Below are 460,311 nucleotides of genomic sequence, written 5' to 3' on the forward strand. Positions count from 1 at the left end.
CTATGGCAAGATTGCGGACACTATATGCAGGACAACTTAAGATAGGGGTAAGGGAAGTGGTTAAACGAATGCTAAACCAAAAGAATAAAAACGCCGTGTTTAATCTTGTCTTGCCGGCTTCTGTAAAATTTCTTGTTTGAATTTGTTCTCCGTCAGAAGAGATCGCCCTGATCTTCCGGAGTGGCCTTGGGCGAGGGTGTTTTATTTGTCCTGGCCTTGGTCTTGCGCGGCACTGCTTTCGCCTCCTCTTCCCCTGCAATGGCAGCGACGCGTCCGTCGGCCAGTTCAATGGCAAGCAGCGCGCCGGGCGCGACGGCTGCCGCGGAACGGACGGGGTGTCCGCTCTCGTCCCGCACGACGGCATAGCCGCGCGCAAGAACATCCTTGTAAGACAACGATTTGAGCAGCTTCTGCAAGCCGTCGAGCTTTGATTTCTCCTGGGAGACGCGGGCAAGATAGGCCCGGTCGAGCCTTTCGGAAAGACCGGCCATGCGCTCCCTGCCCAGGGTCGTCTGCTGTGACAGACGGGCGGGTGTCAGGCGCACGGCCTGCGCCTCGAAGGCCTGTCGCTTCTGCCCGATTGCCACGGACAGCGCGCGTTGCTGCCGGTCTGCAGCCTGCTCCAGATCCTGCCGCGCCTTGGTGCTGAGCCGCGACAGAAGAAGTGGAGACAGGCGGCTTGCCAGGCCTTCAAACCCGGACCGGTGGTTCCGGGTGCTTACGATGAGAGCCCGTTCCAAACCGCTTGCCAGGGAATCGAATTTCTGCCGCGGCAGGGCGAGCAGGTCCTGCGGGGCGGGCAAAGCCGCGCTGGCGGCCCTCAGCTCGGTTCGCCGGCCTGTCACGAAACGGACAAGCCCGGAATTGAGGCGCCTCGACCGGTCGTCCACCATCGCCATCAGGTCGGCTTTGACTGGCACCGCGATCTCGGCTGCTCCGGTCGGTGTCGGCGCGCGCATGTCGGCGGCAAGGTCAATCAGTGTCCAGTCGGTTTCATGGCCGACGGCGGAAATCAGCGGGATCGCACTGTCCGCCGCCGCCCTGACCACGGCTTCCTCGTTGAAACCCCAAAGGTCCTCGATGCTGCCGCCTCCGCGTGCGACGATCAGAACGTCGGGCCGCGGCAGAGCGCCGCCGTCTTCAAACGCATTGAAGCCGCGAATGCCGTTGGCGACTTCCGCGCCGGACGTCTCTCCCTGAACCCGCACTGGCCAGACCAGCACGTGCAGAGGAAACCGGTCGGCTATCCGGTGCAGGATGTCCCGGATGACAGCACCCGTCGGCGAGGTCACCACGCCGATGACGCGCGGCATCGGCGGCAGCGGCCGCTTGCGCTCTTCCGCGAACAGGCCCTCCGCCGCGAGTTTCTTCTTGCGTTCCTCCAGGAGGGCCATCAGCGCACCGGCGCCTGCCGGTTCAAGCGCATCGATGACCATCTGATATTTCGACTGGCCGGGGAACGTCGTGATCTTGCCCGTGGCGATCACCTCGAGGCCCTGCTCGGGCTGGATCTTAAGCTTCGAGGCAACCCCGCGCCAGATCACGCCGGACAGGACCGCCCGGTCATCCTTCAGGTCCAGGTAGATGTGTCCGGAGCCCGGTCGGGAGATCCGCCCCAGTTCACCGCGCACGCGCACGTAGCCGAACGTGTCTTCCATCGTCCGCTTGATGGAGAACGAGATCTCGGAAACGGAAAACTCGGCGACGTTGGATGGCGTTTCGCTCACGCGGGTGATTCCTCTGTTCGCTCTGAAAGTGGCCGCTCGCGCGACAGGGGTCAAGGTGCGGGAGCTTCGTCGAACAATGCAGTTGGGGATGGCCCTAAACAGGAAAAGCGCTTTGCCAGATCCAATCGAAATATGTGCAGTTCGCTCCGTGCTGGATCTTCCGCCTTGAAACACTCACATTCGAGGGCGTACTAAAAACAATGGGAAAATACGAGTTCAAGATGCAGCGGCTGTTCTTGCGGCACATTCTCGCTGAAGGAGCCCGGATCGAGGCCGACCGGGGTCAGGCGAACTATCTGATCAACGTGCTGCGGATGAAGGATGGCGATTACATCCTGGTGTTCAACGGCAACGACGGTGAGTGGTTGGCGAAGATCTCCAGCAGCGGCCGCCGCGAATGCGCCTTTCAGATCATGGAGCGCACGCGCGAACAGACTGCACACAATGACCTGATCTATCTGTTCGCCCCGCTCAAGCATGCGCGGCTGGACTACATGGTGCAGAAAGCGGTCGAAATGGGCGTAGGCAGTCTGCAGCCGGTCATGACGCAGCACACGCAGTCGAGCCGCATCAACCTGGAACGCATGGAAGCCAACGTGATTGAAGCCGCCGAGCAATGCGGTGTTCTTTGCATCCCCGAAGTCGTCGGACCCCAGCCACTCAGGGAGGTGCTGGCCGAATGGCCCGACATGCACCCGGACCGGCGTCTTCTGTTCTGTGACGAGGCGGAGGGAACGCACAATCCTCTGTTGACGCTTGCGCAGATGAAAGAGGCGGGCCCCCAGCCGCTTGCTGTTATAGTGGGTCCCGAGGGAGGCTTTTCCGAAGACGAGAGAGCGCAGCTCCGGGCCCTCGACTTCGTGACGGCGATCCCGCTTGGCCCGCGTATCCTGCGGGCGGATACTGCTGCCGTCGCGGCCTTGACGATCATTCAGGCGACGGTGGGTGACTGGAGATAGAAATGCGGCCGGAGAGCCGCCTGCCGGACAAAAGAGCCGACAACGGCGCTGGCGGGCTGACGGAACATCTGCAAGGGGACATCGCTGCGCAGGCGGAACCATCTGCGGCGTCCAAACCGTTTCGCCTGCCCGTTGGCATCGCACTGGGGCTCGTCTTCTCCGTTTCCCTCGTGGTGCTGTGCGGAATCATCATCGCGTTTCTGGCAGCCTCCGACCGCAACATCGCCAAACGGCTCCTGAACGAACAGGCGCGCGCCGTGCTGAAAGGGCATGAGGAAGTCCTGCACAATTTCTTCACGCGCCAGGAACACCTGTTCCAATCGATCGCGAGTCACGCCGCACAGTCCGGGCGCAGGATGACGTCCTCCGACCTGACGCCGTATCTGGAACTTCTTCCCGAAGGTGTGAAGCTTGATCTCGGCCGCGCGGTCCTGGATGAGGCGCCCGCCGACCAGCTGCCGGAGGCCAACTGGTCGGAGTTCAAGTACCGGCAAGGCTTTTCGACCGCAGTCCGGGAACTGGAAATCGACCTTGGGAACGGCCAGATCCTTCTCGGATACTTTCCGCAAACGGTTTTTGCCAGGTTGGCGCGCGAAATGTCCTGGGACGAGCGGCAGCGGATCTTTCTCCTCGCCGGTCCTGACACGGCAATCGCGGTTGACGGTGTGCCGGAGGACCGCTTCGCCGCGTCTCCCGGCGCGGTCCTGCCTGATCTTGGCGGCCTGAGCGGCACACCGCTCCGCCTGCTCTGGCATGACCAGCCGAGCGGGCGAGAAATCGGTGAAGGCATCGAAGGCAGACTGTTTCCGGCTGACGGAGGCATGTACACCGCGATTTACGGCGAGGTCACGAGCGGACCGGCCAGCGGCTGGATTGTCGGCACGCTCTACCGGGCGGATGAATTCGGAGCGGTTCTCGACCAGACCTGGGTCGTGCTCTACGTGGCTCTCGGCGTCTTGATCGTCGGGGCGATCCTGTCTTTCCTGGTTGGCCGCATGCTGGGCCGGCCGCTGACACGCCTGGCCATGTCGGCTGCCGAACTCCGGCAACTCAATTTCGACGAAGCGCGGCGTCTGCCGCGCTCCCGCCTGGCCGAACTGGATGATGTCAACCAGGCCTTCAACGGCTCCGTCGGTGCGTTGAACGCGTTTGCGAAATATGTGCCCCGCGAGCTTGTATCCCGTCTGATCGAGGAAGGCATGACGCGTTCGCGCAACATCGAGCTGCGGGAGATGACGATCGTCTTCGCCGATCTGGCGGGATTTACCGGAAAGGCGTCTCATCTGACGCCGGAGGAGACCGCCACCTATCTCAACACCTATTTCGAGACGGTGTCCGAGGCGATCGCCGAAAGTGACGGAACGATCGACAAGTTCCTCGGCGACGGCGTCATGGCGTTCTGGGGAGCTCCGTCCGATCAGCCGGATCACGCTGCGATGGCGATCCGGGCCGTTGCCAAGCTGGCCGAGCGGATCAATGCGTCCTGCAGTGAGGACATGCGGGTCAGGATCGGCGTGCACACCGGCAAGGTGGTTGTCGGGGACATCGGAACGACCGCACGCATGAACTACACTGTCATCGGTGATGCCGTGAATGTCGCCGCCAGACTCCAGGAGCACGGCAAGGAAGTCGATGCAAGCGCCCGCGTGATCGCCTTGGCGAGTGGCGAGACAGTCGCGCAGATACCGGAAGGTTACGGCGGAGTGAGCCTTGGAAAGGTAAAGCTGCGTGGCCGGGACGAACCGCTGACCGTGTTCAGAATCGCGTGAAGCACCCGGGATCGGGTTTCATTGCTTGCATTCTTCTATGAAGCCTCCTAAATCACCCAAGCTCGAGGGCGTTTAGCGAAAAACGCGCCGGATCAATGCGGTATCCAGGTCGATTTCGAATTCCTCCCGGTAATCCGCGCAGACATTTAGGACTGCCTCATGGCCCGCGATACGGTCGATACCACGCCGATTGAAACTGTTGCCGATCTTGCAGCGACCCTTGAGGCGGGATGTAAACCGGAAGACAGGTTCCGGATCGGCACCGAGCACGAGAAATTCGGTTTCTGCCTGGAGCAGCTCTCGCCGATTCCCTATGAAGGCGCCAATGGTGTCGAGGCGGTTCTGGAGGGCATGGAACGGCTGCTCGGGTGGGAGCGGATCGAGGATGCCGGGAAGATCATCGGTCTTGCGGACAACGAGGGCGGCGGCGCGATCTCCATCGAACCCGGCGGCCAGTTCGAGCTGTCCGGCGCACCGCTTGAGAACCTTCACCAGACGTGCCGAGAGGCCAACCAGCATCTGGCGCATGTTCGCCAGATCGCCGAGCCCATGGGTGTCGGTTTTCTCGGGATCGGCATGACGCCGACCTGGACGCGGGAAGACGTTCCGCGCATGCCGAAGTCGCGCTACGACATCATGACCAACTACATGCCGAAGGTCGGCTCTCTCGGCCTCGACATGATGTACCGGACCTCGACCATCCAGGTGAATCTCGATTTCTCGTCCGAGGCCGACATGGTGCGCAAGATGCGCATCGGGCTGGCCTTGCAGCCGATTGCCACAGCGATGTTCGCAAATTCCCCGTTCACGGACGGCCGGCCCAACGGCTTCAAGTCCTTCCGCGCGCAGATCTGGACCGATACGGACCGGGACCGGACCGGCGACATGCCCTTCGCGTTCGAAGACGGTTTCGGCTTCGAACGCTATGTCGAGTGGGCACTCGATATTCCGATGTATTTCGTCAAGCGCGGCACGACCTACTACGACGTGACCGACACCACCTTCCGCCAGTTCATGAACGGGGCGCTGGAGGGCCGGGTCCCGGATGCCACGCCGAGCCTTGGCGACTGGAACAATCACCTGTCGACGCTGTTTCCGGATGTCCGGCTCAAGAAATACATCGAGATGCGCGGCGCCGACGGCGGTCCCTGGCGCCGTATCTGCGCGCTTCCGGCACTCTGGGTCGGTCTGCTTTATGACGACGGTGTGCTCGATCAGGCCTGGCAACTGGTTCAGGACTGGACGCAGGAAGAACGCGCGGCATTGCGCGCCGGCGTTCCGAAGACCGCGCTGCAGACGCCTTTCCGCAGCGGCACCGTTCTCGATGTCGCCAAGCAGGTTCTCGCGCTGTCGATGGAAGGTCTGAAGCGGCGGAACAGGTTGAGTGACGGCGACCTTGACGAGCGCGTTCACCTGGCACCCCTGGAAGAGGGCCTGGCGGCTGGCATGTGCCCCGCCGACATCCTCCTGCAGCGCTATGAAGGCTCCTGGAACGGCGATATCACGCAGGTTTTCCGCGAATACGCCTATTGAACGGACGCTACCGGCAAACGAAATCTGTTCGTTCATACGGTCTGGCGAAAGGCATCAATTGACCTGACCTCCCGAAAAGGCCACTCTTCTTGGGGACGGCCTTTTGTCTCAAGGCCTTGCCCGGGTCCGAGGGGAGCAATGCCATGATTGGCAGCGATATGGGGATGCCTCCATTTGACGTTTTTTCCTTGTCCGAAGATGTCAGGGAGCGCTTCGGCTGGTCGAATGATGATCTGAGCAAGGTCATGGAACAGCTTTTGCCGGCGGCCCTGAACGGCTTCCGCTACTTCGGCAGCGCCGTGCCCGGCTTTGCCGAGTTTCCCGGCGTGCCTGCATCGTTCGGTAGCGACGAGACCTCGCCCCTTTCCAGCTTCATGCAGAACGCGTCCGGAACCGCGCTGACGCCGTTCTTCGGTCCGGAGGCGGTGCAGAACGCCCTCGCCGCGCAGATCTCGGGCCTGACCGGCCTTCAAAGCGATGCGATCCAGGAGATGATGCCCGTTGCCGCAACGCTCGCGATGGGACAGGTCGCGCGCCCGTTCCTGCAAGGAGAGGCACGGAACCTGCTGGACGCCTATCTGCGCGGATTCGCCCGCGGGCGCCCGAAACCGCAGCCGACGCCGGTCGACTACATGCAGGGCTATGCCGATGCGATGACTGCGTTTTGGGGATCCTTCCTGCAACCGGCAAGCGTTGTCAGCCAACCGGCCGAACACGTCGCGGACCCGGAGCCGGAAGTGGATCTCCCCGAAGATGACGACGACGTGGCCGAGGAGCAGGCGTCGGAGTTTGACGAAATGGTCTCAAGCTGGATGGCAGCCGGACGCGACTTCCAGTCGAACCAGTTCAGGGCCTTTGACAGCTTTTTTGAAAAAGCAGCCCGGGATCTCGACGAGGACAAATAAAAAAAGACCCGCCGGGGGGCGGGTCAGTTTTCGTCAGCAAGGCTTGCCGACAGGGGCTGCAAATCCGGGGACGCAGAAAGAACTCAGGCGGCAATCTGTCCTGACTTTCCCTTGTGTCCGTCGATCAGGATCAGGGGCTGTTTCTCCAGAACGCTATTGGCTGCGCTGAGATTGAAAGCGCCGCCGAATGTCGTTGTGGTGCTCAAAACAGATGTCGGGTCTCGATAGAACGGTTCGGCCAACGCGCGTCGAACGTCGCTCCGCGTCAGGCCAATGTCCTTGAGTTGTTCGTCGGACCAGTGTGTGAGTTCGTTCACATGGCGCCGGTTGTTAAACACACGCCATGCACGGGCAGCCATCTGCCCGAGAAGAGCGACGAAGGGGATGCTTGCGAAATGCGTCATGGCAAAAGTCTCCTGTGAGCGGCCGACGGAAGTGTCGACAGCTTGTTCCGCGCCAGTTGTGGCGATCCTTGTTTGAGGAACATCCTCAAGATGCCCATTCCGCAAACATAAATCCAACGAATGTTTGTGATGGAATAGATCAGAAAGTGTGATGTGAGCAGGTCGCGCCGGAGATCCGCTGCGTGATGGGGCGTGAGAGAATAATCATTTCACCTTCGAATGGATGTCATGATAAACATGACGATCTCTTATCATTGGGGGGCTAATGCTCGATCTTGATCAGCTGCGGACATTCGTTGCCATTGCCGAGAGCGGCAGTTTCACCAGGGCCGCGGAAAACGTGCACAAGACCCAGTCGGCCGTATCGATGCAGATGCGGCGGCTGGAAGAACGGATCGGCAAGCCCCTGTTTGTCAGGGTGGGGCGGCAGTCCCGGTTGACCGAGCACGGAGAACGTCTGCTTCACTATGCACGGCGGCTGGTGCAGCTGAACGATGAAACCCTTGCCGCCTTCGACGACACCGAACTTGCCGGCCTCGTGCGCCTCGGCACTCCCGACGACTATGCGGATCGGTTCCTGCCTGAAATCCTGGCGCGGTTCTCAAGGTCCAACCCCAAGGCGGAGGTCAGCGTCGTGTGCGCGCCGACCCCCAATCTGGCCGACATGATCGGCGAGGGCGAACTGGACGTTGCGATCATCACCCATGTCCAGAAGAAGGGGCGCAAACACGTCGACCTCGTCAGGCGCGAACCGCTCCTTTGGGTCGCGTCCGCGCGTCACGCCATCGAAAACGAATCACCGCTGCCGCTGGCGCTTGGCCGAGCGACCTGCGACTGGCGCAAAGCCGCGATCAATGCTCTGGGCGACCAGATGCGCGAGCACCGTCTTCTGTATTCGAGCTGGAATTCGACGGCGGTCGGTGCCGCCGTGCTGGCAGGTCTCGCCATATCCGTTCTGCCGGAAAGTGCCCTGCGGTCAGGCATGCGTGTGCTGACGGAAGCCGACGGATTTCCGAAACTGCCGGACTGTGAAATCGGCATCATGCGCTCCTGGCACAACAGCTCGCGCGTGACCGATGCCCTTGTGGAGCACATTGTTTCCTCGCTCGACAACCTGTCGGTGCCACACGCGGCCGAGTAACACGTAGTTAAGAAAGTCAATTCAATTCAGCATCTTACATGAACTCTGCCTAAGCTGAGGCGCCGAATTTCCGTTTGTAATGTAAGAAATTTTGATGTATCTTTGCCAAATCAATTCGAATCTCAAATCATCCGCTTGATATGTGGTTGAACCGCGGAGTATTCCGATGAATCACGCGTTGGACATTGATCAGCTCCGCACGTTTTTAGCGATTGCCGAGCTGGGCAGCTTCACCAAGGCCGGTGAAGCCGTTCACAAGACCCAGTCGGCCGTCTCGATGCAGATGCGGCGGCTGGAGGAACGCGTCGGCCAACCGATTTTCATCAAGGACGGCCGCCAGTCTCGCCTGACGGAAGACGGTCAGCGCCTGGTTGAGTTCGCCCGCCGGATGATCCTGCTCAATGACGAGACCCTGTCTGCTTTCAACGGCAAGAAGGAAGTCGGCCACGTGAAACTCGGCGTGCCGGATGACTACGCGGACCGCCTCCTGCCCCAGGTGCTGGCGGCGTTCAACAGGTTGAACCCGTCGATCGAGGTGCAGGTCGAGTGCTCGGGCAGCAGCAAACTGACCGAGTCCATCCGCGAGGGCACGCTGGACGTGGCGATCACCACGTCGAGCGACACCATGGATCTCAGGGGCGAGATCATTCGCCGCGAACCGCTCTACTGGGTGACGTCCACGCAGCACTGCGCACATACGCAGGACACCGTCCGCCTTGCGCTGGGGCCGGCCTCCTGCGGCTGGCGGCGCATGTCCATGGATGCCCTGGACCGGGCGGGCCGGCGTTACCGTGTTTCCTATACGAGTTCCAGCGCCGCCGCTCTCGTCGGCGCGGTTCAGGCCGGACTGGCCGTGACCGTGTTCCCGGAAAGCGCGATCCGGGACGGCATGCGTATTCTGGATGAGCGAGACGGTTTCCCGACGCTTCCCTCTTGCGATATTGCGCTGTTGCGCTCGGATGCAGCACGTGAAGCGATGCACGATACCCTGTGCAATCACCTGATCGCGGCAATCGGAAATGTCGGCACCTCCGCCGCCCAGCTTGCTGCGGAATAGTCCTGTAGCGCCTCAGCGCGCCTTCAGCATCATGATGTTGCCGCCCAGCACGCAGACGAGGCCAAGCGCTGCAATGGCGGTCCACTGATAGCCTTCAAAGACTGTTGAAAGCGTGAGCGCGACAACCGGGAACATGACCGTTGCGTAACCGGCGCGGGCAGAGCCGACCCGGCCGAGCAGCGTCAGGTAGGAGGCAAAGGCGATCACGGACGAGACAACCGCGAGAAACACCATCCCGCCGAAATAGGAATACGACCACTCGACGGCAAAGCTCTGGCCGCGAAGCGCCGAAAATACGCCCAGAAAACAAGCCCCATAGACCATTCCCCAGGCGGTGGCCGGCGCAACGGCGATGCCCTTTTTCTGTGTGTCCGCGGACACCATGTTGCCGAAGCAGAAGGACAGGGTGCCTGCGATACACATGCCCAGTCCCACGGCGGCGTGTGTGTTGAACTCGGCATCCGCGAATTTCGGCCAGAACATGAACGCGATTCCGGCAAAGCCCAGAAAGCCCGCGGCGAGGGCAAGTGGGTTCGGGCGCTGACCGAACAGGACCAGGCCCAGGAACAGGTTGAAAATCGATGCCGTTGAGAAGATGACCGCGAGAAGACCGGAGGGTATCTGCATGGCACCGTAGTAGAACAGCGTGAAATTGGTCGAGAAAAGAAGCGCGCCGAGGCCCGCGAACCGGAGGTGTTCGCGTAAACCGAAGGAAAGTGTGTGCCCCCGAAACTTGACCCAGGCCATCATGATCGATGCGGCCAGAACAAACCGCCAGAACACTGACACTTCCGGAACAACGGTCGCGACCTGGCTCTTCATGGCGATCCAGCTGAAACCCCAGGCGAGCACCGTCACGGCATAAAGACCATAGTCAGTGGCCGAAAAGCCGCTCGGGTCGCGGCGTATCGCGGAAGAAGCGACGCTCATGAAAACACCATGTCCTGAAAATCCTTGTCTGGAATCTGGCGCGGCACCCGGTTCGGTGCAAATGATTGTTTTTGATGTTTTCATCACAGTTGCAGATGATTAATACCAACCTCAAAAAGTAAGAATCTGTTCGACCGTGATACGAGCGTGTTCCGCGAGGAGCGTGTCGCGGGGCGATGTGGGGCATCGGCCAAGATGCGCAACGCGGCGGAACGCTCTCATGTCGCGGCCTCCGGTGGTTTTTTCAGGCCCGCCGGACTGCGTCGCGCCGCTTGACCGGCCAACCAGGCCGGCCCGCGTACCGCTCCTTACCGGCGAACCTGAAAAAGACCATCGAATAGGTTCTTACTTATTGAGGTTGGTATAACGTCTTGTCGATTTGAATGCGGACGCCCCCTACGGAGCTGTTTCAGAAGATGCCTCTGCTCGTGATTGAGAACTATCCGAAGGCCGATCTTGCGGCGTTCGGCAGGAAGGCGGACGCCATGGGGATCGCATACCGGGTCGTCAGGGCCTACGCGGGGGAGACCGTGCCGGATAGTGCCGGACACCACAGCGGCCTGGTCGTGCTCGGAGGCGGGCAGGATGCCCTGGCCGATGCGCAGTACCCGTTCTTGCCGGACGTATGCGAATTGATCAGGCGCTTTCATGAGGAAAGCCGTCCGGTGCTCGGCATCTGCCTCGGCTGCCAGCTGATCGGCCGGGCATTCGGCGCCGACAACATTCTGGCGCGGCCGATCGAGTTCGGCTGGCACCAGGTGACGCCCACGGCGGCGGGGCGGAACGATCCGGTGCTCAAGGCGCTGGGTGAGGGCGGTCCGCTCTTCCACTGGCACACCGACACCGTGTCGCTGCCCGAGGGTGCGGTTCACCTCGCAAGCAGCGCGATGACGCCCATCCAGGCGTTCCGCATGGGTCGTGCGACCTATGCCATCCAGTTTCACTTCGAAGCCGCACTTGAGGACGTCACCGGCTGGTCGCATCACCTTGCAGATGAAATCCTGCCCCATACGCCCGACTGGCCGGAGCGCATGGAGCAAGAAGCGAGGCTGAACGCCGGCGAGGCGGACCGGATCGGCACGGCCCTTACCGAAGCCTGGCTCGGGCTCCTTTAATCGCAGAGATTAGAGAACCAGGTTGTGCCGGCCGACGTCCTTGATGTCGGTCTCCCCGCACAGCCCCATGGTCACGTCGAGTTCCTTGTGAATCATCTCCAGGACCTTGGTGACGCCCGGTTTTCCCATCGCACCGAGGCCATAGATGAAGGCACGGCCGATATAGGTGCCGTGGGCGCCCATCGCGACCGCGCGGAAAACGTCCTGTCCCGAACGTATGCCACCGTCGAACTGGACTTCGATCCTGTCGCCGACCGCGTCGACGATATCTCCGAGGACGTCGTAAGAGGCAAGGGCACCATCGAGCTGGCGGCCGCCATGGTTCGACACCACGATTGCGTCGGCACCGATTTCAGCGGCGGTCTTGGCGTCCTCCACATCATTGATGCCCTTGAGGATCAGCTTGCGGTCCCAGTGCTTCTTGACCCACTCCACGGACGACCAGTCGAGGGTCGGGTCGAACTGGCTCGCGGTCCATTCCGCGAGGGAGGTCATGTCGTCGACGCCGGAGACATGGCCGGTGATGTTGCCGAACTCACGCCGTTTGGTCTGCAGCATGTTCAGGCACCAGCGCGGCTTGAACGCAAGATCGAGCAGAACATGCGGTTTGGGCTTCGGAGGCGTGCTCAGGCCGTTCTTGATATCCTGGTGGCGCTGTCCGAGAACCTGCAGATCGAGCGTCAGCACGAGGGCCGAACAGTCGGCGGCCTTGGCCCGTTGCATCAGGCTCTCGGAAAACCCGCGGTCGCGCATGACATAGAGTTGGAACCAGAACGGGTTCTTCGTGTGTTCGGCCACATCCTCGATCGAGCACACGCTCATGGTCGACAGCGTGAAGGGAACGCCGAATTCTTCTGCTGCCTGTGCCGCCAGGATTTCCCCATCCGCATGTTGCATGCCGGTCAGGCCGACCGGGGCAAGCGCGACCGGCATGGAGACATCCTGTCCGGTCATGGTGCTCTCGACCGACCTGTTGTCGATATTGCGCGCGACGCGCTGGCGCAGCTTCTGGCGCTGCAGTGCGGCCTCGTTCGCGTGGTAGGTGCTTTGCGTCCAGGAGCCGGTGTCCGCATAGTCATAGAACATTTTCGGGACGCGGCGTTTCGCCAGCGCCTGCATGTCGGCAACATCGGTTACGATTGTCATGGTTCATCCTCCCGGATTGTCAGGATCTTGCAGATTTCTTGAGGGGTTTGACGCGCCTGAGTTCAGCCAGCCGTTCCCGCTGATCGAGCTGCTCGGCTTCGCTCAGCGTGCCGCGTACATAGTCGATGTGCTCTTCCGAAGTGCGCCGTGCGCCCGCGGGGTCCGCAGTGCAGATGGCCGCCGCGATCGCGCTGTGCTGCTGCAGCAATTCACTGCGCGCCGTGGGATGGTGATAGAGCCGGCCCCGATTGTAGAAGACGCCGTTTTCAAGCAGTCGGTAGCACGAACGCAGCGTGTGCAGCATGACGACATTGTGGGCGGCTTCACCGACTGCATGGTGAAAGTCGACATCAAGCAATGCTTCGGCGGTTAGGTCTTCCGCCTCATGTGCGCGGTGCATCTGCCGAACGATTTCTTGCAGGCGCTCGATGTCGGACGGTGCGGCACGCATCGCCGCCTGGGCTGCCGCCTGTCCCTCGATGCCCCTTCGAAACTCGAAATAGTCACTGATCGCGGACGGGTGCCGCGCAATCAGTTCGATGACGGCATCGGAGAAGATCGGCCCGATCAGGTCGCAAACGAAGGTTCCACCGCCACGGCGCGCTTCGATCAGCCTGCGTTCTTCAAGGATCTTGAGCGCGTCCCGCAACACCGGCCGCGACACTTTCATCTGTTCGGCAAGGTCCCGCTCCGAAGGCAGCCGGTCACCTGAATGAAGGACACCTTTCAGAATCAGGTTCTCAATCTGCTCGACTACAGCATCGGCGGTTTTCTGATGATCGACAGGCTGGAACATGTCCGCGGGGTCCCCAGTGTTTCGGCGCACAATAGGGATGGTTTCTCAATTGGTCAATTTTTTTATCCAATTTTGCCGTTTCGTGGCCGGCACCGGCGCGGCCATCGCCACCTGTGACAATATTAGACCTTGGTATAACGCGTCCGGTGTGAGCAAAGTAGGCGCAGTCTTCATAGGGGCGAGGCGGGAATCTTGGGACAGGGATCAGAAAACGGGTCGACACTGCCGGCCTTTCGCACATCGCCGATGCGCGAGCGGGTGCTGGGTGAGGTACATGCGCGGCCCTTCCGTCCGCTTGCCGGTCCCCGGACGATCCTGCACTACGCGTTCCTCGCCAATACGGAGGAAGCGGCCGCCGATCAGGCATGGCTTTCGGAGTTCTGCGTTTCCAGGGGAGCACCGGGTCCGGCCCCCGGCACGAGGCACCACACCCTGTCCTTTGGCGGCGGTACCCTGAGCTGGGAGCAGCATGCCGAGTTCATCACCTACACCTGGGACGGGGCGGCACGGGCAGACCGGATTTTCGGCGACCTGCCGGCGGCCCATCCCTTTGGAGCAGCGTTCCGTGCACCGGGCGATCTTCTGGTTGCCGTCCGGCTGGAACTGCGTGACCCCGCCGAGGAAACCGACTGGCGCGGCCATTTCGAGGAAAGCAGTCTGACGGTGTCGACACTGGAGGACGGCGCGGCCCTTGCGGCAACGGATTTCCGGCAGGATGGCGATGGGCTGACCCGCATTCTGGTGTTCAACCGGTCACTGAGCGACGTGCAGGCCGGAGCCGTCGTGCAACGGCTTCTGGAAATCGAAACATACCGCACGCTGGCGATGCTCGGTCTGTTCGAGGCGAGCGGCCTTCAGCCCGGGATCCGGCGCGCCGAGATCGAGCTTGCCGAGTTGACCGGGCAGATGAAGGATGCCTCGGCCCTCGGCGCAAACCAGGAACTGCTGGACAAGTTCACCGAACTGGCCGCCGTCCTCGAAGCCGGTGCAACCGCAAGCAGCTTCCGTTTCGGCGCGAGCCGGGCATATGACGAAATCGTCAAGGCGCGGTTCGCAACCTTGAACGAGGCTGCCGCGCCCGGTGAGCTATCCATGTCGTCATTTCTGGGGCGTCGCCTTGCGCCTGCGATGCGCACCTGTCAGGCGATCGAGGACAGGCAGGCGATGTTGTCACAAAAGCTCGCCCGGGCGACCACGCTATTGCGCACCCGGGTCGATGTCGAACTCGAGCGCCAGAACCGGAGCCTGTTGCAGTCGATGAACCGCAGGGCCCGGCTGCAGCTGAGACTGCAGCAGACCGTCGAAGGCCTGTCGGTCGCGGCCGTCAGCTACTATGTCGTCGGACTGATCTCCTATCTGGCAAAAGCGGCCAAGGATGCGGGTCTTCCGGTTCCGAACGCGAACATCACGACGGGTCTGGCTGTCCCGCTGGTCGTGCTTCTGATCTGGTGGGTGGTCCGCCGGATCCGCAAGCATCACACTGGGGAATGAAAAGAGGCCGGGAAATCCCGGCCTCGTGTATCGTCGGATTGTCCCGAGTTTACTTGGTGGTACCGTCCTCATTGTACTGCGCGAGATACGCAATAACGTTGGCGCGATCCTCTTCCTTGCGAAGGCCGGCGAACGCCATCTTGCCTTTGGGAATGAGGTCCTTCGGCTTCGTCAGGTAGATATCCAGCGTCGCCGCATCCCATACCTTGCCGTCGCTCAGTTCGACGAGGTTGTTGGAATACTTGAACCCGTCGATGCGGCCCCATGCGGCGTCAACAACGCCGTTGAGCTGCGGCCCCACCTTGTTCTTGGCATTTTCTCCTACAGCGTGGCAGGCGGCACACCTCTTGAAGATTTTTTCACCCTTGACAGGGTCACCCTCGGCACTTGCCTGAGCAGTCAGGGCCAGAAGCGCGCTTCCGGCGATCATCAGCAGACGATACATACATCTCTCCCTCAATTTGCGTGCAAAAGCACACGCACACACAACAGGATGGAACCCGAAAGTGCAAGTGACGCACGGTCGCATCTGGAGAGATACTAATCCGCATTCGGGCGGCAGCGCTCTCAAAAGCGAGTGATCAACTTGCCTTCGCGTTGCTTGGCAACCGCAGCCAGTCGTCAAGTCCCGCGTCCCAGTAAGGCGAGGAACCGTAGAGCTTTGCCAGGAAGTCGATGAACACCCGGACCTTGGCAGGAAGGAACTGCCGGCTCGGATAAACGGCGTAAAGCCCGACATCCTTTGAGGCGCGGTACTGCGGCAACAGGATTTTCAGCTTTCCTTCGCGCAGCTCCGGACCGACGTCCCAGGTCGAGCGCAGAGCAATGCCGACGCCCTCGAGCAGGCATTCCCGCACGACCTCATTCGAATTGGTCTTGATCGGCGCTTGTGTTCTGACTGTCTCGATGCCCTGCGGGCCGGCCAGCCGCCACGGATCCTGGTTCGTCGCGGCAAGCGTCACATGATTGCTTGCAAGGTCTTCGATGCTCTGGGGAACCCCGTGTTTCTCGAGATACTCCGGGCTTGCGCACAAGATGCGATGCACGGGCGCTAGTCGGCGGGCGACCAGGCTGGAGTCCGACAGTTCGGCAATCCGGACCGCCAGATCGTAGCCGTCGCCGACGATATCCACGAAGTCGTCGGACAGGTCCAGATTGACGGCCAGGTCAGGGTTCTCGGAAAGGAACCGTCCGAGATGCGGCGCGATGTGCAGCCGTCCGAATGATGTCGGGACGGCGACGCGCAGGTTGCCCCGTGCCTTTGCCGAGCCACGAGAAACGAACGACTCCGCCTCTTCCACGGAGGCGAGGATCGCAACAACACGTTCATAGAAACCCTGACCGGCCTCCGTCATGGCGATCTGGCGTGTTGTCCGCTGCAGGAGGCGCGTTCCGAGCTTTTCTTCGAGCCGGCGGATCCTCTTGGAAACCACGGCCGGCGACAGGCTCATCTCACGACCGGCCGCCGACATGCTGCCCGAGCTTACCACGCGTGCGAAGATTTCCATGTCCGTAAGATTGCTCATTTTCAATCTCTCAGAAAGACAATTATTGTTCAGCGAACACTTCCCAACGCGACCAGACTTGTCACATGCTGGAAAAGCCGATGAACTACCAGCACCTGTTACGACAGGGCGAGCCGACTGGATCAATTTTATGAAAACCGCGAGGAGACAGCCGTGACCGCGATCGCGATGCCTGCACCGGACGAGGACGTTCTTGCCCGCCGCGTGGACATACTGAAAGCCCTTCAGGCAATCGTGCCCGGCGAAGGTGTGATCCACGAAGAACGCGAAATGCGGGCTTACGAGACCGATGCCCTGACCGCCTATCGCCAGTTGCCGCTGATCGTCGTGCTGCCCGAAACCGTCGAGCAGGTCTCGAAGGTCCTGAAATACTGTCATGACAACGACGTGAAGGTCGTGCCGCGCGGTGCCGGAACCTCCCTGTCCGGCGGGGCGTTGCCGCTCGCCGATGGCGTCCTCCTGTCCATGATGAAATTCAACAGGGTCCTGGATATCGATTTCGACAATCGCGCGGTTGTCGTTCAGCCGGGGGTCACGAATCTCGGTATCACGCGGGCGGTGGAGCACGAGGGCTTTTACTACGCACCTGATCCGTCGTCGCAGATCGCCTGTTCCATCGGCGGCAACATCGCGGAAAACTCCGGCGGTGTGCACTGTCTGAAATACGGCCTGACGACCAATAACGTGCTTGGTCTGGAAATGGTCCTGATCAACGGCGAGGTGGTTCGGCTCGGCGGCAAGCATCTGGACAGCGAGGGATACGATCTCCTGGCACTGATGACAGGGTCCGAGGGACTGCTGGGCGTCGTGACCGAGGTGACGGTCCGGATCCTGCAGAAGCCGGAAACCGCACGCGCGCTCCTGATCGGGTTCCCGACAAGCGAAGACGGCGGGCGCTGCGTCGCCGACATCATCGCGGCCGGCATCATTCCCGGCGGCATGGAGATGATGGACAAGCCGGCGATCCATGCGGCCGAGGATTTTGTCAATGCAGGGTACCCGCGGGACGTGGAGGCGCTTCTGATCGTCGAACTGGACGGGCCGGAGGATGAGGTCAATTTCCTGATCGGGCGCGTGGAGGAAATCGCCAGGCAGAACCAGGCGAGCCATGTGCGCATTTCGGAGAGCGAAGAAGAGCGCATGACCTTCTGGGCCGGACGCAAGGCCGCCTTTCCTGCTGTCGGCCGGATCTCGCCGGACTATCTGTGCATGGATGGCACCATTCCCCGCCGCGAACTGCCGAAGGTTCTGGCACGCATGCGCGAATTGTCCGAAAAGCACGGGCTCGGCGTCGCCAACGTCTTTCATGCGGGAGACGGCAATCTCCACCCGCTCATTCTCTACGATGCAAACAAGCCGGGCGAGCTGGATGCAGCGGAAGAATTCGGTGCCGATATCCTGCGCCTGTGCGTGGAGGTCGGCGGCGTATTGACCGGTGAGCACGGCGTCGGCATTGAAAAGCGCGATCTGATGACGGACATGTTCTCCGACGCGGATCTGAAGCAGCAGCAGCGAGTCAAATGCGCCTTCGATGAAAAACACCTGCTCAACCCGGGCAAGGTGTTTCCCGTCCTGCATCGCTGCGCGGAGCTGGGCAAGATGCACGTCCACAAGGGCCAGTTGCCTTTCCCCGACATTCCCCGGTTCTGAGGATCACGACAAATGGATGCGACACTGAAACCGCGGACGACGCAGGAACTCGAGGATGTGGTAAAATGGGCGGCCGCCGAGGAACAGCCGCTAGAGATCATTGGCCAGGGCTCCAAGCGGGGCCTGGGTCGGCCGGTTCAGGCCGCGCATGTTCTGGACCTGTCGGACATTTCGGGTGTCGACAGCTACGAACCGGCGGAGCTTATCCTCACCGTGAAGGCCGGGACGCCGATCGCCGAGGTTGAAAAACTCGTTGACGAAAACGCGCAGGAACTCTCCTTCGAGCCGATGGATTACGGGCCCTTGCAGGGTGTCGACGCAGGCAAGGGCACCGTCGGCGGGGTGCTGGCTGCGAACCTGTCAGGGCCGCGGCGCATCAAGGCTGGCGCGGCCCGGGACCATGTTCTCGGAATGGAAGCTGTTTCCGGACGTGGGGAAATCTTCAATTCGGGAGGCAAGGTGGTCAAGAATGTGACCGGCTACGACTTGCCACGCGCGCTGTGCGGTTCCTTCGGGACCCTGGCCGTCGCCTCGACCGTCACGTTGAAGGTCAACCCGAAACCGGAAACGTCGGCCTCGTTCGTTCTCACGGGGCTCGGAGACGAAAGCGCCATTGCGGCCCTGTGCCAGGCGATGGGGTCATCGGCGGAGGTCTCCGGCGCAGCACATCTCCCGGCTGGCGTCGGCGGTGAAAAGAGCCGCACGATCCTCCGGCTGGAAGGCTTCGAGACATCGGTCGACTACCGGTTCAAGGGGCTCCAGAAGCTGCTGAGCGCTTTCGGCTCAGCCGAACGGCTTGCCGAAAATGACTCCAGGTCGCTGTGGCGGACGATCCGGGATGTCGAGCCGTTTGCCGGATCGAATGCCCCCGTCTGGCGCATCTCGGTTGCCCCGACACGGGGCCCGAAACTGGTTGAGCTTTTGCGCGGAAAGCTGGATATCGAGGCCTACTACGATTGGAGCGGCGGCCTCGTCTGGGTGTCTCTTGTCGACGGCCTCGTGCACGAAAGCGATATCCGCGGAACCCTGCTGGACGCCGGCGGCGGCCATGCCACCCTGGTGCGCGCTGTTCCGTCTGTCCGCTCCAACATGGACGTTTTTCAGCCGCAGCCGGCGCCGCTCGCGTCTCTGTCGGCGCGTCTGAAAGCGCAGTTTGATCCCAGCGGTATCCTCAATCCGGGACGCATGACGGCGGGGGTCTAGACGTTCGGCGTCACTTCCCTTGCGCTGTCAGCGCGCGCCTTGTCAAAGATGTTGCAATTCCGGGTCCGTCGCATAGGGTGAAACCCGTGTTGCCTGGCTTTCGGCGGGTGCGCACGATTGACGCATTTTTTGAGCGGAGTGGGGGAAATGAACGACCAAAGCGATGTCGCCGGGTACATGGAACCGGGCGGCAAGAATGCCACGCTGATCTACATCCTTTATCTCGTGAGCATCATCGTCGGGATCACGTCGATCGTCGGTGTGATCCTTGCCTATCTGAACAAGGGCAAGGCGGCCGAATGGGTGGATACTCACTACGTCTACCAGATCAGGACATTTTGGATCGGGTTCCTGTTCAGCATCATCGGCGTTGTCCTGATGTTCGTGTTCATCGGTGTTTTTGTTCTGATTGCGACGCTTGTCTGGGCCATCATCCGCTGCATCAAGGGCCTGCAACTTGCCGGTCGCGGAGAACCGGTCCCCAATCCCCAGACCTGGATGTTCTGAGCACCGAACACCCGTTTCAAAACCGGTTGATTGCGGGGGTGCCCTGTGCTCCGGCACCGGGCATCGGCGGAACGTGCATGGGACAGAATGTCCCTTTTTGCAAAACCCTTATGCCCGAAACGTACCTTGTGCCCCCTGGGGCCAAAGCTTACCATCGCGCGATCTGGGGTAACGGAGAGGGCGCACGGCGCAATGCAGACGAATTTTACCGCTGAGCAACTGAAGGACAGTCATGTTGCGGAGTCAGAGAAAATTCTGCGCAAATGCGTGCATTGCGGCTTTTGCACGGCCACCTGCCCGACCTTCACGCTGCTTGGCGACGAACTCGACAGCCCGCGCGGCCGCATCTACCTCATCAAGGACATGCTCGAGAACGATCGCCCGGCGGATGACAAGATCGTCAAGCATATCGACCGGTGCCTGTCCTGTCTGGCGTGCATGACGACATGCCCGTCCGGGGTGCATTACATGCATCTCGTCGACCATGCCCGCGCGCATATCGAAAAGACCTACAAGCGGCCGTTGCCGGACCGGTTGATGCGCGGCATCCTTTCTTTTGTGCTGCCATATCCGAAGCGTTTCCGCTTCGCCCTGATCGGCGCGTTCTTCGGCCGGCCGTTCGCCGGCATCCTGAAGTCGATGGGCGGAACGCTCGCACGAATGGGGGCCATGCTGGAACTGGCACCGGCGGCTGCGCCGATCCGCGGTGAGTTGGAGGGACCGGGCGTCTTCGAACCTGAAACAGCATCGAAGAAAGGACGCGTCGCGCTTTTGAGCGGCTGCGCTCAGCCGGTGCTCAACCCGGCCATCAACGACGCCACGATCCGGCTGCTGCGGCGGGCAGGGTATGAAATCGTCCTGCCCAGGGGCGAAGTCTGCTGCGGAGCGCTCGTTCATCACATGGGCAAGGAAGAAAGCGCACTGGAAAATGCCAGGCGGAATGTGGACGTGTGGATCAACGAGGCTGACGGTGAGGGGCTCGATGCGGTTCTGATCACTGCCTCCGGTTGCGGCACGACCATCAAGGATTACGGCTTCATGCTGCGCGAGGATCCCGCCTACGCCGAAAAGGCGGCCAGGGTGTCCGCACTTGCAAAGGACATCACCGAGTTCCTGACGGAAGTCGATCTCGGCACGCCCGCTCTCAAGCCCGGTTTGACGGTCGCCTATCACTCGGCCTGTTCCATGCAGCACGGCCAGAAAATTACGCGGCAGCCGAAAGATCTGCTCAAGGCCGCGGGGTTCGACGTCAAGGACGTGCCGGAAGGCCACCTTTGCTGCGGGTCTGCGGGAACCTACAACATCATGCAGCCCGAAATTGCGCGAAGGCTCCGGGACCGGAAAGTCGCCAACATCGAGAAGACGGCGCCCGATGTGATCGCCACGGGAAACATCGGCTGCATGACGCAGATCGGCCTGGGAACGGAGATCCCGATCCTCCATACCGCCGAGCTTCTCGATTGGGTCTATGGCGGCAGACAGCCCGAAGCGCTCGCCTCGCGCCCGGCGGAAGCGGCGGAGTAGGAGAAACGCTGCGCGCCGTCAGCTTTCGCGCGTGCCCAGCTGAACCGGTGTCTTGTCCGGCTCCTTATCCTGCGGTTGCCCCGACAGCCGCAATGTCCGCTCCAGCAGCTCTTCATAGATCGGGTTGCCGCCGAGATGATGCGCGGTCAGCGAGGCCGTCGTGCAAGTGACCAGGACCGGCATGATCAGCGCGTAGGCTCCCGTCAGCTCCATGACCAGCACGACACCGACGAGCGGCGCACGGACGGAAGCGGCGAAAAACCCGCCCATTGCGGCAACGGCGCAGGCCGAGCGGAAATCGTCTTCAATGGGAAGCGTTTCGACCGCCAGGACGCCGAAGGCAAGACCGGCACAGGTCGCGATGGAAAGCATCGGGGCGAAGATCCCGCCGGGGACGCCGGACGCGTAGGAAAACAGGACGCCGCCGAATCTCAGAAAGGTCAGCAGCAAAAGCGCAAGCACACCGTAGTGGCTGGAGATGAGGTTATGGACGAGATCTTCCCCCCCGCCGGTCGCGTCCGGAAACGCGTTCAGCAGGATGCCGGTGACCGCACCGATCGCCAGCGCGGGCAGCCAGCGCAGACGTTTCGGGATCTTCAGGAAGAGATCCATAACGATGATCAGCGCCCGGTTGAAGAAGACGCCGAGAGCTCCCAGCAAGATGCCCAGCACCGCGAGAAGAACATAGCTCCACACGGGCAGGTAATTGACGTCGACGACAAGCAGCGGCCCGGTCTGGGTCAGCTGTTCGGTCACGGCGGCGCTGAGGATCGATGCGATGATCACGGCCATGTAGGTCCGGTAGCCGAACGGGAATTGGCGCCGTGTTTCCTCGACGATGAACAAGATGGCGGCAAGCGGCGCGTTGAACGCGGCAGCCAGTCCGGCCGCAGCGCCGGCAGCGAGCAGCCCCTTGTGGTCGGCGGACGACATGTTGTGGGAGCGCGACAGCGCTTCAGCCGTCATCGCCCCCATGTGGATGGTCGGTCCTTCCCGCCCGAGCACAAGCCCGGACCCGAGCGCGAGCAGTCCTCCGAAAAACTTGGCGATGAGCACCTGCGGCCAGTGCACCGGCCGCTTGTCTTCCATCGCGCCCTCGATTTCCTGGATCCCGCTGCCGGCGGCTTCGGGCGCCACCCGCTGCACGAGCAGGAAGGCAGCAGTCACGCAGGATGCGGAAAGGAGAATCGAAACCGCGTAGGGAAGGACGCCTCCGCCGAGCGAGCTTCTCAGGGCGGCGTATTGTGCGAACAGGAACTCCAGGCCCGCGTGAAAGCCGGTCGCAAGTCCGCCGACGAGAAGACCGACCAGTGCGGCCTTTAAGAAATAGGCCGTGTCGGAACTTGCGGAGAAGATGTCGGAGCGCCGGGCCATACCCATTGGTCCTGAAAAATCGGAGCGGGGATTCGCTCGGTCACGCAGACAAACTGCAAAGAAACGGGAATTTGTGCAAGGCGCTGCTTCCCCCCGGACGCAAAACGCACGGGCAAGCCGTGCGTTTCCGTGTCAGATCTGGGGCCAGGGACGATGCCTTAAAGGACGTAGACCCTGGTGCCGACGCCGACGCGCTCGTAAAGGTCCATGACATCCTCATTGCGCATGCGAATGCAGCCGGACGAGACCGCGTGGCCGATGGTCCACGGCTGGTTGGAACCGTGAATGCGGTAGAGGGTCGATCCGAGATAAAGCGCGCGTGCACCGAGCGGGTTTTCCGGCCCTCCGGCCATGAAGGCCGGCAGCTCCGGACGGCGCTTGCGCATGGCTGCGGGCGGACGCCAGTCCGGCCATTCCGCCTTGCGCGTGATGCGGTGGGATCCGGCCCATTCGAAGCCGGGCTTGCCGACGCCCACGCCGTACCGGCGCGCGGTGCCGTCCGACTGAACGAGATAGAGAAAGCGGGCATTGGTGTCGATCACGATTGTGCCGGGCTTGTGCTTGCCGTTGTACTCGACGATCGTCGGCAGGAACTGCGGCGCGATCTGGCGTGTCTGCCGTTTCGGCTGCTGGCGGGCTGGCTCCATCCGGCGGGACCACCAGTTGGCGCGGCGCACCTGGGGCTGCTGAACCTGCCGGCGCTGGACAGGCGCGGCGCGGCGGGCGGCTCCCGGCTGCAGCTGCATCATCCAGGGTTCCGTGAGATTGGGGCTGAGGACCAGCGGTGGAGGGGCAACCTGTCCGGCGGTTGCCGGACCTGAGAAAAACGCGGTGCCGGCAAGGACGGCTCCGGCAAGAAACAAGACGTTCCAGGAACGTTTCATCTGAAAGAACATGGCGGCACTCTTTACTCAACTTCGACCAAGTCCACCGGCAATTGAACGGACCGGTTAACGAACTGGCAAGGATGATACGGACGCAAGTTCTTTCAAAAGTGAATCCCGAAGTGAGAAATTCGGTAAATGTTTCTTATGGTTATCCAAGTCTTGCGAAACAGGATTAATGGAATCTTTGTGGTGTGCCGCAGCCCCGCAACGCAGCCGTTTGGCGCACTGAAATCCTTGCCGTTTTCGCGGATCGTTGGTTAACGCACGCGCCGGCGTGCGTCGCGCGCCACCAGGGGCAGGAGCGGCTTGGTCTGCTTCATCGACATGCCCGGCCGGATCCGCGGATCGTAGAGCATGTTCAAAATGATCTGGTCGAAGATGGTGAAGCGGCTGTGGCGCGATGCATCGTTAAAGACGGAATGCGTCAGATCGCGGTTGTCGTTCATGGGGCCGAGGCCCTGCAGGATTTCTTCCACGAGACAACGGTTGAACAGGAACTCACCCTCGTCGGACACGATGACCGCGGCGGATCTTTTGATCCCGTTCCGGCCCGACACGACCCGAACGAGGCACCGCCCGGGCACCTTGGCCCGGTTGTTCTTGTAGATATCGCGCTGAACGACGGGAACGTACTGCGCGCGATCGACCACGAAGACCTCGAAATTCGCCGCAGCCGGGTCGTTGGTGATACTGGTTTTCAGTCCGCCGATCCGGCGATCGATCTCGCGCACGAAGCGGTGCACCACACGCGTGCGGTCCCGGCGGGAAAGATTGTGAACATAGAACGTGACCGGCTGGGTGAATTTCTTCACCAAGTATGGCCGCCAGCTCCAGCTGCGATATTCCAGCCCGAAGACGGTTTTCTCGAATCCCTTCAGGATTTCTTCCGTCGAAAATGAATCGTTTGCGGCGCGAACCGGCCCGGCGGCGACGAGCGCCGGGATGAGCAGACTGAGCAACAGAGCGGGCAGGTTTCGAAAACGCATACTCTTCATATATTTCAGAACGCCTTTCACAGCCACACAAGTTCACCGGTTTCACGGCATTCGTGATCGTGCCGGTACAATTCACAAATCGATGGCCTCAAGTCTTCGCAGAAAAAGATAACCAAACCGTTTGGGAATAAAACATGAGACGGGGAACTAAATGTGCCCCGACCTTTGTGAATTTCAGCAGGTGCCGCAAAAACATTTCCTTAAACTTCCCCTGCTATCAATCGGCTAACGGGTACTTAAATGCGCCAGTGGGGCAAGGGACGGGAGTTGGCATGGCCGCGGTGAAGAGATCCTTTCGGGCGGAAAGCTTGATACGTATGAATTCCGGGGTCGACAACGATCCCGTCTTCGCCGAAGAACGTCGGCACCAGGAAGTCCTATCAGAGATCAGCAGTCTCAAATCCCTCATCAGCAAGGGCGGGGTCGCTCAGGAAAACGCGCTCAGCCCGGAAGAGATGAGCGAAAAATTCATGTCCGAATTCCGCAAGGAACTGTCGGAAGCGGCAAAGCTGAAAGTCGAGCTCGACGCGATTTACGAAGCGATCGCGCAGACGAAGAAGGAAATCGCCACGCTGCACCATACGACCGGGTCCAAGGGCGAGGAAATGACCCGCGTGACCAACGAACTGGATGCAGTTGTCGATGGCACTGAGGGCGCGACTGAAACAATCCTCGCAGCCGCCGAGTTCATCGATGAAACCGCCAACACCCTGTCCGCCCGTGTTGGCCAGGAAGACGCGGAACTGGCAAATGACATCCAGGACAAGGTTGTCCAGATCTTCGAGGCCTGCAACTTCCAGGATCTGACCGGCCAGCGCATCACCAAGGTCGTCGGCACGCTGCGTTTCGTCGAGGACAGGATCATGCAGATGATGGACATCTGGGGCGGCATCGAAACATTCAAGGACATTTCGGTCGAGGAACGCGACATCAAGGAAGGCGATGCGGCCCTCCTCAATGGCCCGGCTCTGGAGAGCGATACGGACGTTGCCACACAGGACGACATCGACGCCCTGTTTGCGTGATCTTTGGAACGCAAGTCGATCGAGAGCCCGGCCCGTGCCGGGCTTTTTTGTGCCCGGTGTGGCTTGAATATCGGCAGAAGGACCGCTAGTAAAAGAACAAACAGTGAATATCAGGTGGGGCATGACCGAACAGACCACGGGTAAAGGCGCGAAAGCCGAGCGCGATCCGGTGACGGGGCTTCTCAAGGGGGAGGACGGCAAGGACCGCTGCTGGTGGCACGGTGGCCTGGACGACTACATGCACTATCACGACAACGAGTGGGGCTGGCCGGTCGATGATGACCGCCGTCTTTTTGAAAAGATCTGTCTTGAAGGCTTCCAGTCCGGCCTGTCCTGGCTGACCATCCTGAGGAAACGCGAGGCGTTTCGCGCAGCCTTCGCCAATTTCGAATTCGACAAGGTCGCCGCCTTCACCGAAGACGATGTCGAACGCTGTCTTGCCGACGCCGGCATCGTGCGCCACCGCGGAAAGATCGTGTCGACCATCAACAATGCCGGCCGCGCCCTGGAATTGCACAAGGAATTCGGTTCGCTGGCCGCGTATTTCTGGTCGTTTGAGCCAGAGCCCCAGAACCGGCCGCCGAAAATTGATTTCAAAACCGCGAGGACGCTCGGAAAGACCGCCGAAAGCACGGCCCTGTCCAAGGATCTGAAAAAACGCGGCTGGAGTTTTGTCGGCCCGACGACCGTTTACGCCTTCATGCAGTCGATGGGCATGGTCAATGACCACCTCGAGGGCTGTTGTTGCCGGGAACCTGTCGAAGACGCACGCAGCGCATTTGTAAGGCCTGTGCCCAGCTAGGCAGACGGGCTTGCGAATCCCGCCGAGGCCGCGTGTCGTTTTCCTCTGACAACGCATCTTCCCGCTTGACCGGGCAGGACAAATGGCGCACGGGTCGGAGACGGTTGGTCCGGCACACTGACCGTCAACCGCACTTCGGAACTCCGCTCCCCTCCCGCCCCCTGGAGGCTTTTTGACCACGACAATTGCAACGGACCGGAAGGCGAACCTCGCGGGCAGCTGCTGGATGATCCTGTCGATGGGGGCCTTCGCCATTGAGGACGTCTTTGTTAAGGCGGCCGCGAGTGCGCTTCCGATCGGCCAGATCCTGTGTCTCTTCGGCGTCGGCGGCATGATCGTGTTTGCGGCCGTGGCACTTTGGAACAGGGAACCGCTGTTTGTCCGCGATGTGGTTTCCCGGCCTATGCTTGTCAGGGCCGGGTTCGAGATCACCGGGCGGTTGTTCTACGTGCTTGCGGTCGCGTTGATCCCCTTGTCAGCCGCCACTGTCATTCTTCAGGCGACCCCGATCGTGGTCGTCGCGGGCGCGGTCCTGGTGTTCAAGGAGAAAGTCGGCTGGCGCCGATGGCTTGCGATCGGGATCGGGCTTGCCGGCGTCATCGTCATCGTTCAACCCGGAACGGGCGGGTTCTCGCCGCTTTCGCTTCTCGCGGTTATTGGAATGATCGGTTTTGCCGGACGCGATCTTGCCAGCCGGATTGCACCGGCCACGATCGGAACCGTGCTGCTGGGTTTCTACGGCTTCCTGTCCGTTGTTGTCGCGGGCGTCCTCTATACCTTCGTGCAAGGTGAAGCCTTCGTTCTTCCCGGGCCGGCGCTGTCTGCCCTGCTGCTCGGAGCTGTCCTTGCCGGCGTCGCGGCCTACGCCTTCCTGATGAAGGCAATGCGGACGGGTGAAGTGTCTGCCGTTACCCCTTTCAGATACTCGCGCCTGCTCTTCGGAATTGGCCTCGGTGTCTTCGTGTTCGGCGAACACCTCAGTTTCGAGATGCTTGTGGGCTCGGGGCTGATCGTGGTCTCCGGCCTGTTCATCCTGTGGCGGGGACAGCGGAAGCGCACGTGAGGGCGAAGCCGATTTTGGATCCTTGCGATCGTCTGAAGAGCACGCGTGCCATCAAGGCAGGGAGCTGCGCAGTTCATCGTAGGAAATGGCAACATGCTCGCGGAAGGCGCGCCGGGTCATAAGATCGTCCAGATATCTGCGGAGGCGACGCCAGTCTGGCCGATCAATGTCGATTTCAAAATACCGATAGAGAACATGCCCCAACTGAATGTCGGCAAGCGTGAACTCCGCGCCGCAGATCCAGGAATTGTCTTCCAGAATCTGCTCCGCGATAGCAAGCTTAGAGTTTAGCTGTTCCAGGGCTGCTGCAATGACGACCGGATCCTGCTGATTTTGCGGTGTGCGGACCACACGCCAGAAGATCGGTGCCGTGAACTGCATGGCGACATTTAGCTTCGCCCATTCCGCCCATTTGTCGACATGGGCACGCCCGACCGGATCGTCCGGCCAGAACGGAGAGCTTGCGTAGCGCCCGGCAAGGTAGCGCAGGATCGCACCTGTTTCCCAAAGAGCAGGGCCATCACTGTCACGCAAGACCGGCACGGTGCCGTTGGGATTAAGTTCGAGAAACTCTTTCGTGTCGGTGCCGCCGTAAATGTGGCCTGCGTCGTGACGGATATAGTCGAGCCCCAATTCGCCGACACACCACATGAGGGCTTGCACGTTGGACGACGTTCTGCGTCCCCAGATTTCAAGCATCAACAGGCTCCTTCGACAACGGGTTTTGCGACTGGGATGCATTGGTCCACGCCTTGCCGAAACGGGCAATTCGAGAGCGCGCGCCTGAGACCCTCAAAACAGCCCCTGGTTCACTTGAGGGTTCAGCGCCCCGTCCTGTCCGGCACGGATCTGGCCGCTGGTTTCAACCTCGACATAGACACCCATGTCCATGTGTCCGAGTTCCTTGCGCAGGAGGTAGGGCACTTTCAGATCCCTTTCCGCCGTCACCGGGTTCACCTCCGTCGCAGCACAGCGTCTGGTGCGCGACAGGATGCGCAGGCGGACATCGCCGAATGCCAGGACCTGTCCGACCGCATCGAGTTCTGAAAAGGGCGGCAATCCGTCGATCTCGATATTGGCGCGAAAGCGGCCCGGGTGAACTTCGGTACCCAGACGTTCACCAAGGGCCTTTACGGACACGAGGTTGAGAACCGAAATCGCATTCATCATCTGCGGAGACACGACCGAGACATCCGTGAAACGGTGCGGCGCCGAAGATACGAAAACGGGCGGTTCCGGGTCGCTCAGCTTCAGGACATCGTGCAGGAAGCGGGCAGCTTCGCTGCGTGCCTCCGGTTCCCTCATGTCGAAACGGTGCGTTTCGCCATGCACATTGATCTCGAGCACTTCACCGTCCGGGCTGAAGCGTGTTTTCAGGCCTGCGAGCGCCGCCTCCTTGACCAGGACGACAAAGCGTTCCTTGGGCAACGGTTCGGGGTTCATCGGATCGAAGCCGCTATCGTAGCGCGCAAAACCGTAGAGACGATCCCCAGGGATACCTTCGCCTGCCTGGAGCATGACGGAGCCCATGGGTTCCGCGCTCATGCCCTTGACCGGAAAACGGTTCAGGCGGGAGATCGTGACGGGAAGCTCGGTCATGGGCTGTCTCTGTTTCGGTTGTAAAAAACGGGAAGCGGGGCCGACGGCTCTCTGCCGGCAGGTGATACGATGCGGCATGAAACACCGGATGCATTCCGCGATCAATCGCCTGTCCGCCTCCAGGGCGATTTGTCCCGGGCCGAAACGGCCGCGATCCGCATGTGCACCATCGTCAATCGAGATCCCAGAGGTCATCACCGCAGGCATCTGTCACCCAGGCCTTCTGCCGCAACGTCTGCAACTCGTCCAACAGGCGTCTGATCTCCTTGTCCCGCGCCTCAAGCGTTTTTTCCAGCAGCCTGATCCGGTCCGTCATCGATGCGATTTCTTCGTGCGTCACAGCCATTCCTCACTGCAATCCGATTGAGAAAGTGTCTTTGAACAGATGCCAGCGTGGCAACGGTGCAATTCGGCTGGGCGACAGGTCAGTGACCGAACAAAGTCCACGACTTGTCGTCCCGGTTTGGCGCGCCTGCGTCAAGACCGGGACCCAGTATTCCTTGTGGCCGGTTATTGGAAGAAGGCGGTGACACAAGAGTTTACTGGGTTCCGGCCTTCCGCTGCGCTTCAGCCGGAATGACAAATCCAACGACAGGAGAGCACCTCACGAACTCCAAGGCGGTTTAAGGTCAGAACCAATTCAACCAGATGTATGGGTCCTGATCCTACACCGGACGGCGATGGGTGTGTTCCTGATCTGCGCGTTGCACTCATCCCGTCGGTCCGAATGTTTCGAAGTGTATGTGATCTGCAGGGACGCCGGCGGCTTCGAGCCCGTTGCGGACATCCGACAGGAACGCAGCCGGGCCGCAAAGCATGTATCTGGCCTCGGGGCCGGCATTGAGCGTGAGCAGTCTCTCCGCGGTCACACGGCCCTTGCCGTCATAATCCCTGCCGGGCAGGTCGGTATCGTCCGGCTGGCTGTAGTAGGTTTTTTGCCGCAAATGATCATTGGCGGCGATCAGCCGGTCGACTTCCGCGCGCAGCGCGTGATCGCGGCCGTTGCGGGTGCCGTGCACGTACCAGACAGGCCGGTTTTGCTGCAATGCGCTTGCGTGCAGCATTGACAGCATCGGTGTCAGTCCGACGCCGGCGCTGACCAGCACAAGGGGGCAGTCGTCGCAGGGAATGACGAAATCTCCCGACGGCTGGCGTGCCTTGATCACGGCGCCGACCTGCAGGTGCTCATGCAGATGGCGCGATACCAGCCCCTGGTCTTCACGCTTGACGCTCAGCCGGTACCGCGTCGTGTCCGCGGGCGAGCCCGATAGCGAATAGCTGCGCTTTGAGGGTTCGGCCTGCCCGGGAACGCGGATCTCGACCGGCAGATGTTGGCCAGGCGCAAACGGCTCCAGAGGGCGTCCGTCGGCAGCTTCAAGGTAGAACGAAGTGACGGTCGGGGTCTCCTCGACGCGCTCCGCAAGCCGCAGGGGCCGCGAGAGGTGGTCCTGTTTCGTCCAGCGCAGTCCGACCGCGCCCGGACGATCGAGTACGGCTTCGATCTCCACGTCGATGACGCGCCAGGCGTCCTGGTCCTGAACTCCCTGCGGATTCCAGTCGATCGTGGCCCGCCCGGCAAGATGCAGCAGGCCGCCCGTTTCGAAGTCGACGAACAGCAGACCGATCCGCGGGTTCGACAGGATATTGCCGATCGTGTTGAAGAAGTTGTTCCCGGCGTAGTCGGGTATCCGCAGATGCGTGCCGTCCACCACCTGCACGAACCCCGGCGCACCGCCGCGATGGGACGCGTCATAGCCGTTCGACGCGGCGCCGTCGTCGCCTTGATGGCCCGATCCGATGAACAGCGTGTCGGCGGATGCGATCCGAGTGATCTGATCTTCACTGAGGGATGTGCTGCGAACGGCCTCGACGGCCCCGGTCCTGGGAGCCCGCGTCCAGGCACGTTCGTGGATATATTGCGGGCAATTGCCGAAGGTCTGACGGACATCGATGGTGTATCCGTCCGCATTGGTGCTCACCCGTCCGCTGAAGCGGTTGCGTCGGCGCGTGGCAAGCTCGATGCCCAGAACGCCGATATCGGCCCCTTCCCGGAAGGCTCCGGCAAGCGGATCACTGGCCTCCAGTTCGGTTGCCAGCGTGATCCGGCGCGGATCGGGAGAAGCCGCGAAGCCGTCCGGCCCGTCGACGACGGTGATCCATGTGCGCCCGTCGCGATCGCCTCCGGCAACCACCAGGAAAGGCTGAGAGGTGTGGAACAGGCGATGCTGCTCGGGCAGGTAATCGCGGATGAAGCCGCCGGCCCATTTTGCCACGTCGCCGACGCCGGCGCGTGCCTGGGCTTCCAGTTCTCCGGAATGAAACGGGTTGTTCGCGGGTGACGTCAACATCTTGGTGTTCCTTTGTGGTGAGAACTGGCGCGCCGGGGAGGAGGGGCACCGGCGCGCCCAGTCGTGCTCTAGACGAGTTCCGGGATCGGCGATTTTGCCATGCCGACAAAGCCGGTCTGGTTTTCAACCCGTCCAAGCCAGGCACGGATGTTCGGATAGGGGGCCAGGTCGACGCCGCCCTCCGGCGCGTGGGCGATGTAGCTGTAGCCCGCGACGTCTGCGATCGTGATCTTGCCCGTTGCGAGCCAGTCTCGATCGGCAAGATGCGCGTCCATGACCTTGAAGAGGTCATGCGCCTTCTTCACCGCGGCCTGATGATCGAGCGATACGTTGAAGACCTTCACCAGGCGCGCCGCGCACGGGCCTGCATAGATGTTGTCGGCGGCAACGGTCAGCCAGCGCTGCACCTCCGCGGCTTCCTTGGGGTCGTCAGGCAGCCAGTCCGATCCCCTTGCGTAGGTCTGCACCAGGTAGATGAGAATGGCATTGCTGTCGGCGAGCGTGTAGCCGCCGTCGTCAATCGCGGGCACCAGGCCGAAGGGGCTGATTTTCAGGAAGTCGGGTGCCTTGTGCGCTCCGTTCGCCATGTCGAGATCGATCGCTTCGTAGGGAAGGCCGAGCAGGGACAGCATCAGTTCAACCCGGTGGCAGTGGCCGGACTTGGCATTTCTGTAAAGCTTGATTGGTGTGGTCATGGGATTGTCTTTCCTTGCTGGATTGGAGGGGTCAGAAGCCGAATTCACTCAGGCCCGGGTGATCGTCCGGACGCCGGCCGGGCGGCCAGCGGAATTACCGTTCGTCTTCCCGGATCGGTTTCTCGTTGATGCTGGCATGGCGGTGGGCCATGAAGCCGTTCGCGTCGAACTCCCAGTTCTCGTTGCCATAGGCGCGGAACCAGTTGCCGTTGTCGTCGTGATATTCATAGGCATAGCGCACCGCGATGCGGTTGCCGGAGAAGGCCCAGAGCTCCTTGATCAGCCGGTAGTCGAGTTCCTTGTCCCACTTGCGGGTCAGAAAATCCTCGATCTCCTGCCGGCCGCGCGGAAACTCGGCCCGGTTCCGCCATTTGCTGTCGGGGGTATAGGCAAGTGCCACCTTGGCCGGATCGCGGGAGTTCCAGCCGTCTTCGGCAAGGCGGACCTTCTCACGTGCGGTTTCTGCCGTGAAAGGCGGCAGGGGATGTCGGGGGGCTTCATGTGTCATGCGGTCATCCAAGCTGATTGGGCCGAAACCCGGTGCCATTCGATGAGCCACATGTAGCGCCACTGCCATCTTGAAAGAATAATGGAAATATGAAAGGTATTATTTCATTTTCTGAAATGAATGGGAGGTCAGCTTGGACAGACTGCAGGCGCTGGATGTGTTCGTGGCCGTTGCCGAAGCGGAGAGTTTCGCCGGAGGCGCCCGGCAGATGAACATCAGTGCGCCCTCGGCCACGCGCGCGGTCAACGAACTGGAGGAGCGCCTTGGGTCGCGCCTGTTCACGCGCACCACGCGCGTGGTGCGGCTTACGGATGTCGGCCGGACCTATCTGGAAGAAGTGCGCGGGATTCTTGCGGACCTGAGCGCGGCGAACGAGGCGGTGTCTGGCGCGGTCGGACGGCCGCGGGGGTATCTTCGGGTCACGTCGCCGGTCGAGTTCGGACGCATCTATGTGGCACCAATCGTCGCGGAATATCTCGACCGGTTTCCCGGTGTCTCCGCAAGCATGCTGATGGTCGACCGGATCGTGAACCTGGCCGAGGAGGGCCTGGATGTCGGCGTGCGGATCGGTCCGCTTTCGGCATCGGGTCTCATGGCGGTCAAGGTCGGCACAGTGCGCCGCGTGGTTTGCGGATCGCCGGACTATTTCAGGGAACACGGTGTGCCGCAGTCACCGGAGGACGTGACGGGTCACAAGATCGTCGCCGCCGCCACGGTCACGCCGAGCAACGAATGGCGTTTCGGCAAGGCGCAGGACAGGGTCGTCAAGGTCTATCCGAGGCTGTCCGTCACCAGCGTCGCGACTGCGACCTCAATGGCGCGGTCCGGCTGGGGGCTGACACGGGCGCTGTCCTACCAGGTCGGGCCGGACCTGCAGTCCGGTACCTTGCAGACCGTGCTTGAGGAATTTGAGCCGGAGCCCTTGCCGGTTCATCTCGTGCACTACGAGGGCCGCCGTGTCTCGGTGAAGGTGCGCAGTTTCCTGGACCTGGCGCGCGACCGGCTCCGGCAGTCGACGGTTTTGAACTGAACGCTGTCAGGCGGTCCGGCCGCCTTAACCGCCGACCTTCTGCTTCAGGGGCGCAAAAAGCGGGTTTTCCCGGGAGAAGACATAGTCCAGCGTTTCGACCGTGACCGTGTCCGCACCTTCATCGATCAGGAGCTTGGCGCATTCCGCCACCGAGTCACCCGGGCACAGCACGTTGACCCGGTTGGGGCTGTCGCTCTCCGAAAACCTCTGGATCGCGCCGACCCTGCTGACCGAGCGCAGCGCCTGGGTCCGGTCGTCGACCACTGCCTTGACCAGCTTGACGTTCCTGGCCGCCTCTTCCGCCGCCACCCGGTCAAGGATGGATCGAGCGCCGTCAAGCGCGGTCTCCGTCCAGTCTGCGTTGAGGGACGCAACGAGGTTGGCCTGGCTTTTCAGCATCACACCATCGGCGAGGATTTTCAGATTGTTGGCGTGGAGGGTCGATCCCGTCGTGGTGATGTCGACGATGAGTTCGGCCGCGCCTGCAGCGGGAGCGCCTTCCGTTGCCCCGGCGCTTTCGACGATCCGGTAATCGGCGATCCCGTGGCGGGCAAAAAAGCTCCGCGTGAGATTGACGTATTTGGTGGCAACGCGCAGACGGCGGCCGTGGCGGCCGCGAAAGTCGGAAGCGACATCACCGAGATCGGACATGGTTTCCACGTCGATCCAGGCTTTCGGAACCGCGACGACTACGTCCGCCGGGCCGAAGCCGAGCGGCGTGACGACATGCACCGTTGCGACCGGATCCGCGATGTTTTCTTCCACCAGATCAAGACCGGTGACGCCGAAATGTACCGAGCCTTCGGCAAGCTCCCGCGCGATTTCCGATGCGGACAGGAAAGCGATCTCGACGCTTGGCAATCCCTTGATCGCCCCGCGATAGTTCCTGGCGCCGCCCGGCTGGAGAACCTGCAATCCCGCCCTTCCGAAGAAGGCGTGGGTGTTTTCCTGCAGGCGGCCCTTGGAGGGAATGGCGATGATCAGCTTGCTCATGAGTCCGTCCCGGTATTCGCGGCGATGCGGTCGAGCCACATGGAAAACCCAATTCCCGGCACGTTGGCACCGGCGCCCAGAAGCGTGAGCAACCTGTCATAGCGCCCGCCGCCGACCAGCGGTCCGCTCGTTTCGCCGGTTGCTGAATGGATCTCGAACACGAAGCCCGAGTAATAGTCGAGACGCCGGCCGAACTCCGCTGCAAATGACAGGCTGGAGGGTGCAATGCCCTTGGCTTCCAGCGCAGCGAGACGCTGTTCGAAAGCATCAATCGGCGCGGCCAGATCAAGACCATGCGCCGAGCTGAACGCCCGCAGGGATGCAACAGCTTCGGCACCGTCCGCCTTCAGGGCAAGATAGGCGCGGAGCGAGGCAGCTGCCATCTCATGCCCCCGCCCGGCGCTGGCCAGGGCCGCCTGTTCGAGGAACCGGTCGGCGATTTCACTCGGTGTCCGTCCGCCGACGGCGGAAATGCCCGCAATGGACAGGAGGTCCTCGACAACGGCATGCGCCGCTTCGGGATCCGCGCCTTCGAGCGCGGAAAGGAATCCGAGCCGGACATCGCGGCTGTCATCGTCGGTGCTGTTGGCTCCCGCCATGCGATCAATCGCTGCCATCAGCTTGTCGGTTTCTCCGAAGAGATCGCGCAGCCGCCGCTGCCAGACGCTCGGCAGGCCCAGGCCGGCGAGAACGGCTGCGAACAGGGTTTCATCGCCGATCCGGATGTGGGTGTTCGCGACGCCGAAGGCATCCAGCGCGCGCACGGAAAGCGCAAGAAGATCCGCGTCCGCCTGTGCGGTATCCGTGCGTCCCAGGCTTTCCGCGCCCAGTTGCGGGATCTCGCCGAGCCCGTCCGGGCGCTGGCGGAAAACCGGCCCGTTGTAGCAATAGGCCACCGGAAGGATTGCGCCACCGGAAGCGACATGCTGACGGCACACCGGAATGGTGAAGTCCGGCCGCAGGCAAAGATCGGTGCCATCGCTGCCCTGGGTCAGGTAGAGACGCCGCCGGATATCCTCGCCCGTCAGGTCGAGAAAGACATCTGCCGGCTGCAGGATGGGCGGATTGACGAATGCATGGCCCGCATCCTTGAAAAGCGTCAGAACCGCTTCGATCCTGGCCGGGTCCAGCCCGGGTGTTGGAGCCGCCGTCATGATTCAGCCCTCGCTTTGACGCCTGCGGTCGTCGGCCTGACCGTCCAGAATTCCGCGCACGGTCTCGATCAGGTCGGCTTCCCCGATCGTGATCTGCGCCGGACGGCTTTCGCGCCAGGTGATGTTGTCGGTGATTTCGGCAGACAGGCGCTTGCCCTCGATCAGGTCCTTGACCTGAAGTTCACCTGCCTCGCGCTCGTCCGATCCCTGAATGATGGCGATGGGACAGTTGCGCCGGTCGGCATATTTCAGCTGGTTGCCGAACTTCTTCCAGTTGCCCTGGTACATTTCCGCCCGGATGCCGGCGTTGCGCAAGTCCTGAACCATTTTCTGGTAGCGTCCGAGCGCCTGGACATCGCCGTCCATCACCGTGACCAGAACCGGAGCGACGACGTCCGACGTGCCGAGCTTGCCGAGGTTCTTCAGGGCCGTCATCAGCCGCGAGACGCCGATCGAAAAGCCCGTCGCCGGAACGTCGCGTCCGGTGAAACGCTTGACCAGACCGTCATAGCGCCCGCCGCCGCCGACGGACCCGAACTGGACGACCTCGCCCTTTTCGTTGGTGACGTCGAAGAGCAGCTCGGCCTCGTAGACGGGCCCAGTGTAATATTCGAGGCCGCGCACCACGGAAGGGTCGATCTTGATCCGGTCGTCGCCATATCCGCAGGCCTCGAACATGGACGCCATCGTGTTCAGTTCCGTGATGCCCTCGTTTTCCAGCGACCCGGTGCCGGAAACGAAGTCCGCGATGATGTCGATGGCGGACGTGTCGAGACCCGCACCCTTTGTGAAGTCGCCGCTGTCATCCTTGCGGCCGTCACCGAGCAGGAGACGGACGCCTTCAATGCCGAACTTGTCGAGCTTGTCGATCGCACGCAGCACCGTCAGTCGGCGTTCGTCATTTTCCGCGCCGCCAAGGCCGATGCTTTCCAGCACACCGTCGAGAACCTTCCGGTTGTTGACCCGTATGATGTACTGGCCGCGCTGAATGCCGAGGGCTTCCATCGTGTCGGCCATCATCATGCACATTTCCGCATCCGCCTGAACGCCGGGTGCGCCGACCGTGTCGGCATCGAACTGCATGAACTGCCGGAACCGGCCCGGTCCGGGCTTCTCGTTCCGGAACACCCAGCCGGCGCGGTAGGTGCGGTAGGGCAGCCGGATGTCGTTGATGTTTTCCGAGACATGACGGGCCAGCGGCGCGGTCAGGTCGTAGCGCAGGCTCATCCATTGCTCGTCATCGTCCTGCACGGAGAACACCCCGGCATTCGGCCGGTCGGTGTCCGGTAGGAATTTGCCGAGGCAGTCGGTGTATTCGAAGGCGGGCGTTTCGACGGGGTCGAAGCCGTATTGTTCGTAGACCGCGCGGATCTTGCCGATCATTTCATCCGTTGCCCGGATGTCGTCGGCAGAGCGGTCGACAAAGCCCCGCGGCAGGCGGGCCTTCAGTTTGTTCGGTTTTTTGGCCATGAAGTCGTCAGATCCCGGCGAGTTCCAGGCCGGCGGCAGACACAAAAGCGGACACCGGCCTCACATAAGTTGCGGTTGTCCTAGACGAAACGGCAGGTGAGGGCAAGGCGCAGGGCACACAGGGCAAGACGCTGCCATGCCCGATGGGCAGATCGCAATGCCCGAACTTTTCGCCGCAGCCATGATTGCATCACACTTGCTCGTCAAAAGGCGGTCAAACGCGCAGAAGCTCTGCAAACAGGCGTGGAAAGTCGGGCTGCCGCCGGGATGCGTCATCTCTTTGCTTGTATTTAACGCTTGCCGGGCTATGGTCCGCGCAAATTCTGAAAGATGCGAAGCCCTCACGGTCCAAACGCTGGAAACCGGACGGGCCACAAGGTTGAAACATGGACAGCGCAGCCAGTATTGCACACGGCACGGAGGAAGCGGGCTGGGACGACTCCCGGCAGTCGTCCCGTGCGCGGGTTGCCGAGCTCAGCGTTGTCCTGCCCAGCTTCAACGAAGCCGGAAACATTCCGCCCTTGATTGAACTGCTCGACAAGGCGCTTGCCGGGATCGCCTGGGAGGCGATTGTCGTTGACGACAATTCGCCCGATGGCACGACGGAAGTGGCGCGTGGTCTGGCGGCCACTGATCCGCGGGTCCGGGTCATCCGCCGCATTGGCCGCAGGGGACTTTCCGGGGCCTGCATCGAAGGCATCCTGTCGTCGTCCGCGCCTTTCGTCGCGGTGATGGACGCCGATCTTCAGCATGACGAAACATTGCTGCCGGCGATGCTGCAGGAAATCAAGGCGGACGGGACGGATCTCGTCGTCGCAAGCCGGAAGGTCGAAGGCGGAACGGTCGGTGAGGGGCTTTCCAAGATACGCGCCTGGGGCTCGAACATCGCCAACGGCCTGGCGCAAAAGCTGCTGAACGTCACTTTGACCGATCCGATGAGCGGGTTTTTCATGGTGCGCCGGGAAAAAGCGGAAGCGCTGGCGCCGCGCCTGTCGCCGCAGGGGTTCAAGATCCTGCTCGATCTCGTTTCCAGCGCAAACGGCTCGCTGAAAATCAAGGAACTGCCGTTCACGTTCCGCGAACGCCAGCATGGCGAAAGTAAGCTCGATACCCTGGTGACGCTGGACTATTTCGGTCTCCTGCTGGCCAAGTATTTCGGCGACATCGTTTCCGTCCGCTTCCTGATGTTCGGACTGGTCGGTGCCAGCGGACTGTTCGTGCATCTTGTCGCGCTGCGGTTCTTCCTGCTTGGCGGGGTGGAGTTCAATCTCGCGCAGACAGCCGCGTCCTTCGTTGCCATGACGTCCAACTTCTTCCTCAACAATCAGCTGACTTACCGGGACCGCCGCCTGCGCGGATTCAGGGCGCTGATCGGTCTGGTGACGTTCTATGCGGTCTGTTCGGTCGGCGTGCTTGCGAATGTCGGGGTCGCGAACCTGATCTATGCGGATCCGGCCTATTGGTGGGTTGCGGGAACAGCGGGTGCTGTCATGGGAGCGGTTTGGAACTACGCCGCCAGCTCGGCACTGACCTGGCGGCGTTCCTGAAGAGCGGACTGAAACACGCGTGTCACAGACTTCGGATCTGCCGTTCTGGCTTCGGCCAACCGGACTTGTCGTCATTGTCGGTCTCCTGACGGCGCTGAAGGTTTTCGCGGCGGCCAATGCCTATATTGTCGAAGATGAAGCCTATTACCGGATCTGGGGCCTGTATCCGGCGCTGAGTTACTACGACCACCCGCCGATGATCGGATGGTGGATCACCGCCGGACAGGCGCTTTTCGGCGACACCGTATTCGGCCTGCGCGCAATTGTCGTCTTTTCCGGCGTGATCGGATCCCTCGCGCTTTGGCGCACGGCGGCGATCCTTTTCGATGTGCGCACCGCCGGCTGGGCCGTGCTCTTTCTCAACACCAGCCTGATGATCGGGATCGGCGGCATTCTGGCGACACCGGATGCACCGTCCGTCGTGTTCTGGGGCCTGACATTCTGGGCCCTGGCCGAGCTGAGCGTATCGAAAAACCCGAACTGGTGGCTTGTGGTCGGATTGATGGCGGGCCTCGGGCTTCTCTCCAAATACTCGCTGCTTTTTCTGGGCGCGGGGATCGTGCTCTGGCTCCTGTGGATTCCGGACGCCCGGCGCTGGTGGACATCCTGGCAGCTCTGGGCGGGCGGTGCACTCGCGCTTCTGTGTTTCTCACCGGTGCTCTACTGGAACCATGCCCACGAGTGGGTAAGTTTCTACAAGCAGTTCGGCCGTGCCGGCAGCAGTGGATACACGGCAAAATACATCTTCGAGTTTCTGGGTGCGCTTGTCGGGCTCTTGAACCCGCTGATCGCGCTTCTGGCAGCCGGCGGTGCGGCGATCCTGTTCAAGTCTTTCCGGGCGCGGGACGGCGCTGCGTCCCTGGTTCTGCTGACCACGCTGCCCTTTTTGGCATACCTTCTCTATCACGCGCTCCATTCACGTGTTCAGGCCAATTGGCCGGCGCCGCTCTTTCCGGCATTCGCCATCATGGCCGGCGTCTTCGTTACTTCCCTGCGCGCAAATCAGGCGCTCTGGCGCAAGGTCGCGATTGCGGGCGTCGCCGTCGGTGTACTCACCGCCGTCGTGGTCCAGTTCCATGCCGTTCACCCGCTCACGGGGCAACTTGCCCGCAAGGACCCGACCTTCCAGTTACGCGGCTGGGACGAGATCGGTGCGGCCTTGGCGGAATTCGCCGAGCAGGAACAGGCCGCCTTTGTGCTGACCACCAGCTACGGCCTCAACGGACAGGCCGATTATCTGATGAAGGACCGGTTGCCGGTCTATCAGACGACGGAGCGGATCCGCTACATCATGACGCCGGATCCTGACGAACGGCTTTTCGAAAAGCCGGGTCTCTACATCACCGAAAAACGACGCAACAGGGCGGGAGATCTTGAACGGGTGTTCGATACGGTCGAGGAACTCGCCGTCGTTGAACGCAAGGTGAAAGGCGTGCCGCTGGAAGAGCTTCTTGTTTACAAGGTTGAGGGCCTGAATGGACCGGTCTTCGAACCGCTTTCGGTCCGGTGACTGAAAGAAATCGGGCGTTTCAACCGGAGTTGAGGCTTGCATTGACTTCACGAATGCCGCAGGGAAAGAGAACTTTCCGACTCACACGGCCGCCCGTCAGACTTCATGAAGCGAATTACACTCGGTGCACTGGATTATGGTCTCGCCTTCGGCGTTGATCGCGCGTTGCGCGACCTTGCCGAGAACGGGCGGTTGAGCGCGGTCGGTGCGCTGGTGACCACCGAGCTCTGGCCGCGCGAATTCCGGCCGCTTCAGGAAGTCGCGGAAAAGGTCGGGCAGCAGACGCTTTTCGGAATCACGCTTGCCTTCAGCGGCGACAGGGTCATGCCGGTCAGCTCGCGCATGCAGGAGATTTACGGCGGGCGGATGTTCACTCGCGAGAAGTTGAACAGGCGCGCCTTCTTCCGGCTTCTGCCGGACGAACTGCTGATGGATGAAGCGATTGCCCAATTGGCGCGGTACAGCGTACTGATGCAGAGACCGCCCGATTTCGTGGCTGTGCGCGAGGGTCTCCTTGCGCGAACATCCCTGGCACGCATCGTCTTCAGGGCCGTGGAACGCTCGGATTTCGGGAAACCGCCTCTGGTGATTTCGCCGCTGCAATCGGGTTTGAAGACCCTGCGCCTGGCGCGGCTTGCGAAAAGCCACGGGCTGCCGGTTCTGCCCAGCTCGGAACCGCTGCCGCCAACCGCGGATTCCGAGGAATTACAACAGCTTTTGCTCAATCATTTCGATGGCATGAGCGACCGGAGCTTCGTCGCTGCCATTCCCGGTAAGTCGGATGACCGGCTGATGCGTGAGGAGCCGCGGAAAAAAATCGCCGTGCGCGAATGTCAGTATGAAGTCTTGAGAAGCGACCGATTTTTTCAGACCCTCGACCGCAAGAACATTTTTCTGCGCTGAGAAACGCCCGACTTCCTGCGGTTTTTTTACCGTTTGAACGAAAAAACGGCCCTGCGGGGAACAGAGCCGTTTTTCGTGGAGGTCAGGAAGGGGGGAGGGGCGGCCCCGCTTCCATGACTCTGATATAGGTATTTTTTTCTTGAACGCACGTGATGGAAATCACAGGATTGCGCGTGGCCTTAAATTTTTTGTGTCGTGAAGATCCTTGGCAGGGGGTGGGTGTGGCAGAAATAAAAGACTTTTTGAAAAACAGCTTTTCCCTGGAAGGGCTGGAGCCGGAGCTCGCTGTCGGTCTGTCCCGTCTCGCCAGACCGATGAAGTTGGCAGCCGGTACGATTCTTTTCGAAAACGGGGACCCCGGAAACGGTTGCTACGCCGTTCTGGAAGGCTCGCTGAAGGTGTCCCTTCTGTCCGTGGAAGGCGATGAGCAGCTTCTTGCCGTATTGGGCCCGGGCGATCTGGTCGGCGAACTGGCGCTCCTCGACGGCCGTCCGCGTTCGGCCACGGTCAGTGCCCTCAAGGAAGCAAATCTTGCCTTTATCGACAAGGCGGCCTTCCAGCGCTTTTCCGACGATCACCCGGCTGTCTACCGCCACATGCTGTCAATCGTCGGCAAGCGCTTGCGGCATGCCAATGACGTTCTGGCCGCGAGATCCTTCCTGCCCTTGCCCGGCCGGGTTGCCCAGACGCTGCTGCAGCTGTCCGAGACTTTCGGCAAGAAGCTGGACGACGGCCGGACGCTCATTCACTACAAGCTCAGCCAGGCGGACATCGCCAACATGGCCGGCGCGGCGCGTGAAAATGTCAGCCGGGTTCTCAACGACTGGAAGCGCTCCGGCACGATCAGCCGGATCTCCGGCTATTATTGCCTGGAAGACATGGACTTCCTGGAGCAGGCTTCGACGCTATAGGCGCGCGCAGTATCATGGCTAGCGCAGTCGCTGGCCACAGTGTGTAAAGCAGAATCGCCGATTGGAACTTATTTTACGCTGCTGTCTGGTTTCGAAAACAACGCCGAACATATGCCGTTCGGAAGGCGGCATAACTCCGTTGCGTGCCAAGTCGGGATAAAGGATTGTTTCCCGGATTTGTCGTCCCGGTTTGCCGCGTAAGCGGCAAGACCGGGAACCGGTATCCTTTGTGGTCGGAGACAAAAATGAGAATCTGTTGGTTCTTGGTTCCGGCCTTTCGCTACGCTGCAGCCGGAATGACAAGATCATCGACGGGTGATCGCACCACAAGATTCATGTCGCGTTCGTTCGGACACTGTTGGTGCTTATCCAGGTGAAACGACCCGCTGTGTTCCAGCCAATATCGTCGCCAGCGTCTGCGTGTTCAGACTGTCGAGAAAGGCCTCCGCGGCATGTGCCATGGCGCCCTTCAACGCACAGCGCGGCAGGAATGCGCAACTGGCGGCTTCGGGCTTAAGACAGGCGACGACGCCGAGGTCCGGTTCGATCAGCCGGACCACATCACCGAGCCGGATCTCCTCCGGCGACCGGCCGAGACGGATGCCGCCGCCGCGGCCGCGTGTGGTTTCCAGATATCCGGCCCGTGCGAGTTGGGCGACGATCTTCATGACATGCGATTTTGCCAGCCCGAGCTTCGTGCTCAGGCCGTCGACGGTCTGGGGGCTGTCCGTCTGGCCGGTTGCCATCAGGATTCTCAAGGCAAAATCGCTGGCCTGACTGAGGCGCATGGCAGCGTCCTAAAAAACATTCATCTGAGATGTTGATTTTAGTGCCTGTTTGTGTAATTTAAAAGATGTATTTAAGATGAATGTTATGGAGGTTTCGATGGAAGCCCGGGGTTTGAACGCTGACAGGTACAGGCTGAGGCCGCGCACGGACGCCAGGACGGGCGATCGTCTGCGCCGCTACGAGGCCGTCGACGAACAGGCCATTCAGGTGATGGTGCACACGTTTTACGGCTGCATTCGCGAACATCCGCGTCTCGGTCTCATTTTCAACGGACGCCTGGACGGCAAGTGGGATGAGCATCTGCCGAAGATGGAAGCCTTCTGGCAATCCGTGCTCCTGAAGAACGGGGCATACAAGGGCAAGCCTGTTCCGGCGCATCTGAAGCTCAAGGAAGTGGTCAGTTCCGACTATGGCGAGTGGCTGTCCGTCTTCCGCCCTGTCGTGCGTGAACTGTTCGTGCCCGAACTGGCCGATGAGATCGTGGCGGTCGCGGAGCGGATCGCCCAAAGCCTCTGGCTGGCCACGTTCGGCCATGCCGGGTCCTCACCGCCGCAGAGTCTCACCTCGCAACAATCACAATGGAGTGGATCATGCTGGTAGCGATCGTTCTTGTTGCCGAAATCCTTGTCGTCGCCTGGTTCGCGATTTTCTCGCTCATGCTTCTGTCCATGTATCTGGACTCCCGGCAGATGCCGGTGCCGAAGATCGACGTCGCCGGACGCACGCTGATCGGGAGCGCGAAACTCGCCTTTGTCACGGGGCTCGTGGCGCTCGGCGCACTGACCGTCTTCGAGTTGCCGGTCTTCGGTTAAAAGGAAAACAAAATGACCTTCTCCAAACTCATGCCGCGCGGCCTGCCCATTCTGCTGATCTGGGTCGCAGCACCGCTTCCTCTGTGGATCATGGCAATTCTGATGTTGGTGATCTGACAGGAAACCCTTGTGATCCGTCCGGCTGCCGTTAGTCTTTTCCCGAAAGAGAACGGAGGGGTGCGGCGTGAGCGACGAAACTGACAAACCCAGCGGTGAGCTGACGCTGCGAACCATGGCCATGCCGGCGGACACCAACGCGGCGGGCGACATTTTCGGCGGCTGGGTGCTCTCCCAGATGGACCTGGCGGGGGGCATCGCCGCCGGCCAGCGCGCATCGGCCCGGGTCGTCACCATTGCCGTCGACGGCATGAAGTTCATCAGGCCGGTCCATGTCGGGGATGTTCTTTGCGTCTACACCGATATCATCAGGGTCGGAAACACCTCCATGGAAATCAAGCTGGAGGCCTGGGCCCTGCGCCATCGTTTCGGTATCCGCGAGAAGGTGACCGAAGCGCAGTTCACCTTTGTCTGCGTGGATGACAACGGTCGTCCGATACCGGTGCCGAAATAGGCCGCTGCCTGTCCTTCAGCTCCGGCGGTTCAGGATATCGGCGAAAAGATCCTCGTCGACGGCACAGGTACATCCGTTTGCCCAGAGCCTGAGCAGATCTTTCAGGCGTTGCACGCGCTGTTCCTGCGACAGCGGCGCCTTGTGCCGCGGCAGACCGCCCAGAACCCGCAGGCTCCGGATGCGCATCATCACGCAGTTCTCGGCAGCTTGCTGCCACACGGCCAGATCGGCGTGCGACGCATGCGCCGCCAGGTGATCTTCAATGAGAACTGCCGCGCGTCCCGCGATAGGCTCCTGATACAAAAAATCCTCCATCGGTTTCCCGAGGAGGACTGGCGCATGCAATCAAACCGCTTCGTTGCCGAATGGCCTCTTTGAGGTTCCAGACGACCGCATCCCTGTTGCGGAAACCACCTTGCCCGGTCTGGCAGGTTGGCGAGGGCGCCAGCCCTTCTCTTGATGATGGCGCGGTTATGACATGAGACAGCGGGCTTGGCAAGCCGGACAGAAAAAGTTGATGTGCCCGTCAGGACTGGATGCGGTCATAGTCGACCCGGCCATCGACGAGATGAACCCGGCGCTGCATGCGCGCGGCAAGATCCATGTCGTGCGTGACCGCGACCACCGTCGTCTTTTGCGTTTCCACGATGGCCTGAAGGCTCTCGAACACCTGCTCGGTTGACGCGGAATCGAGACTGCCGGTCGGTTCGTCCGCCAGGATCAGGTCGGGGGAATTTGCGAGCGCGCGCGCAACGGCGACCCGCTGCCGCTGTCCGCCCGAAAGCTGCGCCGGCCGGCGATGCAGAAAGTCTTCCAGTCCGAGATCCACGAGCAGCCCGGTCGCGTGCTCGAGCTGGTCCTTTGCGGAAAGACGTCCGAGTTTCTGCATCGGGATCATGATGTTCTCCAGGGCGGTGAACTCCGGCAGGAGAAAGTGGAACTGAAACACGAAACCGATCTTCTCAAGGCGCATCGACGCCATTTCGCCCGAGGTGAGATCCGCCGTCGGGCAGCCTTCGATCAGCACTTCGCCGGATGTCGGCCTGTCGAGCAGGCCGAGCAGGTAGAGCAGCGACGACTTGCCGGAGCCGGACGGGCCGGTGATGGCGACAAACTCCGACGTCCCGACGCTGAAATCAATATCCTCAACCAGCGTGACCGGAACAATTGCGGGCAGAATGCGGGTGAGGCTGCGGGTCTGCAGAAGCGGCTCGGCACCAGGTGCCGCCTGAGGCCGGGCTGCGCTCATGTCGCCCCCCGGATGATGTCGACGGGATTGAGTTTTGCGGCTTTCCTGGCCGGAATGAGCCCCGCGATTCCGGACGAGAACAACGCGAGAAGGCAGGCAAGGACATAGTGCACATACGAGAAGTGGATCGGCAGCCGGGTCATCTCAATGTCGGTCGTGACCTCGAACTTGACCGTGGCGAGATAACTTGAAAGCCCGAAGCCGAGCAGGCACCCGGCCATCGCCCCGAGAATGCCGATCACCAGGCCCTCGAGCACGAAGATCTGCTGGATGTCGGTTTCGGGAAAACCGAGCGACTTCAGGATTGCAATGTCCCGGGCCTTTTCATGGACGATCGTGGACACGATGTTGAAGATACCGAAGCCGGCAACCACGAGGATGGCTCCGACAACTGTGTACATGATCGCATTGCGCACGACGAAGGCTTCCATGAGACCTTCATTGGCCTCTTCCCAGGAAATGGCCTTGTAGCCCAGCTGACGCTCGGCACGTGCCGCGATCTCGGTTGCGTCGTTGATGTCGGCAAGCCTGACCGAAATGCTGTTGATGATGTCCGGTTTTTCCAGGAGGATCTGCACCGCCTTGAGCGGCGCATAGGCCAGGCCCTCGTCGCTTGTCGTGATGCCCGTGTGGAACAGCCCGACGATCTTGAAGCGTTTCGCGAGACCGTTTGCCGATGTCAGCGTTACCGTATCGCCTAGTTCGGCACCGAGACGCTCCGCGGCCTTACGTCCGATCACCAGGCCGTTCGCGGTCGAATCGAGCGCTTCGAAACTGCCGGTCCGCATGTCATCCCGGATCTTGGAAACCTTCAGTTCGCGCTTCGGCACCACACCAACCAGCGTCATCCCAATATCCTGTCCGCTGTAGCGCAGCACGGACTGCCCGCTCAGCCGTTGGGCGAAGTCGCCGTCGACCCACTCGCGCAGCGAGGCGATCGCCTCGGTCGGATTGCGGATGCCGCGCAGGTCTTCGAGGGGCCGGAGACCGTGGAAGGCAACCGCGTCGTAAATGGCGGTCGCGGGCTGTTCGGCCGGATTGCGTTTCTCGTCCAGAATTTCGACATGCGGAATGGCTTCGATCAGGGTTGTCATGAAATCTCGTTGCGAGCCTTCCATGAGACTGGCCATGGCGACCGAAAAGCCGACACCCAGCGCAACGCCAAGCGTGGAAACAATGGTTTGCCGCAGTCGGTTGCGGACATGCGTCGATGCGATCCGGAGAAGCAGCACTACCTGTCTCCTTCGGCGTTCGGGCTGACCTTGTCTCCTTCCGATAGATCTTCCAGGAACGGGAAAACAATCTGGTCTTGTTCGCTGACACCTTCCAGCACCTCGACCGTTCTCGTGCCGCGAATGCCGGTCTTGACGTCCACTCGCGAAATCCGGTTTTTGTCTTTCAGGACCTGCAGGACCGATCCGTCAAAGGCTGCGAGCGGCAGCAGTAGGGCGTCGTCCTTTTCGCGGGTGACAATGTTGATTTCCGTGGTCATTCCGATCCGCAGCAGCGTGTCGCGGGGAAGTTCGAGATAGACACGGTAGTTCTTGAGAACTGGATCGCCCTTCGGGGTGATGCTTGCGACCGTTGCCGTGAGCATCTCGTCCGGGAATGCATCGGAACGGATGAGCGCCTTGTGGCCTTTGCGGACTTTCGGAATGTCCTCTTCGTTCACTTCCGCAACCAGCTGCAAGGGCAGGGGCTGCCCGATCCAGAATAGGATTTCGCCTGGTTCCGCGACTTCGCCAACGGACCCGTCCTGACGCAGAACGACACCGTCCATGGGCGCGGTAATCAGGTAGTCCCGGAGCCGTTCCTTCTGGGCCGCGATCATGGCGTTGATGCGGATCACCTCGTTCTGCGCCTTGTCGTAGACCTGCTGGCTCACGACACGCCGGTCCAGCAGCTGCAGGGTGCGCTCCCGGTCTGATTGCGCGAGCTCGCGGCGCGCTTCCAGCTCCGCGAGCGTCGCGCGGGCGTCGCCGCTGTCTAGCTCCGCGAGCTGGTCGCCCTGGCGGACCTCCGCGCCCTCGCAGCCGCAAAGCGAAATGATGCGCTCGCGAATGATGCTCGTGACCTTCGCCCACCGGACAGGCTCGACCACCGCGGTGGCATATACGACCTCGGCGGCACTCCCCCGGTGCGGCCGGATAACGTTGACCTCCGGCGGCCGGCTGGCCCACCAGTATGCGGCCGCGATCGCGGCAGCGAGCAGGGAAAGCAGCACAGGAAAGCGAAGTGAACGCATGTGGCATCCGTGTGTGTTGTCACGACATGAGTCGTCTCAGTCCGAAACACGCTCCGGCGATTGCCACCAGGGAAGGCATGTTTCAGGATCATCACACTAGGGTCTGCCGTCACAGCGTCCATGTCATGGATCAATTCCGACCCATTGCGGCCCGGTTTACCTGGAAACGGGTCTTGCGAGGGGATCCCGGGTGAATGGACTTGTTATTCCGGGAAGGCCGGAAACCAGTAACCACTGGTTCCTCCGTCTCCTTTTTACCTCTGGCCGCGGGGAATACTGGATCCCGGTCTTGCCGCTCGAACGGCAAACCGGGATGACAAAACCGGGAAACAATTCCGAACTATGGCTCGCGTTCGCGGCTGGCGTTCAATAATGCGGTGGTTTCTCGACGTGATGGGCGGGAAGAACCTGCTCCGCCAGCTCCTCCACCTGGTCGGTCATCTTGTCCACCAGGCGCCTCAGGCGATCGATCTGCTTGCCCTGTTCCACGACCACGCCGTTGAGATCCTCGATCGTGCGGCCCGCATGCGCCAGGTCGATTTCAAGTTGCTCGATCCGTGCTTCATGATCTGTTGGCATGGAACATCCCCCTGTCTTGTGTCGGGCGCCGGTGATACAGGGCGAAACGGGTCCCGAAAACAAATTTATTCATCGCAACATGCCGATGGGTTTAATCGCGCTGCGTGAGTGCTATATGAGCAACGGGATCCCCGCGCCACCTGCAGGGGCACAACGAAAGAGATTTTCATGACCGCCTTGTCCGATTTCCCGATCACCAAGAAATGGCCAGCAATGCACCCAGAGCGCCTCCAGCTCTATTCGCTGCCGACGCCGAACGGGATCAAGGTCTCGGCAATGCTCGAGGAAACCGGCTTGCCCTACGAGCCCCACAAGGTCGACTTCGGGACGAACGATCAGCTGACTCCGGAATTCCTGTCGCTCAATCCCAACAACAAGATCCCCGCGATCATCGATCCGGACGGCCCCGGCGGCAAACCGCTCGCACTTTGGGAATCCGGTGCGATCCTGATCTACCTGGCAGAAAAGACCGGGAAACTGATCCCCTCCGATCCGGGCAAGAAATATGAGGCGATCCAGTGGGTGATGTGGCAGATGGGTGGTTTCGGCCCGATGACCGGGCAGCTCGGCTTCTTTCACAAGTTCGCGGGCCGCGAATATGAAGACCGCCGTCCGTTCGAACGCTACCGCGACGAGGTCAAGCGCCTCTTGGCCGTGCTCGACCAGCAGCTTGATGGCCGTGACTACATCATGGGCGACCAGTTCACGATCGCCGATATCACTTCCTGGCCGTGGGCGCGCAACATCAACGGGTTCTACGAGGCGGCCGACGTCGTCGGCTACCACGATTTCAAGAATGTCGTCCGGTGGGTCGACACCTGCATGACACGTCCTGCCAGCCAGAAGGCGATTAACATTCCGGCCCGTGACTAGGTACGGCACACGGCGCGGTCTCTCCGTATTCGCGGAGAGACCGGCAAAAGCAATCAACCGAAACAGTCATGTATCCAGACCTGCCGCGTCTCGACCGTCTTCTGGTCGCCCGGAGGTGGCGTGCGCTCGATCTGGAAATAGATGACGAAGTTGGAAAGCGCAGCCACGGCCGTCATGCGGTCCGGCCAGTCCCGGCAAAGGTAACGGGCATAGTTGAGAGCGAGGACCTGCGTTTCGTCTTCATAGGACTGGTCCTCGAGATTCGACAGGAACTTGCGCCACCGGTAGTTCGCATAGCGTCGCGAAACGATCTCCGGCTTTTCGAAATCGGCCAGACCGGTCCTGCCGTTATAAACGTCCGCCATCGTCCCGTCCGCAAGTTCACCTTCGATCACCGGCCAGGGGCTCGTCATTTCCGGATAGGGCGCAAACATGGTCCAGTTCTGGTAAAGCCCGAGTGCCTGTCGTACGCCGATGAACTGAGCGGGCAGCGTCAGGCCGCTTGCCGGAACGGTCGATATGTTCTGTACGGTAACGAACACGAAGGCGGCTGCTGCAAGCATCTGCGTGACGGCACCGAAGCGCGGTGGCCGGTCGCACCACGGCAGCGCGAATGCCGTAACGCGCGAGAACGAGGACCGGTTGCGCCCGACCCAGTCATAGATCCGGTCACCGGGTTTCCGGAAGACCTTGAGGCCCAGAAGCGTCCCGAGCGGAAACAAGACCGGCGAAATCGTGATCAGCCTGCTCAGCGCGTCGAACTTGAAGTGGCGGTCGTTTCCGACGGTCAGAACCCATGAATTGCGCGCTTCGAGCTCGGGTCCGATCTCCGCATCGTCCTGCGCGGGCCGGACGGGCGTTGCGGGAAGGAACAGAAACACCTTCAGGATCTGGCACGTTTTCTCGCAGAAATCGCAGCCGCGATCGAACCAGATGGCGACGGGCCTGTCCGCGCGTGCAGGCATGAGGCGCGCGAGGCTGTCCCACATCCAGCCCGGCATGAAGGTCAGGTTCATGATGATCGAGATGAACGGAAAGAAGCCGATCTCGAGGAAGAGCGCGAACGACAGATGCATGGTGATGAAGGCCAGCATCAGCACCGTTCGGAATGTGCGGTGAAACAGCGGTGAGAAAATCAGGATCGGGCCGACCAGTTCCAGCACGTAGACGTAGAAGGTCAATCCCGTCAGGAGACCCTCGAATTGCCGGAACCAGAGAGCGAACGGCGTGACCAGATAATCGAGCTGCAGCGCGTAGTAGACGGCCGTGCCGTCCTGCGTCCAGATAGGGTGCGTCTTCAACAGCGCGCTGAAGAAGTACATGGACATGCCCTGCAGCAGCAGGGCGGCGGTTGCGATCGTGCAATAGGCGTTTCCGGTGAAGACAGGCCGCCGCGACAGGGCGGCATCGATCGAATAGCGCGCGCCAAGCGGCAGAAACATGGCCCAGAACAGCAGCATCAGTGCAAGATTGTCCTCGCCGGACAGGATGAACGTGTTTCTGTTTTGCAACGACAAAAGCAAAGCCCAGGAAATCACGGTCATCAAGCGGGTGCGCCAGCCGAGCATGAGCGCAAGGGCGGCAAGTCCGGCCACGAAGAACAGCAGGGCCTGGAACCAGGCTGATCCGTTTGCCAGGTGGAACGACCACGTCGTGGCGTAAAGATGCTCGATCTGCACGCTGCGCGGCATCACACCGGCGTCGGTATAGTGGGCGACGAGGTCGCGTGCGCGCATGAAAAGATCGATCAGGATCCACAGGCTCAGCAGGACACGGAACAGCGCCAGCGTGCGAAGATCTACTCCGAAAACCGTCCTGATGGATGCCAGTCTAACCGCCAAGAGACACACCGCTTCTGGGCATGTCGAAACATGCCATGATCTTGAAACACCGCAAAAAATACCGAAGTTTCGTAAAGATTTGGATTAGGGGCCGTACCCGAAGGCATTCGCGGCAAACGACGGCGTTTCTGCAGAAAATCATATTGAAGGAGCAAGGATGCGGGCAATCAGTCGAACACGTGGCGGCCTTGTCCGGTTTGTCGCAGTGGCGCTTGTCGCAGTGATCTTTGCCACCGCTGCCGTCGCCAGGAACACCGGAACAGGTCCGTTCTACGCCTACGAGACGCTCTACTACGAAAACCTGACGAGGCGCGAAATCACGAGGGTCCAGCAACGCTTGCGTCTCGACGAGCCGGCTGCAGCCATTGTTGCAACCAGTCTTCAGGAAGATGGCTGGTTCAACGAACCCATGCTCGAAAGTCCGGTCCCGATCCACGACGGCGCGCTTAACACGGCTGCCCCCTCTAACGGGGAATGGCTGGAAGCCGCAGGCACGGGCGTTCTTGCCACGACCGTCAGTATGGCGATCTTCTATCTCGGAGGCGTACGCTTCGACTGGGCATGAGGGACGATCGAGGCGCTCCTAGATCAACCGGGCGAGTTTCTTCAGTGCGGGCTCATTCAGAAGCGCTGCTGCTTCTTCAGCCGGCACCCACCGCCGGTTCCGGTGATTTTCCTCCCACGCTCCCTCCTGCAGGACCCGGCTGACCTCCATGGCGTAAACGGCCACATCGCAGGTCGCTCCCCATTTCTCGTAGCGATAGAACCCGAGCGGTTCGTCGCCGGTCGAGCCTTCCACACCGGCTTCCTCGCGGGCCTCGATCATGGCCGACCGCGCCGGGCTCAAACCGGGTTCGATAATTCCCTTTGGAACGACCCAGTGGCGGCCGCTGCTGGACCCTATGATCAGAACTTCCGTGCCCGCCTTCGTTCTTCGAAAGGGAATGACCGCCGATTGGGTGTAGTAGTAGGCTGGTCTTGGTCTGCGCTCGGGTCCGTCCGGAGACGGATGGGGAAAGAGGTCCGGCAGATCCCGTGGGTCGACGCATTCGCGCAAATTGGCGCGGCCCGCCCGAGTTTCTACAATCAAAAGCGCGCCGGAAAGGGTTTCAATCTCAAGTGCCAAATGGGTTGCCAAGGCCTTGATACGTTTCGGGGCGGCAACGAGGAGCACACGGTTTTCGGCCGAAAGCGGGGGGAGGCGCCCTTCGGACAGGTCTTTCGAAGCTTTTATGCCACCCGCCGTCCAACCAGCCGCCTTCAAAGCTTTTTCTGCCGTTACCTGCGCGCGGTTCGCAGGTTCGGTTAGGACGGCATCCGGGCGCAGGCCTTTCCGGCCAAGCCAGCAGCCGATTTTCTGCGCCTGCCGTTTGCCTTTCGTGCGCAGAGGGCAGGCGGTCTTCGCGCCCGTCCACGTCTTGTCACGCGCACCGGCGCATAACAGCAGCAATTCCATATCCGTACCCTGGCGGCCTGTCATGCATGGATGGTACCGGGTCGCCGCAGCCGTGTCATGACCACCGAATTCGGCCGGGTTTGAAAAAAATGCGGCAAATGTCCATCGGGCATCGCCCCGTTCGTCATGTGAGTGAAGGCAATGTCGCCTTTGCTGATTTGACAGGAGATGGAAATGACGATCTGGACGATCCTCGCAGGCGGTGCGGGCGTGGTTGCGCTGCTCGGTGCCGGGACGCTGTTGCTGCCGAAAAACGTGCATGTGGAGCGCCATGCCAAGATTGCGGCATCACCGGAAACCATTCTGGAGCTGGCGGCTTCGAACCACGGATATCAGACATTCAACCCGTATCTGACCTCCGATCCGGCGCTGAAAATCAAACCCTTCGGACCGGATACGGGCGTAGGGTCCGGCTTTCACTTCGACGGCAAGGAAGGCAAGGGCACCCAGACCGTCGCCAGGGTGACGGAAACCAGTGTGCGCTACGACATCGATCTGGGCCCGATGGGCAAACCGGTGCAGGAAATCTCCGCGCAAGGCATGCCCGACGGTACGAAAGTCACCTGGACCATGGATATGGATCTCGGCTTCAATCCGGTTGCCCGCGTGTTCGGGCTATTCCTCGACGGTATGGTGGGCAAGAGCTTCGAGCAGGGCCTTGACAACCTGGCCTCCGCCACCTGATCAGATTGAGACAACAAGGATTTTGAACATGCGTTACACATTTCTGCTTTACACCGACCCGGCCGATCTTGCCGGCATGACACCGGAAGACTGGGCCGCCGAAAAGGAGGTATATGGAGCCTATATCGGAGCCCTGCAGAAGGCGGGTGTTTTCGTGGATACGGACTGGCTGCAGCCGGTTGAAACCGCCACGACGCTCTCCTTGAAAGGGGGCAGCTGGCAGGTGCAGGACGGACCGTTTGCCGACACGAAGGAAACGCTCGGCGGGTTTTTCGTCATTGACGTGCCGGATCTCGATGCGGCCATGGCCTGGGCTGAAAAGTGCCCCGCCGCCAAGACCGGAAAGGTCGAGATCAGGGCCTCTGCGATGGGCTCGGTGTGACGGACGCTGCGCGCGCAGCCGAACTGGCTGCGCGGGACAGCTACGGACGCCTCCTGGCGCTCCTGTCGGCGCGCACCCATGACATCGCGCTGGCGGAAGATGCCCTGGCGGATGCCTTTGCCAAGGCACTTGATCACTGGCCCTCGAAGGGTGTTCCGGACAAGCCTGATGCATGGCTGCTCACCACGGCCCGCAACACGTTGACCGACTGGCAGCGAAAGCAGCTGCGTTTTCCGAGCGAATCTGAAATTCCCGATATGCCCGGCGATGATCGAACGGAAGAGGGCCTGCCTGACAAGCGGCTGTCGCTGCTGCTGGTATGTGCCCATCCGGCGATCGCGGCTGATTTGCATGTTCCGCTGATGCTTCAGACCGTTCTCGGCATGGAAGCCAGGATCATCGCGCGATTGTTCCTGATTTCGCCCGCTGCGCTCGCCAAGCGCCTGGTCCGTGCCAAGGCCAAAATCAGGGACGCGGGTATTCCGTTCCAGATCCCGGAGGGGGCCGTTCTGGAGGAACGCAGCTCCGCCCTGTTTGAAGCGCTTTATGCGCTGCATGCTCATGACTGGCTGGACCCGGCTGACACGCTGGGTGACGAGGCACTCTATCTTGCCGATCTCTCCAGCCGCCTGATGGCAGATAATCCCGAGGCTCTTGGCCTGGCGGCGCTTATCGCCTTCAGCCATGCAAGAGCCGGGGCGCGGATCATGGACGGCATGCTGGTGCCGACCGGTGAACAGGATGTTTCCCTCTGGCGCGACGACCTCATCGCCTACGGCAACCGGCAGCTGACCCGCGCCTATGGCAAATCAGCGGTCGGAAGGTTTCAGATCGAAGCGGCAATTGAAGCCGTTCATGTTGCGCGAAAGGACACCGGCCAGACTGACTGGCAGGCGTTGAACAAGCTCTATTTCGCGCTTCAGCAACAGGCGCCGTCTGCCGGCGGACTGGTTGCGCAGGCTGTCGTCACCGGCAGGCTGCACGGACCGGCCGCGGGATTGCGGGCGCTCGAGATTGCAGAGGCGCAGGCCGGAACCGGCTTCCAGCCGCTCTGGGCGGCTCGGGCAGACCTCAACGCGGGGCGCGGCAACCGCGAGGCGGCGTCACGCTGCTATGAAAAGGCAATTTCCCTCGCAACCGATTTGCCGACGATCAATCTTCTGCGCGCGCGGTTGGCTGCTTTGGCATAACGCCGGGGTGTTCACTCGACACGCGGATTGGACCAGTCATTCGGCCTGAACGGGGTTTGCAGCGCACGCTCCACCAGTTGCAGGTGATCCTGTCCGTAGAACGGATCGCCGTCGACGACATAGGTCGGAGACCCGAACAGCGCTTTCGAGACCGCCCATTTCGTATTTTCCTGCAGCCTCTCCTGGACTTCCTGCGAGGCGGCTTGCGCAAGATGCGCCTCGGGGTCGAGCCCGAGTTCGCTCGCAATCGCCTTGAGGGCGGTCACATCCGACAGGTCGACGTCGTCGCGCCAGTGCGCTTCCATGAGCCGGTGCGCCATCCTGTCGGTGCTGGAACCTGTTTCGCCCAGGGCGATGATCATGCCCGACGCGATGCTGTAGTCGGCGTCATGCTGGCTCGGCCGGTGGTTGATGATCGGGACGGAGCGGAACTCCGCCCACCGTTCGATCTCCCGCCCGAAGAAGTAGTCGACATGCTGCTGTGTCCGCTTGCGGAAGGCGGGACTGCGCTGTGCTTCGACCACGGGCGAAAGGAGGACAGGCCGATGAACCAGAACGGCTTCATGGTCCGAACAGATCCGCAGGATCTCGGCCGAGCCGAGATAGGCAAATGCGGAATGAGCGGAATAGACATATTCGACAACGGACATAACGCGCTTTCTCGATCTTCGGTGAAAAGGTCTGCTTCGGTGCGGATGTGAGGAAAACTGTGTGTCAGCGCTCGACGCGGGCCAGCGCGAGACCGACGCCGGCGCCTATGAAAAGCGCGCCGGTCAGTCTGTGACGAAGGCGCCCCAATTGCAGGACCAGCGGCCGGGAGATATTCGCTGCCGCCACCCAAAGGAGATCACCGAAAAAGACGATCGTGAGATAGACGGCTGCTGCCGTTGCCATGTGGGCCGCAGTCGGCACGTCGCCGGTGAACTGGGGCAGGAAGGCCGCGATGAAGACAAGCGTCTTCGGATTGGCAATTGCAAGGAACAGGCCCTGGAAGAACAACCCGGTCAAGGTTCCTCCGGTTGCCTGAACCTGGTCCGCATCGTCAATTCCCTGACGCCAGGCGCGGACGCCCAGATAGATCAGATAGACAACGCCAACCCATTTCAGCCCGGCGAGCGCGCTTGCAGCAAACTGAAGCAGGGCGGAAAACCCGAGCACGACAATCACGAGCTGAACGCCCACGCCGATCGTCGTTCCGACCACCGTTGCGCAACCGTAGCGCGGGCCGTGGGCGAGCGTGTTCGCAACAAAAAGTGCCACGTTGGGTCCGGGGATCAGGACGAGCACGGCAGTCGCGGTCGCCAGAAGAAGGAGAGAAGCAGGGTCCATGCGCTAGCTGTAACAGACTGGGGACAGACAGACAAAGAGCGCGGCATGCAAAAAGGGCGGCCCTTGAGCCGCCCTTTCCGTAAAGCTTTTGAGCTGGGGCTTCTTAGAAGCCCATGCCGCCCATTCCGCCCATGTCGCCACCCGGCATTGCCGGCGCTGCGTCTTTCTTCGGCAGCTCGGCAACCATGGCTTCGGTGGTGATCAGCAGGCCGGCAACGGAAGCTGCATCCTGCAGAGCCGTGCGGACAACCTTGGTCGGGTCGATGATGCCGGCTTCGATCATGTTGACGAACTCTTCGGTCTGCGCGTTGAAGCCGAAGGTGTCGTCGTCGTTTTCCTGGATCTTGCCGACCACGATGGAGCCTTCGACACCAGCGTTTTCAGCGATCTGACGGATCGGAGCTTCAAGAGCACGCAGAACGATCTTGATACCGGCTTCGATGTCGGCATTGTCGGAAGACAGCGCGGAGACTGCTTTCTTCGCACGGAGCAGGGCTGCGCCACCACCCGGTACGATGCCTTCTTCGACAGCCGCACGCGTTGCGTTCAGAGCATCGTCGACGCGGTCTTTCTTTTCCTTCACTTCGATTTCGGTCGCACCGCCAACGCGGATAACGGCAACGCCGCCTGCGAGTTTGGCAAGACGCTCCTGGAGCTTCTCGCGATCGTAATCGGAAGTGGTTTCCTCGATCTGGGCCTTGATCTGACCGACACGGCCGTCGATGTCTTCCTTGGAACCGGCACCGTCAACGATGGTGGTGGTTTCCTTGGTGATCGCAACTTTCTCGGCGGTGCCGAGCATGTCGAGGGAAACGTTTTCCAGCTTGATGCCGAGATCTTCGGAGATCACGGTACCGCCGGTCAGGATGGCGATGTCTTCGAGCATGGCCTTGCGGCGGTCGCCGAAGCCCGGCGCCTTGACAGCTGCGATTTTCAGGCCGCCGCGCAGTTTGTTGACAACGAGGGTTGCCAGCGCTTCGCCTTCGACGTCTTCAGCGATGATCAGGAGCGGACGGGAAGACTGAACGACAGCTTCCAGGATCGGCAGCATGGCCTGCAGGTTGGAGAGTTTCTTCTCGTGCAGCAGGATGAAAGGCTTTTCCAGGTCCGCCAGCATCTTGTCGGCATTGGTGACGAAGTAAGGGGACAGGTAGCCACGGTCGAACTGCATGCCTTCTACGACTTCGAGTTCGGTTTCCAGGGACTTGGCTTCCTCGACGGTGATCACACCTTCGTTGCCGACTTTCTGCATGGCTTCAGCAATGTCCTGGCCGACCTGAACGTCGCCGTTTGCGGAGATCGTGCCGACCTGGGCAACTTCTTCGGACGTGGTGATCGTCTTGGAAGCGGCTTCCAGAGCCTTGACGGCTTCAGCCGCGGCCATGTCGACGCCGCGCTTCAGGTCCATCGGGTTCATGCCGGCGGCAACGGATTTAGCGCCTTCCTTGACGATGGACTGGGCCAGAACGGTTGCGGTTGTCGTGCCGTCACCAGCGATGTCGTTGGTCTTGGAAGCGACTTCACGCACCATCTGTGCGCCCATGTTTTCGAACTTGTCTTCCAGTTCGATTTCCTTCGCAACGGAAACACCATCCTTGGTGATGCGCGGTGCGCCGAAGGCCTTGTCGAGAACGACGTTACGGCCTTTCGGGCCGAGCGTTACCTTGACGGCATTTGCGAGGGTGTCGACACCACGGAGCATGCGCTCACGTGCGTCGGAGGAGAATTTTACTTCTTTAGCAGACATAGAGTCGTCTCACCTAAATTGGGAAGTTGAAGAGATCAGGAGCGGTTCGCTGTCGGATTAAGCGATCACGCCCATGATGTCGGATTCCTTCATGATCAGGAGGTCTTCACCATCGATCTTGACTTCGGTGCCGGACCACTTGCCGAACAGAACGCGGTCGCCGGCTTTGACATCGAGCGCAACGATTTCGCCGTTGTCTTTGCGGGCGCCGGTGCCGACGGAAATGATCTCGCCTTCCTGCGGCTTCTCTTTAGCTGTATCCGGAATGATGATGCCGCCGGCGGTCTTCTCTTCGGAGTCGACGCGGCGAACTACGACACGGTCGTGCAGTGGACGAAATGCCATAAGACTGTTTCCTCTCATGAGCGCGCCCCACGCAATTGGCAGCGCGCGAGACATGATTATTGGGTTGACTGAAGCAGGAATGCGTCATTCCCGCTGCACGCTAGCACTCCCTCAAGGCGAGTGCTAACAGCGCCATGGATTTATGCAGCGGCGCCCGTTTTGTCAATGCTTTGTGACGAGAATTTAATCCGGAGATCCGGCCAAATTGCCTGCCGCCGCGACCCGGCGACGCGGTTGCGGCGGTACGGACCGGTTTCCGGCCCCCTGTTGCCCGCTCGACGCGCTCAAGCCCTAGTTGGGATCGGCGATGGTGAATGGCAAGGTAAAACCGGCTTCTTTTCCGTCGGTCTGGTCCTTGAAACGCGTTTCGAGCTCGTATTCACCGGCCGGAAGCCCGCTGAACTGGAACGAAAGTGCCGCGGCAAGCTCGCGCTGCTTCGACCGGCCTTCGCCGGAAAACTCCGCGAAATTCTCCTGTTCGGCCAGCACCTGCCCGGAGGAGTTGAGTAGCCTGTAGCTCGCGGTGAGGTCGAAGGCATAAACGCCATCCGTTTCCGTGAAGGCGTAGCCCACGGGTTCGGCGTAGATCGACATCACTTCGTCGTCGCGAAAAACCGATCCGCTGCGCGGTGAGTACTGGCCGTAAGCCGTTCCGCCATCCTGGGTGAAGGTCGCAACCAGGAAGGCAAGGCCGTTTTCGGTCCACGCGGCGTCATAAGCGCCCTGTGCCGTGGTGAAGGCTGCGGCGGGGGTGGCAATGGTGGGGGATTGCGCAAGTGCGGAACACGTCCCGGCAACGACGCCCGTTGTCACGAGGAGAGCGGAAATGGCCTTTCGGGATATCCGATTGTTGCGCAGCATGTTCACTTTCCGGAACACCTTTTAGTCTTGTCGATTCTTGGCGAATTTTTGCCGATATAGACTGACTTAAGGCGTTACACAAGAAAATGTGTGCGATGCAGTAAACAATAGCCGGTTAAATGCTGCGCGCTGTCCAGGACTGCCGTTTGCGGTATATGGTGGACGGGCTGATTTCCAGTGCCGCGGCAGCCATCGCGATGTTGCCGTCAAAGGCGTCGAGCGCATCCTCGATGATTTTGCGCTCCTGCGCCCACAAGGGTTCGATGGCACCGAACGGCCGGCTTGGCGCGCTGATGCGCGAGCGTTCCCTGGAAAGGTCGATGACGGCATTCGGGCGGCCGCTCTGATCGCGGATGACCATCGGCAGCATGTCGAACGTGACCGCTGCGCCTTCGTTCATGACGACGATCTGCCGGACGGTGTTTTCAAGCTGCCGCACGTTTCCGGGCCAGGAATAGGACAGGATCCGCGCCTCGGCATCCGCATCGAACCCCTTGAAACTCCGGCGCTCTTCGGTGGAGTACCGCGTCAGGAAGGCTTCCGCCAGGGGCAGGATGTCATCCCGGCGTTCTCTCAGGGGCGGCAAGTGGATCGGCAGCACGTGAAGCCGGTAGTAGAGGTCTTCGCGGAACCGGCCGGCGGTGATTTCCGCAACCGGGTTTCTGTTTGTCGCGCAAATGATGCGGGCATCGACCTGGCGGGATTGCGTGTCGCCCAGACGCTGGAACGTGCCGGTCTGCAGGAACCTCAGCAGCTTGCTCTGCAGCATGAGATCCATTTCACCGATTTCATCAAGAAACAGCGTGCCGCCGTCGGCCTGCTCGGCGGCCCCGGTCCGGTTTTCCGTGGCACCGGTGAAAGCGCCCCGCATGTAGCCGAATATTTCGCTCTCGATCAGGTCGCGCGGGATCGCGGCACAGTTCAGCGTGACGAACCGGTTCGGATTGCGCTCCGACAGGTCGTGAATGGCATTTGCGCACAGTTCCTTGCCCGTTCCGGATTCACCGGTGATGAAGACCGGGGCCTGGGAAGGCGCCATGCGGGCGATCTGCTCGTGCACATCGCGCATCTGGACGGAGACGCCGATCAGTTTGCCGGTACCCGGTGTTTCGGCCTTTGTGGCCGGCGCCGGTGGAGCCTTGGAAGGCTGGCGATCAGGTGTTCTGCTCACGTCCGAGGGGGCACTCGCCTCGACTGTCGGCGCATCTGGCACCGGTCTGCGCTGCTTCAGCTGAAACGAGATCTTTGATGCAAGTGCATCCAGGGAAAAGGGCTTCGTCAGGAAATCGTGCGCTCCGGCGCGCATCGCACTGACGGCGCGCGAGACGGACCCCTTGGCCGAAACCGCCATGATCACGGCTTTTGGACATCTGACGGCATAGGCCTCCAGAGCTTCGTCGCCGCCGATCGTTTCCAGGTCGATGATGAGAATGTCGGTTGACTTGTCCGCAAGATCCTGGAGGCAGGAGGCGGAGTCCGTATAGAGAATTGGATCGGCGCAAGAGGTGGACAGTTTTGCGCAAACAGCAGAGGTGCGTGCGGCTTCGGAAGCCGATGCATCAAGTACACGTACAATCACAGGCAACGCATTGCCCTCATTACTCCCCATCGCTGGGCAACTCCCATCACTAGATCTGGGTCAGACGGACATCGAAAGATTCGTCATCCTGATAATTCTCAGAACAGGGTAAACAAAGCGTTGTCAGATGATGCAATTTGCAGTTTTTGCTGAGTTATCTCGCCAAGATTGCGAGTTGTTAAGCAAAAACCGGGTGTCAGAGCGAGCCCGCCAGCAAGCCGGCAAGAAAGCATGCCAGGGCCAAGGCGAGCGCGACTGGTAACGAGACGTTCTTGCGGAACAGGGGTTGGGCGGTGGGGCCGCTCAACGGCTGCACTTCCTTGTAGGTGCGCAGGGGCGAGGTTTCGATGTCTCTCTGTTCCGGGTCAATGTGGCGTGTCCCGGAAGCGTCCGCGTTTGCCGGCATTTCGGACGAAGCGAGTGCATCGCCACTTCCCTGTGAAGCCGACATGGTGGCGATATCGTGCGAAGGCGAGGGACCGTCCTTGTCGATCACAGGTTGCGGGATCGCCTCGAACTCCGGGGCGTAGCTTCCTTTCGGAATGACGATGCGCACGCGTTCGGACGCTCCGGTACCCGCGTAATACTTCGCCAGACGGCGGCGCAGCCGCGCGGCCTCGACGCGTACAATCGGATCGGTGACAGGATTGAAGTCCTCGGAGCGCCCCAGCGCTTCCACGGCAATCGTGTAGCCCTTTATCTTTTCCTGATTGTCCTCCAGCGCCGCGTGCACGATGAAGTCGAGGAAAGACCTGAGCTGCGGTGCGGAGCGAAACTCGGGGCTCTCGAGCGCGCTGACCAGGGCGGCCCTCACGCTTTCATCGCTGCACCCGGGACCGTCGCTGCGCTCCACGGGAGCGGTTTCGATCGCGCTGGATTGGGCGAGCGGGCCGGTTTCGGCCTGTTCGTCCTGGTCTCTTCGATCTGTGCGATGACGTCCCGTGCGGGCGGCGGCGTGCATTCCAGTCCCCTATGGTAACCGGTTCAAAAGCACCACGACAAATTGCCCTAACGTAATTTTAACCGACTTACAGGTGATTGCAAATCCCTAAATCCGCAGCGTCACGTGCCGTCTTCAAGATGGAGCAAGTATGAGCTCCGTCTTTGAATTTACGCGCAAACCCGATTGTCAGCGCCTTTGGTTGTGCTTAGTCGGGGACAAGTCACGCATTTCGCACCGGAAACGGGCTTGCGGATTCGGAGTGTGCCAGATCTTAAGGCATGATTGACCGGTAATTTTGATTCGGGTCGGAACTCTCAGACACCATGGGCCGGACGGGGACCATCTTTGTAGCAATATGCATGGCCATTATCGCACTGTCGTCCGCGACGGTGCTGATATTCCAGTTCGGGCGGCCATTCGGCGAAGCGGTGTCCCTGTCGCTTGCACTCATGTGCACGATGATCCTGATCCACCTGCTGGTCGGCCGGGCCCGGGATCGCGGCGCGGTCAGCGAAGCGGTCGATCGCCTCGAAGACCGGATGGCGGATCTGGACGAGGATGTCGGTAATCTGGAGGGACGGTTGACCGGCATGGAACACACCATGCCTCGCAGAACGCGTGCCGAGATGGACCCGCTCTTCGCGGAAGTGGAGGTTTTGGGAACCCTGGTGAAGCAGATGGCCGAGGCCATGTCGGACCTTGAAACCCGGGTCGAAGACCAGCAGGCGCTGGCACCACCGCCTCCGGCACCATCCTTGCCGCACTATCCCCAAACGCAGCCGGACATGCGCGCTCAGGCATTCGCACAACCCCCGGCCTTTTCAGCCCCGCCGCACGCCACCGCCGCGCCGCCTGTCGCCGTGCCGCATGCCGGGCAGCAGCAGACCCCCGGTCAGCCGCCAGCCATGCCTGCCGAACCGCCGCACTGGCATCACGGCCAGGTCCAGGCCGGTGAAAGCGCCGCGCAGGCCGACATGGAGGCCTGGGACCGCAAATACGGCGTTACTCCGGTCGCGGCGGCCGGGCCCGCGCCTGTCCCCTTCGGAGCCGGTTCGCAGGCCGGACGCGAGGCTGGTCCTGAAGACGATTTCCCGTTCGCTGACACCGGCTCGGCCGCTGCCGATCAGCCGAAACCGAACCTGGCCATGCGGGAGCTGATCACTTCCGCCCTCAATGCCAATCGGGTTGAACTTTTCCTGCAGCCGATCGTGACCCTGCCCCAGAGGCAGGTGAAATACTACGAAGCCTTTACCAGGTTGCGCGACACCGAGGGCAATGCGGTCGAGGCAAGCGTTTTTCTTCCCGAAGCCGTTCTTTCCGGGCAGATCTCGCGTATCGACAGCCTGCTTCTGCAACGGTCGCTGCAGGTGATCAAGCGGCTGACGTCGCGCAATCGGAATGCGATCCTGTTTTGCAACATCTCTTCGGCGTCCCTGATTGATGACGCCTTTTTCCCGAGCTTCCTTGAATTCGTCCAATCCAACCGGGCCTATGCCGACGTGCTCGTGTTCGAGTTTTCCCAGACCGATGTCGCCGCAATGGGTGGCATCGAACTTGAAAGCCTGAATGCGCTCTACGAAGCCGGTTTCCGGTTTTCCATCGATCGCATCAGCGACATGAAGATGGATTTCAACTCGCTCGCGGGCCGGGGCTTCAAATATGCCAAGTTGCATGGCGACTATCTGATCGGCAGGCGCGAGGCCAACCACGGTCACATTCATCCGTCGGATTTCGGCGATCTGCTGCATCGCTACGGAATGGAACTGATCACCGATCACGTGGAGACGGAGTCCCAGGTCCTTGAGCTTCTCGACTATGACGTGAAGTTCGCCCAGGGCAACCTGTTCTCACCGCCGCGCCCGGTCAGGGCCGAAGTCCTGCAAGGCACGGCGGCGCCGGGCCCGGCGCGAACGGCGGCCGGGTAGATCCCGAAACCGCCGGGGCAGCCTGACGAGCGTGCCGTCGCTATGGCATTCTTCAGATCAGATCTGCTCCATGCCGACCGTTACGATCGTCGGCGTCTGCTCGGCGAGCAGCCGCTTGGCGACACGCTGCACATCTTCCAGCGTCACTGCCTCGATCTCGCTGTTGCGGCGGTCGAAATAGTCGATGCCGAGATCGGCATTCTGCAGGGCGACCAGCTGGCGTGCGATCTTGCCCGAGGTATCGAACCGGAGCGCGTAGGAGCCGGTGATGAAGCGTTTCGCCGCGTCGAGTTCCTCTTCCGTCGGGCCGGTCGTCGCCATGCGCTGTAGCTGATCCAGCATCACATCTACCGTTTCGCCGGCGCGGTCCGACTTGGTCGCCGCCGAGCCGATCAGCAGTCCCGTGTGCCGGTAGGGCGACAAGGAAGTGCTTGCACCGTAGGACAGACCGCGTTTTTCCCGGACTTCCTGATACATCCAGGACGTGAATGTTCCGCCGCCGAGGATGTGGTTCATGACATAGGCGGCCTGGTAGTCCGGATCGTCGCGCTTCAGGCCGGGCAGGGCCACCAGGATGGTGGTCTGCGGCACCTCGAGTTCCCGGTGCAGGTTCGAACCGGTCCGGGGCATGAGTTCTGCCACTTCTGCAAGGTCCGAATCTTCCGGAAGGGATGCGAAAACCGTGTCCAGCATCTGGGCGAGCGTGTCTGCGTCGATGGCACCGACGACGCCGATTTTCAGATCGCGCCGCGACAGGATCTTCTCATGCTGCGCGCGCAGATCGTCCGGGTTGAGCGCTGCCATCGTATCCACAGTCCCCATCGTCGGACGGGCGTAGGGATGATCGCTGAACATGAAATCGGCAAGCTGACGTCCTGCAATCGCATTCGGGCTGCTTTCGTTACGCCTGATCTGCGTCGTCAGCTGCACTTTCATGCGCTCGACCGGATTGTCGTCGAAACGTGGCTCGTTCACGGCCAGAGACAGAAGCTCTGTGGCCTGCGGCAGCATCGGTTTCAGGGTGCGCAGGCTGCCATAAAAACGGTCTCTGCCGGCACTGAAGCTGATGCTGACGGCCAGTTCTTCCAGCTTGCCCTGGAAATCCTCGGAGCTGAGGTCGCCGGCCCCTTCATCAAGGGAGGCGGCAAGGAGGCGCGTCAGCCCCTCTTTTCCGGCGGGATCCTGTGTCGTGCCGCCGTCAAAGGAGAAATTCAGGGCAATGATCGGGACGGTGTGATCCTCGACCAGCCAGGCTTCTATACCCTTGGGACTGACAACCTTTTCGACCTCAACTGCATGAGCAAGGCGGGTGAATGCCAGCAACGTGATGAACGTTACGGCAACGAGCGACGCCGTCGCGTGAAGTACTCTGTTTTGCATCATCTATCAGGACTTGTCGTTGATATTGGTTGCACTTGTCAGGGCCGCTTCCGGCTCGGTCGGGTTTTCAAATCTGAGTTCGCCATAGACCGGCGTTCCGGTGAGGTACTTGCGGGCAGCGTCCAGCACGTCCTGCGCCGTGATCGAACCGATCTGCGCAGGCCAGCTCTGTACATCCGCGATGGTCTGGCCGGTCGTCAGCGCGCTGCCGAACAGGCGCGCAAGGCCCGACTGGCTGTCCTGGGCATAGATCGCGCTCGCGATCATGCTGTTCTTTGCCCGCGCGACTTCGTCATCGGTGACGCCTTCGTCGAGCAGTTTCTGAACCTCGACGGATATCAGGCGCTCCATCTCTTCAAGCGTATGACCGGGGCGTGGCGCCGCATAGATGCCGAAGCGGCCGTCATCGAGAGCGCGGCTCTGATAATAGGCGCCTGCACCGGTCGCGACCTCCTGGTCGAGCACCAGGGACTTGTGCAGACGGCTGGAGGGACCTTCTCCCAGAATATAGGACAGGATATCCAGCGCTTCGGGCGTTTTGCCTTCGCCTGTGGTCTGGCTGGGTACCACCCAGGTCTGTGAGATGGATTCCTGACGCACCCTGGGGTCGGACACCGCAACGCGGCGTTCGCCTGATAGCGGCGGCTCGGCCGCCCGGATCCGTTCTCCCGGTTCGGCGCGCCGCGGAACCTTGCCGTAGGTCTCTTCCGCAAGTTTGCGGACATCGTCAACGTCGACATCGCCGGCAATCACCACCACGGCATTGTTCGGCGTGTAAAAGCGGTTGTAGAAGTCGATCGCGGCATCCTTGTTCAGTGCCTCGATTTCGCTTTGCCATCCGATGACGGGAGAGCCATAGGGATGGTTCACGAACGTGATGGCGCTCATCGCCTCGCGCAGCCTCGATCCCGGTTCGCTGTCGACACGGCTGCGCCGCTCCTCGAGCACGACGTCGCGTTCCGGATCAACCACCTCGTCGGTCAGGACCAGGTTTTCCATGCGGTCCGCTTCCATCTTCATCATCAGCGGAAGGTGTTCCTTCGCGACTTTCTGGAAGTAGGCCGTGTAGTCCAGGCTGGTGAAGGCGTTTTCCTGTCCGCCGCGTTCGGCGATCATCTTCGAAAAGGCACCATCGGGATGGGCACGGGTTCCCTTGAACATCAGGTGCTCAAGGAAATGGGCGACACCCGACTGGCCTTCCGGTTCGTCCGCCGATCCGACCTTGTACCAGATCATGTGCGTGGCGACCGGTGCGCGGCGATCCGGGATGACGATCACTTCCAGACCGTTTTCAAGTCTGAAGCTTTCAAGGTTCGGAGCGATGACGATGTTGCTGGAAAAGAGGGGCTCGGCTTTGGCCGGCGTCGCCGGGACCATGGCAGTGGTTCCAAGCAAAAGGGCCGGCAACAAGAACAAGCGGGCCGAGACTTTCAGTCTGTGTGAAATCGTTGGGTGAAGCTTTTTATGCAATGGGTTCACGTGCAACTCCCGTTCTGGCCTGAAACAAAAAACCTCCGGACTGACCCTTCCATATAGGAAAGCCGGTCCGAAGGTCCCATTAAAAATTTGTTATCCGCAGTATACCGGGGCTGGTTCAGTTACAATATTGTGACTGGCCCTCAAGACATCGCGGATCGATCGGCGTGCTCGAATAGGGGTCGTAGTTTGTCGGCTTGCCTTTGTTTTCCTTCTTCACGATGTCCGGCATCGGCGCGTCCGGCGAGGGCGTGCTGTAGGATGTCGGCGGTTCGGTCAGATAGCGGCGTGTGGCGACGCCGTTGTTTTCCAGGCCTGCCTGCTGCCCCTTGAGCTGCTGGTATTTCTCCCACTCGGCGCGTTGCTGGTCGCGGGTCAGGAGTTCGCCTTCGGCGATGTCGTTTTGACGGCGTTCCTCATCCAGATTGCGCGTCGTCTGACCGGTCACCCCGGTGATCTTGAAGCCACGCATCTGTTCGGGTGTCAGCGGCTCCTTGTTGACACCGCCTGACCCGGCATAAAGCTCTTTAAGCTCCTGGAACTGCGTGTTTTCTTCCTGCTTGGGCCAATTGGCGGAGTCGGTGCCCGCTACCTTCGTTTCCGGCTCGGGAAGTGCCCCGGGTTCGGCAGGCATCGCAAGCGGTGCGCGCGGCTTGTAGTCGATCGGCTTTTCGTTCGGGTCAACGGCACCGAGGCCCGTCATGAACGAGTTGACCAGCGCCACGTCCGGCGCCTGGGACGTACCGTCGGCTGCCTGGCAAGCTGCCAGTCCCGTCAACAGAACGGCGATGGCACCGTTTTTGATCCAGTTCGCTTTCGTCCGCACCACAGCAGACTCCCCGATTGCCTGTGTTAAGAGTTGGGAACACGATCCCAACGTCGACCTGTCCAGCCTTAAACATTCATTTTGCGGCTGAATTAGGACCATTCCTGAAACTGTCATACAGGAGACCGGCAACACCTGCAATGATGCACACATCGGCGATGTTGAAGACATACCAGGAGAAATCGCCGACGTGAAAATGCACGAAGTCGACAACAGCGCCGTAGGCGAATCGGTCGACCCCGTTGCCGAGAGCCCCGGCAATCACGAGGCCGAGCGCCAGGGCCACGAGCTTTGACTGGCATCTGGCGGACCAGACCCACATTCCGATCGTGATCGCAAGGGTCAGCCCGGCAAGGATCCACTGGCCGGCAAGGCTGTCCTGTTGAAAGAGCCCGTAGGAGACCCCCCGGTTCCAGACCAGAACGAACTCCACAAAGGGCAGGACCTCGATCGGCCCGTTCACGCCAAGTCCGTAGCCGAACAGCAGCCAGAGCTTGCTCGTCTGGTCCAGCACGAAGCCTGTCAGGGCTACCGCAAGCACAAGGGAGCTGAAACGGCCCCAGACAAGGGGCCGTTTGGCCGTGACCGGATCGGGTTGCTGAAGGTCGCTCATGCGCTCTCCGTCTCCGCGGCCTCAGGCAGGGGCATGCGCCGCATCCCACTCCCGCAGGGCAGCAGCGTCGCGCAACGTGACATCTGGATAGTCCGGATCCGTGCCGACTTCAGGAAGGATCTTCCACGATCTCGCGCATTTCTGGCCCTCCGCCAGTGCCGGCACCACCGCGACACCGTTGGTGTCCTCGAGCATGAAGGCGCCCGCAGGGGCGGGTTCCGCGGAGAGCGTCAGCTGGCTGGTAATGGCGATGTCAGCCATGTTCTGGCCGTCCAGCGCAGCCATCAGCTCGGGGTCGGTCACGTGAACGACCGGATGTGCCTCGAGGGAGGAACCGATCCGTTTTTCCCGGCGCTCGACTTCAAGCGCACCGGTGATCACCCGGCGTACCGTCCGGATCTTCGTCCATTTGGCGGCAAGCGCGTCGTCCTTCCAGTTCGCCGGAACGGCCGGAAACTGTTCAAGGTGAACGGATGTGCCTTCGCCGTACCGCGTGACCCATGTCTCGTCCATGGTGAAAGGCAGCATCGGTGCCATCCACGTCACCAGGCAGTTGAACAGTTTGTCGATCACGTAAAGTGAGGCCTTGCGCCGGTTCGACGAGGCGGCATCGCAATAGAGCGTGTCCTTGCGCACATCGAAATAGAAGGCGGACAGCTCGACGGTCATGAACGTGAACAGCTGATGAGTGACTTTCTTGTAGTCGAACTCCCAGTAGGCTTCGCGCACCAGCTGATCCAGCTCGGTCAGACGGTGCAACATGAGCCGTTCAAGTTCCGGCATCTCCGAAAGTGAGACGTCCTCGCCGTCTGCGTGCGCCAGGGAACCGAGCATCCAGCGCAGCGTGTTGCGAAGCTTCCGGTAGCTGTCGACATTGGTTTTGATGATTTCCTGGCCGAGACGCTGGTCTTCCCAGTAGTCGGTGGAGGCCACCCAAAGGCGCAGGATATCGGCGCCGTACTGCTTGATCACATCCTGCGGGAACACCTGGTTGTTGAGCGACTTCGACATCTTGCGCCCGTCTTCCGCCATCGTGAAGCCGTGCGTCAGAACGGCGTCGTAGGGTGCGGTGCCGCGCGTGCCGCAGCTTTCCAGGAGCGAGGAATGGAACCAGCCGCGATGCTGGTCAGAGCCTTCCAGGTAGAGCACGTAGTCATTGCCGCCGTCCTTGCGGCGCACCGGTTTGAGATCGTCACGCTGCTCCAGGACGAAGGCATGTGTGGACCCTGAATCGAACCAGACATCGAGAATGTCCGTGACCATGTCCCAGTCGTCGGCGGCATGGTCGTTGCCGAGGAACCTTTCCTTGGCGCCGTCCGCATACCACGCATCCGCACCCTCTTCGCAGAACGCCTCAAAAATGCGGCTGTTGACCGTCTCGTCCTTCAGGATCTCGGCCGTGTCCTTGTGAATGAAGACGGTGATGGGAACGCCCCAGGCGCGCTGGCGCGACAGCACCCAGTCCGGACGGTTTTCGATCATGGACCGCAGCCGGTTCTGGCCGCTACCGGGCACAAAACGCGTTTCGTCGATCGCGGTGAGCGCGCGGGTCCGCAGCGTGTCCTTGTCGCCGGACAGGGCCTTGTCCATGTAGACGAACCACTGCGGCGTGTTGCGGAAGATCACCGGTTTCTTGGAGCGCCAGGAATGCGGGTAGGAGTGCGTCAGCCGTCCGAGACCGATGAGGTTGCCGCTTTCCTTCAGCTTCTCGATGACTGCCCTGTTCGCCTTGCCCTTTTCACCCTTGTGGGTGATGACCTCGAAGCCTTCGAAGCCGGGCGCATCCTTCGTGTAGAAGCCGTCATCGGCGACCGTGAACGGAATGGCGGTGTTGATGCCGCGTGCGTCCAGGTCGGCGCGCTTTTCCATCCAGATCTCGAAGTCGTCCGAACCGTGGCCGGGTGCGGTGTGCACGAACCCCGTGCCGGCATCGTCGGTCACGTGGTCGCCGTCCAGCACGGGCACGTCGAACTCGTAGCCGCCCAGATCCAGCTCGGCGAGCGGGTGTGCGCATGTGACCGCGGCCAGTTCTTCGGGTGCAACCGCGCGCACCCGTTCGAAGGCCTCGATGCGGGCATTCTTGAACACATCCGCCGCGAGTGCGTCGGCGAGGACGAGCAGGTCGCCCTTCTGGACCCAGTTGTCGTCCGGCAATCCGTCCTGCGTGACCTCGTAGAGGCTGTAGGCGATGCGGGAGGAATAGCAGATGGCCCGGTTGCCCGGGATGGTCCAGGGCGTGGTCGTCCAGATGACGAGCGCGGCGTCGAGCAGCTGGTTCACGGCGGCTTCGTCGCTGCCCCCGGCGGTCGTGATCGGGAACTTCACCCAGATCATGTCGGACTTGTAGTCCTGATACTCGATCTCCGCCTCGGCAAGCGCCGTCTTTTCGACAACGGACCACATGACCGGCTTCGAACCGCGGTAGAGCTGTCCGGACATGGCGAATTTCATGAGTTCCTGCGCGATGGTCGCCTCGCTGTCGAAACGCATCGTCAGGTAGGGATTGTCCCAGTCGCCCTCGATCCCGAGACGCTTGAATTCCTTGCGCTGGACATCGATCCAGTGCTCGGCAAATTCCCGGCATTCCTTGCGGAATTCGTTGATCGGAACTTCGTCCTTGTTCTTGCCCTTGGCGCGGTACTGTTCCTCGATCTTCCACTCGATCGGCAGGCCGTGGCAGTCCCAGCCCGGAACGTAGTTGCTCTCGTAGCCCATCATCTGCATGGACCGGGTCACGATGTCCTTGAGCGTCTTGTTGAGCGCGTGGCCGATGTGAATGTTGCCGTTTGCATAAGGCGGGCCGTCATGCAGCACGAACTTGTTGCGGTCCTTGCCCTGTTCGCGCAGCTTCCGGTAGACGTCGAGCCTTTCCCAGCGTGCAAGAATCTCGGGTTCCTTCTTGGGGAGCCCGGCGCGCATGGGAAAGTCGGTTTGCGGCAGGTTCAGCGTTTCTGAATAGTCGCGTTTATCTGTTTCGGTCATCGTCAATTCGATCCGGTCGTTCGGGCGTTGTGCCCGTCATTTTTCAAGAGAGTGCGCACCTGTCGTCAGGCGGCAAGAACACGAAGGTCCCGGTCCCTGGCGCCGCGTCATTCGCGTCAGCCGAAGGCCGGGCAGGTAATTCGCGCGATCGCGATCATCCGTATGCCGGTGAATATGAAGTCCTTGTCGTGCATGGGATGGGACATAGCAGCACTTGCGAACCGAATAAAGAGGCGACCCCGTATTTCGCGGCGCTCTGAAAGCGAATTGCAGGCTTTCTTTAACGGCTAGTCGTTAAAGAAGAGGGCAATCGGAGAAGAGGAAGGCATGGTTGCGTATTTCTCGGAAGCACACTGGGCGACGCGGGATCGTCTGATCCCGGCCGGGCTGATGGCCTTCGCGGCCTATCTCGGCGTACTGATCTATTTTTTCTCTCCGTCCGGGCCGGCCATCGTCGACGGAGCCGTTCCGATCAGCGATTTCCTGTGTTTCTGGCTGGCGGGCGGTGAGGTGATGCGCGGCTCGCCGCACGTCGTCTATGACAATTCCGCGTTCCACGCATTGCAGGCACCTTACCTGGAAGACGGCGCCTTCTATCCGTTCTTCTATCCTCCGACATTCCTGCTGATTGTGGCGCCACTCGGGATGATGGCTGCCATTCCGGCCTACGCGCTTTCCCAGGGTGTCTGTCTGGCGCTCGCGGGGGCTGCCTGCGCGAGGATCCTGCGCAGTTGGACGGGGTTCCTGCTGATCGCAGCTTTGCCAGCGACCTTCAACGCGCTGTTTCATGGTCAAAATGCGCTTTTGTGTGCGGCCCTTCTCGGTGGCGGCCTGGCTGCTCTTTCCGAGCGCCGCCAGGTGCTCGCCGGCGTCTTGATCGGGCTATTGACGATAAAGCCCCAGATGGGTGTCCTGCTGCCTATCGCTTTTCTGGCCGCCGGTTACCACCGTGCATTCCTGTCTGCCGCGGTAACCGCGGTTGTCTTTGCCGCTCTCAGCTGGGCGGTTCTGGGCAACGACACCTGGCTGGCCTTCTTTCAACAGGCTGTCTTCACGGGTCAGGCGACGGACCAGGGCATGGCCGGATTTTTCAAGATGGCGTCTGTCTATGCCTCGGCCCGCATGCTCGGTTTGTCGGCTTCGCCGGCCTACCTGGTGCAGGCTCTGGCCGCCTTGGCTGCGGCGGTCCTGATCTGGAAAGTCTGGCGATCGCACGCCGAATTCGGCATCAAGGCGGCGGTGCTGGTGTCCGCCGGCTTCTTCGCGACACCCTATGTGCTTCCCTACGATCTGGCGGCCATGGCCATCGCAATCGCGTTCCTGATGCAGGCGACGCGCGGCAAGCAGGCCTTTTCCTACATGTGGACGCTCATCGCGGTGGCGGTTCTTGTGTCCGCATCGAGCAGGTATCTCGGCGCCGTCACCGGTGTGCCGCTGGGCCTTCTCGCTCCGGCGCTGCTGCTGTTCGTGTCGGTGCGCCTCCACAGTCTATCGCAACCGCGTGAAGTCGGGGCACTGGCATGACGGCACGGAATTTCCGGACGACTTTCTGGCAAAAGGGTATTCGCGAAGGGGCCTGGCTGACCTGGGACAGGATCGGTTTTGCCTGCCTGTGTTCGGGCATTGGCCTGAGCCTCGGGCTCGTCTGGATGCTTCTGGTTCCCAATTCCTTCGGCGCGGCCAACGGCACGGTCCTGATGGACTATTTCAGCTTCTGGCTGGCCGGGCGGCAGGCGCTCGCGGGTGCGCCGGAACTTGTCTACATACCGGCGGAGTTTTCAGCGCTTCAAAAAAGTCTTTCGGGCTCCGATACGATTTTCGGGTTCTTCTACCCGCCGACATTCCAGATGCTGCTCACCCCGTTTGCGGCGCTGCCCTACAAGGCTGCTTTCGCGGTATTCATTCTGTCCACCACCGCGCTCCTGTGCGTTTCCTGCAGGCTGATCACCGGCAAATGGCTTCTGGCTGCGTGCCTGATCATCATTCCGGCCTGTGCCAACAATGCCTTTCATGGGCAGAACGCGGCACTGACGGCGGCGCTTTACGGGTTCTTTCTTGTCGGCGTCGAGCGGCAGCGCATGATCCTTGCAGGCATTGCGCTCGGCATTTTGACGATCAAGCCGCAACTCGGGATCCTGGCTCCGGTGGCCCTGATCGCGACCCTGAACTGGCGAACTTTCCTGAGCGCGTCGGCAACCACTGTGGTGCTGGCTGCCGCAAGCGTGCTTTGCTTCGGGGTCGGTGTCTGGCAGGTGTTCTGGCAGCAGGCACCGGTCGCCTCCGCCATGATGGAAATCGGCGGCGTCGAGTGGGGCAAGATGATCTCGGTTTACGGCAGCCTCCGCCAGCTCGGGATCGGGCACGCTGTTGCGATGGGACTGCAGGCTGGTGTCGGCATCGGCGCCCTCGTCTGCGTCTGGAGGGTCTGGCGCCGGACGGAAGACATGGCGGTCAGGTCGGCGGTTCTGGTCGGCGGAACGCTTCTGGTGACACCGTTTGCCCTGTCCTATGACCTGACGCTGCTGATCATTCCGTGCGCCTTCGTGATCCGGGACGGGCTGAGAAACGGATTCTTGCCGTTCGAGAAGATCCTGCTGGCATTCGTGATCAGCCTGTCCGCGTCGACACCAGCCTTTGCCATTTTTCTCGGGTTTCCGATGGCGCCGCTCCTGCCGCTCGCCATCGTGTGGCTCGGCCTCCGGCGTCTTGATCTTTCCGGCGAAGGCCGCGCGCAAACCGGTGAGCCGGGTCACATCTCCGGGACCGCATCTGCCTGAGATCCGGTTTTCCGGAGCCGTTCCCGGTGCGCGATGTAAAGGCCGCTGCCGATGATGAGCGCGATCCCAACCCAGGTCGGCCCGTCGGGAAAGTCGGCAAAGACGAGATAGCCGAACAGGGTCGCCCCCACGATCTCTACATATTGCAGCGGCGCGAGCAGGCTGGCGCTGCCGCGCTGAAACGCCGCGACGACAAGCCCGTGCGCCGCGAAGGAAATCAGGCCGATAAGGGCAAGCAAGGCAGTCTGGCCGAATGTGGGCAGCACGAATTCATATCCTTCGACCTCGCCATAGGAGCCGATCAGCAGGGCACAGCCCAGGAGGAGGGCTCCGGACAGACCGGCCCCGAACTGGATCGTGAGCAGGTTGTCCTCAACCGGGTAGAGTTTGTTGATCAGCAGATAGAACGAGAACACCAGGGCCGTGAAAGCCGGCAGCAGGCTGACAAGGCCGATTTCCGCAAGGTTTGGCCGCAGGATGATGACCGCTCCCAGCAGCCCGACGAGGATCGCGCCGATCCGGCGGATTCCGACCTTCTCCTTCAAGACGAGCGCGGCGAGAACGGTCAGGATCATGGGTTCGATGAAAAAGATCGAAATCGCAGTGGCGACCGACATGTACTTGACGGCCGTGAAGAAGCTCAGGGAGGCCACCGCGAGCAGGATACCGCGCACGAAATTGATCACCGGCTGCCGTGCCTTCAGCCGGGTAATGCGGCCGGCGGCGACGGCAATGACGAGACAGATCAGGAACTGAAAGAAAAACCGCCCGAATGTCACTTCAAGCGCGGGCAGCCAGGCCGACAGGTACTTGGCCGTGATGTCCATGACGGGCACGATCAGCATGGCGACCGTCATCAGCAGCATGGCCAGCATCGGACTGTGCGGGACTTGCACCGGCGTCGAAGTGGCGGTCACCCGGCAAGGTCCAGAAGTTTCAGGTCGATGTCGGAAAGCGGCCGGATCGAGGCGAGTGCGGCACGCGCTTCCGCGCTGTCCTTGTCCATCTGGGCAACCAGCGCATCGGCGGTTTCGAATTTTTCTTCGCCGCGCAGGTGCGACACAAGGTGCACCCTGAGCGGCTGGCCATAAAGATCGCCGGAAAAATCGAACAGGAACACCTCGAAAACGACCGCACCGTTGTCGAAAGTCGGCCGCCTGCCGTAACTGGCCACGCCGTCGAACCAGCCATCCGGTGTTTTCACCTTGACCGCATAGATGCCCTCGAGCAGGGGACAGTCGGTGTTCATGTGCAGGTTCGCGGTCGGGTAGCCGAGATCCCGCCCGCGCTTGTTGCCGTGTTCGACGGTTCCTTCGAAAAACCACCTGTAGCCGAGCAGGGCATTGGCCTGGGCGATGTCGCCCGCGGCAAGGCAGTCGCGAATGCGTGTGGACGAGATGACTTCGGCACCTTCGTCTTCTTCGCGCTGCACGATGGTCACGCCGAAGCCGTGTTCGGCCCCGGCGGTGCGCAGATAGTCCGGTGTTCCCTGCCGGGCCTTGCCGAAGTGAAAATCGTAACCGGTGACCGCATGCGAAATCCCGAGCGTGTCGATCAGGATGTCCTGCACGAACGCCCGTGCTTCGACGCCTGCAAATTCCTTGTTGAAGGGCAGGATCAGTGCACCGTCCAGCCCGCAGACTTTCAGCATGTCGACTTTCTGAGGCGCCGGTGTCAGCCGGAATACCGGTTTTGACGGGTTGAAAACGGTCCGGGGATGCGGTTCGAAACTCATCGCGAACACGGGGTGATGCATGCCGCGGCCGAGACCGAGAGCGGCGTCGAGCACGGCCCGGTGTCCGCGGTGCAATCCGTCGAAATTGCCGATCGCGACGACGCCGCCCTTCAGCTCATCGGGAAACGCTTCCAGGCTGTCGGCAACGAGGAAATCGGCGGATCGGGACGGGTTCATGCAGCAAACCTTCGCGCATAGTACGGCCGGAACGGCTTCTCTGGAATCGGCAATCAGGGCGAGCACTGGGACCGGCGCCGTATTTAGGCGCCGGCGAGGAAACTGCCGCGTGCGCGGGAAAACGTCAAGGTGGGGAAATCACCGCCGCACCCGGACCGGTTTTGCAGTCAGGTCCGCGCGCTGTCGTCGTCGCGGCCCGGAACCTTCACGAGCGCTTCGCCTTCGAGGACGACGGTGTCTTCCACACTGCAGATGCAGGAAAGCCGGGCGCGGTTGCCCCGTTCCATCAGTTCTTCGACGGTTACCGTCACCTTGACGTCGTCGCCTATCTTGACGGGCGCCTTGAAGTTGAGGGTTTGCGACAGATAGATCGCACCGGGGCCCGGGAGCCGGGTTCCCAGAACCGCGGAGATGAGACTTGCCGTGTAGAGGCCGTGTGCGATCCGGGTTTTGAAGGGGGTGCGTGCTGCGAAGTGTTCCGAAAGGTGTATCGGGTTGCGGTCGCCCGATACTTCGGCGAAGCCGACAACATCTGATGAACTGACATGTTTGACGAGTTCTTCTTGCATGCCTGTTTCCAGGTCTTCGAAGTAGAGTGTTCGCAGTTCCAACATTGTGATTTCCGCCCGGTTTGATCTTCTTTGCCCTCGGCGTGGACGCTAGGCGGGACGCGGTTTTCTGGCAATTATGCTTTCGGCGAAGAAAAAAGCTTGCGTTATTAACGGTCTTTTCAGGTGAGGAGCGTAAAGTCCATCGAGTGTGGGGAGGTGAGGACACAAAAGTTGTGTCGCTCTCCTTCGGAGTCAAATCGCGTATCCACCGGCCCACGGCCAGGGGCCGCGCTTATTGACAGTATGGAGTAGACAATGGCCCTTGATCTTCAGATGCCGGTCCTCGTGGTCGATGACTACAAGACGATGATTCGCATCATTCGGAACTTGCTGAAGCAGCTTGGCTTCGAAGACATCGACGATGCCGCGGACGGCACCGAAGCCTTGGAAAAAATGAAGCAGCGCCGTTACGGTCTGGTCATTTCGGATTGGAACATGGAGCCGATGACCGGCTACGAGCTGCTCAAGCAGGTACGGTCCGACTCCGGTCTCAGCAAAACCCCGTTCATCATGGTGACGGCGGAATCCAAGACTGAAAACGTCATTGCCGCCAAGAAGGCCGGCGTGAACAACTATATCGTGAAGCCGTTCAACGCACAGACGCTGAAGGGCAAGATCGAGGCAGTCTTCTCCGAGTAATGTCTTCTTGCGCGTGGCGGGACCGACATAGGGGGGCCCGCCGGTGCAGGCAGGACAGCCGGGTTGTAAAGTCCCAGGGCGGGCGTTCAGCAACACAAAAACCGGTTGGTTACGAAATACGCGTCAGCTCTTCAAACGGGGACGCGTACGGGGGGGCTTTCGCATGGGGAGGCTATCCTGATGGCCAATATGAAGCAGGAAAATGTCGCTCGCGTCATCGATTTCCTGGAACAGAACAAACAACGCGACGGCGAAGTTTCGCTGACCGATGTCATGCATCTCGCAGAAGTCATGTCCGGCTCGATGCACGATTTCCTGTCCACCGTCCAGCCGACGGTGACCGATGAGCTGAGAGCCATCGGCAAGGAAATCGCCCGCATGAAGGTGGAAATTTCTCAGCTCCGCGCAAACGACATGACCGGCAACAAGATTCCGGACGCTGGCCGTGAACTCGATGCGATCGTGGAAGCGACGGAAGACGCCACCAACACGATCATGGAAGCCGCCGAGGAAATCATGGGCGCCGACACGAGCGACCCGGAAGCGTACCAGGAGCTGGTCAGCAACAAGATGATCGGCATCTTCGAGGCCTGCACCTTCCAGGACATCACCGGTCAGCGGATTTCGAAGGTCGTGACGACGCTGAACTACATCGACGAGCGCGTGTCGTCCTTCATCGAGCATCTGCGCATTCCCGGCGATCTGGATGCGGAATTCGAGGAAACCGAAGAGGAACGCCGCAAGCGCGAGCTGATCCTGCACGGGCCGCAGCACAGCGGCGAGGGCGTTTCCCAGGACGACATCGATTCCATGCTGATGGATGCACAGGCCGATATCGACAAACTGTTCGACTGAACCAGTTCAGATCATGCCGTGACAAAGGCCGCCACCGGCGGCCTTTTTTGTGCCTACCACCACAGACGCGGCAGCGCCGCGCGGGCACGCAGACCTTCCTCGATCAGCCGTTTGCGGATCAGATGCTCTTCCGGCGCTTCGCTCGGCCCGAAGTCGGACGCATGAATACCCGCAGTGATGAACAGGACATCGATATCCTGCGAGACGGCTCCGCGGATGTCCGTCGGCAGGCCATCGCCGATTGCAAGCGCATCTTCCTTGCTGACCGGTTCGCCCGCAAGGTCCTCAAGCCGCTTCAGCGCCGCGTGATAGATCGGGGCATGGGGTTTGCCCAAAATGGCGACCTCGCCGCCGAGATCCTCGTAGAGACGGGCAAGCGCACCGGCGCACCAGACAAGCTTGTCGCCGCGTTCGACGACGATGTCGGGATTGGCGCAGATCATCAAAAGCCCCCGGTCCGCAAGTTTCTGCAGCCGGTCCCGGTAGTCGTCGGGCGTTTCGGTTTCGTCGTCGACAAGCCCGGTACAGCTAATCGCTTCCGCTTCGTCGTCATTCGTCGTGAAGGTGGCTTCGAGGTTCCAGTAGAGCGGTTGGTCGCGGTTCGGGCCCAGATGCAGAAGCGTCTTCTTGCCCTGCGCTTCCAGGATCGATCTCGTGACATCCCCCGAGGTGACGATGTCGTCATAGGCGCTGGCCGGGACACCCAGCTTCGCCAGCATCTCCCCGACCTGCTTGGCGGGACGGGGGGCGTTTGTAATCAGAACCACCTTGCCACCGGCCTCTTCCCGGTAGGTCGTCAGCGCCTTGTGGGCGTCTTCGAACGCGGCAACGCCATTGTGCAGCACACCCCACACATCGCACAGGATCCCCTTGTAGAGCGGGGCGACGGTGCGCAGCCCGTCGATCAGAAGCGGTGCAGAAACGGTCATGGGGTCTCACTTCGATGGTGCTTGATCTGATAAGCTCGGGAAAGAATCGGGACAGTTCGGCGCGGACCATATAGGAACAGGGCGCGGTGCGAAACCGAGTAGAGGAAGTTTCATGCAGGTCAGGCAACTTGGCGAACGCGTGATCAATCAGATCGCGGCCGGTGAGGTCATCGAGCGGCCGGCGAGCGTCATCAAGGAACTGGTTGAGAACGCAGTCGACGCCGGTGCGGCGCAGATAGAGATCGTCACCGCCGCAGGCGGCAAGACGCTCATGCGCGTCTCCGACGACGGCGCGGGCATGCGTGCCGAGGATCTGACGCTCGCGATCCGGCGCCATTGCACCTCAAAGATCTCGGACGACGACCTTTTCGATATCCGCACGCTCGGATTTCGCGGCGAGGCACTGCCTTCCATAGGCTCCGTTGCGCGCCTTGCCATCCAGACCCGCCACCAGGACGAAGACCATGCCTGGGCGATTGCCGTGGAAGGCGGCAGGGAGACCGCGCCTGCGCCCGCCGCCCGCGCGAAAGGAACCCAGGTTGAAGTCCGGGATCTGTTTTTCGCGACCCCCGCCAGACTGAAGTTCCTGAAGTCCGACCGGGCCGAGGCGGCGGCCATTACCGAGATCGTCAAGCGCATTGCCCTTGCCTACCCAAGGATCGGGTTTTCCCTGGCTGGGGCCGACCGCCAGCCGCAGAGCTGGCCCGCGGCCCGGGGCAGCGAGCCCCAGCTTGCCCGTATCGCCCAGATCCTGGGGCAGGGCTTCGTCGACAATGCAATGGAGCTCGATGCGGAGCGCGAAGGTGTGCGCCTCACCGGTTTCGCCGGTCTGCCGACCCACCATCGCGGCAATGCGCAGCACCAGTTCTTTTTCGTGAACGGACGCCCGGTCAAGGACAAGCTTCTGCTGTCCGGTCTCAGGGGCGCCTATGCCGATGTTCTGGCAAGGGACCGGCATCCCGTCGTTGTCCTGTTTATCGATCTCGACCCTGCCCAGGTGGATGTGAATGTGCACCCGGCCAAGGCCGATGTGCGTTTCCGCGACGGCCAGCTCGTGCGTGGATTGCTGGTCGGTGCGATCAAGCACGCGCTGGTGCAGGCTGGGCACCGGTCCTCCACCGGCAATGCAGCTGTTGCCCTTGACGCGTTGCGGTCGGAACCGGCCGGTTACAGGCCAACAGGCAACGGTGGATTTTCCTCTGCGTCCTCTCACGCACCGGCCGCTTCCGCGGGCGGGCGGCCTGGCTATGCTCCGACGCAGACAGCACGCTGGGATCCGGCCGCCTTCCGTCCCCTGGAGCAAAACGGCGCTGCAACGACCGGCTTTGCGGAAGCCGCAGCCGCCGGGTTCGACGGCCAGGCGGGGCTCGCCGATATCGCTGTCCCGTCCGCCGATACGCGAGCTGGAGAGGCTCCTGCGGAAACGGAGAAAACGCGGCTTCCATTGGGTGCAGCGCGCGCACAGGTACACGAGACCTACATCATTTCGCAGACGGAAGACGGTGTTGTCATCGTCGATCAGCACGCGGCTCACGAGCGGCTCGTCTATGAACGCCTGAAGGAGGCACTCGCCAAAAAGGATGTCGCGCGCCAGATCCTTCTCATTCCGGAGATCGTGGAACTGACCGAGGAGGACGCGCTGCGCCTGAACGACAGGGCGGTGGATCTGGCGGAGGTCGGTCTTGTGCTGGAAGCCTTCGGCCCGGGAGCCGTCGCGGTGCGGGAAACACCCGCGATCCTCGGTGACATGGATATTCAGGGCATGGTCCGCAATCTCGCCGACGAACTCGCCGAATGGGAGACGGCAGACGGTTTGCGTGAAAAACTCGATCACGTCGCGGCGACGATGGCCTGTCACGGCTCGGTCCGGGCGGGAAGACGCATGCGGCCCCAGGAAATGGATGCCCTCTTGCGCGACATGGAGGCAACGCCCAAATCAGGCCAGTGTAATCACGGCAGACCGACCTGGGTTGAACTGAAACTGTCGGACATCGAGCGCCTTTTCGGACGTAAGTGATCTCGAAATCTGATCGGTGTTGTCCTGCCATGCGTAACAATCATCGAGTGCAACAAGGAGCATGACGATGGCCGAGGCCGAAACAGGCAGCACCGGCGAAGCAGGGGAAAAGACGGCAGGCACGCGGGCGAGATTCCGCGGCGGTCTGGTCAAGCTGCTGGTCGCGGGCGCCATCGCTTATTCAATGGCCGCCGGCTACATGTACCTGAACCAGCGCAGCTTCATTTTTGTCCCGAGCGGAGAGCTTCTGACGCCGGAAGACAAGGGACTGCAGAACGTTTCGGTCGAGCTTGTTGAAATGGCGGACGGGACAAGAACCACCGTCTGGACGGCAGAGCCGGCGGAAGAAGGCCTGCCGACAGTGGTCTATTTTCACGGCAATTCGAGCAACCTCTCGGGGCGCTGGCAGCGCTTCAAGATGATTCTGGACAGCGGATACGGCCTCTATGCGCCAACTTATCGCGGCTATGCGGGCAGCGAGGGCAGCCCGTCCGAAACAGCGATTATTTCCGATGCGCTGGAACATTTCGACCGTGCAGCAGCTGCAGGCACACCGATCATCGTTCACGGCGAAAGCCTTGGTTCAGGTGTCGCAACCGCGGTTGCCGCCGAGCGGCCCGACGCGGGTTTGCTGGTCCTGGAAGCGCCTTATACGGCGCTGGTGGACATGGCCGCAGCCAGCTATCCCTGGCTCCCTGTCGGCTTCTTGATGAAGGACCAGATGAAGACACGCGAGCGGATCGGGAAGGTCGAGGCACCGGCGCTGATCATTCACGGCACCGAGGACGCCATCATTCCGGTCGAGCACGGCGAACAGGTATTCCAGTATGCATCCGAACCGAAGGAACTGCTGATCTTTGAAGGCGCGGGCCACGGAGACTTGTGGAAGCGCGGGCTCTGGGACAGCGTCCAGGACAAGTGGACCGGCGAGCAGCCGTGAAACAAAAACTCCGGGCCGCTGACCCGGAGTTTGTCTGTTGCATCTGTCTGCAGATCAGAACGATCTCTGGAGGCGGAACGTTCCGAAGATCTGATTGGTGTCATCCAGTCCCGATGCCGCGTCATAGTCGATGTCGCGATACTGGATTTCGGGACCCATCTCGAAGCCCTTGACCGGTTCCCACATAACGTTGCCCGAGACACTCCATTGTGTGAAGTCGTAGGCGTCCGCACCCGCATCCACATTGTGGTAACCACCCTCGACATTGACGATCCAGTGATCGGTGACGCCAACGCTGACGCCGCCGAAAATGTTCCAGGTTCTCGTTGTTTCGGTGCTGTTGCCATCCCAGACGGCATCTGTGATCTGGTCGACCCAGCCCGTCGAGCCGTAACCGCTGGCACCGTCGGTATAGACACCTTGAAGGGCAACGCTGACGCCTGCTGCGACGTCGAAATCAAGTTCCACGCCGGCACCGATCGCCCAGCCGAGTTCATCCTCGGAACCGCCGGTCAAGCCGTTATACGTGGAATTCGGGTAGACTTGGTGCAGGGCGCCCATAAGCTGTGCCTGGCCCCAGCCCTGGCTTACGGCCAGAACACCAACAACGTCCGGCATCCGCGTGCCGCCGTAGTCCAGAACACCGCCATTTAGACCGATACCGGTCTCGCGGCTTGAGCGGTCTTCGAGAGCGAGTGTTGCGCTAAACCCGTTTCCGAAGGCGTAGGTGTAGGCAATCTGGTTGATCGTCTGGTCGGAATAGGACTCAATTTGTGCGTCCATCGAGTATCCGGTGAAGAAGTCGAAGTTCGAACTCGTGTAACCCGCAAGCAAACCGCCCCACTGGATGTAACCTTTCTCGAACGAGAAGGCACCACCATTGTTCTGCTGCTGCATATACATCTCGATATAGGTGCGCAAAGTGCCGAACTCGGTTGCTGTGCGAGCGTCGAGATAAAGATAGCCGCGCGTCCGCCACTGGTAACCGTCAGTGTCCCTGTCACCCCACGCATTTTCCGCGTCGCCGAAATTGCGAACGCGGAACTCGGTGCGTACACGTCCACGAACCCTCAGGCAGGTTTCCGTGCCGGGGATATAGTAGAAGCGCGCGCCGTAAGCGTCGCAGATGCGCACATAGTCGACTGGTTCGGGAGCCACTGGGAGATCGGCGGCCTGAACAGGGGTTGAAACGGCTACAAGACCGGCCATTGCCCCAAATACGAAGATGCGAGTCATTTGAAACTCCAAGACGCGGAAATTGAACTGCCACCAGCATGCAGTGCAATCATGACACTTCACACATAGCCAAAGCGAAAATCTCTAGGCACGGGCGCTTTGATTGGGTGATGTTGCCCTATTGCAACGCAAGACGGCCCTTACCGTTTGGAAGAAAAGAAGGTTTTAAGTATTTCTGCGGAGGCCGACTCGCCGATCCCCGCGTAGATTTCCGGCTGGTGGTGACACGTGGCCTGGGAAAAGAATCGCGTGCCGTGTTCAACCGCACCACCTTTTTCGTCGCCCGCCCCGTAGTAGAGCCGTCTGATCCGTGCAAAGGAAATTGCGCCGGCGCACATCGAACACGGTTCAAGCGTCACATAAAGATCGCAACCGGTGAGGCGTTGCGAGCTCAGCAGCGCGCAGGCCTTCCTGATGACCAGGATTTCCGCATGTGCAGTCGGGTCGTTGAGTTCCAGCGTTCTGTTGCCGTCCCGGGCCAGAACCTCCTCGTTCCTGACGAGCACCGCACCGACAGGCACTTCGCCCCGGGCGGCCGCAGCTTCCGCCTCCTCCAGCGCCATGCTCATGAAGGACCTTTTGCCCGTGTTCATGCGATTTGCCCTTTTTGGGGTCGCACAAGCGCCCTCCTGAAAACATGCCTGTTTCGCATGTGTCATGCGCAAGGAAAAGAGCTAGGTTGCGAAATTAGCGGCCGTGAGGTGATTTCAGAAACGGTCAAGCTCTGCTATGAGGCGCCCATGACAACAAGAAAACCAACACGCGGACGCCCCCAGCCGGCAAAAGGCTCCGGACGCCGGAACGCAGCGCCTGACAAGAAGCGCGCGCCATCTGCCAAGCCCAAAAGGGCGATGGACACCCCCCCGATGCCTTCCCATGCCGCCGACGCGGAACGGGGAGACCGGATTGCCAAGGTGATGGCCCGTGCCGGCCTGTGCTCCCGGCGGGAAGCGGAAAAATGGATCGAGGCGGGACGCGTGCAGCTGAACGGCACCGTGCTTGCGACACCCGCCGTCACCGTTTCTGAAAACGACAAGGTGCTTGTGGACGGCGAACCGTTGCCCATGCGCGAACGGACCCGCCTCTGGCTTTATCACAAGCCGAAGGGACTGGTGACGACCAACAAGGACCCGGAGGGGCGCCCCACGGTGTTCGACCGGTTGCCGAAGGATCTGCCGCGCGTGCTCACGGTCGGCCGGCTCGACATCAACACCGAAGGTCTGCTGCTCCTGACCAATGACGGCGGTCTGGCGCGGGTTCTAGAGCTGCCGTCGACCGGATGGCTGCGGCGGTATCGCGTGCGTGCCTTCGGCAAGGTCACGCAAACCGATCTGGATGCCCTGAATGACGGCATCGCAATTGACGGCGTGCTCTATGGAGCAATCGAAGCCACGCTGGACAAGGAGCAGGGCGGCAATATCTGGCTGACCGTCGGCTTGCGCGAGGGCAAGAACCGGGAAGTCAAGCGGGTGCTCGAGCATCTGGGCCTGGCCGTCAACCGCCTCATCCGCCTCTCCTATGGACCGTTTCAGCTGATGGACCTTGCCGATGGTGATGTCCGGGAAATTCGCGGCAGGATCCTGCGCGACCAGCTCGGCGAGACATTGGCGCAAGAGGCAGGCGCGGATTTCGACGCTCCGATTTTCCACCAGCCGAAACAGGAGGCCCCAGCGAAGTCCTCCGGAAAATCACGCGGTGCCGGAGGCAGGTCTCAGGGCAAGCCCGGCGCTGGACGTGCACAGACGCAGGGCAAGTGGCTCACGGCGCGCGAGGGAAAATCGGAAACCGACAAGCGCAAGGCATCAAGAACATCGGAAAGACCGTCGGATCCGGGCCAGAAGCGGCCCAAACGCGGCAATGCCGCGCCGCGCCAGGAAAAGGTGTCGCCTCGTTCGCGCTTTCGCATGACGTCCGAGCCGAGGCCGCGCAAGGAGTTCGCCGAGGAACGGTCCGCTCCCCAGCGGCGTATCTGGAGCGAGGACGGTCTAGTGGAAGACAAGCAACAGCAAAAGAGATCGGAAAAGCCCGGACGTGACCGCCGCGGCCCGGCTGGGGGCGACGACCGGCCCAAGGGAGGCAGGCGCACTTGAGAATTGTTGCCGGGCGGTTCAGGGGCAAGTCGCTCGCCTCGCCGAAGTCGCACGGCACCAGACCGACGAGTGACCGGCTCAGGGAGACGATCTTCAACATTCTCGCGCACGGGCTCGCCTTCGATCTGGAGGGCGCGCGCGTCCTTGATCTGTTTGCCGGAACAGGTGCCCTCGGATTTGAGGCCGTCAGCCGCGGAGCGCGTCATTGCACCTTCATCGAGGAAGGCGCTGAGGCCCGCGGTGTGATCCGCACGAACATGGAAAACCTCGGCCTGAATGGCGTTGCCAAGATCTTCCGGCGCGATGCAACGCGCCTTGGCGCGGTCGGGACGATCGAACCGTTCAATCTGGTCTTTGCCGATCCGCCTTACGGCAAGGGGTTGGGAGAACGGGCGCTGGCATCAGCTGCAAAGGGTGGCTGGCTGGCACCTGGCGCAGTCTGCGTCCTTGAGGAAAGCGCTGCCGCGGCGCTCGATCTGCCGCCCATGTTTTCCGAAACGGACCGGCGTCAGGCGGGGGACAGCCAGGTCATCTTCCTGACATTTCAGGAGGCCTGAAGGCACGTTCTGCCGATCAGGCGCCGCCGGGCATCATGATATAGACCGTCGTCCGCGATGGAAGCGTCGCCTTGCTGATCACGAGTTTGGGCAGGTCGGCCTGCACGATTTCGTAGCCGGCTTCGGCGGCCCGGCCCGTGAACGCCGGCAGGGCGCCCGCGAAATGAAAGTGCATCGGGATGATCATTGCCGGGCCGATGCCCTTCAGGACATCCATCAGGCTGTCGAGGCGCAGCGTCGAGGAATTGTCGATCGCGGCAAACACGACGTCGATCTGGCCGAGGCGCAGGTAATCCTCTTTCGTCAGTCTGTGATGCAGATGTCCGAGATGGGCAATGCACAGGTCGGCAATCTCGAAAATGAAGATCGAGTTGCCCAGGCGCCGTGTTTCGCCGTCCCAGCTGCGGATATTCGTCTGGATATTCCTGATCCGTACGTCTCCGACCGTCAGGTCGTGATCCATCGGCCCGCCTTCCGGGTTCCAGCCGTAGAGCAGGTGCTCGATTTCGGGGTCCGGTGAAAGTGAATAGTGCGTGGAATGCGCACCGTTCATCGTGGCGACCGTGGGCGACAGGAACGGGCGGTGAATGTCGTTGTAGTCGGTGGCGATACGAATACTGCCGGGGGTCTCCAGCTCGAAGGTGGAATGACCGATATACCTGATCTGCACCTCGCCGGCTTGCAGCGCGGCCTGCCAGACCCGGACCTCGTCGGCGCCGGGGGCGAGATAGGGGGCATTCGCCACGAGTTGGCAGATGGCCATGGCAGGCGACGCGAACGCTGCGGCCACAAGGCCCAGCAGCAGCGCTGCGGTCCGGCGCGCGCTTCGGACGCGGCGGCGTGTCTGGTTTGAAGCTTCGGTGCCTTGATTCATGTGCTCGTCCCTGATTTCAGCCGGGCTGACTAAAAGAGTAGCGGTCGGTTTGGCCGAGGCAAGCACGAAAATTGGTCACGCCTGCATATCGTTGACGGCATTGGGGATTTGCAAGCGTGTTGGCGGAAGAAAAAGGCAACCGGCCAGCGCGTCGAAATTCGCGGAGGCGGTTGCCGCAGGTGGGGGCGGGAGGGAGGAAGAACCAGCCCCGAATGAAATCTCAAACCACGTGAAGACTGACCGGCGCTTTTCCGCCCCGCTGACGGATGTCCGCCTCTGCTTCACCAGTTACGTTTGCCTGCGCCTGCACATGAATGAGTTCACCGGCGTGTCCGGCTTCCATCATCAGGGACGCACGGCTGCATAGTGCTGCCATCGACAGTCCGAGCCGGCGCAAATGCGAGCGTCTGTAACAATAAACCGCGAGGGCCGCCCTCTGTCGTTCGGGAAGCTCAATTCCAACATCCGTGACAACGTTCAGTGTCGCTTCAAGAAGCTGTTTCAGCAAATCCTCTGGAACCGGACAATTCTCCAGATCCGCAGACCCCGATTTGTGCATTGTCTTACCTCTGGTTTTTAAGAATAATATTCCCCAGTGGCATTAAAAAAAAATTAATTTCCGGCTTTTTTACAGGAAAAATCAATCGGATGGTGAAATTTACTTAGGCGTTTTCAAGTAACTATCATAGGTTGTTTTGTCAGTGCTGACAGTTGTTCTCTTGTTGATGCTCTCAAGGCTTCGGCTCTTTCAAGAATTTGCTCTGCCTTCAGGAAATCGAGGACGCGGACCGTGTCATGGGGAGGGCGCACCAGGATATCCGGTTGTTCCAGCTTGAGTTTTTGCGACGTGATCGTCTGCATCAGGATTTGCGATGAACCGAACAGGGCGTCCAGCATGTTGATGTCCGACCTGTTGGACCGCGGCACCGGTGCGCCGACGACATCCACCGCAATGACAATGTCGCAATCGGAGCGCATGCCTTCGAAGGGCAGGGGATTCACGACACCGCCGTCGATCAGGAATCGGTCTGCGTGCTGCACCGGCCGGAAAATCGCGGGGATCGCTATTGACGCCGCAATCGCGGGAAGAAGGGGGCCTTCTTCAAAGTCGAGTTCTTCACAACCGAAGAAGTCCGTCGCAAGCACGCGAAGCGGAATGTGCAGATCTTCGAAGCTCTTCGGCAGGTGCTCGGCAATGAAGACGTCGAGCACCCGTTCGGGATCGAGTTGCACCGGACGGGCCCGGAACATGTCGGCAAACCGCTTTGGCCGCAATTGCCACACTTTCGACAGAACGGTGTTCCGGTCGGCGAAAAGCTCCAGGACAATCCGGCGGATCTCCTCTCCGCTGAAACCGCTCGCATAGGCGGCACCGAGAATTGCGCCGATCGAGGTTCCGGCAATCCGCGCGGGCTTCAAACCCAGATCGTCGAACGCTTCGAGAACAGGGATATGCGCCAGCCCGCGGGCGCCGCCGCCGCCCAGGGCAAGTCCGATCCGGGGAGGCGTCGTCGAAGTCGCCGTGTGCGCGGTCATTGTGTACGCCGTCCTTTCATCGCTCATCTGCCCTGACATGGGAGTGCGGGCGCCGTTTTCCAAGGCAGACGGGCTCGCTTACGTAGCCGGCAGATCGTTCACGGCATGGAAGATAACGCGCGTCAGATGACGAAATAAAGATCGTCGGACGCCTCTGCCATCCACTCGGTCATCTGGTCAAGCGGCATCGGTTCGGCGATCAGATATCCCTGGATGGAGAAGTCACCCATCATGCGCAAACGGTGGTACTGCGCCTCGGTCTCGACACCTTCGCACACGACGGCGACGTTCAGGGATCTTGCCAGATGGACCAGCTGGTTGACGACCGCTTCCTTGCGCGGGTCATCGATCATCTGGGCGGTGAAGGAGCGGTCGATCTTCAGTCCGTTGATCGGCAGGTCGGCGACGTGGGTCAGCGATGCATAACCCGTGCCGAAGTCATCCAGCTCGATATGTACACCAAGCTCGAACAGCTCCCGGAGCGCCGTCAGATGACCGGAACGGGTGTCGTTCAGGAAAACGGACTCCAGAACTTCCGCGGTAATGCGCTCTGCACCGATCTCGTATTTCGCCATTGCGGCCTTGAAATGCTCCACCAGAAGCCCGGAGGCGAGGTGAGAGGGAGAGACGTTCACCGAGATGCGGCCGAAGTCTAGACCGCTGACCAGCCAGTGTTTGGCGGCGGCAAAGGCCCTGTCGATGATGATCTCACCGAGAACCGGGGCGAGGCTGGTTTTCTCGACGACCGGCAGGAACTCCGCCGGCGAAAGGATGCCGCGCTCGGGATGGTCCCAGCGTATCAGCGCTTCGATGCCGGTAATGTTCTGGGACCGCAAATTGACCTGCGGCTGAAACACCATGAAGAACTGGTTGTCCTTGACTGCATTTTGCAGTTCGCGCTCGATCCTTGCCTCGGTTTCGCTTTCCGTCTTCATGCTGGACTTGAAGAACGTGAACCGGTCCTTGCCGCTTTCTTTCGACTGGTAGAGCGCCAGGTCGGCGTTGAAGAGAAGATCTTCGAACGACGAACCGTCTTCCGGGCACAGTGCGATTCCCATGCTGACCGTCGGCCAGAACCGGTTGCCGTTGAATTCCATCGGCAGGCGCATGAGCCGCCGGGCGCGTTCGAACAGTTCATTGGGGTCGGCGCCGGCACTGTCCGCGATGATGACGAACTCGTCACCGCCCCAGCGATAGGGCGTGCCGAGCCCGCGCGACACTTCACGCAGCCTGCGGCCGGTTTCCTCCAGGCAATAGTCGCCCGCAAGGTGGCCGAGCGTATCGTTCACACGCTTGAAATTGTCCATGTCGACATGAACCAGGAATGCCGGTTTGTCCGCTCGTTCGAACCGTAGTTTCGCATCGCGCTGGCAACCGGCCCTGTTGGAGAGCTTGGTCAGCGGATCGAAATAGGCCAGCCGCTCTGCACGCACCCTTGCCTCGCGGGTCTCGGTCTCCCGCATAACCCTTTCCGTCACATCGTTGGCGATGATGACAAAGAGATCCTCGTCCTTGTCCTTCAGCAGCTGTATGCGCAGTTCGACCGGATACTCGGACCCGTCCTTGCGCCGGTGAACGGTTTCCGCCGAGATGCCCTCAAGGTCCCCGGTCAGGAGCGGCCGGACCTGATGCCTTATGGCATCCTCATTGTAGATCGAGTTGACATCCCAAAGATGCATGGATTGCAGGCTGTCCGGCAGGTAGCCGAGATTGTTCAGGGCACACCTGTTGGCATATCTGAACCGGAACGTTGCGGCATCGAGGATGAAGATCTCGTTGAGCGACGATTCCAGGATATTGGCGAGCAGATGGTTGCGCTGCTCGGCCTCGGTGCGCTCGGTGACGTCGTGCACGGTGCCGACGACTTTCGCGGCTTTCCCGTCCGGACCGGGCTCGACATAACCGCGAATGTGAAGGGCGCGCGGTTTGCCGTTGTCCGGGATCAGCGAGTGCTCGAAATCGAATTCTCCGCAGGCCTCGACCGCGTTTTGAACCATGAGCTTTGCCGCCCGGCGCTCGTGCTCGGGTATCCGCGCGTAGACCCTGTCTATGATCTGGTGCGAGGGTAGCTTTCCGTCGACATGCATGATCCGGAAATATTCTTCCGTTGCACGGACTTCGTTTGTCGCAAGATCCCGTTCCCAGCTGCCGACCGTGGCGATGCGCTGGGCTTCCAGAAGCTTGGACGTGTTGCTCTCCAGCTGGTCGGTATAGTCACGAACTTCCGCTTCGAGGCGATGCCGCGTGACCTGGACCGAGGACTGCAGGCGGGCCAGCAGGCGCTGGATCACCGCCCACGTTATCAGCGACAATCCCACGCCGATAAGCACCGAAACGAGGACGCCCCGGAGAAACGCCCACATGTTATCCGTGACGTCCTTGATGACCCGCAAGGTGATGTCGTTGCCGCCCCTGGACAGGGCGAGAGGCAGGTCGCGAACCATGTAGATCCGTCCATCCTGGACATAGAACGGCTCGATGCCTGTGCCGAGGCCAGGATTGGAAAATACCTCCAGATCCAGTCCGCCGGATGCAAAGCTGCCAAGCACTCTGTGGATCGTCCGGTCGGCACTGCCTGCGTTTCGGCCCGGCAACCGGCTGGTCTTCACGATCTGGGCATCGATGGCTGTGCTGGCATGCGTCAGCGAGCGTTCGATGTCGGTCGTCAGCTTCAGGTAGCCGAGGAGTTGACCGTCGGACAGCCAGGGCCGCAGGACACCGACGACGAAGCGTTTGTCGGGACCCAGCTCAACCCCGTCGTAATGTCCGGCAGCGATTGCAACCGGACCGATCGTTTGGCCCTCTGCCGGTCCAAGCGCGACCGGATTTGCCTCCGGCGGATACACAAGCGTCATGTCGGGGCTGAAGATCGAAAGCTCGACAATATCACGACGATGGGCCTTGGAAGCGAAGAGAGCCGCCGCCAGTCGTCTCACCTTGCGCTCGTCGTTTGCGCGAATGGCATCCTGAAGATCCGTGCCGTTGCCGAGTATCCTGAAGATCTCCGCAAGCGTGTCGGCTCCGAGTTTCTTCTGCTGCGTCACCAGCCGTTCGGCCGTGGTCATGATCGCTTCCTGCGGCTCTCGCAGGTTCCGGAATTCGGACGATATGTTCTGCGCCACGAGGATGCACACGATCAGCCCCAGGAAGGACAGGAACACCATCCGGATCGGCTTTTCGAAATTCAGGTCGTCCTTGGGAGATAGCCGCGCAACGATGCGATCAAGAAATGTGTCGGGTTGGGGCCGGCGAAAGGTGCTGTCCCGCAGGTTCTCGTGTTCTTTTGATTTCTGTCTGCCCAGACCCAGCACAAATACCCCCGGCAGCCGCAGCTGCGAATACACTGGCGAGGCCGTCAGCAAGCTGTGTTTGGATGTCCTTTATGGCACTCACTGCAAACCTTCGTCGCCGTAAGTTTTAATATGATAGATTAGTTAAATTGTCTTGAATGGAATTCTTAAATACAATTAAGAAGTTCGTTGATTTTCTTGGTAAATTCAACTTTTAAAAGAATTTTTCAAGTTAATAACTTCTGGTATCTCGGTAGTTCGACTGAGGTAAATTCGCCCGGAACTCAATCAGCCGCCGAAATAGCTCAGCAACGCGTCCGCGGTCTCGTCCGGGGCTTCTTCGGGCAGAAAATGCCCGCCTGGAAGAGCCATGCCCTGCACATCCGGGCTCCAGCGGCGCCAGACCGCCAGCGGATCGTCGACGCTTGAGGCAATGCCTTTACTGCCCCAAAGGGCCAGCACTCCGGCTGAAATTGTCCTTCCCGCGTCCTGGTCGGCCTTGTCGTGATCGTAGTCGATCGTCGCACCGGCGCGGTAATCCTCGCAGCTCGCGGATATCCGGTCAGGCTGGCAGAACCAGTCTCTCGTGTGTTCCAGCGCGCCGTCGGAAAAACAGTCGAGGGTCTTCTCCGCGGTCCAGCTTGCGAGCGTATGCTCAAGGAAACGGACGGGCGCGGCCGAAATCATCTTTTCCGGAAACGGAAACGGCTGGGCAAGGAACATCCAGTGATAGATCTTGAGGCCGAAGCCGCGGTCCATGAGGTCCCAGTAATCCGATGTCGGCAGGATATCGAGCACTGCCAGCTTCTTGACCGAACCGGGAAAATCGAGCGCAAGCCTGTAACCGACACGTGCCCCGCGGTCATGCCCCGCCAGAAAGAATGTCTCGTAGCCGAGGAGGCGCATCATTTCGGTGATCGCCTCAGCCCAGGCGCGTTTGGAATACGTTGCGTGACCGGATGTCCTCGGCGGGATCGATGAGTGTCCATAACCGGGAAGGTCGGGCATGACCAATGTGAAGCGGCTCGCCAGACGTGGCGCAATCTTGTGCCAGATCACATGCGACTGGGGGTAGCCGTGGAGGAGCAGAAGGGGTGGCCCCGATCCCCCGATGCGGCAAAAAAAGTCCGTGCTCTTCGCGCGAACGATCCTGGTGTCGAAAGTCGGAAACAGGTCCGGCAGTTCCCTCGTCAAAAGCAAGTCTCCGATTCACAGGGCGTGACAGTCCGGCGATGGCATCGCTGCGGCGCAAGGCCGGTGTAACAGACGCCTTGCGCTGTATGACCCTCAGATCTCAGTCTTCGTTTTGCGCTTCACGCGCAATCGCGCGCCATCCGATGTCGCTTCGGCAGAAGCCGTCCGGCCAGTCTATCTTACCGATCGCATCATAGGCATGTTCTTTCGCGTCCGCGACCGAGTTGCCGAGCGCCGTCACGTTCAGGACCCGTCCTCCGTTTGCGAGCAGGCGCCCGTCCGCGCGCTTCGTACCGGCGTGAAAGACCTGCAGAACATCCGATCCCATCTGCTCAAGCCCGCGGATCTCCGTGCCTTTCTTGTAGGTCGCCGGATATCCGTTCGCGGCCATGACGACGCTGAGGGCTGCCTGGTCGTGCCATTCCGCATGTGCGGTTCCAAGACGCCCCTCGACGCTGTCGACAAGAAGCTCCAGAAGGTCGCTTTTCAGGCGCATGACCAGGACCTGGCATTCCGGATCGCCGAAACGTGTATTGTATTCAATCAGTTTGGGGCCGTCGCTCGTGATCATGAGACCGGCGTAAAGCACTCCCTTGAACGGTGTGCCACGCGCCGCCAGCGTGCTGATCGTCGGCGAGATGATGTCCGCCATCACCCGGTCGATCAGGGCTTGCGTCATGACGGGAGCCGGGGAGTAGGCCCCCATGCCGCCCGTGTTGGGACCCTCGTCGCCGTCATGGGCGCGCTTGTGATCCTGGGCGGTGGCGAGCGCAAGGGCATTGGTTCCATCGGACAGGACGAAGAAGCTTGCTTCTTCCCCGTCTAGAAATTCCTCGATGACGACTTCCGCGCCCGCGTCGCCGAACGAGCCGTCGAAACACGCTTTCACGGCGTCTTCGGCTTCGGCAAGGGACATGGCCACCACGACGCCCTTGCCGGCGGCAAGACCGTCCGCCTTCACGACGATCGGGGCGCCTTCCTTTTTCAGATACGCGAGCGCGTCTTCCCGGTTGGTGAAGCGCCCGTAAGCGGCTGTCGGGATGGCGGCCTCGTCGCAGACGCCTTTCGTGAATGCCTTGGACCCCTCCAGTTGCGCGGCGGCTTTTGTCGGTCCGAAGGCCTTGATCCCCGCAGCGTCGAGATCGTCGACAACGCCCGCGACGAGCGGAGCTTCGGGTCCTACCACCACCAGGTCGACCGCGTTTGACTTGCAGAACGTTATGACGGCCTGGTGGTCGGTGACATCGATCTGCGCGATCTCCGCCAGATCGGCAATTCCGGCATTGCCGGGAGCGGCAAAGAGCTTTGTCAGTTTCGGGGACTTGGCGAGTGCCCATGCCAAGGCGTGTTCACGGCCACCGGAGCCGATAAGCAGGAGTTTCATGTCAAGCGGATCTCTTCAAACGGTCCATCGTGCCGACCGGGCTTGACCTGAGTCGACCATGCGAGATCGCGGTCTATCACGGAGCATCGCCTGTCGCAAACACGTCCGGTGCGGCGGCCGGGACCGGGCCAAACAGAAGGCTGTGACCATTTGCAAGATGTAATCCGTCGTCAAATTCGCTAGGGTCAGGACTCATTCATTTGGTTGAATTGGCGCAGCAAACGGCGATGAGCTGTAAGGAAAAGCGCGACAAGCGGGCTTCCTGCCCGGTTGAGCGGTTTGACGGTGCAGATCGATGCCGTTTTTGCGTCCCGCAGGGATAGGGTGAATTTGCCCGGCAACGTCGTTGCAAATCTTCGGAACCCGGACGGTTTCCTGCAGCTTTGCGCCTTGTATCCGGACCAATTCATCCCTACCAATTCATCCAAATGAATGAGTCCTGACCCTAGAACGGGCGAATTCGAAAAGGGCAGCTCATGTTTTTCTCAACCAGGGATACCGGACCGGTCGCGGATGCGGTAAAGCGGCACTGGGTCGACACGAAACTACCGGCAGGACTGCGGCCTTACGCCCGGCTCGCCCGTTGGGAGCGGCCCATCGGCTGGTGGCTGCTGCTCTGGCCGTGCTGGTGGTCGGCGGCGCTTGCTGCCGTTGCAGCGGGGAACGCCTTGCCGAACCTCTGGCATCTTGTCCTCTTTTTCGTCGGCGCGGTTGCCATGCGCGGAGCCGGCTGCACTTACAACGACATCGTCGATGTCGACATCGATTCGAAGGTGGAGCGGACGCGTTCGCGCCCGATACCGGCCGGGCAGGTGACCAAGGCGCAGGCCAGGATCTTCCTCGTCGTGCAAGCCCTGCTGGGCTTCCTGGTGCTCATCCAGTTCAACACCTTCTCGATTGCGCTCGGGATCGCCTCGCTCGTGCCCGTTGCCATCTATCCTTTCATGAAGCGCGTTACGGACTGGCCGCAGCTCTTCCTGGGGTTTGCGTTTTCCTGGGGGGCGTTGATGGGATGGGCTGCCGAATTCGGATCGTTGGCTCTGACACCGGTGTTGCTTTATTTCGGCGGTATCTGCTGGACGATCGGCTACGACACCATCTATGCGCACCAGGACAAGGAAGACGATGCGCTGGTGGGGGTCCGGTCGACTGCGCGGCTTTTCGGATCACACACCAAGGCGGCACTCATCGTGCTCTATACGCTCGCAACCGTTCTCTTCGGTCTTGCCGCCGCGTTTGCCGACGCGGGACCTGCCGCATTTGCCGGGATCCTCGCGGGTGCGATCCATCTGCTCTGGCAGGTCGTCGTTCTGGATATCGACGATGGCGACCAGTGTCTGAAGCTGTTCCGTTCCAACAGCACCTATGGGTGGATCGTTTTCGCGGGCTTTGTCGCCGATGCGTTGATCGGCGCTACGCTATAGAAATCAGTCAGTTGCCGTCATGAGCGTGCGATGATTTCGCGTTCATGCGCGAAATTGGCCGCGCTCGCGTCTTTTCTGCCCGTGGACCGCTTGTACAGGAAGCGGGGCCGGCGTCCGGTCAGCAGACGCAATTTGCGGCGTGGCGCAGGCCGGTCCGAGGACGTGGCGCTGTAGGCGTCAATCGGTTTGACATCGCCGCCGAGGTCGCAGACCAGCATAGGCAGGTTCAAGGTGTGTGCCCAACGGCTCCACAGGATCGCGAGTTCGTCGGAATTCTCGGTTTCCGCGAGCGTGATCGACAATGCGCTGTCGGGATGTTTCAGGATCAGCGCCGTGACGACGCTGCCGGCCATGTGGCCTGGAACGATGCGGACCATGACGCCGTCGAAGCCGCTGATCGGCACAACCACGTTGACGGGCACACCGGCGACGCGCCGCTTGTATATGACCCGGGTCTGATCGAGAAAGATTTCGGCGGGAAGAGCAGGTGTGCCGGGACGGGATTCGAGTCTTTGCGTGAATTGGACCGGCAGGCAACCGGGGTGCAGTTGTGTTTCTGCATTGCTCCCGGCTGCCGCTGGCACCTGTTGTTCTGTTTGACGTCTCAAATGACTCTCCGTCGGACCTTTTGGTCTCTTGATGGGATGAAAGCTACGTGAGAAACGTCGTGAACCGCTTAAGAGATAGAGTTAAAAAACTGTGATTTCAAAAAGGGTTACCGGAATGTAAGCGGCCCGGAAACCATCTGTTCATGCCTGTGTCGGAATTGGGCCGAAGCTGAAATTCCAAAGACGCTTCAATATGCTTGCGAGGTCCCTATGTAATCCATTGACCCCAAATTGTTGCGGAGCCACGGCACTGGGCGTAAACAACAGCCGAAGCGGGGCCAATGGAACAGACACATCAAGGCGGAATGAATGTCGGAAATGATTGATCAGAGCGACCTGCAGTCGCGCGCGGTACGTCTCGTCGAAGCGGCACGCAAGGCCGGTGCGGACTCCTGCGATGCCGTTGCCGTCACGGGCGTGTCGCTCTCCGTCGATGTCCGGGAAGGCAAGGTCGAAGAGACGGAGCGTGCGGAAGGGGACGATGTCACCCTGCGCGTGTTCGTCGGCAGGAAAACCGCCGCCGTTTCGGCAAATCAGCTGGATGATCCCGATACGCTGGCCGAACGCGCGGTCGCCATGGCGCGTGTCGCCCCGGAAGATCCCTATGCGGGCCTCGCCGATGACGGCCTTCTTGTCAGGCAGTTGCCCGAACTGGAACTTCTCGACGGCAAGGAAATGACCGCGGACGATCTCGCCGGGATCGCACTTGAGGCTGAGGCCGCGGGACTGGCGGTTCCGGGTGTCAGCAAATCCGGCGGCGCGGGGGCCTCCTGGCGCCTGGCCGGGGTCGTGCTGGCCACGAGCCACGGCTTTGAAGGCGCTTACATGACCTCGCGCTATGGCATGTCGATGACCGCGGTGGCCGGCGACGGGACCGGAATGGAGCGCGACTACGACTTCGACAGCAGAACCTTTTTCGAGGATCTCGACAGCCCGGCCGACATCGGACGCAGAGCCGGGGAACGCGCCGTGCGCCGCCTGAACCCGCAGAAGCTTTCGACGCGGACAACCAACGTCATTTATGAATCGCGCGCCGCGCGCAGCATTCTCGGCCACCTGACCGGCGCCATCAATGGTGCCTCGATCGCGCGAAAGACCAGTTTCCTGAAAGACCGGATGGGTGAAGCGGTGTTTGCACCGGGCATTCGGGTGGTGGACGACCCTTTCAAGCGCCGGGGAGCGGCAACGCGCCCCTTCGACGGCGAGGGGACGGCCGCCTCCGTGCTCAACATGATCGAGGATGGGGTGCTGCAGCACTGGTTTCTGGACGGCGCTTCGGCGCGCGAACTGGGTCTTGCACCCAATGGGCGCGCGCACCGGAGCGGCAGCGGAACATCGCCCGGTGCCACGAACGTAACCCTGATGCCCGGTGACAAGTCCATGGAAGAGCTGATGGCGGACGCCGGAAGCGGCCTGCTGGTGTCCGATCTCATCGGTCATGGTGTCAATGGTGTCACCGGCGACTACTCGCGCGGCGCAGCCGGTTTCTGGTTCGAGAACGGAGAAATCGTCGAACCTGTCAGCGAAATCACGATTGCCGGCAATCTCAACGACATGTTCAAGCGCCTGGTTCCCGGCAGCGATCTCGACAATCGCTATTCGGCTGCGACGCCCTCCGTCATGATTGAAGGAATGGCGCTTGCCGGTAGCTGAACGACACGACCGCGCGCATGAGCCGGACGCCGACATCGACTTGCTGGAAGCCGCTGCACGCCAGGCAGGCGAACTTGCGCTCGGCTACTTCGGACAGGGTCTCGAAACCTGGTTCAAGGGAAACAACAAGTCACCCGTCTCCGAGGCGGATATTGCCGTCGACCGGTTCCTTGCAGACCGCCTATTGACGGAGCGCCCGGATTACGGCTGGCTGTCTGAGGAGACCGCCGACGATCGGGCCAGGTTGACATGCGAGCGCGTGTTCATCGTCGACCCGATCGACGGAACGCGCGCCTTTCTTGCAGGCGGTGATGAGTGGACCGTGTCCGTTGCCGTCGTTGAAGGTGGCCGACCGGTTGCAGGCGCCGTGTTCTGTCCCATCCGGAAGGAAATGTTCACGGCGCGCGCCGGAGGTGGCGCGTTTCTGAACGGGAGCAGGATCACCGTCTCGGATCGGCTTGACGTGTCCGGCGCGACACTGACCGGGCCTCATTCGATTGTCGCGAACACCGATGTGCTGGGGGCAGGGTTTCAGAAAACGGAGTTCTTCAGGTCCCTTGCGTACCGGCTGGTGGTGATCGCAGCGGGGCGCATCGACGTGGGTACGGCACGCGGTGGACCAAGTGACTGGGATCTCGCAGCCGCCGATCTCGTGGTTCAGGAAGCCGGCGGCGCCTTGACGGACGTGGACGGCAACGTTTTGACCTACAATCGGCCCCGGACGGGGCACCCGGCATTGATCGCGGCATCGACCGGGCTTATAGGACCAGTGCGGGCAGTTCTTGGAGACATTCTCCGTTAGCAGGCTGCTGCGTCACGAATTCAACGAGGATGTTCATGAGCGAGACAGACACCCCGAAACAGCTTTTGCACCTTGTCTTTGGCGGTGAGCTGGAAACGCCCGAAGGTCTGACGTTCCGGGATCTGGACGAACTGGACATCGTCGGCATCTACCCGAACTACGCGGAAGCCTACACGGCCTGGAAAGCCAAGGCACAGGCGACGGTCGACAATGCCCACATGCGCTACTTCATCGTGCACATGCATCGTCTTCTGGACCCGGACACGGCGGCATAGCAACGAAGCAATCAGGCGATAAAAATATGATCAAGCGCCTCGGCCGCCATCCCTGGGTACTGGCTAGTGTCGGCTCGTTAATGGCCGCATGGCTGAAACTGGTCTATCACACCAACCGGTTTGTGATAGAGCCTGAGGGCGTGCACGATGAAACCGAGAAACAGCTTCCGGTGATCGTTGCAATGTGGCACGGACAGCATTTCATGGTGCCTTTTGCGAAACCGCGGCACTGGCCGGCCAAGGTCATGATCTCCCGGTCGGCTGACGGGGAGGTGAACGCGATCGCCGCAAGCAAGTTCGGCCTTGGCCTGATCAGGGCGTCCGGGGGGCGGAACGCCCGCCAGATCAAGAAACGCGGGGGCATGCGGGGGTTCATCGAGGCCGTCAGATCCCTGAAGGACGGTTACAGCATCGCCATGACCGCCGATGTCCCGAAAGGACCGTCGCGCAAGGCGGGCGAAGGCATCGTGCAGCTTGCCAAGCATTCCGGACGTCCCATCCTGCCGGTTGCCGTGGCGACGAGCCGCAGCATCGAACTCGATAGCTGGGACAAGGCCAGCGTCAACCTGCCCTTCGGTCGCGGCAGCATCGCCGTGGGCGATCTGATCTGGGTGCCTGCGGAAACGGAGGACGACGCGCTCGAGGCCTTCCGCCTGGACGTCGAAAACGGCCTGAACGCCGCCACGAGGCGTGCCTACGAACTGGTCGGCAGGTCGGATGGTTGAAAAACGCCCATTCCTGCTCAGTCTTTACAGGGCCGCTGCACGAGGCGTTTCACCACTGTTTCACGTGCTTTTTGCGCTTCGCAGCCGCTCTTCGAAGGAAATTCCGGCCCGCAAGGTGGAGCGTTTCGGAAGAGCCGGGCGCACGCGTCCGCAGGGAACGCTGATATGGATCCACGCCGCAAGCGTCGGTGAAACCATGTCGGTGCTTCCGCTGATCGGTGCGCTGACGGGTGAAGGCCACAAGGTACTGTTGACCACCGTGACCGTGACTGCATCGGAATTGGCGGACAAGAGACTGCCCGAAGGGGCATTTCACCAGTTCGTGCCCTATGACGCCCCGGCGCCGATCAGGCGGTTCGTCGATCATTGGTCGCCGGATCTGGCGATGGTCGTCGAATCGGAAATCTGGCCCTGCCTGTTTGACGAGATGAAAGGCCGCGACATTCCGTTCGTTCTGTTGAACGGAAGATTGTCTGACGGATCGCAGCGGAACTGGTCCCGCATCCCGGCGACGTCGCGCTACATTTTCGGATGCCTCGATGCCGTTCTGGCGCAGAGCAGGACGGACGCGGACCGGTTCAGGTCCATGGGATGCACGTCCGTGGACGCTCCCGGAAACCTGAAATTCGACGCCGCCGAACCCGCAGTTGACGCGAAGGCCCTGGCGCTTCTGAAGTCCCAGACCGGCGACCGGCGCATTTGGCTTGCAGCGCTGACCCACCCGGGCGAAGACGAGATCGTGTTCGAAGCCTTCGACCGGCTGCGCCGGGATTTTCCGGACCTCCTGCTGGTGCTCGTCCCGCGGCACCCGGCAAGGGCATCCGAGATTTCCGGTCAGGCGGGTGAACGGGGACTGGCACTCGTCTCGCGCAGTTCCGCGGAACCGGTGCATGCCGAAACCGATGTTTTCCTGGGCGACACGCTGGGCGAAATGGGTCTGTTCTACCGGCTTGCGCCGGTCACGTTCCTGGGCGGTTCCTTTGTGGATGTCGGCGGACATAATCCGGTCGAGGCTGCCCTTGCGGGATCCGCGCTGATCACGGGTCCGAGGGTTGCAAACGCGCGCGGCGTGTACAAGGATTTCTGGAACAGGGGCGCGGCTATCCGGGTCAGCGAGCCGGCAGACCTTGCTGCCAGTGTCGGTACGCTCTTGAGCGACCCGAACAAGGTCGGCCTGCAGGTCGGCACCGCCAGATCGCTTGTCGAGGAAGGACGCGGTGCACTTGAAAAGACCCTGGAAGTGCTGAAGCGGGTCCTGAAGGGTGCGCGAAGCGGACGGCGTTCGGAGCCGGAAGATGAAAAGAGCACCTGACTTCTGGTGGCAGCGGAGCTTGCCGCCGCTGGCCCATCTTCTGAAGCCTGCCGGCTGGGTCTACGGTCGTGTCTCGGGCCGCAGAATGCACCGCAAACCGCGGGCACGAAGCCGGCTGCCGGTCATCTGTGTCGGCAATTTTGTCGTTGGCGGCACCGGCAAGACACCCTTTGCGATCGAGTTGGCGCGCCTGTTGCGGCAAGATGGCCTCACACCCGGTTTTCTTCTCAGAGGATATGGCGGGCGCAACAGGGGGCCGCTTCTTGTCGACCCGCAAACGCATGACGCGGAAGATGTCGGCGATGAGGCGCTGCTCCTTGCAGCGCATGCGCCGACCGTCATTTCGTCCGACAGGCCGGCGGGCGCACGCCTCGCCGAGGAACAGCCGATCGATGTTCTCATCATGGATGACGGCTTTCAGAACCCCTCTCTTGCCAAGGATCTGAATCTCGTCCTGGTCGACTGCAGCACCGGGTTCGGCAACGGCTTGTGCCTGCCTGCAGGCCCTTTGCGCGCGCCCGCGCAGCTGCAGATCGTGAAGGCCGACTGCCTGGTCCTCATCGGCGAGGGTGACGAAGCCGACGAGGCGGTCCACCTTGCCGGGCGCAAGGGTCTCCCGCTCCTGCATGCGCATGTGCAGCCACGGCCGAGCGACGCGCTGGAGGGCAGGCGCCTGTTCGCCTTCGCCGGCATCGGGCGCCCGCGGAAATTCTTCAGGTCGCTGGAAGAGATGGGATATGCCGTTCACGAAACCAGGGAATTTCCAGACCATCACCGCTATTCGGAAATGGACGCGCGCGCACTGTTGACGGAGGCGGAGAACGGCGGTTTGCAGCTGGTCACGACGCGCAAGGACATGATGCGTTTACAGTCCTCGGAAACGGAACTGTTCCGCTGGCTGGCCGCCAAGACGGAGGTTCTGGACGTTGCGATGAAGATTGATGATCCGGATCGCCTGATTGCGCTTGTCAGGGAAAGGCTGCGCGCGAAATCCTTCGAGCGTTAGCCCTGGCGGTTTTCCAGGTAGCGTTTCATCGACGCCTTTGCGTCAACATAGGCTTCCTGGTGCTCCACCGACCAGTATTTGAGCTCGTCTAGCGGAATCGCTGCGCCCGTGACCGCACAGCGCACGAATGTTCCCGGCGTTTCGACCTGGTAGTCGCCATCCAGGTAACGGACGCGGGCTTCGCTCGGAATTCGTGGGTTTTCGTATCGGTTCATGGTCTACGGTTTGCCGTCTGGTTTTGCGGATTGCATCCGTCTTTTACGGCAGATCGAGCCTTCCCGGCAAGTCAAAGCCCGAAGAAACACGGCGATTATTTTGAAACTATTCTAGGTTCTGGTCAGGATTTAACGAATAGGGATTCCCTTTTGGCAGCAAATCAGATTCAAGACTGATTTTTGGAGATCAGTCATGTCTGAGACGCGTTACGAGGATGAACTGACGGACGCTCAATGGGCTCGTCTTGCACCGTTGATGCCTGGAGGGTGCCGAGGCAAACGCGGTCCACGAACGGATAACCGGCGTTTTCTGAACGCAGTCTTGTGGATCGCACGCTCGGGAGCCAAGTGGCGTTATCTGCCTGAGCGCTATGGCCGTTACGGCACGGTCAAGCAACGCTACTACGACTGGATTTCAAGAGGCGTTTTTCAAAACATCTTCAAAGCGTTGAATGAGGACGCGGACTTTGAATGGCTCAGTGTCGATGCCACCGTTGTCCGGGTTCATCAACACGCCAGCGGCGCAAGTCGCAAAAAAGGGGCTCTGAAGCCCAGGGTATCGGGCGCTCCAAGGGAGGGCTGACAACCAAGCTGCACGGCGTATGTGACAGTTTAGGGCTGCCCTTGCGCTTTGTCTCCAGTCCAGGACACCGGGGCGAGGTTCTGTTCGGGGCTGAGCTGATCAAGGGCTACAAACCCGGCTATGTTATCGCGGATCGGGCATACGATGCGGAGCATTTCCACGACGCTATTCTTGATTTGGGAGCAACACCCGTCATTCCGCCACGCCACAATCGCCTGCGGCCCCATGCTTGTGACTGGACAATCTATAAAGAACGGAACGCCATAGAGCGTTTGTTCAATAAGCTCAAACACTTCAGACGCGTCGCCACTCGCTACGACAAACTCTTAGCCAACTTCATGGGCTTCGTGACGATTGCCGCAATTCATATCCTGATCAGGTAATCCTTAATTCCTGACCAGAACCTAGAACGCAGGTGTCGATCGGCGGCGGATTTGAAGTGAGATTTTAGGGAATTGGCTGGGCCGAGGGACGTGCTTGGCTGCGTTGCGGCTCGCGCGGCAACGGATTAAAGCTGATTTTTACATTCAAGTTAAATTTGGCTCAAGTGGATTTTCCAGCTTTTCATGTGAAAAACGGACGCAATCTCCCTATGTTCTGAGGAAACAGGACAAACGGCCGGCTGTCTGCAGCGGGCCAGCCCGGGAGACGCCGGGCAAAGACAGGAACCGCACATGACCCTTTCATCGACCGATCTCATCGAAACGTCAGGCCTCGGACTGGACACCGCCACAAGGATTACGCAGGACGCGCTGTCGGGAGCGGACGATGGGGAACTGTTCGTCGAATACCGCCAGACCGAGGGACTGGTTTTCGACAACGGCCGGCTGAAGGGGGCGAACTATGACACGGCACAGGGTTTCGGCCTGCGGGCCGTGGCCGGTGAAGCGGCCGGGTATGCGCATGCAGGCGACATCTCCGAAGCGGCGCTGACGCGCGCTGCCGATGCCGTGAGCGCCGTCAAAAAGGGGTATTCCGGCAGCTACGCGGCAGCGCCGGCGCGGACCAACCAGTCGCTCTACACCGATGCCAATCCGCTGGGCGGCCCGAACTTCGAGGAGAAGGTCAAGCTCCTGCAGGAGATCGACGCCTATGCAAGGGCCAAGGACCCGCGTGTCCGCCAGGTGACGGCTTCGCTTGCCGGGTCCTGGCAGGTTGTGGAAATCCTGCGCGCCGACGGGCACCTCGTGCGCGATGTCCGCCCGATGGTCCGGCTGTCCATTTCGGTTGTTGCCGGAAACGACGAGCGCCAGGAAAGCGGCATGTTTGGCTGCGGCGGCCGCGAGGGCTTCGAGCGCTTCATCACGACGGAAAACTGGCAGGGCGGCGTCGACGAAGCCCTGCGGCAGGCGCTTGTGAACCTGGAGGCCGTTCCTGCGCCCGCCGGGTCCTTTGACGTCGTGCTCGGCCCGGGCTGGCCCGGCATTCTGCTGCACGAAGCCGTCGGCCACGGTCTGGAAGGCGACTTCAACCGCAAGAAGACATCGGCTTTCGCGGGGCTCATGGGCGAACGTGTTGCCTCTCCCGGCGTCACGATCGTTGATGACGGCACAATACCGGACCGGCGCGGATCGCTGAGCGTCGACGATGAAGGCACGCCGGCAAGCCGGACCGTCCTGATCGAGGACGGTATTCTCAAGGGATACATGCAGGACCGCCAGAACGCGCGCCTGATGGGCATGGAGCCGACCGGCAACGGGCGCCGCCAGTCCTTTGCGCATATTCCGATGCCGCGCATGACCAACACGGTCATGATGGCGGGCGACAAGGATCCGACGGAAATTCTTGAATCGGTCAAGGACGGGATCTACGCGGTTTCCTTCGGCGGCGGCCAGGTTGACATCACCTCCGGCAAGTTCGTTTTTTCCTGCACCGAAGCCTACCGGGTCGAAAACGGCAAGGTCGGCGCACCGGTCAAGGGCGCGATGCTGATCGGCAACGGCCCCGATGCCCTGACCCGTGTCGCCATGATCGGCAACGACATGAAACTCGATCCCGGCATGGGCACCTGCGGCAAGCAGGGGCAGGGCGTACCGGTCGGCGTCGGCCAGCCCTCCATGCGGATCAACGAGATGACGATCGGCGGCACGGCGGTCTGAGCGGGGCTGTGCATTCGGGATGCCGCAGATTAGGTTCGTCATCTTCGACATGGACGAGGTGCTCTATGACTGTGATCATCAGTTACGCCTCGATCTCCTGGAAAGGTTGACCGGCCGTCCTGCCCATGAAATCGACGCGGCGGTCTGGAGCGGACCGCATGAAAGCCTGGCAGAGGCAGGGTCACCCGCAACGCCGGAAGGTTATCTGGCGCAATATGCGCAGTTGCTCGGCTATCCGATCGACTTCGACACCTGGGCGGACATCCGCAGGCAGATGATGCGTCCGCGGCAGAATGTTCTCGACCTTGTGCGACGCCTGGCGAAAAGGGCCGATCTGGCGCTCCTGACCAACAACGGCATGCTGCTCAAGTCCGCCTTGCCCGTCTGCGCTCCGGACGTCGTCGGGATATTTGGCGAAAAGGCGCATGTGTCAGCCGAGTTCAAGGCCAAGAAACCGGACCCCCTCGTCTTTCGGCGCATCTGTGCGGCCTACAGCTACGCGCCCGGCGAATGCGCCTTTGTCGATGACCGCAAGGACAATGTCGACGGGGCGGAACAGGCAGGTCTGACGGGCCATGTCTTCACATCCCATGACCGGCTTTACAGCTTCCTGGACGAGCGCAAGCTGATCTGAAACCTGCGTATGTCGCTGCATGGGCGGAACAGCCCGGGTGCCGGTTGCCAACCGCCGGCATGCGTCGCAGCGGCGCGGTTCTGGCCAAATGCCCTCAAAATCAGCACAACCGCGCGGGAAACTTTAATATTTATCAAAGCCAATTGCTCTATCTTAGCTAAAATCTAATCAAATCCTGATTTGATCGACGGGGAACAAGGGGTCTACGCCGGGGCGACGTAAGGAGTAGGGATGGCAACAGAGGGCGCACCTCCGTTTTTTGCAGAAGCGATCGTGTTTCTGGCAGCCACCTGCGTCGCCGTGCCGATCGCCAAGCGTCTCGGTCTTGGGTCTGTTGTCGGCTATCTGGCCGCCGGCGCCGCGATCGGTCCCCACGGCCTGCAATTGCTCGGCTCGGGCGAGGACGTCCTTCATGTTGCCGAACTGGGTGTCGTGCTGCTGCTGTTCGTGATCGGCCTGGAACTCGATCCCCGAAAGCTCTGGCGCATGAAGCGGGACATATTCGGGCTGGGAACCGCCCAGGTCGTCCTGACCGGCGCCAGCCTGTTCGCAGTTGCCCGGCTGGTCGGAATGCCCTTTTCAACGGCCTTCGTCGCCGGGTTCGGCCTCGCGTTGTCGTCAACCGCATTTGCCCTTCAGATCCTTCAGGAACGCGGGCAACTGTCATCGCCCTACGGCCAGCGTGCCTTCGGTATCCTGCTGCTTCAGGACATCGCCATCGTGCCGCTCCTGGCGATGGTTGCCATCCTGGCGCCGGGTGAGGGCCCGTCCACCGCTGCTGAAATCGTGACAGAAGTCCTGATCGTTCTGGGGGCCGTCGCGGCCGTGATCCTGACCGGTCGCTATCTCATATCCCCGATATTCCTGTTTCTGGCCGCCAGCCGCGCGCGCGAGGTCATGCTGACGGCAGCCCTGCTGGTCGCGCTGGGCAGCGCCGGGATCATGCACTCGGTCGGCCTGTCGATGGCGCTGGGCGCCTTTCTGGCCGGCGTGCTTCTGGCTGAATCGAGTTTCAGACACACGCTTGAAGCGGATATCGAACCGTTTCGTTCGCTCCTGATGGGGCTGTTCTTCGTGGCCGTCGGCATGTCGCTCGATGTGTCGCTCGTGATCGAGAACTGGCTCGTCGTCGCAGCCGGTGTGGCCATCGTCATGGGGATCAAGGGCCTGTTTCTCTGGGGCCTGTCCCGAGGCACCGGGTCGCCGAATTCGGACGCCATGCGCATCGCCGTGACGCTGCCGCAGGGCGGTGAGTTCGCCTTCGTGCTCTTCACTGCAGCCGTCAGCAACAGCCTGCTCGACTATCAGACCGCGAACCTTCTGAACGCCATCGTCATCCTGACGATGCTTCTGACACCGCTCGCCTGCCTGGCACTCGACCGCCTTGCCGCCCGGGCCAAGGCGCTGGGCGTCGAGAACCCGTCCATCGAGACTTTCGACGAGGCAGCCCCGACGGTACTCGTCATCGGCTTTGGCCGTTTCGGAATGGTTGTCGCACAGATCCTGACGTCAGAAGGCCTGGAAATCACCGCCATCGACAACCGGCCCGACCGGATCGATTACGCGCGAAAGCAGGGCTACAAGGTCTATTACGGCGACGCCACGCGCGCAGACGTGCTCGCCGCCGCCGGTGCCGGAAAGGCGGCTCTTGTCGCCATGTGCATCGAAAACGACAAGATCATGGCCCGGGCCATCGACGAGATCCGCGACGGCTTCCCCGACGCCCTGATCTTCTGCCGCGCCACCGACCGCGCGCATGTTCTGGATCTCACCAGGCGGGGCGTCGACTACCAGATTCGCGAGACCTTCGAATCGAGCGTTGTCTTCGGCCGCGCGGCCCTTGAAGCCCTTGGCACGCCGCTCGACAGGATCGACCAGATCGAGGAAGACGTGCGCGCAAGGGACCAGGAGCGTCTCGCGGTGCAGATGGAACAGGGAATGTTTGCCGGATCGGACCGGCTTCACAAGGTGACCCCGCGCAGGCGCGCCGAAGACAAGCAGGATATGCCCGCGCAGCACAACGAGACCGCCTGAGCCGCGGACTTCGGTCTCCGGTGAGGACGGAAAGCCTTAGGTGATGGACTCATAAATGAGGCGGAAATGGTTTGAGGCGGATTGCTTCTCCTCAAGGAGCGGAAGCGCAGGAAATGTGGTTCATTTTCAAGCCTTTCGCGACGCGGAGGAGGCGCAATCCGGTCAAATCCGAAGGACATGGAAATGGCTTCACCCCGTGGCGTCAGCGTGCTTGACCGGGCAGGAAGCCCGCTCCGCACACTCTTCCTAACGGGATCTCGCCATTTCACATGCCATTTCAGTCTCATTTATGGGTCCGTCACCTAGGGCAGCGTGTCGAAACCGTCTGAAAATCCATTGAGGGAAATGGGAATTCCGATGCCTTCTTCAGGCGTCTGAAAGATGATGAAGGTTGCCTGCGCTCCGGCCTTGAGCTTCGACAGCAACTCGTCCTCCAGAATGACTTCGGCGATGCAGCCGTTTGGCAGGCAGCGCACGAATCCGGCGCGGCCGATATCCGCATTGTCGACGCGCAGGCCGAGACCCGAGGGAAGCAGAACGCCAAGGGGAGCCAGAACGCGCAGGATCCTTGCCTGCTTGTCAGCGGTCTTCAGGACGATGACCGACAGGCCCACGTTCTCCCGGTCCGAAGCGGTCACGTTCTGTATGAGGGCGCACTGTTCGCTGGACGCTCCCGGAGGCGTGTCGCACCGCATCTGCCAGTCGCCATGCGAGGAACGGACCTCTCCCTGGGCGCGGGCGCTATGGGTTCCCTGAACAAGGCCGCCGAGGACGAGGGCTGCAGCAAGACCGAAGGCCGAAAAACGCTTGGCGGTACGGCGGTCACGGCGCGGGAGCGAGGACGGCTGGATGTGTGTCGACAAGAAATCCTCCGGTCAGTCTTTGTCCGATCCTGCCACCGCACACTGACAAGTATCAGGATACAGTGCGAATCATGTTTGGGCCCGGCCAGACATTGCCGCATGATGGCGTCCGATTCCAGTCTCGCGCGGGCAGGGCATGCGTTTACCGGCAATTTTTGTCAAAAATCGGCGTGTCCTTGACTTGTCTCAAGAGGTTGGTGCCTCCGCATGGGTGTGAAAAGTGGGAAATTCCGTTGCAGCGTCGCGTTTCTTGTGTTTTTTGTGCGGCACGAGGGTGGTTCTTGTGTGATGCGGCAGATCGCCGCTCTGGCAGACAGGTACCATCGCCCTTGATAGGTGTTTATGGTTATAGTCCGGCAACCGGACGAGATGGTTCGATCTGATGGAGCGGCAGATTCAGGCTTGCGTAGTTGCGCCAAGCCCGTTACTGCCCGACCGGATTGGACCTGTTCGTAGGTCCGGGATGTATGCATGTGCCGCCTTGCTGCGGCTGAGGGAAGGGAGCGCGGACGTGAAGTCGATCTTCAAGCGTCTCATGACAATGGCCGGTATGGCGGCGACATTTGCCGGGGTGTCCACTGCGGCCCTGGCAGCTGAATCCGGAATGACGAACTGGCAGCTGGGCTTTCAGGAGTCTGTATCCGGAGTGATGGACGACATCACCTGGTTCAACACCTTCACGCTCGTGATCATCACCGTGATCACGCTGTTCGTCCTGGCTCTGCTCGTGATCTGCATCGTGAAGTACAGCGCCAAGGCCAACCCGGTGCCGTCACGCACATCGCACAACACCATGATCGAGGTGGCCTGGACCGTGATCCCCATCCTGATCCTGGTCGTGATCGCGATCCCGTCGTTCCGCCTGCTCTACAAGCAGCTTGATATCCCCGAGTACGAAATGACCGTGAAGGCGATCGGTTACAAGTGGTACTGGGGCTACGAATATACCGACGAAGGCATGGGCGACCTCTACTTCGACAGCTACATGATCGGCAATCCGACAGATGCGGAACAGACGCTGAAAGACCGGGAAGCGGTCGCCGCTGAACGCGGTGTGACGCTCGCCGAAGTGCCGCGCCTGCTTGCCGCGGACACCGAAATGGTTGTTCCAGTCGACACCACCGTCCGCGTTCAGGTGACAGCCGAAGACGTGATCCACGGTTTCGCAATGCCGTCCATGGGTCTCAAGATCGACGCGATCCCCGGACGTCTGAACGAAACCTGGTTCCGTGCGCGCACCGAAGGGGTCTATTACGGCCAGTGCTCGGAGCTGTGCGGTGTCAACCATGCATTCATGCCGATCGTGATCAGGGTTGTTTCCAAGGAGCAGTACGCTGCCTGGGCCGCGGCTGCACAGGACGACCTCGAAGCGGCCAACAAGCAGCTGATGGCATCCATCAACGAGGAAAAGAAGCTTGCCGAAGGCAAGCGTGAAGACATCTCCGTCGCCGCGAAATAACGCGGCGGCCATCGGTTGACCGGCGAAGCGCGATGAGACGCAGCCTCGCCGAGAGAATTTAAAGAGGGAGCCCCAAATGGCTGCGAGCGAAGCACATGCGGCACACGACCATCCCTATGGATGGCGCCGGTGGGTCTATTCGACCAACCACAAAGACATCGGTCTGATGTATCTCATGTTCGCGATCTTTGCCGGGATCGTGGGCGGCGCACTCAGCGTCGGCATGCGGATGGAACTGCAGGATCCGGGGATGCAGATCTTCGGCAGCCCGCACATGTTCAACGTGTTCACCACGGCCCACGGCCTGATCATGATCTTCTTCATGGTCATGCCCGCCATGATCGGCGGCTATGCCAACTACTTCGTGCCGATCATGATCGGTGCCCCGGACATGGCGTTCCCGCGCATGAACAACATTTCGTTCTGGCTTCTGCCGCCGGCCTTCCTGCTGCTTCTGCTGTCTCTCTTCGTCGAGGGCCCGAGCAACATGAACGGTGTTGGCGGCGGCTGGACGATCTACCCGCCGCTTTCGACCTCCGGACAGCCGGGACCGGCCATGGATCTCGCGATCCTGTCGCTGCACATTGCCGGTGCTTCGTCCATCCTTGGTGCGATCAACTTCATCACGACCATCTTCAACATGCGTGCGCCGGGCATGACCCTGCACAAGATGCCGCTGTTCGCCTGGTCGGTGCTGATCACCGCATTCCTGCTGCTCCTGTCGCTCCCGGTTCTCGCCGGCGCGATCACGATGCTCCTGACGGACCGGAACTTCGGCACAACGTTCTTCGATCCGGCCGGCGGCGGTGACCCGATCCTGTTCCAGCACCTGTTCTGGTTCTTCGGCCACCCGGAAGTGTACATCCTGATCCTCCCGGGCTTCGGTATCGTCAGCCACATCATCTCGACCTTCTCCCGCAAGCCGATCTTCGGTTACCTCGGGATGGCATACGCCATGGTTGCGATCGGTGTCGTCGGCTTCATCGTGTGGGCGCACCACATGTACACGGTTGGCATGTCCTCCGAGACGCAGGCCTATTTCGTCGCCGCCACGATGGTGATCGCCGTTCCGACCGGGGTGAAGATCTTCTCCTGGATCGCGACGATGTGGGGTGGATCGATCGAGTTCAAGACACCCATGGTCTGGGCGATCGGCTTTATCTTCCTCTTCACCGTCGGTGGCGTCACCGGGGTGCAGCTCGCCAATGCCGGTCTCGACCGTGCCTTCCACGACACCTACTACGTCGTGGCCCACTTCCACTACGTGCTGTCGCTTGGCGCCGTGTTCGCGATCTTTGCCGCCTGGTACTACTGGTTCCCGAAAATGTTCGGTTACATGTACAGCGAGGCGATCGGCAAGGCGCACTTCTGGATCACCTTCATCGGCGTGAACCTGGTGTTCTTCCCGCAGCACTTCCTGGGACTGAACGGCATGCCGCGCCGCTATGCCGACTACCCGGACGCGCTGGCCGGCTGGAACTTCGTGTCTTCCATCGGATCATACATTTCCGCATTCGCGGTTGTGGTGTTCCTGTATGGCATCTACGAGGCATTCGCCAAGAAGCGCGCCGTTGGCAACAACCCGTGGGGCGAAGGTGCGACGACCCTGGAGTGGACGCTGTCTTCTCCGCCTCCGCACCACCAGTTCGAGACGCTGCCGCGGATCAAGTAACACCCTCCGGAGCTGTAGCTCCGGATCGGAAATCGGCACCGCGCTGGCAGACAGCGCGGTGCTCCTTTGAAGGACTGACCGGACGGCATGTCCGCACCGCCGAAGTAATCGGCGGAACCGGTATGAAATGTGAAGGGCTTGCGCATGTCGCTCGTTGAGCGCCACGATACATTGGGTCAGGAAACCGCCGCCTGGGACGGCGGGATGGGGTCCGTGGGCGACTATGTCTCGCTCATGAAGCCGCGCGTCATGTCGCTGGTGATCTTCACGGCGTTCGTCGGCCTGATGCTCGCACCCGGCTCCGTACATCCGATCCTGGGCGCGGTCGCGATCCTGTGCATTGCGATCGGCGCGGGCGCATCCGGCGCCCTGAACATGTGGTACGACGCCGACATTGACGAGGTCATGTCGCGAACCCGCAAACGTGCAATCCCTGCCGGCAAGATCACGCGCGAAGAAGCGTTCGCGTTCGGCATGACACTGTCAATCGGCTCCGTGGTCACGCTCGGACTTCTGGTCAACTGGTTCGCCGGCGCTTTTCTAGCCTTCACCATCTTCTTCTACGTCGTCGTCTACACGATGTGGCTGAAACGCTCGACGCCGCAGAACATCGTCATCGGCGGTGCCGCAGGCGCATTCCCTCCGATGATCGGCTGGGCATCCGTGACCGGAAGCGTAAGCCTTGAGAGCTTCGTCCTTTTCCTGATCATCTTCATGTGGACGCCGCCGCACTTCTGGGCGCTCGCGCTGTTCAAGAGCGGCGACTACCGCTCGGCGGGCGTACCGATGCTTCCGGTCGTGGCAGGCGAGACCAACACGCGGCATCAGATCCTGATCTATTCCGTGCTTTTGGCGCCGATCGGTGTTGCCCCCTACCTGCTCGGCTATGTCAGTCCGGTTTATGGTGTGGCGTCCGCAGCGCTCGGCGCGGTGTTTGTCGCGCTTGCAGCCGATGTCTGGCGCAAACGCGAGGGCGACATCGCGCGGCAGGCCTGTATTCGCCTGTTCAAGTTTTCCATCTTCTACCTCTTTATGCTGTTCGCCCTGTTGCTGGGCGAAAGCCTGGTGGCAGGAGTCTAGGATGATGGCGCAGGACGATCAGGGCATCCGGCTGACCGAGGAGCAGCAGAAGAAGCGCAGATCGCGGTCGATCGCGATTGCACTGGCTTTGCTTGCGCTCGTTGTTTTGTTTTACGTGGTCACCATCGTGAAGTTGGGACCGGGCGTCATGGACAGGGCTCTATAGGGAAAAACGCGTGAGCAGGGATCAGGACACAAAAGCAGCTACGGCCAGAAGCAACCGCAAGGTGGCATTTGCGTGTGCGGGCATGTTCGGCCTGATGATCGGGGCTTCGTATGCCGCGGTTCCGCTTTACGATCTTTTCTGCCGCGTCACGGGTTTCGGTGGCACGCCGCAGATTGCCGAGAGCGAAAGCGACATGGTCATCGACCGCATGATCACGGTCCGCTTCGACGGCAACGTCAACAAGCTGTCCTGGAAGTTCAAGCCCGAGCAGCGCTCCGTGTCCGTGAAGATGGGGGAGAGCGCGCAGCTTGCCTATGTGGCGACCAATGTCGGCCACGATACCTCGGTCGGAACATCCACGTTCAACGTCTGGCCGCCGGCAGCCGGAGCCTATTTCAACAAGCTGGACTGTTTCTGCTTTACGGAACAGCCGCTTGAAGCCGGCGAAACCGTCGAGATGCCTGTTGTGTTCTTTGTCGATCCCGAGATGGACAAGGATCCAGAATTGAAGCACGTGAAGGAAATCACTTTGTCCTACACGTTCTTCCCGGTAGAAGAACCGGAACAACCTGTTGCAGCACGGGTCGAAGCACCCGCCGCTGAAACGAAATTGTGAGACTTGCGCAAGGCGCGCATGAAATGACTGTGTTTGGGGAGCTTGCCGATGGCTGAGGCACATACCAAGAACCACGATTACCACCTGGTGGAGCCGAGCCCGTGGCCCTTCATCGGGTCTGTCGGCGCGTTCATCATGGCGATCGGTGCAATCGCTTGGATGAAGGCGGCCGGAGGCAACGACTTCACGCTGTTCGGCATGAACCTTGCCGGAACCAGCTGGATGCTGTTCGCTGTCGGACTGCTGGTGGTGCTCTATGTCATGTACGGCTGGTGGAGCGACACCATCAAGGAATCGCAGGAAGGCCACCACACGCGCGTCGTGTCCTTGCACCTGCGCTACGGCATGCTCTTGTTCATCGCCTCCGAAGTCATGTTCTTCGTCGCCTGGTTCTGGGCCTATTTCGATGCGGCCCTTTTTGCCGGCGAGGCAATCCAGTTCAGCCGGGTCGAAGCCACCGGAGGCCACTGGCCGCCGGATGGAATCCTGACGTTCGACCCCTGGCACCTGCCGCTCCTGAACACGCTGATCCTGCTGTGCTCGGGCACCACGGTAACCTGGGCGCACCACGCGCTTCTTCACAACGACCGAGAAGGCCTGAAGTGGGGCCTGGTGCTGACTGTCCTGCTGGGTGTCCTGTTCACGATCGTGCAGGCCTACGAATACGGCCACGCCGCCTTCACGTTCGATGGAAATATCTACGGTGCGACCTTCTACATGGCGACCGGCTTCCACGGCTTCCACGTGATCGTGGGAACGATCTTCCTGCTGGTCTGCCTGCTGCGGGCGCTGGCCGGACAGTTCACGGTCGAAAAGCACTTCGGCTTCGAGGCAGCGGCCTGGTACTGGCACTTCGTCGATGTTGTCTGGCTGTTCCTGTTCGTCGCCATTTACATCTGGGGTGCCGGAACGCCAGCACCGCACTAAGCCGGTAAACCCGCTCAACTGGAAACGCCCGGTCTGCATCACAGTCCGGGCGTTTTTGCTTAAGGCGCCAAGAGAAGAGCCATGGATGACAAAGCGCATTTTCCGTCCGTGAACCCGGTTTCGGCCGGGTTGTCAGGCAAATGTCCGCGCTGCGGGCAGGGCAGGCTGTTCGACGGGTTCCTGAGCGTGAAGAGATCCTGCGCAGCCTGCGGTTTGGACTATTCGTTTGCGGACAGCGGTGACGGGCCGGCTGTATTCGTGATCATGATCGTCGGCTTCGTGATCGTGGGTCTGGTGCTCTTTGTCGAACTGTCGTTCCAGCCGCCCATATGGCTTCATCTGGTCCTGTGGCTGCCCCTGACCGTCATCCTCGCCGCATCCGTTTTGCGGCCCCTGAAGGGGTTGATGATCGCGCTGCAGTTCCGGCACAAGGCAGAAGAAGGCCGGCTGGACACAACCGGACAAGAGTAAGCTTGCCGCGGCCCTTGAACATGGAGACAGAACCTGCCCATGGGTGGACTTAGGAAACTCCTAATACCGGCAATCGCAGCGGCCATCGGACTCGCGATCCTGCTGAACCTCGGTTTCTGGCAGCTCAATCGCCTGGAATGGAAAACCGATCTGATCGCGCAGGTGGAGGACGGCATTGGAAAACCGCCGGTCGCCGCCCCGGGACCGGCCGCCTGGGACGCAATCGGCGAAAGCGACGACTATCTTCATGTCGTCCTGGAAGGAGCGTTCCTGGACGGAAACACCTTCTACTACACGGCACTGTCGGACCCGGCCGGGCCTGTTGGCGGCCCAGGAGTGATGGTCTACGCGCCGTTCAGGACCGCCGACGGCTGGACGGTCTTTGTCAATCGCGGGTTTCTGCCGCAGGATCTTGCCGCCGAGCCGCGGCAGCAAGCGCTCGGCGTGCCAAAAGGCAACGTTCAGGTCACGGGACTGCTGCGGTTGAGCGAAAAGCCGAACTGGACGACACCCGAGCCGAACGCGGAAGACCGGCTATGGTTCGCGCGTGATACCGGTGCAATGGGTGACGTTCTCGGTCTGGATCCCGGCAGCCTTGCCCCCTACAGCGTTGATCTGAATGCGGAGGCGACACCGGCATCGGGCTTGCCGCAGGCCGGCGAAACCCTGGTGCGCTTCAAGAACGACCATCTTGGATATGCGCTGACCTGGTTCGGGCTCGCGGCGACGCTCGTGGGCGTGTTTCTCGCCTACGCGGCCAGCGTTCTGTGGCCGCGCAAGCAGGATGAAGGGGCTTAGCCGAGCGCTTCGAGAATGGCGGCCGCGCCGGTTTTCGTGGCTTCGCCGGGCGCGTCTTCAACGGCCAGGAAGGTCACTTCACCGTCCTTTGCGATCAGCGCAAAACGCTGTGAGCGCAGGTGACCGAAGATGGGGGCCGGTCCGAGACCAAGGCCGATCGCTTCGACGAATTCCGCACCCGTGTCGGCCAGGAAGGTGATTTTCCCGCCCGTGTTCGACGCCTTTTCCCAGGCATCCATGACGAAGACATCGTTTACCGACAGGACGGCGATTGTATCGACGCCCTTGTTCTTCAAGGTTTCCGCGTGTTCGACAAAACCCGGCAGGTGGTTCATGTGACATGTCGGCGTGAAGGCACCCGGGACGCCGAACAGGACGAGGGTCTTGCCGCCCGACAGGTCAGCAATTGACATCTCGCCGGGCCCATCGCTGCCCATGATCTTGAATGTCGCGTCCGGAAGACGGTCCCCAACCTTGATTGTCATCTTGAGTATCCCTTTGCTGGATGGCTGAACGAAGAAATCGTCAGACGCAGACATAGGGCGTTGTCCGTCAAACGTCGAGGGGTGTGTTGTGTGGCGGCATCGAAAATGGACCTTTCGGACCGCTTCATTGCAGCCATTCGGGCCGGACGCGTTCCAACAGCTCGATACCCGATCCGTTGGCCGTTAGAACGAACCTGAGCTGATCGTCGTCGGGGTTTGTGGCCAGTCCCTTGGTCGAAAGGCGCCAGACGGCAATGCCGTCGGAATGCGAAACGAGCTTCGGCAGCCCGATGAACGAGCCTTCGGGTCCCGCTGCGAACAGATCGGGCTCCTGGTTTTCAGCAACCTCTGTCTCGACCATGAGATAGCCGGCATCGTCGAAGGACACGGACCGGAACCCAAGACCATCGGCAGGTCCCGCGCCGGGGACCGCCGCAAGGTCTCGCTGAATGAGCCTTCCGGCCAGCTTGTCATCCCGGTCTTCGGGACCGAAATCCAGCGCCAATGACGCATCGCCGGGCACGCAGATATCCTTGCAGATGCCGAAGAAGACCTCGATCTCCAGCCGGGCAGGGTCTGCGGCGCTTGCCGGCGTAATGACGAAGGGCAGAACGATGCCGTCGTGATAGACGATCGATTCCGAAAAGCCGTCGTCGTAACGCTCGGGTACCGGATAGAGAATGTCGAACGCCGCGACATTATCGGACTTTGTGACGGTAATCTGCGGAGGGATTCCGGCTTCCCCCGCATAGCGCCAGTAGGTATGCCAACCAGGTTCCATCAGAAACTCAAGGCCCGCCTGGTAGCGACCATCCTGCAACGGTCCTGACGATATCAGGCGCACGGCACCTCCGTGCACTTCAACCCAGTCCGTCATGGCGGCGCGGGCAGGGACAAGCGTGCAGAGCAATGCAGCAAGAAACGTGAGGACGGTTTTGGTCATGGGGCCAGTGCTACACCACTTTGCTGATCGCGTCATCGGCTGCCCCGAGCACGGACGGTCATAACCTCGTGACGTTGATGTTACGCCCGAGTGACACCGGGGGTATCGCAGGTAGAAACAGTCATTAACAAAGCCGCTCAAACCCGCTATGCTCAATGGATATCGACGAATGTCACAGAGCGTGTCGAGGTGTAGATGGCCGAAGCAGACGAAACGGACTCCCTTGAAGGACAGTTTCTGATTGCAATGCCGAGCATGGCGGACAGCCGGTTCGAACATTCGGTGATCTATCTGTGTTCTCATTCCGACCAGGGCGCCATGGGCCTGGTCGTCAATCAGATTGCAAGGCATCTTTCTCTCGAGGAACTGCTGATCCAGCTTGATATCGTCAATGACGAGAGTTCCATTCGCCTTCCGGACAGCGTCCGTGACATGAATGTGCACAAGGGAGGCCCCGTGGAGGTGGAACGGGGCTTTGTCCTGCACAGCGATGACTTCATGCTCAACCAGTCGACACTGACGATCGACAACGGGATTTGCCTGACGGCAACGCTGGAAATCCTGCGGGCGCTCGCGCAGGGCGACGGGCCGGAACAGGCCATCCTGGCGCTCGGCTACGCCGGCTGGGCACCCGGCCAGCTGGAAAATGAAATCCAGGCGAACGGCTGGCTGACGGCGCCCGCCGATCCCGAGATCCTGTTCGACACGGATTTCGACGCCAAGTGGCATCGGGCACTCGGATCCATGGGGGTGGATCCGGCGATGCTCTACACCGATGCCGGGCACGCCTGATCCCGATGCCCGTCGCAGCCTTCCGGAACTGTCCGCAGACGGTCATTGAATTCGCCAAAACCGACTTGCACTTGAATGTTATGGCGCGTAAGTCGCTTGAATGGCATGTTGTTCGGTGAATTCCGGGCTAAGCGTATGCCCGGGGGCGGGACGCCCGCAATACGTTGAAGGCCCGCCGGACAAGCGGAAGAGGGAAGTGACAGGGTGAAATACAGCAGTACGCGCGGCGAAGCGCCGGTCTTGGAATTTTCCGATGTCCTGCTGCAGGGGCTTGCCCGCGATGGCGGTCTGTATCTCCCTGAAACCTGGCCGCAGTTCGATGCCGACACGATCGCGTCTTTTGCCGGCAGGCCCTATCAGGACGTCGCGCTTCAGATCATTCGGCCCTTTGTCGGCGATGCGATGCCACACGACGATCTGAAGCAGATGATTGATGAGGCGTATGCCGGGTTCAGACACCCCGCTGTGACGCCTCTCGTTCAGACCGCGCCGAACACGTTCGTGCTGGAACTTTTTCACGGACCGACACTTGCGTTCAAGGACGTGGCCATGCAGCTCCTGGGCCGCATGATGGACTACGTGCTGACGCAGAAGGGACTGCGCGCGACCATCGTCGGCGCCACGTCGGGCGATACCGGCGGTGCGGCCATCGAAGCCTTTCGGGGCCGTGACCGGACCGACATCTTCATTCTGTTTCCGGATGGCCGAGTTTCCAGCGTCCAGCGCCGTCAGATGACCACCCCGTCCGAGCACAACGTCCACGCGCTGGCGCTGACCGGCAACTTCGACGATTGCCAGGCGATCGTGAAGGGCATGTTCAACCACTTCTCGTTCAGGGACCGGGTCGCGCTTTCGGGCGTCAACTCCATCAACTGGGCACGTATCCTGGCGCAGATCGTCTATTACTTCGTGGCCGGCGCTGCGCTGGGAGCGCCGTCGCGCAAGGTCTCGTTCACGGTGCCCACGGGCAATTTCGGCGATATTTTCGCTGGCTACGCCGCCATGAAGATGGGCCTGCCGGTGGACAAGCTGATTGTCGCCACCAACATGAATGACATCCTGGCGCGCACGCTCGAAACCGGCCGCTACGAAAAGCGGGGCGTCACGCCGACGATCTCGCCGTCGATGGATATCCAGGTCTCCTCAAATTTCGAGCGCCTCCTGGCCGAGGTGAGCGACCGCGACGGCGCGGCTGTCCGCCAGATGATGAACCAGCTGTCCCAATCGGGCAGTTTTTCCATTCCGGAAGGCCCGCTTTCTGAGATCCGGGCGCATTTCGGTGCGGGAAGATGCAGCGAAACACAGACATCCGAAACGATAGCAGAGGTCTGGAAGGAGGCCGGATATCTGCTGGACCCGCATACCGCGATCGGCGTTCACGTGGCGAAAGATCACGATGACGGTTCGGTTCCCATGGTGGTCCTTGGAACTGCGCATCCGGCAAAGTTTCCGGATGCGGTTGAAAAAGCCTCGGGTAATCGTCCAGAATTGCCTGATGACCTGAAGAACATGATGACTGCGGAGGAGCGCCAGCAGGTTTTGGCGGCAGAACAGGACGTGGTGGAGCGATATATCGAAAATCACGCCAGGGCCGTCACCGCCAGGGTGTAGCTATATGAAAGTACAAACAACGGTCCTGGACAACGGGATGACGGTCGTGACCGACCAGATGCCGTATCTCAAGACGGCGGCGCTCGGGGTGTGGGTGCGGACCGGATCCCGCGCGGAAACCGTGCAGCAGAACGGCATCACGCATCTGCTCGAGCACATGGCATTCAAGGGCACCAAGACCAGAACCGCTCGCAGCATCGCGGAGGAGATCGAAGCGGTCGGCGGTGAATTGAATGCGTCGACCAGCATAGAACACACGAACTACTACGCGCGTATCCTGTCCGAAGACACGCCGCTGGCGGTCGATATCCTGTCGGACATCCTGCAGAACTCCACCTTTGATGCCCAGGAACTCGCGCGTGAGCAGCACGTCATCTTGCAGGAGATCGGTGCAGCGAACGATTCGCCGGAAGATCAGGCCTTCGATCTGTTTCAGGGAACGGCCTGGCCGGACCAGGCGATCGGACGCCCCATTCTAGGAACGCCCGAAACCGTGCAGGGCTTCAACAGGGACGCACTGAACGCGTATCTTAAGGATCGTTACAGGGCGCCGGACATGGTTCTGGCCGCAGCCGGTGCGGTTGACCACGACGAACTTGTCGCCCTGGCGCGCGAAAAGTTCAGCGGTTTCAGCAACGCGCCCGCGGCGGGCGATACGACCGCGAAGTATCGCGGTGGCGAGACCCTGCGCAGCAAGGACCTGATGGAAGCCCAGGTGCTCATCGGCTTCGAGGGGCTGCCCTACAAGTCCGATGACTATTACACCATCCAGATCCTTGCGTCCGTTCTGGGCGGCGGCATGTCATCGCGGCTGTTCCAGGAAATCCGGGAAAAGCACGGGCTGTGTTACGCGATCTACAGCTTCCACTGGGCGTTTTCCGATACGGGCCTGTTCGGTTTGCATGCGGCGACCAGCCACGACGACCTTGCCGCCCTCATGCCGATGATCGCCGACGAGCTTGTATCGGCGTCACAGACGATCACCGACGAGGAAGTTGCAAGATCGCGCGCGCAGATACGGGCCGGTCTGATGATGGCCCTGGAAAGCCCGGCGGCACGCGCCGGCCAGATTGCACGGCAGATCCTGGTGCACGGACGGGTACTTGGTCCGGACGAAATTTCGAGTAAGATCGAGGCTGTCACTGCGGAAGACATGCGACGGGTTGCGCATGAGACCTTTGTCGGAACGGCACCAACGCTGACTGCGATTGGACCCGTGGACGGCATCATGACGGTCGACGACCTGACGGGAAGACTGGAGCAGGGCCCGGTTTTACGGGCCGCATCCTTGTAGACACGGAGTTCTGTGCATGGCGTTGCTACGGCCGGGATCTGCACCTGACGCCGAGCTGCTTATCGAAGCGGGGGGCTATTTCATGCGCCCGCCGCTGATGTGCGACTTCAAGGCCTGGGCGGAACTGCGCGAGGACAGCCGTGCGTTCCTCAAGCCGTGGGAACCGCTCTGGCCGTCGGACGACCTGACGAAGTCCGGTTTCCGGCGGCGGTTGCGGCGCTATTCGAAAGACAGGAAGGAAGGCCGCAGCCTGACATTCCTTCTGTTCCGTTCAAGAAGGCAGGACATCCTAGGCGGATTGACGCTCAGCAACATTCGGCGCGGCGTCAGCCAGTCCGCAACATTGGGCTACTGGATGGGCGAGCGCCACGCGGGCAAGGGACACATGTCCGCCGCCGTCGCCATGATTCTGCCGTTTTGCTTCAACGTTCTGAACCTTCATCGCATCGAAGCCGCCTGCATACCGGTCAACACCCCCTCCATACGTCTGCTCGAGAAGGCCGGGTTTCGCCGGGAGGGCTATGCACGCAACTACCTGTTAATTAACGGGACTTGGCAGGATCACCTGCTTTTTGCCTGTCTCGCGGAGGACCATGCCGCGTTATCAGGGAAAATTACGCCGAGTGTAGAGGGTATGTTGAAAGAATTCTTGTGACATGAGCCACAACCCGGTAGTTCTTCGCTCCATGTCGATTTTTTCACCGGATCAGATGCTTGGTTTGATCAGACGTACGTTTTTTGTCTTTTGTATCGTCGTCGCAGCGTTTGCTGGTGCGCCAGCGCTTGCTCTCGAACCGATCCCCGTGCCGATCGATGTCGAAGCGCTGGACGTCACGGATTCGATCGAAATGCACCGGGATGCCGGTACCCGCCTGCAGGTCTCGACCGCCCCGGGCGCCGACGGGATCGTGCGGCGTATCGAAGTGCCCTCGCGGGACGGCAGCAACACCAACTGGGCCGTGTTCGCTCTTGCAAACACGAGCGATGAACAGATCGACCGCCTGATAGTGGTGCCGAACTACAAGCTCGACGGATCGGATCTCTTCTGGCCGGATCTGGGCTCGTCCCGCATAACCGCGATCACGCCGAGCCAGGGCATCGCGCCGGTCCGGCTCAAGAGCCTTGAGGCAGATGTCTTCCTGGTGACACTGGATCCCGGTTCGATCGTCACGTTCGTCGCGGAACTGACGACGCCGAACCTGCCCGAAGTTCGGATCTGGGAGCCGGACGTCTACAAGGAAACGATCAACGCCTACACGCTCTACCGGGGCATCATTCTCGGCATCTCGGGCCTGCTGGCGCTGTTCCTCACGATCCTGTTCGTGGTGAAGGGGACCGTGATGTTTCCGGCGACGGCCGCTCTGGCCTGGTCCGTTCTGGCTTATCTGTGCATCGATTTCGGTTTCTGGGGGCTGGTCTTCAATCTCGACGGCGGCAGCAGCCAGCTGGCGCGCGCTTGTGCCGAGGTCATGCTCGCGGCCAGCCTGCTGATCTTTCTGTACGCCTATCTCAATCTGAATCGCTGGAACATTCACTACTCCCATCTGGCGCTGACGACGCTGATCCTGATCCTGGGGCTTCTCGGGGTCGCGGTCTGGGATCCGTCGATCGCCGCCGGCATTGCCCGCCTTTCGCTCGCCGTGATCGGCGCCCTGGGCTTCATCACGATTGCGGTTCTGGCCTTTCAGCACTATGACCGCGCCATCCTGCTGATCCCGACATGGTGTCTTCTGATCGCCTGGCTGGTCGGCTCCGGCATGACGGTCACAGGTTACCTCTCCAACGATATCGTCCAGCCCGCCCTTGGCGGCGGTCTCGTGCTGATCGTTCTCCTGATCGGCTTCACCGTCATGCAGCACGCCTTTGCGGGCGGTGCCATCGCACAGGGCCTCATTTCCGATGTTGAACGCAAGGCGCTTGCCCTTACCGGCGCGGGCGACATCATCTGGGACTGGGATATCGACCGGGATCGGATCTACACCGGAAACGAGGTCGAGGAACTTCTCAACCTGAAGCGCGGCGCGCTGGAAGGTCCGGCACGGGACTGGCTGGAAGTGCTGCATCCGCAGGATCGTGACCGTTTTCGCGCGACACTGGACGCGGTAATCGACCAGCGGCGCGGCAAGGTCATGCAGACGTTCCGTCTGAGATCCGAAGACGGACACTTTCGCTGGTTCCGCCTGAGGGCGCGTCCGATCATCGGCGCCGACGGCGAGGTCATAAGGTGCGTCGGCACGTTGCTCGATGTTACCGAAGAACGCACGGCCGAGGAACGCCTGCTCCACGATGCGGTCCATGACAATCTCACCGGCCTGCCCAACCGGGAGCTGTTCGTCGACCGGTTGCGCACGAGCGTTGTCCGTTCGAAGGCGGAGGAAACCTCCAAGCCGACACTTCTGGTGCTCAATCTGGATCGCTTCAAACAGGTCAACGACAGCATCGGCCTGTCGGCCGGTGACAGCATATTGCTGACCGTTGCACGCCGGCTGGGACGCCTGATCGGCCAGCAGGACACGCTCGGGCGCCTGTCGGGCGACCAGTACGGGCTGGTCCTGTTGTCGGAGCAGGAGCCGGACAGGATCGTCGCGCTCGCCGATGCGCTGCGAAAGGCGGTGCGTGCGCCGATCACGTTCGGCGACCGCGAAATCTTCCTGACCTGCTCGGTCGGCATTGCCTTTTTCGAGGGCGGCAAGCAGGCGGTCGAGGACATGCTGACCAATGCGGAGATCGCGCTCAACCACGCCAAGCGGCTCGGCGGCGACCGGCAGGAAGTGTTCCGTCCGATCCTGAGGCCGCTCGACAAGAACATCGTGGATCTGGAGGCGGATCTTCGCGACGCAATCAAGAAGGAAACGCTGGGCGTCTTTTTCCAGCCCATCGTTCGCCTGGAGGACCAGTCGATCGCCGGCTACGAGGTCCTGGCGCGCTGGAACCATCCCAAGCGCGGCAAGATCGCACCCTCCGAATTCATTCCGATTGCCGAACAGTCCGGTCTGATCAACGAACTGGGGATGTATGTCCTAGACAAGGGCGCGCAGCAGCTGGCGTTCTGGCAGCGCGAATATCCGATGCAGCGGCCGCTGTTCGTGTCCGTCAACCTGTCGTCCAGGCAGCTGCTGAAGCAGGACCTCATCAACGACGTGAAAGCCGTGCTGTCGAGAACTTCGCTTGAACCGGGAACGCTGAAGCTGGAGCTGACGGAATCGCTCGTCATGTCCAATCCGGAATACTCGGCCAAGGTGCTTGAACGGCTCCGTGGCCTGGGTGCCGGCCTGTCGCTCGACGACTTCGGAACCGGCCATTCGTCGCTGTCCTACCTGCAGCGTTTCCCGTTCGACACGATCAAGATCGACCAGTCCTTCGTGAAGCCGAACAACACCTCCGCAAGGTCGGTGCTCCTGCGCACCATCGTCGCCATGGGGCACGATCTGGGCATGTCGGTGGTTGCCGAAGGGGCGGAGAGCGAGGGAGATGCGCTGGAGCTGTATCAGCTCGGCTGCGAATATGCCCAGGGCTTCTTCTTCGGAGAGGCGATGTCCGCCTCCGAAGCGACCAAGATGCTTCGGAAAATGCCGGCCGAGGCCGAAAGCGCCTGAGCGCCTGCACGAAGACAGTGTCAGGGCACAAGGACGGGCACGGTTTTATCGGTTTTCCGGATATCGACGGGTGTCGCGCCGAAGGGATCGCCGTCGACCTGGGCGGCGACCGGCTGTTCGGCGCTGATCCGGGCGGTTGAAAACGGACGTACGGCCGCTCCCTTTGCCTTGTGGATCCGGCCCATCATCAGCGCAATGCCATATTGAAGGGAGGACCAAGGGTCGTCCCGTTCAAGCACGAGCATATGCAGGTCCGGATCGGTCGCGCCGCCCGGGCAGATGACGAAGGGGCCACCGTAGTGGCGCGCATTGCTGGCAACGGCGAACTTTCCCGAGAGCGTTTCGCCATCAAGCAGAATGTTCAGTTTCGTCGCCTTGCGTTTGAACGCGATCTTGAGCGCCGTGATCACGTAGGCCAGCTTGCCGAGCTTTCTCTTCAGGGCGAGCGGAACCGCGTGAACGACCTCCGCGTCGAAACCGCTGGACGCCATCAGTACGAATGGTCTGCCGTTCGCGAGACCGAAATGGAGCGGCTTTGTCTTCTGCCGCCAGATCATCTCGGCAATCGCCCGCGGGTTTCGCGGCAGGCCGAGTTCCAGGGCCAGGACATTCGCGGTCCCGAACGGGATAACGGCGAGCTGTGGCGGATCGGGATGGTTCTGCAGGCCGGTCAATGCCTCGTTGATTGACCCGTCACCGCCCGCAACAACGAGTGTGCGGACGTTGAAATCGGGGTCGGCACAGGTCTCGCCGATCTCTCCTGCGTGTTTCGTCAGCTTGATGATCGTCCGGAATCCCAGGTCCTCCAGACGGTTGCGGACGCTGTCCAGGAAATCGGCTTTGTATCCGCCCGATGTCGGATTCGCCATGATGAGGACAGAGCCGGGCATGTCCGGCGCCGATCGGCGCTTGGAAATCGGAGCGGACCACCAGAATACTCTCACGCAATGTCCTCTTTCGACCGGAAATTGAAAATCAGCCGCCGTTCTTATAGGGGGCCATGCCTCCGCGCGCCAGTTCATCTGCACGTTCGTTGTCGGGATGACCCGCGTGACCCTTGACCCAGTGCCAGGTCACGTCATGGCGCTGTTGCGCTTCGTCGAGGGCCTGCCAAAGATCCGCGTTCTTCACCGGCTTGTTGGTGCTCGTGCGCCAGTTCTTGCGCTTCCACCCCTCCAGCCATTCGCGGATACCGCTGCGCACGTAGGTGCTGTCGGTGTAAAGGTCGATGGCGCAGGGCCGCTTGAGCGCGTTCAGGGCTTCGATGGCCGCCGTCAGTTCCATGCGGTTGTTGGTGGTTTCCGGTTCGCCGCCCTTCAGTTCCTTCTCGTGCTCACCGAAGCGCAGGAGCACACCCCAGCCACCCGGTCCGGGATTGCCCGAACACGCGCCGTCCGTGAAAATCGTCACGCGGTTCTGAGCCGTCATCGTTCCAGTCCGTAGGCCTGTGTTCCTTCGATCGTCTGGTGAAACCGAAGCTTCTTCAGAAACTCAAGCGGATCCTTGGGTGTGACGAGTGCGCCTTCGGGCACGCTCAGCCAGTCGAACAGCCGTGTGAGCAGGAACCGCAGCGCTGCCCCCCGGCACAAGGTCGGCAAGGATGTGTATTCGTCAGCTTCCAGGGGCCGCACGCTGGTATAGCCCTTCAGCAGCGCCCGCGCCTTGGTCACGTTGAAGGAAAGGTCCTTCTCGAAGCACCAGGCATTCAGGCAGATCGCGATGTCATAGGCCAGCGCGTCATTGCAGGCGAAGTAGAAGTCGATCAGGCCGGAAAGCTCGTCGCCGAGAAAGAACACGTTGTCCGGAAACAGATCCGCATGAATGACACCGTTCGGCAGATTGTCCGGCCAGGCCTGTTCCAGGTAATCCAGTTCGGTTGCGATTTCCCTCCCCAGCCCGGGAAGGACGTCGTCGCTCCGGTCGCTGCACTGGTCGAACAGCGGCCGCCAGCCGTCGACGTTGAGCGCGTTGGTCCGGAACCCCGCGTAGTCGCGTCCGTCCAGATGCAGTTCGGCCATCGCCTTGCCGAGCTCGGCGCAATGTTCGACCCGCGGTCTCTTGACCCACATCCCTTCCAGAAAGGTGACGAGCGCGGCGGGCCGTCCGGCCAGTTCGCCGAGCAGTTTGCCGTCCTTCGAGGCAACAGGCGTCGGACAGGAAAGACCCTTGCCGGCCAGGTGCTGGAGCAGGTTCAGGAAAAACGGCAGATCGTCCGGGTTCACACGCTTTTCGTAAAGTGTGAGGATGTAGGAGGCCTTGTCCGTGTGAACCAGAAAGTTGCTGTTCTCGACGCCTTCGGCAATGCCCTTGAAGGAGAGCAGGCGCCCGACATCGTAGGAGCCGATGAAGGCCTGCAGCTCCTCATCGGTCACTTCGGTATATACGGCCATCTTGTTATCCGGTCGCTGCCCGGGCGGAGGAGACCACGTCTCTGAGTTCCCGCGGCAGGTTGAAGGAAATGGTTTCTTCGGCTGTGCGCACGGTTTCGACGGTGACATCGAACCGCTGCGCAAATGCGCCGATGATCTCCTCGACCAGGGTTTCCGGCGCCGACGCGCCGGCCGTCAGGCCGAGCGAGCCTATGCCGTCGAAATCGGGCCAGTTGATATCGCTTGCACGCTGGATCAGAACGGCGACCCGGCACCCCGCTCTTTCGGCGACTTCCCGCAGCCGCTGCGAATTCGACGAGTTCGGAGCCCCTACGACGACCATTGCATCGACGCTCGGCGCAACGTGCTTGACGGCTTCCTGGCGGTTCGTGGTCGCGTAGCAGATATCTTCCTTGTGCGGTGCGACGATATCCGGAAAGCGCTCCTTCAGCACCGCGACGATTCCCGCGGTGTCGTCGACCGACAGGGTCGTTTGCGTGATATAGGCAAGGTGCTTGTCCGATTTCGGCTGGAAGCTGCGCGCATCTTCCTCCGTTTCGATGAGTTCGACCGTGCCTTCGGGCAACTGGCCCATGGTTCCGATGACTTCCGGATGGCCGGCATGTCCGATCAGGAGCACCTCGCGGTCGCGCCGGTCGTGGATCTGCGCTTCCTTGTGCACCTTGGAGACCAGTGGACAGGTCGCATCCAGGAAGAACATGTTGCGGGCCTGCGCATCCTCGGGAACGGACTTCGGAACGCCGTGCGCGGAAAAGATGACCGGCCTTTCGACATCGGCGGCGGGGATCTCGTCCAGCTCTTCGACGAACACGGCGCCTTTCGCCTTCAAGCCGTCGACAACGAATTTGTTATGCACGATTTCGTGACGCACGTAGACCGGACGGCCGTATTTTTCCAGCGCCAGCTCAACGATCTGGATGGCCCTGTCGACGCCTGCGCAAAACCCGCGCGGGGCGCAAAGCCGGATGGAAAGCGGCGGTTTGTTCTGCTCGGGGATGCTCATTTTGCCCTTTCAGCAAATCTGTCTAGGCGCAATAAGGGGTTCAAGCCGTTTCCTGTCAAGTCGGGTGTGCGGAACTGCGCACTATTTCAGCCACATTGTGCTGCTTGAAGCATTCCTCGGAAGTGGCCTCGCCAAGGCGCAGGCTTCCTGCTATGACACTCCGCCATGTTGCTGTTCGATCCGATGGAAAGATGATGATCACTGCGTTTCAGGCCCTTGCGAATGTGAAGCTGAAAACCTGCCTGTCGGCCGGTGTCTGCGCGGCGGTACTCGCCGGCTGCGGCGGTGGCGCCGACAGTGTCGCGGGCAAGATCATCAGCGGCGGCCAGGAACCGATCGAGGTGTCCCCCGCGACCTTTGCGCCTCCGGTGCCATGCCCGCCGATGGAGCTAAAGTCGAACACGTTCCTGATCCGCAACTACGTGCGTGGAAAACAGGACGAGTCGGAAGGCCTGCTTTACCAGGCGACGGTGGAAGACTGGGCGAACAGCTGCACCCAGGAAGCAGGTGGTGGCCGGCGCATGAAGATCGGCCTGTCAGGCGACGTCACGCCTGGCCCGGCCTGGACGGGCGGCGAGGTGAAACTCCCGCTCCGTGTCGCCGTCGTTCCCGGCGGATCCGGTGCCGAACCTCTGAGTTCCGAAGTGCTCACCGTTCCCGTTACGCTGAACCAGGGGGCGCCGGCCGAAAAGTGGACGCTGATCGAGGACAAGTTCACGATACCGCAGGGCGCGAGCGTCAAGGTCGTGTTCGGCTTTGACGAGGGACGCCGCCGCTAGGGTATGAGGCGGGCCGCAGACTCGGATCCGCCATACTCCACTTTGCAGGTTTCTTGCAGTTTCTCCCGTATTGACAAGGGCATGCAGCCCTCTCACAATCCGTTTCCACTCAGGGTCGTGCCCTGGTGGGCGCGTTCATGCGCTCGTGTCCCGTGCGGGAGAAATCGGGTGGATGTGCCCGGTGCCGAAGGAGCAACCGCCCCGGAAACTCTCAGGCGAAAGGACCGCAAGGGAAAAAACGCTCTGGAAAGCAGTGCTCCGCCATGCCTTTCGCGGACTGCTCACCGACGGAGTAGCTGCCGGACGCGTTCCGCGTTCTGCGGGAAATCTCTCAGGTTCTCGGACAGAGGGGGTGCTGGACGGCAAGGGGCCCTGGACCTAAGTCGGGCAGCTGCACCCTGAACACCGCTCACTTAGGATGACGACATGACGACCTATTTTTCAAAAGATCACGAATGGATTTCCGTCGAAGCAGGCGTGGCAACCGTCGGCATCACGACTTACGCGCAGGAGCAGCTCGGGGACGTCGTCTTCGTCGAACTGCCTGAAGTGGGCGCGCAGATCGCGCAGGGCGACGAGGCAGGTGTCGTCGAATCGGTCAAGGCAGCCAGTGAAGTCTACGCACCGATTGACGGTGAGGTCGTCGAGGTCAACGAAGCTCTGGCAGAAGAACCGGGGAAGGTGAACGAGGACCCGGAAGGTGCGGCCTGGTTCCTGAAGATGACCGTCGGCGACGAAAGCCAGCTTTCCGAACTGCTTGATGCGGCAGGCTACAAGGCCTTTCTGGAGACCTTGTGAACCATGGCGGGGCATTTCTACAAGGCTCTGGTGGAGTGGGCCTGCGACGGCGACTACGCTGCCAATGCGTATTCGCGTGGTCACATCTGGCGGTTTGACGGCGGGCTTGAAGTTCCCGCCAGTGCGTCTCCGACAGTGGTTCCCCTGCCGCATTCGGTGGAAGCCGCCGTCGATCCGGAAGAAGCGTTCGTGGCGGCCATCTCGTCCTGCCACATGCTCTGGTTTCTCGATCTTGCCAGGCGTGCGGATTTCAACGTCGCCAGTTACCGTGACCACGCCGAAGGCGAGATGAGCCGCGTCGCGCGCGGCAAGATGGCGATCACCAAGGTCGTGCTGCGGCCCGAGATCACGCTGATCGGCACGGAGGCGCCGGATCAGGAGTGGCTGACGGCGATCCACGAAAAGGCGCATGACGTCTGCTTCATCGCCAACTCGGTCAAGTGCGAGATCGTCGTTGAACCGGAGCCGGTGAACCTGGTTGGGCCCTGATCCGGACTTCGCGCGTCTGCGCCCTGTCTTGAAACCGCCCCGGCCATCTGCCGGGGCTTTTTCGTTTCGGGACGCGTCGCACGGCCTCGCAATATGCGTCGGGTAACGATTCTGTGTTGACAATATAATTGTCATAATGGCAATCTTATTGTCAAAGAGAGATCCAATGAAAAAGTCCGTCGAACTCTATGAAATCATCCGTTTGATCCGGCCGGTGCATCGTCGCCTGGCACGGGCCGTGGAGGCAAAGCTGAACGGCACGGGTGTGACCGTTGGCATGCGGGCGGTGATGGAGGTCCTCGATGAAACCGGACCGATCTCGGTCCCCGATACCGCCCGGGCATTGTTTCTGGCGCGCCAGCAGATTCAGCTTCTGATGAACGCACTCGAGGAAGGCGCGTTTGTCGAACGCAGGCCGAACCCGGCGCACAAACGCTCACCCCTGTTCGCTCTGAGCGATCGCGGCCGGTCGGTATTCGGTGAAATCCGCGCGGCGGAAAATGATGAGATCGAGATGATCTGCGAAACCTTCACCGCCCAGGACCTCCGGTCGTCACAACGGGTGCTCTGCGCCATGCTCGATCACTTCGCGGAATATGAAGACGATCCTGATCGTCCGAGACCTTTTTAAGATTGACCCATCGGGAGTAGAACGATGACAGGACTATGGAGCGTGATCGGATTGTTGGCTGTCGTTCTGACAGCTCTGGTCCTCTACACCTACAAGATCATGCGCAAGATCGGCACTCCGACCCACGGCGAGAGGATCGACCCTGGCACACGCCCTAACGCGGCCCTGGTCGTGATCGATGTGCAGGAGGATTTCACGCGCGGCGCCGGCTCAAACGCGTTCGAACCCGGCAAGCGGGATGCCGCCATTGCAGAAATCAATCAGGCCCTTGTGTCGGCGCGCGCTGACGGTACCGAGGTGGTCTTCATAAAGCACGTGTTCCGTGACTGGCTGGCAATCCTTCTCGTGAAGCTGGTCGCAAAAGGCGTGGGAACGCCGGGCAGGCCGGAATTGCGGATCGATCCCGCCCTCGACATGGCGGATGATCCCGTTTTTGAAAAGTCTGTCGGAGACGCGTTCTCCAGCCAGGCATTCGAGGACTGGCTTGCGGAGAAGAAAGTCGGACGGCTCACGCTGGTCGGGCTGGATTCATGCCACTGCGTGCAGCTGACGGCCAAGGGGGCGCTGTCACGCGGCTTTCAGGTCCAGATCAGGGAGCCGGGAACCCTGACGGCAACGCCGCAAAAATGGGGTCCACTGAAACAGGAACTCGGCGACGCCGGTGCTGTGTTCTGTTAGGGCAATTTGAAAACCGACATTGTGTGATCTAGGCGACGGACAGGACATGTGGCACGGTTACGTTGCGACACGTCTTTGGACACATTTGTCGGGGGAACCATGTTTCGACCATTTGTTTTTGCAATTACCGCACTTTCCGTTTTTTCTTCAGTCTCTCAGGCCGCCGACAGGGTCGCCATTGTCTTTGACGGCTCCGGCTCCATGTGGGGTCAGATCGAAGGCCGGACCAAGATCGAAATCGCCCGCGATGCGATGTCCGGTGTGCTCGGCAATCTGCCGGGCGATCTGGAACTCGGTCTGTTCGCCTACGGACACCGGGAAAAGGGCAACTGTTCCGATATCGAGCTGATCGTGCCGCCGGGCGCCGGCACGGCTGCCGCCATCAAGGCGGCAACCGACGGCATCACGCCGCGGGGCAAGACGCCCCTGTCAGCTGCCGTCCGGCAAGCCGCCGAAACCCTGCGCTTTACCGAAGACAAGGCAACCGTGGTGCTCGTGACCGACGGGATCGAGACCTGCAACGCCGACCCTTGCGCGCTTGGCAATGAACTGGCCAAGCTGGGTGTTAATTTCACCGCCCACGTCATTGGCTTTGGACTGAGCCCGGAGGAAGGGCGCCAGGTGGCGTGCCTCGCCGAAAACACCGGAGGGCTCTACATCCAGGCGGGCAGCACAGAGGAATTGTCCGGCGCCCTGACGGCCACGGTCGAGACGGCCCCGGTGAAGGAAGCGGCGGCCGCGCCGGTGCAAGTGCCCGAGGCTTCGCTCGAAGCACCGGACCAGGCGGAAATCGGCTCCCGGATCGATGTCGCGTGGCAGGGACCGGGCGGCCGCTATGATCAGGTCGAATTCCATGATCCCGCTGCGCGTGGCGGCGAGGGCAAGCGCTTGCGCTCCAAGTCGGTCGTCAACGGGGATTTTGACAACAAGCAGGTGACCATGACGGTTGTGACCGAACCCGGCACCTATGAGCTCCGGTACTGGGATGGCTCGGGCCGCCAGGTTCTGGCGAGCCGCACCATTGAGGTGACGCCGGCCGAGGTGGCTCTGTTTGCCCCCGACGAGATCGCGATGGCCCGTCCGGTAACCGTGGAATGGATCGGTCCGGGTGGGCGCTACGATGCCGTCGAGCTCTATGACGCCAGTGCTCGTGGCGGCGAAGGCAAGGTCCTGCACAACAAGCGGCTGCGCAACGACGATTTCGACAACAACAAGGTGACGATGCCGACGCCCGCAAAACCGGGCACTTACGAGCTTCGCTACTACGCGGGAGAGGACAAGGCGGTGCTGGCCACACGTCCGCTCCAGATCATCGAGGCGGTGGTCATGCTCGAAACGGAAGAGGCGGCGGAAGCCGGAAAGCCGATCGTGGTCGACTGGGTCGGTCCCGGCGCCCGCTATGACAGCGTCAAGCTGGTTGATCCCGCGAACGGCAAGAAACTGCACGAAAAACGCCTCAGAAATGATGACTTCGAAAATCAGCGGGTCACCTTGCCGGGCCCGGTAAAGCCCGGCCCTTATGAACTCCACTACTACAACGGCGACAACAAGGCTGTTCTGGCGTCGATCCCGATCGAGGTGACCGCGACGGTTGTCGAACTTCAAGCGCCGGACGAAATCGGTCAGGGCCGCCACCTGACGGTGACTTGGACCGGTCCGGGTGCGCGCTATGACAGCGTGCAGTTCTTCGATCCCAGGGCACGTGCGGGCGATGGCCGTGTTGTCCATCAAAAGCGCCTGCGCAACGACGATTTCGACAACAGCAAGGTCACGCTGCCAAGCGCCGCAAAGCCGGGGGATTATGAGCTGCGGTATTTCAATGGCGACAACAAGACCGTGCTGCTGACGCGCCCGATCACCGTCGTGCCGCTTGAACTGTCGATCGACGCACCTGAGAGTGTCGAAACGGAGACGAAGTTCTCGGTCTCCTGGAAGGGCCCGGGTGCGCGCTATGATTCCGTGCAGATCTGGGACCCGGCAGGGCGCGGAGGCAATGGACGCGCCGTATTCGAAAGACGCGTCTGGTCCGGTGACATCGACGCGCAGACCGTCAGCGTGACAGCGCCGAAGGAGGCCGGGAGCTACGAATTGCGTTACTTCAACGGAGACAACAAGGCCGTGCTTTTCACCCGCCCGCTTGCGGTGCAGTGATCGCGGAAATGTCGCGCCGGCGAGGTTTCCCAAACCGGCGCATCAGAAGCGGTCGACCGGCAATCATGGTTTGAATTGGCTGAACGGAAATGATGTATCACTTGATCCTTGGCAGGCGGCAACCCTGCGAAATGACACACCGGCTGTTGCAGGAGCGGAGACCGAATGTTGGCGGACCCAACGAATTCCTGCTCGACACCCGCCATGGCCTGCCACGCGAATGGTTTCTCTATGAAGACATTTCGCGCGGTGACTGGTTGACCCACGAGAATTACGGGCCGGTTTCGGAGCTCTGGCTCAATCGCCATGATAGCTTCCGCAGTACCGGCAATACCTTGATTTCGCTGTTGAAACAGTATCGGGAAAAACAGCTCCCGGCCGAGCGCTTTGTCGCCATCTTGGCACCCCAGCTCCAGCATTTCCTGTCGGAACTCCACACGCACAACATGGTGGAGGACCAGCAGTATTTCCCTGCGCTTCTGGAAGCGGAGGCGGACCTGCTGCCGGGCATGGAGCTTCTGGAAAGCGACCACGCTCTCCTGCATCAGAAAATGGAAACCGTCGTCCGAAGCGCCACTCAAATGTTCGCCAGCGTCCGGGACGGGACGCCCGATGCAATTCGGGCTGCGACGGACGATTACGAACGGGCAAGCGTCGCGTTGCTCATGGGTCTCAAGCAGCATCTCACGGATGAAGAAGACCTGATCATGCCGGTTCTTCTGGGACGCGGTGAAGCGGACGTGGACCTGTCTTGAAAAAATGCAACACCGCGTGCGTCATGCTTCCGGCCGGCAACTAGCGGCTTGACTCTGGACGCGGCGTATCGCATCTAGACTGACATGACCAAGATCGCCGCATCCTTCGTGTATTTTTATTACGTCACCGACATACCGGCGGCTGCGTAGGATCTTGCTCACTTCATAGAAACCTCAAAAGCCGCCGCGTCAGGCGGCTTTTTGGTTTCAAGGGCTCCTGGCGGGGAAACCAGGAAGCCGAAAATGACCAAACACATGATCGAAGCCGGAAAACCGGCGACAAAGCTCAGATCGGAAGCGCTTGCCGTGCTTCTGGAACGCGGTCTCGTGCACCAGTGCACGGACGTGGAGGCCCTCGACAAGAGGTTGTCCGAGGGTCCGGTCACCGCCTACGCCGGCTTCGATGCCACCGCCGCAAGTCTTCATGTCGGCCATCTGATGCCGCTGATGACCATGCGCTGGCTGCAGAAACTCGGTCATCGGCCGATCATCGTTCTGGGCGGCGGCACCAGCCAGATTGGCGACCCGAGTTTCCGCAACGATGCCAGGCCGCTCCTTGAACAGCGCCAGATCTCGGCCAACATCGCGACCATCCGCCGGTCGGTGGAGCGGCTTGTCGACATGGACGGTCCGGATGGCGCCCTGCTGGTCGATAACGCGGAGTGGCTGAACGAGTTCCGCTTCCTGGAATTTCTCCGCGACTATGGCTCCCAGTTCACTGTCAACCGCATGATGACCTTCGACAGTGTCAAGTCGCGCCTGGAGGCACAGATGCCGCTGACCGTTCTGGAATTCTGCTACATGATGCTTCAGGCCGTCGATTTCCTGGAACTGGCCAGGCGCCATGACTGTGCGCTTCAGGTCGGCGGTTCGGATCAGTGGGGCAACATCGTCAACGGCGTTGAACTCGGCCGCCGCGACGGACGCAAGCTGCATGGCCTGACGGTCCCGCTACTGACGACCGCAAGCGGTGCCAAAATGGGCAAGACCGCCGCGGGCGCCGTTTGGCTGCACCCGGAACATCTTTCCCCCTTCGGGTTCTGGCAGTTCTGGCGCAACACGGCCGACGCCGACGTCGGCAAGTGCCTGCGCCTGTTCACGGAGCTGCCGATCAGCGAAGTGGAACGGCTTTCCGCGCTGCAGGGCGCGGAAATGAACGAGGCCAAGCGCGTTCTGGCAACCCAGGTCACGACCATTGTGCATGGTCCCGAGGAGGCCCGCGCGGCCTTGCAGCAGGGCGACGCGCTTTTCGCGGGAGAAGGCGAGCTCCTTGAGCCGACGCACATGCTGCCGCTGTCGCGTCTGGCAGAGGGGCTTGGTCTTCTGGAACTGGTCGTCGCCATTGGCTTCGCCGCCTCGAACGGCGAGGCGCGACGCCTTGTGGAGGGCGGCGGCGTGCGTCTCAACAGCCGCATCGTCGACGACCCGAGACGCCGCATCGCGACCGGCGACCTGAAGGCGAATGACAGGCTGGCCGTCTCGGTCGGCAAACGCCGCAAGGCGCTGGTCGGGTTCGAGTGAAAGGGCGCGCCCATCTTCTGTCGTCATCCCGGTCTGACAGGGTGTGTGACTCAAACGTTTTCCAGGTCATGCCTGGCAAAAACCCACTGCTGTCCGGATTGGAAAATACATTCGGACTTATGCCTTAAACAAAGCTGCATGATTCCGATCGCTGCCAAGACAGGACACGGTACTTTTCCTCGATTTGTCGTCCCGGTTTGCCGCGAATGCGGCAAGACCGGGAACCAGTATTCCAAGTGGCCGGAGGATGTGAGAAGAAGGAGAAACAGGTGGCTACTGGGTTCCGGCCTTCCGCTGCGCTTCAGCCGGAATGACAAGTTCATTGACTGCGGACCACCGCACAAGATCGTTTTCCAGGTCATGCCATGGCTCGACCATGGCATCCATGCCGTTGCTCTTCCGGTTGCACGGCCTTGCTTCGTCGAGAGTCCATGGCATGGATTGCCAGATCAGGTCTGGCAATGACGGATGATAGGAGTGTGGTCAATTCACCGTCCCAACCTCCGAGACCGCGCTTGCTCACTTTCTGTCGTCATCCCGGACGAAGCGCAGCGAAGATCCGGGACCGGGGAGGCAATGACCTGGCGGACCCTGCAACTTCCATCCCGATACGCCCGGGCTCCCCGGCCCCGGGTCTCACGCCGTTCGCCCGGGGTGACGCTGGGTGGGTTCAGGTTTTGAACCGAAAGTCCGGTGCAGAAAGTCCCGTTGAACTTGGTCCTTGAGAAAGCCGCATAGTTCCGTGTGGTGCCAGATCGGGATAAAGACTTACTTCCCCGATTTGTCGTCCCGGTTTGCCGCGTCAGCGGCAAGACCGGGAACCAGTACTCCAAGTGGCCGGAGGATGTGAGAAGAAGGAGAAACAGGTGGCTACTGGGTTCCGGCCTTCCGCTGCGCTTCAGCCGGAATGACAAGTTCATTGACTGCGGGCCGCCGCACCAGATCAATTCCAAGTCATGCCATGGCTCGACCATGGCATCCATGCCTTTGCTCTTCCGGTTGCACGGTCCTGCCTCGTCGAGAGGCTATGGCATGGATTGCCAGATCAAGTCTGGCAATGACGGCTGACAGGAAAGGGATGAGTGCGCGGACCTTGGCCCCGACGACATCCTCATCCTGAGGAGGGCCGACGGCCCGTCTCGAAGGATGGGCGGCACATTCGGAATGCGTGGCCCATCCTTCGAGACAGCGCTCACGCGCTTCCTCAGAATGAGGGTGTCAAGATTTATCAGTCATCCCGGACGAAGCGCAGCGAAGATCCGGGATCGGAGAGGCAATGAACTTTAGGATCCTGCGGTTCCCGTCCCGATACGCCCGGGCTCCCCGGCCCCGGGTCTCGCGCCGTTCGCCCGGGGTGACGCTGGATGGGTTCAGGTTTTGAACCGAAAGTCCGGCGCGGATCGGCCGTGAGCGGAGGCAGGCAGCTAGGCAGTTTCTCGATCAGATACCAAGTCGCAAGGTGCGATCCTCCCGTCATATCCGAATACCTTGCCGACAAGCGGAAAGCTGACTTCAACCGACAGGCTGTAGCGGTCGTTCTCAACGCGCTCACGTCCTGTTGCCCTTGGTGCGAGAGCTTTGGGAATTTTCAGCGGGCCAAGGAAAACGTGTTCCGGTGTGAGATCGATGCCTGCGGAACTCGGCGTGACGCGCATCTTGAAAAGGAACGGACCAAGCCGTTCCAGCATGCAGGGAAACGCTTCGTCCTTGCCCGCGATCATGTCGGTCATGAATGGCTGACCATCAAACCTGCGGACCCAGCGTTCACCGCCGTCGATTTCTGTAAAGGACGTTTCAATCCGCGCATTCTCCTGCGCTTGCGGAAGGGATGCCAGACGGCAAATCAATCGGGCTGCATGCGACGCACCCCACCAGACATTTGCCGTGCCGGTTGCGCGCCTGGCAAACGTGTGCATGTCGCGGATCTGGGCAGGGACCTGCTGAAATCTTTCACCCAGGATTGTCTGGTAGAGGACGCGCGGCATGGGTCGGCAGACGATGGTTCGAGAGCTTTGTGGAAGGTGCAGATTGAGCATTCAGTCATCAAATTTGCAACCTTTGATTGGCGAGATGGTTCACAAATCCCTGCCGATTGAACCGCGAAAGCCGGGCAGGGACCCGGCTTTCGATAGACTGTTTTACCTGCCGTTCAGGGAGACTTGTGCCCGGAACGCTTCCACCGGCAGCCCGCCGATCCCCCAGTTTTCCATCTCGACTTCGTCGATCACCACGAAGGTGGTTGACGGGGTCTTTCCCAGGACGTCGACAAGGAGGTCGGTCGCGCCCTTGATGAGCTGCGACTTTTGTTCCGGTGTCACGCCTTCGCGGGTCACCTGAATGTTGACGTAGGGCATGATCAGTTGCCCCCTTCTTTTGCGGGACTCATCTGGAAAACCTTCGCCATGATCCGCCAGCGGCCGTCCTCACGGACGAAGGTCAGGAAGTCGACATAGGCATTGCCCGCCATCGTGCACCGGACACGGGCAAAGGCGGTGTTGTCTCCGGCAAGCTGGATTTCGTCGATGACATCATCGCGCGCTTCGCCGCGCGAAGCCGGTGACACGCGCGCGGCAACCACGGGAACATATTCGGCCATGGTCCGGTGGAGCAGGGGTGTTTCATCCGCGGTCGCATAGACTGCCCTTGGGTGAAAGACTTTCTGCAGCAGTCCGGTGTCGCAGTGATAAAGCGCGTCGAAATAGTCCCTGATGACGGCGTGCAGGTCTGCAAATGCGGTGCTCATGCGGCCAGTCCTTCTTCCTGGAGGGTTTTGCGGGTTGCCGGACGCGCACCGATCCGCGCGACATAGGCCTTCGTCAGCGGCCAGTCGTCCAGAGAGACGCCGATGAAGTTCGTCCAGTTCAGGATGACGAACGCATAAGCGTCGACGACCGAAAACGCGGTCCCGAGCAGAAAGGGGGAGGTGCCGTCCAGCAGTTCTTCGAACTGACCGAGTTTCATATCGAGCTTCTTCCGGATGGCCGCCTGTTCGCTGTCGGAGAAGGTCTTGCCGGAAAAGTAGGGACTGAACGCCTTGTGCAGTTCCGAAGACAGGAAGCTCAGGAGTTCCAGCTGCCGGTAACGCTGCAGGGGCTGGTTGTCGTTGCCCGCGGCAAGATCCGGAAACTGTTCGCCGATCCAATGCAGGATCGCGACGTTTTCCGTCAGGACTTCACCGTCTTCCAGTTTCAGGGCGGGCACGTAACCGCGCGGATTGGTCTTCAGGAAAGATGCACCGGTCTCGGTTGTTCCCTTGTCCGTGTCGACCTTTTCAAGCTGATAGGCAACACCTGCCTCGTTCAGCAGGATATGGGCCGCCATGGAACAGGCACCGGGTTTGAAGAACAGTTTCATGGTTTCGCTCCAAATTGTGTTTCGATGACGGGAAGGTGTTTGTTCAGGTCACTCTTGACAAGTAGGTTTCTGATGGTAACCATGCTTTTCGAGTTACCCCGGAGAAACCTGATTTCGGTGGAGTTACAGGCAAGATGACCCTCAAGATGCGCAAGAACCGGAGCCCGAAACCGCCCGAACCGTGCCTCCTGACCGAGTGCATGCAGGTGATCGCCGGGGCGTGGGCGCCCAATGTCATCTGGAGCCTGAGGGCCGGTCCGCGCCGGTTCAACGAACTCAAGGCGGACATTCCTCCGGTGTCGTCAAAGGTCCTGTCCGCGCGTTTGTCGGAACTGGAAGACCGCGGTGTGCTTCTGCGCCACGTGCGCCCGACGTCACCACCGTCTGTCGAATACGAACTGACGGCGCTGGGCGAGGAACTGATCCCGGCTCTAGAAGCGATTGTGGAGGTCGGCCACAAGCTGAAACAGCTGCGTGGTTATGAACCTGCGTCGGAAGCCGCGGAATGACCGATACGGCGTTGGCGAAAGAAGCCTGATGGAGCAGAAAACCTTCGTTCTTGTGCATGGTGTCTGGCACGGCGGCTGGTGCTGGTCGCGGGTCGCGGAGATCCTGCGTGCGCGCGGACACCGCGTCACGGCACCGACCCAGACCGGCCTTGGGGAGCGCGCGCACCTGCTCTCACCCGGGATCACCATTGAGACCTTTGTCGAGGACATCGTCCGGCACCTTGAGTTCAACGACCTTAAGAACGTCGCCCTTGTCGGGCACAGCTTCGGCGGCATCCCGATCACCGGCGCAGCGGACCGGGTGCCGGACCGGATCGCCAGGCTGATCTATCTCGACGCGATCATGCTGGGAACGGGCGAAACCTGGATGAGCCTTTTGCCGGAAGACATGGCCGAAGACCGGACGCGGTTGGCACAGGAAACCAGCGGCGGGCTTTCATTGCCGCCGGCGCCCGCGGAGAGCTTCGGGGTCGAACGGCCCGAGGACATCGCCTTCGTCCAGCCGCGCCTGACACCGCATCCCTTCCGGACGTTCACGACAGCGCTTGATCTGAAGAACCCGGTCGGGAACGGCCTTCCCGCCGCCTATATCAGCTGCACCGACCCGCCCTACCGGCCGGCCGGCGTCGCCCTGGACCGGGCCCGAAAACTCGGCTGGCCGGTGGAGGAGATCGCCACCGGGCACGACGCGATGGTGACGGAGCCGCTCGCGCTTGCCGGTCTGCTGGAACGGCTGGGGTGATAGGCAGGTTCTCGGGGCCCTGGCAGGACCGGTAAAAAGAAAACCCGCCTCGGGTGAGGAGGCGGGGAGAAGTGGCTTCACGGGGATAGCGAAATCGCTTCTGCTTGTCAGCCTGCTTATGCCTGCAGGCGGGATCTGATTTCCTTGCGCAACTCGTCGATCGGTGACTTGGCCGCGCCGTCTTTCGTGTGCCAGAACGTCCAGCCGTTGCACGCTTCCTGACCCTGCACCAGCGCACCGACCTTGTGGATCGACCCGGTATGGTCACCGGATTTCAGGGATCCGTCGGCACGCACGATGGCAATGTGCTTGCCCTTGGAACAGGTGAGCTCGGCGCCCGGGGAAAGCAGTCCGTTTTCCAGGAGGGTGCCGAAGGGAATGCGTTTCTGGGCCCGTTTGCCCTTTTGCATCTCGAGCGCTTCGCCGTCGCTGGTCTCGATGGACGCGATCCGTGCGGTCGCGGCATCGATATAGTCCTGCTCGCGCTCGACACCGACGAAATTGCGGCCCAGTTTCTTGGCGACGGCTCCTGTCGTTCCCGTGCCGAAGAACGGGTCCATCACGACGTCGCCCGGTCTGGACGAGGCGGTGAGCACGCGGTAGAGCAGCGCTTCCGGTTTCTGGGTCGGATGAACCTTCTGGCCGTTTCCGTCCTTCAGCCGTTCCGAGCCTGTACAAAGCGGCAGATGCCAGTCGGAGCGCATCTGGAGATCGTCGTTGAACGTCTTCAGGGCATCGTAGTTGAATGTCGGCTTGGCGTCTTTCGACTTTACCGCCCAGATCATGGTCTCGTGGGCATTTGTGAACCGTTTGCCGCGGAAGTTCGGCATCGGATTCGACTTCAGCCAGACGATGTCATTCATGATCCAGAAGCCGAGATCCTGAAGGATCGCACCAACGCGGAAGATGTTGTGATAGGAGCCGATCACGTAGAGCGAACCGTCCGGCTTCATCACCCGGCGCGTTGCCAGGAGCCAGGCCCTGGTGAAGGCATCATAGGCTTCGAAGCTCTCGAACTGGTCCCAGTGGTCGTCGCAGGCGTCGACCTTGGACTGGTCCGGCCGGTGAAGGTCCCCGCCCAGCTGCAGATTGTAGGGCGGATCCGCGAATACCAGGTCCACGGAACGGGACGGCAGGTTCTCAAGGGCGGACACGCAGTCGCCCTTCAGGATCGTGTTCATCCAGGAAGCGGAAGCTTCCGGTTTTTCAGTCGGGTGGGGTGCCGCGATGGACACCCCGGTACTCAGTACACTCATTGCGACGCAATACCTCACGCAATTTCGAGTGTCATGGTTACCGGTTTTGGTAAATCAGCGGTTAAGTCGAAAAAAGAAAAATTACCTTTGAATCAAGGCTTTGTTTACAATCGTAAAAGTTAAATGAGAGGTTAATGCGCTGGTCCGACCGAAAACGCCAGAATTCTGCTGATTTCATTCAAACTGCGACCACTGGTTGTCTTCCAATCGTTAAAGGCGGCTTGCGCGGCTGACAGATTTTTTTTCGACATGCGATCGTTATCAATGACATTTTCGCGGATGAGGGCGTTAACCACGTCGCCGGTGAGAATGAAACTCTCCTTTCCCATGAAGCGCAGGGCAAGTTGTCCCGTCGTCCCGCCAAGCCGGCTGCCGCGCTTTTTCATCAGGTCCATCAGTCCGATCTGGTCGCTCACCGGATAGGTCGCGAAGAACGCGGCTGCACTGCCATGTTCCGCCGCAAGATCCCTGAGGAACACGGCGTTGTCCTGCACGGCCTTGATCTTGGCGCCGTTGCGCACGATCCGCGTATCCTTGAGCAGCGCTTCGAAGGCTTCGTCCGGCAGGAAGGCGAGGCGGGCCACGTCGAAGCCTTCGAAGGCCTCCTCGAAACCGGGCCATTTCTGGTCGATCACTTTCCAGCTGAAGCCTGCCTGGAACACGCATCTTGTGAACATCGACAGCCAGCGGTCGTCACCGGTCTTTGTCAGCTCGGCCTCGGACTTGGGCAGATTGTGTTCTGCCAGCAGCTCTTTCAGTTTCTTCGGCCCACCCTTTTTCTCCGCCGCGAGGGCCTCGATCTCTTCGAAGGAACGCATGGGACTGTTCTCCTTTTCATTTCATCTTGGCCGCAAGACCAGCGCCAGCGCAACCAGTGCCGCGTTAACGCCCCCCAATCTCCTTCGAACGCTCGAAGCGGCGCAGGGCGAGAGACAGGGTGATGGTCATCATCAGGTAGATCAGCGCGACCACGTTGTAAGTCTCGAAATAGCGGAATGAGCCCGCGGCATAGACCTTGCCGAGCTGGGTGATATCCGCGACCCCGAGAACGGAAACGAGTGAACTGTCCTTGATCATGGCGACGAAGTCGTTGCCGAGCGGTGGCAGGATGGTCTTGAGCGCCTGCGGAAAGATGATCAGGCGGAACCGCAGCCAGCGGTTCATGCCGAGGGCTTCCGCGGCCTCGATCTGCCCCTTGTCGACAGCCTGGATACCGGCGCGGAAGACCTCTGCGATGAAAGCGGAATAGCCGATCGTCAAGGCTGCGATCGCACGCCAGAGCAGCGGAAAGTCGCGCGTGCGCATCGGGTCGGCACCAAGCGGTTCCAGGACGGCATTGATGGCGGCAACGATCAGGGGGGTGCCGACGAAGGCGATATACAGCAAGAGGACGATGATCGGCAGACCGCGCACGACTTCGATATAGAACCTCGCCGACTGGCGCAGGACAATCGAACCCGACAGCGACGCCAGCGCCAGCATGAGCCCGATCACGGAAGCCAGGAAGAACGCCACGAGCGTGACGAAGATCGTCAGCCCGATGCCGCGGGCCACCGTCGCCATCACCTGCGAATAGATCTCGTCGGTTCCGATGCGGAACAGGAGAAAGGCGGCGATCACGCAGGCGGCGGCCAGCCAGTAGGGAAAGTCCTGTTTGGGGGAAACCGGTGCGGTCTTTTTTCGGAACATGGGGTTCTCTTGTGCTTCGGCAGAGCGAGCGGCTGTGAGGGAATGTGTAACCGGCTGCAAATGAAAGTGGCCGGCCCCGGGCGCTTTCCCGATACCGGCCACGCAAGCGCTGGTCTGCCGTTTGTGGTTACTGACCGGCCTTGTAGTCGAAGAACCATTTCTTGTTGAGTGCATCCAGCGTTCCGTCCGCGCGCATGCTGGCTATGGCGGCGTTGAACGGCTCGATCAGGTCCGTGTTTTTCGGAAAGATGAAGCCGAAATCCTCCGTGCCCATCGGATCGCCGATCAGCTTGAATGTGTCCGGATTGGCGTTGACATAGCCTTGCCCGCCGGTGCTGTCGGTCAGGACAAGGTCGACATCCCCGACCTTGAGCGCCTGAACGGCCGCGCCGAATGTTTCGAACAGCTTGATGCGCTGGTTGTTTTCGTCACCGTCCAGGACTTCGTAGACGGTCACGTAGAAGGGGGTCGTCCCCGGCTGGGCACCAGCAAGGAAGTCGGCGTTGGCGGCGAACCCCGCGGGGTCGGTGAACCGGTTTTCGTCGGCGCGAACCAGCATGAACATCTCCGAACGCATGTAGGGATCGGAAAAGGCGACTTTCTCCGCGCGGTCTTCGCGTATCGTGATGCCGTTCATCGCGACATCGTATTCGCCGGCAGAAACCGCTGGGATCATCGCGTCCCAGCTCACGTTCTCATAGGTGACCGTCATGTTCAGCCGCTTGGCAATTTCGGCAACCGCCTCGTACTCCCAGCCCGCTGGCTGACTGGTTTTCGGATCGATGAACTGCAGCGGCGGATAGGTGTTTTCGGACGCGATCACGACCTCCCGGCCTCCGAGGTCGGGCAGATCGGCCGCGTGAGCGGCGAACCCGGCACCAAGCATCGGCAAGACGGCAACCGCAAGGCTCAAAAGGATACGTTTCATGGGGAAGCTCCTGATCAGAATTCGGACCGATAGTACCGGGATTGCGAACCGGCGGAAAGTCCGTTTCATCGCTCTGTCAGGGACCAACCTGCCGCAGCACCCCGGCGATGATACGCCGCGAAGAGGCCTTGCCGCATTTGCTGTGAACGAGCGCCGCGTCCGTATCGCGGAATTCGTCGCTGGTTTGATTGAAGAAATTTTCTCTTTGCGAAAAAAAATTCAAAAACACGTGTTCCGTGTATTGACGCAGGGGACATCTGGCAGGACTGTGTTCGCCATAACAACAATAAGGAGACTTTCATGTCCAATCTGATCAAGGGCGACTACCCGCTGGGCAAGAGGCGGATGCGCAGGGCACCTTCGCATCCGCTCGAGGTGTTTACGAACGCGAAACACGCGGTTGACCGCCTGATAGACATCTTCGAGGCGAACACGGCTTTTTTGCGTTCGCATTTCAACGACCTTCTGGAAGGAGAAAACATCCAGGAGCACGTCAGGGCCTATTATCCCCAGGTCCGGGTTGTCACCGACAGCCACGTGCGTCTGGACAGCCGCCTGTCCTACGGCTTCGTTTCGGGACCGGGAACGCATGCGGCGACGATCACGCGCCCGGATCTCTTTCGCCATTACCTGGAGGCACAGCTCAAACTGCTGATGAAGAACCACGACGTGCCGATTCTTGTCGGTGACAGCGACACGCCGATACCGCTTCATTTTGCCTTTTACGACGGCACGCATGTTGAAGGGGGCGCAGCCGCTGCGAATCTTGAACGGCCGCTCGCCGACATCTTCGATTTGCCTGACCTGACGGTCATGGACGATTCCATTGCCAACGGAACCTATGAACCGGCTGACGGCGTCATGCCGCTGGCCCCGTTCACAGCGCCGAGGATCGACTACTCGCTGCATCGCCTGCAGCACTATACGGCGACGGCGGCTGAGCACTTTCAGAACTACGTGCTTTTCACGAACTACCAGTTCTATATCGACGAATTCTGCCGCATGTCGAAGGAACTCCTGAACACGCCGGGCAGCGGATACGAGGCCTTTGTCGCGCCGGGCAACCTCACGACCGAGGCGGGCGAGAGCGAGCCCTCCTGCGGCACGGAACCGGCCAAACTGCCACAGATGCCGGCCTATCACCTCAAACGGGCCGACGGCAGCGGAATCACCATGGTGAATATCGGCGTCGGCCCCTCGAACGCCAAGACCATAACCGACCACATTGCCGTGCTGCGACCGCATGTCTGGCTCATGCTGGGCCACTGCGCCGGTCTCCGAAACAGCCAGACACTCGGTGACTATGTGCTGGCGCACGGTTATGTGCGCGACGACAACGTGCTCAACCAGGATCTGCCGACCTGGGTTCCGATCCCGCCGCTGGCCGAAGTGCAGGTGGCTCTTGAGGACGCGGTTGCCGAGATCACCGGTCTTGACGGCTATGAGCTCAAGCGCCTGATGCGCACCGGCACCGTGGTCTCGCTCGACAACCGGAATTGGGAATTGTGGGATCAGCCGGAACTGGTAAAACGCTTCTCGCAATCAAGGGCAATCGCGCTCGACATGGAATCGGCGACGATCGCCGCCAATGGCTTTCGCTTCCGCGTTCCCTACGGAACACTTCTTTGCATCTCCGACAAGCCGCTCCATGGAGAACTGAAACTGCCGGGCATGGCAACGGACTTCTACAAGCGTCAGGTCGCGCAGCATCTGCAGATTGGCATCAGCGCCCTGGAGAAAATGCGCAACATGACCGCCGAACGCCTGCACTCACGCAAACTGCGAAGCTTCGCGGAAACCGCGTTTCAGTAAACGGTTGAGGTAGGTGGATCGAAAGGCGGTCCTTCCACCGATGGTGTTACCTCTCCCTTGGGAGAGGTCGGTCTGAAACGCCGGGTGAGGGGAAAGGTGTTGACGTTTCCTTGAGAGATCCGGCCCCTCACCCTGGCCCACTCCCGCCGGGAGGGGAAAAGCTTGCGAGCTGGGGCTGTGGAACCAGAGTTCCGCAAAGACCGTTTTGGCGAACGTCCTCAGGTTAAGTCGTGTACACCGAAAGGAGATCTCTCCACCGGCTTTGTTACCTCTCCCTTTGGGAGAGGTCGGCCTGAAAGGCCGGGTGAGGGGAAAGGCGTCGACGTGTCCTTGAAAGGTCCGGCCCCTCACCCTGGCCCTCTCCCGCCGGGAGAGGGGAAAAACTTGCGAGCTGGTGCTGTGGAACCTGTGGAACCACGGTTCCTTTGACGCGACTGGCGCTTCCTCAGGATGCGTCGTGTGCACCCAAAGGCGGTCTCGCCTCCGATGCTGTTACCTCTCCCATTGGGAGAGGTCGGCCTGAAAGGCCGGGTGAGGGGAAAGGCGTGGAAGTGTCCATGAGACATCCGGCCCCTCACCCTGGCCCTCTCCCATTGGGAGAGGGAAAAAGCTTGCGCTCCGGGGCTGTGGAACCGCGGTTCCTTTGACACAAGGCCAACTCCAGCCGGATGAGGCTCAGTCCGTCACGCCCGCCAGAAGCCTTAGAGAAATGACTTCCTGCCGCGCGACATCGGCTTCCCTGGAATAGCCGGTGTCTGCAAGGATCCGGATCTGCGCCTCCAGCATATCCGCCAGTTGTGTCAGTCTTTCTTTGTGCATGCCTGCCTCCTCAAGTCATATTGACCTTACGTTAATGAGGGGCCGGCGGATTAAAAAAACGCGCGCCTTTTCAGGCGCGCGTCGACCGGTCTTCAATGTGCCGGTTTTTATTCGGCTTCGTCGGCAGGCGCGGCATTCAGCAGGCCGTAGCGCTCTTCGCCGATCTTCTCCAGAAGCTCAAGCTGGGTTTCCAGGAAGTCGATATGGCCCTCCTCGTCGGCAAGCAGTTCCTCGAACAGGGCCATGGAAACGTAGTCGCCTTCGTCGCGGCAGATGTCGCGCGATGTCTTGTAGGATGTCCGCGCCTCATACTCGCCCGCGAGATCGCTCTCCAGAACCTCCTTGATGTTCTGGCCGATGCGCAGAGGTGCGACTTTCTGCATGTTCGGATGACCTTCAAGGAAGATGATCCGGTCCGTGAGCTTGTCGGCGTGTTGCATCTCCTCGATGGATTCCTCACGCTCCTTCTTGGCAAGGCGCGCAAAGCCCCAATCGCTCAGGAGGCGGTAGTGCAGCCAGTACTGGTTGATGGCGCCCAGTTCCAGAAACAGTGCTTCGTTCAGGCGTTCGATAACCTTCTCACTTCCCTTCATGGAAACCTCTCCTTGCGAGTCTGTGGAATTGATAGTTTAGAATTATTCTAGAAAATGTTCTGGACTATTTTGCGCAGCGTGTCCAGACCCAGTTCGTCACGGCGCCAACATTTTTGCCCGGAGCACCCGGAAAACGCCAAAGGCGCGGCCTCGTGGGAGGCCGCGCCTTCAGACGGTACATGATGGGGCTAAGGATGTACCCGTCTGAACCTTAGGATTTCGGCAGGATGACCGCGTCGATGACGTGGATGACGCCGTTGGACGTTTCGATGTCTGCGCTGACGACCTTGGCGCCATCAACCTTCACACCGTCCGTTGCGTCGACGGAGATCTCGCCGCCCTGAACGGACGCGACTTCAGCTTTCTTGCCGGCGATGTCGGAGGACATCACTTTACCCGGGACGACGTGATAGGTCAGGATGGCAACGAGCTGGTCCTTGTTTTCCGGCTTCAGCAGGTTTTCAACGGTACCTGCCGGCAGGGCTGCGAAAGCTTCGTCGGTCGGAGCAAAAACAGTGAACGGACCTTCGCCCTTGAGCGTGTCGACAAGACCTGCGGCCTGGACGGCGGCGACGAGGGTGTTGAAGGAGCCCGCGCCGACTGCGGTGTCGACAATGTCCTTCTCGCCCGCTTTTGCAGCGGACAGCGGAAGAACGAGGAGAAGGGCGAATACGAATTTCTGGATCAGTTTCATGACACACTCCCGAGCTGGACACAGGCAAAGTTAGGCGTTCCGGGAAATGGTTTTTTCCCGAACGTATACAAAGGGTTGGTGTAACCTGTGTTGCGGAGGATTACGGCTGCCGAACAAAATTGGATGAGGAAAAAGTGAACGCGGATTTACACGCCTCAGCCGATGATCCAATCGAGCTTTTGATACGTCACGCGCGCGTTCTTGTTTTTACGGCCGGCAGGAGGACACGAAGCCTCATCTAAACCGGGGCCCGTGGCTCCAGCACGTCAGGGACGCCCGCGTTCCCCTTGTCACCGGAACAACCCGGTGGAGCATGAAACTCGCAAAGACGACCGCACTGCCCTGATCCCGTGGTGCCGACATGATCCGGTTCCCGAGATTGATCTCGAGGCCGCCACCCTCATACGCATCGGTGGGCGACAGTTGCGTCACGATCGTTGCCTTCCGGAACCGGGCGATCCGGCCTTCGCCAATGTCCGAGTGCCAGTCGTAGTGACCCGCTTCGCTGTCGTCGTACCGGGCAATCTGCAGCCGTTCCCCGAATTCGGTGATATCGAAGTCGAACGTCTCCCGATTTGCCTGCGCAACGGCTTCCATGATGCGCCTCATCACCCATCCGGCCGGACCTTCGTCGTCGAGCCAGCTGATCCTGGCGCGGCGGATGTCCCCTTGCTGGACACCGCCGACAAGTCCGCCGCTGTCCTGCGCTTCTGCCTCGCTCAGCTGAAAGATCTCACGGCATTCGCCTGGTGTGAAAAGGGCAGGGAGCGTATGGGTGAACATGGGCCTGATCCGTAAGGTTGACCCTGCCTTTCAAGCGCTTTGCGGGCCGGACCGCAATCATTATGTTACCGGGCCCCCACGTTTGCGAACGCGAGGAAACCCGGCCTTCATGAAGTGTGTGCGGAAAGTGCCGCCAGGTGCGTCCGTGAACCGTACTCGCCGCCGGCCGGCCTATTCGCCGAAATCGGCGATGATCCGGTCGATCTCCTTGCGGGCGGCGAGCGCGATCTTCTTTTGCGCAGCCTTCGCTCCCGTGTCCGTTTCGCTCACTTCGCCGACGACGATAATATTTTCATCATTCGATTTGTTGGCCGGCTTCGTATAGTTGAAACTGCCGAAGATCGAGACCTTGTTGTCGATCGTCATCAGCTTGTGATGCACCTTGCCGAGCTGGCCGCGCCCGCCTGCGACGGCAACCTTGATGCCGGCGGCATGAAGCGAGTGCTTGGCAGCCCATTTCTGGTTCGCCTGGCGGCGGTCCAGGACGCCGTTGATCGTAATCCCGTTCCTATGCGCGGCGATCAGCGCATCGTCGATACCGGAGGACTGGGCGAAGGTGAAGGCCGCGAAGTCGACCCGCTCCTTGGCTTTCAGGATCTGTTTCATGATTTCCATCTCCGGCGCATGATCGGGTGCGAACAACGGTTTGACGCGGATGCCGGACACCTTCGCCTCCTTCGGAGCGGGGCCGTGCGCAACGGAGAACTTGCCGAAACGGCCTTCCCTGATTTCCTTGAATTCCTTCTTGTAGGCATTGGCGACTTCGGCGTCGTTGATGACGACGACATGGTTCAGGTTCTTCGTGACCCCGGTCGTGGTGAAATTCGTCGAGCCGGTCAGGACCCGGTTGCCGAGCACCATGAATTTCTGGTGAAAGATGTTCGGGTTGAAGTCGACCTTCACATCGGCCGTGGAGCGCAGGATGGCGTTGAAAAGCTCGCGGTTGATCTCGTGTTTGCCGCCCGGCGCGTGCGCCCCCGCGAGATCCTTCGGTTTTTTCGCTGCCAGCAGGTAGCTCTGTTCGACAACCAGATCGATAACCGCGCCCCGTAGCCGTGCCGCTATGATGGCGTTTGCGATGGCGGGGTTGTCGATCTCCTGCACGGCGATCATGAGGTTTTGCCGGCTACCCGCGCGTCCGATGAATTCGAGGATGGGGTCCAGAAGGGAATCGGGGCCGCCCTGTTCCTGTGGACCAAGATGGATTTCAATATCACCAACCATTAAGGGCATAACGAAATTCCTTCTCACAAGAGGTGCAAATCCATAGCATCTTTCCGTTGCGGCGGCCACGCCCCGGCAGAGCTTGAAAACGCGCTCAAAAGCATCTGTTCCTGACCTTTGTTCAAGTGCTTTTGTTTGCTAGTCTCCGGCCAGGCACCGCCCTGAACAGCGTTGACCGGCCTGGAAATCGGCACCGCCCGGATCCATGGCGCGCGCGCATCTGAACAAGAGGAAGGCCATGCCCTCCACGCCAGCCGATGAATTGAAGCTCGGCCGCATCGCGCCGATGCTGCCCGTCAGCGATATAGAAGAATCTTACCGGATCTACCGGGAGGTGTTCGGGTTCGAGAAGGTGTTCGAGAACGGGGATCCGGTCGGGTTCATGATCCTTCAAAAGGACGAAGCCGAACTGCACCTCACGCTCCAGAAGACGCACAAGGCAGCCACGTTCAACGTTGCGCACATGCTGGTCTCCGATGCAGAGCAAACCTACCGGATGTGTCAGGAAAACGGCCTCCGCATCATCAAGCGCCTTCAGGACAAGGACTACGGCTTGCGCGCCTTCGTCTTCGCCGATCACGACGGCAACAGGATCGATGTCGGGGAAATCATCTGAGCGGACTGCCGGCAGAGAGCGGTCAGTCGAGCGCCACCGCCAGCACCTTGCGCATGACCGTCGGCAAGGCCTCCTCCGCAAGCGTGTCCGGCGGCGACCACCAGGCACCGTCCACGCTCTCTGCGGCGTTCATCCGTGTCTCGGCCCGGTACACCTGTAAGCGCAGATGAAAATGCGTGAACGTGTGCCTGACCTCGCCGGCACAGACCTGCCAGGCGCCCTGGAACGGGGCGGCTTCGACGGCGGTCGATGGATCAAAAGTCTCCGACCACTCCGTGCCCGGAACTTCGGTCATGCCGCCGAGCAGGCCCCTGGGCGGGCGCCGCCTGAGCAGCACCGACCCGCTCGATCCGTCGACGGCAACGAAAGCGGCGCCGAAACGGGTGGGTTTTTCCTTCTTCGGTGCTTTTCGCGGCAGGGTCTCGGCGAGGCTGGAATTCTGGACGCTGCACGCCCCCATCCATGGACACAGTCCGCAGGCCGGGCGCTTGGGTGTGCAGATCGTCGCACCCAGATCCATGACCGCCTGGGCAAAATCGCCGGGACGCTCCTCGGGCGTGAGCTCTGCCATTTCCCGCCTGATGTCTGTTTTGGCCGCCGGCAGCGGGGTTTCGATCCGCCGCAACCGTGACAGCACACGTTCGACATTGCCGTCGACGACAGCGGCATGCCTGTCAAAGGCGATCGTTGCGATGGCTGCCGCGGTGTAGGGGCCGATCCCGGGAAGTGCGAGCAGCGCCTCCTCGGTTTCCGGGAACCGGCCCGCGTGGTCGCGCGCGATTGTCTCCGCGCATTTCTTCAGGTTTCGCGCGCGCGAATAATAGCCGAGGCCGGCCCAGGCTTTCATCACGTCTTCCTCGTCGGCGGCAGCGAGGTCCTCGACACGCGGCCATGTTTTCGTGAACGTCTCGAAGTAGTCTTTCACCGCAGCGACAGTGGTTTGTTGCAGCATGACTTCGGACAGCCATATCCTGTAAGGGTCCGGGACTTCTCCCGATATCCGGTCTTCGGGCGCAACGCGCCACGGCAGGCGCCGCGCGTGCCGGTCGTACCAGGTGAGCAAGGATTGACTGAGTGAAGCATTTGTCATGAGATCGGCGGTGTAGTTGTCAGTGAATTATGCTGCGTCCCTTTGGAAAGCCTGGGGACAACTTGGGTAGAGTTGATGGGCGACAGGGGTGCCATTAAGTATTTGTCGTCTTTTTGTCGTATTCTATTGAGACACATCACCTCAATCTGCGATCCGTGGCAATTCGGATCCAGCCGGGCAGCCGGTTGAGGAAGTAGGTCAAGAGCGTGACGAAGGCAAATGCACATCGCAAGCCTCCCGAGGCGAAACAGCTTGCCGATCTTGTCGGCAGGGCGATGACGCCTGCGTGCCGGAAGCGCGGTTTTGCCTCCGTCGACATCGTGGCGGCCTGGGGCGATATCGTCGGCGAGCGCTACGGTACGCGTGTTCAGCCCGACAAGCTCGTCTGGCCCCGCCAGCCGGAACTGACGGATCCGGAGACACCGCCGCAGCCTGCAACCCTGGTCGTGCACACGGACGGCGCAACGGCGCTGATGCTGTCGCACGAGAGCGCCCAGATGATCGAGCGCATTAACACCTTCTATGGCTGGGCGGCCATCGGCCGCATCAAGATCCTGCAAAAGCCCGTCGCCGTGAAAGCGGCCGCAGAACGCAAGCAGTTGCGGTCGCTGACCGACAAGGAAGAAAAAAAGCTCGACGCGCAACTGGAAGGCGTTCAAAACACCCGTCTGCGGGAAGCGTTGAAAAAGCTCGGCGCTCAGGTAATCGCCAAACATGACGACGCAGCTGCCTGATCCGGTCATTTCCGCTGTCTTCATCGGGCAATAACAAGACAATAACATCATCGTGAAACGCAGCTTTCTGCTGTCCTCTCTCCTGCCACATTTGATAAGCCTTGTTGACGCCTGCTGCCTCAAAGGGCAAATGAAGCGATGGAACCGGCACCATTAGGTGCTGCGCGTTGTAACAAGTGACAGGACGACACCGTGACCCAGACCCGCAGACAGTTTCTCAAGACCACGGCCTTGGCGAGCGCAGCACTCGGTGTTGCCGCAAGCCTCCCGGCCTTCGCACAATCCGTCGACATCGACGATCTGCTTGTTCCCGGTCCGCTCGGCGACAAGGTCCTGGGAGACGAGAACGCGCCGGTCACGGTGGTGGAATATGCCTCGATGACCTGCGGTCACTGTGCAAACTTCCACAAGAACACATGGAAGCCGCTCAAGGAGCAGTATGTCGACACCGGAAAGGTGCGCTTCATTTTCCGCGAATTCCCGCTGGATCCGGTCTCTGCCGCTGCGTTCATGCTGGCCCGCTGTGCTCCGGCTGAGAAGTATTTTGAAATTGTGGATACCATGTTCGAAAACCAGCGGGCGTGGGCATTTACCGACAATCCGTACAATTCGCTCCTCGACTTTTCCAAACAGATCGGATTTACACAGGAGTCCTTCGAGGAATGCTTGACAAACCAGGGTCTTCTTGACGCAGTAAATGCAGTGAGAGACCGTGCGGCGAATGAATTCGGGGTGAATTCGACGCCGACATTCTTCATCAACGGTGCACGGCACCCGGGAGCAATGTCGATTGACCAGATGGGAGCACTCATCGACGCTGAGCTCTGAACCGGCGGAAACTTCGCCGGGCACCGGTCCGTGTGCGCGATACCTGATCCGATTTGCGGCGCTTGCTTCGTTAAGGGGTGAGCGCCGATGAGGTTTTCCAAACTCCGTGTGGTGGGCTTCAAGTCTTTCGTCGAGCCGATGGAATTCATCATCGGCGACGGACTGACGGGCGTGGTTGGCCCTAACGGGTGCGGCAAGTCCAATCTCGTCGAAGCCCTTCGCTGGGTCATGGGGGAAAACTCCTACAAGAACATGCGCGCATCCGGCATGGATGACGTGATCTTTTCCGGGAGCCTGAATCGCCCGGCGCGCAACACGGCCGAAGTCGCGCTTTTCCTTGAAAATTCAGACCGGACCGCGCCTGCCGCGTTCAACGATGCCGACCTCCTGGAAGTCAGCAGGCGTATCGAGCGCGAGCAGGGGTCCAACTACAAGATCAACGCCAAGGACGTGCGCGCCCGCGACGTTCAGCTCCTGTTTGCAGATGCGTCGACAGGCGCGCGCTCACCGGCAATGGTGCGGCAGGGACAGATCGGCGAACTGATTGCCGCCAAGCCGACCGCGAGACGCCAGATCCTGGAAGAGGCGGCCGGCATTTCCGGACTGCACTCGCGCCGCCACGAGGCGGAGATCCGCCTCAGGGCCGCGGAACAGAACCTTGAGCGGCTCGAGGATGTTCTTGTCCAGATCGACGGCCAGCTGGACAATCTGAAGCGCCAGTCGCGCCAGGCCAGCAGATACCGCAACCTGTCCTCCGAAATCCGCGCGGCGGAGGCGTCCATCCTCTACATCCGCTGGATCGAATCGCGCGATGCGCTGACCACGGCGGAAGTCCAGTTCGCCGAAGCGCAGAAGCAGGTCAACGAGGCCACGGCGCTGCAGGCCGAAAGCGCCCGCGTCCAGGCAATCGCCGCGCACAAGCTTCCCGAACTGCGGGACGAGTCGGCGAAGGCCGCAGCGGCCCTGCAAAGGCTCGTGATCGCGCGCAATGAACTGGATGCCGAAGAACGCCGCGTGAAGGAACGTCTGCAGGATCTGGAACGCCGCCTTGTCCAGCTGGCGGACGACATCCGTCGCGAACAGTCAATGGTGTCGGAGAACGATGAGGTGCTGGAGCGCCTGTCCGAAGAACGCGCCGAGCTGCTGGAGGAGAACGAGCTCGTCCAGGAGCGCACGGAGATCGCTGGGGAAAAGGTTACGGAAGCCGGAGAGATCGTGCGCGATCTGGAAACACGGCTCTCCGATCTGACCGCGGCCGAAGCCCGTGCGACCGCAGAACGGCGCCAGCTCGAACGGGCAGTTGCGGAAAGCCGTCTTCGCGCCGATCGGCTGTTGGCACAGGCCCAGGATGCGCGATCGGCGCTGGAGGTCATCGATCTTGAGATGGCCGGCCATGACAGGATCTCCGAAAGCCGGGAAGAACTGGAACTGGCCGAAGAAGCGTTGCTGGAGGCCGAGGCCACGGTCGAAGCCGCCGAGACGGCAACCCGCGAAGCGCGGGACAGGGAGCAATCCGCCAGAACACCGTTGAGCGACGCGCAGCAGCTCCTGCAGGGACTGGAAACCGAGGCACGCACGCTCGATCAGGTGCTGAACGCACATGCCGACCAGGATTTCACGCCTGTCGTTGAAAAGATCCAGGTGGAACAGGGGTATGAAACTGCGCTTGGCGCCGCGCTTGGCGAGGACCTCGATGCGTCCCTCAGCGGGAGCGCACCGGTGAAATGGGGGCCGGCACTCGGACATGATCTGGATGCGGGTCTGCCCGAGGGCGTGCGCGCGCTGTCCGACGTCGTGATCGCTCCGCAAGAGCTTGCCCGCCGCCTGCGCCAGATCGGCATCGTCGCGCAGGACGAGGGACCGGCGCTTCGCGCCAAACTGAAGCCCGGTCAGAGACTGGTCTCCGTGGAAGGCGATCTGTGGCGCTGGGACGGGTTCGTTGTCGCGGCCAACGCGCCGACACCGGCCGCGCAACGGCTGTCGCAGAAGAACCGGCTGATCGAGCTTGCCGACGAGATCGAAACGGCGCGCCGCGCGTTTGAAGACAGGCAGCAGGCGCTGGAACAGGCGGCTGCGGACGTCCGCGGTCATGCCGAAACCGAACAGGCGGCCCGGGGCAAGGTGAGGGATGCGCAGCGCAACGCGGCATCGGTCCGCGAGGCACTTGTCCTTGCCGAACGCTCCGTTGCGCAACTGACCGCGAAACGGGCAGCGGCCCAGGAGCGCTCCGAGCGCCTGGGTGAGGAGGCGGAACTTGCGCGTGAACAGGCCGCCGAGGCGGAAGGCCAGCTTGCCGGAACGCCCGAAAGCACTGATTTTCAGGACCGGATCTCCGATCTGCAGGCCGAAGTCGCTTCCGCGCGCGGCGCACATGCAGAGGCACGGGCGGTCGCCGAAGGTCTTGCCCGGGAACAGCAGATGCGCGACCGGCGGCTCGAGGCCATCAAGCGCGAATACGACGGCTGGAAGATGCGTGCGCAAAACGCTGCCCGGCAGGTCACGGTTCTGACCGAACGGCGCGACGAAGCCGAGGAAGAGCGCGCGGAACTTGTCGAGGCACCGGAAGACATTGAAATCAAGCGGCGCGACCTCTTTTCCGCAATCTCGAAGGCGGAGGAGGAGAAGAAGGGCCGGGACGATCAGCTGCAGCAGGCGGAACTCGACCTTGCCGAGGTTGACCGCGCGGCCAAGGCCGCGATGGAGGCGATGGCCGGCGCGCGCGAACAGAAGATCCGCGCCGAGGAACGCTTCGAGGCGGCACGGGAACGCAAGGCCGTTCTGGAGCGGCGCATCGATGAGGATCTCGAGGTCGCCGTCGCCGCGCTGCCCGAAATCGCCGGACTGAAGGAAAGCGCACCCTTGCCGGATCCGGTCGGCGTGGAACGCAAGCTGGAACGGCTCAAGGCCGAGCGAGAACGCCTGGGCGGTGTGAACCTGCGCGCCGAAGAAGAGCTGAAGGAAGTCGACGAGCAGAAAACCACCCTGACGTCCGAGCGCGACGATCTGATCGAGGCGATCCGGCGTTTGCGTACGGGGATCTCCAATCTCAACCGCGAGGCGCGCGAGCGCCTGTTGGCCTCCTTCGAAGTGGTCAATGGACACTTCCAGCGCCTGTTCACGCATCTGTTCGGCGGCGGCACGGCGGAGCTTCAGCTCGTGGATTCCGACGATCCGCTCGACGCGGGGCTGGAAATCATCGCAAGGCCGCCCGGAAAGAAGCCGCAGACGATGACGCTGTTGTCGGGCGGCGAACAGGCCCTGACGGCCATGTCGCTGATCTTTGCCGTTTTCCTGACCAATCCCGCGCCGATCTGCGTTCTCGACGAGGTCGATGCGCCGCTGGACGACGCCAATGTCGAGCGCTACTGCGACCTGCTCGACGAAATGTCGGCGAGCACCGAGACGCGCTTTGTCGTGATCACGCACAACCCGATCACCATGGCGCGGATGAACCGGCTTTTCGGCGTGACCATGGCCGAACGCGGCGTTTCCCAGCTCGTCTCCGTCGACCTTGAGACCGCGGAACGATTCCGCGAAACGGGCTGACCGCAGCCTCAAGACCTGCGTCACTTGGGAGCAGGCGTACAACTTAGGTCTTGTAAATTTCATTCAGGCCGAAAAATATCAATATTTTCAATGAGATAATTATTAATCAAGTCTCCTTGACACGGCATGAGGTGCCGACTATGGTGCGCGCGGCTTACGGGGCACTCCTGTTGTTTGATCTGACATGTCGGGGCACTGGGGACAGAGGAACATGTCTTCGGAAAACGACCAAAATAAAGATCGGGACGACGATGTTTCGCAAGCGGGTCTGTCGGAGCGGCGGACCCAGCTGAACCGGAAGCTTGAGGAACAGCGCGCGGTCGAGGAAAAGGCGGCGCGCAAGTCCGAGAGCAACTCCTCCGGATATGCCCAGGCGATGAAACTGTCTTCGGAATTCATCGCGGGTGTTCTGGTCGGGGCAGGTATCGGTTGGGTTGCCGATCAGTGGCTGGGAACGGCTCCCTTTGGGTTGATCATATTCCTGCTACTGGGTTTTGCGGCGGGAGTTCTGAATGTCCTGCGTTCGGCCGGTGTGGTCGAGCAGCCGCAGGTCGGAATTCGCCGCGACAAGGACGGATCTCAATAGAATTTGTCGCGCCCGAGGGCGCAGTGGTTGTGAACGAGCGAAGAAGGCTGGCCGGTGGCGAACGATCCGATCTCACAGTTCCAGATCCAGAAGATTTTTCCGATTGAAGTCGGAGGCATGGATTTCTCATTTACCAACTCTTCCCTGTTCATGGTCCTGACCGTGGCGGCGACCTCCGCATTCCTGATCTTCTCGACCAGCGGTCGCGGCCTCGTGCCGAGCCGAGTGCAGTCGGTGTCGGAGATGATGTACGAGTTCATAGCCGGGACGCTCAGGGATGCGACGGGGACGGACGGGATGCGGTTCTTCCCGTTGGTGTTCTCCCTGTTCATGTTCGTTCTCGTGGCCAACCTCTTCGGGATGTTCCCGTACTTCTTCACGGTTACGAGCCACATCATCGTAACGTTCGCTCTGGCGATGCTGGTGATCCTCACGGTCATCATCTACGGCTTCATGCGCAACGGCATGAGTTTCCTCAAACTGTTCGTCCCGAGCGGCGTGCCAGGCGCACTGATCCCGCTGGTGACGATGATCGAGGTCATCTCGTTCCTGTCGCGCCCGATCAGTCTTTCGGTTCGTCTGTTCGCAAACATGCTTGCCGGTCACATCACCTTGAAGGTGTTCTCGGGCTTCGTCGTCAGCCTCGGTGCCATGGGTGCCGTGGGCATTGCCGGCGCGGTTCTGCCCCTCGCAATGACGGTTGCCCTCACGGCGCTGGAATTCCTGGTGGCGTTCCTGCAGGCCTACGTCTTCGCCGTTCTGACCTGCATGTACCTGAACGACGCACTTCATCCTTCACACTAAGGGTTATCCAAATCACGCGGCCACAGCGCCGAAAGTGAGAAATCTGCAAACACATCTAGGAGCACGTGTCATGGAAGCAGAAGCAGCAAAATACATCGGTGCAGGTATCGCATGTCTCGGCATGGGCGGTGCGGGCATCGGCCTCGGCACCATCTTCGGTAACTACCTCGCCGGCGCTCTGCGCAACCCGTCCGCAGCTGATGGCCAGTTCGGCCGCCTGATCTTCGGCTTCGCCGTGACGGAAGCTCTGGGCATCTTCTCCCTTCTGATCGCCTTCCTCATCCTGTTCGCTTAATCGCTCGATAGCAGCGACAAGAGATGCGACTCCGGTGGCGGCGCTCTGAAGGCGTCGCCAAGCCGGATTTAGGAGACAGGAAATGGCAGGCGATACGACCACTGAAAGCCAGACAGCGATCGTTGACACGGCCGCCGAGCACGGTGTGGGTTTCCCGCCGTTCGACGCGACCACGTTTGCGTCCCAGCTGCTTTGGCTCGCCATCACCTTCGGCATCTTCTACTGGATCATGAAAAACGTGGCGATGCCGCGGATTGCAGGGATCCTGGAGGATCGGAAGGACCGGATTGCCGGTGATCTTTCAGAGGCAAACCGCCTGAAAGACGAAACCGATGCGGCGATCGCAGCTTACGAGCAGGCCCTTGCTGAAGCCCGCAACAAGGCACACAGCATCGCCCATGACACGCGCGCCAAGCTGAAGGCTGAACAGGAAGCTCGCCGCGAGAAGGCGGAAACGGAGCTGAACGAAAAGCTTCAGGCTGCCGAAGCGCAGATCGCAGGCATCAAGACCGAAGCCTTGTCCCAGATCGGAGACATTGCCGGAGACACAACGTCGGCGCTCGTTGAGCAGCTGATTGGCAAAGCCCCGACAAAGACCGACCTGACCAAGGCGCTGAAGTCGGCGATGGACTGAGGAGACCATTATGGATGCAACATTTTGGGCCCTCGTCGGTCTCATCCTCTTCTTCGCCCTGATCATCTATCTCAAGGTGCCGGGCAAGATCGGCGGCTCTCTGGACAATCGTGCAGACGGTATCCGCAAGGAACTGGAAGAAGCGCGCAAGATGCGCGAAGAAGCCCAGGCTCTCTTGTCCGAGTACCAGCGCAAGCGTCACGAGGCGGAAGGTGAAGCCGAAGCGATCATCGCGGAAGCCAACGCCGAAGCCGAACGGCTGACGGTCGCGACAAACCAGGCTCTGGAAGAGATGATCACACGGCGCACCAAGGCTGCCGAAGTGAAGATCGCCCAGGCGGAAACGCAGGCAATCGCCGAAGTTCGCGCGAAAGCGGCCGACATCGCCGTTGCCGCGGCCGAAGAGATCCTCAGCTCGAAGGTCAAGGACAAGGTTGCCGACGATATTCTGTCCAAGAGTATCGACCAGGTGAAGGAACGTCTGAACTGACGCAAGTCCGGTTCGACAAGGAAATTCAGGAGCGGCCCCCGGGCCGCTCTTTTTCTTTTGGGGGCACGTTGCTCATTTCACCCGGCCTCACCCCGGTCATCCCGGACGGAGCGCAGCATGTAGCGCGTTTGCTTCTCGTGCGTCATCCCGGCCAAGCGAAGCGCGAGCCGGGACCGGGGAGGCACGCGTCTGCACATTTTTGCCGGCGCCTTGTCGGCAGGCCGGGGCGCCCCGATCCCGGATCTCCGCTGGGCTGCGTCCGGGATGACGACGGAGAGGCGGGCGGGAAGAGGGCTTCCCAACCGGTTGCTTTCACAGACAGCCTTGTCACACAAAGAGCCTCATCCTGAGGCAGCGCGCGAGCGCTGTCTCGAAGGATGGGCGGCAGGTTCTGAGCCGGGCGGCCCATCCTTCGAGACGGACCCTTCGGTCCTCCTCAGGATGAGGTCGAGACAGGAAGAGGGTGCACGAAATTGCTCCCTGCCGTCGTCATTGCCAGACCTGATCTGGCAATCCACGCCATGGCGTGTCGGCAATGAAAGGCCTCGCAATCGGAAACGCAACGGCATGGGTGCCATGGTCGAGCCCACGGCTGTCCGGTTTGGGAAACACAATCGAGCTTACGTCGTTGAGAAAGCCATATGTTTCCGTGCGGCGCCAAATCGGGATACGGAATTGTTTCCCCGATTTGTCGTCCCGGTTTGCCGCACACGCGGCAAGACCGGGAACCAGCACTCGAAGTGGCCAGAGCTTGAAAAAATAAAGAGAAACAGGTGATTACTGGGTTCCGGCCTTCCGCTTCGCTTCAGCCGGAATGACAAGTTCATTGTCTGCGGAGCGCCTCACGAGAACCAAGTCGGGTTAAACCGGACAGCAGTGGGTCGAGCCATGGCATGACCCGCAAACGGATGCCGTCGCTCCCCAGGATGTGGGCAGCGTGTCGTGCGTTTGCTTCTCGTGCGTCATCCCGGCCAAGCGAAGCGCGAGCCGGGAACGGGGAGGCACGCGTCTGCACATTTTTGCCGGCGCCTTGTCGGCAGGCAGGGGCGCCCCGATCCCGGATCTCCGCTGCGCTGACGGCAACGAGGTGGGCGGGAAGAGGCCCGCCCCTATGCCCGCGGAAATACCGTCAAGACCCGGCAATTCGGACCGGCTTGAAACTCATCCGGTGATGATCGCTGGGGCCAAGTTCGGCAAGAGCCGCATGATGTTGCGGGACGCCGTAGCCCTTGTGCTGCGCAAAGCCGTATCCGGGCACATGGCCTTCAAGGCGCACCATCATTCGGTCGCGTGTGACCTTGGCGACGATGGAGGCCGCTGCAATACACAGGCACCGGCCGTCTCCTTTCACCAGTGCCTGTCCCGGCTGCTGCAATCCGCGCGGCACATCACGTCCGTCCACCAGAACATAGTCCGGTACCAGGGCGAGACCGTTGACGGCCCGGACCATGGCAGAGAGGGTCGCGGCGCGGATGTTCAGAGTATCGATGGTTGCTGGTGACGCACTCGCAGTGCAGACATGGGCGCGGGCGACGATCTGGTCGAACAGCTCTTCGCGCTTTGCTTCGGTCAGCTTTTTTGAATCGTTGAGACCGTCTGGAAGATTGTCGTAGTCAAGCACGACGGCGGCGGTCACGACCGGCCCTGCCCACGGACCGCGTCCGGCCTCGTCGACACCGCACAGCGCGCCGTTAAAGGCCGCTGCATGGCGGCGTTCCAGTTCAAAATCCGGACTGTCGGGAAAGTGCAGGTCGAAGAGGGACGGGCCATGGCTCATCCGCAAACGCTGCCGCCGCACCGGGAAATGCGCAAGCCGGAATGTCAGAAAAGGTCAAGTTGCACACCGCCTTTTTGTGGCTGCTCGAAGTCGCCGGTGTTCAGTTTCTTCCGGCGCAGGTTGAGGCCGAGCCGCCTGGCGGCGAGCGAAAACCGTTTCGCGATCTGATCGGCATAGGGACCCCGGCCGCGCATGCGTTCGCCCCATCTGGCATCGTAATCCTTGCCGCCGCGCATGGAGCGGATCAGGCTCATGACGTGCCGGTACCGGTCGGGACGCTCACGCAGAAGCCAGTCACGGAAGAGTTCGGAGACTTCAAGCGGCAGGCGCAACAGGATGAAGCTGGCCTCTTGCGCACCGTGCTCTGCCGCGGCGCCCAGCAGGCTCTCGATCTCGCTGTCGGTGAGTGCCGGGATGATCGGAGACATCATCACGGAGGTCGGTATGCCGGCGCCGGAAAGCGCCTGGATGGCCTTGAGGCGTTTGTGCGGTGCCGACGCGCGCGGTTCCATGGCCCGGCACAGCTTCCTGTCGAGCGTGGTGACGGACAGGGCCACCTTGACCAGGTTGCGCTCCGCCATTTTGGAGAGGATGTCGATGTCGCGCGTCACGAGCGCCGATTTCGTGACGATCGCCACGGGATGCGAACTCCTGTCGAGCACATCCAGGATCTCGCGCATCAGCTGGTAGCTCCGCTCCAGGGGCTGATAGGGATCCGTGTTGGTGCCGATGGCGATCACGCGCGGAATGTAGCCGGGTTTCGAGAGCTCCCGCTCCAGTAGCGCGGCGGCATTGGGCTTGGCGAACAGCCTGGTTTCGAAGTCGAGACCCGGCGACAGTCCCATATAGGCGTGGGTCGGGCGTGCAAAGCAGTAGATGCAACCGTGCTCACAACCCCGGTACGGATTTATCGATCGGTCGAACGAAAGATCTGGAGATTCATTGCGGGTGATGATGGTGCGCGCGCGCTCTTCCTGAACCTCCGTTTTGAGCGGGGGTAGGTCGTCCAGAGTGTCCCAGCCATCGTCGAAATTTTCGCGCGACACAGGTTCGTAGCGGCCGCTCTTGTTCAGGCCGGCTGCACGGCCGCGGCGGCGGTCTTCGGCCAGTCGTGCATTTTCCGCATGCACGATCTCGTCGGGATCAATGTCGCAAACGCGTTGCGGGGCCGTGTTCATACTTGCGATACGCCACATGATGAGAACATATCATGAACATTAGCGAAAAAAACAGCCGATACAACCCGGATATTTCGCACTTGCGAATTTTTGATGTAAAAGACGGCCTCATGATAAGTGTCATTGTACCGACAAAGAACTCGGAAACCGAACTGGTGCACTCGCTTTCGTCTCTGGTGACGGCCGCGGCCGAGGGCATCATCCGGGAAGTGATTGTTGTGGATGGCGGCTCGACCGACGCCACCGAACGTGTCGCGGACGCCGCCGGCTGCCATTGGGTCAGCCGTGCAGACATGTCCCGAAGCGAGCGCCTTACTCATGGGGCGGGACTCGCAAGGCGCGGTGACTGGCTTTTGTTCCTGCGGCCCGAGACGCTTCTGGAAAGCGGCTGGCACCATGAGGCACAGGCCTTCATCGAACGCGCCGGACGCGCTCCGAATGGCACGCGGACTGCGGCCAGCTTCCGGCTGAGATATGAAGCGTTCGGCATGAGCGCCCGCATCAGCGAATCCATCGCGGCCCTGCGTTCCCAGCTTCTCGGGATGCCCTACGGCAATCAGGGACTGCTGATTTCGCGGCAGTTCTACCAGAAGCTCGGTGGCCATCGGCCGTTACCGGAGCTGGAAGATCTCGATATCGCCAAGCGGATCGGGCGCAGCCGCATCGTCTTCCTGCGTGCCGCTGCCGTGACCTCCGGGGCCTCTGCAAATGAAAGCGCCGTTTCGCGCGTCCGGCAGTCCCTCGCGCGCTTTTGCGTTGGCACCTTGCGCATTCCGGCGAGCGTCGCCGTAAAGCTGCACGGCTAGGGCGCTCGAAGGACTTGCTCCAGGGTACGGCCCCATAAATGAAGTCAATTTGGTTTGGATCGTTTTGGCCAGCTGCGAGGAGCGAAAGCGCAGGAAATGTGGTTCATTTTCAAGCCTTTCGCGACGCAACAGATTCCCAAAACGGCCAAATCCGAAGGACGGCAAAATAGCTTTACCTCGCAGCGTCACCGCGCTTGACCGGGCGCAAAGCCCGCTCTGCGCACGCTTCCTCGCGAGATTTTGCCATTTCTGCCGCCAAATCGGCTTCATTTATGGGGCCGTACCCGAGACAGCTTCGGAAAAATCGACAAGCGGTCCAAGCGGGACGATCCCGTGCGGATTGCGTACCTCGCTCGGCGAGTGATAGCCGCGCCGGTAGATCTCCAGTTTAACCGTTTCGGCGACCCCCGGCAGCGCATGGAAACGCCGGGCATAGGCCCACAGGTTCGGATAGTCGATCAGGCGCCGGAGATTGCACTTGAACGCGCTCCAATAGGCAACATCGAAGCGGGCGAGCGTCGGGAAGAGGCGGATATCGGCTTCCGTCAGCCGGTCGCCCAGAAGCCACGTGCTGGTCTCAAGCGTCTTTTCGATCCTGTCCAGCGCTTCGAAGACATCCTTTACCCCTTCGTCATAGGCCGTCTGGGAGCGTGCGAAACCGGTCCTGTAAACACCGTTGTTCAGTTTCGGGTAAATGTAGGCGTTCCAGTTGTCGATCTCGCCCAGAAGGTGTGCCGGGCTGAAGTCGGATTTGTTCCCGGCCAGGTCCTGAAAGGCTTCATTGAACATCCGGATGATCTCGGCGGACTCGTTGCTGACCAGCTTGCCGGACGCCGTGTCGAAGAGGACCGGAACGGTGACCCGGCCCGTATAGGCCTGCGTTCCCGCCGCGTAGACCTGGTGAAGCGCAGCCGCACCGGACAGCGTGTCGACATACCCGTTCTCAGGATCGAACACCCAGCCCGCCTCCGTCCGCCTGGGCGCGAGAACGGAAATGGGGATATGGGACTGCAGCCCCTTGAGGGCCCGCATCAACAGCGTGCGGTGCGCCCAGGGGCAGTTCCAGGCGACATAAAGATGATACCGGCCGCTTTCCGCCTTGAAGCCGCCGCTTCCGCTCGGACCGGGAGAGCCGTCTTTCGTGACCCAGTTGCGGATTTGCGCCTTCGAGCGCTCGAAACGGTCGGAGGCAACGCTGTCCCCCGTCGCGTCTGCATCCCAGATGCCGTCAACAAGCAGTCCCATTGGTGTCTCCGGCCTGACCGCCTGGTTTCACAGCGATCGGCTCATGCGGACGGATGGGAAAACCACACCGCCCGGCAGGGTGATAGGAAAGGGCTCGACGGACCGGAATCCGCAAGCCCGGTAAAAGGCTTCGCCGTTAAGCGTCGAATAGCAGTTGAATTCGGTGACGCCCGACGCGCGGGCATCCGTGATGCATCGCGACATCAGCGCCCTGCCGATCCCTTTGCCCGTATGAGCCGGGTCCGTGCCGAAATGGCGGATATTTCCGTTGTCGGGCGTCTCGTCCTGCCCGGTCGGCGAGTGTTTCGTCCAACCGCCGGCGCCGATGATGTGGCCGATATCGTCTTCTGCCACATAGTAGCTTCCGGAAACCAAAAGGTCCGGCCGCGCCTTCGTGATCAGCGGAAGCGCCGCTTCCAGCGTGCCGGCATCATAAGCGTCTCTTAGAAGGATGGCGTAGCTCTTTTGCAGGAGCGCGGTCACCACTTCACTGTCGGCTTCCGTCGATATGCGGACCTGGAAGGGCAAGGTTCAGGCTTCCTGGAGTTTCCCGCGTTTCAGGTGTTCGTCGAGCCTTGGCATGATCTCGACGAAATTGCAGGGCATGTGCCGGTAGTCGAGCTGCCACTTCAAGATGCCGTCCCAGGCATCCTTGCAGGCGCCGGGCGAGCCTGGCAGCGCGAAGATGTAGGTGGCTCCGGCAACGCCCCCGGTCGCGCGGGACTGGATCGTCGACGTACCGATCTTGTCATAGGAAATCCGGTGAAACACTTCGGAAAAGCCATCCATGCGCTTTTCGAACAGCGGTTCGACGGCCTCCGGCGTGACATCCCGGCCGGTGAAACCCGTACCACCCGTCGAAATGACCACGTCAACGCCCTGATTGGCGATCCAGTCCCGGACGACCGCCTGGATCGCCGCGATGTCATCCGTGACGATCTTGCGGTCTGCAAGCACGTGGCCTGCCTTCGTCACGCGCTCCGAAAGCGTGTTCCCGGATCGGTCGTCTTCCGGCTTCCGAGTATCGGAAACGGTCAGGACGGCAATGTTGAGCGGTATGAACGGGCGGCTTTCATCGATGCGGGACATGGCAACTCCTTTGTCTTCAAGAGATAGGGGAACATGTCTCGATCCGCCAGTGGTCGATGTCAGGAGGCATTCGGAAGCGTGATTGCGCAATAAAATTACAAAAAATAACAAGATTGCGACACTTGCCAAATAGATAGGTCAGTATTATTGACTTAAATAATCAAGCAATCCACATATGAGCCGATCATGACCACCTGGGACAGTCTTTATGCAAGACGCGCGACCCGAATGCGCGCTTCCGAGATTCGCGAACTCCTGAAACTCCTCGACCGCCCGGACGTGATCTCGTTTGCCGGCGGCATTCCCGACCCGGCCCTGTTTCCTGCCGAAGCCTTCCAGAAGGCCTATGCCGAGATCCTGAGCGGGCCGGACGCAGAGCGGGCGCTCCAGTACGGTGTCAGTGAAGGCAGCCCGAGGCTGCGTGCGTGGATCGTCGATCATATGAGCAAGCTGGGCGTCCCCTGTACGCCCGACAACATTCTCGTCACGTCGGGATCGCAGCAGGGGCTCGACTATATTGGCAAGCTGTTCCTGTCGGAGGGAGACACGGCGCTGGTGCAGTGGCCGACCTATCTTGGCGCCGTGCAGGCGTTCAATGCCTATGAACTGAATTTCGACCGTCTCGATCCGCGCACCAACCGGTCGCCGGCGGAATACAGATCCCAGGCGGAACAGAAGGGCGGCGCGGTCAAGTTCGCCTATCTGTCGCCCGACTTCGCCAACCCGACGGGCCTGTCGCTCGACCTGGAAGAACGCAGACGCATTCTGTCGCTTGCAGGGGATCTGTCCTGCGCGGTTATCGAAGACGCACCCTACGAGAGCCTGCGCTATGACGGCGAGCCGGTTCCGGCACTGCTTTCACTTGATTGCGCTCAGAACGGCGGGATCGAGAACAGCCGCACGCTCTATTGCGGCAGTTTTTCGAAATCACTGTCGCCGGGCCTCCGGCTCGGCTGGATCTGTGCGGCAAGCGAGGTAATCTCCAGGCTGGTTCTCATCAAGCAGGCCAGCGACCTGAACACGCCGGTGTTGAACCAGGAAGCCATGGCGCGGGTTGCCGAAAGCGAATTCGAGACCCACACCGCCAAAACCAACGCGGTTTACAAATTGCGCCGCGATGCCATGCTTGCGGCGCTTGAACGGCACTTGCCCGAAGGTGTCCGCTGGACAAGGCCGGAAGGCGGCATGTTCATCTGGGTTGAATTGCCGGCGGGAACGAACGCCTCGGAACTGCTTGAGCGTTCGGTCGAAACGGCCAAGGTCGCCTTTGTTCCCGGCGGAGCCTTCCATCCGGACGAAAGCGGCAGGAATACGCTGCGGCTGAGTTTTTCCTGCGCCGACGACGACAAGATCGAGGCCGGGATATCGAGGCTCGGCAGCCTGATTGCCGAAATTGTCACATCCGGACGATAAGAAAGGCGGGGGGCAAGGTGTACACAAGAAGCGTTCGAGATGGATCTTTGGGAACAGGTTGACAATTACTGCGAGCGCGTCGGGCCGGAATTCTGGTCCGAGCCGCTCAATGCCGTCACGAATGCCGCCTTTGTCATTGCAGCACTCCTTGCCTTCGCCCTCTGGCGCCGCAAGACTCCGGATGACTGGGCAGGTCTTGGCCTGATCGCGGTTCTTTTTGCAATCGGTGTCGGGTCATTTCTGTTTCACACCTTCGCGACACGCTGGGCCGGTCTCGCTGATGTCATACCCATCGTCATCTTCATACATGTCTATCTCTACGTGGCGCTCAACCGCTATCTGGATCTGCGCTGGTGGCTGGCGCTCGCCATCGTCATCGCTTTCCTCGTGGCGACGGTCCTGTTTGCTGATCGCCTGTTCGCGCCGCTCGTCGGTTCGTCCGCCGGTTATGTTCCGGCGCTGCTTGCCATCTTCGTGGTCGGTGCGCTGTTTGCCCGCAGGGACGGAAGGCTCGGTGCCGAGGTCCTGCTGACCGGCCTGGTGTTTCTGGCGTCTCTGACCGTGCGCACCCTCGATGAACCCCTTTGCGCGCAGGTGACGTTCGGAATTCACTTCATGTGGCATATCCTGAACAGTGTTGTGCTGTTTTTGCTGATACGGGTTCTCATTTTGCAGCGGGCCGGGTAAACCACAGAGACACATTGGAAATTTGCGCTCCGTAACGCGACACACGGGGCATGCCGTTTGCGACGAAAAGCAATGAAAGCGCGAAAGAGGCCAGGGAGACAGAAAACGTCATGAGCGATACCAGCAAGACCGAACACGATCTGTCGGAAGCCGCGCTTTTTTATCACGAAAATCCGAAACCCGGTAAGCTCGAGATCCAGCCGACCAAGCCGCTCGGCAACCAGCGTGACCTCGCGCTGGCCTATTCGCCCGGAGTTGCCGCTCCCTGCCTGGAAATCGCGGATGATCCGTCCAAGGCGGCCAACTACACGTCGCGCGGAAATCTTGTCGCCGTCATCTCCAACGGAACGGCCGTTCTGGGTCTCGGCAATATCGGCCCGCTCGCCTCCAAGCCGGTCATGGAAGGCAAGGCGGTCCTGTTCAAGAAATTTGCCGGGATCGATGTGTTCGACATCGAGGTCGACGAAACCGATGTCGACAAGTTCGTCGACGCGGTCTCGGTGCTGGAACCCACCTTTGGCGGGATCAACCTGGAAGACATCAAGGCTCCCGAATGCTTCATGGTGGAAGCGAAGCTCCGGGAGAAGATGAACATTCCGGTGTTCCACGACGATCAGCACGGCACGGCCATCATCGTCGGCGCGGCCGTTCGCAACGGTCTGCATCTTGCCGGCAAGAAAATCGAGGATGCGAAAATCGTCGCCTCCGGCGCCGGTGCCGCCGCGCTTGCCTGCCTCAACATGCTGGTGTCCCTCGGCGCGAAGCGGGAGAACATCTGGATTACGGACATCGAGGGCGTTGTCTACGAGGGCCGCGAAAAGCTGATGGACGAATGGAAGTCCGTCTTTGCCCAGAAAACCGACAAGCGCACGCTCGACGAGATCATCGAAGGCGCCGATGTGTTCCTCGGCCTGTCGGTCGGCGGCGTGCTCAAGCCGCAGATGGTGGAAAAGATGGGCAAGGGCCCGCTGATCCTCGCGCTGGCCAATCCGAACCCGGAAATCATGCCGGAAGACGCGCTTGCGGTGCGCAATGACGTCGTCATGTGCACGGGCCGCTCCGACTATCCCAACCAGGTCAACAACGTTCTCTGCTTTCCCTTCATCTTCCGTGGTGCGCTCGATGTCGGTGCGACGACCATCAACGAGGAGATGAAGCGGGCGGCCGTCGAAGCCATTGCGGGCCTCGCTCAGGAAGAACCGTCCGACGTTGTCGCACGCGCCTATGGCGGCAAGACCGAAACCTTCGGCCCGAACTACCTGATCCCGTCTCCGTTCGATCAGCGTCTCATTCTGCGCATTGCTCCGGCAGTGGCAAAGGCGGCGATGGAGTCCGGCGTTGCAACCCGCCCGATCACTGATTTCGATGCCTACCTGGACCGGCTGAACCGCTTCGTGTTCCGGTCCGGCCTCATCATGAAACCGATCATCCAGAACGCCGCCAAGGACCCGCAGCGGATCATCTACGCGGAAGGCGAGGACGAGCGTGTTCTTCGGGCGGCCCAGGTTCTGATTGAAGACAACATTGCAAAGCCGATCCTGGTTGGCCGGCCGGATGTTCTGCAGCAGCGCTGCGAACGGTTTGGTCTGAAGATCCGGCCGGATGTCGATTTCGAGTACGTCAACCCGCAGGATGATCCACGCTACCGGGATTATGTCGATGAGTATTTCGAGTGTGTCGGCCGCAAGGGGCTGCCGCCCAATGCGGCCCGAACGGTTGTGCGCACCAACGCGACCGTCATATCGGCACTTGCCGTGCGTCGCGGCGACGCCGATGCAGTGATCTGCGGCCTTGAAGGGCGTTTCATTCGGCATCTGCGCGACATCAAGCAGGTGATCGGTGTCTGCGAGACCGCGCGCGATCTCTCCGCCATGTCGCTGCTGATCAACAGCCAGGGTGCGCTCTTCATGTCCGACACTTTCGTGACGGAAGACCCGACCGCGGAGGAGATCTCCGAGATGGCCGTTCTGGCGGCGCAGGAGATCCGGCGCTTCGGCATTGAGCCGAAAATCGCGCTTCTGTCGATGTCGAATTTCGGGTCGAGGGAAACGCCTTCGTCGCGCAAGATGCGCGAAGCGCTTGAACTGATCTGGGACCGTCACCCCGAGTTGGAAGTGGATGGGGAAATGCATGGCGATTCCGCTTTGAGCGAAGCCCTGCGCGAACGTGTGATGCCCGGCAGCAAGCTGAAGGGCGAAGCCAATCTTCTGCTTTTCCCGAACCTGGACTCCGCCAACATCGCCCACAACCTTTTGAAAGTCGCGACCCAGGCGCTTCACGTCGGACCGATCCTGCTCGGAGCGGCGAAGACTGCGCATATCCTGACACCGTCCGTCACGTCGCGCGGCGTCGTGAACATGTCGGCGCTCTCCAGCGTCGAGGCACAAACACGCCAGGTTGACTGACCCCGCGCATGGCGCATGCATGACTTTTTCTCTCGAACAGGATCTGTGGCCTCCGCTTGGCCACAGATCTGCAAAACCGGAAGACAGAATTGAAAACCCCTGACGCGTGTCTGACAAAGCAGGACATCCGCACGGAAATCGATCGGCTGGATGGTGAACTCGTGCGGCTGTTCGCCGAACGGCAGCGCTATGTGCGCCGCATGGCCGAGCTCAAGCGCCGCCCGGACGAGGCGTTCGACGGGACCCGGATCGAGAGCATGATTGCAGCGATCAGGGACCAGGCCGGTGATCTTGCCTTGGACCCGGACCAGGCGGAACTGGTCTGGCGGACGCTGATCGACTGGAACATCGCATTCGAGAAACGTGTGATTGCAGACCGGCTTCTGAAGGAGGCGGCTGGCAAGGGCACGCCGGCAGATTGAAGTTTTTTAATCCGGTCATGACTGTTCATCTGGATTGGAGTGCCTAGGTATTGGGAAGGTTGACTGATCGCCTTCTACGGAGCCTCGCATGATGACGCGGAAATCTCTCATCTACTCAACGGCTGCACTTTTCATGGCATTCAGCCCCATGGCCGTCTTGCCGGCCGCAGCGCAGTCTTCCATTGCTCCCGAAACGGTCACCGAGGGGCTGTCCTACCCCTGGAGCGTCGCTTTTCTTCCTGAAGGCGGTTACCTCGTGACGGAACGGGACGGGCTCCTGAAACACGTTTCTGAGGAAGGCGACCAGAGTGTCGTGCCAGGCACGCCGGAAGTCTTCGCGCAAGGGCAGGGCGGGTTGCTCGACGTCGTTCTCAGTCCCGATTTCGAGACGGACCGGACAATCTTCATGTCCTTCTCGCAAGGCTCTCCGGAGGGCGCCGGCACATCTTTGTTCCGGGCAACGCTTGCCGAAGATGGGGATGGATATCGGTTGCAGGATGGAAAGACGATCTTCCGCGCAAACAATCGTGCCTATGGCGGACGTCACTTCGGCTCCAGGCTCGCCTTTGCGCCGGACGGATCCCTGTTCATGACGCTCGGCGACCGGGGGGACGGTCCAAGGTCGCAGGACGCATCCGATCACACAGGCTCCGTGCTGCGGCTGACGCCGGAGGGCCGGCCGGCTGCCGGCAACCCGTTCGAAGGAGAGGCCGGTCACAAGCCGGAAATCTGGTCGATCGGCCACCGGAACCCGCAGAGCGCCGCGATCAACCCGGCAACGGGTGTGCTCTGGACCGTGGAGCACGGCGCCCGCGGTGGAGACGAAATCAACATTCCCGAAGCCGGCAAGAACTACGGTTGGCCCGTGATCTCCTACGGTCGCCACTATTCGGGCGGCAAGATCGGCGAGGGAACGGAAAAGGCGGGCATGGAACAGCCGATCCACTTCTGGGATCCGTCCATCGCGCCATCGGGAATGGCATTCGTCACCAGCGAGCTTTACCCCGACTGGCAGGGAGATCTGCTTGTCGGAGCGTTGCGCGGCCGTCATTTGTCCAAACTGGATCTCGACGGTGAGACGATCGTGTCCGAGGTGCAGCTTCTGGGCGATCTGGACGCGCGGATCCGCGACGTGCGCCAGGCGCCTGACGGATACCTCTATGTTCTGACCGACAGCGACGACGGGCAGTTGATCCGCCTGGTTCCTTAACGTCGCAGAATACCCACGGGCGGGATGCGACGACCTTACGGCAGCTTGACATTTCGACTGATCAGGCAGATATACCGCATTGCGATTGCTGCCGCGTGAGCAGACAGGACGTCTGCGTGCCAGTGACAACACCGTCCCTGGACCCGATACCCTCCAGTTGCAAAAGATTTGGAGCCTGATGAGAGGCTCAACCAGTTCCCATGTCACGCCAGGGTACGGACCCATAAATGAAGCCGATTTGGCGGCAGAAATGGCAAAACCTTGCGAGGAAGCGTGCGCAGAGCGGGCTTTATGCCCGGTCAAGCGCGGTGACGCAGCGAGGTGAAGCCATTTTGCCGTCCTTCGGATTTGGCCGTTTTGGCCATCTGCATCGTCGCGAAAGGCTTGAAAATGAAACACATTTCCTGCGCTTTCGCTTCTCGCAGCTGGTCAAAACGATCCAAACCAAATTGACTTCATTTATGAGTCCGTACCCTAGGGTCTGGCGGCCTAGAGCCGGTTCTGAACGAACCGGCTGCCGCGCACCAACACCATGCTGCAGGGAAACGCCTTGCGGCAACAAGAGCATTTTGATGCTCGCAACAAGGAAATGATATTGACTGATTTTCAGAACCTGGGGCTCTCCGGCGGCTTGTTGAAGGCTGTTTCGGAAAACGGCTACGCGTCGCCGACGCCGATCCAGGAAAAAGCGATCCCGCTTATTTTAGAAGGCCATGACTTGCTCGGTCTCGCCCAGACCGGCACCGGCAAGACCGCTGCATTTGGTCTGCCGCTGATTGACCGCCTGCTTGCCGATGGAGACGTTGCGCCGAAAGGCGGCACCCGCGCGCTTATCCTGGCGCCGACCCGCGAACTGGTGAACCAGATCGCGAAGAACCTGGTTTCCTACCTCAAGACGACCCCGCTCCGGGTAACCTCGGTTGTCGGCGGGGTGTCGATCAACGCGCAGATCAAGCGTTTGTCCAGGGGAACCGACATTCTGGTCGCAACCCCGGGCCGCCTGCTGGACCTCGTTGACCGCAAGGCTGTCGATCTCGGGACGGCATCCTATCTCGTTCTCGACGAGGCGGACCAGATGCTTGATCTCGGCTTCATTCATGCACTGCGCAGGATCAGCGGACTGGTACGCGACGAGCGTCAGACGCTGCTGTTTTCGGCAACGATGCCGAAGCAGATCGAAGACCTCGCCAGGTCCTATTTGCGCAATCCGGAACGTGTGGAAGTGGCACCGACCGGACGTACGGCCGACAAGGTCACGCAATCGGTTCATTTCATGGACCAGAAGGCCAAGAGCGACTTCCTGCTCCAGCAGCTGAAAGCCAATCCCGAGGGCATGTCGCTCGTCTTCTGCCGCACGAAACACGGCGCCGAACGCCTGATGCGCAGACTGTCGCAAAAGGGCATCGAAGCCGGTTCCATTCACGGCAACAAGAGCCAGAACCAGCGTGACCGCGCGATCCGTGATCTGCGGGACGGCAAGATCAATGTGCTCGTCGCCACCGACGTGGCAGCGCGGGGCATCGACATTCCAGGTGTGAGCCACGTCTACAATTTCGAACTTCCGGAAGTGGCGGAGGCCTATGTTCACCGGATCGGTCGGACGGCCCGCGCCGGGGCGGACGGCGATGCGATTGCGCTTTGCGCGCCTGAGGAAATCGGGTTGTTCCGGCAGATCGAAAAACTGATCGGTATCGAGATTCCGGTCGCCGGCGGCGAGGTGCCGCCGCTATCGGCAGCCGCAGGCCGGTCCAAACGGGGCGGGCAGAACCGGGGCAACAAACCGGCTGCCAAAAAGCCCTCGCGCAAACGCACGGCAAAGAACCACAACGACAACACGCCCGGCGCGCGGCCGCACAAGCACCGCAAGTCGGGAAACCGGAAAAGCGCTGCCTGAGCCGCGTCTGCTCTGATGATCAAAAAAATGCACCGGGAAGTGGCCTTCCCGGTGCCAGACCTTGTGGTCGATGGGGGTCAGAACAACACGTGCTGTCCTGACTGTTCTTTAGAAAGACACCTGACCCGATCCGTCGCCGCCGCAGTCCGGAGGTAAGCTGCTACTTCCTGCCCACAAGGTACCCGATTGCGCTGCTGAGCAACCGAATTCCGATTTTCTGGGGGATGTCACAGCATTTCTGTGCACGACTTGATCCGGATTTCCAAAACATGCTGGAAATCAATCATCTAAGCCCCCGTTAGAAGTAAAACTAGATTAACGAAATCAATACTGCAATCATAACTCTCCATGCGGGTCAGAGCATGTGGATATCAGAAAAAATCAATAAATACATATAGTTATTGGAAAATTGTTCCGAATGGTTCAATTTTTCGGATAACTCCTGATTGAAGCCGCTCAAGTCCAAGGCTAAGAAGTTCTTTAGTTTCAAAGAATTGTAAAAATCATACTCTTTATCTATTGTTGTATAGAAAATTCTTATGGACGCTGATTTCGAGGGTGGAAGCCATAACCGGCTGAAAATAATGAGAAAAAATGGTGCCATTTTTCAAGCGGAATTCTGCTTGTTTCTGCAAGCAGTCATGGCGGCCGCGTGGCCGTAGGTTCGCTTGCGGGACTGCTGCGGAAAAAATTGACCGATTGGTATAAATTTTCCTGCTGAATCCAAAATAAGTTCTTATTTGCCCAAATTTACGGTTGACGTTTCCGTAAGGTGAAGGTACATCGGCCCTCGCTTCGGAATTGATTAACCAAGATCAATAAAGCCGAAGCACAATAACCAGACAAAGATCTGGGACGGTGCACGTTGGCTCCATCTGGACCTCCGTTTCCCAAAAAATCGCTGTCTGCGAAGACAGCTCAGGCCTTGTGGCGCGGGCGATCGCGCAACAACAGGACGTCTGGAACGTCCGGCCTTCCAGTTTTGCGCGGTTGACAACCGCAACAGGCCGGTACCCCCACTTTAACCGGCCTGATACAACCCATCGTCCACAAGACGACAACGCCGGGAAGCATTGCTTCCCGGCGTTGTTTGTTTTCGAAACCGGTTTTGTAAAATTTTTCCTTCAGATGCCTCTGCGCCGCCTTCGCGCCGCGAAGGGACAAGCCAAGTACGCTGCAGGCAAAGAGGTCAGGATCACACAGGGTAGGACCGCACACTTTCGGCAGCCGCAGCGACCGTCAAAAGAACCGGAACAGCTGTCGCCGTGCCGGTCCCGGTCCGTTGCCGCGTTCCGCGCCTTACCGACAAGCCTTACATGTTCGGATAATTCGGTCCGCCGGCCCCTTCCGGGACCGTCCAGGTGATGTTGCGGTTCGGGTCCTTGATATCGCAGGTCTTGCAGTGCACGCAGTTCTGCGAATTGATCTGGAACCGGGGCGCATCCTCACCTTCCTCGACCCACTCGTAAACGCCCGCCGGGCAGTACCGGTTCGACGGGCCTGCGAAAACGTCGTGTTCGGAAGATTTCTGAACAGCCAGGTCGCTGACTTTCAGATGGATCGGCTGGTCTTCCTCGTGGTTCGTGTTGGACAGGAACACAGAGGAAAGCTTGTCGAATGAGACCACACCGTCGGGCTTGGGGTACTCGATCTTCTTGCAGTCCTTGGCCGGCTTCAGCGTCTCTGAATCGCGCTTTCCGTGCTTCATCGTTCCGAAGAAGGAAAAGCCGAACAATTCGTTCGTCCACATGTCGAGGCCGCCGAGGCCGATGCCGAGCCACGTGCCGAATTTCGACCAGAGCGGTTTCGCGTTGCGCACCTTTTTCAGGTCTTCACCGATCGGGCTGTTGCGCCAGGCGGTGTCGTAGTTGGCCAGTTCCGTGTGTGCCTCACCCCGTCCGATCGCGGCCATGACCTCTTCGGCGGCCAGCATGCCGGACAGCATCGCATTGTGAGAGCCCTTGATGCGCGGCACATTCACGAACCCTGCCGAGCATCCCATCAGCAGACCGCCGGGGAAAGACAGTTTCGGCACGGACTGGTATCCGCCCTCGGTGATGGCGCGCGCGCCGTAGGAGATCCGCTTGCCACCCTCGAACGTATCGCGGATCGCGGGATGTGTCTTGAAACGCTGGAACTCATCGAAGGGAGACAGCCAGGGGTTCTCGTAATTCAGATGAACAACGAAGCCGACGGCGACCTGGTTGTCCTCAAGGTGGTAGAGGAACGACCCGCCGCCGGTCTTCCCGTCAAGCGGCCAGCCGAAGGAGTGCTGCACGAGGCCGAGCTTGTGCTTCTCGGGAGCAACCTGCCACAGCTCCTTGATGCCGATGCCGAACTTCGGCACGTCGCTGTCCTTGTCGAGCTCGAATTTCTCGATGAGCTGCTTTGCCAGGGACCCGCGCGCACCCTCGCCGATAAGCGTGTACTTTCCGCGCAGCTCCATGCCGCGCGTGAACATCGCGTTCGGCTTGCCGTCGCGGCCGGTCCCCATGTCGCCGGTCGCAACGCCGACGACCTTGCCGTCCTCGTCATAGAGCAGTTCGGCGGCCGCGAAGCCGGGGTAGATCTCGACGCCGAGCGCCTCCGCCTTTTCGGCTAGCCAGCGGCAGACATTCCCGAGAGAAACGATGTAGTTGCCGTGATTGTTCATCAGTTTCGGCATGAACATATTCGGAAGACGTGCAGACCCGGCCGGTCCAAGCACCAGAAAATGGTCGTCCGTGACGGCCGTCTTGATCGGGCTGTCCTCTTCGCGCCACTCAGGCAGGAGCTGGTCCAGTGCGATCGGATCGATCACCGCGCCCGAGAGGATGTGCGCACCGACCTCGGACCCTTTTTCCAGAACGACGATACTCAGTTCCTCGCCCTTTTCGTTGGCGATCTGCTTCAGGCGTATCGCGGCGGCGAGACCGGCCGGTCCCGCGCCGACGATCACGACATCGACATCCATGCTCTCGCGTTCACCAAGCTCGTCTTGTTCGCTCATCTTCTTCTCCCTCAAGCCGGCAAGGCCTTGTCCGTAGCGCCCTGTTTGCAATATTTTGCAGCGCAATACACGACATTTTTCAATTCCGTTAGCGAAATCCGGCCCTTATTTTGTCGAATTTCGCCCAGATAGACCAAAGCCTTGCCCGGGCGTCAAGAAAAAGAATTACGTTTACGTAAGAGTAAGGAATATTTCGTTTCAGGAGTGAAGCAGATGGAACGCCAGAAGGTTGGGGGTCCAGCGTCTAGATCGGTGCGCGGTGCTTGTGCCCGGGGATCAGCCGGTTAGTATCTGGCTCTGGAGGCCGTCACTTGCAACATTCCCAAGACAATCTGAAGGACATCGAAAGCCTGCTCGAGTTTTACAGGAGCGCGGGCGTCGACTGTTTTCTGGGTGATGCACCGGTCGACTGGGTGGAAGCAAGTGCGCGCCAGGCGGCGCAAAGGCATCAGGCTGCTCCGGCGTCGCCGCCTCAAACGGCCGGCGGGCCGGACCGGACCGCCGCCGCGGGGCATGCAGCACCTCGGAGCGCACCGCGACAGCCGGCCGCCGCGCCGCCGCAACAACCCGCCAGCGCGCCACTGCAGGCGGCCGTCATGCCGGATCGCGAAACGATCGCCTCTGCGCGGGATCTTGCCGCCGCCGCGGCGTCTTTGGCAGACCTGAAAGCCTGCCTGGAGACGTTCGAAGGCTGCAATCTCAAGCTGACGGCGAAAACGCTTGTCTTCGGGGACGGCAATCCCGAGGCCCGGCTGATGCTGGTCGGTGAAGCACCGGGCCGGGACGAGGACCTTCAGGGAAAACCATTCGTGGGCCGTTCCGGGCAATTGCTCGACCGCATGCTTGACGCGATCGGACTAGACCGTGAAGCCGCCTATATCGCCAACGTCGTTCCCTGGCGCCCGCCGGGCAACCGCACGCCGACACCTCAGGAAACGGAAATCTGCAAGCCCTTCATCAAACGGCAGATCGAGTTGGTCAATCCCGACATTCTGGTGTTTCTGGGCGCCGCATCCGCAAAGAACCTTCTCGGCGTTCAGGACGGCATTCGCAAAATGCGCGGCCGCTGGATGAATTACGCGCTCCGGGATCGGGAAATTGCGGCGGTCGCCACGTACCATCCGGCATACCTGTTGCGCAGCCCGCTTGAAAAGCGCCTGTCCTGGCGCGACTTCCTGAGCATCCGGTCCCGCCTGGCCGGACTGTAAGGACATCAGCTTCCCTTGCGTTAACGCCGCTTTCAGATTTCCGGTTGTAGGGTGAAATGCAACTGGTCACCTGGATCTGACGTTCGACTTATTTTTCAGCGGGCTTCGAACGGACTTCAAATTCACCGCACCCGGCCGGAGGGCATCTTGAGCAACACCAGCGCTGTCAGAATTGCTGAAAACTGCGTGGCAGCGCTCGTCGTGGACCTGGGCGACATGTCCTGCTTCGAAGCGTTCGCGATCGACTTGAACGACACCGGCTGCTGGATCGTTTCGGACAAGGTGGATCTGCTCAAGAAAGAAGTCGGACTGCGTCTTGCCGGCAATGACAAACTTGTGCGCGGCACCGTGACTGCCTTCGCGGATAATGAGGCCTGGGTCAGCTTTCTGGCGGATGATCAGGCAACCGCGGAAAAACGCCGCGAAGTCCGGCGGTCTGTCTGGATCAGCACGGTGGTGAGCGGAAAGACCAGCCCATTCATTGTCAAGAGCCGCATTATCGATGCCAGCAGATCCGGGTGCAGGCTTGAGGCTGACGGTCTTGAGAGGTTGCCGCAGGATATCGAGATTTCCATCCCGGGCCTGGATATGCCCATTGCCGCGAAAATCATCTGGCGGAGGAACGGGCAGGCAGGCGTCCGCCTCAATTGGCCCTTCGATCCGGCACCTGTCCTGACACCTGAAGCGGTCACGGCGATGCTGGATCGCGAGCAGGAAATGCGATCTGCCGCAAAACAGTCGGATAAGCCCAGAAAACGCATCAGCGCCTTCGGGTCGTGACCTGTTTTGTGAGGACGTTCAAGGCGTCTCCCTGAATAACCGGACCCCTGGTGTTTGCAAGTTCCCGGACGATACATATATCGGAGGGAATACCGTACTCTCGCAGGGCCTTTCAGCGTGCTTTCAAAAATCCGCAGTATTCTTCCCAAACGTTTCCGCAATGACAAACCGATCATCCCCGTCGTCCGCCTCCAGGGCGCGATCGGGATGCAGAGCCCGATGCGATCGGGTTTGTCACTGGCGTCGGCGGCCCTGCCGCTCGAAAAAGCCTTTTCCATCAAGAAAGCGCCAGCGGTCGCCCTGATCATCAACTCGCCCGGCGGTTCGCCGGTTCAGTCCCGCCTGATCTTCAAGCGCATCCGCGACCTTGCCGAGGAAAACGAAAAGGAAGTGCTGGTCTTCGTGGAAGATGTCGCCGCGAGCGGCGGCTACATGATCGCTGTTGCCGGTGACGAGGTTTTCGTCGATCCGTCTTCCATCGTCGGGTCGATTGGCGTGGTTGCGGCCGGCTTCGGGTTCACCGAACTTATCAAGAAGATCGGCGTCGACCGGCGGGTTTACACCGCCGGGGAAAAGAAGGTGACCCTTGATCCTTTCCAGCCGGAAGTGCCGGATGACATCGCCTATCTCAAGGGCCTGCAGCTCGAATTGCATGAGACCTTCATCGATCTCGTGAAATCGCGCCGCGCAGATGTGCTGAGCGAAGATCCGGATCTCTTCACGGGCAAGTTCTGGACGGGCCGCAAGGCTGTCGAACTCGGTCTCGTGGACGCAATCGGCGATTTGCGCGGTGTGCTGAAGGAAAGGTTCGGCGAGAAAGTCGAACCCAAGCTGATCTCCGCACCGCGCGGCCTGTTCGGCAGACGTGCAGCGGTTGGTATCGGGTCGAAGGGCCATCGCCTGACCGAGGGGCTCGGAGAGGACCTGATCTCAGCCGTCGAGGAGCGGGCGCTCTGGATGCGCTACGGCCTTTAAAAAGGCGCAATGGGCATGTGATCTCGGGGAAAGCAAGGGGAACGATATGACGGAACTGATTGGTGTGGCGGCACTTGCGGTCGGCGGTTACTGGATTGTTCAACGCGTCAAGCGCAAGATGGCCCAGGTCGAGAACGAGATCTCGCGGGCGGCGGCGAAGGCCGATCCCAACGGCAAGGGTGCGAAGCTGGTCCTTGATCCCGAAACGGGAAAGTACCGGCCCGTCAACTGAACAGGACCGGCGGCGCGTTGCGCCGCCGGGTCATCTCACGTCGGTCGATTCGCGAGAAACAGGCCCCAGCGCGCATCTGTGTTTCTCGCCGCTGAACAGAGCATGGCCGCGACCAGTATAAGCAGTAGCCCTTCCGAAACAGGCCCTGCCAGCCAGATGCCGGCTTCACCGAAATAGAACGGCAGCCCGAACAGCAGCGGCAGGAAAAAGGCATAGGGCTTGATCAGTCCGATCAAAGCAGCCCTTTTCGCATCGCCGAGTGCCTGGAAATATCCCCCGATCACGAACAGCGGACCGGCCGCGAACATGAGCGCGATGTTAATCGGCATGATCCTGGCAAGTTCGGAGACAATCGTAGGATCATCCACGAACAGAAACCCGATCGGCCGGGCAAAAAGGCTCAGGAGGAGCTGGACCGCGAGGCTGTAGAAAAGCGCTGTCAGCAAACCGAGCCGAAGCGTGGCGTCCGTGCGCTCGAACGCGCGCGCTCCGTAATTGTTGCCGATCATGGCCTGCAGCGCGTGGATCAGCCCGAGCAGGGGCAGGAAAACGAATGTCATGATCCGCGTGAGCAGCCCGAAGGCGGCGACCGTGGCTTCGTATCCGCTCGATCCCGCCAGCTGCAGCGCTGCGAATGTGGCCGCAGAACCGATTGCGATGCCCGCGAAGTTCAGGCTTTGCGGAGCTCCGAGCGCGAAAATCGACCGCCAGCAGGATATCCAGGAGGTCCTGAAAAGAACCCTCGGCTTCAAATGACTGTCCGCGCGCAGCCGGAAGCCGGTGATCACCAGCAGCGACAGCAGCTGCGCCAGCGCGGTTCCGGCGGCGGTTCCCGCAACGCCGTAATGCAAGACAACGACGAAGACGAAGTTCAGTGCGATGTTGAGCAGCGACACGAACAGACTGACGCCGGCCATTTGCATGACAAAGCCTTCACAGCGCAAGGCGTCCGACTGGATCGACAGGACGAACAGCAGTGGAGAGGTGCACGCGGTGATCGCCATGTAGGTGTAGGCCATGTCCGCAATTGCGTCGGAACCTTCGGCCGCGATGACGATGAGAGGGTATCCGGCCACCGAGAAGGCGGCGGCGGTGACAAGACCGATTCCGACCGACAGACCGTGCGCGCCGGCGAAAACCCATTGGGCTTCGTGGTATCGCCCGGCGCCGAGATGACGCGCCAGGATACTGGACATCCCGCTTGAAATCAGCGTCGCTGTCGCGACGAGGATCATGTAGGCGGGAAACATGAGGGTGACCGCGCTGAGCGCATCCGGTCCGACAAATCGGCCGAGAAAAAGCGCGTCGGCAACCGTCAGAAGACCATTCATGCTCATCACGACAATGATCGGAAGAGCGGTCTTCAAAAGTGTCGGAACCAGCGGGCCTTGCGTATAGAAATTCGTCCGGGACGTGTCGTTCGACATTCCGTTCTCCAGGTGCAGGCATTTCGCGGGAAGGGAAGTGCTCGCATTGCCACCTGAGCGAAACGCTACGGGGGAACGAAATTGTCTGAACCGGAACTTCACCAGGACCGTTGGTCTGCGAGCGGCCGGCGTCCGGGGCCGCACTTCTGGTAGTCGACGGCGGCGGCTGCGTCAAGCGGGCACCCACGGGCCGCAAAACAGAGCCGGGCCTGTCTTGACCTTGCCTGCGCGTCGTGGCACCTCTCGCGTCGCGCGGCGGACTGGCTGCCGTGACACACCACATGCGGATGATAGTCATGTCGACGGACACATTGCCGGCGCATATGCGCCCGGAAAACTCATTTCAGGGCCTGATCCTGACGCTTCAGCGCTTCTGGGCGGACCAGGGTTGCGTGGTACTTCAGCCGTATGACATGGAAGTCGGTGCCGGAACATTTCACCCGGCAACGACGCTGCGCTCCCTCGGCCCGCGTCCCTGGCGTGCGGCCTATGTCCAGCCGTCCCGGCGTCCGACGGATGGCCGCTACGGCGAAAACCCGAATAGGCTGCAGCACTACTACCAGTTCCAGGTGATCCTCAAACCGTCGCCGGCCGACCTGCAGGATCTCTACCTGAAATCTCTTTATGCCATCGGTCTCGATCCGAAACTTCACGACATCCGGTTTGTCGAGGACGACTGGGAAAGTCCGACGCTCGGGGCCTGGGGACTCGGCTGGGAGTGCTGGTGCGACGGCATGGAAGTCTCGCAGTTCACCTATTTCCAGCAGGTCGCCGGTTTCGAGTGTTCCCCGGTCTCCGGCGAACTCACCTACGGGCTCGAACGCCTGGCCATGTATATCCAGGGCGTCGATAACGTCTACGAACTGAATTACAACGGCATGGAAGGCGCGGACAAGGTCACCTATGGCGATGTCTTCCTGCAGGCCGAACAGGAATATTCCCGCCACAACTTCGAGCATGCCGACACGGAAATGCTGTTCCGCCACTTCAAGGACGCGGAAACCGAATGCAAGGCGCTTCTTGACGCGGGGGCAAAGGCGAGAGACGAGGCCGGTGCGAGCGTGCACCAGGTCGTGCTCCCGGCCTATGACCAGTGCATCAAGGCCAGCCACGCCTTCAACCTTCTGGACGCGCGCGGCGTCATTTCCGTGACCGAGCGCCAGAGCTACATTCTGCGCGTGCGCGAACTCGCCAAGGCCTGCGGCACCGCCTTTTTGGAAACGGAGGCAGGCGGCGTCGGTTATCACAACCAGGCCGCAGAGTAGCGCGATTACCCCTTGGAGAAGGGCCGCGCCGGGGTGTGGCCGCGCTCAAGACGCGGATTCAAGCCGACACATGTGGGATAACGCCTGTTTGGTGGCCCGGACAGGATGACATGTCTGCCGACAGGCGATAGCCTCCGGATCGTTCTTGAAGGAGGATCCGCCCGTTGTCCTGGATAATTCTCGCGCTATTGATCGCGCTCTCCGTCTACGCGATTTTTCTCTACAACACGCTGGTCAAGAAACGGCAGATGGTCGAGGAGGGCTGGAGCGGCATCGACGTGCAGCTCAAGCGCCGCGCCAATCTCATTCCCAACTTGGTTGAAACCGTGAAGGGCTATGCCGGTCACGAACAGGAGACGCTTGATGCGGTGACGAAGCTGCGGGCCTCGGTCGGATCGGTGCCGCGCGACGATGTCGCCGGGCGTGCCAAGGCCGAGGGCGCGCTGGGCCAGGCGCTGGGGCGCCTGTTCGCCGTCGCCGAGGCCTATCCCGATCTCAAGGCCAGCGAGAACTTTTCCGATCTTCACAATTCGCTGGACGAAATCGAAAACGCGATCCAGATGGCGCGCCGTTACTACAATGGCGCGGTGCGCGGCCTGAATGTTGCCGTGGAAAGTTTTCCCTCCAATCTCGTTGCCAACCAGTTCAAGTTCGAAAAGGCCGAGTATTTCGAGATCGAGGATGAAGCCGACCGGGCTGTGCCCAAGGTTGAATTCTAGGGGGCATCTCCATGACGATGAAGTCGGTTGTCACCGGGCTCCTGCTGACGCTGTTTGTTTCGGCCGGATCCGCCTTTGCGGAAGAACGCATTCACCGGTTTGTCTCAAACGTGGAGGTCGCGGAAAGCGGCTTGCTGACCGTGACCGAAACCATTCGCGTCCGCGCGGAAGGAAACCAGATCAAGCGCGGGATCTACAGGGATTTTCCGCTTCGGGCCGAAGGGCCGGACGGGCGCACCTACCGGGTCGGGTTCAAGGTGCTTTCCGTCCTCCAGGACGGGAAGGAAGCCAGCTATTTTCAAAGAGCGAGCGGCGACGGCGTACGGGTCTATATCGGCGAAGAGAACGTTTTTCTGCAGCCGGGCGGCTACACTTACACGATTGTTTACGAGACCGACCGCCAGATCCGGTTTTTCGATGACCACGACGAGGTCTACTGGAACGCGACCGGCAACGAATGGATCTTTCCGATCGACGAGGTCGTCGCACGGGTGATCCTGCCTCCGGGGACACGGGCGCAGGACTGGACCGCCTACACCGGAAGCTTCGGTGAAAGGGGCAGGGACTTTGACGCTAGCATTGCCGAGGACGGCCGAGAAGTCATCTTCACCACCACACGGGGCCTGCGGCCCTATGAGGGACTGACCGTCGTGGTTGGAATGCCGAAGGGCGCCGTTGCCGCACCTACGGAAGCCGAACAGCTCGGATATTTTCTGGACGATTACCGCCCTGAACTCATCGGCGGCGCGGGTGTGCTGCTGGTGCTTTTCTACTACCTGATGGCCTGGCTGTTCGTCGGGCGGGATCCGGCAAGTGGTGTTGTCTATCCGCGGTTCAAGGCACCTGCCAATGTTTCCCCGGCGCTTGCCAGATACGTGTCGACACGCGGGTTCAGCGATGGCGGATGGGTTGCGCTTGCAGCGGCCAGTCTCAACCTTGCCGTCAAACACCGGCTTCGTTTCGACGAAAAGGACGGCGACGTGGTGCTGGAACTGGACGATGCGCTCGGCACCGGCACGCGCGATTTGCCGAAGGGAGAGGCGGCTCTCGTCACCTATTTGAACGGGCGCGGCTCGCCGCTTCCAGTCGACAAGAACAACGGCGTTGCAATTAAGGCGCTTGGGAGCAAATTCAGGAGCGCGATCGAAAAGGAAAGCCGGGATGTTTTCTTCAGGAACAACCGGTCGTTTCTGATCCCGGGTGCCCTTCTGAGCATCGTGGTGATCATCGGGCTGTTCGCCTTCGGCCAGATGCCGCATGACCAGATGGAATTCGCGTTTCTGTTCATGGTGCTGTCGGTTTTCGCCGCGGCGTTCTCGGTGAACATCGGCAAGGCCGTCTTCCGCATTCCCAACATGCAGCTCAGGATGGCTCTGATTTTCCTGTTGTTCATCGCCGCCATGGTCGGAACCGGTCTGGTGGCCAGCAACATTTCCGGCGGGGTCTCCACGCTGCCGATACTGCCGGTCGTGGCGGCTGCCCTCGTTGCGTTGAACGTGCTGTTCTTCTTTCTGCTCAGCGCACCGACTGCGCTGGGCCGTCAGGTTCTGGACGAGATCGAGGGCTTGAAACTCTACCTGTCTGTCGCCGAGCAGGAACGGCTCAACATGGCCGAGGCACCGGACATGAGCACCGTGCATTTCGAGGAACTGCTTCCCTATGCTGTGGCACTCGGCGTTGAAAAGCCGTGGTCCAATGCGTTTCAGGGCTGGCTCTCGACCGCGGCCGGAGCTGCGGCCGCCGCGAGTTATCATCCGAACTGGTACAGCGGGCGCACCTTCGACGCGCACCATGTCTCGCATTCCCTGTCCAACACAACGAGCGCCATGGCTCAGTCGTTCAGGTCGTCGCTGCCTGTGCCGAAGTCTTCAAGCTCGGGTTTTTCCGGCGGGTCTTCAGGGGGATCTTCCGGCGGTGGCGGCGGCGGTGGCGGTGGCGGCGGCTGGTAGCGGCCACACCATCCGACTGAGCGCGCGGTCAGGCCACGTTGGAGTTTTCGGCGAACGGAAGACGGCCGCCATCCTGCGCCAACAGAAGATCGTCCGCATCCTCGGCCGAGACGGCCTTGGCATAGAGAAAGCCCTGGCCGTAGTGACAGCCGTTTGAGCTCAGCGCGGAGTGCACGGCATCGTTCTCGATGCCTTCGGCCACCGCGTCGATTTCCAGTCCCTTCGACAGGACGAGCACGGCTTCCACGATCGCGGCGCATTGTTTGTCGATCAGCATGCGTTCGGTAAACGACTTGTCGATCTTGACCTTCTTGATCGGAAAGTCCCGGAGGTAGCTCAGCGAGGAGTGCCCTGCGCCGAAATCGTCCAGCGCGATCGAGATTCCGGTTGCGGTCAGCTCGTCCAGAATGCGTCTTGCCGCTTCCGGGTTCTTGACCAGCGAGGTCTCGGTGATCTCCAGAACAAGCCGCTCGCAAGGATAGCCGTAGGTTCCCAGGATCGTCTTGATCTGGTCCGGCAAGGCCGGATCCTGCAGCTGGACCGGCGACAGGTTGAAGGATAGGTAAAGCTCCTCCGGCCATTTCGCCGCGGTTTCGCAGGCTTTTGCCAGCAAGTGGTGGGTCAGTTCGGAAATGATGCCGCAGTCTTCCGCGATCGGGATGAATTGCATCGGCGGCACGTTGCCGAAATCGCTGTCGGTCCAGCGTGCAAGCGCCTCGAAGCCCGCGATGCGTCCCGTGTTCATGTCCAGAATGGGCTGGTAGTGGACCTTGACGTCCTCGACTTCGATGGCGCGTCTCAGCCGTTGCTCCAGGAGTGTCCTGTGCAGGATCGAGGCATCCATGTCGACTTCGAAGAAACGATAGGTCGAGCGCCCGGAAGACTTTGCCCTGTAAAGGGCAATGTCCGCGCGTCGCAGTAGTTCCGTGATGGCATGGCCGTCATGCGGATAAAGGGAAATGCCGATGCCCGAACCGATCGAGATCTGGCGTTCGCCGATTTCGAACCGGTCGCTGATGCGTGTCAGCAGGCGGCGTGCGAAACCCGAGGCTTCGCTCTTGTCCGAGAAGACAGGCGACACGATCGCAAATTCATCGCCGCCGAGCCGCGCGACGATGCCGTCGTTGCCGACCGTCTCGGCAAGCCGCTCGGCGAAGCTGCGCAGCAGATTGTCTCCGAACGAATGCCCGTAGACGTCATTGATGGGTTTGAACCCGTCGAGGTCCAGCATCATGATTGCGCGGAAACTGCCGTCCTTCACGTTGCGGCTGAGATCCGAAAAGGCCTCGAGCAGGCGGCGGCGGTTCGGAAGGCCGGTCAGCGCGTCATGCTGTGCCAGGGCCAGGGCCTTGGAATGTTCCGACGAACGGGCACTCAGTTCGCTGCGCAGCTTGCGTGTCACCCAGAGCCCATAGACGAGCCCGGTCAGGGCGAAGAACAGGAAAACGGCTGCGGCAGCGTCATAAAGCAGGTGTCCGTCACCTGAGTGGCTGTCTTCCAAGAGGTGGGGAATGAAGACGAAGACCGCAAAACTGAGGATCGCCGCGACGAAAATCGCGGCAAGTGAGCGTGCCAAGATGCGGACGCCTGCGGCTTCCTGATTGATCACTATCTCGTCCTGATACTTCGTACTGCTTTACCAAGAGAGGAGTGTCGCAGGTATTTCTTGAAGAAGAGTGAAGCAAGACTATGATTTGCTACTGATATTTTTGTCGATGGTGGCGTTGCCGGGAAAGCTGGAAAAGGGGTGACAAGCGCACGTTGAGTTGCTAACGGACGCACAGCTGTTTCCGGAAGTCTCCTTCCAAACCCGAAGGCGTAAAACTCCATGCCCGATCTTCTGCTTGAACTCTTCAGCGAAGAAATCCCGGCCCGCATGCAACGCAAGGCGGCCGAAGACCTGAAAACGCTTGTCACCAATGCTCTGGTGGAGGCCGGTCTGCCCTATGAAGGCGCAAAGGCATTCGCAACCCCGCGCCGTCTGGCGCTGCATGTCGCAGGTGTCCCGGCCGGATCTGCCGCGACCCGCGAGGAACGAAAGGGACCGCGCGTCGGAGCGCCGGACAAGGCGGTTGAAGGGTTTCTGCGCGGAGCGGGACTTTCCTCGGTCGAAGAAGCAAGCATTCAGAGTGATCCGAAAAAGGGTGATTTCTACGTCGCGGTTATCGAGAAACCGGGCCGGTCCGCAATTGATATCATTGCCGAATTCATGCCCGGCATCCTGCGCGCGTTTCCCTGGCCGAAGTCCATGCGCTGGGGCTCGACGGCAACGCGCTGGGTGCGTCCGCTGCACTCGATCGTCGCGACATTCGGGCCTGAAACCGAAGAGCCGGAAGTCATTCCGTTCGAATTCGACGGTATCAGATCAGGCCAGGTCACACGCGGCCACAGGTTTCTCGCCGACGAGGCCTTCGAGGTCCGGCGCTTCGACGACTATGCGACCGGGCTGGAAAAACACAAGGTTGTCCTGGATGCGGACCGGCGCAAGGACATGATCCTGAACGATGCCAAGGACCGTGCGCTGGCGCTGGGTCTGGAACTGGTCGAGGATCCGGGCCTGCTTGAGGAGGTCGCGGGCCTGGTCGAGTGGCCGGTCGTGCTGACCGGCAGCTTCGACGATGACTTCCTGTCGATCCCGGACGAGTGCATTCAGCTTACGATCCGCGTCAACCAGAAGTGTTTCGTTCTCAAAGACCCGGCAACCGGGCGTCTGGCCAACAGGTTCGTTCTGGTTTCCAACATCGTCGCCGAAGACGGCGGCAAGCTGATCGTCGCCGGAAACGAGAAGGTCATCCGCGCGCGCCTGTCCGATGCCCGCTTCTTCTGGGATACCGACCTGAAGGGAAAGCTCTCCGACAACCTGCCCAGGCTGGACGAGGTCAAGTTTCACGAAAAGCTCGGCAGCGTCGGCGCCCGCATCGAGCGGCTTGTCGCATTGTCGTCGGATCTAGCCCCGGTCGTCGGTGCCGACACCGCCAAGGCGGAACGGGCCGCCGAACTGGCGAAGGCCGACCTTGTCTCCAACATGGTGTTCGAATTTCCGGAGTTGCAGGGCCTGATGGGCCGCTATTACGCCGCTGCCCAGGGAGAGGATGCGTCCGTCGCGCTCGCCATTGAAGAGCACTACAAGCCGCAAGGGCCGAGCGACAGTGTGCCGTCGGACCCGGTCGCCGTCAGCGTCGCGCTTGCAGAAAAGCTGGACCTTCTGGCGGGCTTCTGGGCCATTGATGAAAAACCGACAGGCTCCAAGGATCCCTATGCGCTCAGGCGGGCCGCACTGGGCGTGATCCGGATCGTTCTGGAGAACGAACTCCGGCTTCCTCTGTCGAATGTCTTGGAAACTGCATTCTTAGAAATCCGAAGAATGCGTCTTCATAATTTCTTTTCTTCAGCTTTGATGCGAGGAGCACCGCATGCGTCGTACAGGGCACGTGAAGACGGCAGGATAGTTGCAGACTGGCCAGGCGAAACTGTTGGAGGAGGAGATGACCCTCACCCAACCGACGTGGTCAATTACATCATGAAGAACTACTCGTTCAACGAAACCGTGTACGCGCGAGAATATAGTGCATGGAATATCGATGATCGTCCGCTTTACGAATTGTCTGAAACTGCAGAGCTCAAAAGAGTGGACGACGCACTTGATGTCGCCAGTCTTCTGTCCTTCTTCGGTGATCGCCTGAAGGTTCACCTCAAGGACGAAGGCGCGCGCCACGATCTGATCGACGCGGTGTTCGCGCTGGACGGGCAGGACGATCTTCTCATGGTGGTCAAACGTGTTGAAGCGCTCGGCAATTTCGTGTCCTCCGATGATGGCGCCAATCTGCTGGCCGGCTACAAGCGCGCCGTCAACATCCTGAAGGCCGAAGAAAAGAAGGATGGGGCTCCCGTCACCGGCCGCCCGCATGCGGATCACCTGCGCGAACAGGCGGAAATCGATCTTGCGGCCGCCATCGATACGGCCCGTGCCGAAGCGGCCGATGCGGTCGCGGAAGAGAATTTCGAGGGCGCCATGGAGGCCTTGTCGAAGCTGCGCGCGCCGGTCGACCGCTTCTTCGAGGACATCCTCGTCAATGCCGAGGAGCCGGCCCTGCGCACCAATCGCCTGCAGTTGCTGGCGGAAATCCGGGATGCGACCCATGTCGTCGCGGACTTTTCCAAGGTCGCAGGGTGAAGACCGTTCTGGAGGCGTTTGAGCGGGGCGGGGCGCACACCGGAGGAAACCGCATTGACCGTTGACGTGCGCACCGCGCTGAAATCGGACGCGGACCAGATGGCGGAGCTGATCAATCGGATCATCGCGATCGGCGGCACGACAGCCTATCGCACGCCTTTTGACGGCCGGAAGATCATCAGCGAATTCATCGGTCCCGAGCTTGCGATCTGTTGTCATGTCGCGGTTGAGACCGGAACGGTCTGCGGCTTCCAGGCGCTTTTGTGGAGCGACCCTTCCTGGCCGGGCGAAGACAGCTTGCCGTCCGATTGGGCGGTGATCGCCACCTATGTCGATCCGGAAACGCACGGCAAGGGGATAGGCCGCGCGCTCTTCACGCGCACCGCCGCAGCGGCGGGAGACGCCGGTGTCCGCGCGATCGATGCCACCATCCGCAAGGAGAACGCCGGCGGGTTGTCCTACTATGCGCGCATGGGCTTTGAGGATTACCGGTCCGGCGAAGAAACCGTTTCCAAGAAATACACACCCGTTTGAGCCTTGCGTATATCCGGATCAAGATGGCTTTGCACTGCCTGTTGGGTGCCGTGCCAACGCACTCCGCGAACGCACTTTCACGTGATAAGGCCCGGGAATAGTGCTCAGCGCCGGTACAAGTGCGGTGAATTTTAAGTTCGCATCATTGCTCCAGCAGTTTCCGAAGCGAACTTCAAATTCGTAAACCGCACTTGAAACATAGACTTACTAGTCACCTTTTTTGAATCTGAAGTTCGTTCGAAACCCGCTGCAAAATGAGTCGAACTTCAGATTCAGGTGACTAGAGCATTGCATGCCTTGCACAACAGTCTATGTAGGGAGACGAAATAACAAGAAGCAGGTATATGTGCGATCTAGATGATGTCCCTGGCGCGAAGCCGGAAATCCGTGCGCCGCGTGACTGGGTGGCTATTCTCGCGCAATACCGCGAGCCGAGCACGTTGCGAAGTTCCTTCGAGCTTGGCGTTACCGTCGGTTCCTTCCTGCTGTTGTGGATTTTGGCCTGGGTGTCGTTGGACATCAGTTACTGGCTCACCGCGGCGATCGCCCTGATCAACGCTGCTTTTCTGGTGCGGCTGTTCGCCATTCAGCACGACTGCGGCCATGGGTCCTTTCTCAGGAACCGAACCGTGAGCGATTGGCTCGGCAGGGCCATAGGCGTTCTGACGCTGACGCCCTACGACGTCTGGCGGCGGACCCACGCGACGCATCACAGTACGTCGGGAAATCTGGGAAAGCGCGGATTTGGCGACATTCATACGTTGACGGTCGCGGAATACAGGGCGATGACGCCACGCAGCAGGATGTGGTACCGGCTCTATCGGTCTCCTCTCGTGCTGTTTGGGCTTGGGCCGTTCTACACGTTCTTCCTCGAGAACCGCTTGCCGATCGGCTACATGACACATGCCAGATACTGGGTCTATGCCATGTTCACCAATCTCGCGATCTTCGCTGCCTTGGCGCTTATCCTGATATTCGGTGGCTGGATGCCGATCCTGCTGATCTTCTTGCCAACGACGCTTCTCGCGGCGACGCTGGGTGTGTGGTTGTTTTACGTGCAGCATCAGTTCGAGTGGACCCACTGGGACACGGACGAGGACTGGCAACTGCATGATGCCGCGCTTCATGGCAGCTCTCATTATGTTTTGCCGCCGGTCTTGCAATGGTCGAGTGCCAATATCGGCATTCATCACGTGCATCATCTGAACAGCCGGATCCCGTTTTATCGGCTGCCGGAGGTGCTTCGCGATCACAAGGAATTGGCGGATCGCAACCGGATGACGATCAGCCAGAGCCTTGACAGCGTCCGGCTTCATCTGTGGGATGAGAACTCCAGGCGATTGTTGTCGTTTTCCGAAGCAAGACCGTTGCTTGGCTAGGGTCAGGACCCATTAATTTGGTTTAATTGGCGCAGCAAACGGCGATGAGCTGCAAGGAAAAGCGCGACAAGCGGGCTTCCTGCCCGGTTGAGCGGTTTGACGGTGCAGATCGAAGCCGTTTTTGCGTCCCGCAGGGATAGGGTGAATTTGCCCGGCAACGTCGTTGCAAACCTTTGGAAACCGGACGGTTTCCAGCAGCTTTGCGCCTCGTATCCGAACAAATTCATCCCTACCAATTCATCCAAATTAATGGGTCCTGACCCTAGGCCCGGGTAAAGCCGTATCTCCCCGTCGCGTGGACGTGGTACTCCGGACATGACTTGCGATTGTCGTCACTCCGCAGGCTGCTGCGTCAGACGTGGCACGGGACGTTCCTGGATCGGCCAGTGAATGATTGCAGCCAAGACACCGAGCACGATACCGCACCACCAGATCGCATCGTAGGACCCCGTGTCGTCATAGAGCTTGCCGCCGAGCCACACACCCAGAAATGCGCCGATCTGGTGCGACAGGAAAACGAAGCCGAACAGCGTCGCCATGTAGCGCGGTCCGAACATGACCGCGACGAGCCCCGAGGTCAGCGGGATGGTCGACAGCCAGAGCAGTCCCATCACGGCGGAGAAGATCAGCACCGTTGCCGGCGTGATCGGCAGCATGATGAAGGCCAGAATGGCGATGGACCGTCCCAGATAGATCAGCGACAGCAGGATCGGCTTTGAGTAGCGGCCGCCGCCATACCCCGAAGCGAGCGATCCGACGATATTGAAGAGCCCGATAAGTGCGATCGCCCAGGCACCCCAACTCAGATCAAGCCCCGAATCCACGATGAAAGGGGGAAGGTGAACGGTGATGAAGGCGACGTGAAAGCCGCAGACGAAGAAACCGATCGTCAGAAGGATGAAGCCTCTTGTCCCGAAGGCTTCGGAAATTGCGTCCGTGAGTTTCTGGTCGCCTGTCTGCGCCGTTTCGGCGGTTTGCTGCGGTTTGCCGCGCAGGGCCACCGCAAGCAGGGGCACGAGCGCGACGAGACCGGCGAAGATGATCAGCGTCTGCTGCCAGCCGACATTGGCAAGCAGCGCGCCGCCAAGCGGGGCGAACAGGAACTGACCGAGCGAACCGGAGGCGGTCCCGATCCCGAAGGCGAGCGAGCGCTGCTCTGCCGAAACGCTCCTTCCAAAGGCTGCCAGCACGAGGGAAAACGACGAAAAGGCGATCCCGAGGCCGATAAGGACACCCGCCGAGATATGCAGGGCAACGGCGCTTTGCGCGTCGACCATGAGCAGGAGGCCTACCACGTAGAGCACGGAGCCGAATGTCATCGTCTTCCAGGTGCCGTAGCGGTCGGCCATCATGCCGGCAAACGGTTGCCCGATCCCCCAGACGAGGTTCTGGATGGCAATCGCGAGCGCAAAGATCTCCCGGCTCCAGTCCCTGGCGTCCGTCATCGGCTGGAAAAACAGCCCCATTGCCGAGCGGGGACCGAAGGAAATAAGCGCAATAAGGCATCCGCAGATGATGATGAGCGGGATGTTCGGGCCTTGTCTGACATGCGCGGATGGGGCGGTCATCGGAATCCTCTTGGTGGAGCCGACGACAAGATAGCTGGATTATGGGGATCGTAAAACGTGTATTTTTGATCAATGGATCAAAATACGGAATGGATTTGTAACAAAGGCAGAACGGCACCGGACCGGCCCGGATTTCGGTTAGCTGGCTACCAAAGTGGCGAAGAATTGTTGTTCAAGGCATTGAAATCAAAACGGGAAAGTGAAAAAGACGGAAAAATTGGCTGAAAGTGATGGATTTTTGGTCACGATGGGATTATATAAACTCTGAACGAGCAAAAGGGTCTGGGCCGCAGTGCCCGTTTTCTTTTGCGAGATATATGCTCAACTTGAGTATAATAATCCGTGAGCTGAAAGTTCTTGTTCAGCCTGTTTACAGGAGGGGCGCCATGTCTGTTGCCCAAAAAGCCTTTGAGGTTTCCGAACCGATCACGCCCGGTCTGACTGCGCTTGAGCGCTATGGACGCGTGGACCGGCCGGACCTGAGCTACACACCTGAGATCGCGGAGGCGACCGCGCCGATCTACGAAAAGGTCAAGCATATCATTCCGGCCATCGAATGGGCGGCGCTTGCACCGACGGTTCACGCGATCAACGAGCTGAAAAAAGAGCGCAACGCGGTTATCCTGGCGCATAACTACATGACGCCGGACATCTATCACGGTGTGGCCGACATTGTCGGCGACAGCCTGCAGCTCGCGATCGAGGCGACGCGCACGGATGCCGAGGTGATCGTTCAGTGCGGCGTGCACTTCATGGCCGAAACCTCCAAGATCCTCAGCCCGGAGAAAACGGTTCTGATCCCGGACATGCGTGCCGGCTGTTCGCTTGCCGAATCCATCACCGGTGCCGATGTCCGTGCCCTGCGCGAGCGCAATCCCGGTGTTCCGATCATCACCTATGTCAACACCTCTGCGGACGTTAAGGCGGAATGCGATATCTGCTGCACGTCCTCCAACGCGCTGCAGGTCGTCGAAAGCTTCGGCGCCGACAGGGTCTTCCTGATCCCGGACAAATACCTTGCCGCCAATGTCGGCAACAAGACGGATGTCGAAGTGCTCGTCTGGGACGGGGCCTGCGAGGTGCATGAGCGCTTCACCGCCGAAGAATTGCGCGACTACCGCAAGATCGAACCGGACGTGAAGATCATCGCGCATCCGGAGTGCCCGCCGGAAGTGGTCGCGGAAGCCGACTTCGCCGGCTCGACCGCGCACATGATCAACTGGGTCAAGACCAAGCGTCCCGAAAAGGTCATGATGGTCACCGAGTGTTCCATGGCGGACAATGTTGCCAGCGAGACGCCGGGGGTGGATTACATCCGCCCGTGCAACCTGTGCCCGCACATGAAGCGCATCACGCTCGGCAAGATCCTCGACAGCCTAGTCGATATGAAGGAAGAGGTCATCGTGGATCCGGCTGTTGCAGAGCGCGCGCGCACGGCTGTCGAGCGGATGATCAACTTGAAAATCTGACCGGCTTTGGTCTAGGGTCAGCACCATTTTCGGGCCGCCGCACGTGTTGCGGCCCGAAAACCCTCGGGCGCAATGCCCCATTTGTTCCGGGAAAAAACCAATGGCTGTGTCCGTTGAGGATTTCGCACCTGCCTATATCGGCGAGGATGTGGATGATGTCGTCATTCTTGGAGGCGGGCTCGCTGGTCTGTTCTGCGCACTCAAGCTCAGCCCGAGACCGGTCACTGTTATCACGAACGCGCCGATCGGCCAGGGGGCGTCATCCGCCTGGGCACAGGGTGGCATAGCGGCTGCCATTTCGGAACAGGATTCGGTCGAACGGCACCGGGACGATACTTTGGCGGCGGGTTGCGGTATCTGCGAGCCGAAGATTGTCGAGCAGATGACCCGCGAGGGCACAGACAGGGTCCACGACCTCCTGTCTTACGGAGTGCCCTTCGATCAGGATCTGGAAGGCCGTCTGCAGCTCTCGCGGGAAGCCGCGCATTCCGAAAGCCGCGTCGTGCGTGTCCGCGGCGACATGGCCGGCCGCGCCATCATGGATGCGCTGATCTCCGAAGTTCGCAAGACACCCTCCATCCGCGTTCTGGAAGGTTATCTTGGTGAAAGTTTCCTGGGAGAGGGAAGGTACGTTACCGGCGTTCTCGTCCGCAAACGGGGCGGGATCACGCGTCTCGCATTTCCGGCCAAGGCGGTGGTTCTGGCATCCGGCGGCGTCGGTCACCTTTATGGCCTGACCACCAACCCGCCCGAGGCGAACGGTCACGGGCTGGCGATGGCTGCGCGGGCCGGTGCCGTCATTGCGGATGCCGAATTCGTGCAGTTCCACCCGACCGCGCTTGACGTCGGCAAGGACCCGACCCCGCTGGCGACCGAAGCGCTGCGCGGAGAGGGCGCCCTGCTTGTCAACGGCGCAGGCGAGCGCTTCATGGAAGGCGTTCATCCCGATCTGGAACTTGCGCCGCGCGACATCGTCGCCCGCGCGATCTACCGGGAAATCCAGGCGGGGCGCGGGGCGTTCCTCGATTGCCGCGAAACGATCGGCGCCAAGTTCAAGGAAGAATTCCCGACCGTCTACCGGGCTGCGATGGGGGCGGGCATCGACCCGGAGAAAGATCTGATACCGGTCGCGCCGGCAGAGCACTACCATATGGGCGGCGTGCTGACCGACGCAAACGGCCGGACCTCTCTTGATGGTCTCTGGGCAGCCGGGGAGGTCGCGTCGACCGGTGCGCATGGCGCAAACCGGCTTGCCTCCAATTCCTTGCTCGAGGCGGTGGTCTTCGCGGCACGCATTGCCGAAGACATCCAGGGCCTCATGCCGACGCCGCGCAGCGCGTTCTGGAACACCATGGACGATGCGCCCGGTCTGCCGAGTCAGCGCAACGTCGAGGAACGCGAGGCAATCAGCACCCTCCGCACCACGCTGTCCAGAAACGTCGGCGTCTTGCGCGATGCTGCCGGGCTGAAGACCGCTCTGGCCGACATTGCGGGCGCTGAAAGCATCTGCGTGCGCCAGTCGATCAGGAACATGATGATTACCGGCAGGATCATCGCGGCGTCCGCGCTCAAGCGGCAGGAGAGCCGTGGCGGCCATTTCCGGAACGATTTCCCGGAGGCCAACCCGGCCATGGCCAGACGGTCATACACCACCTTGAAAGACGTCGACGCGATTGTTGCCGAAGCGTTGGAAACGGCGTGAGAGAGCGCATCGGCATGACTGAAAATCAACTTCCCGAGCTGCCCCGGCTGATGATCGACGACGCCGTGAAAGCCGCCCTGCTGGAAGACTGGGGCCGGGCCGGTGATATAACCAGCCAGGCGACACTGCCGTCAGACGCGCATGCGGTTGCCCGCATTGCTTCGCGCAAGACCGGCGTTCTGGCGGGGCTCCCGTTTGCCGAGAGCGCGTTCAGGCAAACGGACGCGGCGCTCTCCTTCGAGGCGCTGAAACAGGACGGGGACCCGCTAGCGTCCGGGGATACGGTTGCGCGGATCGAGGGGCCCGCCCGGGCGCTCCTCGGCGCTGAGCGCGTTGCGCTCAATTTCCTGGGGCATCTGTCGGGAATAGCCTCGGCAACCGAGCGCTTTGCCACGCAGATCTCCCATACGAAAGCGAAGATTGTCTGCACGCGCAAGACGACACCGGGGCTTCGCGCGTTTGAAAAATACGCCGTCAAATGCGGTGGTGGTGCCAATCACAGGTTCGGGCTCGACGACGCGATCCTGATCAAGGACAACCACATCGCAGTCGCCGGTGGTGTTACCAGGGCCGTCGAGGCGGCAAAGACCTTCGCCGGTCATCTCGTGAAGATCGAGGTGGAAGTCGACACGCTGGAGCAGTTGAAAGAGGCGCTCGGCGCGGGGCCGGATGTCGTCATGCTCGACAACATGAGCCCCGATACGCTGCGCGAGGCCGTGGACCTCACTGGCGGGCGGGCACTTCTGGAAGCCTCCGGGGGCATAGAGCTCGATACGGTCAGGGCAGTTGCCGAAGCCGGCGTCGATCTGATTTCGTCGGGCTGGATCACGCACTCGGCTCCCGTTCTCGACCTCGGGCTCGACATCGACATTCGCTAGAAAACGGCTAGATATTGATTGCCGGTGCGTCGCAAACTAGCGTGGCGGACAGGTTGTGGCGGCGAGAGTGCGTGGGAAGGCGATGAGCGAGCAGAAACCGGCGAACGACGGCGCGAACGAGTTTGATCTTGCACACCGGCTGACCCGTCTGGCGCAAGTGCCGATGCTGATCGGTCTGTCCGTCGGCATGGTGCTGTTTCTGATCACGTTTTTCGTCGATATCTATGACGCGGTCGCAACCTACGAGTTTCTGGACCGCAAGAAGACGATCCTGCTGATCCTCAATCTGCTCGACATGGTGTTCATCGCCAACCTCGTCGTCATGGTCGCGAACAACACCTACAACACCTTCCGGCTGAAATCCTCCGCCTACGGCGAGGGTTTCATCAAGGAAAGCGAACGCGCCTATCGCCGCATGAAGCACCGGATCGTGTCGACGATCGTCATCATTGCGTCGATCCACGTCTTGAGTGAACTGCTGGAGTTTTCCCACGTCGACCCGCTCCAGGTCGCGGCGCTCCTGGGTTTCCACGTGGTGCTTCTGGCCACCTACGTGGTGACCAATGTCTTCAGGACGAACGACTGAGGAAAAGCGAGGCTGTTAGTTCCAGCCGCCGGCATAGGTCTTGTAGAAGATGTGCAGGCCGACCTGTCCGCGTTTCGCCATCGATCGTGCCCAGCGCGGATTGACGTAGGTCGCATGGTAATGTGTCGAGGCATCGACCATCTTCAGGTATTGCTTGCCGTCTGACACTTCGCGCGCAAGCCGTTGGGCGGTCTTCCACGCACCCTTGCTTGAGATTCGGTCCTTGATGCCGTCGCAGGCAAACGAGAACTGGCAGCGGTTGCGCTTGTGCTTGTTCTGGTAGACCACGCCGCAGATGGAATTCGGATAGGACGGGTTTTTAACCCGGTTCAGAACGACCTGGGCAACGGCTACCTGGCCTTCCTCGGTTTCGCCGCGCGCTTCGAAATAGATGGCTTCGGCGAGGCAGCGCTGTTCCTTTTTGGAACCGACGGCAAGCGGCAGGGGTTTTTGCGCCCACCAGTGCGGGTTGTTCGGATCTTCGGGTGGCGGCAGCTCCTGCTCGTACTTGGCGGCGCCGAACAAGGCGTCGAACGGCTCCTTGGTTTCCTTCACGCTGTCCGGCGCATAGGCGGAAACGAGGGAAAAACTGGCAGCCGCGGCATTCCTGGCCATCATCACCTTTTGCAGGTCCAGCGGTCCTTCCTCAAGAAGGCCGTCCTTTCCGGCCTCGGCAAGGCGGCTGCTTTCCTTGGAGTCCAGCGGCTCGGGTTTGACGAAGGCAACCCGTGGCAGGTCCTCGTGTTTCTTTTGGTTGGAGATCAGGCTGGACATCGCATAGACGTTGCCGGCTGCCCGGTCGACCAGATGCCGGTCCGGTGCAACGGTGATCTTCCTGTTGCCCTTTGCGGACTTGTTCGTGGCAATCTCGTCGGGAATTTCGACCGGCCGTGCGCTCGCGACAACATCGCCGAGCCCGTAGAGCGGGCGCGCCTCGGTTCCCTTTTCAGCCGATGTCAGCGTCAGCACCGGTGCGCTCGTGTAATCGGGCACCGCAGGCGTTCCAAGGGCAAGTTTCGGGGTGATCCTGGTGGTGAAATTCGCCGGTTCGAGTGCCATCATCCAGCGCGGAGACTGGTCATGGCGTGCATTGATCAGGGCGAAGATGTCCTGATCGCCGATCGAGCCGCCGAGCCCGAAAAACAGCAGGGGGCTCGCGGCGAGCGCGTATTTCAGACGGCGCAGGCGGACATGCGCCGGCGTCCTGCTCAGTGTCGCTTTTAGAAAAAGTTGCATTCCTACGCGGGATCCAGGGCCAAACATACGCAGCCAACTCCAACTCGTTTCACACCGTCCCGATGCGCCGGGCGATAAGCACTAACGCTCTGTAAACAGTGGCGCCGGAAATCAGGATGCAGGCTTAACCTTGAAAGAGCGTTAATGAACGCGAAATCGACCGGTATTCGCGGCGTTTTTTCTGCGCGGGACAAAATTATGGTTAATGAAGCAAGGTGTTAGGTTGCGATCACGGATGGTTTACTACCGGAATTGCTTAAGAAGGTCTTAACGGCTACCCAGCCGCAGGCCAGGTGCCGGGCGCTCGCTCATGAGCTGGTGCCGGAAGCGGAAGAGGGCCGCCGGCCGGCCGCCGGTCGCGGTCGAGGTTGCACCGGTCGGTTCGACGAGATCGGCATTTTCAACGAGCCGCCTGAAGTTCTGCTTGTGCAGATGCCGGCCCGAGATGGCTTCCACGGATGTCTGCAGTTCCGTCAGCGTGAACACTTCCGGCATGAGTTCGAATATCACCGGCCGGTATTTCAGCTTGCCGCGCAGGCGCGTGATCGCCGTTGCAAGGACCCGCCTGTGGTCGAACCGCATCGTGACGCCGAGATAGGGCTGGTCCTTCCGCGCGAGCGCCGCCGGACGGCCGTCGCGCTTCGCTTCCGGGACAAGACCGGCCTCGTAAAGCAGTTCGTACCGCTCCAGGGCCCGTTCCTCGTCCCAGTGCGAGGCTTCCAGGCCGAACGCGAGGCGCACCCGCTCCTGCCGGTCCAGCGGTTTGGGCGGCTCTCCTTCCGGCGGCGGTTCCTTCGCCCAGGTCTCCAGCGCAGGCAGGATGTCGGTATCGAGCAACGCGGGCCTGCCGGCACGCCAGTCTTCCCACGGAAAGTAATCGTACCAGGACCGCCAGGCGGACTTGTGCCTTGCCAGCGTGTTTTCGGAATCGGCTGTCTGGCGGGTCAGGGCGAGATAACCGACCGACACCACATGCGGTCCCTCGTCACCGGATACCCGGTGCCGTCCGCGATCGCCGAATGTGTAGAGCTGTTCCACATATCCGAGGCGCAGGGCCGTCTGGCTTTCCACCCAGGATCTCAGGCCGATCTCGATTGTCCTGTGATGGATCGGATCGAACGGGCCGTAGGGCAGGCTGTCGAGTTCGCCGTTGTTCTCGTCGTTGACGTGAACGATCTGCGGCAGCCCGTCCGAAACGGACACGACGACCGCGTTCAATCCGATCTCGATACTGGCGTGCCTGTTCGGCATGAAGGCTCCCTGTATTGGTTCCTTAATCGAGCGGCATGATGAACGGGGTGCCTTCGAACGCATTGGCACCGCGGCCGATGCCGCGTATGGCGTCGATCATGCGGCCGTCGCGGCCGAGCAGCTTGTCAGCCATTGCGACGAGGCGGGCGTTCGGTGTCGCGGACGCCGAGTTTTCGCGCAGCAACGTTGCGAGCCGGTATTCGTCCGCCTCCGGATTGAGGGCGCAGGCGGCGACATAGGCCCCCGCCGTCGAGCGGCTGATACCTGCCCAGCAATGAATCACCAGCGGTGCGCTCCTGTCCCAGTCCTCGACAAAGGCGACAAGGTCCTCGATGTGTTTCTCGTTGGGCGGTGTGAGGCCCGCGATCTGTTCGACAATGTCGTTGAAGGCGAGGAAGAGATGCCTGTCTGGCAGGACGCCTTCAGGTGTCGGAACATCCATTTCCGCGTTGATCAGCGTGATGATGGACTTCGCACCGGTCGACGCGACGGTTTCGTTCAGTTTGGAAAGAGAGCACACGTGCAGCATGACGGGACCAGAGTTATCATTTCATCTTGTAAATTAGGGTCATTCGCAGGCAAGGTCACGCCTTTGCGTGCCTGCTTTTTCCGTTGTTCCCAGCTTCACGCAACTTTTCGATCTCATCGAAGCGCTTGAGGAACATCTCCTGGGCCACGGCAACGGACATGGGCTCAAGACCGTAACGAAGGGTGTCTTCGCTTGTTGCCGCCAGACCGGTCGGCCGGCCGAAAATCCGGGCGGCTTCCTCCTCGTCGAAGCCGGCCAGTTCGACGGCTTCGTAGTAGGCGCAGATGATGTCTGCCCGCTTTGCCAGTTTCTTGACCGTCTGCGGGATCTCCGCGGGAAGTCCGAAACGAAGATGGATCGCCGCCTGCAGGCGTGCTTCCACGGCCTTGTAGGCTTCGCCGATCACCGCCTTGAACGGGGAAATCATGTCCCCGATGACATATTCGGGCGCGTCGTGCAGCAGCACGGCCTGACGCCAGTCCGGCGAGAGGTCCGGTTTCAGCTTCAGGGCGATCTCCTCGACGACCAGGCAGTGTTCCGCAACGGAAAACGCATGGTCTCCATGCGTCTGACCGTTCCAGCGGGCAACGCGGGCCAGGCCGTGCGCAATGTCGGAAATCTCGACGTCGAGAGGCGAGGGGTCCAGCAGATTGAGGCGGCGGCCTGACAACATGCGCTGCCAGGCGCGGGGAGGCTGATCGGGACGGGCGATAGGTATTGTTCCTTGATGAACTCGGGCTGTTTCAGGTCGGATCGTTCTGTTCCGGAAGGGAGAAAGTGGCCCAGTCGGGTATGCGGACCTCAATCTCGACATCACCGCAGTTGAGCGGGCTGCCGTTGTCCTTGGCCTGTGCAACCTTGTCAAGGCGCAGGAGCGCAAGCCCGACACTTTCACCCGTTTCCGATGCGATGGAAGAGCCGAGTTCGCCGATGGTCTTTCCATGAGCCGTGACCGGTGCCCCCTTTTCGGGCAGCGCGCGGCCGCCGTCGACAAGAACGAACCTCTTGCGTGCGGTCCCCCGGTGCTGAACCCGCGAGACCACCTCCTGTCCGACATAGCAGCCTTTTGTGAAGGAGACCCCGCCCAGTTGATCGAGATCGGCGTCATGCGGGAAAATGTCCGAGTAAGAATAGTCTTTCAGTCCTTCCGGAACACCCGTTGCAATGCGATGCCGCTCGTAGTCGTCCAGGTCCGCCCCGGTTGCGTCTGCCTGACCGGCCATCGCGGCAACGGGCGCAATGATGCGCCGGCCGAGCAGCGGTGTCCGCGGGTCTGTCACGGCAACAAGAGCGCCGTCAATCTCCAGCGGGCCGTCCCAGACGGCGAAGACACCCGTTTCCGTCCCCAGCAGTTCAAGGTCGACCTTTGCTCTCAGCCTGTAGAAGGTTAGGCGCTTCAGGAGGTCCGAGGCCGCCGGGGCCGGGACGTCGGCGACATAACCGTCGCCCGTGCTGTAGAGCAGGAAGTCGAACAGGATCTTGCCTTGCGGGGTCAGCAATGCGGCCGAGGACGCGCCGTTTGCATCGGTCTCCTCGACGTCGGCAGTGACGAGATTCTGCAGAAAATGATGCGCGTCGTCCCCGGCGATCCGGATCAGGGCGCGATCGGTGAGATGGGCAATCTTGGCGGACGGCAAGAGGGGCTCCTGGAACAGAGGTGTCACGACGGATGTCTACCGGCGAAATAGTTCTTTTGAATGCTGACGACAAGGTTGGGATTTCGTCTCGCGCATCTGGTTCTTTTCCTGCCGCGCGCGTATAAGCCCGGTAGACAGACAAGCCTGAGCCAGAGACTGCCGGAGGATATTTCATGAGCGAGACCTATGACCTGATCCTGAAGGGGGGCACCGTCGTCAATCAGGACGGGGAAGGTGTTCGCGATGTCGCCATCCGGGACGGACGGATCGCCGGGATCGGGTCCTTCGATGCGTCGCAGGCGGGTGAAACGATCGGCTGCACCGGACTGCATGTCCTGCCGGGCGTCATGGACACACAGGTGCATTTCCGCGAACCGGGCCTCGATCACAAGGAAGACCTTGAAACGGGTTCCCGCGCAGCGGTGATGGGCGGTGTCACGACGGTCTTCGAAATGCCGAACACCAACCCGCTGACGACCGACGAGGGGGCTCTTGCAGACAAGGTCAGGCGCGGGCACCACCGCATGCATTGCGACTTTGCCTTCTGGGTCGGCGGGACGCGCGAGAACGTGAAGGACATTCCCGAACTTGAACGCCTTCCAGCCGCCGCCGGCATCAAGGTCTTCATGGGATCATCGACCGGTAATCTTCTTGTGGAAGACGATGACGGGGTGCGCGACATTCTTTCCGTGACACGCCGCCGGGCGGCGTTCCATTCGGAAGACGAATTTCGCCTCCGGGACCGCCAGGGCGAGCGTATCGAGGGCGACCCGCGCTCTCACCCGGTCTGGCGGGATGTGACCACCGCCTTGCAATGCACGCAGCGCCTCGTCGCGATTGCGCGCGAAACGGGCGCGAAGATCCACATATTGCACCTGTCCACGGCAGAAGAGGTCGACTACCTGATCGACCACAAGGATGTCGCATCGATCGAGGTTACACCGCATCACCTGACCCTGACGGACGAGGCTTACGAACGTCTCGGAACGCTGGTGCAGATGAACCCGCCGGTGCGCGAACCGCGTCACTCGCAGCACCTTTGGTGGGGCCTTGAACAGGGGATCCTCGATATCTTCGGCTCCGACCACGCACCTCATCTTCTGGAAGAAAAGCAGAAGACCTATCCGGCGTCGCCCTCCGGCATGACAGGGGTCCAGACACTCGTCCCCATCATGCTGGATCATGTCGGCAACGGACGCTTGAGCCTGGCAAGGTTCGTCGACATGACCAGTGCCGGGCCGGCGCGCCTGTTCCAGACGGCGCGCAAGGGGCGCATCGCGGTCGGTTATGATGCCGACTTCACGATCGTCGACCTCAAGCGGCGAGAAACCATCACCAACGACTGGATCGCCTCCAAATGCGGCTGGACGCCCTATGACGGCAAGGACGTCACAGGCTGGCCGGTCGGAACGATGGTCCGCGGACGGCGGGTCATGTGGGAAGGTGAGCTGACCACGCCCTCGACGGGCGAGGCGGTCCTGTTTCAGGATGGCCTGAAAAAATAGCAGGCAATTCAGCTGCCGGGACTTCAGGGAAGACCGCATTGGGGCGCGTTGATGACGCGCGCCTCGGGTCTTGTGCGCGTGTCTGATAACCATCCGAACAATTTGTGATGTGTATAACAGCGCCGACTTGCCTAAAATGACAGGGTGGTATTGCAAACACGGGAAGGAAACCAACGGGTAACTGTGTTTCCTAACCCGATCTAAAAGGGTTTTGAGTAGAGTTTTCAGCGAGCTTCAGGGTTCAGCGTTAGAGAGCTCAGGGATGTCGTCAAAATGTTTCAGTTTATGCGTAAAGGCGGACTTGGCGTTCTTGTCACGGCCGCGATTTTTTCAGCCGGCGCCGTTTCCACGGCAGCCGCACGTGACACCGCAGCCGATACCGCCAAGGAAGCCGTCGACGAGACACCGCTTCACATGCTCGTGTCGATCGACGATCAGCAGATCAAGGTCTATCGCGGCCTGGACCTGATCGAGCAGTCTCCGATCTCGTCCGGAAAACGCGGCCACAGTACACCCACTGGCGTGTTCTCGATCCTTGAGAAGCGGCGCAAGCACTTTTCCAACCTGTACGACAACGCCCCGATGCCGTTTATGCAGCGCCTGACGTGGTCGGGTATCGCGCTTCATGTCGGCAAGCTGCCCGGGTATCCGGCGTCACACGGCTGCATTCGCCTGCCGCGCCCTTTCGCCAAGTCGCTCTACAAGATGACCAACCGGGGCATGCATGTGGTCGTGACCCGCGGCTCCGCCGCACCGCAGGCCGTCAGCCATGAGGTCCTGCCGCAGCCTTTCGTTCCGGCCACGGAAGTCGCCAGCCTCTCCGGTTCGACGATCGACGCGGATCCGGCACTGCGCGGCGCGATCAGCCCGGCAACGCTGCAGGCGGCGCTTGAAATCGCGCAGCCCGAGAACCCGCATTTCGACCGTCCGCTGCGCATGATCATCACGCCGCGCAAGCAGCCGAACAAGATCAAGGTGCTGCAGAAGCTCCTGAACGAAATGGGCTACAATTCAGGCCCTGTCGACGGTGTCGTCGGCCGCAAGACGCGCGCCGCGATCGGCCTCTACCAGGAAATCACCGATCAGCCGGTCACGGAGAAGGTGACGGACGCCCTGATCGCACGGGTGCACCTGGATGCAGGTTATGAGAAGAGCCACAATGCGACCCTCCGCGTGCGCCGCAAGTTCAGGGACATTTATTCCGCCCCGGTCTCCATCAAGCATCTGGAGCAGGAAATCGGTACCCATGTCTACACCGCGCTCGACTTCGAACAGGGTGAGGACAGCGTCGAGTGGATCGCGGTATCCGCGGAAGGCGACCGCGGCGGACCTTCGGATGACGTCCTGAACCGCATCGATATCCCGGAAAAGGTTGCACGCGATCTTTCCAGGATGCTGACGCCGGGAACCTCGCTGACGATCACCGACCGGAGCTTCAAGCGCAACACCGGTCTTGGCACTGACTTCGTCGTGATCACGCGCTGACGCCATTCCGGCAATCGCGATCGGAAATGAAAGCCCCCGCCGCCGCGGGGGTTTTTTATTATCCGGATAACTCCGTTTTTTGGGCACAGCGTCACCAAACTGTCGTCTCACTCACGTATCGGAAGGCTGTTTATTCGCGCGGCGACCCGGGAGAAAATCATGGCGCAGAGCACGCTCACAGCATCCAAGAAACGGCTCAACAATGCGGTTCACCGCTCGGACGCCACCTCTCGGGAAGGCATATTGGAGCGTCTCTTCACCTTCGCGTTCAAGGGTCTGGTCTATCCGCAGATCTGGGAAGATCCGGACGTGGACATGAAGGCGCTGCGCCTGACACCGGACTCGCGCATGATCGCGATTGCCTCGGGCGGCTGCAACGTCATGTCCTATCTCACGGCAAACCCAGCGGAAATCACTGCCGTCGATCTCAACCGGGCTCATGTTGCACTCGGGCGCCTGAAACTCGCCGCCGCAAGGCACTTTCCGAATTACGAAACGTTTTACCGGTTTTTCGGCGAAGCGGACGAAAAGGCCAACGTGGCGGCCTATAACCGGTTCCTGAAAGACAATCTCGACGCGGAAACCATCGCCTACTGGGAAGGCCGCGACATTGCCAATTGGGGCCGCAAGCGGATCACGCTGTTTTCGCGCGATCTCTATCACCACGGTTTGCTCGGCTATTGTATCGGTGTCGGCCATCTCGTGGCAAAACTCTACGGCATCGACCCCAAGCACATGGTCAAGACACGGTCGCTGGAAGAGCAGCGCACTTTCTTCGACACTGCCCTTGCGCCGCTCTTCGACAAGCGGCTTGTCCGCTGGGCCACCTCGAAGAAAATGTCGCTCTATGGTCTTGGTATTCCGCCCGCACAGTATGACGCGCTGGTCTCGGCAAACGCCGAGGGCGACATGTCAGCGGTCCTCAAGGATCGGCTTGAAAAGCTCGCCTGCGATTTCTCCATGAAGGACAACTACTTCGCCTGGCAGGCGTTCGGGCGCGGATATGCGCCCCAAGCCGGAGAAACGTCCGGTGAGTCCGGCCCGCTGCCGCCCTATCTGAAGCGGGCGCATTTCGAAGAAATCCGCGCCCGCGCCGGCCGCGTCCGCGTTCTCAATCGGAACTTCACCGAGCATCTCCAGTCGGCGCCGAGCAACAGCCTCGACGCCTATGTTTTGCTCGACGCGCAGGACTGGATGACGGACGCGCAGCTGAACGCGCTCTGGTCGGAAATCACGCGGACGGCCAGGCCCGGCGCAAGGGTTGTTTTCCGCACCGCGGCTGCGCCCACGCTTCTTCCGGGGCGGGTCGCCGACGAGACGCTGGACTGCTGGACCTATGAAGAAGAGGAAAGCCTGGAACTGGGCAGACAGGATCGTTCGTCCATCTATGGCGGCTTCCATCTTTATGTCTACAACGGCTGAGCGGAACCTGACATGAGCGGTGCGGTCGAAACGGCAAGGCTGATGGACGCTGTCTATCGGCGTCAGCGGCACATCTACGATGTCACGCGCAAGTATTATCTGCTGGGACGCGATCACCTGATCCGGGAACTGAAACCGCCGCACGGCGGCGATGTGCTCGAACTGGGCTGCGGCACGGGCCGTAACCTGATCGCGGCTGCCAGGCTTTATCCCGATGCCCGCTTCTACGGACTGGACATTTCCCGTCACATGCTCGAAACGGCAGAGAAGAACATTGCCAATGCGGGGCTGAGCGGCAGGATCACCTTGATCGAGGGCGACGCCGCAAATCCGTCCGCGACCGAAGGCCTGGGCGTTTCCGCATTCGATCGCGTGTTCTATTCCTACACGCTCTCGATGATCCCCATCTGGCGGGAGGCGCTGCAGGCCGGGTCAGCCCGTCTGAAAGAGGGTGGGCGTATCCATGTTGTCGATTTCGGCCAGCAGCAGGGGCTTCCGCGCTGGTTCGCCAGGCTGCTCTTCTCGTGGCTGAAATCGTTCCACGTCACGCCCCGCGCCAAGCTTGAAAACGAGCTGGAGGCCCTGGCAGCCGCCTCGGGCTGCCGGCTCCGGTTCCGCCACCTCTATAGGGGCTATGCCGACTACGCCGAGCTGACCAGAACCTGATCCTCCCGAGTTGCCAAAGAGAATTCGTGTCGGTGCGCGCCGGGGCTGAGCGACTGTGCTTCCTGCTGGCCACCGATATCATGCACGTCCTGAATTTTACTGAGTTTTTTTCCGTTTTTGATCATGTTACGAAGAGTAATTCAAATAAAAAATGAACGTATTTTTGATCTGAATTTGAGTGTTGGAGGGGCGAAATGTCGGAAACTTACTATCTCATGGGAATGATCATGGATTTTCATTCCTCGAGCGAGGAAGACGGGTATTTTCTTTGCAGTGCGATCCTGTCAAGTGGTGCTGGTGCACCGCCCAATCGCCACATGAACGATCAGGAATCCTTTTTTGTGCAAAAAGGGCAGATCGAATTCACGGTGGGAAACGAGACCATTCATGCAGGGCAGGGCCAGTTTGTGAAAGTACCCCGCGGTGAAGTGCATTCGTTCCGCAACACGAGCGGTGAGGACGCTGAAATGCTGATCCTCAACGTTCCGGGTTCCATCCACGAAAACGTTTTCCGGACTTGCGGAACAAAACTGGCACCAGGGTCTCGTGAGTGGCCGAAACCTGAACCCGAACTCGATATGGCATGGGTTGCCCGGGTTTGCGCGGACGAAGGTCTGGAGATTGTCGGTTAGTGCGTTCAGATTGACCCTGACGCGCGTTTTTTCGATGCGGCAGCCCGGACTGTGTGCACTGCCTGATCAATCGCCGGCGACGAAATAGTGCAGCGTTCCGTCCGGGCCGATACCGACACGGTAGAAGGTCCAGGCTCCGAACTGCTCCATCTCCGCAAAATCGCCTGCCGTGATGATGCGGTACATCTCGACCTTCTGGTCGGGTGTCAGGCTGTCCAGCGGGTACCGGGCAAAATAGGGCCAGATGTACATTTCCTGCGGTGTACCCACATCCACATGGATGAAGCCGCTGTCGAGCGTGTCGGCAAGGATCGCGAGAATTTCAAACCCTTCGCCATCGCCCGAGCTTTCCTTCAGAAACTCGATCGGGTCACCGATCTCCGTGAATGAAAGTGTCGGCGGAAGCTCGTTGCTCTCCAGGATCATGCGGATGCGTTTCAGGTCGCCGTATTCAGCGGCTTCTTTCAGCTGTGCATGCATGCGGGCAACCGGTTTCGGCAGAACGGCGGTGTTGTAAAGCACTTGCGGCGGCGCCAGTTCGGCCGGCGCACTTGTGCTGTCCGGGGAAGGAGAGGGTGCGGTCTGCGGCACCTGGAGTTGATCGTCAGGGATCGGGGCGGTCCCGGAGCCGGTGTCCGGCGCAAGCTGAATGGTTTCGGTGGTCACGTTCTTGCCCATTCCCTGTGCCGGCAACAGGCAAAGTGCCAAGGCTGCAATCCAATAAACCTGCTTCATGGCAATCTCCCACGTCGAGACAAGATGACGTTCGCCCACCGGGGACATTCCTTAAACAATTCATGCAAGACTGCAAAGCGGGTGCAGGGAAATTCCCGTCCTTGTCAGGAAGCCGTCAGGTCGCTATCCAAAGGCCGTGTGCTTTTTTGCCAATGAGTCCTGACCCTTAGAAAAAAGGACCGGCCGTGACTGTTCTGGAATATGTGCTGATCGGCTTTATCATCGGCGTCGTGACCACTGCGCCTGTCGGTCCGGTCAACGTCATGGCAATCCAGCACGCTGTCAGAAGCGGGTTCAGCCACGGTGTTTTCGTCGGGCTGGGCGCCGTCGTTGCCGACACGATCTTTGCCGCCGCCGCCATTTTCGGGGTTTCGGCCGTCACCAACTTCATTGATGGTCAATTGCGGCTGATCGAGGTGGTCGGTGGTGCGCTGCTGATCATATTCGGGCTCAAGATCTGGCACACGCACCCCCATTTGACGAAGGACGCCAATGACGCGGAATACAGCTATGTGGGCGATTCAACGGCTGCCTTTTTCATCGCGATCACCAATCCCGGGACAATATTCTTCTTTGCTTTTATTTTCGGCGCGCTTGGCAATTACCGACCGGAACACGGCGATCATTTTGGCGCGCTGATGATGGTCGCGGGCGTCGCGGCCGGAGCGACGACCTGGTGGGTGTTTGTTTCCGCGCTCGTGTCGCATTTCAAGGCGAGGATCGATGATCAGTGGCTCGACCGGGTCAATCACATTGCCGGCGTCGCGTTGATCGCCTTTGGTGGCCTGATCTATCTCGATCTGGCGATCAACGGTCTCAGTCATGCTGCTGGTCTTTGGGGTGCGAACCCATAAATGAAGCCAAATTGACTTCATTTATGGGTCCGTACACCAGGGCCGCTAAGGCGCCAGCGGACACAAAAAAGGCCGGCTGTGCCGGCCCCTGGTCTTCTGGAGGTTCGGGTTTACTGCAGAACCCGGTTCACCGTGTAGTCGCCCTGCAGGATGCGGTCCGGCAATCCTTCGGCAAGTTTTGCGACAGCATCCTCGCCATAGGCTGCCACAAGGTCGGCCAGGGCCGTGAACATGGCCGCATGCGCTACGGCATCCGCATCGACGCCGTTGGCAATCGCCTCCGCCCAGGCGTCGGAAATGAAGCCGAGCGCTGCGCGTCTGATATCTTCGTCTTCGGCAAACTCGGCATCCATGGCCGCTTCAGCATAATCGTCGTTTATCATTCGTTCCCTTACCGGTCTGTCCCGAACCCGTGGAGACAACTCCCGCGTGTCCCTCTCCCGAATCTCATTACCTGATCCTAGCACGGTGATCTGTGCTGATAAGCAACCGTGAACGCAAACTTAACGCCCACCCACAAATTTGATTCAAAAGGTTAACCAACTCGTAACGTTTGAGAGATTTCGACAGGATTATCGCCCGTAACGGCTTGTCACGTCGCCTATTATGGTCTCGCCTTCTCGCAAATACTGTACCATTGCGATACGCGCGGCATCTGTACACTCCCTGTAAGCAACTGAGAATCCACGATAACCTTGATTAAATCGTTCGATGAACCTGCGCCGCCGATTTTCGTTAACCGTTTCTGCATCTAAAAAGTCCTCCATCTGGTCGCGCCAGCTTGGTGTATCGTTTTCGTTGCAGAGCGGCCGCAGAAAGTGAAGCGCGCCAAAGATCTCCGAAAGGCGCATAAGCTGCTGTTCATAGGGCGGCGCGTCGATGCCAGGCTGCTGCGCAAGCACAACCTGAACCGGCATTACAAGCACCAACGCAGCGGCAAAAACCGTCCGCCGGATGAAATCGGAAATCTGACCGTTTCTCATGCGCGGATCATGCGCGCCGCCGGTGAGCACTTCAAGCGCTACGGCGAAGTGATCCCAAGAATTGCCACATCCGGATGGAATGCATGTGCGACAAAGGCAAATGTGACGTCGTGAACAAGGGGCGTTTGCCCGCCCGCCACGGTCTTGAAGACTTCGACTGAGCCGATCGCCCGGCCGCGTTCCGTCTCGCGCTGGTCGAGGACGGAGGCCTGCTCGCCGGCCCACCGAACGTCTATGTCGGCGGAAAGCGTCACAGGGCCGTTCATCCGGACATGGTCGAGTGCGACCGCAAAAACGTTCTCATCGTCACGCACCACGACAACGCGTGCCATAGGGTTGATGCCGTCCGGCAGTTCCCCCTGGAAAAACGGATAGGGAGCGGACCGGCTGTCATATCCTGCGTAAGGATTGGTGCCGTAACTGCGGGGTGAAAACGTGGGGCGTGCGAGCACGGCTCCCGCCGGATGTTCCTTCCGGAACGCCTCGAAGGCAGTGACCCGTGACGGGATCATTTTCAGCTCGCGGCCCGTATGCGTGCCGACAATTCCTTCGCCGGTGAACTGCTGCCACCAGGTTTCGGTCTGCCGGTCATACATGACAAGGTCCGAATTTCTCAACAGTCCCGTGGTGCCGAAATCGAGCAGCGTGCCGTCGATGCGGCGGTCGAACACGACGGAGGAATTGCACAGTGGACAATAGGTCACCGAGACCGGGGTGTCACCGATCCGGTCGTTGACGATCTCGTGCCAGATCAGGATTTGCAGCGGATAGGCCTTGGCGGTTCCGTCCAGTTCCAGGAAAATCACCGGTTCGTTGTTCTGAAGCCAGTCGATCTCGTCGGCCGGCTGGAAGCGCGGCTCGTCAATAGACGGTATCCCGTCCTTGGGCGGTCCACCGGAAAAGATCGTTCCAAGGTCGACCGAATGGATTGAAAAGTCGGTCGAAAAACCCGCCTGGCGCCAGTGGTCGGGGTTCGCATGCGCCGGAGAAAGCAGCGTGAGAAGCGAAAAGACCAGGAAGCCGCTTATGGCCAGAAGTAACATCCATATATGCTGGATCTGCATGCGTGCCTCCATTCGACGAGCGCGGAGGCATTTTCGCCCGGTGCACCCGAAATCGGGAAATCACGGTTCCGCAAACCTGTGTGAAGGGTGGGCGAGGACGGCTCAGAGCGGCAGGTGCCGGCGGATGCGCTCCGGTGTGCCGGGCGTCGTCGGCCGGTCGTCGAGATCTTCCGGACGGACCCAGTCGGTCTCGCTCGCATCGTCCGCCGCGACCGCTTCTCCGGATCTGAGGGCACCACAGAAGACCGTGAGTATGAAATGGGTCAGAACCTTGCCATTTTCATCGAACTGAATGGAATCAAATGTTTCCACCGGCTCGAACAGGTCCGCTTCGACGCCGGTTTCTTCCCGGAGTTCCCGTTTTGCGGCCTCCAGCAGCGGTTCTCCCAGTTCGACGAGACCTCCCGGAAGGCTCCAATATCCCTTGAAAGGATCCTTTGCGCGTTTGATGAGCAGCACGCGGCCCTCGTCGTGACACAGGACGCTGACACCCACGCGCGGAGCATCCGGATAGAAACGGGACATGGACGGACTGGCTTTCGGATCGGGGTCGACAGGAAATCAGGCGAAGAGGGCGTCGATTTCAGCCTGTGCCGCGTCGCCTTCGTGCTGCGTTGCTTCCGGTTCAACATGACCGTGAATGACGGCACCGGCAAGTGCAATCAGCGGCTTGATCTCGTGGGTCGCCTTGAAGGCGATATCACCTGCAACGGAGGCCGCGTCGCCGCTCTGGCGCAGCTGTTCCTGAATTTCGCCGACGAGATCATTGATGCCGGAGACATGCGCTTCCAGATGCTCGCGAAGATAAGCGGGTGCGGCGTAATAGGCCCTGATGGCGAGCTGCTTGTCCTTGAACGTCGAGTTTTCGAAATGACCCTCATAGTCCAGCGGACCCCAGTCCAGAACATCGTCTGAGCAGTCGGGCATATCAGGGAGCATTTCGAGAAGCATCATCACTTCGTTGAAGTGATTGAGGTAATCGGTGGCAAGTCCGGTCTGCGGATTGATGTTCGCCTGCTCCAGCCGTTCGGCGGCCAGATCTCCGGCGCCCAAAACTGGATCCAAACATTCCATACCGGCCCCCTGGTTATTGACTTCAGAAACAAGCTACTTCTTTTTTGTTTCCAATTGCCTAACTTTGGCTCAGTGAGCGGTGTTTAGGCAGAGACCAGCGCGAGCCACCGGCTGCACCGGACAGGAGAAACGCAATGTGCGGACGCCTTGCCCTTACGACACCACCGGATGCCGTGAGGGACTTCTTCAGCTACACGGATCAGCCGAACTTTCCGCCGCGCTACAACATTGCGCCGACACAGCCCATCGCGACCGTGCGCTACGAGTACAACGCGCGAAGGTTTCATCTCGTCCGCTGGGGGCTTATTCCGTCCTGGGTCAAGGACCCGGCAAGCTTTACCCTGCTGATCAATGCCAGGGCTGAAACGGCGGCCGAGAAGCCCTCGTTCCGCAATGCCATGCGCCACGGCCGCTGTCTCATTCCGGCATCGGGCTTTTACGAATGGCGCCGGACCGGTGACAGCAAGCAGGCCTTCTGGATCAAGCCTGCCGACGGCGACATCATGGCCTTTGCGGGCCTTTGGGAGACCTGGTCCGACCCTGACGGCGGTGACATGGACACGGGCGCCATTCTGACGATCGGATCGAACCGCATGATGTCGGGCATCCACCATCGCATGCCCGTCATCCTGAAGCCGGACCAGTTCGGCACCTGGCTCGATACGGCGAATGTCGACAAGAAGGAAGCAGGCACGCTGCTGAAGCCGGTCGAAGACGACTACCTGGTGGCGACACCGGTCTCCAACCGGGTGAACAAGGTCGCGAATGACGACCCGGATATCCAGGCGCCGGTGGTTCCGGACGAATCCGGCGGGAGTGCGCAAGAAGGCCGGAAGGCCAAGCCAAAGCCGGACACCAGCCAACTCGATCTGTTTTAATCCGCGCCGCGTCATTTCCCGTGCAATGAGAAAGGCGCCGGTGTAAGGCAGGGCGGACACGGATCGACAGGCAGCTGACAGACATGACCAGGGACGAAGACCAGCAAACCGGAAACCCGGACAGCGCGGACGACGACGCGCTGGCCGAGGCCTATAATCGTGGCCTGGACCTCCAGAAATCCGGCGATTTCGCGGGAGCCGCGCAGGCGTTCCGGCAAGCTCTTGCCCTCGACCCGGACGACACCGGCGGCGTGAGCATCCGGCTGGCCGCGATGGGCGCTGCGATTTCGCCCACCAAGATGCCGGACGCCTATGTCGCGACCCTGTTTGACCAGCATGCCGATGTCTTCGACGAGATCCTTGTCGACGAACTCGGCTATTGCGTCCCGTTGCTGCTGCGTGACCTTCTCGATCGCCTGAATCTCTCGTCATTTGACCGGTTGCTCGACCTGGGTTGCGGAACGGGCCTGACGGGCATGGCACTCCTCGATTGCACATCGCATCGAACCGGCGTTGATCTGTCGGAAAAGATCGTCGAACTCGCCTTTGACCGCGAGGTATACGACGACCTTTATGTCGGCGAGGCGGTGGAGTTTCTGCGCGAGTTCGAGGACGAAGACGGTCAAAGACCGGCCTGGGACCTGATCACGGCGACCGACGTGTTCCCGTATCTTGGCGCTGTCGAACCCTTCTTGAACGGAGCGGTGATGCGGCTCTCGCCCGGTGGCTACCTGGCCTTTTCAACCGAGACGCTTCCGGATCCGGTCATGGGCGGCCAGCCTTACATGGTCGGGCCGAAAAACCGGTTCGCGCAGGGCGAAGGCTACATTCGAACAGCGCTGGCAACTGCTGGCTTCGACATTCTCGCCATGGAACCGATTACGGTGCGGCTCGAGGAGGGCGAACCGGTCCCGGGGCACCTGCTGGTCGCCCGGCTGCGTGAGCGCTCAGGAGAGGCTATTTCCTGAAATAGAACTCGCGGCGCAGTGCGGAGTTGTGCCAGGGAGACTGCGTTCCCCGCGTGGCATCGTAGACGTCTGCCTTGACCCGCTTCATCATGATCTCGATTTCGAGCCCCGGGGTTTCGATATGCGACAGCAGCGCGGTCGTGAACGGGCTGTTGTCCTCGTCTCCGTCCAGCGCGACTTCACCCGGTGCCGTTGCGAACCCGATGAGGATGTTACCGCCTCCGGCCTGCGGCGCGGCAAGTCCGCGTTCCACTTGCGAACTTCTGCTCACTCCGAGGCTGCGCGAAAACCGGCGCGAGAGAGGATTGTCCCGGCAGGCATCCAGCAATGCGATCGACAGACGGCCGGGCGCGTTCATGTAGTCCAGCAGGGTGCCGAGCTCGATGGTTTCAAAATCGACCGCTGTCTGGTCTTCCAGTTTCGCGTCGATCGGAATGAGATAGTTGCGTCCGCTGAGCTGCATCGCATGACCGGCATAGAAGAACAGGGCAACGTCGGCATCCTGGATGGCGCGGACATATGCCCGGACGGTCCCTTCCATGGCGACCTTGCTCTGGTCAAGGCCGAGTATCACGGTGAAGCCCAGGCGCTTGAGTGACTCCATCAGGTCCGTTGCGTCGTTCTTCGGATTGGGCAGCACCGGCGCATGTTCATAGGCGGAGTTTCCGATGATCAGCGCGACACGCTTGCCCTCCGGAAGGGTCCCAAGATCCGGCAGGTTCGGGCCGGACTGGGTCAACTCGGTAGGGGGCGAAGGTGGCGGGGCAGCGTTGTTTTCATCCTTGTCCGGACCGATCGTCGGGATATCGGCGGATGCGCTTTGGCGCGGTTGGGCCGCGTCGAGATACCGGCCATAGGCCCAGCCGCGCATGCCATTGGAGAGTTCCACCTCAAACCAGGCGCCCTGCTGCGCCAGCATGGTCACGTCGGTTCCCTCAAGCAGTCTGGCAATTTCCGCAAAACGGGTTCCCGCACCGCTCCGCAGCGACAGGAAGGTGTCGCCGGTCGCACTCAGGTTGCCGACAACGCCGCGCCGGGGCGGGGTGATCGACCTCTTGGCGGCAGTGGCCGGCGCAACGGGCGCGGGCGCAACTGCGGGCGGGGCCGTGTAGGCCGGGGCGGACGAAACGTATTTTCCGTATGCCCAGCCTGTCCGCCCGTCCGACAGCGCGACATTGAGCCAGGTCCCGCTTCTGCCGAGAATGGTCAGCGGCGTGTTCATCCCCATTCTGGCAATCTCGCGGTACCGTGTGCTCGGCCCGGTGCGCAGGGACAGGAAATTGTCGCCCGACGGATCGAGGCCGGTGACGTAGGCCTGCTGGGCAGACGGTGCGGGGGCGGGACGTCCCGGAGGCTGCGCGGAGATGCGGGTCGAGGCAAAGAGCGACTGGGACGCACCGCCTGTGACACCCGTTGCCGACCAGATTGCAAACTGGAAACGCTGGCCGTTGTGGAAATAGCTGTCGCCCGGAATGGCGCCGGAAGAGATCAGGCTGGCCCTGTAGCGATTGCCGTCGGGTTGCGTCATCCATCCGAGCGAAACGGCGAACCAGCCGTTATTCGACTGAAAGACGGTTGTTTGCGGGAAACGGCCCGCAAATCCCCTGGCCGTGTTGATGGCCTCCGGGGCACTCGGACGGCTGGCGACGACGAGCCAGCCGCCGTTGCCGCCCGGCATGACGGCCGCGCGTGTATCCTGTAGCGTAAGAAAAAGCAGGCAGACAGCCGACACAAGGAAAAGTCCGATGGCTTTCAGGTGCGTTGCGGCGCTTGCTCCGTGGCGATGCATATCGTGTCCCCCTTGGGGAAGATTATTGCATCGTGTCCCGTTTGAATGCCAGCGCAATCGCGGCGCGCACATTTCGGATGTTTCTGCGTTTTGCCGCTGAAAGTGTCGCTTCGCGGCGGGTCTGCCGGGCCGGCAACCCGGGTGGACAGCAGATGTGCCCACCCGGCAGGTCGCAACTAGGTTCCAGCCGACAAACGCATGTAGGGTTCACCGTTCGAGGTTTTCTTGACCGCGACGCCATCGGGCTGGACGAGACAGGTCACCCGGCTTCGAAAAGCAGAAAAACTGTCGAACGTGACCACGTCGACCGGTTCATCGAACTGAACGGTCACGCGGTACTGGTCCCTGGGCCCGGTTTTCGAAAGCGCCTGGACTTCACCCCGGAAGGGTTGCTGCATGTAAGTGCCGCTCACACGGGACCCGACCGGAAATGGAAAGTCGTTGGGCCGGGACGCGGTCGCGCAGGCCGTATTCCAGTCCCGGAATCCATGCTGCGCGGAAACGAGTTCGAGCGCCTGGCTGTGGGAGAGCGTCTGGCCGTTGGCAGTGAGAGCCTTCCGCAAGCGTTTCGCCTGCGACTTCAGCTCCGTTACACTTGGAAGTGTCATGGTCTCACCTTTTCAAGAAAGGCAGGGTCGAAAGGCGATGCCTTCCGTCGGGGCCCGCATTGCCAAGTCCTGCACTGTCTTGTGAAGGTCGACAAGTCAACGAGTGTGTTTCGTCGAAAGGAATTCACCACGGCATCATGCCTGCGGGCGGCCGGCTCCTTCAAACCGGCCCTGTAGGTAGGTTGGCCGATGCCGTCTGTCAACCGGCAAAAAACAAGCCGCTTGCGCGGCTTGAGGGGTGGGAGGTTTGTGAGTGGCAACCGGTTTCGAGAGCGCCGGTTGTCTTTGCAGCGGCACGTGCACGTGCCGCCGATTGCCGACAGGGCAGGGCTGGCCTGCCACTGATCAGGTATTGATCAGACGCTTGAGCAGCTCGACTTCCTGTGCGAGGGCCTCGTCTTTGGAGATCATGTCTTCGATCTTGCGAACGGCATGAAGCACGGTCGTGTGATCACGGTTTCCGAAGCGCCTGCCGATTTCGGGCAGGGACCGTCCGGTGACGACCTTGGCGATATACATTGCGATCTGCCTCGGACGTACCAGGGTTCGCGCCCTGCAGGACGACAGCAGGTCTGCCTTGGTGACACTGAAGTGCTTGCAGACAACCTGCTGGATCTCCTCGACCTTGATCGCGCGCGGCTCGCCAATGCGTACAAGGTCATGGAGCGTCTTTTCGGCAAGATCCATCGTGACGGGCTGCCGGGTCAGCTGATTGTGTGCGAACAGCCGGTTCAGGGCACCTTCAAGGTCGCGCGCCGACGAAATGACATAGCGGGCTATGTAGTCGGCAACTGGATCGGGAACCGAGAAGGACGGATGTGTACGCCGGGCCGCCGCGATCCGTTTTCTCAGTATGTCGTGGCGCAGGGCATAGTCCGTCGCCTGGATGCTGACCACTTCGCCGGCCTGGATGCGCTGCATCACCTTGGCGCTCAGCGTCCCCAGCGCATCCGGTGCCCTGTCGGCTGCCATGATGATCTGGCGCGGGGCCTCCATCAGGATCTCCAGCGTCCTGCTGAACTCGTCATGCCCCTGTTTACCGTGCAGGAACTGAAGGTCATCCACGAGCAGAAGATCGATCGACTTCATGGCTTGCCGCAGCACAGGAAAGGCAGGTGTCCGCAGGGCAGGCACGAGATGGTACATGAAGAACTCGGCCGAAAGATAGGCAACGCTCCGGCCCCTGCGCCTCGCTTCCATCGCGGCGGCCTGAAGCAGATGGGTTTTGCCGATGCCGGTGCCGGAATGCATGAAAAGCATCGGCAGGCTGCCGTCATGGTCCGCCGACATCTGACGGATCGCCGCGCAGGCGAGGCTGTTGGAAGCCCCTTCGGCAAAGGATTCGAACGTGAGTTTGGGATTGAGCGCTGCCCCGCTCAGGAACTCCGCGGCGGCTTCATCGCCCGTGTCCGCCAGGCAGGGAATGGCCGCAAGGCTGGAGGACGAACCGATTTGCGGCACGCTTTCAAATGGAGCCGGGCGTCCGCTGATCCGGCGCGCCGTAATCGCTTTTGGTGGCTGATTGACATTGATCCGGCGCGGCCTGAGCGCGCCGCGTACCGTCAGTTCAACGCGATTGATGTCATCGATTTCGCGTTTCCACAGACCAACGAGCTTCTTTTCGTAATTGCTCTTGATCCAGTTTTTCAAAAAGCGCGTGGGAACGGAAAGACGGACTGAATCACCAACGGTTTCTTCGTGCTTTACCCTCCCGAACCAATTTGAAAAGACATCCTCTCCGAGTTCATTTTTTAGTTCTTTTTTCACACGATCCCAGTGATCCGAACTAGCTAAGTTCTGAACCTGCATTAAGGCCTCCATGTGAGAGAGCGATGGGGTCGGTCTCTCTCGTGCACTGTCTAAGAGCCGCGAATTCCGCCTTCGTTGCTCTTTTTGCTTTCGTTAGGTCTTTCGACCGGATGGCTTATTGGCGCCGATGACACATCATTAACCTTTTACTTACCACGTTTACAAATAGCTTATTCTTATGAGGTCATAGACGGTTCGTATCTTTCTTCCATAAGGTGTAGGCCGGGTTGTATGTAAATTTTTACATGGAAAACCTGTGCCTCCATCTGTATCAGGACTTTTCACAAGTCCTGCCCGAGATTTCCTCCTCTGGCTGTTTCCGCTCTGCCTTCGGGCATGCAAGCATTTTTAAGAAAATTTTAGTTGTTTTGGATTTTTTCTCAAAGTTTTCAAAAGATGAGTATGAAACTGGTCAGTTTCGTCGATACAAAATTTTCCTTCTGATTGAAAAATAAGTCATTTTTTACAATTGTCGGATCCCCAGTCCAGCACCAGTCGCTTACTCTGGTCACGATTTCCCAAGGGTCAGGCGGCCCGTACTGGAACGATTTGCAGCAATCTGGGGACAACTGCGCGCTGGGAAACAACGATGTCGTGCAAATTCATGTCCGCCCGGGCCCATCGTCAGTCATCGTAATCGCAAGCCGAATCAGCGGGCTGCCGGAAGTTTTGAAATCAGATGTTTCACGGAGGGGGCGGAAGGCAGTGAGTCGATTGCTACCGGAGCGGGTGGCAATTTCCCGATCTCGTCATGTCCGGGTATCGGGAGATCCCTTCGACCGCCCGCGCAGCAAAATCGAGTACAACTCGGCTACGCTCAAGAATTGCATAAGTAATTCGCCCGGAAGGTGGCGGCGCGGCTTGCCAACCAATCGGCGGGTGCATTTTCGCCTGTTGGCAGCCTGGAGTGCGGCCTCACTTATGGATCCTGACCCTAGAGGATCCGGCCGGGATTCAGCAGGTTCTTCGGATCGAATTCGCGCTTGATCCTGCGCATGAGGTCAAGCTCGATGTCGGATTTGACCGACTTGAGAAGGTCCCGCTTCAAGCGGCCGATGCCGTGCTCGGCCGATATGCTGCCGCCGAAATCACCGACGATCCCGTGAACGATCTCGTTCATCTCGTCCCATTTCGCAAGGTAGGCGGACTTGTCGGCACCCACGGGCTGGCTGACATTGAAGTGGATGTTGCCGTCGCCGATATGGCCGAACGGCACGGGTCTGCATCCGGGCACGAATGTTTCCACGGCTGCCATCGCCTTGTCGAGAAAATCGGGAACAGAGGCAACGGGCACGGAGACGTCGTGCTTGATCGAACCGCCTTCCGCCTTTTGCACCTCCGACATGCCGTGCCGGATGTGCCAGAAGTCCTGAACCTGTGCCAGGCTTTCGGCAAAGGCCGCGTCCTCGACAAGGCCGTTTTCGAAGGCTCCGCCGAGAATGCCTTCCAGGAGATCACGAACGGGAAAGGCGTCGGAGCCGCTCGACAGTTCCATGAGGACGTACCAGGCATGTTCTCCCGCAAGCGGGTCGCGCGCGCCGCTAAGGTGTGACAGGCAGAATTCGAGCCCCACTCTCGGCATGATTTCGAACCCGGTCAGGACGGGACCGGCCTGGGCTTTCGCTTCGGTGAACAGGCCGAGTGCCGCCTGAGGCGTCGCCAGTCCGACAAAAGCCGCTTCCAGTTTCTTAGGTTTGGGGAAAAGCTTGAGAGAGGCAGCCGTAATTATCCCCAGGGTGCCCTCCGCACCGATAAATAATTGTTTCAAATCATAACCGGTATTGTCCTTTCTGAGGCTTCTCAGACCGTCCCAGATCTCACCGGAGGGGAGGACGACCTCGAGCCCCAGAACAAGGTCTCGCGTGTTGCCGTAGGAAAGGACAGCGGTGCCGCCTGCGTTGGTGGAGATGTTGCCACCGATCTGACAGGACCCCTGCGCACCGAGGGACAGGGGAAACAGGCGGTCGACCTTTTCCGCCTCGTTGTGCAGGTTTTCCAGAACCACACCGGCCTCGACCGTGATGGTGAAACCGGCGGCGTCCACCTCGCGGACCTGCGTCAGCCGCGCAAGCGACAGGACGAATTCATCCCCGGTTTCCTGCGGGATTTGGCCCCCGACCAGACCCGTGTTGCCCCCCTGTGGCACGATCTTGAGATCATGCTCATAGGCGTATGTCATGACTGCGCTCACCTCTTCGGTGCTCCCGGGCCGCAGCACGATCGGGGTCACGCCACGGTAAAAGTCCCGCCACTCGGTCAGGTAGGGTTCCTGGTCCGCGGGCGTCGTCAGTACGTTCGCAGCGCCGATCAATTCAGCGAAACGGTCGGCATGTGCAGTCTGCACCATGTGTGGGATCCTCGTGAGGGTGAGCAGGAAATGAGCGCGCTAACATAATGACACTTGCCTCCGCCGTCGACGGTGCATTCGGTCGCTGCGTCTCTTGAAGGAACAAACCCCGTGTGCCATAGGAGGCCAGCCCGTTCGGGCGGTAGGGAATCCTGTTCGGAGATAAAGATGGCGGAAGCAGCGCGCGGACTGATGAATGGCAAACGCGGCCTGATCATGGGCGTGGCAAACAACAAGTCGATTGCCTGGGGAATTGCCAAAGCACTTGCCGACGCGGGCGCCGAACTCGCCCTGACCTATCAGGGAGATGCACTGAAGAAACGGGTCGAGCCGCTTGCGGACCAGTTGGGTGCGATCGTCGCGGGCCATTGCGATGTCACCGAAGGCGAGACAATCGATGCCGTGTTCAACCTGCTTGAGGAGAAATGGGGCGGGATCGATTTCGTTGTGCACGCTGTCGCGTTTTCGGACAAGGCGGAACTGACGGGCCGGTTCGTCGATACGTCCTCCGACAACTTCGCCCGCACGATGGACATTTCCTGCTACTCGCTGACGGCCGTGACGCAGCGCGCCGAGAAACTGATGCCGGAAGGCGGATCCATCCTCACACTGACCTACTACGGTGCCGAGAAGGTCATGCCGCATTACAACGTTATGGGGGTCGCCAAAGCCGCGCTCGAGACGAGCGTGAAGTATCTCGCAATGGATCTGGGGCCGCAGAACATCCGGGTCAACGCGATTTCCGCAGGACCGATCAAGACGCTGGCGGCATCCGGCATCGGCGACTTCCGCTATATCCTGAAGTGGAACGAATACAATTCGCCGCTCCGGCGCACGGTCACGATCGAGGAAGTCGGAGACAGTGCCCTGTTTCTGCTGTCCGACCTCGGGCGTGGTGTCACCGGCGAGATCCAGCATGTCGACTGCGGTTACAACATTGTCGGCATGAAGGCGGTCGACGCGCCCGACATCTCCGTCGTCAAGGATTGAGAAAAACATTGGCCGGGTCACCGGCCATTTTCTTTTAAGAGGCGCTTGCCTCACAGTGTGTCTGGCAAAACGGCATGACCAAAGTGTTCTCTCCCGGCCCGAAGATTCAGCTGCCCAGGATCCATGATCCGGCATTTCTCGTGTTCGTGCGGCACGGGCAGACCGACTGGAACCGGGAAGGCCGGATGCAGGGGCATCGCGATATTCCGCTGAACGAGACCGGCAGGGGGCAGGCGGCGCGGAACGGCGAACGGCTTCGCGTCTTCCTGGAACAGGAAGGTCTCGATCCCGACGGGCTTGATTTCGTCTCCTCTCCGCTCGGACGCACCCGGTCCACCATGGAGCTTGTTCGCGCGGGCCTCGGTTTGCCGGCGCAAGACTATCGCCTAGAGCAGCGCGTTGCCGAGCTGACGTTCGGGGACTGGGAAGGGTTCACGTTCGAGGATCTTGCCGACGGCGAACAGGAATTGCTGTTGCAGCGGCGCGCGGACAAGTGGCGTTTCGTTCCGCCGCGCGGCGAAAGCTACGAGATGCTGTCGGAGCGCGTTGGCGCCTGGCTCAAGACCGTCTCAAAGCCCACGGTCGTGGTCTCGCATGGCGGGGTGTTCCGTGTCGTGCGGGGACTGCTTGAAGGCCTGGAAAGCATCCACGTTCCCAAGCTGGATGCACCTCAGGACAAGGTTTTCGTCTGGAGAGACGGCCGTTTCGTGGCCATTTGACTTTCCGATACACAAATAAGTTACACTGAGGTCATCGCTTGCTGTGATCGGCCTTGGCGTGTGCGGCGTACGCTCAGCAATTTGAGGGGGCAAGACCGTGTCTGCAGACGAATTCTACCGTGAGCTGCCCAGCTTCTCCGATTTCAGCAATGTTGCGGACCTGGAAGACTACCGCGCTGTCCCCGACGACTGGTACGTCCTGACCGCGGATATCGTGAGTTCGGGAAAAGCTGTCGCGGAAGGCCGCTACAAGGACGTCAACATGGTCGGCGCCGCCGTGATCGCCGCGGTGCTCAACAGTGTCGGCCGGGACCGTGCGCCGTTCGTCTTCGGCGGTGACGGGGCCACCTTGCTGGTGCCGCACAAGGATCTGCAAAAGGGGCGGGAGGCGCTGGCGGGCGTCGTCGGTCTGGCACGGCAGGTGATGGAGCTCGAGCTTCGCGCCGCCGCGATCCCCGTTGCCGATATCCGCGCTGCCGGCGGCGACATCCGATTGCGGAAGTACCTGCTGAGCCCGGGCAATCACCTGGCCATGATCGTCGGCGACGGTCTGGGGATCTCCGACACGATCCTGAAAGACCCGGACGCCGTGAAGCCCTACGCCATCAGGGCTGAGGATGCCGAGTTGCCGCCGCTGGATGGCCTGTCCTGCCGCTGGGAGCCGCTGCCGGCTCTCAACGGCAACATCGTTTCGCTGATCATGAAGCCGGCCGGACGCAAGTCCCTGACCGAGCTGATGGACAGGGTGGCCGGCGAACTCGGTTTCAATCCCCTTCTCGACGACACCCGGACCCGGATGGCGGACGAGGCGCATCTGAAGTTCCGGTTTCCGCCGAGGGGCCTTGGCCTCGAAGTCAGTCTGACCTCCGCCCGCAATCTTGCAAAAGGCTGGGTAAAGACCTCTGTCGAATGCCTCTTCTTCGTCTGGAGCTACGCGACGGGTTTCAAGGTCGGACCGTTCGATCCGAAAAAGTATTTCAAGGAACTCAGTCTCAACACCGATCACCGAAAGGTCGGCGACAGTCTGCAACTGGTTCTGGATCTGTCGTCATCGCAGCTGGAGTCCCTGCGGTCCTGTCTTGCCACCGCGTTCGAAGAGGGCGACGCGATATTCGGACTGCATGTCTCCAGCGAAGCCCTGATGACCTGCTTTGTTCAGGACATTGGCAACAGCCAGCATATCCATTTCGTCGACGGTTCGAACGGAGGGCTGTCCCTTGCGGCGGCGGAGTTCAAGGAACGGCAGGCGGAGCTGGCGCGCGCACGGCTTCATGCGCCCTGACAAAGGCCGGCGGACCGCCTCAGCCGGCCGCGGAGCTTCTTCCGTCGATCGCCGTCAGGGGGGCGGCGAATTTGTTTTTCAGGATCATCGCGCCCAGCTGGGTCTCCGGCACGGCCTTTGAAACCAGGAAGCCCTGGATCACGTCGCAGCCGTGTTCCTTGAGCCAGGCGCGCTCGCCTTCGGTTTCGACACCTTCCGCGAGCACGCTGATATCAAGGCTCTTGGCGAGATTGATCAGGGCGCTGGTGAACTTCTGCAGATCGGGCTTGGTATCGACGTCCGAGACGAAACTGCGGTCGATCTTGACCCGGTTTATGTTCAGGTCCCTGAGGCTGGAGATGCTGGAATGGCCGGTCCCGAAATCATCGAGTTCGATGAAGTAGCCGAGATCGGACAGGTGCGCGATGTTCGACTTGATCGGCGCGGCCTTGTCTTCGTCGATCATCACGGCTTCCAGAATTTCCAGGCTGACCAGGGACGGGTCGAGGCCGGCGCTGATAACCTGGCGGTGAAGGCTGTCCACGGCTTTTGCGTTGCTGAGGATGTCCGCGGAAATATTGAGTCCGAAATGCACGTCGCGCCGGGATGAGCCCGCCAGAGATGCGGCAAACTCGAGTGTCTTCCGGCGGACAATGTCTTCGATCCGCTCCATGTACCCGGCTTCCCGTGCTGCGGGCAGGAAGTAACCCGGATAGTGTATCTTGTCGTTGTCCAGCCAGCGAACGAGGGCTTCAGCTCCGACCACGTCGCCAGAGCAAAGATCAATCTGCGGCTGGAACCAGGGCACCACGTCGCCCCGATCCAGCGCTTTCAGGAGCTGCTTGGCGATTTCACCGTTTTCTTCGAACGCGATCCGCATTTCGGAGGTGAAACGGGCGAACTTGCGCGGTGCCTTCTGTTTGGCCGAACGCAGGGCCAGTTCCGCATCGACGAGCAACTGGTCCGAAACGGGATCGCCGGGCCGGTTGATGACCAGTCCCGCGTTCGATTCCAGTACCATTTTCTGGCTGTTGATCTCGCGTTCGTTAGCAAGGTCGCGGATGATCCTTGCAGGCAGTGTTTCAAACTCTGCCGTGCCGGACAGATCGGGCCGCAACAGCATGAACTCGGTGCCGCCGGTTCTGCACAGGAAGTCTTCCGGCTCCGCGTATTGCACGAGCTGTTCGGCAACATCCCGCAATATGGTGTCACCGGACTGGTCGCCAAAGAGGTCGTTGATCTTCTTGAAGTGTCTGAGATCAAGGATCAGGAGCCCCAGCTGGTCTTCGGTTTCACGGTCGCCCAGGGAGCGCAGCTTCTTCAGCAGCGCACGCCGGTTCGGCAATCCGGTCAGCGGATCGTGGAACCCGAGATTTTCGAACTCCTGTTGCGTACGGTCGGCAAGGGCGCGGCTGAGGGCAACGGCAATGGCGAACGCCGCAATGATGACGAGGCCGCCGACGAGACCTGCGAGGGCAACGGCGAAGATCGTTTCCGCGCGCGTGTGCTGCAGGTCCGCGTGAAGGTAGTCGACGGTTTCCTCCCAAAGGGCGAAGATCGTGCGGACGAAATCCGGCTGTACCGCGTTCAGCTGTTCGTTCTGGATGTCTGTGCCGGTTTCACCCTTGATCGTCGAAGACAGCAGCTTCGCGCCCGCCGACTGATAGACGAGGTTCGCCGACCGGTAGGCGGCGGCCTTGTCCTGCAGGGTTGCCGCGTTGGGGCCGGAGAGCCGGCTGAAATGTTGTCTCGTGGCGCGCGACGCGTGGTCCGCGGCCACCTTGAAACTTCCCCCCTGTACCGGCACCAGCATCTTGTCCCAGGTGTTGATCGTGTCCTTGGCCGAGAGCATCCTGCCGTTTTGCACCATCACCGATGTTTCGATGACCACCGTCAGCAGTGTGTGGCTGATCAGATGCGGCAGCTCGGACGTTTCATAGGTCGATGCAGAACTCAGGTTCGACTGGTGCGCAATGAGCGACGCGACGGACCTTGCCTTGCGAAGGGCATCGGGAACACCTGGTTCGTGCAGGAAGGCTGCAAATTCGGAAACGAGACTTGCCTCTTGCGGTGCGGTGTCGAACGATGCGAGCTGCCGCACGAGCATTTCCGTTGGCTGGCTGACCTCTCCGGTCAGCGCTTTCTCCTGCATGAGCGGCCCAAGTGCCTGGATGAGGTTCAACCCCTCCAGACTGCGATCGATCGAGCCGACGTCTTCGAATTTGCTATGAAACCACAGGGATGCGAACAGCAGGCAGGGTGCCAGCAAGAAAACGATCAGACCTGTGAGCCAACCACGAATATGCACTTTTGTGCCCCAAAACCACATTCCTGTGGGGAATTGATAGAACCTGAGCCTTAAGGATTGGCAAAAAAATACAGAACAAATGCGATTTGTCGCAGTAATGATGAAAAGAAGAGTTCATTTTATTTTGATCGATTCCGGATGAATATCTAATATTTACTTAATAATAAAATCCGGAAAGCTTCACAATTGGTTGATCTTAGTCCCTTCATGCAATTCTACCGCCACGTGGCAAATTTTCGCCGGGGCTTGAGCTTGCCGCCGCTTTGGATTATCGCTCGCGCCTGATGTTTTTTGCTGCAGTTCTGGAAGTTTTCATGTCGCACAACAGTTTTGGTCACTTGTTTCGCGTCACGACCTGGGGAGAAAGCCATGGTCCGGCGATCGGCTGTGTCATCGATGGATGCCCGCCGCTTGTTCCGCTGAGCGAAGCCGATATCCAGGGCTACATGGAAAAACGCAAGCCCGGACAGTCCCGCTTCACGACACAGCGGCGCGAGGCGGACGAGGTGAAGATCCTGTCCGGTGTGATGGTTGACGAGGACGGGGTCCAGAAGACCACCGGGACGCCCATCTCGCTGCTGGTCGAGAACACCGATCAGCGTTCGAAGGATTATTCCGAGATCAAGGACCGCTTCCGTCCGGGACACGCGGACTTCACCTACGACGCCAAATACGGAATCCGGGACTATCGCGGCGGCGGCCGCTCCTCGGCGCGCGAAACGGCCATGCGGGTTGCCGCAGGTGCAGTGGCCCGAAAGGTCCTGCAGGGCGTCACGGTCCGGGCCGCGCTGGTTCAGGTCGGTGAACGGAAGATCGATCGCGGCAACTGGAACTGGGCCGAGGTCGACAACAATCCGTTCTTTTCGCCCGACGCCGATGCCGCCGCCAACTGGGCGGACTATCTCGATGGCGTGCGCAAGGCCGGGTCGTCGGTGGGTGCCGTGATTGAGGTTGTCGCTGAAGGCGTGCCCGCCGGCTGGGGCGCACCGATCTACGGCAAGCTGGATACCGATCTGGCGGCGGCCATGATGTCCATCAATGCCGTGAAGGGCGTCGAGGTCGGCAACGGCTTTGAAGCCGCCAGCCTGACGGGCGAGGAAAATGCCGATGAGATCCGCGTGGACGATGTCGGCAGGCCGGTTTTCCTGACCAACAATTCGGGCGGTGTTCTTGGCGGCATATCGAACGGGGATCCGCTGGTCGTGCGGTTCGCCGTCAAGCCGACCTCGTCCATCCTGACAGAGCGCAAGTCCATCACCCGCCAGGGCGAGGAAGTTGATGTCATGACCAAGGGACGTCACGATCCTTGTGTCGGCATACGCGCGGTACCGGTTGGGGAAGCCATGATGGCCTGCGTGCTCGCCGACCACTTCCTGCGTCACAGGGGCCAGGTCGGCTAGCGTCGCCGCTCAAAAGATAACGAGGCGCACGAGGCCTGCGCTTGCGAAGGCCACAAGCAGGTAGAGGCAGGCCCGCCGGTATGTCTGATCGAGACTGCGGCTGAACAGCTTGCTGCCGGCAAAGACGCCCGCGAGGACGAGCGGCGAGAAGACCGCCCCGCGCGTGATCGCGTCCCCTTCGAGAACGCCGAACAGGTAAAGCGTCACGGACGACGTCAGCATTCCGAAGAACAGGTAAAGCACGAGGGAGCCGCGCATCTCCCGTGCTTTCTTCGGTGAGGCGAGGACATAAAGGGCGATCACCATGCCGCCGACTGCGGCCAGTCCGCTGACTATGCCGGCTGCAACGCCCGTGGCCGGCAGGGCGACCTTCTGCGATGCGGGAAGAATGTTGATCTTCATGAGCTGAAGGATCGTGAGCGAAAGAACGATCACGAGCGCGATCAGCTTGGAAAGGTCCACGTCGATGCTCGTGGTCAGGGCGAGGCCGAGCGGCACACCGAGCGCGCTGCAGACCGCAAGGATGGCCGCGGTTCCAATGTCGGCGTCCCTCAGGCCGCCGCGGAACATGGCCAGGCTCGCCGCGGCCTCCAGCAGAAAGCAGACCGGGATCAGTTCGACCGGCGGAATGAAGACGACAATGCTCGCCATGAGAACCGCCGACAGACCGAATCCCGCAAAGCCGCGCACCAGCCCTGCGATGAATACGATCACGGCACAAATGATGAGTTGCGTCGGCGGCAGTGCGGTCCAGACGCTCAGATCCTCTAGCATTGCTACTCTTCCGATTGGACGAATTGCCTTCTAGCAGGCTGCATAAACGCAAGTAAATAATCGAAATTGCAGACTGGAGCTGCAATAATGCAGTCATGAACTGGGAAAATCTGAAATACCTCCTCGCGTTCTATCGCGCCGGGTCCCTCTCTTCCGCCGCGGACCGGTTGGGCGTCGATGCCACGACCGTGTCCCGGCGCCTGACGGCGCTGCAAAAGGAAATCGGAACACAGTTGCTGGAAAGGTCCGCCAGCGGCTCACTGGAACTGACCTCCGCAGGCCAGAGGGCGGTCACCTACGGCGAGACGCTGGAGACCTCCCTCAACGTGCTGACCTCTGAACTGACGGGAGCCGGGCTGGCCGAGGAGGGCATGGTCCGGATTTCGTCGGTGCCCGTGGTCAATACCAGGATCCTGATGCCGCAGGTCAGCGGTTTTTGCCGGCGGCATCCCGGAATTGAGCTGCACCTGGCCTCCGAGATACGGAATGTCAGCCTGACGCGGCGGGAAACCGACATGGCGATCCGCCTCGGCCGCCCCCGTGACGGCGGGCAGAACGTAACCGCGCGGCGGATTGCCGTTCTCGAACATGCCGCCTACGGACCGGCAGGCGTCTCCGCCGGAGACCTGCCCTGGATCACGTATCACGAGAACATGAGCTTCCTGCCTCAGGCGCGCTGGATGGCCGATCATCTGAAGGGTGAGGGGGCTGCAATCGCCAGAATTCGTCCAAGCGACCTGGAAGGCGTGATTGAAGCGGTTGCGGCGGGCATCGGACGATCCATTATCCCGAAAAGGCTCGCCGGAACGGATCATCGCCTCCAGGTGCTGGACGAGCCGAAGCCGGACCTTCAGCGGGAGGTCTGGCTGATGCAGCATGCCGATCAGGCCGGACTTGCCCGAATGCTGGCCGTCAGCCGATGGATCGAAGAGCTGTTTTCCTGATCCTTGCTCGAGCAGTGTGTGCAAGGCTGACGAGCAGTCTGCTCTGATACTAACCGTTACAGAAAATCCCGCCGGACATGGTGGAACTTGACTAAGATGATCGTGGGACTGCGTACACCTTCGCACATTTCAGGGAGCAACGTGATGAACGACATGACCCCGGTTCGCCGCATGACGGCGAAGGACTTTCCCCAGGAACTGCTGGACCTCTACGATTACTATGCCCATGGCAAGATCACGAAACGTGAATTCCTGAACGGCGCGGCAAAGTTCGCCGTTGCGGGCGTGACGGCAGCCATGCTCCTCGATCAGTTGTCGCCCGACTACGCGCTTGCCCAGCAGGTCGACCCCGATGATGCGTCCATAGAAACCCAGCGGATCACCTATCCGTCGCCGAACGGCCATGGCGAGGTGAATGCCTATCTTGTGAAACCCGCAGGCGCGACCGGGAAGCTGCCGGCGGTGCTGGTGATTCACGAGAACCGTGGCCTCAACCCCTATATCGAGGACGTTGCCCGCCGGCTCGGCAAGGCAGGGTTCATGGCGATGGCCCCTGATGGCCTGACGTCGGTCGGAGGCTATCCGGGGACAGACGACAAGGGGCGTGAACTGCAGCGCACCGTCGACAGGGAAAAGCTCCTCAACGACTTCTTCGCTGGTTTCGAGTATCTGCTTAACAGCGACGACAGCACGGGCAAGGTCGGCGCGGTCGGCTTCTGCTATGGCGGCGGTGTCGTCAACGCGATCGCGGTTGCCTATCCGGAACTGGCCGCCGGCGTGCCGTTCTACGGACGTCAGGCGGATGCGGCCGATGTCCCGAACATCCAGGCGCCGCTCATGCTGCAGTTTGCCGAACTGGATGAACGCATCAATGCCGGCTGGCCCGCCTATGAAGAAGCGCTCAAGGCGAACGGCAAGGACTACGTCGCGCACATGTATCCGGGCGTCAATCACGGGTTCCACAACGACACGACGCCGCGTTTCGACCCGGAGGCCGCCAGGCTAGCGGAGGAACGCACGGTCGCGTTCTTCAAGGAACACCTGATGTAGAACGGAAAACGGGTGCGGGACTTCTGATCCCGCACCCGCTGTCTTTTAAGGGCCTTTCCTCGGGATCAGGTGTCGAGAATTTCCGTTTCGTCGATCTTGATGTCGAACCCTTCCAGCCCGACATAATGGCGCTCGCGCGACGAGAGGAGGCGGATGGAGCTGACACCGAGATCCTTCAGGATCTGCGCGCCGAGGCCCACTTCACGCCATTGTTCCTGCCGCGCCTGAGCAGAGCTGTGCTCTTCCGTATCGGCGGCTTCGAAGTCGGAGCGGGCTCGGCGCGACTGGCGCGCGACACCGACCGACCCCTCTCTGAGGAATACGATGACGCCGCGCCCGCGGTCGGCGAAGCGCCTCATGATCTGGTCCAGGGGTCTGGCGTCCCCGAAGACATCGTCCAGCACCGATTCAAGCTGCAGGCGGACGGGGACACCGCGGCCGTCGAGAATGTCGCCGTAGACGATGGCAAGGTGATGCATCGGATCATAGGGCGTCGAATAGGTCATCGCATAGGCAGGGCCGGCAACCGTATCGACCGGTTGCTCGTTGACGCGCTCGACCATTCGTTCGGTGCGCTGGCGCCAGGCAATCAGGTCCGAGACAGACACCATCTTGAGATCGTGTTCGGACGCAAATTCGGCTACCTGCACCCCGCGCTTGACAGTCCCGTCGTCGTTGACGAGTTCGCTGAGCACGCCGACTTCTTCAAGTCCTGAAAGGCGGCAGAGATCAACTGCAGCTTCCGTGTGCCCGGAGCGCATCATCACGCCGCCTTCCTTGGCAACCAGGGGGAAGATGTGGCCGGGGCGGACAAAATCGTCGGCAGCGACATTCGGATTCGCGAGTGCATGAACGGTCGCGCAACGTTCTTCTGCGGAAATGCCGGTCGTCAGCCCCTGCCGGTAGTCGACGGAGATTGTGAAGGCGGTCGCGAGCGGTGCGTCGTTTTCCGCAACCATCGGGTCGAGGCGCAGCCGGCGCGCATTGGCGACCGTCATCGGTGCGCAGATGATGCCGGACGTGTGCCGGACCATGAAGGCCATCTGTTCGGAGGTGATCTTGGACGCCGCGACGATCAGGTCGCCTTCGTTTTCGCGGTCGTCATCGTCGGTCACGACCACCATTTCTCCACGTTCGAACGCGCGGATTGCTTCTGCGACACGGGCCTGGGACACGGGATGCTCCTTGGTTGTGGATAGTCCGAGAAAATCGTTGGGCGTGACCGCGCCATCAGTCGCGATGGCGATCTTGCGGGCCATGTCCCGCGATACCCAGACATTCGGATCGTTGCAAAGGGCCGATACAGACGCAGGCGACAAGTCGGCCCGGCGCGCGAATGCGCTCCGTCCTTCACCAGTCTGCAAAAGCCATTGATCGAGTCTCATCTTCACGCATATACGCGCGATCGCATTCAGTCTCAAGAGAAACTTGGAAGAATTTTCAGTAATACTGAAAGGTGGCGCTAGCCTGTCTTGACGAACTCTGCCGCACGCGACACGAAGGCAGGCACCATCCATCTCTCCTCCAGGCCTTGCTCGTCGCAAAGGCCGGTCAGGTCTTCCCTGAGATAGGATGTATAGTAGGGCTCGTGGAAAAGCTGCGGGAACACCGACAAGAGACCGTCATAATCCGGCACGTCGCCGGTCTGAAGGCTGTCGACGAACAGGAAGGACCCGCCCGGCTTCAGAACCCGGGAAATCTCGGCAATCACCTGGCGGCGGATCTTGGGCGGCAGTTCGTGGAAGAGAAACACGCAGGAAACAACGTCCACCGAGGCATCGGCGAACGGCAGTTTCTCGGCCATGGCGGTGACATGGCTTGCGCGAAGCGTTTTCAGTCTTTCCCGCGCAACGTTCAGATAAGGCTCGGAGAGGTCCAGCCCGATACCCCGCAGTCTGGGAAAGGCCTTTAGGGCAGGGCGCAGCAGGCCGCCGGTTCCGCAGGCAACGTCGACATAGACGACTTTGCGCTGGTCCTTCTGCTTAAGGATGTGAGCGAAGGGAACCAGCGCCTTGCGGCGCATCGCGGCCGTCGCGCCCGAGAACAGGACGTCAACCTGGAAATCGTAAAGCTTGGCGCTGTCCTCGGTGAGCCAGCCATCCGTCTGGAAATGAAAATTCTGCCGGTAGTAGCGCGGCAGCGCTTCGGCAAACCCTGAAACGTCCTCGTTCACCTCCTGGTGAGCGCCTGTTGCCCGCCGCCGCGCCACCTCGGGCACGTCCTTGAAAAACGCTCGGCTTGTGTCGAGCAGTTCGCGCGGCGACAGCGTTCCATCCGAGGGCATCGGATAAAGGCCGTCCTCGACCGCTTTCAGGTCGTCGGCAAACAGCTTGAAAATGTCCGCCAGCATGCGCCTTTGGCCGGGAACGGGGCCCTCCGGAACGACCTTCGGTGTCTCGGGCAGTTCTTTCTGGATGCGCTTGTTCATGCGGCGCATGGCTTCGGAGTGAAGCGTGTAGAGCGCAACACGGCTCCCCTGGTGCAATGCGTAACGAGTGCGCCGGGCAAGGCTCATGACGGGGGGAAGGCTGCGGCCGCCGCTGGACACGCGCTCTTCGTCATTTGCCTTAGCCATGGATCACTCCCTGATTAGTACACCGACCGCTTCAATATGGGGCGAATAAAGGAACTGGTCCACCGGTGTGACGCTTTGAAGCGTATAACCGCCATCCAGGAGCAGACGTATGTCGCGCGCAAAGGTTGCCGGATTGCAGGAAACCGCAACGACCGTCCTGACCTTGGATTTCGCGAGAAGTTCGGCCTGCGCCTGTGCCCCTGCGCGCGGAGGGTCGAAGACGACCGCATCGAAGGGCCCCAGTTCTTCCAGCACCAGAGGTCTTCGGAACAGGTCGCGCCGTTCGTAACTGACCTTCTTCAGTCCGCGCGGTTTCCGCAGCGCCTTGTCGAAGGCGGCGATCGCCGCTGCATCGCCTTCCACGGCGTGTACGTTGGCTTGCCGCGCAAGGCGCAGCGCGAAGGTGCCGGCCCCTGAAAAGAGATCCGCAACCGTCCGGGCCTTGCCGACGCCGTCAAGCACGAGGTCCGAGAGTGCGGCCTCGGCCGCGAGCGTTGCCTGGGTGAAACCGCCCGGTGCCGCGGCAAGACCGATGCCGTCCATGTCGAGCATCGGCGGACGAACCTCCAGAAGAACCTCGCCGTTGATCGACAGCCGGGCAAGGTCCATCTCGATCGTCTTTTGCGACAGGGCCGGGATCTTGCGCTCATAAGCCTTGTCCGCCTTGTCGATCGCGACATCCAGCCCCGCCGTCGTGTTCAGCACCGTCAGCCGGGCCTCCCCTTTCCGGGGCAGGATCTCCGACACCAGCGATTTCAAGCCGTCCAGCGCATTGACGATGGCGGGGTCGAGGATCGGGCACTCGCTGATATCGACCAGCCTGTGGCTCGATTTTTCATGATACCCGAGCAGCGTGTGCCGTCCCGCGCGCGTCGCTGCAAAGACGGCGCGGCGCCGTCCACCGGCGGTCGCGGCAACGGTGCCGGAAACGTCGGTCTCGATGCCGCGGTCGCGCAGTGCCTTTTCCACCAGCGCACGTTTCCAGGCGAGATAGGGCGCCGGGGCAAGATGTTGAACGGTGCAGCCGCCGCAGGCCTCGAAATGCCTGCAGACCGGCGTGATCCTGTCCGGCGAAAATGACTTGAACACCGGGTTTCTTGCACGGCCATCAGCGACCGTTGCGGTGACGACCTCGCCCGGCAGGGCGCCCGCGACGTAGACCGGTCCGGCATCCGTCTGCGCGATCCCGTCGCCTCGATGGCCGAGTTCGCTGATTGTCAGTTCTCTCTCACTCATGAGCGAGCGATACCGCCAACGCCCCGTGTGGGCAAGCTCTGGCGCATGCCTAATTGAAAGTCGTTAGTGAATTGTGGCTTACCGGCCGTTCTTGAAGAGGCCCTTTGTCCGGGACAACCAGCTCCGGGACCTGAGCAGCACCTACCAAGGAGGCCCCGGATCAGGGCCGGGGCGGCAACAAGAGGACGGCAGATTGCCGCGTCATTGCTCGGTGATGAAGGAGTTGCGCCAGCGCATGACCACCCGCGCGCCCAGTCACCTCTCCCCGTGGGAGAGGTCGGCCTGAAAGGCCGGGTGAGGGATCAGAGCTGTCAATGCTCCTCGGACGTTTGCCCCCTCACCCTGACCCTCTCCCCAAGGGAGAGGGAAACAAGGGAAGCGTAAAACCCATCTCTCCGCTTACGCACCCCCCGAGGATGCAGGTGCAACATCTGGGCCGTCCCGGACCTGATCCGGGACCCGAGCAGCACTTGACAGGAGGCCCAGGCTCAAGGCCGGGGCGGCTCGAAAACAGCAAGGCGGTATTTTGTTCAGCTTTCAGCTGTCACCCCGGACGCAGCGCAGCGGAGATCCGGGGCCTACTCATTTGCAGAGGCACTGGTGTGATCTGTTGCGCTGCTGCAGCCAATTCAGACCCTTCGGCAAGCTGATCGGCGAGTGGTCCCCGGCTCGGGGCCGGGGTGACATTGTGTGACGGTGTGGATTTGCTTCAAGCTCTCAACAAGCACCCAGCCCAGTCCCGGACCTGATCCGGGACCTGAGCGGCGCTTGGGTCACTGCCGTCTGATCAGCACGCTTTCTTCCCGCAAAGCAGCCACTCGGCATTGCCGTCCCCGCCCTTGACGGGCGAGGGAACGAGGTCGCCCGCTTCCCAGTCCGGAACGGATGACAGCCACGATTGCAGTCCCCGCGCGGTCTCTTCGGCAATGTCCGGATCGACGAGGCCGCCCTTGCCGATCCTGTCCTTGCCTGCCTCGAACTGCGGTTTGACCAGAAAGATGCCTTCGGCACCTTCGGCGGCCAGCGCAAGCGCTGGGGGTAGGGCAAGCTTCAGCGAAATGAAGCTGACGTCGGACACGATGAGTTCCGGTGTGTCGCCGCCGAGGTGCGTGCTCGACAAGTCACGCGCATTGAGACCTTCCTGTGCGATGACCCCCGGATGGGCCGCGAGGCTTTCATGCAACTGGCCGTGGCCGACATCGATCGCATGAACCTTTGCAGCCCCATGTTGAAGAAGCACCTGTGTGAAGCCGCCGGTCGACGCACCGATATCCAGGCAGATCCGGCCTCGGGGCTCGACCTTGAACCGTTCTAGGGCTTCCAGCAGCTTGAGCGCAGCACGCGAGACATAGGCCGAGGCCGGGTCATTGACCTCGATCGAGCTGCCCTCGGCAACTTTCTGCGCCGGTTTCTTGCACACCGTCCCGTCCATGAGCACGGTGCCGCGCAGGATTGCGTCCCGCGCCCGGGCCCTGCTCGCGATCAGGCCGGTGTCGACGAGATGCTGGTCGAGGCGTTTGGAAGACATGGCCGGCCTTTCAGGCAGTGTCCGCACGAAAGAGATAAAGATCGCGGTTCAGCCGAAACAGCTCGCGATCGCGGACAGCAGCCGGTCCGCATAGACCCGTTCCCCGGCGTAGAGCCAAAGGAATGCCGACAGCGCGACAAGGCCTGTCGCACCGGCGGTCAATCCTATGTAAAGCGGCATGCGCATCGGATCGTGTCTGCGTCCTCTGGTCCTCAGCTGGAAGCCGGTGCGTTTGCGATCAGCCGGCGCAGCTTCTGCAGGGCCGTTTCCTCGGCCTCCGCATAAGCGATGGTCCCGACAAACTTGTTGTCCGAATTCATCAGATATACGGCGGCGGAATGGTCCATCGTATAATCGCCGTCGTCAAGCGGAACCTTCTTTGCATACACCCGATAGGCCTTGATGACGGCATCGATCTGTTCACGAGATCCGGTCAGAGGCGCAATGCGCGTGTCGAAAGCCCAGACGTAGTCCCGCATCACATCGGGCGTGTCGCGCTCGGGGTCCACGGTCACGAACGCGTAGTTCAGCTTGTCGGCATCAGGCCCGAGCGCCTCGATCCAGCCCTGCAGTTCGGAGAGGGTCGTCGGACAGACATCCGGGCAATAAGTGAAACCGAAGAACAGCACCAGCGGCTTGCCGGCGAAGGTCGCATCGGTGACCGTTTCTCCGTTGCCGTCGACAAGCTCAAACGGGCCGCCGATGGCGGCGAGGGGTTCGATCAGCGAGCCGGAATTCTCGTTTCCCGCGGTCTGCTGATAAACGAGAAAGCCGGATGCGGCGGCAAGGACGGCAACTGCCGCCCAGGCCACATATCGGAAGAGTTTCAAACCGGACATGGCGTTTCCTCTTCTGGCAAAATCAGTTTTTGCTGTGGTTCTTGTGGTCGTGGCTGCCGTGATCTTGATCACCGTGGCCGTGATTCATCGTTTTCGCACCCATCTTGGCAACGTCAAGCTCGATGGCGACGTCGCCCGCCTTTTCAAAGGTCAGCACGACGGGAACAGTCGTTCCTTCCGTAAACGGCTGGTTCAGTCCCATGAACATGATGTGCAGGCCCCCTGGCTTCAAGGTGACGGTTTCCCCTGCCGGTATCTCGATGCCGCCTTCCATCTCGCGCATCTTCATCACGCCGTCGGTGACCGCCATTTCATGGAGTTCGACGTTTTTGGCGACGTCCGAGGAGGCCGAGACAAGGCGGTCGTCTTCCGAGCCGGTATTGACGATCTCGACGAAACCACCGCCGGCCCTCGCTTTGGGCGGGGTTGCGCGTGTCCAGGTCTTGGACAGCGAGAGGTCGCCGGCGCTGTAGTCGGCGGCGGTGGCAGAAAGGGATGCAAGTGTAAGCGCCGTCGCTGCGGCGATCGAAGTCCAGAGTTTCATGACAGTTCCTTGGTATCTGAAGTTTTGAGACAGGGTCAGATCAAGGAGGATGGCGGTGCCCGGATGGCGGTGACGCGGCGGGAAAGTGCGGTGCGCGTGTCACGGCCCGCTTCGGGAAAGGCTCCGTTCGCCGCAAGGCCGTTGGCCGACAGCACGGACGTGCCGGCCGGCGCGGCCGGGGCAAGCGAGCATCCGTGTACGCAGGCAGGTCCGCATTGGCAGACGGCCGGGTCATGGAACGCAAGTGAATGCTGTTGGCCCGAGGTTTGGCAGAGTTGCGTCAACCCTGTTGCCGCGGCGAATTCCGGGGCGAGCGCACTGGCCAGGATGACAAGGCACAGGCGCAGCGTGAACGCCAGCGTCGCCAGCGCCACCAGGGGGTGACGCTCACGTCTCAGCAGTTGCAGATTTTCACCACGCATGGCCATGACACGGCTATAGGGCCGTTCGGTTTGCGTGTCGAGGGGCGAAAACGCGCAGGCAAATCCGCTCCGGGGTCAGGAGCTGGTTTCGGGCGTTTTCGTAGGCGCGGCATCATCGGCATGTGTGCCGTCTGCCGGCGGTGCCTTGCCTGCGCCTTCCGCAGCCTCACCCGGCGCTGCGTCCACCTTTGCCTCAGCGCCTTTTGCAGCTTCGGGCTCCTCGGCCTCGCCGGAGCCCGTATCGAAATTGTAGATATCGTCCTCATAAGCCGGAAACTCTTCCGGCGGAATGACGTATTCCTCGGCCTCTGCATCAAGCGGCTCGGGAGAAATGACAGAACCGACCTGGGCCGTGGCCGCGTATTCGAAGTCCGTCTTTTCGTCGTCGGTGAGCGCCTGCCGCGTGAGCACGCGGGTGAGAACGAAGGCAGCCATCGCAAGACTGACGGTGCCGATCATCACGTAGAGGCCGGAGGGACCGATCTGTCCCATGACCAGCGACGCGACCAGCGGGCCGATGATCGATCCGATGCCGAAGGAGAGCAGCATGCCGGAGGAGGTCTCGACAAAATCTTCAGGGGCCGCATGGTCGAAGGCGTGCGCCACGGCGATCGCGTAGAGCGGCTGGGTGAACATCCCGACCAGAACCGCGGTCATCGCCGCGATCGGAAACGCGGTCGGCGAGAAGAACACGATGGCAAGCGACGCCAATGTCGTTGCGACCCCGAGGCCGACGAGCACGAGACGGCGGTCCACGCGGTCGGAAAGACGTCCGACCGGCCATTGCGCGATCATGCCGCCGCCGATGATGGCCGCGGCATAATAGGCGGACTGGTTCGTCGACAGCCCGATCTGCGATCCGTAGAGCGGCGAAAGCGTGAAAACCGCACCCTGGCAGATCCCGATCAGGAGAATCCCGACAAAGGCGGCCGGAGATGTCCGGTAGAGCCGTATCGGCCTGAAGCGCACCAGCGTGATCGGCGCCGGTTGCGTTGCCGTGGTCAGCGAAATCGGCATCACGGCAAGGCTCAGCGCCACGGAGGCGACGGCGAAGGGGACGAAGGATGCGATGCTCATGCTTGCGATCGAGACCTGTCCCAGGATCAGGGACCCGAAGACGATCACGATGTAGATCGACATGATAGTGCCGCGATTCTCGTTTGTCGCACTCTCGTTCAGCCAGCTTTCGACGATCATGTAGAACCCGGCAAGGCTGAAGCCCGAAACCACGCGGATGATGAACCAGGCGTAGGGGTCGATGATCACCGGGTGCAGGATGGCGGCCCCGGACATCAGCGAGACGAGCGCTGCGAAGGCACGGATATGGCCGGCGCGCATGATCAGAAGCGGCGCGGCAAGGCAGCCCAGCACAAGCCCGACGAAGTAGGCCGACGAGATTGCCCCGATCTCGAAGTCGGTAAAATAGTAGCGGTCCGCCGCGAGCGGCAGCAGGGTCGTCTGGAGGCCGTGCCCGAAAATGAGCAACGCAACCGACAGCAAGAGTGCGGAGACGGAAAGGAGCGTCTGAGCCATGGTCGACCCCTGGAAATGGTGAAAAACAAAAGCGCCGGTCGGGGCCGACGCGATTGATCCTGATCACCAGCCTTTCCAGTAATGACGGCTCGTGTCAATCACGATTTCAGGCGTGCCGCAATTGCGGTCCGGGGCGTCGATTTTGTCGGATCGGGGAGCCGGTCAGGCGCGTTGCGGGGCGCTCAGCATTTCCGTTCCGAGCGCGGTGAAAACCGCCTGCATGATGCCGTCGCAATTGAGACCGGCCCTGGCATACATGGCATCGGGCTTGTCCTGGTCGATATACGCATCCGGGAGTGCGAGCGTGCGGATCTTGAGCCCGTTATCCAGCAAACCTTCTTCGGCAAGCCGGCCAAGCACGTGGCTGCCGAAACCGCCTGCGGAGCCTTCCTCGATCGTCACGAGAACCTCGTGCTCACGCGCGAGTAGCCGGATCAGATCCATGTCCAGGGGTTTTGCGAACCGGGCATCGGCAACCGTGGTCGACAGGCCGGCGGCATCGAGTTCGTCGGCGGCTTTCAGGCACTCGTTCATGCGGCCGCCGAAGCTCAGCAGCGCGACCTTCGTGCCTTCCCGGCGGATCACGCCCTTGCCGATCTCCAGAACGCTGCCCCGTTCGGGCATGTCCAGCCCGACACCTTCGCCGCGCGGATACCGGAAGGAGATCGGGCCTTCATCATAGGCGGCCGCGGTCGCCACCATGTGGCGCAGCTCCACTTCGTCGGCTGCCGCCATGACGACAAAACCCGGCAGGCATGACAGGAACGCGGTATCGAACGCGCCCGCATGCGTCGGGCCGTCTGCCCCGACCAGGCCGGCCCGGTCGATCGGAAACCGCACGGGCAGGCCCTGGATCGCCACATCGTGGATCACCTGGTCGTACGCCCGCTGCAGGAATGTCGAGTAGATCGCGGCAAACGGCTTGTAGCCTTCCGTTGCAAGACCGGCGGCGAAGGTCACCGCGTGCTGTTCCGCGATGCCGACGTCGAAGGTGCGTTTGGGAAACGCTTCGCCGAAAAGGTTCAGCCCGGTGCCATCCGGCATGGCCGCCGTGATCGCGACGACCTTGTCGTCGTGTTCGGCTTCCTTGATCAACGAGGTGGCGAAGACATTGGTATAGCTTGGCGCATTCGCCTTCGGCTTTGACTGCTTGCCGGTGATGACGTCGAATTTGGCGACGCCGTGATACTTGTCCTTGGCGCCCTCTGCCGGCGCGTATCCCTTGCCCTTCTGGGTCACCGCGTGAATGAGCACGGGGCCGTGATGGGTGTCGCGGACATTTTTCAGGATCGGCAGCAGGTGTTCCAGATTGTGTCCGTCGACGGGGCCGACATAGTAGAAGCCGAGTTCCTCGAACATGGTCCCGCCGGTCCAGAAGCCGCGCGCATATTCTTCCGCGCGCGCCGCCTTTTCGAAGACCGGCTTCGGCAGGTTCTTGGCAATGTTCTTGGCGGCATCGCGCAGGGTCTGGTAGGTCGGGCCGGAAACCAGCTTTGCAAGATAGGCCGACATGGCGCCGACCGGGGGCGCGATGGACATGTCGTTGTCATTCAGGATGACAATCAGGCGGGAGCCCAGATGCCCCGCGTTGTTCATGGCTTCATAGGCCATGCCGGCGGACATCGCCCCGTCGCCGATAACGGCGATCACGTTGTTGTCGCCGCCATCCAGGTCTCTGGCGGCAGCCATCCCCAGGCCTGCGGAAATCGATGTCGATGAATGGGCGGCCCCGAACGGGTCGTAGCGGCTTTCGGCGCGCTTCGTGAAGCCGGACAGACCGTTGCCCTGTCTGAGTGTGCGGATCCGGTCGCGCCGCTCGGTCAGGATCTTGTGCGGATAGCACTGATGGCCGACGTCCCAGATGATCTTGTCATCGGGCGTGTTGAACACATAGTGAAGCGCGACCGTCAGCTCGACGACCCCGAGTCCGGCACCAAGATGTCCACCGGTGATCGACACGGCATCGATGGTCTCCGATCTGAGTTCGTCAGCGAGCTGATTCAGATCGGTTTCATCCAGCGTGCGCAATTCCGCAGGGGAATTGATCTTGTCGAGAAGTGGGGTATCGGGTTTTGAAGACACTCTGCTGAAGGCTCCACGAAATGAAATCTGGCGGGCAGGCATACACCAACGGATTATAGGGCGCAAATGCTGCGGCAGTAATGCGCCAAATTGTTACGTCATCTCAACAGGAGATCTACGGGTGATCGTGTCTCATTATTTTTGAATTGGCGTGCAGATCACGTGCAATTTTGGCAGTGTTGATCGTTTTTGAATTTCAGTCACCCTTTTGGGTGATGCATCTGCCGTTGATCTGGCCTAAGGAATTGGTGTGGTCGATGGGGCCACGTGCACAGTGATCAACTTGGGGTCGCATTTCGCGGCCCCTTTTTGTGGCTGCCGCCCAGTTGGCTCTGAGCAAGAGACCGACTGACATTTCCGCGCAGCAAGACGTCTCCGGACATTCCGAATTTCAGAACAGGCGCGAGATCCCGTGAACCAGCCTTGCGAGTTGCAGTTGCGTATTGACGCCCGTCTTGTCGAAGATGCGCCGCAAATGGGTCTTGGCCGTGTTTCGCGTTATCCCGAGGTCCCGTACCGTATCGTTGATGGAACCGCTCATCGTCAGGTGGCGCGCCAGATGGGCCTCCGAATGCGAAAGCTCGAAACGGTCCTGCAGGACAGTCTCCAGCGCTTCCGGTAGGTCTGATGTCTCGAAGATCTGGAGAACGATCCAGGGGCCGCTCCCGTTGCCATTTCGTGCGGTAGTGGCGGGGACGGTCTTGATCGTAATGCGTTTCAGGCGGCCGTCCGGATCTTCAAGACAGACGGAATGATCGCCGGTTTCGTCTTTGACCGGCTCGCGGCTGTTTGCCTGCTTCACTGCGGGTTCGCCGCTGCTGTCAAATGCGCCGAGAACGTCCTGAAACGCGGTCTCCAGTTGTTTGTTCTTGAACTCGAACCGGGAGGCATTGAACCGCACGCTTCCGGTCGCCAGAAGTTTTTCAAGTCCGGACGCCGAATGTCCGAGCAATTCCTTGTCCCCGGTCAGCAACACCGTCGGGCATGCCGACCCCATAAGGAGTGCTTCCTGGATCCGGTTTTTCGCCTTGTGCCGCTCGGTCCGGAAGAAAGCGTCGATGCCCGGCGTCAGAACCTTCGTGAGTGTCCGGAACGTCCGGTGTGCAGCCTCGACGTCAATGGTCTCGGTCGTGTGTTCCTTGAACAGGCATCCGAACAGGATTGTCGAACCTTCATCCCGCATCAGGGGCGAGACCAGCCCGGCGGTATCCGCCGCGTGGGCGTCGGCGTCCGGTCCGTCGAAAGTGTTTCCGGCGCGGGCGCCGACGGGCTGCTGTGACCCTGTGACAGGTCTGTTGCTGCCAAAGTCGCCCTTGCTCAGCGTGGTCTTGCAATACGGGAAGCGCAGCTCTGCTTCTTCCAGCAGGAACTTCACAGCCTCGTCGCTCCCCTTTGCCGGTCGCGGAAAAAACACGTTGTTCAGTCGCTGCGACGACCGCCCGCCATCGAAGTTCGAGGTCGGCCCGCCGCCCTGCGCGAATTCGCACAGGAAAGAAATGCAGTTCAGCTTCAAGTCAATCGAGTCCAGAATGGAGGCCCATCCGTCAGAGTGTGTTGCGCATTCCAGTACTCGTAAAAGTAGATCTGCTTCGTCTGTCTTGCTAAGTGATGGCATTGTCCAAAGCGTCAACTAAATATTACATAAAGATTTATTATACTTGTAAATATTACTATCAATTTGTGCGAAAAATGGCAATAGAAGCGCATTTGCAGCGTCCTGAGCGCGGCTTTGATTGGGGTAGGCACAGGTACTCGCGGCGGTCTGCCGCTCTCGGAGGCAGTGAAACGGCACGGCGAATGGGAAGCTGTTTGCCGGCGGGTATGCGTCCGCGATCCTGCTCACACTGCGGCGAAGCGAAACCCGGGGCCGGGCCACTTTCTATCAGAGAATGAAGGCGACGTCAGAGCCGCCCGAGAGCTCGGGGATCCGCCGGAATTCGGGGCTGAGACGCCTGCGCTATTGCGGATCCAGCTCGGTCGTTCCGCGCGCGCTGCCGTCCTGTCCGAGCTGAATTTTCTCGACCTTCGCTTCCGCGGACTTCAGCAAGGTGTCACACCGTTTGCGCAGTGCATCGCCGCGTTCATACATCTCGATGCTGCGTTCAAGTGGAACGTTGCCCTGTTCGAGCTCGCGCACGATTGTTTCCAGCTGCCGGAGCGCATCTTCGAAAGTCAGTTCGGAAATGTCTGTTGAAGCGTCACTCATCGGTGCGTTCCCTCTTGAAGCCGGACAGTATCTGGAAAGTCGCGGGACGGAGCACAAAGGTCAAGCCGGGAATGTGAAGTTGCCCCCTTTGATCCCCGGCGAATTTTTTGGCGTGACGACCTTCAGCCGGTCATCAGCGTCATGACATGGGCCGCTGTCGACCGGGCCAGGCCTTCCAGATCGTAGCCGCCTTCAAGGACCGAAACGACGTGCCCGTTGCTGTGCCTGTCGGCAACATCCATCAGGACCCGCGTCGCCCAGGCGAAATCGGCTTCAACGAGGTTGAGGCCGCCGAGCGGGTCGCGCGCATGCGCATCGAACCCGGCCGAGATGATGACAAGCTCCGGCTGGAAATCGTCGAGGCGCGGCAGTACGGCAACCTCGAAAGCCTCCTTGAATGCCGGGCCGTCCTCACCGGGTGCGAGAGGCACATTGACGATCGTGTTCTTCTCACCGGTTTCCGACGCGGCCCCGGACCCGGGATAGAGCGGCATCTGGTGGGTCGAGCAATACATCACGCTGCCATCGTCCCAGAAGATGTCCTGCGTTCCGTTGCCGTGGTGCACGTCGAAATCGACGATTGCAACGCGGCCGACCCCGTGCTTCGCCTGAGCGTAGCGCGCGGCGATCGCCACGTTGTTGAAGAAACAGAACCCCATGGCCCGCTCCTTTTCCGCATGGTGTCCGGGCGGGCGGGAGGCGGAAAACGCGTTGCTGACCTTTTTTGAAAGGACCTCGTCGACTGCGCGGCACGCGCCTCCGACCCCTCTGAGCGCTGCTTCCCAGGTTCCGGGCGACATCGTCGTGTCCGCATCGACCCGCGCAACGCCTTCATCGGGTGCAAGCCGGTGCAGTTGGTCGACGTACCCCATCGGGTGCGCGCGCGCGATATCCTCGACGGTGCCCATCGGGGCGATATCCCGCTCAACAGATTGAAACTTCTCGTGTTCCAGGATCCTGTCGATCGCCCTGATCCGGTCAGGCCTTTCAGGGTGTCCGAGCGGAGTAAGGTGATCGAGATAGCAGGGATGGTGCAGGAGGAGCGTAGACAAAGAGGCGTTTCCGGAAAGTTATGTTTTGGATTGAGCAAGCCCATCAGAAAGGTCTGAAACGGTGCTGTCAATTGATGATAGGTCGCATGAAGCGAAGGTTTGTCCGGAAAGCGAAAACGCGGCCCAAAACAAAAAAAGAAGGCCGGCTTTCTTGCCGGCCTGTTCAAAGGTGCGAGCACCGCAATGCCCGAGGGGAGGTCCGCTGCATCTCAATTGTGTGAGTAAGGTTACGTGATTCTCGTAAGGGAATGCGAGTTTTTTACCGTAATCCGCCAAAGGTCGGTGTTGATAACTCGCGAAACGTTAAGCTGCGCACGCAAAAATCCGACTTCATTTCTTGCGTGTATTGCAGTTGTAAACTTGATTTTCGTTTATCTGTTATATTGGAAACTTGTTGATCCCGGACCTTGACTTCATTGGTCCGGGCTTCAACTTGTGACGCGCGTTTGAGCCGGGAAACGCTGAAATATATGCCTTTTTTTGATGCAGCTGAAAATTGCATCACGCGCCGCCGGGGAACGGAGGCGGCGCTGGCGGCAGGCGTATTTGGTTATCGATATCATGGACGCGGCGCAGCGGCCCGCTTGAGACGGTCGTTGATTGCCTCACCAAGCCCAAAGCTGGGGATAAACTGCACCCGGATCGTGCCGGCCATGCTCGCGTCCAGCGTTCGCATTCCCCGAAACAGATTGGCCGCCGCTTCCGCCAGATCGCCATCGGGGCTCAGGTTGAATTCCATGCGGGCGCGCTCGGCACCTTGAATTCGCTCCGGACCGAATGAGAGCAGCGCATCGTCGCGCGTGACCTCCTGCGCGTTCAGGATCAAGGACGCGTTCGGGGCATAGTGCGAGGCGAGCATGCCCGGAGCGGCCGGGGCATCGGGGCGCATGCCGGGTGCGGCGGCGAGCAGGCTTGTGCCCAGGGCATCTTCAATCTCCTCGCGCGATATCCCGCCCGGACGCAGCAGCCTCGGCCTGCCGTCCACGATGCCGACGATGGTGGATTCAATTCCGACACGGCATGGTCCGGCGTCGACGACGAAGCTCAGTGCCTCCCCGAGATCATCAATGACGTCCTGCGCGCGGGTCGGGCTGATCCTGCCGGACAGGTTGGCGCTTGGGGCTGCGAGAGGCCTGCCGGTTCTTTCGGCAAGAAACCGCATCACGGGACCCGCAGGGACGCGCAGGGCCACCGTCATCAGCCCCGCCGTCGCCATGTCCGAGATCGGTGAGCCTTCGGTCTTCGGCACGACGAGGGTCAAGGGGCCGGGCCAGAAAGCCTCGGCCAGGCGCAACGCAAGCGCGTCGAACCGGCCGTTAAGACACGCATCTTCAAGGCTTGGTACGTGCGAAATCAGCGGGTTGAATTGCGGGCGGCCCTTTGCTTCGAAGATTTTCGCACAGGCGATACCATTCGTGGCGTCGGCGGCAAGCCCGTAGACTGTCTCGGTCGGAACGGCGACGAGCTCGCCCGCGGTCAGCGCGGCGCAGACGTCAGGCGCTTCAGGAGCATCCTGCCACTCAGGCTTCTTCAAATTGACGGTCCAGTGCTGCATTCAGTCTACTTTGCCCGTTTTGCAAATCCTGTTGCGTGAAATGTGGGTGACCTGCCGTAGCGACATGGGTTGACGTTAACGTCAACTGGTCTATTGTCCAGTCCCGAAATGTTTCAAGCGCCTTTTGCGGACAAGCACTGCATCCGTCAAGCGTCGAACGAAGAAAACACAGAATGACTGGCGGCAAAGAGGCCGGGCGGTTCTGGGGAGGACCTGAATGTATCGCGCACCCGTCGACGAGATCGTTTTTACACTAAGGCATGTGTGCGGCCTCGGTGATTTGCAGAAAAATCCACGCCATTCCGAACTGGGGGATGACCTTGTCGATGCGATCGTCAACGAGGCCGGCCGTTTCGCTGCGGAGGAAATCGCGCCCCTGAATGCGGTGGCCGACAAGCACGGCACGCCCTTGCGCGATGGCACGGTCAGCACGCCTCCCGGCTGGCGCGAAGCTTACCATGCCTGGATCGAGGGGGGCTGGAACGGCCTGTCGGCCGATGTGGAATCCGGTGGTCAGGGCCTGCCGCAGATGCTCTCCGCGGCGGCAATGGAAATGTGGAATTCCGGTTCCATGGCCTTTGCAATCGGACCGACGCTGACGATCGGCGCGGTCGAGGCGATGGAAAAACATGCCTCGGACGACCTGAAGGCGACCTATCTGGACAAGCTGGTGTCGGGCGAATGGATGGGCACCATGAACCTGACCGAGCCGCAGGCGGGCTCGGACCTCAATGCGCTGCGGGCGAAGGCGGAACGCAACGACGATGGCACCTACAGGATATTCGGCCAGAAGATCTTCATCACCTATGGCGATCACGACCTGACCGACAACATTGTGCACATGGTTCTGGCGCGTTTGCCGGATGCGCCGGCGGGGACCCGGGGCATTTCCATGTTCCTCGTGCCCAAGTTCCTGGTCAACCAGGACGGCTCGCTTGGCGCGCGGAATGATGTCCGCGTTGCCGGTGTCGAGCACAAGCTGGGCATCCACGGGTCACCGACCTGCACGATGGTGTATGGCGACGAAGGCGGGGCGATCGGCTGGCTCGTCGGCGAGGAGAACAAGGGTCTTGCCTGCATGTTCACAATGATGAACAACGCCCGCCTCGCCGTGGGCATCCAGGGGCTGGGTGTTGCCGAACGGGCCTATCAGCAGGCTCTTCACTATGCCATCGACAGGAAACAGGGCAGGGCGCCGGGTGACAGCGGCGAGGGCATGAGCCCGATCGCGCGCCATCCGGACATCAAGCGCATGCTCCTGACGATGAAGTCCAAGACGCAGGTTGCCCGTGCGATCTGCTATGCCTGCGCCCACGCGATCGATATGGCCAATGTCAGTGAAGACGAAGCAGGGCGGACTTTCTGGAACGAACGCGCCAGCCTGCTGACGCCGATCGCAAAGGCGCTTTCCACCGATTTCGGCGTCGAGGTCGCCTCGCTCGGTGTCCAGATCCATGGCGGCATGGGGTATGTCGAGGAGACCGGCGCGGCCCAGCATCTGCGCGATGCGCGCATTGCCCCGATCTACGAGGGCACCAACGGGATACAATCCATTGACCTTGTGCTTCGCAAGCTGCCGCTATCGGGCGGTGAGCACATCAAGGGGTTCATTGCCGAACTGAAGGCGGTCGCCGGTGAGGTTGCCACCTCCAACCGGCCGGAATTCGGGGCGACCGCCGCACGATTGGGTGAGAGCGTTCGGGACCTTGAGGAGGCGACCGGCTACATGCTTGCCGCCCTTGCCGACGGACGCACGGCGGACGCGCTTTCCGGCGCAACCCCCTATCTGCGGGTCGCGGGTCTTGCCCTGGGTGGTGCCCTGCTCGCCAGGGGCGCGCTCCGCTCCTCGGAAGAACCGGCCGAACGGCAGGCCGAGAGAACCTTGCTCGCGCGCAGTTTCTGCGAAACGGTGCTGGGCGAGACCGGTGGATTGAAATCGGACATCGTTCTGTCCGCGGACGCGATCAAGGCGTTTGACCCTGAAGCGCTGGCATCCTGAGACGGGAGAATGACCAATGATCCGCACTAGCCTGGACGAGGGCGTCCAGACCCTGCGCCTCGATCGGCCGGAGAAAAAGAATGCCCTGACGGGCGCCATGTACACCGATCTTGCCGATGCGTTGGAAGCCGGAAACGAGAATCCGGATATCCGCTGCCATCTGATCTGCGGCCAGCCGGAGGTGTTCACTGCCGGCAATGATATCGGCGATTTCCTGCAATATGCCGGACGGGTTGCGGTGTCTGAAACGCCGGTGGTCCGGTTCCTTCGGGCTCTCGTTCGCACGCAGAAGCCGCTGGTCGCGTCGGTTGACGGGCTCGCCATCGGTGTCGGCACGACGCTGCTGATGCATTGCGACATGGTCTTTGCCAGTCCGCGCGCATTTATCCGCTCTCCGTTCGTCGATCTCGGGCTTGTGCCCGAGGCCGGTTCGAGCCTGCTCGGACCGCAGCTGATGGGGCACGCACGCGCATTCGAACTCCTGTGCCTCGGCAATCCGCTGACCGCGGAAAAGGCGGAGCGTTTGGGACTGGTGAATGAGATCGTCGATGACAATGTCGACGATACGGCGCTTGCCTGCGCGAAGCAGATCGCGGCAAAGCCGCCGGAGGCGATGGCCCTGTCGAGACAGCTTCTCAAGGGCAACACCGGCGCGCTGTCGGAGCGTGTTGAGGAAGAAATCAGCATTTTCGCCGACCGGCTGACCGCGCCTGAAACCATTGCGGCATTCCAGGCCTTCATGACCAAGAAAAAGGCGTGACCGGGCGTTCAGGCACGGAACCCGGTCACAACGGCAACTTTCCGGAGGAAACAAGCATGTCCCTGAAGGGCAAGACACTGTTCGTCACGGGTGCCTCGCGCGGCATCGGCAAGGCAATAGCGCTCAGAGCGGCACGGGACGGCGCCAACATCGCCATTGCTGCGAAAACGGCGGAACCGCATCCCAGGCTCGAGGGAACGATCTACACGGCGGCCGAGGAAATCGAGGCGGCCGGCGGAAAGGCCCTGCCGCTGGTAGTGGACGTTCGCGACGATGAAGCGGTGAAAGCAGCGATAGACAAGACGGCAGTCCACTTCGGCGGCCTGGATATCCTGGTGAACAATGCCAGTGCTATCCAGCTGACGCCTGTCGAGCAGACCGACATGAAGCGTTTCGACCTGATGCACCAGATCAACACGCGCGGCACGCTGGCTTGCTGCAAACACGCGATCGCGCACCTGAAGAATGCCGAAAATCCGCACATTCTCATGCTGTCGCCGCCGCTCGACATGCAGGAGAAATGGTTCGCGCCGTTCACGCCCTACGCGATCGCGAAATACGGCATGAGCCTGGTTGTTCTCGGCCTGGCCGGCGAGCTGCGCTCCAAGGGCATTGCCGTCAACGCGCTCTGGCCCAGAACCACCATCGCAACGGCTGCGATCAAGAACATCATCGGCGGCGACAAGATGATGCAGCAGAGCCGGACGCCCGACATTCTCGCTGATGCCGCCCATGAGATCTTCTCCTCTCCGTCGAAGGACTTCACCGGCCAGTTCCTGATCGACGACACTTTCCTTGCCAGCCGCGGCGTTACCGATTTCGATGCCTATCGGGTCGATTCGAGCCTGTCGCTGGCGCCGGACTTCTTTGTCCCCGACGACGTTCCCGCCCCGGCGGATCTCGGACCGGCAAAGTCCTGACGGGCGACGCCGCTGAGCGACGCAGCGGGCTTGCAATTGTGAGCCCGTTCAGGCAGCCTTTCCGGGCCGATGAGGGCGGCAACCGGATCCGCGGACAGCGAAAGCACCCTGACACCAGATGCAAATAGCCGGTTTTTCACCTGCGCCCGAAACCAGCGGATCGTCCGGGCGGTACGAACAGGAGAAAAGCCATGACCAACGGCATTCCCCCGGAACTTGACGCTCACAAGAAGGCTGCGCGCCGGTTGCGAAAGCAACACGCGGCAGGCGATGCGGACGCCGCCGCGCGCGTGTCCGCGCATGTGAGCGGGGACAGGCCGCTCAGACACGCGGATTTTCTGCATGTCATTGCCCGCGAGGCCGGGCAGGACAGTTGGCCGAAGCTCAAATTCGCCGTTGAAAGCCGCGCCATGAATCGGCAAGAAAAGGCCGAGCGTCTGAAGGTCGCGCTTTACTTCGGCCAGCACTGGGTGACGGAGCGCCTGCTGAAGGATGAGCCGGACCTGAAGGACGACAATCTGGGTCTGAAGGTCGCGCTCTACGACCTGGACGGTGTCCGCCGCGCGATCGAGGCGGATCCGGGATCGGCGACGCGCAAGGTCGGCATCAGGTCGCCGCTGCTGCACCTTGCCTATTCACAGGAGATCCATCGCAGCCCGGACAAATCCGGCGATATGCTCGCGATCGCGGAATTGCTGCGCGTGGGAGGCGCCGACGTGGATGACGGCTATTCGCCGGACCCCGATGGTGACTACAAGCTGTCCGCGCTTTATGGAGCGATGTGCCATGCGGACAATTACGCGCTGGGCAAATGGCTTCTGGAACAGGGTGCCAATCCGAATGATGACGAAAGCCTCTACCACAGCACCGAACTCGGGCACACGCGGGCCTTGGCGCTGCTCCTGAAACACGGCGCCAAACCCGATGGCACCAACGCGCTTCCAAGGGCACTCGATTTCGACAACCTGGAGATGGTTCGGATGCTCCTGGAGGCGGGCGCGGACCCGAACCTGACCGTGCCCGATCATCCGAGCGGTCTGCCCATGAATACGATCCCGTCGTTGCACCAGGCGGCCCGGCGTGGCGCTTCGGTCGAGGTGGTCGACCTGCTGCTGACATTCGGCGCCGATCCGAACGCGGTGTGGGATGGCCACACGGCCCATGCAATGGCCTGCCTATACGGCAATCTTCCCGTTGCGGACCATCTGGCAGGGAAGGGGTTTGCCACCCCCCTCAATGGGAATGAACGCGTCCTGGCGGCCTGCGCGTCCGGGGCGGACGTGCCCGGTATGCTGGATCTCGGCGGTCTGAGCGAGGAAGACAAGGGCCTGTTGACCCGGCTGGCCTTCATCCCGGGCAAGCTTGATCACATGAAGCGGCTGGTGACGGCCGGCCTCGATCCGGATGTGCCCGACAGCATGGGCCTGCCGCCTTTGCATGTGGCTGGCTGGAACGGGCTTGTCGAGGAAGTGGCCTATTTTCTCACGCTCAGTCCGGATCTGACGCGCAAGAACGACTACGGCGGCGACGCCCTCGATACGGTGATACACGGGTCCGAATTCGCCCCCAGGCGCGCAGAAGCCGACCACATGTCCTGTGCGCGGCTGCTGCTGGAGGCGGGCAGCGTGCTTTATCCCGATTTCATATCGGGCTGCGGCAACGAGGACATGGTTCAGTTCCTGGAAGACTGGCGCGACGCACATCCATAGGAACAGGTGCGGGCGGCCGCACCAATCTGTGGTCGAAGCCACTGCTGTCCGGTTCACAAAGTACTGTCGAACTTATGTCCCTGAGGAAACATAATAATTCCGTACGTCGCATGATCGCAATACGGAATTGTTTCTTCGATTTGTCGTCCCGGTTTGCCGCACGCGCGGCAAGACCGGGAACCAGTACTCCATGTGGCCGAAGGTTGAAAGATGAAGGAGAAACAGGTGGTTACTGGGTTCCAGCCTTCCGCTGCGCTTCAGCCGGAATGACAAGTTCATTGACTGAGGACCGCCTAGCTAGATGAACTGCGGGTTAAACCGGACAGCAGTGGGTCGAAGCGCCGATTGTTTTGACGCGTTCAAAATTCTGGAGTTTAGTCGGGAGAGTTCGGTCGGGTTGTATCCAAAAAGGGGGATCGCATGGAAAGTGCAATGGATCAGGTTGGCGCCTATGGGCCACTGATAATCAATGCGGTGAAAGCAGTCGTTGTTCTCATTATCGGCTGGATCGTGGCGGGCATGGTCTCCGGGCTGGTACGGCGCAGGATTGTCAGCCATCCGCAGATCGACGACACGATCGGCGGTTTCGCCGCGTCCATCGTCCGCTGGCTGATCCTGCTGGTCACGCTGATTGCGATCCTTCAGCTTTTCGGTATCGAGGCCACCAGCCTTGTCGCCGTACTCGGCGCGGGTACACTGGCCATCGGCCTGGCGCTGCAGGGAACGCTCAGTGACGTGGCCGCCGGGGTGATGCTGATCATCTTCCGTCCCTACAAGATCGGCCAGTTTGTCGACATCGGCGGCACGTCGGGCACGGTCAAGGATCTCAATATCTTCGTCACGGAACTCGTGACACCCGACAACGTCCAGATCATCATGCCCAACGGCCAGGCCTGGGGTGCGGTCGTCACCAACTATTCGGCGCATGACACACGCCGTCTCGATCTGACTTTCGGCATTGACTACGGCGACGATGCCGACAAGGCCATCCAGATCATCCTGGATGTCGCCAACGCGGACGAGCGCGTCCAGAAGGACCCAGAGCCCTGGGTGCGTGTCACCAATCTCGGCGACAGTTCCGTCGACCTCGGCGTTCGCCTCTGGTGCGAGGCGGGAGACTATTGGGAACTGAAATTCCACATGCTCAAGGCCGTCAAGGAAGCCTTCGATGCCGGCGGCGTTTCGATCCCCTATCCGCATTCGGTCGAGATCCAGAAGGCCGGATAAACGGTTTGAGCCACTTGCAGGGAGACCGCCTCAACCCGAGGCGGTCTCTCTTTTTGTATCCGTTTCCGGCGCGGTTTCCGGTTCGGCGGCGGCAACCGGCGCACGCTCGTTCGTGGTCTTGTCCTTGCCCTTGGAAACCGTGATTGTCTCGGTCACCTTGATTTCCTCCGTGACCTCGATGTCGACCGTTTCCCCATCCGCATCTGCCGGGCTCGCAGCCTCTTCGGCTGTGCTGGGCGGATTGCCGTCGCCGCCGGTTGCTTCGCCCTGTTCTTCAGCGTCCTGCGGGGGATCTTCGGAAGCGAATTGCGGCACCACCGGGTCTTCTATTTCGTGCTCCGCCATGTCGGTGTTCATCAGCTGCCGCATCTCGGCAAGCGCGACGACATGGTCGCGCAGGTCCGGATGCTGGTCCATGAGAGACTTGAAATCATGGGCGCCGAGGCTGAGCAGCTGACAATAGCCGAGCGCGACGACGTCGGCGCTGCGCCGTCCACCCGTCATGAGCGCGATTTCCCCGAAGACGTCTCCGCGTCCGAGACGAACGGTGTGGCTCGGCGCCTGAACCTCGACCGCGCCGGATGCGATGAAATAGGCGGCATCGCCCCGGTCGCCGCGGCGGATCAGCTTCTCGCGGGGCGTGGCAAACTGCGGCCGCATCATCCGGCGGATCGCCTTCTGCTGCTTGCCGGGAAGATCCTTGAACAGGGGATGCGCGCTCACGAGATCACGTGTCTTCAGGCCCAGATCCAGCGTTGGCCGTGTGTGGCTTGTCTTTCTGGAGCTTTCCACGTCGCGCAGAAGATCGCGGTGCAGTTCCGTGCCGATCAGCATTTGCTCCTTGGCGTCGTCATAGGCGGTCTCTTCCAGTCGCACGCCGGCCTTGAGCAGGAACAGGCGCTCAAGTGAGTCCGCATAGTCCGGATACTGGAGGCGCAGCGCATCGATGGCCTGGATCGTTTCGTCCTGCCGCAGGCACAGCGTGTCGTTGAGAATGTCGCCGACGCGTTCCCCCAGAAGCGGCCGGATGCGCCGGTTGTTGAAGTCGATCAATTCGTCGGCGAGGATCCTGTAGATCAGCAGGAACTCGAACCTGTCGGCAAGCTGGTTGGCCAGCGGCCGCGCGATCCGCAAGCGCCTCTGAAGGGTCTGCGCAAACCGGAAGCCGAAGCCGAATTTCAGGGGCTGCCGGGTCGCCTTGTTGTAGCCTGCGCGGCCATCGCTTCGGGTCAGGTCACCGATCTGTCCTGTCAGGGTCAGGAACCGCGAAACCGCGCGTCCCGAGATCGTCTTTTCATGAAAGTGCTCGAGCACGAGTTGCTGCTCCCGGTCGGCCAGCGCAATCAGGCCGATCCGGACGCGGTCCCAGTCCGAGAGTTCCTCGAGCTTGTTCGTTTCGGAGGCCGCTGCCGCTGCCCGGTCCTCGTAGCCCTTCAGAACCCCCGAGGCGACCCGTTCGTCGATGTGGTAGCTCTTGGCGGCGCTTTCGAGTTCCGAGCGCACATCCAGCATCGCGAGCGAAAGAAATTGCGTTCTGAGCGCTTCGTCCCTTGCATTCAGCCGGTCCAGGCCGAGAAGACGGATCAGGGGTTTCAGGCTGGTGCCGTAGACAAGCAGCGTGAAGAGAACGAAGCCGGTGGCGAGCTTGGTGACGAAGCCGGACACTTCCGCATTAAGGACCGCGTGCTCCGAAACGCTGAGCGCCAGGATCAGCGTGACCGCGCCGCGCATGCCACCCCACAGGATGACAGTCTTGTACTTGTTGCTGACGGATTGTCCCGCACCGAACAGGCTCATCATCGGCAGGAGCCCGAAAATCACCAGCGCACGCGCGGCCAGTGCGGCGACGATCACGACGGCCAGCAACAGGATGTCGATGGGCGCGAATCCGCCCACCAGCTTGGGAATGAGGATGGCGGACAGAAGAAAGATCAGCGAGGCCGCCCAGAAGGAGAGCTGCTCCCAGACGGAATGCAGGAACTGCCAGTTCGACGGCTGGATGCGCGACAGTCCGTAAAGGTTGAAGATCGTGCCCGCGCACACGACGGCGACAACGGCCGAAACGTCCGCGAACTGGTCGCTCAGCACGTATGTGCCGTAGGGAAGGGCAAGGCTGAGAGTAACCTGGGCCAGCGGAAGGTCGCGCATCAGCGTCAGCAGACTGACCGCCACGCGTGCCAGGATCGCACCCACGACCAGTCCGCCGATGAAGGATCTGCCGAAGGCGATGGCCGCTTCGCTCGCGGTGATCGTCTCGTGCTGTGTCAGAACGCCGAGCAGGATGACGAAGATCACGATCGCGGCGGCATCGTTCAGCAGGCTCTCGCCTTCGACGATCCGGCCGAGCCGCGCAGGCGCGCCGATATCCCTGAATATGGCGACGACGGCCACCGGGTCTGTGGTCGCAACGATCGCGCCGAGCAGCAGGCACACGATCAGCGTGATTTCGGGCGACAGGAAGACCGATGCCAGCGGATAGAGCGCGAAACCGATGAATCCGGTCGCGACAAAAACCGCCAGCACCGCCATCACCAGGATCGGAACGATGTCTTCCAGGATCCTGCGGATATCGAGCGTGATCGTTGTCTGGAACAGCAGCAACGGCAGGAACATGTAGAGGATCATTTCCGAGTTCAGAGGCGGATCGGCAAAGATCTCGGCAAAGTCGTCGAAGCGGTTGGTATGGTTCGTGTAGAACAGATAGGTGGCCGAGATGCCGATCAGGGTCCCGACGATCGCAAGCAGCACGCTCGGCGCGAGACCGAGCCGCCGGGCCAGCGGTTGCAGCAATGAGATTGTTATCAATAAAAGCGCGAATGCGCCTGTAATCAATGGTGTTTCCATAAACCCAATGTGCCTTGTGAATGCGGCGATATCAAATTCACTGAAATTTTATTTCGCACCTGCGTTCAGGCTGCAGGGTCGGCCTTGCGTTCGGAAAGCCAGATCCCGCCCAGCACCAGAACAAGGGCAATGCCGTGGTGCCACTTGAACGGTTCGCTCAGGATCGAGACGGCAAGCACGGCCGCGAAAATCGGGACGAGGTTGACGAACACGCCCGCGCGCGCAGGTCCGATGAGATCCACGCCGCGCATGAAGAAGATCTGCGAAAGGCAGGAGGGGAAGACGGCGATATAGAGGACGACAAGCCAGCCGTCGAAGGTCGGCCACTGGGCCGTTCCCGTCGAGACCTCAAAAATCAGCCCGGGTACCGAGGCCACGACGGATATGGCCGACAGGACCGCAAAGAAGGTCAGTCCGGAAACCTTCGGGCGATTTCGCAGTGCAAGCGCGTAACTTGAATAGAGAAGGCAAGACAGCAGCATGTAGCCGTCGCCCGGGTTGACCGCGAGCGACATCAACACCTCGAGACTTCCCTGTGCCGCGATCATCGTCACGCCCACGAGGGTCAGCAGAATACCGAGGACCTGCAGGATCCGAACCTTCGTTCCGAAAAAGATCACGGACCCGATCAGCACGATGATCGGCATCGACCCCTGGATGATGCCCAGGTTCACCGCCGTCGTCTGTGTCGCCGCGATATAGAACAGCGAGTTGAAGCCGACGAACCCGAACGCGGCCATCAGGATCATGCGCGGAAGGTAAGGGCGCATGACATCCCAGTCGGCCCGCATCCTGGTCCAGCACAGCGGAACGAGAATTCCGGCAACGAGGACCCAGCGCAGGAACACCACCATCATCGGGGACACCTCGCCGACGGCGAGGCGGCCGGCAACCGTGTTGCCGCCCCAGAAAAGCGTGGTGAGCGTCAGCATGACAAAGGCATTGCCATATGTCATGTCGCCGAATCTTCGAGCAATCGCGAACATGAAAGGCCTGGAGAGCGGAACCGTCTGGAGCAGACACCGGTATAGGATCAGCCGTTGGACGGAAAGCCAAATCTTCGCTCCGAGGGTGTAATTTCAGATATAATAATGTTTATTTTTTCCATTTTGGAAAAAGTCATGCGTTCTCTTGAGCAATTGACGAACGATGCCGAACGCCCCAAAACACCGGTTAAATGACAAAACTCGAGCCATGCGCCTGGAGAGACGAATGACCGCCCGAACGAATGCCCACGGATTGCAAGTTGCCGACGTTCTCTATGACTTTGTGAACACTCAGGCGTTGCCAGGGACTGGAATAGACCAGGATCATTTCTGGAGCAGCCTGTCGTCCCTCATCCATGATCTGGCACCACGCAACAAGGCGCTGCTGGAAAAGCGCGATGCGCTGCAGGAAAAGATCGATGCCTGGCACAAGGCCAATCCGGGAACGCCCGACATGGCCACCTACAAGGCCTTCCTGAGCGACATCGGCTATCTCGTGCCCCAGGGCGACGACTTCGGCGTCGGCACGGACCGGGTCGATCCCGAAATCGGGTCTGTCGCCGGCCCGCAGCTCGTGGTGCCTGTCATGAATGCACGCTATGCGCTCAATGCTGCAAACGCGCGCTGGGGGTCTCTCTACGATGCGCTCTACGGCACGGACGCGATGGGCTCGAAACCCGCGCCCGGAGGCTTCGATCCGGCGCGTGGCGCTGAGGTGATCGCCTATGCGCGCAAGGTACTTGACGAGGCAGCACCGCTCGCCTCGGGCAGCTGGACACAGGCAACGGGTTTTGCCGTCAGCGCCGAGGCGTTGCTTGTGAAGACGGCAGGCGGGGATGTCGCCCTGGCGGACCCGTCACAGTTTGCCGGCTATTCGGGTGACACCGATGCGCCCTACAAGATCCTGCTGGTCAGGAACGGCCTGCACCTGGAAATCAACATCGATGCGCAGCACCCGATCGGCAAGACCGACGCGGCACACATCTCCGACGTGGTCCTCGAATCGGCCATGTCGACGATCATGGACTGCGAGGATTCGGTGGCGGCGGTCGACGCCGAGGACAAGGTCGTCGTCTACGGCAACTGGCTCGGCCTGATGAAGGGCGATCTTGAAGACACGTTCGAAAAAGGCGGCAAGTCCGTCACGCGCCGCCTCAATGGTGACCGCAACTACACCGCGCCCGACGGCTCCGCCCTGACGCTCCACGGCCGCTCGCTGCTTCTGGTGCGCAATGTCGGTCACCTGATGACCATCGATGCGGTTCTGGACAAGGACGGCAACGAGGTGCCCGAAGGCCTGCTCGACGGCATGATCACCTCGCTGATCGCGCTCCACGACATTGGCCCGAACGGCGGTAATCTCAACAGCCGCTCCGGGTCGGTCTATATCGTCAAGCCGAAGATGCACGGCCCCGAGGAAGTGGCTTTCGCCTCCGAGATCTTCGACCGGGTCGAAGACGCGCTGGGCCTTGAGCGCAACACGCTCAAGATGGGCATCATGGACGAGGAGCGCCGCACGACGATCAATCTCAAGGAGTGCATCCGTCAGGCGAAGGACCGTGTTTTCTTCATCAACACCGGGTTCCTGGACCGCACGGGCGACGAGATGCACACGTCCATGGAAGCCGGTCCGATGATCCGCAAGGGGGACATGAAGACCTCAACCTGGATCGGCGCCTATGAAAACAACAATGTCGATGTCGGTCTCGCCTGCGGCCTGCCGGGGCACGCGCAGATCGGCAAGGGCATGTGGGCGATGCCGGACCTGATGCAGGCGATGCTGGAGCAGAAGATCGGGCACCCGATGTCCGGCGCCAACACAGCCTGGGTGCCGTCCCCGACGGCGGCGACCCTGCACGCGCTTCACTACTACCAGGTCTCGGTCGCGAACCGTCAGGCGGAGCTCAGGTCGCGCGATGCGGCCAGGGTCGAGGATATCCTCTCCATCCCCGTTGCCGAGCGGCCGAACTGGGCGCCGGAAGACATTCAGGCCGAGCTCGACAACAACGCACAGGGCATTCTGGGTTATGTCGTGCGCTGGGTCGAGCAGGGGATCGGCTGTTCCAAGGTGCCGGACATCAACAACGTCGGCCTGATGGAAGACCGGGCCACCCTGCGGATTTCGTCGCAGCATATCGCCAACTGGCTGCATCATGGCGTGGCCACGAAAGAGCAGGTCATGGAAACCATGAAACGCATGGCCGCGGTTGTCGATGAGCAGAACGCCGGCGACCCGCTCTACCGGCCGATGGCCGCCGACTTCGACAATTCCGTCGCATTCCAGGCGGCGTGCGAACTCGTGATCGAAGGCACCAGCCAGCCGAACGGCTATACCGAGCCGGTGCTTCACCGCCGCCGGATCGAATTCAAGGCCAAAGCGGCCTGATCTCGCCGGAACTGCGGACGGAAGTCCGGAGGATTTAGGGTCAGGACCCATTAATTTGGATGAATTGGTAGGGATGAATTTGTTCGGATACGAGGCGCAAAGCTGCAGGAAACCGCCCGGTTTCCAAAGATTTGCAACGATGTTGCCGGGCAAATCCACCCTATCCCTTAGGGACGCAAAACCGGCTTCGATCTGCTTCGTCAAACCGCTCAACCGGGCAGGAAGCCCGCTTGTCGCGCTTTTCCTTGCAGCTCATTGCCGCTTGCAGCGCCAATTCAACCAAATTAATGGGTCCTGACCCTAACGATTGCGGCGGCTGCCTCTCTTCGCAGCCGCCGTTTTTGTTTGTTTTCGCATACCGGAATTGGCCGGCTCTTCCGTCCGGCTGCGGTTCAGCCCGCAATGCGCAGCGGGATGGCCGACTGCACTTCCTTGGCGATCTCACCGATCAATGCATCGACCGCCGGACTGGCGGCACCGTCACGCACCCGGGCGATGTAGGTGATGTCCGGCGGGGTGGGAAGTTCGTTTTCGATCGTGGCAATGTCCGGTGTGACGTGAAGCCCGTTCAAGAGTGCGACGCCGAGACCCGATCTGACCGCCGACTGGATGCCCGCCGCGCTCGGGCACTCCAGAACGTTTTCGAGCCGGTGCCCCTCCGACAGGCCCTCGGAGAACGCCCAGACCTTGTAAAAGCAGTTGCTGTCGAAGGACAGGAACGGAATGCGAGCGCTCGTATCCAGGATGAGATCCGGCGACCGTACCCAATGGAGCGTGTCCTCGAAGAGGATCAGATCGCCCGGTTTCACGTCTTTCCGGAAGATCTGCATCACGGCGACATCGAGTTCACCCGCCTGCAGCCAGTCCTGCACGCACAGGCTCTGGCTTGCGCGCGTGTGAACCGTGATCTCGGGAAACAGCCGCGTGAACCGGCCGAGGATCCGGGCTACGCCGCTCGTTGTCGTGTCTTCGGTCATCCCGAGCCGGATCGTGCCGGACACCGGCCGCTTCCGGAGCGATGCGAGTGCCTCGTCATGCAGATCGACAATCCGGCTTGCATAGGTTCTGAGCCGCTCACCGTCTTCTGTCAGAAGCGGTGCGCCGGCGCGCCTGGTCAGAAGTTCGCAATCAAGATTCTGCTCCAGCCGCCGGATCTTGTGACTGACCGCCGACTGGGACACGCAAAGATGCTCGGCCGCCCTGGTGACGCCGCCCTGCTGCACGATCGTCAGCAACGCGCGAAGGGCATCGATCTCCAAACGTTCCGGCATTTGAGTCTCCAATGACAAAAACAGATGATTATATGACATTCATTCATTTGATTCATATCATAGGGGTGCGCTAGGAATTTGGAAAGACCTCATTTCGCGGAGCGGCAACCATGCATCTCGTCAATGAACACGTACTGATCGATAACACCCGCATTGCACATGGCATCCACGGCAGCGGCGAACCTGTCGTGCTTATCCACGGGACACCGTCCTCGTCCTACATCTGGCGCAAGATTGCCCCAGCCCTGGTGGACGCCGGTTACAAGGTCCACATCTACGATCTTCTTGGCTTCGGCCTGTCGGAACGTCCCTGGAACCCGGACGTTGACACCTCGGTCACCGGTCAGGTCCCGATACTTCAGGGTTTGCTGCGTCATTGGGGATTGGATGATTTCCACCTGATCGCCCATGACATCGGTGGCGGCATCGCACAGCGCTTCGGCGTCTCATATCCGGAACGGCTCCGGTCTTTGACCATGATCGACACGGTCTCGTTCGATTCATGGCCGTCGAAGCGCACGAACGAACAGATGCAAAATGGCCTGGAACGCCTCATCAAGGCGGGTGACGGCGAACATCGGCAGCATTTCCACGACTGGCTGCTCAGCACCGTTCACGACCCGGACGAGTTGGACGAAACCGCGGAAGGCATTTATCTGGATTTCATATCCGGCCCGATCGGACAGGGCAGTCTCTTCCAGCATCAGGTCCGCCACTACGATCCGCGGCATACGCAGGAGGTTGCAGACCGGCTGCACGAACTCGGCAGGCTCCCGGTGCAATTGATCTGGGGAGCGGACGATGCCTGGCAGGTTGTGGGCTGGGCGCACAAGCTTCGCGACGCAATCCCGGGCTCGGAGCTTCACGTTCTTGAAAACTGCGGGCACTTCGCGATGGAAGATCAGCCTGAAAAGATTTCCGGTCTGCTGGTCGATTTCCTGAGCCGGCAGAAATGATGCACCGGATCCACATAACATCTTCAACAGATCGGACACCCCAATGAAGCTTTCTGATTTCAAGGCTCTCACGTTTGACGTCTATGGCACACTGATCGACTGGGAGAGCGGAATGGTGACCGCGCTGCAACCGCTGACCGACAAGGTCAGCCGGTACCTGAGCCGGGACGACATTCTGGAAGCGCACGCCTATCATGAATCCACCAGCCAGCGCTGGACGCCGGCAAAGAAGTATTCGGATCTGCTGGGTGTCGTCTATCGGCGCCTCGCCGAAGAATGGGACGTCGAGGTGACATGGGAGGAATGTGCGGCCTACGGCCTGTCCGTCCGTCAATGGCCGGCCTTCGATGACAGCAGGGAGGCGCTCGCCTATCTGAAGGAACACTTCAGGCTGGTCGTCCTGACCAACACGGACAATCTGAGCTTCTCGGGCTCGAACGGTCGCCTGGGTGTCCACTTCGACGGGGTCTATACCGCCGAGGATGTCGGCAGCTACAAACCCGCAGATCGCAATTTCGAATACATGCTCGAAACGCTCACCCGCAACGGCATCGCCAGGCATGAAATCCTGCACACGGCCGAAAGCATGTTTCATGATCATGCTCCGGCCAACCGGCATGGTCTTGCAAACTGCTGGATCTATCGCCGCCACGACAAGCAAGGATTTGGTGCGACAATGAACCCGGGAGACATGCCGACAGTCGATTTCCGGTTCGACAGCATGGCGGATCTGGTCGAGGCGCATAAGCAGGAACTGGCTGCCGGCTGATCCTCAATGTTCAGCGCCAGCGATTGCGCCTCAGGCGTTCATCGATGGGGATGCGCGCGTGATATTCCGCGACATCGAGCACCATGGGGACCGAGAGGCCGTTCTCGTAGTGGACGAACTCGTCCGCCGATTGCCGGAATTTCATCGTCGCATAGAAGCGCGCCAGATCCGGCACGCAGTCGATGTAGATCTCGCGAATGCCGGTCGCCTGCACGAATGTCGCGATGCCGGCGAAGATCCGCATGTAGGTCGCACCGCCGCGCCATTTCTCCGGGATCGCGTATTTGGTGATGACGCAGGTCTTGTGCGGATGGTGATCGGAAGCGCCCATGCCGTAGAGCTCCGGCAGGATGGAAAGCCCACCATGCTGTGCGAGATTGACACGCGCGGTTCCCGCGTCTTCGCCCTCGTAGACGGCGATGAAACTGGTGCCGTGCTCGTCGAGCGGATCGATGAGCGTACGCGCCTCATGGTCGGCATAGGGAGAGGGGCGCCCGAACTCGCCGCAATAGACCTCGTAGCGCAGGCGTTGCGCGCGAAGAATGAGATCCTCGGTGTTGCACTGGAACACTTCGAGCGGCGGCGGGTCCGCCTTTTCGAAATCGTCGAGCAGGACGTCATTCTGCTTCAGCCGCGCCCGCATCAGCTTCGCAAGATATCTGGAAAAGGCGGTTGCCATCTCCGGCTGCCGTGCTTCGAGGAGATCGAGTTCCTTTCGGCCGATGCCGAGCGCGCGTATGTCCGTGAGTGTTTCAACGCGTGCCGATGCCCCGCTTCCGGTCAGAAAGCCGATTTCACCGAGGATCGTGTTGCGGCCGGATGTCAGGCGGGTGGACAGGTCGCCCTGCTCGAAACGGACTTCGACCTCTCCCTCCAGCACCAGCAGCATGTCACCGGCAAAGCCGCCTTCGTAGCGCAGCACATGCCCGGGCGGGAACCGGTGCTCGCTACAGATCGACGTCAGTTCGGTCAGGATGTCGGGTTCCATCGGTCAGCTCCCGTCCGGTTCCGCCACGGTCTCCTTGAGCGACGTCAACGGTTTTTTCTCCACCACCACGCGCTCGAAAACCGCTTCCGAGTCCGGCCACTCCGTTCCGAACATGCGGTCGAGAAACCGTGTGCCGAGGCCATAGTTCCCCGTGTACCGTGAGTGGTGGAGCGCATGGTACACCGTCGACGTGATGTACTTGCCCTTGACCTTCATGAAGTTTTCAGAGCGGATTTCGTAATTGGCGTGACCGTAGGAATTGATCACGAGGTACAGCGCAAACCAGGTCGCGATACCGAAGAAGTTCAGCGGCATCAGGAACTGGTCCACCAGCGCAAGCACCCCGAGAATGCCGAGGTCGAAGATGAACTTTTCCCAGAAGGAAAAGGACAGCGCCGTGAACGGGCTGGACAGGCGGCTGCGGTGGTGCTCGGCATGGATCCAGTGGAGCGATTTCAAATGAAAGGCGCGGTGGGACGCATAGTGCCAGATCTCGGCCCAGAGCGCCGTGAGCAGAAGACTGCCGAAGAAGCTGGCGACCGTCCGGCTGTCGAAGAGCCCGAACAGCAGGAAAATCATCAGCATGAGCGCATGCAGCGGCGTGTGCAGGGAGTTCTTCAGTTCCCGCCGCACCTGCGGGTCCTTGATCGGCAGGCTGTAGATCCGGTCGCGCGAGAGATCGACTTCGTAGTCCTCGACGCATAACCAGAACAAGGCCATCAGGTGGCCGATCACGGCGATCAGGCAAAGCATCGCCGCTTCCGCTGCATCCATTTCCATCCCCCACGCTTGCATGCATTCATTGGCGCCCTGGCCGTGAGGCTAGAAAAACCGGCACCTCCGGTCAAGCGGCGTGAAGGTCTTAGCTATCTGGAAAATAGGCCGTTTTGCTATCATGGATAGGGTCCGGGTACCTCAGGTCGTCAGACGTCGACCCAGATGGAGCCTTCGTTGTGGGATGCGACGGCGGCATGGATGAAGCGCACACCGGCTTCGCCATCGCCGACCCGCGGCAGGCGGATCCAGTCTGCCGGGATAGCGACACCGTCACTGCGGGCGGCAACGGCCATGGCAAACTCGGTATAGAGATTGGCCCAGGCCTCGATGAGGCCCTCCGGAAAGCCGCGCCCGGTGCGCACGAAGCGCTCGGTGGCGGCGGAAAGGCCGTGACCATGGCCCCGGCTCAGGATCCGGTCGGGGTCTCCGAACACGTTGAGCCGCAACCGCTCGGCGTCTTCCATGTCCCATTCCAGGCCGCCCTTCGATCCGAAGATCCTGAGACGCAATCCGCCCCTGTTGCCCGAGGCGAGGCGGGTCGCCATCAGCGTGCCCGGAACGCCGTCGCCATACCGTGTCATCATGAAGACGGTGTCTTCCAGCGGTTTGGGAGCGCCACACACATGCATTTCGGCCCGCACATGGGTCAGCGGCAGTCCGGAGACGAAACTTGCCAGATGCGCGGCATGGGTGCCGATATCTCCTGTGCAGCTTGTTGGCCCGGAGATCTTCGGGTCGACCCGCCATTTGACGTGCGGCGCGGCTTCCACGCCGTCCGGGATCATCCAGTCCTGCATGAATTCCACGTGGATCTGGTTGATGTCCCCAAGAATGCCGGAGGCGACGATTTCCCTGGCTTGGCGGATCATCGGATAACACGACATCACGTAGGAGACGCCGAAAACCACTCCGGCCTCCGCGCTTCGCGCGGCAAGATCCTCCGCCTCTGCGATTTCGTTGGTGAGCGGCTTGTCGCAGAGGATGTCGATGCCTCGATCGAGGAAGGCGAGGGCTGCCGGATGATGCATGTTGTTCGGCGTCGTGATCATGACGGCGTCGACCCCGTCGCTCCGCACCGCCTCGGCTTCGGCCATCTCATCGAACGAACCGTAGCAGCGTTCGGGATCGAGGAAGAGGTCCGCGCCTCTGGCCTTCGCCTTTTCCGGGTCGGACGACAGGGCTCCGGCGCTGATCTCCCAAAGATCCGTCATCCGCGCGGCCATCGCCTGCGTCGCGGAAATCCTGCCGCCGCCGACGATCCCGAGCCGCAGACGTCTCGAAAGGCGCGGGAAGGGGCCGTCAAAATCGAAGGACTGGGGAAGAAGTTTCTCGGTCATGGGTCACCTCAAGCCGGCGGCTGTGCGCCTTCCGGCAGCATCTCGACAGCCATGAATATCGACGGCGTAATGGTTTCGAACTGATGCCAGGGATAGTTGCCTTCGGCATCGTACATCGGGCGGTGGGTCGTGCCCGGCGCCATCGGTTCCTCCAGATAGAGGGTCGACGGGTCCTTCTCGCGGCATTGCTGCATCTTGCCGAAGCCGACAACCTGGGTATGGACTTCGCGGAAGCCGGGCACGGGGCAGAAGGGATGGTCCCTGTGCAGGCCCACATTCAGCGGCACCGAGCCGGAATGATACATGGTCAGCCCGATGCGGCCGATCCAGACCTTCGGCGACATGTAGTGGCTGACCCCTCTGAGCCGCTCTTCCTGCCGCACGTCATAGGCTGAGGGCCATGTACGTTTGACCTGATCGAAGAGGGCGTCCGTGTCCGGATAATCGTCGAAGCGCTCGATCAGGATTGCCTTGTCCACGTCCCTGATGTCCACATCCGCAATGACGGTGGACTGCAGGTGTTCAAGCATCTGGTCGAAGATCCTGACGGGTTTTTCCGCAAGGTTCAGGAGGATGGCCTTGCCGCCGACACTGACCGTCGTTTCGCCGGTAACGATGCTCACCGTGAAAAAAGGTTCTGCAAAGTCGAGTATCCTGGTCGGCATCCGGTTAGCCCTCGCTTTCGGGGAAATTCTGAGGCAACGGGTCGGGCACATCGCAGCGGCTGGAAATGTTGACGAACGCACCGATTTCGGGCGACCTCAGCATCCCCTGCATGATCTCGCACACGTGATAGGCCATCGCACCGCTGGCGCGCGGTGGCCGCCCGTCGCGCACCGCATAGGCCAGGTCCAGCAGGCCTATCCCGCGTGCGTCCCAATTGTAGCCATGATCGATCTCGGCCACGCACCACTCCGCCGGTGCCTCTGGGCGTGGCCGCATGGTCCAGCGGGACTCGGCGCGCGTTCTGTACCAGACGGGGCCGGCGAAAATGTTGGCGCCATCGCCAGGGTCGGGGTCCGGAATGCAGATCGTGCCGTCCTCGCCGTAGATCTCCAGACGCGGTGTCTCGCTTTCCCAGACATCGAAGGACACCATCATCTGGCCGATGACGCCGCTGTCGAACTCGAACATGCTCAGGCAATGGGTGTCGACCTCGACCGGCATCATCGCGCCGTGCCGTGGCCCGTTCTCGATCATGCGCTCGGGAAAAGTCTTGCGCGCCATCCCGGCAACGCGCGTGATCGGTCCGAGCAGAAACACCATTGCGGTGAGGTAGTAGGGGCCGAGATCGAGCAGCGGACCGCCGCCTTCCTGATAGTAGAAATCCGGGTTCGGGTGATGGCGTTCGACCCCGTGTGTCGGCACGAAGGCCGAAACGCCGGTGGGGGCGCCGATGACGCCGCTGTCCAGCAGCTTGCGCACGGTCTGCCAGCGCCCGCCCAGGAATGTATCGGGCGCGTTGCCGACCAGGAGCCCGCGGGTGCGTGCAAGCTCCAGGATTTCCCGCCCGTCGTTCAGGTTCGTCACGAACGGCTTCTCGGAGTAGACATGTTTGCCGCTTTGAAGCGCCATCCGGCAGATATCCGCATGCGCTGCGGGAATGGTCAGGTTGAGCACGCAATCGATATCCGGGTCGGAAAGGAGTTCGGCCGGTTCGCAGGCTTTCGGCACACCATGCTGCGCAGCCTTGGCCCTGCTTTCCCCGATGTCGAGGCTGGCGCAGGCAGTGATCTCCAATCCGTCAAACGCTGCACAGTTCTTGAGGTAAATGTCGCTGATGCGTCCGCAGCCGATCAGGCCGACCTTCAGGAGCGTCATGCCGCCTCCTGCCGCATCAGCCGCTTCATGGCAGCTGTCCGGAACGGCGCGTTCGGCCCGCCATAACCCGCATAATTGCCGGTCCGTTGAACGATTTCGAAGAAGAACCCGCCGGCCACGGGCCGGCTGTAAATCTGGTAGAAGGCGCCCAGTTCGTCTTCGTCGTAGAGAATGGCCGACTGTTTCAGGCGCTCGATCTCCGGATCGTCAAATCCGAACCGGGCGGCAAGATCGTCATAGTAGTTGCCGGGCAGGACCAGTGGCCGGAAGCCTCGGGACCGGAGTTCTGCTGCGGTCTCGAAAATGTCGTCGCAGGACAGAGCGATGTGCTGCACCGCGGACGCGCTTCGGCCTGAGATGAATTGTCCGGCGAGCGTGTCTTTCGACTCCGCCCCGTTCAGCGTCAGGCGGAAGACGCCGTCGGGCGCCTCGATCACCTGGCTGCGCACGATGCCGCCGGGGTCGACCACATCGAAGACAGGACGCTTGGCGAGGTCGAATTGCGCGGTGTAGAAAAGCGACCAACTCAGCATCTCCGCGTAGTCCATCGTCTGCGCGATGTGATCGACGGCCTTAAGCCGGCCGGCATCGGGACCGCTCTCCACAGGCTCGAACTCCACGTCCCAGACATCGGACAGCCCGCTTGGTTCATCAAGCAGATGCATGATCGACCCGCTGACGGCATGGATCGCCGGCAGCGCCATTTCCCCGTCGTTGAGCGGCTGGCGAAACGGCTCCGCACCGAGGCGGGTGGCGCGGTTCACGGCCGCGCTCGCACTGTCGACTCGCAGGCCGATATCACAAACGCCGAGGCCATGCTTCTCGAAGCAGGCGCGTGCAAATCCGCTGTCGTCCTTGTTGATGACAATCCGGATGCCGCCCTGTTGCCAGACGGTGACCGACTTGTTGATGTGCCGAGCCGCGAGGCGAAACCCGAGGCTTGCCAGCAGCTGTTCGAATTCGCCAGCGGAGCTTTCATCCGCAGTGAACTCGATGAACTCGACCTGTTCGACGCGGGGGCGTGCCGGCATCGGCTGAATGCCGATCCGGGACTGCGGAGCATCCCGTTCCACGTCGTCGGCCAGCGCCATCAGCGAGCGGTAGCCGTCACGCGCGATCAACTCGGGACTGCCGCCCCGGAACTGGTCGTTGAAAATCTCCAGGGAAATCGGACCGTCATACCCGGTCGCGGCGACGGCCTTCAGAAATCCGGTGACATCGAGATCACCTTCTCCCGGCATGTTGCGGAAATGGCGAGACCAGTATAGCAGGTCCATGTCGATCCGGGGGGCGTCGGCAAGCTGGACGAAGAAGATCCTGTCGCCGGGGATCGACTGGATGCTGTCCGGCGAGAGTTTGCGCCCGAGCGTATGGAAACTGTCGACGATCAGACCGACAGACGGATGATCCGCCCGGCGCACGATTTCCCAGGCGTCGCGGTGGTCGTTTATGTAACGGCCCCAGGCGAGCGCCTCATAGCCGACACGTACACCGTGCGCCTTTGCAATGTCACCGAGTTCGGCAAGGTCGGATGCCGCCCTGTCTATTCCCCCGAGCGCCTTCGGATGGACGCTTGAACAGATCAGGACCAGATCGGTTCCGAGCTTGTTCATGACGTCGAACTTGCGCTTTGCGCGGTCAAACGCTCGCGCGCGCTGGGGCTCGGGCAGTCCCTCGAAGTCGCGTAGGGGTTGAAACAGCAGGATTTCTAGCCCATGGTCTCGGACCATTTTTCCGACATCTGTGGCGCCACCGTCATGAGCGATGAAGTCCTGTTCGAAGATCTCGATACCGTCGAAGCCGGCAGCGGAAATTGCCGCCAGCTTTTGCGGCAGATCTCCGGCAATGGATACCGTCGCTATCGACGTCTTCACCGCGTTGCCCTCCTCCGAAGCACGCACCAGTTTGATAGGCAACTTAGAATGTACCAAAGAGTTAATTTGTCAATGATCAATTCTCCGAAAGGCGGGTCAGGCGCGTGAAAAAGAACGAAGGTGAGCGCAAGACGAGCTGGAAACAGGACCCGGAAGGCGTAAAGGCCGACATTCTCGCCGTGGCCACGTCCGTTTTCGCGGAGGCCGGGTTTTCCGGCGCCCGGATCGACGAGATCATCCGGCGGACGAAAACGTCAAAGCGGATGATCTACTATTATTTCGGCGACAAGAGTGGCCTTTATTCCAAGGTTCTCGAAGCGGCCTATACGCGGCTCCGCAAGGGCGAGGGGCAACTCGATCTGGAGGCTTTGCCGCCCCTGGACGCTCTTGCGAAACTCGCCGCCTTCACCTTCGACTTTCACCGGGAAAACCCCGAATACATTCGCCTGATCGCGATCGAGAACATCCATCACGGCAAGCATCTGAAGCAGTCGGAAACCATCCCGAAGCTGAACAGCCAGATCATCACGGGGCTGGAAGATCTGTGCCGCCGCGGCGTCGAGGAGGGCGCATTCCGGGACGACGTCGATCCGCTGGAACTGCACTGGACCATATCCGCGTTCTGCGTGTTCAACATCTCCAACCGGGCAACCTTCTCGCATCTTTATGGCGATGACCTTTTCACGGATGCCGGGCAGGAGCGTCTGCGCGCGCGCCTTGTTGCCATGGTGCTCGACACGGTGCGGGTGCGGTAGGGTACGGGCCCATAAATGAAGTCAATTTGGTTTGGATCGTTTTGACCGTCTGTGAGGAGCGAAGGCGCAGGAAATGTGGTGCATTTTCAAGCCTTTTGCGACGATGCATATGGCCGAAACGGCCAAATCCGAAGGACGGCAAAATGGCTTCCCCTCGCAGCGTCACCGCGCTTGACCGGGCAAAGGCCCGCTCTGCACACGCTTCCTCGCGCAGTTTTGCCATTTCTGCCGCTAAATCGGCTTCATTTATGGGTCCGTACCCTAGCTCGGCCGGTCTTCAGAGCGGTAGCGCCGGGCTTTCCTGCAGGCCGAGATGCAGCTCGTTACCTTCATAGGGATGCGCCCGGGCGACGTCTTCGTTGAGGTCGGAACCAAGCCCCGGTTTCGCAGGGGGGATGACATAGCCGTCTTCCCACCGGATCGGCGTCTTCAAGAGATCGGCGTAAAACCCGTCGAACGTGCGGATCGATTCCAGCACCAGGAAATTCGGACTGCAGGCGGCCAGTTGGATGTTGGCGAGCGCGACCAACGGACCGCAATAGAGATGCGGTGCAACCTGGGCGGAATGACACTCGGCCATCGCGGCGATTTTCTTGGCTTCGAGCAGGCCGCCGACGCGTCCGAGGTTCATTTGCAGGATGCTCGCGGCTCCTGTTTCCAGAACGCGGGAGAATTCGTGCTTGGTGCAAAGGCGCTCACCTGTCGCCACCGGTATCGACGTAAAGCGCGCAACCTCGGCCATGTCCTCCGGTTTTTCCGGCGGGATCGGCTCTTCGAACCAGAGCGGATCGTAGGCTTCCAGCCGTCTTGCCATGCGCTTGGCACCGGACACTGTGAATTGTCCGTGGGTGCCGAAAAGCAGATCAGCCCTGTTGCCGACTGCCTCCCGGATCGTGCGGCAGAACGCTTCCGAACGGTCCAGGTCCTGAAGGCTCGGCTGGTGTCCGTCATAGATGGTGTAGGGGCCGGCCGGGTCGAATTTGACGGCCGTGAAGCCTTTTTCGACGGCCGCGACGGCGGCCTCGGCAGCCATATCCGGATCGTTGTAGACATTGGGCGTGTCGGGATCCGGATAGACATCGCCCGCCTTGGGATAAAGGTAGGTGTAGGAGCGGAGCCTGCCGTGAACCTTGCCGCCCAGCAATTCGTAGACGGGTTTGCCCGCCGCCTTGCCGATGATGTCCCAGCAGGCCATCTCCAGCCCGGACAGGACACCCATCACCGACACATCGGGCCGCTGCGTGTAGCCGGCTCCATACGTCTTGTGCCACAGCTTTTCGATGTGGTGCGGGTCCTGGCCTTCAAACTGCCGCTTGAACACGTCTTCCGCCATCGCGGCAACAAGGTGCGGCCCGAAGGTCGCGTTGTAGATCTCGCCGTAACCGGTGACACCGCAGGCCGTCATCAGCTTGACGAAGATGAAGTAGCGGCCGCCGTGACGCGGTGGCGGATTGCCGACCACAAAGGTCTCGATTCGGTCGAGTTTCATGGAATGCACTCAACTCCCGTTGCTGATCGTGATCGACTTCACCTTGGTGTAGGCATCCAGCCCCTCCCAGCCCTTTTCACGGCCGTATCCGGACTTCTTGTTGCCGCCGAACGGCAATTCCAGGCCACCGGCCCAATAGTCATTGACGGAAACCTGGCCGCAATCCATCGCATGCGCAACCCGCATCGCGCGTCCGACATCCCTTGTGTAGACACTGGCAATCAGCCCGAATTCGGTGCCGTTGGCAAGCCGGATGGCTTCTTCCTCGGTCTCGAAATTCTGCACGGACAGAACGGGCCCGAAAATCTCGTCCTGCACGGCCGGGTCGCCCGGGGCAAGATCGGCAATCACCGTCGGCTGGAAGAACCAGCCCTTGCCGGTGTCCGCGTCCACCGTGACGTCGCCGCCGGTCAGAAGGGTCGCGCCACGGGCCTTTGCCGCCTCGACATGGGTCTTGATGCGCGACAGGTGCAGGTCCGAATTTATGGCGCCCATGTCGGGGTCCGACAGCCCGTGTCCGGGTCTGATGGACTTTGCGCGTTCGGCGAGGATGGCGAGGACGTCATCACGGATCGCCTTGTGCAGGATCAGCCGGGATCCGGCGGAACAGATCTGGCCGGAATTGGAGAAGATCGCCCAGTAGGAGCCGTCGGCGACCTTTTCCGGGTCCGCATCCTCGAACGCGATCAGCGGCGACTTGCCGCCGAGTTCCAGCGTCAGCCGGGTGACATTCGGCGCGGCCATCTGCGCGACGTTGATACCGGTTGAGACGGAACCGGTAAAGGTGAGCTGCTTGATCCTGGGATCGCGTGCCAATTGAGCGCCCATGTCGGACCCGAGGCCGGTAACGACGTTCACAAGGCCGTCCGGAACGCCTGCCTCGCACAGGAGCTCCGCCATCACCAGTGCCGTGAAGGGTGTCGTTTCCGCGGGCTTGGCAACCACGGAGCAGCCGGCGGCAAGGGCTGGGGCTACCCCGCGTGCGAATGTCGAGGTCGGATAGTTCCACGGAATGATATGCCCGGTGACGCCGACCGGTTCGCGCACCGTGAACGCGGTGTGGCCCGGACCGAGATTGACGGACCGGCCGTCGAGCTTGTCGGCGGCACCGGCGTAATATTCAAACAGCCGTGCGGAGGACTGAACATCGCCCTGTGCTTCGGCGAGGGTCTTGCCGCTGTCGACAACTTCGATGACCGCGAGGCGATCGGCATTCTCGCGAAACAGGCGGGCGACAGTGTTGAGGATTGTGCATCGCTCTCCCGGCGGGACCTGGCGCCAGTGCGCCGCAGCTTGTTCAGCCGATGCGATTGCCCGGTCCATGTCGGACGTTTCGCCGAGTGAAAACTCCGCGAAGGCCTCGGCCCGTCCCGGGTCGAAGCTTTCCATCTTGCGGTTCGACGGCGGTGTCGTCTTTCCGTCGATGAAGTGGCCCTCGGGCAGGGAGGGCAGGTGGCCGGTCTCCAGGTAGGTTCGGGCGATGGTCTCAGCTGTCATGTTGCGGCTCGTTTCCGGTCTTGCAGGATCAGGTCCGCCCCTTTCAGGGCGAGCATCATGGTCGGGGCATTTGTATTGCCAGAAGTGATGTTGGGAAAGGCGGAAGCGTCGACGACGCGCAGGCGTTTGATGCCGTGCACGCTGAGGCGGCTGTCAAGTACGGCGGTGGTCCGGTTCGCGCCCATCCTGCAGGTCGAGACCGGATGATAGACCGTGCTCGCCCGCTCCCGGAAATCGGCGAGCAGTTCGGCGTCTTCCAGCGTTTCAAGATGTGGCGCGAGTGATGTCTCCACGACGCCGCGCATCGCGTGGCTGCCCATGATCTTCTGGCAGAGCCGGCCGCCTGCGACAACGGCTTGCCGGTCTTCTTCGGTGCTGAGCGAATTCGGCTGGATCCCCGGTGCGACAGCGGCATCGGCGCTTGTGATGCTTATGTGCCCGCGGCTCGTCGGCCGGGTCGGCTGGGCACAGATGATGAAGCCGTCGAACGGGTCGAGCGCCAGCCTGGTTCGGTCCCCGCTCTGCGCCATCCGGTAACTGATCGGGTTGAAGTAGAGTTGCTGGTCCGGCCGGTCCAATTCAGGGCGGGATCTCAGGAACCCGCCGCATTGGTTGACCGAAAGGGACAGCGGACCGCGCCGCGTAAAGGCGTATTGCAGGGCTGCCCGTGCCTGGCCGGCCAACGGCCGCAGGACGGAATTCAGCGTGCTTTCCCTGGCCCGGAAGGTGTAGGTGGCCGCCAGATGGTCCTGAAGATTCGCACCGACATTGTCGTTGGCGCAAATGACCGGGATCTTGAGAGACTGCAACAGCCGGCCGGGGCCGATCCCTGAGACCTGCAGCAGGTGCGGAGATCCGATCGCGCCGGCAGAGAGGATGACCTCGTGCCGGGCGGTAACCCGCTCGCCATCCGCAAGCAGGACACCGACCGCCGTATGTTCCTCAAAGAGGATGCGGCTTGCCGGCGCCCCGGTCCGCAGCGACAGATTGGGCCGTGCGAGCACGGGCCGCAAGAACGCACGCGCGGAAGAGCAGCGTTCGCCGTTTTGCGTTGTGATGTGGTAGACGCCGCCGCCTTCGGGCGCCGCACCGTTGAAATCGCCGGACCTCGGCAGACCGGTTTCATCGAGTGCAGCAAAGAAGTGCCGGTTCAGGCTGTGGATCTGGCTGGATGTGTCCTGTACGTGGATCGCGCCCGCGCCGGTCTTTTCACCCGTGGGCCCGACCTTGGTTTCCAGGCGTTCGAAGACGGTTTTGACCTCTTTCCAGCTCCAACCGCGTGCGCCTGCACGTTCCCAATCGTCGAAGTCCTCGGGTAGACCGCGGCAATAAACCATGGCGTTGATGGAGCCGGATCCCCCGAGCACCTTGCCGCGCGGCCAGGAGATGCTGCGCCCGTTGAGCCCGGCATCCGGGTCAGTCCTGAACTGCCATGTGTGTTTTGCACTGGTGACGAGCTTTGCATATCCCAGCGGCATGCGAACCCAGGGGGAACTGTCTGGTCCGCCCGCTTCGAGCAGCAGGACCCGTGTCTGCGGATCGGCGCTCAGGCGTTCGGCTAGAATGCACCCGGCAGACCCGGCGCCGACAATGATGTAGTCGAAAGTGTCCATCGCTCTATCGCCAGGAGACGTCGTTCGCGGTGGAGTTTCACCGAGCGCGGTGAAATCATGAAGCGAAAAAAAATTTGGCAGTACATCGAAAAAATTTGTAGAAAGAAACTGTCGTTCATAGGAAAAGCAAGGCAGTGGCTGCCGGGAGGTGTTCTTGACATACAGTCTTCCACCCTTGTCCTGGCTACGTGCCTTCGAGGCCGCTGCACGGCTTGGAAACTTCACCAGGGCCGCGGAGGAACTGCTGCTCACACCGGCAGCCGTCAGCTATCAGGTGCGGCAGCTGGAGCAGAAACTCGGCTTTCCGCTCTTCGACAGGGTGCACAGGGAACTGGTGCTGACGCGGCTCGGCCAGACCTACCTGCCGAGCGTCGAAAAGGCGTTCTCGGACTTGTCCATCGCAACCGTTTCGGTGTTCGGGGAACGCGACCGTCAGCCGGTGCGGTTCCGCTGTCTCAACAGTTTCGGTCATCTCTGGATGATCCCGCGGCTGAAGTCCTTTCAGGACAGGTTTCCCGGAATCGAACTGCAGATGATCTCCGCCGCCTGGGCGGAGACGCTTCAGCCCGATCTCTTTGAAATCGACATCCGCTTCGGGGACGGAACCTGGACGGACGGGCATGTCGAGTTTCTGCTGAATGACCCGATCATCCCGGTGTGCCATCCGGACCTCGCGCTTGGCACGAAGGAAAGGGATCTCACGGCGCTGGCAAAGGCGGTGCGTCTCGACATCATGGGGGTGATCGACACCTGGGAGAGCTTTTTCAGGGCCTTTGGCCATCCTGTGCCCCAGCGCACCGGTCTGCAGGTCGATCAGACGCTATCCGCGCTTGAACTTGCCGCCCTCGGCCACGGTCACGCGCTCGTTCTGCAAAGTCTTGCGCAACCCTATCTGGACGCTGGCCGGCTGGTCGTTTCCTCAAGCCGCAAGATCAAGAGCCGCCACAGCTACCATCTGGTCACGTCGGGACCGCGTCAGGCACTTGGCCAGGATGCTGCAATATTCTGCGAATGGCTGATCGCCGAACTGGGTAGAACCGCCGGAAAGTGACGCCTGCCTGCACACGGACGTCGCTCAGTCCACGGAGAAGGTGAATTCGAACAGCCGCTCGATCGGGTCCAGTGGTTTGGGATCGGTGTAGCGGTTGATGTCGAGCAGACCCGCCTGGATCGCGTTCTGGGCATTGAGTTCGGACTGGATCAGGTCGATGCTTTCCCAGAAGCGCGGATCGGTCCGTCTGATGCCATGGGCCGCGATCACGTCCAGATAGTCCCGTTGGCTACGGATTGCTCTGACAGCGGTCACGAAATCAGGAACCTGTTCGGCCTTCATTCTGAAGATGAAATTCGGGTAGCTGCTGAACTGCCCCTTCACGATGGTGAGCTCATCCTGTTCCGGTTCGCGGCGCAGATCCTCGTTGAAGATGAAGGCGACGTTGCTGTGCGCCATGTCGTGGGCAATCGTGAACACGTCCGTCTTGTCGCCGTCTTCGACGACCAGGATCGAAACGTCGGCCATGAACTTCGCCCAGGGTGCGGGCTGGTCGCTCAGGCCGCGCAGCCTCCCGGCTGTCGACATCGCGCCGGCGCAGGTCTCTTCGGAGCAGCGGTTGATCGGATCGGCTACCGGCCAGAGCCGTGGCGCGATGGTCAGCAAACGCGTCAGAAACTCCGTCTTGGGCCTGTCGGTTTCAAAGCGGATACCCGTCGGTGTCGTGTCGTCGATCGGGCTTTCCTTCCAAAGGTCCAGCAGGTTGGCGAGCGGCCCCTTGTACCAGCTGTCATGGAGGGCATCGCGCCGGTCCGCCGGCAGGAAGTAGAGGAACATGCGCTCGCCTTCCCGGCGCAGATTGTCCATGTACATGCGCGTTGTCAGTTGGTGCTCGACATTGCCGAACACATCGAAACCGGCCACCAGATCGTAGTAGATCCGCTCGAAAAGCGGGAAGTCGATCACCCACGCCGTCTTGGGGATCGCGCCCTCGTAGCCGGTTACCACGGACGCGGACGAGAAATTTCTGTAAATCGTCAGGCGTGCGTTGGTGTTGGTGCCGTCTCCGTCCCAGATGTCCGAATAATCGAGACCGCCGTCGCGGGCGGCCCGTTCGGCGTAGCGTTGCTGCCGGAAGGCCTGATACTTCAGCGGTCCGACCAGCAGAAAACTCTTCAGCCGTTCCGATATCTTGTCGTCCGACAAGGCGACGGGCAGCTCCAGGACCGGGATCGCGTCCCTGAGAAAACTCGGATCCGTCACGGAAAGGTCCGCATCGGGGTCGAGGAAAGACACCCAGAACCTGTCCTGAATGACATTCACCGCAACCTGACCGTAGCAGACCGGTCCGCGGATGAAGGTGCGCACGAAAAACAGCGCGTCATCGAGAAGGAACTGGTACCTGCTGCGCGGCGGGATCGCCTGGAAAGTGGAGAGCGGGTTGCCGCCTGCCTCCTTCGAGTAGGGCGGCAGCGCGTCGAGACCCCAGTCCGGTGCGAGGAACAGGTCCCGGTAGCGCGCCAGCCGGTCAGCCCCGATTTCATAGACAATGTGCTCCTTGTGCAGGATCGTGCCGTCTATCGGAATGAGCCGGTAGAAGAAGGGGCCTCCGGGGTCGTCGAACGGACGCCGTGACGGGATTTCTTCGTGCGGGCGTCCTGCGGGCGTGCGCGAGCGGATGATTCTGAAGAAGCGCCGCGGATCATCCCCTTCGATATGCAGATGGGCAAGGAACAGGTGTTCGTAGATGTAGCGGGCAACGAGCCTGGCCCGAAGGGTGTCCCGGTTGAAGAACGTCTCGATCTCCCTGACGCTGTCGGCAACGTGATCCGGAATCCGGATCTCCTCGTTCGCGGCGGGAGATCCTGCGGCGGCCCAGGCAAGGAGCGTTTCATAGTCCCGGTCCGGCAATGGTGCCGTCCCGAAGGGCATGCCTCCGTATCTGTGGTCGGACAGATAGTCCTCGATTTCATCGGGCTTGGGGCAACTGTTGCGTCTAAGCGGACTGATGTTGAGATCGTCGGGCAGGGCTGCGCCCAGTTTGAAACTCTGCCGGCGTCCGGCTTTCAGCAGGTGTTCCAGGGCGGACGTGCTGCCCGGGTCCGCGGTCACGGGAAAGAAGCCTTTTTGACGCCACGCGGGAACGGTCGTCGCATCGATGCCAAGGCGCGTGGTCGGGGCATCTTCCAGCCGTTTGGAATCGTACACCTTTGCCGTTGTCGCTCCGCGCTGCCAACCGGCCGGAGAAGACAGTTTCAACTGACACGGAGCGTCATAACACCCGTGGCAGACGACACAGCGCTTGTTCAATGTGTCTTGCACGGACGAATGCGGACCGGAAACCGTCTCACTGGCGGCGGCCTTGTGCGAACCGGCGGTCTCCCCGGCGAGGAGGACAAGCGCACCGAACCCGGCAAGGACGGCCGTCCTCGCTGCATTCAGGATCCCGACTGCAAGAGCCCGCCGCATGCCGCTTACTGAGCCTCGTCTTCATTCGCCTGCGCGGGGTCTTTCCGGGACGGGTCGTCGGAGCCCTTGTAGGCATAAAGATAGCACCAGGCTGCGTAGGCGGTGATGGCGCCGACGATGCTCGCCCAGCCCGTGTTGCCTGCCGCAAATTCCACGATGGTCCAGCCGCCGCAAAAGACAACGAGTGCGACCCGCCGCCAGAGCGGATCGAGCCAGGGGTGTTCTGCGGGTCCCAACACAGTTTTGCCTTTCTTGTGGGTCATCTGAATTTGATCATGTCACCAGTCCTGCCCGGGCTGTCAAGGGTCAGCGTTGACGTCGGGTGAGTTCCAAGAGCTTGCAAAAACAAGCGAAACTTGCGCGAAGAAAGTCGATTTTCGCCTTGAAGTTGGCACCTGAACGCGGGAAGGTGGCACCTTGTTTCAGTTCAACACCGGGTTTCAGTCAACGGGAGCTAGCGGTCCGCGATGATAACAGCGCTTGATCTCCTCACGGCGAATGACACACCGGGCCAGCACGCACCTTCCTATTATGCCGCGACCGCAAACAGGGCGACGAACAACCCGTCGCTGGAAGGATCTGTAAACTGTCAGGTCTGCGTTGTCGGTGGCGGCTATACAGGTTTGTCGGCGGCGCTGCATCTGGCTGAACGCGGCATCGACGTTGTGCTTCTCGAAGCCAACCGGATCGGCTGGGGCGCGTCCGGACGCAACGGTGGCCAGGTCGGGTCTGGCCAGCGCGTTGAGCAGACTGTTCTGGAAGAGCGGCACGGCAAGGCGCATGCGAAACTGCTCTGGGACCTTGCCGAACAATCCAAGGCGCTTGTCCGCGATCTGATTTCCCGTCACGGCATCGCGTGCGACTATGCGCCTGGCATCCTGCACGCCGATCATCGCAAGGCGTATGTGGAGGAAAGCCGGGACCATGTCGAACACCTCCGGCTCACCTACGGATACGAAGACATCCGCTTTGTCGACGGCGATGAAATCGGAGACCTCGTGGGCAGCCCGCGCTATTTCGGCGGCTCGCTCGACATGGGTGCGGGGCATCTCCATCCGTTGAACTTCGCGCTGGGGCTGGGCCGCGCCGCCGAAGTGGCCGGCGCCAGGATATTCGAAGAGACAAAGGTCACGGGGATCGACGGCAAGGGCAACGGCCGGATCACGGTTGCAACGGGGCAGGGGAATGTCACCGCCGATCATCTCATTCTTGCATGCAACGGCTATCTTGGCAGGCTCGACCGGCAGACAGCCTCGCATGTCATGCCGATAAACAACTTCATTGTCGCAACGGAACCGTTTTCGCCTGAAGAGGCGGAACGCATCATTCGGGGCAACGTGGCCGTCGCCGACAGCAAGTTCGTGATCAATTATTTCCGCTTGTCCGCCGACCGTCGCCTGCTGTTCGGCGGCGGTGAGAATTACGGCTACCGGTTTCCGGAAGACATAAAGGCCTTTGTCCGTGGGCCCCTGCAGGAGATCTTTCCGCAGCTCAAGGACGTCGGCCTCGATTACGGTTGGGGGGGCACGCTGGCCATCACGCCGAAGCGCATGCCTTACTTCGCGCGTCCCGCGCCCAATATGCTGACAGCGTCCGGATACTCTGGGCACGGCGTTGCCATGGCAACGCTCGGCGGCCAGATCCTGGCGGAGACCGTCGCCGGGACAGCCGGACGGTTTGATGTCTTTGAAAAGCTGAACATTCCTGCGTTTCCCGGCGGTGACCGCCTGCGCTTTCCGCTCCTGGTTCTTGCAATGACCTGGTTCTCGCTTCGGGACAGGCTGGGGATCTGAGATGCTGCAGCAGAGCAAGCCACCGCGAGCGGTGATCGGCAGTTACTGGGAGGCAAACGCCGGGCAGCCGCGCCTGGATCGTCAGTTGATGGGCAACGCCCTGTTTGACGTGGCAGTCATCGGTGCGGGCTATGCCGGGCTCAGCGCAGCCTTGAAGCTTGCGCAGAAGGGTGTTTCCGTCTGCGTGCTGGAGGCCGAGCACGTCGGTTTTGGAGCGTCAGGTCGCAATGGCGGCTTTTGCTGCCTGGGGGGAACGAAGCTGGACGGACGTCAGCTGATCCGCAGGTTCGGCCTGGAGGAGGCGCGCAGGTTTGTCGCCTACCAGGTCGCCGGGATAAATCTGGTTGCGCAAAGGCTCGAAGCCTGGGGCGTCGATGCGGATCGCCATTCAATGGGTGAAATGTACCTGGCGCATCGCAGCAGGGATGTCGCGGCTCTGAAATCGGAAGCAAGCTTCCTGAAGGAAAACTTCGGAATGAAGGCGCGTCTGCTTTCAAAGGAAGCGTTGGGGGAGGAGGGCTTCGGCGGCGACGGTTTTCATGGCGGCCTGCACGTGCCTTACGGCTTTGCGCTCAATCCGATGACATACGTTCTTGCACTCGCGGATCAGGTGCGAAAGGCGGGCGGCGGCATTTTCGGCAAGTCGCCGGTGACAAATCTGACCAGGGATGGCGAACGCTGGCATCTTGAAACCATGCATGGCTATGTGCGTGCAAAAAAGGTGGTGCTCGCCGGGAACGGATATGCGCGGGAAAATGCCCCCAAGTGGCTTTACGGCCGGACGTTGCCGGTCATGTCCTCGATCCAGGTGACCCGCCCGTTGAGCGACGGCGAACTATCCGCTCAGGGATGGAGATCGGACACCATGGCCGCCGATACCCGCATTTTACTCCACTATTTCCGCCTGTTGCCGGACAGGAGATTTCTGTTCGGAACACGCGGCGGCATATTCGACGCCGAACCTGCCTTGACCAAAATGCGCAAGCGCGCGCGCTCAGACTTCGAAACCATGTTTCCGGCATGGGTGGACGTCGAGACTGAGTACAGCTGGCATGGCAATGTCTGCATGTCGCGCGCGCTCACCCCCTTTGTCGGTGCGGTGCCCGGCATGGAAGGGGTCTATGCCGCGCTTGGATGGCACGGCAGCGGGATCGCCATGGCCTCGATCTCCGGCGAAAAACTCGCCGGGTTGATCACCGGAGCGCTGAAACCTCAGGATTTGCCTGCGCCATTGCAACAGCCACTGAAAAAGTTTCCGCTGCCGCTGTTCCGCAAGCTCTATTTGCAGGGCGCCTACTGGCTGTACGGCTGGAAGGACAGGTGAGACCCGGCCGCGTGCCGGCCGGGCAACCGGTTACTTGACCTGGACGATGTACTTGTTCGAAATATTTCGGATCTTGGCCGTGCCATAGGTGTGCATGTCCATCGTGAACCTGACGTTGAAAACATCCTCGCCACGGAACCCCCTGTTCGGTGTGTAGATGACGACCGTGCCCTTGACGGGTCGGCCGGCGCAACGTCCCGCCTTTTCGCTGAGCGTTCTGGTGATCTGCTGAAACGACACGGAGCCGTTTTTCGGCCTCCGGGTGACCTTCATCTTCGGGATCACCCCGCCGCCGCAGTCAGGCCCGTAGGTTGCATGGGATCCAACCGCGCTTGCCTTGTTTGCCGGAACGGTTTCCCGGATCGTGTCCGCCATGGCGAGAGCTGGAAACAATAGAATAAGGACGGAAAGGAAGAGTGTGCGCATTGTCGTGCCTTGTGATTTTATACAATGACGCAAGCCCTAAAGAATTCGCTTCCTGATTGCAATCAAACACGGTTCGAGGAGCGCAATTTGACAGGCGCATGTTGCAGATACGCAACTTTTGATCGCGGAAGCGCTTGGCGAGCAGCCAGTTCCCGCAGGCGCTTTGTTGCCCGCGATCGAACGGCTCCCAAGTCGCTGGATCGGTTACCTCTCCCCTTGGGAGAGGTCGGCGCGACTGCGCCGGGTGGGGGGACAAGCCACGGCGAGACACGCAAGCGTTCGATCCCTCACCCTGGCCCTCTCCCGGCGGGAGAGGGGACGTTTGCCGCGGCGCTTGCACACCAACACCGCGCGCTTGCTCAGGACGTGGCGGAAGGGGTTGAACGAGCGCATTACTCGCCGGATCGGTTACCTCTCCCCTTGGGAGAGGTCGGCGCGACTGCGCCGGGTGAGGGGACGAGCCACGGTGAGACACGCAAGCGTCTGATCCCTCACCCTGGCCCTCTCCCAGTGGGAGAGGGGACGTTTGCTTCGGCTCTTGCGCAACAGCTCCGCGCGCTTGCTCAGAACGTAGCGGAAGGGGTCAAACGGGCTCTTTGGTCGCCGGACCTGGTTACCTCTCCCATTGGGAGAGGTCGGCGCGACTGCGCCGGGTGAGGGGACAAGCCACGGCGAGACACGCAAGCGTTCGATCCCTCACCCTGGCCCTCTCCCGGCGGGAGAGGGGACGTTTGCCGCGGCGCTTGCACACCAACTCCGCGCGCTTGCTCAGGACGTTGCGGAAGGGGTTGAACGAGCGCTTTACTCGCCGGATCGGTTACCTCTCCCCTTGGGAGAGGTCGGCGCGACTGCGCCGGGTGAGGGGACAAACTCCGGTGAGACACGCAAGCGTCTGATCCCTCACCCTGGCCCTCTCCCAGTGGGAGAGGGGACGTTTGCTTCGGCTCTTACGCAACAGCTCCGCGCGCTTGCTCAGAACGTGGCGGAAGCGGTCGAACGGGCTCTTTGGTCGCCGGACCTGGTTACCTCTCCCACTGGGAGAGGTCGGCGCGCATGCGCCGGGTGAGGGGACAAGCCACGGCGAGACACGCAAGCGTTCGATCCCTCACCCTGGCCCTCTCCCGGCGGGAGAGGGGACGTTTGCCGCGGCGCTTGCACACCAACTCCGCGCGTTTGCTCAGGACGCAGCGGAAGGGGTTGAACGTGCGCTTCGTTCGCCGGACCTGGTTACCTCTCCCAGTGGGAGAGGGCGGCGCGCATGCGCCGGGTGAGGGGACAAGCCACGGCGAGACACGCAAGCGTTCGATCCCTCACCCTGGCCCTCTCCCGGCGGGAGAGGGGTTTTTTGCTTCGGCTCTTACGCAACAGCTCCGCGTTCGCAGATCAGGTGCGGCGGCGCACCACGGCGACATTGACCTCGTTCCAGATTTCGAATCCGAGTTTGCGGTAAAGCCCGATCGCGCCGTGATTGTCCGCATAGGCATGCAGAAACGGTGTGTCGCCGTCAGCCCTTATCCTTGCGGCAACATGGAGGGTGAGGGCGCTTGCAAGGCCGCGCCCCTGAAAGTCTGGATGGGTACAAAGTCCGCTGATTTCCCTGTAGCCGCTCAGGTTGAGCCGCGTTCCGCCCATCGCCGCGAGTCGGCCGTCAAGCCGCACTCCGAAAAAGGTGCCGAGTTCGGGCGTGCGGTCCGTGAAGGGACCGGGTTGTGTCAGTTCCGCCAGCGCGACCATTTCCGGAACATCTTCAACCGAAAGGGGCTGGATCCCGGCATGCCGGGAAGGCGGCACGATCGCTGTTTTCTCGATCATCAGGACGCCGAGGGCTGTCTTTTCGGCAACAAGGTTCCCGGGCAGCAAAATGTTTTCTGCCTGCAGGAGAAAGGCACGATCGTCACCGGTTTGAAACAGGTCCTCGAGCGCTGCAAGTGCTTCGTCCGAATTGTCTTTTGCGGAAGCGAAAGGGGAAACGCCGGGATCAAAGCGCCGTGCGAGCGCGGTGCCCTGCGAGAAGGCGGACTGCCGTGTTGCGAGTGCCGACCAGACCACGCGATTGAGAAGCTCGCTCATGTCACGGCTCCGCGGGAGTGGGCAAGGTCATGACCTCATAGTGGGTGGCCATTTCGTCCCAGCGGCTCAGCAGGTCCCGGGCTGCCGCGGGAACGTGGCTGCGCGCGTAGTCCGGACCCTGAAAGACGACGACATCGTCGAGGCTGCTAAAGGTCATGATGGTTGCGAATTCGACCTCGTCTGCAAGCTCCCGCCGCAGAACGTCTATCCCGAGAAATCCCGGAATGGACAGGTCCTTGATTCCGGGAATGACTGTCCCTGAAAGGACGCTGAAATACCGGTCAGCATTGTCCGGTGTTGTCCAGCCATGCCAGATGCGCCTGATCACCGTGTTGTCTCCATGTTCGACGTGATGTCCTTCCAGGCCGGCAGCGGTTCGGCTGCGCGCCGGGAACTCAGAGGGCAGGCCTCAAGGGCGTCTTCAAGCTGCCCAAGCTGTTGAAGCAGGTTGCCGTCCAGTCCGGAACAGGCATCCGCGACCGCCACGATGATTTCCGGCCAGAGCGTTTGCTGCAGATGCCGTACCAATGCCTGGCCGTTTTCGCTCAGCGCAATCCTGGCGACGCGCCGGTCGCGCGGGTCCGGCAACGCCTCGACCAATCCGTCTGATTTCAGCTTGTTGACCATGCGTGTCACGCCCGGCTGGCTCAGGCCGACGGCGTCAGCCAGGCTGCCGATGCTCAGCGGGCCGTTCCGGTCGAGTGCCGCGAGAACCGGGTGATGGGATGCCGGCAGGTTGGTCTGCTGCGTCAGCGCGCTGATCTCCTGGGTCTGTGCCTGAAGTTTTTCTCCCAGCCGCTTCAACCGGCTGCCGAGCGTTCCGTACCCAAGCGCACGGACAATGTCTTCGACCATCGGGATCTCCTATTTGTATAACAAGTAATATAACATGATATGTAAATCAAGGCGCTTGACATGTTTGGCAATTAAAAATAACCATTCAGTTATGGAACAAGTTGGTTATATAAAGGGTGACGCTTCGCTTGACGCCGTTTTTGCCGCGTTGTCCGATCCGACCCGCAGAGCAATCCTGACCCGGTTGGCGGCAGGCGAGGCGTCCGTCAACGAAATTGCCGAGCCGTTCGACATGAGCCAGCCCGCGGTCTCCAAGCATCTGAAAGTGCTGGAGCGCGCAGGCCTGATCATGCGCGGTTCCGATCGTCAGCGGCGGCCGGCGAAATTGAATGCGGCCCCCATGAAGGAAGCCGTCGCCTGGCTGGAAGAATTCAGAAAGTTTTGGTCATCGAGTTTCGATCAGCTCGACACGTTGCTCGATGAACTGAAAAACACGGAAAACTGGGAGAAATAGCGTGTCCTTGCCCGAGTATATTTTGGAAAGACGTTTCAATGCACCGCGTGAGCTTGTCTGGAAAACATGGACCGAGCCGGACCTGCTCGCGCGCTGGTACGGTCCGGGCGTGGAAACCGTCATTCACAAGCTGGATGTCAGGCCGGGCGGGCTCTGGTTGAACGAGATGAGATACGGCGGCGGCTCGCACTATCAGCGTGTCGAATACACCGAGGTCGTCGAACCGGAAAGACTTGTCTGGCTGCATTCCGTGTCGGATGAGAACTGGGACCCGGCTTCCAATCCCATGATGCCAGACTGGCCGAGAACGCTCCTGACGACGGTGACATTCTCCGAGGCGGGCGACGATACCGAAATGCGCCTCGTGTGGACACCTCATGAGGCGACAGATGCCGAAATATCCTGCTTTGCCGGAGCCATCAGCGGTCTCGACCAGGGTTGGGGCAAAGGCATGGAGATGCTGGCGGAGTTGCTGGTGGAACTCAAGGTCTGAACAAATTGAAAGGCTGCCCGCCTGGCTGGCGGGCAGCCTGTCTGTCAGGGTGCCGGATGGCCCGTTCCGGCCGGTGCGTGAAGCTTAGGTGATGGACCCATAAATGAGGCGGAAATGGTTTGAGGCGGATTGCTTCTCCTCAAGGAGCGGAAGCGCAAGAAATGTGGTTCATTTTCAAGCCTTTCGCGACGCCGGGGAGGCGCAATCCGGTCAAATCCGAAGGACATGGAAATGGCTTCACCCCGTGGCGTCAGCGTGCTTGACCGGGCAGGAAGCCCGCTCCGCACACCCTTCCTAACGGGATTTCGCCATTTCGCATGCCATTTCAGCCTCATTTATGGGTCCATCACCTAGTCGTATTCCGGTCCACGCGCACGGTAGGGGGTGATTTCCTTCCACGCCTTCATCAGGGTGTCGAGTTCGTTGTCGCTGTGCGGCGCCATGATGATCTGCGGCTTCACCAGGAGATCTCCGTGGCCGCCGGTCTTGTTTGGCAGGCCTTTTCCCTTCAGGCGCATCGCCTTGCCGCTCGACGTGTTGGGCGGGATCGTCAGATTGACCGCGCCGGACAGGGTCGGCGTGCGCACCTTTGCTCCCAATACGGCTTCGTAAAGCGTGAGCGGCAGGTCCAGATGCAGATCCGTGCCCTTCATCTCGAACAGCTTGTGCGGCTTGATCCTGACTTCAACCATCGCGTCGCCGGCAGGACCGCCATGTTCACCCGGATGACCCTGGCCCTTCAGCCGGATCTTCTCACCTTCCTCGACACCTTTCGGCAGCGTCACGTTGACCGTCTTTCCGCTCGGCAGCGTAACCTGTGTCTTTCCCGAATTCACGATGTCCTCGAGCGACACGCGGGCGACGATGTCCGCATTCTTCCCCTTTTTTCGCGGCGGGGCCTTTGCGCGCGCACCGCCACCGGCAAAGCCGCCGGCACCCGGACCCGCACCTGCACCGGATCGGCCGCCGCGGCCGCCGAAACCGCCGAAGATATCGTTCAGGATGTCGTCGAAGCCGCCGCTACTGCCGCCGCCGCTGGAGCGGAAGCCCTGGGCCCCGCCCGCAGCCCCGAAATCTTCGAAGCCGGAGAAACCGTCAAACCCCTTTGACTGGAAGCGCTGCTTGCCTTCCGCGTCGATCTCGCCGCGATCGAACTGGGCGCGCTTGTCCTTGTCACCCACGATTTCATAGGCCTGGTTGACCTCGGCAAAGCGCTGCTGTGCACCCGGATCGTCCTTGTTCTGATCAGGATGGTATTTCTTGGCCAACTTCCGAAAAGCCTTTTTAATGTCGCCCTCGCTGGCATTTTTCGCCACCCCGAGAACGCTGTAGGGATCTCGCATTCACATCACCAGGTATCTAAGATTTTCCGGCCGCCCGCCTCACGCGGAAACGCTTCGGACACATGACCTGCTCCGAAGCGCGCGTTTTCCTGAGGCTGAACTGACCGGACTTATCTACTATATCGGAACGGAACAGGCAAAATTCCAGTCCTTGGCCGCGCGGATCCGCGCCACGGCTTGCGATGTGCGGCTGACCGGGGATCAGGCGTCGGTGACGCTGAGCGCCGTGACCGCGAATCTCTGGGTGATGTCCCGGCAGGCGGTTCCCGAATAGAGCCTTATCCCCGCAATGGTATTTGCGGTGGTGTGAAAGGAAAGACACCCGGTCGCGTCGAAGGTACCGGTTTCAATCTTCGTCAGCGTTCCCGAATTGCCGCTGACCGGGTTCAGCCAGGACAGCATGACGTTCTGGCTCTCCGCGCCCAGATCCAGTTCTCCGCTCAACGTGTCGAGATTTTCGGCGATGACCGCGCGATCGTCCGCATTGACATCGGAATAGGCCTGATCTGATGACGACGGAATGGATCCCGTGAGCACGGTCGGCGTCTCGACGTTGTTGCTGCCCATCGGCACGGTAACCTGTGCGCATCCGGCAAGGCAGACCGAGAGGAGTGATGCTGCGGCGACAAGGGGGTGGATCTTGCCGCGTCTGAGAGTATATGAACGCATAAGATACAATGTTTCAGACGGCCCCTTCACTGGCAGATCCTTGCCGTGCTTCAGGCAGTCGAGTTCTTCGACAGGTAACCCATGACAGACCCCAAGCTTCCTACTGAAGAGTTAACAAAAGGTGACTTTGCGGACGTCAAGAAGCCATTTGACCTTTTTTCTGAATGGCTTGAGGACGCCAAGGGATCCGAACCCAACGATCCGAATGCGCTTGCGCTGGCAACGGTCGATGAAACCGGGCTCCCGAATGTGCGCATGGTCCTGCTCAAGGGTTTCGATGAACGGGGCTTTGTCTTCTACACGAATTTCGAAAGCGCGAAGGGCGTCGAGCTGTTGACCTCCGGCAAGGCTGCAATGTGCTTTCACTGGAAGTCCCTGAGACGGCAGGTGCGCATTCGCGGCGAGGTGCAAAAAGTGTCCGACGAGGAGGCGGACGCCTATTACCAGTCGCGGCCGCGGGGCAGCCGGATCGGCGCCTGGGCGTCGAAACAGTCCAGATCGCTGGAGAGCCGGTTTGCGCTCGAAAAGGAAGTCGCAAAGTATACCGCGAAATTCGGTGTCGGCGACATTCCGCGCCCGGAGCACTGGTCCGGACTGCGTCTTGTGCCCACGTCGATCGAATTCTGGCATGACAGACCGTTCCGGCTGCACGACCGGATCGTGTTTTCGCGCAGCGCCGCCGACCAGCCCTGGGAGAAGGACAGGCTTTACCCGTGAGAACGGACGAGGCGGCGCTGAAAATCCGTCATGATCCGCATCACAAGAGGCGTTTCCAGCGGAAAAATAGGAACGTTGCCACAACCGACACGAACATCATTCCGAGCGAGAACAGAAACCCCTGTTCCCATTTGAGTTCGGGCATGTTGGTGAAATTCATGCCGTAGATGGACGCAATCAGCGTCGGGGGCAGGAACACGAGACCGAGAACAGTGAAGATCTTCGAGATCTGATTCTGTTCCAGCGTGACGAGGCCGACGGTCGCATCCAGCAGAAATGCGAGCTTGTTGTCCATCGCATCGGCGTGTTCCTTGATGGATCGCACATCACGCCCGTAGGTCTTGACCTCCGCTGCCTGGTCCTCGCCCAGGCCGACCCGCTTCGCATTCGTGTTGAGGAACAGCAGCGCGCGCGACAGGCTCGTGCACACGTCGTGCATCTTGGCGACGTGCAGGCCGACCTGTCCCAGTTGCTTGATGGCCACCTGGTAGCTTGCCGTCTTGCGCATGTTGAGGCCGTCTCCGAACACCTGGACGGCCAGTTCGTCATAACGGGCCGACGCGTTTTCCATTTCGTCGGCACAGCGGTCCACGATGATGTCGAGCAGGGCAAACAGCACCGCCGGCCCCAGATGGGCGATCGTGGCATCGCCCTGGACCTTCTTTGACAGGAGGGCGATCGACTTTGGCTCGCCGTACCGGACGGTCACAAGCCGCTTTGAGCTGAGAACGAAGGTTACGGAAGACAGGATCGGGTCGAGCGTGCGCGTGGCCATCGGCATCTGAACCGTCATGACGAGCGCGCCGGGCTCGGCGTAAAGCCGTTCGGACGTTTCTATGGAGGCGATTTCGTCCCGTGTCGGAATTTCCGCGCCCATCAGTTTCTCGGCGGCTTTCTGCTCTTCCCGGGTCGGCGAGATGAGGTCGATCCACACGGACGTGGAGGGCAAGGCCGTATCGGGGGCGAGTTCAATGCGTTCAAGACCATTCACGGAAGGGCAGTAGGCAATGATCATCAAGTCAGACTCCGCACGGTCAGGCCACGCATCGCCGGCCTGCATCTTGTTCCGTATCTGGCAAGAAACTGACGTTGGCCGCATGCACCCGGCGTCCGGGCGGAACCGGTGGCATGTGCAGGACACTCCGCGAAGGGCGCATGACCTGCAGTGCCATCCACAAGGGACCCGTGTCCCCCGGACGCGGTGTTCGTGAGCGTTTGTGCGCGCACGTGCCACGGCAAACCGGAGGTGCCGATCCGTAAGCGACCTGGGTCGAACGCGATTCTCGACAGACCTTATTGGGCGCAGTTTGCCCAACACGTTGGCACACGGCAAGCGTGTTGGAACCCGGAAGGATGCGGTTCGCAGTTCGCGTGGACCGAAATATGGTCCCTTTTCATCGTGCCGCGCTGCGGCGGTCGATTACTTGTTTTTCTTTGTCGAAGCGCCCGCATTCTTGCAAAGGGCGGCTGCATTCAGTGCAGCGATTCCGACAGGCTTATATTGATTTTCCAATTTGGCTCCCGCCGGTACTTCTGCAGCCGGTTGGGATGTTTGCTCAGACATTTTTCCAAGGTCCGTTGTTGTTACCAGTTCCCGCTCACTGGCGTTTCGATGCGCGGATAATTGCGGGCCGCGTGCATGTCGTGTCCAATTGCGGCATTCAAAGGGCAAGCTTCTGCAAACCTCAGAAAATTCGCAACCAGCATGGGAATGATGCGCTTCTTTAGCCGTCTCAGCCAGTCAAATTCTATAACAGGATGTAACGCTAGGGCAGCGAATTTGAAGTAATGGATTAAGTAAAATTTAACTTTCTTTTATGCTGGCGGCCACTTGAGGCAAGTAGGCGCGGCGGTTCACAAGATATAGGAGCGATAGGAAGAGGGAGATCTGCGCATCAGGGCGAAAGCAATGCCCTTCATACATCTCGCGATTGCAAGCATTCCGGTGAGAAGGGTTAGTAATAGGCCCGCAAGAATGAGGTTTGTTGAAAAATCTGCTCCCAGGATAATCATGATTCCACCGGAACAACTCCCGATAACCATCAGGGCAATTGTCGTTCTGATGTAATAGTAGTGAGAGAAGAGATTTTCTTCTTCCTGGTTGGCGTAACTTGCTGAAAAAAGCAATGCCAGCGGCACCAGCAAGACAGTGCATGTCGAGATGTAACAGAGCACGATGTTGACGAAGCCGGGTGCAAAGAGGCCTTTGGCGCTGACAGTGTCTGCCTGCCGGTGCGCATCTGAATCGTGGTAGATTTCGTCGGTGGAGTGTCGCGAGTTCATTCCAATCGTGCACGGCTCCTTGCTTTTAAGTCTTTCTTCCCACCTCGGACGCAGAATGATTCGTACCTTGACGCAAGGAATTATGAAGTGCGCGCCGTAAATTATGAAGTGCGCGCCGTATAAGTGAAGTTCTAATTTGACAAATAGTCCGCAAACACAAAAAACAGACGGGGTCTTGGTGATCGCGCACCCGATGCACGTGCCGCGATCCGGGTTGGGAACACATGAAACGCTATGCAGTCCATAGAACAGCTTCCGCGCCGGCGAGCCGCACGATCGCTTCGGTCGCGCTTGCGATCACGGTCACTGCGTTCGCAGCGAAGCGTTTCGGTTTCATCGACGCAGACGTTTTCGTCCTGTCGCTCTTGTTTTCCGCCTGCATCGCGCTGCTTGCGCTCCTGGCCGCATGTGTTGCCTTTCAGCGGATCTGGCGCAAGGGCGGCCCGGGTGTTCCGGCGGCCTTGACCGGGGTCTTCCTCGGGCTTGCGGCGCTTTTCCCGCCGGCGGTTGTCGTCGGAATGCTGATCACGAGTGGCGGCGTGAACGATATCGCGACCAACCCTGTGGACCCCCCCGAACTGAAAACCCAGGCCCTGGCCGAACAGCAGCCGTTCTTGAACTGGACAACGGATCTTCTCAGGACCAAGGCCTATCCACTCTTGTCCGAGCTGTCACCGAAAGCCGCTTTCCAGGGCCTTGAACCGGATCGCCGGGCAGTGGATATCGTTCCGCGCAGGTACAGGATTGCACCCGGTCAATTGCACGTTGCCGGTGCCAAGGCGCTGGAAAACCTGAACTGGACGATCGTCGATGAGTTGCCGCCCGACCTGCTCGACGCCGCGACCCGGCTTCAGGCCGAAGGGGAAACGCGTGTCCTTGGCCTGAAATTCGACGTGGCGTTGAGAATACGCCCCGACACGGTTGGAGCCCTCCTGGATGTGCGTTCGAGGTCCAGAACGTCTTTGCGGGACCTGTCCACCAATGCCGGGCAGATCAGGACCGTTTTCGACGAGATCGATCGTGTTCTGCTGGAAACCTACGGAAACCTTGCCCGCCTGTCGGTTGAAGAGGGCGAGGAGGAAGAGGAGCTGCCGCCGGTTGTTCTCGAAGATCAGAGAGAGGTCATTCCGCTGCCCGGCTTCAAGCCCTACTTCGAGGATGGCGAGACCACCGATCCGGAGGCGTCGGACCTGCCGGACCTGGAAGGCTGACCGTCTACCGGGTTGCCTTGAAACGGGCGGAAAGCGAAATGTCTGGACGTGCGGTCGCCAGTCCGCGCTCGGCAAGATCCTCCAGATGCGCAAAAACCGAAAGTGATGCCGCCGGATGGAGCGACGGGTCGACGGACGCGTAGAGCGTAGCGACGATCTCCGGGATAGATCTGTCCACCGCCGAAATCTCCGACAGAATGGACTGTTCGCGCTGCAGGCGGTGCTGCTTCAGATCCGCGACATAGGCTGGCGCGTTGTCGATGTGTCCGCCGTGCCCCGGGTAGTAGGTCTGTTCCGGCCGCGCCAGAAGTGTCTCGAGCGACGCCATGTAGTCCCGCATGGACCCGTCGGGAGGTGCGACTATGGAGGTAGACCATCCCATCACATGATCCGCTGACAGGAGCACATCTTCCCCGGATATGGCAAAGCAGAGGTGGTTCGCAGTGTGACCCGGTGTTGCAATTGTTTCGATGGAGACTTCGCTTGCGTCGTAAACGTCACCGTCCCGCAGCAGCTGATCGGGTTTATGATCCTTGTCACCGCTGCTGTCGAGCGGATTGACCTCGTTTTCCATCAACGCCCGTGCAGCCCGGTGCGGACCGCAGCCGACAATCGGCGCACCGGTCCGGCGTTGCAGCAAGCGTGCGCCCGGTGAATGATCCATATGCGTGTGGCTGACCAGGATAGCGTCCAGCACGCTTCCCTGGATCGCGCTGAGGATGGTGTCGATATGATTCTCCAGCGCGGGCCCCGGATCGACCACCACGGTCCGCCTCGTTCCGATCAGGTAGGTGTTGGTGCCCCGGAAGGTGAATGGACCCGGATTGCGGGCAGTCAGTCGCCGGAGGCCGGGAAGAAGTTCGACGGCGGTGCCGTGGTCAGGATCGAAATCGAGATTGTGTTTCATTTTGTCCGGCGGAACGTCTCGGTCGGATGGAAAGGAGCGTCTGTCTTCATGAACGTCCGCCAACGAACAGCCTTTGGCAACTCCCAATCTCGACCTGGAACAGTGCCGCCCCGCCGTCATTCGTCTGACGTCCGAATCAGCTAGTGCCTCGGAAAGTGCCGGGATCGTCTGGAAAATCTGGACCAGTCTTGGGGGCGCGGGCGCGGTTCTTCATCGAATGAAAAGAAAGCTGATGCACTTCGGACACAGAATATTTCTTCTTCGTGGGCTAGAATGAATTGAAAATGACCAAGGCTCAAAACCGGGAACGTGGTGTTTTAGACATGGTAGATGATCAGGAATGCCGGTTCGAAGTTGTCCTGGGTCTGCCCCGGGAACGGGCATTCTCGCTCTTCGTCGACAGGCTTGACACCTGGTGGACGTCGCCGTTCCGGGATGCCGGTGAAAGCAGGGTCGAGCCGCATATCGAGCCCTGTGTGGGCGGGCGCTGCTACGAAATCGACGGCAACGGCACCAGCCGCAGCTGGGGAACTGTGCTTTCGATCGAGCCGCCGATCTACATCCGCTTGGCGTGGCAGGTCTCTCTGGAGGGGGAAGAAGTCGCCGATCCTCTCACCGCCAGCCGGGTGATGGTCAACTTCCGGGAGGCTGGAGAAAACACCCGGGTTGAGATCGTTCACACCGAGTTCCTGCGCCATGGTGAAAACGGTTCGGACTATTGTGCTTTCATGCGGCAAGAGAACGGATGGCCCCGGATGATATCCGGATTGAAATCCGCGGCGCAGACAACATCCTGGCAATAACTCGCAAAGAGCGCATGCCAATCGCATTGCTGTCGCTTCGCTGACATGGAAGCTGTGGTAAGGCAGCAGCAGCCTTTGTCCCAAAACCTGATTTCGACCTTGCAAATTACTGAGGCGACGAAATAGTGTGCGGCAATTGAGGCGTAACCCACAGGTTTCCGATCTTGCGCTCGTTTTCATGTCTTCCATGTCTGTAGAGGAAACGCCCGAAGGGCATCCCCCCGCATCGCCGCTCACCAGGATCGGCGAGGCGCGCTGGATCCTTCTGACCGCCCTTTGTGCGGCACTGGCTGCCGTCCTGATGTTCCAGGTGCCGTTCTGGCCTGCAGCGGGCGCCGTCTTTCTGATGACCGTCGTCGCCGCCTTTGTCCCCAGACGGTCCGCGAGCAGGCGCGTGAAACTGAACACCCAGCGCGAGATCCGGCGGATGTGGCCGGGCACGGGCATGAAGGTGACGGTCGACGCCCTGCCGACACCGTGCTTCGTCGCCGACGGACGCGGGATCACGCGCTACGTCAATGCCAAGGCCCATGCGATTTATGAGGGTGTGAAGCCGGGGGATCCGTTGTCGTTTTCGCTGCGCGCGCCGTCATTGCTCGAGGCGTTTGACCGCGTGTGCAGTTCCGGGAAGGAAGAGCGCATATCCTGGATCGAAAAGGTGCCGACCGAAACCTGGTACGAAGCGCATATTGCCCCGATCTACATGCCCGGCTCGGCAAACCATGGGCGCACCCATCTTCCGGACTTCATTCTGGTGGTCATCCAGGACCTGACGGAAAACCGGCGTCTGGAGCGCATGCGAACCGACTTTGTCGCAAACGCGAGCCATGAATTGCGCACACCCCTGGCATCGCTGACGGGGTTTATCGAAACGATACAGGGCCCTGCAAAAAACGATCCTGCCGCCCAGGACCGGTTCTTGTCGATCATGCTGGACCAGGCGGCGCGCATGCGCCGGCTTATCGACGACATCCTGTCTCTCTCGCGAATCGAGCTGAAGGCCCATGTGCGGCCGGTGACCGTGGTCGACCTTGCGGAGATCGTGCGCCACACGGCGGATGCACTGTCGCCCCTCGCACGCGACCTTGATGTCGACATCCGGATTGACCTGCCGGACGGGCCGACGAGACTGCGGGGGGACCGCGACGAGCTCATTCAGGTTGTGGAAAACCTGATGGAAAATGCGCTGAAATACGGCAGTTCCGGCAAGTATGTCGACGTCTCGCTGCGTCTGATGCGGGAGACGGAAGTTGCTCCGATGTGGGTCTTCTCGATCCGGGACTACGGGGAGGGCATACCGAAGGAGCATCTGCCCAGGCTGACCGAGCGGTTTTACCGCGTCGACGTGGAGTCCAGCAGGGCCCTGAAGGGGACCGGCCTGGGACTTGCGATCGTCAAGCACATCCTGACCCGCCACAAGGCGCGTATGGAAGTGGAGAGCGAGCCGGGTGAGGGCGCGACCTTCAAGATCTACCTTCCGGCTCTTGAGGAAGCGGAAGACCCGGCCGAGCACTCTCAAAGAAGCTAGCACGTGCAAGGGTTGCCGCGTCTGCAATTGCCCCACCGTTAATTGGGTGAAGGACTCAGGTACTCGGAAATCGGATGTGACTTTCTGTGTCGCAGTTTCTGACACAAAACAGTCAAATTATCCATAAAGCTATTTATTTTCAATTAGTTAAATTGTCACACAACTGATAAGAAACTGTCATAGAACTCTCATCCACGGGGCCTAGGGTCCCCGCATCGTCCACGCACGTAACGCGTGGCGACTATCCATAAACCTTGACATTCAAAGGGAGTGGTCAAGTGAAATTTACGACCCTCGTAAGCGCAACTGCCCTCGCGGTTGCATCCACTGCATTCGTTGGCGCAGCCCAGGCTCGCGACCAGGTCCAAGTTGCTGGTTCTTCCACGGTTCTTCCCTACGCTTCCATCGTAGCGGAAGCTTTCGGCGAAAACACCGACTTCCCGACGCCGGTTGTTGAGTCCGGTGGGTCTTCCGCTGGCCTCAAGCGTTTCTGCGAAGGCGTTGGCGAAAACACCATCGACGTTGCCAATGCGTCCCGCAAGATCCGCGACAAGGAAATCAAGGCCTGTGCCGAAGCCGGCGTCAAGGACATCATCGAAGTCCGCATCGGTTACGACGGCATCGTGTTCGCGTCCCAGAAGGACGGCCCTGCTTTCACCGCCTTCGAACCGGTTGACGTGTTCAATGCTCTCGGCGCCAAGGTCCTCAAGGACGGCCAGATCGTCGACAACCCGTACAACACGTGGGCCGAGTTCAATTCCGATCTGCCGGATGTCGACATTGCTGCCTTCATCCCGGGCACCAAGCACGGCACCCGCGAAGTCTTCGAAGAGAAGGTTCTTGCAGTTGGTTGTGAAGAGTCCGGCGCCCTGAAGGCCATGATCGACGGTGGCATGTCTGAAGACGACGCTGAAGATGCCTGCATCGCGGTTCGTCGTGACGGCAAGTCCGTAGACATCGACGGTGACTACACCGAGACCCTCGCCCGCATCGACACCAACCCGAACGGCATCGGCGTTTTCGGTCTCGCGTTCTACGAGAACAACACCGACAAGCTTAAGGTTGCGACCATGAGCGGCATCGCTCCGTCCACCGAGACGATCGCATCCGGTGAGTATCCGGTTTCCCGCCCGCTGTACTTCTACGTCAAGAAGGCGCATATCGGCGTGATCCCGGGTCTGAAGGAATACGCTCAGTTCTTCATCGCTGACGAAATTGCCGGTCCTCAGGGCCCGCTGGCACAGTACGGTCTGGTTTCCGACCCGGAGCTGGCTGCTGTGCAGGCTTCCGTCAACAACGAAGAAACAATGAAGTAATCGAGCCCTTGCTCGATCGAGGGGCGGCAGTTTCCGCCGCCCCTTTTTCTTTTCGCTTTTCGTTACATTTCCGGGGGAGCAAATGCCTTTGTTCTGGCTCATCTTGATCGTGCTTGCCATCGCTGCGGTGGGGTACGTTCTGGGGCGGTCGCGGGCCATGTCCAGCGCCGGGGGGGAGCTCTCAGCTCTGCATTCCCTGCCGTCCTATTACGGGGCAAACGTTGCGATGAAGGTGGTTGTCCCTGCCTTCCTGCTCCTCATTGTCTGGCTGCTCGCGCAGCCGTTTTACGTTAACAGCGTCATTTCGGGCATGATTCCCGAAACGTCGATCGAAGAAGGGTCGTCCCGGGGGCTGGTGCTTGCCGAGGTGCGCCGCGCCGCGAGAGGCCTTGACAATGTCGTTGCAAGCGGTGCGATGACCGAGGAGTTCGCGCGTAACGCCCGCGCCGACTTCGCCGATATCAGCGCACGCCTCAGGGATGCCGGCCAGATCGTGACGTCCGAGATCACGCAACCGATCCTGCGTGCCGCGCAGCGCTATCGAATTCTGAATTCGACCGGCAACCTGATCATGTCGATCGTGGTCGTTCTGGTCGCATTGTTTGGCGCGTTCTGGGCGCTGCGAGAGACCAATGCAGAGTTCAGGGCCCGCAACGTCGTCGAGCAGGGCATCAAGGCGATCCTGATCGCGGCGGCCTCCATCGCCATTTTGACGACGATCGGAATTGTGCTCTCGCTGGTGTTCAATACCTGGGAGTTTTTCCGGCTGTACCCTGCTTCGGATTTCTTTTTCGGTTTGACCTGGTCGCCGAGTTTCTCAGGACGCGGCAGCTCGTCTCAGCTCGGCATCCTGCCGTTGCTCTGGGGCACGTTTTACATTTCCATCGTTGCGCTGCTTGTCGCCGTGCCGATCGGCCTTTTCGCCGCGGTCTACCTGTCGGAATATGCCGGGCCGAAAGTTCGTGCCGTCGCCAAACCGCTGCTCGAGGTTCTGGCCGGTATCCCGACCATCGTCTACGGCCTCTTTGCGCTTTTGACGGTCGGCCCGCTGCTTTTGTCCGTCTTCGGCAACGAGGGATTGGGAATCATGCAGGCCGGAACGGCGGTCATGACCGCGGGCCTCGTCATGGGCATCATGCTGATCCCCTTCGTGAGTTCGCTGTCGGATGACATCATCAACGCCGTGCCGCAGGCGATGCGCGACGGTTCATACGGTCTTGGAGCCACCAAGTCCGAAACGGTGCGCCAGGTGATCCTGCCGGCTGCGCTTCCCGGGATCGTCGGTGCGATCCTGCTCGCGGCCTCGCGCGCCATCGGCGAAACCATGATCGTGGTGCTCGGCGCCGGTGCCGCCGCGCGTCTCAGCCTCAATCCCTTCGAGGCCATGACGACCGTCACCGCCAAGATCGTCAGTCAGCTGACGGGTGACGCGGACTTTGCCTCACCGGTTGCGCTGGTCGCCTTCGCGCTCGGCATGACACTCTTCGTGATAACCCTGGGTCTCAATATTGTCGCACTCTACATCGTGCGCAAATACCGGGAGCAGTATGACTGATGACCGACGCAACACTTCCTCCCGAGACATCCGCATCACCCGCAAAAGATCCGGGGCAGCCGAAGTCGCTTTACGCGCTCGATGATCTGACGCGCAAACGCAACGCCGCGGAAAAGCGCTTCCAGGCCTACGGCATCGGGGCGATTCTAATCGGACTTTTCTTCCTTGTTGTCCTGGCCTACGCGATCATTTCGCAGGGCGTCCCGGCCTTCTCGCGCACGGTGGTCGAGGTCGAATTCACTCTGACCCAGGAACAATATGAAGAAGCCGAAGGCACGTTGTTCAAGACCAGGGCCTATGAGGAGATCTTCATCAACGCCCTGTCTGGTCAGCTTCAGGACAGCGGGATCGAAACGCCTGTTGAACCGGAAGCCATCGAGCGCATCGTCGGCAAGCCGGGCAGCACCATCCGCGAGTTCTTCCGCGAAAACGAGGACCAGCTGGGCCAGCCGGTCCGGTTCGACCTCGCGGCGTCATCCAGGGTGGACGGCTACATGAGCGGCCGGATCACCCGTGAGGGCATGACCGACAGCCGCTTCCTGATGTCATCGGATCTGGACGTCGTTGACAATCTGGTCGAGGCCGGCGTCATCAAGACGGTGTTCAACTGGCCGTTCATCACCGGTGCCGATGCAGGTGTCGACAACGCGGCTGCCGCAGGCATTGGCGCTTCCGTGATCGGGTCATTCTTCATGATGCTGGTGGTGTTGTTCCTGTCGCTTCCGATCGGGGTCGCCGCATCCATCTATCTGGAGGAATTCGCCCCGCAGAACAGGTTTACCGACCTGATCGAGGTGAACATCTCGAACCTTGCCGCCGTTCCCTCGATCGTGTTCGGTATTCTGGGCCTGGCGGTGTTCATCCAGTTCATGCATCTGCCGCAATCCGCGCCGCTGGTTGGCGGACTGGTGCTGACGCTGATGACGCTGCCGACAATCATTATCTCCACGCGTGCGTCGTTGAAGGCGGTTCCACCGAGCATCCGCGATGCTGCGCTCGGTGTCGGGGCCTCCAAGATGCAGGCGATCTTCCACCATGTGCTTCCCCTGGCCATGCCCGGTATCCTGACCGGCACTATCATCGGCCTTGCGCAGGCCCTGGGTGAGACGGCGCCGCTTCTCCTGATCGGCATGGTCGGTTTCGTTGCGCGCGGATACCCGGACGGCTTCATTGCCGGTTTCACCGAGCCGAACTCGGCAATGCCGGCCCAGATCTATACTTGGGCAGCACGGTCCGATCTGGCCTTTACGGAGAAAGCCTGGGGCGGAATTATCGTCCTCCTCATCTTCCTCCTTTCGATGAATATTATCGCGATCATCCTGCGCCGCAGGTTTGAGCGCCGCTGGTAAGGATTGCTGCGATGAACGAAATGCCGAGCATTGAACAGGCGAGTGACATGACTGAGAGCAAGATTTCCGCAAACAAGGTCCAGGTCTTTTATGGCGATACACACGCCATCAAGGACGTCGACATCGAGATCCAGCCGCGCTCGGTGACCTCCTTCATCGGTCCGAGCGGCTGCGGTAAATCCACGTTCCTGCGGACCATCAACCGCATGAACGACACGATCGACATCTGCCGCGTCGAGGGAACCATCAAGATCGACAACGAGGATATCTACGATCCGAAAGTCGACCCGGTGCAACTGCGCGCGAAGGTCGGCATGGTGTTCCAGAAGCCGAACCCGTTCCCGAAGTCGATTTACGACAACATCGCCTATGGCCCGCGCATACATGGCCTGGCGCGCAACAAGGCCGAGCTCGACGACATCGTTTCCTCCAGCCTGCAGAAGGCGGGTCTCTGGGAAGAGGTCAAGAACCGTCTGGACGAACCCGGGACCGGCATGTCCGGCGGGCAGCAGCAGCGCCTGTGCATCGCACGGGCAATTGCCGTCAGCCCGGAAGTCATCCTGATGGATGAGCCCTGTTCGGCCCTCGATCCGATCGCAACGGCCAAGGTCGAGGAGCTGATCGACGAACTGCGCGAGAACTACACGATCGTGATCGTGACACACTCCATGCAGCAGGCCGCCCGCGTCTCGCAGCGCACCGCGTTCTTTCATCTCGGTATACTTGTCGAAGAGGGTCCGACCGAGGACATCTTCACAAATCCGAAAGACAAGCGTACTCAGGACTATATTACAGGCCGCTTCGGCTAGGCTAATTTCCGAAATCGGAAGGGGACACAGGATGTCTGAACATACAGTCTCGGCGTATGACGAGGAACTGACGGAAATGGCCGGCAAGGTCGCCGAGATGGGCGGACTTGCCGAGCGCGCGTTTGCCGATGCGGTTTCTGCGCTTGTTTCTCGGGATCACGAGCTTGCCAAAACCACGATTGCGAATGACGAACGTCTTGATGTGCTCCATCAGGACGTCGAGGCGAAGCTCATCGAGATGATCGCACGCCGCCAGCCGATGGGCCAGGACCTGCGCGAAATCACCGCCGCCAGCCGTATCGCCAACGATCTGGAGCGGGTCGGCGACCTGGCCAAGAACGTTGCCAAACGCGCAATTGCGATCGACAGCAATCTCCAGTCCAAGAAACTGGCGATCGGTGTGGAGCACATGACCGAGCTCGCTCTCGGCCAGCTCAAGCAGGTTCTGGACGCGTATACGCGCCGGGACGCGGAAGCCGCACGCCGGGTCCAGGAAGCCGACGCGGAAGTGGACGCGATTTACACCTCCCTTTTCCGCGAGCTCCTGACCTATATGATGGAAGACCCGCGCATTATCACGCAATGCGTCCATCTCCTGTTCTGCGCCAAGAACATCGAGCGCATTGGTGATCATGCCACCAATATCGCCGAGAACGTCTACTTCATGGTGACCGGCGAGCGCCTCCCCGAAGAGCGGGAAAAAGTCGACGAAATGTCAGGCACCGTCTGAACCATCAGGGCGGATTGAATTTGGGCCGGCGCCCTGGTGCCGGCCGGGACAACCGGAGCTAAGTTGAATGCCGAAGGTGCTCATCGTTGAGGACGAAGAACCTCTCAGCCTTCTTTTGAGATACAATCTGGAAGCGGAAGGATATCAGGTGGAATCCTGCGTTCGCGGAGACGAGGCGGAAATCCGTCTGCGCGAAAGCCTGCCTGACCTCCTTCTGCTGGACTGGATGCTGCCGGGGCTTTCCGGAATCGAACTCTGCCGGCGCCTGCGCGCACGCGAAGACACCGAGCGCCTGCCGGTGATCATGCTGACTGCGCGCGGCGAGGAAGCCGAACGCATTCGCGGGCTGTCCACCGGCGCCGACGATTATGTCGTCAAACCGTTCTCCGTGCCGGAACTGATGGCCCGCGTGCGCGCGATCCTGCGCCGCGCCAGCCCGGAAGTCGTCTCCACGATGCTGCGGTCCGGCGACATCGAACTGGACCGCGAGACCCACCGCGTCCGCCGGAACACCAAGGAAATTCACCTTGGACCGACCGAATTCCGCTTGCTGGAATTTCTGATGACCTCGCCCGGGCGCGTGTTTTCGCGTGAACAGCTGCTCGACGGTGTCTGGGGACATGATGTCTATGTGGATGAGCGCACCGTGGACGTCCATGTCGGACGCCTGCGCAAGGCCCTGAACCGCGGAAAGGCAAAGGACCCGATCCGGACGGTCCGCGGTGCGGGCTATGCCTTCAACGACCAGTTCTCGATTGCCAGCTGAAACGCTCGGTACGTCTCGTCAAACCTGACGCTGAAAAAAAATACCCGCTGAAGCAGCGGGTATTTTCGTGGGGCGTTGCCTTACATCTTCGCCGTGATGAACTGTCCTGGCTCTATCGTGACTTCCGGGACGATCGTCATGGGGGCGGAGCCCTTGATCTGCATGTCGATCTGGTAGCGTCCCGCGCCTAGCGGCATCGGCGGCCAGGGATTGCTGGACGTCCTGCTCCAGCTGATCGAGGCTTCGCGGCCATTGTCGAGATTCCTGGCAGTCACTTTGATTTCGCCAGGGATCTGGGTGTCGAACTTGATCCCGGATGTCAGCTTCGCATCGATGAAACCCTGTTCGGGGACGGTGATCTTGCCGAAATCCGCCTCGGTGTGATTGTGTTCGGTCAGCCGCAACGCAAGATCATAGGTGCCGGGGGCCAGGAACACCGGCCCGCGTCCGTCGAACTTGGTTTCAACACCGCTTGAGTCCGTGACCTTGAGATAGGAGATGCTGTCCCAGTCCTCGTTCCAGTAGAGATTGAGGCCCTGATCGAGCGCAATCTGCTGCAGCTTGCCTTTTTCCAGCGAGATCTTTCCGAGATTTACCTCCGAGTGATCATGCTCGCTCTGACGTACAATCAGGGTGTAGTCACCCGGAGGAACGGGCACGGCATCCCAGACCCAGTACCAGGCGGCGGGCTCTCTTTTCCGGAAACCGTTCTCAAGGTCAGTGTCGTTGGTCAGCAGTTGCCAGTAATACGGCCTGTCCTGACCTGCCGGCGGCACAAGCTGGAGACCCGTATCGATCGACACTTCGCTCGTTTGGCCGGAGGAAACAGACACCACTTCGGGGAGCGTCACCTCCTGTGCGCCATGCTCCAGGTGCCGCCAGACGAGCTGGTAAGACCCCGGCATCGCGGTCACGCTGTCTTCGGTGACTTTCGCCATCTCTTCAGCGGTTTCCGGGTTCGTGATTTTCCAGTACTTGGGCATCTGCGCCCAGTCCGCGAGTTTCAGCTTGATCGTACCGGGGCCCGCAATCTGGAGCTGGATCGTGCTCGCGGCTTCCGTGACTTCCGGCGCTTCGACAACGATCTCTTCCTGATTGGAAATGCTCTCGGTGACCTGGGTAAGCGCGGCACTGAGACCAGAGGTATCGTTTGCCGTGAAATACGCGCCGCCACCTTTTTCCGCGACGCACTGCAGCTGTTTTTGCGCCTGAGCATCAACACCGTATCCGACCACGTGGATCTTGAGACCCGCATCGGATTTGTGCAGCGCTTCGGCCAGTGCGCAGGGATCGCCTTCGCAGGTTTCAATGCCATCGCTGACCAGAACGATGGTTCTGTTGTCTTCGTTTCCGGTCAACCTTTCGGCGGCAAGACGCAAGGCGTCCGTGATGGGTGTTTTGCCGCGTGGCGAGATCGAGCCGACCTTGGCTCCGATAACCGCGCCGCCTGCCGTCGAAACAGGGTGCACCACTTCGATATCGGAGCAGTCTGCCTTGCGTCTGTGGCCGTAGGCGATCAGGCCGGCCTTCAGCGAAGCCGGAAGCTTGGAGGTAAGGTCGCCCATCACCTCGCGCGCAGCCGTGATCTTGGGGCGTCCATCGTCGAGGCGGCCCCACATGGATCCGGAGGCATCCAGAATGAACATGGAAGACGGCTCCGCCAGCCCGGGTGTGGAAACAGCCAGGCCGAGCGCAAGCGCGGTCACTGTGGTTTTCGCGATGTATTTCATCCTGATCCTCTAATAATGTATTCGCCTGGAATGTAATATTCCGAATAGGAGATTCAGAGTTCTTGTATAGTTAAGCAACTCTGCATCCGTGATGGCTGTAAGTTAGAAGAGTTTCGGGAATTATCTGTAATATCGGTCACAAAAGCGTATATGAGAGACGCTTCGAGATATCTTTCTCTAGGTAAGGTAAATAAAAACAAAAAACCCGCCAACAGGCGGGTCTTGAGATCATTTGGTCTGCTTCAGGAAGCCTGGGCGACCTTGCGGTCACGGCGCCGGTCGGCGACAGGCTGATACGCGATCTTGCAGTGATAAGTGCAGTAGGGCACGTTCGGGTCCGATTGCCGGCCACAGAAGTAGAAGTCGTCCGTCGCCGGATCCCCGATCGGCCATTTGCAGGTCCGCTCGGTCAGCGTGAGAATTGTGGCTCGCTCGGAAATCGGAACAACCATTTCGGGGACCGGTTCCAGGCGCGGCTTGATCGCGACTGCCGGTGCAGGAGCGGTATCGGCCTTGAGTGCCGTCGCGCCGATGGATTGCGGCTGGTGTTCAGGTTTCTTGGGTGCCCCCCCGGTTGCCGGAGAAGCCGCCCGCGGACGGCGGGGTTTGCCTGCCGAGCTGGACGTCTTGGCGCGCCCCGACAGCCCGAGCCGGTGCACCTTTCCGATGACGGCATTGCGTGTCACACCGCCGAGTTCGCCCGCGATCTGGCTTGCGCTCAGGCCTTCGCTCCAAAGTTTCTTGAGCAGTTCAACCCGTTCGTTCGTCCAACTCATTGCCCGCACCCTTTTGTCTGGCCCTGAGAGCCAATAGTCCCCGTCAGGACGTGCGCCCGCACGCCCAGTGTGGCATATCTTGTGCCTCTGGATGGTTTGTGACACGAGATCTCGTGTCTGATATGCCAAAGGTTACAATAACGTTAAATTGGCAGGCAACCGTTGCACCCAAAGCAGTTGGGGATGAACCGACTTTTCCCCAGTTATGGTAAGTTCTTCGGGAATTTTACGAATTCGGTTTCGCGGCCCCCGCGCGCGCGGCCCATTGACAGATCACCGTGCTGACAGTGTATAAGAAAGGCGCAACGTGCCGCCTCTTCGGGGCGGCACGTTGCGTTTTGGCTTATTTTCACCTTTGAGATGCATCGGTGCGAAACGCACGTTTCGCTGCGAGGATAGGCTTTTCCAGATCCGGGAAGGGCAGCCGTGAACGGCGGCAGGATTTCCCGGTTGAAACCAATCGCAAGGAGCCACTGGCTTGCACTGAAACGCAGGCAGAATGCTCTAGGGAGTTAGACGAGGTTATGTCCGCGACTGCACTATTCGGAAACTACGCAAGATCGAACCTGACATTCGATCACGGGGAAGGTGTCTGGCTGATTACAACCGACGGCCGACGATTCCTCGACTGCGGCTCCGGCATTGCAGTGAACTCCTGCGGGCACAGTCATCCGCATCTCGTCAAGGCCCTGCAGGACCAGGCGGCGAAACTCTGGCACGTGTCCAATCTGCACCAGATGCCCGAGGGCGAACGGCTGGCGCAGCGGCTGACCGAGGCGAGTTTCGCAGACAAGGTGCTGTTCGTGAATTCCGGCGCCGAGGCGATGGAGGCCGCCATCAAGTGCGCGCGCCGCTATCATTATGACAATAGTCAGCCGGACCGGTATCAGATCATCACCTTCGAAGGTGCGTTTCACGGCCGGACGCTCGGCACGATCGCGGCCGGCGGACAGGAGAAATATCTGGAAGGGTTCGGCCCGAAGGCACCCGGTTTCGACCAGGTGCCGTCCGGTGATCTGGACGCCCTCAAGGCCGCCATCGGGCCCCAGACGGCGGCGCTCGCCATCGAGCCGATCCAGGGCGAAGGCGGCATTCGCGAAATCCAGCCGGACTTCCTGCGCGCTTTGCGCCAGATTTGCGACGATCAGGGCATTCTGCTCATTTTCGACGAGATCCAGACCGGTGTCGGCCGGACCGGCAAGCTCTTTGCTCACGAATGGGCAGGCGTCAGCCCGGATATCATGGCGGTCGCGAAAGGCATCGGCGGCGGATTTCCCCTCGGCGCGTGCCTTGCAACCGCCGAGACCGCGACCGCGCTGGCACCGGGCACCCACGGAACGACCTTCGGCGGCAATCCGCTGGCCATGGCGGTCGGCAACGCGGTTCTCGACGTGATCCTGGCAGACGGCTTTCTGGAGGATGTCCAGAAGAAGGGCCTGAGTTTCAAGCAGAAACTGGCCGGTCTCGTCGACGGGCATCCCAAGGTTCTCGATCAGGTCCGTGGCATGGGGCTGATGCTGGGGCTGAGATGTGTCGTCCCTGCGGGCGACTATGTTGCAGCTGCCCGCGAGGCGGGCCTTCTGGCCGTTCCGGCAGGCGACAATGTCGTCCGGATCATGCCGCCCCTGACCATGACCGAGGACGAAATTGCCACGGCCCTGGAGCGCCTGGAACAGGCAGCGCAGAGCGTTGAAGCGAAGCTGGTGGAAGGAGCGGCCGAATGACCGCGAACGGCTCCTACCGGAACTTTCTGGATCTCACGCAGTTCGAAGGTGACGAACTGCGTGCCATTCTTCAGACCGCGAAAAAGATCAAGGCGTCTCGCAACGGTGTCCGCCCCGGCGAGGGGCCGCTTGCCGGCAAGGTCCTGGCGATGATCTTCGAACAGCCGTCGACGCGCACGCGCATCTCCTTTGATGTCGGCATGCGTGAACTGGGCGGCGAAACACTCATGCTGACCGGCGCGGAGATGCAGCTCGGACGCGGGGAATCGATCAGCGACACCGCGAAGGTGCTGTCCCGCTTCGTTGACGCCATCATGATCCGGATCCTGGATCATGACGAACTGAACCAGCTGGCCGAGCATGCCACCGTTCCGGTGATCAACGGCCTCACCAAGATCTCGCATCCGTGCCAGATCATGGCCGACCTGATGACCTTCGAAGAGCACCGCGGTTCCATTCAGGGCAAAAGAGTCGCCTGGACCGGCGACAGCAACAATGTCCTGGCCTCCTGGATCCACGCGGCGCCGCGTTTCGACTTCGAATTGCGCATCGCGACCCCGGCAGAACTTGCACCGCCGCAGGACCTGATAGACGTTGCCCGCGCAAAAGGGGGTTCCATTCAGGTGACCAGCGACCCATATGAGGCCGTCAGGGGAACCGACTGTGTCATCACCGATTGCTGGGTGTCCATGGGCGACGACGATTCCGAAACGCGCCACAACCTTCTGAGCGCGTATCAGGTCAACGAGCGCCTGATGTCGGAAGCGAACGGCGATGCGCTGTTCATGCACTGCCTTCCCGCGCACCGCGGCGAGGAAGTCACGTCGGAAGTCATGGACGGTCCCAATTCGGTGGTGTTTGATGAAGCCGAAAACAGGCTCCACGCCCAGAAGGGCATTCTGGCCTGGTGCTTCGGCAAGGATTGAGGCAAAGCCGACGTGGCATTGAATCTTGAAGAACTGGGTATTGCACCCGCAGGGCTGGACGCTGTCCGGCCCTTTGCCGTCGAGGAACTGGATGTCCGGGGGCGCGCCATCGCGTTCGGCCCCGTGCTGGACAGCATTCTCGGGCGGCACGACTATCCCGAACCTGTCTCTCGGCTCCTGGCGGAAGCCATCGTGCTGACCGGCCTGCTCGGCACGTCGCTGAAATTCGACGGCCGTTTCACGCTGCAGACGCAGACCGAAGGCCCGGTTTCCATGCTGGTCGTGGATTTTGCGTCTCCTGATGCCATCCGGGCATGCGCAACCTTCGACGGCGACCGGGTTCACGCCCTGATGGAAGCCGGGAAGGCGACACCCGAAGCATTGCTCGGTCACGGTCATCTGGCGATGACCATAGATCAGGGTCAGCACATGCAGCGCTACCAGGGACTGGTCGAGCTCGACGGTATTTCGCTTGAGGAAGTCGCGCGGCGCTACTTCGAGCGCTCGGAGCAGATCCCGACGGAAGTCCGTCTCGGTGTCGGCGAACTCTACACGCGCAAGGAAGGCGAGGGCCACGCCAGGTCCTGGACCGCGGGCGGAATTCTCATCCAGTTTCTGCCCGAAGCGCCGGAGCGCCTGAGACAGGCCGATATCGACCCGGGCGACGCGCCTGAAGGCACGACGCCGCACGAGGTGGAAGAAGACGATGCCTGGGTCGAGGCCAAGGTTCTGGTCGACACGGTGCAGGACGATGAACTGACGGATCCGGAAGTCAGCGTCGAGATGCTGCTCTTCCGGCTGTTCCACGAACGCGGTGTCCGCCTGTTCGATCCGCAGCCGCTGGCGGACAAGTGCCGCTGTTCACGCGAGAAGATCGAGGGTGTGCTGGCAGGCTTCAGTGCCGAAGAGATCGAGGAAGTCACCGTGAACGGCAGGATCGAAGTGACCTGCGAGTTCTGCAACGCGACATACGATTTCGAACGCTGATCTCCCGCGCGGCGGGACAATTTTGAGTCTTCAGACACATTTCGTTACAATTTTGAAGGTGTCATCCTGCATGCCATTGCGTATGCGGGACTTGAATTTTGCAGTGCGAAGTAAATCTATCTGCAAGCGCACAGTTCAAATGCCCGATCGAGAGACCGTAGTCCGGAACGCCGACAATGTTGCAGTCCTTGCCTCAGGAACCCGGAAAGGAACCGGTTTCCGAATTTCTCCCCCCTGCCGACCCGCAGCCGGGCAACGGCTGGCGGCGGGTGATGCTGATCCTGAAAGCGCTGCTTCAGGCCCTCATCGCCTTTGCCATTCTGGTCGGCGCGTTCATGGGCATGAAGACCCTCGTCGCGACCAAGCCCGACGTTCCCAAGCGCCCGATCCAGGAGCGAAGCTATGCGGTCGTGACCACGGTTCTGGAGCAGGGCAATTTTGCACCCGACATCCGCGTGTTCGGCGAAACCGCAGCGGGGCGGGAAGTGGAACTCCGCTCGCTTGTTGGCGGAGAAGTCACGGAAGTGCACCCTGATCTCAAGGCCGGCGGCCACGTCTCTCAGGGAGATTTGCTCGTCGCGATCGATCGCTTCGATTACGAAGGCGCCGTGACCGAGGCGGAAGCCAACCTGGCCGAGGCGAAGGCCGGGCTGGTTGAAAGCGAAGGCCGCGTCGAACTTGAAAAGGCCAATGTCGTCAGGGCCCGGGAGCAGCTTGAATTCGCCGAGCGGGATCTGGAACGTGCCGAGGAACTGATCGGGCGCGGTGCGGTAACCGAACGAACCGTTGACGACAGGCGTCTGCTCGTTTCACAGCGCCAGCAGGCGGTTGAGCAGCGTCAGAACTCGCTTGCGCTCGAAGAAGCCAAGGTCGTTCAGCAGACAGCGGCCGTCAAGCGCCTCGAGTGGGGCCTGGAAAATGCCAACCGCCAGCTCGACAACACCATCCTGAGAGCGCCTTTCGACGCCGTCGTGCGCATGGAGGCGGCCGAACCCGGCCGTCTGGTCAGCGTCAATGACGCGGTCGTTTCGCTCTATAGCAGCGATGAATTCGAAGTCCGCTTCACGCTGTCCGACAACCAGTATGGCCGTCTGCTTGCAGAAAGCGGGACCGTGATCGGCCGCCCGGTCAACGTGACCTGGTATCTCGGCAATACCCCGGTGACCTACCCGGCACAGGTGACCCGTGTCGGCGCCGATGTCGCCAGCACCCGCGGTGGAGTGGAACTGATTGCCGCGATCGACAACACGGATGCATCGGTGCCGCTGCGTCCCGGCGCGTTCGTCGAAGTGTCGCTGCCGGACCAGACCTACATGGAAAGTTTCCGCATCCCCGAAACGGGTTACTACGGCGAAGGCACGGTTTATGTCGTCAAGGACAACCGGCTGGAGCCGCGCGAGGTCGAGGCTCTGGCGATCGACGATGGTTTCATTCTGGTAAGAGGCAATCTCCAGCCCGGCGAAACCTTGCTGACGACGCGTATTCCCGAGGCAGGTGCCGGACTGCTGGTCAATGATGTGGCCGCGACGTCGCCCGCAGCACCGTCCGCCGGGACCGGAAGCGATGCTGCGCAAACGGCGGGCAATCGCAACGCCGACGCGCAGTAGACAGGGGTGCGGTGATGAGAGAGATCCGGTCCAGAGGCTTCCTTGAACTGATCGTCCGGCATGCCAACGCCGCCAATCTCATCATGGTCGTCATGGTGCTGTTCGGCGCTTACGGTCTGGCAAAACTGAACACCCAGTTCTTTCCGACGGTGAAGACCGACCGGATATCGGTGTCGATCATCTGGCCGGGTGCGAGCGCCGAGGATGTGACCACGAACATCCTTGAGGTGATCGAACCGGAACTGCGCTTCATCGACGGGCTCGACGAGATTGTCTCCTACGGCCGCGAGGGGGCCGCATCAGTGCAGATGGAGTTCATCGAAGGCACCAACATGCAGCAGGCGCTGTCGGACGTGGAGCAGGCGATCTCCGGTGTCACGACCTTGCCGGTCGATTCCGAAACACCGGTCGTTTCGGCGTCCACATTTACCGACGGCGTTGCAACGATCGCCCTTCGTGGGCCCTTTTCGGAGCAGGCGCTCAAGGTGTTTGCGCGCCAGATGCGCGATGACCTGCTTGCGCGCGGGATCGACAAGGTCGAGCTCTACGGCTATCGCGCACCGGAATACCTGGTCGAGATCCCGGAGCGCGAGCTCAGGCGCCTCGACCTGACCATCTCCGATGTCGCCACCCAGATTGCCGGCAACACCATCGACGTTCCCGCGGGCAATCTGGACGGCGATGTCGAAAGGCAGATCCGCGCCCTCTCCGAAGACCGCTCGCCGGAGGCCGTCGGCAGGGTGGAAGTCAAGTCCTTCGCCTCCGGCGAAAAGACACTTGTCGACGATATCGGTACCGTCGTACGGGACTTCGATTCCGGCGAGAACCAGGGTTTTTCAAATGGAACCCGGGCGATCGAACTGCAAATTCTCAGAACCGAGAAGACCGATACGCTGAAAGCCGCGCAGATCGTCGACGACTATCTGGCCGAGATTTCCCAACAGCTGCCGCAGACGCTCGAAATCCTGAAATACGATGTGCGCGCCGACGCGGTGAAGGGGCGGATTACGCTTCTTCTCGAGAACGGTCTGACCGGCCTTGTCCTGGTGGTCGCGATCCTGTTCCTGTTCCTCAACGCGAGGATCGCGCTTTGGGTTGCCGCCGGCATCCCGGTCGCGATGATGGCGACGCTCGGCATCATGTGGCTCATGGGCGAGAGCATCAACATGATCTCCATGTTCGCGCTGATCATGATGCTGGGTGTGATCGTCGACGACGCGATTGTCGTCGGAGAGCATACGGCAACGCGCCAGAGCATGGGTGACAGTCCGGACGAGGCCGCGGTCAACGGCGCGACCACCATGGTGGCGCCGATCTTCGCGGCAAGCCTGACCACGATCGCAGCCTTTCTCCCCATCCTCCTGATCGGCGATGTGCTCGGCCAGATCATGGGCACGCTGCCCATTGTCGTGATCGCAGTCGTGATCGCCTCGCTGATCGAGTGTTTTCTGGTGCTGCCCGGTCATCTGTCACATGCGCTCGGGAGCCGGCCCGGCTGGAGCTGGTGGCGCGTCGTCATTGTCGCGGGTGTGCCGGCTTTCTTCCTGAGCGCCCTTGTTGCGCAACCGGATATCTCGGTGCCGCCTTATCTCGATGTCGTAGATGACCCCCTGCGCGCCCTGCGGGATGCTGCGGGCGTGGTCGTGTTCGAGATGATTGTCATTGGCGTCTGTTTCCTTGCCGCACTTGCATTCGAGACGCTGCTGATGGCGTTGCGCCGCAGGAAGCAGCAAAGACAGGAGCCGGACAGGCCAAGCTGGTTCCGTCGCGGGTTCGACACCGGTTTCGGCTGGATACGCGACTACCCGTTCCGTGCTTTTGTCTCCCTGGCCGTCCACTGGCGCTACGTGACGCTTGCCGTTGCAATCGCAGCCATGGTTCTGGCGGTGGGGCTCGTCCGCGGGGGCCGTGTCGGTTTCACCTTCTTCCCGTCTCCGGAAGCGGAAAACCTGACCGCATCCATTTTCTTCCACGCCGGCATCCCGGAAGCGGACGCGATCGAAGGCATCGCCCGGATCGAGCAGGCGCTCAAGGATGCCGAGGCCAATCTGACGCGAGACAACGGCGAGACGCTTGTCGTGGCGACATACGCGACCCTCGGCCAGGCGGGCAACAACCGCGGCGACAATGTCGCCAACATATCGGTGCAACTCAGCCGGTCGGAGGAGCGCACGATCCGGACACCCGAAATCGTCCGCGCCTGGCGCGCGGCGCTGCCGGCAATACCCGGCGCAGCCCGCGTCGCGGTCGCCGAAAGGCGCGGTGGTCCTCCCGGACGGGACCTCGATATCCGCCTCACTGGCGCGTCTCTGCAGGACTTGAAGGCAGCGGCCGAGGAACTCCAGGAGGAATTGTCCGCATTCCCCGGCACAAGCGCCGTGGAGGACGATCTCCCCTGGGGCAAGCCTGAACTTCTCGTTGAACTGACCCCGCGCGGCCGTGCCCTCGGCTTCACGGTGGAAAGTGCCGCCCGTCAGATCCGCAACGCCTTTGAGGGCAACATCGCCCGGCGCTTCGCCGAAGGCGATGAGGAGGTGTCCGTAAGGGTCAAACAGGTGTTCGATTCAGACGGCACCGCGGCTCTGAGACAGCTTTCCCTGCGCACGCCTGCCGGCGAATTCGTCCCGCTGACGGAGATCGTCGATCTGACCGATGCGCAGGGCTTTTCCGTCATTCTCCGCCGGGACGGACGCACCGTCGTCACGGTGGTGGCCGATGTCGACAGCACGATCACCTCGAACAACGAGATCATCGCGGAACTGAGCACGGAATTCCTGCCGGCGCTTTCGCAGAGATACGGTCTTGAATATTCCTTCGCCGGCCGGGCGGAAGAGCAGTCGAACGCCTTTTCCGATCTCCTGACCGGCATCTTGATGGCGGTGGCGGGGATCTACATCATCCTGGCGGCGATCTTCGGCAGTTATTCGAGACCGGTCGTGGTGATGTCGATCATCCCCTTCGGTATCGTGGGAGCGATTGTCGGGCACTACCTGATGGGCTTCAACCTGACGATCCTCAGCATGATCGGATTGCTTGGGCTTGCCGGCATCCTCGTGAACAACTCGATCATCCTCGTTGCGCGTTTCGAAGAACGTCTGTCCGGAGGCGAAGATCTGGATGCTGCGGCAATCGGTGCCAGCTGCGACCGTCTGCGGGCCGTGCTGCTGACGTCGATGACGACCATCGGCGGGCTGTTGCCGCTCATGTTCGAAACCAGCCTGCAGGCGCAGTTCCTGCTGCCCATGGCAATCACCATCGTGTTCGGGCTGGCGACCGCGACCGCGCTTGTCCTGGTGCTTGTGCCCGCGCTCGTCATGATCGGTGATGATATCGGCCGGGTCATTTTCCTGAGCAGGCGCCAGAACCGTTCCGCCCTGCCGGGAAGCGGCCGGAGCGTCACACCGGCCGAATGACGGCCTCAATCTGCTGCTGCCCGTTTAACCGGAAATGGACCTGGTGAGACGATCCCCGGTCAATGAACCTGTTTTTCCGGCGGAAGCGCAGCGGAAGGCCGGAACCAGCAACCGCTTGTTTCTCCGTCATCCCATAACCGTCAGTCACTGGGGATACTGGTTCCCGGTCCTGCCAGGCGTCGGTAACCTCTCCCATCGGGAGAGGTCGGCGCGAATGCGCCGGGTGAGGGGACAAAGCATCGTGAGTGTTACAAGCCTTTGATCCCTCACCCTAACCCTCTCCCGGCGGGAGAGGGGCTTTTGTTCGGCCCGTGTGCAACAGTTCTCCGCCTCTTCTCAGAGTGTGGCCTTTGCCAACTTTCTTCTGCTGTGCGGTTTCGCTTGGATGGCTATGGGCCCCGGCCAGTAAACGGTCTCACACGACCCGGATCCCGGCGGCCTCCCGCCCAACCCAGCAAAGCACACTTCAAACACACAGGTTCCCGCTCTTGCCGCGTATAGGGCAAACCGGGGCGACAAATCCGGGTAACCATCCTTTACCCAGACTTTTCGCTGGACGGAATTATGGAGCTTTCAAGACCTGACAGGGTGGACTCAATCCCGGAGTGACGCCGCGAACGCCGCGACCGCGCCTGCGGCACTCCGGATGTTGCCGTCCAGTGTCGCGGGTGACTTGCCGCGCGGGCCGAAATCGTGATTTCCGTCTTCCAGGTAGGTCAGGGAAACAGTGCCCGGCAGCGTCACCGTGTCGAGTTCCGCCTTGGACCCGAACGGGTCCCGGTCGCCCTGCAGGATCAGTACCGGACGCTTGCTTTCCTGAAGCGGCGACAGCCGCCATTCGGCGTCGGGTTTGCCGGTCGGATGAAACGGATAGCCGAAACAGCATATGCCGCGCACCCTTTGGGGCAGAGAACCTCCGCCACCCAGCATGGCCGCGACGCGTCCACCCATCGATTTTCCACCCAGAAGCAGGGGGCCGCTGGCGTCCGCCAGGAGGGTTTGTAGCGCTGTCTGAAACTCGCCGATCAGACGGTCCGCGCGTGGTGGCGGTCTTTTGCTTCCGCCGGTCCGCCGTCCGGCCATATAGGCGAACTCGAACCGCGCAACGGCAATGCCTTCATCGGCGAGCGCATTGGCGAGCTTTTCCATGAAGGCCGAATCCATCGGCGCTCCGGCACCGTGGGCCATCAGCAGCGTGGCTGCCGGTTCGTCTTCGGGGCGGTTCCAGAGAAAGTCGCTCATGGTGATGTGATCTGTCGCAGCTTCTTTTTTGGGAGAGTGGGCTATATTTTCACGAAAGGTGAAATAAAGGTTCCGGTCGTCAGATGCCCTAGCGCGCCTTCCGGACCATGGCAAGGCGCTTTTCCACCCGGTGGACACGAGACCGAATGTTTGAAGAGATCGACATAAACCAGGTGCGCATGGCCTGCTTCGCCGGGATTTTCCTGGTCATGGCTTTGCTTGAGGCGGGTTTGCCCAGGCGTCGTCTGGAAAACGGACGTCTGAAACGCTGGCCGACCAACTGGGGCCTGATCCTGCTGGATTCGATTCTGGTGCGGCTGATCTTTCCGATCGGAGGTGTCGGGCTCGCACTTCTGGCGCAGGAAAGCGGCTGGGGCCTGTTCGGATTGCTTGGCTGGTCGGGCGTGCTTGCCGGTATGCTAACCTTCTTCGCGCTCGATTTCGCGGTCTGGGGCCAGCATGTCGCGTCCCACAAGATCCCCTGGTTTTGGCGGATACACCGCGTCCATCACGCCGACAGCGAAGTGGATGCAACGACGGCGCTCAGGTTCCATCCGATCGAGATCCTGCTTTCATTCGTCTGGAAGGGGCTCGTGATCGTCGCGCTGGGCGGCCCGGTCGAAGCGGTGCTGATCTTCGAGATCGTGCTGAACGCATCTGCCGTCTTCGGACACGCAAATGTCCGCCTGCCCCTGTGGCTGGACAGGCTTCTGCGCCTGGTCATCGTGACGCCGGACATGCACCGGGTCCATCACTCGGTGATCCGTCGGGAAACCGATAGCAATTACGGCTTCTACCTGTCGATCTGGGACCGGATGTTCGGGACCTATGTGGACCAGCCGGAAAAGGGCCACGAAGGCATGGAAATCGGTCTCGGGGCACCGCTCACCCCCAGGGCGCATCAGTTCCCCTTCAGCCTCGCGATACCGTTCCTGGGCAGTTCAAGGACGAAGTCGGAAGAAGCCGAAACGATGGATGTGCGTAGCAATCAGTAAAAGCTGAGCGGAAAATAACGCAGGTAAAGTTCGCGGTAGATGCCTTTTTGCTGAAGCTGCGCCAGCGCGTAGTTGAGCGCGGCCGCACGCTCGGTATCTTCCGGGCGCGTTGCAATCGCCATGCCGCGGTCGAAGAAACCCGGTTCCAGCCAGGGGCCGCCTGCAAAGGCGCAGCAGGACGCGGCGGCCTCGCTGGGGAGCCAGAACGCCAGGCTCAGTCCGTCGCCGAAATGGGCGTCAGCGTCGCCGTTCTTCACCGCGTTTCGCGCCAGGGACACGCTTTCCAGCCCGAGGATATCGGCTCTCGGCCAGAACCGCTTCGCAAAGGCCTCGTAGCGGGACCCGGTCACCACCGCGATGGTCTTGCCGGCGAGCGCCTGCTCGTCGAAATCACCGGCCTTGTCTGCGGCAACCACGAAGCGCGCGGGCAGCTTGAGGTAGTCGTCGGTGAAATTCAGGCGCCGTGTCGCCGGCAGGCCCCGCGAGAGCCCGGCAATGATGGCGTCGCCCTCTTCCTCGTCCAGAGCGGACAGAAGGACGTTGAAATTCTTGATCCGGAGCGCACAGGAGCTTCCAAGTTCCTGGCAGAGCGCGCGCGCCAGATCGACATTGAAACCGGTCAGGCGGCCCTGCGGGTCGCGGAACACGAAGGGCGGGTGGTTGTCGGTCGCCAGGAACTGGATCTTGTCCGGTATGGAGTTCGGCCGGTCGCTGACCGCCTTGGGATCCCAGAAATTTGGCACGCGCACGCCCTCGTTCTGCGCAAGACCTTGAGCGGGCAGCAGGGAGGTGAAAAGAAGCGCGATCAGGAACGCAACCGGATGTATCTTCATGAATGCTGGATCGTGAAACCGCTATGATTGTCTGTAACTCGGGCGACGGGTCACATAGCGCAGCGCGCGCGAGTCACCGTCCGTGCCCAGGATGATACCGCAAAGTCAGCCTGCTGGGCAAAATGAGAATGCGCACGCCGGCGCGGCCCGGAACAATCCCCGAATGTCGCAGCCCGTGAAAGCGCAGATGCTCCGGCGCACGCGTGAGCGAAGCGCGCCGCGGCACGCGGGCGGCGGCGCGATCAAGCATTTTGCAGTCATGTTGGCGGCCCAACGCCAAAACCGTTCATCGAAAAGTTTCTGCATGCCCTTGGGTCAGTACCCTAATGCAGATCGTCCTTCTCCAGATCGGTCAGGCTGACCCTGTCCGCCAATTTGACGAGCCAGTGAAGGGTTTTCTTCTGATCGCTGTCCAACTGGTCCATTTCCGAGATTTTCAATACGGTTTCACGATGATTGTTCCAGGCCAGGAAGAAATCAACAACATCCGAAACATCGTCGATAATAGGGTTTTTTTCTGACAATTTTCCTGCTCACGGTTCTGTTCCTCACGGCGTGAGTTTAGTTGGAGAAGCGTTTCGGCGAGCGTGAAAAAAGTGTGAAGTGGTTGGATAGCGGCTATAAGTGCTGTTCTATAGAATACGTACTTTTCTCGAGGCGATGGGGCATGCACGCGAAGTTACTGGAAATCAGCTTGTTCGGGTCCTGTATTGTCCGTTCCCTGGAACCCGGAGCTTTCGAGATTACAGGTAAAAAGCATCGTGCGATCTTCGCGCTGCTTGCAACTGCGCCGCATGGCTGCAGAAGCCGGACCTTCCTGCAGGAAACGCTTTGGGGTGCCTCCTGCTACGACACCGGCAGGCAGAGCCTCAGGCGCGCGCTCTCCGACATCAAGTCGGCGATGGGTCCCTATTACAATCAGCTGATCACGACCAACAATTCCGAAGTCACGCTCGATCTCGGCAATGTCGTTTTTGCCGGTCAGCCGGGGCAGGGGACTTTTCTGGAAGGCCTCGACGTTCCGGCGCCGCTCTTCGAAGCCTGGCGCGACGCGGTCAGGGCCAATCCGGAACAGGTGCATGCGCTTTTTCGGACGCCGGCGTCGTCTCTTCCGCGGCCTCCGGTTCCGACCGTGACGGTCATGCCGCTCTTGAGCATCGAGAGCAATCCGGAGCTGTCGATGCTCGGGGACTGGTTCGCCGAGGAAATCTGCCGGTCGCTCTCGCGCACGAACCTTCTGGCCGTCATATCCCATTTCTCGAGCCGTGCCCTGGCGGGGCGCCGGATCGATATCGAAGCGATCCGGACAAAGCTCGCGGTCGACTATTGTGTCGCCGGCAGCATCCGGCAGATTGGCGACGAGGTGATCACCGACGTCGACTTCCTGGACGCAGAGACCGGGCGTATCCTCTGGACCCGCCAGTTCAGCGGCAAGCAGTCCGAGTTTATCAACGACTCGGGTCAGGGGCTCACCAATATCGTGACTTCCGTCGGCAATGCGATCGCGTCCGACACGTTGCGATACGTGCGCGGCCGCCCGATCAACGAAATCGCCGATCACAAGCTGCTGATGGCGAGCGTCAGCCTCATGCACCGCTCGACCTTGCGGGATTTTGCAAAGTCGCGCGAGTTGCTGGACGAAGCACTCAGGAGATCCCCACGCTCGGCGGAGGTGCACGCCTGGCGCGGCAAGTGGCACGTGCTCAGCGTTGTCAACGGATGGAGCTCGGACCCTACAAAGGACACCAAGAGCGCGGTCGGCAGCACGTCGAAGGCGTTGGATATCGATCCGGAAAACGCGTTCTGCATGACAATCGACGGCTTCGCGCACAACAACCTTCTCCGCCGCCTCGATGTTGCCTCATCCCGTTATGAGAATGCCCTAGAGCACAACCCGAATGAAGCACTGTCCTGGTTGTTGCGCAGTGCGCTGTACGCGTTTCAGGATTCTGGCACCCAGGCGGTGCACGCCGCGGACAAGGCGCGCAAGCTGTCTCCCATCGATCCTTTCAAGTATTTCTATGACTGTTTGAGCGCGACGGCTTATCTGGCGTCCGAAGACTACGAAAAGGCACTGGATTTCGCCAACAGCTCGCTGGAGCGGAACCAGCGTCACCTGTCGACCCTTCGCGCAAAAATTATTGCTCTTCATTACCTTGATAGGACCGCAGAAGCAAAAACAGTCGCGGATGAATTGCGGCGCAGACAACCGACCTTCTCTGTTGAAGGTTACATGAATGCGCACCCGGCGGCCGATTATCAGGTTGGTCAAAACGCAATGCGCGCCCTGCGCGCGGTTGGTTTCTAACGAGGACTTCTAGGGGGAATATATGGCCTATTTCGGCGGAATTGGCGGTATCGGTGGTATCGGCGGCATTGGTGGTATCGGAGGCATTGGCGGCATCGGTGGTATCGGTGGCATAGGCGGCATCGGTGGCATCGGCCTCAACGCAACCGGTCTCGGCGGTTTCATCGGCGGCGGCGGCGGTCTGGACTCCCTGACGATACAGGGCCTGCAGACCAGCGCGCAGGCCATTGCCCACGCAGCCGGAGACGGCGCGACCCATCCGTCCCGTGAAATGGACTTCTCGTCGAGCGAGAATCTCGGCAAATGGGCAGGCTGGGTCCGGGCCTCACTCTATCTCAGCGATTTCATGAGCGAGCTGTCCTGGGAAACAAGGGACGGCACCAGCTCCGAAGTCACCCTCTCGTACCGGCCGCACGGCGGCGGTCCCGTGCAACCCTTTTTCTCCGTTGTTCGCCCCGATGGCGAGTTGTTCGACAAACAGCTGGATCTGGTGCGGTCCTATATGGATCAGCGCCCGGAGCGGACAGCTGAAATCACGTCGCAGCTCGGCTTCCCGACCCCGTATTTCGCAATGATCCTGGGTCTCATCCCGGGCAGGAACGACAACACGCTTGAGCTGATCACCCTGACGCAGGTCCTCGCGGCGCATGTGGCCATGATCGTGAAGCACCATCTTGCGGTCCGGCGTCCGGACCGCATCGGAGCATCGATCCTGCCGATGATCCCGACCCCGGCTCATGGCAGTTTCCCGAGCGCACATGCGACGGAAGCCTTTGCCGTCGTGCGCATGCTGGAGGGCCTGATCGAGGCGTCCGGCACCCACTACCCGGACAAGGACAAGCGCAAGAACCTGTTGCGCAAACAGGCGGAGCGCATTGCGGTCAGCCGCACGGTCGCCGGGGTGCATTACCCGGTCGACAGCTGGGCCGGAGCGTTGCTCGGCAAAATGGTCGGCGAGATCGTTCTGAACAAGTGTGGCGCGCAAACGGAAATGCGCGGCCTGAAATACGAGGCACAAGCGGCGTCCGACTTCATGGTCTCGGACTACGTGCCCACGAAATGGGGCGCGCACGGTGTCACAGAACTTCAGCTCTGTGCGGTCGACAAGAGCGACCAGTTCGAATGGCTCTGGAAGAGAGCGGTCGATGAGTATGACCTTTAAGAAAGGGCACCTCGAACATGACTGACATCACAGCAAACGGCGGCCAGGACCAGGCCGTCGCACTCCGGAACTATCTCGGACCGTATGAGGCCTGGAACTTCGGCATAGGCAAGCAATACGCCTTTCCTGTCTATCGAAGCAAGGATGTCCGTTTCCTGACGGCCCTGGCCGAGCATCCCGAGCCGAAAAATCCGCATGCGCTTGCGGACGGGCGCGAAGGCCAACGCGGCATGTGGCTCCCCACAATCTGGGGCAGGACGGACGATGTTTCCCTGAAATTCTGGCCGATCGTGGTCGAGAACCGGTCTGGCGGCGACCTCGCGCCGAATTGCCTGACCCTGAACCTGAGCGAAGCCTTGCAGCCGGGAACGACGACCGATGCCCGCTTCAGAATGGCGTTTCCAGTGGAGGAAACGGCGATGCACCGGCTTGAGGGTAGATTACCCTCCGGACCCGACTGGAGCCCGGATCCGAAGGTTCAGGCAGCGGATCTGCAAGGCAGGACGCTCAACATCCTGGCGGTCATCGATGACGGCATACCGTTTGCGCACCGGAATTTCCGGGCCGCGGACGGAAAACGAAGCCGGCTGGAGTTCTGCTGGTTGCAATCGGCGCACAGGCGGGACGGGGACGAAACCCCGAGCGTGCTGTTCGGCCGCGAACTGACACGGACAGATATTGAGCAGCTCGTTCACGATCATGGGGGTGACGAGGATGCACTTTACGAAGAAGCGGGCGCGTCCGACCGGCAGTTCGGATCCGGCGCAGCCATAAGACGTCTCGCGACCCATGGTGCGAATGTCATGGATATTGCCGCGGGCGCCAACCCGGACAAGGGACTTGTTCCGCCTGAAGAAACCCGTCTCATCGCCGTGCAGCTTCCCAACACCTACGGTTGGGATACGTCCAGCTTCGGCAAGGACATGTATATGCTGTCCGCCGTGCATTACATACTTGAGCGCGCGGAGCGGATTGCGGCAGGCTACGGTGTCCCGGATATTCGCGTGACCATCAACATCAGCTACGGGTTTTCGGCCGGCCGTCACGACGGCCAGGGGGAATTGGAAGCTGCACTTGACGAACTGGTCGAAAAGCGCCGCCAACTGGGCAGGCCGACGGCGATTGTCATTCCGTCGGGCAACACGTTCCTGGATCGCCTCCACGGCGAAATTAGCGCCGAAGACCTCGGCTCCGGCGCCTTCGAATTCATCTGGCGCGTTCAGCCGAACGACAGGTCATCGAACTATCTGGAAATCTGGTTCCCGGATCAGCTCAATCCCGGCGATTTCGGTGTCGAGGTCTCAGGGCCGTTCGGCAAGGTGACGGCAGGCCTCGAACTGAAACCGGATCCGGCATACCAGCACGGCGATCCGAGAAACTTCGAGACCATCCGGACCGGTTCTGGCGATGCCCTCGGCCAGATCAGTCTCGACAACCACAGGCGAACGGGGCGCTGGCGCGTTCTGATCGCGCTGGCTCCGAGCGAACCGCATGACGCTGCTCTTGCGGCGGCGCCTGCCGGGGACTGGAAGGTCACGCTCAAGCGGGGCCCGGCGGCGCCTGCCGGCCACGGGCCGATCTATCTTTGGGTGCAAAGGGATATCGATCTGGAGGCGTTTCTGACCGGCTCCCGGCAGAGCTATCTCCATGATGACGACTATCGGCTCTTTGACGACAGGGGCACCGGGGATGACACCGACCGGCCCGAAAGCCATGTCAAACGCTTCGGCAGCCTTAACGGCATGGCGACCGGTGCGACGACTCTGGTGGTTTCCGGGGCCGTGCCCCGTATCGGCGCGTTGCCGGGAAGTGCCGAAATAGACGCATCGGCCTTCAGTTCCGCCGGCAAACCGGGGGCGGGTGATGCAGTCGGCAGCGTTGATTGCGCGGCTCCGGCCGATCGGTCGATCATCAGTCCGGGTATCATAGCGGCCGGGACGCGCAGCGGTTCCTATGCGTCTGTACAGGGAACCAGCGTCGCGGCCCCGCTTGTTGCGAGACGATTGTCGGAAGCTTTCGCGACGTATTCCGATGCGGATATCAAGAATGCGGAGGCGGACAATTATCTTCCGATCTTGAAAAAACTCGAATTGCCGGATCAGAAAGAGGATGATCGTGCGCGTTTTGGCAAATTTCTTGTTATCTGAACAGATTAATTTACCAAGTTTACTGTCAGGCCCTGTTTCGACCGGGCCTTTCTTTTTGCGGTGTGTTGAATTCACGCTTTTCTCACGCGCGTGAACCCAATGAATATTGTACAAAAATCTCATCAACGACGCACTCAAGTGGGGATCTGAGCGGATCGGGAAGACTGCGTTGATGCGGGCCGGTAGGGGCGGTTCCGCACGGGGAAAAGAGAGATCGCGGGATCGCTTGGCTCCCTGTCACGCAAGCTAACGCTAGTGCGGTGAATTTGAAGTTCGCATCATTGCTGCAGCAGTCTCCGAAGCGAACTTCAAATTCGTAGACCGCACTAGAAACATAGACTTGCTAGTCACCTTCTTGAATCTGAAGTTCGTTCGAAGCCCGCTGCAAAATGAATCGAACTTCAGATTCAGGTGACTAGCTTAGGAGGTAGCCATGTACGCCGATATCCTGGAAGCGACAGTCCTGAACAACACGCGGTACGAAAAGGATCCGAACAGGTGCCTTGCCTATCATGTTCTTGACGATATGCGGGCACCTCTGACCCAGGAACAGGTCGCCGCTCACTGGTCGGCTTCAGGCAAGGGCGATGACACGCATCCGATCCGGATCAACCGGTCACCGCTGCGCGTTTGCGCCTGCGGAGATGCCTGGATCAACGTGGTGATCGAGGTATCCCGGTACCTTGGCTACAACAAGACCTTTTTCGACATTCTGGAAGGTTACTACCAGACGGCAAGCTCCGCGTGGCCGGGTCACAGTTTCGAGGATGTCGTGACGGAAAAGCCGTTCCGCGTCCATGTCGACCGCGGTGTTTATGACTATCTCGTCTTTTCCGGCGGCGGCGACGAGGTTCTCGGCGGCTGCGCGCTGACCAGGCTTCTCAAGGACAGAAGCGCGGGGCTCGGGTCCGACGATCCGGAGGATTTCCTCCAGATGGAGAAGCTGGAAGACACCCTGGCAAGGCTGAAATGCGGCTATGTCGAGATTGCCCGCTACCTGCACAACAAAGCTCCGCGCACGCAGCTGCTCGTGCATGGCTACGACTATCCCGTGGCCCATAGCGACGGACCGTGGTTCGGCCGCCCGTTCATCAAGCGCAATTTCCGCTTCGAGGCCGACCGGTACCTGATCCACGCCATCCTCGCCTATCTTGTTGACCGGTTCTACGAGTTCCTGAACGAGATCGATGCGGCCCATCCGAACGTGACGGTGGTCGATATCCGCAACGTGGTGCGCGGGCGCTGGACGGACGAATTTCATCCCGATCTGGATGCGTCCAAGGACATTGCGGGCTTTTACCGCAACCTGATCGATGGATATCCCATCGTCTGACGTTTCAGGGCCCTTTTGAAGGAAGAGGGCACTGGTTTCGCGGGCAACCGCACAATCCCTTTTTGCCGACGGGCCATCCGGCCCAGACGCGCCAGACCTTTGACCATACATTGCTTTTTAGTTCTATTCGGTGGCGGAGATCTTCTCCGCCACTTATTTTTTGGGCGCGCGCATGGAGACAGCGCAGCTCGGTCTGCCAAGGAAATGGAGCGGGTGAAGGGAATCGAACCCTCGTCTTAAGCTTGGGAAGCTCCTGCTCTACCATTGAGCTACACCCGCTTGGATCCTTTCCGATTACTGATCCGGTAAAGCAAAACTGTCAAGCTCGGAACTTTGCCTTTCCGGTCATCCGGCATCTTGCGCTGCGGTGCAAAAATCGCCATGGTCGCGCCGGCGCGCAAGCGCTTCGGTTCACGGACAAACTCCAGGTCGGATACATGCGAAATCAGGTCAAGGCGCTGGTCACCTCGCGCAATTGGGAATTCTGCATCATCGGGATCATCATGCTGAACGCGGTGACGCTCGGCCTGGAAACAAGTCCGTGGATGATGGACAGGTTCGGCGCGCTGCTCGTCACGATCGACCGGATCATCCTCGGCATTTTCGTGGTCGAACTGATCCTGCGCCTTTACGCGCACGGCCTGAAATTCTTCAAGGACCCTTGGAGCCTGTTCGATTTCGCCATTGTCGGCATTGCACTTGTGCCCTCGACCGGCCCGATGTCGGTGCTCCGCTCGCTGCGCATCCTGCGTGTCCTGCGCCTAATCTCCGTCGTGCCGTCCCTCCGGCGCGTGATCGGCGGCCTGATCGCGGCGCTGCCAGGCATGGGCTCGATCGTCGTTCTGATGGCCCTGGTGTTCTACGTCTTTGCCGTCATGGCGACGAAACTGTTCGGCGAAACCTTCCCGGACTGGTTCGGCGACCTCGGCGCTTCGCTCTATACGCTGTTCCAGATCATGACGCTGGAAAGCTGGTCCATGGGCATCGTCCGGCCTGTCATGGAGGTCTATCCGCTTTCCTGGCTGTTCTTCGTGCCCTTCATCCTGTGCACCGCCTTCACGGTCCTGAACCTCTTCATCGGTATCATCGTCTCGGCCATGCAGGAGGAGCACGAGGCGGAGGCCGACGCCAACCGGCAGGCGATCCATGACGACACCGGCCTGATCCTGGAAGAGGTCAAGGCGCTGCGCGCGGAGCTGAAGGAGCTGCGCATGAAGGTCGCCGATTGACCGGCCGGATACCCGGACCCGTCAGGCTTGCGTTTCCGGCAGCCGCATGATTTGACCGTGATATGTCAGCCAGTTCAAGGGACACACCGAAAGGCAGCATAGCAGCCGGGCATCAGCTGACCGCGGAAGCGGGCGCACAAATGCTGCGCGATGGCGGCAACGCGGTCGATGCGGCGATTGCCGCGCTGGCAATGTCCTGCGTGTGCGAACCGGTGCTGGCCTCGCCCGGCGGTGGTGGCTTTGCCATGATCCGCAGCGCGGAAACCGGCGAGACCACCCTGCTCGATTTCTTTCCGCAAACGCCCCGGCAAAAACGCAGCGGGTCTTCCGAAGGTTTTCACAGCATCACCGCCGATTTCGGCTCGGCGACGCAGGTGTTTCACATCGGACCGGCCACCGTTGCCGCGCCGGGTTTTTTGGCTGGCCTGGCGGCGCTGCGCCGGCAAGGCGGCACGCTGCCCTTTGCCGATCTGTTTTCGCCTGCTATCGAGGCGGCCAGAGCGGGTCACATCGTCACCGTATACCAGCACTACCTGTCGACGGTGGTGCGCCCGATCCTGACCGCGACCGAAGCCGCCAGGGCCCTCTATGCACCGGCAGGCGATCTGCCCGCAGCCGGGTCGCTGTTCCGCAATCCCGGCCTTGCCGACATGTACGAGGAACTGGCCCGGAAAGACTGGCTTCGGACAGGGATCGCCGGCCAGATCCTGAAAGAACAGGAGGCCGGGGGGCATCTGACGCGTGCCGACCTTGAAAACTACCGCGTGGAACCGCGCGAACCGCTCTCCCTCAAGCTCGGGGCGGCGACCGTCCATCTCAACGCACCCCCTGCTGCCGGCGGCGTGCTGATCCGCTATGCCCTCAGGCTCCTTGAAGGCAGCGGCAGGACCGCCTTTGCCGGTGCGCTTGAGGCGGCCGACAGGGCAAGGCTGGCGGCGCGCGGCGATCTCACGTCCCTACTGGACCGTCCGGTGCGCCAGCAGGGAACAACCCATATTTCAACGATAGATGCTGACGGCAATGCCTGTTCGGTCACCGTTTCCAATGGCACCGGCAACGGCGAGATCGTCGGCGGCTACGGCTTCATGCTGAACAACATTCTCGGCGAAGAGGACGTCAATCCGCACGGGTCGGCGGATTGGCCGGCGGACCAGAGGCTTGCGTCCATGATGTGCCCGGCGCTGATCGACATGCCGGACGGACGTCTCATCGCCCTCGGCTCGGGCGGGTCCAGCCGGATCCGCTCGGCTGTCTTCCAGGTCGTCGCACGCCTGTGCCTTGAGGAAGCGGCGCTTGAAGACGCCGTGCGCGCCTCGCGGCTGCATGTCGAAAACGGTCATCTTGACCTGGAGCTGCCCGGTGCCGAAGCTGATGTTGCCCCGTTGACAGATCTTTTTCCCGATCATCGCATCTGGCCGGAGAAGAATATGTTCTTCGGCGGCGTGCATGCCGTCAGCACCGATGGCCGCGGCACGTTTTCCGGCATCGGCGACAGCCGCAGGGAAGGGGCAGCGGTGATCGTTGGGTGAGGAGAGACGGGAAAGCCATGGAGTTGCGGCGCGGCCCGCGAATGAGACCTGTTTGACCTCGCCACAAAAGTCGGCCTCATCCCGAGGAAGGGTTTCCAATGCCGAGACGAGAAAGCTGAGGCGCGGAATCTATCCGCCTACCCCCGCTGTCACCCCGGACAAGCGTCTGCGCAGATCCGGGGCCTACGCGCCTGTCGGCTTGCCGCATCGGCTGATTGCTTCGCTTCTCCGCATCTCTACGGAGGCTCTGGAAACGAGTGGGTCCCGGATCTCCGCTGTGCTGCGTCCGGGATGACGTAGGAGAGGGGAAGGCATTCTTGGAACCCCTTCTCAGGCACCCTGCGAAACTCAAGAGCCGCCGCAGAACGCCAACCTCATCCTGAGGAAGCGCGGAAGCGCTGTCTCGAAGGATGGGCGGCATGCTCGGAACTGCGTGGCCCATCCTTCGAGACGCACACAGGCGTCCTACTGAGGATGAGGAAGGGGCTCAAACAACACGGCGAGAAAGCTGAGGCGCGGATTCTATCCGACTGCCCCGGTGTCACCCCGGACAAGCGACTGCGCAGATCCGGGGTCTACTCGCCTGTCGGCTTGCCGCATCGGCTGATTGCTTCGTTTCTCCACGCCCCTATCGACGGACCCTGGCTCGCCGGTCCCGGATCTCCGCTGCGCTCCGTCCGGGATGACGTAGGAGAGGGCAAGGCATCCTTGGAGCGCCTTCTCAGGCACCCTGCGAAACTCAAGAGCCGCCACAAAAATCAGCCTCATCCTGAGGAAGCGCGGAAGCGCTGTCTCGAAGGATGGGCGGCATGCTCGGAACTGCGGGGCCAATCCTTCGTGACACATGCAGGCGTCCTCCTCAGGATGAGGAAGGGGGAGGAAACAGCAGCCAACACAGGCGGAGGCGCATCGTTAAACCTCCTCCGTCGTCATCCCGGCCAAGCACAGCGCGAGCCGGGATCGGGGAGCCACGGCTCTGACGATCCTCCGGCGCCCTATCGAAGGATCCTGACTCCCCGGTCCCGGATCTCCGCTGCGCTGCGTCCGGGATGACGTAGGAGAGGGGAAGGCATTCTTGGAACGCCTTCTCAAGCACCCGAAAACTCAAGCGCCGCCATAAAAATCAACCTCATCCTGAGGAAGCGCGGGAGCGCTGTCTCGAAGGATGGGCGGCACGCTCGGAACTGCGGGGCCAATCCTTCGAGACGCACGCAGGCGTCCTCCTCAGGATGAGGAAGGGGCACAAACAACAGGGCTAGGTAGGTGAGGCGACTGCACTATTCGCCTACCCCCGCTGTCACCTCGGACAAGCGTCTGCGCAGATCCGGGGCCTACGCGCCTGTCGGCTTGCCGCATAGGCTGATTGCTTCGCTTCTCCGCATCCGTACGGAGGCTCTGGAAACGAGTGGGTCCCGGATCTCCGCTGTGCTGCGTCCGGGATGACAACTACGGAGCCGCGCGCGGCACTCCGTATCCGCCCGAGTGCGGAAAACTCCGTCGTTTCCTCAGGATGAGGCGGTCGGCTCGTCTCAAAACCAATCTATCCGGCGAGGTAAACCCGGGCTTAGAGGGTTGCAAGCACCTCTTCCGGCCCCTCGACGGTGAGTTGCACCCCGTCCTCCGTGTAGTCCCGTGCCACGACCATCACGCCGAGCAGTTCAATCCTGCGTTCAAGGTCCGAGCTCGACGCAAAACCGGTGCGAACCGTTCTGGTCGCCATCTTGCGGAAAGGGATCAGTTCGGCGCGGCTGATCGCGTCCTGGGCGGCGCCGGAATAGGCCCGCGCGAGGCCGCCGCCGCCGAGCTTCGTGCCGCCGAAATAGCGCACGACGAGCACTGCGCAGTTGATCAGGTGAGCGCCCTGCAGGACCCGCAGGGTCGGCATGCCGGACGTGCCGGCCGGTTCCCCGTCATCCTTGCCGCTCTCCTGGATCCGGCCGTCATCGAGAAGGCGGCGGTGCGCGGTCACGATGTGGTTGGCTTTCCGGTGTTCCCTGCGCAGCTCCTCAAGCCGCCGCTCGAAGCTCTCGATCGGGACAAGATGGGCAAGGAAGCGCGACTTGCGGTCTTCCAGAAAGCCTTCGTATTCGCGCGTAACGGTCTTGAGGTCCATTGGGGCGGGATGGATCGTGTGTCAGGTTCGAAACGCTAGGCCGGCACCTTGAAGTGTTTCGACAGTTTGAGGGCCTGGCCCTGATAATTCGAGCCGATGCCTTCGCCGTAGAGCGTTTCGGGCCGCTCGGCCATGTGTTCGTAGACGAGGCGGCCGATGGTCTGGCCGTGTTCGACGATGAAGGGAACATCATGCGAGCGGACTTCCAGGACCGCCCGGGACCCGACGCCGCCCGCGCCCGCGTGACCGAAGCCCGGATCGAAGAAACCGGCATAGTGGACACGGAATTCCCCGACCAGCGGATCGAACGGCACCATCTCGGCGGCATAGTCGGGCGGCACATGCACGGCCTCCTGGCTGACGAGTATGTAGAACGCGTCCGGATCGAGGATCAGTTCACCCTTGTTGCGCCGGTAGATCGGTTCCCAGAAATCCAGAGGGTCCTGCGCCCCGACGGCATCGACATCGATCAGGCCCGAATGATGTTTGGCGCGGTAGCCGATCAGGCTGCCCGGTCCGTCGCCTTCAAGGTCGATCGACAGCTGCACACCGCCGCCGATCCGTTCGTTGCCGCCGCTCATCAGCGTATGGTCGCGATGGACGCCCTGCAGCACGTCATCGGCGATGATCGCCTGCCCGCGGCGGAAGCGGATCTGGCTGAGGCGCGAACCGCTGCGGACGAGGATCGGAAATGTGAGCGGCGAAATCTCGGCGTAAAGCGGTCCGGTGTAGCCCGCCGGGACGGTATCGAAGGCAAGCCCGTTGTCGGTGATGACCCGCGTGAACACGTCCAGCCGCCCGGTGGAGCTCTTCGGATTGGCGGTCGCCGAAATGTCGGCGGCAAGTGCAAGGCTTTCCTGCAGCGGCACGATGTAGACGCAGCCGGTCTCCAGAACCGCACCGTCCTTCAGATCCACCGTGTGAAGCTTGAGTTCTTCCAGCCGGTCGGCGACCCGGATTTCGGGACCGGGCAGAAAACTTGCCCGCACGCGATAGGCAAGCGCTCCGAGACGAAGGTCGAGGCTGGCCGGCTGGATCTGACCGCCGACGGGCGGCTCAGCGGCGGCAATTTCACCTGCGGCAAACATCGCGCGGATGACCCGCTCCGGCAAAATGCCGCTCTCAGCAAGTGTCGCGCTTCCGCTCAAGGCCTGCCCCGTTGTCCCGTTCATAAAGAATTCCCGCCGCTTTTCGTTATTGAAATCCTTAAAGGATTACAGAGTAAAATGCAAGTCATTGAATTTGTTGATTAATCCCTGTTTTTCCTCGCACCTAAGCCCTAGGGTGCGGGGAAAATGTTCTATTTTCGGTCCAGCAAATGCGCTGTCCGGCGGGCGAGTTTGCCGCGGTTTGCCTTTCTGGCGTAGAGGGTCGGCATGTTTGGGCTCTGCCATCCAAACAGAGCCATCATTTCCTGTTCGCTCGCGCCGCCTTCTGCGAGCGCTGCGGCCTGAAAGGTCCGCAGCTGACGGTGCACCCGCGCCGGTGAGTGAGGGAGACGGCTAGCTTTATGGCTTCCATTTGACACGTCTCGTGCCGCGTGCCGGAGAAATTTTCATATTGATGGGATGCGTGCTGCCGTCCAGGTTGTTCCGTTTCAGAATATCGTCAACCGCCGACTTGATTTCCGGTTCCAGCCTTTCCGCGAGCGCGTCTTTGCCGGCCCTGTCCTCGGGCGGGTTTTTGATGATTATCTTAAGATCCAGGTGCACGATGCTATTCCTTCTGTCTGTTAGAGCCGCCGGCCGGCAATGCATTTTATGTCTCGGGCAGGGGGCTGCGGATCGCTCACGAGGTGTTTCGATCCCGGCGCGCAGATGGGCCGCTGTAGGATCTGGTAACCCTTGCCGACAAGGCACCGGCCTACCTGTCGGGTGCGCAGGTCCTTGTTCGGATCAAAGCTCTGAATGACAGGCGGCCCGAAAAGCGGCTGCACGGTTGCGACCGCGCTGTGTTGCGGAATTTGCTGCAGCACCGTGACCCGGCACGCATCGGTGTCGGCCTGGCGCTCGGCGAAGGTCGTGCCGGTTTTGTGAACGTAAGGAACAGCTGTCTGGCAGGCGGCAAGGGCAAGCAGCGGCAGAAGCGCCAGAAGTCGTTTTTTCAAGCACATGTTCAGGCCGTCCCGACGACCTGGTTACGCCGACAAATCGAAACCTTGATATCTGACATGCAATGACCTCGCGCACGGTGAAGGTTAACCGCGCAGACTAAGACCGGCGCAAAAAACAGGTTATGCAACCAGCGCAGAAGAAAGCCCGGACAGGGTGCGGGGAGCGTTCGAAATTCTATAATGATTTCAAAGGGCCAAAAGCGCGTTTTTCGATGGGTGCGGGGAGCAAAAAGCTAGTGAAATCAATGCTCTTTGGCATACTTAAAGGATTCCAGTGTAAAATGCAAGTCATTGAATTCATTGATTAATCCTTGCGTATCGGCGTACCTCGCGCATCTTCTTGAGCGCGCCGGTCAGCGGGGATAAGCTGTTGTCATGAGAGCTTTGACGCTATGCCTGATCGTATTTCTTGCCGCGCTCGGCCCTGGCCAGAGCAAGTCGCTCAATGGCCAGGACCTTTATGAAATCTGTACCGATGAGGCGCAGACGGTCTATTGTGAAGGCTATATTCAGGGAATGCGCTACGGTCTTCTCGGCGGAACGGAGACCGCGCTGGTCGACGCCGGGGCGAAGTTTCTGAGCGCTGAAGATTTCAAGCTGGCGTTGGATATTCTGCTTCGCTTCTGCATTCCCGAACAGGCAACGAACGGGCAGCAAACCGATGCGGTGGTCGCCTATCTTCGCGACCATCCGACGTTCCGGGACACGTCTGCCCGGAAGCTGGTCTTGCAAGCCTTCCGGGAAGCGTTTCCGTGCCGGTGACGGCTGTATCATGTGCCAACAGGCTTTGTCCGTTCACGGGAACTTTCGTCAAAGATGATTGACCCTCGGAGCAATATCGCATAGGACAGGGCCACTTCGTGGTGATTTGGGCCGGCCGGCTTGCAGCCACGTTAAATAAGTCGCTAAAAAAGGCCGGAGGTGCGAACCCCGGTCCTGAGGCTGGGGTTTTTTGCGTTTGGAGCGAATGGAAGATGACTGAGACCACCAACAAGAGCTGGCGTCCTGCAACCTCACTGGTTCACGGCGGTACCATGCGGTCCCCCTTTGGTGAAACCTCGGAAGCCATGTACCTGACCCAGGGTTTTGTCTACGACAATGCCGAGGCGGCGGAAGCCCGCTTCAACGGCGAGGACCCGGGCTTTGTCTATTCGCGCTATGCCAATCCGACCGTTTCCATGTTCGAGGACCGCATCAAGATGCTGGAAGGCGCGGAAGCCGCGCGGGGTACGGCAAGCGGCATGGCGGCCGTCAACCTTGCCCTGATGGCATCCGTCAAGGCAGGGGATCACGTGGTCGCGGCCAAGGCCCTGTTCGGTTCCTGCCGCTATATCTGCGAGACCCTGCTGCCGCGCTATGGGGTGGAAAGCACGCTCGTTGACGGCACGGATATCGAGCAATGGAAAGCCGCCGTGCGCCCGAACACGCGCGCGCTCTTTCTGGAAAGCCCGACCAACCCGACCCTGGAGATCATCGACATTCCGGCGGTTGCCGACATTGCCAAGACCGTTGGCGCCCGGCTGATCGTCGACAATGTCTTTGCGACACCGCTTTACCAGTCGCCCTTGCAGCTCGGCGCGGACGTGGTCGTTTATTCCGCGACGAAACACATCGACGGACAGGGCCGCTGCCTCGGCGGTGTTGTCCTGTCGGACGAGGAATGGATCACCGAGGAGGTGATGCCGTTCGTCAAGCATTCCGGCCCGCATATGAGCCCGTTCAATGCCTGGGTCCTGATGAAGGGCCTGGAAACGCTGCCGATCCGCGTCGCCCGCCAGACCGAGAACGCCGGTCAGATCGCCGATTTTCTCGCCGGGCAATCCAAGGTCAGCCGCCTGATCTATCCGGGCCGCGACGATCACCCGCAGGCCGAACTTGCCCGCAAGCAGATGCGCGGTGGCTCGACAATGGTCGCGCTGGAAATCGATGGCGGCAAGGACGCGGCCTTCCGGTTCACCAATGCGCTGGACATCATCCGGATCTCCAACAATCTGGGCGACGCCAAGAGCCTGATCACCCATCCGGCGACCACGACGCACCAGTCCATCGGCGAAGAAGCGCGTGCCGAACTTGGAATTTCGGACGGCATCCTGCGCCTGTCGGTCGGGCTGGAAGATCCACAGGATCTGCTGGAGGATGTCGAAAAGGCACTTGCCGCGGTCTAAATCACGGGCGCGCGCTCTGCGCGTGCGCGAGGCTGACAAAAGCGGCAGGGACGAACGCGAGGAACAAATGATCATACGTTGGTGGCGCGCCGTCGCGGGCTCAGAAGAGGTTCTGCGGCAATATGCGGATCATCTTGAAAGAACGACTTTCGTCGAGATGGCCGAACTTCCCGGGCACCTGGGCGCGTCTCTGGCCGTCAAGGTCAAGGGCGAAGACCAGGAACTGGTGGTCATGAGCCTCTGGTCGGACCTGGCCTCGGCAGGGCATTTCGAAAAGGGCGCGTTCGACGATGCGGTCGTCAAGCCGAGCACGCAGAAACTGCTGAAATCCTTCGATCTGAAGGTGGCGTATTTCGAAACGGTCGTTGCGACCGGCAAGCTCGCCGACAGTCCTTAGCGCTCCTGCGGCGGGGCGCGTCGAAAAGGTTCAGAAAGAGGCTTCCAGCATCCGGCGATAATCCTCCGCGCTTGCCTCGATCGGGTTTGTCTTGTGGCTGTGATCGGCAAGCGCACCGGTGACGATCCGGTCGAACAGATCCTTGGGAACACCCAGCTCCGACAAGCTGACAGGCAAACCGATCGCCGCGGTCATGTCCTTGATCGCCTCCCTGACCTGCGTCCCGGCGGCAAGACCCATGGCGTCTGCCATGCGCGCGTATTTGTCTTCTCCGGCCGGGGCCGGCGCGTCCCTGTTGAAGTCCAGAACCGCCGGCATGAACACCGCGTTGAGCGTGCCGTGATGCAGCTTCGGGTTCAGCCCGCCGAGCGCGTGGCTCAGGCTGTGTACGCAGCCGAGCCCTTTCTGGAACGCCATGGCTCCCATGGTCGCGGCGATCGCCATGTTGGCCCGGGCATCCTTGTCCTCCGGGTTTTCCGTGGCCCGGCGGATATGGGTCCATGCGCGCCGCAGGCCCTCAAGGGCGATGCCGTCAGCCGGTGGATTGAAGGAGGGCGCAAGGTAGGTTTCGATACAGTGCGAGATCGCGTCCATCCCGGTGGCGGCCGTCAGCATCGGCGGCAGTGTCAGGGTCAGGTCCGGATCGACAATGGCTGCCCTGGGGATAAGGTGAGGGGACAGCAGGCCGACCTTGCGGCCGTCGTCCAGAATGACGATCGCCCCGCGCCCCACTTCGCTGCCGGTGCCCGACGTCGTCGGGATCGCGATCGTGGGCCAGGTTCTGGCGGTGATTTTCTCAAGTCCGCCTTCGATGACGGCATAGGTTTTGAGCGTGCCGCCATGGGCCGCGAGGATGGCGACCGCCTTGGCAAGATCCAGGGACGAGCCACCGCCGATCGCGATGATGCCGTCGGCGCCGACCGTCTTGAAAAGCTCGGTCGCTGCCCGGACCGCAGCCTCGTTCGGGTTGCCGGGGGTGTCGTCAAAGATACCCGCCGGTGCTTCACCCAGAACCGTTTCGATCCTGTCGAGAAACCCAAGCTGGCGGACGCCCTTGTCGGTCACCACCATCGGCCGCGAGATTCCGGCCAGTTCCAGCTCCGCTTTCAAGGTGGCGAGTTCGCCAAACCCGAACAGGACGCGGGTCACATAGTTGATCAGAGCCATGGCATTCCCTCTTTGCAATTCTCGAATGGACATCGATTAGCCCGATTTGAGCTGTCCGGGCAAAGGTTTTTCATTGGTCGGAAAATCGGGCCTGCAGGACGTCGGCAAGGACCGTTTCGCGATGCGCGCGGACTGCGCCCTGGTTTCCGAAGAGACCGACGTGATCGGTTGCTGCCGCGTTCAAGCTTTGCCCAAGAATGGAACATTTTCTCAATTTCGAATGCCAATTCAGGTTGGTTGAAACTCAATTCGACATTAAGTATCTGAAAAATATAGATTAACCATGTATGTGCGACTTGGCATGTTCCTTGTTAGGTGTTTCCCAGTGCAACCAGACAAGGGGTAATGACATGACCATTCGTTTCTCTGACGAGCAGGCGCCGAGCATTCCGACACTCGAAGACATCATTGCGCGCAATGCGCGCCGGATTACCGATGCGGAGAGCCGGCCCCGGCTGCACAAGCATTACGGGGATGTCGGCATCGCGGCCCTTTCCGCAGCAACGCTCTGCATGAAATACGGTTCCACGGCACGCAAACCGCAATCCAGAAGAGATCGCGCCGCCTGAGCAGAAAGATAGCTTGGCGGAAAGCGACACCTTTCCTTCTTCTTCCCGGGATATGGTGTTGCCAAATGAGCGGACTGTCATCACGCAATGACGACAGTCCGTTTTCCCTGAAACACGATCGTGTCGCCTGCCACAGTCACGGGCGGTCACGGCTTTGAACGAACGAATGGGGTCACCCAACTGCTCCGCGGCCCGTTAGATTAGGGTCCTGACCCTGGCTCTCGTCAGCCGTCATGGTCCTTTTGGCCGAGAGACTTCACCCCGATCAGCACGCGTGCGCTCGCCGAAACGAAGCAGACGGCCGCAAATCCCCAGGCCAGAACCGGAAACCAGCCCGGCAGAAGTGCCATCAGCAAAAACAGGACAATGGTCTCCGTGCCTTCTGCCAGCCCGCCGAGATAGTACAGCGATTTCGACCCCTGGTGATCTGTCGTCAGCCCCCGCCGCTCCGCCATGATCGCAAAAGCGAGAAAGGCTGAACCGTTGGCGTAGAAACTGCAGAGAAGGGCTGCCGCGGGAAGCGCGTTGTTGCCCGGGTCCTGAATGGCGAAGGCGAGCGGGATAGCGCCGTAGAAGAAGAAGTCGAGGGAGATGTCGAGATAGCCGCCGAGGTCCGTTTTCCGGGTCACGCGCGCAATCGCGCCGTCAAGGCCGTCGGCGATCCGGTTGAGAGCGATAAGCACGAAACCGAGCAGGAAATGGCCGGTCGCAATGGCGATGGCGGCACCGATGCCAAGGGCGAATCCGATCAGGGTCACGCCGTTCGCGCCGATGCCGGTTGCGGCCAGAAGCGCCCCGAGGCGGTTCAGAACCGGGTCGATGACAGGACGGATACGGGCGTCAAACACTTGAAAAGCCACCTGACTTGGAGGAAACAGCGCTGTAAATGCAAAATCCTTCAGGAAATCACAAGTAAGACTCTTTCACGCTTATGTCATTCGCCCTATAAGCCCTTCCTGAAGTCGTGGGCGATTGCCCGGAAGTGAAGGAACAACCGTGTCGGGTAGTTACAGTGCCATTACGCAGGGGATCGAGGTCTCTGTGGAACCGTTTTATCTGGACGATGAATCGAAGCCGGAAGAGAGCGAGTTCATCTGGGCCTATATGGTCGAGATCCATAATGGCGGTCCCGAACCCGTACAGCTGAAATCGCGCTACTGGCAGATCACCGATGCGATGGGCCGACAGGAGGAAGTCAGCGGCGAGGGTGTTGTCGGCGAACAGCCGGTTATCGAACCGGGGGAAACCTACGAGTACTCCTCTCACTGCCCCTTATCGACGGACAGCGGCATCATGGCCGGTTCCTACGCGATGGAGCGGCCGGACGGATCGAGGTTTCACGTCGCCATCCCGCCGTTTTCTCTCGACCTGCCGGACGCGATCCGAAGCCTGAACTGAGCGCAGGCGAATTTCGGCGCTTTTCGCCAGGGCCTTGGATCACTCAACTTGAAAGCGGGAAAGCGGCCTCAGACCGTCCTGTGGCGGGCGATCGCACCGCGCTCGATGGCAGCGACCGTGAGCTTGTCCAGGCCGAAGCGGTCGCGCAGCATCTGCAGGATGCGCAATTCTTCCTGTTCCACGTGCAGATCGGCCGCGGCAACCTCGACGGCCAGAGCGTAGGCCGTGTCATAGAGCTTCGGCGGAAGAACGTCGCCGACGAGTTCCAGAACCAGCGACAGGCCGTTTTCTTCCTGGAGAATATCACCGCAACGCTGCGCGGCCGGAATGATCCTGTTGCCGTCATAGTCGCCGAACACCGGCAACATCTTGATCATGTCACCGATCGTGGCCAGTTCCTTGTCGGTCATCGCATTGTCTGACGCGGACACAATCACCATCACGTAGATGAGGGCTTCCTGAACGCTGATCGGTTCATTGATAGACACTATTCATTCTCCAGTGCGCCGGTTTAGGGGCAAAAACGCGGTCAGAAAGGTTCTGATTTGCGACGGGTGGTATAAAGGGTTGGCGGGAAAGCTTCAAGTCAACCAAATGCGACATTTGATTGACCTTTGGCCCGCGCTTTTCTAGTGTCGCGCCGCAACATGCGGCCGTTCTGAAGCTTGGCCGCCGGAAATTGCATCTTATCTCTCAAATTCAACAGAATGAAACCCGAACATGACCGACCAATCCCTGCCCACGCTTGACCTTTCGCAAGACTTTGTCGAGGCGGCCGCCAAATCGAAAGCCTGGCCGTTCGAGGAAGCACGCAAACTGGTCAAACGCATCGGCAAGCGGGATCCGGAAAAACCGGTTCTGTTCGAAACCGGCTATGGCCCCTCGGGCTTGCCGCATATCGGGACCTTCGGCGAAGTTCTGCGTACGACGATGGTGCGCACCGCCTTCCGCCTGCTCACCGAAGACAGGATCCCGACGCGCCTGCTGTCGTTTTCCGACGACATGGACGGAATGCGCAAGATCCCGGAAAACGTTCCCGATCGTGCCGCCCTGGAACCCTATCTGCAAATGCCGCTCAGCGCGGTGCCCAATCCGTTCGGTGGCGACTACGACAGCTTCGCCGCGCACAACAACGCGATGCTGCGCCGGTTCCTGGACACGTTCGGCTTCGATTATGAATTCGCGAGCGCAACCGAGTACTACAAGTCCGGAAAGTTCGACGATGTCCTGATCCGCGCGACGGAAAAGTACCAGAAGATCATGGATGTGATGCTGCCGACCCTCGGGGCCGAGCGCCAGGCGACCTATTCGCCGTTCCTGCCGATCTCGCCCACATCCGGCCGTGTTCTCTACGTGCCCATGAAGGACGTCAATCCGAAGGACGGAACAATCACGTTTGATGACGAAACGGGCGAGGAAATCACCCTGTCCGTCACCGGGGGCAACGTGAAGCTGCAGTGGAAGCCGGACTTCGGCATGCGCTGGGCTGCGCTCGATGTCGACTTCGAGATGTTCGGAAAGGACCACCAGACCAACGCACCGATCTATGACAAGATCTGCAACATCCTCGGCGGCAAGGCGCCGGAGCATTACGTCTACGAACTGTTCCTCGACGACAAGGGCGAGAAGATCTCCAAGTCCAAGGGGAACGGTCTGACAATCGACGAATGGCTGACCTACGCGTCCCCGGAGAGCCTGGCGCTTTACAATTACCAGAAGCCGAAAACGGCCAAGAAGCTCTATTTCGACGTCATCCCGAAGGCCGTGGACGAGTACTACACCTTTGTCCAGAAATACGAGCAGATGCCGGTGGAACAGAAGCTGCAGAACCCGGCCTGGCATATCCATTCCGGAAACATTCCGAAGATCGACATGCCCGTGCCGTTCGCAATGCTGCTGAACCTGGTCTTGGCGTCCAATGCGGACAACAAGGATGTGCTGTGGGCCTTCATTTCCCGCTATGCGCCGGGCGTGACGGCCGCAACGCACCCGGAACTGGATGCCCTCGTCGGCTACGCGATCCGGTACTTCGATGACTTCGTCAAGCCGACGAAATCCTTCAAGGTGCCGGACGACGTCGAAATCACTGCCCTCAAGCAACTGGACGCGAAACTGGCGGACCTGCCAGCCGACGCGGACGGTGCCGCCATTCAGGACGCCGTTCTCGATGTCGCCCGCGCGATCGAGCGCTATCAGGATCCGAACAAGAAGGGCCCCGATGGTGGACCGGGCGTTTCGGTCGCCTGGTTCTCGGCGCTTTACCAGTTGCTTCTCGGACAGGAGAAAGGCCCGCGTTTCGGGTCGTTCGTTGCGCTCTACGGCATTTCCGAAACCCGGGACATGATCGGCAAGGCACTTACGGGCGAACTGGCTGCCTGAGACCGGCAGCGCTTGGCGAACAAGGCGGGAGCGAGGCTCCCGCCTTTTTTCGTATCCTGCGAAATGGCCGCGCTGAAAACGCTGTTTGCGGGAATATCGCGCTTCAGAGCAGGCTTGTCGCGAACCGCCCGGAAACCTGAAGACGCGCCGTTACTGCTGAGGCAGCACGCCCGGAATATCCGGTTCCGCGCCGAAGAACGGCTGGCCCGCCGGATCGGCATCGGTGCTCTGGCTCCATTCGACGATTTCCGGCGCCAGGTCCTCAAGACCGGGCAAGGGCGCGTCGGGGTCCGCCTCCCAGTTTGAACGCGGAGCGGCGACCTGCCATTCGTCTTTCCATTTCCCGAGTTTTCTTTGTTCCGCCAGAAGCGCGAAGTCTTCGAAACCCTCGGGCGCACCGGCAGCCGGGTCGGCCCACCCGTAACGCACCATGCGGGTGCTGAGGTCGATCTTTCCGCGCTTGCAGGTTGCCACGATCTGCTGGGGTCCGGTTTCGGCCAGTTTTTCGCACGTCACCTTGAACTGGCGGATCAGTCCGCGCAGGAAGGTGCGCGCCCGCGTACCGCAAGGCCAGAGGCCACCCTGGCGGGCAACGCAGGTTTCGTCGAGCTTGATCGGCTCGATATGGGCCAGGGTGACCACTAGCTTGCCGGACTTGATCCGGCCGCCATCCAGCACCTGCACGCGCCGGAGTTCCAGCGGTCCGTCCGGGACCGGTTCGACCGGCGGATTGATGAGTTCCTGATAGCGTTCGGACGGTTCGATCCGCGTCAGGCCGCCATCCACATCCGGTGCGGACACACCGTCCGGAGACACATCGCGAATGTTGTCGGGAAGCGGAGCCGGGGTATCATCTTCTGTCTGCGCCGTCTGCGGTGTCTTGTCGTCAGTGCTGCTTTCGACCATGGCCTCGGCCGGATCGCTGATCCCCGGTCTGAGCGCCTCGGCAAGCTGTGCGTCCGGAGGTGACGGCGGCTCGGCAAGCAGCAGCCAGGCGACGACGCCCGCGAAGGCGGTCAGCAGGAGCACGGGCACCAGGAAAGGCCGAAGCTTCATTGCGGGTCACTTGTTCCTTTTATCATCTCATCATAGGGCTTTTGGGATCGAATCCCGAAGACGTAACGCAGCGCTATTTTGCATTTTCCATGTGAATTTGTCATGCAGGCAGAAAGTCCGCGCAGCCCGCTTGTTTGCGGACCGGCCTGTGAGTAGTGTCCGCCCGGAAATGAAGGCAGCGGACACGTCGCGACGGAAACACGGAAAATGACACTGATATTCAAGATCGTCCCACGGGCCATGTGGCAGGAGGCGCAAGCGGCAGGCGTTTTCAAGGGAGCCCCGGTCGACCTGGCCGATGGTTACATCCATTTTTCCACCGCCGATCAGGCGCGCGAAACGGCGGCAAAACACTTCAGCGGTCAGGACGATCTGCTGCTGGCCGCTTTTGAAAGCGAAGCCTTTGGAGAGGCGCTCAAATGGGAACCATCACGTGGCGGCGCCCTGTTTCCGCACCTCTACGCGGACCTGAAGCCTGATGCGGCGCTCTGGGTCAAGGCACTGCCTTTGTCAGCGGATGGAGCGCATGTCTTTCCGGAGATGAGCGCGTGACAGCCGGACCGCTTCAGGGCCTTGCGTTGAAAGGACTGCATCTGCTCGATGCGGAAAACGCCCACAAGCTGACGGTTCTTACGCTGAAAACCGGCCTGCTCGCGGCGAGACCTGAGCCGTGCGATCCGCGCCTCAAGGTCACGCATTGGGATCTCGATTTCCCCAACCCGCTCGGAATGGCGGCCGGTTTCGACAAGAACGCGGATGTTCCCGATGCTGTGTTGAACCTGGGCTTCGGATTCACCGAAGTCGGCTCCGTGACGCCATTGGGACAGCCGGGAAACCCGCGGCCGCGCGTCTTCCGCCTGGCCGCCGATGAAGGCGTCATCAATCGCTACGGCTTCAACAATGACGGTCACGCGGCGATGCGCGACCGCCTGCTAGCAAGGAAGGCGCAGCAGGGCATTGTCGGCATCAATGTCGGAGCCAACAAGAACGCGGCCGACCGCATTGCCGACTACGTCGCCGGGATCAACGAATTCGCCGATCTGGCATCCTATTTCACCGTCAATATCTCGTCGCCCAATACGCCGGGCCTGCGGGATCTGCAGGCGCGTTCCGCGCTCGCCGAGCTTCTCAAGGGCGTCGTTGCGGCGCGCGACGCGCGGGCCGGGGAAACCGGGCGGCGGGTGCCGCTCTTTCTCAAGATCGCGCCGGATGTCGTGGAAGAAGACCTGAAGGACATTGTCGAGGAAGTGCTGGAACAGGCCATCGACGGGCTGATCGTGTCGAACACGACGATCGACAGGACGGGGCTGAGCGGGCAGGGCCCGTATCAGGAAGCCGGCGGGCTGTCGGGCAGGCCGCTGTTTCGAAAATCCACCATCGCGCTCGCGCGGGCGCGCAAACTGGCCGGACCCGATCTCGTCATTGTCGGCGTCGGCGGCATTGACAGTGCCGAGACGGCCTGGACCAAGATCGCGGCCGGGGCAGACCTGCTGCAGGTCTATTCCTCGCTGGTTTTCAAGGGACCCGCACTGGTCGGAGACATCCTGAAAGGTCTGGCCGACAGGCTGGACAAACACGGGTTTTTATCCCTGCGCGAAGCCCGGGATACCAACGTGGATGCCTGGGCCTCCGAAGAGCTTTAGGCTCGCGTCGATTTCGGCTTCGTTCGCTAGGACTGGGCAAACGTCCGGTCGGCCCGTCGTTTGCAGACCGCCAGCAGCGTGAGCCCGCGCAGTCCCAGAAACAGCGAGATGGCGAGCCAGAGCCCGTGGTTGCCCAGAAGCGGGAACAGCAGGTAGTAGGCAGCCACGTAGAAGGCGAGCGACAGCAGCATCATGTTCCGCATCGTGTCCGACCAGGTTGCGCCGATGTAAATGCCGTCCATCTGGAAGGCTAGTACACCCAGCAGGGGCGCCAGGACCGCCCAGATGAGATAGGTGTTGCCAAGGCTGCGGACCTCCGGCGAGGTGGTCATGAAGTCGATCATCGCAGATCCGAGCAGCAGGAAGATCAGCGAGAGGACACCGGCCATGGCGAAACTCCAGACCGCGGTCAATTTCACCGTTCTGTCGAAGGCCGGTCTGTACCTGGCACCGACCGCGCGGCCGGCAAGCTGTTCCGCCGCCGTTGCCAATCCGTCCAGGAAGTAGCCGGACACCAGGATGAACTTCTCAAGCACTGCGTTTGCCGCAAGAACGGCATCGCCCTGGTCTGCCGATCGGGCCATGAAGAACGCATAGGCGTAAAGCAGCGCGAAGGAGCGGATCATGATGTCCCGGTTCAGGGCCATCATGCGCATCAGAAGACGTCTGTCGAAAATCACCTGCAATGCGGGCCAGGACCTGTGTCCCGCACTTTTCAGCACGAGAGCAAGTCCGAGCAGCGTCGTTGCGATCTCGCTCAGCACGGTCGCAAACGCGACACCTTCGACGCTCCATCCCAGTCCGACGACGAACCAGACGCTGAGCGCGATGTTCAGGCCGTTCAGGAAGAGTTGCAGCAAGAGGCCTGTCCCGGCACGGCCAAGTCCGATGAACCAGCCGAGGATCGCGTAATTTGCCAGGAGAAACGGCGCACTGAGCACGCGTATGTCGAAATACCGCGTGGTCACGGCCTGGACATCCGCACTGCCGCCCAGGAACCATTGCCCGGCATGAAGCAGCGGGGACTGCAGCAGGATGACGAGGAGGCCGCCGACTGCGGCGATGACAAGCGCCCGCGCAAGCGTCGCCTTGATTTCTTCCTGGTTCTGGCCGCCGACCGCCTGCGCGGTCAGACCCGTCGTGCCGGCACGCAGGAAATTGAAGGTCGTGAAGATGAGGTCGAAGATGATCCCGCCAAGGGCAATCCCGCCGAGAAGCGCAGCGTCGCCCAGGCGTCCTATGACGGCCATGTCGACAACGCCGAGCAGCGGCGTCGACAGGTAGCCGAGCGTCATGGGAATGGCGATTGCCAGGACCGATCGGTGCGTTACGGAGAAGGGGCGGCGTGTCGGCTCGCCCGCTGCGCTGGAAGGTGCCATGAAAAGCTCAGGTTGAAGTCAGCGCCTTTCTGTCCGCACAAGGAGCGTTCGTCAATCGCTTTTGTCGGCAGCGTCCGGGGCCGGGTAGAGTGTTCCCCAGTCATACATGGCTTCCAGCACCGGGCCGAACCGGCGGCCCATTTCGGTCAGCACATATTCAGCTCTCGGCGGGTGGCTGGAATAGAGCTTCCGTTCAAGCACCCCCGCGGTTTCAAGGTGCTTCAGTCGATTTGACAGCGTGTTCGGGGACAGGCCGAGTTCGGTTTGCAGATCCTGGAAACGGCGCGTTTCACCTTCCAGAAAGAACTCCCGAAGGATCAGAAACGACCACTGGTCCGTCAGAATGTCTGTTGCCCGGCGGATCGGGCAATGGGCGCGCGAAATCTTTTTCATGCGGGGAAATGTAGGCAGCCACTTGTAATTTGTGAAGTCACTACGAAATAAGTAGTCACTATCGAAATTGAAGTTAGGATGAGTGTCATGTTTCCAATCGTTCTCGAGTTCTATGTCCGGGTGTTCGCGATCTTGCTGCCGGTGCTTGCCGTGACCGCTGTCGCGGTGGCAGCGCATCGCGCCGGCCTGTCCCGGTCATCGACCGCTGGTGTCCTGGCGGTGCTCGGTCTGCTGTTCGGGGTCTGGTATGCACTGGCGGTGCGCCTGGGTGAGCTTGGCATTCTCGCACCTCCCGAAACGGCAACAGGTGTTCCCTACATCCTGTTTTTCCTGTTTGGCGGAACCGCCCTACTGGTTCTTCTCGCCTTCGCGACCGCTTCCGGCAGGAGACTGTTTGCAGGGGCCGATCAGCGCGAACTCATCGCCTTCCAGGCACCGCGCGTGATGGGAGGCGTTTTTCTCATCGGCTGGGCCGTCGGGGACATCCCATGGCAATTTGCGTTACCAGCCGGTCTCGGCGACATCTGGGCAGGCATTGCCGGTTGGCAGGCCTTCAGGGCGCTAGAGGCGGGGCGGGCGGACGCCACCGCGCTCGTCTGGCGGGCCAACATCATCGGGCTTCTGGATTTCGCGGTCGCGGTTCTGACAGGACTTATGACGTCCGTCGGTTTCCTGCATGTCATGGCGCTGGAAAATCCCAACATCATCAACAATTTCCCGCTGGTGTTGTTCCCTGCATTCTTTGTTCCGGTTTTTCTGGCCGCCCATGTCTTTTCGATCATGAAGCTTCGCGGAGCGGCGCGCTTTTCTGCAGCCAGCGCCTGATTGAATGGCCGCCGGAAACGGTTTCCGGCGGCTGCCACCGGTACTGGCAAGCCGCGGGCCGCGCGCTATAGTGCAGGCAATGCCTCTGCCGATCGTTCATCACCCCGCTTATTGTGCCGACCTGCCGGCTAATCACAGGTTCCCGATGGACAAGTTCCGCGCCGTTGCGGACCTGATCCGGAAAGAAGACCTGCTTGATGGCGGATCGTTCTTCCGGCCGAGGCCTGCGCCGTTTGAATGGGTCGCGCTTGCGCATGACCCAGCCTATGTGGACCAGGTCTTCAACGGCAAGGTTCCCGACAAGGTCGCAAGAGAAATCGGTTTTCCCATGCGGGAAGACATTGCACTGCGCGCCCGCTGCGCCACGGGTGGAACGGTCCTCACCGCCTACCTCGCGCTGGAGCATGGCATTGCGTGCAACACGGCAGGCGGCAGCCACCACGCGCGGCGGCTGCACGGGGCCGGGTTCTGTGTCTTCAACGATGTGGCGGTGGCCCTCCGCGTGCTGCAGGCGGACGGCGCCATTCGCAAGGCGCTGGTGATCGACCTGGACGTGCACCAGGGAGACGGCACCGCGGATATCTTCCAGGGTGATCCGGACATCTTCACGTTTTCGATGCATTCGCAGAAGAACTACCCCGTCCGCAAGGTACCCTCCCATCTCGATGTCGGTCTGCCCGACGCGACGGGCGACGAAGACTACCTCACGATCCTGGAAAAGACATTGCCGGGCCTGCTCGCGCGCGCAGCCTGGGACATCGTCGTTTACAATGCGGGTGTCGATCCCTACCGGAACGACCGTCTGGGCCGGTTGAAACTGTCGCGGGACGGCCTGAAGAAACGGGACCGATACGTCATCGGGACAGTCAGGCAGGCGGGGCTGCCGCTCGCCGGTGTGCTGGGCGGGGGGTATTCCACGGACATTGACGAACTGGCCGATCGCCACCTGATCCTGCACAGAACTGCCAGGAGCGTGTTGGCTGAAAGCGCCGGGGCGGCGGTCTAGGGTCCTGACCCTAGCGGGACTTGCCCATCGCCAGAAGGCGCATGACGAACCAGATCGGAAGGACCACAATGGCGCCGACAACAAGGTAGTTTCCAAGTCTGCCGATGGCGTTGAAACCCATGTTCCAGAGCCGTTCGACGAAGTTGACGGTCATGTGGACAAGATCGAGCGGGTCGAGGTTCAGCGCGGACAGGATGATGCCGACAACGAAGGACAGAAACACCAGCCGCAAAAGAACCTGGGCGGGAGACCCGCCAAGAAATCGGCTCAGGCCGCTATCGGACATGTGTTCCTCCGGACGTGGTGACTGTCATGGTGCCTGATAATTAGGGACAATCACCGGTAAATACAACGCACCCTGTAAACACCCTATATTGTTACGTAATATCAGAACCTTGTCTGTTTTGCTGAATTCGTATGCAAAATGTCGCGAAAAGCCAAATGCTGGTGGTCTCATGTTAATGACAATTAACTATAGGTGGCGTAATTATTGGCTTGGGTATGAGAACAATCTGCTGAAATCGGAATGCCCACTTCCCATAAGGCAGCGATACCCTAAATCTGTGGCGAAAGAAAACGCCGATCCGGAACCCCCCGGTCGACGCGATAAAAAGGCACGCTGCAGGCCGGTCCGGGACCGGAAGGGATACCTCTTGCAGCTTGAGGGGGTCGCTTCCGCAAAAGAGTCGCTGCATCCGCTTGGAGTGACGGCTGCAGACAGGACCACGGATTTATCTCAGGCGCGGCGGTGGTTCAGCCCGTAATCACCACCGTGCCGGAATTCTTCCCAGCACGATCTTGCCTTATCCACGTGACGCGTGATCAGTCCGCGGTCGCACCTGTTTTCCGCGAGACTGCCTTGACGCTGCGCACGGCGGGATGCGGAACGCTCATGAGCCGGACCGCCTCCGCTTTCTTGCGGGCACTTGCACCGGAGGCCGTATGCCTGTGGGACCCTTCGCGGTATTTCCGCGGTGACATGCCGAACCACGATTTGACAGCTCTGGAAAACGTGCTGAGTTCCGCAAAGCCGATGAGATAGGCGATCTCTTTCATGGGCAGATCCGTGCCGCGCAGATACCTGTCGGCGGCAGAGCGCCGGATTTCTTCGCTCAGCTTGCGGAAACTCGTGCCTTCCCGCTCCAGCAGCCGCTGAACCGCGCGCTGCGACATGCCGAGCTTCGCCGAGATATGCGGCAGCGTACAGGCACCGTGCGCCAGGTTCGACGCGACTTCGTTGGCAATTCTGGTGAGCGGTGATTCCAGTTGCCCGAATGTGTCCAGTTCCTCCATCGCAGATCTCAGAATGATCTCGTAGAGGTGGCTGTCACTCTGGCGCAGGGGACGTGTCAGCAGAGCCTTGGGGATGAAGATGCGATTGTGCGAGGCTCCGAACTTGAGCCGGCCCTGATACTTCTTCTGAAATGCCGATTTTTTCCGGGGCGGTGAGGTAGCCAACTCGATCAGGATCGGTGGAACCTGTTGTTCGAGCGCGTGTTCCAGCTGTTGTGCCGCCCAGCCGACCCGGGCGAACATGTTCTGCCGCCATTCACCGCGTCCTTCCAGGATCGGCCATTCGACATATCCGCCGGTTTCGTCCTCTTCGAAAACGATTCGGTAGGCGTTTGTCCGGATCGGTATGAACTTGACCCAGGCAAGACAGGCGTCCCTGACGGTGGGAGCACAGGAAAAAACGTAGTCGAACAGGGAGAAGCAGCCGAGGTCGACATTGTTGAAGATGTCGAACATGACGGCATCGTTGTCGAGGGACTTGGCGACTTCCTCGAACACGCCGTGCCACGCGGTGATGGGCACGACACCTTGGGGATCATCGATTGCAGCCAGGTCAAAGTCATAGCGTGCCGCGATTTGCGGCCAGTTCAAATCAGAGTTCGAACTGATATCTCGCAAGACCCGGAACACGTCCGCACGTGCCCATTCGCCTTCAAGCGGCATTCCTGTCTCCGGCTAATTCGTGCACACTTCTCAGGTGAACTGTGCATGACTGGGCCTCAAGGATCAAGATTCGGCGCGCAATTCACACGTCTTTTCAAATGAAACGGACCATCTCACCGAGTGAGATGGTCCGCAGGATTTATGCGGCTTCCCTGGCGGTGTCGCCCGCCTTGGGCGGAAACTTTCCATAGAAAGTCTCGTTTTCCTTGGCCATGTCACGCAGCAGCTTGTTGGGCTTGAACCTTGGACCCCACTTGCGTGTGAACTTCTTGCAGATGTCCACGAACGCCGGGGTGCCCATCATGTCGATATAGCTGAGCGTTCCTCCCGAATAGGGGGCAAAACCGAAGCCGAGAATGGAACCGACATCGGCCTCGCGCACGTCGGTCAGGCAGCGCTCCTCGAAGATGCGCGCCGTCTCGAGCGCCTGCATCACCAGAAGGCGCTGCTTGAGCTCTTCGATGTTGAAGCTGTCCGCCGGCTTGGGCTGCCCGGTCACGTCGGTCAGGCCGGGCCAGAGTTTCTTGTCCTTGCCCTTGTAGTCGTAGAAGCCCTTGCCGTTTTTGCGGCCGAAGCGCTCTCTCTTGACGACCATGTCCTCGAGAATGTTGTCGAGCGGCCCTTCGACATATTTCACGCCGAGATCCTTGCGCGTGGCGGAGACGATTTTCCATGCAAGATCAAGCGCGACCTCGTCCCCGAGGGAAAGCGGCCCGACGGGCATGCCCGCCATCTTTCCGGCATTCTCGATCATCGCGGCGGGAACGCCGTCACCCAGCATCATCAGCCCTTCACGGATGTAGGTCATGACAACGCGGGAGGTATAGAAACCGCGGCTGTCATTGACGACGATCGGCGTTTTCTTGATGGCCTTGATGTAGTCCAGTGCCATTGCCAGCGCCCTGTCGGAGGTGCGCTTGCCCAGGATCACCTCGACAAGCATCATCTTGTCCACGGGCGAAAAGAAGTGAATGCCGATGAAATTCTTGGGCCGCTTGGAGGCCTGCGCCAGCGAGGTGATCGGCAGTGTCGAGGTGTTTGACGCAAAGATCGCCCGTGACTTCATCACCGCCTCGGCGTCCTGGGTCACTGTCCGCTTGATCTCGCGGTCTTCGAAGACGGCTTCGATCACCAGATCGCAATCAGCGAGCGCGTCGTAATCCGTTGTCGGCGTGATGCGTGCGAGCAGCTTGTCCTTCTGGTCTTCACTCGCCCGGCCGCGCTTGACCGCCTTGCTCATCAACTCGTCGGAATGGGCCTTGCCCTTGTCCGCGGCGTCCTGGTCGCGGTCGATCAGCACTACATCGATGCCGGCATTCGCGGACACATAGGCGATACCGGCGCCCATGAAGCCGGCGCCGAGGATCCCGACCTTCTTGATCTTGTTCGGTCTCTGGTCGGCCGGGCGGCGGGCGAGCTTGTTCAGCTCCTGCATGGAAACGAACAGAGAGCGGATCATGTTGGCCGCTTCCGGTGTCTGGAGCACCTTCGCGAAATACCGGCTCTCGACCTGGAGTGCGAGGTCCATCGGCAGTTGCAGCCCTTCGACGACGGCGCTCAGGAGATAGCGGGCGCCGGGATAATTGTCATAGGTCTCGCGGCGGTAGATGGCATTTGCGGCAGGCCAGAACTGGAACCCGGCCGGGGAATAGATCTTGCCATTCGGCAGTTTGTAGCCCTTCTTGTCCCAGTCCTTGACCGGATCCAGTCCGCTCTTCAGCAATTTCTTTGCCGCTCCGACCAGCTTCTTCGTGCCGGTGACCTCGTTGACCAGTTTCATCTGCAACGCCTGCGGTGCCCTGAGGGTCCGTCCCTGCAGAAGGAACTGCATCCCCTGCTGGCCGTCGGTCATGCGCATGACGCGCTGCGTACCGCCAGCCCCCGGGAAAAGCCCGACCTTGACTTCCGGAAGGCCCATTTTCAGGCCCTCGTCGGCGACGCGGGCATGGCAGGCAAGCGCCAGTTCCGTGCCGCCGCCCATGCAGGTACCCGCGACAGCGGCCACAAACGGTTTGCCGCATGTTTCCAGCTTGCGGTAGATGAGCGTCAGACGGCGGGAGCCTTCGTAAAGCATCTTTGCCGCCCCTTCAGGATCGGCTCCGCGCTTGACGTGGAAGTCCTTCAACAGGCCTTCCATCATGGTCAGGTCCGCGCCGCCGGAAAAGGCCGCTTTCCCGGAATGGATCACCGCACCCGTGATGGCGTCGTCCTGCGCAACCTGGTCGATGATCGCGTCAAGTTCATCCATCACCGTCAGGTCAATGACGTTCAAAGACTTCTCGGGCATGTCCCAGGTGATCACGGCAATGCCGTCAGCGTCGGTTTCGAGAGTGAAGTTCTTGTAGCTCATGGGAATACCTCCTCGGATCAGGCGCTTTTTGAGGGCAGGCTCTCGGACTGCATGTGGGCGCGCTGCTGCGCGGCCGTCCTGGTGCCTTCGACGATGACCTCGCCTGTGTGTTTGGTTTCTGCGGGTTCGAAAAGCATGACCCAGCATTCGTCTTCCGCGATCGGATTGTGCTGGACGCCCCTGGGAACGACGTGCAGGTCTCCGGCGCTCAGGACGGCATCAACCCGATCGCGGTACCGGATCGTCAGTGCGCCCTTGACCACGAAAAACAGTTCGTCTTCTTCCGCGTGGTCGTGCCAGACGAATTCGCCCTTCAGTTTTGCCAGCTTGACGCACTGGCCGTTCACATCCGCGACGACACGCGGCGACCAGGTGTCGGTAATGGCGTCGAATTCCTTTTCGATATTGCTGATCATGGCTCAGACGCGCTCGATGATGGTCGCCGTGCCCATGCCGGCGCCGATGCAAAGCGTGACGAGCGCCGTGTTCAGATCGCGGCGTTCCAGTTCGTCGAGAACCGTGCCCAGGATCATCGCGCCGGTCGCGCCAAGCGGGTGGCCCATGGCGATCGCGCCGCCATTCACGTTGACGATGTCCGGGTCGAGGTCGAATGCCTGCTGGTAGCGCAGAACCACGGAAGCGAAGGCTTCGTTGATTTCGACGAGGTCGAGATCCTTCATCTCCATCTTGGCGTTCTTGAGCAGTTTCTTCGTTACGTCCACCGGCCCCGTCAGCATCAGGGCGGGTTCCGAACCGATATTGGCAAAGGCCTTGATGCGGGCGCGGGGTTTCAGTCCCGAAGACCGGCCGGCCGTGCTCGAACCGATCAGAACCGCAGCCGCTCCGTCAACGATCCCGGACGAGTTGCCGGCATGATGCACATGCTTGATCGCCTCGATTTCCGGATGGGCCTGGATACCGACGGCATCGAAGCCGCCCATGGCACCCATCAGTTCGAACGACGGATTGAGCGAAGCGAGGGACTGCATGTCGGTCTCCGGCCGCATGTGCTCGTCCCGGTCCAGAATGGTGATGCCGTTGATGTCTTTCACCGGCACCACGGATTTGGAGAACCGCCCGTCTTCCCAGGATTTCGCGGCACGTTTCTGACTTTCGACCGCATAGCCGTCGCAATCGTCGCGGCTGAAGCCGTATTTGGTCGCGATCAGATCGGCGGAGACACCCTGCGGCATGAAATAGGAGGGAACGGCCACCTGCGGCTCGATCGGCCAGGCGCCGCCCGAGGCGCCGATGCCGACCCGGCTCATGCTCTCAACGCCGCCGGCGATGACCAGCTTGTGCTGACCGGACATCACCTGGGCCGATGCCATGTTGACCGCGTCGAGCCCGGACGCACAGAAGCGGTTGATCTGCATGCCGGGGACCGACGTGTCGTAGCCTGCGGCGAAAACCGCGGCACGGGCGATATCGCCACCCGCTTCGCCGACGGGATCGACGCATCCCAGGATGACGTCGTCCACTCTGGCCGTGTCGAGCCCGTTGCGGTCGCGGACCGCTTCCAACGCCGTTGCCGCCAGTCGCACGGATGGCACTTCGTGAAGCGCGCCGTCCTTCTTGCCCCTGCCGCGCGGGGTTCTGACGTGATCGAAGATATAGGCTTCAGCCATCTGGTCCTCCTTCGGACGGTGGTGTCTAGTCGGCGCCCGGCAAAGGGTGGCCGGGCATCAGGTCGTAGGGGTGTTTCCAGCCGGGCAGGGCCTTGATCCGCTCCAGCCAGGCGGCGACGTTCGGGTAGGGGGTAAAATCCGTTCCGATCTCGTCGCGGACGTACAGGTAGCCGCACAGCGAAAAGTCGGCGGTCGTCGGCTTGTCGCCGATGGCAAAAGCGTTCGTCTCGAAGTGTTTTTCCAGGATCGCAAGCGCGCTCTTGAACCTGCCTTCAAGCCACTTCGTGACCTCCGTCTCACCGGTCTTCGCATAGATCCGCAGAAACCGCAGAGGCCCGGCCACACCCGAGATTTTCTGGTTGTCGAAGATCGTCCAGCGCAGGATTTCGCGGCGCTCGTCGTTGTCCGCCCCGCCAAACGCATCAAACTTTTCAACCAGGTAGTCGAGAATGGTCCCGGACTGGGTCAGCGTCGTGTCGCCATGCACCAGAACCGGCACTTCACCCATTTCATTGAGCGAACTGCGGAACTCTTCCGAACGGGTTTCGCCGTTGAAGAAGTCCACCCATTTCGGCTCCCAGTCGGCACCGCACAGTTCCAGCATCAGTGCCACCTTGTACGAGTGCCCCGACTGGGCCATGCAATAAAGAACGTAGTCGGCCATACCTGTTTCGTCTCCCTGGCTGGTTGCTTAGGTTGAGAACCTACACCGGCCATTGCGGATTCGCGCGCGCTAATTCCGGCCCCGGAAAAGCCGGGCAATACCGGATCAGAATGCGTCCTCGTCCAGCGACATCAGTGTTTCGGAACCGGAAGATATCCGCGCAAGGTGAGCCGCTGTCTCCGGCATCGTGCGTTCCATGAAAAACGTTCCGAAGGCCAGCTTGGTCTTCAGCCAGTCGGTCTTCTCGCCTGCATCGCCGGCAAGTGTTTCCTGGATGGACTTGGCCATCCTGGTCCACATGTAGCCGAGGGCAACCAGTCCGAACAGGTGCATGTAGTCGGTGGATCCCGCGCCCGCATTGTCCGGGTTCTTCATGGCATTGTTCATGAACCACATGGTCGCGCCCTGAAGGTCGTCCATGCCTTTCTTCAACGGTCCGGTAAAGGCCGCAAGATCCTCGTTGTCCTTGTTTTCCTTCAGGAACGTGTTCACTTCGTTGAAGAAGCTCATCACGGCGCGCCCGCCATTTGCCGGCAGCTTCCGCCCGACGAGGTCGAGCGCCTGAATGCCGTTGGCACCTTCGTAGATCATCGCAATGCGCGCATCGCGCACGAACTGTTCCATGCCCCATTCCGCGATGTAGCCATGACCGCCATACATCTGTTGCGCGTTGACGGCATTGGCAAAACCGGTATCGGTGAGGACCCCTTTCAGCACCGGTGTCATCAGTCCCATCATGTCATCGGAATATTGCCGGTCCTTTTCGTCGTCCGAGCGGTGCGAAATGTCGCCGTGAAGGGCCGTCCAGATGATCAGGGCCCGCGCCGCCTCGTTGAAGGCACGGATGGACATCAGTGTCCGGCGGACATCCGGGTGCACGATGATCGGATCCGCGGCCTTGTCCGGACTTTTTGGACCGGTCAGCGCGCGGCCCTGAAGGCGGTCCCTGGCGTAGGTGACCGCGTTCTGATAGGCGACCTCGGATTGCGACAGGCCCTGAACCGCGACGCCGAGACGCGCTTCGTTCATCATGACGAACATCGCCTTGAGACCCTTGTTTTCCTCGCCGACCAGCCAGCCGGTCGCATCGTCGTAGTTCATCACGCAGGTGGCGTTGCCGTGAATGCCCATCTTGTGTTCGATGGAGCCGCACGAGACACCGTTGTTCCCGCCGACGGCACCGTCTTCGCCGACACTGTTCCTGGGCACGACGAAAAGCGAAATTCCCTTGACGCCGTCCGGCGCACCCTCGATCCGGGCGAGCACCAGATGAATGATGTTTTCCGACATGTCGTGTTCGCCGGCCGAGATGAAGATCTTGGTTCCCGAGATCTTGTACGATCCGTCGGGTTGGGGAACCGCTTTTGTCCGGATCAGTCCGAGATCGGTTCCGCAATGCGGTTCGGTCAGGTTCATGGTCCCGGTCCAGGTGCCGGCGATCATGTTGGGAAGATAGGTCTGTTTCTGGTCGTCTGTGCCGTGAATGGTCAAGGCTGCCACGGCACCTGCCGTGAGACCCGGATACATGGAAAAGGCCATGTTCGCCGAAGACGCATATTCGTTGAAGATGGTCGCAAGCGTGTGCGGCAGGCCCTGACCGCCATGGTCGGGATCGGCAGACAACGTGCCCCAGCCGTTCTCGCAGAAGGCCTGATACGCCTCGGTAAAGCCTTTCGGCGTGGTGACAGACCCGTCTTCATTCCGGGTGCAGCCTTCCTGGTCCCCGCTCTGGTTGAGGGGCTGCAGAACTTCTTCCGCGAATTTGCCGCCTTCGCGCAGGATGGCCTCAACGAGGTCGAGCGGCGCATCGGAGAAGCCCGGCAGGTTCGAATAACGGTCGTAGCCGAAAACATCTTTCAGCAGGAAAAGCGTGTCGTCGACGGGCGCGGTATAGCTTGGCATGCACATCCTCCCAGATCTGCCGGATCGGTTTTTAGTTTACGTTTCCGTAAACGTCATCTAGCGCCTATATACGCGTCTTGATTTGATGCGGCAAGTGGTGTCCCAACGGAAGGGATTGCAAAAAAATGTGCCCAAAACAGGCAAAATGGAAGCGTTTTCGTCAATGCCGGCATCAAATTCATGTTGTGATGACGTTTTTTTGACGGTTTTCAGCTCTGGCGAATGCAAGGCAATACGGCGGTGAAGAGCGGACGAACCGGGCACAAGACAAAAAAACACCGGCCAGGTGGCCGGTGTTTCGCGTTGCCGTCGTTCGGGCGAGGATCAGGCTTCCTCGGCCTCCTTGTGCTTGAGCATGCCGGACACGATTTCCACCGTGCGCGACAGTTCCTCGATCGCCTGTTCGATGTCTTTTCTCTGGTCTTCCAGGACCGCAATCTGTTCATTGAACTTCGAAAGGGCGACCCGCAGCTGCGTGACCTGGCCGTCGCGTAGGTCATACAGATCCAGCATGTCCCGGATCTCCGTCAGCGAGAAACCGACGCGCTTGCCCATCAGGACAAGTTTCAGCCGGGCCCGGTCGCGGCGGTTGTAGACACGGTTCAAGCCGTCACGCTTCGGGTTCAAAAGGCCCTTGTCTTCGTAAAAGCGCAGTGTTCTCAGCGTGCAGCCGAATTCCTTGGCAAGGTCGCCGATCGTGAACTGGGTTTTCTTGGTGCTGTCGTCCGAAGCGGACACGACATCGACAAGATCGTCTTCATTAAGGATTGAAAGCGCTTCGCTCATGGTAGTCTCAACTCGATTCTTTGCCGTTCCCCGGCAATGTTGGCTTTTCTTTCTCTTTGACCTGCGCGCGGACATCGTAGTTGGTTACTGTCTTGCTATTGCTGCGAAAACAGGTCTGCGCGCCGGTGATTGGCGCCTATTTAGCTTACGTATGCGTAAAGGTCCAGAGGGGAGCGTGAAAGGTTAAGAAAAATTAAGAAAATTCAAATCGTTCTCGCCGGAAATAGACATATAAACAGGTCATTTTCGGCAAAAAAGCTTGATTTTCGCATTTAGCAACGATGGTTAACTACCTGTTTACCCTAAGTCGACAAAGTTCGTTGAAACGCTGCCACCGTGCCGTTTTTCGACGGAAACGGTTGGTAGCCAAGCTCAAACCGCGGTCACGGTGACCGTCAGTCCAGGGTTGAGATATGCCGTCTTGGAATAAACACGAGGCAGGACGCCGCGGCCGTGATGCGTATGAAAGCGACGACTACTACGGAACATCAGGCAGGGAGCCTGCGCACGAACGCATCGAACGGTTGACGCGGACAGCGACAGCGCTCGGAGGCGGGGCTGCGCCCCGCGGCCGCGATGATGACCTGAACGCGGTTGCCGACGAGCTTGACCGCATGTTGTCCGAGCGCGGTGGCAGCGGCGCGGGCCGCTCGAAACGCGCGGCCAGGCCCCAGCGCGCCGTTCCTTCAAGGCGCTCCTCGGCGCAGGCTTCCGGCATGGATGATGTTCTGGGTGCGCTTGATCGTCTCGACGAGCAGGTGCAGGGACTGGCAAATGCATCGGCCGCGCAGGACTACGACGAGCTGTCCTCTTCACGTTCCTATCCCCAGGCCGGACGTTACGCCATGGATGCCTTGGAAAATCACGACTACCACAACAGTCTGACCGGGCATCAGGGCGAGGAGTATTCCGCCGGATACGAGGACGATGCATTCGCGTCGCGCCTCGCCCGAAGCCAGTCCTCTTATACGCATAACGATGCCTCTCTGCATATCTACAAGGATCTCGGCCGGCGTATCGATGCGCTCCGCGCGCCTCAGGAAAAGGCGTTCACCCAGGTCCGCGAGGAACTCGGCTCCTTGCGTGAGGCGCTGGGCGGCATTTCGAGGGGAACCAGCGAAACGGTCGGCCGCCAGAATGCCGAGCTGCGCCGCCTTGCGGACATGGTCGAGCGCCTGCGCGCCGACAAGCGCGGCGAGCAGTTCGCCGTCGAAATTCGCAAGGAAGTCGCGGACCTGAAATCCATGGTCGGGCGCACCAACGTGGAAGGCGCGCTGGAGACGCTTGAACACGGCTATGCCCATATCCTGCAACGCCTCGACGAGCTGTCCCGGGCTTCCCTTGATCCGCGTGTCCTACGGGGTGTGACCGCGCGATTGAATGAAATCGAAGAGGCCTTTTCCACGCTTCCGCAGTCAGAGCACATGATGGTGCTCGAAGACAGGGTCGCCAACATCGCCGAGCGTGTGGACGAACTGCTTCAGCGCGAGCACCAGGTCGAACTGGAGCCTCTGCGCACTGAGCTGCGCGAGGTCCGCGGCTATGTCGAACAGATCGACATCAAGGGGCTCGTCGAAGGCATCGACGACCGGATGAAATTCGTCTCCGGGCGGCTGGATGATCTTGAAGCGCTTGCGCGCGAACAGCGCGGGCTCGATGCGCGTTTGTCCGCGATGGAAGAGCGCATGCCGCAGCCCGAAACGATAGCGAGGCTGCAGGGACGTCTTGAAGATATCGCCGGGATGATGGCGGAGGACAAGGCGTTCGGCGCGGATTACGAACACCTGTCGCAGGTTGATCAGCGTCTCGACGAGATCGTCGAAAGACTGGAACGGATGGAACAGTCCGCGCCGCTGCCGTCCGCGGACAGCGGTGCCTTCCAGGCGCTTGAAACACGTCTTGAAAAGATTGCCGGCAAGATCGACAAGATCGAGAAAAAGGCCTCGAAGCCGGCGCCGGCACTGGATCCGGAAGCGCTGCGGGCGATCACCGGACCGGACACGGAATTCCTGGCGCAACTGCAAGAGCGGCTGACCGATTTGTCGTCGCGTCTCGACGAGCCGAAAGACACGGTCACCTCGTCCGACCTCGACAAGCTGCGCGAGGAAATCGGCTCGATGCGCGAGAGCGTCGCGCTGCCGCCGTCCACCGAGTCCCTGGAAGCCAGGATTGCGGATCTTGCACAGCTGGTCTCCAAAGGCGGGGATGCGGCCGACGACGACCGCTTCGAATTGCTCGGGGAAAAGGTCGCGGCGCTTGCCGCACAGATCGAATCAAGTTCTTCCGAAGCCCCGGGGCTGGACCAGGTCGCCCCCGTGCTCGAACGGATTGAACGGGGACTGGAGCAGACCCGGTCCGATGTCACCGACATTGCCAGAAAGGCGGCTTTCGATGCCGTGGCAAACGCACCCCAGCCGCAGGTCGCCCAGTATGACGAGGCCATTTCCGCGCTCCAGGGAGACCTGAAACGGTTGATCGACGCCGCCGAAGGCGGTGAGCAGCGCACAAGGAAGACCTTCGAAAGCGTCAAGTCGGTGCTGGGTTCGCTGACCGACCGGCTCGACAGCCTGGAGCGCTCGGAGACAAGCGCTCCCGCGGCCGAAGTACCCGCCGGCACGCCTGTCATGCCTGGCATCACGCGGCCCGTGGCACCAGCCATGAGCGAACACGAACCGTTCCCGTTCACCCAGGCTGCCCGTATCAGCAGGGAGACGCCCGAAGCCGGCGCAGGCGAGGATGGTTCGGCCGCCGCACAGCCGGAAGACAGGGCAAGGGACCGAAAGGCGGACTTCATAGCCGCAGCGCGCAGGGCCGCGCAGGCCGCGTCCGCCGAAGCGGCAAAACTCGAAAAGACCAAATCCGCCGGAACCGGCGCCGAGGCGGCGGATGAAGGCCGCGGCAAGGCGCGTGTCGGCTGGCTGCGCAATGTTCTCAAGCGCGACAACGCGGCCAAGGCTGACAGCGACACCCCTGAAATGGCACCGGACACGGCTGATGAGCTTGAACTGCGTGAGGACGACCTTGCGAGCGAACAGTTCGACACCGACCAGGCACCGGTCCTGCCGGGCGATCGTCCGGCACCCGAAATCAAGGAACGCGGCGGAAGCCGCCGCAAGGCCATTCTGCTTGCCGCCGTTGCCGTGGTTCTCGCGCTCGGAACCTTGACGGCCTATCGCTTTGTCGGTGGTTCTCCTGAACAGGAAAACGTTGCGTCCGCAGGCCAGGAAACGACGGGTGTCGCCGAAACCGCACCGGTCGCCGCTGTGGACGAACAATCCGCACAGCCTGTGCAGGAAGCTGATGTTGCCGCCGCCCTGCCTGACGGCGCGCAGTCTCCTCCGGCAACTGCCGATCCGGTTGACGCCGCAGCAGCTGCCAAGGACCCCGTGCCCGCGGCTGCGGATACGCCCGTTGTTGCGGAAGCACCGCCGGCGCAGGCGCCGGACCCTGCACCTCAGGGCGAGCCCCTTGTTGCCGGAGGAAGCATCCCGGCCACGTCGGCGACGGCGCAGGATGTTCCCGAGGCCGAGGCTGCCTTCGCCGCGCCGGCCGGCGTCACCAGCAGTTTCGGCGATGAGACGGTCGTTGATCCGGGAACGCGCGCACCGGCCGCCGAAACGCAGAACCTGGATACCTCTTCCCTGCTTGCGAACCTGCCGCCCGAAGGCGTCGGCCCCATGGCGCTCCGGAGCGCTGCTGCCAGCGGCAACCCGGCTGCCGAGTTCCTCGTCGGTGTGAGATACACAGAAGGCCAGGGTGTTCCGGCCGACCTGGAAAAGGCTGCGGTCTGGTACCAGAAAGCGGCCAACAAGGGACTTCCGCCCGCTCAGTACAGGCTCGCCAGCCTCTACGAAAAAGGCCGCGGCGTGGAAAAGGACATGGCCAAGGCCCGGGCCTGGTACTCGCAGGCGGCGCAGGCCGGCAACGCCAAGGCCATGCACAATCTCGCGGTCCTTTATGCCGAGGGCGGCGGCGAGGAGCCGGATTATGCCAAGGCGGCAATGTGGTTTGAATCCGCGGCCAATTACGGCGTGAAGGACAGTCTGTTCAACCTCGGCATTCTTTATGCCGGCGGCATCGGCGTCGATAAGGATCTCGTGGCAAGCTACAAGTGGTTTGCGATCGCTGCCGACAAGGGCGACCCGGAAGCGGCAAAGCGCCGCGACGATGTCGCCAACATGATGGATCAGCAGACCCTGGCGAATGCGCGCCTTGCGGTGGAAGGCTTCAAGCTCAAGGATGCGGATCCGGCGGCGAACAAGGTGACGCTTGAGCCGTCCTGGGCGGAACAGTCTTCCTTGCCGGCGGCAAACGTGTCGGCACCGGCGCAGAGCGGCAATGTCGACATGATCCGGGAAGCCCAGGACAAGCTGAACTATCTCGGCTTTGACACGGGCACACCGGACGGGCAAATGGGTCCGCGCACGCGCAGTGCCATCCGTGCCTTCCAGCGCAGCATCGGCATGCCGGAGACCGGCGAAGTCGACGCCAAGCTGATTGACGAGCTCAAAAGTCAGGCAATCTGACGATTTTCGGGGTTTCCGAACCAAAGTGAGATGCTGGTCGGTTGACACATCGACCGGCACGGGTTTTTAACCACTTTAGTCTAGTTTTCTTGCAGCCCTGTCTGCATCCTGTTCCGGCGTAACCCAGTGCAACTATATCTGCCCATAGCCGAAATCCCGGTCAATATCTTCGTGATATTTGCCATGGGCGGAGCCGTGGGTTTTCTGTCGGGCCTGTTCGGGATCGGTGGCGGCTTCCTGCTGACGCCCCTGCTGATCTTTTCCGGCATTCCTCCGGCTGTTTCCGTTGCCACTGTCACGACGCAGGTCGTTGCCTCGTCCGCGTCCGCCGTGGTCACCTATTGGCGGCGGAAGGCGATCGATCTCAAGCTGGCATCGATATTATTGGCAGGTGGTGTCTTCGGTTCGCTGATCGGCGTCATATTGTTCGACGTCTTGCAATCTGTCGGTCAGCTGGATCTCGTGATTTCCCTGTCCTACGTCACCTTTCTGGGCGCGATCGGCGGGTTGATGCTGGTTGAATCCGTCCGCGCGATCCGGCGGCGGAAATCCGGCGCAGCGCCGTCCGCACGCAAACCGGGCCAGCACAACTGGATCCACGGTCTGCCGCTCAAGGTGAGGTTCCGGCAGTCCAAGCTCTATGTCAGCATCATTCCCGTGGTCGGGCTGGGCGCGATCATCGGTTTCCTCGGCACGATCCTTGGTATCGGCGGCGGCTTCATGATGGTGCCCGCACTGATCTATCTCCTCAGGGTACCGACAAACATCGTCATCGGAACGTCCCTGTTCCAGATCCTGTTCACGATGGCCGCGGCAACGATCTTCCACGCCATGGGCACCAAGACCGTCGATATCGTCCTGGCGATGACACTGATGATCGGTGGCGTCATCGGAGCCCAGTTCGGCGCACGCATGGGCCAGAACCTGCGCGGCGACCAGCTGCGCCTGTTGCTTGCCCTGCTGGTGCTCGGCGTCGGGTTGCGCTTTGCCGTCGATCTGCTGCTCGTGCCTGATGATCTTTATTCCATCGCCATTCGCAAGGGAGCCGGGGTATGATCCGCTCTCTGCTTGTCATGATCTTCGCCCTTGCCGGCCTTTCCGCGGGGCTCGCGGAGGAGGAAGAGCGCTCGAAGGACCTGGTTACGGCGTTGTCCTCGGACATGGTGTCGATCCAGTCGAACTTCACCGGCACGGAGATCGTCATTTTCGGCCAGGCGAGCCACATCCGGGACAATGCCGGCGACGAGGATGATTTTCAGCTCGCAATCGTGGTCGAAGGCCCCCCGCAGGACATCACGACGCGGCGCAAGGGACGGTTCCTGGGTGTCTGGGTGAACAGGGAAGCGGAACGTTTTCAGAATGTTCCCTCGTTCTATGCCGTGGCAAGCACGGCCGATATCGGCGAAATCGCGCACCGGAACGTGCTCGACGAGTACAGCATTGGCCTCAATCACATCAATCTGGCGGTTTCGGGCGTCTCGAACGTGGCGCTGTCGGATCGTGACGACTTCCGCCGCGCCTTCGTTCGCCTGCGTGAGGAAACGGGGCTGTATTCGGAGCGCGAAACGTCGATCGAGTTTCTCACCGACACCATGTTCCGTACCAAGATTCCGCTGCCGGCAAACATCCCGGTCGGCGACTACACCGTGAAGAGCTACCTGTTCAATCAGGGAGAGCTTGTTTCGGAAACGCAGCAGATCCTGGCGGTCGCAAAAATCGGTTTCGAACAGGTCACTTTCGAGCTCGCACAGAACTACCCGCTCGTCTATGGCGTTCTGGCGGTCATCCTGGCGATCTTCACCGGCTGGCTTGCGGGCGTGATCTTCAAGAAAGACTGATTGCCGGCTGCAGCCGCCAAGCCGGCGGGCACCCGAAGCATCTCCATCCTGTAAGCGCGCCTGCAGATATTATCATCTGGTGCTCGCACACCCTGCGGCTATTGTGCTGAAGTGGCATGACCATGGAATCACGAGGTGGGGCACCATGACGGACCAGTCTTCTCCCGAACCGGCGGGCGGCAACACGGGCAAGCGCGAGCCGACGCTCGACGCAAAGGTGATCGATATCGCCATTCGCCTTGGTGTCCTCGGCCTCTTCGCCTATTTCTCCCTGCAGCTCATTGCACCGTTTTTCCTGTTCCTGCTCTGGGCCGTCGTGCTCACCGTGGCGCTTTATCCGGCCTATGACTGGCTGGCCGGGAAGCTGGGTGGGCGCAAGGTGATGTCCGCGATCCTGATAACCCTCCTGTGCCTGGCCATCGTCATCGGGCCGGTTGCGGTGCTGGTCGTCAGCCTCGTCGAAACGCTCAGCGGCTGGTTCCACGGCATTACCGGGGACGGGCTCACCTTGCCGAAGATGCCGGAAAAACTAGCATCGCTTCCGGTCATTGGTGAGCGCATCGCCGAACTCTGGGCCCTTGCCAGCCGCAGTCTGGAGCTGTTCCTTACCAAGGTAGGCCCGATGCTGGTGCCGGCCGGGGGGCGGATCCTGTCCATGCTCGCCTCGCTGAGCGGCAGCGTTCTGTTCTTCATCGTTTCCATCATTCTGGCCGGTTGCCTGTTCGTGCCGGGTCCGGCGCTCGGCAAGGGAGCCAAGCGTTTCGCCGACCGCATCATGGCACCGAGAGGATCGGAATTCGTCGATCTCGCGGGCGCAACCATCCGCAATGTCTCGCGCGGGGTGATCGGCGTCGCGGTGATCCAGGGCCTTCTGACCGGCATCCTGCTGATCGCCTTCAGCGTGCCTCTTGCCGGTGTCCTGACCTTCATCGCCCTGATCCTGTGCATCATCCAGATCGGCCCGGCGCTGGTGATCATTCCCACCATCATCTGGGCGTGGAGCTCCTGGGAATTCGTCCCCGCGCTCGCCTTCACGGTCCTCATGGTACCGGTGATGCTGGTCGACAACGTCCTGCGCCCGATCCTCATGTCGCGCGGCCTTGACGTGCCGATGCTGGTCATCCTCATCGGCGTCCTCGGCGGCACCATCACCCACGGCCTGCTCGGCCTGTTCCTCGGCCCGGTTGTCTTGGCCGTGTTCTATGAACTGGTCATCGCATGGGTGAAAGTGGGCGAGGGCGAGTAGAAAACGCCATTCCGCGCTACCTCACGCCTTGCAACCAACGTTACCTCTCCCATTGGGACAGGTCGGAGCTTCGCTCCGGGTGAGCGGGCAAAAGGCGTGCGTTTCGGCAAGATCTCCCGGCGCATATGGAAAGCGGAAACAGTCGGTCTTTCCGGGAACACGACTTGCTGCCGGGAGGGATCTGTTCCCTCACCCTAGCCCTCTCCCAGGGGGAGAGGGAAAGCGGCTGCGTTCTGGGCGGTTTCACAGGGCCAAAAGCAACCTCTCCCATTGGGAGAGGTCGGAGCGCAGCTCCGGGTGAGGGGATGGAAGGGGTGAGTTTCGGCACGGTCTCCACGCGCATTTGGAAAACGGAAACAGTCGGTCTTTCCGGGAACACGACTTGCTGCCGGGAGGGATCTGTTCCCTCACCCTAGCCCTCTCCCAGGGGGAGAGGGAAAGCGGCTGTGTTCTGGGCGGTTTCACAGGGCCAAAAGCAACCTCTCCCATTGGGAGAGGTCGGAGCGCAGCTCCGGGTGAGGGGATGGAAGGGGTGAGTTTCGGCAAGTCCTACCGGCGCATCTGGAAGCGGAAACAGTCGGAGTTTCCGGATTCACTCTCGCAGCCGCAGGACTGCGCGTTCCTGTTTACGTCATCAATCGAAATCATCTTAAAATTGTGATAGGATTAAATACAGTCAACGATGATCTTGCTCGGAGCGTGATACGTCTCGGCAACAAAGCAACCTCTCCCGGTGGGAGAGGTCGGAGCGCAGCTCCGGGTGAGGGGGCAGAAGGTGTGAACGCAGGAAGCATTTCACGTGCCAGGTCACTGCGTAAGCATGCAACGGAAGCGGAAATCCGACTGTGGCACTATCTTCGAAACCGGCAACTCGGTGGCTGGAAGTTCCGCCGTCAGTTTCCCGTTGACCGGTTCATTACGGACTTCGCATGTATCGACGCCAAACTCATCGTTGAGCTGGATGGAAGCCAACACGCAGAAAACGCGCATGCCGATGCTGAAAGAACAAGGATACTCGAGCGCTGCGGATTCAGAGTTATCAGATACTGGAACGCGGACGTACTCAAAGACACACCGAACGTTCTGGAAGACATTCTGGCTCACCTGGAAATGCGGAAATAGGTTTGGTTCCCTCACCCTGACCCTCTCCCAGGGGGAGAGGGAACGCGGCTTTGCTAGGAATTGCGTCTCAAGGTCAAGGGTAACCTCTCCCCCTGGGAGAGGTCGGAGCACAGCTCCGGGTGAGGGGGCAAAAAACGTTCGTTTCGGCAAGACGTCACGTGCCGGGTGCTGTGTTGAGAGAATAACCGAAAGCGGCATTGCCTCTGCCTGTTGTCGGAAACAAATACCACCAGTAGCGCTTTCTAAGCCCTCACCCTAGCCCTCACCCAGCGGGAGAGGGGACGCAGCTGTGTTCGGAACTGCGTCACAAGGTCAAGGGTAACCTCTCCCACTGGGAGAGGTCGGAGCGCAGCTCCGGGTGAGGGGGCAAAAAGCGTGCGTTTCGGCAAGACGTCACGTGCCGGGTGCTGTGTTGAGAGAATACCCGAAAGCGGCATTGCCTCTGCCTGTTGTCGGAAACAAATACCACTAGTAGCGCTTTCTAAACCCTCACCCTAGCCCTCACCCAGCGGGAGAGGGGACGCGGCTGTATTCGGAACTGCGTCTCAAGGCCAAAAGTAACCTCTCCCACTGGGAGAGGTCGGAGCGCAGCTCCGGGTGAGGGGACAGAAAGCTGGATGCAGAAAAGATTGCGTCGTGGCGCAGATCAATCCCCGACCAGCCGGCTCGCCGTGAACGGATAGAGGCGGTCGTTGCCCAGCATGAACACCGAGAACTGGCGTCTCGTGAACAGGGATGCGTAGGCGCGGTCGGCGACGTTGAGACCGCCCGTCAGTGCGCCGAAGGCCGGAAGAACCAGGCGGGTTCCGTCGGTGATGAAGCAGGCGCGGCGGATGGAGCGTCCGAAACGGCGCACCCGCGCGACCGGGTGAAGGTGCCCGCAGATTTCGCCCGCGGTGTCTTCCGAACCGATTTCCTCAACCGGTTCATGCCGGAATTTCAGTGGTCCGAACGAGATTTCGTCGACCGTCTCCCCGCAAAGCCGCACTGGGGCGACCGGGTCATGGTTGCCCGTCACCCAGATCCACTCCCGGCCGAGCTGGAGCGTCGTGAGCATGGCCCGGTAGGGAGCGGGCAATCTGTCGGACCCGTCCGCGTCGTGGAAACTGTCGCCGAGGCAGATGACGCGGGCCGGATCGAAGGCGTCCATGACACCTGCGAGCTTTTCCAGGGTCGCCCCGGTGTCGTAGGGCGGCAGCATGACGCCGCGCCGGGCAAAGCTGGAGCCTTTTTCGAGATGAAGGTCGGCGACCACCAGGAGAGATTCCTCCGGCCACCACAGGACGCCGCTGTCATGCAGGCCGACCAGCTGGCCGTTGACCTGGATGTCATGACATACCGGCGCGGTCTCATACTTGCGCAGATGGGATGTCAGAACATTCATGCCATGGCCTCGTGAACAAGATCTTCCGCGGCGTCTTCAAGGAGCGAATCCATCGCCTCGCCATAGACCGGTTCCTTGCCGATTTCCAGAAGGATCGGCACGGCAAGAGGAGAAACGCGCGTGAGGACACTATGCGTGATTCTGCCACGAACGCGCGCAAGAAGTTCCCCCAGCCGCGAGATATCCAGAAGTCCTTCGGCGGCGTCCGCCCAGGTGGCCTTGAGCAGGATATGATCCGGTTCATGCGTGCGCAGGACGTCGTAGATCAGGTCGGAGGAGACCGTGACCTGACGCCCGGTCTTTTCCTGACCAGGGTGCCGGCGCTCGATCAGCCCGGCGATGACCGCGCAGTTGCGGAACGTGCGTTTCATCAGGCTGGAATCCGCCAGCCAGGCATCCAGATCATCGCCCAGAATGTCCTCCTCGAAGAGCGCATCCAGCGATATCTGCCCGCTTGAGAACAGCAGAGACAGGTCGCCGAGCCCCCAGACCGACAGCGCGTAGTCGTTGGCAACGAACCCCATCGGCCGGGCACCCAGGCGTTCCAGGCGCTTGGTGAGCAGCATGCCGAGCGTCTGGTGGGCCAGGCGCCCCTCGAAGGGATAACAGACCATGTAGTGCTTGTTGGAACGCGGAAATGTCTCCACGAGCAGGCCGTCGCGCGCGGGCAGGACAGACTTTGCCTTCTGGATTTCCAGCCATTCCCGGACCTGGACCGGCAGGTGCTTCCAGCTTTTGGGACTGGCGAGCATCGCGCGCACACCCTCCGCCAGGTATGTGGACAGCGGAAACTTGCCGCCCATGTAGGACGGGATCATCGGATTGTCGGTCTTGGCCCTGGAGACATAGGTTTCGTTCTCGCGGATGGCCTCGAAACGCACGACCTCGCCGCCGAACAGAAACGTGTCTCCGGGAACCATCTGGTCGACGAAATATTCCTCGATCTCCCCCAGGATGCGGCCGCCGCGTCCGACCGGGGTACGCCGTCCGTCCGCCTTGGACCGGATCAGGCGCACCTTCAGTTTCGGGGCTTCCACGATCGTTCCGACATTCAGCCGGTATTGCTGGGCAAGCTTGGGATGTGAAATACGCCAAAGACCGTCCTTGCCCTTTTTCAGTTTGGCATACTGGTCATAGCTCTTCAGTGCGTATCCGCCGGTCGCGACGAAATCGACAACCCGTTCGAAGGTTTCCCAGTCAAGAGACCTGTAGGTTTCGCTGGAGCGGATTTCATCGAAGGTCGCCGCCAGATCGAGCGGCTCGGCGCAGGCCAGGCCCATGACATGTTGCGCCAGGACATCGAGCGCGCCCTTGCGCAGGGGCGGGGTATCCTGATCGCCGCGTTTCGAGGCAGCAAGCGCCGCCTGGCATTCCAGCACCTCGAACCTGTTGGACGGGATCAGGACGGCCTTGGAGGGTTCGTCCATGCGGTGATTGGCCCGGCCGATCCGCTGCGCCAGCCGGCTGGCGCCCTTGGGCGCACCGATATTGACGACGAGATCGATGTCGCCCCAGTCGATCCCCATGTCGAGCGAGGAAGTCGCGACGACGGCGCGCAGCGCACCGGAAGACATCGCCGCCTCCACCTTGCGCCGCTGCCCGACATCGAGCGAGCCGTGGTGAAGGGCGATCGGCAGCGTGTCCTCGTTGATGCGCCAGAGTTCCTGAAACACCATTTCCGCCTGGCTGCGCGTGTTCACGAAGAGCAGCGACACGTTATGCGCCTTGATCAGCTCGTAGATGTCGCCGATCGCGTAGCGTGAGGAATGACCGGACCAGGGCAGTCTCTGTTCGGAGTCGAGAATGGAGATCTCCGGCATGGCACCGCCCGAGACTTCAACCACGTGCGACAGCGCCTTCCTGTCTTGATCAGGCTGATCGACGAGGTAGGCGCGAAGGTCGTCCGGCTCGGCGACGGTTGCCGACAGGCCGATGGTTCTGAGCTTCGGCGCGATGCGGCGCAGGCGCGCAAGCCCGAGGGAAAGCAGGTCGCCGCGCTTGGAGGTCACCAGCGCGTGCAATTCGTCCAGGATTACCGTCTTGAGGGATGCAAACAGCCGCGCGGATGCCGGATCGGACAAGAGCAACGCGATCTGTTCGGGCGTCGTCAGCAGGATGTCCGGCGGATTGAGTTTCTGCCGCTGCCGCTTGTGCGACGGGGTATCGCCGGTGCGTGTTTCCAGCCTGATCGGCAGGTCCATTTCGGCAACGGGTGCTTCCAGGTTCCGGGCGATATCGACGGCCAACGCCTTCAGCGGGGAAATATAGAGCGTGTGCACGCCGCCACCGGCCTGACCGGGTTTCACCTTGCCCCGCATGTCCAGTTCAACAAGGCTGGGCAGGAACCCGGCAAGCGTCTTGCCGGCGCCTGTCGGGGCGATCAGCAGCGTCGAGTGGCCCTGCGCCAGATGATCGATCAGCTGCAGCTGATGAGGCCTGGGGGCCCAGCCCCGGGAGGCAAACCAGCTCTGAAATCGATTGGGTAGCAGCGCAGCGTCCATGAGCCAGTTTTAGGATAGCGGCCCGCAAAAGGCGAGGGGGCGCAATCAAAAATGTTCACTTTGTGTTCTATTGCGCGCCGGCCACTTGAATATGCGCTCAATCCGCGAACTAATGGCCCCTGATGTCAGAACTCCTCACGATAACGCCCGAAGGCCTCTATTCACCCGCAGCCGGTGCCCATATCGACCCGGTGCGGCCGGTCGAAAAGGCCATTATCACCCACGGGCACGCCGACCACGCCCGCGCGGGGCATGGTGCGGTTCTGGCGACGCGGCAAACGCTCGACATCATGGCGATCCGCTACGGGGAAAATTTCTGCGGCAGCGCGCAGGCCATCGACTGCGGCGAGATCCTGAAGGTCGGCCAGGCCGAGGTGTCCCTGCATCCGGCCGGTCATGTTCTCGGCTCCGCGCAGGTGCTTCTGGAAGCATCCGGCCACAGAACCGTTGTGTCCGGGGACTACAAGCGCCAGGACGATCCGACCTGCGCGGCCTTCGAACTGGTCAAATGCGACACCTTCGTCACCGAGGCGACATTTGGTTTGCCCGTGTTCCGCCACCCGCCGGCGGGCCAGGAGATCGCAAAACTTCTGTCGTCGGTGGATCTGTTTCCGGAACAGACGCATCTTGTCGGCGCCTATGCTTTGGGAAAGGCGCAGCGCGTCATCGGCGAATTGCGCGCAGCCGGCTACGACAAGGTCATTTATCTTCATGGCGCCCTGGAAAAGCTTTCGGCCTACTACCAGTCCGAAGGTGTCGATCTCGGCGCGCTCGAACCGGTCGGCAAGCGCGGCAAGGAACTGAAAGGCGAAATCGTGATCTGTCCGCCCGGCCAATTGAGCGACAGGTGGGCACGGCGTTTCGGCGATCCGGTCGCCGCCATGGCATCGGGCTGGATGCGGGTGCGCGCCCGCGCCCGACAGCGCGGCGCGGAACTGCCGCTCATCGTATCGGATCACGCGGACTGGGACGATCTGTGCCGGACGATCCTGGAAACGGAGGCCGAGCAGATCTGGGTCACCCACGGGGCAGAGGAAGCACTTGTCCACTGGTGCGAATTGAATGGACGAAAGGCCCGTCCTCTCAATATGATAGGCTATGACGATGGCGAGGATGCCGACGGTGGCGAGGTCTCAGGGGCAAACTGACCTTGAAGCAGCTGTCCGGATCCTGAGGGAGGCGGTCATATGAACAGCGGTGGTGCTGAAAACACCGGTAACGGTCATGCGAACGGGGCCGGTTCGAACGAGGGCGCGGAAGAGGCGATTGCCCAGCTCTTTGACGACTACCAGGCCGGATTCAACGACTATGACATCGACCGGATCTGCGACTGTTTCGCCCTGCCTGCGGTTATCTGGCAGCACGAAAAGGGCCACGTCTTCGCCGATGACGAGGAACTGATCGAGAACATCGAGGCGCTCCTCAAGGCACTGGAAAAGGAAGGCGTCACCCATTCCGATTTCCAGGTCGTTTCGAGCCATGTCAGCGGGTCTTCCGCGCTTGTCACCCTCGACTGGTCGCAGGAAAGCGCGGACGGCGAGACGGTGCTCGAATTCACGTGCCACTATCAGCTTATCCAGGACGGCGTGGACTGGGTGATTGCGACCATCGTCAACGAATGATCCGTGACGCTGGTATGCGTCACGAATTGGAACAGAAGTCCTACTGTTTTTTCGCCTTTGCCGCTTTCCTTGCCGCGCGCGAGGGTTTGTTTTTCTTCGCGCTTTTCTTTTTCGCGCCCGTGTCTTTCGACGCAGCGCGGGCCTTTGGCTTGCGCCGGTCATCGTCGCCTTTGGCGGAACGCCCTTTCGCAGCGGCGCCGTCATCGGCGTTCCCGGCAAGCGCCTTCATGTCGAGAGGCTCGTAGGCGGGATGGTGCGGGGCAGCTTCGTCGTTGCCGCGCCGCCGCTTTTTCCCGCGCGGTGCGTCGAAGTCTTTTTTCGGCCCCTGCCGTGACCGGCCGGGCTTCATCGTGTCCTCGCGGCCCATGCTCTCGTAGTCGGGCGCGTCGGCCCCGCGCGGCCGCCGTTTGGGTGGGCCGCCTCTGTCCCGGCGGTAGCCGTCTTCCTTTGGAGCGGCCGGGACCTTGCCGCCGCGCGCATCGAGAAGCGCGATCGTGACATTGTCCTCGCCCGACCCGTCGCGCTTGATGACATCGGCAAACCGTTCGCCGTGGCTTCCGGCAATCTCGAAATAGAGCTGGTTCTGGAAGATCTTGATGGCGCCGACTTCCCTTTTGGTCACATGCCCGGCGCGGCAGATCAGCGGAAGGATCCAGCGCGGTTCGGCGCGCTGGCGGTGTCCCAGTGACAGGGAGAACCAGACGCCGTCTTCGAACTTTCCGGTGATCTCGGCGTTGCGGCCGCCGCGGGACCCGGCGTCGCGGCCCTTCAGCGACGTCTCATCGAGTGTCGTGATGTCCTCGGGAGCAGGCATGCGCGATTGCCGCAGCTTGACGAAAGCGGCGGCAAGCTGCTCGGGACTGTGGAGGGCAAGCAGTTCCATTGCCACGGCGCGGTCCTCGTCTTCGAGCTCCACCGACAGCGCCGGATCGGCCAGGAGGCGTTCCTTGTCCTTGGCGCGGATCTGGTCCGCGGTCGGTGCGCCAAGCCAGGTCGCCTTGATGCCGGCGAAATGAAGCACACGCTCGGCCTGGCGGCGGCGGGGGAAGGGGACCATCAGAACGCAGGTACCTTTGCGACCGGCACGCCCGGTCCGGCCGGACCTGTGCAGCAGGGCGGCCTTGCCGGTGGGAAGATCGGCGTGAATGACAAGATCCAGGTTAGGAAGATCGATCCCGCGCGCGGCAACATCGGTTGCAACACACACCCGTGCCCGGCCGTCCTTCATGGCGGCCAGCGCACTGGAGCGCTGCTCCTGGCTGAGTTCGCCGGAGAGCGAGACGATCGAGAAACCCCGGTTTGCCAGGCGCGACGTCAGCCGGCTGACGGCTTCACGGGTCGAACAGAAGACGATCGCCTTTTCCGCCTCGTGCAGCCTGAGCACATTGATGATTGCGTTCTCGCGCTCGTTGGGCGCAACGGGATGAGCGACGTAGTCGATATCGCCGTGCTGTTCGCGGGCGTTGATGGTGGAAAGACGAACCGCGTCCTTCTGAAATCTCTTGGCGAGTTCCGCGATCGGCTTTGGAACGGTTGCCGAGAACATCAGCGTGCGCCGCTCGCGCGGGGCCGCGTCGAGGATGAATTCCAGGTCCTCGCGGAAGCCCATGTCGAGCATCTCGTCCGCCTCGTCGAGAACGACGGCGCGGATTTCGGAGAGGTCCAGAGCACCCCGTTCAATATGATCTCTGAGGCGGCCGGGTGTGCCGACAACGATATGCGCGCCGCGCTCAAGCTGGCGGCGTTCGGTGCGCGGATCCATGCCGCCGACACAGGAGGCGGTGACGGCACCGGCTTCTTCGTAGAGCCAGGTCAGCTCTTCCTTGACCTGCAGCGCAAGTTCACGCGTCGGCGCGATAGCGAGGGCGATCGGCGCGGCAGCCTTTCCAAGATGGGTTTCACCCTGAAGAAGCGTCGGCGCAAGGGCAAGCCCGAATGCGACGGTCTTTCCGGAGCCGGTCTGTGCGGAGACGAGCAGGTCGGCTTCCGCCGGGGCGTCGTTCAGGACGCTTTCCTGGACGGGGGTGAGGCTTTCATAGCCCCGTTTCGCCAGCGCGGCCGACAGGGCCGGGGCGAGTGACATCAATTCAGTCATAGAGATCTTTCAACTGCTCCGGATCATCTGCGTACCAATCAGCAGTCTACCGGATCGGCCCGGACGTCTGCCGGGCAAGGGATGGCGCGGCTTATATATGCAAAACCCCGCGCCGTCCACATCAGCTGCATGCAGTAATTTTGTGCACACTTGAAAGGTGTGACAATGGTTGCAAATGCGGTCGGAATGACTGACCGGGCAAATTTGACAAGGACGCGTGCAATTTTATGAATTTCAGCTTTTGATTGGTAATTTTGTTAACACACCCAGCGTGAAATGATCAGGAATTGTAGCGATGGGAGTGTTCGATGTTGAAATCGATTCGCATGCAGATTGCCCTCCTGGCGATCGTGCCGCTGTTGGCTTACGTGGTGGCGACATTCATTGCGCTCAATGAAGCCTACACCGAGAGCAGGATTGCCTCCGAGATCTATCCGACGGCTCTTGTCGCCGAGAAATCGGAAGCCGTGCTTCACGAGTTGCAGAAGGAGCGCGGCCGGACAGCCGTGCTGCTTGCGTCGGGTTTTGCCGACGCGCCCCGCGAACTTCTGGCAAAGCAACGGGGCGCGACGGACGCGGCATTGGAAGATCTCCGGCAAACGGTTGCCGACTTCCAGATCAGCAACACCAAGCTTCAGGACGAGGTTCACGCGACCGTCAATGCGCTCGACGAGGTCGCCGCACACAGGTCCGGCATTGACAGCGCTACGCTGGGTGGAAAGCAGAATCTGGCGTTCTATTCCGGCAAGATCCGCGAATTGATCAAGATCGTTCAGGAGGCCCAGCATGCAAGTGCCGACCCGAAATATGCCGAACAGATGACCCCATTCCTCCTCCTGACCGAAGCCATCGAAGCAGGCGGACTTGAGCGCGCCATCGGTGGCCAGTTGTTCACGATCGTCGGCAAGACGGGTGACGTGCCGAATGACAGGTTCCTGGCCTATTTCGATCGCCTGTCGGTCGAAACGGCCTTTCTGAAAAATTTCCGAAGCGTGGCTACGCCGGAGGAAATCGCGGCTTTTGACGAAGCTGTTTCGGGGCCGGTGGTCGATCAGGTCATGGAGTGGCGCACCGTGCTGAGGACATTGCCCGAAACGAAGGACGGGCAGGGAATTGAAGGCTCGGTGTGGTTCGGCAAGGCAACCGAACGCCTGAACCTGATCCGTCAGACATCGATCGGGATGCTCAAGGCGGCGGAGGCGCGCGCGCAGGAACTTGCGAATGCTGCAAACGGCCATCTTCAGTATGTGATCGCGGAGACTGTCGGCGTTGTGCTTGTCACGCTTCTCATCTGCGTCTGGCAATTGCGCAGCGTCAACGGCCTTCTAGCCAACCTCACGGCAAACCTGGTCAGGATTTCGAAGGGCGACGTTGATTTCAAGATGCCATATGCTGACCGCCGCGACGCCATCGGAGACCTTGCCCGTGCGGGCGGGATCTTCCAGGAAAACGCGCGCGTGCGGCAGGTTCTGGAGGCTGAGGCCGCCAAGGAACGTGATCGTGAGCGCATGCGCCAGAATCACGTTGAAGCGCTCATCAACAAATTCAGGGAATTGATGGAGAGCGTTACGGGAGAGGTCCACGACAAGACCTCCTCCATGACCGACATTGCTGCCCGCGTCCGCTCGATCTCGCAGGATGCGTCCTCGGCTGCAGGCCAGGCACGCGATGCATCCGCTTCGTCCTCCAACAACGTTCAGACGGTTGCCGCCGCGGCCGAAGAGATGTCCGCCGCGATCCAGGAAATCATGAACCAGGCGGAGCGCGCAAACGGTGTCATTGACGATGCCACGACGATTGCGAGCAGGACGGACAGCAATGTTTCAAGTCTTGCCGAGGCGGTGGAAAAGATTGGCACGGTCGTCGAGATGATCCGCGCGATCGCGGAGCAGACCAACCTGCTTGCCCTCAACGCGACAATTGAAGCGGCAAGAGCCGGGGAAGCCGGCAAGGGCTTTGCAGTTGTCGCGGCGGAAGTGAAGGAACTCTCGACACAGACCGCCAAGGCAACGGAAGAAATTTCCAACCAGATTTCCTCGGTTCAGGGGCTGACCGATGAAGCGGTCGATTCGATCCGCAGGATTTCAGGCTCCATCGAGATGATCAGTGAAGTCACCGGTGCGATCTCGACGGCGGTCGGCGAACAGAGCGTTGCAACGCAGGAAATCTCGCAAAGCATAACGATGGCGGCGACGGAGACCGGAAACGCGGTCAACAGCGCCGAAACCGTCGACAGCGCGATCCAGGCAACGGCGAGCGAAGCGGAAACGGTCGATACGATTGCGGGCGACGTCAAGACTGTCGCCGACACAATGGCGCAGGGTATCGAAGGCTTCCTTGAGGAAATGACGCAGGATGTCGAGGAGCGGCGCAGGGCCTCACGGAAACAGGAAACCGGTCAGCAGGTAACGCTCGTGACCGAAGACGGCCGCAGGTTCGAGACATCCCTGGTCAACAGTTCCGACGGCGGCATCGGCGTCACGGTGTTTGACGGCGCGGTGATCGGCATGGCTGTCACCTACATTGATGACAACGGGGAGGAATTTCCCATGGAAGTCAGATGGGTACAGGGCGACACGCTGGGTCTTCAGTACCGTGCCGACGAGGGTCGAAGCGACGTTGCGGCCTGACAGCCCCGTGTCTTGAAGAGACAGGTTGTGGCCGCATCCAGGCCGGGAAAGACTTGCCCCTCAGGTCTTTCCCGGTATTTCTGGCGTATGCGTGCATTTTCCCAATTGCTGGACTGGCTTTCGCTCGAACCGCGCCGGCTGGCCAAACTTCAATCTCTGCTTTGCCCGCAAACGCAACACCCTTGTCGGTTAGGCCGACCGACGGTTTGGAGGCCCTGGTGACGGTTGGTGCGTTTCGTATGAATGACTGAAATGGGGCCGGCAGGGGACTGTCGGGTTTCCTCCACAAAGTCATTCAAGTGGGCGTTCAAGTAGAACGAGTTCGAGGTTGGTTTGGACCTACTCCGTTGAAAAACTCGATTGTTTTGGGTTTGGAAGGGTGTGCTGATTTTGGGCAATCTGATCCCTTTTCATTTGGGACAGGCAGTTTGCGGAGCCGGGATGAGTTTTGCGAGCTTGCGGAGGTTCTGGCTGGTGGCTGCGAGGTGGAATTCATCGCGGGCGCCGGTTGGTCCCCGTAATCGAAGCCGGTCGAGCTTCAAAATACGTTTGAGGTGGGCAAACAGCATCTCGACCTTTTTTCTCAACTTGCACGAGATTGCATATTGGGTGGTGTGTGAGATGGCACGGGCAACATCGCGCGACGGCTCATGGATTGACCTTGTGACCTTGCGTTGCGGCTCCTTCGGACAGCACTTCGGCCTCAGGCCGCAGGCATCACAGTCAGCCTTTCGAGCGCGGTAGCGCAGCGTCCCATCCTTGTTAGCTCCAGTCCGTGGTGTCGCAAACGCACGGCGGTATTGTTTGAGCTCTTTGCCTCCTGGGCAGATATAGGCATCGGTTACGGCGTCATAGGTGAAGTCCGCCCGCTCATAGGTTCCATCCTTGCGTCCCGACTTGTCTATAACCGGAATATGAGGGGCGATTCCGCGCTCCTTGACCAACCAGTCGAGCATGGGACCAGAACCATAGGCGGTATCGGCAATCAGCCGTTCAGGTATCAAGTCAAATCTGTCGCCCACCCGATCTATCATGGTTCGCACAGAGCCAACTTCAGCCTGCCGGATCGAACGTGTGGCTTCCACATCCAGGATCACTGCATTGTCGGTATCGATCAGGTAGTTTGTCGAATAGGCGAAGTAGGCAGGGCCGCCGCGTGCGCCCGTCCACTGGGATGCCGGATCGGAATGAGAGGTGAACTTCGGCTCTATCGCACTGGCTGCGCCGAAGGCTTCATCATCCAGTGTTTCCAGATACTCCCTGACCGCTCGCGGAGCATCACAGGGATCAATCTGCCCTGGCTCCCAGTCCGCTTGTGGTGTGGAGTTCTGCCGATTGGCATCCGCCTGGATCAGGCTCGCATCAGCTGCGAGACGTTGGCCGCTCGCCAGTCCTTCCTCGATGCAGCGCGCCACAACCGTCTCAAAGACATGCCGCAACAGATCGCTGTCCCGGAACCGTCCATGACGGTTCTTGGAGAAGGTCGAGTGGTCCGGTATTGGATCGCTCAGATCCAGGCGGCAGAACCAGCGATAGGCCAGATTGAGATGGACCTCCTCGCACAGCCGCCGTTCTGACCGGATGCCCATCGTGTAACCGACCAGAAGCATCCTGATCATCAGTTCCGGATCAACTGAAGGACGACCGGTTGAACTATAAAACGGAGCCAGATGTTTACGAAGGTCGGACAGATCAACAAACCGGTCAATCGACCGCAGTAGATGATCCTTTGGGACATGATCCTCAATCGAGAATTCATAAAACAGCGCGCTTTGCGCTTCCTGTCTCGGACCCATCATCGCCTGCATCTCCAAAGTCAGCAAGGAGATTGAATCAGCGTTGGTCTCTCAAAACAACAGGAGTTTTTCAACGGTATAGACCCGGAGCGGACATTCACGCTTGTTTTGCCCGTGACAAAAGCAAGAACATCACTCTCAATCTGTGCCTCGTCTCGTCAAGGCGCGGTCAGGTAACACGGTCTTGAGACTGTACAGTCTGCATCATCTGCCGAAAGAGATTGAAGCCCTCGAAAATGGTGTGAATCACGCTAGGTAACTTTTTACCGGTTTGGATATCCGTGCTATGCTAAAACAAATACAAATCAAGCTCTGTGCAAAAAGATGAAATGCCTCATCGTAGATGACGAGCAAAACTTTGCCGAATTTGTTGAGGATGCCCTGAATAACTTCGGGATCCAGGTGACAAAAGCGACAAGTTCTAGTGAATTTTGTCAGGTATATTCTGACCAGTTCGATCTTATCATAATAGATCTTTATATGCCCGGCATGGACGGTTTGCAGATCCTCCGGTTTTTGCACGAAAACGGATCCGGTGCCGGCATCATTCTCATCAGCGGACAACACAAGTCCCTCCTGAATTCGGCGGTGGAACTCGGAAACGAGTGGGGCTCCAATATCGTCGGATCGCTGCAGAAGCCTTTCACGGTCAACGACCTGAAAGAGCTCGTAGAAACTTTCGACGGTCACCGCCAGTGGGAAAGGAAACAACCTGGAAAGAGCATCACTCCGCCCAGGATAGCGGCTTCTCTTTTGGACGGAGAGTTTCGTCTGCTCTATCAACCTCTGGTCTGCGCCAAAACCCTCAAGGTTCTCGGCGCAGAAGCTCTGATCAGATGGGATGACCCGGACGGTGGCAGGATCGGCCCGGACTTTTTCATCCCCGTCGCCGAGGCGAGCGGCCAGATCGGACCGATCAACCAGTTTGTTGCCGAAACGGCGATTTTCCAGCTCGCCCACTGGGTTTCGGCCGGACTGGACATTTCGATTTCGATCAACATGTCTCCGGCCAGCATTGCCGACATCAACATGCCGGAAAGGCTCACGGAGCTTGTTACCGCCAACAACCTTGAACCTGAAAGGGTCACGATCGAGCTGACCGAAACGGCGATCATGACCAATGTCGCCGATTACATCGACCTTTTTACCCGGCTGCGCATGCGCGGATTTGAATTGGCAATCGATGATTTTGGCGTCGGACACTCTTCTCTGCGCCAACTCGTGCGCATGCCGTTCACGAAAATGAAGATCGACAGATCCTTCGTGAGCGCGGCCTACGACAACGAAGAACGGCTGACCGTCGCCAGAATGGCCACGATGCTTGCGCATGAACTCGGCATGGAGGTCGTGGCGGAAGGTGTCGAAGACGAAAGAACGCTGCGATTGATGAACGAGATCCATTGCGATGTCGTGCAGGGCTTCCTGATCGCACGTCCAATGCCGCCCAAAGACTTCCACGCCTGGTGCGCCCGCCGGAGCATTGAGAAGCTCCCGGCCCGGGCGGGGCGTTAGCTTGCCGCAAACGAAGAAACGCGCCGCATCAGTCTCGATGCGCGGTGACAGGAATAATCGAGTGTCGGTTAAGGGTGAGGATGACGTTGGATAAACAGAAACGCCTGAACACAAGCGTCTTCCTGGTAACAATCGCACTGCTTGCCGTGATCTGGATCAGCTGCGCACTCTCCATATGGACCAACTATTCATCCAAACTGAATCAGTCCGTCCAGCAGATCGAGGAAAAGCTCCGATTTGTGCAGGAACTCGTAAAACATGATGTGGACTCCGTCATTGCGAGCATGAACACCATCGGCGAAGTCGCCAGACAGTTCGCGAAATCGGATCTGCAACTGGCTGACATTCAATGGGATACACCGCTGACGCGCACCATGATTGTCATTGATCCGGCAGGCATCATCATCGCTGACTCAAGACCCAACCAGCCTGCCATGGGCCGGTTGGTCGATGACCGGGAATATTTCTTGGTTCACACGGCACGATCGGATGACGCGCTCTACATCGGACCGAACGTGCGGAGCCGCGTGGACGGTGCCTGGTCTCTTCCCGTTTCACTCGCCATCCGCGACCGTAACGATGGCAGCCTTGTCGTCGTCGTGTCCTCGGCCGTGGATCCGGTGGCCTGGGGTGAACTGATCCTGGAAAGAACACGGCATCTAGATATTTTTCTATACGTCACGGATCAAGACGGCGTTGTCCTGTCAACGTCGCCCTTCGAGGATGCGGCAATCGGACAGGATATTGCCGGGCTGAATGCTGACCGCGCATTGGAAACTCCGCGATCCGGCGATCCTCTTAACGCATTGAGGGACTTTCTCTTCCCGGAAGACCGGTTCAACAGGTCCATTGCGCTCAATGAGCTACCGATTTCGATTGAGCTTAGGTCGAGCAATCGGAAAATCTTCAAAGACTTTCTTGACTATGTAATCGCCAATTTCGCAGTCAGCTTCATCCTGGCGACGATCGTGCTTTTTTACGCTTTCCTCCAATACAAGGCGAACGTGAACGTTCAGAAAAACAGAGCCCAACTCTTGGATTCGCTGCAAGCATCGAGCGAAGGCTTTGCGCTGTTCGATTCAGAAGATCGTCTCGTCGTCTCCAACAGCGTATTCCGCGACTTCTATGAAACCGAAACCTACAAGATCAAGGAAGGAATGACATTCGAGGAGATGTTGCAGGGTTGGCTTGCGGTGGGCGCTTATCCGCCGGCAAGAGGCCGCGAGGAGGCCTGGATCACGGAGCGGTTGCGGCAACACTTTGCCGCTGAAACGTCCATACAACAACTCGGGGATGGACGCTGGCTTCAAGTCTCGGAACGCCACACGGCGGATGGCGGGATCGTGAGCGTCCGAACCGACATTACGGAACTGAAGAACCGGGAAAAAGAGCTCCGACGGAGTGAGAAGCGGTTTCAGGATTTCACGAAGACGGCTTCAGACTGGATGTGGGAAACGGATGCCGACCATCGGGTCGTGGAGTTCGGCCACAGCCATGAAGTCACGAAGGTCATCGAGCTTGAAAACGTCCTTGGAAAACGCAGAGAACAACTCGCCCTTGGCGACACGGAGTCCCAAAAGTGGCTTGATCATTTCGAAGACCTGGAAAACGAGAAACCTTTCCGGGATTTCCAGTACTGGTCCAAGGCCTATCGGGTCCCGTCGGACAGCAGTGCCGGCGAGAACCGCCTTGTGGCCATCTCTGGGATACCGGTCTACGACGAGGACGGCACCTTTGCCGGCTACCGCGGAACCGGCCGCGACGTGACCCAGGAATATGTGAACAGTCAAAGGATCAGAGCGAGCGAAGCAAGATTTCGCGCGATGTTCGAGAGCATACGCATCGGGATCGTACTCTCCGACGCGACCGGACGGATCACGGCGTTCAACCCGGCTGCCCAGGAAACATTTGGATATGACGAAAACGAAGTTCTGGGCCAGAATGTTGCAATGCTGGCGGATGAAGAGCACCGTCGGCGGCACGACACCTATATTCGCAACTATTTCACAACCGGTGAGGCAAAGCTGATTGGCAAAAACCGGGAACTGCACGCGGTCCGGAAAAACGGACACGTTTTCCCGGTCAAACTCTCGCTTGCCGAGATGCTGATTGACGGGAAAAAGCAGTTCATTGCCTCGATCATCGACATCAGCACCGAAAAGAGCCTCGAAGCGCAACTCAGGCAATCGCAGAAACTGGAAGCCGTCGGAATGATGGTTGGCGGGGTTGCGCACGACTTCAACAATATCCTCGGCATCATCATCGGACATCTCGATCTTGCCAGCCGCACCGTTGAACCGGATACAAAACTGGCCGGGCAAATCGCCAAGTCTCTGAATGCGGCAAATCGCGGTGCCAACCTGACCAGCCGCCTGCTGAGTTTCTCCAGAAAGTCCGTGGTGAAAACGGATCGTGTGAATGTAAATGCGGCCCTTTCGGATCTCCATGAACTGATCCAGCGCTCCCTGACCGACAACATCGCTGTACACCTGGAACTGGACGACCAGGGCCCGCAGGCGTTCGTGAATGCAAGCGATCTTGAAGACAGCATGGTCAATCTTTGCATCAACGCCCGCGACGCGATGCCTGAGGGTGGCCGGATCACGATCTCATCCAGAAGCGTTTCCCTGTCCGCTGACGAAGCCGCCGGAGCCAGTGTTCCGCCAGGTACCTATGTTGTTGTTTGCGTCAGCGATACCGGAACCGGCATTCCCGAAGATATCAGGCAAAAGATTTTCGAGCCGTTTTTCACAACCAAGGACACGGGCAGAGGAAGCGGCCTCGGCCTGTCCATGGTCTATTCCTTTGTACAACGGTCTGGGGGAGCCATTCGCGTCCACTCCGAGGCCGGGACCGGCACGAGAATTGAGCTGCTTCTGCCGAGCGCCGGGACCCCGAAGAACCAGGAACCCGCCGAAGGTGCATCCGGTGCGGTAGCATCACCCCAACCCACGGGGTCAGAACGAATCTTGGTCGTCGACGATGAACCTGATCTAGCCGAAATCGCGCAGCAGCACCTGGACGACCTCGGTTATTCCACGAAGGTCGCCCATGGCTATCTCGAAGCGGTCGACATTTTGAAGGGCAACGAAAAATTCGACCTGCTTTTCAGTGACGTCGTGATGCCAGGCGGGCAGAACGGCTATCAGCTGGCCGACATCGCGCGCCAGCTTCAGCCGGATTTGCGTATTTGCCTGGTGTCCGGTTTTACGGATGGAATGCAATCCGGGAATGGCGATGATAACGCTTCATATCCGGTCATTATGAAGCCGTATTCGAGGGAAGACCTGAGTGTCGAGATCCGCCGCTTACTTGATACATAGCGAATTGCACACGGGAGCGAAGCGCTCTGATTGACCGGAGAGCCCCGGCTTCTGGCGGGGCTCTCCGGTTCCGCTTTCGGCAGGATCTGGCGGCCTCGAGGGGGTTGTTCAGACGCCTGTCACCGGCCGAAGCGCGAAGGCCCCTGCTAGTCACCGGGTCTGAAGTTCGGTTCATTTTGCAGCGGGCTTCGAACAAACTTCAGATTCAAGAAGGTGACTAGCAAGTCTATGTTTCAAGTGCGGTTTACGAATTTGAAGTTCGCTGCGGAGACTGCTGCAGCAATGATGCGAACTTCAAATTCACCGCACTAGGTGTTGGACCCATAACTGAGACTGAAATGGCATGTGAAATGGCGAAATCCCGTTAGGAAGCGTGTGCGGAGCGGGCTTCGTGCCCGGTCAAGCACGCTGACGCCACGGGGTGAAGCCATTTCCATGTCCTTCGGATTTAACCGGATTGCGCCTCCCTGGCGTCGCGAAAGGCTTGAAAATGAACCACATTTCCTGCGCTTCCGCTCCTTGAGGAGAAGCAATCCGCCTCAAACCATTTCTGGCCTCATTTATGAGTCCATCACCTAGCCTGCGGCCTGCTGCCCGCCATCTTCACCCAGCGATCTGATCCGCTCAAAAAATCCGTTCACTTCTGCAGCGATTGTTTCCGCGCCCTGCTCCATGCCCTGAGCCGCCTCCGAGAACGTTTTCGCGGTGGTGTCGGATGTGATGATCGCTTCTTTCACACCCGCAATATTGCCGGACAGAACGTTGGCCCCGTTCGCAACGGTCTGCACGCTATTGGAGATTTCGTTCGTGGCGGAACCCTGTTCTTCCACCGCCGCGGCGATGGCGGCTGTCATTTCGTCAAGCTGGCGAACCGTATCCGCGATTGTCTCGATCGATCCCACCGCCGACGAGGTGGCATCCTGTATCTCCGAAACCTGCTGACCGATTTCCTCCGTCGCCTTGGACGTCTGCGTTGCCAGTTCCTTGACCTCCGCAGCGACGACGGCAAAACCCTTTCCGGCATCTCCGGCGCGCGCTGCTTCGATCGTCGCGTTGAGCGCAAGCAGATTTGTCTGCTCCGCAATCGCCTGGATGAGGCCGATGACATCGCCGATCTTTTGGGCCGCACCGGACAGACTTTCGACTTCGCTACTGGTTGTTTCCGCGCTCGCGCGGGCCTGGGTCGCTATTTGCGACGCGCCCGACACCTGCTTCGAAATCTCCAGGATCGAGGCGGAAAGCTCTTCTGTGGCGGACGCCACGGTCTGGACGTTGATGCTTGCATCTTCGGAAACGGCAGAGGCGGAATCCGTCTCAGATCGCGCCGCGCCGCAGACGTCCATAAGCCGTCCGGCGTCCTCCGCCAAGGCGCCGGCGCTGCTGCCAATGTTCGAAATCGGCTCCGAGACAGACGATTGAAATGTACTTATGGCCACGTTCAGCTCTTCCGTGCGCGCGGCCTGTTCTTCAAGCAGGATCGCCTGGTAGGTCGAAACCGCCATGTCCAGATCGAACAGGACTGCTGTCGTGATATGCGAAAGGGCATCGGAGAGCTTCCCTGGCGAAAAGCGATGCTTCCGGATGATCGCTTGCTGCAACTTCACCAGAACGAACTTGTAGCCGGCAATGTACCATCTCGGCTCCAGCCCAATGCGGCTATGAACGCGACCGATACGGTTGATGCTGTCCACGTAGTCGTCGTCGAACCCTTGCGTAAAAAGCTTCACCCAATGGTTTTTCTGTGCGTTTTCCAGCCGGGGCTGCTGTTCGCCGACAAGTCCGGCCATTTCGGGAAACTTTTTCAAGTGGCCGTAAAAGGCCGCCAGTATTCCGTCCAGGTCCTTTTCGATGACAGGCCAAAGGGCACGCAGGTTGTTGACGACAGTCTGGTCAATGCCTGCAAAAGACAGGCGGCCAATGAACTCTTCAGGCCGATGGGACATGTGCACATCCTTTTGTCATGGGCTTTTGCCGTTTTCAGGGATCCAGCCAGCACAACAGATGCAGTCAAGTCCCCCACTGACGAAAAGGATGTCTTGATTCTGATAATTATTTGCTAATAGCAAGCATCTATCAGGCAGAAAGGCTGCGAGTATGGGAAATTCAGGCTGAACGCAGAACTGTCGATACCGAGGTCAGGAGATCTCCAACCTTGAAAGGCTTGAAAAGAAATTCGGTCGCGCCGCCGGCTTCTGCAAGCGCCGAGGCCATTTCAAGGGAAAGATCGTCTGCGCCACCGGACATGAAAATGATCGGGAGATCCGGTTTCAGCGCACGCAAGGCTTTCAATATCCCGAGTGAGGTCTCCTTGCCGACCCAGAAATCGAGAACGGCGAGGTCGTAGTTGTGCCCGCTATCAAGGTCTGCCGTTACCTCGGCCAGCGTGTTGAACGCAGTCACGGCATAGCCTTCTTCGTTCAAGGACGCGCTGAAAAGCTCCAGCAGAGAAGGTTCATCTTCAATCAGCAATATGCGGGCCGTCATCCGTCCAGTATTCCTTGAATTGAGATCGTCTGAAGTGTCTGTTTAAACTGATTTTTCTGATCCTCGGGAAGCCGGCTGATGAGCGCTGCGAGCGATTTAAGCGGATCAAGGTCGAGAATTTGCCGCCCGCTTCCCGTGAGCGAAACGGTTGTCTGCCGGCCATCGGAAGCGCTTTTTGTACGCACTATCAGGCCGCGGCGGTTCAGGCTGTCCAGCGCGCGCGTGACCGGCGCAAGAGTCAGTCCGACAAAACGGGCTATCCAGGTCGGGGTCTTCTGTTCCGGAGTGGCACGGGCAAGGCAACGCAGGATGGACCACTGCAATCGACTAATCTGCCCCGGACCCCGGTCCACATAGGCATCATTCAGAAGCTTGTCGATCAAGATCGCCGCTGCGAGATCGCTCCTGTCCCCTGTTTCCAATGTCTCGATAGCCTCATTTTTCTGCTGGAATCCTCACCATGGAAAGAATCGTCCAGTAGACAGGAGGTTATTGAGTTACATTGCTTGCAGCAATCAAATTTTACTTCTGTCCAGAAGTTCTCGGTCTCGCTACACCAAGCCCTTCTCCAGGTGCATGGCACCGAAGTTGCGCTCTCTGCCCGACTGTGCCTAACGCAACGATCAGCAGTCCTAAGACACCTGTTCCAACCAGATATCATGCGTTGTGATCTGGGCGCGGAACGCCGAGACGACAAGACACTAACCCGATGGATCGAGGATCACGTTCCAGGTTACGTGTTTCTCCGATGGCAACAGGACATGCGAGAGGGACAGCGGTCACGAATTGCGATTGATCGCCTGCTTCTGTCATCCGCGTTCAATATGTAGCACAACGCCAATCGCGGCTCGCGCACCATTCGGGGCCTCCGCCACGGGAGGCTTTTCGCGAACCGTTCTGGATGGCAGGCAGGAACTGGCAAAGCGCATCGACTATTGGATATTTTCTCAGGCAATCGCTTGGCACTTGAGGCCGGACGCACGCCAACGAAAGGCGGCCACGCAACAATCAGTGCGAATTTTTCGACTGATCGAGGAACTTCTGCTCCAGCGCGGACTTGAGTTGTTCCATTATCTCTTTGAGGTCATGTCGAAGCTGGCGCCCTTCGACTGTCTCCGGATCCAGTTTTTTCAGCAGTATGGCGTAACAAGCCAGTTTCTCGCCAACCTCTCTCAAGCCGGAAACATTCGATGTCTTTTTGGACTGGCAAAGCGCGATCAGAGTGTTCAGATTCTTCTCGATTTCCAAATCGTGGAGAGCAATCCTGTCTCTCGTGATCTCTTGCCGTCTTTGAGCCAGTAACGGGTGCATGTCTGGCACGAACTCCAAAAATCAAAGATCTCGGCCGCAGCACACGAATTAAATTTCACCCCTGTGCCGCCCAGTATTCTGTTGGTTGTGGCGGAGCGGCACAGGGTTTTTTGTTTCATTCGCGCACAGATTGCTAGTAGCAAGTATCAAGCAAAAAGCATATTTTGCAACCCCAATCTTTTACCTGTCATTTTTCCGGGTATCGTCTTGCGGATGCTGCCCGAAAGCTGGAAGATTGTCGCAAGGACGACACCGAACAAAGACCTCAAGGTGCCATCGAGACTGAGGTCCCGTCGGATCTGATGCCGTCACAACGCTCCGCAAGCCCGTGTTCCGTATACGATCCACAAAACTCCTCGCCTTCTCGGAGGCACGTTGGGGCGCACTCTAGCAGAGACACGTCTTCTCAATGTCCGCTTCCCGCCCATCCCGTGAATTTGCCGCGCCCAAAATGAACGTCTGCTTTCGGGCGCAAGCTTCAACGCGGTGAATGTCCGAAACGTGGGCGCAAAACGGACGCAAACCGCAAGATGATGGAATGTCCGCTCCGGACCGTTAATGTCCGCATCCAGGCGCAGCTGTCATGGCCGCTTTACTGTGTCTACCACAAAAACCCGACAGTCCGTTTCCGGCCCCAAAACGGCCATTCAAAATCGACGCATTTATGTGCGTTCAGTCCGCAATGCTGGCCTGCGCGTTTGATTATTGTCTTTGGAGGTCCCGCCGAAAGCAGTCATTTGCGCTCGCTCGTTTGTGGGTGCGCCTAAACTTACCAGACCCACATCCGGTTCGGGAAACACTTGCCCTGCAGGTCTTTCCCGGTATGTCTAGCCTATGCGCGCATTTTCCCAATTGCTGGACAGGCTCTCGCTCGAACCGCGCCGGCTGGCCAAGGAAGCCTTGCTGGTCCGGTATTTCCGGGAGACAGCAGACCCTGATCGCGGTTATGCGCTGGCGGCCTTGACCGGCGGTCTGAATTTCAAGAATGCGAAACCCGCGCTTTTGCGCGCGCTCATAAGCGATCGGACCGATCCGCAGCTCTTTGCCCTGTCTTATGATTTTGTCGGAGACCTGTCGGAAACGATAGCCCTGATGTGGCCGGCCGCCGGCGACGCGGCAGGCGATGACAACCGTGAAAAACTGTCGCTCGGCAACGTGGTTCAGGCGCTGGAAACCGCCGGCAAGACCGATGTTCCGCGCCTCCTGATCGACTGGCTGAACCGATCTGACGAAACCGGCCGGTGGGCGCTATTGAAACTTGTGACGGGCGGATTGCGCGTCGGCGTTTCCGCGCGGCTTGCCAAGACCGCCGTTGCCCGCCTTGGCGCGCTGGATGTTGCCCAGGTCGAGGAGGTGTGGCACGGGCTCGAGCCCCCCTACGAGAGCCTGTTTGCCTGGGCCGAGGGCAGGAGCGGCAAGCCGGACAACCAGGATCCGGCCCCCTTTCGGCCCGTGATGCTGGCACATCCGCTGGACGAGGAGCGTGACCTGCCCCAGCTGGACGCCTCGGAGTTTGCCGTTGAATGGAAGTGGGACGGCATCAGGGTCCAGGCCGCGGCGGGGCAAACCGGGGCAGGCGACGTGGTTCGGCGTCTCTACAGCCGGACGGGCGAGGATATTTCGAGAGCCTTTCCGGACATTGTCGATTTGCTGAATTTCAATGCCTGCATCGACGGAGAACTTCTCGTTGTGAGCGACGGGATCGTGCGCCCGTTCGCCGATCTTCAGAAACGCTTGAACAGGAAAACGGCGGGGCCGAAACTGATGCGCGACTATCCGGCCGCGATCAGGGCCTATGACCTGCTTGAGCTTGAAGGCGAAGATCTGCGCGAATTGCCATTTGCGGCGCGCCGGCAGAAACTGGCCGATTTTGTCCAGACCCTCGCGGTGCCCGCCATTGATCTGTCGCCCATGCTGGTCGCCGGAGATTGGGACCAGATCGCGGCGGCGCGCGCAAATCCGCACTCCCTTCTGGACACAGGCAATGCGGACGCCGTCGAAGGCTTGATGCTGAAACGCCGGGATGCGCCCTATGTCACCGGCAGGCCGAAAGGTCTCTGGTTCAAGTGGAAGCGCGAACCCTACCTCGTCGATGCCGTGTTGATGTATGCCCAAAGGGGCCACGGCAAGCGGTCTTCGTTCTATTCCGACTACACCTTCGGTGTCTGGCGCGGCGGCGATGACGGCGACCAGCTCGTGCCCGTCGGCAAGGCCTATTTCGGTTTCACCGACGAGGAACTGCGCGAAATCGACCGGTTCGTGCGCAACAACACGCTCAATCGCTTCGGCCCGGTGCGGGAAGTGAAACACGGCAAAGCGGAAGGCCTGGTTCTTGAAGTCGCCTTTGAGGGGCTGAACCGGTCGAAGCGGCATAAGTCGGGTGTCGCCATGCGCTTTCCCAGAATATCCAGGCTGAGATGGGACAAACCGGCCGGTGAAGCCGATCGGATCGAAACGTTGGAAGCCCTCCTGCCGAAGCAGGAGGATCCGGCGCAATGAAGTCCGCCGGGAGACAGGTGCGGGCTTTTTGGCCGTGCTTTGGCCATGGATTTGTGGCACGTCTGCGTGACGGAAGGACGGAGAAGGGTGGTCCCGGGATCCCCTGCCGGTATTCGGAGAATTCCATGACGATGCGTATTTTGAAACTTCTGTCCCTGTCTGCCGTGACGGCTGTGTTGCTGATGCAGGCTGCCCCGGTCAGGGCGCAGTCCGAATTGACGGGCGCGGCCAGGGAGGCCGTGACGGATGGTGCACCGGACCGGTTTTCGCTGGTTGAAACGGATGGCGACATCTTGAGGGTCGACAGGCAAAACGGCACGATCTCGATCTGCCAGGAACAGAACGGGTCCTGGCGATGCAATCCGGTGCCGCTGGCCGAAGAGGCCTATCTTGCCGAAATCAACGAATTGGCTGCGGAGGTCGACCGCCTCACGGCCCGTCTCGAGGACCTGGACGCGGACGGCGGGTCTTCGAAATCACCCGCGCCCTCGCCGAAACGGACTCAGCCGGATAGCGGCTCCGACTGGACCGACGATGACGAGGAACTTGAGCGTGTTCTGACATTCACCGAAAGCGCCATGCGCCGCTTTTTCGGAATGGTGCGGGAGCTGCAGAAAGACTTTGAAGGCGAGGGCAACTAGTCACCTGAATCTGAAGTTCGACTCATTTTTCAGCGGGCAAAGGAGACCGGCCCTTCGGGTGATGGCAAGCAGCCCATCGGCAGCGTTGCGCCGCTTGCCCGATACACCGCATCGCTCTGCGCGACGCGCCTTGCCGAATGAGCTGCTTGCCAACATCAAATTGTGCAGACTTACCGCCCGATGCTCTAGGCGCTCCGCAGGCGGCCGCATTGAGACCGGCCATTTGCGCGCCCGGTCCGGTTGCCTTGTCGTTTACCCTCAGTCGATCAGCATCTTGGATATGGCCGCATGCGCGCTTTCCGGCAGTTCGACCGATTTGCGAGAAGTCAGGTCCATCGGCAGGGCAACCACATCAAGTGTTGCCGCCAGGCGCGCGGTTCTGCTTTCGTAAAGGTGATGCCGCATGGAGAACGTGCGCGCGCTCACATTGGTAAAGCCGGTCGCGACAACGACGGCATCTCCGGTCTTCAACGGCGTTGACCAGGTCAACTTCATTTCGGCGGCGACACGGCCGTACCCGTTCTCCGTGAGATAGGCGAGGTTCATGGGCGTCCGTTGCCACACATGCGCGACACCGTCGGTGCAGCAGGCGAGCGCGTATTGATCGTCGGCCTTGCCGTCCGGTCCGACATCGCGCGGCATCACAGTTCCCCTGAAGCAGATCTCCGCACCCTGACCAAGCAGCGACTGGAGCGTTCCGCGCACGCCGGAGGGGCCGGACTTTATGCCGCGCGGCGCAGCGTCGGCGATCATCGGTGTCTGGAAATCCTTGAACCGCTGTCGCAATGATTTTGCCGAATTCGGGCTGGGTTCATACCCATCCAGTGCGGTCGCAGCAAGGACCCCACTGGCACCGTCGCGCATTTCATGCACCACGGTCAGCATATGCGGACCGTCAAAGGCGACGCTGGAATGTATTGTGACCAGGTCGCCGGTTCTCAGCTCCTTGTGATAACGCACGTGACGGACCCGCCGCGCACCTACGATCGTCTCGCTCAATCCGCACATCAGACGAAACTGGCGGTCCGCTTCCTCAAACCGGCTGAAATAGAACTGGACATTCAGGTGATCGTTTTCGTCGCATTCCCAGCGATTAACAAATGAATAAAGGGTAGATTGAATTGTCATTTCAAAACTTCGCGCAAGTGTTTAAAAGATAGATATTCAGGGGTCACCATAAGTTCATTTGTTGCCTCCTTTCGAGAAATTATCAATAGAAATGTAGACTGTGGAAAAAATATTTCTAATTCGGAGAGTTATATTCTTTGGATTTGGATGGATGCTGCGGAAATTGAAATTTAAACCACTGGTTGTACTATTTTTGATGTAATTTTTTGTCGGCTTTACTTTTACTTGTGTGGATGTTGGCGTGAATTTACTCTCGCAGGCGCTCGCGGCTTCGTTTGATGTTGAGCGTACGCGCCAAATCGATTGTTTGACTTGCACCTGAGGGGTGTTGCAAACATACTTCAACGCGGTAGCTCTATCAGACCAGAAGCCAAAGAAAAGGCCTAGAAGCGCTCGGTAACAACCTGAGCGCTCGGCGAGCAAGGGATTGGTACAGCTGCGAAAAGACCGTTGAGGGAGGAAAAACAACGTGTCGGCAACCTCGTATCGCTTTATCATCGCAGATGATCATCCCCTGTTTCGAGGGGCGCTGCGGCAGACACTGGAAAAACAGTATCCTGACGCCTCGATTGAGGAGGCGGGCGCACTTGAAGACGTCACGGCACGTCTGGAGCAGGATGGTGATGCCGATCTCATTCTGCTTGACCTGACAATGCCGGGCATGCGCGGGTTTTCCGGCCTCATGTATCTGCGCGCCCAATTCTCCGGTGTGCCGGTTGTCGTCGTATCCGCAAACGAGGAGCCGCAGGCAATCCGCCGTGCAATCGAGTTCGGCGCGTCAGGCTTCATTCCCAAGTCGCACGGCATAGAGGTGATCAGGCAGGCGATATCGGACGTCATGTCGGGCAACGTCTGGACACCTCCCGATGTCGATCTCAAGGCGGACGATGGCAGCGACGACCTCATCCAGCGTCTTTCGACGCTGACCCCCCAGCAGGTGCGCGTGCTGATGATGCTGTCGGAAGGGCTTTTGAACAAACAGATCGCCTATGAACTGTCAGTGTCCGAAGCCACGGTGAAAGCACACGTGTCGGCAATCTTGCAGAAACTGGGCGTCGAAAGCCGGACCCAGGCGGTTATCGCGGCGTCCAAGATCGAAGCGGGCCAATGGCAACTGGGCGGGGAAGAGCAGGAAGCTGCCGGGGCATAATACGCTCTTCGGCAGACCCTTGTGCAACCGTCCAGAGCGCGCTGCCTTTTGCGCCGTCCCGTGCCTTTTGGCTTCCGGCCGGCCGCGTTGGCAAGTTCGTTAAGGTAAACAAGAGTTAGCGCTAAATTCCTCGAAAGACTCACGAAACTCCGAATATTTCACAAGGTTCTTTACCGGAATTTCAGGGAATTAAGGATACATCTGCATCACAAGGCGCTGTGCCCCATGCGCAGCAACAAGACAGTGATGCGGAGTAAAAATGCGGCCCGGTGCCCATTGGAAATTGGTCCTTCAGACGATCCTTCTGGCGCTTGTGTCACCCGGCTCCCGCGTAAAGCACGCGGCGATGCGGCCGGACGGGCACATGGATGCCAGCCCGACCCGCGCGCTGTTGCTTGCGTTCGGTCATCCGGTTGTCGATCAGTATCTGGCGTGCCGTGTCCGCGCGGCCCAGATCGCAAGCATTGCGCGTCTGACACCGCTGACGGTTTTTGCAAATGTCGTCAACGTCGTCGTGGTCTTGCCGGTTCTGGCGCAGGCCCTGCCGTTTGCCTATGTAATCGCATGGGTCGTGGCGGCGATGAGCCTTATGGCCCTGACGACCATCAAATGGTTCCTGTCGTCGCGCTCACCCATCGAGCTCGCCTCGCACCGGGCCCTGAACGCGGCTGTCCGGCATGCAACGTTTTTGAGCCTCCTGTGGGCAGTGGTCCCGGTTGCCGCTTTCATGAGCGGAAACGTGAACGCGATCTGGATAGCGTCCTGCGTGACCACGGGAATGATCTGCGGTGGCGGGTTTGCGCTCGCGACCGTTCCGCAGGCGGCGTTCCGGTGGGTCGCCATCTTGTATGCAGCGACCGTTGTGGCTCTTGTGATCGATCAGAGTGTCATGATGTGGCCGCTTCTGGTTCTGCTGACGAGCTACACATTCGTTGTCATCGGAAGCACGACTGCAGCGGGATGGCTGTTCGCGTCTCACTTCCTGGCTGAGGCGGAACTCGAAAAGAACGGCGACCTGATAGCCCTCCTGCTGAACGAATTTGAAGAAACATCGAGTGACTGGATCTGGGAAACGAGCAGCACCGGCAACTTCCGGAACGTCTCCGACCGGTTTCTTCACGCCAGCGGCCGGACGCGGCCGGAACTTCATTCCATGCGCATGGTCGATCTGGCCTATTCGCTCGACAGCGAGGACGCGCGCGCGCAGGTTGCCGGCTTGGAAGAAGCCATCAGCCTGCAGAAGTCGTTTCGCGAGATTGTCATCGGGCTGACCGTGAACGGTGAGGAACGCTGGTGGTCGATTGCCGCGCGTCCCGTCTACGATGATCACGGCTCGTTTACCGGATACCGGGGCGTTGCCTCTGACATCACCGAGGCCAGACGTGCGGAAAAGCTGGTAACCCATCTCGCCGAGCACGACTCCCTGACCGGGATCGGCAATCGCAGCTGGTTCCTGAACCAGGCGGAAGACCTGCTTGCCGAGCAGGTGAGGTGTGGACAGAACACCCTGACACTCTTCCTGATCGATCTCGACAACTTCAAGGTCGTCAACGACACCAGCGGGCACCCTGCGGGCGATGAACTGTTGAGACAGGTTGCCGATCGCTTCACCGCCATTAGTGAAGGCAGGACGTCGCTGGCGCGCTTCGGCGGTGATGAATTCGCGGCACTCGGACGCTTCGTCAGTGACCAGGCGGCGAGCGCTTTCGCCGAGGAACTCGTCAACGTGGCCCGCAAGCCGTTCAGGATCGGAAACCGGGACTTCGCGATCGGAGCCACCGTTGGTTTCACAAGACTGAGGGGGCCCGACGACACCGTCGACGATCTCATGCGCAATGCCGACATCGCCCTTTACAAGGCCAAGGAAAGCGGCCGCGGTCGGGCCCTTGCCTTTGAATCCGCCATGGAGAGGGAAGTCCGTGAACGACGTGAGCTGGAAGCGGATCTGCGCGAGGCATTCGAATTCGGCAAGCTCAGCGTTGAATTCCAGCCGATCGTCAACGCACGTTCGGGCAAGGTGATTTCCAGCGAGGTGCTGGTCCGCTGGTTCCACCCGACCCGTGGCGAGGTCACGCCGGACACGTTCCTGCCGATTGCCGAACATGCAGGACTGATCCTGCCGCTCGGAAACTGGGTGCTGCGAAAGGCCTGCGCGGCCGCGGCCCAGTGCCCCGACCTTGAAAGTGTCGCGGTCAATCTGTCGGCGGTACAGTTCATGGACCCCAATCTCGTCAGCCAGATCACCACGGTCCTCGACGACACCGGGTTCCCGCCGGAAAGACTGGTTCTGGAAATTACCGAATCCGTATTCCTGCGCGATTCGGGCGCCGCGCCCGAGAAACTGAAGAAACTGCGCAACCTGGGTATCAAGATCTCGCTCGATGACTTCGGTACCGGGTATTCGTCTCTGTCCTATCTGCGAAAATACAAGTTCGACAAGATCAAGATCGACAAAACCTTTGTCGACGAGATCGGTGAGCGCAGCGACGGTCTTGCGATCATTTCAGCCGTCATCGCCCTTGCCCATAACCTGGGTCTCGAAGTCACGGCTGAAGGCGTTGAACGCCGCTTCCAGGTGGATGCGCTGAGGACCCTGGGCTGCGACACCCTGCAGGGTTATTTCTTCGGAAAACCGAGCGCGAACCCGATGCATATCATGCAGGCGGCATCCGAGGATTGGGACGAGCAGGAACAAGAGCTCGTGCAGGACGGCGACGACGACACACCGAAGGCGTCAGCGGCGGTTTCCGCGAACTGAATACCTACTCTGCAGCCTGGCCCACACGGCAGCGTGCCAGCTGTGCCCGCAGGGCGGCGGGTTTGACCGGCTTGTTGAAAAACGCGATATCCTTTTCCCCGGCTTCGGACCGTACCGGCCTGCTGCGATCCGCGGTAATCAGGATTGCCGGGATGTGACGCCCGAATTTCCACCGCAACTTCACGATGGCTTCGATCCCGGTGCCGTTGTCCAGATGATAATCGGCGAGAATGACGTCGGGTGTCAGGCCGGCCTTGTTCAGATGCGCGGCAGCTTCCTGTTCGTTGCCGGCCGTAACGACCAGGCAGTTCCAGCTCGACAGCAGGTGATGCATGCCGCTCAGGATGTCGGGCTCGTTGTCGATTGCAACAACGCACAACCCGTCCAGATTGCCGATCGCGGCCGGCGCCTGCATTTCCGGAAGCGTATCGGGAACGGCCGCTGCGCGCGGCAGTTCGACCGAAAAACAGGAGCCTTTTTCCAGGGTGGATCTGAGTGCGACCGGATGATCCAGAACGTGACTGATCCGTTCGACGATCGACAGACCCAGTCCAAGACCCTTGGCGACGCGCATGCCGTCGTCAAGCCTGTGAAACTCCTGAAAGATGGCCGTCTGCTTGCTTTCGGGTATTCCCATTCCGGTGTCGTGTATTTCAACGATCACGCGATTGCCGCGCCGGCGGCATCCGACCAGCACGCGGCCGTCCTGCGTGTATTTCAATGCATTGGAAACGAGGTTCTGAAGCAACCTGCGCAACAGCCTGCGGTCCGTCCGCACGGACACCGTCGTTGGCACGATGCGCAGCTCAAGACCCTTCTCCTGTGCGACGGGCAGAAAGTCCAGGGCGAGCCCGCGCAGGATCTCGTCCAGCCGGAAAACCGTCGGTTCCGGTTTCAGTGCACCGGTGTCCAGCCGCGAAATATCCAGGACGGCGCCCAGAATGTCCTCGACGGATTCCAGGGCGGATTCGACATTGCGCACGAGTTCACCGTCTTCTCCTGCGTTCAGCTTCTCCACCAGCACGGACGCGTAGAGGCGCGCGGCGTTGAGCGGTTGCAGAATGTCGTGTCCGGCAGCGGCAAGGAATCGCGTCTTGCCGATATTGGCCTCTTCCGCCGCATGGGTCGCCTCCACCAGGCGCTCGTTGACGTGGGTGAGTTCCTCCGTCCTTTCCCGCACGCGCCGCTCCAGGGTTTCATTGGCCCGGGCGAGCGCTTCTTCTGCCATCACGCGTTCGGTGATGTCGGTATAGGTGGTGACGATGCCGCCGTCGGGCATGGGGCTGATCCGGACTTCGAAGACCGCGCCGGTCGATTCCAGCCGCTCCTGGAAGGTTTCCTGGACCACCACCAGTTTCTCGATGCGATCGGCAACGATGCTTTCGACCGGCCCCGGGCCGTATTCGCCCCTTTGCGTGTTGTAGCGCAGGATGGCGTCAAGCGTGGTTCCAACCTGCCCGTATTCGGCCGGGAGCCCCAAAAGATCGCGGAACTGGCGGTTCCAGCAGATCAGGCGCAGGTCGCGGTCGAAGACGCCGATGCCTTGCCGGACCTGGTTGAGCGCCGTCTGCAGCAGGTCCCTGTTGTACTGAATGGCGATCGAGGCATCGTCGAGAAGTTTCACCGCACCCTTGGTGGACGGATCATGCCGCTTGAGCATCAGCGTCAGGACAAGCCTCGAGGAGGCCGCGCCGATCGCGCTTGCCAGCAGCTGTTCGGAAAAGCGGAGCAGATTGGCATCGGCGAGGGTGTTCGGGTCGAGCGGTATCCCGCGCTCGCTCGCGAAACGGTGGAATGATCGCTCGGTGCGCTCCTCGCCCAGGTAGCGCGCGACGGTCGATTGCAGGTCGGCCGCGGTGACGGACGTGCGCCAGTAGCGGAGGCTGGGCGACGGTGTCAGTTCCGCCGGCACGAAGACATTGGCCTGGAGGGTTTCGGCCGGAAGCGGTTTTCTGACGAAGGACACGCCGACAAAAAGAAGGATATTGACGAGCAGGCTCCAGAGCGTGCCGTGGATGAAGGGGTCCAGCTGCAGACCGAAAAGCGACTGCGGGTTCAGGAAACCCAGGCCGAAAGGCCCGGTCTCCAGGAAGTCGGTCGACAGGAGGCCGGATTGCGCGAAGGTCGGCAGCAGCAGTGTATAGCCCCACAGAAGAAAGCCGCTGCTGAGACCGGCCAGCGCGCCGAGCGATGTCGCGCGCCTCCAGAACAGCGCACCGATGAATGCGGGCGCGAATTGCGCGATCGCGGCAAAGGACAGGAGGCCGATGGACACAAGGGCAGCCGTGTCCCCCGCCGCCTTGTAGTAGGCGTAGGCCAGCAGAAGAATGCCGAAAATCGCCAGCCTGCGGATCGTCAGCAGGTGGCGGCTCATGTCGCGCCCGCTGCTGTTGATCAGGTTCTCTTCCCCCTGCCTGCGCAACAGGAGCGGCACCACGATGTCGTTGGAGATCATGATTGCCAGGGCAACGGTCGCGACGATCACCATCGCGGTCGCCGCGGACAGACCGCCGATGAAGGCGAAGAGGGCAAGCCATTCCTGGCCTGCATCGATCGGCAGGGCGAGCACGTAGGTGTCGGCATTGATATCCTGTCCGAACCGCAGCATGCCTGCCGCGGCGATCGGGATAACGAACAGGTTTATCAGGACCAGGTAGAGCGGGAACATCCATGTCGCGCATCTGAGTTCCGAATCGGAGTTGTTTTCGGTGACGGTCACGTGAAACTGGCGCGGCAGCATGAGGACCGCAAACCCGGACAGGATCGACAGGATCAGCCAGTTGCCCACATTGATCGGCTGTTCGAACACCTCGGCGACTTCCGGGGCTTCCGAGATCGCGCGCACCAGATCGAACGGGCCGTCGAAGAGCCAGTAGGTCACCCAGATGCCGACGGCCAGGAAGGCCAGCAGCTTGACGATCGCCTCGGCCGCGATGGCCAGCATCAGGCCTTCCTGGTGTTCCGTTGCGTCGATGTGCCGGGTGCCGAACGCCCAGCTGAAAATGGCCATGCCGAGCGCGATCAGCAACGTGATGTCGTTGAAGAACGGGGCAAAGCTGAAGCCCTGGGAGATCAGCGGACCGACCATGGTCGTGACGGAGAAGGAGACGGCTTTCAGCTGCAGCGCGATATAGGGAATGACGCCAATCACCGCAATCAGGGTCGCGAGCGCGGCCACGGACTGGCTCTTGCCGTAACGCGCACCGATGAAGTCGGCGATCGAGGTGATGCTCTCGGTTTTCGAGATCTGGATGATCCGGCGCAGCAACGGATATCCGAGGGCGAAGACCAGCAGGGGGCCGATATAGATCGTCAGAAACTCGGCGCCGTTGCGCGTCGCATTGCCCACGGATCCGAAGAAGGTCCAGGAGGTGCAATAGACTGAAAGGGACAGCGCGTAGATGAAGGGGCGGCCCCCCGCCCTGGACGGAGAGTTGCGCTTCATCCTGTCGCCGAAACTCGCAATGGCAAAGAGCAGCAGGATATAGGCCGTTGCGACCAGTATCACGATCCAACCGTGCAGCATGTTGCTGTTACCGTCCTCCCGACCGGTTTGCAGACACCCGTTCTGCCACTTTTCCCAATCCGATCATAGTGCCGGGCGCATGTCCATTCGCCTTGCGACTAGGGTCATGACTCTAGTCGCAACCCCGATTATGGACCCGTTTGCAACGGGTTGAAACCAATCAACTTTGGTGAAGTCTTGTTCACATCGTTTCATGCAAAAACGGGCAGCATTCGCGGTATGGTGTAGCCGGAATGAGCTGAGAGGAAGAAACGGTGTCCGACTTGATGCAGCGCCTGAGCACAGGTGCGCGAAACACGCCCAAAAGCGGGATCATTGAAATTTTCAATGCCGCGTCGGGTCACGAGGCGCTGATCCCGCTCTGGGCGGGGGAAGGGGACCTGCCGACCCCCGATTTCATCAACCGGGCCGTCAAGGCGTCGCTTGACAGGGGCGAGACCTTCTACACGTATCAGCGCGGTATTCCGGAACTCCGCGAGGCTCTGGCCGCCTACCATGGTGAAATCTATGGCCGCCCGTTTTCCCCGGAGCGCTTTTTTGTCACCGGTTCCGGCATGCAGGCGATCCAGCTTGCCGTTCAGGCCATCGCGGACGCCGGACAGGAAATCATCGTGCCGTCCCCGTCCTGGCCCAATATTTCCGCGTCCGTCGAGATACATGGCGCGAAGACGGTGTTCGTGCCCATGCACGAGGCAAGCGGCGGATGGGATTTGCACCTGGAGGATGTCGAAGCCGCGATCGCGCCCAAAACGGCTGCGATCTTCCTCAATTCGCCGAGCAATCCGACAGGTTGGGTCGCCGATCTGGACCTGTTGGGGGCCTGTCTCGATCTCGCCCGCAAACATGGCCTCTGGATCATTGCCGATGAAATCTACGCCCTCTACTTTTACGGCAACACAGCCAGGTCGCCGTCATTCTATGACATTGCCGAAGATGATGATCAGATCATTTTCGTGAATTCCTTTTCAAAGAACTGGGCCATGACGGGGTGGCGCGTCGGCTGGATGTCGGCCCCGCCCGCCATCGGCCAGGTTATTGAAAATCTGGTGCAATATTCCACCTCAGGCGTTCCGGCGTTCTTGCAGCACGGGGCTCTTGCCGCTTTGAGCGAAGGCCGGGAATTCCTCGAATCGCAGATTGCGCGGGCGCGCGATGGCAGAAGTGTCGTGGTGAGCGGACTGCAGCGGAGTGGGCGTATCAGCGTGGCGCCGCCTGAAGGGGCGTTTTATCTTTTCTTCTCGGTCGACGGCGTGGAGGATACGCGCCGTTTCGCGCTCGACCTCGTGCGGCAGACAGGTGTCGGCCTCGCGCCCGGAACCGCGTTCGGACCCGGCGGCGAGAGCTTCCTGCGCCTGTGCTATGCCCGCAAGCGCGCGCATCTGGAAGAAGCCGTCCGGCGAATTAATGCTTGGCTTCCAGCGTTTTAGATTTGCGATGGGTTGCTGGTCTACGTGAAACCCCTTAACCTCGAATGGATGTGATTTCCATGTGGGTTGCGGGATGGCAGACGAGTTTCTAATTGATCGGGATGCGGAAACCGCAGCGGTGTCGGACGCGCGGCTGTCGAGCGTGTTCGATACGGCGGTCGACGGCATCATCGTGATCAATGAACGCGGTCTCGTTCTGGCCTACAACAAGGCGTGCGAGCGCCTGTTCGGATACGAAGCCGCCGATCTGCTGGGGCGGAACGTCCACAAGATCATGCCGCAGGACTACGCGCGGGCTCATGATCAGTATGTCCGAAACTACATTGAAACGGGCGACAAGAAGATCATCGGCATTGGCCGGGAGGTCAAGGCGCAGCACAAGGACGGAACCATTTTCCCGATCGAACTGTCGGTCGGCGAGGCGGACACACCCTATGGCCGTCAGTTCATCGGCATACTCCGGGACCTGAGATCAAGGAAGATCATCGAGGAACATCTGGCAAAGGCACAGGCGCAGCTACTTCACATGACCCGCCTCAGTGCGCTGGATGAAATGGGTGCCGCGATCGCGCATGAACTCAATCAGCCGCTGACCGCGGTTCTGCTCTATCTCCAGTCGGTCTCAAGAAAGGCCAGGAACGACGGCACGATGGATCCACAGCTTCTTTCGGTGATTGAAAAGGCCGAGCGGGAGGCGGAACGGGCAGGTGAAATCATCCAGCGCATGCGCCAGCTTGTGGAGAAAAAAGCGCCGGAGAGACAGACCCTGGATGTGGAGGACGTCGTGCAATCCTGCATGGAGATGGCGGAACTCGGCAACGGCGAAACGCGCACATTCCTGTCGTCCAGTGTCGAACCCGGCTTGCCTCCGCTGCAGGCTGATCCGGTCCAGATCCGCCAGATTCTCATAAATCTCTTGCGCAATGCGCGCGAAGCCGTCGCCGATCAGGACGAAAAGCGCGTGCATCTGTCGGTCAGCCTGAATGGGGACCTGCTCGAATTCAGGGTGTCCGACAACGGACCTGGCGTGCCCGCCGAACTGGTGGAGGGCCTTTTTCGGGCATTCACGGGCGCGAAACACAAGGGGGTCGGTCTCGGCCTGGCGATATCGCGTTCCATTGCGCAGAACCATGGTGGAGATCTGAAATTGGAGCCTGTATCCGACGAAAGTGGGGCTTCGTTTCTGTTGACCTTGCCGGTTCACCCGCGCGAAGAAGCAACGGACAAAGATCTTTAACGGGCGACAAGACAAAAGAAGCAAGGACGGAAACAAATGGAAGCTGGCGCAGAGGCCGTTTACATCGTTGATGATGACCCCGCGGTGCGTGATGCGCTGTCTGTCCTGTTCAACATGGAAGGTTACGTGGTCGAAACCTTCTCTGACGGAGACACGTTCGTGCAGTCCGCCAGTAAATCCGTTCCCGCCTGCGTCATGCTTGATGTCCATATGCCGGGGCGCTCCGGCATCGAGATCCTGAAGGCCCTGAACGCCGAGCACTATCCCGCGCCGATTTTCATCATTTCCGGACAGGGCGACATTCCCATGGCCGTCGAGGCAATCCGCAACGGCGCTTTCGACTTCATCGAAAAACCGTTCTCTGCCGAGACAGTGCTTGAGCGTGTGAAGGAAGCGATTGCCGCGATGAGGCAGCGTCAGGATGTCGATACGTCCCAGACGTTCGAGGGCGCGGACCTTCTGACGCGCAGGGAACTGGAAGTCCTGAAGGAAATCACGGAAGGGGCATCGAACAAGGAAGCCGGCAGGACGCTTGGTATCAGTCCCAGAACCGTCGAGGTTCACCGCGCCCGGATCATGGAAAAGCTCAGCGCGCGCAACGCGGCCGATCTGGTGCGCATCGTCCTGGGGCATCCGACTGCGGGCTAGTTCGGCCATCGCGCGGGAAACATTCCGTCCGTTCACGCAAGTTTTTATCGATGGACGTATTTCTGCGTACATTCGCAGCGCTATTTGTCGCGTATGTTTCTAGGTGATTTTGGCAATGTCGCCTGAATCACCGGAAACACGCGTTTGGTTGTTCACATAATCGAGGATGATGAAGCTGTTGCCGATGCGCTGACGATCGCGCTCGAACTTCTGAATCATTGCGCCCGGACCTATTTTGACGGTGAAACCTTCATGGCGGAAGCGGACTTGTCTTCCGGCCACTGGGTTATTGTGGACCTCGGTCTGCCTGGAATAAGTGGCGCTGAAATCGTCAGAAAATTGAACGACCTTGCAACCCCGCCCAGGATCATTGCGATTTCCGGAAAGTCGCGGACAAAGATCGCACGCCAGGTCAGCGAATTCGAAGGGCTCAAGGTTCTGCGCAAGCCGCTCTCCATCGACATGCTGACAGCGGCGATGGCCTGAGGCCCGACGCGCATACGCATTTTCCTTGATCCGACCTGATGCACGCGCTGGCTGCGGCCTTTTGACATATGTAGTTTCTCTTACGCAGTCGACCGAATTCCTTCAATAGATTCCTCGCTTTAGAGTTATGCCTGCAAGTTGCGAAACGTCGGACGGGGCGTTTTGCCGGTAGGGGAACTTCCTTGTTTCATCGGTTTTGAGGGCGGCTCTGCCCGAAAGGAAACAGGACCTGCCGGGGTTGGCTAGGCCGCGCAAGAATGCGCGAAGGAGGGAAAAATGGCATATTTCGAAGCAGGTGTTGCAGGTCACGGTGCTGGTGCGCGCGCGGGTGTCGCGACACCGTTACACGCCACGCAGGCAGGTTTCGCCGAGGTTGGCGGCAAGGCAAGCGAATATGACACCCATGCCGTCGTCTATTACGAGGGAGACCCCGCAAGGCGTCTATACGAACTGGTTCGCGGCTCCCTCATGCTCTACAAGCTTCTCCCGGATGGACGCAGACAGGTTGTCGAGGTTCTGCGCCCCGGAGACATCTTCGGGCTCGCGAACGGCGACGAGCATGACTGCACCGCCGAGACACTGACCAAGTCGCTGGTCCAGGAAATCGATCTCAGGAAAGTCGAAGCTTCCGAAGAGCTTCAGAAAAGCCTGACAAGATGCCTGACCAACCAGATGCGCGCGCTTCACGAGCATGCTGTGCTGCTCGGCCGCAAGTCCGCGGTTGAGCGGGTTGCCAGTTTCCTGATGCACATGGTGCCCGACCGTGGCGGCGCAGGCTGCGTTGGCCCGGTCGACGAGGACGACGACGGTTTCGACCTTCAACTCCACATGACCCGCCAGGAAATCGCCGATTATCTCGGCCTGACGATCGAAACGGTCAGCCGTGTGGTTTCGGAACTGAAGCGGCGCGGGGTCATCCGGGTCGACAAGGCGGACAAGATCCACCTCAACAAGGTCTGCGGCCTGTGCCGCATGACGGGCATGCATTGACACCTCCCTCCTCCTGAAACTCAAGGGCCGCGCATTGTCGCGGCTTTTTTTTGTCTGCAATCCACGGGATTTCGGGCGGCAAGGAAAGTCTTCGTTAGGCATGTTCGCCGTTTCAGGCTGCCTGAAGGGCACCTTCGGCGGCGACCCGCTTCTTTCTTAACAGGTGAAGCTGCATATAGACCCCGGCTTTTGCAATCAGGGCGCGACGGCGATGCAGATCAACTCCCTCAGATTCGTTCAGGAGCGAAATCCCGAAGGGGGCGCTCACAAGCGCTACCACGTGCTTGCGAACGAAACCGAATTTGTCCGGTTCGATCTGACGAAAAGGACGATCGGCAAACCGGTGGACATGGTCAATCTGCTTGATCAGTCGATCCGGACGTTGACCCCGGAAAGGAAACTGCTCTGCAGACAATGGCAGCTTGCCGGCGGGGATCCGGGCGAGGATGGACAGATCGCAGCCAAGGGATCTGACGTGTGGCTCGTTCAGGACGCCGCGCAATTGGAGCTTTTCAGGGTCGTCGACCCTCGAAAACTGGCCACAAAAACGCTTGAAACCATGCTGGGAAGCTGGCCGGACAGCTATGCCATCGTTTCAGGGGACGAATGTGTCGGTGTTATCCGGCGCGCGTTGAAACCCGGGGAAGCGGAACCGGTGAACCGCTTCCAGAAACTCGCCGGTCTGTTCAAGGACCGCGACTGGACCCTGGAACTCAACCAACCCGTACCCTTGCAGTCTGCCTATCGCATGATCGCCTCGGTTCTGCTTCTGATCGAAGTCACGGTCAGCGGTGCACGCGCCGGCTGAAGATCTTTGACGTTCAGTCAGACGGCGGCCGAGTGCCGCGCCTTTCCGCTCGCCTGGCTGTCGGCCAGATAGGCATCGAACGCCGCTGCCGCCAGCCGGACGTAAGGCCGCCCTGCCTCCGTCACGCTGACCCGGGCCTGATCGTCCCCGTTCAGATCCAGGGTCACGAGCCCGTCGGCGACCAGATCCTCAAGATAGTCGAAGGCGTCGCTCACATCCCTGATGGACAGCCCGTGGCTCGCGCAGACCGGGCCGAGGTCACACGCGTAGTTGGTCATCAGGTCCTCGATGATGTGGCCCCGCAACCTGTCATCGGCGCTCAGCGCAAGCCCTTTTGACACCGGCAGCTTTCCGGCAAGGATGCTTCGGCGCCAGTTTCCGACATCGGGCATGTTCTGAACGAACCCGCCGGTCAGCTTGCCGATCGAGGAGACGCCGAAACCGATGAGCTGTTCGCCCTGGTCGGTTGTGTACCCCTGGAAGTTCCGTTTCAGCGATCCGTCGGAAAGGGCGACGGCCATGCTGTCATCGGCGCGCGCAAAATGGTCCAGGCCGATCGCGACGTAACCGGCGTTCAACAATTCACGCCTTGCCAGGTTGGCCAGTTCAAGCCGCTCGGCTGCAGACGGCAGGCGTGTCTCGTCGATCAGCCGCTGATGTTTGCGCATCCATGGAACATGGGCGTAGCCGAACAGTGCGATCCGGCCCGGTGCGAGCGCCAGCGTTTTCTCGATCGTATCGCGGATCGTCTGAGGCGACTGTTCCGGCAAGCCGTACATGAGATCGAAATTGAGGGCGTCCAGTCCCGCGGATCTCAGGAATTCCGATGCCCGTGCAACGGTCTCATAGGGTTGGACGCGGCCGATTGCCAGTTGAACGGCAGGATCGAAATCCTGGACGCCGAGACTGGCACGGTTGATCCCGATCATCGCCAGCGTTTCGGCAAGGTCCGCGGTCACGAGCCGTGGATCGAGTTCGATCGCGTGTTCAAGATCGGGCGACAGGTCGAACAAGACGCGCATCAGGCCCGTCACGTCGACAAGGCTCTCCCGCGAGAGCAGGCTCGGGGTTCCACCGCCCCAGTGGATGTGGCGAACCGGCCCGGCGTTTTGCAGATGCTCGGCCACCAGTCCGATCTCCTGGGCCAATGTCGCAGCATAGACTTTCAGCGGCGCATCCTTGCGCGTCGCCTTCGTGTGGCAACCGCAATAATGACAAAGCTCCCGGCAATAGGGCACGTGAAGATAGAGCGACAGGCTGTCTTGCCGTGTGATCGCGGACAGCCAGTCGGCATAGGTGGCCTCGTTCACGCCGCTGTGGAAATGCGGGGCTGTGGGATAGCTGGTGTAACGCGGAACGTTGCGCAGCGCATAGGAAAGCGGGTCATTGGTCATGGGCCCATCATTCCGGCTAACCTCGGCGGGAGCCTTGATATCGCTCAACCCGGCGGTCTGATTCTGGAGAAACATTTTGATACCAATCGCGGAAGAGACAATTGGCGCTGCCGGGCAGGGCGTTTACAGGCTGCACGGTGCCCCCGACAATGCGAACTTCGTCGTCCGGATGGTCCTTGAGGAGCTGGGCGCACGCTATGAATTCGTCTCCGTTGACAGGGCTGCGGGCGAGCAGAAGTCGGAAGAATACCGGAAGCTCAATCCGCAGGGGTTGATTCCCGTGCTGGAAGTGCCGGGGCAGGACGCGGTGACATTTGAAACCGGGGCCATCCTCCTGATGCTTTCGGAGCGGCATCGCTCTCTGGCACCCGCACCGGAATCGTCCGGGCGCGGCAGGTTCCTGAAGTGGCTGTTCTTTCTCTCCAACACGCTGCACGCGGATCTGCGCATCTCCTTCAAGCCGCACCGCTACATGCTCGACAAGGCGTGCATGCCCGATCTCAACGCGGCGCTCCGGAGCCGCATCGATGCAAGCTTTTTGCTGCTAGAGCAGGAGCTTGAAGCATGCGGGGGACCGTTCCTGCTGGGGGGCGGTCTCAGCTGTCTCGACCTCTACCTGGCGGCCTGTGCGCGCTGGGCGCAGATCTACGGCACATGCGGGGTTTGGCCTGCAGACAACTATCCGCGGTTATTCAGGCTCCTGGAGGAACTGGAAGCCAGACAGTCGGTTCAAAGGGCGTGCGAGCTTGAGCTGATCGAAGGCTTGCCTTTCACGGCACCCACGCCGGTCGCGTTCGCGCGGGAGAAATGACCGGAAAAAGACTTTATGTTGATCGATGCAATCAATCATGACGATGATAATCAACTAATATATTAGCCGGTACCGTATTGGCTCGAAACGCATACGGACCTTATGATTACAGCGATGACAAACTCGACCGCGGCAAAACTCCTGCTGACGATCCTGCTCGCGGCAGGTGGCGGCGTTACCTTCTATGTGCTCGGATTGCCCGCCGCGTGGCTGTCCGGGGCCATGGTCTTTGTCGCTGTCGCGACGCTTGCAGGCGCCCCGACCGTCATGCCGGACCGGCTGCGTGATGCCCTGTTCGTCGTGATCGGCGTATCGATGGGCGCTGGAGTGCGTCCGGACGTCGTGGAACGGATCGGGGACTGGCCAGTCTCCATGGCGCTTCTGCTCGTCGTCGTTGTCTGCGTCACGTTCGCCGGCTACGCGGTTCTTCATTTCGGGGCCAAGTGGTCGCGGGAAACGGCCTTTTTCGGGGCGATCCCGGGCGCGCTCAACTACGTGATCGCACTGGCGACCGACCGGGGGGCGGACCTGCCCCGGATCGCGTCAAGCCAGTCGCTCCGGCTCTTCGTGCTCGTGGCGATCCTGCCTTTCGCGGTGGTCTCGACCAGTGGAACACTGGAGGGCGAGGGGGGCGCAATCGTGGTGTCCACCTGGTTTGAAATCCTTATCGGTCTCCCGCTTTGCCTGCTTGCCAGCCTGATCGCGCAGAAGCTCAATGTCCCGGGTGGCCTGATGACCGGAGCCTTTTTCATGAGCGCCGGGCTGAATGCGTCCGGAGCCTGGACGCTGGTTCTGCCGGCCTATCTCGTCGTGCCCTGTTTCGTGATGATGGGCGCGATGATCGGATGCCGTTTTGCCAACATGACCATCCGCCAGTTCGTCAGCGTTCTCGGCGCCTCGATCGCGGCCTTCAGCGCCGCCTTCCTGATGTCCATCCTGGGCGCTTGGATCGTATCCTCGCTGGTGGACATTCCCTTTGGGCAGGCGCTTCTCGCCTATGCGCCCGGCGGTCTGGAAGTCATGACGCTGCTGGCGTTCATGCTTGATCTGGATCCGGCCTTCGTTGCCGCTCACCAGATTGCCAGGTTTACCGGGATGGTGCTGCTGCTGCCGCTGATAACGGCGCTCGTTCTGGGGAAAAGTTCCAGGTAAGAATCAGAAAGCCGGAGGCAGGGCCCCCGGCTTCGCAAGTGGTGTTCTGAAATTCGGCTCAGGCTGCCGAAGCCAGAGCGTGTTCTTCGAGCTGCATCCTCAGATCCGCGATATGATCGAGGTTCAGCGGGAACTGCAGCGTCGTGGTATCGCCTTCGCTGACCGCGACGCGCGCCTCGATCGGCCTGGACAGTTCTGCGCACTCGAAGGTGACGCGTGTGCCCGGCACGGCATCGATCCGCACATTGACGAGACAGTTGGCCGACGAGATTTTCACCGTGCTTGCCGCAAACTGCTTGTCGCCGATCGTCAGCGTTGCGGGCCAGTTGACGTCATAGATCCGGTAGGTCTCGTCGTCGCCGCGGTTGCCGATTGCATCGAGGAAGGTTTCCACCTCGTCGCCCAAGAGCACAGCCTCGTCATAAACAACCGAGCTGCCGTCCTTCACCAGCTTGGAGGAATTGGCGGTATCCTCCGAATTCTGGCGCATCACCGAAACGCTGTCGCGCACACGCGCCGCGCTGCTGGACACCGTCTCCATGCTGCGCGCGATTTCGGACGTCGCGCTTTCCTGCTGGGTGACGGAGGAGGCGATGCTGGTGGCGACATCGTTGATCTCGCGGACCGTGCCGTAGATCTCGCCGATGGATTGCTCGGCGCTCTGGGCCGTGCGTTGAACCGCGCCGACCTGGTTGCTGATCTCGCCGGTCGCCCGGGAGGTCTGCGCCGCCAGTTCCTTGACTTCCGAGGCAACGACCGCAAAGCCCTTGCCGGCTTCCCCGGCGCGCGCCGCCTCGATCGTCGCGTTGAGCGCGAGCAGGTTGGTCTGATCGGCGATTTCGCGGATCAGGTCGACGACACTCGTGATCTGGTCGGACGCGGTGACGAGTTCGGTGAAGTTGGACTTCGTCTCTTCCGCCCGGTCCGACGCTCTCGAGGCGATCTCCGCCGAGTGATCCGCATTGCGCCGGATCTCCTGAATGGAGGAAATCAGTTCTTCCGCCGCCGAGGAAACGGTTGCCACCATCGAGGACGTATCGCTGGCTTCCTTGTCGAGCACTGTCGCCTGGTTCGTCGAATTGTCCGATGATTGCGTCAGCGTTTCCGCGGTTTCCGACATCTCCGTCGAGGAATGGGACATGCGCTGGAAGATGCCGCGAATGGTGTTGCCGAAGATGCCGATCATCTGATCCAGCTCGTCGCGCCGGCGGTTGGTGGTTTCGCGGTTCTTTTCCTGCTGCTCGCGCATCGCCTGGCGCTCGACCAGACCGTCGCGGAACACGATCACCGACTTGGTCATGTCGGCAACTTCATCCTTGCCGCGCGGGGCGGGAATCTCGGTGTCGAGCCGGTTCTCCGAAAGATCTTTCATCGTGCCGGACAGGCGCACGATCGGACGGCTGATCATGCGGCCCAGGAAGAACGCAGCCGTCAGGCCGATGAAAACACCCAGTGCCGTACCGATCACCGAAAACAGAATGGCGTTGCTGGTCTGCGCGTGAACGAGCTTTTCGATCTTGTGCTCCGCATTCACCGCAAAGGTCCGTATTTCCTCAAGGTCCTTGGCGATGATCTTGACCTCGGACTGCATCACATCCGTCTGAAGGCGTGCAATATCCTGCTGAAGCGTTCGAAAATCGGACAGAGCGGCCACGTAGGTCTCGATCTGCACAATGGCATCTTCGACAAGTTTCTTGTCCTCCGCTTCAAGGGACGACATGGCATCACTGGTGAGGTCGGCCCGCACGCGGTCGATCTCCGAGAGCGCATAGTCCAGCTCGCTTTCGGCGCCGGAATAGACATATCTGTTGGCGTGATCGCGGGCGATCAGAAGGTGGACAGTTGCGTCCATCACAAGTTCAAGAGTCTTGCTCGGAGCTCCTCCGCTCAGTTCCTTGTTTTGCTTGTTCTTGAAGACCGTCAGGATTTCTTCCTGCAGCTTGTCACCGGTCTTGTGGAGCGAAACATCCACGATTTCTTTCTGCTGACGTCGTTCGTCTGCCAGCTTCTGGAGGTTCTTCCAGTAGACTTCGATGTGCTTGCGGGCGTCTTCAAGGCGCTCTACCTCTTCAGGCACATGCAGCTTGGTCAGCTTTGCATCAACGAGCGCGATCACGTTGCTGTGCGCGCTGTCCACATCGGCGAATTTCTCGGGTGTCGACTCGGTGACATACTCGATCGCCTTGATTTCCATGTCGGAAAACGCCTGCGTGATATCGGCGGCGGCGACAAGAGCATTGCCGTGTTCGCTGAATTCAGTGAATTCCTGATCGAGCGTGCGGAACATCATGGCGGATTTTCCGCCGAGAAAGAGCATCACGACAAGTAATGCACCGAAGGCGAGCAGAAGCTTCTGCGTCAGCCGCATATTGTAAAACCAGGCCACGATTTTCCCCTCCGAAAGCGTGGGTGAATGAAAGATCAGTTCGAGGTGAGCTCGCTCACGGTCTCGATCAGGACATCGTTCGTGAAGGGTTTCTTCAAAACCGCGTCCGCCCGGGTCGAGGAAAGCTGCAAGGCATTGTCGGCCGGAATGCCGGCACCGCCGCCGGACATGGCGATCACCTTCGGAGCCGCCGTTTTCGTCTTCAGCTCGAACACGACGTCGGTTCCGTCCGAAGCCGGCATCATGATATCCGTGATGACAAGATCGAACTGCCGCGACGAGGCAATCTCCAGTCCCTTGTTGCCGTCGTCGGCTTCGACGACGTCATGACCGGCTTTGCGAAGTGTTGCTGCGATGGCATGCCGAACCGGCTGCATATCGTCAATCAGTAGAATGTGGCACATAGTTCGGTTTCTCCCAGATCTACCGAACTACAACCCTACGTAATTGTCGGTATATCTATAGTAAACATACAACCTCGACCGTCGCCATTTGGTTGTAATAGACCCTCTGCAACTATTATTTTGCCATCAACTTTATTAATAATTTGCAAAGCGACAGAAAGTCCAAGACCAGTGCTATTTTTGCTGATGCTGTTAGAGTAAAAAGGATCGAATACTTTATGTCTCTGCCCAAATGGAATGCCTGGTCCATTATCAGCAATTGAGATTTGCGCCTTTGAACCTTCGAGTTCTGCGAGTTCTATACGTATTATCCCGGAATGCTTGGTCGCCTGGGAGGCGTTGGTGACGATATTGATGATTACTTGTGCAAACATGGTTTCACTGATCGGAATATTCAGATCCTTTGGAACGTTCCTGAAACCGGTTTCAATAGTGACCGTCGGTGGCAACATGAGGCGCACAAGTTCGACTGCGCGGATGAGAGCGTCGGGGAGGGTTGTGACGCCTGATTCGTCTTCGAACCGGCCCCTCGACAGGCCCAACAGGTTGTTCGACAGTTCCGCAGCCTGTGTAGCGCTGTAATGCGCCATCTCCAGATCGGTCCGGATACCGGGGTCGGAAATGTCGGGCAGGTGCAGCGAGATCAGGCTGGTGACGGGATGCAGCAGATTGTTGAGCTGATGGGCGAGCGCCCCAGACGCGGTTCCGAGAGCCTCCAGACGGTTTCGCGAGATTTCACTTTCCGCCCTCAGACGCTCCTCGGTGATATCCCGCTGGATACCCAGATATGCGGACAGGGCCCCACTTGCATCGAAGATCGGCGCCATGCGCAGGGAATTGAGAAAGGGTTCGCCGGTCTTGCGGTAATTGAGCAGAACCACGTCAATCGGTTCCCGGTCGGCGATCGCCTTCCGGATCCGGGCGACATCGTCGGCGCTGGTCTCCTCGCCCTGCAGGAACCGGCAGTTCCGTCCAAGCGCCTCCTCGGCGGCATACCCGGTGGTTCTTTGAAAGGACGGATTGACGTAGGTGAGCGGCAGGTCGGGCTGGTGCGCATCCGAAACACTGACCGTGTCCGGCGAGCCTTCCAGCAGGGATTTCAGAAGATCGGGCGATGTTCCCGCGATCTTTTCAAGAGCGGCGTAGCCCTGGTCCATGCGGCCTTGCATTTCAGTCTCCCCCCACGAAGCGCTGACTGCTCAATCAAGCAAGCGTAGGCGGAGAAGCAGAAAAACGGAAGAGCGCAGGGCGAGTGTTCCCCAAAGGAAACAACGCCCGTTTGTCTCTTCCGAAATCCGCGGAATTTCGTGACGGCGTTCACAACGCGCGTGCCGCGATCAGGTCCTCACGTAGTGCAGCGTCGCGAATTCCTGCCGCCAGGCGGACACTCTTGTCGCCATCGACTCTGGGTCGTTGGCACGCAAGGCTTCGGCGATAAGCCTGGCAAGGCGCGGCATGTCGGCGGAGGTCATGCCCCAGCGCACCAGTTCCGGCGTGCCGATTCGCAATCCGTTCATGTCCCCGTCGACCGGCGCTGCGGGCAGCCCGATGCCGCAGGCAAGGAACCCGGCCTTGCGCAGTTTCTTCGACGCGGTCTGCCCTCCGCCGAAAGCTGCCGCCTCCACCGCGAACTGATGCGACGCGGTTATTCCCTTCGATGTTTCGAACACCGGGATGCCTTCCTCGGCAAGGGCGCGCGCAAGCGCCTGGGCAGACGCCACCATTTCGCGCGCATACTCAGCGCCGAAGTCCCGCCAGTCCAGCAGCGAAACGGCAAGCGCGGCGGACTTGGCGACATCGAAATTGGCCGTCAGGCCGGGGAAGGCGATTGCGTCCAGTTTCCGGGCAAGGTCGGGATCGTTGGTGACAATCAGCCCGCCTGCGGGACCGCCCAGGCTTTTATACGTGCTCATGGTCATCAGATGCGCGCCGTCGGTAAGCGGGTCGGAAAAGACGCCGCCTGCGATCATGCCGCACTGGTGCGCCGCATCGAAGAGAACGTACGCGCCGACCTCGTCGGCGATCGCCCGGATGCTTGATACCGGATGCGGGAAGAGATTGAGGCTCATGCCGATGGTGATCAGTTTCGGCTTGAGCCTGTGCGCCATGTCGCGCAGACCTTCCAGATCGATGGTGTAGCCGTCGGCATCCACAGGCGCTTCGTGGATTTCAAGACCATAAAGCCCGGCGCATCCCGGTTCGTGGTGCGTGACGTGACCGCCGACGGATGCGGGCGGCGCGATGATGACATCGCCGGGCTTCGTGGTCGCCATGAAGGCATAAAGGTTGCCGAGCGCACCGGACGCGACCCGGATTTCGGCATGTTGCGCGTTGAAGATCTCGCAGGCGAGATCCGCCGCGATCACCTCGATCTCCTCGATTGCTTCAAGGCCCATCTCGTACTTGTCGCCCGGATACCCGAGCGATGGGCGCGAGCCGAGGCCGCTGGCCAGAAGCGCTTCCGCTTTCGGGTTCATCACATTGGTTGCCGGATTGAGGTTAAAGCAGTCCCGCTCGTGGATCTTCCGGTTTTCATCCACCAGATGATCGATGCGGCCGGTAATCAGATCCGAGCTCAGCCCGCGCGTTGCCGCGCTGATCCCGTCGATCCGTGTTGCCACGTCCTGCGGCAGCCATGGCTTGAGTTCGTGTACTGACATTGAAGATCCTCCAAGCGTGTTGATCCCAGAGTGCGCGTCCGCTTGCAAATTCGCAAACGAGATTTTAGAAAAACAAGGGCTAGAAAAACTAGGTCAAATTATGCCTGTCGCTCCACCGATACCCCGCATTCCCTCGCTCAACGCGCTGCGCGCCTTCGAATCCGCAGCGCGCCTTGGGGGATTCGCGCTTGCTGCTGCGGAACTTGGCGTGACAGCAGGCGCGGTTGCCGCACAGATCAAGTCGCTGGAGGAAGAACTCGGTGCACCGCTTTTTGTGCGGGGCGCGCGCGGCGTCGTGCTCACGCCGATCGGTCAGCGGGCCTTACCGGGATTTGTCGAGGTCTTCGACCGTCTGGCAACAGCGGTCCATGAACTCCGGCAGGATGCTGCGCCCCACAAGGTCCACATCGCGGCGCTTCCTGCCCTGGCGCAGCTCTGGCTCGCTCCGCGCCTGCCTCTGTTGCGCCGGACCCTTCCTGCTGTCGACGTCTCCGTCACGGCTCTCGAAACGCCCCCCAATCTCAAGCGTGTGCCGTTCGATATCTGCCTGTTTTATGGCGACGGCAGGAGCGGTCGGCATGTCTGGACGGAAACCGACGAGTTGCTTCCGGTCTGTGCACCGGAAACCGCCGAAAGGCTGACCCATCCGCGCGATCTGAAATCCGCGGTCTGCCTGACGGACACGGCCTGGGCGAGCGACTGGTCCGACTGGGCAGCCTCGGCGATGCCGGGAGAGGACTTCGTACCGAAAGGGCCGGCCTATTCGCTTTACGCGGTCGCCGTCGAGGAAGCGCTGAACGGGGCGGGGGTGCTGATGGCACACAGGGCACTTGTCGAAGCCCATCTGCGCAATGGGGATCTTGTGGCACCGTTCAGGCAGCCGGTGCCTCTTTCGCGTAAAATCTGCATCTGGATCCAGCCGGGAACCGCACATCCCGACATTCTCGAAAGGGTCATTAAGACCCTGACCGACAAGCAGCTTTGAGGGCGTTCCAATAGTAAGGGACATCGGAAGAGCTGCGCGGGCATTCGTATGCGAACGGTCCTGTACGCAAAACTACGATTGCGACAACGTGCCTGCGCCGTGCGACATTGTGCGGGCAACTTTCACATCTTCGAATGCCGTAAGACCCCTCTTGATATGAATCAACGCGGCTCGCTGGGAGTCGTGCGCATGGTCGTCCCATCGTTGGCACCTTGCATGGATTCTAAGAACTGGGGCGCTGAAATGGCACAAAAAAGGACCGGTTTGGTCTCGCTCGAGGAGGGGGGATTCGCCATCTTCCTCGTGCTGCTTGCATTCGCCTGCATAATAATTGCAGGCAAAACCTTTGATCAGGTCATGGCTTTTCACGCTGGCTTGGGCGCGTTGCTCGCCGCTGTCAGTGTGTTCCTGATCTTCAAGAAATTCTTCGACGACGGCGGCGAACCGATCCCGGCCGAAATCGACGGAAAACCGAACTACAACATGGGGCCGGTCAAGTTCGGAACCATCGCAGCCATGTTCTGGGGCCTGGCCGGGTTCACGGTCGGTCTCGTGATCGCGCTGCAACTGGCCTGGCCGGCATTGAACTTCGATCTTCCCTGGACGAATTTCGGCCGCCTGCGTCCCCTGCACACCTCCGCGGTGATCTTCGCCTTTGGCGGCAACGTGCTGCTGGCGACATCGATGTATGTGGTCCAGCGGACCTGCCGCGTGCGCATGCCGGGCAAGATCCTGCCCTGGTTCGTCATCCTCGGCTACAACGCCTTCATCTTGATTGCCGGGACCGGTTACCTGCTTGGCGCTACGCAGGGCAAGGAATACGCGGAACCGGAATGGTACGCCGATCTGTGGTTGACCATCGTCTGGGTGATGTATCTGCTCCTGTTCCTGGGAACGCTCTGGAAGCGCAAGGAACCGCACATTTATGTGGCCAACTGGTTCTACCTGGCGTTCATCGTCACCATTGCCATGCTGCATATCACCAACAACCTGACGATCCCGGTCTCGATCTACTCGACGAAATCCTACATCGTCTGGGCAGGTGTCCAGGACGCGATGGTTCAATGGTGGTATGGCCACAACGCGGTCGGCTTCTTCCTGACGGCAGGCTTCCTGGCGATCATGTACTACTTCATTCCGAAGCAGGCCGACCGTCCGGTTTACTCCTACCGTCTGTCGATCGTGCACTTCTGGGCGCTGATCTTCATCTACATCTGGGCCGGTCCGCACCACCTGCACTACACGGCGCTGCCGCAATGGGCGTCGACGCTCGGTGCGACCTTCTCCATCATCCTGTGGATGCCGTCCTGGGGTGGCATGATCAACGGCCTGATGACGCTGTCCGGTGCCTGGGACAAGCTCAGGACCGATCCGGTCCTGCGCATGATGGTCGTCTCCGTCGCCTTCTACGGCATGTCGACCTTCGAAGGTCCGCTGATGAGCCTGCGCTCCGTCAACTCGCTGTCGCACTACACTGACTGGACCATCGGTCACGTGCATTCAGGTGCGCTCGGCTGGGTCGGATACATCTCCTTCGGTGCGATCTACTGCCTGGTTCCGTGGCTGTGGAACAAGAGGGGCCTTTATTCACTGAAACTGGTGAACTGGCACTTCTGGCTCTCGACACTGGGGATCGTTCTCTACATCACCGCAATGTGGGTGTCCGGCATCATGCAGGGTCTGATGTGGCGCGCCTACGACAGCCTCGGCTTCCTGGAGTACTCCTTCGTGGAAACCGTGGAGGCGATGCATCCCTTCTACATCATCCGTGCTCTCGGTGGTGCGCTCTTCGTGGTTGGCGCCGTGATCATGGCCTACAATCTCTGGATGACTGTCCGTCATGGTGAGGCTGAAGAAGCCGACACCACGCCGGTCGGCTCCCTTGCTCCGGCCGAATAAGGGAGGGACACTGAATGTCTGCATGGAAAAAACATGAAATCTTCGAGAAGAACTCCTTCGTTCTTCTCGTCGGAATCCTGGTCGCGGTCGCCATTGGCGGCCTGGTCGAAATCGCGCCTCTTTTTTACCTGAAGAGCACGATCGAGAAGACCGAAGGCATGCGGCCCTATACGCCGCTGGAACTGGCCGGACGCGACGTCTACATCCGTGAGGGCTGTTATCTGTGTCATTCGCAGATGATCCGCCCGATGCGGGACGAACTGGAGCGCTACGGTCACTTCTCGCTCGCTGCGGAAAGCATGTATGACCACCCGTTCCAGTGGGGATCGAAACGGACGGGACCGGACCTGGCGCGTGTCGGCGGAAAGTACTCCGACGACTGGCACGTCGAGCACCTGGTCGACCCGCGCTCGCTGGTGCCTGCGTCCATCATGCCGGGCTATCCGTTCCTGGCGGAAAACCGGGTGAATGCCCGGGACATCAAGGCTCATCTTTCCGCCAACGCGATCGTCGGTGTTCCCTATACCGAGGAGCAGATCGAGAATGCGGCATCTGACCTTCTGGGCCAGGCCATGCCGGACTCCGACGCGGCCTACGACTTCGAGGAACGCTGGCCGAGCGCCAAGGTCCGGGACTTCGACGGCAATCCCCGGGAAGTCACCGAGATGGATGCACTCGTCGCCTATCTGCAGGTGCTCGGCACCATGGTCGACTTCTCCATCTACGATGACGCAGCAAACGCGAGGTAAGTGCGATGAACGAGACCTATAGCGCCTTCGCAGGCTTCGCGCAGACCTGGGGCCTTATCTATTTCATGATCCTGTTTGGCATCGTTCTGGCCTACGCATTGTGGCCGAAGAACCGGAAGAAGTTCGACGATGCAGCTCAGATCCCGTTCCGTGAGGACTGATTGATGGCAGACACACACAACAAGGAAGTCGACCAGATCTCCGGGGTCGAGACCACCGGTCACGAGTGGGACGGCCTGAAGGAACTGAACAACCCGTTGCCGAAATGGTGGCTCTACGTCTTCTACGCAACGGTGGTTTGGGCGGTGATTTACTGGGTGCTCTACCCGTCCTGGCCGCTGGTCTCCAGCTACACCAAGGGTGTCCTGGGCGCCAACCAGCGTCAGGAGGCCATCGCCGCCTACGACGAGGGCGTCGCCGGCCGGTCCCAGTTCGCCGACAAGATCGTTGCCACGTCTCTTGAAGACATCGCCAAGGATCAGGAATTGCTGCAATTCGCACTGGCCAATGGCCAGGCGGCATTCGGTGACAATTGTGCGCCCTGTCACGGCGCCGGCGGCACCGGGTCGGAAGGATATCCGAACCTGCAGGACGATACCTGGATCTGGGGTGGTACGCTCGATGATATCCATACGACGCTGCTCTACGGCATCCGTTCCGACAATGACGATGCGCGCTTCGGCGACATGCCGGCCTTCGGTGCCGACGAGCTTCTGAGTAAGGAGGAAATCGATCAGGTCGCCAATTTCGTTGCCGCCCGGGCGGGCGTTGAGACGGATGAGGGGATCGATCTTGCCGCCGGTCAGGTGCTCTACGAGGACAATTGCGCCGCCTGTCACGGCGACAGTCTTGAAGGCATTCAGGAGGTCGGTGCACCCAGCCTGATGTCGGCGAACTACCTCTATGGAAACTCGCTTGAGGAGATCAAGGCGCAGATTGCAAATCCGCGCAACGGCGTGATGCCCGGCTGGGTCGAGCGACTTGACCCGGCGACCATCAAGTCGCTGACCGTCTACGTGCACTCCTTCGGGGGCGGCCAGTAATGACGGTGTGAGGATGCGGCATTTCCGCCGGATCGCGCAGAAACTTTGATCCGGCGCAAGGTGTGACGCTTTGCGCCGGATTAACTTCAGGAAGTGCCGGTTACAATCGGTACTCCGGAGCGGGAACCCCGCTCTTGCTTTGACCAGGATCCTATTGGGGCAGGATCGCGTTTGAGAGGACGGACGGTATGTCTGCGGACACCGAAACGCATGAGGGCGAACATTCCGAAGAGTGGTTTGCGTCGGCCAAGAAAATCTACCCCATGGCCACCCACGGCCTGTTTCGCAGGATCAAGTGGTCGCTGCTATTCATTACACTCGGGATCTATTACTTCCTTCCGTTCATCCGCTATGACCGCGGACCGGATGCCCCGGACCAGGCTGTTCTCATCGACATGGAGCACCGTCGGGCCTACTTCTTTTTCATCGAGATCTGGCCGCAGGAAGTCTACTACCTGACCGGGCTCCTGATCATCGCGGCCGTCGCGCTGTTTCTCATGAATGCGGTCGCCGGACGCATCTGGTGCGGGTACCTGTGTCCGCAGACGGTCTGGACGGACCTGTTTTTGTGGGTCGAGCGCAAGATCGAGGGCGACCGCCGTGAACGCATTGCGCTCGACAAGGACCCGTGGACCTTCGACAAGGTCACCAAGCGGGCGACGAAACACTTCTTCTGGCTCATGATTGCCTGGTGGACCGGCGGTGCGTGGGTTCTCTATTTCAACGATGCACCGACGCTGGTCTGGCAGCTTCTGACGTTCCAGGCGCCGATGGCCGCCTATGTCTGGATCGGCATCCTGACGACGACGACCTATCTGCTTGCCGGTTTCATGCGCGAGCAGGTCTGCATCTACATGTGCCCCTGGCCGCGCATTCAGGCCGCTCTGACCGACGAGAAGGCGCTCAACGTGACCTATCGCTGGGACCGGGGCGAACCGCGTGGGTCTTTGAAACACAACAAGAAACTGGAGGCCCAGGGTCTGCCCGCCGGTGACTGCATCGACTGTTACCAGTGCTTCCAGGTGTGTCCGACCGGCGTCGACATTCGAAAGGGCATGCAGCTGGACTGCATCCAGTGCGGCCTTTGCATCGATGCCTGCGACAACATCATGACGAAGATCGGCAAGCCGACCGGTCTGATCGCCTATGACACGGATGAGAACATCGAGCGCCGCCTCGAAGGCAAGGAGCCGGTCTACGAAATCGTCCGCACCCGAACGGTCATTTATGCGGCGGTGATTGCCCTGGTCGGGGCCATCATGCTGTTCGCGCTGCTCAACCGGGATTTCGCCGACATCAGCGTCCTGCACGACCGGAACCCCGTGTTCGTCGAACAGTCCGACGGCTCCGTCAGAAACGGCTATACGGTGCGCCTGTCGAACAAGCGCCGCCACCCGAGGGCGTTCATGCTGCATGTCGAAGGCATGCCGCCGAACACGCTGGTCGAGGCGGTCGGCGCGGAGTCCGTCTTTGCCGGACGGCCGATCGTCGAGGTCGGACCCGACACCACGCGCGAGGTTCGTGTCCTGGTGAGCTCCCCCCCGGGGGCGGACATGCCGCATTCGACGCCGGTCACCTTCCGCATCACCGAAAGCGTGATGGGCGAAGTCGTGACGGCGAAAGACACGTTCAAAGCACCGGACAAGCCCTGAGGAGAACGAAATGACGATGGCTCAATCGAACATGAAGGATCCCAAGGCGATCACGGGCAAGACCGTTCTGGCCTGGCTGCTCTGCTTCTTCGGCGTCGTGTTCACGGCAAATGGCATTTTTCTTTACCTCGCGCTCGGATCCTTTCCGGGCGTCGTGGTCGACAGTTCCTATGAAGCCGGACAGGCCTACAATCAGGAAATCGCCGCGGCCAAGGCGCAGGCCGGGCTGGGGTGGCAGGTGTCGGGCGAAATCACGCGTATGTCTGCGGACGGTGCCAAAGTCGTCGTGACGGCCATGGACGCGCAAGGTGTTCCCCTCTACGGCATCGCCGTCAATGCGGCGCTCCGGCACCCGGCACAGGAAAACGAGGACGTGACCGCGGTTCTGCGTGCAGACGGCGGTGGGCGATATGTTGGCGAGGTCGACAATCTCGCATCGGGCAACTGGACGCTTGTCCTGGAAATCGAGCAGGACGGGGCCCGCAGGTTCAAGTCCGAGAACCGCATTTTCATCAGCGATTGAGGCGTGCATCGTGACGGGACATCAGCGCGACTGGCAAGCTTTCATAACCCCGGCGGATGACGGCGCGGTCCACATGGACCTTGCCGTCGAGGGGATCACCTGTGCAGCCTGCATGGGCGACATTGAACGCGGTCTGAAGCGCTTGCCCGGTATCCGCAGCGCGCGCGTCAACCTGACCAGCCAGCGGCTTGCGGTGGATTGGGTCGAGGATCAGACCGGTGCGGAGGAAATCGTCCGGGAGCTTTCCAGGCTCGGCTACACGGCGCATCCGTTTGATCCCGCCAGCCAGAAGGACCGTCAGGACAAGACCGGCAAACAGCTTCTGAGGTGCCTCGCGGTCTCCGGCTTCGCCGGCATGAACATCATGCTCCTGTCGGTCTCCGTGTGGTCGGGCAACGCGACCGACATCACGCCCGAGACACGCGACTTCTTCCATTGGCTGTCGGCCCTCATCGCGCTGCCGACGGTTGCCTATGCGGGGCGCCCGTTCGTGAAGAGTGCGTTTGGCGCGCTCTCGGCCGGCCGGCTCAACATGGATGTTCCGATCGTGATCGGGGTCTTTCTGGCCGTCGCGCTTTCCGTGGTGCAAACACTTCAGCATCACCACCATGCCTATTTTGAATCCGCGGTCATGCTGCTGTTCTTCCTTCTGGTCGGCCGCTATCTCGATCACAACATGCGGGGGCGAACGCGTTCGTTTGCCGAAAACATCGCTGCTCTGAAAGCCGAAGTCGCTGCCAGGCTGGGACCGGACGGAACCGTCCGGGAAGTCCCGCTTTCCAAGATTGCCGCCGGTGATCTCGTTCTGGTCTCCGGCGGCGAACGCGTCCCGGTCGACGGTGTCGTCGAAAGCGGCCGGTCCGAAATTGATCAGAGCCTGGTCACGGGGGAAAGCGTTCTGGTTCCGGTCAATCCGGGGCAGAGAATTTATGCCGGCACGATGAACGGGGCAGGGGCCTTGCAGGTTCGGGTCGAGGCGGCGTCCGGGGCAACGCTGCTCGACGAAGTCAACCGGCTGCTGGAGACGGCCTCGCAGGCAAAGTCGGCCTATGTGCGGATCGCGGACAGGGCCGCGCGTCTTTACGCGCCCCTGGTGCACGGAGCCGCCGCCCTGACGTTCCTCGGCTGGCTTCTGGCCGGAATGAGCTGGCAGCCGGCACTTGTCATATCGATTTCCGTTCTGATCATCACGTGTCCTTGCGCCCTGGGGCTGGCCGTCCCGGCGGTTCAGGTGGTGGCGTCGGGCCAACTGTTCCGCAGCGGTGTTCTGCTCAATTCGGGCGATGCCATCGAGCGTCTCGCCGAGGTGGACACGATCCTGTTTGACAAGACCGGCACCCTGACCCGGGCCGAACCCGAACTTTGCGCGGACATCGATCCGGAAGACGAAACAATCGCGCTCGGCGGCCGTCTCGCGCTCGCGAGCCGGCATCCGCTGTCTGCGGCACTGGTGAAGGCAACCGGTGCCCTGGTGCCGCTGCCGGACGTGGAAGAGATCCCCGGAGCCGGACTGGAAACAACGGTCGGCGGCAAAAGACTGCGCCTCGGCAGTCCACAGTTCTGTGGCGCGTCCGATCGCGAGATCGAAGCCGCGCTTGCGCGCGTTCCCGGCGCGTCCTTGCTGGCAATCAGGTACGAAAACCGGCCGGTGCGCCTGCTGACATTCCGCCAAAGCCTCAGGCCGGATGCAAAGGATGTCATCGACGTCCTCAGGAAACGTGGCTATCGGCTGGAGATCCTGTCCGGGGACACCCGGCCCGCCGTCGCCGATTGCGCCAGGACCCTTGAAATTGCCGATTGGCAATCCGCCATGAAACCGGCGCAGAAGATTGCCCGGCTTGAGGAACTTCAGGCGAAGGGTCGGAAGGTTCTGATGGTCGGCGATGGCCTCAACGATGCGCCGGCGCTTGCCGGAGCACATGTGTCGCTGTCACCCGTTTCCGCTGTTCATCTGAGCCAGGCGGCGGCCGATGCCGTCTTCCTGGGCGACAGGCTGATGCCGGTTGCCGATGCCCTGCGCCTGTCAAAGAGGGCACGCGCGGCAATTGAACAGAACCTCTGGATTTCGGCGCTTTACAATGTGGTTGCCGTCCCGATCGCCGTGGCCGGCTTCGTGACACCGCTCATGGCTGCGGTGGCAATGTCCGCATCCTCGATCGCGGTCACGGCCAATGCCCTCAAGCTGAGGTGGCGCGACAAGGGCAATCGAAACGCGGCAGGCACAGACGTCGCCGGCCGGACGGTTGCCATGCGGGGGGACGGCTGATGGACGTCCTTATCTACCTGATCCCGATAGCGCTTCTTCTTGGGGGACTTGGGCTGGGCGCTTTTCTCTGGTCGCTCAAGAGCGGTCAGTACGATGACCTTGAAGGCGCCAAGTGGCGCATTCTGGACGACGACGACCTGCCCGGTAATGGGAACTAGGTTACCGTGCATTCTCAGCGCCTGAGGGGCAATCGCTGCCGCGATCACTCGTGAAGAGCAGCGCGCAGCCGAACTTCAGGCGAAAATGTTGGAAAGCGCCATGGCCACGGCCAGCAGTACAAGACCGACCCCGGAGAACAGAAGCAGGTTCTCGCGCGAGCCGTTCGAGTCCTTCGCGGAAGGCTCGTGACTTCCTGCGAGCTGCTCGTCTTGTCTGCTCTTGTCCGGATCTGTGGTCATAAGGCTCGTGATCATCGAAAGATTGTTTCTCGTTTTTCTGATTGCGAGCCTAGGATGATCGACAGCTCTGAAAGTCACGTTAATCCGTTGTGTTCTAAAGGGTTAACTGCAGGCAACATTACCAAGTGGTGAACCTGACATCCGCGGTGCTTGCGATAACCGTCTCGAATGACGGCTCGCGTCCTGCGTGCGGTTTCCGGCGGCAGAGGCGGCTGGAAGTGTTTCACAGCTAACCCAATCTTCAGATTTTCATGTCAAGACGAGAGAGAAACTAGGAGGGTTTGGTGAGCCTCGATCTTGCCTCTTTGACGTTTTTGCTGGTCGAAGACAGTGCTTATATGCGCACGATTCTGCGGACAATGCTGCAGGGTTTCGGCGCGCGCCGCATTGTGGAAGCCGAAGACGGTGCGTCCGGTCTCGAAGCGATGGACCGTGCCAACCCGGACATTCTCATCCTGGACTGGGTCATGCCCATCCTGGATGGCGCGGACATGGTGCGCATGATCCGCAGTCCGAACAATCCGTTCGCCTACATACCGATCATCATGGTCACCGCGCATACCGAACGCAGCCGGATCGTGGAAGCGCGCCGGCTGGGCGTGCACGAGTTGTTGTCCAAGCCGATTTCGGCAAAGTCTCTCTACCAGCGCGTTTCGAGCGTGATCCTGCATCCGCGCGACTTCATCAAGACGGCGACTTACTTCGGTCCGGCGCCGAGAGAGATCAGGAACAGGCAGAAAATCTGGCAGGGCGGGCCCCCGGGCCAACCTCAGGGGCAAGCAGCTGGCGGACCTGAAGAAAACGTCACGGCAATCGGATAGGTTCGGGAACCGCCTGATTTCAGGCTGCGGATTGTGCGCTGGCAGCCGCGTTTTCGCCAATCTGGGCCGCCTCGCTCGCCCTGATTTCCAGCGCATTCGCAAACTGGGCCAGAACGTCGAGATCAACCGTATAGTTGTCGAGCAAGAACTGTGACAGTGTATCGATCGGAAGGTGCTGGTAACCTTCGATCGCTTCCATGAGGGCTTCCAGAGTGTCCAGTCTTTCACGCAGCTTAATCATGATTTTCCGTCGGATTGTGTTTCTGCCACGATGAATAATCATGGTTAATACGGTGTAAATACAACTGGTGCAAGAGACCATCTTCCAGGTTCGTCTGACGGCGGAAACCGTCCACAGCCCTGTGTGGAGAATTGCCCGGAATTGCTGGAAAATTGTGCAGTTTAGGCACATCTTACCGGAATGATATCAAGGGACTCACATGCCTAAAGTCGTCTACATCTTGAACGGACCCAATCTCAACCTGCTGGGGAAGAGGGAGCCCGAGATTTACGGTCATCAGACGCTGGATGACGTCAATGAGATGTGTGTCTCGCTTGCCCGGGAGCTCGGGCTCGAAATCGTCTTCCGTCAAAGCAATGCGGAACACGACATCATCGACTGGGTGCAGGAGGCGCGGGAAGCGGCCCAGGCGATCATCATCAATCCGGCGGCCTATTCCCATACCTCGATCGGGATTCTGGATGCGCTGAGCGCGTGCCATTTTCCCGTACTGGAGGTGCATGTCTCCAACATACACAAAAGGGAGACTTTCAGGCACTTCTCCTACGTGTCGCAGCGCGCAGATGCGGTTATTGCCGGTTGCGGGATCGAAGGGTACCTGCTGGCACTGCGGCGTGCCGCCACGCTGCTTGCGGACGCGTAAGCGAATAAAGGGCGGTTCAGTATCCGTTTCCGTGCAGGAATTCGCGTGAGATCGTCTGCGCGATGATCTTGAGATCGAGCAACAGCGACTGTCTTTCCTGGTATTCCAGGTCGTATTCGAGGCGTTTGCGCGCAGATATCGGATCCGTGGTCGCGCCACGGCAGCCGTTCACCTGTGCGAGCCCCGTGATCCCCGGACGGACCAGGTGACGGTTCATGTATCTTGAATCAAAGTCTTCGTAGTCCTGGCCGGCCGCCAGCATGCCCGGCACGTGCGGGCGCGGACCGACGAGCGACATCTCTCCCTTGAGCACGTTCACGAGTTGCGGCAATTCATCAAAGTTGCTCTTCCGCAAAAACGAACCGACCCGTGTGACACGCGGGTCGCCGCACACGGTCTGCTCAACACCGGACCCGTCGCCCAGATGCGTGTACATGGTTCTAAACTTGTATATGGTGAAAACAGCGCCGTTCAGGCCATATCTTTCCTGCCGGAAAATGACGGGTCCCCGGCTTGTGATCTTGATCGCGATGGAAATGGCCAGCAACAGCGGCATCAACAGGATCAGCCCGGTTACCGCGCCGAGAATGTCGAGGGTTCTTTTCAGTTTGCTGTTGCCGGATCCGGGAGCCGGTGTCCAAGGTAACGGCTCATTGTCCTGATCGAAATGTGATCTGTGGGTCTTGTAGTCAGAGCCTGTGTCGGATTGCCGGAAATTTGCGCGCCTGTCGTATCTGAGTGATTTGTTTGCCAAGCTTTGCAAGCTCCACGCTACAATATACGGGTTTCGCGGTGTGCCTTCTAATCCGGTGAAGCGACCGCCGCGGGCGTGCGTTTCGTTAACACAAGCCAAACGAAATGCTTAAAAATCAAATTTTCACGATGCTGATTACCAGTTCGTCCCGCGCGCCGCAACAGCATCACGGAAGACGTGAACTGATTTCCTGTAAATACTGCGAGAGTGCCGCCGGCCGCTGAAACGGCCGGCAACGGTGTGTGTTATGCGCAAGCGAGGCTTTTTTGACAGCCGTCAGTAGCTGCGCCCGACGCTGGTATATTCAAACCCGCGAGCGCTCATGTAGTCGGGCGTGTAGATATTCCTGAGATCAACCACCTTCGGTGCTTTCACCAGGGCCTTGACCCGGTCGAGGTCGAGCGCCCGGAACTGGTCCCACTCAGTGACGATGACCACGACGTCCGCGTTTTCCAGGGCATGGTAAGGACCGTCGCAGAACATGACGTCGGACATCAGATGGCTGGCCTCCTCCATGCTGGCCGGATCGTAGGCCCTGATGGTGGCACCTGCGGACTGAAGCTTCTTGACGATATCGAGGCTCGGAGCCTCGCGCATGTCGTCGGTGTTCGGCTTGAAGGCAAGGCCGAGCAGCGCGATCGTCTTGCCGTTCACATCACCGCCCAGGAAGTCGATGACCTTGTCGGCCATCTTCTTCTTGCGTTCGGCATTCACATCGATCACCGCGTCGACGATCTTCAGGTCGGACTTGGCGTCTGCGGCAATCTTGGAAAGCGCCAGCGTGTCCTTGGGAAAGCAGGATCCGCCGTAGCCCGGTCCGGCGTGCAGGAACTTTGATCCGATACGGTTGTCGAGGCCAATTCCGCGCGACACTTCCTGGACATTTGCGCCGACGCTTTCGCAAAGATCCGCGATCTCGTTGATGAAGGTGATCTTGACGGCGAGGAAGGCGTTTGCCGCGTATTTGATCAGCTCGGACGTGCGCCGTCTGGTGACGATGATCGGCGTTTCATTGAGGAAGAGCGGACGGTAAAGTTCCCGCATGACGTCTGCCGCTTCTTCGCTGTCAGTCCCGACAACCACCCGGTCCGGCCGCTTGAAGTCGTTGATGGCCGCGCCTTCGCGCAGAAACTCGGGGTTGGAAACGACCGCGAACTTTGCGTCGGGGTTGGTCTTGCGGATGATGTCTTCCACTTCATCGCCCGTTCCCACTGGTACGGTCGACTTGGTGACAATAACCGTGAAGCCTTCGATCAGTTGGGCGATTTCTTCCGCGGCTGCATAGACGTAGGACAGGTCAGCGTGCCCGTCTCCGCGCCTGGTGGGTGTGCCCACGGCGATGAAGACGGCGTCGGCGGACCGGATCGCTTCGGACGGGTCGGTCGTGAAATAGAGGCGTTCTTCCGCAACATTCTTGGCAACCAGGTCCTGAAGACCGGGTTCATAGATAGGTATCTGCCCGGAATTCAGGGCGTCAATCTTGTTGGCGTCCTTGTCAATACAGGTCACCACGTGACCGAAATCGGCAAAACAGGTGCCGGATACGAGACCGACATAGCCGGTCCCAATCATTGCAACGCGCATAGCAAATTTCCAGTTCCAAATTCAGAAGCCCGCACCGGTCAGGCCGCGGGCGCACGGATCCGTGCGGCAGCGTGAAAGCTGCACAGCCCCTAACACGACTGCGGACGTGATTTCTACCCATAAAGGGTCAAACCATCCCAAAGATCTGCGCTTTACCTTAACCGGGTTTCCGGGTGGCTAGACCGTCAGATAGCGGCGAACTTCGCTCTCCGAGAGGTCCGCGCCGGAACCTGCAAGGACGACTTCCCCGCGATCCATGACCGCATATGTGTCTGCGAGGTCGCGGGCAAATTCGAAGTACTGCTCAACCAGAACGATGGCCATCGTTCCCTGGTCCCTGAGCCAGGCGATGGCGCGTCCGATATCCTTGATGATGGACGGTTGAATCCCCTCTGTCGGTTCGTCGAGAACCAGCAGTTTCGGCCGTGTCACCAGCGCTCGCGCAATGGCAAGCTGCTGCTGCTGGCCGCCGGAAAGGTCGCCGCCCCGCCGGTTCAGCATGTCCTTGAGAACGGGAAAGAGCTCAAAGATCGTGTCGGGTATGTGCCTGTCCTTGCGCTTCACCGGCGCAAAGCCTGTTTCAAGGTTTTCCTTGACCGAAAGCAGCGGGAAAATTTCCCGGCCCTGCGGCACCAGGGCAATCCCGGCCCGTGCGCGCGCATGGGCCGGCAGGTTGGAAATATCCTGTCCGTCCCAGATGATCTTGCCCGAAGCGATGCCCTGCTGGCCGGAAATCGCCCGCAACGTCGATGTCTTGCCGACACCGTTGCGGCCCATCAGGCACGTGACCTTTCCGGTCTCCGCCGAAAGCGAAACGCCTTTCAATGCCTGCGCAGCGCCGTAATAGAGGTCGATTTGATCAACATTCAGCATGGATCAGCGTCCCAGATAGACTTCAACTACCCGCTCATCGGCGGAAACATGATCGAGTGAGCCTTCGGCGAGCACCGAGCCTTCGTGAAGAACGGTGACCTTGACCCCGAGCGAGCGCACGAAATCCATGTCGTGTTCGACGACGACAACCGAGTGATCCCTGGCAATGTCCTTGAGAAGGTCGGCGGTTTCGGCGGTCTCCGCATCGGTCATTCCCGCTGCCGGTTCATCAACCAGAAGCAGTTTCGGGTCCTGGGCGAGCAGCATCCCGATCTCGAGCCACTGCTTCTGCCCATGGCTGAGATTGGCGGCAAGTTCCCCCCGTTTGTCGCTCAGCCTGATCAGTTCCAGCAACTGCTCGATACGGCTCTTTTCTCCGCACGTAATGACGTGGAAAAGGGTGTTGAACGGTCCCCTCGGTGCCTTGAGCGCCAGTTCCAGATTGTCCCAGACCGTGTGGCTTTCAAAGACGGTCGGCTTCTGGAACTTCCGTCCGACACCAAGTTCGGCGATCGCGGCCTCGTCCTCGCCGGTCAGGTCGATCGTTCCGTTGAAGAAGACTTCGCCGGTATCGGGCCGGGTCTTGCCCGTGATCACGTCCATCATGGTCGTCTTGCCGGCGCCGTTCGGTCCGATGATGGCGCGCATCTCGCCGGGCGCGATCATGAGCGAAAGCTCGTTGAGGGCCTTGAAGCCGTCGAAGGACACCGACACTCCGTCAAGGTAGAGCAGGCTTGTGGTCCGGGTCATGCTTCACTCCGCTGGTTGTGGATGCGCCGCCCCGGCGCGCGAGATTGCCGAGGCCGGCTTTTCGACATTCGCCTGGGCACCGGGCGACTGGGGAGGCTGCGTCGGCGGGTCACCGGATCCTTCGCCGAAGTCGGAGGAGATCTTGCGCTGGCGCAGGGCCGTCCAGCCCTGGCTCACGGTGCCGACAATCCCCTTGGGCAGGAACAGGGTCACGAAGACAAACAGGCCGCCGAGGGCAAACAGCCAGATATCCGGCAGAGCGGCCGTAAACCATGTCTTTGCAAAGTTGACCAGAACCGCACCGAGCACGGCACCGACAAGCGTTCCCCTGCCGCCGACCGCGACCCAGATCACCACTTCGATCGAGTTTGCGGGTGCGAACTCGCCCGGGTTGATGATGCCGACCTGCGGGACATAGAGCGCGCCGGCGACGCCGGCCATCATGGCCGAAAGTGTCCAGACGAACAGCTTGTAGTGTTCCACCCGGTAACCGAGGAAGCGCGTCCGGCTCTCCGCGTCGCGAACCGCCACCAGAACCTTTCCGAGCTTCGAGCGCGTGATGGACCGGCAGATCAGGAAGCAGATGACCAGGGCAATGCCCGAGGCCGCAAACAGACCGGCACGTGTCGTGTCCGCCTGGATGTCGAAACCCAGAATGTCCTTGAAGTCGGTCAGGCCGTTGTTGCCGCCAAATCCCATGTCATTGCGGAAGAACGCCAGCAGAAGTGCGTAGGTAAGGGCCTGGGTGATGATGGACAGGTAGACACCTGTGACCCGTGAGCGGAACGCGAACCAGCCGAACACGAAGGCCAGCAGTCCCGGAACCAGCACGACCATGAGGGCGGCGAACCAGAACATGTCGAATCCGTACCAGTACCACGGCAGCTCCTGCCAGTTCAGGAACACCATGAAGTCCGGAAGGATCGGGTCACCGTAAACTCCGCGGGTGCCGATTTGCCGCATGAGGTACATGCCCATGGCGTAGCCGCCGAGTGCGAAGAATGCCGCATGGCCGAGCGAGAGAATACCGCAATAGCCCCAGACCAGATCGACCGCCAGCGCAAGAAGCGCGTAGGTCAGGTACTTGCCCATCAGCGTGACGGCATAGGTCGGCACGTGCAAGGCGGAACTCTCCGGTACGAAAAGATTGCATGCCGGAACGAGAATGATGACGGCGGCCATGATCGCCAGGAAGACACCGGCGCGCGCATCCATAGCGCGGAAGAGAAAAGACGACATCATGCTTCGACTGCCCGGCCCTTGAGGGCGAACAGCCCCCTCGGACGCTTCTGAATGAACAGGATGATAAAGACGAGAACGAAGATCTTGCCAAGCACCGCTCCTGCATAGGGTTCCAGGAACTTGTTGACCACGCCAAGCGTCATTGCGCCCACCAGCGTGCCCCAGAGGTTTCCGACACCGCCGAACACAACGACCATGAAGCTGTCGATGATGTACCCCTGGCCGAGGTTGGGCGACACGTTGTCGATCTGTGACAGCGCGACGCCGGCAATTCCGGCAATTCCGGAACCGAGACCGAAGGTCAGCGCGTCGATCCAGGGTGTGCGGATCCCCATGGAGGCCGCCATGCGCCGGTTCTGGGTAACGGCTCTCGTGTAGAGCCCGAACGGTGTTTTCTTCAGCACCAGCATCAGGCCGGCAAACACCAGCAGCGCGAAGACGACGATCCACATGCGGTTATAGGTGATGGTCATCTGGCCAAGTTCGAACGCTCCGGACATCCAGTCCGGGTTGCCGACTTCACGGTTCGTCGGGCCGAAGATGGAGCGCACGGCCTGTTGCAGGATGAGCGAGATCCCCCACGTGGCCAGGAGCGTTTCCAGGGGACGGCCGTAGAGCCAGCGGATGACGCCGCGCTCGATCGCAATTCCGATCAGGCCCGCGGTCAGAAAGGCGAGGGGCAGTGCGATGAAGAGAGAATAGTCGAACAGGCCTGGGGCCGATGTCCTGATGAGTTCCTGAACCACGAAGGTCGTGTAGGCCCCGATCATGACCATCTCGCCATGCGCCATGTTGATGACGCCCATCACGCCGAATGTGATGGCAAGCCCGATGGCGGCAAGCAGCAGAACCGATCCGAGCGAGATGCCGTACCAGATGTTTTGAGCCGCGTCCCATGCTGCGATGGATTTCTCGATTTTCGTGACGGCGGCTGTGGCAGCAACTTGTACCGCGCCCTCGGTGCTCGACCTGACGGCGATCAGCAGCGACAGCGCTTCGCGGTTGCCCATCTCGGAAAGCGTTTCGACAGCCGCGATCTTGTCGGCCTCGTCCAGATCCGAATTCAGAACCGCCGCAGCGCGCGCCTGTTGCATGACCCGGAGGACGTTTTCGTCCTGCTCGGCGGCAATGGCTGTATCTAGGGCTTCAATGCTGCCGGGATCTTTCGCCTTGAAAACGGCTTCCGCGGCCGCGATGCGGACCTTCGGGTCCGGAGCCATCAGGGTAAGGGAACCGAGCGCAGAGCGGATAACCCGTCGCAGCTTGTTGTTCACCTTGATCTTCTTGACCTCGCGCCGGCCGGCTTCGCCTTGCGCCTCCAGGGTCAGCGGATCCGTGAGTTTGAACTGTTTGCCGTCCTTTTCCGCAATGAAGACCTGACCGTCCGACTTGCGGAAATAAAGGTCACCCGCGCCCAGGGCTTCGAGCGCCGGCGCAACCGCGGGATCGCCCGTCGCCGCCAGGTCGCCGATCTGCTGCTCTGTTTCGGCGTATTTTCCCTTGGCAAGTTCGTTGATCAGCGGACGGAGCGTTTCCGGATCGGATTGTGCAAGGGCCGGGCTGGCCAGCAGGCAAAGGAATAGCAAAAACGATTTCAAGAAGGACATAGGTCCACCGGCGCTGTGAATTTGAAAAAACGCCTCATCCCCGGGAGCCGTTCAGACGGACCCGAAGGTCCTCCTCAGGATGAGGTTTTGGTTCTCGCGTCTTCCCGGGTTCCCCATTTGGCGTCCGGGACAACAGTGGCAGGAAAGGTGCGGAGCGGGCCCAGAAAGACCCGCTCCGCTGGTTCCTCCCTTAGGACCCGGAACCGCCGCACTTGCCGGTGGCGGTGTTGAAGTTGCCGCAGGAAAGCGGCGCACGCCAATCCGAGATCAGATCCTTGGAGCCTTCCAGGTAGTCGGACCATGCATCGCCAACCACCGTACCGGAAGTTTCCCAGACCGTTTCAAACTGGCCGTCGTCCTGGATCTCGCCGATCAGAACAGGCTTGGTGATGTGGTGGTTCGGCATCATGGCCGAATATCCGCCTGTCAGGTTCGGCACGGAGACACCGACGATTGCGTCGATCACGGCATCCGGATCGGTGGTGCCGGCCTTCTCGACAGCTTCGACCCACATGTTGAAGCCGATGAAGTGTGCTTCCATCGGATCGTTGGTCACACGGTCCTCGTCGCCGATGAAGGCATGCCATGCATCGATGAACTCGGCGTTGATGTCGGTATCGGCGGACTGGAAGTAGTTCCAGGCAGCGAGGTGGCCGACAAGCGGGCCGGTGTCGAGGCCGGCGAGTTCTTCTTCACCCACGGAGAAGGCAACGACCGGAATGTCTTCGGCCTTGATGCCGGCGTTTGCCAGTTCCTTGTAGAACGGAACGTTGGCGTCGCCGTTGATCGTGGAGACCACGGCGGTTTTCTTGCCGCCCGAACCGAATGTCTTGATGTCCGAAACGATCGTCTGCCAGTCGGAATGACCGAACGGCGTGTAGTTGATCATGATGTCTTCTTCAGCGACACCCTTGGACTTCAGGTAGGCTTCGAGGATCTTGTTGGTCGTGCGCGGATAGACATAGTCGGTTCCGGCAAGAACCCAGCGCTCGACGCCTTCTTCGTTCATCAGGTAGTCAACGGCCGGAATCGCCTGCTGGTTCGGAGCGGCACCCGTGTAGAAAACGTTGCGCTGGGACTCTTCGCCTTCGTACTGAACCGGGTAGAAGAGAAGCGAGTTCAGCTCTTCGAAGACCGGAAGCACGGATTTGCGCGAAACGGACGTCCAGCAGCCGAAGACGGCATCGACGCCATTCACTTCGATCAGTTCGCGTGCCTTTTCGGCAAACAGCGGCCAGTCGGAAGCCGGATCGACGACCACGGCTTCAAGCTTCTTGCCCAGAAGGCCACCCTTCTTGTTCTGCTCCTCGATGAGCATCAGCATGGCGTCTTTGAGCGTGGTTTCGGAGATCGCCATCGTGCCGGAAAGCGAGTGCAGGATGCCGACCTTGATCGTGTCGTCGTCGGCAGCTGCGCCACCGATCATGGTGGAGGCCATCAGGCCAGCGAGGGCGAATTTGGTGAATGTGTTTTTCATGTAAGTCCCCTTGATACGATGCACCGGTTCCCTGCCGGTGCAGGACGGCTGGAAGGATTGCCGCCATCGGGGACGGATCGTGCGCCGGAACAACTGCAGCGCAACATACGTCAATTGACGTAAGCGGCGGTGGGGACGGTCCGGCATTGCCGGCACCGGTCGGCACGGATTGTGCTGTGTAGATCGCCTTGGACTGTAAACAGGGAAAGTTGGGGCAATGCAGACGGCTTTTTGCCGAAAAAATGGGCATATGGCCAAAAGCAGGGCAGGGAAGACGCATTGACCGCCCGTCAGCGCATATTGCCCGTTCGCCGTCAGTACAACAAATGGGTCAACAACCAGACGCTTGAGGACTATGCCCTTCGCTTCACGGCGAAGGGAGCCCGCCGGTTCTCCTCGCGGGCCATCTCCCAGACCGCGATAGGCGCGATCTCCTTTCTGGCGCTGGAAGCGATCGGCGGTGCCATCACGCTGTCACACGGAACCGCCAACGCCTTTGTCGCCATCCTGGTGGGAAGCCTGGTTCTCCTGATCGTCGGCTTGCCGATCAGCCGCTATGCCATGCGTTACGGCGTCGACATCGACCTGCTGACCCGCGGCGCGGGGTTCGGTTACATCGGATCGACCATAACGTCGCTCATCTACGCCAGTTTCACCTTCATCCTGTTCGCCATCGAAGCCTCGATCATGTCGAGCGCACTCGAGTTCGCCTTCGGGGTCCCCCTCTGGCTGGGATACATCATCAGCGCCGTCGCCGTCATTCCGCTGGTAACCCACGGCATCACCTGGATCAGCCGGTTCCAGCTTGCAACGCAGCCGTTCTGGATCGTCCTGAACATCCTGCCCTTCGTGTTCATCGCGTTTACGGACTGGCAGTCTGTCGGACAGTGGCTGACATTCTCCGGAATCGATCCGGCAACCCAGGCACCCCGGACCGAACCGGGAGGCTGGGAAAGCGTCAACCTGATCAGCTTTGGTGCTGCGACAGCCGTCATCCTTGCCCTGATGGCGCAGATCGGTGAACAGGTCGATTTCCTCCGGTTCCTGCCTGCAGAAGATTTTGCGCGCCGGCGGCACCGGCTCGCCCTTTTCCTTGCCGGACCGGGCTGGGTCGTTCTGGGCGCTCCGAAAATGATCGCGGGGTCCTTCCTCGCCGTGCTGGTGCTGTCGCACGGCGTCCCCGTCGAGCACGCCGACGAACCCTCGCGCATGTATACCGTTGCTTTCGGCTACATGATCCCCAACGAGACCGTCGTGCTCCTGCTGATGGCTGCCTTCGTCGTGGTGGCCCAGCTCAAGATCAACGTGATGAACGCCTATGCCGGGTCTCTTGCCTGGTCGAATTTCTTCTCAAGGTTGACGCATTCGCATCCCGGACGCGTGGTCTGGCTGGTGTTCAATGTCGGTATCGCACTGCTTCTGATGGAACTTGGCATCTACACGTTGTTGGAGGAGACACTCGGGGTCTTTTCCATTGTCGCAATGGCCTGGCTGTCGGCGATCTCCGCGGATCTGTTCATCAACAAGCCGCTCGGATTATCGCCGCCCGGCATCGAATTCAAGCGGGCCCACCTTTATGACATCAACCCCGTCGGTACCGGCGCGATGCTGCTTGCGGCGGGTCTTTCGCTTGCAGCGCATTTTGGCCAGTTCGGAGAAGTCCCGGCCGCACTCGCCACCTTCCTGGCGATGGCGATCGCTTTTGTGGCAGCGCCCCTGATCGCCTACGCGACCAGGGGAAAATATTATCTGGCGCGCAAGCCGCGTGCGAGTTGGCAGGACAAATCGAGCATTGCCTGTTCGATTTGCGAAAACCCCTTCGAACCGGAGGACATGGCCTACTGCCCGGCTTATCAGGCGCCGATCTGCTCGCTGTGCTGCTCGCTCGATGCAAGGTGCCATGATTCCTGCAAGCCCAATGCACGCTTGGCGCATCAGGTCGGCAGCGTCGCATCGCTGGTGTTGCCGGAACAGGTGATCGCCTCACTGAACTCGCGTCTGGGCCGCTACGCCATCGCGTCAGCAATTTCCATCACCGGGATCGGCCTCGTCCTGTGGGTGATCTACGCGCAGGCCGTCAGCCGGTTCGGAGATCCGACCGGTATCATCGCCCAGACGATCACCCTGATTTTCTTCGTCTTCACGATCGTCGCCGGAATAGCCTGCTGGTTCCTGGTTCTCGCCCATGACACGCGCAGGGTCGCCGAGGAAGAATCGGCGCGCCAGAATGCTCTCCTGCAGAAGGAGATCGATGCGCACGGCGTGACCGATGCGGCCCTGCAAAAGGCCAAGGAAGATGCCGAGGCGGCGAACCTTGCCAAGAGCCGCTACGTGGTCGGTCTCAGCCACGAACTCAGGACGCCGCTCAATGCGGTGCTCGGCTACGCGCAGGTGCTGGAACGCGATGAAACCCTGCCCATGGCCCGCAAGCCCGCCGTCAGCACGATCCGGCGCAGTGCCGAACATCTCTCCGGCCTGATTGACGGGCTCTTGGACATATCGCGGATCGAGGCGGGCCGTCTGCAGATCTACTCCAACGAGATCAACATCCACGATTTCCTCGACCAGATCGTCGACATGTTCGAAATGCAGGCAAGCGCGAAGGGGCTCGGGTTCGAATTCGACGCCGCGCCCAACCTGCCGGTCTTCGTCAGGACCGACGAGAAGCGGCTGCGGCAGATCCTGGTCAACCTTCTGTCAAACGCCATCAAGTTCACCGAAAGCGGCAAGGTTTCGCTCAGCGTCGGCTACCGGTCCCAGGTCGCAAGCTTCGTCATCAAGGACACCGGGCCGGGTATCGATCTCAAGGAGCAGGCCAAGATCTTCGAACCGTTCGGCCGCAGCAAGGCGCCGGCGAGCCGCTCTGCCCCGGGGCTTGGCCTCGGCCTGACCATCACCAAGCTGCTGACGGAAACCATGGGCGGCGCGATCGCGCTCGCGAGCGAGCCCGGAAAGGGCGCATCCTTCGAGGTCCGCCTCATGCTGGCCGCCGTGGACCGGCCGGTCGATATCGTCCGCCTCGAGCATCAGGTGAGGGGCTACAAGGGCGCACGCAAGACCATCGCCGTGGTTGACGACAATCCCGATCACCGCGCGCTGGTGAGTGAAATCCTGAAACCGATCGGCTTCACGGTTCTGGAAGCCTCAAACGGTGCGGAGTGCCTGTCGGCGCTGGTCGATCTGGCGCCGGATCTCTATCTCGTCGACATTCTGATGCCCGGCATGAACGGATGGGAACTGACCCAGGCGCTGCGCCGCGCGGATGAGCACACACCGATCGTGATGCTGTCGGCGAATATCGGCGACCAGTCCCTTCGGCCCGACGGGCCTTCGCTTCATGATGCGACCCTGGCGAAACCGTTTGACATCGGCCAGTTGCTCGATCTCTTGCAGAAACATCTCGGCCTGACCTGGACGGAAACGGTTCAGCAGGACGGCCCGGAACCTGCCAAACCGGCACGGCTGAGATCACCGGGTGCAAAACACGTCGCCGATCTGATCTCGCTTGCCGAGATCGGATATGTGGAGGGCATCGAGGCAAAGCTTGCCGAACTTGCCGGCACCCCCGAGAATAAACCCCTTGTCGAAACGCTTCATGGTCATCTCAACCGCTTTGATTTTGACGCCTATAACGACGTTCTGAGCGAACTGGAAACCAATGACGGATGACCGCCGCGATACCGTCCTTGTGGTGGACGACAGCCCGGAGACCCTCGGGTTCGTGACCGAGGCGCTGAAAAAGACGGGCGTCGCCGTCCTGGTTGCGACCAGCGGCGAGGCCGCGCTCACGATTTGCGGCAAGGTCACGCCCGACACGATCCTGATGGACGCGGTCATGCCCGGGCTGGACGGCTTCGAAACCTGCCGGAGGATCAAGGACAACCCGGCCCTGAAACATGTGCCGGTGATCTTCATGACGGGGCTGTCGGAAACCGAGCATATCGTGAAGGCGCTGGAATCGGGTGGTGTCGACTTCCTGACCAAGCCGATCGACGTTGATGAACTGAAGGCGCGCATCAAAGTTCATCTCAAGAATGCGCGTTCGGTGCAGAGCGCCCACGTGGCGCTGGATGCTGCCGGCCGCCACCTCGTCGCGGTCAATGCCGCAGGCAACATCCTCTGGTCGACACCGCAGATCCAGTCGCTTCTCGAACAGGCGGGAAACGCGGAGACGAGCCTGCAGCAGCTTGGCAAGGCGCTTGGCGACTGGCTCGACACATCCGAACCGTCCGGCGCCTACCACAAGAGTTTCATGCTCGGACTGTCCGATACGCTCGCGGTCCAGCTGCATCCGCTTGGCCGCGTCGGGCCGGACGAAAACCTCTTCCGCGTCACGAAAGAGGACGAAGCGGGTCAGATCCGGGCGCTCCAGGACCGGTTCGAACTCACCCAGCGCGAAGCCGAGGTGCTGATCTGGATCGCCAAAGGCAAGGCGAACAAGGACATCGGCGAGATCCTCGGTCTCTCACCGCGCACGGTCAACAAGCACCTCGAGCAGATCTTCGTCAAACTCGGCGTCGAAAACAGGGCGTCGGCCGCCGTCCGCGCGGCTGAAATCATCTACGCGCTTTAGGCGTTTCGTGCCTGCCCATTCCCGGCCTTTTCTTTTGACCACACAACGCTAACGCCCTTGATGATTGCCAAAGTTTAATGAGAATCGTTCGCAACTGGCTTGACAGTTGCAAATGATTTGCAATATCAATTGCAGAAGACGGAGCGAAATCCCAGTTTGGAGTCCGGAATGATCAGAAGGTCCTTGTTTGCCGCGTCCATGACCTCCCTCGCGATACTCATGTCACCGGTTGCGCAGGCGGCCGACAAGATGAAGGTCGCGACCACCTTTACCGTGATTGCCGACATCGCCGGCAATGTGGCGGGAGAGGCTGCCGAAGTCGTGTCGATCACCAAACCGGGCGCGGAAATTCACGGTTACCAGCCGACGCCACAGGACATCGTACGAGCATCCGATGCCGATCTGATCCTCTGGAACGGTATGAACCTGGAACTCTGGTTCGAGCAGTTCCTGTCCAATCTCGGCGACATCCCGTCGGCGACGCTGACGGACGGCATCGATCCGATCGCCATCAGATCAGGGGCCTATGAAGGCAAGCCGAACCCGCATGCCTGGATGGGGCTCGACAACGCGCTGGTCTATATCGACAACATCGTTGCGGCCTTTTCAGCGCAGGATCCGGACAACGCCGCAACATATGAACAGAATGCGGAAGCCTACAAGGAGCAGTTACGGGCAACCATCGAACCGCTTCGCGAGGCGGTCGCGGAAATCCCGCAGGCACAGCGCTGGCTGGTCACCTGCGAAGGGGCCTTTAGCTATCTCGCCCGGGACTTCGGCATGAAGGAACTCTATCTCTGGCCGATGAACGCTGACCAGGTCGGCACGCCTCAGCAGGTCAGGTCCGTGATCGATGGTGTCAGGGAAAACGAGATCCCGGTCGTCTTCTGCGAAAGCACGGTGAACACCGCGCCGGCAAAGCAGGTCGCACGGGAAACCGGCGCAAGCTACGGCGGCGAGCTCTACGTGGACTCGTTGAGCGAGGCCGGTGGCAAGGTGCCGACCTATCTCGATCTCCTGAGAGTGACCGCCACAACCGTTGCCGAAGGATTGAAGTCTGCGTCGAACTGATCGCTGCGGGCCGACCGGCGGCCACCCGATTGTTATGTCGTGAAGAGTACTCTTTAATGGGGTGACCCGTGCTGCAAATCGTCAAGGACCCCGAAATGGATGCGACCGTGTCAGCGGACGCTGGCGGACTTTCCGCAAAGGATGTGACCGTTACCTACCGCAACGGTCACACGGCGTTGTGGAACGCAAGCTTTTCCATTCCAAGGGGCACCGTGACGGCTCTGGTCGGCGTGAACGGGGCGGGCAAGTCGACGCTCTTCAAGGCGATCATGGGTTTCGTCCCCGCGGCACAGGGCGAGATCCGCATTCTCGATCTGCCGGTGCGCGCGGCGCTGAAGCGGAACCTGGTTGCCTATGTGCCGCAATCGGAGGAGGTCGACTGGTCTTTCCCGGTGCTGGTCGAGGACGTCGTCATGATGGGCCGGTACGGCCACATGGGGTTTTTGCGCCGTCCGAAACCGGCCGATCACGCTGCGGTCGACACGGCGCTACGCCGGGTCAATATGCAGGACTTCCGCCAGCGCCAGATCGGTGAACTGTCCGGTGGCCAGCGCAAGCGCGTCTTTCTCGCCCGTGCCCTCGCACAGGACGGCCAGGTGATCCTGCTGGACGAGCCCTTCACCGGCGTGGACGTCAAGACCGAAGAGCAGATCGTGGCGCTTCTGAAGGAACTCCGGGAGGAGGGCCGGGTGATGCTGGTTTCGACACACAATCTCGGCTCGGTTCCAGAGTTCTGCGACCGGACCGTGCTGGTGAAGGGTACGGTTCTGGCCTATGGCGCGACGCAGACGACCTTCACCCGTGAAAACCTGGAACAGGCCTTCGGTGGCGTGTTGCGTCATTTCACCATTTCGGACGAAACGCTGCACACCGATGGTGACCAGCGCACGGTGACGATCCTGACCGACGACGAAAGACCGTTCGTGCAGTACGGCGACGAGGTCCAGACCACGGACGGCAAGCGGTAATGTCGATCCTCCTGGAGCCTTTTGCCTACAATTACATGGTCAATGCCATGTGGGTATCGGCACTGGTGGGTGGCGTCTGTGCATTTCTGTCCGCTTACCTGATGCTGAAGGGCTGGTCCCTGATCGGAGATGCGCTGTCTCATTCAGTCGTACCCGGTGTTGCCGGGGCCTACGTTCTCGGACTGCCGTTTTCGCTCGGCGCCTTTCTCGCGGGCGGGCTGGCTGCCGGTGCCATGCTGTTCCTTTCAGAGCGATCCGGATTGAAACCGGACGTGATCATCGGGCTCATCTTCACCTCCTTTTTCGGCCTCGGCCTGTTCATTGTCTCCGTGAACCCGATGTCGGTCTCCATTCAGACCATAACAATGGGCAACATCCTGGCGATCACGCCCGAGGACACACTTCAGCTTGCCATCATCGGTTTTGTGTCGCTGGCGGTATTGCTGGCCAAATGGAAAGACCTGATGGTGACGTTCTTCGATGAGAACCATGCACGGTCCATCGGTCTGCACCCGGGCGCGTTGAAAGCCGTTTTCTTCGTGCTTCTGTCCGCCTCCGTCGTCGCGGCGATGCAGACGGTGGGCGCGTTCCTGGTCATCGCCATGGTGGTAACGCCCGGTGCCACCGCCTATCTGCTGTGCGACCGCTTTCCGCGTCTGATCGCGCTTTCGGTTGCCATCGGCGCGCTCACCAGCTTCACAGGCGCTTATGTCAGCTACTTTCTGGACGGCGCGACGGGCGGCATTATCGTGACGCTTCAGACCCTTGTCTTCCTGACCGCATTCGTGTTCGCGCCCAAGCACGGCCTGTTGGCAGCCCGGCGCAAGGCGGCGGCAGCCTTGCGTGAACCGCAGCCGGACGAAGCGGACCCGACAGGCGGGGAGGCCGCCTGATGGATCTCGACACGCTTCTGTTGCCGTTCCGCTTCCCTTTCATGCAGAACGCCTTCCTGATCTGCATCATCGTCTCCATCCCGACCGCGCTGCTCTCGTGTTTTCTGGTCATGAAGGGCTGGGCGCTGATGGGCGATGCCGTCAGCCATGCCATCCTGCCCGGGATCGTGGTTGCCTATATTTTCGGTATGCCGCTTCTGATCGGCGCGTTTGCGGCCGGAATGATCTGCGCCCTGGCAACGGGGTATCTGGCCGGCAACAGCCGGGTGAAGCAGGACACCGTGATGGGCGTCGTCTTCTCGGGCATGTTCGGCCTCGGCATCGTGCTCTATGTCGCCATCGAAACCGATGCTCATCTCGATCATATCCTGTTCGGCAACATGCTCGGTGTCGGAGCGTCGGATCTCCTCACCGCCGGCATCATCGCGCTTCTCGTGAGCGGTGCCCTGGTGCTGAAGTGGAAGGATCTCGTCCTGCACAGTTTCGATGCCGCACAGGCCCGGGCGTCCGGTCTTCCCGTCAACCTGCTGCATTATGGGCTTCTGGCGGCGCTTTCGCTCACAATCGTGGCCACCCTTTCGGCGGCAGGACTTATCCTCGCCATCGGACTTCTGATCGCACCGGGCGCGATTGCCTTCCTGCTGGTGCGGACCTTCGGGACCATGCTCTGGGTGTCTGTGGCCGTCTGCATGACATCCATGCTCGCCGGGACTTACGCAAGCTTCTATCTCGACAGCGCGCCCGCGCCGACGATCATCCTGATCCTGACCCTGGTGTTCGTCGTGGCCTTCGCGCGGCGGCTGGCGCTGACACGAGCGGCGTCAGCTGCCAAGACGGGCTGAGAGAACGACAGGCGGCAACGGAAGGGCATTTCCGAGGATCACGCGGAATTCCCATAACCGAAATTTCCGTTTGCAGAACTGAAAGGCCCTGTTGCTTTTTCGAAAACGACGCGGCCAACTGAAACAAAGTTAACAAATAAAGCATTGCAAAAAATAAAGAAAATCTGATCATCGTTTATGTGGTTAATGGCCCGTTAACTGCACAGCTCCGCCTGAAACTGCGCGTCTGCGCATTATCAGAAGGAGTGCATTGACATGCCCAGCTTACCCGCAACACGTCCCGTCATCGGGACCAATGAAGATGATGTTTTGAATGGCTCGAAACACTCCGACGTAATGTCCGGACGTTTCGGCGACGATCTCCTGACCGGCAAGGACGGCAATGACGAAATCTGGGGCGGAACCGGAGACGACACGCTCTACGGCAACAACGGCAACGACATTCTCTACGGTTCGGGCGGTCCGAGCCTCGTGCAGGTAACATCGGTCGAGATCACCGACGACTATCCGGTTTCCGTGGTGTTCGAGGGTGAAACCGCCGGCTACCGCAACACGTTCGGCTACTACAAGATCGCAGAAGATGGCACGATCCAGGATGTCGAGTTCATCTGGCCGAACGCCTCGCTGCAGGGCAGTGGCGGTAATCTCATCGCCGGCGAATCCCGCGAATTCCTCGATGTCAGCGCCGGCGACCGTGTCGCGTTTTTCATCGTGTCGAACGGCTACAGCCGCAACGGCGGCTATTCGCATCTCGACATGGAAAACGGCACGCTGGAGTTCCAGAACTCTGATGGAACGCAGGCAACGCTCGACAGCGACAGTCCGCGCCTCTATCACATTGCACCTGGTGGCACGAAGACGCTCATCCAGTACGATCCGTACCACACCGCCGCATATGGCGACACGGTCAACCTGAACCCGGACAATATCCTGCACACGACCGGCGTCCTGAAAACCGACGCGGGCACGCTGACGCTCGGGTTTGAAGATCTCTTCAACGGCGGCGACCGCGATTTCGACGACAGCGTCTTCACGGTCGATATCGGTCTTGCCAATGCTCTGGTTCTGAACGCCCACTATAATACCGGCAACGGCGGTACCGATCCCGACCCCGGCAACGGTGGCGATACGCCGGTTGTCATCGAACGGTCTGACAATGACCACCTGCACGGCGGCACCGGTGCCGACGAGCTTCATGGCCGCTCCGGCGACGACTGGCTCTACGGCAACAACGGCAATGACCACCTGCATGGCGGCAGTGGAAACGACACCCTTTATGGAGGGTCGGGCGAGGACAAGCTCTACGGCAATTCCGGCAACGACATCCTCCATGGCGGTCAGCAGAACGACGAGCTGAACGGCAACAACGGCGATGACACGCTTTACGGCGAATCCGGCAATGACACCCTCAACGGCGGCTCCGGCAACGACGCGCTGGACGGCGGCAATGAAAATGACACGCTCAACGGCGGCTCCGGCGACGACACCATGCAGGGTGGCTATGGTGACGACACGATGAATGGCGGCACCGGCAATGACACCATGGATGGCGGCAACGGCGTCGACATGCTTGTCGGCGGCTCCGGCGACGACATCATGCAGGGCGGTTACGGCGAAGACATCCTCAAGGGCGGTGCCGGCAACGACGAACTGCGCGGTGGTCACAACAACGACAAGCTCTACGGCGGTCATGACGATGACACGTTCTATGGGGATGCCGGCAACGACTACATGCATGGCGGCCGCGGCAACGATACCGTCGACTACTCCGCTTTCGGTGTCGACCTGTCGATCCTTCTCCACAACAAGAAGGCCCACGGCCTGGAGATCGGAACGGACACGCTGCACTTCATCGACAACATCAAGTCCGGGTCGGGCAACGACATCCTGAAAGGGACGACCGGTATCAACGTGATTGATGGCGGTGCGGGTAACGACGAAATCCGGAGCCTCGGTGGCAGTGACACGCTGACCGGTGGCACCGGCATCGACACGTTCATCTTCCGCAGTTACGACCTGAGCGGGCTGGATCTCATCACCGATTTCGTCATTGGCACGGACTTGCTGGATTTCAGCCACCTTGCCGGCAGCGATGATGACCAGACCTTCCTCGGCAAGCTCCAGGCGACCGGATCAGATGGCGGCACGCTCCTGTCCGTCGACCTTTCCGGAGACGGCAGCTACAACGACATCTGCACGCTGAGCGGTGTTGGTGAGCAGTCCTTGCAGTTCCTCTATGACAATGACTGTTTCGTCTTCTGAGGACTGAATTCTAAAATCCAGACAGGCCGGGGAACTTGTTTCGCGGCCTGTTTCCGCTCTCCGCACACGTTGAAAACTTTGCAAAATGGGAAAACCCCCGGGCCGCACAGGCCGCCGGGGGTTTTTCATTTTGCAAAGCCATTCCCGGGCATTTGAAAGTCGAGTTTAAGAAAAATTCAAAAAATCAATGAGTTAATGAAAATTGATCGTGTTTCGGATCAGGTGTTAATCACGTTGGGCCGTTGGCATCCCAGTTGCACAAGGTTCGCTGTCGACGCAACGATGGGAAGCAAAACTTGGAAATCATTCACGAAAGACCCAGCCAAAGGCTGCACTACCGGGTAACGGCGCCGATGCGCGTTGCCGTCGGAGAGCAGTCTTTCGACGCTGTCGATTGGGGTCTTGGCGGCTGCCGGATCGCAGGCGTCTTTCGTGAGCTTCCGGAAGTCGGTTCCAGCCAGACACTGCTGTGTACGCTGCCTTTCCAGGGCTTCAACATCACGCTGAAGGCCGACGCCGAAGTCATTCGCCTTGACGAGGAAAAAGGCGAGGTGGCTTACCGCTTCGTGCAGCTCGGTGAGCGTGAGACCGCGCTGATGCAGCACTTCGTCGAAGACCTTGTGCGCGGCAAGATGACGGATGTCGCCGACACGATCGTGCGCATCGATACACCCGTCACGCCTGTCCCGACAAAGCCTGACCCGAACCCGGTCGAAGCCATGCCGGTCCGGCGCTGGCCGGTCAGACAGATCGTGATGACACTGTTTTATTTCGCCCTCGGCGCAGTGGTGTTCGGCTATGTCGGGCTTTACGTCTTCGCAACCCTCTTCCGTCTCGAGGTCACGTCGGCGGTCGTCACGTCCGAGCGGCAGGCGATCACCGCACCGGCAAACGGCCGGGTCCTGACGGCACAGCATGGCGTTGGCGACGTCGTTGCCGCCGGACAGGTTCTGCTGGTCATGGAGGACGGACGGCACGAAGAGACGTTGCGCCGGGCGCAGACAGCCCTGGCCACGACCCGGGCGGAGCTTGCCGAAACGGAAGCCTTGCTTGCCGAGGAAAACCGGAAAGCCGAAGGCTACGCCCTTGTCGCGCGCAACAATGTGCGCCAGGCGGGGTCTCAGGTCGAAGGGCTTGAGCTCGCGAAGGAAAACGCTCTCCTCAAGGTCGAGCGCATGCGCTCCCTTGCGAAAAAAGGACTTGCTCTTGCCGATGACGTCGAGGCCGCGGAGCTGGAACTCAAGTCGGTTGTCTCGGACCTTGAACGCAAGCAGATCCACATTCAGGAACTGGAAGAGCTGATTGCCGGCGGCGACAGTGTCCGGCTGTTCACCGGCAACGCCTTTGCCGGACGCCTTGCCGAGATGAGGGCGCGGGTGGCAAGGCTCAAGTCCCAGGAGACGTTCCAGGTGTCCATCGTTGAGGACCTGATGGACAAGGAAGCCCGGCTCAAGGTCGCGGCTCCTTTCGCCGGACTGGTCAAGGAAAGCGACATCCTGGAGGGCACGTCTGCCAAGCAGGGCGAACCGCTTCTGGTGCTTGAAAGGTCGGGGTCGGAACAGGTCAGCGCCTATCTCACCCAGGACGAAGTTCTGCATATCCGTCTTGGAACCACCGCCAATATCTTCGTTCCCTCGGAAAACCGCTGGGTGAGGGGTACGGTCGACCACATCGATCGCACGGATGGTTTTGTCGACGAGGTTTCCGAGACCTTCCGGTTCAGGGCCCCGGACGCGCGCTCCGCAAAGGTGACACTCGTGCCGGAAGGCGGAGCTTTTCCGGCCAGCGGCACGCCCATCACGGTCTATTTCGAGCGCCACCGGAACAACATCGTCTTCCGGACCGCCCAGCAACTGGTGAGTGGGCAGTGATGGCACAGGACAGTTCAACCCTTCCTTACAAGGTCGACGAGATCATGCACCAGCCGAAAGGCTGGAAGAAGTGGACGCCCTGGGCGCTGTTCCAGATCGCGCTCTATTTCGGCTGCTGCTTCATCGGCCTCACGATCTTCGAAAACGTGTTCTTCAGCCCGTCCACGAAGGAAATCACCTTTGTCATCGGCCTCCTGGGCATCTGGCGCTATGGCTGGTGGTTCACCCATGCCGTGCGGGCGTGGATCTACGGCAAGTTCGTCTATCCGTCGATGCGCGATGCGGGCAAGAAGGTTTGGGACGATGGCTGGCGCCCGCGGCATCTGCATTTCATGATGACCACCTACAAGGAGCATCGCGACATCACCGAGAAGGTCATCCGCTCGATCTGCCGCGAGATCAGGGACGCAGGGGTTCCCGGCACGATCTGGCTCGGCTCGGGCGACCGCTATGACGAGGAGCTGATTTCCAACCTGCTCGTTCGCGAATGGTCGGATCTGGATGTCACGCTGCATGTGGTGCGGCAGAACCAGCCGGGCAAGCGGCTTGCGATCGGCCTCGTGCTGCGCGCGATGAGCCGCGGCAATGTCGAGGCCGACGACCTGATCATCTTCATGGACGGCGACTTCATACTGGCGCCCAACGCCGTTGGTGCCTGCCTGCCGCTGTTCAAGCTCTATCCCGATCTCCAGGCCTGCACGACCGACGAGGAAGTGCTCTGCATCGGACCGAAATGGGTCGCCAACTGGCTGACCATGCGGTTTGCCCAGAGACGTCTTGCCATGCAGTCCCACTCCCTGTCCGGCAGGGTTCTGACGCTGACCGGACGCATGTCCGTTTTCCGCGCCAATCACCTTGTAAAGCTGAAGTTCATCCGCCTGCTGGAAGCCGATCACCTGGAACACTGGCTCTGGGGCAAATTCCGTTTCCTGTCCGGCGACGACAAGAGCACCTGGTACTACATGCTGCAGTCGGGTTGCCGCATGCTCTACGTGCCCGACGCCATGGGCTACACGGTCGAGGTGATCGAAGGATCCGGCATGGACCGGATGGTGCAGAATTTCCGCCGCTGGTCCGGCAACATGCTGCGCAACGGCTCCCGGGCGCTGGCGCTCGGTCCGCACCGCATGCCGTTCTTCATCTGGTGGTGCCTGCTCGATCAGCGGGTCTCCATGTGGACCATGCTGGTGAGCCCGGTCCTCGCCGTCTGCACGTCGTTCCTCTACGACCCGCACTACATCTTCGGCTACGTCGTCTTCATCTGCATCACGCGCATGCTTCTGTCGCTGTTCCTGTTTCAGTACGCGCGCAAGGTGGACCTCAGCTATCCGTTCATCCTCTACTTCAACCAGCTCATCAACGCGTCGGTGAAGGTCTATTGCATCTTCCGCCTGTCGAAGCAGCGCTGGTCGAACCGGGGGGACCAGCGCGCGGGCGAGGGCGACGGTCTCATCGCGACGCTGCAGAACTGGATGGCGAGCTACCTGACCTTTCTCTATGTCACGATGCTCTTCCTCGGCGTCTGCCTGATGGCCGGTCTTATCGATCCGCCGAGCAGCGGCATGATCACCTACCTGCTGGGGTGGACGGCCGCCGTCTGAGTGTTGATGCGGTTTTCGATTTTGCAAAACGCGCCTTTTCAAAATCGGACAGAGGGCGACTTCCCAAAATCAGAAAGTCAGTACAACTATCTGTATTTATTTAATTTTTCTAGATAATCGCGTGCTGGCCCGGTTCTTGTTTCCAAAAGACCCAGAAACAATTTCAGGGGCTTTGCCATGAGACCGACTTCAAGATTCTACACCGCCGCCATGGCCATGACCGCGATGATCGCGCTGGCTCCGGTCGCGTTCAATGTCGTCGTCGACGCGTTCGATCACAACCGGCTGGTGGACCTTGACCTGAACAAGAAGGAAACCAGCGTCAAGGCACATTACCCGCTCTACAAGATGATCGAGTATCCGCGGATCAAGGCCTCGACGGTTGTCCTGGGAGACAGCCGAGCACGGGCGCTTCAGGACAAGTACTGGCAGGAACTCGGCCGTGACGATGTCTACAACTTCGCCTATGGCGGGGCGACCGTCTACGAGATCTACGACACGTTCAAATACCTGCGCGATACGGTTGACCTCGACACGCTGATCGTCAGCCTGCCGCTCAGAAGCATGGATGCCCGCTTCAAGGGCGGAATGAACCGTGTTCCCGAAGCAATCGCGCTCGCCGACAATCCTTTCGGCTATTACACCAACTGGTTCGTTGCCAAGACTGGATGGCGCCTGCTCGAGGAACGCTATCCGGCCCTGACAGGATCCTTCGAAGACATTTCCTTCTGGCCCGTCCAGGAAGCCAGGGCGGCCGATTTCAACGCGATCGGCATGCTCTCGGTCGAGGCGCTTCTCGATCCGGCCCTGTGTGACGAATGCGCCTTGAGCACTTCGGTCTCGGCCCTGCGGCTGCCGGCGGTCTACCACGGACACGGTTATGGCCTTGGGCGCTGGGGCAGGTACTGGCCCGAAATCCTCATCGAACGCGATCTGCCACAGCTTTTCGCCAAGCAGGTCGGCACCAACGGTGCGGCCGACTGGCGCCGCTTCAAGCAGTCGGATGAGCTGTGGGGCATGGTCGAGGAAATCGCGTCCTGGTCTGCCGAAAACGATGTGGACCTCATCTTCCTGATCCCGCCGACCATCTCCGAGATGCAGCGCCGGATCTCCGATTTCGGTCTCACGGCCGCCAATCACAAGTTCCGTGAGCGGCTTTCGACGCTGGCCCCCGTCGTGGATCTGGATTTCGACACGCCCTTCACGCGCGACCTGGAGAATTTCACGGATGCCTATCACTTCAGCTCCGACCCGGCGCGCCTGATCGTCGGCGAATTGCTGATGCTGATCGACCGCGACCCGGAGCACGTTGCTCTGGCTACCAGGCGCCGCAAGGACCTGGTCTGCCCGGTGACGCCGGCCGAAACGGCAACATCCCATAAGGAAGGCACGCTGGAACTCCTGGAAGGCGTCTCCTGCAGAATCTGGAGGCAGAACAATGGCTAAACCGTTCTTTCCGTTCGAAGAAACCATCATTGGGGCAACCGGCCTGATCATGGGCGCCATCGCGGCGGCCGGGGTCCAGGAAGACCGGAACCGCTCCCCCGAAAAACCGGCCGAGCTTGAATGCTCCTGTCATGAAAACACTCAGCGTCTGAACAGGTTCGACACGGGCCGGCTGGATACGAAATTCACCCTGGAGGTGCTGCTATGACCCGGATGAACAAGAAATCGCTGCTTTGGAAAGGGCTCTTGCTCGGAGCTGTATTCGGTGTCGCCGGTGCCGTGGCACTTTCTTCCGACACCACGCCGGTGAAGGCCAAGTCCGAGCGGATCGACCCGACCATCGAGGAAATGATCAAGCAGGCCCGCGGTCTGCAGAAAGTCGGCCGCTGGGAGGCCGCAGCCGATATTCTGACCCAGCTTGCAAATGACGGCCATCCGGTCGCGCTCTTCCATCTCGGCCGGGCCTACAAGAACGGCTGGGGCGTCGAAGCCGACCTGGACCAGTCTCGCCTGATCTTCATGGAAGCCGTCCGGTATTCCTTCGCATTTCGTGGCGAGACCGCCTATGAACTCGGACGCCTGTTTCAGCGCTCGTCCGGTGAACATTGCGCCGAGATTGCCCTGCAGTGGTTCCTCAAGTCGCTTGAGTGGGACTATCCCAAGGCGCATGTGCAGCTTGCCAAGCACTACGAGCGCGGCATTGGTGCGGAGCGCGACCTGAACGCGGCCTTCCACCACTACGAACAGGCGGCCATCGCCGGGTATCCCTCGTCCACCATCAATTATGCGCGCATCCTGCTTACGGGCCGTTACGGTCTGACCCCGGATCCGGACCGTGCCCGTTTCTGGGCGGAGCGTGCGATCACCGGTCTTGAGCAGAAAGCCCGCGACGGGTCGGCGAGCTCGGCAAAGACGCTGGGCCGGATTTACCGCGATGGCGAATTCATGGCCGCCGACCGCTCGCTCGCCAAGGACTGGTTCCTGCGCTCGGCAAATCTCGGCGACGCCGGCGCGATGCACGATCTCGCACTGATGCTCCTCACGGGGGCAGCGGACGAAGAAAAAACCGCTGAAGCGCTGAAGTGGCTGCGGCTGGCAGCGACTGCCGAACACGGCGGTGCACTGACCGCGCTCGCCCGTCTTCACCTCAAGAGAAAACACGGTCTCGAGCCGGACGCGGCAGTCACATTGCTGGAACGCGGCGTTGCCGTCGGTCATCCCGGCGCGATGCAGGAACTCGCCCGGCTGTTCGCCGAGGGCGGCCTCGTGCTCCAGGACCGCCAGAAGGCAATCGAGCTGGCCCGGAAGGGGGCCGATCGCGGCCACCAGGGCAGCACCAGTCTGCTGGAAAAGCTCCTGCAGGAAGACGAAGCAAATCTGACGGTTATCGAGAAATCCGTTCAATCCGTTGCTGACAAGAAGGAGGGCTGAGTCATGGTCTTCAGTTCATTGGAATTTATCTACCTGTTCCTGCCTCCCGTCCTGCTTGGATATCTGATCCTCCGGCACTATGGCTGGGAAAACGGCATCATCTGGTGGCTCATTCTTGCCTCGCTTGTTTTTTATGGTTGGTGGACGCCGATCTACCTGCCGCTGCTGCTGGGTTCGGTCGTCGTCAATTACGGTTTTCACCGGGTCCTGCGCGCCGTGAAGGACAAGTTCATCCTGGTGAGCGGTATAGTCTTCAACCTCGGTCTGATCGCGGTGTTCAAATATGCCGACTTCTTCATCGGCAACGCGAACGTCATCGCCGGAGCGGATATCCCGCTGCTGCACCTGGTGTTGCCCCTGGCGATATCGTTCTTCACTTTCCAGCAGATCTCGTTCCTGATCGACACCTGGAAGGGCGAGGTCACCGAGTGTGATTTCCCGCGCTACATGCTCTTCGTCGTGTTCTTTCCGCAGCTGATTGCCGGACCGATCGTGATGCAGAAGGAGACCATTCCGCAGTTCAAGCTGCCGGTCTTCAAGAACAAGCTGGTCCTGAACCTTGCTGTCGGCAGCACGCTGTTTGCCATCGGTCTGTTCAAGAAGATCGTGCTCGCTGACGGCATCGCGCCTTATGCCAACGCTGTCTTCAACATGGCCGAAACCACGTCCGGTGTCCCGTTCGAGGCGGCTTGGATCGGTGCGCTGGCCTATACGTTCCAGCTGTATTTCGACTTTTCCGGCTATTGCGACATGGCGCTGGGTCTTGCAAGGCTCTTCGGCATCCGTTTGCCGGTGAACTTCAACTCGCCCTACAAGGCCACCAGCATTTCCGATTTCTGGCGCCGCTGGCACATCACCCTGTCGCATTTCCTGCGGGACTACCTCTATATCCCGCTTGGTGGCAATCGCAGTGGTCCGGTGCGCCGCTACTCCAACCTGATGATCACGATGCTGCTCGGCGGCCTGTGGCACGGTGCCAGCTGGACCTTCGTTTTCTGGGGCGGCCTGCACGGCGCTTACCTTGCCATCAACCACGGCTGGTCGGCCCTGGTCTCTGCCGGCTACGTTCCCTCGATCCTGCCGAAGCCGGTTGGCAACGTTCTCTCCCGCGGCATCACCCTGGTGGCCGTCGTGGTGGCCTGGGTGTATTTCCGCGCCGAGAGCTTTGAAGGTGCCAACAACATCATTCTCGGCATGACCGGCCTGTCCACGGTTTACGAGCCCACGCTCTGGGCCACGATGGTCACCGGGACCGCACCGGTCTGGGCGGCGATGATCTGCCTCGCGGCGATTGTCTTCCTGTTGCCGAACTCGATCGAGTTCACGGAGAACTACAATCCGATCCTCGGCCTGAAGAAATTCGTGTCGCAAAGGCGTTCGGACGGTTTCCTGCCGGTGCGCTGGAAGCCGACGGCAGGCTGGGCGGCAGCGATGTCCGTTCTGTTCGGCGTTGCGCTCATCCAGACCTACCGCCTGGCCGAGCTGACCGAATTTATCTACTTCAACTTCTAACCGGTTGGCTGAAATGCGATATCTGCTTCAGATCCTTGGTCTCTCCGCGCTCCTGTGTGCCCCTGGCACCCAGGCAGCGGCGGCGGACCCTGCGGGCAGCAAACTGTCCTTGCCGGTCCAGAAGATGTCGGTCGACCTTGAGACCGGCATCGTCTCGCGCAAGGGAGAACGCGGGCTTTGCCTGGAAACGGTCTCACAGGCCGGGCCTCACAAACTGGTCGTCCGGAAAAACCCGGGCGACGATCGTCCCACCGTTACCGTCAACGGGGTTGAACAGGGTTGGGTCGCGGACGCTTCCGGACGCGCACGTATGGGCGCGTTGCGCCTGGCCCGGGACGGCTCCCTGGCCGTTTTGCGCACCTGGAAGACCGGGGAAAAACAGACCGAACTGCTCCAGGACGGACAGATCGCCAGGAGCTGGGCGCGGGACAGGTCCGTGAAACTGCTGCGCTACACAACCGACGCGGTTTTGCTTCTGGAACGACAGGCGGCGCAAGCCTGGCGTCTCAACAGGTATCTCAGGAACCCGGACGGACGGATCATGGCGCAGGCGGAGACGCTCGTCGACTTCGGCACCTGCGAGCCCGGTCGCCTGCGGATTGCCGGCGATGTGCTCTGGGCCCAGCTTGATTGCGGCGCAGGTGAAGACACGGGTATCTACAGGATTGATCTCACGTCTGGAACCATCGGCACGCCGGTGATGAGTTCGCGAGGGGCGCAGTTCACGAAGCTGCCGAAGTCTTTTGAACTGTCGCGCGGCCAGACAGTGATGGACGTCTCCGGCACGCCTGCCGCCCTTCGCTTCTTTTATGCGGTTTCGGGCCTACTCCTGTCCCAGACAGGAGAGGTTCGTGCGTGTTCGTCCGATGCAGAGGGGCTGCAGAGCTGGAACCAGAGCTATCGGCTGCGGGCGTTGTCTTCCCTTTACGAAAAAACCGGCGCGGAGGTTTTTGCCCGCCTGACGCTGAAATCCATGCGCTTGACGCTCGCCGCAAACGACGCTTTGCAGAACCGCGCAGATCCCGACGGACCGCAATGCGGATGGAGTTCGACGATCTACGGAACAGCTCCGGGCGAACGGCTGACCCTCATGATCAACCAGGCGATGATTGCCAATGCGCTCACGGGTTCCTGCAAGACACTCGACAATCTGTGTCCGCAGGACCTGGCGAAGCAGATCGCCGAAACCAATGCCTGTCTTGCCCGGGCCTACGAACGTGACTTCGATGCCGGGCTCGGCCTCTACCGCATCAACGGAGAGATCGACTTCCGCTTCGCCGGCAAACCCGCTCCGTGGAACTGGCAGATTGCCTTTGCCGGCGTTCTGGATGCATTGCCGGACACGGATCTCAAGGCAAGGGCGCGCGACATCGTCGGCGTGTTTCTGGACGAGTGGGAACAGGATGAAAATGGCGGTCTCTGGCGCTATTGGCCCAAGGGCTACTACCGGGAGAAGGGGCTGACACCGGAACAGCTCTCCACCCAGAGATATGAGGATACCGGCCATGCCGGGATCACGCTTCTGACACTCGGCGATTTTGTGTCCGGAGCGCGTGCCGAGATTTCCGAAGCCGTGCAAAAGCGTCTCGACTATCTGCTGGACTTCGGCATTGCGACGCCCCGGGACCTTGATGGAGGAGGGCCGCAGGGCGATCGCTGGTTTCCTGCGAGCGGCTGGAGCCACTACGCGACACCGATGTTCGAAGACATCTATTCAGCGCCTGTGCCGGGACACAGCTCCGCCGACACGCTCTACGCCTATGCCCGCCTGTTCGATGCTTCGGAGCCGTTTCAGCTGACGATAGACGTCTACAGCTGCACGGATCTTTGCACCCGCGAGAAGGAACTTTCCTACGCGAGCCTGGACGCCTTCATGAGCGGCAATCCGTTCTTCCGGATTTCGGCGGAAACCCCGGGAAACTGAAGGCTGCGGGAGCGGGGATTTCACCGCGTTAAATCGAAAATTCATAACCAATGGGGAAGGATGGACCAAAGTGCGTGAGCAAGGGGGGCGGGTCCGGCCAAGGGAACCGAGGGGACAAAGAATGCGCAAGTGGATCCGGGAACTGACATTCGATGCCACATTCTGGCTCGTCCTGGTCTTCATATCGGCGTCGGCCATTGCCGCTTACGTGATTGCCGTTGATTTCGGACAAAAGGCGAGAACGGCCGATCTGTCCGCAGCGGCCCGCGCGCAATCGGAATTGCTGACGGCCGCGCGGTCGTTCTATTCGCGCGAGGTCGTGGACAAGCTTTATTCCTCGCAGGATGTCTCGGTTAGCCATGACTATCACGACAAGGACCTGACAATTCCCGCGCCGGTCTCGCTGACGTTGGCGCTTGAAGACGAATTGAAGGCACGAGGTGCCAGCAGCGCAATCCGCATGCTGTCGCGCTATCCGTGGCCCTGGCGGCAGGACCGCGAACTGGATACATTTGAACGCGAAGCCCTGGCTGCGATCGAAAGGGCGCCTGACAAACCATACCAGCGCCTCGATCAAGGGGAGGACGGCACGTTCTTTCGCAGTGCGACGGCCGTGCGCATGGAAGAAAGCTGCGTTGCCTGCCACAACACGCACCCTGAATCGCCGAGGGATGTGTGGGAAGTCGGCGATGTCCGCGGCATTCAGGAGGTCATCATCCCGGCGAGCGCTCTATACGGCACGGGCTTCACCTCGATCGACAACCTGATCTTCATGCTGGTGATCGCGTTTGCTGCGGCGCTGGCCCTGACCTTTGTGCTCTCGCTTCAGCGGCAGCGCGCCATGCGGCGTCTTGCCGGTCTGGCTGATGCGGAACGTGAAAAGAACGACGCGTTGGTAAAGGCCACATTGCGCGCCGAAACGGGCGAAGCGCAGGTCAGCGCGATTCTGGACACGATGCTGGACGGGGTGCTGACCCTCTCGCCATCGGGGGAAGTCCTGAGTGCCAACAAGCGGGCTCTTGCCATGTTCGGCGCATCCGAAAGCGCTGATCTGGTCGGCCGGATGATCAGCGATATTCTCCCCGACACGGGCGAAGAGGAGCTGCCCTTCGAATGTTGCCCGGGCACGGCAACGTCCATCGAGACGTCGGGCAAACGCCTGGAGGCAACAGGCCGGCGTTTGGACGGCGGCGAATACCCGGTCGAGATGTCCCTGTCGGAAGTGGTGATCGACGGATCGGCCACCTTCACGGCGATCTTCAGGGATCTGACGGACCGGAAAGCGGCTGCTGCGAAGGTGAAGCAGGCGGAAACCCGGCTTGTCGATGCGATTGAATCCCTGCCGGACGGCTTCGTACTCTATGACGCCGAGGACCGGCTTGTGCTGTGCAACAGCAAATACAGGGAGTTCTACAGCTCCAGCGCGGATCTCATTCAGCCGGGGGCGAAATTCGAGGAGATCATCAGAAAAGGCGCCATGCGCGGCCAGTATCAGGTCAACGAGGATATCCTGGAAGACTGGGTCGCCATGCGCATGGAGCGTCACCAGAACCCGGGCGCACCCATGGAGCAGCATCTCGATGACGGTCGCTGGCTGCGGGTGATCGAATCGCGCACGAGCGAGGGTGGAATGGTCGGCTTCCGCGTCGACATCACGGAACTCAAGAACCGGGAAGCCGAGCTCAGGCGCAACGAAGACCTGTTGCGCAATGTCGTCGATGCGTCCTTTGATGGTGTCATCGTCATGAACGGGGACGGTATCGTGCTGGATTTCAGTCCGGCGGCCGAGGATGTCTTCGGCTGGACAGCCACCGAGCTCATCGGCAGGAAGATGTCCGACTACATCATCCCGGACCAGCACCGCAAGGCGCATGACGTCGGTCTTGTCAGGTTTCTGGAGACGGGCGAGGGGCCGGTTCTCGGAAAGCGCATCGAAATCGAAGGCCTCCACAAGGAAGGTCACGAGATCATCGTCGAACTTGCGATCCGGCACACCAGGGGCGCCGAAGGACCGCTGTTCCTGGGATATGTCCGCGACATCACCGAGCGCAAGGCCGCCGACGCGGCCCTCAGGGACGCCAAGGAAAAAGCCGAGGCCGCGAACGAGGCCAAGGCCAAGTTCCTGGCGATGATGAGCCACGAAATCCGCACGCCGATGAACGGCGTGCTCGGCATTCTCAGCCTGCTGCGGGACACCGATCTGAACCCGGCTCAGGCCGACTACGTCAAGACGGCACGCGAGTCCGGCCGGTCCCTCCTAGAGCTGATCAACGACATTCTGGACTTTTCCAAGCTCGAGGCCGGCCGCATGGAACTGGACATTGCGCCGTTCCGGCTCAAGACACTCGTCAAGAGCGTGGCCGACCTGTTCAAGCCGATCGCACAGGACAAGGGGCTGCAGCTTTCCATGAAGTATCCGTCCGATCTGCCTCACAACGTCGTGGGGGATTCGGGCCGTTTGCGTCAGGTCGTCCTGAACCTGGTTTCGAATGCCATCAAGTTCACCGAGATCGGCTTCGTCGAGATTTCCGTCGACATCACGAAGGATGATCCGGTTGAACCGACGTTCCGGTTCTCGGTCACGGATTCCGGGATAGGGATACCTGAGGACAAGCATGAAGCGCTCTTCGGCGATTTCGTCACGGTCGATACGAGCTACACCAAGAAAGAGGGCGGAACCGGGCTTGGCCTTGCGATCTGCAGGCAGATCGCGCACCTGATGGACGGCGAAGTTTTCGTTGAAAGCGAAGAGGATGTGGGCAGCACCTTCCAGTTCGTCGTGCCGATCCGCCTCGCGGACGACCAGACGGTGGTGCTGGACGAAGACCATCCGCATGAACAGGCAGAACTGCCCGATAACCTGACCATTCTTCTTGCCGAAGACAATGCGACCAACCAGATCGTGGTCAGCCATGCCCTGCGCAGCGCCGGCTGCGACATTGATATTGCGAATAACGGCAGGGAGGCTGTCCAGGCCGCGTCGAAGCGTGACTACGACTGTATCCTGATGGACATTTCGATGCCCGAGATGGACGGGATCGAGGCCACGCGCCGCATCCGGCACGGACAGCGCAATCTCAACACCCCCATTGTTGCGCTCACGGCCTATTCGCTGCGCGGTGACCGGGAACGCTTTCTCGACTCCGGCATGTCGGATTTCCTGGCAAAGCCGGTCGAAAAGGAGGACCTGCTTGCCTGCATATCCCGCAATGTTTCCCGGATCGTCGCCGGCGAGCCGGAGACCGTTACCTCTGGAACGACGGCGTCTCTGGAGGCAGCCAGGGAAATCCTCGGTACCATGCCGGACGAGTTGAAGCAGAAACTGCTGCAGCAATTCGTCGACGACACGCTGAAACGCCGGACCGCCGCACTTGAGGCAGCAGAGGCAAACGAACCGGAAAAGCTCGAACGGGCGACGCATGCCCTCAAAAGCGTGGCCGGCACATTCGGTGCCCTGGAACTTGCCACGATCGCGACTACGGTCAACACCCTGGTCCGCGACGGCAAGGAGACGGCGGCCATGGGTAAAATGGACGATCTTTCCGACATCTGTGACCGTACACTAACGGAAGTTAAAGCATTGGCAGACGAAATAGGTGTACAGATATCTCTTGAAACCTGATGGATGATCTGCGCCGCGGAAGGAGCACGAGGTGAAAGTTCTGATCGTTGAAGACGCTCTGCCGCTTGCGACTGTGTACGGTCATCAGTTGTCACGCGCAGGTCTCGACACGGTTCACGTGGAAACGGGGACGGACGCCCTGGCACGGCTGCGCAAGGGCGGCATCAGCGTCGTCCTGCTTGATCTGCAGCTGCCTGACATCAGCGGAATGGACGTCCTGGCGACGATCCGCGAAGAGCAACTCCCGGTAACCGTGGTGGTCGTCACCAGTTCCGGTTCCATCAAGACGGCCGTCGACGCCATGCAGGCCGGCGCTTACGATTTCATCGTCAAGCCGGTCGCGGAGGAGCGTCTCGTCACGACGACGCGCAACGCGCTCGAACGCGAAACCCTCACGGAAGTCGTTGAAGAGGTGCGCAAACCCGCCGCCGGTAAGCTTCAGCACGGTTTTGTCGGCTCGTCCCTGCCGATGACGGCTGTCTACAAGATGATCGAAAGCGTGGCGCGTTCCAATGCGTCCGTATTCATCACCGGCGAGAGCGGCACCGGCAAGGAGGTTTGCGCCGAGGCCATTCACCGCTCCAGCCCGCGCGCCAAGAAGCCCTTCGTTCCGCTGAACTGCGCCGCCATTCCGAAGGACCTGATCGAGTCGGAAATCTTCGGTCACATCAAGGGCGCATTCACCGGGGCGACGTCGGATCGCGATGGCGCCGCCGCGCGGGCGGATGGCGGCACGCTGTTCCTTGACGAAATCTGCGAGCTGGAACTTGCCCTTCAGGCGAAGCTGCTGCGTTTCCTGCAAAGCGGCACGGTCCAGAAAGTCGGCAGCGATGCGCTCAAGAAGGTGGATGTGCGCATCGTATGCGCCACCAACAGGGACCCGCTTGCCGAAGTCGAGGCCGGAAGGTTCCGCGAAGACCTGTTCTACCGGCTGCATGTTTTGCCCATCGGTCTACCGCCCCTGAGAGCCCGAGGGGCCGACGTCCTGGAACTGGCCAAGCATTTCCTGACCCAGTTCGCCGGTGAGGAAGGAAAAGCGTTCGAAGGCTTTTCTGTGGAAGCGGAAGAGGCGTTGCTGTCCCATTCCTGGCCCGGCAATGTGCGCGAAATGCAGAACACCATCCGGAACCTCGTCGTCCTGAATGAAGGTCCGTTCGTGGAAGCCGGCATGCTGACGACGCTTCAGGGGCGCGCACCTGCGCCGAAGATCCAGGCCGAGCAGGCAGCGGTTCAGAGTGTTGCCGCCCAGGCCGGTCCCGGCGACAGGGCGGTCGCGGCTGAGCCGGGTTCCTGGCCGGCGATCACGGTGTCGTTGGGACAGCCCTTCGAACAGCTCGAAAGGCAGATTATCGAGGCGACCATCGACGCTTGCGGGGGAAGCCTCCCAAAAACGGCCCGGACCCTGCAGGTCAGCCCTTCGACGCTGTATCGGAAGAAGGAGATCTGGGCGGAGCAGGACGAGGCCGCGGTTTCGGACGACGGGCTCTCGGCGGAAAGCGCCTGAGGACCCGGTCTGTTTGATCAGCCTCCGGTTAGCGCAAAAGCGCCTCGGCAATGCCGATCGTTGCGACATGCGACGTCACGGGAAACTCACCTCTCAGCATTGCCTCACGCAGATAGGCGCGCCGCCGGGTGACCAGAACAGCATCCTCAAGGTCGTCTGAACAGGGTTCACCCAGCTTGATGACATGGTTGGCAACAAACACGTGCGCCCGCGCGATGCCCTGGTTGCCGTGAAGGACCAGCGACGGACCCGCCATCCATCTGCCACCGCCGTAGCCGGTCTCCTCCAGCAGTTCGCGCCGTGCGGAAAACTCAGGATCTTCGCCGGGATCGACCTGCCCGCCGGGAAGCGTCAGGCACACCTGACCGGCACCGTGCTTGTACTGCCTTAGCAGCAGCACTTCACCCTCTTCCGTGACCGCGTAGACCGAGGTGAAGGACGGAAGGTCGATCCGGAAGTAATCGTCGATGATTCGGCTGTCGGGCAGCTGCACGGTCTGTCGCAAGACGCGCAGGTTCTTGCCGGAATCGTAGACGGTATCGCTTTGAAGCACCGACCAGTGCGGGTCATCCAGAACGATCGGAGAGGCTTTCATTGCCAGGCTCCCTGGAACAGACGGGTAGGTGCGACCGCCTTTGGTTTGATATCCTTCAGCAACCGTTTCTCATAGCTCAGCAACTGGCCGATATCGCTCGGACCGGCAACGGTCGACAGAACATTCCGGCTCAGCAGCGCGTCGCACATCCGCTTGGCGTAACCGCCGGCAGTCTTCTTGCCGAGATAGGCAATGACACGTGCCGCCTTGTGACGCCGCAGCAGCTGATTTTGCACCTCGGCTGTCGTATAGGATTTCGGTGTGATCAGCAGGCTGGTCTCAGTGTCCTTGCAGATGTCAAACTCCGAAAACCGGCGTTCGAATGACGAGATGATTGCGTCGAGTTCCCGATGTTCGTTTTCCCAGGCAAGATAGGCCTTTTTCGCCGTCCGCCCGACACGGGTTCCGGCGAGACAGATCCGAAGCGTCGCGGAGCCGCTGTCGATCAGGGGAGCCTGTTTATTCGGATAGGCGCTGTGGAGCACCATCCGGGCGACATATTCATAGACCTCGTCGGAAAAATCGTGGTCGTGGCGGACCAGCAGCTCATTTCCCCGCCAGAATTCCGTTCCGGCGGACGCGAAAATGCCGGCGAAGCGTCTGCGCAACCGCGAAGGGATACGCGAAACCGTTTCGGCATAGTTCAGATTGGACAGGATGTAGCAGGACCGCTGTTCCGCGAAATCCGCCAGGTAGCCGGCAAAGGCGTGGTCCATTTCTCCATGGTTGATGTCCAGCAGCACGTTGGCATCGAAAAGAAAGATGTTCTCTCTTGGTGCGTCCTGCGATGTGCCGAAAGGAATGGCCACCTTGCCGACTGTGTCGAAGTGTGTGTTCGAATACATTGCTTTGCCTCCTCGAATTCAGACTTGCGGAAGGCATTGCAAATCGGCGGCCAAATATCGGTGATGAGAAAGAATTCGAAAAATCAGTATCTTATAGATTTGATTGCTCGAGCTTGCTCAGTCAACGCGAGAAATTTTTGCGAAATGGCAAAACGCATTTTTTGATTTCGAAAATGCCACGTCCCGGAACTGTCGATGGCGTCGACGCTTTATATATAGGGGCTCGATCAGCGACCGAAGGACATCGGAATGGCTTCCCCCGGTGACGTCAGCGTGCTTGACCGGGCAGCAGCCCGCTCCGCACACTCTTCCTGACGGGGCTTCGTCATTTCCCATGCCATTTCGGTCTCATCTACAAGTCCATACCGGAGCGTCGACCGGGACTTCGGCGAAGGTGGACTGGCACGGGTCTTGTTGAACCGGACGCGCTTTGCGGATTTGCAATCGGAAAATCGAAAACGCGAAATTCTCGTTGCCAAATTCGAAAGATGAAACAACGCTCTGGAAATCGAAAAAATCATAAGTAACTGAAAAAAAATAAAAAATCCGTTCCAATTCGTTTGGCACGGAGATTGTTCTTGTAGTTCCCAGAAACAATTCAATGGGAGCAATGACATGAACATGTTTGTTGGAAACTTCGAAACGGCACGCGAGATTGACGGTTTTGAACTGAAGCTCGCGGATGAGAAAAAAGCGATCAGCGTTGTCGGACTGGGATATGTCGGCGCCGTGTCGCTTGCCTGCCTGAGTGACCTCGGTCACCGCGTTGTCGGCACCGATATCGATGACCAGAAAGTCGATTCCATTTCCTGGGGCGAAAGCCCGATCCACGAAGACCGTCTCGGCGAACTCCTGACCAAGGGTGTTGACCACGATCTCCTCAGCGCGACCACCGACCTGGAAAGGGCGGTCATGGAGACGGATGTCACATTCGTTTCCGTCGGCACCCCGACCAGTGAAGACGGCGGCTGCGACACCAGGGCCATTGAGGCCGTTGCACGCGGCATCGGCGAAGCCCTGGCGAAAAAGGACGGGTTTCACATTGTCGTCCTGCGCTGTTCAGTTCCTCCCGGGACAACGCTCGACATCATGAAGCCCGTCCTGGAGCGCTACTCCGGCAAGATCGCCGGGCAGGGGTTCGGCATCTGCTTCAATCCGGAATTCCTGCGCGAAGGTACGGCAATCGCCGACTTCCACGCACCACCGAAAACCGTGATCGGCGTGTCCGACCCGAGGACGGCTGCCGTTCTCGCCGAGATTTACGCACCGGTCGACGAAAACCCGATCGTCACCACGGTCGAGGTCGCCGAACTGGTGAAATATGTCGACAACGTCTGGCACGCAACAAAGGTTGTTTTCGCCAACGAGGTCGGGCGTCTGTGCAAGCCGATGGGCATCGACAGCCACGCGGTCATGGATATTTTCGTTCAGGACACCAAGCTCAACCTGTCGCCCTACTACCTGAAGCCCGGCTTCGCGTTCGGCGGGTCCTGCCTGCCCAAGGAAGTGCGCGCGGTGACCCATCTTGCCGACAAGCTTGGTGTCTCGACCCCGCTGATGGATGCGCTGACGCCGTCCAACGAGAAGCAGGTCGAGCAGGCGGTCGACCTGGTGCGTGAAACCGGCGCAAATAAGGTTGCCGTCCTCGGTGTCGCCTTCAAGCCCGGCACAGACGACCTGCGTGAGAGCCCGGCCCTGGAGCTGATCGCGCAATTGCAGGACGAGGGCGCGGAGATCGTCGCTTACGACCCGGCGATCCAGCCCGGCCCGCATATCACCAAGCAGTTCGACTACATGCGCTATGCGGCACCGCATCTGCAGAACGTGGTCGATGGTCTTGCGGACTTTATGCAGGCGACACCGGAAGACGCCGCACGCGATGCCGACGTCATCGTCGTCACCCAGAAACTGCCAGAGCTCCGGAGCGTGCTCAGGTCCAAGAAGGAAGAGGCAACGGTGGTGGATCTAGTCCGCATCTCCGACGAAGCCCGTAACTCTTCTCACTATATCGGCATAGGCTGGTAGACCTCACGCTCCCGTCCGCTCCCTCCCACTTTGCCCCCATCGATACCCCACGGGAGGGAGCGGACACCATTTTGTTTCACGGGTTGGCCGGGTGTGACGCACACACCCGGCCGGCCTGTTTTCTTGCCCGGGAGAGTGATTGAGCGATGTGATGTTTGGCGAATTGCATCGATTTTGTTTACAAATCAAAAGTAATTTTATCTGAGGTGAAGTATTTTTTGGCACCTAAAATATTCAATTTTAGATTGATTAGTGGTTGTAATTCAAACTGATTTGATTCCTCGCTCGAAATAGCGAAAAAATATTTGAACAAAAATAGTATTGTTTGCAAACATATTTCCAGAATTGCACAACCTGTTTCAATCAGTTTTACAACTTTTGCAAGAAATGCATACTTGACTTTACGTCAAGCTAAGCGGCACCCTTCCTGCGTTTAGTTTTTTTATTTTCCATTTTTCGGAGGCACCATGACCGGCACCCATCACGGCCTGACAAGGCTGGATCAACTCGTCAAGACCTGCATTCACGGTGAAGGCCCTTCACGCCCTTTCGCACAGACGTTCGGGCGTCTGTTTCCGGCGAACCCGGTGAAGATCAAGAACATCACCCACAAGGACGTCATCCACGCGCTCGATCATCTGGCATCGGACATGGCCGCGACGGAGAACACCGACGGACCGGCGGATGCCGGCATGACGTTTCTTGGCCAGTTTGTCGACCACGACATCACGCTCGACGCAACGTCCGCCCTTGGGTCGCGCATCGATCCGGCGACGATCGCCAATATCAGGACACCGAGCCTCGATCTGGATTGCGTCTATGGAGCCGGACCCGAGGCGTCTCCGCATCTTTACGGCTCTGGTGATGCGGAACATTTTCTCGTCTTCGGCCGCAAGGACAACCCGCGAGATCTGGCGCGGACCTGCGCGGGCAAGGCCCTGATCGGGGATCCCCGCAACGACGAGAACATCATCGTCGCGCAGGTTCAGGGCATCTTCATCGAGCTGCACAACCTGCTGATGAGCAAGCACGTTGAGAACGGCAGTACCGCAAACGACATCGTCGCCTGTGCGCATCACGGCATGAGCGACGACATCTGGCATGCGCATGTCCATCCCAAGCTGAGCGGGTTCGAAGAAGTCCGCCGCTTCATTCGCTTGCATTACCAGTGGTGCGTCTGGAATGAACTGCTTCCGGCCTTCGTCGATCAGGCCTGCCTCGACTGGGCCTTGAGGGAAGAGGCGTTTGGCTGGAACGCGCCCGTGATGCCGGTTGAGTTTTCCGGCGCCTGTTACCGGTTCGGGCATGCGACCACTCAGTTCAAATATGCCTTGCACAAAGGTGGCGAAGCCAAGGGCCTGTTTGCGCTGCCGGGCTTCGGCCCGCGCCCCGTGGACGGAAATATCGAGCTGGGCATGTATTTCCAGCTGAATGGCGGCCCCGCGTCCCAGAAAGCGCGTCCGGTCGGCCCGAAGATGGGGGCGCCACTTCTGAACCTCCCCTTCGTTCACAACGAGATCGAACTGCCTGATATTGAGGAAACCCTGACCGTCGAACAGGCGAGAAACCTTGCCCTACGCAACATGATCCGCGATCGCTACACCTACCAGCTTGCAAGCGGTCAGCATGTTGCCGCGCGGCTGGGCACACCGACGGTGCCGGTACCGGAGCAACTCGCGGCGAAGGGGTTCACCCGGACACCGCTCTGGTTCTACTCCCTACAGGAAGCCGAGACGCATGGCGGCGGCAAGCTGACAGGTGCGGGCGGACGGATCGTGGCTTCCGTCTTCGCAAATCTGCTGAAACGCGATTCAACCACGTTCCTGCACATTCCGCACTTCAAGCCCTGGTCCGGTTTCGACGGACAGCCAAGCGTCTTTGCGGGCATGATCGACTACATCGAAGCCAACCGCGCGCACATGAAACACACCGACGCGCTTCAATGCGGCTGAGCTGAGCCGTCAGGTTCGAGTGCTGTCCAGGCCGGCGTCCGCCGGCCTGGATTTTTGCGCGTTTCGGCCCGCGCAAGGCGTCCGGACAGCAAATTCCATGAGATTTCAGGCTCTCCTCAGATAATCCCCACAGACCCCTCAGGCAATCTTCAAGCGCTTTGATCCCCTCGGTGCGATCAATGCTCCGTCAACATGAACCTGAATGGAGCACAGTGATGAACGCACTCAATCAGCCATCCTTCGAAGGACCGGATCTCAAGGCGGTCAAGCAACGCCAGCAGACCGTCTGGTCGACCGGCGACTACCCGGCCGTCGGCACAACCCTTCAGATCGTCGGCGAAATGCTTGCCGAAGAACTGGACCTTGCACCGGGTGAACGCGTGCTTGATGTCGCGGCCGGAAACGGCAACGCGACGCTGGCGGCCGCCCGCCGTTTCTGCGACGTCGTGTCGACGGACTATGTCGAAGCCTGGCTTCGCGCCGGCATGGAGCGGGCGAAAGCGGAAGGTCTGGCGGTCGCGTTCCGGGAAGCGGATGCGGAGGCCCTGCCTTTTGATGATGCCACGTTTGACGTCGTGACTTCGACCTTCGGCGTCATGTTCACGGCCGATCAGGACGCGGCTGCGCAATCGATGCTCAGGGTCCTGAGGCCCGGAGGGCGCATCGGCATGGCAAACTGGACACCCGCCGGTTTCATCGGTCAGGTCTTCAAGACGATCGGCCGGCACATGCCGCCGCCGGCAGGCGTGCGCTCTCCCCTGGAATGGGCATCGGAAGACCGCCTGACAGACCTTTTCGGGCACGAGGCGGCATCGATCTCGGTCTCGTCGCGCAAATTCGTCTTCCGCTACCGCTCTGCCCGCGACTGGGTTGAAACCTGGCGCGAAATCTACGGCCCCATGAACAAGGCGTTCCAGGCAGTCGGCGAAGCGGGTGCGGAGGCCCTTGAAGCCGATCTCGTTGCGGTTGCCGAGATGGCCTCTGTCGGCGGCGAACGGGCGATGATCGTCCCGGCCGAATACGCGGAAGTCATCATTCAAAAGCGCTGAATGGCGGCATTCCGCATCACCATAGAAGGCGCGGGCGGCTTCAGGCCCGCGCGTTTCCCCAAACACAGTCCTCTGGAACGGAGCAATCAAATGACTGGCAGCAAGCAGACGCTTTACGAGAAATACGGTGGCTTTCCGGGCGTACGCCAAGTCGTGACGGAGTTTTATGAACGCGCGCTCGACAATGACGTCGTCGGCCACTTCTTCGAAGACGTCAACATGGCCCGGCTCATCGATCACCAGACCAAGATGATTGCCGGCCTGCTCGGCGGCCCGGTCGAGATTTCGGATGCGCGCCTGGCGATGGCCCACGCGCATCTGGAAGTCGAACATCACCATTTTGACGAGATCGCGCTGATCCTGAACGAAACCCTCACGGACGCGGGCTTCGAGAAGCAGGACCGCGTCAAGGCGATCGCGGCGGTCGAAGCGCGGCGCTCGGTTATTGTCAGGAGGAGCAAGGCGGCATGAATATCGATACGATCAGCATGCGCATGCTGTCCAATATCGGGGTCGGCGTTGCGCTGGCGGATCCGGAGGATCTGTCAATCCGTTACCGGAATCCGGCATTTGCAGACTGGTTCGATGTCGGCGAGAACGCGACCCTGGACGGTGCGCTTGCAAACGTGACACGCGCGGAACTTCTGCAGCGCCTTAAGGATCAAGAGGCAGTCAAGATTGATGTCGCGCTGAAACGCCGGCGCCGGCTCCTGACAATCGAAACAGTGATCCGGCACGCGGAAAGCGACGGCAACAGGATACTCGTTGTCGAGTGTCAGAACATCTCGCGGCTGCGCGAAACCGAAGCCATGATCGACAGCTATGCCCGCATAGCCGAGCGCAAGGCGCGTGAACTGGAACTGGAGAAGAACCGCGTCGAGAAGCTGCTTCTCAATGTCATGCCGCGTTCCGTCTACGAGGAATACACCGCCTTTGGAACGGTCACGCCGAAGCTCTACGAACCGGTTTCCGTGCTCATGCTGGATTTCGTCGGCTTCACCCAGATGGCCGCCGCAGCGGACCCGACCGTCACCGTCACGGAGCTGAATGACATCTTCACGGCGTTCGACCGCATTGCCGAAATGCACGGCTGCGAGCGGATCAAGACGATTGGCGACGCCTATC

At 60.6% G+C, this 460,311-nt stretch carries 405 protein-coding genes, 1 tRNA gene and 3 riboswitches (1 of these 409 running past the window's edge); of the genes, 218 read left to right on the forward strand and 188 right to left on the reverse strand.

What is annotated here, in order from left to right; genetic code table 11:
• Positions 1-152: 152 nt before the first annotated feature.
• Complete coding sequence (gene xseA / locus ACO07N_RS13665) at positions 153-1,727, reverse strand: exodeoxyribonuclease VII large subunit (RefSeq protein WP_421981545.1); 1,575 nt, start codon at positions 1,725-1,727, stop codon at positions 153-155.
• A 200-nt stretch (positions 1,728-1,927) separates the two neighbouring features.
• Between xseA and ACO07N_RS13670 the strand changes: the two genes are divergently transcribed.
• The 4 genes from ACO07N_RS13670 (at position 1,928) to ACO07N_RS13685 (ending at position 6,893) form a co-directional block, all read left to right on the forward strand.
• Positions 1,928-2,686 carry a 16S rRNA (uracil(1498)-N(3))-methyltransferase gene (locus tag ACO07N_RS13670; protein ID WP_421981546.1) on the forward strand — a complete coding sequence of 253 codons (759 nt, stop codon included), beginning with the start codon at positions 1,928-1,930 and terminating at the stop codon, positions 2,684-2,686.
• Positions 2,687-2,688: 2 nt separating this feature from the next.
• Positions 2,689-4,455 (forward strand): adenylate/guanylate cyclase domain-containing protein, encoded by a 1,767-nt coding sequence (locus ACO07N_RS13675; protein ID WP_421981547.1) that lies wholly within the window; start codon positions 2,689-2,691, stop codon positions 4,453-4,455.
• Between the two features lie 159 nt (positions 4,456-4,614).
• Positions 4,615-5,988: a glutamate--cysteine ligase gene (locus ACO07N_RS13680; RefSeq protein WP_421981548.1), complete on the forward strand. Its 1,374-nt coding sequence runs from the start codon at positions 4,615-4,617 to the stop codon at positions 5,986-5,988.
• Positions 5,989-6,131: 143 nt separating this feature from the next.
• Positions 6,132-6,893, forward strand: a complete 762-nt coding sequence (locus tag ACO07N_RS13685; protein ID WP_421981549.1) for a hypothetical protein — start codon at positions 6,132-6,134, stop codon at positions 6,891-6,893.
• Positions 6,894-6,976: 83 nt separating this feature from the next.
• On the opposite strand, the gene ACO07N_RS13690 is transcribed toward ACO07N_RS13685, so the two are convergent.
• The gene (locus ACO07N_RS13690) at positions 6,977-7,297 is read right to left on the reverse strand and encodes a DUF1127 domain-containing protein (protein ID WP_421981550.1); all 321 of its coding nucleotides are present in this window, start codon (positions 7,295-7,297) and stop codon (positions 6,977-6,979) included.
• A 265-nt stretch (positions 7,298-7,562) separates the two neighbouring features.
• Here ACO07N_RS13690 and ACO07N_RS13695 point away from each other — a divergent pair, with 265 nt between their 5' ends.
• Together ACO07N_RS13695 and ACO07N_RS13700 are read left to right on the forward strand one after the other, a co-directional pair.
• Positions 7,563-8,438, forward strand: a complete 876-nt coding sequence (locus ACO07N_RS13695; protein ID WP_319385966.1) for a LysR substrate-binding domain-containing protein — start codon at positions 7,563-7,565, stop codon at positions 8,436-8,438.
• A gap of 166 nt (positions 8,439-8,604) precedes the next feature.
• The gene (locus tag ACO07N_RS13700; protein WP_421981551.1) at positions 8,605-9,495 is read left to right on the forward strand and encodes a LysR substrate-binding domain-containing protein; all 891 of its coding nucleotides are present in this window, start codon (positions 8,605-8,607) and stop codon (positions 9,493-9,495) included.
• A 12-nt stretch (positions 9,496-9,507) separates the two neighbouring features.
• Here the strand turns inward: ACO07N_RS13700 and ACO07N_RS13705 are convergent, their stop codons facing one another.
• Positions 9,508-10,425 (reverse strand): DMT family transporter, encoded by a 918-nt coding sequence (locus ACO07N_RS13705; protein WP_421981552.1) that lies wholly within the window; start codon positions 10,423-10,425, stop codon positions 9,508-9,510.
• A 416-nt stretch (positions 10,426-10,841) separates the two neighbouring features.
• Between ACO07N_RS13705 and ACO07N_RS13710 the strand changes: the two genes are divergently transcribed.
• Positions 10,842-11,540 (forward strand): type 1 glutamine amidotransferase, encoded by a 699-nt coding sequence (locus ACO07N_RS13710; protein WP_421981553.1) that lies wholly within the window; start codon positions 10,842-10,844, stop codon positions 11,538-11,540.
• Positions 11,541-11,549: 9 nt separating this feature from the next.
• On the opposite strand, the gene ACO07N_RS13715 is transcribed toward ACO07N_RS13710, so the two are convergent.
• Together ACO07N_RS13715 and ACO07N_RS13720 are read right to left on the reverse strand one after the other, a co-directional pair.
• The gene (locus ACO07N_RS13715; protein WP_421981554.1) at positions 11,550-12,686 is read right to left on the reverse strand and encodes an alpha-hydroxy acid oxidase; all 1,137 of its coding nucleotides are present in this window, start codon (positions 12,684-12,686) and stop codon (positions 11,550-11,552) included.
• A gap of 19 nt (positions 12,687-12,705) precedes the next feature.
• Positions 12,706-13,482: a FadR/GntR family transcriptional regulator gene (locus ACO07N_RS13720; RefSeq protein WP_421981555.1), complete on the reverse strand. Its 777-nt coding sequence runs from the start codon at positions 13,480-13,482 to the stop codon at positions 12,706-12,708.
• A 192-nt stretch (positions 13,483-13,674) separates the two neighbouring features.
• Between ACO07N_RS13720 and ACO07N_RS13725 the strand changes: the two genes are divergently transcribed.
• The gene (locus ACO07N_RS13725; RefSeq protein WP_421981556.1) at positions 13,675-14,973 is read left to right on the forward strand and encodes a DUF3422 family protein; all 1,299 of its coding nucleotides are present in this window, start codon (positions 13,675-13,677) and stop codon (positions 14,971-14,973) included.
• A gap of 49 nt (positions 14,974-15,022) precedes the next feature.
• On the opposite strand, the gene ACO07N_RS13730 is transcribed toward ACO07N_RS13725, so the two are convergent.
• Positions 15,023-15,418, reverse strand: a complete 396-nt coding sequence (locus ACO07N_RS13730) for a c-type cytochrome (protein ID WP_421981557.1) — start codon at positions 15,416-15,418, stop codon at positions 15,023-15,025.
• 136 nt (positions 15,419-15,554) lie between these two features.
• Positions 15,555-16,499, reverse strand: a complete 945-nt coding sequence (locus tag ACO07N_RS13735; protein ID WP_421981558.1) for a LysR family transcriptional regulator — start codon at positions 16,497-16,499, stop codon at positions 15,555-15,557.
• A gap of 153 nt (positions 16,500-16,652) precedes the next feature.
• On the opposite strand from ACO07N_RS13735, the gene ACO07N_RS13740 reads away from it, so the two are divergent.
• The 4 genes from ACO07N_RS13740 (at position 16,653) to glcF (ending at position 21,383) form a co-directional block, all read left to right on the forward strand.
• Positions 16,653-18,149 carry an FAD-linked oxidase C-terminal domain-containing protein gene (locus ACO07N_RS13740; RefSeq protein ID WP_421981559.1) on the forward strand — a complete coding sequence of 499 codons (1,497 nt, stop codon included), beginning with the start codon at positions 16,653-16,655 and terminating at the stop codon, positions 18,147-18,149.
• 12 nt (positions 18,150-18,161) lie between these two features.
• Entirely contained in the window at positions 18,162-19,352 is a 1,191-nt protein-coding gene (glcE, locus tag ACO07N_RS13745) for a glycolate oxidase subunit GlcE (RefSeq protein ID WP_421981560.1), read from the forward strand.
• A 147-nt stretch (positions 19,353-19,499) separates the two neighbouring features.
• Entirely contained in the window at positions 19,500-19,859 is a 360-nt protein-coding gene (locus tag ACO07N_RS13750) for a DUF4870 family protein (protein WP_421981561.1), read from the forward strand.
• Positions 19,860-20,051: 192 nt separating this feature from the next.
• A complete protein-coding gene (gene glcF / locus ACO07N_RS13755) occupies positions 20,052-21,383 on the forward strand; it encodes a glycolate oxidase subunit GlcF (RefSeq protein ID WP_421981562.1) in 1,332 nt (443 codons plus the stop codon).
• 18 nt (positions 21,384-21,401) lie between these two features.
• Here the strand turns inward: glcF and clcA are convergent, their stop codons facing one another.
• From clcA to ACO07N_RS13770, 3 genes are all read right to left on the reverse strand, one after another.
• Positions 21,402-22,757 carry a H(+)/Cl(-) exchange transporter ClcA gene (clcA, locus tag ACO07N_RS13760; RefSeq protein ID WP_421981563.1) on the reverse strand — a complete coding sequence of 452 codons (1,356 nt, stop codon included), beginning with the start codon at positions 22,755-22,757 and terminating at the stop codon, positions 21,402-21,404.
• A 158-nt stretch (positions 22,758-22,915) separates the two neighbouring features.
• Positions 22,916-23,653: a L,D-transpeptidase gene (locus tag ACO07N_RS13765; RefSeq protein WP_421981564.1), complete on the reverse strand. Its 738-nt coding sequence runs from the start codon at positions 23,651-23,653 to the stop codon at positions 22,916-22,918.
• A gap of 248 nt (positions 23,654-23,901) precedes the next feature.
• Positions 23,902-24,630 (reverse strand): DUF2927 domain-containing protein, encoded by a 729-nt coding sequence (locus tag ACO07N_RS13770; RefSeq protein WP_421981565.1) that lies wholly within the window; start codon positions 24,628-24,630, stop codon positions 23,902-23,904.
• A gap of 326 nt (positions 24,631-24,956) precedes the next feature.
• Here ACO07N_RS13770 and ACO07N_RS13775 point away from each other — a divergent pair, with 326 nt between their 5' ends.
• From ACO07N_RS13775 to ACO07N_RS13785, 3 genes are all read left to right on the forward strand, one after another.
• A complete protein-coding gene (locus ACO07N_RS13775; protein WP_421984427.1) occupies positions 24,957-25,664 on the forward strand; it encodes a protein phosphatase CheZ in 708 nt (235 codons plus the stop codon).
• Positions 25,665-25,785: 121 nt separating this feature from the next.
• Positions 25,786-26,466, forward strand: a complete 681-nt coding sequence (locus ACO07N_RS13780) for a DNA-3-methyladenine glycosylase I (protein ID WP_421981566.1) — start codon at positions 25,786-25,788, stop codon at positions 26,464-26,466.
• 172 nt (positions 26,467-26,638) lie between these two features.
• Positions 26,639-27,529, forward strand: a complete 891-nt coding sequence (locus ACO07N_RS13785; RefSeq protein WP_421981567.1) for a DMT family transporter — start codon at positions 26,639-26,641, stop codon at positions 27,527-27,529.
• Positions 27,530-27,580: 51 nt separating this feature from the next.
• On the opposite strand, the gene ACO07N_RS13790 is transcribed toward ACO07N_RS13785, so the two are convergent.
• The 6 genes from ACO07N_RS13790 to ACO07N_RS13815 all read right to left on the reverse strand — a co-directional run bounded on the left by ACO07N_RS13790 (position 27,581) and on the right by ACO07N_RS13815 (position 32,679).
• Positions 27,581-28,228 (reverse strand): glutathione S-transferase family protein, encoded by a 648-nt coding sequence (locus ACO07N_RS13790; RefSeq protein WP_421981568.1) that lies wholly within the window; start codon positions 28,226-28,228, stop codon positions 27,581-27,583.
• 93 nt (positions 28,229-28,321) lie between these two features.
• Positions 28,322-29,128 carry an MOSC domain-containing protein gene (locus ACO07N_RS13795; RefSeq protein ID WP_421981569.1) on the reverse strand — a complete coding sequence of 269 codons (807 nt, stop codon included), beginning with the start codon at positions 29,126-29,128 and terminating at the stop codon, positions 28,322-28,324.
• Between the two features lie 172 nt (positions 29,129-29,300).
• A complete protein-coding gene (locus tag ACO07N_RS13800) occupies positions 29,301-29,474 on the reverse strand; it encodes a hypothetical protein (protein WP_421981570.1) in 174 nt (57 codons plus the stop codon).
• A gap of 364 nt (positions 29,475-29,838) precedes the next feature.
• Entirely contained in the window at positions 29,839-31,476 is a 1,638-nt protein-coding gene (locus ACO07N_RS13805) for a pyridoxamine 5'-phosphate oxidase family protein (protein WP_421981571.1), read from the reverse strand.
• Between the two features lie 68 nt (positions 31,477-31,544).
• A complete protein-coding gene (locus ACO07N_RS13810; RefSeq protein WP_421981572.1) occupies positions 31,545-32,171 on the reverse strand; it encodes a glutathione S-transferase family protein in 627 nt (208 codons plus the stop codon).
• A 94-nt stretch (positions 32,172-32,265) separates the two neighbouring features.
• Complete coding sequence (locus ACO07N_RS13815; protein ID WP_421981573.1) at positions 32,266-32,679, reverse strand: DUF1348 family protein; 414 nt, start codon at positions 32,677-32,679, stop codon at positions 32,266-32,268.
• 133 nt (positions 32,680-32,812) lie between these two features.
• Here ACO07N_RS13815 and ACO07N_RS13820 point away from each other — a divergent pair, with 133 nt between their 5' ends.
• Complete coding sequence (locus ACO07N_RS13820) at positions 32,813-33,709, forward strand: LysR substrate-binding domain-containing protein (RefSeq protein ID WP_421981574.1); 897 nt, start codon at positions 32,813-32,815, stop codon at positions 33,707-33,709.
• A gap of 24 nt (positions 33,710-33,733) precedes the next feature.
• Here the strand turns inward: ACO07N_RS13820 and hisG are convergent, their stop codons facing one another.
• The 3 genes from hisG to hisS are packed head-to-tail and all read right to left on the reverse strand — an operon-like array spanning position 33,734 to position 37,326.
• Positions 33,734-34,702, reverse strand: coding sequence for an ATP phosphoribosyltransferase (hisG, locus tag ACO07N_RS13825; RefSeq protein ID WP_421981575.1), 969 nt, complete (start codon positions 34,700-34,702; stop codon positions 33,734-33,736).
• Complete coding sequence (locus tag ACO07N_RS13830) at positions 34,699-35,856, reverse strand: ATP phosphoribosyltransferase regulatory subunit (protein ID WP_421981576.1); 1,158 nt, start codon at positions 35,854-35,856, stop codon at positions 34,699-34,701. The genes hisG and ACO07N_RS13830 overlap by 4 nt, the downstream gene beginning before the upstream one ends.
• 3 nt (positions 35,857-35,859) lie before the next feature.
• Complete coding sequence (gene hisS, locus ACO07N_RS13835; protein ID WP_421981577.1) at positions 35,860-37,326, reverse strand: histidine--tRNA ligase; 1,467 nt, start codon at positions 37,324-37,326, stop codon at positions 35,860-35,862.
• A 386-nt stretch (positions 37,327-37,712) separates the two neighbouring features.
• On the opposite strand from hisS, the gene ACO07N_RS13840 reads away from it, so the two are divergent.
• The 4 genes from ACO07N_RS13840 (at position 37,713) to ACO07N_RS13855 (ending at position 42,197) form a co-directional block, all read left to right on the forward strand.
• Positions 37,713-38,873, forward strand: a complete 1,161-nt coding sequence (locus ACO07N_RS13840) for a glycosyltransferase (protein WP_421981578.1) — start codon at positions 37,713-37,715, stop codon at positions 38,871-38,873.
• A 19-nt stretch (positions 38,874-38,892) separates the two neighbouring features.
• Positions 38,893-40,383, forward strand: a complete 1,491-nt coding sequence (locus ACO07N_RS13845; RefSeq protein WP_421981579.1) for an ArnT family glycosyltransferase — start codon at positions 38,893-38,895, stop codon at positions 40,381-40,383.
• A gap of 105 nt (positions 40,384-40,488) precedes the next feature.
• A complete protein-coding gene (locus tag ACO07N_RS13850) occupies positions 40,489-41,286 on the forward strand; it encodes a ChbG/HpnK family deacetylase (RefSeq protein WP_421981580.1) in 798 nt (265 codons plus the stop codon).
• Positions 41,287-41,507: 221 nt separating this feature from the next.
• On the forward strand, positions 41,508-42,197 hold the full coding sequence (locus ACO07N_RS13855) for a Crp/Fnr family transcriptional regulator (RefSeq protein WP_319385995.1): 690 nt from the start codon (positions 41,508-41,510) through the stop codon (positions 42,195-42,197).
• A gap of 365 nt (positions 42,198-42,562) precedes the next feature.
• Here the strand turns inward: ACO07N_RS13855 and ACO07N_RS13860 are convergent, their stop codons facing one another.
• Positions 42,563-42,985: an RrF2 family transcriptional regulator gene (locus ACO07N_RS13860; protein WP_421981581.1), complete on the reverse strand. Its 423-nt coding sequence runs from the start codon at positions 42,983-42,985 to the stop codon at positions 42,563-42,565.
• Between the two features lie 97 nt (positions 42,986-43,082).
• On the opposite strand from ACO07N_RS13860, the gene ACO07N_RS13865 reads away from it, so the two are divergent.
• The 3 genes from ACO07N_RS13865 to ACO07N_RS13875 all read left to right on the forward strand — a co-directional run bounded on the left by ACO07N_RS13865 (position 43,083) and on the right by ACO07N_RS13875 (position 44,369).
• Positions 43,083-43,586 (forward strand): group III truncated hemoglobin, encoded by a 504-nt coding sequence (locus ACO07N_RS13865; protein WP_421981582.1) that lies wholly within the window; start codon positions 43,083-43,085, stop codon positions 43,584-43,586.
• Positions 43,577-43,798: a hypothetical protein gene (locus tag ACO07N_RS13870; RefSeq protein ID WP_421981583.1), complete on the forward strand. Its 222-nt coding sequence runs from the start codon at positions 43,577-43,579 to the stop codon at positions 43,796-43,798. The genes ACO07N_RS13865 and ACO07N_RS13870 overlap by 10 nt, the downstream gene beginning before the upstream one ends.
• A gap of 232 nt (positions 43,799-44,030) precedes the next feature.
• Complete coding sequence (locus tag ACO07N_RS13875; protein WP_421984428.1) at positions 44,031-44,369, forward strand: acyl-CoA thioesterase; 339 nt, start codon at positions 44,031-44,033, stop codon at positions 44,367-44,369.
• A gap of 15 nt (positions 44,370-44,384) precedes the next feature.
• Here the strand turns inward: ACO07N_RS13875 and ACO07N_RS13880 are convergent, their stop codons facing one another.
• From ACO07N_RS13880 to ACO07N_RS13900, 5 genes are all read right to left on the reverse strand, one after another.
• Positions 44,385-44,672 (reverse strand): hypothetical protein, encoded by a 288-nt coding sequence (locus tag ACO07N_RS13880; RefSeq protein ID WP_421981584.1) that lies wholly within the window; start codon positions 44,670-44,672, stop codon positions 44,385-44,387.
• 41 nt (positions 44,673-44,713) lie between these two features.
• Positions 44,714-44,837: riboswitch (SAM-I-IV-variant riboswitch) on the reverse strand.
• Positions 44,838-44,895: 58 nt separating this feature from the next.
• Positions 44,896-45,618: an ABC transporter ATP-binding protein gene (locus tag ACO07N_RS13885; protein ID WP_421981585.1), complete on the reverse strand. Its 723-nt coding sequence runs from the start codon at positions 45,616-45,618 to the stop codon at positions 44,896-44,898.
• Positions 45,615-46,850 carry an ABC transporter permease gene (locus ACO07N_RS13890; protein ID WP_421981586.1) on the reverse strand — a complete coding sequence of 412 codons (1,236 nt, stop codon included), beginning with the start codon at positions 46,848-46,850 and terminating at the stop codon, positions 45,615-45,617. The genes ACO07N_RS13885 and ACO07N_RS13890 overlap by 4 nt, the downstream gene beginning before the upstream one ends.
• On the reverse strand, positions 46,850-47,863 hold the full coding sequence (locus ACO07N_RS13895) for an efflux RND transporter periplasmic adaptor subunit (RefSeq protein ID WP_421981587.1): 1,014 nt from the start codon (positions 47,861-47,863) through the stop codon (positions 46,850-46,852). Before ACO07N_RS13895 ends, ACO07N_RS13890 begins: the two co-directional genes overlap by 1 nt.
• Positions 47,864-48,229: 366 nt before the next feature.
• Positions 48,230-48,442 carry a SlyX family protein gene (locus tag ACO07N_RS13900; protein ID WP_421981588.1) on the reverse strand — a complete coding sequence of 71 codons (213 nt, stop codon included), beginning with the start codon at positions 48,440-48,442 and terminating at the stop codon, positions 48,230-48,232.
• Between the two features lie 168 nt (positions 48,443-48,610).
• Between ACO07N_RS13900 and ACO07N_RS13905 the strand changes: the two genes are divergently transcribed.
• A complete protein-coding gene (locus tag ACO07N_RS13905; RefSeq protein WP_421981589.1) occupies positions 48,611-49,315 on the forward strand; it encodes a glutathione binding-like protein in 705 nt (234 codons plus the stop codon).
• Positions 49,316-49,368: 53 nt separating this feature from the next.
• Here the strand turns inward: ACO07N_RS13905 and ACO07N_RS13910 are convergent, their stop codons facing one another.
• Positions 49,369-51,156, reverse strand: coding sequence for an HTTM domain-containing protein (locus ACO07N_RS13910; RefSeq protein WP_421981590.1), 1,788 nt, complete (start codon positions 51,154-51,156; stop codon positions 49,369-49,371).
• A 157-nt stretch (positions 51,157-51,313) separates the two neighbouring features.
• Between ACO07N_RS13910 and ACO07N_RS13915 the strand changes: the two genes are divergently transcribed.
• Positions 51,314-51,721, forward strand: a complete 408-nt coding sequence (locus ACO07N_RS13915) for a hypothetical protein (RefSeq protein ID WP_421981591.1) — start codon at positions 51,314-51,316, stop codon at positions 51,719-51,721.
• 18 nt (positions 51,722-51,739) lie between these two features.
• Here ACO07N_RS13915 and ACO07N_RS13920 read toward each other — a convergent pair whose 3' ends face one another.
• A complete protein-coding gene (locus tag ACO07N_RS13920; protein ID WP_421981592.1) occupies positions 51,740-52,612 on the reverse strand; it encodes an NUDIX domain-containing protein in 873 nt (290 codons plus the stop codon).
• A 174-nt stretch (positions 52,613-52,786) separates the two neighbouring features.
• Between ACO07N_RS13920 and ACO07N_RS13925 the strand changes: the two genes are divergently transcribed.
• The 3 genes from ACO07N_RS13925 to ACO07N_RS13935 are packed head-to-tail and all read left to right on the forward strand — an operon-like array spanning position 52,787 to position 54,868.
• Positions 52,787-53,296, forward strand: coding sequence for an SRPBCC family protein (locus tag ACO07N_RS13925; RefSeq protein ID WP_421981593.1), 510 nt, complete (start codon positions 52,787-52,789; stop codon positions 53,294-53,296).
• 28 nt (positions 53,297-53,324) lie between these two features.
• Positions 53,325-53,678, forward strand: coding sequence for a YciI family protein (locus ACO07N_RS13930; RefSeq protein ID WP_421981594.1), 354 nt, complete (start codon positions 53,325-53,327; stop codon positions 53,676-53,678).
• Entirely contained in the window at positions 53,675-54,868 is a 1,194-nt protein-coding gene (locus ACO07N_RS13935; protein ID WP_421981595.1) for an RNA polymerase sigma factor, read from the forward strand. Before ACO07N_RS13930 ends, ACO07N_RS13935 begins: the two co-directional genes overlap by 4 nt.
• Before the next feature lie 11 nt (positions 54,869-54,879).
• Here ACO07N_RS13935 and ACO07N_RS13940 read toward each other — a convergent pair whose 3' ends face one another.
• The 7 genes from ACO07N_RS13940 to ACO07N_RS13970 form a co-directional block, all read right to left on the reverse strand.
• A complete protein-coding gene (locus ACO07N_RS13940; RefSeq protein WP_421981596.1) occupies positions 54,880-55,518 on the reverse strand; it encodes a 2-hydroxychromene-2-carboxylate isomerase in 639 nt (212 codons plus the stop codon).
• Positions 55,519-55,582: 64 nt separating this feature from the next.
• Complete coding sequence (locus tag ACO07N_RS13945; RefSeq protein ID WP_421981597.1) at positions 55,583-56,197, reverse strand: LysE family translocator; 615 nt, start codon at positions 56,195-56,197, stop codon at positions 55,583-55,585.
• Between the two features lie 103 nt (positions 56,198-56,300).
• On the reverse strand, positions 56,301-57,944 hold the full coding sequence (gene groL / locus ACO07N_RS13950) for a chaperonin GroEL (RefSeq protein ID WP_421981598.1): 1,644 nt from the start codon (positions 57,942-57,944) through the stop codon (positions 56,301-56,303).
• Positions 57,945-58,001: 57 nt separating this feature from the next.
• Positions 58,002-58,289, reverse strand: coding sequence for a co-chaperone GroES (gene groES / locus ACO07N_RS13955; RefSeq protein WP_306141045.1), 288 nt, complete (start codon positions 58,287-58,289; stop codon positions 58,002-58,004).
• Between the two features lie 291 nt (positions 58,290-58,580).
• Entirely contained in the window at positions 58,581-59,150 is a 570-nt protein-coding gene (locus tag ACO07N_RS13960; RefSeq protein ID WP_421981599.1) for a hypothetical protein, read from the reverse strand.
• A 115-nt stretch (positions 59,151-59,265) separates the two neighbouring features.
• Positions 59,266-60,759, reverse strand: coding sequence for a sigma-54 dependent transcriptional regulator (locus ACO07N_RS13965; RefSeq protein WP_421981600.1), 1,494 nt, complete (start codon positions 60,757-60,759; stop codon positions 59,266-59,268).
• Between the two features lie 166 nt (positions 60,760-60,925).
• Entirely contained in the window at positions 60,926-61,690 is a 765-nt protein-coding gene (locus ACO07N_RS13970; RefSeq protein WP_421981601.1) for a hypothetical protein, read from the reverse strand.
• A 341-nt stretch (positions 61,691-62,031) separates the two neighbouring features.
• Here ACO07N_RS13970 and ACO07N_RS13975 point away from each other — a divergent pair, with 341 nt between their 5' ends.
• The gene (locus tag ACO07N_RS13975; RefSeq protein ID WP_421981602.1) at positions 62,032-63,597 is read left to right on the forward strand and encodes an EAL domain-containing protein; all 1,566 of its coding nucleotides are present in this window, start codon (positions 62,032-62,034) and stop codon (positions 63,595-63,597) included.
• Positions 63,598-63,654: 57 nt separating this feature from the next.
• Here ACO07N_RS13975 and ACO07N_RS13980 read toward each other — a convergent pair whose 3' ends face one another.
• From ACO07N_RS13980 to ileS, 5 genes are all read right to left on the reverse strand, one after another.
• Complete coding sequence (locus ACO07N_RS13980) at positions 63,655-64,977, reverse strand: M16 family metallopeptidase (protein ID WP_421981603.1); 1,323 nt, start codon at positions 64,975-64,977, stop codon at positions 63,655-63,657.
• 6 nt (positions 64,978-64,983) lie between these two features.
• Entirely contained in the window at positions 64,984-66,354 is a 1,371-nt protein-coding gene (locus tag ACO07N_RS13985; protein ID WP_421981604.1) for a M16 family metallopeptidase, read from the reverse strand.
• 217 nt (positions 66,355-66,571) lie between these two features.
• Entirely contained in the window at positions 66,572-67,279 is a 708-nt protein-coding gene (locus ACO07N_RS13990; protein ID WP_421981605.1) for a hypothetical protein, read from the reverse strand.
• 76 nt (positions 67,280-67,355) lie between these two features.
• On the reverse strand, positions 67,356-67,892 hold the full coding sequence (gene lspA, locus ACO07N_RS13995; protein WP_421981606.1) for a signal peptidase II: 537 nt from the start codon (positions 67,890-67,892) through the stop codon (positions 67,356-67,358).
• Between the two features lie 21 nt (positions 67,893-67,913).
• Complete coding sequence (gene ileS, locus ACO07N_RS14000; protein WP_421981607.1) at positions 67,914-70,874, reverse strand: isoleucine--tRNA ligase; 2,961 nt, start codon at positions 70,872-70,874, stop codon at positions 67,914-67,916.
• Between the two features lie 327 nt (positions 70,875-71,201).
• Here ileS and ACO07N_RS14005 point away from each other — a divergent pair, with 327 nt between their 5' ends.
• Positions 71,202-72,398, forward strand: coding sequence for a glycosyltransferase family 87 protein (locus tag ACO07N_RS14005; RefSeq protein WP_421981608.1), 1,197 nt, complete (start codon positions 71,202-71,204; stop codon positions 72,396-72,398).
• Positions 72,395-73,651, forward strand: coding sequence for a glycosyltransferase family 87 protein (locus tag ACO07N_RS14010; RefSeq protein ID WP_421981609.1), 1,257 nt, complete (start codon positions 72,395-72,397; stop codon positions 73,649-73,651). The genes ACO07N_RS14005 and ACO07N_RS14010 overlap by 4 nt, the downstream gene beginning before the upstream one ends.
• Here the strand turns inward: ACO07N_RS14010 and ACO07N_RS14015 are convergent.
• The 3 genes from ACO07N_RS14015 to ACO07N_RS14025 all read right to left on the reverse strand — a co-directional run bounded on the left by ACO07N_RS14015 (position 73,624) and on the right by ACO07N_RS14025 (position 76,177).
• Positions 73,624-74,568: a DMT family transporter gene (locus tag ACO07N_RS14015; protein ID WP_421981610.1), complete on the reverse strand. Its 945-nt coding sequence runs from the start codon at positions 74,566-74,568 to the stop codon at positions 73,624-73,626. The two genes, ACO07N_RS14010 and ACO07N_RS14015, sit on opposite strands and share 28 nt — an antisense overlap.
• Entirely contained in the window at positions 74,565-75,563 is a 999-nt protein-coding gene (locus ACO07N_RS14020; RefSeq protein WP_421981611.1) for a bifunctional riboflavin kinase/FAD synthetase, read from the reverse strand. The genes ACO07N_RS14015 and ACO07N_RS14020 overlap by 4 nt, the downstream gene beginning before the upstream one ends.
• A 167-nt stretch (positions 75,564-75,730) precedes the next feature.
• A complete protein-coding gene (locus ACO07N_RS14025) occupies positions 75,731-76,177 on the reverse strand; it encodes a MaoC family dehydratase (RefSeq protein ID WP_421981612.1) in 447 nt (148 codons plus the stop codon).
• 252 nt (positions 76,178-76,429) lie between these two features.
• Between ACO07N_RS14025 and ACO07N_RS14030 the strand changes: the two genes are divergently transcribed.
• Together ACO07N_RS14030 and ACO07N_RS14035 are read left to right on the forward strand one after the other, a co-directional pair.
• Positions 76,430-76,813 carry a response regulator gene (locus ACO07N_RS14030; RefSeq protein WP_029063701.1) on the forward strand — a complete coding sequence of 128 codons (384 nt, stop codon included), beginning with the start codon at positions 76,430-76,432 and terminating at the stop codon, positions 76,811-76,813.
• A 180-nt stretch (positions 76,814-76,993) separates the two neighbouring features.
• Complete coding sequence (locus ACO07N_RS14035) at positions 76,994-77,668, forward strand: chemotaxis protein (RefSeq protein ID WP_421981613.1); 675 nt, start codon at positions 76,994-76,996, stop codon at positions 77,666-77,668.
• 53 nt (positions 77,669-77,721) lie between these two features.
• Here the strand turns inward: ACO07N_RS14035 and ACO07N_RS14040 are convergent, their stop codons facing one another.
• On the reverse strand, positions 77,722-78,597 hold the full coding sequence (locus tag ACO07N_RS14040) for a TIGR01459 family HAD-type hydrolase (RefSeq protein WP_421981614.1): 876 nt from the start codon (positions 78,595-78,597) through the stop codon (positions 77,722-77,724).
• A gap of 112 nt (positions 78,598-78,709) precedes the next feature.
• Here ACO07N_RS14040 and mutL point away from each other — a divergent pair, with 112 nt between their 5' ends.
• Together mutL and ACO07N_RS14050 are read left to right on the forward strand one after the other, a co-directional pair.
• Positions 78,710-80,614, forward strand: a complete 1,905-nt coding sequence (mutL, locus tag ACO07N_RS14045) for a DNA mismatch repair endonuclease MutL (RefSeq protein ID WP_421981615.1) — start codon at positions 78,710-78,712, stop codon at positions 80,612-80,614.
• Between the two features lie 67 nt (positions 80,615-80,681).
• Positions 80,682-81,554 carry an alpha/beta hydrolase gene (locus ACO07N_RS14050; RefSeq protein ID WP_421981616.1) on the forward strand — a complete coding sequence of 291 codons (873 nt, stop codon included), beginning with the start codon at positions 80,682-80,684 and terminating at the stop codon, positions 81,552-81,554.
• A gap of 54 nt (positions 81,555-81,608) precedes the next feature.
• Here ACO07N_RS14050 and ACO07N_RS14055 read toward each other — a convergent pair whose 3' ends face one another.
• Together ACO07N_RS14055 and ACO07N_RS14060 are read right to left on the reverse strand one after the other, a co-directional pair.
• Complete coding sequence (locus ACO07N_RS14055; RefSeq protein WP_421981617.1) at positions 81,609-82,790, reverse strand: porin; 1,182 nt, start codon at positions 82,788-82,790, stop codon at positions 81,609-81,611.
• A gap of 140 nt (positions 82,791-82,930) precedes the next feature.
• Positions 82,931-83,383 carry a nucleoside deaminase gene (locus ACO07N_RS14060; RefSeq protein WP_421981618.1) on the reverse strand — a complete coding sequence of 151 codons (453 nt, stop codon included), beginning with the start codon at positions 83,381-83,383 and terminating at the stop codon, positions 82,931-82,933.
• Between the two features lie 273 nt (positions 83,384-83,656).
• On the opposite strand from ACO07N_RS14060, the gene ACO07N_RS14065 reads away from it, so the two are divergent.
• On the forward strand, positions 83,657-84,880 hold the full coding sequence (locus ACO07N_RS14065) for a pseudouridine synthase (protein ID WP_421981619.1): 1,224 nt from the start codon (positions 83,657-83,659) through the stop codon (positions 84,878-84,880).
• Complete coding sequence (rsmD, locus tag ACO07N_RS14070) at positions 84,877-85,437, forward strand: 16S rRNA (guanine(966)-N(2))-methyltransferase RsmD (protein WP_421981620.1); 561 nt, start codon at positions 84,877-84,879, stop codon at positions 85,435-85,437. Before ACO07N_RS14065 ends, rsmD begins: the two co-directional genes overlap by 4 nt.
• 16 nt (positions 85,438-85,453) lie before the next feature.
• Here the strand turns inward: rsmD and ACO07N_RS14075 are convergent, their stop codons facing one another.
• The 6 genes from ACO07N_RS14075 to purD form a co-directional block, all read right to left on the reverse strand.
• Positions 85,454-86,311, reverse strand: a complete 858-nt coding sequence (locus tag ACO07N_RS14075; protein WP_421981621.1) for an MBL fold metallo-hydrolase — start codon at positions 86,309-86,311, stop codon at positions 85,454-85,456.
• 220 nt (positions 86,312-86,531) lie between these two features.
• Entirely contained in the window at positions 86,532-86,687 is a 156-nt protein-coding gene (locus ACO07N_RS14080; protein WP_421981622.1) for a hypothetical protein, read from the reverse strand.
• 296 nt (positions 86,688-86,983) lie between these two features.
• Positions 86,984-87,847 (reverse strand): patatin-like phospholipase family protein, encoded by an 864-nt coding sequence (locus tag ACO07N_RS14085; RefSeq protein WP_421981623.1) that lies wholly within the window; start codon positions 87,845-87,847, stop codon positions 86,984-86,986.
• A gap of 122 nt (positions 87,848-87,969) precedes the next feature.
• Positions 87,970-91,158, reverse strand: a complete 3,189-nt coding sequence (locus ACO07N_RS14090) for a putative bifunctional diguanylate cyclase/phosphodiesterase (protein ID WP_421981624.1) — start codon at positions 91,156-91,158, stop codon at positions 87,970-87,972.
• A gap of 267 nt (positions 91,159-91,425) precedes the next feature.
• Positions 91,426-92,331 (reverse strand): alpha/beta fold hydrolase, encoded by a 906-nt coding sequence (locus ACO07N_RS14095; protein ID WP_421981625.1) that lies wholly within the window; start codon positions 92,329-92,331, stop codon positions 91,426-91,428.
• Between the two features lie 100 nt (positions 92,332-92,431).
• Complete coding sequence (purD, locus tag ACO07N_RS14100; protein ID WP_421981626.1) at positions 92,432-93,715, reverse strand: phosphoribosylamine--glycine ligase; 1,284 nt, start codon at positions 93,713-93,715, stop codon at positions 92,432-92,434.
• Positions 93,716-94,191: 476 nt separating this feature from the next.
• Here purD and ubiA point away from each other — a divergent pair, with 476 nt between their 5' ends.
• The gene (gene ubiA, locus ACO07N_RS14105) at positions 94,192-95,139 is read left to right on the forward strand and encodes a 4-hydroxybenzoate octaprenyltransferase (protein WP_421981627.1); all 948 of its coding nucleotides are present in this window, start codon (positions 94,192-94,194) and stop codon (positions 95,137-95,139) included.
• Between the two features lie 17 nt (positions 95,140-95,156).
• Here ubiA and ACO07N_RS14110 read toward each other — a convergent pair whose 3' ends face one another.
• On the reverse strand, positions 95,157-95,747 hold the full coding sequence (locus tag ACO07N_RS14110; RefSeq protein ID WP_421981628.1) for a DUF6101 family protein: 591 nt from the start codon (positions 95,745-95,747) through the stop codon (positions 95,157-95,159).
• 309 nt (positions 95,748-96,056) lie between these two features.
• On the opposite strand from ACO07N_RS14110, the gene ACO07N_RS14115 reads away from it, so the two are divergent.
• The 6 genes from ACO07N_RS14115 to lpxK are packed head-to-tail and all read left to right on the forward strand — an operon-like array spanning position 96,057 to position 101,520.
• A complete protein-coding gene (locus tag ACO07N_RS14115) occupies positions 96,057-97,400 on the forward strand; it encodes a TldD/PmbA family protein (RefSeq protein ID WP_421981629.1) in 1,344 nt (447 codons plus the stop codon).
• Positions 97,387-98,202: a 3'(2'),5'-bisphosphate nucleotidase CysQ gene (locus tag ACO07N_RS14120; RefSeq protein WP_421981630.1), complete on the forward strand. Its 816-nt coding sequence runs from the start codon at positions 97,387-97,389 to the stop codon at positions 98,200-98,202. Before ACO07N_RS14115 ends, ACO07N_RS14120 begins: the two co-directional genes overlap by 14 nt.
• 35 nt (positions 98,203-98,237) lie before the next feature.
• Complete coding sequence (locus ACO07N_RS14125; protein WP_421981631.1) at positions 98,238-98,477, forward strand: DUF4170 domain-containing protein; 240 nt, start codon at positions 98,238-98,240, stop codon at positions 98,475-98,477.
• 26 nt (positions 98,478-98,503) lie between these two features.
• Positions 98,504-99,202: a lysophospholipid acyltransferase family protein gene (locus tag ACO07N_RS14130; RefSeq protein WP_421981632.1), complete on the forward strand. Its 699-nt coding sequence runs from the start codon at positions 98,504-98,506 to the stop codon at positions 99,200-99,202.
• The gene (locus tag ACO07N_RS14135) at positions 99,195-100,514 is read left to right on the forward strand and encodes a 3-deoxy-D-manno-octulosonic acid transferase (RefSeq protein ID WP_421981633.1); all 1,320 of its coding nucleotides are present in this window, start codon (positions 99,195-99,197) and stop codon (positions 100,512-100,514) included. Before ACO07N_RS14130 ends, ACO07N_RS14135 begins: the two co-directional genes overlap by 8 nt.
• Positions 100,498-101,520, forward strand: coding sequence for a tetraacyldisaccharide 4'-kinase (gene lpxK / locus ACO07N_RS14140; RefSeq protein ID WP_421981634.1), 1,023 nt, complete (start codon positions 100,498-100,500; stop codon positions 101,518-101,520). Before ACO07N_RS14135 ends, lpxK begins: the two co-directional genes overlap by 17 nt.
• Here the strand turns inward: lpxK and ACO07N_RS14145 are convergent.
• The gene (locus ACO07N_RS14145) at positions 101,517-101,735 is read right to left on the reverse strand and encodes a DUF2093 domain-containing protein (protein WP_319386049.1); all 219 of its coding nucleotides are present in this window, start codon (positions 101,733-101,735) and stop codon (positions 101,517-101,519) included. The genes lpxK and ACO07N_RS14145 overlap by 4 nt on opposite strands.
• A 193-nt stretch (positions 101,736-101,928) precedes the next feature.
• Between ACO07N_RS14145 and ACO07N_RS14150 the strand changes: the two genes are divergently transcribed.
• The 4 genes from ACO07N_RS14150 to ACO07N_RS14165 all read left to right on the forward strand — a co-directional run bounded on the left by ACO07N_RS14150 (position 101,929) and on the right by ACO07N_RS14165 (position 107,085).
• A protein-coding gene (locus ACO07N_RS14150; RefSeq protein ID WP_421980360.1) for an IS5 family transposase occupies positions 101,929-102,701 on the forward strand; the annotation gives its coding sequence in 2 pieces (ribosomal slippage) (positions 101,929-102,265 and positions 102,265-102,701; 774 coding nt in all).
• 291 nt (positions 102,702-102,992) lie between these two features.
• The gene (gene tldD / locus ACO07N_RS14155; protein WP_421981635.1) at positions 102,993-104,417 is read left to right on the forward strand and encodes a metalloprotease TldD; all 1,425 of its coding nucleotides are present in this window, start codon (positions 102,993-102,995) and stop codon (positions 104,415-104,417) included.
• 19 nt (positions 104,418-104,436) lie between these two features.
• Positions 104,437-105,051 carry an HAD-IA family hydrolase gene (locus ACO07N_RS14160; protein WP_421981636.1) on the forward strand — a complete coding sequence of 205 codons (615 nt, stop codon included), beginning with the start codon at positions 104,437-104,439 and terminating at the stop codon, positions 105,049-105,051.
• Between the two features lie 231 nt (positions 105,052-105,282).
• Positions 105,283-107,085 (forward strand): monovalent cation:proton antiporter-2 (CPA2) family protein, encoded by a 1,803-nt coding sequence (locus tag ACO07N_RS14165; protein ID WP_421981637.1) that lies wholly within the window; start codon positions 105,283-105,285, stop codon positions 107,083-107,085.
• Positions 107,086-107,387: 302 nt separating this feature from the next.
• On the opposite strand, the gene ACO07N_RS14170 is transcribed toward ACO07N_RS14165, so the two are convergent.
• Complete coding sequence (locus ACO07N_RS14170) at positions 107,388-107,948, reverse strand: invasion associated locus B family protein (RefSeq protein ID WP_421981638.1); 561 nt, start codon at positions 107,946-107,948, stop codon at positions 107,388-107,390.
• A 511-nt stretch (positions 107,949-108,459) separates the two neighbouring features.
• On the opposite strand from ACO07N_RS14170, the gene coxB reads away from it, so the two are divergent.
• From coxB to ACO07N_RS14210, 8 genes are all read left to right on the forward strand, one after another.
• A complete protein-coding gene (gene coxB, locus ACO07N_RS14175; RefSeq protein WP_421981639.1) occupies positions 108,460-109,407 on the forward strand; it encodes a cytochrome c oxidase subunit II in 948 nt (315 codons plus the stop codon).
• Positions 109,408-109,483: 76 nt separating this feature from the next.
• A complete protein-coding gene (gene ctaD / locus ACO07N_RS14180; RefSeq protein ID WP_421981640.1) occupies positions 109,484-111,079 on the forward strand; it encodes a cytochrome c oxidase subunit I in 1,596 nt (531 codons plus the stop codon).
• Between the two features lie 144 nt (positions 111,080-111,223).
• The gene (locus ACO07N_RS14185; protein ID WP_421981641.1) at positions 111,224-112,159 is read left to right on the forward strand and encodes a heme o synthase; all 936 of its coding nucleotides are present in this window, start codon (positions 111,224-111,226) and stop codon (positions 112,157-112,159) included.
• Between the two features lies 1 nt (position 112,160).
• Positions 112,161-112,325, forward strand: coding sequence for a hypothetical protein (locus tag ACO07N_RS14190; protein ID WP_421984514.1), 165 nt, complete (start codon positions 112,161-112,163; stop codon positions 112,323-112,325).
• A 10-nt stretch (positions 112,326-112,335) separates the two neighbouring features.
• A complete protein-coding gene (locus ACO07N_RS14195; protein WP_421981642.1) occupies positions 112,336-112,941 on the forward strand; it encodes a cytochrome c oxidase assembly protein in 606 nt (201 codons plus the stop codon).
• A 48-nt stretch (positions 112,942-112,989) separates the two neighbouring features.
• Positions 112,990-113,868: a cytochrome c oxidase subunit 3 gene (locus tag ACO07N_RS14200; RefSeq protein ID WP_306140995.1), complete on the forward strand. Its 879-nt coding sequence runs from the start codon at positions 112,990-112,992 to the stop codon at positions 113,866-113,868.
• Between the two features lie 81 nt (positions 113,869-113,949).
• Positions 113,950-114,339 carry a DUF983 domain-containing protein gene (locus ACO07N_RS14205; protein WP_421981643.1) on the forward strand — a complete coding sequence of 130 codons (390 nt, stop codon included), beginning with the start codon at positions 113,950-113,952 and terminating at the stop codon, positions 114,337-114,339.
• Positions 114,340-114,378: 39 nt separating this feature from the next.
• Positions 114,379-115,137 carry an SURF1 family protein gene (locus ACO07N_RS14210; RefSeq protein WP_421981644.1) on the forward strand — a complete coding sequence of 253 codons (759 nt, stop codon included), beginning with the start codon at positions 114,379-114,381 and terminating at the stop codon, positions 115,135-115,137.
• Here ACO07N_RS14210 and ACO07N_RS14215 read toward each other — a convergent pair.
• A complete protein-coding gene (locus tag ACO07N_RS14215; RefSeq protein WP_421981645.1) occupies positions 115,134-115,622 on the reverse strand; it encodes a peroxiredoxin in 489 nt (162 codons plus the stop codon). The genes ACO07N_RS14210 and ACO07N_RS14215 overlap by 4 nt on opposite strands.
• A 124-nt stretch (positions 115,623-115,746) precedes the next feature.
• Positions 115,747-116,565: a protein-disulfide reductase DsbD domain-containing protein gene (locus ACO07N_RS14220; RefSeq protein ID WP_421981646.1), complete on the reverse strand. Its 819-nt coding sequence runs from the start codon at positions 116,563-116,565 to the stop codon at positions 115,747-115,749.
• A gap of 195 nt (positions 116,566-116,760) precedes the next feature.
• Here ACO07N_RS14220 and ACO07N_RS14225 point away from each other — a divergent pair, with 195 nt between their 5' ends.
• From ACO07N_RS14225 to ACO07N_RS14245, 5 genes are all read left to right on the forward strand, one after another.
• Complete coding sequence (locus ACO07N_RS14225; protein WP_421981647.1) at positions 116,761-117,357, forward strand: YqgE/AlgH family protein; 597 nt, start codon at positions 116,761-116,763, stop codon at positions 117,355-117,357.
• A gap of 204 nt (positions 117,358-117,561) precedes the next feature.
• Positions 117,562-118,968 carry a threonine synthase gene (thrC, locus tag ACO07N_RS14230; protein WP_421981648.1) on the forward strand — a complete coding sequence of 469 codons (1,407 nt, stop codon included), beginning with the start codon at positions 117,562-117,564 and terminating at the stop codon, positions 118,966-118,968.
• 4 nt (positions 118,969-118,972) lie between these two features.
• Complete coding sequence (locus ACO07N_RS14235) at positions 118,973-120,262, forward strand: M16 family metallopeptidase (RefSeq protein ID WP_421981649.1); 1,290 nt, start codon at positions 118,973-118,975, stop codon at positions 120,260-120,262.
• A gap of 16 nt (positions 120,263-120,278) precedes the next feature.
• Positions 120,279-120,917 (forward strand): GNAT family N-acetyltransferase, encoded by a 639-nt coding sequence (locus ACO07N_RS14240; RefSeq protein ID WP_421981650.1) that lies wholly within the window; start codon positions 120,279-120,281, stop codon positions 120,915-120,917.
• A gap of 55 nt (positions 120,918-120,972) precedes the next feature.
• Positions 120,973-123,858: an EAL domain-containing protein gene (locus tag ACO07N_RS14245; protein ID WP_421984429.1), complete on the forward strand. Its 2,886-nt coding sequence runs from the start codon at positions 120,973-120,975 to the stop codon at positions 123,856-123,858.
• A gap of 20 nt (positions 123,859-123,878) precedes the next feature.
• On the opposite strand, the gene ACO07N_RS14250 is transcribed toward ACO07N_RS14245, so the two are convergent.
• From ACO07N_RS14250 to ispH, 4 genes are read right to left on the reverse strand one after another with little or no spacing between them, the layout of a single operon-like run.
• Positions 123,879-124,802 carry a diacylglycerol/lipid kinase family protein gene (locus ACO07N_RS14250; protein WP_421981651.1) on the reverse strand — a complete coding sequence of 308 codons (924 nt, stop codon included), beginning with the start codon at positions 124,800-124,802 and terminating at the stop codon, positions 123,879-123,881.
• 31 nt (positions 124,803-124,833) lie between these two features.
• Positions 124,834-125,286, reverse strand: a complete 453-nt coding sequence (rnhA, locus tag ACO07N_RS14255) for a ribonuclease HI (RefSeq protein ID WP_319386069.1) — start codon at positions 125,284-125,286, stop codon at positions 124,834-124,836.
• The gene (gene thrB / locus ACO07N_RS14260) at positions 125,283-126,248 is read right to left on the reverse strand and encodes a homoserine kinase (protein ID WP_421981652.1); all 966 of its coding nucleotides are present in this window, start codon (positions 126,246-126,248) and stop codon (positions 125,283-125,285) included. Before thrB ends, rnhA begins: the two co-directional genes overlap by 4 nt.
• Positions 126,249-126,252: 4 nt before the next feature.
• The gene (gene ispH / locus ACO07N_RS14265) at positions 126,253-127,251 is read right to left on the reverse strand and encodes a 4-hydroxy-3-methylbut-2-enyl diphosphate reductase (protein WP_421981653.1); all 999 of its coding nucleotides are present in this window, start codon (positions 127,249-127,251) and stop codon (positions 126,253-126,255) included.
• Positions 127,252-127,445: 194 nt separating this feature from the next.
• Between ispH and ACO07N_RS14270 the strand changes: the two genes are divergently transcribed.
• From ACO07N_RS14270 to tyrS, 8 genes are all read left to right on the forward strand, one after another.
• Positions 127,446-128,030, forward strand: a complete 585-nt coding sequence (locus tag ACO07N_RS14270; RefSeq protein WP_421981654.1) for a hypothetical protein — start codon at positions 127,446-127,448, stop codon at positions 128,028-128,030.
• Positions 128,031-128,175: 145 nt separating this feature from the next.
• Positions 128,176-128,267, forward strand: a riboswitch (glycine riboswitch).
• 189 nt (positions 128,268-128,456) lie between these two features.
• Positions 128,457-128,828 (forward strand): glycine cleavage system protein GcvH, encoded by a 372-nt coding sequence (gcvH, locus tag ACO07N_RS14275; RefSeq protein ID WP_421981655.1) that lies wholly within the window; start codon positions 128,457-128,459, stop codon positions 128,826-128,828.
• Positions 128,829-128,831: 3 nt separating this feature from the next.
• Entirely contained in the window at positions 128,832-129,317 is a 486-nt protein-coding gene (locus tag ACO07N_RS14280; RefSeq protein WP_421981656.1) for an OsmC family protein, read from the forward strand.
• A gap of 166 nt (positions 129,318-129,483) precedes the next feature.
• Positions 129,484-129,948 (forward strand): MarR family winged helix-turn-helix transcriptional regulator, encoded by a 465-nt coding sequence (locus ACO07N_RS14285; protein ID WP_421981657.1) that lies wholly within the window; start codon positions 129,484-129,486, stop codon positions 129,946-129,948.
• Positions 129,949-129,972: 24 nt separating this feature from the next.
• Positions 129,973-130,626 (forward strand): cysteine hydrolase family protein, encoded by a 654-nt coding sequence (locus ACO07N_RS14290; RefSeq protein ID WP_421981658.1) that lies wholly within the window; start codon positions 129,973-129,975, stop codon positions 130,624-130,626.
• Positions 130,627-130,725: 99 nt separating this feature from the next.
• A complete protein-coding gene (locus ACO07N_RS14295) occupies positions 130,726-132,777 on the forward strand; it encodes a vWA domain-containing protein (protein ID WP_421981659.1) in 2,052 nt (683 codons plus the stop codon).
• A gap of 131 nt (positions 132,778-132,908) precedes the next feature.
• Positions 132,909-133,532 carry a hemerythrin domain-containing protein gene (locus tag ACO07N_RS14300; RefSeq protein WP_421981660.1) on the forward strand — a complete coding sequence of 208 codons (624 nt, stop codon included), beginning with the start codon at positions 132,909-132,911 and terminating at the stop codon, positions 133,530-133,532.
• A gap of 243 nt (positions 133,533-133,775) precedes the next feature.
• The gene (gene tyrS / locus ACO07N_RS14305; protein WP_421981661.1) at positions 133,776-135,053 is read left to right on the forward strand and encodes a tyrosine--tRNA ligase; all 1,278 of its coding nucleotides are present in this window, start codon (positions 133,776-133,778) and stop codon (positions 135,051-135,053) included.
• Positions 135,054-135,326: 273 nt separating this feature from the next.
• Here tyrS and ACO07N_RS14310 read toward each other — a convergent pair whose 3' ends face one another.
• From ACO07N_RS14310 to ACO07N_RS14330, 5 genes are all read right to left on the reverse strand, one after another.
• Positions 135,327-135,491 carry a hypothetical protein gene (locus ACO07N_RS14310; RefSeq protein ID WP_421981662.1) on the reverse strand — a complete coding sequence of 55 codons (165 nt, stop codon included), beginning with the start codon at positions 135,489-135,491 and terminating at the stop codon, positions 135,327-135,329.
• Positions 135,492-136,477: 986 nt separating this feature from the next.
• Positions 136,478-137,089, reverse strand: coding sequence for a DUF4166 domain-containing protein (locus ACO07N_RS14315; RefSeq protein WP_421981663.1), 612 nt, complete (start codon positions 137,087-137,089; stop codon positions 136,478-136,480).
• 102 nt (positions 137,090-137,191) lie between these two features.
• The gene (locus tag ACO07N_RS14320; protein ID WP_421981664.1) at positions 137,192-137,407 is read right to left on the reverse strand and encodes a tautomerase family protein; all 216 of its coding nucleotides are present in this window, start codon (positions 137,405-137,407) and stop codon (positions 137,192-137,194) included.
• Positions 137,408-137,409: 2 nt separating this feature from the next.
• A complete protein-coding gene (locus ACO07N_RS14325) occupies positions 137,410-137,796 on the reverse strand; it encodes a nuclear transport factor 2 family protein (protein WP_421981665.1) in 387 nt (128 codons plus the stop codon).
• Positions 137,793-138,407, reverse strand: coding sequence for a glutathione binding-like protein (locus ACO07N_RS14330; RefSeq protein ID WP_421981666.1), 615 nt, complete (start codon positions 138,405-138,407; stop codon positions 137,793-137,795). The genes ACO07N_RS14325 and ACO07N_RS14330 overlap by 4 nt, the downstream gene beginning before the upstream one ends.
• Positions 138,408-138,541: 134 nt before the next feature.
• On the opposite strand from ACO07N_RS14330, the gene ACO07N_RS14335 reads away from it, so the two are divergent.
• Both ACO07N_RS14335 and ACO07N_RS14340 read left to right on the forward strand, forming a co-directional pair.
• The gene (locus ACO07N_RS14335; RefSeq protein ID WP_421981667.1) at positions 138,542-138,916 is read left to right on the forward strand and encodes a winged helix-turn-helix transcriptional regulator; all 375 of its coding nucleotides are present in this window, start codon (positions 138,542-138,544) and stop codon (positions 138,914-138,916) included.
• A 28-nt stretch (positions 138,917-138,944) separates the two neighbouring features.
• Positions 138,945-139,658, forward strand: coding sequence for an alpha/beta fold hydrolase (locus ACO07N_RS14340; protein ID WP_421981668.1), 714 nt, complete (start codon positions 138,945-138,947; stop codon positions 139,656-139,658).
• Positions 139,659-139,774: 116 nt separating this feature from the next.
• On the opposite strand, the gene ACO07N_RS14345 is transcribed toward ACO07N_RS14340, so the two are convergent.
• The 4 genes from ACO07N_RS14345 to ACO07N_RS14360 form a co-directional block, all read right to left on the reverse strand.
• Positions 139,775-140,914 (reverse strand): site-specific DNA-methyltransferase, encoded by a 1,140-nt coding sequence (locus ACO07N_RS14345; protein ID WP_421981669.1) that lies wholly within the window; start codon positions 140,912-140,914, stop codon positions 139,775-139,777.
• A gap of 131 nt (positions 140,915-141,045) precedes the next feature.
• Positions 141,046-141,732 carry a DNA-3-methyladenine glycosylase I gene (locus tag ACO07N_RS14350; RefSeq protein ID WP_421981670.1) on the reverse strand — a complete coding sequence of 229 codons (687 nt, stop codon included), beginning with the start codon at positions 141,730-141,732 and terminating at the stop codon, positions 141,046-141,048.
• Between the two features lie 64 nt (positions 141,733-141,796).
• Positions 141,797-142,603: an amino acid ABC transporter permease gene (locus tag ACO07N_RS14355; protein ID WP_421981671.1), complete on the reverse strand. Its 807-nt coding sequence runs from the start codon at positions 142,601-142,603 to the stop codon at positions 141,797-141,799.
• Positions 142,604-142,730: 127 nt separating this feature from the next.
• Positions 142,731-143,531, reverse strand: coding sequence for a transporter substrate-binding domain-containing protein (locus tag ACO07N_RS14360; protein WP_421981672.1), 801 nt, complete (start codon positions 143,529-143,531; stop codon positions 142,731-142,733).
• Between ACO07N_RS14360 and ACO07N_RS14365 the strand changes: the two genes are divergently transcribed.
• Together ACO07N_RS14365 and ACO07N_RS14370 are read left to right on the forward strand one after the other, a co-directional pair.
• Positions 143,530-143,844, forward strand: coding sequence for a hypothetical protein (locus ACO07N_RS14365; protein WP_421981673.1), 315 nt, complete (start codon positions 143,530-143,532; stop codon positions 143,842-143,844). The two genes, ACO07N_RS14360 and ACO07N_RS14365, sit on opposite strands and share 2 nt — an antisense overlap.
• A complete protein-coding gene (locus ACO07N_RS14370) occupies positions 143,832-145,343 on the forward strand; it encodes an AMP nucleosidase (RefSeq protein ID WP_421981674.1) in 1,512 nt (503 codons plus the stop codon). The genes ACO07N_RS14365 and ACO07N_RS14370 overlap by 13 nt, the downstream gene beginning before the upstream one ends.
• Positions 145,344-146,018: 675 nt before the next feature.
• Here ACO07N_RS14370 and ACO07N_RS14375 read toward each other — a convergent pair.
• From ACO07N_RS14375 to ACO07N_RS14395, 5 genes are all read right to left on the reverse strand, one after another.
• Complete coding sequence (locus ACO07N_RS14375) at positions 146,019-146,162, reverse strand: hypothetical protein (RefSeq protein WP_421981675.1); 144 nt, start codon at positions 146,160-146,162, stop codon at positions 146,019-146,021.
• A gap of 107 nt (positions 146,163-146,269) precedes the next feature.
• The gene (gene bfr, locus ACO07N_RS14380; protein ID WP_306140961.1) at positions 146,270-146,755 is read right to left on the reverse strand and encodes a bacterioferritin; all 486 of its coding nucleotides are present in this window, start codon (positions 146,753-146,755) and stop codon (positions 146,270-146,272) included.
• Positions 146,756-146,966: 211 nt separating this feature from the next.
• Positions 146,967-147,449, reverse strand: coding sequence for a fasciclin domain-containing protein (locus tag ACO07N_RS14385; RefSeq protein WP_420335909.1), 483 nt, complete (start codon positions 147,447-147,449; stop codon positions 146,967-146,969).
• Between the two features lie 234 nt (positions 147,450-147,683).
• Positions 147,684-148,232, reverse strand: coding sequence for a 2OG-Fe(II) oxygenase (locus ACO07N_RS14390; protein ID WP_421981676.1), 549 nt, complete (start codon positions 148,230-148,232; stop codon positions 147,684-147,686).
• A gap of 171 nt (positions 148,233-148,403) precedes the next feature.
• Entirely contained in the window at positions 148,404-149,465 is a 1,062-nt protein-coding gene (locus tag ACO07N_RS14395; protein ID WP_421981677.1) for a phospholipase D-like domain-containing protein, read from the reverse strand.
• A 229-nt stretch (positions 149,466-149,694) separates the two neighbouring features.
• Here ACO07N_RS14395 and ACO07N_RS14400 point away from each other — a divergent pair, with 229 nt between their 5' ends.
• Positions 149,695-150,072, forward strand: a complete 378-nt coding sequence (locus tag ACO07N_RS14400) for a VOC family protein (protein WP_421981678.1) — start codon at positions 149,695-149,697, stop codon at positions 150,070-150,072.
• 22 nt (positions 150,073-150,094) lie between these two features.
• On the opposite strand, the gene mutY is transcribed toward ACO07N_RS14400, so the two are convergent.
• Entirely contained in the window at positions 150,095-151,162 is a 1,068-nt protein-coding gene (mutY, locus tag ACO07N_RS14405; protein WP_421981679.1) for an A/G-specific adenine glycosylase, read from the reverse strand.
• A gap of 206 nt (positions 151,163-151,368) precedes the next feature.
• Between mutY and ACO07N_RS14410 the strand changes: the two genes are divergently transcribed.
• The 8 genes from ACO07N_RS14410 (at position 151,369) to ACO07N_RS14445 (ending at position 159,079) form a co-directional block, all read left to right on the forward strand.
• The gene (locus ACO07N_RS14410; protein WP_421981680.1) at positions 151,369-151,896 is read left to right on the forward strand and encodes a DUF721 domain-containing protein; all 528 of its coding nucleotides are present in this window, start codon (positions 151,369-151,371) and stop codon (positions 151,894-151,896) included.
• 192 nt (positions 151,897-152,088) lie between these two features.
• On the forward strand, positions 152,089-152,724 hold the full coding sequence (locus ACO07N_RS14415; protein WP_421981681.1) for a thioredoxin domain-containing protein: 636 nt from the start codon (positions 152,089-152,091) through the stop codon (positions 152,722-152,724).
• 87 nt (positions 152,725-152,811) lie between these two features.
• Positions 152,812-156,270 (forward strand): chromosome segregation SMC family protein, encoded by a 3,459-nt coding sequence (locus ACO07N_RS14420; RefSeq protein WP_421981682.1) that lies wholly within the window; start codon positions 152,812-152,814, stop codon positions 156,268-156,270.
• 211 nt (positions 156,271-156,481) lie between these two features.
• Positions 156,482-156,856 (forward strand): AtpZ/AtpI family protein, encoded by a 375-nt coding sequence (locus tag ACO07N_RS14425; protein WP_421981683.1) that lies wholly within the window; start codon positions 156,482-156,484, stop codon positions 156,854-156,856.
• Positions 156,857-156,910: 54 nt separating this feature from the next.
• A complete protein-coding gene (locus ACO07N_RS14430; protein WP_421981684.1) occupies positions 156,911-157,660 on the forward strand; it encodes a F0F1 ATP synthase subunit A in 750 nt (249 codons plus the stop codon).
• Positions 157,661-157,730: 70 nt separating this feature from the next.
• Positions 157,731-157,955, forward strand: coding sequence for a F0F1 ATP synthase subunit C (locus ACO07N_RS14435; RefSeq protein WP_055111220.1), 225 nt, complete (start codon positions 157,731-157,733; stop codon positions 157,953-157,955).
• Between the two features lie 82 nt (positions 157,956-158,037).
• Complete coding sequence (locus ACO07N_RS14440; RefSeq protein WP_421981685.1) at positions 158,038-158,589, forward strand: F0F1 ATP synthase subunit B; 552 nt, start codon at positions 158,038-158,040, stop codon at positions 158,587-158,589.
• A gap of 10 nt (positions 158,590-158,599) precedes the next feature.
• Positions 158,600-159,079, forward strand: a complete 480-nt coding sequence (locus tag ACO07N_RS14445; RefSeq protein WP_319386102.1) for a F0F1 ATP synthase subunit B — start codon at positions 158,600-158,602, stop codon at positions 159,077-159,079.
• A 1,129-nt stretch (positions 159,080-160,208) separates the two neighbouring features.
• Here ACO07N_RS14445 and ACO07N_RS14450 read toward each other — a convergent pair.
• Both ACO07N_RS14450 and ACO07N_RS14455 read right to left on the reverse strand, forming a co-directional pair.
• On the reverse strand, positions 160,209-160,856 hold the full coding sequence (locus ACO07N_RS14450) for a ribonuclease HII (RefSeq protein ID WP_421981686.1): 648 nt from the start codon (positions 160,854-160,856) through the stop codon (positions 160,209-160,211).
• A 44-nt stretch (positions 160,857-160,900) separates the two neighbouring features.
• Positions 160,901-162,034, reverse strand: coding sequence for a PA0069 family radical SAM protein (locus ACO07N_RS14455; RefSeq protein WP_421984430.1), 1,134 nt, complete (start codon positions 162,032-162,034; stop codon positions 160,901-160,903).
• Positions 162,035-162,144: 110 nt separating this feature from the next.
• Between ACO07N_RS14455 and ACO07N_RS14460 the strand changes: the two genes are divergently transcribed.
• Positions 162,145-162,840: a glycosyltransferase gene (locus tag ACO07N_RS14460; RefSeq protein WP_421981687.1), complete on the forward strand. Its 696-nt coding sequence runs from the start codon at positions 162,145-162,147 to the stop codon at positions 162,838-162,840.
• A gap of 270 nt (positions 162,841-163,110) precedes the next feature.
• On the opposite strand, the gene ACO07N_RS14465 is transcribed toward ACO07N_RS14460, so the two are convergent.
• Genes ACO07N_RS14465 through moaB form a run of 3 tightly spaced genes read right to left on the reverse strand, consistent with a single transcriptional unit; the run spans position 163,111 to position 165,174 of the window.
• The gene (locus ACO07N_RS14465; protein ID WP_421981688.1) at positions 163,111-164,085 is read right to left on the reverse strand and encodes a glutathione S-transferase family protein; all 975 of its coding nucleotides are present in this window, start codon (positions 164,083-164,085) and stop codon (positions 163,111-163,113) included.
• Between the two features lie 27 nt (positions 164,086-164,112).
• Positions 164,113-164,613 carry a GNAT family N-acetyltransferase gene (locus tag ACO07N_RS14470; protein WP_421981689.1) on the reverse strand — a complete coding sequence of 167 codons (501 nt, stop codon included), beginning with the start codon at positions 164,611-164,613 and terminating at the stop codon, positions 164,113-164,115.
• A 3-nt stretch (positions 164,614-164,616) separates the two neighbouring features.
• Positions 164,617-165,174: a molybdenum cofactor biosynthesis protein B gene (gene moaB, locus ACO07N_RS14475; RefSeq protein ID WP_319386108.1), complete on the reverse strand. Its 558-nt coding sequence runs from the start codon at positions 165,172-165,174 to the stop codon at positions 164,617-164,619.
• Positions 165,175-165,360: 186 nt separating this feature from the next.
• Between moaB and ACO07N_RS14480 the strand changes: the two genes are divergently transcribed.
• From ACO07N_RS14480 to ACO07N_RS14510, 7 genes are all read left to right on the forward strand, one after another.
• Positions 165,361-166,587: a PLP-dependent aminotransferase family protein gene (locus ACO07N_RS14480; protein WP_421981690.1), complete on the forward strand. Its 1,227-nt coding sequence runs from the start codon at positions 165,361-165,363 to the stop codon at positions 166,585-166,587.
• A gap of 39 nt (positions 166,588-166,626) precedes the next feature.
• Positions 166,627-167,274, forward strand: a complete 648-nt coding sequence (locus ACO07N_RS14485; RefSeq protein ID WP_421981691.1) for a ceramidase domain-containing protein — start codon at positions 166,627-166,629, stop codon at positions 167,272-167,274.
• A 110-nt stretch (positions 167,275-167,384) separates the two neighbouring features.
• Complete coding sequence (locus ACO07N_RS14490; protein WP_421981692.1) at positions 167,385-169,679, forward strand: NADP-dependent malic enzyme; 2,295 nt, start codon at positions 167,385-167,387, stop codon at positions 169,677-169,679.
• A gap of 89 nt (positions 169,680-169,768) precedes the next feature.
• Positions 169,769-170,101 carry a chorismate mutase gene (locus ACO07N_RS14495; RefSeq protein ID WP_421981693.1) on the forward strand — a complete coding sequence of 111 codons (333 nt, stop codon included), beginning with the start codon at positions 169,769-169,771 and terminating at the stop codon, positions 170,099-170,101.
• A 133-nt stretch (positions 170,102-170,234) separates the two neighbouring features.
• Positions 170,235-171,311 carry a PQQ-dependent sugar dehydrogenase gene (locus ACO07N_RS14500; RefSeq protein ID WP_421984431.1) on the forward strand — a complete coding sequence of 359 codons (1,077 nt, stop codon included), beginning with the start codon at positions 170,235-170,237 and terminating at the stop codon, positions 171,309-171,311.
• Between the two features lie 227 nt (positions 171,312-171,538).
• Complete coding sequence (locus ACO07N_RS14505; RefSeq protein WP_421981694.1) at positions 171,539-171,904, forward strand: hypothetical protein; 366 nt, start codon at positions 171,539-171,541, stop codon at positions 171,902-171,904.
• Positions 171,905-171,906: 2 nt separating this feature from the next.
• On the forward strand, positions 171,907-173,205 hold the full coding sequence (locus tag ACO07N_RS14510) for a DEAD/DEAH box helicase (RefSeq protein ID WP_421981695.1): 1,299 nt from the start codon (positions 171,907-171,909) through the stop codon (positions 173,203-173,205).
• Positions 173,206-174,517: 1,312 nt separating this feature from the next.
• Here the strand turns inward: ACO07N_RS14510 and ACO07N_RS14515 are convergent.
• Complete coding sequence (locus ACO07N_RS14515; RefSeq protein WP_421981696.1) at positions 174,518-176,194, reverse strand: electron transfer flavoprotein-ubiquinone oxidoreductase; 1,677 nt, start codon at positions 176,192-176,194, stop codon at positions 174,518-174,520.
• Between the two features lie 311 nt (positions 176,195-176,505).
• Here ACO07N_RS14515 and ACO07N_RS14520 point away from each other — a divergent pair, with 311 nt between their 5' ends.
• From ACO07N_RS14520 to ACO07N_RS14535, 4 genes are all read left to right on the forward strand, one after another.
• Positions 176,506-177,402 carry a uracil-DNA glycosylase gene (locus ACO07N_RS14520; RefSeq protein ID WP_421981697.1) on the forward strand — a complete coding sequence of 299 codons (897 nt, stop codon included), beginning with the start codon at positions 176,506-176,508 and terminating at the stop codon, positions 177,400-177,402.
• Between the two features lie 147 nt (positions 177,403-177,549).
• Positions 177,550-178,182 (forward strand): PilZ domain-containing protein, encoded by a 633-nt coding sequence (locus ACO07N_RS14525; RefSeq protein ID WP_421981698.1) that lies wholly within the window; start codon positions 177,550-177,552, stop codon positions 178,180-178,182.
• 117 nt (positions 178,183-178,299) lie between these two features.
• Complete coding sequence (locus ACO07N_RS14530; RefSeq protein WP_421981699.1) at positions 178,300-179,157, forward strand: S49 family peptidase; 858 nt, start codon at positions 178,300-178,302, stop codon at positions 179,155-179,157.
• Between the two features lie 46 nt (positions 179,158-179,203).
• A complete protein-coding gene (locus tag ACO07N_RS14535; protein WP_319386119.1) occupies positions 179,204-179,389 on the forward strand; it encodes a hypothetical protein in 186 nt (61 codons plus the stop codon).
• A 35-nt stretch (positions 179,390-179,424) separates the two neighbouring features.
• On the opposite strand, the gene ACO07N_RS14540 is transcribed toward ACO07N_RS14535, so the two are convergent.
• Positions 179,425-180,816 (reverse strand): MATE family efflux transporter, encoded by a 1,392-nt coding sequence (locus ACO07N_RS14540; protein WP_421981700.1) that lies wholly within the window; start codon positions 180,814-180,816, stop codon positions 179,425-179,427.
• Between the two features lie 323 nt (positions 180,817-181,139).
• Here ACO07N_RS14540 and ACO07N_RS14545 point away from each other — a divergent pair, with 323 nt between their 5' ends.
• From ACO07N_RS14545 to ACO07N_RS14555, 3 genes are all read left to right on the forward strand, one after another.
• Positions 181,140-182,081, forward strand: a complete 942-nt coding sequence (locus ACO07N_RS14545; protein WP_421984432.1) for a glycine--tRNA ligase subunit alpha — start codon at positions 181,140-181,142, stop codon at positions 182,079-182,081.
• A gap of 164 nt (positions 182,082-182,245) precedes the next feature.
• Positions 182,246-182,800 (forward strand): LemA family protein, encoded by a 555-nt coding sequence (locus tag ACO07N_RS14550; RefSeq protein ID WP_421981701.1) that lies wholly within the window; start codon positions 182,246-182,248, stop codon positions 182,798-182,800.
• An 11-nt stretch (positions 182,801-182,811) separates the two neighbouring features.
• On the forward strand, positions 182,812-184,749 hold the full coding sequence (locus tag ACO07N_RS14555; RefSeq protein WP_421981702.1) for a DUF2207 family protein: 1,938 nt from the start codon (positions 182,812-182,814) through the stop codon (positions 184,747-184,749).
• Between the two features lie 28 nt (positions 184,750-184,777).
• Here ACO07N_RS14555 and ACO07N_RS14560 read toward each other — a convergent pair whose 3' ends face one another.
• The gene (locus ACO07N_RS14560) at positions 184,778-186,358 is read right to left on the reverse strand and encodes a putative bifunctional diguanylate cyclase/phosphodiesterase (RefSeq protein WP_421981703.1); all 1,581 of its coding nucleotides are present in this window, start codon (positions 186,356-186,358) and stop codon (positions 184,778-184,780) included.
• A 219-nt stretch (positions 186,359-186,577) separates the two neighbouring features.
• Between ACO07N_RS14560 and glyS the strand changes: the two genes are divergently transcribed.
• From glyS to ACO07N_RS14575, 3 genes are all read left to right on the forward strand, one after another.
• Positions 186,578-188,923 carry a glycine--tRNA ligase subunit beta gene (gene glyS / locus ACO07N_RS14565; RefSeq protein ID WP_421981704.1) on the forward strand — a complete coding sequence of 782 codons (2,346 nt, stop codon included), beginning with the start codon at positions 186,578-186,580 and terminating at the stop codon, positions 188,921-188,923.
• Between the two features lie 54 nt (positions 188,924-188,977).
• Positions 188,978-189,457, forward strand: coding sequence for a GNAT family N-acetyltransferase (locus ACO07N_RS14570; RefSeq protein ID WP_421981705.1), 480 nt, complete (start codon positions 188,978-188,980; stop codon positions 189,455-189,457).
• Positions 189,458-189,801: 344 nt separating this feature from the next.
• Entirely contained in the window at positions 189,802-190,836 is a 1,035-nt protein-coding gene (locus ACO07N_RS14575; RefSeq protein ID WP_421981706.1) for a fatty acid desaturase, read from the forward strand.
• Between the two features lie 2 nt (positions 190,837-190,838).
• Here the strand turns inward: ACO07N_RS14575 and ACO07N_RS14580 are convergent, their stop codons facing one another.
• Both ACO07N_RS14580 and ACO07N_RS14585 read right to left on the reverse strand, forming a co-directional pair.
• Positions 190,839-191,081 carry a hypothetical protein gene (locus tag ACO07N_RS14580; RefSeq protein WP_421981707.1) on the reverse strand — a complete coding sequence of 81 codons (243 nt, stop codon included), beginning with the start codon at positions 191,079-191,081 and terminating at the stop codon, positions 190,839-190,841.
• Positions 191,082-191,168: 87 nt separating this feature from the next.
• Positions 191,169-192,404, reverse strand: a complete 1,236-nt coding sequence (locus tag ACO07N_RS14585; protein ID WP_421981708.1) for an MFS transporter — start codon at positions 192,402-192,404, stop codon at positions 191,169-191,171.
• Positions 192,405-192,790: 386 nt separating this feature from the next.
• On the opposite strand from ACO07N_RS14585, the gene nadA reads away from it, so the two are divergent.
• The 4 genes from nadA to ACO07N_RS14605 all read left to right on the forward strand — a co-directional run bounded on the left by nadA (position 192,791) and on the right by ACO07N_RS14605 (position 197,039).
• A complete protein-coding gene (nadA, locus tag ACO07N_RS14590) occupies positions 192,791-193,873 on the forward strand; it encodes a quinolinate synthase NadA (protein ID WP_421981709.1) in 1,083 nt (360 codons plus the stop codon).
• Between the two features lie 100 nt (positions 193,874-193,973).
• Positions 193,974-195,575 carry an L-aspartate oxidase gene (locus ACO07N_RS14595; RefSeq protein WP_421981710.1) on the forward strand — a complete coding sequence of 534 codons (1,602 nt, stop codon included), beginning with the start codon at positions 193,974-193,976 and terminating at the stop codon, positions 195,573-195,575.
• Between the two features lie 14 nt (positions 195,576-195,589).
• On the forward strand, positions 195,590-196,453 hold the full coding sequence (gene nadC, locus ACO07N_RS14600) for a carboxylating nicotinate-nucleotide diphosphorylase (protein ID WP_421981711.1): 864 nt from the start codon (positions 195,590-195,592) through the stop codon (positions 196,451-196,453).
• Between the two features lie 82 nt (positions 196,454-196,535).
• The gene (locus ACO07N_RS14605) at positions 196,536-197,039 is read left to right on the forward strand and encodes a YqhA family protein (protein WP_421981712.1); all 504 of its coding nucleotides are present in this window, start codon (positions 196,536-196,538) and stop codon (positions 197,037-197,039) included.
• 15 nt (positions 197,040-197,054) lie between these two features.
• Here the strand turns inward: ACO07N_RS14605 and ACO07N_RS14610 are convergent, their stop codons facing one another.
• The 5 genes from ACO07N_RS14610 to ACO07N_RS14630 form a co-directional block, all read right to left on the reverse strand.
• Positions 197,055-198,275: a cell wall hydrolase gene (locus ACO07N_RS14610; protein WP_421981713.1), complete on the reverse strand. Its 1,221-nt coding sequence runs from the start codon at positions 198,273-198,275 to the stop codon at positions 197,055-197,057.
• A 267-nt stretch (positions 198,276-198,542) separates the two neighbouring features.
• Positions 198,543-199,526, reverse strand: coding sequence for an NUDIX hydrolase (locus ACO07N_RS14615; protein WP_421981714.1), 984 nt, complete (start codon positions 199,524-199,526; stop codon positions 198,543-198,545).
• A gap of 22 nt (positions 199,527-199,548) precedes the next feature.
• Positions 199,549-200,055, reverse strand: a complete 507-nt coding sequence (locus tag ACO07N_RS14620; RefSeq protein ID WP_421981715.1) for a tyrosine phosphatase family protein — start codon at positions 200,053-200,055, stop codon at positions 199,549-199,551.
• 55 nt (positions 200,056-200,110) lie between these two features.
• Positions 200,111-200,728, reverse strand: a complete 618-nt coding sequence (locus ACO07N_RS14625) for a YfbR-like 5'-deoxynucleotidase (protein WP_421981716.1) — start codon at positions 200,726-200,728, stop codon at positions 200,111-200,113.
• A 70-nt stretch (positions 200,729-200,798) separates the two neighbouring features.
• Positions 200,799-201,719: a YgfZ/GcvT domain-containing protein gene (locus tag ACO07N_RS14630; protein WP_421981717.1), complete on the reverse strand. Its 921-nt coding sequence runs from the start codon at positions 201,717-201,719 to the stop codon at positions 200,799-200,801.
• A gap of 146 nt (positions 201,720-201,865) precedes the next feature.
• Here ACO07N_RS14630 and ACO07N_RS14635 point away from each other — a divergent pair, with 146 nt between their 5' ends.
• From ACO07N_RS14635 to ACO07N_RS14655, 5 genes are all read left to right on the forward strand, one after another.
• The gene (locus ACO07N_RS14635) at positions 201,866-203,197 is read left to right on the forward strand and encodes a dihydroorotase (protein WP_421981718.1); all 1,332 of its coding nucleotides are present in this window, start codon (positions 201,866-201,868) and stop codon (positions 203,195-203,197) included.
• Between the two features lie 273 nt (positions 203,198-203,470).
• Positions 203,471-204,682 carry a L,D-transpeptidase gene (locus ACO07N_RS14640; RefSeq protein ID WP_421981719.1) on the forward strand — a complete coding sequence of 404 codons (1,212 nt, stop codon included), beginning with the start codon at positions 203,471-203,473 and terminating at the stop codon, positions 204,680-204,682.
• Positions 204,683-204,841: 159 nt separating this feature from the next.
• Positions 204,842-206,104, forward strand: coding sequence for a DUF3419 family protein (locus ACO07N_RS14645; RefSeq protein WP_421981720.1), 1,263 nt, complete (start codon positions 204,842-204,844; stop codon positions 206,102-206,104).
• Between the two features lie 12 nt (positions 206,105-206,116).
• A complete protein-coding gene (locus tag ACO07N_RS14650; protein WP_421981721.1) occupies positions 206,117-206,770 on the forward strand; it encodes a class I SAM-dependent methyltransferase in 654 nt (217 codons plus the stop codon).
• Between the two features lie 194 nt (positions 206,771-206,964).
• Positions 206,965-207,402, forward strand: a complete 438-nt coding sequence (locus ACO07N_RS14655) for a cupin domain-containing protein (protein ID WP_421981722.1) — start codon at positions 206,965-206,967, stop codon at positions 207,400-207,402.
• Positions 207,403-207,468: 66 nt separating this feature from the next.
• On the opposite strand, the gene ACO07N_RS14660 is transcribed toward ACO07N_RS14655, so the two are convergent.
• Positions 207,469-208,137 (reverse strand): hypothetical protein, encoded by a 669-nt coding sequence (locus ACO07N_RS14660; protein ID WP_421981723.1) that lies wholly within the window; start codon positions 208,135-208,137, stop codon positions 207,469-207,471.
• Between the two features lie 185 nt (positions 208,138-208,322).
• On the opposite strand from ACO07N_RS14660, the gene ACO07N_RS14665 reads away from it, so the two are divergent.
• The gene (locus tag ACO07N_RS14665; RefSeq protein ID WP_421981724.1) at positions 208,323-208,991 is read left to right on the forward strand and encodes a LysE family translocator; all 669 of its coding nucleotides are present in this window, start codon (positions 208,323-208,325) and stop codon (positions 208,989-208,991) included.
• A gap of 110 nt (positions 208,992-209,101) precedes the next feature.
• On the opposite strand, the gene ACO07N_RS14670 is transcribed toward ACO07N_RS14665, so the two are convergent.
• From ACO07N_RS14670 to ACO07N_RS14690, 5 genes are all read right to left on the reverse strand, one after another.
• Complete coding sequence (locus ACO07N_RS14670; protein ID WP_029063820.1) at positions 209,102-209,374, reverse strand: hypothetical protein; 273 nt, start codon at positions 209,372-209,374, stop codon at positions 209,102-209,104.
• A gap of 189 nt (positions 209,375-209,563) precedes the next feature.
• Positions 209,564-209,974, reverse strand: a complete 411-nt coding sequence (locus tag ACO07N_RS14675) for a TIGR02301 family protein (protein ID WP_421981725.1) — start codon at positions 209,972-209,974, stop codon at positions 209,564-209,566.
• Between the two features lie 38 nt (positions 209,975-210,012).
• On the reverse strand, positions 210,013-211,038 hold the full coding sequence (locus tag ACO07N_RS14680; protein ID WP_421981726.1) for a DUF3179 domain-containing protein: 1,026 nt from the start codon (positions 211,036-211,038) through the stop codon (positions 210,013-210,015).
• Positions 211,039-211,140: 102 nt separating this feature from the next.
• Positions 211,141-211,563 carry an NUDIX hydrolase gene (locus tag ACO07N_RS14685; RefSeq protein ID WP_421981727.1) on the reverse strand — a complete coding sequence of 141 codons (423 nt, stop codon included), beginning with the start codon at positions 211,561-211,563 and terminating at the stop codon, positions 211,141-211,143.
• Positions 211,564-211,599: 36 nt separating this feature from the next.
• Positions 211,600-212,112, reverse strand: a complete 513-nt coding sequence (locus tag ACO07N_RS14690) for a hypothetical protein (protein WP_421981728.1) — start codon at positions 212,110-212,112, stop codon at positions 211,600-211,602.
• Positions 212,113-212,246: 134 nt separating this feature from the next.
• On the opposite strand from ACO07N_RS14690, the gene ACO07N_RS14695 reads away from it, so the two are divergent.
• Both ACO07N_RS14695 and ACO07N_RS14700 read left to right on the forward strand, forming a co-directional pair.
• Entirely contained in the window at positions 212,247-212,990 is a 744-nt protein-coding gene (locus tag ACO07N_RS14695; protein ID WP_421981729.1) for an SOS response-associated peptidase, read from the forward strand.
• An 83-nt stretch (positions 212,991-213,073) separates the two neighbouring features.
• Positions 213,074-213,958, forward strand: coding sequence for a methyltransferase (locus ACO07N_RS14700; protein WP_421981730.1), 885 nt, complete (start codon positions 213,074-213,076; stop codon positions 213,956-213,958).
• Here ACO07N_RS14700 and ACO07N_RS14705 read toward each other — a convergent pair.
• The 4 genes from ACO07N_RS14705 to ACO07N_RS14720 form a co-directional block, all read right to left on the reverse strand.
• Positions 213,948-215,747 (reverse strand): caspase family protein, encoded by a 1,800-nt coding sequence (locus tag ACO07N_RS14705; protein WP_421981731.1) that lies wholly within the window; start codon positions 215,745-215,747, stop codon positions 213,948-213,950. The two genes, ACO07N_RS14700 and ACO07N_RS14705, sit on opposite strands and share 11 nt — an antisense overlap.
• 176 nt (positions 215,748-215,923) lie before the next feature.
• The gene (locus ACO07N_RS14710; RefSeq protein ID WP_421981732.1) at positions 215,924-216,355 is read right to left on the reverse strand and encodes a glyoxalase superfamily protein; all 432 of its coding nucleotides are present in this window, start codon (positions 216,353-216,355) and stop codon (positions 215,924-215,926) included.
• A gap of 345 nt (positions 216,356-216,700) precedes the next feature.
• Positions 216,701-218,164 (reverse strand): chromosomal replication initiator protein DnaA, encoded by a 1,464-nt coding sequence (gene dnaA / locus ACO07N_RS14715; RefSeq protein ID WP_421981733.1) that lies wholly within the window; start codon positions 218,162-218,164, stop codon positions 216,701-216,703.
• A 934-nt stretch (positions 218,165-219,098) separates the two neighbouring features.
• Positions 219,099-220,511, reverse strand: a complete 1,413-nt coding sequence (locus ACO07N_RS14720) for an FAD-binding oxidoreductase (RefSeq protein ID WP_421981734.1) — start codon at positions 220,509-220,511, stop codon at positions 219,099-219,101.
• A 168-nt stretch (positions 220,512-220,679) separates the two neighbouring features.
• On the opposite strand from ACO07N_RS14720, the gene fabI reads away from it, so the two are divergent.
• The 3 genes from fabI (at position 220,680) to ACO07N_RS14735 (ending at position 223,502) form a co-directional block, all read left to right on the forward strand.
• Positions 220,680-221,501, forward strand: coding sequence for an enoyl-ACP reductase FabI (gene fabI, locus ACO07N_RS14725; protein ID WP_319386155.1), 822 nt, complete (start codon positions 220,680-220,682; stop codon positions 221,499-221,501).
• 74 nt (positions 221,502-221,575) lie between these two features.
• Positions 221,576-222,220, forward strand: coding sequence for a histidine phosphatase family protein (locus ACO07N_RS14730; protein WP_421981735.1), 645 nt, complete (start codon positions 221,576-221,578; stop codon positions 222,218-222,220).
• A 97-nt stretch (positions 222,221-222,317) separates the two neighbouring features.
• Positions 222,318-223,502 (forward strand): DUF3095 family protein, encoded by a 1,185-nt coding sequence (locus ACO07N_RS14735; protein WP_421981736.1) that lies wholly within the window; start codon positions 222,318-222,320, stop codon positions 223,500-223,502.
• Between the two features lie 19 nt (positions 223,503-223,521).
• Here the strand turns inward: ACO07N_RS14735 and ACO07N_RS14740 are convergent, their stop codons facing one another.
• The gene (locus ACO07N_RS14740; protein WP_421981737.1) at positions 223,522-225,789 is read right to left on the reverse strand and encodes a putative bifunctional diguanylate cyclase/phosphodiesterase; all 2,268 of its coding nucleotides are present in this window, start codon (positions 225,787-225,789) and stop codon (positions 223,522-223,524) included.
• Between the two features lie 314 nt (positions 225,790-226,103).
• On the opposite strand from ACO07N_RS14740, the gene aroC reads away from it, so the two are divergent.
• Positions 226,104-227,189, forward strand: a complete 1,086-nt coding sequence (gene aroC / locus ACO07N_RS14745) for a chorismate synthase (RefSeq protein WP_421981738.1) — start codon at positions 226,104-226,106, stop codon at positions 227,187-227,189.
• Between the two features lie 9 nt (positions 227,190-227,198).
• On the opposite strand, the gene ACO07N_RS14750 is transcribed toward aroC, so the two are convergent.
• The gene (locus ACO07N_RS14750) at positions 227,199-227,963 is read right to left on the reverse strand and encodes a TSUP family transporter (protein ID WP_421981739.1); all 765 of its coding nucleotides are present in this window, start codon (positions 227,961-227,963) and stop codon (positions 227,199-227,201) included.
• 95 nt (positions 227,964-228,058) lie between these two features.
• On the opposite strand from ACO07N_RS14750, the gene ACO07N_RS14755 reads away from it, so the two are divergent.
• Together ACO07N_RS14755 and yghX are read left to right on the forward strand one after the other, a co-directional pair.
• The gene (locus tag ACO07N_RS14755; RefSeq protein WP_421981740.1) at positions 228,059-228,907 is read left to right on the forward strand and encodes a LysR family transcriptional regulator; all 849 of its coding nucleotides are present in this window, start codon (positions 228,059-228,061) and stop codon (positions 228,905-228,907) included.
• 144 nt (positions 228,908-229,051) lie between these two features.
• Positions 229,052-229,957 carry a YghX family hydrolase gene (gene yghX, locus ACO07N_RS14760; protein ID WP_421981741.1) on the forward strand — a complete coding sequence of 302 codons (906 nt, stop codon included), beginning with the start codon at positions 229,052-229,054 and terminating at the stop codon, positions 229,955-229,957.
• A gap of 65 nt (positions 229,958-230,022) precedes the next feature.
• Here yghX and ribB read toward each other — a convergent pair whose 3' ends face one another.
• The 14 genes from ribB to ACO07N_RS14830 all read right to left on the reverse strand — a co-directional run bounded on the left by ribB (position 230,023) and on the right by ACO07N_RS14830 (position 245,529).
• Complete coding sequence (gene ribB / locus ACO07N_RS14765; RefSeq protein WP_421981742.1) at positions 230,023-231,342, reverse strand: 3,4-dihydroxy-2-butanone-4-phosphate synthase; 1,320 nt, start codon at positions 231,340-231,342, stop codon at positions 230,023-230,025.
• A gap of 77 nt (positions 231,343-231,419) precedes the next feature.
• Complete coding sequence (locus ACO07N_RS14770) at positions 231,420-232,532, reverse strand: class I SAM-dependent methyltransferase (protein ID WP_421981743.1); 1,113 nt, start codon at positions 232,530-232,532, stop codon at positions 231,420-231,422.
• Between the two features lie 3 nt (positions 232,533-232,535).
• Positions 232,536-233,768, reverse strand: a complete 1,233-nt coding sequence (locus ACO07N_RS14775; protein WP_421981744.1) for a class I SAM-dependent RNA methyltransferase — start codon at positions 233,766-233,768, stop codon at positions 232,536-232,538.
• Between the two features lie 787 nt (positions 233,769-234,555).
• Positions 234,556-235,296 (reverse strand): TlyA family RNA methyltransferase, encoded by a 741-nt coding sequence (locus ACO07N_RS14780; protein WP_421981745.1) that lies wholly within the window; start codon positions 235,294-235,296, stop codon positions 234,556-234,558.
• A gap of 48 nt (positions 235,297-235,344) precedes the next feature.
• On the reverse strand, positions 235,345-235,476 hold the full coding sequence (locus ACO07N_RS14785; protein WP_421981746.1) for a hypothetical protein: 132 nt from the start codon (positions 235,474-235,476) through the stop codon (positions 235,345-235,347).
• 32 nt (positions 235,477-235,508) lie between these two features.
• Positions 235,509-236,135 carry an SCO family protein gene (locus tag ACO07N_RS14790; RefSeq protein WP_421981747.1) on the reverse strand — a complete coding sequence of 209 codons (627 nt, stop codon included), beginning with the start codon at positions 236,133-236,135 and terminating at the stop codon, positions 235,509-235,511.
• A 22-nt stretch (positions 236,136-236,157) separates the two neighbouring features.
• Entirely contained in the window at positions 236,158-236,679 is a 522-nt protein-coding gene (locus ACO07N_RS14795; RefSeq protein ID WP_421981748.1) for a copper chaperone PCu(A)C, read from the reverse strand.
• 35 nt (positions 236,680-236,714) lie between these two features.
• Positions 236,715-237,101 (reverse strand): hypothetical protein, encoded by a 387-nt coding sequence (locus ACO07N_RS14800; RefSeq protein ID WP_421981749.1) that lies wholly within the window; start codon positions 237,099-237,101, stop codon positions 236,715-236,717.
• Between the two features lie 75 nt (positions 237,102-237,176).
• Positions 237,177-238,634 (reverse strand): MFS transporter, encoded by a 1,458-nt coding sequence (locus tag ACO07N_RS14805; RefSeq protein WP_421981750.1) that lies wholly within the window; start codon positions 238,632-238,634, stop codon positions 237,177-237,179.
• Between the two features lie 162 nt (positions 238,635-238,796).
• Entirely contained in the window at positions 238,797-240,716 is a 1,920-nt protein-coding gene (dxs, locus tag ACO07N_RS14810; RefSeq protein WP_421981751.1) for a 1-deoxy-D-xylulose-5-phosphate synthase, read from the reverse strand.
• Between the two features lie 391 nt (positions 240,717-241,107).
• The gene (locus ACO07N_RS14815; protein WP_421981752.1) at positions 241,108-242,229 is read right to left on the reverse strand and encodes a helix-turn-helix transcriptional regulator; all 1,122 of its coding nucleotides are present in this window, start codon (positions 242,227-242,229) and stop codon (positions 241,108-241,110) included.
• Positions 242,230-242,673: 444 nt separating this feature from the next.
• Entirely contained in the window at positions 242,674-242,922 is a 249-nt protein-coding gene (locus ACO07N_RS14820; RefSeq protein ID WP_421981753.1) for an exodeoxyribonuclease VII small subunit, read from the reverse strand.
• A gap of 122 nt (positions 242,923-243,044) precedes the next feature.
• Entirely contained in the window at positions 243,045-243,974 is a 930-nt protein-coding gene (locus ACO07N_RS14825) for a histone deacetylase family protein (protein WP_421981754.1), read from the reverse strand.
• A gap of 559 nt (positions 243,975-244,533) precedes the next feature.
• Positions 244,534-245,529 (reverse strand): L-threonylcarbamoyladenylate synthase, encoded by a 996-nt coding sequence (locus ACO07N_RS14830; protein ID WP_421981755.1) that lies wholly within the window; start codon positions 245,527-245,529, stop codon positions 244,534-244,536.
• Between the two features lie 217 nt (positions 245,530-245,746).
• Here ACO07N_RS14830 and ACO07N_RS14835 point away from each other — a divergent pair, with 217 nt between their 5' ends.
• From ACO07N_RS14835 to ACO07N_RS14855, 5 genes are all read left to right on the forward strand, one after another.
• Complete coding sequence (locus ACO07N_RS14835; RefSeq protein WP_421981756.1) at positions 245,747-247,528, forward strand: acyl-CoA dehydrogenase; 1,782 nt, start codon at positions 245,747-245,749, stop codon at positions 247,526-247,528.
• A gap of 16 nt (positions 247,529-247,544) precedes the next feature.
• Positions 247,545-248,288, forward strand: coding sequence for a crotonase/enoyl-CoA hydratase family protein (locus ACO07N_RS14840; protein ID WP_421981757.1), 744 nt, complete (start codon positions 247,545-247,547; stop codon positions 248,286-248,288).
• Between the two features lie 56 nt (positions 248,289-248,344).
• On the forward strand, positions 248,345-249,208 hold the full coding sequence (locus ACO07N_RS14845) for an SDR family oxidoreductase (protein ID WP_421984433.1): 864 nt from the start codon (positions 248,345-248,347) through the stop codon (positions 249,206-249,208).
• A gap of 191 nt (positions 249,209-249,399) precedes the next feature.
• On the forward strand, positions 249,400-250,917 hold the full coding sequence (locus ACO07N_RS14850) for an ankyrin repeat domain-containing protein (protein ID WP_421981758.1): 1,518 nt from the start codon (positions 249,400-249,402) through the stop codon (positions 250,915-250,917).
• Positions 250,918-251,349: 432 nt separating this feature from the next.
• Positions 251,350-252,144, forward strand: a complete 795-nt coding sequence (locus ACO07N_RS14855) for a mechanosensitive ion channel family protein (RefSeq protein ID WP_421981759.1) — start codon at positions 251,350-251,352, stop codon at positions 252,142-252,144.
• A gap of 30 nt (positions 252,145-252,174) precedes the next feature.
• Here ACO07N_RS14855 and ACO07N_RS14860 read toward each other — a convergent pair whose 3' ends face one another.
• Positions 252,175-254,934 carry a cation:proton antiporter gene (locus tag ACO07N_RS14860; protein WP_421981760.1) on the reverse strand — a complete coding sequence of 920 codons (2,760 nt, stop codon included), beginning with the start codon at positions 254,932-254,934 and terminating at the stop codon, positions 252,175-252,177.
• A gap of 119 nt (positions 254,935-255,053) precedes the next feature.
• Positions 255,054-255,944, reverse strand: a complete 891-nt coding sequence (locus ACO07N_RS14865) for a DMT family transporter (protein WP_421981761.1) — start codon at positions 255,942-255,944, stop codon at positions 255,054-255,056.
• 256 nt (positions 255,945-256,200) lie between these two features.
• Between ACO07N_RS14865 and ACO07N_RS14870 the strand changes: the two genes are divergently transcribed.
• Positions 256,201-258,360 (forward strand): malate synthase G, encoded by a 2,160-nt coding sequence (locus ACO07N_RS14870; RefSeq protein WP_421981762.1) that lies wholly within the window; start codon positions 256,201-256,203, stop codon positions 258,358-258,360.
• 392 nt (positions 258,361-258,752) lie between these two features.
• On the opposite strand, the gene ACO07N_RS14875 is transcribed toward ACO07N_RS14870, so the two are convergent.
• Positions 258,753-259,631, reverse strand: coding sequence for a LysR family transcriptional regulator (locus ACO07N_RS14875; RefSeq protein WP_421981763.1), 879 nt, complete (start codon positions 259,629-259,631; stop codon positions 258,753-258,755).
• A gap of 110 nt (positions 259,632-259,741) precedes the next feature.
• Here ACO07N_RS14875 and ACO07N_RS14880 point away from each other — a divergent pair, with 110 nt between their 5' ends.
• Positions 259,742-260,587 (forward strand): alpha/beta fold hydrolase, encoded by an 846-nt coding sequence (locus tag ACO07N_RS14880; RefSeq protein ID WP_421981764.1) that lies wholly within the window; start codon positions 259,742-259,744, stop codon positions 260,585-260,587.
• A gap of 43 nt (positions 260,588-260,630) precedes the next feature.
• Entirely contained in the window at positions 260,631-261,356 is a 726-nt protein-coding gene (locus ACO07N_RS14885) for a haloacid dehalogenase type II (protein WP_421981765.1), read from the forward strand.
• A 10-nt stretch (positions 261,357-261,366) separates the two neighbouring features.
• Here the strand turns inward: ACO07N_RS14885 and ACO07N_RS14890 are convergent, their stop codons facing one another.
• From ACO07N_RS14890 to ACO07N_RS14915, 6 genes are all read right to left on the reverse strand, one after another.
• Positions 261,367-262,344: a cyclic nucleotide-binding domain-containing protein gene (locus ACO07N_RS14890; protein ID WP_421981766.1), complete on the reverse strand. Its 978-nt coding sequence runs from the start codon at positions 262,342-262,344 to the stop codon at positions 261,367-261,369.
• A gap of 3 nt (positions 262,345-262,347) precedes the next feature.
• Positions 262,348-263,118, reverse strand: a complete 771-nt coding sequence (locus ACO07N_RS14895) for a sterol desaturase family protein (RefSeq protein ID WP_421981767.1) — start codon at positions 263,116-263,118, stop codon at positions 262,348-262,350.
• 149 nt (positions 263,119-263,267) lie between these two features.
• Entirely contained in the window at positions 263,268-264,458 is a 1,191-nt protein-coding gene (locus ACO07N_RS14900; RefSeq protein ID WP_421981768.1) for a Gfo/Idh/MocA family protein, read from the reverse strand.
• A gap of 8 nt (positions 264,459-264,466) precedes the next feature.
• Entirely contained in the window at positions 264,467-265,123 is a 657-nt protein-coding gene (locus ACO07N_RS14905) for a hypothetical protein (RefSeq protein ID WP_421981769.1), read from the reverse strand.
• 4 nt (positions 265,124-265,127) lie between these two features.
• Complete coding sequence (locus ACO07N_RS14910; RefSeq protein ID WP_421981770.1) at positions 265,128-266,279, reverse strand: Gfo/Idh/MocA family protein; 1,152 nt, start codon at positions 266,277-266,279, stop codon at positions 265,128-265,130.
• Positions 266,276-268,153 carry a bifunctional sugar phosphate isomerase/epimerase/4-hydroxyphenylpyruvate dioxygenase family protein gene (locus ACO07N_RS14915; protein WP_421981771.1) on the reverse strand — a complete coding sequence of 626 codons (1,878 nt, stop codon included), beginning with the start codon at positions 268,151-268,153 and terminating at the stop codon, positions 266,276-266,278. The genes ACO07N_RS14910 and ACO07N_RS14915 overlap by 4 nt, the downstream gene beginning before the upstream one ends.
• Positions 268,154-268,257: 104 nt before the next feature.
• Between ACO07N_RS14915 and ACO07N_RS14920 the strand changes: the two genes are divergently transcribed.
• Positions 268,258-268,908 (forward strand): TetR/AcrR family transcriptional regulator, encoded by a 651-nt coding sequence (locus ACO07N_RS14920; protein ID WP_421981772.1) that lies wholly within the window; start codon positions 268,258-268,260, stop codon positions 268,906-268,908.
• Positions 268,909-269,185: 277 nt separating this feature from the next.
• On the opposite strand, the gene ACO07N_RS14925 is transcribed toward ACO07N_RS14920, so the two are convergent.
• From ACO07N_RS14925 to ACO07N_RS14935, 3 genes are read right to left on the reverse strand one after another with little or no spacing between them, the layout of a single operon-like run.
• Positions 269,186-270,397 carry a mandelate racemase/muconate lactonizing enzyme family protein gene (locus tag ACO07N_RS14925; RefSeq protein WP_421981773.1) on the reverse strand — a complete coding sequence of 404 codons (1,212 nt, stop codon included), beginning with the start codon at positions 270,395-270,397 and terminating at the stop codon, positions 269,186-269,188.
• 9 nt (positions 270,398-270,406) lie between these two features.
• Positions 270,407-271,894 carry an aldehyde dehydrogenase family protein gene (locus tag ACO07N_RS14930; protein ID WP_421981774.1) on the reverse strand — a complete coding sequence of 496 codons (1,488 nt, stop codon included), beginning with the start codon at positions 271,892-271,894 and terminating at the stop codon, positions 270,407-270,409.
• Positions 271,891-273,507 (reverse strand): GMC family oxidoreductase, encoded by a 1,617-nt coding sequence (locus ACO07N_RS14935; RefSeq protein WP_421981775.1) that lies wholly within the window; start codon positions 273,505-273,507, stop codon positions 271,891-271,893. Before ACO07N_RS14935 ends, ACO07N_RS14930 begins: the two co-directional genes overlap by 4 nt.
• Positions 273,508-273,661: 154 nt before the next feature.
• On the opposite strand from ACO07N_RS14935, the gene ACO07N_RS14940 reads away from it, so the two are divergent.
• Complete coding sequence (locus tag ACO07N_RS14940; RefSeq protein WP_421981776.1) at positions 273,662-274,558, forward strand: LysR family transcriptional regulator; 897 nt, start codon at positions 273,662-273,664, stop codon at positions 274,556-274,558.
• Positions 274,559-274,582: 24 nt separating this feature from the next.
• Here the strand turns inward: ACO07N_RS14940 and ACO07N_RS14945 are convergent, their stop codons facing one another.
• A complete protein-coding gene (locus tag ACO07N_RS14945; RefSeq protein WP_421981777.1) occupies positions 274,583-276,967 on the reverse strand; it encodes a fatty acid cis/trans isomerase in 2,385 nt (794 codons plus the stop codon).
• 5 nt (positions 276,968-276,972) lie between these two features.
• Positions 276,973-277,206: a hypothetical protein gene (locus ACO07N_RS14950; protein ID WP_421981778.1), complete on the reverse strand. Its 234-nt coding sequence runs from the start codon at positions 277,204-277,206 to the stop codon at positions 276,973-276,975.
• A gap of 228 nt (positions 277,207-277,434) precedes the next feature.
• Between ACO07N_RS14950 and ACO07N_RS14955 the strand changes: the two genes are divergently transcribed.
• Positions 277,435-278,760 carry an NAD(P)/FAD-dependent oxidoreductase gene (locus ACO07N_RS14955; RefSeq protein WP_421981779.1) on the forward strand — a complete coding sequence of 442 codons (1,326 nt, stop codon included), beginning with the start codon at positions 277,435-277,437 and terminating at the stop codon, positions 278,758-278,760.
• 1 nt (position 278,761) lies between these two features.
• Positions 278,762-280,084 carry an NAD(P)/FAD-dependent oxidoreductase gene (locus tag ACO07N_RS14960; RefSeq protein WP_421981780.1) on the forward strand — a complete coding sequence of 441 codons (1,323 nt, stop codon included), beginning with the start codon at positions 278,762-278,764 and terminating at the stop codon, positions 280,082-280,084.
• Positions 280,085-280,114: 30 nt separating this feature from the next.
• Here ACO07N_RS14960 and ACO07N_RS14965 read toward each other — a convergent pair whose 3' ends face one another.
• The 4 genes from ACO07N_RS14965 to ACO07N_RS14980 all read right to left on the reverse strand — a co-directional run bounded on the left by ACO07N_RS14965 (position 280,115) and on the right by ACO07N_RS14980 (position 283,435).
• A complete protein-coding gene (locus ACO07N_RS14965) occupies positions 280,115-280,510 on the reverse strand; it encodes a hypothetical protein (protein ID WP_421981781.1) in 396 nt (131 codons plus the stop codon).
• A gap of 1,383 nt (positions 280,511-281,893) precedes the next feature.
• Positions 281,894-282,580: a GNAT family N-acetyltransferase gene (locus ACO07N_RS14970; protein WP_421981782.1), complete on the reverse strand. Its 687-nt coding sequence runs from the start codon at positions 282,578-282,580 to the stop codon at positions 281,894-281,896.
• A gap of 1 nt (position 282,581) precedes the next feature.
• Entirely contained in the window at positions 282,582-282,908 is a 327-nt protein-coding gene (locus tag ACO07N_RS14975; protein WP_421981783.1) for an antibiotic biosynthesis monooxygenase family protein, read from the reverse strand.
• The gene (locus ACO07N_RS14980) at positions 282,905-283,435 is read right to left on the reverse strand and encodes a MarR family winged helix-turn-helix transcriptional regulator (RefSeq protein ID WP_421981784.1); all 531 of its coding nucleotides are present in this window, start codon (positions 283,433-283,435) and stop codon (positions 282,905-282,907) included. The genes ACO07N_RS14975 and ACO07N_RS14980 overlap by 4 nt, the downstream gene beginning before the upstream one ends.
• A gap of 91 nt (positions 283,436-283,526) precedes the next feature.
• Here ACO07N_RS14980 and ACO07N_RS14985 point away from each other — a divergent pair, with 91 nt between their 5' ends.
• Positions 283,527-283,889, forward strand: a complete 363-nt coding sequence (locus ACO07N_RS14985) for an ArsR/SmtB family transcription factor (RefSeq protein ID WP_421981785.1) — start codon at positions 283,527-283,529, stop codon at positions 283,887-283,889.
• A gap of 1 nt (position 283,890) precedes the next feature.
• Entirely contained in the window at positions 283,891-284,382 is a 492-nt protein-coding gene (locus tag ACO07N_RS14990) for an SRPBCC family protein (RefSeq protein WP_421981786.1), read from the forward strand.
• Positions 284,383-284,732: 350 nt separating this feature from the next.
• On the opposite strand, the gene ACO07N_RS14995 is transcribed toward ACO07N_RS14990, so the two are convergent.
• Positions 284,733-285,725: a DnaJ C-terminal domain-containing protein gene (locus tag ACO07N_RS14995; protein ID WP_421981787.1), complete on the reverse strand. Its 993-nt coding sequence runs from the start codon at positions 285,723-285,725 to the stop codon at positions 284,733-284,735.
• A gap of 201 nt (positions 285,726-285,926) precedes the next feature.
• Positions 285,927-286,394 (reverse strand): RT0821/Lpp0805 family surface protein, encoded by a 468-nt coding sequence (locus ACO07N_RS15000; RefSeq protein WP_421981788.1) that lies wholly within the window; start codon positions 286,392-286,394, stop codon positions 285,927-285,929.
• An 81-nt stretch (positions 286,395-286,475) separates the two neighbouring features.
• On the opposite strand from ACO07N_RS15000, the gene pdxH reads away from it, so the two are divergent.
• Complete coding sequence (gene pdxH, locus ACO07N_RS15005; RefSeq protein WP_421981789.1) at positions 286,476-287,111, forward strand: pyridoxamine 5'-phosphate oxidase; 636 nt, start codon at positions 286,476-286,478, stop codon at positions 287,109-287,111.
• A gap of 40 nt (positions 287,112-287,151) precedes the next feature.
• On the opposite strand, the gene ACO07N_RS15010 is transcribed toward pdxH, so the two are convergent.
• Positions 287,152-288,126, reverse strand: a complete 975-nt coding sequence (locus ACO07N_RS15010) for a magnesium transporter CorA family protein (RefSeq protein WP_421981790.1) — start codon at positions 288,124-288,126, stop codon at positions 287,152-287,154.
• Between the two features lie 839 nt (positions 288,127-288,965).
• Entirely contained in the window at positions 288,966-289,394 is a 429-nt protein-coding gene (locus tag ACO07N_RS15015; protein WP_421981791.1) for a hypothetical protein, read from the reverse strand.
• A 224-nt stretch (positions 289,395-289,618) separates the two neighbouring features.
• Here ACO07N_RS15015 and ACO07N_RS15020 point away from each other — a divergent pair, with 224 nt between their 5' ends.
• Positions 289,619-290,605 carry a DUF1499 domain-containing protein gene (locus ACO07N_RS15020; protein ID WP_421981792.1) on the forward strand — a complete coding sequence of 329 codons (987 nt, stop codon included), beginning with the start codon at positions 289,619-289,621 and terminating at the stop codon, positions 290,603-290,605.
• A 4-nt stretch (positions 290,606-290,609) separates the two neighbouring features.
• Here the strand turns inward: ACO07N_RS15020 and ACO07N_RS15025 are convergent, their stop codons facing one another.
• Positions 290,610-291,512, reverse strand: coding sequence for an MBL fold metallo-hydrolase (locus ACO07N_RS15025; RefSeq protein WP_421981793.1), 903 nt, complete (start codon positions 291,510-291,512; stop codon positions 290,610-290,612).
• Positions 291,513-291,835: 323 nt separating this feature from the next.
• Here ACO07N_RS15025 and ACO07N_RS15030 point away from each other — a divergent pair, with 323 nt between their 5' ends.
• The 8 genes from ACO07N_RS15030 to phoB all read left to right on the forward strand — a co-directional run bounded on the left by ACO07N_RS15030 (position 291,836) and on the right by phoB (position 300,368).
• Positions 291,836-292,315 carry an SRPBCC family protein gene (locus ACO07N_RS15030; protein ID WP_421981794.1) on the forward strand — a complete coding sequence of 160 codons (480 nt, stop codon included), beginning with the start codon at positions 291,836-291,838 and terminating at the stop codon, positions 292,313-292,315.
• A gap of 187 nt (positions 292,316-292,502) precedes the next feature.
• The gene (locus ACO07N_RS15035) at positions 292,503-293,843 is read left to right on the forward strand and encodes an ATP-binding protein (RefSeq protein ID WP_421981795.1); all 1,341 of its coding nucleotides are present in this window, start codon (positions 292,503-292,505) and stop codon (positions 293,841-293,843) included.
• A 278-nt stretch (positions 293,844-294,121) separates the two neighbouring features.
• Entirely contained in the window at positions 294,122-295,159 is a 1,038-nt protein-coding gene (locus ACO07N_RS15040; RefSeq protein WP_421981796.1) for a substrate-binding domain-containing protein, read from the forward strand.
• Positions 295,160-295,241: 82 nt separating this feature from the next.
• Positions 295,242-296,714, forward strand: coding sequence for a phosphate ABC transporter permease subunit PstC (pstC, locus tag ACO07N_RS15045; protein ID WP_421981797.1), 1,473 nt, complete (start codon positions 295,242-295,244; stop codon positions 296,712-296,714).
• On the forward strand, positions 296,714-298,063 hold the full coding sequence (pstA, locus tag ACO07N_RS15050; RefSeq protein ID WP_421981798.1) for a phosphate ABC transporter permease PstA: 1,350 nt from the start codon (positions 296,714-296,716) through the stop codon (positions 298,061-298,063). The genes pstC and pstA overlap by 1 nt, the downstream gene beginning before the upstream one ends.
• 11 nt (positions 298,064-298,074) lie before the next feature.
• Positions 298,075-298,872, forward strand: coding sequence for a phosphate ABC transporter ATP-binding protein PstB (gene pstB / locus ACO07N_RS15055; protein WP_421981799.1), 798 nt, complete (start codon positions 298,075-298,077; stop codon positions 298,870-298,872).
• A 31-nt stretch (positions 298,873-298,903) separates the two neighbouring features.
• Complete coding sequence (gene phoU, locus ACO07N_RS15060; RefSeq protein WP_421981800.1) at positions 298,904-299,602, forward strand: phosphate signaling complex protein PhoU; 699 nt, start codon at positions 298,904-298,906, stop codon at positions 299,600-299,602.
• 67 nt (positions 299,603-299,669) lie between these two features.
• On the forward strand, positions 299,670-300,368 hold the full coding sequence (phoB, locus tag ACO07N_RS15065; RefSeq protein WP_421981801.1) for a phosphate regulon transcriptional regulator PhoB: 699 nt from the start codon (positions 299,670-299,672) through the stop codon (positions 300,366-300,368).
• A gap of 80 nt (positions 300,369-300,448) precedes the next feature.
• Here the strand turns inward: phoB and ACO07N_RS15070 are convergent, their stop codons facing one another.
• Entirely contained in the window at positions 300,449-302,098 is a 1,650-nt protein-coding gene (locus ACO07N_RS15070) for a vWA domain-containing protein (protein WP_421981802.1), read from the reverse strand.
• Between the two features lie 242 nt (positions 302,099-302,340).
• The gene (locus ACO07N_RS15075; protein WP_421981803.1) at positions 302,341-302,874 is read right to left on the reverse strand and encodes a GcrA family cell cycle regulator; all 534 of its coding nucleotides are present in this window, start codon (positions 302,872-302,874) and stop codon (positions 302,341-302,343) included.
• 524 nt (positions 302,875-303,398) lie between these two features.
• Between ACO07N_RS15075 and ACO07N_RS15080 the strand changes: the two genes are divergently transcribed.
• The 5 genes from ACO07N_RS15080 (at position 303,399) to ACO07N_RS15100 (ending at position 311,531) form a co-directional block, all read left to right on the forward strand.
• Positions 303,399-304,598, forward strand: coding sequence for an aspartate aminotransferase family protein (locus ACO07N_RS15080; protein WP_421981804.1), 1,200 nt, complete (start codon positions 303,399-303,401; stop codon positions 304,596-304,598).
• Positions 304,595-305,524 (forward strand): ornithine carbamoyltransferase, encoded by a 930-nt coding sequence (argF, locus tag ACO07N_RS15085; RefSeq protein ID WP_421981805.1) that lies wholly within the window; start codon positions 304,595-304,597, stop codon positions 305,522-305,524. The genes ACO07N_RS15080 and argF overlap by 4 nt, the downstream gene beginning before the upstream one ends.
• Positions 305,525-305,536: 12 nt before the next feature.
• A complete protein-coding gene (locus ACO07N_RS15090) occupies positions 305,537-306,511 on the forward strand; it encodes an Hsp33 family molecular chaperone (protein ID WP_421981806.1) in 975 nt (324 codons plus the stop codon).
• A 176-nt stretch (positions 306,512-306,687) separates the two neighbouring features.
• A complete protein-coding gene (locus ACO07N_RS15095) occupies positions 306,688-308,118 on the forward strand; it encodes an efflux RND transporter periplasmic adaptor subunit (protein WP_421981807.1) in 1,431 nt (476 codons plus the stop codon).
• A gap of 14 nt (positions 308,119-308,132) precedes the next feature.
• Positions 308,133-311,531, forward strand: a complete 3,399-nt coding sequence (locus tag ACO07N_RS15100) for an efflux RND transporter permease subunit (RefSeq protein ID WP_421981808.1) — start codon at positions 308,133-308,135, stop codon at positions 311,529-311,531.
• Positions 311,532-312,125: 594 nt separating this feature from the next.
• Here the strand turns inward: ACO07N_RS15100 and ACO07N_RS15105 are convergent.
• Complete coding sequence (locus tag ACO07N_RS15105; RefSeq protein WP_421981809.1) at positions 312,126-312,773, reverse strand: alpha/beta family hydrolase; 648 nt, start codon at positions 312,771-312,773, stop codon at positions 312,126-312,128.
• Positions 312,774-312,919: 146 nt separating this feature from the next.
• Between ACO07N_RS15105 and ACO07N_RS15110 the strand changes: the two genes are divergently transcribed.
• The gene (locus tag ACO07N_RS15110) at positions 312,920-313,768 is read left to right on the forward strand and encodes a sterol desaturase family protein (protein WP_421981810.1); all 849 of its coding nucleotides are present in this window, start codon (positions 312,920-312,922) and stop codon (positions 313,766-313,768) included.
• Here ACO07N_RS15110 and ACO07N_RS15115 read toward each other — a convergent pair.
• The gene (locus ACO07N_RS15115) at positions 313,762-314,601 is read right to left on the reverse strand and encodes a transporter substrate-binding domain-containing protein (protein ID WP_421981811.1); all 840 of its coding nucleotides are present in this window, start codon (positions 314,599-314,601) and stop codon (positions 313,762-313,764) included. The genes ACO07N_RS15110 and ACO07N_RS15115 overlap by 7 nt on opposite strands.
• 323 nt (positions 314,602-314,924) lie before the next feature.
• On the reverse strand, positions 314,925-315,125 hold the full coding sequence (locus ACO07N_RS15120; RefSeq protein WP_421981812.1) for a hypothetical protein: 201 nt from the start codon (positions 315,123-315,125) through the stop codon (positions 314,925-314,927).
• 143 nt (positions 315,126-315,268) lie between these two features.
• Between ACO07N_RS15120 and ACO07N_RS15125 the strand changes: the two genes are divergently transcribed.
• From ACO07N_RS15125 to ACO07N_RS15140, 4 genes are all read left to right on the forward strand, one after another.
• Entirely contained in the window at positions 315,269-316,909 is a 1,641-nt protein-coding gene (locus ACO07N_RS15125) for a hypothetical protein (RefSeq protein WP_421981813.1), read from the forward strand.
• A 22-nt stretch (positions 316,910-316,931) separates the two neighbouring features.
• Positions 316,932-318,071: a phosphatase PAP2 family protein gene (locus tag ACO07N_RS15130; RefSeq protein ID WP_421981814.1), complete on the forward strand. Its 1,140-nt coding sequence runs from the start codon at positions 316,932-316,934 to the stop codon at positions 318,069-318,071.
• 17 nt (positions 318,072-318,088) lie between these two features.
• Positions 318,089-320,218 (forward strand): hypothetical protein, encoded by a 2,130-nt coding sequence (locus ACO07N_RS15135; RefSeq protein WP_421981815.1) that lies wholly within the window; start codon positions 318,089-318,091, stop codon positions 320,216-320,218.
• A gap of 433 nt (positions 320,219-320,651) precedes the next feature.
• A complete protein-coding gene (locus tag ACO07N_RS15140) occupies positions 320,652-321,551 on the forward strand; it encodes a hypothetical protein (RefSeq protein ID WP_421981816.1) in 900 nt (299 codons plus the stop codon).
• A gap of 205 nt (positions 321,552-321,756) precedes the next feature.
• Here the strand turns inward: ACO07N_RS15140 and ACO07N_RS15145 are convergent.
• A tRNA-Gly gene (locus ACO07N_RS15145) sits at positions 321,757-321,830 on the reverse strand.
• 158 nt (positions 321,831-321,988) lie between these two features.
• On the opposite strand from ACO07N_RS15145, the gene ACO07N_RS15150 reads away from it, so the two are divergent.
• Both ACO07N_RS15150 and ACO07N_RS15155 read left to right on the forward strand, forming a co-directional pair.
• Positions 321,989-322,780 carry an ion transporter gene (locus ACO07N_RS15150; protein ID WP_421981817.1) on the forward strand — a complete coding sequence of 264 codons (792 nt, stop codon included), beginning with the start codon at positions 321,989-321,991 and terminating at the stop codon, positions 322,778-322,780.
• A 62-nt stretch (positions 322,781-322,842) separates the two neighbouring features.
• Entirely contained in the window at positions 322,843-324,309 is a 1,467-nt protein-coding gene (locus ACO07N_RS15155) for a gamma-glutamyltransferase (RefSeq protein ID WP_421981818.1), read from the forward strand.
• Positions 324,310-325,873: 1,564 nt separating this feature from the next.
• Here ACO07N_RS15155 and ACO07N_RS15160 read toward each other — a convergent pair.
• The 3 genes from ACO07N_RS15160 to ACO07N_RS15170 form a co-directional block, all read right to left on the reverse strand.
• Positions 325,874-326,422 (reverse strand): YigZ family protein, encoded by a 549-nt coding sequence (locus ACO07N_RS15160; protein ID WP_421981819.1) that lies wholly within the window; start codon positions 326,420-326,422, stop codon positions 325,874-325,876.
• Positions 326,423-326,457: 35 nt separating this feature from the next.
• The gene (locus ACO07N_RS15165) at positions 326,458-327,594 is read right to left on the reverse strand and encodes a 2'-deoxycytidine 5'-triphosphate deaminase (protein WP_421981820.1); all 1,137 of its coding nucleotides are present in this window, start codon (positions 327,592-327,594) and stop codon (positions 326,458-326,460) included.
• Between the two features lie 560 nt (positions 327,595-328,154).
• Positions 328,155-328,529: a hypothetical protein gene (locus ACO07N_RS15170; protein WP_421981821.1), complete on the reverse strand. Its 375-nt coding sequence runs from the start codon at positions 328,527-328,529 to the stop codon at positions 328,155-328,157.
• Between the two features lie 381 nt (positions 328,530-328,910).
• On the opposite strand from ACO07N_RS15170, the gene ACO07N_RS15175 reads away from it, so the two are divergent.
• From ACO07N_RS15175 to ACO07N_RS15185, 3 genes are all read left to right on the forward strand, one after another.
• Positions 328,911-329,297 (forward strand): Rap1a/Tai family immunity protein, encoded by a 387-nt coding sequence (locus tag ACO07N_RS15175; RefSeq protein ID WP_421981822.1) that lies wholly within the window; start codon positions 328,911-328,913, stop codon positions 329,295-329,297.
• 88 nt (positions 329,298-329,385) lie between these two features.
• A riboswitch (SAM riboswitch) is annotated at positions 329,386-329,466 on the forward strand.
• A 43-nt stretch (positions 329,467-329,509) separates the two neighbouring features.
• A complete protein-coding gene (locus ACO07N_RS15180; RefSeq protein ID WP_421981823.1) occupies positions 329,510-330,700 on the forward strand; it encodes an O-succinylhomoserine sulfhydrylase in 1,191 nt (396 codons plus the stop codon).
• A 67-nt stretch (positions 330,701-330,767) separates the two neighbouring features.
• Positions 330,768-331,097 (forward strand): hypothetical protein, encoded by a 330-nt coding sequence (locus tag ACO07N_RS15185; RefSeq protein WP_421981824.1) that lies wholly within the window; start codon positions 330,768-330,770, stop codon positions 331,095-331,097.
• 30 nt (positions 331,098-331,127) lie between these two features.
• On the opposite strand, the gene ACO07N_RS15190 is transcribed toward ACO07N_RS15185, so the two are convergent.
• Complete coding sequence (locus ACO07N_RS15190) at positions 331,128-332,264, reverse strand: iron-containing alcohol dehydrogenase (RefSeq protein WP_421981825.1); 1,137 nt, start codon at positions 332,262-332,264, stop codon at positions 331,128-331,130.
• Positions 332,265-332,614: 350 nt separating this feature from the next.
• Between ACO07N_RS15190 and ACO07N_RS15195 the strand changes: the two genes are divergently transcribed.
• Positions 332,615-332,833, forward strand: a complete 219-nt coding sequence (locus ACO07N_RS15195) for a hypothetical protein (protein ID WP_421981826.1) — start codon at positions 332,615-332,617, stop codon at positions 332,831-332,833.
• A gap of 224 nt (positions 332,834-333,057) precedes the next feature.
• Here the strand turns inward: ACO07N_RS15195 and ACO07N_RS15200 are convergent, their stop codons facing one another.
• On the reverse strand, positions 333,058-333,681 hold the full coding sequence (locus tag ACO07N_RS15200; protein ID WP_421981827.1) for a CDP-alcohol phosphatidyltransferase family protein: 624 nt from the start codon (positions 333,679-333,681) through the stop codon (positions 333,058-333,060).
• Positions 333,682-333,829: 148 nt separating this feature from the next.
• Between ACO07N_RS15200 and apaG the strand changes: the two genes are divergently transcribed.
• Positions 333,830-334,231: a Co2+/Mg2+ efflux protein ApaG gene (gene apaG, locus ACO07N_RS15205; RefSeq protein ID WP_421981828.1), complete on the forward strand. Its 402-nt coding sequence runs from the start codon at positions 333,830-333,832 to the stop codon at positions 334,229-334,231.
• A gap of 68 nt (positions 334,232-334,299) precedes the next feature.
• On the opposite strand, the gene ACO07N_RS15210 is transcribed toward apaG, so the two are convergent.
• Entirely contained in the window at positions 334,300-334,713 is a 414-nt protein-coding gene (locus ACO07N_RS15210; protein ID WP_421984434.1) for a tellurite resistance TerB family protein, read from the reverse strand.
• Positions 334,714-334,951: 238 nt separating this feature from the next.
• Here ACO07N_RS15210 and ACO07N_RS15215 point away from each other — a divergent pair, with 238 nt between their 5' ends.
• Positions 334,952-336,610: a lysine--tRNA ligase gene (locus ACO07N_RS15215; protein WP_421981829.1), complete on the forward strand. Its 1,659-nt coding sequence runs from the start codon at positions 334,952-334,954 to the stop codon at positions 336,608-336,610.
• Between the two features lie 150 nt (positions 336,611-336,760).
• Here the strand turns inward: ACO07N_RS15215 and ACO07N_RS15220 are convergent, their stop codons facing one another.
• Positions 336,761-337,666, reverse strand: a complete 906-nt coding sequence (locus tag ACO07N_RS15220) for a thermonuclease family protein (protein ID WP_421981830.1) — start codon at positions 337,664-337,666, stop codon at positions 336,761-336,763.
• A 207-nt stretch (positions 337,667-337,873) separates the two neighbouring features.
• On the opposite strand from ACO07N_RS15220, the gene ACO07N_RS15225 reads away from it, so the two are divergent.
• Positions 337,874-338,218: a DUF952 domain-containing protein gene (locus tag ACO07N_RS15225; protein WP_421981831.1), complete on the forward strand. Its 345-nt coding sequence runs from the start codon at positions 337,874-337,876 to the stop codon at positions 338,216-338,218.
• Positions 338,215-339,309 (forward strand): quinone-dependent dihydroorotate dehydrogenase, encoded by a 1,095-nt coding sequence (locus tag ACO07N_RS15230; RefSeq protein ID WP_421981832.1) that lies wholly within the window; start codon positions 338,215-338,217, stop codon positions 339,307-339,309. Before ACO07N_RS15225 ends, ACO07N_RS15230 begins: the two co-directional genes overlap by 4 nt.
• 26 nt (positions 339,310-339,335) lie before the next feature.
• On the opposite strand, the gene ACO07N_RS15235 is transcribed toward ACO07N_RS15230, so the two are convergent.
• Both ACO07N_RS15235 and ACO07N_RS15240 read right to left on the reverse strand, forming a co-directional pair.
• A complete protein-coding gene (locus ACO07N_RS15235) occupies positions 339,336-340,688 on the reverse strand; it encodes an MATE family efflux transporter (protein WP_421981833.1) in 1,353 nt (450 codons plus the stop codon).
• Between the two features lie 51 nt (positions 340,689-340,739).
• The gene (locus ACO07N_RS15240) at positions 340,740-341,081 is read right to left on the reverse strand and encodes a winged helix-turn-helix transcriptional regulator (RefSeq protein WP_421981834.1); all 342 of its coding nucleotides are present in this window, start codon (positions 341,079-341,081) and stop codon (positions 340,740-340,742) included.
• An 87-nt stretch (positions 341,082-341,168) separates the two neighbouring features.
• On the opposite strand from ACO07N_RS15240, the gene ACO07N_RS15245 reads away from it, so the two are divergent.
• Both ACO07N_RS15245 and ACO07N_RS15250 read left to right on the forward strand, forming a co-directional pair.
• Positions 341,169-341,906, forward strand: a complete 738-nt coding sequence (locus ACO07N_RS15245; protein ID WP_421981835.1) for a hypothetical protein — start codon at positions 341,169-341,171, stop codon at positions 341,904-341,906.
• Between the two features lie 79 nt (positions 341,907-341,985).
• Entirely contained in the window at positions 341,986-342,912 is a 927-nt protein-coding gene (locus ACO07N_RS15250) for a histone deacetylase (protein WP_421981836.1), read from the forward strand.
• Between the two features lie 10 nt (positions 342,913-342,922).
• On the opposite strand, the gene ACO07N_RS15255 is transcribed toward ACO07N_RS15250, so the two are convergent.
• The 8 genes from ACO07N_RS15255 to ACO07N_RS15290 all read right to left on the reverse strand — a co-directional run bounded on the left by ACO07N_RS15255 (position 342,923) and on the right by ACO07N_RS15290 (position 352,198).
• Positions 342,923-343,198, reverse strand: coding sequence for a DUF6460 domain-containing protein (locus tag ACO07N_RS15255; protein ID WP_421981837.1), 276 nt, complete (start codon positions 343,196-343,198; stop codon positions 342,923-342,925).
• A gap of 536 nt (positions 343,199-343,734) precedes the next feature.
• A complete protein-coding gene (locus ACO07N_RS15260) occupies positions 343,735-344,868 on the reverse strand; it encodes a helix-turn-helix domain-containing protein (RefSeq protein ID WP_421981838.1) in 1,134 nt (377 codons plus the stop codon).
• A gap of 139 nt (positions 344,869-345,007) precedes the next feature.
• Entirely contained in the window at positions 345,008-347,218 is a 2,211-nt protein-coding gene (locus ACO07N_RS15265; RefSeq protein WP_421981839.1) for a 3-hydroxyacyl-CoA dehydrogenase NAD-binding domain-containing protein, read from the reverse strand.
• Between the two features lie 17 nt (positions 347,219-347,235).
• Complete coding sequence (locus ACO07N_RS15270; RefSeq protein ID WP_421981840.1) at positions 347,236-347,634, reverse strand: cupin domain-containing protein; 399 nt, start codon at positions 347,632-347,634, stop codon at positions 347,236-347,238.
• 3 nt (positions 347,635-347,637) lie between these two features.
• Positions 347,638-348,846: an acetyl-CoA C-acetyltransferase gene (locus ACO07N_RS15275; RefSeq protein WP_421981841.1), complete on the reverse strand. Its 1,209-nt coding sequence runs from the start codon at positions 348,844-348,846 to the stop codon at positions 347,638-347,640.
• Between the two features lie 25 nt (positions 348,847-348,871).
• Complete coding sequence (locus ACO07N_RS15280; protein WP_421981842.1) at positions 348,872-349,510, reverse strand: glutathione S-transferase family protein; 639 nt, start codon at positions 349,508-349,510, stop codon at positions 348,872-348,874.
• A gap of 105 nt (positions 349,511-349,615) precedes the next feature.
• A complete protein-coding gene (locus ACO07N_RS15285) occupies positions 349,616-351,412 on the reverse strand; it encodes an acyl-CoA dehydrogenase C-terminal domain-containing protein (protein ID WP_421981843.1) in 1,797 nt (598 codons plus the stop codon).
• Positions 351,413-351,736: 324 nt separating this feature from the next.
• A complete protein-coding gene (locus ACO07N_RS15290) occupies positions 351,737-352,198 on the reverse strand; it encodes a MerR family transcriptional regulator (RefSeq protein ID WP_306140744.1) in 462 nt (153 codons plus the stop codon).
• A gap of 413 nt (positions 352,199-352,611) precedes the next feature.
• Between ACO07N_RS15290 and ACO07N_RS15295 the strand changes: the two genes are divergently transcribed.
• The 5 genes from ACO07N_RS15295 (at position 352,612) to ACO07N_RS15315 (ending at position 360,930) form a co-directional block, all read left to right on the forward strand.
• On the forward strand, positions 352,612-356,724 hold the full coding sequence (locus ACO07N_RS15295) for a peptidoglycan-binding protein (RefSeq protein ID WP_421981844.1): 4,113 nt from the start codon (positions 352,612-352,614) through the stop codon (positions 356,722-356,724).
• 126 nt (positions 356,725-356,850) lie between these two features.
• Positions 356,851-357,780, forward strand: a complete 930-nt coding sequence (locus tag ACO07N_RS15300; RefSeq protein ID WP_421981845.1) for a sulfite exporter TauE/SafE family protein — start codon at positions 356,851-356,853, stop codon at positions 357,778-357,780.
• On the forward strand, positions 357,777-358,562 hold the full coding sequence (locus tag ACO07N_RS15305; protein ID WP_421981846.1) for a TIGR02186 family protein: 786 nt from the start codon (positions 357,777-357,779) through the stop codon (positions 358,560-358,562). Before ACO07N_RS15300 ends, ACO07N_RS15305 begins: the two co-directional genes overlap by 4 nt.
• Before the next feature lie 145 nt (positions 358,563-358,707).
• Positions 358,708-359,808: an AI-2E family transporter gene (locus tag ACO07N_RS15310; protein WP_421981847.1), complete on the forward strand. Its 1,101-nt coding sequence runs from the start codon at positions 358,708-358,710 to the stop codon at positions 359,806-359,808.
• Between the two features lie 777 nt (positions 359,809-360,585).
• Positions 360,586-360,930 (forward strand): endonuclease domain-containing protein, encoded by a 345-nt coding sequence (locus ACO07N_RS15315; protein WP_421981848.1) that lies wholly within the window; start codon positions 360,586-360,588, stop codon positions 360,928-360,930.
• Between the two features lie 646 nt (positions 360,931-361,576).
• Here ACO07N_RS15315 and pdeM read toward each other — a convergent pair.
• Together pdeM and ACO07N_RS15325 are read right to left on the reverse strand one after the other, a co-directional pair.
• Positions 361,577-362,314: a ligase-associated DNA damage response endonuclease PdeM gene (gene pdeM / locus ACO07N_RS15320; protein WP_421981849.1), complete on the reverse strand. Its 738-nt coding sequence runs from the start codon at positions 362,312-362,314 to the stop codon at positions 361,577-361,579.
• Complete coding sequence (locus ACO07N_RS15325; RefSeq protein ID WP_421981850.1) at positions 362,311-364,815, reverse strand: ligase-associated DNA damage response DEXH box helicase; 2,505 nt, start codon at positions 364,813-364,815, stop codon at positions 362,311-362,313. Before ACO07N_RS15325 ends, pdeM begins: the two co-directional genes overlap by 4 nt.
• 122 nt (positions 364,816-364,937) lie before the next feature.
• Here ACO07N_RS15325 and ACO07N_RS15330 point away from each other — a divergent pair, with 122 nt between their 5' ends.
• Together ACO07N_RS15330 and ACO07N_RS15335 are read left to right on the forward strand one after the other, a co-directional pair.
• Positions 364,938-365,963: a ligase-associated DNA damage response exonuclease gene (locus tag ACO07N_RS15330; RefSeq protein WP_421981851.1), complete on the forward strand. Its 1,026-nt coding sequence runs from the start codon at positions 364,938-364,940 to the stop codon at positions 365,961-365,963.
• Positions 365,964-366,002: 39 nt separating this feature from the next.
• Positions 366,003-366,437 (forward strand): DUF4440 domain-containing protein, encoded by a 435-nt coding sequence (locus tag ACO07N_RS15335; protein ID WP_421981852.1) that lies wholly within the window; start codon positions 366,003-366,005, stop codon positions 366,435-366,437.
• A gap of 40 nt (positions 366,438-366,477) precedes the next feature.
• On the opposite strand, the gene ACO07N_RS15340 is transcribed toward ACO07N_RS15335, so the two are convergent.
• Positions 366,478-368,532 (reverse strand): DEAD/DEAH box helicase, encoded by a 2,055-nt coding sequence (locus tag ACO07N_RS15340; protein WP_421981853.1) that lies wholly within the window; start codon positions 368,530-368,532, stop codon positions 366,478-366,480.
• A gap of 308 nt (positions 368,533-368,840) precedes the next feature.
• Between ACO07N_RS15340 and ACO07N_RS15345 the strand changes: the two genes are divergently transcribed.
• On the forward strand, positions 368,841-371,162 hold the full coding sequence (locus ACO07N_RS15345) for a methyl-accepting chemotaxis protein (protein ID WP_421981854.1): 2,322 nt from the start codon (positions 368,841-368,843) through the stop codon (positions 371,160-371,162).
• Between the two features lie 410 nt (positions 371,163-371,572).
• On the opposite strand, the gene ACO07N_RS15350 is transcribed toward ACO07N_RS15345, so the two are convergent.
• On the reverse strand, positions 371,573-372,961 hold the full coding sequence (locus ACO07N_RS15350; protein WP_421984367.1) for a transposase: 1,389 nt from the start codon (positions 372,959-372,961) through the stop codon (positions 371,573-371,575).
• Positions 372,962-373,282: 321 nt separating this feature from the next.
• Here ACO07N_RS15350 and ACO07N_RS15355 point away from each other — a divergent pair, with 321 nt between their 5' ends.
• Together ACO07N_RS15355 and ACO07N_RS15360 are read left to right on the forward strand one after the other, a co-directional pair.
• Positions 373,283-374,470, forward strand: a complete 1,188-nt coding sequence (locus ACO07N_RS15355; RefSeq protein ID WP_421981855.1) for an EAL domain-containing protein — start codon at positions 373,283-373,285, stop codon at positions 374,468-374,470.
• An 86-nt stretch (positions 374,471-374,556) separates the two neighbouring features.
• On the forward strand, positions 374,557-377,793 hold the full coding sequence (locus ACO07N_RS15360) for a PAS domain S-box protein (RefSeq protein WP_421981856.1): 3,237 nt from the start codon (positions 374,557-374,559) through the stop codon (positions 377,791-377,793).
• A gap of 575 nt (positions 377,794-378,368) precedes the next feature.
• On the opposite strand, the gene ACO07N_RS15365 is transcribed toward ACO07N_RS15360, so the two are convergent.
• The 4 genes from ACO07N_RS15365 to ACO07N_RS15380 form a co-directional block, all read right to left on the reverse strand.
• Positions 378,369-379,736 carry a protoglobin domain-containing protein gene (locus ACO07N_RS15365; RefSeq protein WP_421981857.1) on the reverse strand — a complete coding sequence of 456 codons (1,368 nt, stop codon included), beginning with the start codon at positions 379,734-379,736 and terminating at the stop codon, positions 378,369-378,371.
• Between the two features lie 160 nt (positions 379,737-379,896).
• On the reverse strand, positions 379,897-380,277 hold the full coding sequence (locus ACO07N_RS15370) for a response regulator (protein ID WP_421981858.1): 381 nt from the start codon (positions 380,275-380,277) through the stop codon (positions 379,897-379,899).
• Entirely contained in the window at positions 380,274-380,660 is a 387-nt protein-coding gene (locus tag ACO07N_RS15375; RefSeq protein ID WP_421981859.1) for a MarR family transcriptional regulator, read from the reverse strand. Before ACO07N_RS15375 ends, ACO07N_RS15370 begins: the two co-directional genes overlap by 4 nt.
• 625 nt (positions 380,661-381,285) lie before the next feature.
• Positions 381,286-381,588: a hypothetical protein gene (locus tag ACO07N_RS15380; RefSeq protein ID WP_421981860.1), complete on the reverse strand. Its 303-nt coding sequence runs from the start codon at positions 381,586-381,588 to the stop codon at positions 381,286-381,288.
• 834 nt (positions 381,589-382,422) lie between these two features.
• Here ACO07N_RS15380 and ACO07N_RS15385 point away from each other — a divergent pair.
• Positions 382,423-384,087: a cisplatin damage response ATP-dependent DNA ligase gene (locus ACO07N_RS15385; RefSeq protein ID WP_421981861.1), complete on the forward strand. Its 1,665-nt coding sequence runs from the start codon at positions 382,423-382,425 to the stop codon at positions 384,085-384,087.
• A 125-nt stretch (positions 384,088-384,212) separates the two neighbouring features.
• Positions 384,213-384,728 (forward strand): hypothetical protein, encoded by a 516-nt coding sequence (locus tag ACO07N_RS15390; RefSeq protein ID WP_421981862.1) that lies wholly within the window; start codon positions 384,213-384,215, stop codon positions 384,726-384,728.
• Between the two features lie 258 nt (positions 384,729-384,986).
• On the opposite strand, the gene ACO07N_RS15395 is transcribed toward ACO07N_RS15390, so the two are convergent.
• Positions 384,987-385,856 (reverse strand): acyl-CoA thioesterase, encoded by an 870-nt coding sequence (locus ACO07N_RS15395; protein WP_421981863.1) that lies wholly within the window; start codon positions 385,854-385,856, stop codon positions 384,987-384,989.
• 469 nt (positions 385,857-386,325) lie between these two features.
• Between ACO07N_RS15395 and ACO07N_RS15400 the strand changes: the two genes are divergently transcribed.
• Positions 386,326-387,006, forward strand: coding sequence for a response regulator transcription factor (locus ACO07N_RS15400; RefSeq protein ID WP_319386283.1), 681 nt, complete (start codon positions 386,326-386,328; stop codon positions 387,004-387,006).
• Between the two features lie 364 nt (positions 387,007-387,370).
• Positions 387,371-389,764, forward strand: coding sequence for a putative bifunctional diguanylate cyclase/phosphodiesterase (locus tag ACO07N_RS15405; RefSeq protein WP_421981864.1), 2,394 nt, complete (start codon positions 387,371-387,373; stop codon positions 389,762-389,764).
• Between the two features lie 4 nt (positions 389,765-389,768).
• Here ACO07N_RS15405 and ACO07N_RS15410 read toward each other — a convergent pair whose 3' ends face one another.
• Positions 389,769-393,290: a PAS domain-containing hybrid sensor histidine kinase/response regulator gene (locus tag ACO07N_RS15410; RefSeq protein ID WP_421981865.1), complete on the reverse strand. Its 3,522-nt coding sequence runs from the start codon at positions 393,288-393,290 to the stop codon at positions 389,769-389,771.
• 266 nt (positions 393,291-393,556) lie between these two features.
• Between ACO07N_RS15410 and ACO07N_RS15415 the strand changes: the two genes are divergently transcribed.
• The 6 genes from ACO07N_RS15415 to ACO07N_RS15440 all read left to right on the forward strand — a co-directional run bounded on the left by ACO07N_RS15415 (position 393,557) and on the right by ACO07N_RS15440 (position 398,886).
• The gene (locus tag ACO07N_RS15415) at positions 393,557-394,717 is read left to right on the forward strand and encodes a pyridoxal phosphate-dependent aminotransferase (protein WP_421984435.1); all 1,161 of its coding nucleotides are present in this window, start codon (positions 393,557-393,559) and stop codon (positions 394,715-394,717) included.
• Positions 394,718-394,790: 73 nt separating this feature from the next.
• Entirely contained in the window at positions 394,791-395,954 is a 1,164-nt protein-coding gene (locus ACO07N_RS15420) for a PAS domain-containing sensor histidine kinase (RefSeq protein WP_421981866.1), read from the forward strand.
• A gap of 36 nt (positions 395,955-395,990) precedes the next feature.
• A complete protein-coding gene (locus tag ACO07N_RS15425; protein ID WP_421981867.1) occupies positions 395,991-396,602 on the forward strand; it encodes a response regulator transcription factor in 612 nt (203 codons plus the stop codon).
• Between the two features lie 144 nt (positions 396,603-396,746).
• A complete protein-coding gene (locus ACO07N_RS15430) occupies positions 396,747-397,088 on the forward strand; it encodes a response regulator (RefSeq protein WP_421981868.1) in 342 nt (113 codons plus the stop codon).
• A gap of 276 nt (positions 397,089-397,364) precedes the next feature.
• Complete coding sequence (locus ACO07N_RS15435) at positions 397,365-398,078, forward strand: helix-turn-helix domain-containing protein (protein ID WP_421981869.1); 714 nt, start codon at positions 397,365-397,367, stop codon at positions 398,076-398,078.
• Between the two features lie 211 nt (positions 398,079-398,289).
• Positions 398,290-398,886: a hypothetical protein gene (locus tag ACO07N_RS15440; protein WP_421981870.1), complete on the forward strand. Its 597-nt coding sequence runs from the start codon at positions 398,290-398,292 to the stop codon at positions 398,884-398,886.
• 17 nt (positions 398,887-398,903) lie between these two features.
• Here ACO07N_RS15440 and hemN read toward each other — a convergent pair whose 3' ends face one another.
• Positions 398,904-400,280: an oxygen-independent coproporphyrinogen III oxidase gene (hemN, locus tag ACO07N_RS15445; protein WP_421981871.1), complete on the reverse strand. Its 1,377-nt coding sequence runs from the start codon at positions 400,278-400,280 to the stop codon at positions 398,904-398,906.
• A gap of 76 nt (positions 400,281-400,356) precedes the next feature.
• Between hemN and ACO07N_RS15450 the strand changes: the two genes are divergently transcribed.
• Both ACO07N_RS15450 and ACO07N_RS15455 read left to right on the forward strand, forming a co-directional pair.
• Complete coding sequence (locus ACO07N_RS15450) at positions 400,357-401,091, forward strand: glutathione S-transferase family protein (protein ID WP_421981872.1); 735 nt, start codon at positions 400,357-400,359, stop codon at positions 401,089-401,091.
• 114 nt (positions 401,092-401,205) lie between these two features.
• Positions 401,206-402,243: an AbrB family transcriptional regulator gene (locus tag ACO07N_RS15455; RefSeq protein WP_421981873.1), complete on the forward strand. Its 1,038-nt coding sequence runs from the start codon at positions 401,206-401,208 to the stop codon at positions 402,241-402,243.
• A 58-nt stretch (positions 402,244-402,301) separates the two neighbouring features.
• Here the strand turns inward: ACO07N_RS15455 and ACO07N_RS15460 are convergent, their stop codons facing one another.
• From ACO07N_RS15460 to glyA, 4 genes are all read right to left on the reverse strand, one after another.
• Positions 402,302-404,629 carry a methyl-accepting chemotaxis protein gene (locus tag ACO07N_RS15460; protein ID WP_421981874.1) on the reverse strand — a complete coding sequence of 776 codons (2,328 nt, stop codon included), beginning with the start codon at positions 404,627-404,629 and terminating at the stop codon, positions 402,302-402,304.
• A 35-nt stretch (positions 404,630-404,664) separates the two neighbouring features.
• On the reverse strand, positions 404,665-405,033 hold the full coding sequence (locus ACO07N_RS15465; protein ID WP_421981875.1) for a response regulator: 369 nt from the start codon (positions 405,031-405,033) through the stop codon (positions 404,665-404,667).
• Between the two features lie 35 nt (positions 405,034-405,068).
• Positions 405,069-406,202, reverse strand: a complete 1,134-nt coding sequence (locus tag ACO07N_RS15470; protein ID WP_421981876.1) for a two-component system sensor histidine kinase NtrB — start codon at positions 406,200-406,202, stop codon at positions 405,069-405,071.
• Between the two features lie 168 nt (positions 406,203-406,370).
• Entirely contained in the window at positions 406,371-407,693 is a 1,323-nt protein-coding gene (glyA, locus tag ACO07N_RS15475) for a serine hydroxymethyltransferase (protein WP_421981877.1), read from the reverse strand.
• A gap of 100 nt (positions 407,694-407,793) precedes the next feature.
• Between glyA and ACO07N_RS15480 the strand changes: the two genes are divergently transcribed.
• The 9 genes from ACO07N_RS15480 to ccoS all read left to right on the forward strand — a co-directional run bounded on the left by ACO07N_RS15480 (position 407,794) and on the right by ccoS (position 416,968).
• A complete protein-coding gene (locus tag ACO07N_RS15480; protein ID WP_421981878.1) occupies positions 407,794-408,678 on the forward strand; it encodes a LysR family transcriptional regulator in 885 nt (294 codons plus the stop codon).
• Between the two features lie 243 nt (positions 408,679-408,921).
• Positions 408,922-410,577 carry a cytochrome-c oxidase, cbb3-type subunit I gene (gene ccoN, locus ACO07N_RS15485; protein ID WP_421981879.1) on the forward strand — a complete coding sequence of 552 codons (1,656 nt, stop codon included), beginning with the start codon at positions 408,922-408,924 and terminating at the stop codon, positions 410,575-410,577.
• A gap of 14 nt (positions 410,578-410,591) precedes the next feature.
• The gene (ccoO, locus tag ACO07N_RS15490) at positions 410,592-411,326 is read left to right on the forward strand and encodes a cytochrome-c oxidase, cbb3-type subunit II (protein ID WP_421981880.1); all 735 of its coding nucleotides are present in this window, start codon (positions 410,592-410,594) and stop codon (positions 411,324-411,326) included.
• 5 nt (positions 411,327-411,331) lie between these two features.
• Positions 411,332-411,487 (forward strand): cbb3-type cytochrome c oxidase subunit 3, encoded by a 156-nt coding sequence (locus tag ACO07N_RS15495; RefSeq protein ID WP_297578633.1) that lies wholly within the window; start codon positions 411,332-411,334, stop codon positions 411,485-411,487.
• A 3-nt stretch (positions 411,488-411,490) separates the two neighbouring features.
• A complete protein-coding gene (gene ccoP, locus ACO07N_RS15500) occupies positions 411,491-412,369 on the forward strand; it encodes a cytochrome-c oxidase, cbb3-type subunit III (RefSeq protein ID WP_421981881.1) in 879 nt (292 codons plus the stop codon).
• 188 nt (positions 412,370-412,557) lie between these two features.
• A complete protein-coding gene (ccoG, locus tag ACO07N_RS15505; protein ID WP_421981882.1) occupies positions 412,558-414,021 on the forward strand; it encodes a cytochrome c oxidase accessory protein CcoG in 1,464 nt (487 codons plus the stop codon).
• 10 nt (positions 414,022-414,031) lie between these two features.
• Positions 414,032-414,544, forward strand: a complete 513-nt coding sequence (locus ACO07N_RS15510) for a FixH family protein (RefSeq protein WP_421981883.1) — start codon at positions 414,032-414,034, stop codon at positions 414,542-414,544.
• Between the two features lie 10 nt (positions 414,545-414,554).
• A complete protein-coding gene (locus ACO07N_RS15515) occupies positions 414,555-416,810 on the forward strand; it encodes a cation-translocating P-type ATPase (protein ID WP_421981884.1) in 2,256 nt (751 codons plus the stop codon).
• Positions 416,810-416,968 (forward strand): cbb3-type cytochrome oxidase assembly protein CcoS, encoded by a 159-nt coding sequence (ccoS, locus tag ACO07N_RS15520; protein WP_421981885.1) that lies wholly within the window; start codon positions 416,810-416,812, stop codon positions 416,966-416,968. The genes ACO07N_RS15515 and ccoS overlap by 1 nt, the downstream gene beginning before the upstream one ends.
• A 75-nt stretch (positions 416,969-417,043) precedes the next feature.
• On the opposite strand, the gene ACO07N_RS15525 is transcribed toward ccoS, so the two are convergent.
• Positions 417,044-417,223, reverse strand: a complete 180-nt coding sequence (locus tag ACO07N_RS15525; protein ID WP_421981886.1) for a hypothetical protein — start codon at positions 417,221-417,223, stop codon at positions 417,044-417,046.
• Positions 417,224-417,492: 269 nt separating this feature from the next.
• Here ACO07N_RS15525 and ACO07N_RS15530 point away from each other — a divergent pair, with 269 nt between their 5' ends.
• Positions 417,493-418,029 (forward strand): response regulator, encoded by a 537-nt coding sequence (locus tag ACO07N_RS15530; protein WP_421981887.1) that lies wholly within the window; start codon positions 417,493-417,495, stop codon positions 418,027-418,029.
• 19 nt (positions 418,030-418,048) lie between these two features.
• On the opposite strand, the gene ACO07N_RS15535 is transcribed toward ACO07N_RS15530, so the two are convergent.
• Entirely contained in the window at positions 418,049-418,270 is a 222-nt protein-coding gene (locus tag ACO07N_RS15535; RefSeq protein WP_421981888.1) for a hypothetical protein, read from the reverse strand.
• Positions 418,271-418,469: 199 nt separating this feature from the next.
• Here ACO07N_RS15535 and aroQ point away from each other — a divergent pair, with 199 nt between their 5' ends.
• On the forward strand, positions 418,470-418,913 hold the full coding sequence (aroQ, locus tag ACO07N_RS15540; RefSeq protein ID WP_421981889.1) for a type II 3-dehydroquinate dehydratase: 444 nt from the start codon (positions 418,470-418,472) through the stop codon (positions 418,911-418,913).
• 16 nt (positions 418,914-418,929) lie between these two features.
• Here aroQ and ACO07N_RS15545 read toward each other — a convergent pair whose 3' ends face one another.
• The 7 genes from ACO07N_RS15545 to urtA form a co-directional block, all read right to left on the reverse strand.
• Positions 418,930-419,667 carry a sugar transferase gene (locus tag ACO07N_RS15545; RefSeq protein ID WP_421981890.1) on the reverse strand — a complete coding sequence of 246 codons (738 nt, stop codon included), beginning with the start codon at positions 419,665-419,667 and terminating at the stop codon, positions 418,930-418,932.
• Positions 419,668-419,943: 276 nt separating this feature from the next.
• On the reverse strand, positions 419,944-421,251 hold the full coding sequence (locus ACO07N_RS15550) for a UDP-glucose dehydrogenase family protein (protein ID WP_421981891.1): 1,308 nt from the start codon (positions 421,249-421,251) through the stop codon (positions 419,944-419,946).
• Between the two features lie 177 nt (positions 421,252-421,428).
• Positions 421,429-422,124, reverse strand: a complete 696-nt coding sequence (gene urtE / locus ACO07N_RS15555; protein WP_421981892.1) for an urea ABC transporter ATP-binding subunit UrtE — start codon at positions 422,122-422,124, stop codon at positions 421,429-421,431.
• Between the two features lie 3 nt (positions 422,125-422,127).
• Positions 422,128-422,874, reverse strand: a complete 747-nt coding sequence (gene urtD / locus ACO07N_RS15560) for an urea ABC transporter ATP-binding protein UrtD (RefSeq protein ID WP_421981893.1) — start codon at positions 422,872-422,874, stop codon at positions 422,128-422,130.
• A 3-nt stretch (positions 422,875-422,877) separates the two neighbouring features.
• Positions 422,878-424,116 (reverse strand): urea ABC transporter permease subunit UrtC, encoded by a 1,239-nt coding sequence (gene urtC / locus ACO07N_RS15565; RefSeq protein ID WP_421981894.1) that lies wholly within the window; start codon positions 424,114-424,116, stop codon positions 422,878-422,880.
• Positions 424,113-425,723: an urea ABC transporter permease subunit UrtB gene (gene urtB / locus ACO07N_RS15570; protein WP_421981895.1), complete on the reverse strand. Its 1,611-nt coding sequence runs from the start codon at positions 425,721-425,723 to the stop codon at positions 424,113-424,115. The genes urtC and urtB overlap by 4 nt, the downstream gene beginning before the upstream one ends.
• A gap of 190 nt (positions 425,724-425,913) precedes the next feature.
• Complete coding sequence (urtA, locus tag ACO07N_RS15575; protein WP_421981896.1) at positions 425,914-427,200, reverse strand: urea ABC transporter substrate-binding protein; 1,287 nt, start codon at positions 427,198-427,200, stop codon at positions 425,914-425,916.
• A gap of 279 nt (positions 427,201-427,479) precedes the next feature.
• Here urtA and ACO07N_RS15580 point away from each other — a divergent pair, with 279 nt between their 5' ends.
• From ACO07N_RS15580 to ACO07N_RS15655, 16 genes are all read left to right on the forward strand, one after another.
• Positions 427,480-430,869: an ATP-binding protein gene (locus ACO07N_RS15580; RefSeq protein ID WP_421981897.1), complete on the forward strand. Its 3,390-nt coding sequence runs from the start codon at positions 427,480-427,482 to the stop codon at positions 430,867-430,869.
• Positions 430,859-431,773 (forward strand): response regulator, encoded by a 915-nt coding sequence (locus ACO07N_RS15585; protein WP_421981898.1) that lies wholly within the window; start codon positions 430,859-430,861, stop codon positions 431,771-431,773. Before ACO07N_RS15580 ends, ACO07N_RS15585 begins: the two co-directional genes overlap by 11 nt.
• Before the next feature lie 198 nt (positions 431,774-431,971).
• Positions 431,972-432,844 (forward strand): metal ABC transporter substrate-binding protein, encoded by an 873-nt coding sequence (locus ACO07N_RS15590; RefSeq protein WP_421984436.1) that lies wholly within the window; start codon positions 431,972-431,974, stop codon positions 432,842-432,844.
• A 95-nt stretch (positions 432,845-432,939) separates the two neighbouring features.
• The gene (locus ACO07N_RS15595) at positions 432,940-433,812 is read left to right on the forward strand and encodes a manganese/iron ABC transporter ATP-binding protein (RefSeq protein ID WP_421984437.1); all 873 of its coding nucleotides are present in this window, start codon (positions 432,940-432,942) and stop codon (positions 433,810-433,812) included.
• Complete coding sequence (locus ACO07N_RS15600; protein ID WP_421981899.1) at positions 433,812-434,705, forward strand: metal ABC transporter permease; 894 nt, start codon at positions 433,812-433,814, stop codon at positions 434,703-434,705. Before ACO07N_RS15595 ends, ACO07N_RS15600 begins: the two co-directional genes overlap by 1 nt.
• Positions 434,705-435,547: a metal ABC transporter permease gene (locus tag ACO07N_RS15605; RefSeq protein WP_421981900.1), complete on the forward strand. Its 843-nt coding sequence runs from the start codon at positions 434,705-434,707 to the stop codon at positions 435,545-435,547. Before ACO07N_RS15600 ends, ACO07N_RS15605 begins: the two co-directional genes overlap by 1 nt.
• 255 nt (positions 435,548-435,802) lie before the next feature.
• Entirely contained in the window at positions 435,803-437,809 is a 2,007-nt protein-coding gene (locus ACO07N_RS15610; protein WP_421981901.1) for a DUF4114 domain-containing protein, read from the forward strand.
• A 296-nt stretch (positions 437,810-438,105) separates the two neighbouring features.
• Entirely contained in the window at positions 438,106-439,680 is a 1,575-nt protein-coding gene (locus ACO07N_RS15615) for an HlyD family secretion protein (RefSeq protein WP_421981902.1), read from the forward strand.
• Positions 439,680-441,281 carry a glycosyltransferase gene (locus ACO07N_RS15620; RefSeq protein ID WP_421981903.1) on the forward strand — a complete coding sequence of 534 codons (1,602 nt, stop codon included), beginning with the start codon at positions 439,680-439,682 and terminating at the stop codon, positions 441,279-441,281. The genes ACO07N_RS15615 and ACO07N_RS15620 overlap by 1 nt, the downstream gene beginning before the upstream one ends.
• A gap of 177 nt (positions 441,282-441,458) precedes the next feature.
• Complete coding sequence (locus ACO07N_RS15625) at positions 441,459-442,727, forward strand: hypothetical protein (protein ID WP_421981904.1); 1,269 nt, start codon at positions 441,459-441,461, stop codon at positions 442,725-442,727.
• Positions 442,720-442,935 (forward strand): hypothetical protein, encoded by a 216-nt coding sequence (locus tag ACO07N_RS15630; RefSeq protein ID WP_421981905.1) that lies wholly within the window; start codon positions 442,720-442,722, stop codon positions 442,933-442,935. Before ACO07N_RS15625 ends, ACO07N_RS15630 begins: the two co-directional genes overlap by 8 nt.
• Entirely contained in the window at positions 442,932-444,158 is a 1,227-nt protein-coding gene (locus ACO07N_RS15635; protein ID WP_421981906.1) for a tetratricopeptide repeat protein, read from the forward strand. The genes ACO07N_RS15630 and ACO07N_RS15635 overlap by 4 nt, the downstream gene beginning before the upstream one ends.
• Before the next feature lie 3 nt (positions 444,159-444,161).
• The gene (locus ACO07N_RS15640) at positions 444,162-445,670 is read left to right on the forward strand and encodes an MBOAT family O-acyltransferase (RefSeq protein WP_421981907.1); all 1,509 of its coding nucleotides are present in this window, start codon (positions 444,162-444,164) and stop codon (positions 445,668-445,670) included.
• A gap of 13 nt (positions 445,671-445,683) precedes the next feature.
• Positions 445,684-447,594, forward strand: coding sequence for a hypothetical protein (locus tag ACO07N_RS15645; RefSeq protein WP_421981908.1), 1,911 nt, complete (start codon positions 445,684-445,686; stop codon positions 447,592-447,594).
• A 121-nt stretch (positions 447,595-447,715) separates the two neighbouring features.
• Positions 447,716-451,216: a PAS domain S-box protein gene (locus ACO07N_RS15650; RefSeq protein WP_421981909.1), complete on the forward strand. Its 3,501-nt coding sequence runs from the start codon at positions 447,716-447,718 to the stop codon at positions 451,214-451,216.
• A gap of 31 nt (positions 451,217-451,247) precedes the next feature.
• Positions 451,248-452,720: a sigma-54-dependent transcriptional regulator gene (locus ACO07N_RS15655; RefSeq protein ID WP_421981910.1), complete on the forward strand. Its 1,473-nt coding sequence runs from the start codon at positions 451,248-451,250 to the stop codon at positions 452,718-452,720.
• A 28-nt stretch (positions 452,721-452,748) separates the two neighbouring features.
• On the opposite strand, the gene ACO07N_RS15660 is transcribed toward ACO07N_RS15655, so the two are convergent.
• Positions 452,749-453,315, reverse strand: coding sequence for an NUDIX hydrolase (locus tag ACO07N_RS15660; protein ID WP_421981911.1), 567 nt, complete (start codon positions 453,313-453,315; stop codon positions 452,749-452,751).
• Positions 453,312-454,160 carry a hypothetical protein gene (locus ACO07N_RS15665; RefSeq protein ID WP_421981912.1) on the reverse strand — a complete coding sequence of 283 codons (849 nt, stop codon included), beginning with the start codon at positions 454,158-454,160 and terminating at the stop codon, positions 453,312-453,314. Before ACO07N_RS15665 ends, ACO07N_RS15660 begins: the two co-directional genes overlap by 4 nt.
• Before the next feature lie 615 nt (positions 454,161-454,775).
• Between ACO07N_RS15665 and ACO07N_RS15670 the strand changes: the two genes are divergently transcribed.
• From ACO07N_RS15670 to ACO07N_RS15690, 5 genes are all read left to right on the forward strand, one after another.
• Positions 454,776-456,185 (forward strand): UDP-glucose dehydrogenase family protein, encoded by a 1,410-nt coding sequence (locus tag ACO07N_RS15670; RefSeq protein ID WP_421981913.1) that lies wholly within the window; start codon positions 454,776-454,778, stop codon positions 456,183-456,185.
• 467 nt (positions 456,186-456,652) lie between these two features.
• Entirely contained in the window at positions 456,653-458,137 is a 1,485-nt protein-coding gene (locus ACO07N_RS15675) for a peroxidase family protein (RefSeq protein WP_421981914.1), read from the forward strand.
• A gap of 215 nt (positions 458,138-458,352) precedes the next feature.
• A complete protein-coding gene (locus ACO07N_RS15680) occupies positions 458,353-459,186 on the forward strand; it encodes a class I SAM-dependent methyltransferase (protein WP_421981915.1) in 834 nt (277 codons plus the stop codon).
• A gap of 90 nt (positions 459,187-459,276) precedes the next feature.
• Positions 459,277-459,657: a group I truncated hemoglobin gene (locus ACO07N_RS15685; RefSeq protein ID WP_421981916.1), complete on the forward strand. Its 381-nt coding sequence runs from the start codon at positions 459,277-459,279 to the stop codon at positions 459,655-459,657.
• Positions 459,654-460,311 carry the 5' portion of an adenylate/guanylate cyclase domain-containing protein gene (locus ACO07N_RS15690; protein WP_421981917.1) on the forward strand. Its footprint extends 389 nt past the window's final position, so only the first 658 of its 1,047 coding nucleotides appear in the window; it begins with the start codon at positions 459,654-459,656; its stop codon lies off the right edge, out of view. Before ACO07N_RS15685 ends, ACO07N_RS15690 begins: the two co-directional genes overlap by 4 nt.

The organism is Roseibium sp. (genome assembly GCF_965229775.1).
Taxonomy (GTDB): domain Bacteria; phylum Pseudomonadota; class Alphaproteobacteria; order Rhizobiales; family Stappiaceae; genus Roseibium.

What these genes read in the sequence shown, in the direction of transcription:
- ACO07N_RS13670 (WP_421981546.1), top strand. Translation starts at nt 1,928, where the DNA reads ATGGGAAAATACGAGTTCAAGATGCAGCGGCTGTTCTTGCGGCACATT.
- ACO07N_RS13675 (WP_421981547.1), top strand. Translation starts at nt 2,689, where the DNA reads ATGCGGCCGGAGAGCCGCCTGCCGGACAAAAGAGCCGACAACGGCGCT.
- ACO07N_RS13680 (WP_421981548.1), top strand. Translation starts at nt 4,615, where the DNA reads ATGGCCCGCGATACGGTCGATACCACGCCGATTGAAACTGTTGCCGAT.
- ACO07N_RS13685 (WP_421981549.1), top strand. Translation starts at nt 6,132, where the DNA reads ATGATTGGCAGCGATATGGGGATGCCTCCATTTGACGTTTTTTCCTTG.
- ACO07N_RS13690 (WP_421981550.1), bottom strand. Translation starts at nt 7,297, where the DNA reads ATGACGCATTTCGCAAGCATCCCCTTCGTCGCTCTTCTCGGGCAGATG.
- ACO07N_RS13695 (WP_319385966.1), top strand. Translation starts at nt 7,563, where the DNA reads ATGCTCGATCTTGATCAGCTGCGGACATTCGTTGCCATTGCCGAGAGC.
- ACO07N_RS13700 (WP_421981551.1), top strand. Translation starts at nt 8,605, where the DNA reads ATGAATCACGCGTTGGACATTGATCAGCTCCGCACGTTTTTAGCGATT.
- ACO07N_RS13705 (WP_421981552.1), bottom strand. Translation starts at nt 10,425, where the DNA reads ATGAGCGTCGCTTCTTCCGCGATACGCCGCGACCCGAGCGGCTTTTCG.
- ACO07N_RS13710 (WP_421981553.1), top strand. Translation starts at nt 10,842, where the DNA reads ATGCCTCTGCTCGTGATTGAGAACTATCCGAAGGCCGATCTTGCGGCG.
- ACO07N_RS13715 (WP_421981554.1), bottom strand. Translation starts at nt 12,686, where the DNA reads ATGACAATCGTAACCGATGTTGCCGACATGCAGGCGCTGGCGAAACGC.
- ACO07N_RS13720 (WP_421981555.1), bottom strand. Translation starts at nt 13,482, where the DNA reads ATGTTCCAGCCTGTCGATCATCAGAAAACCGCCGATGCTGTAGTCGAG.
- ACO07N_RS13730 (WP_421981557.1), bottom strand. Translation starts at nt 15,418, where the DNA reads ATGTATCGTCTGCTGATGATCGCCGGAAGCGCGCTTCTGGCCCTGACT.
- ACO07N_RS13735 (WP_421981558.1), bottom strand. Translation starts at nt 16,499, where the DNA reads ATGAGCAATCTTACGGACATGGAAATCTTCGCACGCGTGGTAAGCTCG.
- glcE (WP_421981560.1), top strand. Translation starts at nt 18,162, where the DNA reads ATGGATGCGACACTGAAACCGCGGACGACGCAGGAACTCGAGGATGTG.
- ACO07N_RS13750 (WP_421981561.1), top strand. Translation starts at nt 19,500, where the DNA reads ATGAACGACCAAAGCGATGTCGCCGGGTACATGGAACCGGGCGGCAAG.
- glcF (WP_421981562.1), top strand. Translation starts at nt 20,052, where the DNA reads ATGCAGACGAATTTTACCGCTGAGCAACTGAAGGACAGTCATGTTGCG.
- clcA (WP_421981563.1), bottom strand. Translation starts at nt 22,757, where the DNA reads ATGGCCCGGCGCTCCGACATCTTCTCCGCAAGTTCCGACACGGCCTAT.
- ACO07N_RS13765 (WP_421981564.1), bottom strand. Translation starts at nt 23,653, where the DNA reads ATGTTCTTTCAGATGAAACGTTCCTGGAACGTCTTGTTTCTTGCCGGA.
- ACO07N_RS13770 (WP_421981565.1), bottom strand. Translation starts at nt 24,630, where the DNA reads ATGCGTTTTCGAAACCTGCCCGCTCTGTTGCTCAGTCTGCTCATCCCG.
- ACO07N_RS13775 (WP_421984427.1), top strand. Translation starts at nt 24,957, where the DNA reads ATGAATTCCGGGGTCGACAACGATCCCGTCTTCGCCGAAGAACGTCGG.
- ACO07N_RS13780 (WP_421981566.1), top strand. Translation starts at nt 25,786, where the DNA reads ATGACCGAACAGACCACGGGTAAAGGCGCGAAAGCCGAGCGCGATCCG.
- ACO07N_RS13790 (WP_421981568.1), bottom strand. Translation starts at nt 28,228, where the DNA reads ATGCTTGAAATCTGGGGACGCAGAACGTCGTCCAACGTGCAAGCCCTC.
- ACO07N_RS13795 (WP_421981569.1), bottom strand. Translation starts at nt 29,128, where the DNA reads ATGACCGAGCTTCCCGTCACGATCTCCCGCCTGAACCGTTTTCCGGTC.
- ACO07N_RS13800 (WP_421981570.1), bottom strand. Translation starts at nt 29,474, where the DNA reads ATGGCTGTGACGCACGAAGAAATCGCATCGATGACGGACCGGATCAGG.
- ACO07N_RS13805 (WP_421981571.1), bottom strand. Translation starts at nt 31,476, where the DNA reads ATGTTGACGTCACCCGCGAACAACCCGTTTCATTCCGGAGAACTGGAA.
- ACO07N_RS13810 (WP_421981572.1), bottom strand. Translation starts at nt 32,171, where the DNA reads ATGACCACACCAATCAAGCTTTACAGAAATGCCAAGTCCGGCCACTGC.
- ACO07N_RS13815 (WP_421981573.1), bottom strand. Translation starts at nt 32,679, where the DNA reads ATGACACATGAAGCCCCCCGACATCCCCTGCCGCCTTTCACGGCAGAA.
- hisG (WP_421981575.1), bottom strand. Translation starts at nt 34,702, where the DNA reads ATGAGCAAGCTGATCATCGCCATTCCCTCCAAGGGCCGCCTGCAGGAA.
- ACO07N_RS13830 (WP_421981576.1), bottom strand. Translation starts at nt 35,856, where the DNA reads ATGACGGCGGCTCCAACACCCGGGCTGGACCCGGCCAGGATCGAAGCG.
- hisS (WP_421981577.1), bottom strand. Translation starts at nt 37,326, where the DNA reads ATGGCCAAAAAACCGAACAAACTGAAGGCCCGCCTGCCGCGGGGCTTT.
- ACO07N_RS13840 (WP_421981578.1), top strand. Translation starts at nt 37,713, where the DNA reads ATGGACAGCGCAGCCAGTATTGCACACGGCACGGAGGAAGCGGGCTGG.
- ACO07N_RS13850 (WP_421981580.1), top strand. Translation starts at nt 40,489, where the DNA reads ATGAAGCGAATTACACTCGGTGCACTGGATTATGGTCTCGCCTTCGGC.
- ACO07N_RS13860 (WP_421981581.1), bottom strand. Translation starts at nt 42,985, where the DNA reads ATGCGCCTCAGTCAGGCCAGCGATTTTGCCTTGAGAATCCTGATGGCA.
- ACO07N_RS13865 (WP_421981582.1), top strand. Translation starts at nt 43,083, where the DNA reads ATGGAAGCCCGGGGTTTGAACGCTGACAGGTACAGGCTGAGGCCGCGC.
- ACO07N_RS13870 (WP_421981583.1), top strand. Translation starts at nt 43,577, where the DNA reads ATGCTGGTAGCGATCGTTCTTGTTGCCGAAATCCTTGTCGTCGCCTGG.
- ACO07N_RS13875 (WP_421984428.1), top strand. Translation starts at nt 44,031, where the DNA reads ATGGCCATGCCGGCGGACACCAACGCGGCGGGCGACATTTTCGGCGGC.
- ACO07N_RS13885 (WP_421981585.1), bottom strand. Translation starts at nt 45,618, where the DNA reads ATGAGCGCAGCCCGGCCTCAGGCGGCACCTGGTGCCGAGCCGCTTCTG.
- ACO07N_RS13895 (WP_421981587.1), bottom strand. Translation starts at nt 47,863, where the DNA reads ATGCGTTCACTTCGCTTTCCTGTGCTGCTTTCCCTGCTCGCTGCCGCG.
- ACO07N_RS13900 (WP_421981588.1), bottom strand. Translation starts at nt 48,442, where the DNA reads ATGCCAACAGATCATGAAGCACGGATCGAGCAACTTGAAATCGACCTG.
- ACO07N_RS13905 (WP_421981589.1), top strand. Translation starts at nt 48,611, where the DNA reads ATGACCGCCTTGTCCGATTTCCCGATCACCAAGAAATGGCCAGCAATG.
- ACO07N_RS13915 (WP_421981591.1), top strand. Translation starts at nt 51,314, where the DNA reads ATGCGGGCAATCAGTCGAACACGTGGCGGCCTTGTCCGGTTTGTCGCA.
- ACO07N_RS13920 (WP_421981592.1), bottom strand. Translation starts at nt 52,612, where the DNA reads ATGGAATTGCTGCTGTTATGCGCCGGTGCGCGTGACAAGACGTGGACG.
- ACO07N_RS13925 (WP_421981593.1), top strand. Translation starts at nt 52,787, where the DNA reads ATGACGATCTGGACGATCCTCGCAGGCGGTGCGGGCGTGGTTGCGCTG.
- ACO07N_RS13930 (WP_421981594.1), top strand. Translation starts at nt 53,325, where the DNA reads ATGCGTTACACATTTCTGCTTTACACCGACCCGGCCGATCTTGCCGGC.
- ACO07N_RS13940 (WP_421981596.1), bottom strand. Translation starts at nt 55,518, where the DNA reads ATGTCCGTTGTCGAATATGTCTATTCCGCTCATTCCGCATTTGCCTAT.
- ACO07N_RS13945 (WP_421981597.1), bottom strand. Translation starts at nt 56,197, where the DNA reads ATGGACCCTGCTTCTCTCCTTCTTCTGGCGACCGCGACTGCCGTGCTC.
- groL (WP_421981598.1), bottom strand. Translation starts at nt 57,944, where the DNA reads ATGTCTGCTAAAGAAGTAAAATTCTCCTCCGACGCACGTGAGCGCATG.
- groES (WP_306141045.1), bottom strand. Translation starts at nt 58,289, where the DNA reads ATGGCATTTCGTCCACTGCACGACCGTGTCGTAGTTCGCCGCGTCGAC.
- ACO07N_RS13960 (WP_421981599.1), bottom strand. Translation starts at nt 59,150, where the DNA reads ATGCTGCGCAACAATCGGATATCCCGAAAGGCCATTTCCGCTCTCCTC.
- ACO07N_RS13965 (WP_421981600.1), bottom strand. Translation starts at nt 60,759, where the DNA reads ATGGGGAGTAATGAGGGCAATGCGTTGCCTGTGATTGTACGTGTACTT.
- ACO07N_RS13970 (WP_421981601.1), bottom strand. Translation starts at nt 61,690, where the DNA reads ATGCACGCCGCCGCCCGCACGGGACGTCATCGCACAGATCGAAGAGAC.
- ACO07N_RS13975 (WP_421981602.1), top strand. Translation starts at nt 62,032, where the DNA reads ATGGCCATTATCGCACTGTCGTCCGCGACGGTGCTGATATTCCAGTTC.
- ACO07N_RS13980 (WP_421981603.1), bottom strand. Translation starts at nt 64,977, where the DNA reads ATGCAAAACAGAGTACTTCACGCGACGGCGTCGCTCGTTGCCGTAACG.
- ACO07N_RS13985 (WP_421981604.1), bottom strand. Translation starts at nt 66,354, where the DNA reads ATGGTCCCGGCGACGCCGGCCAAAGCCGAGCCCCTCTTTTCCAGCAAC.
- lspA (WP_421981606.1), bottom strand. Translation starts at nt 67,892, where the DNA reads ATGAGCGACCTTCAGCAACCCGATCCGGTCACGGCCAAACGGCCCCTT.
- ileS (WP_421981607.1), bottom strand. Translation starts at nt 70,874, where the DNA reads ATGACCGAAACAGATAAACGCGACTATTCAGAAACGCTGAACCTGCCG.
- ACO07N_RS14005 (WP_421981608.1), top strand. Translation starts at nt 71,202, where the DNA reads ATGGTTGCGTATTTCTCGGAAGCACACTGGGCGACGCGGGATCGTCTG.
- ACO07N_RS14010 (WP_421981609.1), top strand. Translation starts at nt 72,395, where the DNA reads ATGACGGCACGGAATTTCCGGACGACTTTCTGGCAAAAGGGTATTCGC.
- ACO07N_RS14020 (WP_421981611.1), bottom strand. Translation starts at nt 75,563, where the DNA reads ATGAACCCGTCCCGATCCGCCGATTTCCTCGTTGCCGACAGCCTGGAA.
- ACO07N_RS14025 (WP_421981612.1), bottom strand. Translation starts at nt 76,177, where the DNA reads ATGTTGGAACTGCGAACACTCTACTTCGAAGACCTGGAAACAGGCATG.
- ACO07N_RS14030 (WP_029063701.1), top strand. Translation starts at nt 76,430, where the DNA reads ATGGCCCTTGATCTTCAGATGCCGGTCCTCGTGGTCGATGACTACAAG.
- ACO07N_RS14035 (WP_421981613.1), top strand. Translation starts at nt 76,994, where the DNA reads ATGGCCAATATGAAGCAGGAAAATGTCGCTCGCGTCATCGATTTCCTG.
- ACO07N_RS14040 (WP_421981614.1), bottom strand. Translation starts at nt 78,597, where the DNA reads ATGACCGTTTCTGCACCGCTTCTGATCGACGGGCTGCGCACCGTCGCC.
- mutL (WP_421981615.1), top strand. Translation starts at nt 78,710, where the DNA reads ATGCAGGTCAGGCAACTTGGCGAACGCGTGATCAATCAGATCGCGGCC.
- ACO07N_RS14050 (WP_421981616.1), top strand. Translation starts at nt 80,682, where the DNA reads ATGGCCGAGGCCGAAACAGGCAGCACCGGCGAAGCAGGGGAAAAGACG.
- ACO07N_RS14055 (WP_421981617.1), bottom strand. Translation starts at nt 82,790, where the DNA reads ATGACTCGCATCTTCGTATTTGGGGCAATGGCCGGTCTTGTAGCCGTT.
- ACO07N_RS14060 (WP_421981618.1), bottom strand. Translation starts at nt 83,383, where the DNA reads ATGAACACGGGCAAAAGGTCCTTCATGAGCATGGCGCTGGAGGAGGCG.
- ACO07N_RS14065 (WP_421981619.1), top strand. Translation starts at nt 83,657, where the DNA reads ATGCCTTCCCATGCCGCCGACGCGGAACGGGGAGACCGGATTGCCAAG.
- ACO07N_RS14075 (WP_421981621.1), bottom strand. Translation starts at nt 86,311, where the DNA reads ATGAATCAAGGCACCGAAGCTTCAAACCAGACACGCCGCCGCGTCCGA.
- ACO07N_RS14080 (WP_421981622.1), bottom strand. Translation starts at nt 86,687, where the DNA reads ATGGCAGCACTATGCAGCCGTGCGTCCCTGATGATGGAAGCCGGACAC.
- ACO07N_RS14085 (WP_421981623.1), bottom strand. Translation starts at nt 87,847, where the DNA reads ATGACCGCGCACACGGCGACTTCGACGACGCCTCCCCGGATCGGACTT.
- purD (WP_421981626.1), bottom strand. Translation starts at nt 93,715, where the DNA reads ATGAAACTCCTGCTTATCGGCTCCGGTGGCCGTGAACACGCCTTGGCA.
- ubiA (WP_421981627.1), top strand. Translation starts at nt 94,192, where the DNA reads ATGTTTTTCTCAACCAGGGATACCGGACCGGTCGCGGATGCGGTAAAG.
- ACO07N_RS14115 (WP_421981629.1), top strand. Translation starts at nt 96,057, where the DNA reads ATGTCGGAAATGATTGATCAGAGCGACCTGCAGTCGCGCGCGGTACGT.
- ACO07N_RS14125 (WP_421981631.1), top strand. Translation starts at nt 98,238, where the DNA reads ATGAGCGAGACAGACACCCCGAAACAGCTTTTGCACCTTGTCTTTGGC.
- ACO07N_RS14130 (WP_421981632.1), top strand. Translation starts at nt 98,504, where the DNA reads ATGATCAAGCGCCTCGGCCGCCATCCCTGGGTACTGGCTAGTGTCGGC.
- ACO07N_RS14135 (WP_421981633.1), top strand. Translation starts at nt 99,195, where the DNA reads ATGGTTGAAAAACGCCCATTCCTGCTCAGTCTTTACAGGGCCGCTGCA.
- lpxK (WP_421981634.1), top strand. Translation starts at nt 100,498, where the DNA reads ATGAAAAGAGCACCTGACTTCTGGTGGCAGCGGAGCTTGCCGCCGCTG.
- ACO07N_RS14145 (WP_319386049.1), bottom strand. Translation starts at nt 101,735, where the DNA reads ATGAACCGATACGAAAACCCACGAATTCCGAGCGAAGCCCGCGTCCGT.
- tldD (WP_421981635.1), top strand. Translation starts at nt 102,993, where the DNA reads ATGACCCTTTCATCGACCGATCTCATCGAAACGTCAGGCCTCGGACTG.
- ACO07N_RS14160 (WP_421981636.1), top strand. Translation starts at nt 104,437, where the DNA reads ATGCCGCAGATTAGGTTCGTCATCTTCGACATGGACGAGGTGCTCTAT.
- ACO07N_RS14165 (WP_421981637.1), top strand. Translation starts at nt 105,283, where the DNA reads ATGGCAACAGAGGGCGCACCTCCGTTTTTTGCAGAAGCGATCGTGTTT.
- ctaD (WP_421981640.1), top strand. Translation starts at nt 109,484, where the DNA reads ATGGCTGCGAGCGAAGCACATGCGGCACACGACCATCCCTATGGATGG.
- ACO07N_RS14185 (WP_421981641.1), top strand. Translation starts at nt 111,224, where the DNA reads ATGTCGCTCGTTGAGCGCCACGATACATTGGGTCAGGAAACCGCCGCC.
- ACO07N_RS14190 (WP_421984514.1), top strand. Translation starts at nt 112,161, where the DNA reads ATGATGGCGCAGGACGATCAGGGCATCCGGCTGACCGAGGAGCAGCAG.
- ACO07N_RS14200 (WP_306140995.1), top strand. Translation starts at nt 112,990, where the DNA reads ATGGCTGAGGCACATACCAAGAACCACGATTACCACCTGGTGGAGCCG.
- ACO07N_RS14205 (WP_421981643.1), top strand. Translation starts at nt 113,950, where the DNA reads ATGGATGACAAAGCGCATTTTCCGTCCGTGAACCCGGTTTCGGCCGGG.
- ACO07N_RS14210 (WP_421981644.1), top strand. Translation starts at nt 114,379, where the DNA reads ATGGGTGGACTTAGGAAACTCCTAATACCGGCAATCGCAGCGGCCATC.
- ACO07N_RS14215 (WP_421981645.1), bottom strand. Translation starts at nt 115,622, where the DNA reads ATGACAATCAAGGTTGGGGACCGTCTTCCGGACGCGACATTCAAGATC.
- ACO07N_RS14220 (WP_421981646.1), bottom strand. Translation starts at nt 116,565, where the DNA reads ATGACCAAAACCGTCCTCACGTTTCTTGCTGCATTGCTCTGCACGCTT.
- ACO07N_RS14225 (WP_421981647.1), top strand. Translation starts at nt 116,761, where the DNA reads ATGGCCGAAGCAGACGAAACGGACTCCCTTGAAGGACAGTTTCTGATT.
- ACO07N_RS14235 (WP_421981649.1), top strand. Translation starts at nt 118,973, where the DNA reads ATGAAAGTACAAACAACGGTCCTGGACAACGGGATGACGGTCGTGACC.
- ACO07N_RS14240 (WP_421981650.1), top strand. Translation starts at nt 120,279, where the DNA reads ATGGCGTTGCTACGGCCGGGATCTGCACCTGACGCCGAGCTGCTTATC.
- ACO07N_RS14245 (WP_421984429.1), top strand. Translation starts at nt 120,973, where the DNA reads ATGCTTGGTTTGATCAGACGTACGTTTTTTGTCTTTTGTATCGTCGTC.
- rnhA (WP_319386069.1), bottom strand. Translation starts at nt 125,286, where the DNA reads ATGACGGCTCAGAACCGCGTGACGATTTTCACGGACGGCGCGTGTTCG.
- thrB (WP_421981652.1), bottom strand. Translation starts at nt 126,248, where the DNA reads ATGGCCGTATATACCGAAGTGACCGATGAGGAGCTGCAGGCCTTCATC.
- ispH (WP_421981653.1), bottom strand. Translation starts at nt 127,251, where the DNA reads ATGAGCATCCCCGAGCAGAACAAACCGCCGCTTTCCATCCGGCTTTGC.
- ACO07N_RS14270 (WP_421981654.1), top strand. Translation starts at nt 127,446, where the DNA reads ATGATCACTGCGTTTCAGGCCCTTGCGAATGTGAAGCTGAAAACCTGC.
- gcvH (WP_421981655.1), top strand. Translation starts at nt 128,457, where the DNA reads ATGACGACCTATTTTTCAAAAGATCACGAATGGATTTCCGTCGAAGCA.
- ACO07N_RS14280 (WP_421981656.1), top strand. Translation starts at nt 128,832, where the DNA reads ATGGCGGGGCATTTCTACAAGGCTCTGGTGGAGTGGGCCTGCGACGGC.
- ACO07N_RS14285 (WP_421981657.1), top strand. Translation starts at nt 129,484, where the DNA reads ATGAAAAAGTCCGTCGAACTCTATGAAATCATCCGTTTGATCCGGCCG.
- ACO07N_RS14290 (WP_421981658.1), top strand. Translation starts at nt 129,973, where the DNA reads ATGACAGGACTATGGAGCGTGATCGGATTGTTGGCTGTCGTTCTGACA.
- ACO07N_RS14295 (WP_421981659.1), top strand. Translation starts at nt 130,726, where the DNA reads ATGTTTCGACCATTTGTTTTTGCAATTACCGCACTTTCCGTTTTTTCT.
- ACO07N_RS14300 (WP_421981660.1), top strand. Translation starts at nt 132,909, where the DNA reads ATGACACACCGGCTGTTGCAGGAGCGGAGACCGAATGTTGGCGGACCC.
- tyrS (WP_421981661.1), top strand. Translation starts at nt 133,776, where the DNA reads ATGACCAAACACATGATCGAAGCCGGAAAACCGGCGACAAAGCTCAGA.
- ACO07N_RS14310 (WP_421981662.1), bottom strand. Translation starts at nt 135,491, where the DNA reads ATGCCATGGACTCTCGACGAAGCAAGGCCGTGCAACCGGAAGAGCAAC.
- ACO07N_RS14315 (WP_421981663.1), bottom strand. Translation starts at nt 137,089, where the DNA reads ATGCTCAATCTGCACCTTCCACAAAGCTCTCGAACCATCGTCTGCCGA.
- ACO07N_RS14320 (WP_421981664.1), bottom strand. Translation starts at nt 137,407, where the DNA reads ATGCCCTACGTCAACATTCAGGTGACCCGCGAAGGCGTGACACCGGAA.
- ACO07N_RS14325 (WP_421981665.1), bottom strand. Translation starts at nt 137,796, where the DNA reads ATGAGCACCGCATTTGCAGACCTGCACGCCGTCATCAGGGACTATTTC.
- ACO07N_RS14330 (WP_421981666.1), bottom strand. Translation starts at nt 138,407, where the DNA reads ATGAAACTGTTCTTCAAACCCGGTGCCTGTTCCATGGCGGCCCATATC.
- ACO07N_RS14335 (WP_421981667.1), top strand. Translation starts at nt 138,542, where the DNA reads ATGACCCTCAAGATGCGCAAGAACCGGAGCCCGAAACCGCCCGAACCG.
- ACO07N_RS14340 (WP_421981668.1), top strand. Translation starts at nt 138,945, where the DNA reads ATGGAGCAGAAAACCTTCGTTCTTGTGCATGGTGTCTGGCACGGCGGC.
- ACO07N_RS14345 (WP_421981669.1), bottom strand. Translation starts at nt 140,914, where the DNA reads ATGAGTGTACTGAGTACCGGGGTGTCCATCGCGGCACCCCACCCGACT.
- ACO07N_RS14350 (WP_421981670.1), bottom strand. Translation starts at nt 141,732, where the DNA reads ATGCGTTCCTTCGAAGAGATCGAGGCCCTCGCGGCGGAGAAAAAGGGT.
- ACO07N_RS14355 (WP_421981671.1), bottom strand. Translation starts at nt 142,603, where the DNA reads ATGTTCCGAAAAAAGACCGCACCGGTTTCCCCCAAACAGGACTTTCCC.
- ACO07N_RS14365 (WP_421981673.1), top strand. Translation starts at nt 143,530, where the DNA reads ATGGGGAAGCTCCTGATCAGAATTCGGACCGATAGTACCGGGATTGCG.
- ACO07N_RS14360 (WP_421981672.1), bottom strand. Translation starts at nt 143,531, where the DNA reads ATGAAACGTATCCTTTTGAGCCTTGCGGTTGCCGTCTTGCCGATGCTT.
- ACO07N_RS14370 (WP_421981674.1), top strand. Translation starts at nt 143,832, where the DNA reads ATGTCCAATCTGATCAAGGGCGACTACCCGCTGGGCAAGAGGCGGATG.
- ACO07N_RS14375 (WP_421981675.1), bottom strand. Translation starts at nt 146,162, where the DNA reads ATGCACAAAGAAAGACTGACACAACTGGCGGATATGCTGGAGGCGCAG.
- bfr (WP_306140961.1), bottom strand. Translation starts at nt 146,755, where the DNA reads ATGAAGGGAAGTGAGAAGGTTATCGAACGCCTGAACGAAGCACTGTTT.
- ACO07N_RS14385 (WP_420335909.1), bottom strand. Translation starts at nt 147,449, where the DNA reads ATGAAACTGATCCAGAAATTCGTATTCGCCCTTCTCCTCGTTCTTCCG.
- ACO07N_RS14390 (WP_421981676.1), bottom strand. Translation starts at nt 148,232, where the DNA reads ATGTTCACCCATACGCTCCCTGCCCTTTTCACACCAGGCGAATGCCGT.
- ACO07N_RS14395 (WP_421981677.1), bottom strand. Translation starts at nt 149,465, where the DNA reads ATGCCCTTAATGGTTGGTGATATTGAAATCCATCTTGGTCCACAGGAA.
- ACO07N_RS14400 (WP_421981678.1), top strand. Translation starts at nt 149,695, where the DNA reads ATGCCCTCCACGCCAGCCGATGAATTGAAGCTCGGCCGCATCGCGCCG.
- mutY (WP_421981679.1), bottom strand. Translation starts at nt 151,162, where the DNA reads ATGACAAATGCTTCACTCAGTCAATCCTTGCTCACCTGGTACGACCGG.
- ACO07N_RS14420 (WP_421981682.1), top strand. Translation starts at nt 152,812, where the DNA reads ATGAGGTTTTCCAAACTCCGTGTGGTGGGCTTCAAGTCTTTCGTCGAG.
- ACO07N_RS14425 (WP_421981683.1), top strand. Translation starts at nt 156,482, where the DNA reads ATGTCTTCGGAAAACGACCAAAATAAAGATCGGGACGACGATGTTTCG.
- ACO07N_RS14435 (WP_055111220.1), top strand. Translation starts at nt 157,731, where the DNA reads ATGGAAGCAGAAGCAGCAAAATACATCGGTGCAGGTATCGCATGTCTC.
- ACO07N_RS14440 (WP_421981685.1), top strand. Translation starts at nt 158,038, where the DNA reads ATGGCAGGCGATACGACCACTGAAAGCCAGACAGCGATCGTTGACACG.
- ACO07N_RS14445 (WP_319386102.1), top strand. Translation starts at nt 158,600, where the DNA reads ATGGATGCAACATTTTGGGCCCTCGTCGGTCTCATCCTCTTCTTCGCC.
- ACO07N_RS14450 (WP_421981686.1), bottom strand. Translation starts at nt 160,856, where the DNA reads ATGAGCCATGGCCCGTCCCTCTTCGACCTGCACTTTCCCGACAGTCCG.
- ACO07N_RS14455 (WP_421984430.1), bottom strand. Translation starts at nt 162,034, where the DNA reads ATGAACACGGCCCCGCAACGCGTTTGCGACATTGATCCCGACGAGATC.
- ACO07N_RS14460 (WP_421981687.1), top strand. Translation starts at nt 162,145, where the DNA reads ATGATAAGTGTCATTGTACCGACAAAGAACTCGGAAACCGAACTGGTG.
- ACO07N_RS14465 (WP_421981688.1), bottom strand. Translation starts at nt 164,085, where the DNA reads ATGGGACTGCTTGTTGACGGCATCTGGGATGCAGACGCGACGGGGGAC.
- moaB (WP_319386108.1), bottom strand. Translation starts at nt 165,174, where the DNA reads ATGTCCCGCATCGATGAAAGCCGCCCGTTCATACCGCTCAACATTGCC.
- ACO07N_RS14480 (WP_421981690.1), top strand. Translation starts at nt 165,361, where the DNA reads ATGACCACCTGGGACAGTCTTTATGCAAGACGCGCGACCCGAATGCGC.
- ACO07N_RS14485 (WP_421981691.1), top strand. Translation starts at nt 166,627, where the DNA reads ATGGATCTTTGGGAACAGGTTGACAATTACTGCGAGCGCGTCGGGCCG.
- ACO07N_RS14490 (WP_421981692.1), top strand. Translation starts at nt 167,385, where the DNA reads ATGAGCGATACCAGCAAGACCGAACACGATCTGTCGGAAGCCGCGCTT.
- ACO07N_RS14500 (WP_421984431.1), top strand. Translation starts at nt 170,235, where the DNA reads ATGGCATTCAGCCCCATGGCCGTCTTGCCGGCCGCAGCGCAGTCTTCC.
- ACO07N_RS14505 (WP_421981694.1), top strand. Translation starts at nt 171,539, where the DNA reads ATGAAGCCGATTTGGCGGCAGAAATGGCAAAACCTTGCGAGGAAGCGT.
- ACO07N_RS14515 (WP_421981696.1), bottom strand. Translation starts at nt 176,194, where the DNA reads ATGAGCGAACAAGACGAGCTTGGTGAACGCGAGAGCATGGATGTCGAT.
- ACO07N_RS14535 (WP_319386119.1), top strand. Translation starts at nt 179,204, where the DNA reads ATGACGGAACTGATTGGTGTGGCGGCACTTGCGGTCGGCGGTTACTGG.
- ACO07N_RS14540 (WP_421981700.1), bottom strand. Translation starts at nt 180,816, where the DNA reads ATGTCGAACGACACGTCCCGGACGAATTTCTATACGCAAGGCCCGCTG.
- ACO07N_RS14545 (WP_421984432.1), top strand. Translation starts at nt 181,140, where the DNA reads ATGCGCCCGGAAAACTCATTTCAGGGCCTGATCCTGACGCTTCAGCGC.
- ACO07N_RS14555 (WP_421981702.1), top strand. Translation starts at nt 182,812, where the DNA reads ATGACGATGAAGTCGGTTGTCACCGGGCTCCTGCTGACGCTGTTTGTT.
- glyS (WP_421981704.1), top strand. Translation starts at nt 186,578, where the DNA reads ATGCCCGATCTTCTGCTTGAACTCTTCAGCGAAGAAATCCCGGCCCGC.
- ACO07N_RS14575 (WP_421981706.1), top strand. Translation starts at nt 189,802, where the DNA reads ATGTGCGATCTAGATGATGTCCCTGGCGCGAAGCCGGAAATCCGTGCG.
- ACO07N_RS14585 (WP_421981708.1), bottom strand. Translation starts at nt 192,404, where the DNA reads ATGACCGCCCCATCCGCGCATGTCAGACAAGGCCCGAACATCCCGCTC.
- nadA (WP_421981709.1), top strand. Translation starts at nt 192,791, where the DNA reads ATGTCTGTTGCCCAAAAAGCCTTTGAGGTTTCCGAACCGATCACGCCC.
- ACO07N_RS14595 (WP_421981710.1), top strand. Translation starts at nt 193,974, where the DNA reads ATGGCTGTGTCCGTTGAGGATTTCGCACCTGCCTATATCGGCGAGGAT.
- nadC (WP_421981711.1), top strand. Translation starts at nt 195,590, where the DNA reads ATGACTGAAAATCAACTTCCCGAGCTGCCCCGGCTGATGATCGACGAC.
- ACO07N_RS14605 (WP_421981712.1), top strand. Translation starts at nt 196,536, where the DNA reads ATGAGCGAGCAGAAACCGGCGAACGACGGCGCGAACGAGTTTGATCTT.
- ACO07N_RS14610 (WP_421981713.1), bottom strand. Translation starts at nt 198,275, where the DNA reads ATGCAACTTTTTCTAAAAGCGACACTGAGCAGGACGCCGGCGCATGTC.
- ACO07N_RS14615 (WP_421981714.1), bottom strand. Translation starts at nt 199,526, where the DNA reads ATGCCGAACAGGCACGCCAGTATCGAGATCGGATTGAACGCGGTCGTC.
- ACO07N_RS14620 (WP_421981715.1), bottom strand. Translation starts at nt 200,055, where the DNA reads ATGCTGCACGTGTGCTCTCTTTCCAAACTGAACGAAACCGTCGCGTCG.
- ACO07N_RS14625 (WP_421981716.1), bottom strand. Translation starts at nt 200,728, where the DNA reads ATGTTGTCAGGCCGCCGCCTCAATCTGCTGGACCCCTCGCCTCTCGAC.
- ACO07N_RS14635 (WP_421981718.1), top strand. Translation starts at nt 201,866, where the DNA reads ATGAGCGAGACCTATGACCTGATCCTGAAGGGGGGCACCGTCGTCAAT.
- ACO07N_RS14640 (WP_421981719.1), top strand. Translation starts at nt 203,471, where the DNA reads ATGTTTCAGTTTATGCGTAAAGGCGGACTTGGCGTTCTTGTCACGGCC.
- ACO07N_RS14645 (WP_421981720.1), top strand. Translation starts at nt 204,842, where the DNA reads ATGGCGCAGAGCACGCTCACAGCATCCAAGAAACGGCTCAACAATGCG.
- ACO07N_RS14650 (WP_421981721.1), top strand. Translation starts at nt 206,117, where the DNA reads ATGAGCGGTGCGGTCGAAACGGCAAGGCTGATGGACGCTGTCTATCGG.
- ACO07N_RS14655 (WP_421981722.1), top strand. Translation starts at nt 206,965, where the DNA reads ATGTCGGAAACTTACTATCTCATGGGAATGATCATGGATTTTCATTCC.
- ACO07N_RS14660 (WP_421981723.1), bottom strand. Translation starts at nt 208,137, where the DNA reads ATGAAGCAGGTTTATTGGATTGCAGCCTTGGCACTTTGCCTGTTGCCG.
- ACO07N_RS14670 (WP_029063820.1), bottom strand. Translation starts at nt 209,374, where the DNA reads ATGATAAACGACGATTATGCTGAAGCGGCCATGGATGCCGAGTTTGCC.
- ACO07N_RS14675 (WP_421981725.1), bottom strand. Translation starts at nt 209,974, where the DNA reads ATGAGAAACGGTCAGATTTCCGATTTCATCCGGCGGACGGTTTTTGCC.
- ACO07N_RS14680 (WP_421981726.1), bottom strand. Translation starts at nt 211,038, where the DNA reads ATGCAGATCCAGCATATATGGATGTTACTTCTGGCCATAAGCGGCTTC.
- ACO07N_RS14685 (WP_421981727.1), bottom strand. Translation starts at nt 211,563, where the DNA reads ATGTCCCGTTTCTATCCGGATGCTCCGCGCGTGGGTGTCAGCGTCCTG.
- ACO07N_RS14690 (WP_421981728.1), bottom strand. Translation starts at nt 212,112, where the DNA reads ATGGAATGTTTGGATCCAGTTTTGGGCGCCGGAGATCTGGCCGCCGAA.
- ACO07N_RS14695 (WP_421981729.1), top strand. Translation starts at nt 212,247, where the DNA reads ATGTGCGGACGCCTTGCCCTTACGACACCACCGGATGCCGTGAGGGAC.
- ACO07N_RS14700 (WP_421981730.1), top strand. Translation starts at nt 213,074, where the DNA reads ATGACCAGGGACGAAGACCAGCAAACCGGAAACCCGGACAGCGCGGAC.
- ACO07N_RS14705 (WP_421981731.1), bottom strand. Translation starts at nt 215,747, where the DNA reads ATGCATCGCCACGGAGCAAGCGCCGCAACGCACCTGAAAGCCATCGGA.
- ACO07N_RS14710 (WP_421981732.1), bottom strand. Translation starts at nt 216,355, where the DNA reads ATGACACTTCCAAGTGTAACGGAGCTGAAGTCGCAGGCGAAACGCTTG.
- dnaA (WP_421981733.1), bottom strand. Translation starts at nt 218,164, where the DNA reads ATGCAGGTTCAGAACTTAGCTAGTTCGGATCACTGGGATCGTGTGAAA.
- ACO07N_RS14720 (WP_421981734.1), bottom strand. Translation starts at nt 220,511, where the DNA reads ATGGTGCAGACTGCACATGCCGACCGTTTCGCTGAATTGATCGGCGCT.
- fabI (WP_319386155.1), top strand. Translation starts at nt 220,680, where the DNA reads ATGGCGGAAGCAGCGCGCGGACTGATGAATGGCAAACGCGGCCTGATC.
- ACO07N_RS14730 (WP_421981735.1), top strand. Translation starts at nt 221,576, where the DNA reads ATGACCAAAGTGTTCTCTCCCGGCCCGAAGATTCAGCTGCCCAGGATC.
- aroC (WP_421981738.1), top strand. Translation starts at nt 226,104, where the DNA reads ATGTCGCACAACAGTTTTGGTCACTTGTTTCGCGTCACGACCTGGGGA.
- ACO07N_RS14750 (WP_421981739.1), bottom strand. Translation starts at nt 227,963, where the DNA reads ATGCTAGAGGATCTGAGCGTCTGGACCGCACTGCCGCCGACGCAACTC.
- ACO07N_RS14755 (WP_421981740.1), top strand. Translation starts at nt 228,059, where the DNA reads ATGAACTGGGAAAATCTGAAATACCTCCTCGCGTTCTATCGCGCCGGG.
- yghX (WP_421981741.1), top strand. Translation starts at nt 229,052, where the DNA reads ATGAACGACATGACCCCGGTTCGCCGCATGACGGCGAAGGACTTTCCC.
- ribB (WP_421981742.1), bottom strand. Translation starts at nt 231,342, where the DNA reads ATGAGACTCGATCAATGGCTTTTGCAGACTGGTGAAGGACGGAGCGCA.
- ACO07N_RS14770 (WP_421981743.1), bottom strand. Translation starts at nt 232,532, where the DNA reads ATGGCTAAGGCAAATGACGAAGAGCGCGTGTCCAGCGGCGGCCGCAGC.
- ACO07N_RS14775 (WP_421981744.1), bottom strand. Translation starts at nt 233,768, where the DNA reads ATGAGTGAGAGAGAACTGACAATCAGCGAACTCGGCCATCGAGGCGAC.
- ACO07N_RS14780 (WP_421981745.1), bottom strand. Translation starts at nt 235,296, where the DNA reads ATGTCTTCCAAACGCCTCGACCAGCATCTCGTCGACACCGGCCTGATC.
- ACO07N_RS14785 (WP_421981746.1), bottom strand. Translation starts at nt 235,476, where the DNA reads ATGCCGCTTTACATAGGATTGACCGCCGGTGCGACAGGCCTTGTCGCG.
- ACO07N_RS14790 (WP_421981747.1), bottom strand. Translation starts at nt 236,135, where the DNA reads ATGTCCGGTTTGAAACTCTTCCGATATGTGGCCTGGGCGGCAGTTGCC.
- ACO07N_RS14795 (WP_421981748.1), bottom strand. Translation starts at nt 236,679, where the DNA reads ATGAAACTCTGGACTTCGATCGCCGCAGCGACGGCGCTTACACTTGCA.
- ACO07N_RS14800 (WP_421981749.1), bottom strand. Translation starts at nt 237,101, where the DNA reads ATGCGTGGTGAAAATCTGCAACTGCTGAGACGTGAGCGTCACCCCCTG.
- ACO07N_RS14805 (WP_421981750.1), bottom strand. Translation starts at nt 238,634, where the DNA reads ATGGCTCAGACGCTCCTTTCCGTCTCCGCACTCTTGCTGTCGGTTGCG.
- ACO07N_RS14820 (WP_421981753.1), bottom strand. Translation starts at nt 242,922, where the DNA reads ATGAGTGACGCTTCAACAGACATTTCCGAACTGACTTTCGAAGATGCG.
- ACO07N_RS14830 (WP_421981755.1), bottom strand. Translation starts at nt 245,529, where the DNA reads ATGCAGCACTGGACCGTCAATTTGAAGAAGCCTGAGTGGCAGGATGCT.
- ACO07N_RS14835 (WP_421981756.1), top strand. Translation starts at nt 245,747, where the DNA reads ATGTATCGCGCACCCGTCGACGAGATCGTTTTTACACTAAGGCATGTG.
- ACO07N_RS14840 (WP_421981757.1), top strand. Translation starts at nt 247,545, where the DNA reads ATGATCCGCACTAGCCTGGACGAGGGCGTCCAGACCCTGCGCCTCGAT.
- ACO07N_RS14845 (WP_421984433.1), top strand. Translation starts at nt 248,345, where the DNA reads ATGTCCCTGAAGGGCAAGACACTGTTCGTCACGGGTGCCTCGCGCGGC.
- ACO07N_RS14850 (WP_421981758.1), top strand. Translation starts at nt 249,400, where the DNA reads ATGACCAACGGCATTCCCCCGGAACTTGACGCTCACAAGAAGGCTGCG.
- ACO07N_RS14855 (WP_421981759.1), top strand. Translation starts at nt 251,350, where the DNA reads ATGGATCAGGTTGGCGCCTATGGGCCACTGATAATCAATGCGGTGAAA.
- ACO07N_RS14865 (WP_421981761.1), bottom strand. Translation starts at nt 255,944, where the DNA reads ATGACATATGGCAATGCCTTTGTCATGCTGACGCTCACCACGCTTTTC.
- ACO07N_RS14870 (WP_421981762.1), top strand. Translation starts at nt 256,201, where the DNA reads ATGACCGCCCGAACGAATGCCCACGGATTGCAAGTTGCCGACGTTCTC.
- ACO07N_RS14875 (WP_421981763.1), bottom strand. Translation starts at nt 259,631, where the DNA reads ATGCCGGAACGTTTGGAGATCGATGCCCTTCGCGCGTTGCTGACGATC.
- ACO07N_RS14880 (WP_421981764.1), top strand. Translation starts at nt 259,742, where the DNA reads ATGCATCTCGTCAATGAACACGTACTGATCGATAACACCCGCATTGCA.
- ACO07N_RS14885 (WP_421981765.1), top strand. Translation starts at nt 260,631, where the DNA reads ATGAAGCTTTCTGATTTCAAGGCTCTCACGTTTGACGTCTATGGCACA.
- ACO07N_RS14890 (WP_421981766.1), bottom strand. Translation starts at nt 262,344, where the DNA reads ATGGAACCCGACATCCTGACCGAACTGACGTCGATCTGTAGCGAGCAC.
- ACO07N_RS14895 (WP_421981767.1), bottom strand. Translation starts at nt 263,118, where the DNA reads ATGGATGCAGCGGAAGCGGCGATGCTTTGCCTGATCGCCGTGATCGGC.
- ACO07N_RS14900 (WP_421981768.1), bottom strand. Translation starts at nt 264,458, where the DNA reads ATGACCGAGAAACTTCTTCCCCAGTCCTTCGATTTTGACGGCCCCTTC.
- ACO07N_RS14905 (WP_421981769.1), bottom strand. Translation starts at nt 265,123, where the DNA reads ATGCCGACCAGGATACTCGACTTTGCAGAACCTTTTTTCACGGTGAGC.
- ACO07N_RS14910 (WP_421981770.1), bottom strand. Translation starts at nt 266,279, where the DNA reads ATGACGCTCCTGAAGGTCGGCCTGATCGGCTGCGGACGCATCAGCGAC.
- ACO07N_RS14925 (WP_421981773.1), bottom strand. Translation starts at nt 270,397, where the DNA reads ATGAAACTCGACCGAATCGAGACCTTTGTGGTCGGCAATCCGCCACCG.
- ACO07N_RS14930 (WP_421981774.1), bottom strand. Translation starts at nt 271,894, where the DNA reads ATGACAGCTGAGACCATCGCCCGAACCTACCTGGAGACCGGCCACCTG.
- ACO07N_RS14935 (WP_421981775.1), bottom strand. Translation starts at nt 273,507, where the DNA reads ATGGACACTTTCGACTACATCATTGTCGGCGCCGGGTCTGCCGGGTGC.
- ACO07N_RS14945 (WP_421981777.1), bottom strand. Translation starts at nt 276,967, where the DNA reads ATGCGGCGGGCTCTTGCAGTCGGGATCCTGAATGCAGCGAGGACGGCC.
- ACO07N_RS14955 (WP_421981779.1), top strand. Translation starts at nt 277,435, where the DNA reads ATGATAACAGCGCTTGATCTCCTCACGGCGAATGACACACCGGGCCAG.
- ACO07N_RS14960 (WP_421981780.1), top strand. Translation starts at nt 278,762, where the DNA reads ATGCTGCAGCAGAGCAAGCCACCGCGAGCGGTGATCGGCAGTTACTGG.
- ACO07N_RS14965 (WP_421981781.1), bottom strand. Translation starts at nt 280,510, where the DNA reads ATGCGCACACTCTTCCTTTCCGTCCTTATTCTATTGTTTCCAGCTCTC.
- ACO07N_RS14970 (WP_421981782.1), bottom strand. Translation starts at nt 282,580, where the DNA reads ATGAGCGAGCTTCTCAATCGCGTGGTCTGGTCGGCACTCGCAACACGG.
- ACO07N_RS14980 (WP_421981784.1), bottom strand. Translation starts at nt 283,435, where the DNA reads ATGGTCGAAGACATTGTCCGTGCGCTTGGGTACGGAACGCTCGGCAGC.
- ACO07N_RS14985 (WP_421981785.1), top strand. Translation starts at nt 283,527, where the DNA reads ATGGAACAAGTTGGTTATATAAAGGGTGACGCTTCGCTTGACGCCGTT.
- ACO07N_RS14995 (WP_421981787.1), bottom strand. Translation starts at nt 285,725, where the DNA reads ATGCGAGATCCCTACAGCGTTCTCGGGGTGGCGAAAAATGCCAGCGAG.
- ACO07N_RS15000 (WP_421981788.1), bottom strand. Translation starts at nt 286,394, where the DNA reads ATGCGTTCATATACTCTCAGACGCGGCAAGATCCACCCCCTTGTCGCC.
- pdxH (WP_421981789.1), top strand. Translation starts at nt 286,476, where the DNA reads ATGACAGACCCCAAGCTTCCTACTGAAGAGTTAACAAAAGGTGACTTT.
- ACO07N_RS15010 (WP_421981790.1), bottom strand. Translation starts at nt 288,126, where the DNA reads ATGATCATTGCCTACTGCCCTTCCGTGAATGGTCTTGAACGCATTGAA.
- ACO07N_RS15015 (WP_421981791.1), bottom strand. Translation starts at nt 289,394, where the DNA reads ATGAACTCGCGACACTCCACCGACGAAATCTACCACGATTCAGATGCG.
- ACO07N_RS15020 (WP_421981792.1), top strand. Translation starts at nt 289,619, where the DNA reads ATGAAACGCTATGCAGTCCATAGAACAGCTTCCGCGCCGGCGAGCCGC.
- ACO07N_RS15025 (WP_421981793.1), bottom strand. Translation starts at nt 291,512, where the DNA reads ATGAAACACAATCTCGATTTCGATCCTGACCACGGCACCGCCGTCGAA.
- ACO07N_RS15030 (WP_421981794.1), top strand. Translation starts at nt 291,836, where the DNA reads ATGGTAGATGATCAGGAATGCCGGTTCGAAGTTGTCCTGGGTCTGCCC.
- ACO07N_RS15035 (WP_421981795.1), top strand. Translation starts at nt 292,503, where the DNA reads ATGTCTGTAGAGGAAACGCCCGAAGGGCATCCCCCCGCATCGCCGCTC.
- pstC (WP_421981797.1), top strand. Translation starts at nt 295,242, where the DNA reads ATGCCTTTGTTCTGGCTCATCTTGATCGTGCTTGCCATCGCTGCGGTG.
- pstA (WP_421981798.1), top strand. Translation starts at nt 296,714, where the DNA reads ATGACCGACGCAACACTTCCTCCCGAGACATCCGCATCACCCGCAAAA.
- pstB (WP_421981799.1), top strand. Translation starts at nt 298,075, where the DNA reads ATGAACGAAATGCCGAGCATTGAACAGGCGAGTGACATGACTGAGAGC.
- phoU (WP_421981800.1), top strand. Translation starts at nt 298,904, where the DNA reads ATGTCTGAACATACAGTCTCGGCGTATGACGAGGAACTGACGGAAATG.
- phoB (WP_421981801.1), top strand. Translation starts at nt 299,670, where the DNA reads ATGCCGAAGGTGCTCATCGTTGAGGACGAAGAACCTCTCAGCCTTCTT.
- ACO07N_RS15070 (WP_421981802.1), bottom strand. Translation starts at nt 302,098, where the DNA reads ATGAAATACATCGCGAAAACCACAGTGACCGCGCTTGCGCTCGGCCTG.
- ACO07N_RS15075 (WP_421981803.1), bottom strand. Translation starts at nt 302,874, where the DNA reads ATGAGTTGGACGAACGAACGGGTTGAACTGCTCAAGAAACTTTGGAGC.
- ACO07N_RS15080 (WP_421981804.1), top strand. Translation starts at nt 303,399, where the DNA reads ATGTCCGCGACTGCACTATTCGGAAACTACGCAAGATCGAACCTGACA.
- argF (WP_421981805.1), top strand. Translation starts at nt 304,595, where the DNA reads ATGACCGCGAACGGCTCCTACCGGAACTTTCTGGATCTCACGCAGTTC.
- ACO07N_RS15095 (WP_421981807.1), top strand. Translation starts at nt 306,688, where the DNA reads ATGTTGCAGTCCTTGCCTCAGGAACCCGGAAAGGAACCGGTTTCCGAA.
- ACO07N_RS15100 (WP_421981808.1), top strand. Translation starts at nt 308,133, where the DNA reads ATGAGAGAGATCCGGTCCAGAGGCTTCCTTGAACTGATCGTCCGGCAT.
- ACO07N_RS15105 (WP_421981809.1), bottom strand. Translation starts at nt 312,773, where the DNA reads ATGAGCGACTTTCTCTGGAACCGCCCCGAAGACGAACCGGCAGCCACG.
- ACO07N_RS15110 (WP_421981810.1), top strand. Translation starts at nt 312,920, where the DNA reads ATGTTTGAAGAGATCGACATAAACCAGGTGCGCATGGCCTGCTTCGCC.
- ACO07N_RS15115 (WP_421981811.1), bottom strand. Translation starts at nt 314,601, where the DNA reads ATGAAGATACATCCGGTTGCGTTCCTGATCGCGCTTCTTTTCACCTCC.
- ACO07N_RS15125 (WP_421981813.1), top strand. Translation starts at nt 315,269, where the DNA reads ATGCACGCGAAGTTACTGGAAATCAGCTTGTTCGGGTCCTGTATTGTC.
- ACO07N_RS15130 (WP_421981814.1), top strand. Translation starts at nt 316,932, where the DNA reads ATGGCCTATTTCGGCGGAATTGGCGGTATCGGTGGTATCGGCGGCATT.
- ACO07N_RS15135 (WP_421981815.1), top strand. Translation starts at nt 318,089, where the DNA reads ATGACTGACATCACAGCAAACGGCGGCCAGGACCAGGCCGTCGCACTC.
- ACO07N_RS15140 (WP_421981816.1), top strand. Translation starts at nt 320,652, where the DNA reads ATGTACGCCGATATCCTGGAAGCGACAGTCCTGAACAACACGCGGTAC.
- ACO07N_RS15150 (WP_421981817.1), top strand. Translation starts at nt 321,989, where the DNA reads ATGCGAAATCAGGTCAAGGCGCTGGTCACCTCGCGCAATTGGGAATTC.
- ACO07N_RS15155 (WP_421981818.1), top strand. Translation starts at nt 322,843, where the DNA reads ATGTCAGCCAGTTCAAGGGACACACCGAAAGGCAGCATAGCAGCCGGG.
- ACO07N_RS15160 (WP_421981819.1), bottom strand. Translation starts at nt 326,422, where the DNA reads ATGGACCTCAAGACCGTTACGCGCGAATACGAAGGCTTTCTGGAAGAC.
- ACO07N_RS15165 (WP_421981820.1), bottom strand. Translation starts at nt 327,594, where the DNA reads ATGAACGGGACAACGGGGCAGGCCTTGAGCGGAAGCGCGACACTTGCT.
- ACO07N_RS15175 (WP_421981822.1), top strand. Translation starts at nt 328,911, where the DNA reads ATGAGAGCTTTGACGCTATGCCTGATCGTATTTCTTGCCGCGCTCGGC.
- ACO07N_RS15180 (WP_421981823.1), top strand. Translation starts at nt 329,510, where the DNA reads ATGACTGAGACCACCAACAAGAGCTGGCGTCCTGCAACCTCACTGGTT.
- ACO07N_RS15185 (WP_421981824.1), top strand. Translation starts at nt 330,768, where the DNA reads ATGATCATACGTTGGTGGCGCGCCGTCGCGGGCTCAGAAGAGGTTCTG.
- ACO07N_RS15190 (WP_421981825.1), bottom strand. Translation starts at nt 332,264, where the DNA reads ATGGCTCTGATCAACTATGTGACCCGCGTCCTGTTCGGGTTTGGCGAA.
- ACO07N_RS15195 (WP_421981826.1), top strand. Translation starts at nt 332,615, where the DNA reads ATGACCATTCGTTTCTCTGACGAGCAGGCGCCGAGCATTCCGACACTC.
- ACO07N_RS15215 (WP_421981829.1), top strand. Translation starts at nt 334,952, where the DNA reads ATGACCGACCAATCCCTGCCCACGCTTGACCTTTCGCAAGACTTTGTC.
- ACO07N_RS15220 (WP_421981830.1), bottom strand. Translation starts at nt 337,666, where the DNA reads ATGAAGCTTCGGCCTTTCCTGGTGCCCGTGCTCCTGCTGACCGCCTTC.
- ACO07N_RS15225 (WP_421981831.1), top strand. Translation starts at nt 337,874, where the DNA reads ATGACACTGATATTCAAGATCGTCCCACGGGCCATGTGGCAGGAGGCG.
- ACO07N_RS15235 (WP_421981833.1), bottom strand. Translation starts at nt 340,688, where the DNA reads ATGGCACCTTCCAGCGCAGCGGGCGAGCCGACACGCCGCCCCTTCTCC.
- ACO07N_RS15240 (WP_421981834.1), bottom strand. Translation starts at nt 341,081, where the DNA reads ATGAAAAAGATTTCGCGCGCCCATTGCCCGATCCGCCGGGCAACAGAC.
- ACO07N_RS15245 (WP_421981835.1), top strand. Translation starts at nt 341,169, where the DNA reads ATGTTTCCAATCGTTCTCGAGTTCTATGTCCGGGTGTTCGCGATCTTG.
- ACO07N_RS15250 (WP_421981836.1), top strand. Translation starts at nt 341,986, where the DNA reads ATGCCTCTGCCGATCGTTCATCACCCCGCTTATTGTGCCGACCTGCCG.
- ACO07N_RS15255 (WP_421981837.1), bottom strand. Translation starts at nt 343,198, where the DNA reads ATGTCCGATAGCGGCCTGAGCCGATTTCTTGGCGGGTCTCCCGCCCAG.
- ACO07N_RS15260 (WP_421981838.1), bottom strand. Translation starts at nt 344,868, where the DNA reads ATGCCGCTTGAAGGCGAATGGGCACGTGCGGACGTGTTCCGGGTCTTG.
- ACO07N_RS15265 (WP_421981839.1), bottom strand. Translation starts at nt 347,218, where the DNA reads ATGAGCTACAAGAACTTCACTCTCGAAACCGACGCTGACGGCATTGCC.
- ACO07N_RS15270 (WP_421981840.1), bottom strand. Translation starts at nt 347,634, where the DNA reads ATGATCAGCAATATCGAAAAGGAATTCGACGCCATTACCGACACCTGG.
- ACO07N_RS15275 (WP_421981841.1), bottom strand. Translation starts at nt 348,846, where the DNA reads ATGGCTGAAGCCTATATCTTCGATCACGTCAGAACCCCGCGCGGCAGG.
- ACO07N_RS15280 (WP_421981842.1), bottom strand. Translation starts at nt 349,510, where the DNA reads ATGGCCGACTACGTTCTTTATTGCATGGCCCAGTCGGGGCACTCGTAC.
- ACO07N_RS15285 (WP_421981843.1), bottom strand. Translation starts at nt 351,412, where the DNA reads ATGCCAAGCTATACCGCGCCCGTCGACGACACGCTTTTCCTGCTGAAA.
- ACO07N_RS15290 (WP_306140744.1), bottom strand. Translation starts at nt 352,198, where the DNA reads ATGAGCGAAGCGCTTTCAATCCTTAATGAAGACGATCTTGTCGATGTC.
- ACO07N_RS15295 (WP_421981844.1), top strand. Translation starts at nt 352,612, where the DNA reads ATGCCGTCTTGGAATAAACACGAGGCAGGACGCCGCGGCCGTGATGCG.
- ACO07N_RS15305 (WP_421981846.1), top strand. Translation starts at nt 357,777, where the DNA reads ATGATCCGCTCTCTGCTTGTCATGATCTTCGCCCTTGCCGGCCTTTCC.
- ACO07N_RS15310 (WP_421981847.1), top strand. Translation starts at nt 358,708, where the DNA reads ATGACGGACCAGTCTTCTCCCGAACCGGCGGGCGGCAACACGGGCAAG.
- pdeM (WP_421981849.1), bottom strand. Translation starts at nt 362,314, where the DNA reads ATGAATGTTCTGACATCCCATCTGCGCAAGTATGAGACCGCGCCGGTA.
- ACO07N_RS15325 (WP_421981850.1), bottom strand. Translation starts at nt 364,815, where the DNA reads ATGGACGCTGCGCTGCTACCCAATCGATTTCAGAGCTGGTTTGCCTCC.
- ACO07N_RS15330 (WP_421981851.1), top strand. Translation starts at nt 364,938, where the DNA reads ATGTCAGAACTCCTCACGATAACGCCCGAAGGCCTCTATTCACCCGCA.
- ACO07N_RS15335 (WP_421981852.1), top strand. Translation starts at nt 366,003, where the DNA reads ATGAACAGCGGTGGTGCTGAAAACACCGGTAACGGTCATGCGAACGGG.
- ACO07N_RS15340 (WP_421981853.1), bottom strand. Translation starts at nt 368,532, where the DNA reads ATGACTGAATTGATGTCACTCGCCCCGGCCCTGTCGGCCGCGCTGGCG.
- ACO07N_RS15345 (WP_421981854.1), top strand. Translation starts at nt 368,841, where the DNA reads ATGTTGAAATCGATTCGCATGCAGATTGCCCTCCTGGCGATCGTGCCG.
- ACO07N_RS15350 (WP_421984367.1), bottom strand. Translation starts at nt 372,961, where the DNA reads ATGATGGGTCCGAGACAGGAAGCGCAAAGCGCGCTGTTTTATGAATTC.
- ACO07N_RS15355 (WP_421981855.1), top strand. Translation starts at nt 373,283, where the DNA reads ATGAAATGCCTCATCGTAGATGACGAGCAAAACTTTGCCGAATTTGTT.
- ACO07N_RS15365 (WP_421981857.1), bottom strand. Translation starts at nt 379,736, where the DNA reads ATGTCCCATCGGCCTGAAGAGTTCATTGGCCGCCTGTCTTTTGCAGGC.
- ACO07N_RS15370 (WP_421981858.1), bottom strand. Translation starts at nt 380,277, where the DNA reads ATGACGGCCCGCATATTGCTGATTGAAGATGAACCTTCTCTGCTGGAG.
- ACO07N_RS15380 (WP_421981860.1), bottom strand. Translation starts at nt 381,588, where the DNA reads ATGCACCCGTTACTGGCTCAAAGACGGCAAGAGATCACGAGAGACAGG.
- ACO07N_RS15385 (WP_421981861.1), top strand. Translation starts at nt 382,423, where the DNA reads ATGCGCGCATTTTCCCAATTGCTGGACAGGCTCTCGCTCGAACCGCGC.
- ACO07N_RS15390 (WP_421981862.1), top strand. Translation starts at nt 384,213, where the DNA reads ATGACGATGCGTATTTTGAAACTTCTGTCCCTGTCTGCCGTGACGGCT.
- ACO07N_RS15395 (WP_421981863.1), bottom strand. Translation starts at nt 385,856, where the DNA reads ATGACAATTCAATCTACCCTTTATTCATTTGTTAATCGCTGGGAATGC.
- ACO07N_RS15405 (WP_421981864.1), top strand. Translation starts at nt 387,371, where the DNA reads ATGGATGCCAGCCCGACCCGCGCGCTGTTGCTTGCGTTCGGTCATCCG.
- ACO07N_RS15410 (WP_421981865.1), bottom strand. Translation starts at nt 393,290, where the DNA reads ATGCTGCACGGTTGGATCGTGATACTGGTCGCAACGGCCTATATCCTG.
- ACO07N_RS15415 (WP_421984435.1), top strand. Translation starts at nt 393,557, where the DNA reads ATGCAGCGCCTGAGCACAGGTGCGCGAAACACGCCCAAAAGCGGGATC.
- ACO07N_RS15420 (WP_421981866.1), top strand. Translation starts at nt 394,791, where the DNA reads ATGGCAGACGAGTTTCTAATTGATCGGGATGCGGAAACCGCAGCGGTG.
- ACO07N_RS15425 (WP_421981867.1), top strand. Translation starts at nt 395,991, where the DNA reads ATGGAAGCTGGCGCAGAGGCCGTTTACATCGTTGATGATGACCCCGCG.
- ACO07N_RS15435 (WP_421981869.1), top strand. Translation starts at nt 397,365, where the DNA reads ATGGCATATTTCGAAGCAGGTGTTGCAGGTCACGGTGCTGGTGCGCGC.
- ACO07N_RS15440 (WP_421981870.1), top strand. Translation starts at nt 398,290, where the DNA reads ATGCAGATCAACTCCCTCAGATTCGTTCAGGAGCGAAATCCCGAAGGG.
- hemN (WP_421981871.1), bottom strand. Translation starts at nt 400,280, where the DNA reads ATGACCAATGACCCGCTTTCCTATGCGCTGCGCAACGTTCCGCGTTAC.
- ACO07N_RS15455 (WP_421981873.1), top strand. Translation starts at nt 401,206, where the DNA reads ATGACAAACTCGACCGCGGCAAAACTCCTGCTGACGATCCTGCTCGCG.
- ACO07N_RS15465 (WP_421981875.1), bottom strand. Translation starts at nt 405,033, where the DNA reads ATGTGCCACATTCTACTGATTGACGATATGCAGCCGGTTCGGCATGCC.
- ACO07N_RS15470 (WP_421981876.1), bottom strand. Translation starts at nt 406,202, where the DNA reads ATGCAAGGCCGCATGGACCAGGGCTACGCCGCTCTTGAAAAGATCGCG.
- glyA (WP_421981877.1), bottom strand. Translation starts at nt 407,693, where the DNA reads ATGTCAGTACACGAACTCAAGCCATGGCTGCCGCAGGACGTGGCAACA.
- ACO07N_RS15480 (WP_421981878.1), top strand. Translation starts at nt 407,794, where the DNA reads ATGCCTGTCGCTCCACCGATACCCCGCATTCCCTCGCTCAACGCGCTG.
- ccoN (WP_421981879.1), top strand. Translation starts at nt 408,922, where the DNA reads ATGGCACAAAAAAGGACCGGTTTGGTCTCGCTCGAGGAGGGGGGATTC.
- ccoO (WP_421981880.1), top strand. Translation starts at nt 410,592, where the DNA reads ATGTCTGCATGGAAAAAACATGAAATCTTCGAGAAGAACTCCTTCGTT.
- ACO07N_RS15495 (WP_297578633.1), top strand. Translation starts at nt 411,332, where the DNA reads ATGAACGAGACCTATAGCGCCTTCGCAGGCTTCGCGCAGACCTGGGGC.
- ccoP (WP_421981881.1), top strand. Translation starts at nt 411,491, where the DNA reads ATGGCAGACACACACAACAAGGAAGTCGACCAGATCTCCGGGGTCGAG.
- ccoG (WP_421981882.1), top strand. Translation starts at nt 412,558, where the DNA reads ATGTCTGCGGACACCGAAACGCATGAGGGCGAACATTCCGAAGAGTGG.
- ACO07N_RS15510 (WP_421981883.1), top strand. Translation starts at nt 414,032, where the DNA reads ATGACGATGGCTCAATCGAACATGAAGGATCCCAAGGCGATCACGGGC.
- ccoS (WP_421981885.1), top strand. Translation starts at nt 416,810, where the DNA reads ATGGACGTCCTTATCTACCTGATCCCGATAGCGCTTCTTCTTGGGGGA.
- ACO07N_RS15525 (WP_421981886.1), bottom strand. Translation starts at nt 417,223, where the DNA reads ATGATCACGAGCCTTATGACCACAGATCCGGACAAGAGCAGACAAGAC.
- ACO07N_RS15535 (WP_421981888.1), bottom strand. Translation starts at nt 418,270, where the DNA reads ATGATTAAGCTGCGTGAAAGACTGGACACTCTGGAAGCCCTCATGGAA.
- aroQ (WP_421981889.1), top strand. Translation starts at nt 418,470, where the DNA reads ATGCCTAAAGTCGTCTACATCTTGAACGGACCCAATCTCAACCTGCTG.
- ACO07N_RS15550 (WP_421981891.1), bottom strand. Translation starts at nt 421,251, where the DNA reads ATGCGCGTTGCAATGATTGGGACCGGCTATGTCGGTCTCGTATCCGGC.
- urtE (WP_421981892.1), bottom strand. Translation starts at nt 422,124, where the DNA reads ATGCTGAATGTTGATCAAATCGACCTCTATTACGGCGCTGCGCAGGCA.
- urtD (WP_421981893.1), bottom strand. Translation starts at nt 422,874, where the DNA reads ATGACCCGGACCACAAGCCTGCTCTACCTTGACGGAGTGTCGGTGTCC.
- urtC (WP_421981894.1), bottom strand. Translation starts at nt 424,116, where the DNA reads ATGATGTCGTCTTTTCTCTTCCGCGCTATGGATGCGCGCGCCGGTGTC.
- urtB (WP_421981895.1), bottom strand. Translation starts at nt 425,723, where the DNA reads ATGTCCTTCTTGAAATCGTTTTTGCTATTCCTTTGCCTGCTGGCCAGC.
- urtA (WP_421981896.1), bottom strand. Translation starts at nt 427,200, where the DNA reads ATGAAAAACACATTCACCAAATTCGCCCTCGCTGGCCTGATGGCCTCC.
- ACO07N_RS15585 (WP_421981898.1), top strand. Translation starts at nt 430,859, where the DNA reads ATGACGGATGACCGCCGCGATACCGTCCTTGTGGTGGACGACAGCCCG.
- ACO07N_RS15590 (WP_421984436.1), top strand. Translation starts at nt 431,972, where the DNA reads ATGACCTCCCTCGCGATACTCATGTCACCGGTTGCGCAGGCGGCCGAC.
- ACO07N_RS15595 (WP_421984437.1), top strand. Translation starts at nt 432,940, where the DNA reads ATGGATGCGACCGTGTCAGCGGACGCTGGCGGACTTTCCGCAAAGGAT.
- ACO07N_RS15600 (WP_421981899.1), top strand. Translation starts at nt 433,812, where the DNA reads ATGTCGATCCTCCTGGAGCCTTTTGCCTACAATTACATGGTCAATGCC.
- ACO07N_RS15605 (WP_421981900.1), top strand. Translation starts at nt 434,705, where the DNA reads ATGGATCTCGACACGCTTCTGTTGCCGTTCCGCTTCCCTTTCATGCAG.
- ACO07N_RS15610 (WP_421981901.1), top strand. Translation starts at nt 435,803, where the DNA reads ATGCCCAGCTTACCCGCAACACGTCCCGTCATCGGGACCAATGAAGAT.
- ACO07N_RS15620 (WP_421981903.1), top strand. Translation starts at nt 439,680, where the DNA reads ATGGCACAGGACAGTTCAACCCTTCCTTACAAGGTCGACGAGATCATG.
- ACO07N_RS15625 (WP_421981904.1), top strand. Translation starts at nt 441,459, where the DNA reads ATGAGACCGACTTCAAGATTCTACACCGCCGCCATGGCCATGACCGCG.
- ACO07N_RS15630 (WP_421981905.1), top strand. Translation starts at nt 442,720, where the DNA reads ATGGCTAAACCGTTCTTTCCGTTCGAAGAAACCATCATTGGGGCAACC.
- ACO07N_RS15635 (WP_421981906.1), top strand. Translation starts at nt 442,932, where the DNA reads ATGACCCGGATGAACAAGAAATCGCTGCTTTGGAAAGGGCTCTTGCTC.
- ACO07N_RS15640 (WP_421981907.1), top strand. Translation starts at nt 444,162, where the DNA reads ATGGTCTTCAGTTCATTGGAATTTATCTACCTGTTCCTGCCTCCCGTC.
- ACO07N_RS15645 (WP_421981908.1), top strand. Translation starts at nt 445,684, where the DNA reads ATGCGATATCTGCTTCAGATCCTTGGTCTCTCCGCGCTCCTGTGTGCC.
- ACO07N_RS15650 (WP_421981909.1), top strand. Translation starts at nt 447,716, where the DNA reads ATGCGCAAGTGGATCCGGGAACTGACATTCGATGCCACATTCTGGCTC.
- ACO07N_RS15660 (WP_421981911.1), bottom strand. Translation starts at nt 453,315, where the DNA reads ATGAAAGCCTCTCCGATCGTTCTGGATGACCCGCACTGGTCGGTGCTT.
- ACO07N_RS15665 (WP_421981912.1), bottom strand. Translation starts at nt 454,160, where the DNA reads ATGTATTCGAACACACACTTCGACACAGTCGGCAAGGTGGCCATTCCT.
- ACO07N_RS15670 (WP_421981913.1), top strand. Translation starts at nt 454,776, where the DNA reads ATGAACATGTTTGTTGGAAACTTCGAAACGGCACGCGAGATTGACGGT.
- ACO07N_RS15675 (WP_421981914.1), top strand. Translation starts at nt 456,653, where the DNA reads ATGACCGGCACCCATCACGGCCTGACAAGGCTGGATCAACTCGTCAAG.
- ACO07N_RS15680 (WP_421981915.1), top strand. Translation starts at nt 458,353, where the DNA reads ATGAACGCACTCAATCAGCCATCCTTCGAAGGACCGGATCTCAAGGCG.
- ACO07N_RS15685 (WP_421981916.1), top strand. Translation starts at nt 459,277, where the DNA reads ATGACTGGCAGCAAGCAGACGCTTTACGAGAAATACGGTGGCTTTCCG.